The 399,976-nt window shown below is 53.6% G+C and carries 345 protein-coding genes, 4 tRNA genes, 3 rRNA genes, 1 other RNA gene, 2 pseudogenes and 2 riboswitches (1 of these 357 running past the window's edge); of the genes and pseudogenes, 194 read left to right on the forward strand and 161 right to left on the reverse strand.

All coding sequences use genetic code 11. From position 1 onward, the window contains the following. From BMW46_RS03635 to BMW46_RS03655, 5 genes are all read left to right on the forward strand, one after another. Positions 1–220 carry the 3' portion of a TIGR04063 family PEP-CTERM/XrtA system glycosyltransferase gene (locus tag BMW46_RS03635; RefSeq protein ID WP_074704864.1) on the forward strand. It extends 998 nt beyond the left edge of the window, so only the last 220 of its 1,218 coding nucleotides appear in the window; its start codon lies off the left edge, out of view; its stop codon occupies positions 218–220. Next, positions 217–1,329, forward strand: coding sequence for a glycosyltransferase family 4 protein (locus BMW46_RS03640; protein ID WP_074704867.1), 1,113 nt, complete (start codon positions 217–219; stop codon positions 1,327–1,329). Before BMW46_RS03635 ends, BMW46_RS03640 begins: the two co-directional genes overlap by 4 nt. 22 nt (positions 1,330–1,351) lie before the next feature. Next, on the forward strand, positions 1,352–2,713 hold the full coding sequence (locus BMW46_RS03645) for a phenylacetate--CoA ligase family protein (RefSeq protein ID WP_074704870.1): 1,362 nt from the start codon (positions 1,352–1,354) through the stop codon (positions 2,711–2,713). A gap of 230 nt (positions 2,714–2,943) precedes the next feature. Further along, entirely contained in the window at positions 2,944–4,437 is a 1,494-nt protein-coding gene (locus tag BMW46_RS03650) for a lipopolysaccharide biosynthesis protein (RefSeq protein ID WP_074704872.1), read from the forward strand. A gap of 57 nt (positions 4,438–4,494) precedes the next feature. Next, positions 4,495–5,517, forward strand: a complete 1,023-nt coding sequence (locus tag BMW46_RS03655) for a hypothetical protein (RefSeq protein ID WP_143049083.1) — start codon at positions 4,495–4,497, stop codon at positions 5,515–5,517. A 7-nt stretch (positions 5,518–5,524) separates the two neighbouring features. On the opposite strand, the gene BMW46_RS03660 is transcribed toward BMW46_RS03655, so the two are convergent. Both BMW46_RS03660 and BMW46_RS03665 read right to left on the reverse strand, forming a co-directional pair. After that, a complete protein-coding gene (locus BMW46_RS03660) occupies positions 5,525–7,051 on the reverse strand; it encodes a hypothetical protein (protein WP_143049084.1) in 1,527 nt (508 codons plus the stop codon). A gap of 311 nt (positions 7,052–7,362) precedes the next feature. Further along, positions 7,363–8,406 carry a glycosyltransferase family 4 protein gene (locus BMW46_RS03665; RefSeq protein ID WP_074704881.1) on the reverse strand — a complete coding sequence of 348 codons (1,044 nt, stop codon included), beginning with the start codon at positions 8,404–8,406 and terminating at the stop codon, positions 7,363–7,365. A 454-nt stretch (positions 8,407–8,860) separates the two neighbouring features. On the opposite strand from BMW46_RS03665, the gene BMW46_RS03670 reads away from it, so the two are divergent. Beyond that, positions 8,861–9,802, forward strand: coding sequence for a glycosyltransferase family 2 protein (locus BMW46_RS03670; RefSeq protein ID WP_074704883.1), 942 nt, complete (start codon positions 8,861–8,863; stop codon positions 9,800–9,802). A gap of 3 nt (positions 9,803–9,805) precedes the next feature. On the opposite strand, the gene BMW46_RS03675 is transcribed toward BMW46_RS03670, so the two are convergent. Further along, positions 9,806–10,804, reverse strand: a complete 999-nt coding sequence (locus BMW46_RS03675; protein ID WP_074704886.1) for a sulfotransferase family protein — start codon at positions 10,802–10,804, stop codon at positions 9,806–9,808. A 516-nt stretch (positions 10,805–11,320) separates the two neighbouring features. Here BMW46_RS03675 and cysC point away from each other — a divergent pair. From cysC to BMW46_RS03695, 4 genes are all read left to right on the forward strand, one after another. After that, positions 11,321–11,989 (forward strand): adenylyl-sulfate kinase, encoded by a 669-nt coding sequence (gene cysC / locus BMW46_RS03680; RefSeq protein WP_074704889.1) that lies wholly within the window; start codon positions 11,321–11,323, stop codon positions 11,987–11,989. A 95-nt stretch (positions 11,990–12,084) separates the two neighbouring features. Further along, positions 12,085–13,425 carry a putative O-glycosylation ligase, exosortase A system-associated gene (locus BMW46_RS03685; RefSeq protein WP_074704891.1) on the forward strand — a complete coding sequence of 447 codons (1,341 nt, stop codon included), beginning with the start codon at positions 12,085–12,087 and terminating at the stop codon, positions 13,423–13,425. A gap of 60 nt (positions 13,426–13,485) precedes the next feature. Then, the gene (locus BMW46_RS03690) at positions 13,486–14,496 is read left to right on the forward strand and encodes a polysaccharide deacetylase family protein (protein WP_074705645.1); all 1,011 of its coding nucleotides are present in this window, start codon (positions 13,486–13,488) and stop codon (positions 14,494–14,496) included. Between the two features lie 149 nt (positions 14,497–14,645). Continuing rightward, the gene (locus BMW46_RS03695) at positions 14,646–15,116 is read left to right on the forward strand and encodes a DUF3565 domain-containing protein (protein WP_074704894.1); all 471 of its coding nucleotides are present in this window, start codon (positions 14,646–14,648) and stop codon (positions 15,114–15,116) included. Here BMW46_RS03695 and BMW46_RS03700 read toward each other — a convergent pair. Further along, positions 15,113–16,054 (reverse strand): PEP-CTERM domain protein, encoded by a 942-nt coding sequence (locus BMW46_RS03700; RefSeq protein WP_074704896.1) that lies wholly within the window; start codon positions 16,052–16,054, stop codon positions 15,113–15,115. The two genes, BMW46_RS03695 and BMW46_RS03700, sit on opposite strands and share 4 nt — an antisense overlap. 425 nt (positions 16,055–16,479) lie before the next feature. On the opposite strand from BMW46_RS03700, the gene BMW46_RS03705 reads away from it, so the two are divergent. From BMW46_RS03705 to glmS, 11 genes are all read left to right on the forward strand, one after another. Next, on the forward strand, positions 16,480–16,872 hold the full coding sequence (locus BMW46_RS03705; RefSeq protein ID WP_074704899.1) for an ATP synthase subunit I: 393 nt from the start codon (positions 16,480–16,482) through the stop codon (positions 16,870–16,872). A 22-nt stretch (positions 16,873–16,894) separates the two neighbouring features. Next, positions 16,895–17,701: a F0F1 ATP synthase subunit A gene (gene atpB / locus BMW46_RS03710; RefSeq protein ID WP_074704901.1), complete on the forward strand. Its 807-nt coding sequence runs from the start codon at positions 16,895–16,897 to the stop codon at positions 17,699–17,701. Positions 17,702–17,754: 53 nt separating this feature from the next. Then, positions 17,755–18,027: a F0F1 ATP synthase subunit C gene (gene atpE, locus BMW46_RS03715; RefSeq protein ID WP_011379667.1), complete on the forward strand. Its 273-nt coding sequence runs from the start codon at positions 17,755–17,757 to the stop codon at positions 18,025–18,027. A 37-nt stretch (positions 18,028–18,064) separates the two neighbouring features. Beyond that, positions 18,065–18,535 (forward strand): F0F1 ATP synthase subunit B, encoded by a 471-nt coding sequence (locus BMW46_RS03720; RefSeq protein WP_074704904.1) that lies wholly within the window; start codon positions 18,065–18,067, stop codon positions 18,533–18,535. A gap of 3 nt (positions 18,536–18,538) precedes the next feature. Beyond that, positions 18,539–19,075, forward strand: coding sequence for a F0F1 ATP synthase subunit delta (locus tag BMW46_RS03725; protein ID WP_074704907.1), 537 nt, complete (start codon positions 18,539–18,541; stop codon positions 19,073–19,075). Positions 19,076–19,090: 15 nt separating this feature from the next. Then, the gene (gene atpA, locus BMW46_RS03730) at positions 19,091–20,632 is read left to right on the forward strand and encodes a F0F1 ATP synthase subunit alpha (RefSeq protein WP_074704909.1); all 1,542 of its coding nucleotides are present in this window, start codon (positions 19,091–19,093) and stop codon (positions 20,630–20,632) included. Between the two features lie 3 nt (positions 20,633–20,635). After that, the gene (gene atpG / locus BMW46_RS03735; protein ID WP_074704912.1) at positions 20,636–21,517 is read left to right on the forward strand and encodes a F0F1 ATP synthase subunit gamma; all 882 of its coding nucleotides are present in this window, start codon (positions 20,636–20,638) and stop codon (positions 21,515–21,517) included. A gap of 30 nt (positions 21,518–21,547) precedes the next feature. Continuing rightward, entirely contained in the window at positions 21,548–22,927 is a 1,380-nt protein-coding gene (atpD, locus tag BMW46_RS03740; RefSeq protein WP_074704915.1) for a F0F1 ATP synthase subunit beta, read from the forward strand. A gap of 66 nt (positions 22,928–22,993) precedes the next feature. Further along, positions 22,994–23,413 carry a F0F1 ATP synthase subunit epsilon gene (locus tag BMW46_RS03745; RefSeq protein ID WP_074704918.1) on the forward strand — a complete coding sequence of 140 codons (420 nt, stop codon included), beginning with the start codon at positions 22,994–22,996 and terminating at the stop codon, positions 23,411–23,413. A 306-nt stretch (positions 23,414–23,719) separates the two neighbouring features. Further along, entirely contained in the window at positions 23,720–25,108 is a 1,389-nt protein-coding gene (glmU, locus tag BMW46_RS03750) for a bifunctional UDP-N-acetylglucosamine diphosphorylase/glucosamine-1-phosphate N-acetyltransferase GlmU (protein ID WP_218141753.1), read from the forward strand. A gap of 71 nt (positions 25,109–25,179) precedes the next feature. Then, entirely contained in the window at positions 25,180–27,027 is a 1,848-nt protein-coding gene (glmS, locus tag BMW46_RS03755) for a glutamine--fructose-6-phosphate transaminase (isomerizing) (protein WP_074704920.1), read from the forward strand. An 84-nt stretch (positions 27,028–27,111) separates the two neighbouring features. On the opposite strand, the gene BMW46_RS03760 is transcribed toward glmS, so the two are convergent. The 7 genes from BMW46_RS03760 to BMW46_RS03790 all read right to left on the reverse strand — a co-directional run bounded on the left by BMW46_RS03760 (position 27,112) and on the right by BMW46_RS03790 (position 35,048). Further along, on the reverse strand, positions 27,112–28,053 hold the full coding sequence (locus BMW46_RS03760; protein ID WP_143121397.1) for a hypothetical protein: 942 nt from the start codon (positions 28,051–28,053) through the stop codon (positions 27,112–27,114). A 194-nt stretch (positions 28,054–28,247) separates the two neighbouring features. After that, a complete protein-coding gene (locus BMW46_RS03765; RefSeq protein ID WP_074704926.1) occupies positions 28,248–29,444 on the reverse strand; it encodes a septal ring lytic transglycosylase RlpA family protein in 1,197 nt (398 codons plus the stop codon). Positions 29,445–29,449: 5 nt separating this feature from the next. Then, the gene (gene rodA, locus BMW46_RS03770) at positions 29,450–30,550 is read right to left on the reverse strand and encodes a rod shape-determining protein RodA (RefSeq protein ID WP_074704928.1); all 1,101 of its coding nucleotides are present in this window, start codon (positions 30,548–30,550) and stop codon (positions 29,450–29,452) included. Further along, on the reverse strand, positions 30,543–32,483 hold the full coding sequence (mrdA, locus tag BMW46_RS03775) for a penicillin-binding protein 2 (RefSeq protein WP_074704931.1): 1,941 nt from the start codon (positions 32,481–32,483) through the stop codon (positions 30,543–30,545). Before mrdA ends, rodA begins: the two co-directional genes overlap by 8 nt. Further along, positions 32,480–32,965 carry a rod shape-determining protein MreD gene (mreD, locus tag BMW46_RS03780; protein ID WP_074705649.1) on the reverse strand — a complete coding sequence of 162 codons (486 nt, stop codon included), beginning with the start codon at positions 32,963–32,965 and terminating at the stop codon, positions 32,480–32,482. The genes mrdA and mreD overlap by 4 nt, the downstream gene beginning before the upstream one ends. A 32-nt stretch (positions 32,966–32,997) precedes the next feature. Further along, positions 32,998–33,894, reverse strand: coding sequence for a rod shape-determining protein MreC (gene mreC, locus BMW46_RS03785; protein WP_074704934.1), 897 nt, complete (start codon positions 33,892–33,894; stop codon positions 32,998–33,000). Between the two features lie 95 nt (positions 33,895–33,989). Further along, positions 33,990–35,048 (reverse strand): rod shape-determining protein, encoded by a 1,059-nt coding sequence (locus tag BMW46_RS03790; RefSeq protein ID WP_074704936.1) that lies wholly within the window; start codon positions 35,046–35,048, stop codon positions 33,990–33,992. 113 nt (positions 35,049–35,161) lie between these two features. Here BMW46_RS03790 and gatC point away from each other — a divergent pair, with 113 nt between their 5' ends. The 7 genes from gatC to BMW46_RS03820 all read left to right on the forward strand — a co-directional run bounded on the left by gatC (position 35,162) and on the right by BMW46_RS03820 (position 41,148). Continuing rightward, positions 35,162–35,449, forward strand: a complete 288-nt coding sequence (gene gatC, locus BMW46_RS03795) for an Asp-tRNA(Asn)/Glu-tRNA(Gln) amidotransferase subunit GatC (protein ID WP_074704939.1) — start codon at positions 35,162–35,164, stop codon at positions 35,447–35,449. Between the two features lie 106 nt (positions 35,450–35,555). Then, a complete protein-coding gene (gene gatA / locus BMW46_RS03800; RefSeq protein WP_074705650.1) occupies positions 35,556–37,007 on the forward strand; it encodes an Asp-tRNA(Asn)/Glu-tRNA(Gln) amidotransferase subunit GatA in 1,452 nt (483 codons plus the stop codon). 88 nt (positions 37,008–37,095) lie between these two features. Continuing rightward, on the forward strand, positions 37,096–38,586 hold the full coding sequence (gene gatB, locus BMW46_RS03805; protein ID WP_074704941.1) for an Asp-tRNA(Asn)/Glu-tRNA(Gln) amidotransferase subunit GatB: 1,491 nt from the start codon (positions 37,096–37,098) through the stop codon (positions 38,584–38,586). An 876-nt stretch (positions 38,587–39,462) separates the two neighbouring features. Then, a complete protein-coding gene (locus BMW46_RS03810) occupies positions 39,463–39,783 on the forward strand; it encodes a hypothetical protein (protein WP_074705653.1) in 321 nt (106 codons plus the stop codon). Positions 39,784–40,105: 322 nt separating this feature from the next. Then, positions 40,106–40,267 (forward strand): hypothetical protein, encoded by a 162-nt coding sequence (locus tag BMW46_RS15305; RefSeq protein ID WP_177171030.1) that lies wholly within the window; start codon positions 40,106–40,108, stop codon positions 40,265–40,267. Between the two features lie 235 nt (positions 40,268–40,502). Next, on the forward strand, positions 40,503–40,892 hold the full coding sequence (locus BMW46_RS03815) for a hypothetical protein (RefSeq protein WP_081355663.1): 390 nt from the start codon (positions 40,503–40,505) through the stop codon (positions 40,890–40,892). Then, positions 40,876–41,148 carry a type II toxin-antitoxin system RelE family toxin gene (locus BMW46_RS03820; RefSeq protein ID WP_074704944.1) on the forward strand — a complete coding sequence of 91 codons (273 nt, stop codon included), beginning with the start codon at positions 40,876–40,878 and terminating at the stop codon, positions 41,146–41,148. The genes BMW46_RS03815 and BMW46_RS03820 overlap by 17 nt, the downstream gene beginning before the upstream one ends. Positions 41,149–41,161: 13 nt before the next feature. Here BMW46_RS03820 and msrA read toward each other — a convergent pair whose 3' ends face one another. Both msrA and BMW46_RS03830 read right to left on the reverse strand, forming a co-directional pair. Beyond that, positions 41,162–42,499: a peptide-methionine (S)-S-oxide reductase MsrA gene (gene msrA, locus BMW46_RS03825; RefSeq protein ID WP_081355664.1), complete on the reverse strand. Its 1,338-nt coding sequence runs from the start codon at positions 42,497–42,499 to the stop codon at positions 41,162–41,164. A gap of 290 nt (positions 42,500–42,789) precedes the next feature. Beyond that, positions 42,790–45,642 (reverse strand): bifunctional diguanylate cyclase/phosphodiesterase, encoded by a 2,853-nt coding sequence (locus BMW46_RS03830; protein ID WP_074704946.1) that lies wholly within the window; start codon positions 45,640–45,642, stop codon positions 42,790–42,792. A gap of 554 nt (positions 45,643–46,196) precedes the next feature. Here BMW46_RS03830 and BMW46_RS03835 point away from each other — a divergent pair. The 7 genes from BMW46_RS03835 to BMW46_RS03865 all read left to right on the forward strand — a co-directional run bounded on the left by BMW46_RS03835 (position 46,197) and on the right by BMW46_RS03865 (position 56,725). Further along, positions 46,197–46,673 (forward strand): chemotaxis protein CheW, encoded by a 477-nt coding sequence (locus tag BMW46_RS03835; protein WP_074704949.1) that lies wholly within the window; start codon positions 46,197–46,199, stop codon positions 46,671–46,673. A 3-nt stretch (positions 46,674–46,676) separates the two neighbouring features. After that, a complete protein-coding gene (locus BMW46_RS03840; RefSeq protein ID WP_074704952.1) occupies positions 46,677–48,182 on the forward strand; it encodes a CheR family methyltransferase in 1,506 nt (501 codons plus the stop codon). A gap of 97 nt (positions 48,183–48,279) precedes the next feature. Beyond that, positions 48,280–48,810, forward strand: a complete 531-nt coding sequence (locus BMW46_RS03845; RefSeq protein ID WP_074705660.1) for a chemotaxis protein CheW — start codon at positions 48,280–48,282, stop codon at positions 48,808–48,810. A gap of 64 nt (positions 48,811–48,874) precedes the next feature. Continuing rightward, the gene (locus BMW46_RS03850) at positions 48,875–50,368 is read left to right on the forward strand and encodes a HAMP domain-containing methyl-accepting chemotaxis protein (RefSeq protein WP_074704955.1); all 1,494 of its coding nucleotides are present in this window, start codon (positions 48,875–48,877) and stop codon (positions 50,366–50,368) included. Further along, entirely contained in the window at positions 50,361–52,715 is a 2,355-nt protein-coding gene (locus BMW46_RS03855) for a hybrid sensor histidine kinase/response regulator (RefSeq protein ID WP_074704957.1), read from the forward strand. The genes BMW46_RS03850 and BMW46_RS03855 overlap by 8 nt, the downstream gene beginning before the upstream one ends. 10 nt (positions 52,716–52,725) lie before the next feature. Next, positions 52,726–53,793 carry a chemotaxis-specific protein-glutamate methyltransferase CheB gene (cheB, locus tag BMW46_RS03860; protein ID WP_074704960.1) on the forward strand — a complete coding sequence of 356 codons (1,068 nt, stop codon included), beginning with the start codon at positions 52,726–52,728 and terminating at the stop codon, positions 53,791–53,793. Further along, positions 53,783–56,725: an EAL domain-containing protein gene (locus BMW46_RS03865; RefSeq protein WP_074704963.1), complete on the forward strand. Its 2,943-nt coding sequence runs from the start codon at positions 53,783–53,785 to the stop codon at positions 56,723–56,725. The genes cheB and BMW46_RS03865 overlap by 11 nt, the downstream gene beginning before the upstream one ends. A 345-nt stretch (positions 56,726–57,070) precedes the next feature. Here the strand turns inward: BMW46_RS03865 and BMW46_RS03875 are convergent, their stop codons facing one another. Continuing rightward, the gene (locus tag BMW46_RS03875) at positions 57,071–57,811 is read right to left on the reverse strand and encodes a pteridine reductase (RefSeq protein ID WP_074704965.1); all 741 of its coding nucleotides are present in this window, start codon (positions 57,809–57,811) and stop codon (positions 57,071–57,073) included. 76 nt (positions 57,812–57,887) lie between these two features. Here BMW46_RS03875 and BMW46_RS03880 point away from each other — a divergent pair, with 76 nt between their 5' ends. The 5 genes and pseudogenes from BMW46_RS03880 (at position 57,888) to BMW46_RS03900 (ending at position 63,014) form a co-directional block, all read left to right on the forward strand. After that, on the forward strand, positions 57,888–59,162 hold the full coding sequence (locus tag BMW46_RS03880; protein ID WP_081355666.1) for a class I SAM-dependent methyltransferase: 1,275 nt from the start codon (positions 57,888–57,890) through the stop codon (positions 59,160–59,162). Between the two features lie 126 nt (positions 59,163–59,288). Further along, positions 59,289–59,732: a CBS domain-containing protein gene (locus tag BMW46_RS03885; RefSeq protein WP_074704968.1), complete on the forward strand. Its 444-nt coding sequence runs from the start codon at positions 59,289–59,291 to the stop codon at positions 59,730–59,732. A gap of 266 nt (positions 59,733–59,998) precedes the next feature. Further along, positions 59,999–61,363, forward strand: coding sequence for a (Fe-S)-binding protein (locus tag BMW46_RS03890; protein ID WP_074704970.1), 1,365 nt, complete (start codon positions 59,999–60,001; stop codon positions 61,361–61,363). Further along, positions 61,360–61,503 (forward strand): annotated as a pseudogene (locus BMW46_RS15715) (winged helix-turn-helix domain-containing protein); the annotation flags it as partial. The gene BMW46_RS03890 and the pseudogene BMW46_RS15715, both read left to right, overlap by 4 nt. 386 nt (positions 61,504–61,889) lie before the next feature. Next, entirely contained in the window at positions 61,890–63,014 is a 1,125-nt protein-coding gene (locus BMW46_RS03900) for a porin (RefSeq protein ID WP_256376940.1), read from the forward strand. Between the two features lie 114 nt (positions 63,015–63,128). Here BMW46_RS03900 and BMW46_RS03905 read toward each other — a convergent pair whose 3' ends face one another. Next, on the reverse strand, positions 63,129–64,049 hold the full coding sequence (locus tag BMW46_RS03905; protein WP_074704973.1) for a pyridoxal-phosphate dependent enzyme: 921 nt from the start codon (positions 64,047–64,049) through the stop codon (positions 63,129–63,131). Positions 64,050–64,304: 255 nt separating this feature from the next. On the opposite strand from BMW46_RS03905, the gene coq7 reads away from it, so the two are divergent. Beyond that, positions 64,305–64,931 (forward strand): 2-polyprenyl-3-methyl-6-methoxy-1,4-benzoquinone monooxygenase, encoded by a 627-nt coding sequence (gene coq7 / locus BMW46_RS03910; RefSeq protein ID WP_074705668.1) that lies wholly within the window; start codon positions 64,305–64,307, stop codon positions 64,929–64,931. 44 nt (positions 64,932–64,975) lie between these two features. On the opposite strand, the gene BMW46_RS03915 is transcribed toward coq7, so the two are convergent. From BMW46_RS03915 to ilvD, 5 genes are all read right to left on the reverse strand, one after another. Then, complete coding sequence (locus tag BMW46_RS03915; protein WP_074704975.1) at positions 64,976–65,392, reverse strand: OsmC family protein; 417 nt, start codon at positions 65,390–65,392, stop codon at positions 64,976–64,978. Between the two features lie 68 nt (positions 65,393–65,460). Next, positions 65,461–66,102, reverse strand: coding sequence for a YdcF family protein (locus BMW46_RS03920; protein WP_256376941.1), 642 nt, complete (start codon positions 66,100–66,102; stop codon positions 65,461–65,463). A gap of 178 nt (positions 66,103–66,280) precedes the next feature. Beyond that, positions 66,281–66,589 carry a c-type cytochrome gene (locus tag BMW46_RS03925; protein WP_011379706.1) on the reverse strand — a complete coding sequence of 103 codons (309 nt, stop codon included), beginning with the start codon at positions 66,587–66,589 and terminating at the stop codon, positions 66,281–66,283. A 21-nt stretch (positions 66,590–66,610) separates the two neighbouring features. Continuing rightward, positions 66,611–68,713 (reverse strand): thioredoxin domain-containing protein, encoded by a 2,103-nt coding sequence (locus BMW46_RS03930; protein WP_074704980.1) that lies wholly within the window; start codon positions 68,711–68,713, stop codon positions 66,611–66,613. Between the two features lie 23 nt (positions 68,714–68,736). After that, positions 68,737–70,410, reverse strand: coding sequence for a dihydroxy-acid dehydratase (ilvD, locus tag BMW46_RS03935; protein ID WP_074704982.1), 1,674 nt, complete (start codon positions 70,408–70,410; stop codon positions 68,737–68,739). A 317-nt stretch (positions 70,411–70,727) separates the two neighbouring features. Between ilvD and lgt the strand changes: the two genes are divergently transcribed. The 6 genes from lgt to BMW46_RS03965 all read left to right on the forward strand — a co-directional run bounded on the left by lgt (position 70,728) and on the right by BMW46_RS03965 (position 74,392). Continuing rightward, entirely contained in the window at positions 70,728–71,597 is an 870-nt protein-coding gene (gene lgt / locus BMW46_RS03940; protein WP_074704984.1) for a prolipoprotein diacylglyceryl transferase, read from the forward strand. Positions 71,598–71,607: 10 nt separating this feature from the next. Continuing rightward, positions 71,608–72,207, forward strand: a complete 600-nt coding sequence (locus BMW46_RS03945) for a class I SAM-dependent methyltransferase (RefSeq protein ID WP_074704987.1) — start codon at positions 71,608–71,610, stop codon at positions 72,205–72,207. A 77-nt stretch (positions 72,208–72,284) separates the two neighbouring features. Then, on the forward strand, positions 72,285–72,980 hold the full coding sequence (locus BMW46_RS03950; protein WP_074704990.1) for an START domain-containing protein: 696 nt from the start codon (positions 72,285–72,287) through the stop codon (positions 72,978–72,980). A 63-nt stretch (positions 72,981–73,043) separates the two neighbouring features. After that, on the forward strand, positions 73,044–73,376 hold the full coding sequence (locus BMW46_RS03955; protein ID WP_074704993.1) for a YnfA family protein: 333 nt from the start codon (positions 73,044–73,046) through the stop codon (positions 73,374–73,376). Positions 73,377–73,604: 228 nt separating this feature from the next. Further along, complete coding sequence (locus BMW46_RS03960) at positions 73,605–73,958, forward strand: DUF4156 domain-containing protein (RefSeq protein WP_074704996.1); 354 nt, start codon at positions 73,605–73,607, stop codon at positions 73,956–73,958. Positions 73,959–74,023: 65 nt separating this feature from the next. After that, positions 74,024–74,392, forward strand: a complete 369-nt coding sequence (locus tag BMW46_RS03965; protein ID WP_074704999.1) for a thiol-disulfide oxidoreductase DCC family protein — start codon at positions 74,024–74,026, stop codon at positions 74,390–74,392. An 85-nt stretch (positions 74,393–74,477) separates the two neighbouring features. Here BMW46_RS03965 and pyrC read toward each other — a convergent pair whose 3' ends face one another. Together pyrC and BMW46_RS03975 are read right to left on the reverse strand one after the other, a co-directional pair. Then, positions 74,478–75,521, reverse strand: coding sequence for a dihydroorotase (gene pyrC / locus BMW46_RS03970; RefSeq protein ID WP_177171031.1), 1,044 nt, complete (start codon positions 75,519–75,521; stop codon positions 74,478–74,480). 200 nt (positions 75,522–75,721) lie between these two features. Continuing rightward, positions 75,722–76,900: an NAD(P)/FAD-dependent oxidoreductase gene (locus BMW46_RS03975; protein ID WP_074705005.1), complete on the reverse strand. Its 1,179-nt coding sequence runs from the start codon at positions 76,898–76,900 to the stop codon at positions 75,722–75,724. Between the two features lie 341 nt (positions 76,901–77,241). On the opposite strand from BMW46_RS03975, the gene BMW46_RS03985 reads away from it, so the two are divergent. The 9 genes from BMW46_RS03985 (at position 77,242) to rng (ending at position 87,227) form a co-directional block, all read left to right on the forward strand. Beyond that, positions 77,242–77,898, forward strand: a complete 657-nt coding sequence (locus BMW46_RS03985; protein WP_074705009.1) for a hypothetical protein — start codon at positions 77,242–77,244, stop codon at positions 77,896–77,898. A 189-nt stretch (positions 77,899–78,087) separates the two neighbouring features. Further along, entirely contained in the window at positions 78,088–78,954 is an 867-nt protein-coding gene (folD, locus tag BMW46_RS03990) for a bifunctional methylenetetrahydrofolate dehydrogenase/methenyltetrahydrofolate cyclohydrolase FolD (RefSeq protein WP_074705011.1), read from the forward strand. A gap of 49 nt (positions 78,955–79,003) precedes the next feature. Further along, the gene (gene aceE, locus BMW46_RS03995) at positions 79,004–81,673 is read left to right on the forward strand and encodes a pyruvate dehydrogenase (acetyl-transferring), homodimeric type (RefSeq protein WP_074705013.1); all 2,670 of its coding nucleotides are present in this window, start codon (positions 79,004–79,006) and stop codon (positions 81,671–81,673) included. A gap of 219 nt (positions 81,674–81,892) precedes the next feature. After that, positions 81,893–83,245, forward strand: coding sequence for a dihydrolipoyllysine-residue acetyltransferase (gene aceF, locus BMW46_RS04000; RefSeq protein ID WP_074705015.1), 1,353 nt, complete (start codon positions 81,893–81,895; stop codon positions 83,243–83,245). 95 nt (positions 83,246–83,340) lie between these two features. After that, entirely contained in the window at positions 83,341–84,021 is a 681-nt protein-coding gene (nadD, locus tag BMW46_RS04005; RefSeq protein WP_074705018.1) for a nicotinate-nucleotide adenylyltransferase, read from the forward strand. Positions 84,022–84,023: 2 nt separating this feature from the next. Next, positions 84,024–84,500, forward strand: a complete 477-nt coding sequence (gene rsfS, locus BMW46_RS04010; protein ID WP_074705021.1) for a ribosome silencing factor — start codon at positions 84,024–84,026, stop codon at positions 84,498–84,500. Between the two features lie 105 nt (positions 84,501–84,605). Beyond that, positions 84,606–85,076, forward strand: coding sequence for a 23S rRNA (pseudouridine(1915)-N(3))-methyltransferase RlmH (rlmH, locus tag BMW46_RS04015; RefSeq protein WP_074705023.1), 471 nt, complete (start codon positions 84,606–84,608; stop codon positions 85,074–85,076). 51 nt (positions 85,077–85,127) lie between these two features. Continuing rightward, on the forward strand, positions 85,128–85,751 hold the full coding sequence (locus BMW46_RS04020) for a Maf family protein (RefSeq protein WP_074705026.1): 624 nt from the start codon (positions 85,128–85,130) through the stop codon (positions 85,749–85,751). Between the two features lie 24 nt (positions 85,752–85,775). After that, a complete protein-coding gene (rng, locus tag BMW46_RS04025; RefSeq protein ID WP_074705028.1) occupies positions 85,776–87,227 on the forward strand; it encodes a ribonuclease G in 1,452 nt (483 codons plus the stop codon). A gap of 22 nt (positions 87,228–87,249) precedes the next feature. Here the strand turns inward: rng and BMW46_RS04030 are convergent, their stop codons facing one another. Both BMW46_RS04030 and BMW46_RS04035 read right to left on the reverse strand, forming a co-directional pair. Beyond that, complete coding sequence (locus BMW46_RS04030; protein WP_074705031.1) at positions 87,250–88,041, reverse strand: PEP-CTERM/exosortase system-associated acyltransferase; 792 nt, start codon at positions 88,039–88,041, stop codon at positions 87,250–87,252. A 180-nt stretch (positions 88,042–88,221) separates the two neighbouring features. Next, positions 88,222–88,983: an outer membrane lipoprotein-sorting protein gene (locus BMW46_RS04035; protein WP_081355667.1), complete on the reverse strand. Its 762-nt coding sequence runs from the start codon at positions 88,981–88,983 to the stop codon at positions 88,222–88,224. Between the two features lie 18 nt (positions 88,984–89,001). Here BMW46_RS04035 and BMW46_RS04040 point away from each other — a divergent pair, with 18 nt between their 5' ends. Together BMW46_RS04040 and BMW46_RS04045 are read left to right on the forward strand one after the other, a co-directional pair. Continuing rightward, entirely contained in the window at positions 89,002–89,775 is a 774-nt protein-coding gene (locus BMW46_RS04040) for an ABC transporter ATP-binding protein (RefSeq protein ID WP_256376942.1), read from the forward strand. Between the two features lie 45 nt (positions 89,776–89,820). Then, the gene (locus BMW46_RS04045; protein ID WP_074705038.1) at positions 89,821–91,515 is read left to right on the forward strand and encodes a DUF1302 family protein; all 1,695 of its coding nucleotides are present in this window, start codon (positions 89,821–89,823) and stop codon (positions 91,513–91,515) included. 31 nt (positions 91,516–91,546) lie between these two features. Here the strand turns inward: BMW46_RS04045 and BMW46_RS04050 are convergent, their stop codons facing one another. Further along, positions 91,547–92,758 (reverse strand): ABC transporter permease, encoded by a 1,212-nt coding sequence (locus BMW46_RS04050; RefSeq protein ID WP_074705041.1) that lies wholly within the window; start codon positions 92,756–92,758, stop codon positions 91,547–91,549. 16 nt (positions 92,759–92,774) lie between these two features. After that, positions 92,775–94,004, reverse strand: a complete 1,230-nt coding sequence (locus BMW46_RS04055) for an ABC transporter permease (protein WP_256376943.1) — start codon at positions 94,002–94,004, stop codon at positions 92,775–92,777. Positions 94,005–94,348: 344 nt separating this feature from the next. Here BMW46_RS04055 and BMW46_RS04060 point away from each other — a divergent pair, with 344 nt between their 5' ends. Further along, the gene (locus BMW46_RS04060) at positions 94,349–95,560 is read left to right on the forward strand and encodes a glycosyltransferase (protein WP_074705044.1); all 1,212 of its coding nucleotides are present in this window, start codon (positions 94,349–94,351) and stop codon (positions 95,558–95,560) included. Between the two features lie 56 nt (positions 95,561–95,616). After that, on the forward strand, positions 95,617–96,429 hold the full coding sequence (locus BMW46_RS04065; RefSeq protein WP_074705046.1) for a 2-oxo acid dehydrogenase subunit E2: 813 nt from the start codon (positions 95,617–95,619) through the stop codon (positions 96,427–96,429). A 147-nt stretch (positions 96,430–96,576) separates the two neighbouring features. Here the strand turns inward: BMW46_RS04065 and pepA are convergent, their stop codons facing one another. The 6 genes from pepA to BMW46_RS04095 all read right to left on the reverse strand — a co-directional run bounded on the left by pepA (position 96,577) and on the right by BMW46_RS04095 (position 106,157). Continuing rightward, positions 96,577–97,416 (reverse strand): flocculation-associated PEP-CTERM protein PepA, encoded by an 840-nt coding sequence (pepA, locus tag BMW46_RS04070; RefSeq protein WP_074705049.1) that lies wholly within the window; start codon positions 97,414–97,416, stop codon positions 96,577–96,579. 580 nt (positions 97,417–97,996) lie between these two features. Beyond that, positions 97,997–100,039, reverse strand: coding sequence for a ThiF family adenylyltransferase (locus BMW46_RS15925; RefSeq protein ID WP_074705052.1), 2,043 nt, complete (start codon positions 100,037–100,039; stop codon positions 97,997–97,999). 179 nt (positions 100,040–100,218) lie between these two features. Continuing rightward, positions 100,219–101,037 carry an N-acyl amino acid synthase FeeM domain-containing protein gene (locus tag BMW46_RS04080; protein ID WP_074705054.1) on the reverse strand — a complete coding sequence of 273 codons (819 nt, stop codon included), beginning with the start codon at positions 101,035–101,037 and terminating at the stop codon, positions 100,219–100,221. Positions 101,038–101,484: 447 nt separating this feature from the next. Further along, positions 101,485–104,334, reverse strand: coding sequence for an XrtA/PEP-CTERM system TPR-repeat protein PrsT (gene prsT, locus BMW46_RS04085; protein ID WP_256376944.1), 2,850 nt, complete (start codon positions 104,332–104,334; stop codon positions 101,485–101,487). A 479-nt stretch (positions 104,335–104,813) separates the two neighbouring features. Beyond that, positions 104,814–105,596: an inositol monophosphatase family protein gene (locus BMW46_RS04090; RefSeq protein WP_074705057.1), complete on the reverse strand. Its 783-nt coding sequence runs from the start codon at positions 105,594–105,596 to the stop codon at positions 104,814–104,816. A gap of 3 nt (positions 105,597–105,599) precedes the next feature. Beyond that, entirely contained in the window at positions 105,600–106,157 is a 558-nt protein-coding gene (locus BMW46_RS04095) for a thioredoxin family protein (protein WP_074705060.1), read from the reverse strand. A 225-nt stretch (positions 106,158–106,382) separates the two neighbouring features. On the opposite strand from BMW46_RS04095, the gene BMW46_RS04100 reads away from it, so the two are divergent. From BMW46_RS04100 to BMW46_RS04120, 5 genes are all read left to right on the forward strand, one after another. Beyond that, complete coding sequence (locus BMW46_RS04100) at positions 106,383–107,150, forward strand: 16S rRNA (uracil(1498)-N(3))-methyltransferase (protein WP_074705063.1); 768 nt, start codon at positions 106,383–106,385, stop codon at positions 107,148–107,150. 2 nt (positions 107,151–107,152) lie between these two features. Beyond that, a complete protein-coding gene (argA, locus tag BMW46_RS04105; RefSeq protein WP_074705065.1) occupies positions 107,153–108,481 on the forward strand; it encodes an amino-acid N-acetyltransferase in 1,329 nt (442 codons plus the stop codon). 108 nt (positions 108,482–108,589) lie between these two features. Beyond that, positions 108,590–108,862, forward strand: a complete 273-nt coding sequence (locus BMW46_RS04110; protein ID WP_074705068.1) for an oxidative damage protection protein — start codon at positions 108,590–108,592, stop codon at positions 108,860–108,862. A gap of 54 nt (positions 108,863–108,916) precedes the next feature. Beyond that, complete coding sequence (ppk1, locus tag BMW46_RS04115; protein ID WP_074705676.1) at positions 108,917–110,992, forward strand: polyphosphate kinase 1; 2,076 nt, start codon at positions 108,917–108,919, stop codon at positions 110,990–110,992. Between the two features lie 66 nt (positions 110,993–111,058). Continuing rightward, on the forward strand, positions 111,059–112,618 hold the full coding sequence (locus tag BMW46_RS04120) for a CYTH and CHAD domain-containing protein (RefSeq protein ID WP_074705071.1): 1,560 nt from the start codon (positions 111,059–111,061) through the stop codon (positions 112,616–112,618). A gap of 206 nt (positions 112,619–112,824) precedes the next feature. Here the strand turns inward: BMW46_RS04120 and fba are convergent, their stop codons facing one another. From fba to def, 11 genes are all read right to left on the reverse strand, one after another. Continuing rightward, complete coding sequence (fba, locus tag BMW46_RS04125; protein ID WP_074705074.1) at positions 112,825–113,889, reverse strand: class II fructose-bisphosphate aldolase; 1,065 nt, start codon at positions 113,887–113,889, stop codon at positions 112,825–112,827. 84 nt (positions 113,890–113,973) lie between these two features. Then, a complete protein-coding gene (gene pyk / locus BMW46_RS04130) occupies positions 113,974–115,428 on the reverse strand; it encodes a pyruvate kinase (protein WP_074705076.1) in 1,455 nt (484 codons plus the stop codon). 56 nt (positions 115,429–115,484) lie between these two features. After that, entirely contained in the window at positions 115,485–116,672 is a 1,188-nt protein-coding gene (locus BMW46_RS04135; RefSeq protein WP_074705679.1) for a phosphoglycerate kinase, read from the reverse strand. A gap of 129 nt (positions 116,673–116,801) precedes the next feature. Further along, positions 116,802–117,803 carry a type I glyceraldehyde-3-phosphate dehydrogenase gene (gene gap / locus BMW46_RS04140; RefSeq protein ID WP_074705079.1) on the reverse strand — a complete coding sequence of 334 codons (1,002 nt, stop codon included), beginning with the start codon at positions 117,801–117,803 and terminating at the stop codon, positions 116,802–116,804. Between the two features lie 80 nt (positions 117,804–117,883). Then, positions 117,884–119,899: a transketolase gene (tkt, locus tag BMW46_RS04145; RefSeq protein ID WP_074705682.1), complete on the reverse strand. Its 2,016-nt coding sequence runs from the start codon at positions 119,897–119,899 to the stop codon at positions 117,884–117,886. Between the two features lie 138 nt (positions 119,900–120,037). Next, on the reverse strand, positions 120,038–121,288 hold the full coding sequence (locus BMW46_RS04150; protein ID WP_074705082.1) for a sigma-54-dependent transcriptional regulator: 1,251 nt from the start codon (positions 121,286–121,288) through the stop codon (positions 120,038–120,040). Positions 121,289–121,346: 58 nt separating this feature from the next. Next, positions 121,347–123,578: a sensor histidine kinase gene (locus tag BMW46_RS04155; protein ID WP_256376965.1), complete on the reverse strand. Its 2,232-nt coding sequence runs from the start codon at positions 123,576–123,578 to the stop codon at positions 121,347–121,349. After that, complete coding sequence (locus BMW46_RS04160) at positions 123,578–124,195, reverse strand: DUF4390 domain-containing protein (RefSeq protein ID WP_074705087.1); 618 nt, start codon at positions 124,193–124,195, stop codon at positions 123,578–123,580. Before BMW46_RS04160 ends, BMW46_RS04155 begins: the two co-directional genes overlap by 1 nt. Then, positions 124,173–125,501, reverse strand: a complete 1,329-nt coding sequence (rsmB, locus tag BMW46_RS04165; protein WP_074705088.1) for a 16S rRNA (cytosine(967)-C(5))-methyltransferase RsmB — start codon at positions 125,499–125,501, stop codon at positions 124,173–124,175. The genes BMW46_RS04160 and rsmB overlap by 23 nt, the downstream gene beginning before the upstream one ends. Next, positions 125,498–126,436 (reverse strand): methionyl-tRNA formyltransferase, encoded by a 939-nt coding sequence (gene fmt, locus BMW46_RS04170; RefSeq protein ID WP_074705090.1) that lies wholly within the window; start codon positions 126,434–126,436, stop codon positions 125,498–125,500. Before fmt ends, rsmB begins: the two co-directional genes overlap by 4 nt. A 206-nt stretch (positions 126,437–126,642) precedes the next feature. Beyond that, the gene (def, locus tag BMW46_RS04175) at positions 126,643–127,146 is read right to left on the reverse strand and encodes a peptide deformylase (RefSeq protein WP_074705092.1); all 504 of its coding nucleotides are present in this window, start codon (positions 127,144–127,146) and stop codon (positions 126,643–126,645) included. A 279-nt stretch (positions 127,147–127,425) separates the two neighbouring features. Here def and dprA point away from each other — a divergent pair, with 279 nt between their 5' ends. Then, the gene (dprA, locus tag BMW46_RS04180) at positions 127,426–128,544 is read left to right on the forward strand and encodes a DNA-processing protein DprA (protein ID WP_074705686.1); all 1,119 of its coding nucleotides are present in this window, start codon (positions 127,426–127,428) and stop codon (positions 128,542–128,544) included. A 290-nt stretch (positions 128,545–128,834) separates the two neighbouring features. Then, on the forward strand, positions 128,835–131,375 hold the full coding sequence (locus BMW46_RS04190) for a DNA topoisomerase III (protein ID WP_074705098.1): 2,541 nt from the start codon (positions 128,835–128,837) through the stop codon (positions 131,373–131,375). Between the two features lie 99 nt (positions 131,376–131,474). Here BMW46_RS04190 and BMW46_RS04195 read toward each other — a convergent pair whose 3' ends face one another. The 3 genes from BMW46_RS04195 to BMW46_RS04205 all read right to left on the reverse strand — a co-directional run bounded on the left by BMW46_RS04195 (position 131,475) and on the right by BMW46_RS04205 (position 133,403). Next, positions 131,475–131,732, reverse strand: a complete 258-nt coding sequence (locus BMW46_RS04195; protein WP_074705100.1) for an acyl carrier protein — start codon at positions 131,730–131,732, stop codon at positions 131,475–131,477. Between the two features lie 15 nt (positions 131,733–131,747). Then, the gene (fabF, locus tag BMW46_RS04200) at positions 131,748–132,968 is read right to left on the reverse strand and encodes a beta-ketoacyl-ACP synthase II (RefSeq protein WP_074705102.1); all 1,221 of its coding nucleotides are present in this window, start codon (positions 132,966–132,968) and stop codon (positions 131,748–131,750) included. 180 nt (positions 132,969–133,148) lie between these two features. Beyond that, complete coding sequence (locus BMW46_RS04205; RefSeq protein WP_074705104.1) at positions 133,149–133,403, reverse strand: hypothetical protein; 255 nt, start codon at positions 133,401–133,403, stop codon at positions 133,149–133,151. Between the two features lie 392 nt (positions 133,404–133,795). Between BMW46_RS04205 and BMW46_RS04210 the strand changes: the two genes are divergently transcribed. From BMW46_RS04210 to BMW46_RS15735, 7 genes are all read left to right on the forward strand, one after another. Beyond that, positions 133,796–134,950: an N-acetyltransferase gene (locus tag BMW46_RS04210; RefSeq protein WP_074705107.1), complete on the forward strand. Its 1,155-nt coding sequence runs from the start codon at positions 133,796–133,798 to the stop codon at positions 134,948–134,950. A gap of 46 nt (positions 134,951–134,996) precedes the next feature. Then, a complete protein-coding gene (locus tag BMW46_RS04215) occupies positions 134,997–135,839 on the forward strand; it encodes a nucleotidyltransferase family protein (protein WP_074705109.1) in 843 nt (280 codons plus the stop codon). Positions 135,840–135,886: 47 nt separating this feature from the next. Beyond that, positions 135,887–136,963 carry an LPS export ABC transporter permease LptF gene (gene lptF / locus BMW46_RS04220; RefSeq protein ID WP_074705112.1) on the forward strand — a complete coding sequence of 359 codons (1,077 nt, stop codon included), beginning with the start codon at positions 135,887–135,889 and terminating at the stop codon, positions 136,961–136,963. Next, a complete protein-coding gene (gene lptG / locus BMW46_RS04225; protein WP_074705114.1) occupies positions 136,960–138,024 on the forward strand; it encodes an LPS export ABC transporter permease LptG in 1,065 nt (354 codons plus the stop codon). Before lptF ends, lptG begins: the two co-directional genes overlap by 4 nt. Positions 138,025–138,151: 127 nt before the next feature. Beyond that, positions 138,152–139,351, forward strand: a complete 1,200-nt coding sequence (locus BMW46_RS04230) for a CDP-alcohol phosphatidyltransferase family protein (RefSeq protein WP_074705117.1) — start codon at positions 138,152–138,154, stop codon at positions 139,349–139,351. Between the two features lie 50 nt (positions 139,352–139,401). Continuing rightward, positions 139,402–140,364: a diacylglycerol/lipid kinase family protein gene (locus BMW46_RS15730; RefSeq protein WP_256376945.1), complete on the forward strand. Its 963-nt coding sequence runs from the start codon at positions 139,402–139,404 to the stop codon at positions 140,362–140,364. Next, the gene (locus BMW46_RS15735; protein WP_074705122.1) at positions 140,361–141,347 is read left to right on the forward strand and encodes a hypothetical protein; all 987 of its coding nucleotides are present in this window, start codon (positions 140,361–140,363) and stop codon (positions 141,345–141,347) included. Before BMW46_RS15730 ends, BMW46_RS15735 begins: the two co-directional genes overlap by 4 nt. Here the strand turns inward: BMW46_RS15735 and BMW46_RS04245 are convergent. From BMW46_RS04245 to BMW46_RS04270, 6 genes are all read right to left on the reverse strand, one after another. Next, positions 141,304–142,488, reverse strand: a complete 1,185-nt coding sequence (locus BMW46_RS04245) for an acylneuraminate cytidylyltransferase (RefSeq protein ID WP_081355682.1) — start codon at positions 142,486–142,488, stop codon at positions 141,304–141,306. The genes BMW46_RS15735 and BMW46_RS04245 overlap by 44 nt on opposite strands. A gap of 17 nt (positions 142,489–142,505) precedes the next feature. Continuing rightward, the gene (locus BMW46_RS04250) at positions 142,506–143,384 is read right to left on the reverse strand and encodes an N-acetylneuraminate synthase family protein (protein WP_074705128.1); all 879 of its coding nucleotides are present in this window, start codon (positions 143,382–143,384) and stop codon (positions 142,506–142,508) included. 137 nt (positions 143,385–143,521) lie between these two features. Next, a complete protein-coding gene (locus BMW46_RS04255) occupies positions 143,522–144,934 on the reverse strand; it encodes a surface carbohydrate biosynthesis protein (protein ID WP_074705130.1) in 1,413 nt (470 codons plus the stop codon). Positions 144,935–144,950: 16 nt separating this feature from the next. Beyond that, positions 144,951–146,096 (reverse strand): phospholipase D-like domain-containing protein, encoded by a 1,146-nt coding sequence (locus BMW46_RS04260; protein ID WP_074705133.1) that lies wholly within the window; start codon positions 146,094–146,096, stop codon positions 144,951–144,953. Between the two features lie 43 nt (positions 146,097–146,139). Further along, the gene (locus tag BMW46_RS04265; RefSeq protein WP_256376946.1) at positions 146,140–148,044 is read right to left on the reverse strand and encodes a glycosyltransferase family 2 protein; all 1,905 of its coding nucleotides are present in this window, start codon (positions 148,042–148,044) and stop codon (positions 146,140–146,142) included. A gap of 96 nt (positions 148,045–148,140) precedes the next feature. Next, positions 148,141–149,493, reverse strand: a complete 1,353-nt coding sequence (locus BMW46_RS04270; RefSeq protein WP_074705136.1) for a hypothetical protein — start codon at positions 149,491–149,493, stop codon at positions 148,141–148,143. A 312-nt stretch (positions 149,494–149,805) separates the two neighbouring features. On the opposite strand from BMW46_RS04270, the gene BMW46_RS04275 reads away from it, so the two are divergent. The 3 genes from BMW46_RS04275 (at position 149,806) to BMW46_RS04285 (ending at position 153,753) form a co-directional block, all read left to right on the forward strand. Further along, positions 149,806–150,759 (forward strand): Kdo hydroxylase family protein, encoded by a 954-nt coding sequence (locus BMW46_RS04275; protein WP_074705138.1) that lies wholly within the window; start codon positions 149,806–149,808, stop codon positions 150,757–150,759. A 196-nt stretch (positions 150,760–150,955) separates the two neighbouring features. Next, a complete protein-coding gene (locus BMW46_RS04280) occupies positions 150,956–152,260 on the forward strand; it encodes a sugar-transfer associated ATP-grasp domain-containing protein (protein ID WP_074705141.1) in 1,305 nt (434 codons plus the stop codon). A 206-nt stretch (positions 152,261–152,466) separates the two neighbouring features. After that, positions 152,467–153,753: an O-antigen ligase family protein gene (locus BMW46_RS04285; protein WP_256376947.1), complete on the forward strand. Its 1,287-nt coding sequence runs from the start codon at positions 152,467–152,469 to the stop codon at positions 153,751–153,753. 30 nt (positions 153,754–153,783) lie between these two features. On the opposite strand, the gene BMW46_RS04290 is transcribed toward BMW46_RS04285, so the two are convergent. From BMW46_RS04290 to BMW46_RS04300, 3 genes are all read right to left on the reverse strand, one after another. Beyond that, a complete protein-coding gene (locus BMW46_RS04290; RefSeq protein ID WP_074705143.1) occupies positions 153,784–155,775 on the reverse strand; it encodes a glycosyltransferase family 39 protein in 1,992 nt (663 codons plus the stop codon). 272 nt (positions 155,776–156,047) lie between these two features. Continuing rightward, on the reverse strand, positions 156,048–156,761 hold the full coding sequence (locus tag BMW46_RS04295; RefSeq protein WP_074705146.1) for a 2,3-bisphosphoglycerate-dependent phosphoglycerate mutase: 714 nt from the start codon (positions 156,759–156,761) through the stop codon (positions 156,048–156,050). Between the two features lie 259 nt (positions 156,762–157,020). Then, positions 157,021–157,479 carry an HIT family protein gene (locus BMW46_RS04300; protein ID WP_074705149.1) on the reverse strand — a complete coding sequence of 153 codons (459 nt, stop codon included), beginning with the start codon at positions 157,477–157,479 and terminating at the stop codon, positions 157,021–157,023. 538 nt (positions 157,480–158,017) lie between these two features. On the opposite strand from BMW46_RS04300, the gene BMW46_RS04305 reads away from it, so the two are divergent. Then, positions 158,018–159,340 (forward strand): sugar-transfer associated ATP-grasp domain-containing protein, encoded by a 1,323-nt coding sequence (locus BMW46_RS04305; RefSeq protein ID WP_074705152.1) that lies wholly within the window; start codon positions 158,018–158,020, stop codon positions 159,338–159,340. Here the strand turns inward: BMW46_RS04305 and BMW46_RS04310 are convergent. The 6 genes from BMW46_RS04310 to BMW46_RS04335 all read right to left on the reverse strand — a co-directional run bounded on the left by BMW46_RS04310 (position 159,337) and on the right by BMW46_RS04335 (position 164,352). Next, the gene (locus BMW46_RS04310) at positions 159,337–160,122 is read right to left on the reverse strand and encodes a phosphocholine cytidylyltransferase family protein (RefSeq protein ID WP_074705154.1); all 786 of its coding nucleotides are present in this window, start codon (positions 160,120–160,122) and stop codon (positions 159,337–159,339) included. The genes BMW46_RS04305 and BMW46_RS04310 overlap by 4 nt on opposite strands. A 130-nt stretch (positions 160,123–160,252) precedes the next feature. Beyond that, complete coding sequence (locus BMW46_RS04315) at positions 160,253–160,894, reverse strand: HAD family hydrolase (protein WP_074705157.1); 642 nt, start codon at positions 160,892–160,894, stop codon at positions 160,253–160,255. Further along, positions 160,891–161,820: an NAD-dependent epimerase/dehydratase family protein gene (locus BMW46_RS04320; protein ID WP_081355668.1), complete on the reverse strand. Its 930-nt coding sequence runs from the start codon at positions 161,818–161,820 to the stop codon at positions 160,891–160,893. The genes BMW46_RS04315 and BMW46_RS04320 overlap by 4 nt, the downstream gene beginning before the upstream one ends. A gap of 8 nt (positions 161,821–161,828) precedes the next feature. Beyond that, the gene (locus tag BMW46_RS04325) at positions 161,829–162,776 is read right to left on the reverse strand and encodes a phosphoglycerate dehydrogenase (RefSeq protein WP_074705160.1); all 948 of its coding nucleotides are present in this window, start codon (positions 162,774–162,776) and stop codon (positions 161,829–161,831) included. Further along, entirely contained in the window at positions 162,773–163,534 is a 762-nt protein-coding gene (locus BMW46_RS04330; RefSeq protein ID WP_074705162.1) for an HpcH/HpaI aldolase family protein, read from the reverse strand. Before BMW46_RS04330 ends, BMW46_RS04325 begins: the two co-directional genes overlap by 4 nt. A gap of 50 nt (positions 163,535–163,584) precedes the next feature. Beyond that, positions 163,585–164,352, reverse strand: a complete 768-nt coding sequence (locus BMW46_RS04335) for a 3-deoxy-manno-octulosonate cytidylyltransferase (protein ID WP_074705165.1) — start codon at positions 164,350–164,352, stop codon at positions 163,585–163,587. 360 nt (positions 164,353–164,712) lie between these two features. Here BMW46_RS04335 and BMW46_RS04340 point away from each other — a divergent pair, with 360 nt between their 5' ends. Both BMW46_RS04340 and BMW46_RS04345 read left to right on the forward strand, forming a co-directional pair. Continuing rightward, positions 164,713–166,035 carry a hypothetical protein gene (locus tag BMW46_RS04340; protein WP_074705167.1) on the forward strand — a complete coding sequence of 441 codons (1,323 nt, stop codon included), beginning with the start codon at positions 164,713–164,715 and terminating at the stop codon, positions 166,033–166,035. Positions 166,036–166,081: 46 nt separating this feature from the next. Beyond that, the gene (locus BMW46_RS04345; protein WP_074705170.1) at positions 166,082–167,128 is read left to right on the forward strand and encodes a glycosyltransferase family 2 protein; all 1,047 of its coding nucleotides are present in this window, start codon (positions 166,082–166,084) and stop codon (positions 167,126–167,128) included. 120 nt (positions 167,129–167,248) lie between these two features. Here BMW46_RS04345 and corA read toward each other — a convergent pair whose 3' ends face one another. From corA to rpiA, 4 genes are all read right to left on the reverse strand, one after another. Next, the gene (gene corA / locus BMW46_RS04350) at positions 167,249–168,319 is read right to left on the reverse strand and encodes a magnesium/cobalt transporter CorA (protein WP_074705173.1); all 1,071 of its coding nucleotides are present in this window, start codon (positions 168,317–168,319) and stop codon (positions 167,249–167,251) included. An 18-nt stretch (positions 168,320–168,337) separates the two neighbouring features. Then, positions 168,338–169,858: an exopolyphosphatase gene (gene ppx / locus BMW46_RS04355; RefSeq protein ID WP_074705176.1), complete on the reverse strand. Its 1,521-nt coding sequence runs from the start codon at positions 169,856–169,858 to the stop codon at positions 168,338–168,340. A 36-nt stretch (positions 169,859–169,894) separates the two neighbouring features. After that, positions 169,895–170,602, reverse strand: a complete 708-nt coding sequence (gene phoU, locus BMW46_RS04360; protein WP_011379797.1) for a phosphate signaling complex protein PhoU — start codon at positions 170,600–170,602, stop codon at positions 169,895–169,897. 87 nt (positions 170,603–170,689) lie between these two features. Further along, positions 170,690–171,349 (reverse strand): ribose-5-phosphate isomerase RpiA, encoded by a 660-nt coding sequence (rpiA, locus tag BMW46_RS04365; protein ID WP_177171032.1) that lies wholly within the window; start codon positions 171,347–171,349, stop codon positions 170,690–170,692. A gap of 137 nt (positions 171,350–171,486) precedes the next feature. Here rpiA and ilvA point away from each other — a divergent pair, with 137 nt between their 5' ends. Beyond that, positions 171,487–172,998 (forward strand): threonine ammonia-lyase, biosynthetic, encoded by a 1,512-nt coding sequence (ilvA, locus tag BMW46_RS04370; RefSeq protein WP_074705182.1) that lies wholly within the window; start codon positions 171,487–171,489, stop codon positions 172,996–172,998. 175 nt (positions 172,999–173,173) lie between these two features. After that, a complete protein-coding gene (locus BMW46_RS04375) occupies positions 173,174–174,502 on the forward strand; it encodes a porin (protein ID WP_074705185.1) in 1,329 nt (442 codons plus the stop codon). Between the two features lie 84 nt (positions 174,503–174,586). Here the strand turns inward: BMW46_RS04375 and BMW46_RS04380 are convergent, their stop codons facing one another. Then, on the reverse strand, positions 174,587–175,027 hold the full coding sequence (locus BMW46_RS04380) for a hypothetical protein (protein ID WP_074705188.1): 441 nt from the start codon (positions 175,025–175,027) through the stop codon (positions 174,587–174,589). A gap of 284 nt (positions 175,028–175,311) precedes the next feature. On the opposite strand from BMW46_RS04380, the gene BMW46_RS04385 reads away from it, so the two are divergent. Continuing rightward, positions 175,312–176,667, forward strand: coding sequence for a porin (locus tag BMW46_RS04385; RefSeq protein WP_074705191.1), 1,356 nt, complete (start codon positions 175,312–175,314; stop codon positions 176,665–176,667). A 99-nt stretch (positions 176,668–176,766) separates the two neighbouring features. On the opposite strand, the gene BMW46_RS04390 is transcribed toward BMW46_RS04385, so the two are convergent. From BMW46_RS04390 to BMW46_RS04435, 10 genes are all read right to left on the reverse strand, one after another. Beyond that, complete coding sequence (locus BMW46_RS04390; RefSeq protein WP_074705193.1) at positions 176,767–177,201, reverse strand: GNAT family N-acetyltransferase; 435 nt, start codon at positions 177,199–177,201, stop codon at positions 176,767–176,769. Positions 177,202–177,296: 95 nt separating this feature from the next. Beyond that, entirely contained in the window at positions 177,297–178,604 is a 1,308-nt protein-coding gene (locus BMW46_RS04395) for an adenylosuccinate synthase (RefSeq protein WP_074705196.1), read from the reverse strand. Positions 178,605–178,693: 89 nt separating this feature from the next. After that, the gene (locus tag BMW46_RS04400; protein WP_074705199.1) at positions 178,694–179,869 is read right to left on the reverse strand and encodes an ATP phosphoribosyltransferase regulatory subunit; all 1,176 of its coding nucleotides are present in this window, start codon (positions 179,867–179,869) and stop codon (positions 178,694–178,696) included. Between the two features lie 59 nt (positions 179,870–179,928). Next, a complete protein-coding gene (locus BMW46_RS04405; protein WP_074705201.1) occupies positions 179,929–180,114 on the reverse strand; it encodes a DUF2065 domain-containing protein in 186 nt (61 codons plus the stop codon). 246 nt (positions 180,115–180,360) lie between these two features. Then, positions 180,361–181,221: a protease modulator HflC gene (hflC, locus tag BMW46_RS04410; protein ID WP_371113495.1), complete on the reverse strand. Its 861-nt coding sequence runs from the start codon at positions 181,219–181,221 to the stop codon at positions 180,361–180,363. An 18-nt stretch (positions 181,222–181,239) separates the two neighbouring features. Beyond that, complete coding sequence (gene hflK, locus BMW46_RS04415) at positions 181,240–182,439, reverse strand: FtsH protease activity modulator HflK (RefSeq protein ID WP_074705207.1); 1,200 nt, start codon at positions 182,437–182,439, stop codon at positions 181,240–181,242. Between the two features lie 104 nt (positions 182,440–182,543). Then, positions 182,544–183,728: a GTPase HflX gene (gene hflX / locus BMW46_RS04420; protein WP_074705209.1), complete on the reverse strand. Its 1,185-nt coding sequence runs from the start codon at positions 183,726–183,728 to the stop codon at positions 182,544–182,546. Continuing rightward, entirely contained in the window at positions 183,721–183,966 is a 246-nt protein-coding gene (hfq, locus tag BMW46_RS04425) for an RNA chaperone Hfq (RefSeq protein ID WP_011379809.1), read from the reverse strand. The genes hflX and hfq overlap by 8 nt, the downstream gene beginning before the upstream one ends. A gap of 258 nt (positions 183,967–184,224) precedes the next feature. Further along, positions 184,225–185,226, reverse strand: a complete 1,002-nt coding sequence (locus tag BMW46_RS04430; protein ID WP_074705212.1) for a cytochrome-c peroxidase — start codon at positions 185,224–185,226, stop codon at positions 184,225–184,227. Positions 185,227–185,488: 262 nt separating this feature from the next. After that, positions 185,489–186,052, reverse strand: coding sequence for an RNA pyrophosphohydrolase (locus tag BMW46_RS04435; protein ID WP_074705215.1), 564 nt, complete (start codon positions 186,050–186,052; stop codon positions 185,489–185,491). 202 nt (positions 186,053–186,254) lie between these two features. Here BMW46_RS04435 and BMW46_RS04440 point away from each other — a divergent pair, with 202 nt between their 5' ends. Continuing rightward, positions 186,255–187,964 carry a proline--tRNA ligase gene (locus BMW46_RS04440; RefSeq protein WP_074705217.1) on the forward strand — a complete coding sequence of 570 codons (1,710 nt, stop codon included), beginning with the start codon at positions 186,255–186,257 and terminating at the stop codon, positions 187,962–187,964. Between the two features lie 127 nt (positions 187,965–188,091). Here the strand turns inward: BMW46_RS04440 and BMW46_RS04445 are convergent, their stop codons facing one another. The 3 genes from BMW46_RS04445 to BMW46_RS04455 form a co-directional block, all read right to left on the reverse strand. Next, positions 188,092–188,634 carry a TlpA family protein disulfide reductase gene (locus BMW46_RS04445; protein WP_074705220.1) on the reverse strand — a complete coding sequence of 181 codons (543 nt, stop codon included), beginning with the start codon at positions 188,632–188,634 and terminating at the stop codon, positions 188,092–188,094. Positions 188,635–188,660: 26 nt separating this feature from the next. Beyond that, positions 188,661–189,899, reverse strand: coding sequence for a YihY family inner membrane protein (locus tag BMW46_RS04450; protein ID WP_074705223.1), 1,239 nt, complete (start codon positions 189,897–189,899; stop codon positions 188,661–188,663). A gap of 107 nt (positions 189,900–190,006) precedes the next feature. Beyond that, positions 190,007–191,539, reverse strand: a complete 1,533-nt coding sequence (locus BMW46_RS04455) for a 2-isopropylmalate synthase (protein ID WP_074705225.1) — start codon at positions 191,537–191,539, stop codon at positions 190,007–190,009. 323 nt (positions 191,540–191,862) lie between these two features. Here BMW46_RS04455 and BMW46_RS04460 point away from each other — a divergent pair, with 323 nt between their 5' ends. Further along, on the forward strand, positions 191,863–192,474 hold the full coding sequence (locus BMW46_RS04460; protein ID WP_074705228.1) for an SCO family protein: 612 nt from the start codon (positions 191,863–191,865) through the stop codon (positions 192,472–192,474). 36 nt (positions 192,475–192,510) lie between these two features. Then, a complete protein-coding gene (locus BMW46_RS04465; RefSeq protein WP_074705230.1) occupies positions 192,511–193,335 on the forward strand; it encodes a cytochrome c oxidase assembly protein in 825 nt (274 codons plus the stop codon). A gap of 55 nt (positions 193,336–193,390) precedes the next feature. Here the strand turns inward: BMW46_RS04465 and BMW46_RS04470 are convergent, their stop codons facing one another. The 16 genes and pseudogenes from BMW46_RS04470 to BMW46_RS15740 form a co-directional block, all read right to left on the reverse strand. Continuing rightward, the gene (locus BMW46_RS04470) at positions 193,391–194,767 is read right to left on the reverse strand and encodes a c-type cytochrome (RefSeq protein WP_074705233.1); all 1,377 of its coding nucleotides are present in this window, start codon (positions 194,765–194,767) and stop codon (positions 193,391–193,393) included. Next, positions 194,749–195,195, reverse strand: coding sequence for a hypothetical protein (locus BMW46_RS04475; RefSeq protein WP_074705235.1), 447 nt, complete (start codon positions 195,193–195,195; stop codon positions 194,749–194,751). The genes BMW46_RS04470 and BMW46_RS04475 overlap by 19 nt, the downstream gene beginning before the upstream one ends. Before the next feature lie 7 nt (positions 195,196–195,202). Then, on the reverse strand, positions 195,203–195,811 hold the full coding sequence (locus tag BMW46_RS04480) for a cytochrome c oxidase subunit 3 (protein WP_074705238.1): 609 nt from the start codon (positions 195,809–195,811) through the stop codon (positions 195,203–195,205). Next, positions 195,808–197,823, reverse strand: coding sequence for a cytochrome c oxidase subunit I (ctaD, locus tag BMW46_RS04485; protein ID WP_074705241.1), 2,016 nt, complete (start codon positions 197,821–197,823; stop codon positions 195,808–195,810). Before ctaD ends, BMW46_RS04480 begins: the two co-directional genes overlap by 4 nt. Before the next feature lie 3 nt (positions 197,824–197,826). After that, a complete protein-coding gene (coxB, locus tag BMW46_RS04490) occupies positions 197,827–198,888 on the reverse strand; it encodes a cytochrome c oxidase subunit II (RefSeq protein ID WP_074705694.1) in 1,062 nt (353 codons plus the stop codon). Positions 198,889–199,262: 374 nt separating this feature from the next. Beyond that, a complete protein-coding gene (locus BMW46_RS04495) occupies positions 199,263–200,204 on the reverse strand; it encodes a carbonic anhydrase family protein (RefSeq protein ID WP_074705243.1) in 942 nt (313 codons plus the stop codon). 424 nt (positions 200,205–200,628) lie between these two features. Continuing rightward, positions 200,629–202,221, reverse strand: a complete 1,593-nt coding sequence (locus BMW46_RS04500) for a hypothetical protein (protein ID WP_074705246.1) — start codon at positions 202,219–202,221, stop codon at positions 200,629–200,631. Between the two features lie 502 nt (positions 202,222–202,723). Then, positions 202,724–203,125, reverse strand: coding sequence for a hypothetical protein (locus BMW46_RS04510; RefSeq protein ID WP_143121398.1), 402 nt, complete (start codon positions 203,123–203,125; stop codon positions 202,724–202,726). Positions 203,126–203,176: 51 nt separating this feature from the next. Further along, positions 203,177–203,620 carry a hypothetical protein gene (locus BMW46_RS04515; protein WP_074705253.1) on the reverse strand — a complete coding sequence of 148 codons (444 nt, stop codon included), beginning with the start codon at positions 203,618–203,620 and terminating at the stop codon, positions 203,177–203,179. A gap of 256 nt (positions 203,621–203,876) precedes the next feature. Next, positions 203,877–204,743 (reverse strand): carbonic anhydrase family protein, encoded by an 867-nt coding sequence (locus tag BMW46_RS04520; RefSeq protein ID WP_074705255.1) that lies wholly within the window; start codon positions 204,741–204,743, stop codon positions 203,877–203,879. A 520-nt stretch (positions 204,744–205,263) separates the two neighbouring features. After that, positions 205,264–206,658, reverse strand: coding sequence for a glucose-6-phosphate dehydrogenase (zwf, locus tag BMW46_RS04525; protein ID WP_074705258.1), 1,395 nt, complete (start codon positions 206,656–206,658; stop codon positions 205,264–205,266). A gap of 194 nt (positions 206,659–206,852) precedes the next feature. Further along, positions 206,853–208,517 carry a phosphoglucomutase (alpha-D-glucose-1,6-bisphosphate-dependent) gene (pgm, locus tag BMW46_RS04530; RefSeq protein ID WP_074705261.1) on the reverse strand — a complete coding sequence of 555 codons (1,665 nt, stop codon included), beginning with the start codon at positions 208,515–208,517 and terminating at the stop codon, positions 206,853–206,855. 74 nt (positions 208,518–208,591) lie between these two features. After that, positions 208,592–210,715, reverse strand: coding sequence for a transketolase (tkt, locus tag BMW46_RS04535; RefSeq protein ID WP_074705263.1), 2,124 nt, complete (start codon positions 210,713–210,715; stop codon positions 208,592–208,594). A 226-nt stretch (positions 210,716–210,941) separates the two neighbouring features. Then, positions 210,942–212,582 carry a glucose-6-phosphate isomerase gene (gene pgi / locus BMW46_RS04540; protein ID WP_074705266.1) on the reverse strand — a complete coding sequence of 547 codons (1,641 nt, stop codon included), beginning with the start codon at positions 212,580–212,582 and terminating at the stop codon, positions 210,942–210,944. Then, positions 212,579–213,355: a CDP-diacylglycerol--serine O-phosphatidyltransferase gene (gene pssA, locus BMW46_RS04545; protein WP_074705268.1), complete on the reverse strand. Its 777-nt coding sequence runs from the start codon at positions 213,353–213,355 to the stop codon at positions 212,579–212,581. Before pssA ends, pgi begins: the two co-directional genes overlap by 4 nt. Before the next feature lie 165 nt (positions 213,356–213,520). Beyond that, positions 213,521–213,696, reverse strand: a pseudogene (locus tag BMW46_RS15740) (integrase core domain-containing protein); the annotation flags it as partial. 110 nt (positions 213,697–213,806) lie between these two features. On the opposite strand from BMW46_RS15740, the gene BMW46_RS15745 reads away from it, so the two are divergent. After that, a complete protein-coding gene (locus BMW46_RS15745) occupies positions 213,807–214,532 on the forward strand; it encodes a PEP-CTERM sorting domain-containing protein (RefSeq protein WP_074705271.1) in 726 nt (241 codons plus the stop codon). A 255-nt stretch (positions 214,533–214,787) separates the two neighbouring features. Here the strand turns inward: BMW46_RS15745 and ilvC are convergent, their stop codons facing one another. The 4 genes from ilvC to fur all read right to left on the reverse strand — a co-directional run bounded on the left by ilvC (position 214,788) and on the right by fur (position 218,859). Further along, on the reverse strand, positions 214,788–215,804 hold the full coding sequence (gene ilvC, locus BMW46_RS04560) for a ketol-acid reductoisomerase (protein ID WP_074705274.1): 1,017 nt from the start codon (positions 215,802–215,804) through the stop codon (positions 214,788–214,790). Positions 215,805–215,894: 90 nt separating this feature from the next. Further along, entirely contained in the window at positions 215,895–216,386 is a 492-nt protein-coding gene (gene ilvN, locus BMW46_RS04565) for an acetolactate synthase small subunit (RefSeq protein ID WP_074705277.1), read from the reverse strand. Between the two features lie 8 nt (positions 216,387–216,394). Then, complete coding sequence (locus BMW46_RS04570) at positions 216,395–218,152, reverse strand: acetolactate synthase 3 catalytic subunit (RefSeq protein WP_074705279.1); 1,758 nt, start codon at positions 218,150–218,152, stop codon at positions 216,395–216,397. Positions 218,153–218,409: 257 nt separating this feature from the next. After that, entirely contained in the window at positions 218,410–218,859 is a 450-nt protein-coding gene (fur, locus tag BMW46_RS04575) for a ferric iron uptake transcriptional regulator (RefSeq protein ID WP_011379837.1), read from the reverse strand. 52 nt (positions 218,860–218,911) lie between these two features. On the opposite strand from fur, the gene bamE reads away from it, so the two are divergent. The 5 genes from bamE (at position 218,912) to greA (ending at position 225,855) form a co-directional block, all read left to right on the forward strand. Beyond that, complete coding sequence (gene bamE / locus BMW46_RS04580) at positions 218,912–219,637, forward strand: outer membrane protein assembly factor BamE (protein ID WP_256376948.1); 726 nt, start codon at positions 218,912–218,914, stop codon at positions 219,635–219,637. A gap of 33 nt (positions 219,638–219,670) precedes the next feature. Beyond that, positions 219,671–220,480 carry a 4-hydroxy-tetrahydrodipicolinate reductase gene (dapB, locus tag BMW46_RS04585; protein WP_074705284.1) on the forward strand — a complete coding sequence of 270 codons (810 nt, stop codon included), beginning with the start codon at positions 219,671–219,673 and terminating at the stop codon, positions 220,478–220,480. A gap of 365 nt (positions 220,481–220,845) precedes the next feature. Next, positions 220,846–221,997 (forward strand): glutamine-hydrolyzing carbamoyl-phosphate synthase small subunit, encoded by a 1,152-nt coding sequence (carA, locus tag BMW46_RS04595; protein WP_074705289.1) that lies wholly within the window; start codon positions 220,846–220,848, stop codon positions 221,995–221,997. 45 nt (positions 221,998–222,042) lie between these two features. Next, positions 222,043–225,270 (forward strand): carbamoyl-phosphate synthase large subunit, encoded by a 3,228-nt coding sequence (gene carB, locus BMW46_RS04600; RefSeq protein WP_074705292.1) that lies wholly within the window; start codon positions 222,043–222,045, stop codon positions 225,268–225,270. 108 nt (positions 225,271–225,378) lie between these two features. Then, complete coding sequence (greA, locus tag BMW46_RS04605; RefSeq protein ID WP_074705294.1) at positions 225,379–225,855, forward strand: transcription elongation factor GreA; 477 nt, start codon at positions 225,379–225,381, stop codon at positions 225,853–225,855. A 212-nt stretch (positions 225,856–226,067) separates the two neighbouring features. On the opposite strand, the gene yhbY is transcribed toward greA, so the two are convergent. After that, the gene (yhbY, locus tag BMW46_RS04610; RefSeq protein WP_074705696.1) at positions 226,068–226,355 is read right to left on the reverse strand and encodes a ribosome assembly RNA-binding protein YhbY; all 288 of its coding nucleotides are present in this window, start codon (positions 226,353–226,355) and stop codon (positions 226,068–226,070) included. A gap of 29 nt (positions 226,356–226,384) precedes the next feature. Between yhbY and BMW46_RS04615 the strand changes: the two genes are divergently transcribed. The 19 genes from BMW46_RS04615 (at position 226,385) to BMW46_RS04705 (ending at position 245,460) form a co-directional block, all read left to right on the forward strand. Continuing rightward, the gene (locus tag BMW46_RS04615) at positions 226,385–227,005 is read left to right on the forward strand and encodes an RlmE family RNA methyltransferase (RefSeq protein ID WP_074705295.1); all 621 of its coding nucleotides are present in this window, start codon (positions 226,385–226,387) and stop codon (positions 227,003–227,005) included. A 172-nt stretch (positions 227,006–227,177) separates the two neighbouring features. Continuing rightward, positions 227,178–229,073, forward strand: a complete 1,896-nt coding sequence (gene ftsH, locus BMW46_RS04620; RefSeq protein WP_074705298.1) for an ATP-dependent zinc metalloprotease FtsH — start codon at positions 227,178–227,180, stop codon at positions 229,071–229,073. A 218-nt stretch (positions 229,074–229,291) separates the two neighbouring features. Next, positions 229,292–230,119 carry a dihydropteroate synthase gene (folP, locus tag BMW46_RS04625; RefSeq protein ID WP_074705299.1) on the forward strand — a complete coding sequence of 276 codons (828 nt, stop codon included), beginning with the start codon at positions 229,292–229,294 and terminating at the stop codon, positions 230,117–230,119. A gap of 36 nt (positions 230,120–230,155) precedes the next feature. Continuing rightward, positions 230,156–231,544: a phosphoglucosamine mutase gene (gene glmM, locus BMW46_RS04630; RefSeq protein ID WP_074705302.1), complete on the forward strand. Its 1,389-nt coding sequence runs from the start codon at positions 230,156–230,158 to the stop codon at positions 231,542–231,544. A gap of 195 nt (positions 231,545–231,739) precedes the next feature. Beyond that, entirely contained in the window at positions 231,740–232,759 is a 1,020-nt protein-coding gene (locus tag BMW46_RS04635) for a PstS family phosphate ABC transporter substrate-binding protein (RefSeq protein ID WP_074705304.1), read from the forward strand. A gap of 243 nt (positions 232,760–233,002) precedes the next feature. Next, positions 233,003–234,919 (forward strand): threonine--tRNA ligase, encoded by a 1,917-nt coding sequence (thrS, locus tag BMW46_RS04640; protein WP_074705307.1) that lies wholly within the window; start codon positions 233,003–233,005, stop codon positions 234,917–234,919. A 14-nt stretch (positions 234,920–234,933) separates the two neighbouring features. Then, positions 234,934–235,551 carry a translation initiation factor IF-3 gene (gene infC / locus BMW46_RS04645; RefSeq protein WP_371113492.1) on the forward strand — a complete coding sequence of 206 codons (618 nt, stop codon included), beginning with the start codon at positions 234,934–234,936 and terminating at the stop codon, positions 235,549–235,551. A 217-nt stretch (positions 235,552–235,768) separates the two neighbouring features. Next, complete coding sequence (gene rpmI, locus BMW46_RS04650) at positions 235,769–235,966, forward strand: 50S ribosomal protein L35 (protein ID WP_011379851.1); 198 nt, start codon at positions 235,769–235,771, stop codon at positions 235,964–235,966. A gap of 12 nt (positions 235,967–235,978) precedes the next feature. Beyond that, the gene (gene rplT, locus BMW46_RS04655) at positions 235,979–236,338 is read left to right on the forward strand and encodes a 50S ribosomal protein L20 (protein WP_011379852.1); all 360 of its coding nucleotides are present in this window, start codon (positions 235,979–235,981) and stop codon (positions 236,336–236,338) included. Between the two features lie 140 nt (positions 236,339–236,478). Next, positions 236,479–237,513, forward strand: a complete 1,035-nt coding sequence (pheS, locus tag BMW46_RS04660; RefSeq protein WP_074705310.1) for a phenylalanine--tRNA ligase subunit alpha — start codon at positions 236,479–236,481, stop codon at positions 237,511–237,513. A gap of 201 nt (positions 237,514–237,714) precedes the next feature. Then, positions 237,715–240,093: a phenylalanine--tRNA ligase subunit beta gene (gene pheT, locus BMW46_RS04665; RefSeq protein ID WP_074705313.1), complete on the forward strand. Its 2,379-nt coding sequence runs from the start codon at positions 237,715–237,717 to the stop codon at positions 240,091–240,093. A gap of 50 nt (positions 240,094–240,143) precedes the next feature. Next, on the forward strand, positions 240,144–240,449 hold the full coding sequence (locus BMW46_RS04670) for an integration host factor subunit alpha (protein WP_011379855.1): 306 nt from the start codon (positions 240,144–240,146) through the stop codon (positions 240,447–240,449). Continuing rightward, on the forward strand, positions 240,430–240,795 hold the full coding sequence (locus BMW46_RS04675; protein WP_074705316.1) for a MerR family transcriptional regulator: 366 nt from the start codon (positions 240,430–240,432) through the stop codon (positions 240,793–240,795). The genes BMW46_RS04670 and BMW46_RS04675 overlap by 20 nt, the downstream gene beginning before the upstream one ends. A 127-nt stretch (positions 240,796–240,922) precedes the next feature. Beyond that, positions 240,923–240,999, forward strand: a tRNA-Pro gene (locus BMW46_RS04680). Positions 241,000–241,092: 93 nt separating this feature from the next. Next, positions 241,093–241,860, forward strand: a complete 768-nt coding sequence (surE, locus tag BMW46_RS04685) for a 5'/3'-nucleotidase SurE (RefSeq protein WP_074705318.1) — start codon at positions 241,093–241,095, stop codon at positions 241,858–241,860. A gap of 25 nt (positions 241,861–241,885) precedes the next feature. After that, positions 241,886–242,548: a protein-L-isoaspartate(D-aspartate) O-methyltransferase gene (locus tag BMW46_RS04690; RefSeq protein WP_074705698.1), complete on the forward strand. Its 663-nt coding sequence runs from the start codon at positions 241,886–241,888 to the stop codon at positions 242,546–242,548. A 39-nt stretch (positions 242,549–242,587) separates the two neighbouring features. Next, the gene (locus BMW46_RS04695) at positions 242,588–243,670 is read left to right on the forward strand and encodes a peptidoglycan DD-metalloendopeptidase family protein (RefSeq protein ID WP_074705321.1); all 1,083 of its coding nucleotides are present in this window, start codon (positions 242,588–242,590) and stop codon (positions 243,668–243,670) included. An 18-nt stretch (positions 243,671–243,688) separates the two neighbouring features. Further along, positions 243,689–244,639: an RNA polymerase sigma factor RpoS gene (rpoS, locus tag BMW46_RS04700; RefSeq protein ID WP_371113496.1), complete on the forward strand. Its 951-nt coding sequence runs from the start codon at positions 243,689–243,691 to the stop codon at positions 244,637–244,639. Between the two features lie 395 nt (positions 244,640–245,034). Further along, complete coding sequence (locus tag BMW46_RS04705) at positions 245,035–245,460, forward strand: group III truncated hemoglobin (protein WP_074705327.1); 426 nt, start codon at positions 245,035–245,037, stop codon at positions 245,458–245,460. A 47-nt stretch (positions 245,461–245,507) separates the two neighbouring features. Here BMW46_RS04705 and BMW46_RS04710 read toward each other — a convergent pair whose 3' ends face one another. Beyond that, positions 245,508–246,770 (reverse strand): OmpP1/FadL family transporter, encoded by a 1,263-nt coding sequence (locus BMW46_RS04710; protein ID WP_074705329.1) that lies wholly within the window; start codon positions 246,768–246,770, stop codon positions 245,508–245,510. Positions 246,771–247,322: 552 nt separating this feature from the next. Between BMW46_RS04710 and BMW46_RS04715 the strand changes: the two genes are divergently transcribed. From BMW46_RS04715 to BMW46_RS04750, 8 genes are all read left to right on the forward strand, one after another. Beyond that, entirely contained in the window at positions 247,323–247,943 is a 621-nt protein-coding gene (locus BMW46_RS04715; RefSeq protein ID WP_074705700.1) for a superoxide dismutase, read from the forward strand. Between the two features lie 17 nt (positions 247,944–247,960). Then, complete coding sequence (gene tyrS, locus BMW46_RS04720) at positions 247,961–249,172, forward strand: tyrosine--tRNA ligase (protein ID WP_074705332.1); 1,212 nt, start codon at positions 247,961–247,963, stop codon at positions 249,170–249,172. Between the two features lie 475 nt (positions 249,173–249,647). After that, positions 249,648–251,183: ribosomal RNA gene (locus BMW46_RS04725) — 16S ribosomal RNA — on the forward strand. 124 nt (positions 251,184–251,307) lie between these two features. Then, positions 251,308–251,384: transfer RNA gene (locus BMW46_RS04730), tRNA-Ile, on the forward strand. 7 nt (positions 251,385–251,391) lie between these two features. Next, positions 251,392–251,467 (forward strand) — tRNA-Ala (locus BMW46_RS04735). 370 nt (positions 251,468–251,837) lie between these two features. Next, positions 251,838–254,727 (forward strand): 23S ribosomal RNA (locus BMW46_RS04740). A 125-nt stretch (positions 254,728–254,852) separates the two neighbouring features. Then, positions 254,853–254,965: ribosomal RNA gene (rrf, locus tag BMW46_RS04745) — 5S ribosomal RNA — on the forward strand. The 16S, 23S and 5S rRNA genes sit together here with 2 tRNA genes alongside, the layout of an rRNA operon. 138 nt (positions 254,966–255,103) lie before the next feature. Beyond that, positions 255,104–255,538 carry a quinol oxidase gene (locus BMW46_RS04750; RefSeq protein WP_074705335.1) on the forward strand — a complete coding sequence of 145 codons (435 nt, stop codon included), beginning with the start codon at positions 255,104–255,106 and terminating at the stop codon, positions 255,536–255,538. A 111-nt stretch (positions 255,539–255,649) separates the two neighbouring features. Here the strand turns inward: BMW46_RS04750 and BMW46_RS04755 are convergent, their stop codons facing one another. From BMW46_RS04755 to BMW46_RS04785, 7 genes are all read right to left on the reverse strand, one after another. Further along, positions 255,650–256,732 (reverse strand): sulfate/molybdate ABC transporter ATP-binding protein, encoded by a 1,083-nt coding sequence (locus BMW46_RS04755; RefSeq protein WP_074705337.1) that lies wholly within the window; start codon positions 256,730–256,732, stop codon positions 255,650–255,652. Continuing rightward, positions 256,729–257,610 (reverse strand): sulfate ABC transporter permease subunit CysW, encoded by an 882-nt coding sequence (cysW, locus tag BMW46_RS04760; RefSeq protein WP_074705339.1) that lies wholly within the window; start codon positions 257,608–257,610, stop codon positions 256,729–256,731. Before cysW ends, BMW46_RS04755 begins: the two co-directional genes overlap by 4 nt. Positions 257,611–257,626: 16 nt before the next feature. Then, positions 257,627–258,463 carry a sulfate ABC transporter permease subunit CysT gene (gene cysT / locus BMW46_RS04765; protein WP_074705342.1) on the reverse strand — a complete coding sequence of 279 codons (837 nt, stop codon included), beginning with the start codon at positions 258,461–258,463 and terminating at the stop codon, positions 257,627–257,629. 1 nt (position 258,464) lies between these two features. Further along, entirely contained in the window at positions 258,465–259,358 is an 894-nt protein-coding gene (locus BMW46_RS04770) for an EAL domain-containing protein (protein WP_074705345.1), read from the reverse strand. 94 nt (positions 259,359–259,452) lie between these two features. Further along, a complete protein-coding gene (locus BMW46_RS04775) occupies positions 259,453–260,445 on the reverse strand; it encodes a sulfate ABC transporter substrate-binding protein (protein ID WP_074705347.1) in 993 nt (330 codons plus the stop codon). Positions 260,446–260,506: 61 nt separating this feature from the next. Further along, positions 260,507–262,147: an alginate export family protein gene (locus BMW46_RS04780; RefSeq protein ID WP_074705350.1), complete on the reverse strand. Its 1,641-nt coding sequence runs from the start codon at positions 262,145–262,147 to the stop codon at positions 260,507–260,509. A gap of 122 nt (positions 262,148–262,269) precedes the next feature. Next, positions 262,270–262,491 carry a YezD family protein gene (locus BMW46_RS04785; RefSeq protein ID WP_081355673.1) on the reverse strand — a complete coding sequence of 74 codons (222 nt, stop codon included), beginning with the start codon at positions 262,489–262,491 and terminating at the stop codon, positions 262,270–262,272. Positions 262,492–262,753: 262 nt separating this feature from the next. Between BMW46_RS04785 and ttcA the strand changes: the two genes are divergently transcribed. The 7 genes from ttcA to lpdA all read left to right on the forward strand — a co-directional run bounded on the left by ttcA (position 262,754) and on the right by lpdA (position 272,864). Then, the gene (gene ttcA, locus BMW46_RS04790) at positions 262,754–263,650 is read left to right on the forward strand and encodes a tRNA 2-thiocytidine(32) synthetase TtcA (protein WP_074705723.1); all 897 of its coding nucleotides are present in this window, start codon (positions 262,754–262,756) and stop codon (positions 263,648–263,650) included. 61 nt (positions 263,651–263,711) lie between these two features. After that, positions 263,712–265,121 (forward strand): DegQ family serine endoprotease, encoded by a 1,410-nt coding sequence (locus BMW46_RS04795; protein WP_074705353.1) that lies wholly within the window; start codon positions 263,712–263,714, stop codon positions 265,119–265,121. Between the two features lie 180 nt (positions 265,122–265,301). After that, positions 265,302–267,902, forward strand: a complete 2,601-nt coding sequence (leuS, locus tag BMW46_RS04800; protein ID WP_074705355.1) for a leucine--tRNA ligase — start codon at positions 265,302–265,304, stop codon at positions 267,900–267,902. A gap of 31 nt (positions 267,903–267,933) precedes the next feature. Next, positions 267,934–268,446 (forward strand): LPS-assembly lipoprotein LptE, encoded by a 513-nt coding sequence (locus tag BMW46_RS04805; RefSeq protein ID WP_074705358.1) that lies wholly within the window; start codon positions 267,934–267,936, stop codon positions 268,444–268,446. 39 nt (positions 268,447–268,485) lie between these two features. Next, entirely contained in the window at positions 268,486–269,502 is a 1,017-nt protein-coding gene (gene holA / locus BMW46_RS04810) for a DNA polymerase III subunit delta (protein ID WP_074705361.1), read from the forward strand. A gap of 171 nt (positions 269,503–269,673) precedes the next feature. Then, complete coding sequence (locus BMW46_RS04815; protein WP_074705364.1) at positions 269,674–270,939, forward strand: glutamate-5-semialdehyde dehydrogenase; 1,266 nt, start codon at positions 269,674–269,676, stop codon at positions 270,937–270,939. Between the two features lie 50 nt (positions 270,940–270,989). Then, on the forward strand, positions 270,990–272,864 hold the full coding sequence (gene lpdA, locus BMW46_RS04820) for a dihydrolipoyl dehydrogenase (protein ID WP_074705365.1): 1,875 nt from the start codon (positions 270,990–270,992) through the stop codon (positions 272,862–272,864). A 317-nt stretch (positions 272,865–273,181) separates the two neighbouring features. On the opposite strand, the gene BMW46_RS04825 is transcribed toward lpdA, so the two are convergent. Beyond that, the gene (locus BMW46_RS04825; RefSeq protein WP_074705367.1) at positions 273,182–274,405 is read right to left on the reverse strand and encodes an ammonium transporter; all 1,224 of its coding nucleotides are present in this window, start codon (positions 274,403–274,405) and stop codon (positions 273,182–273,184) included. 163 nt (positions 274,406–274,568) lie between these two features. On the opposite strand from BMW46_RS04825, the gene BMW46_RS15930 reads away from it, so the two are divergent. Continuing rightward, positions 274,569–274,703: a DUF3024 domain-containing protein gene (locus BMW46_RS15930; protein WP_143121400.1), complete on the forward strand. Its 135-nt coding sequence runs from the start codon at positions 274,569–274,571 to the stop codon at positions 274,701–274,703. 709 nt (positions 274,704–275,412) lie between these two features. Here the strand turns inward: BMW46_RS15930 and BMW46_RS04835 are convergent. The 5 genes from BMW46_RS04835 to lptD all read right to left on the reverse strand — a co-directional run bounded on the left by BMW46_RS04835 (position 275,413) and on the right by lptD (position 282,291). Further along, entirely contained in the window at positions 275,413–276,039 is a 627-nt protein-coding gene (locus BMW46_RS04835; protein ID WP_074705368.1) for a lytic transglycosylase domain-containing protein, read from the reverse strand. A 204-nt stretch (positions 276,040–276,243) separates the two neighbouring features. Continuing rightward, positions 276,244–277,023: a 16S rRNA (adenine(1518)-N(6)/adenine(1519)-N(6))-dimethyltransferase RsmA gene (gene rsmA, locus BMW46_RS04840; RefSeq protein ID WP_074705371.1), complete on the reverse strand. Its 780-nt coding sequence runs from the start codon at positions 277,021–277,023 to the stop codon at positions 276,244–276,246. A gap of 70 nt (positions 277,024–277,093) precedes the next feature. Continuing rightward, positions 277,094–278,074 carry a 4-hydroxythreonine-4-phosphate dehydrogenase PdxA gene (pdxA, locus tag BMW46_RS04845; RefSeq protein ID WP_074705372.1) on the reverse strand — a complete coding sequence of 327 codons (981 nt, stop codon included), beginning with the start codon at positions 278,072–278,074 and terminating at the stop codon, positions 277,094–277,096. A gap of 37 nt (positions 278,075–278,111) precedes the next feature. Further along, positions 278,112–279,434, reverse strand: a complete 1,323-nt coding sequence (locus BMW46_RS04850) for a peptidylprolyl isomerase (RefSeq protein ID WP_074705374.1) — start codon at positions 279,432–279,434, stop codon at positions 278,112–278,114. Positions 279,435–279,504: 70 nt separating this feature from the next. Then, positions 279,505–282,291 carry an LPS-assembly protein LptD gene (gene lptD, locus BMW46_RS04855; RefSeq protein ID WP_074705376.1) on the reverse strand — a complete coding sequence of 929 codons (2,787 nt, stop codon included), beginning with the start codon at positions 282,289–282,291 and terminating at the stop codon, positions 279,505–279,507. Between the two features lie 41 nt (positions 282,292–282,332). Here lptD and BMW46_RS04860 point away from each other — a divergent pair, with 41 nt between their 5' ends. Then, positions 282,333–282,602: a hypothetical protein gene (locus tag BMW46_RS04860; RefSeq protein ID WP_074705379.1), complete on the forward strand. Its 270-nt coding sequence runs from the start codon at positions 282,333–282,335 to the stop codon at positions 282,600–282,602. A gap of 67 nt (positions 282,603–282,669) precedes the next feature. Further along, positions 282,670–284,040, forward strand: coding sequence for a UDP-N-acetylmuramate:L-alanyl-gamma-D-glutamyl-meso-diaminopimelate ligase (gene mpl / locus BMW46_RS04865; protein ID WP_074705381.1), 1,371 nt, complete (start codon positions 282,670–282,672; stop codon positions 284,038–284,040). Between the two features lie 59 nt (positions 284,041–284,099). Here the strand turns inward: mpl and BMW46_RS04870 are convergent, their stop codons facing one another. Beyond that, the gene (locus BMW46_RS04870; protein WP_081355675.1) at positions 284,100–284,618 is read right to left on the reverse strand and encodes a DUF3617 domain-containing protein; all 519 of its coding nucleotides are present in this window, start codon (positions 284,616–284,618) and stop codon (positions 284,100–284,102) included. Positions 284,619–284,842: 224 nt separating this feature from the next. Between BMW46_RS04870 and BMW46_RS15310 the strand changes: the two genes are divergently transcribed. From BMW46_RS15310 to BMW46_RS04885, 4 genes are all read left to right on the forward strand, one after another. Beyond that, a complete protein-coding gene (locus tag BMW46_RS15310) occupies positions 284,843–284,980 on the forward strand; it encodes a hypothetical protein (protein WP_177171033.1) in 138 nt (45 codons plus the stop codon). A 112-nt stretch (positions 284,981–285,092) separates the two neighbouring features. Next, positions 285,093–287,633 carry a hypothetical protein gene (locus tag BMW46_RS04875; RefSeq protein WP_074705387.1) on the forward strand — a complete coding sequence of 847 codons (2,541 nt, stop codon included), beginning with the start codon at positions 285,093–285,095 and terminating at the stop codon, positions 287,631–287,633. 2 nt (positions 287,634–287,635) lie between these two features. Next, positions 287,636–288,544 carry a hypothetical protein gene (locus tag BMW46_RS04880; RefSeq protein WP_074705389.1) on the forward strand — a complete coding sequence of 303 codons (909 nt, stop codon included), beginning with the start codon at positions 287,636–287,638 and terminating at the stop codon, positions 288,542–288,544. Positions 288,545–288,546: 2 nt separating this feature from the next. Then, the gene (locus tag BMW46_RS04885; protein WP_074705392.1) at positions 288,547–290,541 is read left to right on the forward strand and encodes a hypothetical protein; all 1,995 of its coding nucleotides are present in this window, start codon (positions 288,547–288,549) and stop codon (positions 290,539–290,541) included. 155 nt (positions 290,542–290,696) lie between these two features. On the opposite strand, the gene BMW46_RS04890 is transcribed toward BMW46_RS04885, so the two are convergent. The 3 genes from BMW46_RS04890 to BMW46_RS04900 form a co-directional block, all read right to left on the reverse strand. Further along, entirely contained in the window at positions 290,697–292,727 is a 2,031-nt protein-coding gene (locus tag BMW46_RS04890) for a GMC family oxidoreductase (protein ID WP_256376949.1), read from the reverse strand. 91 nt (positions 292,728–292,818) lie between these two features. Continuing rightward, entirely contained in the window at positions 292,819–295,464 is a 2,646-nt protein-coding gene (locus tag BMW46_RS04895; RefSeq protein WP_074705395.1) for a c-type cytochrome, read from the reverse strand. Positions 295,465–295,552: 88 nt separating this feature from the next. After that, positions 295,553–296,494: a tyrosinase family protein gene (locus BMW46_RS04900; RefSeq protein ID WP_256376950.1), complete on the reverse strand. Its 942-nt coding sequence runs from the start codon at positions 296,492–296,494 to the stop codon at positions 295,553–295,555. Between the two features lie 513 nt (positions 296,495–297,007). Here BMW46_RS04900 and BMW46_RS04905 point away from each other — a divergent pair. From BMW46_RS04905 to BMW46_RS04925, 5 genes are all read left to right on the forward strand, one after another. Next, a complete protein-coding gene (locus BMW46_RS04905; RefSeq protein WP_074705400.1) occupies positions 297,008–297,448 on the forward strand; it encodes a GNAT family N-acetyltransferase in 441 nt (146 codons plus the stop codon). A 394-nt stretch (positions 297,449–297,842) separates the two neighbouring features. Next, a complete protein-coding gene (locus BMW46_RS04910; protein ID WP_074705403.1) occupies positions 297,843–298,274 on the forward strand; it encodes a hypothetical protein in 432 nt (143 codons plus the stop codon). Between the two features lie 211 nt (positions 298,275–298,485). Further along, positions 298,486–299,790, forward strand: coding sequence for a hypothetical protein (locus BMW46_RS04915; RefSeq protein WP_074705405.1), 1,305 nt, complete (start codon positions 298,486–298,488; stop codon positions 299,788–299,790). Further along, on the forward strand, positions 299,772–301,316 hold the full coding sequence (locus tag BMW46_RS04920; RefSeq protein ID WP_256376951.1) for a Dyp-type peroxidase: 1,545 nt from the start codon (positions 299,772–299,774) through the stop codon (positions 301,314–301,316). Before BMW46_RS04915 ends, BMW46_RS04920 begins: the two co-directional genes overlap by 19 nt. Continuing rightward, a complete protein-coding gene (locus BMW46_RS04925) occupies positions 301,313–302,518 on the forward strand; it encodes a catalase family protein (protein WP_074705408.1) in 1,206 nt (401 codons plus the stop codon). Before BMW46_RS04920 ends, BMW46_RS04925 begins: the two co-directional genes overlap by 4 nt. 159 nt (positions 302,519–302,677) lie before the next feature. On the opposite strand, the gene BMW46_RS04930 is transcribed toward BMW46_RS04925, so the two are convergent. Further along, positions 302,678–304,342, reverse strand: coding sequence for a lipoxygenase family protein (locus BMW46_RS04930; RefSeq protein ID WP_074705411.1), 1,665 nt, complete (start codon positions 304,340–304,342; stop codon positions 302,678–302,680). A 76-nt stretch (positions 304,343–304,418) separates the two neighbouring features. Continuing rightward, a complete protein-coding gene (locus BMW46_RS04935) occupies positions 304,419–305,855 on the reverse strand; it encodes a peroxidase family protein (protein ID WP_256376952.1) in 1,437 nt (478 codons plus the stop codon). Positions 305,856–306,363: 508 nt separating this feature from the next. Between BMW46_RS04935 and BMW46_RS04940 the strand changes: the two genes are divergently transcribed. The 7 genes from BMW46_RS04940 (at position 306,364) to mgtE (ending at position 316,494) form a co-directional block, all read left to right on the forward strand. Further along, entirely contained in the window at positions 306,364–308,454 is a 2,091-nt protein-coding gene (locus BMW46_RS04940) for a S8 family peptidase (RefSeq protein WP_074705416.1), read from the forward strand. 39 nt (positions 308,455–308,493) lie between these two features. After that, the gene (locus tag BMW46_RS04945; RefSeq protein WP_074705418.1) at positions 308,494–309,801 is read left to right on the forward strand and encodes an alpha/beta fold hydrolase; all 1,308 of its coding nucleotides are present in this window, start codon (positions 308,494–308,496) and stop codon (positions 309,799–309,801) included. A gap of 385 nt (positions 309,802–310,186) precedes the next feature. Continuing rightward, positions 310,187–312,040 carry a ribonuclease catalytic domain-containing protein gene (locus BMW46_RS04950; RefSeq protein WP_074705421.1) on the forward strand — a complete coding sequence of 618 codons (1,854 nt, stop codon included), beginning with the start codon at positions 310,187–310,189 and terminating at the stop codon, positions 312,038–312,040. A gap of 68 nt (positions 312,041–312,108) precedes the next feature. Further along, on the forward strand, positions 312,109–313,119 hold the full coding sequence (locus tag BMW46_RS04955) for an energy transducer TonB (RefSeq protein ID WP_256376953.1): 1,011 nt from the start codon (positions 312,109–312,111) through the stop codon (positions 313,117–313,119). Between the two features lie 117 nt (positions 313,120–313,236). Continuing rightward, positions 313,237–314,064, forward strand: coding sequence for a shikimate dehydrogenase (aroE, locus tag BMW46_RS04960; protein ID WP_074705427.1), 828 nt, complete (start codon positions 313,237–313,239; stop codon positions 314,062–314,064). Positions 314,065–314,150: 86 nt separating this feature from the next. After that, the gene (mtgA, locus tag BMW46_RS04965) at positions 314,151–314,843 is read left to right on the forward strand and encodes a monofunctional biosynthetic peptidoglycan transglycosylase (protein ID WP_074705429.1); all 693 of its coding nucleotides are present in this window, start codon (positions 314,151–314,153) and stop codon (positions 314,841–314,843) included. Positions 314,844–315,057: 214 nt separating this feature from the next. After that, positions 315,058–316,494: a magnesium transporter gene (gene mgtE, locus BMW46_RS04970; protein ID WP_074705431.1), complete on the forward strand. Its 1,437-nt coding sequence runs from the start codon at positions 315,058–315,060 to the stop codon at positions 316,492–316,494. Positions 316,495–316,518: 24 nt separating this feature from the next. Here mgtE and lysA read toward each other — a convergent pair whose 3' ends face one another. The 9 genes from lysA to BMW46_RS05015 form a co-directional block, all read right to left on the reverse strand. Next, on the reverse strand, positions 316,519–317,775 hold the full coding sequence (lysA, locus tag BMW46_RS04975) for a diaminopimelate decarboxylase (protein WP_074705434.1): 1,257 nt from the start codon (positions 317,773–317,775) through the stop codon (positions 316,519–316,521). Further along, on the reverse strand, positions 317,772–317,906 hold the full coding sequence (gene lptM / locus BMW46_RS15935) for an LPS translocon maturation chaperone LptM (RefSeq protein WP_074705437.1): 135 nt from the start codon (positions 317,904–317,906) through the stop codon (positions 317,772–317,774). The genes lysA and lptM overlap by 4 nt, the downstream gene beginning before the upstream one ends. 245 nt (positions 317,907–318,151) lie before the next feature. Beyond that, a complete protein-coding gene (locus BMW46_RS04985) occupies positions 318,152–318,907 on the reverse strand; it encodes a M48 family metallopeptidase (protein WP_256376954.1) in 756 nt (251 codons plus the stop codon). Beyond that, positions 318,904–319,677 (reverse strand): lysophospholipid acyltransferase family protein, encoded by a 774-nt coding sequence (locus BMW46_RS04990; RefSeq protein ID WP_074705440.1) that lies wholly within the window; start codon positions 319,675–319,677, stop codon positions 318,904–318,906. The genes BMW46_RS04985 and BMW46_RS04990 overlap by 4 nt, the downstream gene beginning before the upstream one ends. Further along, positions 319,674–320,207, reverse strand: coding sequence for a D-glycero-beta-D-manno-heptose 1,7-bisphosphate 7-phosphatase (gene gmhB / locus BMW46_RS04995; protein WP_074705443.1), 534 nt, complete (start codon positions 320,205–320,207; stop codon positions 319,674–319,676). The genes BMW46_RS04990 and gmhB overlap by 4 nt, the downstream gene beginning before the upstream one ends. 15 nt (positions 320,208–320,222) lie before the next feature. Further along, the gene (glyS, locus tag BMW46_RS05000) at positions 320,223–322,433 is read right to left on the reverse strand and encodes a glycine--tRNA ligase subunit beta (RefSeq protein ID WP_256376955.1); all 2,211 of its coding nucleotides are present in this window, start codon (positions 322,431–322,433) and stop codon (positions 320,223–320,225) included. After that, on the reverse strand, positions 322,430–323,335 hold the full coding sequence (gene glyQ, locus BMW46_RS05005) for a glycine--tRNA ligase subunit alpha (RefSeq protein ID WP_074705448.1): 906 nt from the start codon (positions 323,333–323,335) through the stop codon (positions 322,430–322,432). Before glyQ ends, glyS begins: the two co-directional genes overlap by 4 nt. A gap of 89 nt (positions 323,336–323,424) precedes the next feature. Continuing rightward, a complete protein-coding gene (lnt, locus tag BMW46_RS05010; RefSeq protein WP_074705741.1) occupies positions 323,425–324,918 on the reverse strand; it encodes an apolipoprotein N-acyltransferase in 1,494 nt (497 codons plus the stop codon). A gap of 250 nt (positions 324,919–325,168) precedes the next feature. Then, positions 325,169–326,356, reverse strand: coding sequence for a sensor histidine kinase (locus BMW46_RS05015; protein ID WP_074705451.1), 1,188 nt, complete (start codon positions 326,354–326,356; stop codon positions 325,169–325,171). Between the two features lie 195 nt (positions 326,357–326,551). On the opposite strand from BMW46_RS05015, the gene BMW46_RS05020 reads away from it, so the two are divergent. Both BMW46_RS05020 and BMW46_RS05025 read left to right on the forward strand, forming a co-directional pair. Next, on the forward strand, positions 326,552–328,096 hold the full coding sequence (locus BMW46_RS05020) for an OapA family protein (protein WP_371113493.1): 1,545 nt from the start codon (positions 326,552–326,554) through the stop codon (positions 328,094–328,096). A 54-nt stretch (positions 328,097–328,150) separates the two neighbouring features. Continuing rightward, positions 328,151–329,251: an anhydro-N-acetylmuramic acid kinase gene (locus tag BMW46_RS05025; RefSeq protein WP_074705453.1), complete on the forward strand. Its 1,101-nt coding sequence runs from the start codon at positions 328,151–328,153 to the stop codon at positions 329,249–329,251. Positions 329,252–329,405: 154 nt separating this feature from the next. Here BMW46_RS05025 and erpA read toward each other — a convergent pair whose 3' ends face one another. From erpA to argC, 4 genes are all read right to left on the reverse strand, one after another. Further along, a complete protein-coding gene (erpA, locus tag BMW46_RS05030) occupies positions 329,406–329,747 on the reverse strand; it encodes an iron-sulfur cluster insertion protein ErpA (RefSeq protein WP_217638608.1) in 342 nt (113 codons plus the stop codon). A gap of 78 nt (positions 329,748–329,825) precedes the next feature. Then, positions 329,826–330,251: a bactofilin family protein gene (locus BMW46_RS05035; RefSeq protein WP_074705459.1), complete on the reverse strand. Its 426-nt coding sequence runs from the start codon at positions 330,249–330,251 to the stop codon at positions 329,826–329,828. A 9-nt stretch (positions 330,252–330,260) separates the two neighbouring features. Continuing rightward, complete coding sequence (locus tag BMW46_RS05040) at positions 330,261–331,034, reverse strand: DUF6776 family protein (protein ID WP_074705461.1); 774 nt, start codon at positions 331,032–331,034, stop codon at positions 330,261–330,263. 321 nt (positions 331,035–331,355) lie between these two features. Further along, the gene (gene argC / locus BMW46_RS05045; protein WP_074705464.1) at positions 331,356–332,384 is read right to left on the reverse strand and encodes an N-acetyl-gamma-glutamyl-phosphate reductase; all 1,029 of its coding nucleotides are present in this window, start codon (positions 332,382–332,384) and stop codon (positions 331,356–331,358) included. Between the two features lie 17 nt (positions 332,385–332,401). On the opposite strand from argC, the gene BMW46_RS15315 reads away from it, so the two are divergent. Beyond that, the gene (locus BMW46_RS15315) at positions 332,402–332,548 is read left to right on the forward strand and encodes a hypothetical protein (protein WP_177171034.1); all 147 of its coding nucleotides are present in this window, start codon (positions 332,402–332,404) and stop codon (positions 332,546–332,548) included. Between the two features lie 4 nt (positions 332,549–332,552). Here BMW46_RS15315 and rpsI read toward each other — a convergent pair whose 3' ends face one another. Continuing rightward, complete coding sequence (rpsI, locus tag BMW46_RS05050) at positions 332,553–332,945, reverse strand: 30S ribosomal protein S9 (protein WP_074705467.1); 393 nt, start codon at positions 332,943–332,945, stop codon at positions 332,553–332,555. A gap of 2 nt (positions 332,946–332,947) precedes the next feature. Next, positions 332,948–333,382 (reverse strand): 50S ribosomal protein L13, encoded by a 435-nt coding sequence (gene rplM, locus BMW46_RS05055; RefSeq protein ID WP_074705470.1) that lies wholly within the window; start codon positions 333,380–333,382, stop codon positions 332,948–332,950. Positions 333,383–333,732: 350 nt separating this feature from the next. Between rplM and BMW46_RS05060 the strand changes: the two genes are divergently transcribed. Together BMW46_RS05060 and BMW46_RS05065 are read left to right on the forward strand one after the other, a co-directional pair. Continuing rightward, positions 333,733–334,605, forward strand: a complete 873-nt coding sequence (locus tag BMW46_RS05060) for a phosphoribulokinase (RefSeq protein WP_074705472.1) — start codon at positions 333,733–333,735, stop codon at positions 334,603–334,605. A gap of 199 nt (positions 334,606–334,804) precedes the next feature. Next, the gene (locus BMW46_RS05065; protein WP_074705475.1) at positions 334,805–337,033 is read left to right on the forward strand and encodes a UvrD-helicase domain-containing protein; all 2,229 of its coding nucleotides are present in this window, start codon (positions 334,805–334,807) and stop codon (positions 337,031–337,033) included. Between the two features lie 102 nt (positions 337,034–337,135). Here BMW46_RS05065 and BMW46_RS05070 read toward each other — a convergent pair whose 3' ends face one another. Genes BMW46_RS05070 through BMW46_RS05085 form a run of 4 tightly spaced genes read right to left on the reverse strand, consistent with a single transcriptional unit; the run spans position 337,136 to position 340,083 of the window. Further along, positions 337,136–337,873 carry a BPSS1780 family membrane protein gene (locus tag BMW46_RS05070; protein ID WP_074705477.1) on the reverse strand — a complete coding sequence of 246 codons (738 nt, stop codon included), beginning with the start codon at positions 337,871–337,873 and terminating at the stop codon, positions 337,136–337,138. Between the two features lie 52 nt (positions 337,874–337,925). After that, on the reverse strand, positions 337,926–338,876 hold the full coding sequence (locus tag BMW46_RS05075; RefSeq protein ID WP_074705478.1) for a homoserine kinase: 951 nt from the start codon (positions 338,874–338,876) through the stop codon (positions 337,926–337,928). A 57-nt stretch (positions 338,877–338,933) separates the two neighbouring features. Further along, complete coding sequence (locus BMW46_RS05080) at positions 338,934–339,299, reverse strand: DUF2782 domain-containing protein (protein WP_074705481.1); 366 nt, start codon at positions 339,297–339,299, stop codon at positions 338,934–338,936. Between the two features lie 55 nt (positions 339,300–339,354). Continuing rightward, the gene (locus BMW46_RS05085; RefSeq protein WP_074705484.1) at positions 339,355–340,083 is read right to left on the reverse strand and encodes an LOG family protein; all 729 of its coding nucleotides are present in this window, start codon (positions 340,081–340,083) and stop codon (positions 339,355–339,357) included. Positions 340,084–340,104: 21 nt separating this feature from the next. Between BMW46_RS05085 and polA the strand changes: the two genes are divergently transcribed. The 5 genes from polA to rplS all read left to right on the forward strand — a co-directional run bounded on the left by polA (position 340,105) and on the right by rplS (position 344,958). Continuing rightward, complete coding sequence (gene polA / locus BMW46_RS05090) at positions 340,105–342,822, forward strand: DNA polymerase I (protein ID WP_074705486.1); 2,718 nt, start codon at positions 340,105–340,107, stop codon at positions 342,820–342,822. 108 nt (positions 342,823–342,930) lie between these two features. Next, positions 342,931–343,194 (forward strand): 30S ribosomal protein S16, encoded by a 264-nt coding sequence (gene rpsP, locus BMW46_RS05095; RefSeq protein WP_074705489.1) that lies wholly within the window; start codon positions 342,931–342,933, stop codon positions 343,192–343,194. A 22-nt stretch (positions 343,195–343,216) separates the two neighbouring features. After that, positions 343,217–343,723, forward strand: coding sequence for a ribosome maturation factor RimM (gene rimM / locus BMW46_RS05100; protein WP_074705491.1), 507 nt, complete (start codon positions 343,217–343,219; stop codon positions 343,721–343,723). A gap of 2 nt (positions 343,724–343,725) precedes the next feature. Beyond that, on the forward strand, positions 343,726–344,496 hold the full coding sequence (gene trmD / locus BMW46_RS05105) for a tRNA (guanosine(37)-N1)-methyltransferase TrmD (protein ID WP_074705493.1): 771 nt from the start codon (positions 343,726–343,728) through the stop codon (positions 344,494–344,496). A gap of 54 nt (positions 344,497–344,550) precedes the next feature. Further along, the gene (gene rplS, locus BMW46_RS05110; RefSeq protein ID WP_074705495.1) at positions 344,551–344,958 is read left to right on the forward strand and encodes a 50S ribosomal protein L19; all 408 of its coding nucleotides are present in this window, start codon (positions 344,551–344,553) and stop codon (positions 344,956–344,958) included. 156 nt (positions 344,959–345,114) lie between these two features. Here the strand turns inward: rplS and BMW46_RS15755 are convergent, their stop codons facing one another. The 6 genes from BMW46_RS15755 to BMW46_RS05135 all read right to left on the reverse strand — a co-directional run bounded on the left by BMW46_RS15755 (position 345,115) and on the right by BMW46_RS05135 (position 348,325). Continuing rightward, positions 345,115–345,240: a hypothetical protein gene (locus BMW46_RS15755; RefSeq protein WP_256376957.1), complete on the reverse strand. Its 126-nt coding sequence runs from the start codon at positions 345,238–345,240 to the stop codon at positions 345,115–345,117. Positions 345,241–345,292: 52 nt separating this feature from the next. Next, positions 345,293–346,009, reverse strand: coding sequence for a c-type cytochrome (locus BMW46_RS05115; protein ID WP_256376958.1), 717 nt, complete (start codon positions 346,007–346,009; stop codon positions 345,293–345,295). Then, positions 346,006–346,479: a DUF411 domain-containing protein gene (locus BMW46_RS05120; RefSeq protein ID WP_074705497.1), complete on the reverse strand. Its 474-nt coding sequence runs from the start codon at positions 346,477–346,479 to the stop codon at positions 346,006–346,008. Before BMW46_RS05120 ends, BMW46_RS05115 begins: the two co-directional genes overlap by 4 nt. Next, entirely contained in the window at positions 346,476–346,940 is a 465-nt protein-coding gene (locus tag BMW46_RS05125; protein ID WP_074705500.1) for a cupredoxin domain-containing protein, read from the reverse strand. Before BMW46_RS05125 ends, BMW46_RS05120 begins: the two co-directional genes overlap by 4 nt. Positions 346,941–347,117: 177 nt before the next feature. Continuing rightward, the gene (locus tag BMW46_RS05130; RefSeq protein WP_074705502.1) at positions 347,118–348,089 is read right to left on the reverse strand and encodes a CorA family divalent cation transporter; all 972 of its coding nucleotides are present in this window, start codon (positions 348,087–348,089) and stop codon (positions 347,118–347,120) included. A 44-nt stretch (positions 348,090–348,133) separates the two neighbouring features. Beyond that, on the reverse strand, positions 348,134–348,325 hold the full coding sequence (locus BMW46_RS05135; protein WP_074705505.1) for a hypothetical protein: 192 nt from the start codon (positions 348,323–348,325) through the stop codon (positions 348,134–348,136). Positions 348,326–348,505: 180 nt separating this feature from the next. Further along, positions 348,506–348,676: riboswitch (yybP-ykoY riboswitch) on the forward strand. 8 nt (positions 348,677–348,684) lie between these two features. Here BMW46_RS05135 and BMW46_RS05140 point away from each other — a divergent pair. Beyond that, entirely contained in the window at positions 348,685–349,266 is a 582-nt protein-coding gene (locus BMW46_RS05140) for a TMEM165/GDT1 family protein (RefSeq protein WP_074705744.1), read from the forward strand. A 41-nt stretch (positions 349,267–349,307) separates the two neighbouring features. Next, a complete protein-coding gene (locus tag BMW46_RS05145) occupies positions 349,308–350,537 on the forward strand; it encodes a hypothetical protein (RefSeq protein WP_074705507.1) in 1,230 nt (409 codons plus the stop codon). A 76-nt stretch (positions 350,538–350,613) separates the two neighbouring features. On the opposite strand, the gene BMW46_RS05150 is transcribed toward BMW46_RS05145, so the two are convergent. The 7 genes from BMW46_RS05150 to BMW46_RS05180 all read right to left on the reverse strand — a co-directional run bounded on the left by BMW46_RS05150 (position 350,614) and on the right by BMW46_RS05180 (position 356,177). Then, positions 350,614–350,925, reverse strand: a complete 312-nt coding sequence (locus BMW46_RS05150) for a DUF167 domain-containing protein (RefSeq protein ID WP_074705745.1) — start codon at positions 350,923–350,925, stop codon at positions 350,614–350,616. Positions 350,926–350,933: 8 nt separating this feature from the next. Next, positions 350,934–351,506, reverse strand: coding sequence for a YggT family protein (locus BMW46_RS05155; protein WP_074705509.1), 573 nt, complete (start codon positions 351,504–351,506; stop codon positions 350,934–350,936). Positions 351,507–351,559: 53 nt separating this feature from the next. Beyond that, positions 351,560–352,375, reverse strand: a complete 816-nt coding sequence (gene proC, locus BMW46_RS05160) for a pyrroline-5-carboxylate reductase (protein WP_074705511.1) — start codon at positions 352,373–352,375, stop codon at positions 351,560–351,562. A gap of 14 nt (positions 352,376–352,389) precedes the next feature. Then, entirely contained in the window at positions 352,390–353,208 is an 819-nt protein-coding gene (gene mutM / locus BMW46_RS05165; protein ID WP_074705514.1) for a bifunctional DNA-formamidopyrimidine glycosylase/DNA-(apurinic or apyrimidinic site) lyase, read from the reverse strand. 139 nt (positions 353,209–353,347) lie between these two features. After that, a complete protein-coding gene (locus BMW46_RS05170) occupies positions 353,348–354,673 on the reverse strand; it encodes a GldG family protein (protein ID WP_371113494.1) in 1,326 nt (441 codons plus the stop codon). Between the two features lie 29 nt (positions 354,674–354,702). Continuing rightward, positions 354,703–355,437 (reverse strand): ABC transporter permease, encoded by a 735-nt coding sequence (locus BMW46_RS05175; protein ID WP_074705519.1) that lies wholly within the window; start codon positions 355,435–355,437, stop codon positions 354,703–354,705. Then, positions 355,434–356,177, reverse strand: a complete 744-nt coding sequence (locus tag BMW46_RS05180) for an ABC transporter ATP-binding protein (protein WP_074705522.1) — start codon at positions 356,175–356,177, stop codon at positions 355,434–355,436. Before BMW46_RS05180 ends, BMW46_RS05175 begins: the two co-directional genes overlap by 4 nt. A gap of 226 nt (positions 356,178–356,403) precedes the next feature. On the opposite strand from BMW46_RS05180, the gene BMW46_RS05185 reads away from it, so the two are divergent. The 9 genes from BMW46_RS05185 to BMW46_RS05230 all read left to right on the forward strand — a co-directional run bounded on the left by BMW46_RS05185 (position 356,404) and on the right by BMW46_RS05230 (position 364,747). Further along, complete coding sequence (locus BMW46_RS05185) at positions 356,404–358,125, forward strand: tetratricopeptide repeat protein (RefSeq protein WP_074705524.1); 1,722 nt, start codon at positions 356,404–356,406, stop codon at positions 358,123–358,125. Between the two features lie 18 nt (positions 358,126–358,143). Next, a complete protein-coding gene (lolB, locus tag BMW46_RS05190) occupies positions 358,144–358,869 on the forward strand; it encodes a lipoprotein insertase outer membrane protein LolB (RefSeq protein ID WP_081355679.1) in 726 nt (241 codons plus the stop codon). Further along, positions 358,844–359,728, forward strand: a complete 885-nt coding sequence (ispE, locus tag BMW46_RS05195) for a 4-(cytidine 5'-diphospho)-2-C-methyl-D-erythritol kinase (RefSeq protein WP_074705527.1) — start codon at positions 358,844–358,846, stop codon at positions 359,726–359,728. The genes lolB and ispE overlap by 26 nt, the downstream gene beginning before the upstream one ends. A 1-nt stretch (position 359,729) precedes the next feature. Continuing rightward, positions 359,730–359,804, forward strand: a tRNA-Gln gene (locus BMW46_RS05200). 106 nt (positions 359,805–359,910) lie between these two features. Next, positions 359,911–360,861 carry a ribose-phosphate pyrophosphokinase gene (locus tag BMW46_RS05205; RefSeq protein ID WP_074705530.1) on the forward strand — a complete coding sequence of 317 codons (951 nt, stop codon included), beginning with the start codon at positions 359,911–359,913 and terminating at the stop codon, positions 360,859–360,861. A gap of 152 nt (positions 360,862–361,013) precedes the next feature. Next, the gene (locus tag BMW46_RS05210; RefSeq protein WP_074705532.1) at positions 361,014–361,700 is read left to right on the forward strand and encodes a 50S ribosomal protein L25/general stress protein Ctc; all 687 of its coding nucleotides are present in this window, start codon (positions 361,014–361,016) and stop codon (positions 361,698–361,700) included. A 307-nt stretch (positions 361,701–362,007) separates the two neighbouring features. Continuing rightward, the gene (pth, locus tag BMW46_RS05215; RefSeq protein ID WP_074705535.1) at positions 362,008–362,583 is read left to right on the forward strand and encodes an aminoacyl-tRNA hydrolase; all 576 of its coding nucleotides are present in this window, start codon (positions 362,008–362,010) and stop codon (positions 362,581–362,583) included. Between the two features lie 225 nt (positions 362,584–362,808). After that, positions 362,809–363,912: a redox-regulated ATPase YchF gene (gene ychF, locus BMW46_RS05220; RefSeq protein WP_074705537.1), complete on the forward strand. Its 1,104-nt coding sequence runs from the start codon at positions 362,809–362,811 to the stop codon at positions 363,910–363,912. A 376-nt stretch (positions 363,913–364,288) separates the two neighbouring features. After that, positions 364,289–364,747 carry a hypothetical protein gene (locus BMW46_RS05230; RefSeq protein ID WP_143121401.1) on the forward strand — a complete coding sequence of 153 codons (459 nt, stop codon included), beginning with the start codon at positions 364,289–364,291 and terminating at the stop codon, positions 364,745–364,747. A gap of 193 nt (positions 364,748–364,940) precedes the next feature. Here the strand turns inward: BMW46_RS05230 and relB are convergent, their stop codons facing one another. Continuing rightward, positions 364,941–365,141 (reverse strand): type II toxin-antitoxin system RelB family antitoxin, encoded by a 201-nt coding sequence (gene relB, locus BMW46_RS05235; protein WP_256376959.1) that lies wholly within the window; start codon positions 365,139–365,141, stop codon positions 364,941–364,943. Between the two features lie 145 nt (positions 365,142–365,286). Between relB and BMW46_RS05240 the strand changes: the two genes are divergently transcribed. The 13 genes from BMW46_RS05240 to BMW46_RS05300 all read left to right on the forward strand — a co-directional run bounded on the left by BMW46_RS05240 (position 365,287) and on the right by BMW46_RS05300 (position 376,591). Then, positions 365,287–365,481, forward strand: coding sequence for a hypothetical protein (locus BMW46_RS05240; RefSeq protein WP_074705544.1), 195 nt, complete (start codon positions 365,287–365,289; stop codon positions 365,479–365,481). A 592-nt stretch (positions 365,482–366,073) separates the two neighbouring features. Beyond that, positions 366,074–366,361, forward strand: a complete 288-nt coding sequence (locus tag BMW46_RS05245; protein ID WP_074705547.1) for an FmdB family zinc ribbon protein — start codon at positions 366,074–366,076, stop codon at positions 366,359–366,361. 28 nt (positions 366,362–366,389) lie between these two features. Further along, positions 366,390–367,058: a DUF502 domain-containing protein gene (locus BMW46_RS05250; protein ID WP_074705550.1), complete on the forward strand. Its 669-nt coding sequence runs from the start codon at positions 366,390–366,392 to the stop codon at positions 367,056–367,058. Positions 367,059–367,085: 27 nt separating this feature from the next. Next, on the forward strand, positions 367,086–368,852 hold the full coding sequence (gene aspS / locus BMW46_RS05255) for an aspartate--tRNA ligase (RefSeq protein WP_074705552.1): 1,767 nt from the start codon (positions 367,086–367,088) through the stop codon (positions 368,850–368,852). A gap of 117 nt (positions 368,853–368,969) precedes the next feature. Further along, a complete protein-coding gene (nudB, locus tag BMW46_RS05260; protein ID WP_177171036.1) occupies positions 368,970–369,431 on the forward strand; it encodes a dihydroneopterin triphosphate diphosphatase in 462 nt (153 codons plus the stop codon). A 177-nt stretch (positions 369,432–369,608) separates the two neighbouring features. After that, entirely contained in the window at positions 369,609–370,709 is a 1,101-nt protein-coding gene (nadA, locus tag BMW46_RS05265; RefSeq protein ID WP_074705555.1) for a quinolinate synthase NadA, read from the forward strand. A 36-nt stretch (positions 370,710–370,745) separates the two neighbouring features. Further along, positions 370,746–371,498, forward strand: a complete 753-nt coding sequence (locus BMW46_RS05270) for an endonuclease/exonuclease/phosphatase family protein (RefSeq protein WP_011379964.1) — start codon at positions 370,746–370,748, stop codon at positions 371,496–371,498. Next, on the forward strand, positions 371,498–372,592 hold the full coding sequence (locus BMW46_RS05275; RefSeq protein WP_074705557.1) for an L-threonylcarbamoyladenylate synthase: 1,095 nt from the start codon (positions 371,498–371,500) through the stop codon (positions 372,590–372,592). Before BMW46_RS05270 ends, BMW46_RS05275 begins: the two co-directional genes overlap by 1 nt. 11 nt (positions 372,593–372,603) lie before the next feature. Beyond that, a complete protein-coding gene (locus BMW46_RS05280; RefSeq protein WP_074705559.1) occupies positions 372,604–373,383 on the forward strand; it encodes an HAD family hydrolase in 780 nt (259 codons plus the stop codon). A 153-nt stretch (positions 373,384–373,536) separates the two neighbouring features. After that, positions 373,537–373,986 carry a phosphate-starvation-inducible protein PsiE gene (locus BMW46_RS05285; RefSeq protein ID WP_074705561.1) on the forward strand — a complete coding sequence of 150 codons (450 nt, stop codon included), beginning with the start codon at positions 373,537–373,539 and terminating at the stop codon, positions 373,984–373,986. Position 373,987: 1 nt separating this feature from the next. Next, a complete protein-coding gene (gene purE, locus BMW46_RS05290) occupies positions 373,988–374,491 on the forward strand; it encodes a 5-(carboxyamino)imidazole ribonucleotide mutase (RefSeq protein WP_074705564.1) in 504 nt (167 codons plus the stop codon). Continuing rightward, positions 374,488–375,708 carry a 5-(carboxyamino)imidazole ribonucleotide synthase gene (locus tag BMW46_RS05295; RefSeq protein ID WP_074705566.1) on the forward strand — a complete coding sequence of 407 codons (1,221 nt, stop codon included), beginning with the start codon at positions 374,488–374,490 and terminating at the stop codon, positions 375,706–375,708. Before purE ends, BMW46_RS05295 begins: the two co-directional genes overlap by 4 nt. After that, the gene (locus BMW46_RS05300; protein WP_074705568.1) at positions 375,692–376,591 is read left to right on the forward strand and encodes a phosphoribosylaminoimidazolesuccinocarboxamide synthase; all 900 of its coding nucleotides are present in this window, start codon (positions 375,692–375,694) and stop codon (positions 376,589–376,591) included. Before BMW46_RS05295 ends, BMW46_RS05300 begins: the two co-directional genes overlap by 17 nt. On the opposite strand, the gene BMW46_RS05305 is transcribed toward BMW46_RS05300, so the two are convergent. Together BMW46_RS05305 and BMW46_RS05310 are read right to left on the reverse strand one after the other, a co-directional pair. Then, positions 376,588–377,385: a sulfite exporter TauE/SafE family protein gene (locus BMW46_RS05305; RefSeq protein WP_074705570.1), complete on the reverse strand. Its 798-nt coding sequence runs from the start codon at positions 377,383–377,385 to the stop codon at positions 376,588–376,590. The genes BMW46_RS05300 and BMW46_RS05305 overlap by 4 nt on opposite strands. 78 nt (positions 377,386–377,463) lie before the next feature. Continuing rightward, complete coding sequence (locus tag BMW46_RS05310; RefSeq protein WP_074705750.1) at positions 377,464–377,919, reverse strand: EVE domain-containing protein; 456 nt, start codon at positions 377,917–377,919, stop codon at positions 377,464–377,466. 158 nt (positions 377,920–378,077) lie between these two features. On the opposite strand from BMW46_RS05310, the gene BMW46_RS05315 reads away from it, so the two are divergent. After that, positions 378,078–379,661, forward strand: a complete 1,584-nt coding sequence (locus BMW46_RS05315; RefSeq protein ID WP_074705572.1) for a peroxidase family protein — start codon at positions 378,078–378,080, stop codon at positions 379,659–379,661. 228 nt (positions 379,662–379,889) lie between these two features. Here BMW46_RS05315 and BMW46_RS05325 read toward each other — a convergent pair whose 3' ends face one another. Then, the gene (locus BMW46_RS05325) at positions 379,890–380,987 is read right to left on the reverse strand and encodes an alpha/beta hydrolase (protein WP_256376960.1); all 1,098 of its coding nucleotides are present in this window, start codon (positions 380,985–380,987) and stop codon (positions 379,890–379,892) included. A gap of 642 nt (positions 380,988–381,629) precedes the next feature. Here BMW46_RS05325 and BMW46_RS05330 point away from each other — a divergent pair. The 5 genes from BMW46_RS05330 (at position 381,630) to BMW46_RS05345 (ending at position 385,142) form a co-directional block, all read left to right on the forward strand. Then, complete coding sequence (locus tag BMW46_RS05330; RefSeq protein ID WP_256376961.1) at positions 381,630–382,925, forward strand: CapA family protein; 1,296 nt, start codon at positions 381,630–381,632, stop codon at positions 382,923–382,925. Between the two features lie 753 nt (positions 382,926–383,678). Further along, positions 383,679–384,281 carry a hypothetical protein gene (locus tag BMW46_RS05340; RefSeq protein WP_074705579.1) on the forward strand — a complete coding sequence of 201 codons (603 nt, stop codon included), beginning with the start codon at positions 383,679–383,681 and terminating at the stop codon, positions 384,279–384,281. Then, the gene (locus tag BMW46_RS15320; protein WP_177171037.1) at positions 384,282–384,431 is read left to right on the forward strand and encodes a hypothetical protein; all 150 of its coding nucleotides are present in this window, start codon (positions 384,282–384,284) and stop codon (positions 384,429–384,431) included. After that, positions 384,428–384,646 (forward strand): hypothetical protein, encoded by a 219-nt coding sequence (locus BMW46_RS15065; protein ID WP_143121402.1) that lies wholly within the window; start codon positions 384,428–384,430, stop codon positions 384,644–384,646. Before BMW46_RS15320 ends, BMW46_RS15065 begins: the two co-directional genes overlap by 4 nt. A 22-nt stretch (positions 384,647–384,668) precedes the next feature. Further along, the gene (locus BMW46_RS05345; protein WP_074705581.1) at positions 384,669–385,142 is read left to right on the forward strand and encodes a MaoC family dehydratase; all 474 of its coding nucleotides are present in this window, start codon (positions 384,669–384,671) and stop codon (positions 385,140–385,142) included. 790 nt (positions 385,143–385,932) lie between these two features. On the opposite strand, the gene BMW46_RS05350 is transcribed toward BMW46_RS05345, so the two are convergent. The 5 genes from BMW46_RS05350 to BMW46_RS05370 all read right to left on the reverse strand — a co-directional run bounded on the left by BMW46_RS05350 (position 385,933) and on the right by BMW46_RS05370 (position 389,182). After that, complete coding sequence (locus BMW46_RS05350) at positions 385,933–386,232, reverse strand: hypothetical protein (protein WP_074705582.1); 300 nt, start codon at positions 386,230–386,232, stop codon at positions 385,933–385,935. Between the two features lie 170 nt (positions 386,233–386,402). Continuing rightward, positions 386,403–387,881 carry an amidohydrolase family protein gene (locus tag BMW46_RS05355; RefSeq protein WP_074705585.1) on the reverse strand — a complete coding sequence of 493 codons (1,479 nt, stop codon included), beginning with the start codon at positions 387,879–387,881 and terminating at the stop codon, positions 386,403–386,405. 530 nt (positions 387,882–388,411) lie between these two features. After that, positions 388,412–388,590, reverse strand: a non-coding RNA gene (ssrS, locus tag BMW46_RS05360) — 6S RNA. Between the two features lie 80 nt (positions 388,591–388,670). Further along, complete coding sequence (locus BMW46_RS05365) at positions 388,671–388,985, reverse strand: cell division protein ZapA (RefSeq protein WP_074705587.1); 315 nt, start codon at positions 388,983–388,985, stop codon at positions 388,671–388,673. Further along, entirely contained in the window at positions 388,982–389,182 is a 201-nt protein-coding gene (locus tag BMW46_RS05370) for a hypothetical protein (protein WP_074705591.1), read from the reverse strand. The genes BMW46_RS05365 and BMW46_RS05370 overlap by 4 nt, the downstream gene beginning before the upstream one ends. A 151-nt stretch (positions 389,183–389,333) precedes the next feature. Continuing rightward, a riboswitch (cobalamin riboswitch) is annotated at positions 389,334–389,567 on the forward strand. Between BMW46_RS05370 and BMW46_RS05375 the strand changes: the two genes are divergently transcribed. The 9 genes from BMW46_RS05375 to BMW46_RS05415 all read left to right on the forward strand — a co-directional run. After that, a complete protein-coding gene (locus BMW46_RS05375) occupies positions 389,555–391,744 on the forward strand; it encodes a TonB-dependent receptor (protein WP_074705594.1) in 2,190 nt (729 codons plus the stop codon). It overlaps the preceding riboswitch by 13 nt. Before the next feature lie 305 nt (positions 391,745–392,049). Beyond that, on the forward strand, positions 392,050–393,903 hold the full coding sequence (locus BMW46_RS05380; RefSeq protein ID WP_074705597.1) for an ABC transporter transmembrane domain-containing protein: 1,854 nt from the start codon (positions 392,050–392,052) through the stop codon (positions 393,901–393,903). Between the two features lie 104 nt (positions 393,904–394,007). Further along, complete coding sequence (locus BMW46_RS05385; RefSeq protein WP_143121403.1) at positions 394,008–394,277, forward strand: hypothetical protein; 270 nt, start codon at positions 394,008–394,010, stop codon at positions 394,275–394,277. A 26-nt stretch (positions 394,278–394,303) separates the two neighbouring features. Continuing rightward, complete coding sequence (locus BMW46_RS05390; RefSeq protein WP_074705602.1) at positions 394,304–395,593, forward strand: sensor histidine kinase; 1,290 nt, start codon at positions 394,304–394,306, stop codon at positions 395,591–395,593. Next, positions 395,590–395,757: an ATP-binding protein gene (locus BMW46_RS15940; RefSeq protein ID WP_371113497.1), complete on the forward strand. Its 168-nt coding sequence runs from the start codon at positions 395,590–395,592 to the stop codon at positions 395,755–395,757. Before BMW46_RS05390 ends, BMW46_RS15940 begins: the two co-directional genes overlap by 4 nt. Beyond that, positions 395,742–397,070 carry a sigma-54-dependent transcriptional regulator gene (locus tag BMW46_RS05400; RefSeq protein ID WP_074705604.1) on the forward strand — a complete coding sequence of 443 codons (1,329 nt, stop codon included), beginning with the start codon at positions 395,742–395,744 and terminating at the stop codon, positions 397,068–397,070. Before BMW46_RS15940 ends, BMW46_RS05400 begins: the two co-directional genes overlap by 16 nt. 165 nt (positions 397,071–397,235) lie before the next feature. Next, the gene (locus BMW46_RS05405) at positions 397,236–397,529 is read left to right on the forward strand and encodes a hypothetical protein (protein WP_074705607.1); all 294 of its coding nucleotides are present in this window, start codon (positions 397,236–397,238) and stop codon (positions 397,527–397,529) included. 58 nt (positions 397,530–397,587) lie between these two features. Further along, the gene (locus tag BMW46_RS05410) at positions 397,588–397,932 is read left to right on the forward strand and encodes a hypothetical protein (RefSeq protein WP_074705609.1); all 345 of its coding nucleotides are present in this window, start codon (positions 397,588–397,590) and stop codon (positions 397,930–397,932) included. Positions 397,933–398,945: 1,013 nt separating this feature from the next. Beyond that, positions 398,946–399,976, forward strand: a 1,031-nt coding sequence (locus BMW46_RS05415) for a GGDEF domain-containing protein (RefSeq protein WP_143121405.1), incomplete at its 3' end; no start/stop codon positions are given.

Consider the following 399,976-nt stretch of genomic DNA (forward strand, 5'->3'; position numbering starts at 1 on the left):
CGAACTCATCCAGGATGGAAAAACCGGTGTGCTTTTCAAGGCGGGCGATTCTGACGCTCTGGCAGCCCGGATATTGAATCTGATATCCAGCACCGATACTTGGGATGCCCTTCGGGCCGCGGCCCGCAATTTTGTCGAAACCCAGCGCAATTGGGCTGGCAGCGTGGCCGGCTATAAGGAGATGTATTGCAATCTCCTCTCAAGGAAAGCATCGTCATGAAAGCTGGCTTGCGCATTGGTTTGGTTGGGCCTTTGCCTCCTCCTTCAGGGGGAATGGCTAACCAGACGTTGCAGTTGGCAGGGCTTCTACGAGAAGAGCATGTTGAGGTGGAACTGATTCAGGTCAATCGTCCCTACCGGCCTGGCTGGATTGGAAGATTCAAGGGGATCAGGGCGGGCTTCCGCCTGCTGTCCTATGTCAGCCACCTGTGGCTTTCCGCCGGCAGAGTTCAATTATTTCACGTGATGGCCAATTCCGGCTGGTCCTGGCACTTGTTTGCTGCTCCCGCTATCTGGATTGCGCGGCTCAGGGGTAAGCCGGTGATTATCAATTACCGGGGGGGTGAAGCGGACTCCTTCTTTGATAAAGCCTTTTCGTGGGTAAAGCCGAGCTTGTCAAGAGCGAACGCAATTATCGTTCCTTCCGGCTTTCTGGAAGGGGTTTTTGGCAAACGCGGTTTTTCGGCCAGTATCGTTCCCAATATCATCGACCTGAGCCGCTTCGGAGCAGGGATGCGATCCGATACCTCTACGGCGGTAGCCGGACCTGACTTTCCCCATATCATCGTCACCCGCAATCTGGAGCCGATTTACGACAATGAGACTGCACTGCGCGCTTTTCACATCGTAAGACGCTCCTTCCCCGCCGCGAAGCTCACCCTGGCCGGGTCGGGACCGGAGCGGCACATGCTGGAGCAACTTGCCTTCGCATTGGGCATAGGGGGGGCCGTGACATTCACCGGACATGTGGACAATGAGGGCATGGCTGCAATCTACCGCAGCGCGAGTGTGATGCTCAATCCGAGCCTCGCCGATAATATGCCCATATCGATACTTGAAGCTTTGGCAAGCGGCGTCCCGGTGGTGAGTACGAACGTGGGGGGTGTCCCCTATCTCGTTGAGCATGAAAAGAACGCCTTGCTCGTACCTGCGCGCGACCCGCAGGCGATGGCCAATGCAGTTCTGCGGCTGCTCAATGATGCGACCAGGACCAGGCGTCTGATCGAGGCCGGTATGGAATGCGCGCAACGCTACACCTGGCCGAACGTGCGCGTCCCCCTGTTCCGTGTCTATGAGCAGGTTCTTGCCGCGCCAGACAGATCCTGTTGAGTGACGCTGAAAACTTTGATAAATGAAAAACAGCGACTGGTATACATTGCTTGTATCGGGTCTTCTCTTTCCGCTGCAAGAGCGTCTCAAGGATCACTCGACGGTATCGGTACGCAAGGCGCTGGAGGGGTCTCAATGGTGGAACCGGGAGCGCCTGGAGGACTTGCAGCTGTTGAAGTTGCGCCATCTGCTGACTGAAGCAGAAGCGCACGTACCTTATTATCGCAGGATATTTGCGGAGGTTGGCCTCAAGGCGGCCGAGGTGTCCAGCCTTGCCGATCTGGCGCGCTTGCCGCTTCTCGATAAACCTGTGATCCGCGCCAATACGGAGGCATTGAAGTCCGAAAAAGCCAGAAGCCTGCGCTCTTTCAATACTGGAGGATCGAGCGGGGAACCGCTCACCTTTTATATCGGCAAGGAGCGGGTCAGTCATGATGTGGCGGCAAAGTGGCGCGCCACGCGCTGGTGGAATGTGGATATCGGCGATCCTGAGGTGGTGGTCTGGGGCTCTCCCATCGAACTCGGCGCGCAGGATCGTCTTCGCATGCTGCGTGATCGGCTGCTCAGAACAAGGTTGTTTCCGGCGTTCGAAATGTCAGAGCAAAAGCTCGACCGCTTCCTGGGCGAACTGCGCGCCGCGCCTCCCAGAATGTTTTTCGGCTACCCTTCGGCCTTATCCCATATTGCCCGCCATGCGCAGGCAAGAGGGCAGCGAATGGACGACCTGGGTATCAAAGTGGCATTCGTTACTTCGGAACGGCTTTACGATGAACAGCGACAACAGATCAGTGAAACCTTCGGATGTCCTGTTGCCAATGGCTACGGAGGACGCGATGCAGGTTTCATCGCCCATGAATGCCCGGAGGGCGGCATGCACATCACGGCCGAGGATATTATCGTGGAGATCGTGGATCGGCAGGGGATCCCGCTACCCTACGGCGAAGCAGGAGAAATCGTAGTCACTCATCTCTCTACCGGAGAATTTCCATTCATTCGCTATCGCACGGGGGATATAGGGATACTGGATGATGGAGTCTGTCGCTGCGGGCGAGGACTTCCCCTTCTCCGCGAGATTCAGGGTCGCAGCACGGATTTTGTCGTCGCCCAGGATGGGACAGTCATGCATGGTCTGGCCTTGATATACATCCTGCGAGATTTGCCGCAGATCAGTCATTTCAAGATCATCCAGGAGAGCCTGAACCTTATCCATATACAGGTGGTTTCCGGAGCAAAGCTCGATCGGGAGATTATTGCGAAAATCGAGGAAGAATTCAAGGCACGGCTTGGGCCGTCCGTTGATGTTCTGATCGAGGAGACAACTGAAATTCCAGCGGAAAAATCCGGCAAGTTTCGTTATGTGGTAAGTAAAGTCGCTGCGGCTTGAAAAAACATCGTGCAATACCGATCGTAACCTGAAGTTCAAGCTGCAGCTTTTGCCGGATTTGCCGCAAGTGCCAGCGCGGTGACGCTAGCCTGGAATGCAGGATTAAATGAGTCATCCCCTAAGACTCTAGCCCGTGCCAAAGTTTATGCAAATTTCAACCATCGCCCGGCAGGCTGCTGGCGCAGAGAAATCACATTAGCGGACTTCTGTCCATTTTCTTGAAGAACTTCATGGACGAGCAACAAAATAAAACAGAAATTATTAATAAGATTCTGTCCGGCGCTCGTTGGTCTATTGTATTTCGACTGATTGCGCAGGTCATCAGTTGGGTGAGTACCATCGTCGTGGTTCGCTTTATCACGCCGGATGACTATGGGCTTAATACCATGCTCAGAGCTCCGCTGGAGCTATTATTGTTGCTCAGCACTCTCGGTCTCGACCTCGCGTTGATACGGACAAAAAATATTGAGCAGGACGACTTGCACAACATTTTTGGGTGGCTTCTGGTTATCAATGGCCTGCTTTTCCTTGCTTATTTCTTTGGAGGCAGCCTGATAGCCGCCTACTTCAACGAACCCGGCCTTGAGCAGTTGGCAAGAGTGCTGGCATTTATCTTTCTGCTAATACCTTTCAGGGTTATTCCCAACGCGATTCTGGACCGGCATCTTAATTTCAAATTCAAATCACTTGTAGAACTGATCACGAGCGTCTCCGCCGCTATTACGACGTTGGTATTGGCCATCATGGGTGCGGGAGTTTGGGCACTGGTTGCAGGCACGTTGATAAGTAACATGCTTCAGATAATTTTGCTGATGATCCTGCAACCCTGGTTCATTATGCCTTCACTTAATTTTTCAGCTGTTCGCCGAATGATGGCCTTTGGCGGAGTTCTGGTTTTGGGAGGCACGATTATCAAGGTTACCGAGAATCTTGCGTTTCTGGTCGTGGGTCCTATCCTGGGTGCTGAATTACTGGGTATATTTGTTGCCGCTTTTGAGCTTGCCTTACTCCCGCTCTCCAAGATAATGGCGGTAATTAATCCAATTATCTTCCCCGCATTTTCCAAGTTCCAGGAGCATCGCGATGACGCAGCACATTATCTAGGAAAATCTCTCGGTATCATATCGCTCGGCATGTTGCCTGTCATGATCGGCACTGCCTGCATTGCCCCGGAGTTTGTGCCCCTGGTACTGGGCGCGAAGTGGTCCGCTGCCGTTACACCTCTTATATTGTTGTCGATCAGCATGCCGTTCAGGATGACAACATCTTTCCTTAGACCTGTCATAAACAGCATGGGACGTGCAGATTTGACAGTAAAATCTGCGATCACGGGGCTAGCAGTTCTGTTGCCCCTGGCATTAATTGGTGCTAATTATGGGGCAATTGGCTTGGCGCTGGCCGTATTAGCGAGCGAGCTGATAGTTGCTTTTTATACTATCAGTATATGTAAGGTTGTTTTCAATATTTCTTTTATGAAGATTGGACAGTGTTTAGGTCCGGCAACTGTTTCTTCAGTTGTTATGGCGGGATGTGTACTTGGTGCCAAATACATATCTGGTCAACAGGATGGCATAGAAGGATTAATTATTGAAATTGGCGTTGGCGTGACCAGTTATTTTTTGACCTTACGAACCTTTTATCGGAAAAGGTTGGCGGATACAATAGAATTGTTTTTCCGAAGACACAAAAGCCAAGAGCCTTCAGCGTACTCCTCCACCCTCTGAACTGGAAGATCAATAATACACCGTTTGACCTAATCTCAGTCTCAGCGCGCGATTACGATGAGCATCGACCAAGTACAGTGGTTTAATCAGGAAATACCGGATAGAGAGACTGAGATGAAACTCGGCATTATTGTCGTTTATCTGGTGAATGAAAATACTCGTTTGATTCTTCAAGAACATCTGCGACGAATAGAACGTCACACCAAAACAATTGATTACACTATATACGGGACTATTATTCGGACACCGGAACCATTAATAGCTCAGTTACGTATGGGGTCTCATCCCCACATGAAGCTGTACGATTTCGCTTCTGATACTGCAAGTCGTGCTGGTACTGTAGTGCATCCCGATGCACGAGAACACGGTTCCTATCTGGATAAACTCACCAAGGTTGCATTTGCGGATGGATGCAGCCATATTTGCACGATGGATATGGACTCGTTTCCTATCCGTGATGACTGGTTCCACGTCATGGCAGAACAGTCAGCAGCATCTTCGAGTGGTGTCGTGGCTGTGTTTAGAGCCGAAAATGGAGATACCGATCTGACGCACCCATGCGGATTATTGATGCCTGTAACGTTTTACGAGAAATTTTCTCCTGTTTTCATACCACCTGATTCATTTTTCTCTAGTGATGACTTTATTGAATATCGTAAGGAAACGGGCCAGCGTCCAGATACTGGCGTCGGTATATCTGAAATCATTCATCGTCATGATTTAAGCTGGACACGGCTGAAACGCACTAACATCAATAATGACGATCTCCTTTTTGCCGGTATATATGGCGATCTTATTTTTCACTTTGGATCGACATCGAGAAACATCAAATATAACGGCGCGGATTTAATGAATGATCCCATCATTCGAACAATAAACTGGATTGGCGAGAACATCATGTATTTCCGGTCAGGATCGCCCCTGGATCGATTGCGCGCTTGGCAGCGGGAGCGGATTGGCAATAGAAAAACACAGACGATAGCGAATATTTTTGAAGCTTATTTCTCTGATCCAGACCATTATTTGAATTATTTGCGCGGCAATGCGGATTTCTCTCGCTCCATCAAACACCATAAATAACGGCCTATTAAGTGCTTCGGTCGAGCAAATAAACCTTGAGGTTAAAATCTTCGAGTTTAGGACACCCGTTGAAAGGCCGGTATCTGGAAATAAACCAGGCATAAGTTAGCGGATGCATTCGGCTATATCGAAATTCGGGATTGCCATCCAGCGCATGGTCGGATAGGAGCACCAATTCCGGTAAAGCTGATTCGAGACGCTTAATTTCAGCAATTTCAAAGTCCCTGCCTCTTGGGAACAAAGCATAAATTTCCCATATTGGCATCCTGGTACGAAAAATCGCATGTATGCTCGGCATATTGGGTAAGGCCAAAAACTTTCCAGAAGGTCCCGTTAATTCTTGCAGCTCTCTGGTTATCAGCTGCAGTCTCTCCGACAAACCGCGACTTATCCAAAGTTGCTCGCCAGCAACATCGGTTTTTACATAATCCATTTTGATTAAATTGTGTGCCAGATACGCGTTCGAGCCGCTCATGGTAATCAACGATATCCCGAGCAAGCTAACGCCCAGCGCTAGCGGACGCAATCCCTTCATTAACCCGCCTGCAGCCATTAGACCGATCAAGGCTGGAAATATACCTAGCGAGAGATGCGTTAGGTCTGGACGGGAAAAAGCATAGTGAGCATAAGGAATAGCGGCAGCAATTGTCGCTACAAGGACTTTTCTCGCATCCTCATTCAAATCAAAACGTTTAAATGCCAGGGCGAGGATTCCCACCAGAGGAAAAGCCAATAAAAATATAAAGCCGATTCCAGTGAATATTGTCACTGTTGTCCAGAAAATTCCCAGCTCTCCCCATTTCACAGCCCAAGGCCAGGGAACAGGAAGGGGAAGGTTGGTTGCTCCATACTTAAACATCAAGACGATACTATTTATGAATGCAGCTGTGAAACCGTCAACGGCAAGCATCATGATTAGCGTCGGTGAAAAGCCGATCAAAACGCCCAGGACGAAATAACCACATAAGCCTGCCAAAGCTCGTCGGGAGGATGTCTGGACCAAAAGTGCCGATATCACAAAAATGGATGCGACCGCGCCATACACGCCGTGATTACGCCCCATGATGGCTGCAATGCCAAGACAGATACCTGCAAAAAGCCATGCCGCAGGTTTGGCAGTTTTCAGCATGAGGACCAGCATTGCGACAATAATAATGCTGGTGGCATGATCATAGACCTTGTAATACGGTATCGCCCAGATGGTAAGAATGAAGGCTGCCAGCAGTGCGAATAGCCATCGCACAGCGCCTTCTCGTTGCAGGGCCACCAGGCAGGTGAACACGCCCAATAGGATCCCGAAGGTTTGATAGGCGGCCGCACTCAGACGTGCTGCAAAGGGTCCATCGTCTCCCATGAAGCGCATGAAAGCGGCCGTCCAGTAATATCTACCGATGTCATAGGACATGAAATCACGCAGCGGTACTTCCCCCTGCAAGACGCGCTGCGCTCCATACCAATAATAACCTTCATCGGCCAAATCAAAGTCATATCGCCAGGTAAGCCAAAACCAAAAGCCTGAAATCCCGACCGCCATCACTGTCGCCACGAAAAAGTTTGTGCGATATGAGTTATGCGCCGATATCATTGGCTCACCATGTTTTGGGGTTTAAAGAAGGGAGTTCCGCTAGTCCGATCAAGTCTGCTCAGGTTGAGGTTGCATCGGTTTTCATCTTCCAACAGGTGTGATTTATGCTGCTGATTGTTTCCTTCACGAGTAGCAACCCAGTCATCAGGGAATTGCATCGATGATTTGTAGCCAGGGCCGAGTATTGCCTGCTTGCGGACAGTTCAAGAATACATACCAGTGGGCCTACTTCACATACACAGCTGGTGTCGCTCCACTTCTTAAACATTTCGGAATGTCTCCTGCGTGCTCTTTGATGCGGCGGCACGAAGAATATTCGCATGACATTGCGCGCTTCTCGACCAGGAAAAATCCTGGCTTCGCTGGAGGCCCACCGCCGCTCGTTCTGCCCTCACCCGCGGGTTTTGGCAGAAAATCCGCATGGCTTCCAGCAGCCCATCTTCGTCGCGGGGGTCAACAGTTATCGCCGCTTCTCCGGCTATTTCGGGACAAGCGGAAACATTGGAGGTGATGACCGGACAACCGCAGGCCATGGCCTCGAGAATGGGCAGGCCGAAACCTTCGTAAAGGGATGGAAAAATGAAAGCGAGAGCGTGACGGTAAAGGCGAACCAGTTCCTCGGTTGTAAGAAAGCCACTGAGTACCCGGATGCCCTCGATTTTTTCATAATTTCGCGCACTCTCTTCGGGGAGCTTGAGTACAAGCTGAGCGCGGCAATGGCGGCGGAGCTGTCGAAACGCCCGTACAATCGCACGCACGTTTTTGCGCGGCTCGTCGTTGGAGATATGGAAGAAGTAGGGTTCAGATTCTGTATCGGAGCCAGGTGTAAAGGCGTTGCTATCGACCCCATGATGGCATACATGGATTCTGTCAGCGGGAACGCCGGTAAAGCGAATCGCCTCATCTTTCACAAACGCGGAAACAGCGATAATACTCCCCACTGCGGTCCGGACTTCCCGCCATCGCTCGCGCTTGTGTTTGGCATACTGTCCCGACATGATCAGACCTTTCAGAGTCCGAAAATACTCCCATCCGTTAAGTGAGACGGGAGCGAAACCATGCACCGTCACCACCAAGGGTGGGAGAGGATGTTCCAGGAGAAAATCAGGAGGAGGATTGCCTCCCCCGGAACGGATATCCCAAAGCACGTCCGCTGATTTCGGCAAATCTTTCCTGTCCTTGAAAGGAATGGTCGCTATATCTTGCTTCGGCAAATGTCTCCATACATTCTCGGCATAAACCTTGAAGCTCTGGGGAATCTCCGGACCCTGATAGATGCCGACCCGCAGTGCGCTATCTTTCATAAACTCTGCCAGGATATTTCATAGTTAAGTGGACGTGACCAACTCATGTCACGGATGGCAACTGCTTCATAAGCATATATATGCAAGTCTCCGTTGCCTTCCGCAAAAATTACACAGGTTGCCTCAGAGCGATATTACCTCATCAGCAGAAACGGCAAGTCCATTTTTGTCGGAGGGCTTGAGCATCCATTACCGGAAAATCGGTATATTTGTCCCGCTCATTTCAAGATCGGTCAGTGGAGTTTCGTGCAATAGTCAATACCGCAGCCAAACCTCGTTCCCGTAATTTTCCCGATACTGGAGATACGATATACAAAAAGGAAGGAGGTCTCCGCGGACATCTAATTTATAATGATTATTGCGTCTGAGTTGACTGCCAAAATCCGATTTTAGCGTTTAAAGATCGGGTGTCGAGGTTAAACCTCCCGGATATACTATTTTTTAAAATCTTCCCATGGCAGCGTCCAAGCCAACTGTTTCCATCATTATTCCGACCTATAATTGCGAAGCTTATATCGCGGAAACCCTTGACAGCGTTCTCAGCCAGACATTCACGGATCTGGAATTAATTGTGGTTGACGATGGCTCTACTGATCGTACACGGGAAATCGTCACTTCGTATGGGGCTCCTGTCCGGCTCCTGTCGCAGTCCAATTCCGGGGTATGCGCGGCGCGCAACTACGGAATCCGGGAGGCAGCGGGAAGCTATATCTGCCTCATGGATCATGATGACTACTGGTTTCCCGAGAAGCTGGCGCTACAGCTGGAGCAAATGTTTTCACATCCGGAGGTAGGTCTCGTCTACAGTACGTTTGTCTGGTGGCATCCCGACCGGGAGGGCGTATTTCCCGATCCGGAGAGCTTCAATATAGAAAAAATGCCTGGGGGGATAGACGAGGAATTTTCGGGATGGATATATCATCTGCTTTTACTCGATTGCTGGATTCTGACCAGTGCTGCATTGATACGCGCAGAGGTATTCGACAAATGCGGCACTTACGATGAGTCTCTTCCCTATAGCGAAGACTGGGACCTCTGGCTGCGCATTGCCCGGGAATATCCGGTTATCAAGCTGAATAAAGGACTCACTCTATATCGCCAGCATCCTAAACAAGGAAATCGCCTCACCAGAGAGATCGACTATCGGACCGTGCTGCTGCGAGATGCCGCTGCGAGATGGGGGTTATGCAGCCGCGATGGTCGATGCATTTCAAGACAGCAGTTCATGCAAAACATCGCCCGCTACCAGATGGAATTTGGACTGAAACATCTTGCATCCAACAACTTGAGACCCGCCATGGACTCCTTATGGAAGGCTTGGCTGAGCCATCCCGCCAATCTGAAAATCCTTGCCTATGTCCCTGCGGGCCTCTTGGGATGGCGGCCGAAGTGGTGAGGGTCAGTACTTGCGTAATACTTTTTCGATCAGCCAGAAAGGTTTGACCAGTAACCAGCTCAATGAGCGGTAAATGCGAAAAAATTTGATCCGGTAGTCGGCATGCTCCTGGTTGAGATAACGGATCTGCTCAATCAACTCCGGATTCCATTTTTTCTGATAGGAGGCAAAATCCGCCGCGACTCTGTCAATCCGCTCATCCAGATTCTCACTATGGAAGCCTCCGCTTTCAGCAGCTTTTTCACTGAGGGCGCTGTACAGTTCATAAGCCATCCCTTCAAGTCCCTGGTATCGTGTTGCTCCGGTATCTGTTTTATCGGCTTTATGATGACGGAGGTCAGGAGAAACAAACCTTCCGATTTTCTCGTTTGCCTGGTTTACCGAAATAGGGAAGACAATGTCAGCCTCCCGTTCTATTGTTTGCAGTACCCGGACCGGATCAGTCACCACCTGGTCGAAGTCGATGAAAATCCGGGATTGTCCCCTTGAATAGGATTCAGCGGATAGCGTATGACTCAACCACAAGACCAGGGCCTTTTCCCGTGAAAACCGATCGCGTTTTTGCAAGGATGCGATCACTTCGAAAGGGTTCCGGTTCATGGAAATAAAAATTGGCCTGATCTGCCGCGCTTCGAGTATGGGCATCCACAATGGCAGCAATCGGCACATTCGAGGATCCTTCAACGCCCACACAGGGGCTTCCGAAAAATCCCGTTTCACGAGGCTTTGGAGGCGGGCCGCATACGGCTGAACCGCCTCGTCTTTCCACCACTTGTCGTTCAAAGGCAACAAGTCATCCCATTGTGAATGCAGGTGCAGAAGCAGTTCGTCATGCGTATCGACGATATCCTCGTGCTCCCAGAAGCCTTTCTCGTTTACGCCTTTTTGAGGGGCGTATAGGCTGCGCCCCATCCTGACCCCGACCTGACCCAGGAGTCCCGTTAACAATGATGTGCCGCTACGGTGCATTCCCAGGATGATCAACGCAGCATTATCTTTCACTCAATCTCCCTTGTTTTCATCCCTGTTCTGTGAGGGTCCGGATATATTTGCGGTATGAAACGTTCGTTATTGAAACTATTTGAAACAGCAAATCCTTACCTGATGAACGACCAATGAACGTTAAACCTGGATTTTATGGGATTCTATGCCACGTTGTCGTTCTTCTTCGAAAGTCGGTCAGGACAAGGAAGCGGGCAGGTAATGAAAGGGTTGAAAGCAACTGATAATTCGAAGTTGTAGACCTAACGGCGTGCTGCCATAATTACTTGAACACACTCATGTCCGCTTCATTTTTTGTGCGGTTTCTGTCGTAATCAGTTCAGAATGCGAACGGAAAGCTCTAAAGACTTCCATCAACAAAGGTTTCCTCTTATCCTGGATCTTGACAAACTGATCAGTGGGAAGTTACCGATTACGCTCCTGTTCTTCTGTATCTTGTACTTCGGTCCAGATATAAATCCGAATCGCTGCCGATATAATTCGGTTTATCCAAAAATCGGAATCTGAGATCGGAATATGAATACCAATACTGTATGGCATAACGCCACCATTACTCGGGCGCACCGGGAGAGGTTGAACGTGCACCGATCAGCGGTCCTTTGGTTTACAGGGCTTTCCGGTTCCGGCAAATCGACGTTGGCTCATGCGGTGGAGGAAAAGCTTTACCAGTTGGGCTGCCGCACGTTCGTACTTGACGGGGATAATGTGCGTCAAGGCTTATGCTCCGATCTGGGGTTTTCCGTGGAAGATCGTTCCGAGAATATTCGCCGCATAAGCGAGGCAGCGAGGCTTCTGGTCGAGTCGGGCGTGATTGCAATGACAGCTTTTATTTCACCTTTTCGGGCTGACCGGCAAAAGGCGCGCAGTATTTTTCCTCACGGGGATTTCATCGAGATTTTTTGCGAGGCCAGTCTCGCAGTATGTGAGCAGCGCGATGTGAAAGGACTTTATAAACGCGCTCGGACGGGCGAGGTCAAGGAATTCACCGGGATATCGTCGCCCTACGAAGCGCCTGCCCATCCCGAGCTGATCGTGCGGACGGGCGAGCTGGAGCTGGAAGATTGTGTTGCCCAGGTAATCGAATTCATGGAGCAGCGGGACATTTTCAAGAGGAAGCCTCGGTTGCGAGAAAGTCTCAGTCACCATAATGCGAAGGACCTTTCCATCGATGTTGTCAAGGAATGACAATGGCGCTGGATAAAGCGCGATTACCGCATTGCGGATAAAGGGATTTTTCGTGTCTTTATGACAAAACAAAATTCAGAGGATGCGGTAAGAACATGAGGGATATCCTTGTTACCCTGATTGTCTTCGGATGGCTGCCTATCGTCTTTAAGAAGCCATACATGGGCGCATTGATGTGGGTGTGGATAAGCGTCATGAATCCGCATACCCAGGGATGGGGATTTGCTTCCACATTCCCCTTTGCGGCGATTATTGCCGGAGTTACGATAACAGTCCTCCTGATTACAAAAGAGCCAAAAAGTCTCCCTCTAACCCCGGTTATCTGGACTTTCATAATCTTCGTGCTCTGGATGAATCTGAGCACGGTATTTGCCCTTTATCCTGAGGAGACGTATCTGCAGTGGAACAAGGTCATGAAGATCATGTTGATGAGTTTTGTGGTCATCATGCTGATCAGGACACAAAAGCAGATTCAGCTCCTCATCTGGACAATAGTTATCTCGTTGGGATATTACGGGGTCAAGGGAGGCGTTTTTACGGTGATTGGGGGAGGGGTGGATATGGTCATGGGACCGCAAAGCACTTTCATCGAGGGAAATAATGAGATTGCCCTGGCGCTCATCATGACCATTCCTCTCATGCACTATGTACAGACGACTTCCCGGAAGGTTTGGGTGAAGCACACCATGACAGTCGTCATACTACTATCCGCCCTTGCCGCACTGGGCTCCTATTCACGGGGCGCCCTGCTGGCCATTGCGGCAATGGGAGGGTTTCTCTGGCTCAAAAGCCAGCATAAAGTCCACATTGCCTTGCTGGTTATCCTCGCCATTCTCCCGGCTATTGCGTACATGCCGGAGCAGTGGATGCAAAGAATGGACAGCATCAATACCTACGAAGAGGACGAGTCGGTACAAGGGCGTTTCAATGCCTGGTGGATGGCCTACAATCTGGCGAAGGAGCGGCCGCTCACCGGTGGAGGTTTCGAGGTTATCACTCCTGAACTATTTTGGGCTTACGCCCCCAATCCTGAGGACCTGCATGCTGCCCACAGCATTTATTTTCAGGCACTCGGCGAGCATGGTTTCGTGGGGCTGGGGCTTTACTTGCTGCTCGGATGGCTCACTTGGCGAACCGGTTCATGGATCATACGCAATACGAGAAAGCTCGAAGAGTACAGGTGGGCTTTCAATCTGGCGACGATGATTCAGGTATCGTTCATCGGTTTTGCTACGGGGGGTGCTTTCCTTAGTCTTCTTTATTTTGACGTCCCCTACTATCTCATGGGGGCAATGGTTGCAACGCGTGTCCTGGTGGAAAAAGAACTCAAGCAAAAAACCGTGTCGGCAATCGCTGCAAAAACTTCCGGTTCTCCGCGCCAGCTTGGCCAGTTGAATCCATCACCGTCGCAGCCGATAGCCGGGGATTCGAGCTAGGATATAGCGTCGAAGAGTTCATTGCCTTATTTGCTTGCTGCTCGTGTCCGCTTTTTTCCTATGAGAACCTCTGAATATGATCACTTGGACAACCTGGTAAATCAGGGGCCACTTTGGTCGCGTGCAATGTTGCATCTGCTTTCCCCTGGGGGTCGGAGCGCTCGCCTGTCCATACTGATTTATCATCGGGTGTTGCCCTGCCAGGATTCACTTTTTCCGGAGGAGAGTCACGCCCGGTCCTTCGATCAGCAGATGGAGCAGCTTGCGGCATGTTTCAGGGTCATATCTCTCGGGGAGGCGATTCGTGGTCTCCATAATGGCACGCTGCCTCCACGTGCTGCCTGTATCACTTTCGATGACGGTTATGCCGATAATGCGGAAATCGCTTTGCCGATTCTGAAAAAACGTGGCATTCCTGCCACTTTTTTCGTGGCAACCGGTTTTCTTGACGGGGGCCGGATGTTCAACGATACCGTGATAGAATTGATACGTCGTGCGCCGGGAAGCACCGTGGATCTTGACAGCCTGGGCTTGGGAAGATTTCCGATCGGAACTGTTTCCGAGCGTCGCCAAACTATTCACCAGTTATTGGGCAAGCTCAAGTATCTGCCATCCGAATCACGGCAATCGACCGTGGAGGCGATGTCGGCGTTAATTCCAGTCATGCTGCCTGACAATCTCATGATGACCTCTGAGCAGGTTAGAATGATGCACAACGCAGGAATGGAAATAGGTGGACATACTGCCAGTCATCCCATCCTGGCACAAATGGAGAACAGCGCAGCTTATGCTGACATTGCTACCGGCAAAGAGATGCTGGAGGGCATTATTCGCGCTCCAGTACGATTTTTTGCCTACCCGAATGGGAAGCCGGGGAGAGACTATTTGCCCGATCACGTCCGGATGGTAAAGAAGCTGGGGTTTGACGCGGCAGTCTCAACTGCCCATGGAGCAGCAAGAAAAGGGGGCGACCTCCATCAGCTACCTCGGTTTACTCCCTGGGATAGACGCCCACTGCGATTCGCCCTTCTGATGGCGCGAAATATGCTGAAAACTGGAGAAGCAGTTTAACGCTTGATCATATAGGGACCCCTGGTTTTTTCTTTACCCTCGAAGTCGAAGTTAATGCCAGCTTCTGCGCAACAGAAGGAAAGCCTGGAAATTCTCTCTTCTTTGAGAAGTTCATATAAGTCAGTTTCCCATGACCATTTGCTCAATCTATGGAAAGACCCATTACAGGATTTGATACCGATAGTGAGGGAGATCCGATCGCAATTCTGACTTGCGGACACGCCCAACATGTGCGGCATGATCCGCCGTTCATCAATCGTCCCTGGGTCACTTCCGAGCAGGGGCGTGAAGGCATGATAGGAAAGACGCTTAACTGTGTCCGCTGCGAGCAGTTCGAGTTGCCCGACTACTTTGTTCCATACAAGCGGACGTCCATCTTCACTGAGGAAACGGTACCGGCAGCGTTGAGAAAAGACCACTCGACCAAAACCGGCGTATGGGGGAAGATCATCGTGGAAGCGGGGAAGCTTCGCTATCGCGTCGATATGCTGAATGTGGATACGGAACTGTCGGCAGAAACGGTTGGAGTAGTTGTGCCTGAAGTTCTCCACAATGTAGAACCTCAAGGCCCTGTCCGCTTTTTCGTCGAATTTTACCGGGCTCCGGATAAGGAGACCTAACGAGCATCTTTGGTACCTTCGTTGCATTCTTTGCCCAGGTATTCAGGGTAGAGCATCAGATATGACTCGGCTTCAGGGGCTGGCGGCAAAAAGATGGCGGCAATCGCAACGGCAGAGTCCGGCCTCAAACTCGAATCAATAATAGGAGTGTAGCCGTCGATGGGACGAAAAGTTGCATGAAACGAATTCTTCCAGTTCGAGAGACCCTTGGAGGTGAGCCCGCAGTTCAGGGGATAGTCCGACTGTTCAGAGTTGATGATGGGGGTTTGATCGGAACCGGAATAGTCAATACTTCCGTAGAGCTCGTCCCGCAGGAACGAATTTTCATGCGCCCACCAGAATGATCCGGGGTGCTCTCCATCCAGAAATGAGACAATCCCAAGTCCGTTGCCGCTCCCTGCCCAGTTAACGGCATTAACCAAGTGACCCAAGGCGCCGTCCCAGCAGGCAGGCGAGGTTAATGCCGGAACGCAGCTGCCACCGTGATCCTGGTCTTCTGCGGTGTTCAATATGTTTCCTGTATCCCCGCGAATCGCGTGAAAGTCGGCATCCGAAGCAGTAACGAAGGTTCGATCTCCGCGCGCAGCTTCTATAGCAGCCCGGTTATCCAGAATGCCTGTGTAATCAGGAACTGCCGCCCGTCCCATTGGAGGCCCAGTGAGAAAAGCCTCGCCACTTTCAATCACAAGGACATCAAAGCTGGCTAAATCCGGTGCAGGATCAGAAGATCCCCAGTAGCGCAGATTCCACTCGATGCTATCAGCCTGTGGGAGCGTGTGAACGATTTCTGCCAGTTGCGAAATTTTCTGCCGGTATTCCGAGCGCTGATCGGCATACGTGTACCACAACACATTGATTGATCCCTCATATGAGTGGGAAGTGAAAGCAAGTCCGGCAGCAAGCGCAAGCATGAAAATCCGGAAATAAATGTCTTTCATTCCGCCTCCCTTCCTTGTCTGACCATGGGAAACTCTCGTTTCATGCATTCTCGTAATGAGTGTAGGAGGAAATGTAAATACCGATTGATGGTTCAACGGTGTTTCCACTTTTAACCGCATTCCACCTCTTGATGCTCGTATCCTGGTGTCCTGGTGAAGTCTTCACCATATTAAGTTTTTTGCAGAGTTTCCGTGAATGAAAAGAGGTCTTTCCATTGACTGTTGGGCGCAAGCAGATTAGAATCCGCGTGTTTTAAATAGGTCAAGCCGGATTTAATTATTCAGGCGACCTGGAAGAAGGGAACAAGCCGCGCTGGCCAAGGAATTGAATTAAAATCAGGTCTTCCACGAACACACGTTCAACGAGCTAAGGTCACTCTCAACATCTGTTTTTGTGACTGGCGCTTTCCGACGAAGCTCAGCAAATGCCCTGGATACGAAACAAGCCGGTACGCGTTGTCATGCGTTGGCAACTGATTGTCACACTGGCGATGGTGCTAACGCTGGGTTTGTTATGGGGATTTCACGGCGCAGCCTCAGCTTTTCTGGGCGGTGTGATCAGCATTGTTTCTGCCGCGGCGTTTTCTGCAATTGTCTCCAGGTATCGCGGCTCCACTGCGGGCGGCATATTGATCACGGCCCTGAAAGCAGAAGCGGTAAAAATAGTCATCACAGTTGCATTGCTCTGGCTCGTGATGACGCTCTACAAGGATGTTGTTGCGGTCGGCTTTATCGGGACCTTCATACTGACGGTTCTGATCTTCGGGCTGGCATTGTTCGTAACGGATGATGCGAAGGTTGCGCAAATAAAGCAATAAACAGTTGAGATAGGCAAAATAAATGGCATCAGGCACAGAACTTACTCCAACTTCCTATATGTCGCATCACCTGACCAATCTGACGAGCTCGATCGGTGAGGGTGAATTCTGGACACTACATGTGGATACGCTCGTCATGGCGGCGCTGACCGGTATCATCAGCCTCGGTTTTCTCTGGTGGGTGGTGCGCGGCGCGACTTCGGGTGTTCCCAGCAAGAGGCAGGCATTCGTGGAGCTTGCCATCGAATTCATCGATAATCAGGTCAAAAGCACTTTTCACGGGGATCGGCATGCATTTGTAGCGCCGGCTGCGCTCACTGTGTTTGTGTGGGTATTCATGATGAACGCCATGGATTTCCTGCCGATCGATATCATGGCGAAGGTATACGAGCTGCTGGGGCTGCACAATTGGCGCAGCGTCCCGACTGCCGACGTGAATACGACGTTCGCGCTGGCACTCTCCGTCTGGCTCCTGATGATCTTCTTCAACATGAAAGTCAAGGGCGTGGGGGGCTGGATACACGAACTGGTCTGTAGTCCCTTCGGTAAGAACCCTCTATTGTGGCCGGTCAATATCCTGTTCAATCTGGTTGAATACGTCTCCAAGCCGCTTTCGCATTCATTGCGGCTGTATGGGAACATTTATGCTGGAGAAATCATTTTTCTGCTGCTCGGCATGTGGGCTGCAACCGGCCTTGCCGGGACATTTTTTGGCACGCTGCTGAATGCAGGGTGGGCCATCTTCCATATCTTGATCGTCACATTGCAGGCATTTATCTTCATGATGCTGACGGTGGTTTATCTTTCCATGGCGCACGAGTCACACTGATTCTGCGTTGCTGTTCTTAACCAATTTCAATTACTACTAAAGAGGAAAACCAGATGGAGAATTTGCAATTCCTGGCCATGATTCAGGCATACACGGGCATTGGCATCGGCCTGATGATCGGTCTCGGCGCAGCCGGTGCCTGTATCGGTATCGGCATTATGTGCAGCAGCTTCCTCGAAGGCGCCGCACGGCAGCCGGAAATGATCCCGACGCTGCAAGGAAAAGTGTTCCTGCTGCTCGGTCTGATCGACGCGTCATTCATTATCGGCGTGGGTCTCGCGATGCTTTTCGCGTTCGGCAACCCGTTGCTGGCCGTAATCAAGTAATAGTGATTGCTCCCGGTATCATTCCCAGAGGCTAGCCATGAACATAAACTTCACGCTTATTTCTCAGGCAATGGCGTTTGCCATCTTCATCTGGTTCACGGTCAGGTTTGTGTGGCCTCCGTTGATGCGCGCAATCGAGAATCGTCAGAAAACGATCGCCGAAGGTTTGGCTGCGGGCGAGCGTGGCAAGCGCGAACTCGAACTGGCAAGTCAACGCTCAGGCGACGTCGTCCGGGAGGCCAAGCAGCGGGCATCCGATATCATCGCGCAGGCGGAAAAGCGTGCCGCGGAGATCGTGGATGAAGCCAAGGTAGCCGCAAGAGAAGAGGGCGGCCGTATTCTTGTGGGTGCCAAGGCAGAGGTGGAGCAGGAAGTGTTTCGCGCAAAGGAAGTTTTGCGCCAGCAGGTGGCGGACCTGGCGCTGGCGGGGGCTGCAAAGATCCTCCGGCGCGAGGTGGATGAAAAAGCGCACGCCGAACTGCTTGCATCCCTCAAGGCGGAGCTCTAGCCGATGGCCGAAACTCGCACGATTGCCCGGCCTTATGCGGAGGCTGTCTTCAAACTTGCAAAAAACCAAAACGATCTCGCCCGTTGGGCAGACACACTGCAGTTGGCGGCCACTGTCGCGGCTGACGAAAATATCCGTTCATTGATCGGCCACCCCAAGATATCTTCCCGAAAACTGGGCGAGCTTTTTTTGGGTGTTTGCGGGAACAGACTCAATGAAGAAGGTCGCAATTTCATCTTACTGCTGGCGGAAAACGGCAGGCTTGAAATTTTGCCGGAGGTGAATGAGTTGTATGAGCAACTCAAGACCCGTTATGAAGGCGTGCTGGATGCCAAAGTTATTTCTGCTTTTGCCATGAGTGATGCTCAATTGAAGGAACTGGTGACTGATCTCGAGGCCAAATTCAAGCGCAAGATAGAGGCAAAAGTGAGTGTCGACGCGGATTTGATAGGCGGCGTGATAGTCGAAATAGGCGATGAGGTGCTTGACGCCTCCGTGCGAGGAAAACTGGAAGCCATGGCTGTTGCACTTAAAAGCTAGGAGTTAACTGAAAAAATGCATTTAAATCCATCCGAGATCAGTGAACTGATCAAAAGCAGAATTGAAGGGCTTGAAGCAACCGCCGAAGTCCGGACGCAAGGCACGGTGGTTTCCGTGACCGACGGCATCGTGCGCATCCATGGACTGTCTGATGTGATGCAGGGCGAAATGCTTGAGTTCCCTGGTAATACCTTCGGTCTTGCGCTCAATCTGGAGCGCGACTCAGTGGGCGCGGTTGTTCTGGGTGAGTATGAGCACATTACCGAGGGCGACACCGTCAAGTGCACGGGTCGCATTCTTGAAGTTCCGGTAGGAGAGGAATTGATCGGCCGTGTGGTCAACGCGCTGGGTCAGCCGATCGATGGCAAGGGGCCGATAACTACCAAGCACTCCGAGCCGATAGAAAAGATTGCACCAGGCGTGGTGTGGCGTCAATCGGTGAATCAGCCGGTACAAACCGGACTGAAAGCGATCGACGCAATGGTTCCCATCGGGCGCGGACAGCGTGAACTGATCATTGGAGATCGTCAAACGGGAAAAACGGCAGTGGCCGTGGATGCAATCATCAATCAGAAGGGTGAGAACATGATTTGCATCTACGTTGCGATTGGTCAGAAAGCGTCGTCGATCAGTAACGTAGTGCGGAAGCTGGAAGAGCATGGGGCGATGGAATATACCATCGTCGTGGCTGCCACCGCTTCGGAGTCTGCTGCGATGCAGTTTATCGCCCCTTATTCCGGTTGCACGATGGGCGAGTATTTCCGCGATACCGGCAGGGACGCGCTAATTGTTTATGACGATTTGACCAAGCAAGCATGGGCTTATCGCCAGATTTCCCTGTTATTGCGCCGCCCTCCTGGTCGGGAGGCTTATCCTGGAGATGTGTTTTATTTGCACTCGCGGCTGCTGGAACGCGCCGCCCGCGTCAGCGCGGCCTATGTGGAAAAAGAGACGAATGGCGCAGTCAAAGGCAAGACAGGTTCGCTGACAGCCCTGCCTGTGATCGAAACCCAGGCGGGTGACGTGACTGCATTCGTTCCCACCAACGTTATCTCCATTACTGACGGCCAGATTTTTCTGGAGTCCGATCTGTTCAATGCAGGTATCCGGCCAGCTATCAACGCCGGAATCTCTGTCTCTCGCGTAGGAGGCGCCGCGCAGACCAAGGTAATCAAGAAGCTGGGTGGCGGCGTGCGTCTCGCATTGGCGCAATATCGGGAACTCGCCGCATTTGCCCAGTTCGCTTCCGATCTGGATGAAGCGACGCGTAAGCAGCTGGAGCGTGGCAAGATGGTGACGGAACTGATGAAGCAGCCTCAGTACTCAACCCTGAGCGTGTCCGAAATGGCGCTTACCCTGTTTGCTGTCAACAAAGGGTACCTGGATGATGTAGAGGTGAGCCGCGCATTGGCCTTTGAGTCTGCGGTGAGAGGCTTCGTCCGTAGCAAGTATGGGGCCATTCTGGACAAGATAGAGACCACCAAGGATCTGGATGCGGAAACCGAGAAGGAACTCGAGGCGGCAATCCAGGATTTCAAGAAGAACGGAACATACTGACCGATGGCAGGCAGCAGGGAAATACGCAACAAGATCAAAAGCGTGAAGAACACGCAGAAGATCACGCGCGCGATGGAAATGGTGGCTGCATCCAAGATGCGCCGGGCACAGGAACGCATGAAAAAAGCCCGGCCATACGGCGAGAAGATTCGCAACGTCGCAGCCCACATGAGCCGTGCTTACACTGAATACCGCCATCCGTTCCTGATAGAACGCGATACGGTAAAGCGCATCGGCATCATTGTGGTTACCTCTGATAAAGGTTTGTGCGGTGGACTTAACACAAACGTGTTGCGCATGGCGGTAAGCAAGATGAAAGCCTGGGAAGCGGAAGGCGAACAGATCGAGGTGTGCTGCATCGGCAACAAGGGATTGGGGTTCATGAACCGTATGGGCGCCAATGTCATCTCGCATGTCGTGAGCCTCGGGGATGCGCCGGATCTGGAGCGGTTGATCGGAGCAATAAAAATATTGCTGGATGGTTATAACCAGGATCGTTTCGACCGCGTATATCTTTTTTATACCCGCTTCATCAACACGATGAAACAGGAACCGGTGATGGAGCAATTGCTCCCGCTTTCCGATGAACGTCTCAGAGCCAGTGATGGACCGACTGGACAGCGCGGCGTGTGGGATTACATTTATGAACCCGAAGCCAAACCCGTCATCGATGACATCATGGTGCGATACGTCGAGGCGCTGATTTACCAGGCATTGACGGAAAATATTGCGTCCGAGCAATCTGCGCGCATGGTGGCAATGAAGGCCGCTTCGGACAATGCCGGCAACGTCATCAACGAACTGACGCTGATTTACAATAAATCGCGGCAGGCTGCCATTACCAAGGAACTGTCCGAAATTGTCGGTGGGGCGGCAGCCGTTTGAATAATTTGAATTGATTTTTTAAGGAACAATATGAACCAGGGAAAAATTGTTCAGTGTATCGGCGCGGTGGTAGACGTCGAGTTTACACGTGAAGAGATGCCCAAGGTATATGACGCGCTCGTTCTTGAAGGATCGGAACTTACGCTCGAAGTGCAGCAGCAGCTGGGGGACGGAGTCGTGCGCACGATTGCGCTCGGCTCCTCCGAGGGGTTGCGGCGCGGCATGATGGTAACAAACACCGGCGACCAGATTCGTGTTCCTGTCGGCACCAAGACCCTGGGGCGGATCATGGATGTTCTGGGTACGCCAATAGACGAAATGGGACCTATCGGCGCTGAGCAGAACAGATCAATCCATCAGAAAGCCCCTGCTTTTGACGAATTGTCCGCGTCTACCGAGCTGCTGGAAACAGGGATCAAGGTTATCGATCTCGTTTGTCCCTTTGCCAAGGGCGGCAAGGTGGGACTGTTCGGCGGCGCCGGCGTAGGCAAGACCGTGAACATGATGGAGCTGATCCGCAACATCGCCATTGAGCATAGCGGATATTCCGTATTTGCGGGTGTGGGGGAGCGTACTCGGGAAGGGAATGACTTCTACCATGAAATGAAGGATTCCAACGTGCTCGACAAGGTCGCGCTGGTGTACGGCCAGATGAATGAGCCTCCCGGCAACCGGTTGCGGGTAGCGCTTACAGGTCTGACCATGGCGGAACACTTCCGCGACGAAGGCAGGGATGTGTTGCTGTTCGTGGATAATATCTATCGTTTCACCCTGGCCGGTACGGAAGTATCCGCGTTGCTGGGCCGGATGCCATCAGCTGTGGGTTATCAGCCGACGCTGGCTGAGGAAATGGGCCGTTTGCAGGAGCGCATCACCTCCACCAAGTCGGGCTCCATTACCTCCATTCAAGCCGTGTACGTGCCCGCGGACGACCTGACCGATCCGTCGCCTGCTACAACCTTCGGCCACCTGGATGCTACCGTCGTGCTTTCGCGTGATATTGCTTCGCTGGGGATCTATCCAGCCGTTGATCCTCTCGATTCGACCTCGCGTCAGCTTGATCCTCTCGTGGTGGGCGAAGAGCATTACTCGACTGCCCGGGCCGTACAGCAAACCCTGCAACGCTATAAGGAATTGCGCGACATCATTGCAATTCTCGGAATGGATGAACTCTCTCCGGAAGACAAGCTGGCTGTAGCAAGGGCGCGTAAAATTCAGCGCTTCCTTTCACAACCCTTTAACGTGGCCGAAGTGTTTACCGGCGCGCCGGGAAAATACGTACCTCTGAAAGAGACCATCAAAGGGTTCAAGGGCATTGTGTCGGGAGAATATGATCATCTGCCGGAGCAAGCATTTTACATGGTGGGTGGCATAGACGAGGCCGTTGAAAAAGCTAAAACCTTGCAATAATCGAGTTGATGAATCGGGTGGCCGGATAAAACAGTCATCCCGATTCAATGATGAATGGGAACTAAAATGGGCGTGTTTCACGTTGATATCGTCAGCGCGGAGGAATCTATTTACTCCGGTCCGGCTGAATTTCTGGTTGCGCCCGCAGAAGGAGGTGAGGTGGGCATTTATCCCCAGCACACTCCCATGCTGACGCGCATCAAACCTGGATCAGTACGTATCAAGGCACCGCTGAAAGAAGAGGAATTGGTCTATGTTTCCGGCGGTATGCTTGAAATCCAGCCAGATGTCGTCACTATCCTTGCTGACACTGCGATACGCGGTGCCGACCTCGATGAAGTAAAGGCCATCGAGGCCAAGAAGCAGGCGGAAGAAGCGGTGAGGGATCGAGCTTCCACTCTGGATTACGCGCGGGCACAGGCAGAATTGAGCGAAGCGATCGCGCAACTGGCCGCTATTCAGAAACTACGGAAACGCGGACACTGATATTCGAACCAGAACTGAAAAAGGGCGGTATTTCCGCCCTTTTTCAGTTCTGCGCGAATCAATCCTGAAGTCAAACTCACAAATAGTCAGTAGCTTACGCTCAATTGAACCGTCTGTCCTCTTGGAGAGGCATCAGTATCTCTGTTTCGAAGAACAGCCGGTTTAGACACTTCATTTGGATTTGTGCCAGCTATATGATAAATTAATCCGGTTTCCATTCGTAAATCCGCTTCAACCTTAACTTCCTGCAGTTGATCTACCTTTGCGGATCGAATATTACACGTTCCCGCATGCCCTGATATCTTCATGAATGTGTCCAAACTGAACATCGTCGTTCTTGCTGCCGGTCTCGGAAAACGCATGTACTCTGTGCTGCCAAAAGTGTTGCATCCCCTGGCAGGCAAGCCTCTCCTGATGCACGTGCTCGATACCGCCCGCGCATTATCGCCCCACACAACTTGTGTCATTTATGGACATGGGGGTGAGACAGTCCCGCAAACGATAGCGGATGAAAGCCTTATCTGGGCGCAACAGGTCCCACAACTCGGAACGGGTCACGCAGTGATGCAGGCGCTGCCTCATATCGAGAAAGAGGGCATTACACTTATTCTGTATGGCGACGTGCCTCTGACCAGCATCGAAACATTAAAAAAGCTGATCGCGACGGCGGGAAAGCAAACATTAGGTTTGCTGACGGTAGAACTTCCTGATCCAGCCGGCTACGGTAGAATCGTTCGGCATAGCGAAACGGGTGAAGTTGCCGCCATTATCGAGGAGAAAGACGCCAGCGAATCCCAACGCAGCATCGGTGAAATCAATACGGGCATCATGGCGGTTCCGAATCGCTATCTTCACAGCTGGTTATACAAGCTTGAAAACAACAACGCGCAAGGTGAGTATTATCTGACGGATATTGTCGCGATGGCGGTGAAGGATGGGGTAAAGGTAGAAACAGTCAATCCCGCTTATGTATGGGAAACCACCGGAGTCAACAGCAAGGTTCAGCTCGCCGGACTGGAACGCATCTATCAGACAGCGCAGGCCAATAAATTACTGGAGCAGGGTGTAGCGCTGGCTGATCCGTCGCGCATCGATATCCGCGGTAAACTTTCTTGCGGCAGAGACGTTATGATCGATATCAACTGCATATTTGAAGGGGACGTTCAACTGGATGATGGTGTAAAAGTGGGTGCTCACACCATACTGAAAGACGTTCGGGTAGCCGCGGATTCGGTAATCGCGCCATTCAGCTTGATAGAGGCTGCAGAAATTGGTCGAAATTGCCGTATCGGTCCTTATGCCCGTATTCGTCCGGGCACGCGGCTGGAGGACGAAGTTCACATCGGGAATTTCGTTGAAGTCAAGAACAGCGCCCTTGCAGCTGGCAGCAAGGCAAATCACCTGAGTTACATCGGGGATGCCGTAGTGGGCAGGAGCGTCAACATCGGCGCAGGGACGATTACCTGCAATTATGACGGCGCCAACAAATACCAGACCATCATCGAGGATGATGTCTTTGTCGGCTCCGATACCCAGTTGATAGCACCCGTCAGAGTTGCCCGCGGTTCCACGATCGGTGCGGGTTCGACCATTACCAGGGATACGCCACCTGATATGTTGACGCTTTCGCGAGCGAAGCAGTTGAGTATCGATGGGTGGAAACGTCCGGTGAAAAAACCGAAGCCCAAAAATTGAGCATAGCCTTCCATCTTTTTCCATCCTTGAATCGCGCCAATTGCTGGTACCTGTAAGAAAGGAGTCTTTTGATGTGTGGAATCGTCGGTGCAGTCGCAAAAACCAATATCGTCCCCACTCTGATTGAAGGCCTGCGTCGACTGGAATACCGCGGATATGATTCAGCCGGCATTGCCCTGAACAATGGTCGTCTGCACCGGTTACGCACCACCGGGCGAGTCGCCGAGCTCAGCAAGCTTGCGGATGAGCAGCACTTCAGCGGGGACGTGGGTATTGCCCATACCCGCTGGGCTACGCACGGTGCTCCATCCGAGCGCAACGCACATCCTCATTTTTCCGGAGAGACACCCAAGGTGGCGGTGGTGCATAACGGCATCATCGAAAATCATGAGGTGCTGCGTCAGCGTTTGCAGAAGGCAGGGTTCGAGTTCAGTTCCGATACCGATACGGAAGTCATCGCTCATCTTATTTCGTCTCATCTCAGGGAAAACCCGGATTTATTCGAAGCGGTATGCCGCTCAGTGGGCGAATTGCGGGGCGCCTATGCAATTGCAGTAATGGAGGAAGCAAGGCCGGAGCGCCTCATCGTTTGTCGCAATGGAGCGCCACTGCTGCTTGGCTTGGGTGAAAATGGGATCTACGCTGCCTCGGATGCTTCCGCCTTGCTGCAGGTTACCCGGCGCATGATCTACCTGGAAGAGGGCGATGTCGCCGAATTGCGCCAGGATGGCTACCGCATCGTCAATTGCCGTTACGATGGCGCACGCGCAGAGGTCGCACGCGCGGTACAGGAAAGTGAGCTGACAAACGAGGCGGTGGAGATGGGCCCGTATGCCCACTTCATGCAGAAGGAAATATTCGAGCAACCCGGTGTCGTGGCGAACACCCTGGAAATGGTGCTCAATGCACAATCCATCTCTCCGCGCCTGTTTGGCACCGAGGCGGAGAACATCTTTAAAAATACCAGAAGTATCCTCATCCTGGCGTGTGGCACCAGCTATCACGCTGGCGTCGTCGCCCGCTACTGGCTTGAAACCGTGGCGGGAATTCCCTGCAATGTCGAAATCGCGAGCGAATATCGCTACCGTAATCCGGCGGTTGGAGCCGACACCCTGATCGTGGGCATCTCTCAATCCGGAGAAACAGCGGATACCCTGGCCGCCCTGGGTTATGCAAGATCACTCGGGCATCGTCACAGTCTGGCGATCTGCAATGTGGCCGAAAGCGCGCTCGTGCGCCAGACTGACTTACGTTTTCTCACTCGGGCAGGCCCGGAAATCGGTGTGGCCTCGACCAAGGCGTTCACCACACAGCTTGCTGCGCTGATGTTGCTCACCATGACGCTGGCGAAATTGAACGGCAAACTGTCGGGTGAGAGTGAGCGGCAGATGATTACTGCGCTGCGCCACCTGCCCGTCGCGCTTCAGCACAGTCTCCAAGTGGAACCGCAGGTGAAAGCTTGGGCGGAAAGGTTTGCCGAGAAACGCCACGCCCTGTTTCTTGGCCGAGGCATGCATTATCCCATTGCGCTGGAAGGTGCGCTCAAGCTCAAGGAAATCTCCTATATCCATGCTGAAGCTTATGCTGCCGGAGAATTGAAGCACGGTCCGCTTGCGCTGGTGGATAAGGATATGCCCGTCGTCGCCATAGCCCCCAATGACGCCCTGCTGGAAAAACTCAAGTCAAACCTGCAGGAAGTACGCGCCCGTGGGGGGGAGCTCTACGTTTTCGCCGATGCTGATTCCCACATTCAGGAAAGCGAAGGCGTGCACATCATTCGTCTGGCGGAACACGCGGGACTGCTCAGCCCCATCCTCCACACCATCCCCCTGCAGCTTCTCGCCTACCACGTCGCACTGCAAAAAGGTACGGATGTGGATAAGCCGAGAAACCTGGCGAAATCGGTGACGGTGGAGTAAGAAGTATCTATTGAACTGCGTGTGGGCTAAAGCCGGTTTTCAGCCATATAGTTGCCATCCCCGGCGGCAGTGCATGGCGAACGCTCAGGTTGTCTCACGTGTTTGTTCCAGGAGGGTATAGAGATAGTGTACAGCCTCATCCCCGGTGTGGCTGTACCGAACCTTCGCGTCATAATACAGGGCTATAACAGCGGACACGCTGTCCTGATAGATTTCGAACCCATCCACATCTGCCTCGCGAAAGAAAAATCTTCCATCCATCGCGATGACATCTTCGGCCACCGCGCCGCGCTCTCCCGGATTATCTTTTTCAAATTCCTGCACGAGTTCGTTGTGCATTACAAAGTCATCCGAAACAGTGAAACAACTGTTTTCCTCGATTCCATGGATCAGGCACGACAGCAGCAGGACAAGCCTTCTTCTGTCAAGTCCGGATACTTGCTCCCGGGCTTGCTGGCGAACATAATCATCCGGGTACATCAAACGGTCCACGACCGCGTCGATCATGGCATCTTCCATGGCAAAAAAAGACCACGCATAGCGTGGTACAACAGTAACAATGGTGGTATCTGCCTTCAGCGCCTCGATAATGGATTCAATTTTTTCCTGCTGTTTTTCATCGTCAGTACAAAGCAGCAGGAAATACCTTTCCAGCAGTGCGTCGTAATCTTTCTGCAATTCGCGAATCTGAGCGCCTATTTTTGTTGCCTGATTATCACCTGCTGCCAATTCATCGCTGGAGATCAGGCGCATCCCGATAAACCGGTCCGTACCTCCTGAAAGAAATTCGCTCGAATATCTCATCGCTATGTCCGTTGCGCTCTCACCTGCGCGCCAGAGGTACCAGGTCAGAGGAATATACTTATCGAAGGAGGCGAAGATACGTTCGGCTTTGGCATGAAACCTGCCATATAGATCCTGACAATTTACGTGACAGAAGCCCTGAGTATCCGCAGGCTGCGCCCGTGCATGACTGACTAGTTCTGCAAGAATTGTTGCCGGCGTAACCTGATCCCTGATCTGCATTTTGTCCGCCCTCATAACCGTGAATAGGAATTGCCCGAGCAAAACACCCGCTTACATATCATTCTGCCCCCCTGAAGCGGAAAATTAAAGCGGAAAGTTCAAATCGGGAACCCTTCTGCCGCTGCTGGACTGCCAGCAACCGCCGGACAGGGAGCAGGTTTTGTGTCGCTTCGCAATGAAGAGGGCGTGCGGCCCTAGCGTGTCAGCAGCACCGGCCTGATTGACAGCGCCTCGGCGATTTTGTCCGCAGCCTTTCTGGCCAGGGCGCGGTCAGGATAAGGACCTGCATGGACCTTGAACAGACCATCCTTTGCAATGATATCCAGGCTGGTCATCAGCGATGGTAATTCATTTCGCATGCGGACGACAAAATTATCTGCATTGTCATACGCATTGAAGGCCCCCAACTGCAGGTAGATCCCCGCAGGAACGGCAGCAGGTGTTTCGGGAGATGGAGCAGGGGCGCCATCGCCGGTAGGGCTGGCGCCGGGCATATCGGCTACTGCCGGGGCAAAGGCAGTCTGGAACAGACCCGGCTGCGCTTCAGTGGAGTCCGGCTCGGTAGTGGTAGTGACCGCCACCGATTGGTCGGCTATGGCTCCTGCCTGCCCATTTGGGGTAGCGGGAGAGCCGGAGAGAGACCTGGAGGTGCCGGATGTTGAACCTGGACGCTGGGCAGGGGCAGCCGCGGCAAGCCGCGTGAAACTACCCGTTCCGGGCACAATGGATTCCACTTCGACCAGGCTGCTGCCCCCACCCAGTACATCCAGTTTATATGCGGCCGTATAGGAAAGATCAATAAGGCGACTGGAAAGGAAAGGCCCTCTGTCATTGACACGGACCACCACGGATTTCCCGCTCGCCACGCTTGTCACGCGTACGTAGCTCGGAATAGGGAGGGTGGGATGTGCGGCCGTCATGGCATACATATCGTAAATCTCCCCCGATGCGGTCTTCTGCCCGTGATAGCGGCGCCCATACCAGGATGCCATTCCCCGCGTTTTATAGCGGTCGTGACGCGTCATCGGTTTATACCGTTTTCCGAGGGCTGAATAAGGCCGCATGGTGGAGGCGCGCAAGGGTTCTTCCCGGGGAACGGCATCAGGGATCAGATGGAGATCGGCAGGTGGATTGTCGCCGGGACCATCATCCAGGTAATAACCGCCTCCTTTTTTCTTGCCTCCTAACAGAGTGGAGACCGATGAAGGCTTCGCATTCTTCTCCTCGCTTTTCTCCAGCTTGAAAAAGGTGCCGCACCCGCTAAGGAAAACGGGGATGGTCAGGGCAACCATCCAGGCGGCGCATCGCCCGGCAATCGACTGGGCTGTTGACTGCGTCGTTGGTTGCGCAGTTGACTGCAAGAGGGGTAGGCAGGCAGGATGTGTATCCATAAGTATCACGTCTTAACAAGCTTCGGATGAGTCTGGATACTCATCAAAATACCAAATCCTAGCAACATTGTCACCATTGATGTGCCGCCATAGCTGATCAGGGGCAAAGGCACCCCTACTACGGGCAGAATGCCGATGACCATCCCGATGTTGACGAAGATGTAGGTGAAGAAAGTCAGCGTGATGGAAGCCGCGATGAGGCGGGTAAACTGGGTGGAAGCGTTGGCGGCAATCACCATCCCGCGGGCGATGAGAGCCAGATACAACAGCAGCAGCAGCAAATTGCCGAGCAGACCGAATTCTTCGGAGAATACCGCGAAGATGAAATCAGTGCTTCTCTCCGGGAGGAATGCAAGATGGGTCTGAGTGCCTTGCTGCCAGCCCTTGCCCAGCACGCCCCCGGAGCCGATGGCAATAGTGGATTGAATGGTATGGTAGCCTGCGCCAAGCGCGTCCTGCGTCGGGTCAAGAAGCGTCATGACACGCTTGCGCTGATAATCATGCATCATGGACCAGAGCAGCGGAAGGCTTGCTCCCCCCGCAATCGCCACCGTCGCCATGATGCGCCAGGATAACCCGGAGAAAAACAGGACATAAAAACCGCTCGAGGCAATGAGCAGCGCGGTTCCAAGATCAGGCTGGCGAAGGATCAACAGTACCGGAGCCAGCAGCAGCAGGGTGGCTACGCCGTAATCCCGCAGCCGCAAGGTTGTCTCGTGCTTGTCGAAGTACCAGGCCATCATCAGCGGCACGGCAATCTTCATCAGTTCGGAAGGCTGGATGCGGGTTACACCCAGGTTCAGCCAGCGCCTCGCGCCATTGTTGACCTCTCCGAACAGCGCGACGCAGAGCAGCAGGAAAAGGCCCGCCGCGTATAACGGTAAGGCGATCCGCATGATATGCTCCAACGGAATGTTGGCGACCAGCCACATCACGCTGAGCGCGACCAGCATATTGATCGCCTGACTCGTGACGCGCGCGCTATTGGCATCCGTTGCGCTGAAAAGCGTGATAAGTCCAGTTGCCATGAGCAGGAGAATTCCACAAAGCAGAAGACCATCGATGTAGCGCGTAAAGTAGTGCCCTGCGTGCGGGAGTCTAGCCATGCCCGTCCTCCCGGTTCTGCTGGTGCTCTTCATCCTCCTCTTCGTCCACCTGATCGACAGGCTGTGCAGCTGCTTCTTTAGGCAGTTTGCCCAGCAGATAGTAATCCATCACCACGCGGGCAATCGGTGCCGCTGCCGCACCGCCATGCCCGCCATTTTCCACCAGTACGGACAGCGCAATTTTGGGGTTTTCAGCGGGAGCGTAGCTTATAAAAAGTGCATGATCACGATGCCGTTCATCGAGCTTGCTTTCCTCATACTTTTCCCCCTGTTTTACTCCCACCACCTGCGCAGTCCCCGTTTTTCCGGCAAAAGTATAAGCGGCCCCTGCACCGGCGACCGCGGCTGTGCCGCCCGGACGGGTTACATCGACCAGCGCATTATGTACCGCCTTCAAATTGGCAGGATCGAGTTTGAGCCGGTACAGCGGACTTGTGCCGAATTCACGTACGATCCGGTTGTTACTGTCCAGGACCTGCTTGACGAGATGAGGACGGAACGCAGCGCCGTTGCCGGCGAGAACAGCAGTTGCAAATGCCAGTTGCAGCGGCGTGGTCAGATTATAACCCTGGCCAATCCCCACAGAAATCGTATCGCCGGCAAACCAGTTCTGTTTATGTCGTTGCATTTTCCATGCCTGAGAGGGCAGCAGGCCGGCGGCTTCGCCTTCGATATCGATCCCAGTCTTTTTCCCCAGCCCGAACTGACTGGTAAAATTGTAGATATTATCGATCCCGAGGTCATGAGCCAGCGAATAGTAATAAGTGTCGCAGGAGATCACCAGCGATTTGTGCAGGTCCACGAGGCCGTGACCCCCGGCTTTCCAGTCACGAAAACGGTGGGTGCTTCCGGGCAGGCTGAAGTAGCCGGGATCGCTGATTTCGCTTTCCGGCCAACGCTTCTTGAGTTCCAGACCAGCCAGAGCCATGAAGGGTTTGAACGTCGAGCCCGGCGGGTACAAGCCACGCAAAGCACGATTGTTCAGCGGCCGATCTATGGAATTGTTCAGCAATTCCCAATTCTCGGTGTCAATCCCGTCTACAAAAAGATTCGGATCGAACCCCGGTCTGCTCACGAACGCGAGCACGTCTCCCGTTGCCGGTTCTATGGCGACAAGTGCGCCACGCCGGTCGCCAAACGCCTTTTCCGCGACTTCCTGCAATTTGAAATCGAGCGATAGCTTGAGATTCCTGCCCGCAATCGGCGGCGTGCGGGATATGACGCGAATTGCACGGCCGGCTGCATCGGTTTCCATCTCCTCGATTCCGGTGATGCCATGCAATTCTCTCTCGTAGCTCTGTTCGATGCCGATTTTTCCCATGTGCTGGGAACCGCGGTAATTGGCGAGCTCGCTGTCAGCCTCCAGCCGTTCCAGATCCTTGTCATTGATGCGCCCTATGTAACCCACCACGTGAGAGGCGAACTCGCCTTTGGGATACTGGCGGAACGGTCGCGCCTTGATTTCCACTCCCGGAAAGCGATAGCGGTTGGCGGCGAAGCGGGCAACCTCCACGTCCGATAATCGCGTGCGAATAGGCAAGCTTTCGATTCTTCTGTTCTCTTCCATCAATTTCTTGAACCGCTTGCGGTCACGCGCGGAGATCTCCACTACCGTCGTCAGCTCATTGATGAGGCGCTCGAGATTTCCGATCCTGCTCGGAACGATTTCGAGTGTATAGGCAGAATAATTATGAGCGAGCACGACGCCATTGCGGTCAAAAATCAGGCCGCGGTTGGGAACGATCGGCGCAATGGAAATGCGATTGGCTTCCGCCAGCGTGTGATAGTGTTCACGCTGAGAAACCTGCAGGTAAAAGAAGCGTACGAACAGCAGCAGGAAGAGCAGCAGCATGAAGCCGGCGCTTATCGCCAGCCGCAGGCGGAAATTGTGTAACTCACGCGAGTAGCTTCGAAGCTCGATTCTGTGATTCATCTTGCATCGGAAGCAGACCAGGGTTTCTGCGGCACCCTCAATATGGCTGAGAGAAGCGGCCACAGTAACATGCCGACAATGCTGCCAAGAAAGAAGTTCCAGCCGGGGAAAGGGGAACCGGCAAACAGGCCGGCAAGAAGTGTGACGATCTGTCCTGAAAGCAGAACCAGTCCTATCTGGGGAGCTTGTTTATACCCTTCGAAGATACCCATGCGCCGGTTGAAGACCAGTGCCATGAACGCCATTACGCTGTACCCGAGCGCGTGTTGCCCGAAAGTGCTGGCATTGCTGAGATCCATGAGCAGACCCATCCAGAATGCCATGCCGATGCCGACCCGCTGGGGTTCGTTGACATACCAGTAAAGCATCACCAACGCGACAAAATCGGGCTGCAGCGTCCGAACGGTGCCGGTCAGCGGTATGAGATTCAGGAGGAGCGCCACGATCAGGCTGAGCATGATGAACCAGCCTTTGGCTGGCATCAGAATTTCGTGTCTGGATGAATTAGCGAGCGTCACTGTCTTCTCGCTTCCTGGGGGCGGGGCTTCATTTTGGTCGCTTCTGCCGGTGTTCCGGCACGAGGCGCCCGCGCGGAAAGGATTAACAGTTGCCGATTCTGATTCACACCGGAAGCAGGCGTGCAGGTGATGCGCGCAAAGATATAGTTGGGATTACGCTCGATCTGGGATACTGCAGCAACGGGAAGCCCCGGGGGATAGATGCCATCTATCCCGGATGTAACCAGCACGTCCCCTTCCTGAATGTCAGTGTTGATTGCCATATACCTCAACTCCAGCACTCCTTCCCTGCCGGTGCCTGATACGACCGAGCGCAGGCCGTTGCGTACCACCTGCACGGGAACGGAATGGTCCCTGTCCGTGAGGAGAGTCACTTCCGAGGCCAGCGGATAATTGCGGGTAACCTGTCCCACCACGCCAATATCATCCACGACGACCTGGCCCGACTCGACTCCGGCCATGCTGCCCTTGTCAAGCAATACCTTGCGATTGAACGGATCATGCGGCACGCGCAGGATTTCCGCCACTGTTGCCTTGTTTTCAATACGTTGCGTCGCATTCAGGAGCTTGCGCAGTTGGGTATTCTCGGCTTCCAGCGCACGCAGCCGGAGGAGCTGGCCTTTGTCAACGAGATGCTGCTGCTTGAGACGTGCATTTTCCTCCGCTATCTCGCCATGCTGGAAGAGTTCGCTTGTGGCATCGTACATTGACATGGGCACATGAGCCAGTTTCTGCAGCGGATAAACTATCATGGAGAAAATTTCCCGCACGCCGCCGAGATATTTGGATCGGCTATCCAGTGCCATCAGAAGCAATGACAGCATGACAAAAAAAGCCGTCCGAGCCAGTAAACTGGGACTGTGCCTGAAAAACCGGGGGGAGATTTCTATCATGTGCGAAGTTTTATGTTCCCGATTTTCAGGTACTGGAAGGTATGGTGCATTGAAGGCGGTAGTGAAAGCTGGCAGTAGCGCAGTTATAAAGGTTATCAGTCACTGGCGAATATGCCAACCAGTTGATCCATGTTTTCCAGTGCAATCCCTGATCCACGCACGACGGCAGTAAGAGGGTCTTCTGCAATGATGACGGAAAGTCCGGTTTCCTCCATAAGCAGCCGGTCGATGTCGCGAAGCAGCGCGCCTCCGCCCGTGAGCACCAGGCCTTTTTCGGCAATATCGGCTCCGAGTTCAGGCGCGGTATGCTCCAGTGCGGATTTGACAGCGCTTACAATGTTGTTCAACGGCTCGGTCAGCGCTTCAAGCACTTCATTGCTCGAAATGGTAAAGCTGCGTGGAATACCTTCCGCCAGGTTACGGCCCTTGACTTCCAGTTCGCGTACTTCCGATCCCGGAAATGCGGAGCCGATGTCCTTTTTGATCAATTCGGCGGTTACTTCTCCGATCAGCATCCCGTAATTGCGGCGTATGTAGTTGATGATGGCCTCGTCAAACTTGTCTCCTCCGACGCGTACCGAGTTCGAGTAAACGACGCCGCCCAACGAGATCACACCGACTTCGGTCGTGCCTCCGCCTATATCGACCACCATGGAGCCGGTGGCTTCCTCGACCGGCAGATTGGCGCCGATGGCAGCTGCCATCGGTTCCTCGATCAATTCCACTTTACGGGCGCCCGCGCCATAAGCCGCTTCGCGAATGGCGCGGCGTTCGACCTGGGTCGAACCGCAGGGTACGCAGATGACAATCCGCGGGTTGGCGGAAAACAGCCTCGGAGGGTTTACCTTTCTGATGAAGTGCTTCAGCATCTGTTCCGTAACGGTGAAATCCGCAATGACGCCATCTTTCATTGGCCGGATAGCCGAGATGTTGCCCGGCGTACGCCCGAGCATCTGCTTGGCAGCCAGCCCTACTTGCTGGATGATTTTCTTGCCGTTGGGACCCCCATCCTGGCGTATCGCTACCACTGAGGGTTCATTGAGGACAATGCCTTGACCGCGCACGTAGATCAGAGTGTTCGCCGTTCCCAGATCTATCGCCATGTCGGTCGAAAAGTAACCCTTCAATACACTGTTATTTAAAAAATTAAGCATGATTTACGGAGTCCGTCGCGGAGGATAGTGATTAAAAAGCAGGTGAAAAGAATCGGGCTATGATACTCTATTAGCTATTTGAATATAAGGGTTATAAAGGATTTAGGCCGGAAATGTCTCTGTCTCTGGATGATGTAAAACGTGTTGCAAATCTGGCGCGCCTCGAGATCAGCGAAGATGAGGCGCGCAAGGCATTGATCCAGTTATCAGGCATATTTGATCTCATCGAGCAGATGCAGGCAGTGGATACATCGGCGATAACCCCGATGTCGCATGCGCAGGATGTAATGCAGCGTCTGCGAACAGATGCCGTCACGGAAATCGATCAGCGTGAGCTGTTCCAGTCGGTAGCTCCCCAGGTAGAAGCAGGGCTTTATCTGGTGCCTAAAGTCATCGAGTAACCCCACGCAGGCTCCCTGCGTGACCGCTCCCCTGTAATTTCTATTCTCCTTCCAGGAGCCTTTTCACGTTTTGCTTCATTTTGCTTCATCCAGCGAAAACCAGCCCATGTTGAACGCCAGCCTCAAGCAACTTTCCGCGATGCTTGCCGCAAGGAAAATTTCCAGCGTTGAGTTGACCAGTGAATTTCTCAAGCGTTCCCGAGCGCTTAATCCCGAATACAACGCCTTCATCACTCTCGATGAAAGGACGAGCCTCGCGCAGGCGCAGGCTGCGGACATCTTGATCGCATCCGGGCGCGGGCAACCCCTGACCGGTATTCCCATTGCACAAAAGGATATCTTCTGTACCAAGGGCTGGCTCACTACCTGCGGATCGAAAATGCTGTCGAATTTCATCTCGCCCTATGACGCCCACGTGATCGGGCGCTTCAATGCCGTGGCCGCAGTCAATATTGGTAAAACCAATATGGACGAATTCGCCATGGGTTCCAGCAATGAAACCTCCTTTTACGGGCCGGTAAAAAATCCCTGGGATACCGCAGCCGTGCCAGGGGGAAGCTCCGGCGGTTCCGCCTGCGCGGTGGCAGCACGCATGGCGCCTGCCGCGACCGGGACGGACACGGGTGGGTCAATCCGGCAACCGGCGGCGTTATGCGGCATTTCGGGCCTCAAGCCGACATACGGGCTGGTATCGCGCTACGGCATGATCGCCTTCGCATCCAGCCTCGATCAGGGTGGGCCGATGGCTAAATCAGCGGAAGACCTGGCACTGATGCTCAACGTCATGGCAGGGTTCGATGCCCGCGATTCAACCAGTCTCGAGCGCCAACCGGAAGATTACACGCGCGACTTGGAAAAGCCGCTCGACGGTCTGTGCATTGGCCTGCCAAAGGAGTATTTCGTCAAGGAAATAGACGAGGATGTGGCGCGCGCGGTAGAAGCCGCCATCGGCCAGTATCGCAAGCTGGGAGCCGAAACGGTGGAGGTGTCGCTGCCCAATACGAAGCTTTCGGTTCCGGTTTATTACGTGCTTGCTCCCGCCGAAGCTTCGAGCAACCTGTCGCGCTTTGATGGCGTACGCTACGGCTATCGTGCTCCCGATTACGTGGATCTCAACGACATGTATCGGAAAACCCGTGCGCAGGGCTTTGGTTCAGAGGTGAAACGCCGCATCCTGATCGGCACTTATGTGCTGTCGCATGGGTATTATGACGCATACTACATCCAGGCGCAGAAGCTGCGCCGCCTGATGGCCCAGGATTTCGCCGAGGCATTCAAGCAATGCGACGTCATCATGGGGCCGACTTCTCCTACGGTTGCATTCGACCTCGGAGAGAGAAGCAGCGCCCCGGTTCAGATGTACTTATCCGATGCCTACACCATTGCAGTCAACCTCGCGGGTTTGCCCGCCATGTCCATTCCGGTTGGTTTCGGTCATAAAAACAGACCGGTTGGATTGCACATCATCGGCAATTATTTTGCCGAGGCACAAATGTTGAACGTGGCCCATCAATATCAGCTTGAATCGGATTGGCACACACGGATGCCAAAGGAGTAGGAGAGTAGTGGTCAGTTGTGGCGAGCGGCTCAGGTCAAGCCGCTACTCGCCCCTCATAAAGCATCCGTATCAGAAAAAGGTATTCTAAATGCAATGGGAAACCGTTATCGGTCTTGAGGTTCATGCCCAGCTCTCGACCGAGTCCAAAATATTCTCCGGCGCTTCGACTGCTTTTGGCGCCGCGCCCAACGCCGAAGCCTGCGCTGTCGATCTCGCACTGCCCGGTGTGCTGCCGGTATTGAACCGTGGCGCGGTGGAGCGTGCAATCAGGTTTGGCCTGGCAGTGGGAGCAAAAATCAATTCGCCTTCCATTTTTGCCCGCAAGAATTATTTTTACCCAGACCTGCCCAAAGGTTATCAGATCAGCCAATACGAATTGCCGGTGGTCGAGGGGGGACACATCCAGCTTCAGATCGTCCAGGATGGAAAAGAGCAGGAAAAAACCGTGCGTCTCGTGCGGGCACATCTGGAGGAGGATGCCGGCAAGTCGCTGCACGAGGATTTTCACGGCATGAGCGGCATCGATCTCAATCGCGCCGGCACACCTCTGCTTGAGATCGTTTCCGAACCGGACATGCGCAGCAGCGCCGAAGCCGTGGCGTATGCAAAGACACTGCATACGCTCGTCCGCTGGATCGGCATCTGCGATGGCAACATGCAGGAGGGTTCCTTTCGCTGTGATGCCAACGTGTCTGTGCGTCTCCGGGGGTCGGACAAGCTCGGTACCCGCTGTGAAATAAAGAACCTCAACTCGTTTCGTTTTCTCGAGAAAGCGATCGATTACGAGGCAAGACGGCAGATCGAAATCCTCGAAGACGGGGGAACTATACAGCAACAGACGCGCCTCTTTGATCCGGAAAAGGGTGAAACACGTGCGATGCGAAGCAAGGAAGACGCGCAGGATTACCGCTATTTTCCCGATCCGGATCTGCTGCCGCTCGAGATATCCGGGAACTGGATCGAGGAAGTGAAGAAAGGGCTGCCTGAACTGCCGCAGCAAATGCGAACGCGACTCGAGCATGACTATGGGCTTTCCATGTACGACGCGCTCTTGCTCACCGGAGACCGTGACATCTCGGAATATTATGAGGCAGTCGTAGGAAAACTTCCTTCCGACCCTAAACTGTGCGCAAACTGGGTAATGGGAGAGGTATCGGCTTATCTCAATAATGAAGGAAAGCCGTTCGATGTCTGTCCGTTATCTCCTGCACAGCTTGCGCAACTTCTTCTGCGCATCAAGGATGGAACCATCTCTGGAAAGATCGCCAAGGATGTGTTCAGACAGATGTGGGCGCAGGCAGGTGCGGCGAGCATCTCATGGAAGAATCGCGAGGGAGTTGATGAGGCCCTTGGAGACCGGATTATCGATTCACAGGGACTAAGACAAATATCCGATTCAAGCGCATTGGAGAATCTGGTATATGAAGTACTGGCCGCCAACCCGAAATCGGTAGAGGAATTCAAGGCAGGCAAGGAAAAGGCCTTCAACGCCCTGGTGGGCCAGGTGATGAAGGCCGCCAGAGGCAAGGCGAATCCAGCGCAGGTGAATGAGATATTGAGGAAGAAGCTGACGGAATAGGTCAATGACCGGACGGGATGAACCGGGAACGAGCGGGAATGCTTTATCTTTGTCCTGATAGAAGCCCTTGCCCCAATCCCATAGTCTCCATGGAAAAAGGATATACAACATGGAATCTGGAACCGGGCTTGAGGCATTGCCCTGCCTCGATGACTACAAGCAGCGGTTATAAGCGATTACGGCATCTGGGTCAGCAAGGCGTCAATAGAACAAGGATAGCAGGTAGCAAGCCGGTTTTGCCAATATAGTATTTGTCCCACCCCGAAGTTGAAGTTGCGAAGTTGAACTATTCCGCTTGTCCTGTTTTCTACAAGTATCATGTCATAGAGGAGAGGAAGGCGAGACATGTGCATTAACGGTTTTCCCTGCTGCCTGCTATTGCCGTATTACCATACCATTACGCAGCGACCGTCACTCTAGCGAACATCGTTCGCCGTCTCAAGCTTCGTCAGCCATTCTTTCCGAATCTCGGAAGAAATTCTTTGAAGGGAACCTGGCTGATCAATAAGTGTCCTACACAGTAGTATCACAAAAAAATAACAAATTCTTAACAATACAGCTATGATAGACGTGTCTTTCACCATAAGGAGAAAGGGCGATGAAAATGGGAAAACTTCTTACCGTTTCCTATTTGATGGGTATGACGGTAGCACTGGTGGCGGCAGCGTTCCTCTGATCTTGAGACCGCTAAGGGGAATGGGTCCTCCTCCTGTAACCCCTGAGTGGTCCAGATTGTAACGGCTGGCGGTACACCCCATTCGCTTTCATAGGGATGGGGTTTTTGTTGTAAAGCCGGCAGCCAATGAGTAGCCGGATGACTACCGTTTGAAGGTTTACCAGCCCATCGCTCTACTTCGCCAGAAGAAAATTTATTTAATGAAACTAGCCGTTATCACTACTGCTGTTGCGATATCGAGTACCGTGATTGCCGCATGGGTACTGGCCGCAGCCCTGCGTCACAGCGTCTTTTTCTACACAGCGGACGGGTATATGTCACCCAGAACTGCTGTACGCGTGGGACTCATGAAAGATGAAGAAGCTTCATTCTCCGGCGGATTGGCGTTCAGAAAGACCGGGGGCGGTGGTTATGATTACCGGGAAGAAATGGCAATTGCCTTCATTGATCAAACAGGCCACACTGATATTGACCTGCTCGCCGTATGCGAACGTCTGGGGGATTGCGAATTACGAAAGTGAATGCGTCTCCTATCTCCTATGAGACGACAGACAGGCTGCTTCAAATCTGATGGACGCCTGATGAATGGATAAGGCTCTGTCCAGCAAGGACTCCCACAGGGTTATTCCTGGATTCAGGGAGTTCCCGTGCTTTACAATAGAAGCATAAACCTTCCTGACTCCCGTTTGGCCTTGGGCTGATCTTCAGGAAATCTTCTTTCAAAACCCTTTACTGGCACTGTACTTGTGACCAGCGCCGCCCACCTCCTCTGTTCACAGAAAAGCAGTCCCAATGTTGCCCACAACACAATAATACCTGAGCTTGACTTACCGAACAGGTGAGATGAGTCGAGCCAAAGCAAGAGTAGAGGCGATGGGTAGAGAGCTGGGAGAAGCCTGGGAAGAAATCAAATTAAAGAAAAGCCGGGACAGGGAGAACAGGGGCGAGGAGCGGGAGGCCTTGAGTCGGGCAGGGCATCAAATACGTTTTCCGCCTACACTCTGATCCCCTGAGCTTTGTCTCTCGGGTTTTCCGGTGATGCACTACACTATCATCAGGATATCAAATACATTATTCAGGAATATGCGCTGCGTTTTTTCAATAAGTAAAAGTAAAAAAATCAGTCAATTTATAAGCTATCCATCGCGCGAACATTCTTAATTTTTTTAATATATATAGCTCCTGAAAATCATGAAATGGGGCCAGGGGAAATCACGATTGCCGGACAAGGAAAGGACAAATGACAGCTCAATATAAAAGGGTGGATAAAATGAAAGAAGAACTCGACGCGTTGCGCAAATATCGGGACACGCTCCCGGCCGTTTTCAAATTCAACCGCCAGGACGCGGCGACACGAAATGGAGAAGACCGCATGAGTACCCGGCCTGAATCCGAAGCAATCAACGAGATCACCGTCCGTCTCGGCCCGGATATCGACGAGCGGCTAACCCGTCTCGTGGAGGAATACGGTCATAACAAGCAATATTATCTGATCGAACTTGCGCGGAACGGCATCGAGGCGCTGGAAGATGCGCTTGAAGCCGACCGGGTAGTCATGCTTTCCCGTCTCAAAGGCGAAAAGATGATTCCGCTTGAGGACATCATGAGGAAGTATGACATACAGGATTAGTTTCAATCCGGCGGGGCAACGGGACCTGGATAAGATGGAGCCCCAAGCGCGCCAGCGCCTTCTGAGATACCTGAGCGAGCGCATCGTATTCCTGGAAGATGCGCGCTGTCTCGGCGAACCCTTGCTTGCTTCTCAATTTTTCGGCTACTGGCGCTACCATGTCGGAGATTACCGAATTACCTGCGACATCCAGGACGAAGAGTTGCACATTCTCGTCGTGAAAGGGGGCAATCGGCGGGTGTGTGGGGTTGGCTAAGTTCCGTTCGGATTCATCGGTCCGCGACGAATTTCAGGACGTTTCCGTTGATGCAATAGCGCTTGTGGCTGGGGGGCGGCCCGTCATGAAATAGATGGCCGAGATGAATGCCCGAGCTTGCGCTCCGTACTTCAATCCGTTTCATGCCGTGAGAGTTGTCTTCGTGCAGAGTAACGGCACCTTCCACCGGTTCAAAGAAACTTGGCCACCCCGTTCCACTTTCAAATTTGGTATTGCTGTAAAAGAGGGTTGCGCCTGTGACAGGGTCGACAAATCTTCCCGGACGCTTTTCATCCAGATTGGACGCGGTAAAAGGAGGCTCGGTACCTTGCTTGAAGGCGATTTTCTGCTGCTCGGGCGACAGCAGTTGAAAACCCAGCCATTTCCAGAAATTGGATTTCTCGCCGTTGTATCCCGTGTAGCGAGCAACCTCCTTACCGTTCTTGAACAGCACGATGGTGGGGGCCGCGAACAAGGGTTTTTCCAGAGTCCAACCGCTGGGCGGATTCGAGTTCAACGTCCTGGCAATCGGCACTTCCGCTTGCCAATGGCTCATTATGTCTTTTTCGAAGCGTTCGCAAAATTCGCAATGCTCGGCCTCGAACGCCACCAACTGCCGGGCAGGATTCAGATCGTCGCTCCTCAGGGCCTCCAAGCCCATTTTGGATGGTATCGAGGCCACAGAAGTGCCGGAAGAGATGGAAGACGTATGCGTTTGCGCAACTTTCCTGACTGACCCGGGGTATTTCACTCCGATACCACCCAAGCCGCAATACCCATCGGGATTCTTTTTCAGATAGTTCTGGTGATATTCCTCAGCGGTGATGTAATTCTTGAGTGGCAGGATCTCAGTAGTGATTCTGCCGTAACCCGCAGCATCGAGTGCTTTTTGATAAGCAGTCCGGGTTGCCAGTCCCACAGCTTTCTGGTTCGCGTCATGGTAATAGATGGCACTTCGATAATTACTGCCGATATCGTTCCCCTGGCGATTGCCCTGAGTGGGGTCATGGCTCTCCCAGAATTTGGCCAGCACTGTTTCCAGCGTTACCTTGTCTGGATCGAAAACCACCTTGACCACTTCCGCATGATTGCGCACTGTAGTTTTACCGGTACGAAGCGCTCTTTCATGATTCAAAATGTCCTGATAACCAGCGCCGGGAAGGTCACCCCCTGCATACCCGCTTTCCACATCGACGACCCCGGGAATTTCTCCCATGCGCTTCTCCGCACCCCAGAAGCAGCCCATCCCTAGAACGACGTAATCCGTTGTCTGCCCAGGTGTGATTTTCTCCACTGCATATGCACCCATAATAATGCCCAAGGCCGCTGCCATAGCTACAACCCTTTTCATTTCAAGATGCCCCTATATAAATCCTGGTCACGAGATCTCGATCTCGTTTTTTGATACTCCAGTGCAATTTGAAATCTGAAATGAAAATAAATTCCCCTGAGTACAACGATCGGGAGAGAGGAGGGGAACGTCTCATGCATTCTTTTCCTTTCCGGGCCTGCGGTGGCTGCCAGAGTATCTCAAGGCGGCAGAAGCTCGGAAGCAATAACAGAGAATTTAATAAGGGGCCCATTTAGGACCTGTAGCGTTGGAACTCTACCCGACTGGGGCACGGTGTTTGAGGGGAAGAGTCAATGACAAAGCGTTATGGGGCGCGGCTCTTCAATCGCATACCCTTGGGCATAGTCAACACCTATCTTTCGCAGCGCCTCAAGAAAAGACTCTTCCTCTACCCATTCCGCTATCGTTTGGATTTTCATTACATGGCCTATATGATTAATCGCCTCAACCATAGCATGGTCAATAGGATCACTGAGCATGCCCTTGATGAATGCTCCATCGATTTTTAAATAGTCTACAAGCAAGTGCTTGAGGTAAGTAAAGGAGGACATTCCGCTGCCAAAATCGTCAAGGGAGAAGCGACAGCCGAGTTCCTTTAGCTTGCGGATCAATGCGGCAGCCTGAGTAAGGTTTGCGATTGCCACAGTTTCCGTAATCTCGAAACAGATCCCGGCAGGATCAACCTGAGATTGCTTCAATTGGTCCACCACGAAATCGTATAAATGCTCATCGCAAATAGATGCGCCTGAGAGATTGATAGTGCAGGTGTCTTTTGTGCCTTGTGAGCGATATGAAGCGTATTGGGCAAAGGCATTGGTGATTACCCATCTGTCGAGTTGAGGCATGAGGCCGTAGCGCTCCGCCGCGGGGATGAAGGCCATGGGAGGTACTAGCTCGCCATTTTCTCCTTTCATTCGCAGCAGTATCTCGTAGTGGTTAGCGCTTGAAGGTGCGGAAAGGGGCAATATTTTCTGTGAATACAGTACGAACCGCTGCTTGTCGAGAGCTTTGTGCAGGCGCTCCACCCATCCCATCTCGCCACGGCGTTTCTCGAGGTTCTTGTCATCGGAAGCATAGAGTTGAACACGGTTACGCCCCTTATCCTTGGCAAGAAAGCAAGCCGTGTCTGCCATACGTAAAACGTCCGAGAAAGTTTGCTCGCCACTGGAGAAAGTAGCCAGCCCGATGCTTATCCCAAGCGAGAACACCCGCTCTTCCCAGACGAAACGGAACTCCTGCACGGTTTGCCGCAGCACTTCAGCCACGCGAAATGCCGATCCCCTTGGACATCTTTCAAGCAATAAGCCGAATTCATCTCCTCCCAGGCGCGCCAAAGTATCATCCTTTCGCAACTTTGCTTGCAGGAGGCTGGTGAGTTGTTTCAGCAACTCATCCCCTGCAAGGTGACCACAAGTGTCGTTTACGATCTTGAATTGATCGAGATCAAGATAAAGCAAAGTATGCTCGTCAGCTCCTTTATCGTGCTCCAGGACCTGTTTCAGACGCCGCTCGAATTCATGCCTGTTGATCAGCCCCGTCAAGGCGTCATGCGTCGCCTGATAGCGCATTTCCATCGCCATCTTCTGTGCATGGCTGACATCGCGGAATACCAGCACGACACCGATAATTGAACCATTTTGGTCTCGAATGGGCGCGGCCGAGTCTTCGATCGGAAAGGTTTGACCGTCTCGCCGTATGAGCAGCGCATGTGAATTAAGACTTACGGTCTCCTTATTCCTTAAAACCCTTTCGGCTGGACTAGATGCCAGCTCGTTGGTTTCTGCATGGATGATTTGAAATACGTCTTGAAGAGGCAAACCCTTTGCGTCATCGGAACTACACCCAGCCATGGCTTCCGCGACCGGATTCAGATAGGTAACGCTTCCTTCGGTATCCGTTGTGATAACGGCGTCACCAATACAGCTCAAGGTAACGCGCAGGAGTTCCTTTTCTTCAAAAAGCGCCTTTTCCGCTATTTCACGCTCAGTGAGATCCCGTCTGAGTTGAGTTTGGATTTCCTTAGTACGCTTGCGCTCGGTGATATCGCGGATGGCACTGGATACCAGGATTCCTTCTTCGGTTTCAATGGGACTAAGACTGATTTCAACAGGAAATTCAGTGCCATCGCGGCGGAGGCCGTAGAGCTCGAGTCCGATGCCCATTGGACGCGTGCGGGGTGCACGGAAAAAATCTTCCCGAAACCCGGGATGTTTTGAGCGGTAACGGGGTGGAATAAGCATCTCCATCTTTTTACCGAGCAACTGTTCTCGCTGGTAGTCAAACAATTTTTCGGTTTGGGAATTCACCAGCACGATTTCGCCATTGCGATTCACAATGACGATCGCATCGGGTGCCGCTTCCAGCAGTCCGCGAAATTTCTGCTCGGCTTTTTTTCGATCGCTGATATCGCGGATTGCACTTATGCTAAACCTGCCTTCATCCGTTTCAATGGGACTCAAGCTGATTTCCACTGGAAATTCGGGGCCGTCCTTGCGAAACCCGTATAGCTCCCAGTCGGCGGCGACCATTCGGATATGCGGATGGGTAAAGTAAGCTGTGCGTTCTCCCGAATGGAGGCCGCGCTTGCGAGGGGGCAGCAGCATTTCCACGGGCTGGCCGCGAAGTTCGTCTGCGCTATATCCGAACAGTTTCTCCGTTTGCGTGTTGATCAGGACTATCCGTCCTGTCGAGTTCACTATGACTATTCCATCTGGTATTGAATCGAGCAAATTGCCGAATTTGGTATTGATCAACTTGGCATCGCGCAACGCTTTGATATGCGTGATATCTGTACTTGTAATCAGGACGTAGCCGTCCTGGCGCTGATCCTGCGACAGGACTTTGAATGACATGTTTACATAGACCAGCAAGCCGTCTTTTTTGCGACATAAGATCTCATCCACTGAAGCCCTTGCCTCGTGCGTATTTCTCAGGCTCTGGTTGATCTTGGATCGATGATCAGGAGCACCGACGAGTTCAGTAAGCCTCCTTTGCAAGGCTTCCGCCACCGTATGGCCAAATATCGATTGCGCGCCCTTGTTCCAATAAACGACAACGCCCTCGGCAGTGGTAACAATTGCGCCGCCGGGCATTTCATCAAGAACAAGTTTGCCAAAATCTGTTGCTATTACCTTCGGTTCCATTCAGATTTACGAAAAATAGGAAAGACTTTAAAAGGGAGAAGTCAATAGCTGCAAAAGATTATAGATGGCACGGAAATGGCTATTGTGCTGTTAATCATTCGCTGGCTTTCTATGCCAGCAGATTGGCTGACACTTACATCATGGCTTTGGCGTTAAAAGAGGTAAAGCTATTTGTACCTGTAAGATTTTACAGGTGCAAAAGTACTCATTCTGTAGTCTCATATGTTTATTAACTCACCGGAATACAGCAAGTATTTCTTTAAAAAAGCTGGCAGTGATAACTAGACATGCTGTTTCCAGCAATGCAGAGCCGATAGTGAAAGCGGAATAATTCAATGTAACCTGGTTTTCGAGTTTTCTCGGCTTGTCACCCAGGTACCCGCGATAGAAGGGCGGGCAATACCGAAAATTCAACTAACTCTTAGTGCGGGCTATGACTGCCCAGAAGAGCTAACCTGGTCTTGTCTGTCTTGGCATCTTATTCCTTTACTCCCACTCGGTGAGAAGATGGTGCTCGCTGAGGCGCTCCATCACTATAACAATTTATATCAATCATGAAGTTTGATACCACAGTAAGGGCCGGAAATCATTATTTGATTTTTTTCCTGGATGATCAGCGCTACTCCTTGCATTTGCCTGCGGTGGAGAGTGTCGCACGCATGGTTTATATAACACCGCTACCCGGAGCGCCGGAAATTGTGCTCGGTGTAGTTAATCTTCGCGGCAAAGTTGTCCCTATCGTGAACATCCGGCAACGGTTTGATCTCCCAAAGCGCGAAATTTTGCTGACTGACTGGCTGATTTTCGCTCATACGACGACCCGTCTTGTGGGGCTGGCGGTAAATTCAGTGATGGGAGTTGAGGAATGTCTGGAACAATGTGTGGTTCCAACAGCTGAATTCTTTCCTCCCCTCAAGTACTTAAAGGGAGTCATCAAATTTCAGGATGGATTGATCCTTATCCAGAATCTTGGCGAATTCCTTTCATTAGAAGAAGAAAAGTCCTTGGATTTGGCGCTTAGTACCTCATAGGGCATGCAAATCACCCTTCCTCATATGCTGGTCTCGCAGCTAAGTGATTTAATAGCGATGAAGATGGGCTTGTATTATCCGCAAAAGCGCTGGGGTGACCTCGAGCGCGCAATTGCGGCTGCCGCACCCGAGCTTGACATGCCGGACACCGAAACAGCTGCCCGTCACCTCCTTTCCACTTCCCTGACCCGCAGACAGATCGAAATACTTGCTTGCCACCTTACTGTCGGGGAGACCTACTTCTTCCGGGAGCAGAAATGCCTGGACGTACTTGAACAAAGTATTCTTCCGGAACTGATACGGAAATGCAAAGAAAACAATCGCCAACTGCGGATTTGGAGTGCGGGCTGTTGCACGGGCGAAGAACCCTATTCGATTGCCATACTCCTTGATCGATTGTTCAAGAAGCATGGGGGGGAATGGAATGCGACAATCCTTGCAACAGACATCAATCCGGTATTCCTGGATCGAGCAGCCGAAGGTTTATATAGAGAGTGGGCTTTTCGGGGGACCCCGGGTTGGATTAAAGAGCGTTACTTTAAACGGAAAAAAAACGGCCTATTCGAGATAGTGCCGCATATCCGTAAAAGAGTAACGTTCTCCAATCTAAATCTGGCCGAGGATGTGTATGCATCGCAGGCCAATGGCACCCGCGTCGTGGACATCATCTTCTGTCGAAATGTGCTGATGTATTTCAACCCCCAGGCAGTTAAAAGGATTGGACAGGGCTTTCATCGATCTCTAGTCGACTACGGATGGCTCATTGTGAGTCCCGTGGAAATGTCTAGCGACTCGTTTCCTCAGTTCCGACTTCATACCGTTTCCGGAACCGGCCTCTATCAGAAGATTGACAGTCACGACGTGCATGGAAATGGCAATTACTTCTCCTTTGGTCCGTCATCGGATGCCTTATACGAGGTAACTTCAGCTTCACCCTCCAGTCTGCAGGCCTGGGAAACGGCCCATTCGCTCGAAAGTATGCAACCGCAAATATTGCCGGTGGCATCAAGCTCTTTCACTCAGCTAACAAGCGTGCAAGACGTTGCAAGCCAACCAGCGAATCAAGAGTGGTCCAATACGCTTTATCACGAAGCCCGTCGCTATGCCGATCGAGGCGACCTCACCAAGGCTGTAAAGCAGTGCGAGGAAGCAATTGCCGCTAACAAACTGAACCCTGCGGCTTACTATCTCCTGGCAACGATTCACCAGGAGCTGGGGCAGGCCAAGGAAGCAATGCGGTACCTGATGAATACGCTATATCTTGATCCTGATCTTGTGCTTGCCCATTTTGCTTTGGGTAACCTCTGCCTGACGCAGGGCAAAAGCCGGGAAGCAGAACGTCATTTTGACAATGCACTATCGCTGTTGAATGGATATTCATCCAACGACATTCTCCCGGACTCAGGCGGCCTGACCGCCGGAGATCTCGCTCATTTCATTACCTCTATAAGAATATGTGATTCACTCAATCATCAGGAAATAAAGAGTAGAGCATCACATGACAACTAGAACCTTAGGGTTTCAAAAAAGGAAAGTGGCTTCCAGAAATTCTCTCGAGCTCGAGCAGAACCAGAATTCTCCTCGTGCAACAGTGGAGAGCACTTGGATGCCTTCCAATGAAAAAATTCAGCAGATCTTGCAATTGAGGGCATTGGCCCTGGCTCAGGAGTTACCGGCTCAAGAGGTACGGAATGAAGACATTGAAATCGTGGAATTTATTCTTGGTTGTGAACGTTACGCCCTCGAATCGTGCTATGTCACTCAGGTCGCCGAGGTTGAGGACATCACATCGCTGCCCTGCACCCCTGATTTTATTCGCGGCATTGTTACCCTGCGCGGGGAGATCCTGCCGGTCATTGACCTGAAGAAGTTTTTCGAAGTGCCGGAGAAGGAGTTGCGTGGACGCAACAAAGTTATCGTACTGCAGTCGGGAAAAATGACTTTCAGCATTCTGGTGGACGAAGTCCTTGGAGCCCGGTCTATCCCGGCAACCGACATTCAGTCATCTTTACCCACTCTTATGGGCATTCGTAAGAAATACCTCAAGGGAATAACCTCGGAGCGACTAGTGGTTCTTGATGCGGAAAATCTTCTCATGGATGAGAGCATCGTTGTAGATGAGCAAGTAGCCGAGTAGAGAAGTATCGAAATGGGTGAAGACACTGAATTTAAATGACGAAACGAAGTTTTGAAAGGACAGCATGACCATCAGTGAAAAGATAATTGGAGGGTATTCCGTCATACTGGCGCTTCTTGCACTCTCTACCGCTGTGGCATTCTATGCACTTAGCCAGACACAGGCGGCCTACGATCATTTCCTTCGCGTAGACGAGCGGCTGATGGAAAGTGCGAATGAATTGCGGATTGCGGGGTTTGCGCAACAAACCTACGTTCGGGGTATTCTGCTTTATCCAGACCTGCAGAAGACCAACCAGGTGCTCCTCCAAGACAATGATCGCCAGTTCAAGCAAATCCTCGAAAAAATTCGACAGCTAATGAGTGGAAACAAGGGGGATAGTCTACTCAACGAGCTCGAATCCCTGCACCAGCAATTGGACGGGGCCCAGCAACAAGCCGTCCGGCTCTCGTTTGATCAAAAACCCGAGGAAGCGCTCGCCTTCGTGACTAACACATTCCGCCCGCTCAGCCTTGCATTTATAGATAAGGCCAAGCGTTTCTATGAACAACAATCTGCAATTCTGGAAAGTAGAAAAATTGAAGCCGCGGATAAAGTGAGCTCTTATGCCACTACATTGGTGTCCGTTTCTTTATTTACTGTTTTAGTTGGACTAACAATCGGCATTCGCCTGAGCAGGGCGATTACCCGACAACTCCGGGAGAACATCGTCCAACTTGCGTCGTCTTCAGCAGAGATTCTTTCCACCACTTCCCAGGTTGCCGCTGGCGCAGCCGAAACCGCAGCCGCAGTAAGCGAGACAACCGCCACCGTGGAAGAGGTCAAGCAAACCGCATTGACTACGAGCCAGAAAGCTAAATATGTATCAGACAATGCGCAGAAAGTTTCCAATATCTCCGAGGCTGGACGCAAATCGGTGGGGGAGGTTATTAGTGGAATGAATCGGATCCAGGAGCAGATGGAATCCATAGCTGAGAGCATTATGCAGCTCTCCAAGCAGGGGCATGCCATCGGCGAGATCATTGCCACAGTCAACGACTTGGCTGAACAATCCAATTTGTTGGCCGTAAATGCCGCTATTGAGGCGACGCGGGCTGGGGAACAAGGTAAGAGTTTTGGCGTAGTTGCTCGGGAGATAAGAAGTCTGGCGGATCAATCCAGACAAGCCACTGCCCAGGTGCGAAACATTCTGGGTGATATTCAGAAAGCGACTAATGCTGCGGTACTCGCCACTGAGCAAGGCAATAAAGCGGTGGAGGCGGGGGTCAGGCAATCCACCGAGACGGGTGAAGCAATCCGCCTACTATCCACCAGCATCAGTGAGGCAGCGCAAGCAGCTACCCAAATTGCGGCATCAAGCAAGCAACAAATGGTCGGCATGGACCAGGTGGCGATGGCCATGACTAACATCCAGCAGGCGAGCGAACAGAACGTGGCAGGTACCAGGCAGGCAGAATCAGCGGCACAAGGCTTGTATGAGATGGGGAATAAATTGAGTGTCCTCGTAGGCAGCAAGAAAGACTATTTCGTAAAAGAAGTGGAAAAAGCCCATGCCTGACAAAAGGGATGTACTTCTGCAAAGGCTCCTTGCAATGTTTCGCATCGAGGCAGAGGCCCACCTGAAGGATATATCGTCGGGACTGCTCGCCCTGGAGGGAAAACCTGTAGATACCCCGGCGTTCGATATCATTGAGAACATGTTGCGGTGCGCACACAGTCTCAAAGGTGCAGCACGAGCAGTCAATTTTGCCCAAGTCGAGGAGACCTGCCGTTCTCTGGAAAATGTATTCTCCGCACTGAAAGATAAAAGCCTTGCCGTATCGTCATCGCTCATTGATCGCCTGCTTGGGACGGTCGATGCTCTAGGGACGCTCGTTTCAGGAGAGGGCAGCATGGCTGAGCGGCAAAAGCCGTTGTTGACTACAATAACCCGACAGCTCGATGAAACGCTGAAAAGTCCCATAAAAGAAGGGCGTACGGGCTCCTCCTTATCGCAGGCCGCATCACCTTTATCTTTGCTTCCCCCCGACGAATCATCCGTAGCCCGTGCCGATGTAAGTACACATTTGCGAACCTCTACTTCGAGCCATGCATCTGCAACAATCAGAGTGCCTACCGTAAAACTTGAAAAGGTTCTGCGTCAGGTTGAGGAATTGTTGCTGCCGTGCCTGACAGCGCGACAACGGGCCAAGGAGCTAGGCGAAATCACCGCGACACTTGCCACATGGAAGAAGCAGCGCCTGCAAATCCAGTCGGCGGTCCGCATTATTGATCGCGAGTTGACATCCAGCCTCAAGGATAGCCCCTTCCGGGGGCAACATGGGCTCCCCAAACTGCTCAAATACCTGGATGGGGAGCCGCTTCAAATGAAAGCGCTTGAGGAGCGGCTAGTGAGATTGCAGCGGACTATCGAACAAGACCAACGCGCACTTGCTGGGATGACCGATTGCCTGATTCAGGACGTCAAAGAAATGCAATTACTGCCTTTCTCGACGCTGCTGGATATTCTGCCCCGATTCTCCCGCGAGCTGGCCCGCGAACAGGGCAAGAGCCTGGAGCTGGTGGTCAGTGGCGGCGAGGTGGAAATTGATCGGCATATTTTGGAAGAGATGAAAGACCCTCTGATCCATCTGGTACGTAATTGCATCGACCACGGTATTGAGCAGCCCGCCGCCCGGTTAGCTAAAGGTAAGCCTTCGTCGGGAAGAATCACCTTCGCATGCTCGCAAAGCGATAGCGGTAAGGCTGAGATACGTGTAGCCGATGATGGGGGCGGAATCAATATCGGTAAATTGAAAGCTGCCGCACGCAAGCTTGGCGTAATGTCTGAGGAGGAGATGGAGCAACTGGGTGAGTCGGAATTGCTTGCGCTTATTTTTAGATCTGGTGTAACCACCAGTCCCCTCATCACCGATATCTCTGGACGCGGGCTGGGACTCGCGATTGTACGTGAAAAGGTTGAAGCTTTGGGCGGCAGCATCAAGGTCAAATCAAGTACTGATACCGGAACTGCTTTCCATATCTTACTGCCGTTAACGCTAACAAATACCCGGGGAGTTCTGGTTCATGCCGGAGGACAGCTTTTTGTTATTCCTTCAAGCAGCGTTGAGCGAGTAGTCCGAATCGCCAAAAACGAAATTCAGACAGTGAAAAATCGAGAAACCATTCTGGTAGATGAACAACCTGTTTCTCTGGTCAGGTTAAATGACATACTGGAACTAGCTCGCAATTCGGCAGAAATGGAACCCACGCACTATTTGCGAGGGATCGTTCTCAGTTCAGGCCTTGGTCGTGTTGTATTTCTCGTGGAAGAGGTTCTCGGGGAGCAAGAGGTGGTAATAAAAGCACTCCTCCGGCCATTGAAGCGGGTAAGAAACGTCGCAGGTGTATGCATGCTGGGAACCGGGCGAGTGGTCCCGGTGCTTAACGTACCTGACCTGTTGAAATCGGCTGTGAAAGCATCCTCGGCTACATTCATCTCTACTCAGGACTCATCGGCTGAGAAGCAGGGAACATCAAGCAAGCACTCTATTTTAGTGGTGGACGATTCCATCACTGCTCGGACGCTGCTCAAACATATCCTGGAATCGGCAGGTTATAGTGTGACTACAGCTGTGGATGGAGTGGAGGGTTATACCGCCCTTAAAACGGGCGCCTACAGCCTGGTAGTCTCTGATGTTGAAATGCCGCGAATGGACGGCTTTGCCCTGACAGCCAAGATACGTGCTGACAAGCAGTTGGCGGCGCTGCCGGTGGTATTGGTAACGGCATTGGATTCGCGTGATCACCGGGAGCGAGGCATCGATGTGGGAGCGAATGCATATATCGTGAAGAGCCGCTTTGACCAAAGCAATTTGCTGGAAGCGACGCGACGCCTGATCAGCATCAGCAGCATTAAGGCGTGAATTCCCTCCCATGATAAACGTCCTGGTAGTGGAAGATTCACCGGTAGTGCGAGAGTTCCTCATTTACATACTCAATTCCGATCCTGATATCACTGTTATTGCGACCGCCGGTGACGGAGAAGAAGCAATCGATGCCTTGCGCAGCCATCGGCCTGACGTAATCACAATGGATATTCACATGCCGAAGCTGAATGGGGTGAAGGCCACACAGCTGATCATGGAGACACAGCCGACTCCCATTGTCATCGTGAGCGGCAGTACGGATCCGGCAGAGGTTGGGACAACATTTGATGCGATCGATGCAGGGGCACTGGCAGTGCTCCCGCGGCCGGCAGGCATCGGCCATCCGGATCACGAGGCGACCGCTCGGAAGATGATAGAGGTCGTAAAACTGATGTCAGAAGTAAAGGTGGTTCGTCGCTGGGCGCGCATGCGAGAAGCTTCTCCGGCCTCACTTTCTGTACGCGCCCCTCTGCTTAACCGTGTGGCGCAAACAAGAATTGTCGTTGTGGGTGCTTCAACGGGTGGCCCGCCTGCACTCGAGGCGATTCTTTCGTCACTCCCAAAGCATTTTCCTGTGCCTATTCTAATCGTTCAGCATATGACTGCGGGATTCATGGAAGGATTTGTCCAATGGCTAAAGAACTCGTCCAATCTTCCCATTCATATTGCAAGGCAGGGTGAGTTGCCCCTGCCGGGGCATGTTTATATAGCACCCGATGAATGCCAGATGAAGGTAGAGAATCGAGGGGAGATCGTTTTGACCAAGGACGAGCCAGAGTATGGATCAAAACCCTCAATTTCATATCTTTTTAGGTCGGTTGCCAGAGTCTACGGTCATGATGCCGTTGCTGGCCTATTGACGGGGATGGGCCGTGATGGGGCTGACGAGTTACGTCTTCTGAAGGAGAAAGGCGCGATTACTTTCGCACAAGACAAGGAAAGTTCGGTCGTCCACGGTATGGCGGGCGAGGCGATCAGGTTAGGTGCGGCGACCATGGTTTTGCCTCTGGAAAAGATTGCCGCAGCACTAACGAATCTGGTGGCCGAACGAGGAGAAACTAAGCTTGGCGCATGATATTTCAACCCACAATGCCCGGAAAGTCGAGATTCTCATCGCAGAGGACAGTCCCACGCAAGCGGAAAAACTGAAGTATCTGCTGGAGGAAAACGGCTACAAAGTTACCACTGCAGGTGATGGCAAGCAGGCCCTCTCGAGGGCGCGGCAGTGCAATCCGACATTGATTATCAGTGATGTGATGATGCCGGAGATGAATGGGTTTGCGCTATGCAGTGAAATCAAGCGGGACGCACAACTCAAGAAGATTCCAGTGATCCTGCTTACCTCGCTGGCGGATGTCAAGGATATCATCCAGGGATTGGAATCGGGGGCCGACAATTTTATCCGCAAGCCATATGACGACAGATATCTTCTTGATCGTATTGACTATCTGCTGATGAGCCATGAGCTGCGCAAGAGTCAGAAGATGCAAATGGGAATGCAGATTTATCTGGGCGGGCAAAAACATTTCATCACCAGTGAGCGGCAGCAGATCGTGGATTTATTGATTTCAGTTTATGAGGATGCGGTTCGCCTCAACGCTGAACTGAATACGCGACAACTTGAGCTGACGCACTCGAATCGCTTGCTCAATGGACTGTATCGAATGGCGGAAGGCTTGAACCAGGCAGCAACCGAGTGCGAGGTCAGCGAAAAAGCGCTGGAGTACGCCATGATGTTGCCTGGAGTCCAGGCGGGATGGCTTTATTTATGGAATACCGATGGTCTGAGTTTAGCAGGCTCACGAAACGTACCCGCATCAGTAAGTGCTGATGGCTTGAACATATCATGCAATTGCCTGCGCCTTTTGCTCGCCGGGGAACTCGGCAATACCCCTAAAATTTTAAACTGCGAGCGCCTCTTCTCAAGCGGAGGCAAGGGTTCTTGCCACCATATCACCATACCGATGTGGAGTGGCAGCAAGAACCAGGGCGTGATGAATCTCCTGAACTTGGAACAGGATGAGTTCAGGGAGAATGAGTTGGACACATTCTACGGGATTGGGCAGCAGGTAAGCGTTGCGCTGGAGCGTGCCCGATTGCATGAACATATGGAAAAGTTGGTGGGGGAGCGTACTGCGGCGTTAACAGCGGAGATCGCTCAGCGCAAGGAATATGAAGCGAGAGTAGTCCGGCTCAACCGCTTATATAGCGTGTTAAGTGGTATCAATACAGCCATTGTGCGTGTCCGTGAAATACAGGAGCTTTTCAATGAGGCATGCCGTATTGCAGTCGTTCACGGTGGATTCGCTTTCGCTTGGATCGGAATGCTGGGGGGAAATACGAGAATAATTGCACCAGTGGCTAAGATGGGGCAAGGAAATGATGAGCTGTTCCAACTCAACCTATCTCTGATGAGTGCGCCGGAAGGAGCTCCGCTGGTAGAGGATTTAATCACACATTTCAAGCCGTTCATTTGCAATGATCTCATTGCCGATAAGCGCATGGAGGGTTTGCATAACGCAGCGCTGGCTCACGATTATCTTTCCATGGCGATCTTGCCCCTGGTTCTCGATGGGCAACTCGTCGGCACTCTGACTCTCTATACTCCCGAGACAGGGTTTTTCGACGAGGAGGAAATTGCTTTGCTAGTAGAAATGGCAGGCGATATTTCGTTTGCAATGGATCACCTGAAAAAAGAGGAGCGCATCAATTATCTGGCTTTCTTCGACGCTGTGACCGAGCTCCCGAACCGGGCGTTATTTCTAGACCGGGTTAATCAGCGGATCAAGATGGTTTCTTCCGGTCACGAGATGCTTTCCGTAATTGTCCTGGACATCGAACGGTTCAGCAGTATTAATGAATCGTTCGGCCATGGGGCGGGCGACAGTCTACTCCGCCAACTTGCAAAGCGGCTGAAGCAACTGCTTTCAGAAGCAGACATTCTGGCCCATCTTTCCGCCGATTATTTCGCTATCGCCAGAAAACATGAAGAGGAAAGCATCGACATCGTCCATATGCTAGAAAAGCTTCTGTTCGAGGTTCAGAACGAGCCCTTTTTAATTAATGGGCAGGAACTGTGGGTTTCCGCCAGGGCGGGAGCTTCGTTCTTTCCTAGCGACGGCCTGGATACTGATACGCTCTTGAGAAATGCTGAAACAGCGCTAAAGAAGGCCAAGCATTCTTCCGACAAGCATTTGTTTTATGCTCCCGAATTTCATGCACGGGTTAAAGAAAAACTGAAACTCGAGATCAAGCTGCGTCAGGCGTTGGAGCAGGAACAATTGGTGCTGTACTACCAACCCAAAGTTGATTTGAAGAGTGGGCAAATAAGCGGACTCGAGGCACTGATGCGCTGGCACGATCCGGAAAGCGCCATGGTACTTTCACCGCTGCACTTCATTCCCTTACTTGAAGAAACGGGAATGATTCTTGACGCGGGCCGGTGGGCGCTGCGCAAAGCGATATCGGATGCAAATAAATGGAAAGCCATGAGTTTAAATCCACCGAGAATTGCTATCAATGTTTCTCCCGTTCAGTTACGGCAGAAGGATTTTGTCGATATGGTGGCAAATGTGGTAAGTGACGCGGGAGATCAAGCTGCGTTCCAGCTTGAGATCACGGAAAGTGTAATCATGCACGATATCAAAGCCAATATCGAGAAGCTCAATCTCATCCAGGATATGGGTATCGAGCTTGCGATAGACGATTTCGGTACTGGTTATTCTTCGCTCAGTTATATCGCCAAATTGCCCGTCAATGTCTTGAAAATTGATCGCGCTTTCATCAGCGATATGAATATCAATCCAGACAATCTCACCATTGTTTCTGGAATCATATCCCTGGCACATTCGTTGCATTTGCGTGTTGTTGCCGAGGGGGTGGAAACGGTTGAGCAAGCCGAGCTTTTGCGAAGCCTCGAATGTGAGGAGATGCAGGGCTATCTCTTTAGTCCCGCCGTCACAGCGACCAAGATAATAGAGTTTCTACACCAGAAGAAATCTCTTTAAATGGATGATGACAGCGGGTCTTTGTATTTGCACCCGCTCTAACCCTTCCAGCAGCAGTAGGAGATGGAGTTGTTTCCGTCTGGAATAATCCCAGCATAACCTTGATGAGAGCCAGGACGTCTTCCTCATTATCCAGATTTATGCAAAAGCTGGAGAGAAACGAATTTGTTCTCTACTATCAGCCGCAGATGGATAGCGCGGGATTATGGGAGCCGAAGCGCCTGTGCGATGGCAACATCCTCGGCGCGGCCTTTTGCTTCCCACCGAGTTCATTCCCCAAGCCGAGGAAACTGGGCAGATTCTTCCTTTAGGGAATTCTGACGTCCAATGATTTTTGCAACCCCGCTATAGATTCACACTTCGTCCCCCATCCACGGCAATGATCTGGCCAGTGATGTAAGGCGCATCTGCAATCAGGAAAGCAACGGTCCGGGCAATATCATCCGGCTCACCCGTCCGTTTCAGCAGCGTCCTGTCAATGATGCGCTGACGCGATGCTTCATCCGCCCATTCGCCCGCTTCTGGCCACAGGATGGGGCCGGGTGAGATGCCATTTACCCGGACTTCCGGCGCAAGTTCCTGCGCCAGCGATCGGGTCAGCGAGGCAAGCCCCCCCTTGGCGGCGTTGTATACCACGTAATTCTTGAGCGGCCATTCCGAATGAATGTCCACGATATTGACGATGCAGCCGTGCTGTTTTCTTAATTGGGAGACCGCCGCCTGGGATAGAAACAGGGGGGCTTTCAGGTTGCTTCCCATCAGATCGTCCCACATGTCAGCAGTGATTTCGCCTAATGGAGTTGGAAAAAAGCTGGAGGCATTGTTGACCAGCGCATCCAGCTTCCCGAACTGTTCTACAGTTTCAGCTACCAGTTGCGGCAGGCGTGCAATATCCAGCAGGTCGGCTTGTACGAGGGCGACTGAACCGGGCCGCGTCTGGTTCAGTTCGGCCTGCAATGTCTGCGCCTCCCCGATCGAGCTTCTGTAATGCACGGCCAGATTTGCTCCTTGTGAGTGCAGGCGGCGGCAGGTGGCGGCGCCCACGCGCCTTGCTCCCCCTGTGACGAGTATCACTTTCCCTTGCATCGCTATCTCCTCTACACTTGCGGATTGATTCGATTTTTTATAACGGGAAACCGGCCGCCAGGAGCAGGTTACGAGAGTGTCTGCCTCAAAAGAGGGACTCAGATACCGCTGCTATCTGCTGGCCGAATCAACAGTAAAGCGTAGCATAGCGCCAATGCAGCCACAGCCGCCATTTCCTTTACCGAGTGAAGCAGCGATCGAGCATAGCCGCGCACTGATAGAACTCATTCATGAGGAAATCAGTGCCGCTGGTGGCTGGATTTCATTCGAGCATTACATGAGGCTGGTGTTGTACGCGCCGGGCATGGGTTATTACAGCGCTGGTCCCGCCAAATTCGGCCAGGAAGGCGATTTCGTCACTGCACCCGAAATTTCTCCGCTGTTTGGCAGGACTGTGGCGCGACAGGCCAGGCAGATACTCGAGTTGACGGATGATGGCAGCGGTATTCTCGAATTTGGTGCCGGGACAGGTAAGCTGGCGCTCGATCTGTTGGTTGAACTGGAAAAACTCGGGCGTCTGCCACAGCAGTATTTCATTCTCGAAGTCAGCGCGGAACTCCAGCAGCGTCAACGGCAGTTGCTTGAACAGTTCGCGCCGCATCTCGCCTCACGCGTCTTTTGGCTGAAGCATTTGCCGGAGCAGTTCAACGGTCTGATACTGGCGAATGAGGTGCTCGACGCCATGCCGGTGCACCTGATCGCGTGGCGTGGCACCACAGTGTACGAGCGCGGTGTTTCCTCCGGCGGCAATGAGTTTATCTGGAGTGAACGCCTTCTTGCAGAAGGATTGCTTTTCGAAGCGGCGCGGGAACTGGCGGATCGAATTCGTTCCGGGGGTAAGGAAGGTGAATATGTCAGTGAAATCTGCCTGGAGGCACGCAGACTCACTGCAAGTCTCGGCAAGATGCTGCAACGAGGGGCGATCCTGCTGATCGATTACGGATTCGGCCGGGATGAGTATTATCATCCTCAGCGCAGGCAGGGAACATTAATGTGTCATTACCGTCACCACGCCCATGACAATCCGTTTTACCTACCAGGTCTGCAGGATATAACCAGCCATGTCGATTTCAGCTCCGTTGCCAGTTCGGGCATCGAAGCGGGCCTGCAGTTACTGGGCTATACGACGCAGGCACACTTTCTCATCAATTGCGGAATAACGGAAATTCTGGGGGAGACACCTGCCGCGCACGCAAAGGACTATTTGCCGCTGGCAAACCAAGTGCAGAAACTGGTGAGCCCGGCTGAGATGGGGGAGTTGTTCAAGGTTATGCTCCTGGGTAAAGGGATAGGCAATAATCATCCACCTCCTGTCGGCTTTACGGGCGGTGACAAGAGCCGCCTGCTATAGAAGGTTCTAACATAGTGGACCAGCTTCACATCGCTCTCGGCTTTTCTTTTCATATGGCATGCTATGATTGGATGAGTCCGATAAAGAAATTGCATGCTTTGAAAACCGAGGTGGGAGGGTTGATCCATGACGACTGTAAAGGAATTACTGGAAGGCAAAGGATACCAAGTCGCAAGTATCGAGCCGGATAAATCGGTATATGAGGCCATGCACTTGATGGCGGCGAAAAATATCGGCGCGTTGCTGGTGCTGCACCAGGGAAAACTGGTGGGCATTTTTACCGAGAGAGATTATTCCCGCAAGGCATACAGCCTGGATCGGCTCGCGAAAGATATCCAGGTGAAAGAACTCATGACCGCGCAGGTGGCGTATGTGAGCCCGGATTATTCCACCGAGGATTGCATGGCATTGGTGACTAAAACGCGAGTTCGCCACTTGCCCGTGCTGGAGGATGGTAAAGTCATGGGCATCATCTCCATCGGCGACCTGGTCAAGGATGCGATCTCGGGCCGTGAATTTATCATCGACCAGCTCGAGCGTTATATATACGGGACACGCGGCCCGGAATAAGCCATATTGTACTACTCCTTGATATTACCCCTCTGCGACTTCGATCCAGGATCCAGTGACTACTCCGCCTCGATGAAACGCTGTTCCCCATTCGATCGACAAGTACGATTTCGAGAGTATGCGTCCTGCTCTCCTGAAGATTTTGCCTTGATCTGCGTCCTGCCATGGGAGTGGGCGTGTGAATATTGGCACGAATCTTCTTTTCGTCCTCCCAGGTAAAATTTTTTTGAATTTGAACGGCTCTGACAAAAGCAGGTCTACTGTCCATGAAGCCGGATGACCTTCCTTCCGATTTTTCTTCGGATCCATTACTGCGATTGCGACGCGAAATAAGCGACGAAGCTAGCCAGTGTGTCGCGTGCGGCCTCTGCGTGCCGCATTGTCCCAGTTATCGTGTCACGTTGTCCGAGGCTGACTCGCCGCGTGGGCGCATTGCATTGATGAGTGGCGTGGCCGCAGGACGCATTCCAATGAATGCACGTTTCGCATTGCACCTGGATCGTTGCCTTACTTGCCGTGCCTGCGAAGCTGTCTGCCCCAATCACGTACGCTTTGGTCAGTTGATAGACGACGCGCGGGAGATGATTTCATCACCACTCGAGGTCCGGGGGAACAATCCGGGAGTCCGGGTATCCAGGTTTCGGAAATGGGTGGAGCGTGAACTGATCGCCCAGCCCTCGCGTATCGATGCATTGCGGCCACTTCTGCGTTTCTATCAGCGAAGCGGTTTGCAGAAGTGGGTGCGCAAATCCGGTTTGCTGGGCAAGACGAATCTCGCCTTGCTGGAAGCCCAGGTGCCGTTTATTGACCAACCCCGTTCTTCGTCATGGTCGGTTGTTTATCCTGCTGTCGGCGAGCCGCGAGGAGAGGTGGGGCTGTTCCTGGGTTGCGTAGCGCGCGTGGCGGATGCAACCACCTTGGACGCGGCCCTGTTCGTACTCAACCAACTGGGCTATGTCGTGCATGTACCCCCCGCGCAGACCTGCTGCGGGGCGCTTCACCAGCACAGGGGCGACATGGATGCGGCAGCGCAACTAGAACGTCAGAACGTGCAGGCATTCGCTGGATTGGATTTAAGCGCGATTATCACTACGGCATCCGGTTGCGGTGCGCAGTTATCCGAATATTCCTCTTTTTCCGGCTGGCAGCGCGAGACAAGGGGGGAAGCGACAGGCCCGAAAGCAGGAGGCGAGACCACCAGGCGATCGCCGCCGAAGGTCCTGGATATCAGTGAATTCCTGGCGGAGGCGGAAGGATGGGAAGATACCCGGCTCCAGCCCTTGCCACACAAAATCCTGGTACATGAGCCTTGCACCTTGCGCAATGTATTACGCGCGTCGGCATACGCCTATAAACTGCTGGAGCGCATCCCGCAAGCGCAAGTAGTATCTCTTGCGGGGAATGATCAATGCTGCGGTGCTGCCGGAACCTATTTCCTGGATCAACCGGAGATATCGGCGACACTGCTTGAGGACAAAGTGACAGCCTTGAAAGCAGGGCAGGCATGTTACCTTGCAACATCCAATGTGGGCTGCGCGTTGCATATCGCTGCCGGCTTGCGCCAGGCAGGGCTGGGGATCGAAGTCATTCACCCGGTCACATTAATAGCAAGGCAAATGGGTATGTACTGATTCGTAATTCAGGTCGCGTAGTAGTAACCCAGCGGTAATTACTGAAAGAGGTGTGGGGGCCTGCCTATCTTGAGAGCAATCATTATCTCCGCATCTATATGGGCCACCTGAGACAAAAACTCGAAGTCGATCCGGCTTAGCCAAACCATCTCATTACCGAAACCGGTGTTGGATACAGGCTGTTTTGGAATAAATTCCTGATCCTGGATTCACAAACTCCAGCAGCGATCGCAGTCCCTAAACTCCTAGCTTGATAGCTCCAATTTTGCTCCCCATCGCTTTGTTCCTCCGGGATGCGAAGCGATCCTGAATTTCTCTCATTTCTCCACGATTCCAGGTACTTCAAGGAAATAGCAGGCCGATTGAACCTGTTTTCATTTCTACAGTGTCTTTATAAATCTGCATCAAGACACTGCGACTTCTTTACTTCTTGATCTGTAATCTACCGAAATAGCGAATCCCATTAGAACACTGTAGATCTCCCGGATATTTTTTCGCATATCAAGCCCCCAAAAATGAATCAATAATGTCGAGAAACTTCTTCGAGCATTTATCAGCACTGCTTATCGTCTCTAGTGTCTGCATGCTGTGGAGTACAAGAGTCAATGCGCTGGACAACACTCTGGCTGTCAAGGACTATTTCTTACCGCTTGCCTTCAGTGGTTATGTCGAAACCTATTACGGTGTCGATTTCAATAAACCCCTTGGCGGCAGGAGGCCTCCTTTTCTTTACAACTTTACAGAAGATAAGGAAGTCGCGGTAAATCTGGCACTTCTAAAGGGTGCGTACATTACAAACAATATCCGTGCCAACCTCGCATTGGCAGCTGGCAGCTATATGAATGCCAACTATGCGGCTGAACCGGGAATATTAGGACATCTATACGAAAGCAACGTTGGAATAAAACTGTCGGGCAACCATGATCTGTGGCTGGACATTGGTGTCTTCCCTTCGCATATCGGTTTTGAGAGTGCGGTAGGTACGGACAATTGGACGTTGACCAGAAGTTTGGTAGCGGAAAACACGCCATATTTTGAATCCGGGGTCAAACTTGGTTACAGAACCGATAATGACAAATGGTTCTTCAGTGCGTTAATACTGAATGGCTGGCAGCGCATTAAACCATTGAAAGGGAACACGCTGCCTGCTTTTGGGACACAGATTACTTATACACCTTCTCCCGCAATAACCTTGAACAGCAGCTCATTTTTCGGCAGCGACAAGCCCGACCATGCCAGGCATATGCGTTATTTTCATAATTTCTATGGTATTTTCAGGCTAAATGATGTGCTTGCCGCTACGATCGGTTTTGATATCGGTATTGAACAGAGAAACGAGCATTCTTCCAGCATGGATATGTGGTTCAATCCGACAGTTCTCTTGAGATATACACCTTCACCCAAAACAGCAGTGGCGGTCAGGGCTGAATATTACGACGATCGGCATGGTGTAATCGTCGCCTCGGACACACCGCATGGGTTTAAAACTTGGGGGTTTTCGGCGAACTTTGATTATCACGTTACGACTAGCATTATTTGGCGTGTCGAAGCAAGAACGCTGGAAAGTAAAGATCAAATTTTTACTCAAAAAGATGGTAGCAAGTCCAATGGTAATACTTTCCTTACGACATCATTAGCCATCAGCTTTTGAAATCACGTATCCTATCGCAGGACTGGAGAATGCTCCTGAATGGATAGCATTATGCGTAGTAGAATAAAATATCTCATCTTCCTGATACATTGAGCCTTTCCTCATCCAGATTCCTTATTGCATCACGGCAGACCATTCCTGTAACTGGTCAACCGTAGTGCTGACACCGCCACACACGATAATCAATACTTTTTTGTATCCGGACAAAGCTGGAACCCTTTCATAGACCGTTGCCAGCGCTACGCCACAAGCGGGCTCAACCACCGTATGATGATCGTGCAGGAATTGCATGCATGCAGAGACGGCGAGCTTGTCCGGTAATACGATGCTCTCAATGCGATGTTTTCTCGAATATTCCCAGGCCTGCCGGCAAACCGCACTTGCCCCTAATGTCGTCGCAATACTTGATATCCTGGGCAGCTCCACCAGCGCTCCTGCGCTGAGTGCCTGAGCAAATGAGTCCGCGCCTTTGGTTTCGACGGCGATTATGGGCACATCCTGCCACTCATTCCGATTCAGTCCCTCTATAACCCCGCACAGAAGGCCGCCTCCGCCGACGGACAGGACGATCACGTCGGGTTTTGGCCCTGTATCAACTACTTCATCAATTATGCTGGCATGACCCGTCCAAATGAGCGGATCATCAAAGGGGTGCAGAAAAGCGTCCTCAGGCTGCACGAGCGATAGCGCAAAAGCATTCGCCTCACTGAGAGATTTTCCCTGGATTATCACTTCTGCGCCCTCTCGCGCCATCAGTTCCCTGGCGCGCTTCGATGCGGTTTCCGGCACAACGATAATCACGGGCACGGACAGATTACGCCCGGCAAAGGCAACCGCAAGGCCCGCATTCCCGCCAGATGATGAAATGAAGCGTTTTGCGCCGCGTCCGAAATATTCTTCACACGCATACCCGATTCCCCGGGTTTTAAAAGAACCGGAGGGCTGAGCAGTTTCCATTTTCAGCCAGACTGAATGTCCGATTCTATCGCTTAAAGGGCGCGATTCAATTAATGGTGTCTGGATATGTAGAGGCATTTATACGATCTCGATCGAGCTGAGCCATGAGAATACATCATAAACGGTCTTTCAAGCCAAAGCTGAAGACTTCGTTGATTGGAGAATTGGCGTTAGTGAACATGAGAAAAGCATTGACGGGGGGAACCGGGGGTTGAGAATATCCGAAGTCACTCACCCTGTCACATTAGCAACAGGGCGAATGGGTATACAATTGCGGAAATGGCGGGATTATCATTCTTACCGTTTTCATTGTTTTCTTTCTCAGAGAATCTTATGCCCAATCTAGACAAGCTCATCATTGGTTTCGACCACGCGCTGCGCACCTTGTTGACTCCGGCGCAGACACTGCGGCCAGTACCCGGAACCCAGCTGCCGGAGGCGCAACTGAATGATCTGGAGAAAAGCGAGTCGGCGGCACTGATGCGTGTTAACCACGTAGGCGAGATCTGTGCGCAGGCTCTTTATCAGGGCCAGGCGCTGACAGCGCGGAATGCCGAGGTCCAGCAGACACTTGCTCAGGCGGCGCGCGAGGAAACCGAGCATCTTGCCTGGACGGAACGGCGCATTAGCGAATTGAGCGGACGCAAAAGTCTATTGAACCCATTATGGTATGGCGGTTCATTTGCCATTGGCGCTTTCGCCGGATTGCTGGGCGACAAGTGGAACCTGGGATTTCTTGCGGAAACCGAACGTCAGGTGTCCGCTCATCTCGGGGGGCACCTGAGCCGTTTGCCGTACGCTGACGAGAAGAGCCGCGCCATTGTGACCCAGATGCAGATCGATGAGGCCGGACACGCCACCACCGCCGTGGCATATGGCGGCGCCGAACTGCCGATGCCGGTGAAACTGGTGATGAGGATGGCGTCATCGGTGATGACCCGGACCGCCTACTGGGTCTAACGAATATAGCAGGTCTAAAACCAATACTGAGGGGCGAATGCTTGTCACGCTTCCACGATTTCAAAATCGTGGGTCAGTTCGGCTGTTTTTGCCAGCATGATCGATGCGGAACAGTATTTCTCAGCGGACAAGCTGATTGCGCGTTCGACCTGTTGCGGATTCAGCTTTTTTCCGGTCACGATGAAATGGAAGTGAATATGGGTAAACACTTTCGGCTCGCGTTCGGCCCGTTCCGCTTCAATGCGCACCTCACAATCGCAGATCTCCTGACGGCCTTTTTTCAGGATCAGCACAACATCAAAAGCTGCGCAGCCCCCGGTTCCCATCAACAGCATCTCCATCGGGCGGGGTCCGCGGTTCCTGCCTCCTGATTCCGGCGGTCCATCCATCAGTACTGTATGACCGCTGCCTGATTCACCCAGGAAACTTGCTTCGCTCTGCCATTTGACGCATGCTTTCATGCCGCTCTTCTCCAGAAATTCGATTACGCTATTTTAGCGACTTCCAGCCCTGCCGAGTGTAATGCCCCTCAATCCGGCACAGGCGTCAGGCGGTACCACAACATGCCAATGACCTCGTGGAAGAACAGGCTGCTTTTGAGAAGCGCACCGGCGTCTGGAAGGAATGTGAGCAGCTCGGTCTTGTAACGCCGCGTGTATCCTGTAGCAGCAGGCGTAACCTCGAATCCGGCCTGTTCGAATTCGCGCGCCGCTCTCGGCATGTGCCATGCGTGAGTGACAAGCGCGATCTGGCGGATACCTTGTTTTTGCAGGATGGCAAAGCTTTTGTAGGCATTTTCCCGCGTATTGCTCGATGTCTCCTCTACCCACTCGACTGGAACGAGAAACTCCTCTTCCAGCACCGCCTTCATTTGCATGGCTTCGGACGAGCGATTACCGAGAGGAGCGCCCCCTGCGGTCAGCATCGGCTTGCCGGTCAGGCGATACATTTTCGCCGCATAGCGGACACGTTCCAACGTGTATCTGCCAACCGTATGATCGCCATATTCGGGTGCGTAATAGTAGGTTCCTCCGCCCAGCACGATGATGGCTTGCATGTCGCCAAGGGGATTCTTTTTGGGGGGGGCTTCCAGTACCTGCAACAGGGCGTCCGCGACGATCGGAGTGGAAAGAAGGTAAAGCAGAGCAAGTGCAGCAGCTACCAATGTCATACCTATTCCCTGTCGGCGTTTCAGGAGCAGGATGCCTGCGGTGCCCAGTAAAATGAGGTTAAACGGAGGGAGAAGAAATGCGCTTGCGAAGTTGGTTGCAAACCAGTTCATGTACTTTTGGCAGGGGCAGCCAAAATAAAAAAGCCGGCACTTGCCGGCTTTTTTAGCGGACCCGGGCTTATTGGGTCAGAATCCACTTTGCAAGAGTCTTGGCATCTGCCTCGTTAACCTTTGCGTTGGGCGGCATGGGAACCGGGCCCCAAACTCCCTGACTTCCTTTCTGGATTTTTCCTGCCAGATAGTCCGCGGCTTTCGGGTCAGCCTTATACTTGGCCGCTATATCCTTCAACGCAGGGCCGACCAGTTTCTTGTCCACCATATGACAATTCAGGCAACCGCTGCTTTTCGCCAGCTCGGGGCTCGCCTGCGCGGTACCGACAACCAACAAGGCTGATGCCGCAACCATTCCCATCCAGACAGCTTTCATTACACACACTCCTTTTATCCGTTAATTATAGAAAAGGGACCTTATCTTACCTCGAATTTCGCTGATACGCAGCAATTCCTGCAAGTCAGTGATCTCCGGTAGGCACTTAACGCCATGACAGACCCAGGCGTTGACACCCATCCCTGACGGAATGGGCTTGGCAAGGCTCGGCGGCAGCGTCGCAGGCGTCACGCGCTCAACCGGCAGCGCAAGCACAAGGGCGATGGGGACGCGCTGACGCAAGGCGTTTTCCCATTTCGCCATCGCGTCCGCTTTTCCCCGCAGTATGACAACGCTGGGGGGCGTGAGCCACTGCTCGAGCGCCAGAAGCAAGCTGCAACAGGAGTCGGGATGTCGGAGCAAGGCAGGGTAGAAGAGCTGCAGTGCGCGTTCCGCCGCGTGCAGATAACGGAATTCCCCCAGCAAATAACCCATGCGCTGAAGAGTATAGATTGCGACGCCGTTGCCGGATGGTGTTGCATTGTCATAACCAGGCTTGGGACGATGGATCAGATTTTCATGATCATGACTGGTAAAGAAAAAACCGCCTGCTTCCTTGTCTTCGAACTGGTCCAGAAGAACGTCAGCCAGCGCAATGGCAAAATCCAGATCCACCGGGCGGAACGTTGTCTGCATCAGTTCCAGTAATCCGTCCAGCAGGAAAGCGTAATCGTCGAGATAGGCATTGAGACGTGCATTGCCGTCCTTCCAGGTTGCCAGCAGACGGCCGTTTTCCCAGAGTGTGGAACGAATGAAATCCACGGCACAGATAGCCGAGTGCACCCAGTCGTCGCGACCGAATATGCGTCCCGCTCGAGCCATGCCCTTGATCATCAGTCCATTCCAGCTGGTCAGGGTTTTCTCATCCCGTCCGGGACGAACGCGACATTGGCGCTGTGCAAGCAGTTTCTTGCGCCCTGATTCAAGCCATCGCCGTGCTTCTGTGTAGGTGACACCGAAGTTTTCAGCTATCTCGGGCAGCGATTGGGTCACTGCCAGATGCCAGTATCTGTTTTCGAAGTTTGCTGGCTGGGACAGACCATAGTAACTGGCCGCTATGACATATTCACGACGTGAAAGAACATGCGAGGCTTCGCTGCGATCCCATACGTAGAACTTGCCTTCGACGTTTTCCGAGTCGGCATCCAGAGTGGACCAGTAGCCGGCTCCCGTTCTCTTTTCATCCTCTTCATATTCTGGCTGCATTTCGCGCATGACCCAGGTAGCGGTTTCTTCCACAATCCGGGCAAACAGAGGATTTCCGGACGCGATCCATGCATCCGCATAGAGGTGCAGCAGGGGGCCATTGTCATAAAGCATTTTTTCGAAATGCGGAATCTGCCACTGCTTGTCGGTACTGTAACGATAGAACCCGCCCCCCACCTGATCGTAGATGCCGCCTTGCGCCATTTTCTCCAATGTCAGCGTGGCCATGTGCAATGCCTCGCTATTGCCAGCTGTGAAGTAGCGCCGCAAACAGAAATCCAGTTCGGTCAAGTGCAGGAACTTCGGCGGCTCGCCAAAACCCCCATTTTCGGAGTCGAACCGGTTTTTCAACTCAGCCAGTGCCTGCTCCAGGGGGCGCTCGGAAAATACCGGAGCCTCCGGTGCTTTTGATGGCAGCATATTGGCGAAGGATTTGAGCAACGATGCACTCTGGCGTTCGATCTCAGGGCGACGAACGCGGTAGGTTTCCGCCACCCGCGGCAATAAATCGAGGAAACCCGGCAGACTGTGACGCGGCATTTTGGGAAAGTAGGTGCCGCCGAAGAATGGTTTTTGATCGGGTGTCAGAAAAAGTGTCAGGGGCCAGCCGCCGCTGCGCTGTGTCAGCATGTAGAGCGCAGTCTGATAAATCTGATCGATGTCCGGGCGTTCCTCGCGATCCACCTTGATATTGATGAAGTACTGGTTCATGACTTCGGCGACTTCCGCATCTTCGAAGCATTCGTGCGCCATCACGTGGCACCAGTGGCAGGCAGAGTAGCCGACGGATAGCAGGATCGGCCTGTCTTGCGCACGGGCGAGCGTCAGTGCTTCTTCTCCCCAGGGATACCAGTCGACAGGATTATCCGCATGTTGCAGCAGGTAGGGGCTGGTTTCACCAGCAAGATGGTTGGGCATAGCTTTTGGCGAGAAAGAACGGACTAATCGGTGATCGCGCCGCGGCTGGCACTCGAGACGAGCTTCGAATATTTAGCGAGCACTCCCCGGGTGTAGCGCGGATGGGGCGGTTGCCATTCAGCCCGGCGCCGAGCCAGTTCATCTCCAGGAACGTTGAGTTGCAGCAGCCGTTGCTCGGCGTCTATGGTAATCGAATCGCCTTCCCGCACCAGCGCAATGGTACCGCCTACAAATGCCTCCGGCGCCACGTGTCCAACCACCATTCCATAGGTGCCCCCGGAGAATCGTCCATCGGTGATCAGGCCCACCGAATCTCCGAGTCCCTCGCCAATAAGCGCGGAAGTGGGAGACAGCATTTCCCGCATGCCGGGGCCGCCCTTGGGTCCTTCATAGCGTATCACTACCACGTCGCCGGGCTGGATCTCGCGTGCAAGGATGGCTGCCATGCAGGCTTCTTCCGAATCGAATACTCGTGCCGGCCCGGTAATTTTTGGGGATTTCACTCCGGTGATTTTCGCCACGCACCCTTCTGTGGCGAGATTGCCCTTGAGTATGGCGAGGTGGCCCTGAGCATACAACGGGTTGTTCCACTGACGAATGACATCCTGATCTTCGCGCGGCTCTGACGGCACATCCTTCAATATCTCGGCAATGGTCTGTCCGCTGATGGTGATGCAATCGCCATGCAACAGGCCGTGGTCGAGCAGCATTTTCATTACCTGGGGAATGCCCCCTGCCTTGTGCAGGTCGGTGGCGACGTACCGTCCCGAAGGTTTGAGATCGCACAGTACCGGCACTTTGCCGCGCATGCGTTCAAAATCATCGATCGTGAGCGTCACTTCGGCCGCATGGGCAATGGCGAGGAAGTGCAAAACAGCATTGGTGGAACCACCCACGGCCATAATCACCGCGATCGCGTTTTCAATGGACTTGCGGGTAATGATGTCGCGCGGACGAATCTGTTTCCTGATGGCGTCCACGAGCACTTCCGCGGAGCGCGCCGCGCTGGTGCGCTTCTCGCCATCCTCCGCAGCCATCGTGGAAGAATAGGGAAGACTCATGCCCATCGCTTCGAAAGCGGACGACATCGTATTGGCAGTGAACATGCCTCCGCATGAGCCCGCTCCCGGACAGGCGTGGCGCTCCACTTCGAGCAGTTCTTTCGCGTCTATCTTATGGGAGGTATATTGCCCGACGGCTTCGAAAGCACTGACAATAGTGAGATCCTTTCCTTTATAGTGACCCGGTTTGATCGTTCCGCCATAAACAAAAATTGCGGGAACATTCATGCGCGCAATGGCGATCATTGCTCCCGGCATGTTCTTGTCACAGCCCCCGATGGCGATCACGCCGTCCATGCTTTCGGCCTGCACCGCCGTTTCGATCGAGTCGGCAATGACTTCGCGGGATACCAGTGAATACTTCATGCCTTCCGTTCCCATGGAGATGCCATCGGAAACGGTGATGGTACCGAACATCTGGGGCATCGCAGCCGCCTGTTTCAATGCATGCTCGGCATCCAGCGCCAGTTCGTTCAATCCCTTGTTGCAGGGTGTGATGGTGGAAAAGCCATTGGCCACGCCGACGATGGGTTTGTCGAAATCGCTGTCGCTGAAACCTACGGCCCGCAGCATCGCGCGGTTGGGGGTACGTTCCGCCCCCTGGGTGATTGCCCGGCTGCGCTGGTTATCTGACATGAGTTACTCCTTGGATTGAAAAAACGGGAATGCAGGCAAATTCTGGCGAATTCCGGGAGTCAGGGGAAGAAGCGGCCGAGGCGCCTGCGAAGCTGTGAGAAAAGAAAAAGCAGTTCAACGTCGCTCTTTTGCGTGTTCTCCGCGGTGGATAATCGTCGCCGTATGTATAATGAGGGGAAAATGGGATTGCTTATTCCATTCCTGCCCAACCCTCCGTCAGGAAGGGCTTCCGCTTTCCCTGCCGGTTTTCGCCGGTATGATGTTTTAATGCTGCGCTCGATAAACAAGCTATTTTACCTCAAAAAAAATGCAAGCCCATGCTCGTTCATCCTCAGATTGATCCCATTGCCATCCAGCTCGGCCCGCTCGCGGTTCGATGGTACGGGCTCATGTATCTCATCGGCTTCGCTTGCTTCATTCTGCTAGGGCGCTACCGCATCAAACGAAATCCCGAGGGGGCGTTCACCACCAGCATGCTGGACGATATGCTATTTTACGGTGTGCTTGGCGTGATCGTGGGCGGCCGCCTGGGTCACATATTTTTTTATCAGTTCGGCTATTATCTGGAGCATCCTCTGGAAATCTTTGCCGTCTGGCAAGGGGGGATGTCATTTCACGGCGGTTTTCTCGGAGTGATAGCCGCCATGGCCCTGTTGGCGCGCAAATATCACCTGCGGTGGCTTGTCGTGACGGATTTCATCGCCCCATTGGTACCGCTGGGGCTGGGGGCGGGGCGTATCGGCAATTTTATCAATGCCGAGTTATGGGGGCGGCCAACCGATATGCCTTGGGGTATGATTTTTCCCTATGTCGACAACATTCCCCGCCATCCTTCTCAACTGTACGAATTCGCCCTAGAAGGGTTGGCGTTTTTTACATTGATGTGGATTTATTCCGCGAGGCCGAGACCGGTTGGAGCGGTTTCCGGAGTGTTTTTGATCGGTTATGGCGTATTCCGCTCGTTTGCAGAGTTTTTCCGCGAGCCGGACGAGGGTTTCATGGGGGTGATGACGCTTGGTATCAGCATGGGTCAGTGGCTGTCGCTACCCATGATCCTGGCCGGGATAATCATGCTGGCCTGGGCTTATCGTACCCAAACCCCTGTGTCCGCGCGGAGGAAAGCCGGCAAAGCTGGCAAAGCCGCCAACGCTGTCATCGCGGGGAAGCGCGGCAGCAAAGAGCGATAAACAGCTTTACATGTCTTTGCGCCGTTCCTACAGTCTGATCGCTCCGCTTTACGATGCCTTGCTCGCCGGGGCAGGTACGGGACTGCGGGCGGTCAGCCTTGAGCAACTGCCCCGGCAGGAGAATCTCGACATTCTCATCAGCGGCATTGGTACCGGACTCGACCTCCCGCATGTTCCAGCGTGTCATCATTATGTAGGGCTGGACCTTACCGCGGCCATGCTGAAGCGGGCCAGACCCAGGGTAGGCAATCTGCATGTAGACCTCGTCCAGGGAGACAGCATGTCTCTGCCGTTTGTGGACGCATGCTTCGATCACGTGGTGCTGCACCTCATTCTGGCGATCGTACCGGATGCGCGCGCATGCCTGAAAGAAACAGCGCGGGTACTGAAACCGGGCGGCAGCGTGCTGATACTTGATAAATTTCTGAAGCCAGGGGAACACGCAGTGCTCCGGCGAATGGTGAACCTGCTGTCTCAGCATATCGTGACGCGTCTGGATGTGGTTTTCGAAGAGGTGCTTGCAAGTGTTCCGCAACTGAAAGTGGAGTCAGACCAGCCGCTTCTGGCAGGAGGCTGGCTCCGGAGCATTCGACTCGTTAAAGCCGGTTAGGGCGTGACCGGGATATGCGACAAGGGTAGAATTTTTACGGGAGGCGAAATCGTCATCCCATCTTCAGCCGGAATACCATGCGCTCTAGTGCCGCTTTCACCGTCATCCTTACCATCATTGCCGGGGTCGCAAGCGGAGCGGCCGGATTGGTATCGGCGGACCCAGTAGAGGGGACAGGCAGTGTGAACAGCCCGGGACCGGATTGGACAGAGGCCTATCACAAAAACGGCCTTGTCATTTTTACGAAGGACATAACGGAGGGACGCCGGGTAATCGCGGTTTCCGAAGTGGAAGTTCCGCCCGAAGCCGTTTTCAATGTTCTCGTCGACTTCGAACATTACCGGGAATTCATGCCGTACGTGAAGGAATCGGAAGTCCTCAGCCGCACCGGCGATAACGAGGTGGTGACCTATGCGCGCATCGCACCGCCGTTTATCAGCGAGCGCGACTATCCCCTCAAGGTCCGGCTGACGCGCAAAGCGGCGGCAGGTAACGACAGGCGCAAGGACGGTACCTTCAAGGTCGAGTGGACTGCGCTGCCCGAAGCGAAGCCCGAGGTTGAAGGGGTGGTGCGCATCAAGCTCAACGAAGGGTCGTGGCTGGCGGAGCCCCTGGATGGCGGCAGACACACGCGCCTCACTTATACATTGCTTACCGATCCGGGTGGACTAATTCCGGATTTTGTATTCAACCTTTCGAATACCGTCGCGATACCTGAGCTCTTCGATGCGATAAGGAAGCGTTCCGCCGAAGCAGTTTCTGGACGGAAGTAATCAGGCCGACGGCACACTATCTGTTTGTTCCTTGTGGATTTTTCAGAGCAATAGATTACCCATATGTTTGAGCTGAAGACCTTGTTTCTTTTCCTGGCTACAGCGCTTGCCGAGATCGTTGGTTGCTATCTACCTTACCTCTGGCTTAAACAGGATGGGAGTGCCTGGCTTCTTGTCCCTGCTGCTGCAAGCCTTGCACTATTTGCATGGCTTCTCACGCTTCATCCGACGGATGCCGGTCGTATATACGCGGCTTACGGGGGTGTTTACGTTTTCGTGGCAGTACTTTGGTTGTGGGCTATTGATGGGGTCAGGCCGACTGCCTGGGACATGGCAGGTTCTCTTCTGGCGCTGACAGGTATGGCAATTATCATGTTCGGCCCAAGACATGCTTAATTTACATAAGCCCAAGAGTGACTTGCAATGCAATGAAGCGATGCTGCGGTTGACGCCGTCACCTTAAACCGTACAATTCTTGAGCAGAAATTTCTCATAAAATATAGGCGCTGTCTTTTCCACAAAGACGGAAGTCAATAGGTTCTCACTAAGCGATCTGCTGACAGGGAACTGCCAGTTGGCATAAGTTCAAAAATCATTGAGAAGGTTTTCAACAGGAGAAAATAGATGGTCACGAGAAGGATGATCGCCTTGCCGGGCCTGCTGTCAGTTGTTTTGTTTGCCGGCTGTTCGGCGATTTCAACGACACCGGAGGGCAGATCCGTTGAGCTTGTCACAGAAAAACCCAGCGGTAATTGCAAGCCGCTGGGTGACGCGGTCGGCTCCCAAGGTAACTGGATTACCGGCGACTACACTTCGAATGAAAATCTTCTCATCGGCGCCAGAAATGATCTGCGCAACAGGGCCGCCAAAATGGGTGGAAACTACGTCTGGGTGCAGAACTCCGCCAATACGAATGCATGGGGCAGCAAGGGCACGACAAACACGACAGTGCTGGGTGTCGTTTATCGCTGCGAGTGATTCCTCGCACTCGGGTCCCGAATACTCGACCTGAATTTACTCCTATAGGGCAGAGCGCTGCGGAAATGTCCAGCAAGGTTTACTATAACAGTGCATGTCCCGTCTGCAATGCGGGCATAAAAGAGCAGCGCCGCCGTATGGAAGCATGCGGTATCAAGGACATTGAGTGGGTCGATGTGCACGCGCAGCCGGAAGCTGTTGCAGAAGTAGATGCCTCGCTGGAGCAGGTGCGCGAGCGGCTGCACGTAAAAAGACAGGATGGCCGGATTGACGTGGGCGTGGATGCCTTCACACAACTCTGGTCACAAACACCGGGGCAGCACTGGCTGGCCAGGCTTTTTCGGCTGCCCCCACTGAGGCAGCTTTCACGTCTGGCGTATAACGCCTTTGCCGGAAGACTGTACCGGTGGAATCGTGCCAAAAAACACTGGTAGGTCACTCGCAGGCGCAAGTGACCAGGAAACAATTCACGCAGCTATTTCCTGATCAGGAAAGTTTGGTGAAAATTCCGTTTCGACACTAATTCCCGGTTTTGCCCAGGGCCCAGCTAACGCTTTCCCCGGCTCGGAATGGAATCAGGCTTTCGCCGCCAAATTCCAGTTGCGCAGGCACACTCCAGTTTTCCTTCTTTAATGTAATCCTGTCCTGGTTGCGCGGCAACTGGTAGAAATCCGCGCCATGAAAGCTGGCGAAGGCTTCCAGTTTTTCCAGTGCACCCGCCTGTTCGAATGCTTCCGCATAAAGCTCGATCGCTGCGTGAGCAGTATAGATGCCGGCGCAGCCGCATGCGTTTTCCTTGGCCGATTGTGCGTGGGGGGCGCTATCGGTGCCGAGGAAAAATTTCGGATTGCCGCTGGTCGCAGCCTCGATCAACTTCTGCCGGTGGGTTTCCCGCTTGAGGATGGGCAGGCAATAGTGGTGCGGTCGAATACCGCCTTGAAAAAGGGCATTCCGGTTGATCAGGAGGTGGTGCGCCGTGATGGTAGCTGCGATGGTTACCGGTGCGCTGATGACAAACTCTACCGCTTCCCGTGTGGTGATATGCTCGAATACGACGCGTAGTTGCGGAAAGCGCCGGGTCAACGGGATCAGCACCCGTTCAAGAAAGACCTTTTCCCTGTCGAATGCATCCACTTCAGGATCGGTCACCTCACCGTGCACCAGCAGGGGCATATCCGCTTGCTCCATGGCTTCCAGAATTTCATGGCACTTGGCAATGTCGGTGACCCCCGCCGCAGAGTTTGTGGTTGCACCGGCGGGATAGTATTTGATGCCGTAGATTCCTCCGCTTCTTTTTGCTTCGATGATTTCCAAAGGGGAGGTGTTATCGGTCAGGTAGAGGGTCATCAGCGGCTCGAAGTGCACGCCGTGGGGCAGGGCGGCAAGAAGTCGCTCGCGATACGCCAGCGCCATTTCCGTGGTGATGACGGGAGGCTTGAGGTTGGGCATGACGATCGCGCGAGCAAAACGGCGGGCAGTGTCCGCCAGCACCGCCCGCATGTGTTCGCCATCGCGGAGATGCAAGTGGAAGTCGTCCGGACGGGTAAGTGTGAAGGTATTCAAGATAGCTGCGGCATCTGTTTCTTTATTTAACTGGCACGAAAAATACTATGGGCCTTCCATTGAGGACTCAAGAGGACTTGAGTCTGCTATTCCCCGATTAATTCATTGGAAATTGCAGGAGGGGCAAGCGAAGCATCGCGCATCGCAGCAAATGATGGCTTGATCCCAGCCTCCCCCATCCTGCACTACTGTCTCCTGTTCTAGTCCTTGATGCGGCCTAGCAGCGTCTCGCTCGTGCAGGGTTTCTTTTCGGCAATCAACGCGGTTGCGGCCGCCACCTGTCCCCAGGTATTCCAGAGCAGAACACCGCTTACGAGCCCATCGCGCAGGTAATAAATCACGCCTTTGCGGAAGGGCTCTACCCAATCTTCAACAATATCGAGACTGGAATCGAGTTCACCGACTGCTTCATAGCCAAGATCAAACAGGTCGGAATAAAAGAAGGGCTGGTGATGATAGGGCTCCGGGCTCCCTGCCATGTTCCGTCCCGCCGCTTCTCCCATCATGTTTGCATTGTCTTCATGCTCGACCCGCATGCGCTTGCCGAGCAAGGGACTGTAGAAGTTGGCGACGTCGCCGGCGGCATAGATATCGGGATTGCTGCTGCGCAGGAATTCATTCACCACGATGCCGTTGTCAACCGCGAGCCCGGCCTGGACAGCCAGTTCCGTGTTAGGAAGAATACCCAGTCCTGCCACTATTCCATCGGCGGAAATCTCGGTTCCGCTCCCCGTCGTAACAATTTTTTTGGTCCCATCCGTCCTGATCGAAGTGACAGTTTCGGGGGCGAGCACGATTACACCCTTTTCGCGATAGTAGGAATTCAGGAATTCGACGAGAGGTCGCGGATAAATACGCGAACTGATTCCGTGTTCCGGAAAAATCATTGTGACTCGTTTATCATTCATGGCGAGCGCGGCGGCGATTTCCGAACCGATGAAGCCGCCGCCGATCACGACAAAATCCGAACCCTGATTACTCAATTCCCGCAGCTTGAGGTAATCGTCTGCCGTCCGGTAGTAGATTATCCCGCTGTCGAAATGGGGAAAGCGGCGCACTATCCCACCCGTGGCAAGCAAAAGTTTTTCATAGGTATAGATGTTGCCTGCATTGTCCGTAGCCGTCTTTTTTGCGGGATCCAGCGCTACTATTTTTTTTCCGAGGTGCATGGCAACGTTCAGCCCGTGCTCGCTTCGCCAGATCGAATCATAGGGTGAGTCCTTCCATAGCGCCTTGGAAAGGGGTGGGCGGTTGTAAGGACGGTGCAACTCCTCTCCGATAACGGCGATTGCGCCATCGGGATCAATCTTACGGATACCGTGTACAGCAGAATCGGCAGTCATTCCGCCCCCGACAATAAGGTATTTATGGTGTTTCATGCTGGTTTCCTTTGCAGGTATATGAAGCGCAGGTTAAAAATTGACCCGTTGTCATGTTCCGAAACCTTTTGTGTGACGATGTTGCGCGATAGAGAGCGGAACTCTGTAATAGCGAACCTATCCAATAAAATCGGAAACTTCATAAAACCTATGTAAACTTTTATCCCTCTTGAAGAGGAAAATTGCCGGTGCATACGAGGATAGGCGGGCAGCAGGGCAAGTTCCATTGCCCTATGGATCGTAGAGAGACTGTGCCTCATTATTCAACAATCCTCATGCCAGTATATAATGGGTTCCTCCATGAATTCAAAGCCAAGCTGGGCATGTCCCAAAATTGAACGATGACTGAAGTGAAAACGGATTCAGAAGCAAACACGATTGATATTTGTGTACACCACGCGCGCGAGATACTGGCGTCCCAACTTCTACAAGTTAAAGACAAAGGGTATGATTTTGCGCCTCTTTTCAGGCAGATGACCATCCAGTTATATCTGGTGGGCGTGATGTGGCGGTGCAGCGAAAGACTCGGAGTGGCGGGAGATACTCGCGATCATGCCTTTGAAGCGATGCAATCCATGCTCATAGCCGATGGGATGAAAAAGAAAGAAGCTCAACAGCGTATCGTGTTCCTGCGCAACATGTCGCGGGTGGAAGACGGAACAGACACGCTTGCCGTATCGACTGGCTATGAAGCGGTTCCGAACGATAACAGCATGACGCGCCTTTTTGATGAATACCGCAACGAGGCGCGGGTATCCGGTTCGCTATGGCGGCTTTTTGAGCGCGGTAAAAAGATCATGTTTATCGGCGGCGCGGCGGCAGCCTTTGTAACGATCTGGGCCGTGACTATCTTTCTGCCGAAAACCGAGGGAATCGACATACTGGCAGCCGGCCTTCTGGCTGCCGCGCTTGTTGTCGTTCCGACATTCCTGATCGGGTTGTTGATTTATCGGACGAAGATGAAAAAATCGATCCCTCCTGCGTCTTCGCAATCATGATTGGACAAAGGGGCACGTTTATGGGGCGGGATACAGTTTCCAAATCAGGATTCCGGTGAGTCAGCCTGCTTTGCACGCATATGCGCGAATGCGAGGTTTCGCAGGAGATACAGCCAGAGTGAAAGATACGAACAGCCAAGGTATCCTCCGTCATCTGTTCGTTCTCTGCCCTGCCGCGTCCCAATCATAATGAGCGCGAAGATCATTGATGGCAAGAGGTTGAGCCAGGAAGTGAGGGTGGAGTGTCAGGCACGGGCAGCGCGTTTGGCGGAAAAAGGTACCCAGCCGGGGCTGGCCGTGGTTATCGTGGGAGACAATCCGGCTTCCATGGTGTATGTGCGAAACAAGGCCAAAGCCTGTGGCGAAACGGGCATCTATTCCGAAGTCCACGAATTCCCGGAAAACGCCGATCAGGATGAGGTGATTAGACGCATTCAGGAATTGAACAGGAATCCCGGAATTCACGGCATCCTCGTTCAATTGCCTCTGCCACGGCATTTCGACAGCAGCAGAGTCATCGAGTCTGTGGCCGTGGAAAAAGACGTGGATGGCTTCCATCTCTATAATGTAGGTGCACTTGTAACCGGTAGCAGTATTTTTCCCCCTTGCACGCCCAACGGCGTGATGAAAATGCTGGAAAAATATGATATCCCGATCGAGGGGCAGCATGCGGTAATAGTAGGCCGCAGTAATATCGTCGGCAAACCGATGGCGCTGATGCTGCTGCAAAAAGGCGCGACCGTTACCATCTGCACATCCAGAACACGGAACTTGTCGGAACACACCAGCCGCGCCGATATCCTGATAGTTGCTGCGGGCAAGCCGCGCCTGATCACCGCCATGATGGTGAAACCGGGAGCGACAGTAATAGACGTTGGCATCAACCGCCTGCCCGATGGAAAACTGGCGGGGGACGTGGATTTTGAGTCGGTCAAGGAAAAGGCGGGTTATATCACGCCTGTGCCGGGGGGAGTAGGTCCCATGACCATTGCGATGCTGCTTTGCAACACCGTTGTGGCGGCAGAGCAAGCGCACGCCCGATTGCAAGGTAATTGACAGCGCCTCTATCACATCGGGCAAGCGCCCGACAATTTCGAGACAAGACATGGAACCTATACCCGATATAGACCCAACTGAAACGCAGGAATGGCTGGAGGCGCTGGAATCCGTGTTGACGCACGAGGGGACGGAGCGGGCGCACTACCTGCTGGAAAGACTGGTGGAAAAAACACGCCGGTCAGGCGCCTATCTTCCCTATAGCGCTACCACCGCCTATATCAATACCATTCCTCCGGGAAAGGAAGAGCGGTCGCCGGGAAATCATGCGCTGGAGCATCGCATCCGTTCCTATGTCCGCTGGAATTCCATGGCCATGGTGTTGCGCGCCAACAGGAACTCCAACGTCGGCGGGCATATTGCCAGCTTTGCCTCGGCCGCTACGCTATATGATGTAGGCTACAACCATTTCTGGCATGCCAGGTCGGAGAATCACGGTGGCGACCTGATATTTGCACAGGGACATTCATCGCCCGGTCTTTACGCCTATGCTTTTCTGCTGGGGGAACTGACAGAGGAGCAACTCAATAATTTCCGGCGGGAGGTGGGGGGAAAGGGGCTGTCTTCCTATCCGCATCCATGGTTGATGCCTGACTTCTGGCAGTTCCCGACGGTATCAATGGGACTTGGGCCGCTGATGGCGATATATCATGCGCGCTTCATGAAGTATCTGGATAGCCGCGGACTGGTCAAGACGGAGGGCCGCAAAGTCTGGGCGTTCATGGGCGATGGAGAAATGGATGAACCTGAATCACTGGGGTCCATTTCGCTTGCGTCGCGCGAGAACCTGGACAACCTGATTTTCGTCATCAACTGCAACCTTCAGCGTCTCGACGGGCCGGTGCGTGGAAATGGCAAGATCATCCAGGAACTGGAAGCCGCTTTTCGCGGGTCCGGCTGGAACGTCATCAAGGTAATTTGGGGCTCATACTGGGATCCCTTGCTTGCCAAAGACACGAAGGGGTTGCTGCAACAACGCATGATGGAATGCGTGGATGGCGAATATCAGACTTTCAAGTCGAGAGACGGCGCCTATGTGCGTGAACATTTCTTCGGCAAATATCCGGAGTTGCTCGAAATGGTGGCGAATATGTCGGACGACGACATATGGCGCCTGAACCGGGGCGGACACGACCCGCATAAGGTCTATGCCGCGTATTCAGCGGCGGTGAAGCACAAGGGTCAGCCCACCGTAATCCTCGCCAAGACGATCAAGGGTTATGGGATGGGTGAAGCGGGCGAGGCCCAGAATATCACTCATCAGCAGAAAAAGATGGGTACGACTTCACTCAAAGCGTTTCGTGATCGCTTTGGCCTGCCAATCAGCGATGATAAGATCGACTCGGTACCCTACCTGAAATTCGACAAGGATTCGCCGGAAGCCGTCTACATGCACCAGCGGCGGGAGGCATTGGGGGGGTTCGTCCACCGCCGCCAGCGTGAAGCCGAGCCCCTGCAGATACCACCGCTGTCCGCCTTCGACACATTGCTCAAGGCAAGCGGTGAGGGAAGGGAATCTTCCACCACCATGGCTTTCGTGCGCATCCTCAATATCCTCATAAAAGACAAGAACATCGGCAAGCGGGTCGTGCCGATTGTGGCGGATGAGTCGCGCACCTTCGGCATGGAAGGCATGTTCCGGCAACTGGGTATCTGGTCTTCTACCGGACAACTCTATACGCCCGAGGATGCCGAGCAACTGATGTACTACAAGGAAGACAAGAACGGGCAGATCCTGCAGGAAGGTATCAATGAGGCGGGGGCCATGTCGTCGTGGATGTCCGCGGCAACGGCCTACAGTTCTCATGGCGTGCAGATGATTCCGTTCTACATTTACTATTCGATGTTCGGCTTCCAGCGCGTGGGGGATCTTTGCTGGGCGGCGGGAGACATGCGCTGCCGCGGTTTCCTGCTGGGCGGCACTGCAGGGCGCACCACGCTGAATGGCGAGGGGTTGCAGCACGAGGACGGCCACAGCCATCTGGCGGCATCGACTGTCCCCAATTGCATATCCTATGATCCGACCTTTGCCTACGAACTCGCGGTCATTATCCGGGATGGCCTGCGCCGCATGTACGAAATGCAGGAGGATGTCTATTACTACATCACGGTGATGAACGAAAACTATTCGCACCCGGAAATGCCGGCAGGGGCGGAAGAAGGAATTCTGAAAGGCATGTACCTGTTCCGTGAAGGCAAGCCGGCAGGAGAAAAGGGTTCCGGGTTGCGTGTTCAATTGCTCGGGTCCGGTACCATTCTGCGCGAGGTGATTGCTGCGGCTGAAATACTGGAGAAGGAATTCGGTGTGACGGGTGATATCTGGAGTGTAACCAGCTTTACCCAGTTGAGACGCGAAGCGCTGGCGACAACGCGCTGGAACATGCTGCATCCCACAGAATCGGCAAGACTGTCGCACGTCAGCACGTGTCTCAAGGACCGGGAAGGTCCGGTGGTGGCGGCTACCGACTACATGAAGATTTTTGCCGACCAGATACGTGAATTTATCCCAGGGAGATACAAGGTGCTGGGTACAGATGGATTCGGACGTTCCGATACGCGCGAGCAATTGCGCCGCTTCTTCGAGGTCGACCGTCATTACATTACGATAGCCGCTCTGAAAGCGCTCGCCGAAGATGGCAGAATCGAGGCGGAAATGGTGGCGCAGGCCATAGGCAAATTTGGCCTCGACCCCGATAAACCCAATCCGATGACCATATGAGAAGGCGGCAGTGAACTTTTGTGTGCGGAGAAGGCTAAACAACAGGCTCTGAGCGCGTCGTTTAGCCTTGTTCTTCATCGAGCCGCCCAATTGGGAATTGGAACTGGGGGAACGGCGAACTGCACTACCAGGAGTCGGAACGCTTGAACGGCGGCATCCTCCTGCTGTGATCATTTCGTTGTGGAAAACCGGGATTATCTAATACGAGAAGGAAGAGGCGTGGCAGAGACTAAACAGGTATTGATTCCCGATATTGGCGACTTTAAAGACGTTCCTGTAATAGAAGTGCTGGTGAAACCCGGCGATTCGATCAAGGCGGAAGACTCGTTGATTGTGCTTGAATCGGACAAGGCCACCATAGAAGTGCCTTCTCCTTTTGCTGGCATAATTAGGGAGTTATCCGTGAAGGTGGGCGACAAGGTATCGGAAGGCTCGCCCATCCTGACGCTGGAAGCTTCAGAAGCGGAGCAAGGGCCGTCCGCTGAGCCACGGGAAGTGGCACCCACTTCACCGCCGGCTCCCGCTCCAGCCATCGCTTCTCCGGAACAAGGGCCGCGGCCGGCGACGCAACCTGGTGCGCAACCCCAATCTACTGCACAACCCCAACCTTCGGGTTCTTCTCCACGCTCTGCATTCGTTCCTTCTCCGATAGATGAAGCTACGTTTGCGAAGGCGCACGCCAGTCCTTCGGTTCGACGCTTTGCGCGCGAACTTGGCGTGAATCTGGGACTGGTAAAGGGTAATGGTCCCAAGCAGCGCATTCTCAAGGAAGACGTGCAGGCTTTCGTCAAGGCTGAACTCTCCAAGCCAAGGGGTAGCGGGACCGAACTCAATCTGCTGCCCTGGCCTCAACCCGATTTTGCGAAATTCGGTCCAGTGGAATTTAAGCCGCTATCGCGGATCAAAAAAATATCCGGGGCGAATCTGCACCGCAACTGGGTCATGATTCCACACGTGACGCAGTTTGACGAAGCGGATATTACCGAGCTGGAAACCCTGCGCAAAGAAACAAACGAATCTTCAAAAGAAGAAGGTGTGAAAGTTACCCTGCTCGCGTTTCTGCTGCGGGCTTCGATAGCGGTTCTGAAGAAGTTTCCCGAGTTCAATGCCTCGCTGACCAGCGAAGGCGATGAAATGAATCTCGTGGTCAAGAATTATTACCATCTCGGCTTTGCAGCGGATACACCTCATGGACTGGTGGTCCCCGTGATTCGGGACGTGGACAAGAAAGGGGTCATCGCCATTGCCAAGGAAATGTCTGATCTCGCAGCTTCGGCGCGTGCAGGCAAACTCAAGCCCACCGATATGCAGGGAGCGAGTTTTACCATTTCCAGCCTCGGGGGCATCGGCGGCACTGCGTTCACCCCCATTATCAATGCGCCGGAAGTGGCGATTCTCGGTGTCTCGCGTGCAGTGATGAAGCCCGTTTATCGGGATGGCGAATTTGTCCCGCGCCTGATGCTGCCATTATCTCTTTCCTATGATCATAGAGTAATCGACGGTGCGACAGCAGCGCGCTTTACGACGCACCTGGTCGAAGTGCTGGCTGATCTGCGTCGTGTGCTGTTGTAAAAAACAGATTATTCAGGGAAGACAGGTGAAGACAGCTGCCGGCGTTTTTTGTCCGCTTGAGCAGCTTCGCATGATCAGCGTTTTTCCCGCCGATAATGAATGATTTCCCTGTTTCTCCGGTCGGTGTTTTTGGGGGTACCTTCGATCCCGTTCACTATGGGCACTTGCGAATCGCCGAAGAAATTGCCGAACTGGCCGGGTTGAGGGAAATGCGTTTTGTTCCCGCCGGAATTCCCCGGCTGCGCCGCGGTCCGGAAGCATCGTTGGAACATAGAGTAGAAATGGTTCGCCTGGCCATCGATGGAAATTCCCGTTTTATTCTCGATGAACGAGAGGTAATACGCGGAGGTGTGAGCTACAGCGTGGATACGTTGCGCGAACTCAGGCAGGAACTGGGGAAGGATGCCGTACTCTGCTTCGTTACCGGAGCGGATGCATTCATAAGACTGGCCGAGTGGCACAGGTGGCGGGAATTGTTCGAGTTATGTCACTTCATTATTGCGGCTCGCCCCGGTCATTTGCTTTCCACGGAGGACAGAACGTCGCCCGGAGCGCTGCCACAGGAATTGGAAGAGGAATGCAGGGAGCGCTGGACGTCGAGTGCAGAGAGTCTTAAATATGCATCCGGGGGCTTGATCTTTACTGCGCAGACGACATTGCTGGATATTTCGGCAACAGCCATCCGCAGACGCGTCGCCTCAGGGAAAAGTATCCGCTATCTGGTTCCCGAGGATACTCGGGATTATATTGCTGCTAATGATCTGTATCGGGAATAACGATGACGCCGGCCAAATTGATAAAAACCGTTGTTGCAGCGCTGGACGAAATCAAGGCGCGCGACGTGGAAGTACTCGATGTCAAAAAACTGACAGCCTTGTTCGATCGGATGATCCTCGCCAGCGGTGATTCCACGCGGCAGACACGGGCAATCGCGAACAATGTGGTCGAGAAAGTCAAGGCAGCGGGTGGCATGGTTTACGGTGTGGAAGGTGAGGATAACGGGGAATGGATATTGGTTGATCTGGGCGACGTGCTGGTACATGTCATGCAGACCGCGGTGCGCGCCCATTACAATCTCGAGGAGTTGTGGGCGCAAGCTGCCAGGATCAACAAAATATCCGAAAACTCGAGCAGGAAGAAGCCGGTCGCAAGACCACCTACCGCTGAAGAGGGGGAGACAGCACCCGCGACCCCTGCGAAGACCAGAAAAGCCAGAGTCACCCGAGCGAAGACCAATCCGGATGACGAGAGGTGAAGGAAATATGGGAGCGAACGCCAAGTTCTCGGCGTGGGCGTCTCTCAAACAAATTCTTCCCGAAGCACTGGATAGGCATGTTTTCAGTATGAAATTCCTTGTCGCATGAAATTCCTCGTTTATGCGGTGGGACATAAAATGCCGGAGTGGATTGCCGCGGGTTTTCAGGAATATGCCAAACGGATGCCACGTGAGGCGAGCATCGAGCTTCTGGAGATCAAACCCGAGAGACGGGACAGCGGAAAAAAAATGGAACAGCTGCTGGCCGCCGAAGGCGCACGTATCCGCGCGCTACTGCCTTCCAATTGTCGGCTTGTGGCAATGGATGAGCGCGGGAGCCAATGGACTACCGCCGGTTTGGCGCATGCCATTGGCAGTTGGATGAAGGATGGAGGTGACACCGCGTTCCTCATTGGCGGCGCCGACGGACTGGACCCGACCCTCAGGAATGCGGCGGATGAAGTCCTGGCGTTATCTGCCCTGACACTTCCTCATGGGCTGGTTCGAATTCTGCTGGCGGAACAGCTCTACCGCGCGATATCGCTGATCAAGGGTCATCCGTATCATCGTGCATAAAGAATAACAATGTAACAGAAGTAACTGCGCTCCCGTAGCATTCACCCCGCCATAACTTTTGTGGAAAATCGCATCTATCTTGCTTCCCGCAGTCCCCGCCGGCAGGAATTATTAAAGCAGATCGGCGTGGACTTCATGGTTTTACCGTTGCGCGAAGCTTTGCAACGGATACCGGATGTAGATGAAACTCCGCTGCCGCAGGAGCCGCCGCGGGAGTATGTCGAACGGATTGCACGCGTTAAAGCGGAAACGGGGCGAAAGCGAATGAGTGAGCGAGGTTGGGCAGATTTCCCGGTTTTGGGAGCGGATACAGCGGTAGTATTGAACGGCAGGATTTTTGGCAAGCCGGAAAATCCTCTCCATGCAAAGCAAATGCTGCGTGCACTGTCCGGCCAGGTTCATGAGGTTTTGACGGCCGCCGCCGTGGCAGCGGGAAATGGAACCCGGGTTTGTCTGTCCAGATCGAGTGTCCGATTCCGCAATCTCAGCGACCAGGAAATCGGTCATTACCTCGCTTGCAACGAGGCATATGACAAGGCAGGGGCTTATGCAATTCAGGGCAGGGCGGCGGTTTTTATCTCGGAGATTTCCGGCAGTTATAGCGGTGTCGTCGGATTGCCACTGTTTGAGACGGCGCAATTGCTTGAAGAGTCCGCTATAAGAATATTTCAGTGAGCCGCAATAAAAGCCGGATCTCTTATGTCTTGTGAAATTCTTATCAATATTACTCCCCAGGAAACACGTGTCGCAGTGGTCGAGCATGGCGCCGTTCAGGAACTGCACATAGAGCGCACCAGCAATTGCGGTATAGTCGGCAATATATATAACGGGCGCGTAATCCGGGTGCTGCCCGGCATGCAGTCTGCTTTCGTGGATATTGGTCTCGAACGGGCTGCCTTTCTCCACCTTGCTGATATCTGGCGCTTGCGGCAGAGTGAAGACGCTGATAAACCGATTGAACAGCTGTTGTACGAAGGAAAAAATATCCTCGTCCAGGTTATCAAGGATTCCATCGGCGCCAAGGGTGCCCGTCTGTCGACTCAGGTCAGTATTGCGGGCCGTTTGCTGGTTTATCTGCCCCAGGTATCGCATATCGGCATTTCCCAGCGCATCGAAGATGAAACCGAACGGAAGTCGTTGCGTGAAAAACTGAAACAGTTGTTGCCGGCCGGGGAAGAGGGGGGGTTCATTATCCGTACCGTGGCAGAAGCGGCAAGTGAACAGGATCTGCAAACGGACATCGAGTACTTGCACAAGCTGTGGCGCGACATCAAGGAAAAATCCCTGATCCCTCAGCCCGCGCTGCTGTATCAGGACTTGAATCTGAGTTTTCGCGTCTTACGTGATTTCATCAGTGATGATACGACCCGCATCCTGGTGGATTCGCGGGAGACTTTCCAGAAGATGGCGACCTTTGCACGGCTGTATATGGCCAACGTAGTGGAGCGACTCGATCATTATGCGGGCGAGCGCCCTTTGTTCGAGTTGTATGGGGTGGAAGATGAAATCGAGAAAGCCCTGGCGAGGCGCGTCGACCTGAAGTCCGGGGGCTATTTGATCATTGATCAGACCGAGGCGCTTACCACCATCGATGTAAATACTGGAGGATTCATCGGCGTACGCAGTTTTGACGATACCATTTTCAAAACGAATCTCGAAGCGGCCCAGGTCATTGCGCGCCAACTCCGTCTTCGAAATCTGGGAGGCATTATCATTATCGATTTCATAGATATGGAGAGCGCGGAACACCAGAACGCCGTTCTTAGCGAATTCAAGAAGTCGTTGATGAAAGACCGGACTCACATGACGGTGAACGGTTTCACCGCCCTCGGACTGGTGGAAATGACGCGTAAGCGGACACGGGAGAGTCTGGCGCACGTTTTGTGTGAAACCTGCCCGACTTGCCAGGGTCGCAGCAAAGTCCGGACAGCCCAGACCATGTGCTATGAAATCCTGCGCGAACTGCTGCGGGAGTCCCGTCAGTTCGATGCGCGTGAATTCCGCATTGTGGCTTCACAGCAGGTAATCGATCTGTTTCTCGACGAAGAATCCCAAAGCCTGGCGCAACTTGCCGATTTTATCGCCAAACCCATCAGTCTTCAGGTGGAGGGGACGTATACCCAGGAACAATATGACTTGATTCTCATGTAGCAGGTTTCGCGGCAATAATCCCCTAGGGCCTACTCTCTGAATGTTCATTTTCTATCCCAGGCAGGCCGTTTCCTGTTTCCGGAAGGTTCCTTTTTATATCCTCCGCGATAACCTCATAGAGCGGCCGCAAATTGGGTCTCATACCCTTTATCGTTCCACTGACACTCATCATTGACGGAACACGTATACCATGATGCTCGACCGGGTGGCCGATGAACTTAAGGTCGAACCCGAGTTTGGCAAAATGCAGTGCAAGGCGCTCCTCGGTCAGAATGAACAAAGTCTCGATTTTATGCAAGCGCGCCAGTTCGAAGGTACCTAAGTAAAGGCTGATTGGAATGTAAGGAAAGCGCCGCGATTGTGCTACTCCGAAATCCTCATCCGCAATGTCAATCGCTTTGCTCGCCTCGCCTTTACGTCTTCGGTAACTGGCAACGACAGCCAGACGTGATACCTCTGCGATATGATGGCGGGGCAACAGTGCGGGATCGATAATCGACCGGTCCAATGTATCAGCGCAGGTTATCTCAAAGGGTAAAGGGTAATTGGGATCCTTCGCCCGGGGAGAAATTATGCGCGCGCAGCCAATGAACTCTTGTGTCTGGACATTGCGTAACAAAAAGTGTAGCGAGTGAATATCATACTCATCGCTTTCTCGCCTATCCTGCCGGAGGGGCTCAAATTTGAGATCCTCGCAATAAACCTCATGCCGGATACGGTGAACCTCATCCCTTAATACATCCGAAAACGCCGGCACGATTTCGAAGTACCTCTTGAAGGTATGGCCCAGATCGGGTGTTTCGGTTAGAGACATGCTTCAGTCAACGGCAGCTTTCACTGATACTTTAGGACGAAAAAAATATTTCTTTATTGCGGCCTTCTTGCAGACTGTTGTCTGTTAATACGAGAGCCAACAAATGCTATTTTACGTAAAACGAATTAAAAATGCCGGTTTCAGAGCTTTTGTCGCTTTTTTATGATTCTCGCGATAGCCCTAGTCGAGTTTCTTTAAATAATCTTTGGTGAAAACCTTATCCGGCAGATCGCGCTGTTTCATTCCCGAGTATTCGAGTACCGATTGTTCACCTGTACGCAAGGCATCTTCCATGACAAGACGGGTTGGACGTAGTGCTCCATGGAGCATCTGGAATTTCTCGTACCGGGCGGTTTTGAGTAGACGGTCGGACAGTGAGTAGAACTCCGCTCGATAAGGCCAGAAATTTGATTGCCCAACCCAATACAAAACTTTATGATAAGTCACTCCACGGTCGACTCCTGTGAGTTCCAGCACGTAATACTTTTCGCCCTCGATGACGTCTGTGCGCAAAATTTTAGCGTTGTAATCCCCGGCAAAATTTGCGCGAGCCAAGTCCCCATTTGCTACTTGACCGGTAAGCCGTTGGGACAGGGATAGACGTACGGGCTGGGAGACTTCCGGCATGAATATCCACAGATCTCGCCCTTTCAGCAATAAAATCTGACCTCGTTCCGAAGCTGGCTCCGTGGTCATCACTACGCTATTTTCGTTACCCTTGGATAAGACCCTGTACTTGCGCAAATCTTCCGGATGATCCGGAGCGGTTGTGTTAATGGTGACGTCGACCTGAAAACTCTCTCGCGGGAATCGTATCTGATCAGCCTTTTCCAGAATTGTTTGAGCCAGCTCAGTATCATTTGTGTCTGCTACTGCGGTTGGCACCGCAATAGCAAATAGGAGAATCACTGTTAATAAGTATTGCTCAGAATTTTTTTGCATGTTCAATTCCTATCATGAATGCCAATTACTACGGGGATTACCGATCGGGGGATTTTTATGAGTGACACGAGCATTGTGCACCTCGAGAATGTTTCCAAAGATTACATCCTTGGTGAGCAGAAAGTCCAGGCATTAAAAGACATTACGTTAGATATCGCCTCCGGTGCTTTCCTCGCTATTGCAGGTCCATCTGGCAGTGGCAAGTCAACGCTGCTCAATCTGATTGGCTGTATTGATACTCCCACCTCCGGCAAAGTTTTAATCAATGGCCAGGATATCAGCGGTCGTACTCCAGATGACCTGTCCGGGCTCAGGGCAAGAACTATCGGGTTTGTTTTTCAGACGTTCAATTTGTTTCCCGTTCTTTCAGCTGAGGAGAACGTCGAGTATCCGTTGCTGCAATTCAGGGAATTGAAGACAGCAGCGCGTCGCACCCGCGTTGCGGAATATCTCGGTATCGTCGGTTTATCCAAGTTTGCCCGACATCGGCCGAATCAGCTCAGCGGAGGACAACGTCAGCGTGTAGCAATTGCACGGGCACTTGCAACGCATCCGAAAATAGTACTGGCTGATGAGCCTACTGCCAATCTTGATCATGCGACAGGTGAAGGCATCCTGGAGTTGATGAAGAATATTAACGAAAAATTTGAGACAACCTTTATTTTTTCTACTCATGATTCGCGTGTCATGGCGATCGCAGACAATGTAATACATATCGAAGATGGTCAGATCGTGCAACGGGAAACTCGTAAGGAGAAATCCATGCACGTTATTGAGCATAGGAATAGATAGATGTGAAAAAGGTGACTTCCAAAGGTAAAGACGAGAGTAGCGCCGATGAGTTACGGAATTAGGTGCGCATATCTGATAAGCATAAAGGCGCTGCTTGTTGTAAGGTCGATCAGTTTTGCGGGGGAGGCGGAGGTTCAGCTTCCGGATGCTGCAAAACCGGTACGTGTTATCTACGACGCGAGTGAAGACCGTACAACACCTGCCGAGCCTTTGATGCTCACTTTGTCTTTATCGATGGGAACGTCTTCCGCTCGTCCGGTACAGGAGTCAGATGATGGAGCGGGCGCTGTGGTTTCGCACGGAGTGGACGTAGAGAGAAGGCTACATGAGGAGAAGCCTTTGCTATTGTCCGTGTCACCTTCTCTTTTTTTTATTTCGGCCCATACAGCAAAAGATCATGCGATAAATCTGAACAGAGAACCTGCCCCTGTCATCGCTGCCGGGAATGATGCGGAGAGCGAGTTCACGTCGCGGGAAGCATTATTTGGCGACGATTTGGATCAAGAGCAAAAGCCATCAAAACCTATACCTGCCTGGAAGAGGTTGGTAACTGGGTGGAGAGGTTTTTCTCAACTGGAAATCGCAGACACTTATACTGACCCCGAGCATTTATCGAAAGCAAAGCTTCGAACGGAGCTATCACGCACGGGGCAGTTCAACGAAAATATAAAATGGAAAATAAGCGGTCGCTTCGACTATGACGCAGCTTATGACCTGTCCAGTTTTTATCCACATGCGGTTCGTCAGGATCAACGCTACCAGTTTTTCGTCCGAGAAAATTATCTTGATGTCTCGGCTGGCGATTTTGATTTCCGTCTCGGTCGTCAGCATGTGATATGGGGTGAGATGGTGGGACTGTTCTTCGCCGACGTGGTATCAGCGAAGGATTTGCGGGAATTTGTCCTGCCTGCCTTTGACATATTGCGCATTCCCCAATGGGCGGCGCGCGCAGAATATTCGAAGGGGGATTCCCATGCTGAAGTAGTGTGGATTCCTGTGCCGACTCTTGACGAGATTGGAAGGCCGGGAGCGGATTTCTATCCCGGTCCCCTGCGCGGGGTAGCTACCTATCTTCCAGAAGATCGCTCCGGGCGGAATATCGGTAACTCCAACTATGGGGTGCGTTTATCGCACCTCGTAAATGGTTGGGATATTTCGGGTTTCTACTACCACAGCCTGGATTCGTCGCCTACGTTCTACCGCATCGGTGGGCCGGCCGACCCTCCTGTCTTCCAGCCCCGTCATGATGAGATTGATCAGGTGGGCGGAACCCTTTCGAAAGACTTCGGTTCAATCGTGCTAAAAGGCGAACTGATTTATACAGATGGACGCAAATTCAACGTCACGCGAGCCACCGCAATGAATGGGTTGGTCAGGCAGAATACGCTCGACTATGTTATAGGCCTGGACTTCAGTTTACCTGCCGAAACCCGCTTGAATCTGCAGTTCTTTCAGCGTGTCTTTTTTGCACATGACCCGGATCTCCCTCTGGACAAGCTTGAGAATGGCGCCAGCATTCTGCTCAATGGCAAACTATCGCCCAAGATTGAGGCCCAAGCTTTACTGATCCACAGTCTGAATCGTAGCGACTGGATGTTCCGGCCTCGATTATCCTGGAATTTCCAACCGAACTGGCGTTGGGCGGTTGGAGCAGACGTATTTGGCGGTCCACCTATTGGTCTGTTTGGCCGTTTCGATCATGCTGACCGCGTCTATACCGAATTGCGGTATTCATTCTGATTGATTTCAGAAGCAAGTACTTTATATACCTTTATATATTCTGTCGTAGCGCATCAACAACGGGTGTGCGCGAGATATGCCTCCCGGGAACGATAGCCGCCGATACTGTTGCCGCTATACCGATGGCAAAGGATACCAGCAAAACGCCGGGGACAATCTGAATGTGGGCTGTATAGCCAAGATTGGAATTTGGAGGCGGCGGCATCGAAATACCCATAGCAGAGATAATAAGCGCGAGGACAATTCCGAGTCCGAGTCCGAGGCCGCTGCCGATCACTCCCAGTAGAAAGTTTTCCGTGACGATCAATTGGAATACTTCGTTTCTGCGATTGCCCAGCGCCATCATTGTGCCGAATTCTCCTGTTCTTTCAAAAGCACTCATGTTGACACTGTTCAGGACGCCGAGCAGAACCATGATAAGGATAATCAATTGCAGAAAACCTAGCTGGCGTCCATAAAGTTCTACCGTTTTTTCGTAGAAATCGTTGAGTTCGATCCAGGTTTTGATCTCAAGCCCCAAAGTCTCTAACTGTTCTTTTAGCAATCCTGCAATACGAAGTGTATCGTCCGTTTTTTTCAGTGAGATGACCAGTGCATTAACCCCTTGCGTGCCCAGCAACTCCTGGGACGCGGCGAGCGGAACTCTTATTGCTCTAGCATCATAATCACTGGAGAAACTCTTGAATACGCCGACGACCTCCAGATCAATGGTGTTTAATGCTCCTTCCAGTGTATTTGCCAGCAGGGTTACGTGATCGCCGGGCTTCAGCTTCAATTCCTGGGCGACGCCCACCCCGATAGCGATACCGAACTTATCCGTGTTTTGCAGTTGACGCCCCGAGATGATCGAGACGGAGCTTCCAAGCGCCGCTTCTTTCGCTGGTTCTACACCCTCTCCGATGATGGGAAGGTCAGCCCGGCCGTTATTGAGCAGGGCCGAGAAATTGAGTCGCGCCATTACGCTATCGATACCCTCGTTATTCATGATAAGCCGTTTAATGGCCTCGTCATCCGTTAGCAGATATCTCTCCGGAGCGTGTGCGCCAGCAGCAAAAAAACCTTTCTTGTAGACTTGCAGATGACCGGATCGAGAGTGAATAAGAGCCTCCGATAAAGTAACGAAAATATCGTTCACCCAGCCGCCAGCAAGAACAAGAGCTACCACGCCGCTCATGATCGCCGCCAGAGTCATTGCGGTGTGCGATTTCTGTCGAAAGATATTTCGAAAGGCCAGTCTGAGCATTATTCACTTTTCCGAATTATCTATTGTGACGTAGCGCATCCACTATCTGCATTCGGGATGCCTTCCAGGCTGGGTATATACTGGCGATGAGCGTCGCGCCAATCGCAAGCAAAAGGGATTCGAACGCAATATTCCACGTGACAAGTATTTCGCCCGTATAGCCACGGGTCGTCCCAGGGGGTGGCGGCATCGGGATCCCAATGCTCGATATCATGGCAGCCAGTGCTACCCCTATCGTAACGCCGAGCAGACCGCCGAAACCGCCGAGCAGAATGCCTTCACTCAGGAACCGTCGGAGAACGTCGATGCGTCTGGCACCAAGTGCCATATCAGTACCAATTTCACCGATCCGCTCCATTACCGACATCGTCATGGCGTTCAAAATGGCAAGAAGGATGATGAAGGCGATTATCAGCTTGAGGCCATGGATTTGTTTTGTAAACAAAGCCACGGTCTTATTGTAGAAATCAGCCAGGACATACCACGGAACAGCCTCGAAATCACTCTTTTGCAATGAATCGCGTAATCTTTGGAGTACAGTATCGGTCTTCGCTGTGTCATTCAATAACACTACCCATACGTGAGAACCTTTGACCCGAAGGAGTTGGCGGGCTGTTTCGATCGGCATGCGTAGAGCGATATCGTCATAAGACTTGTTTACGGTGGAGAACAATCCTCGGACAGTGACCTCAACCGCATTGACACCCCTTGATGCGGTACTCGCCAATAGCACAACCTTATCGCCAATGTTTACGTTGAGGTTGCGGCCAAGACCCACACCTAGAATAATGCCCTTCAGGTCATCTACTGAAAGATTTTCACCCGCAGAAATTTCCACCGAGCCGCTGAGAATGGCTTTTTCCTCTGGGATGACCCCTTCTCCAATAAATGAAAGAGTTGCGTCTCCGTGACTGATCAGGCCTCCAAAGGAGAGGCGGGGGATGATGGTCTTGATTTGACGTGGGCCGTTTGCCGGTTCCAGTTCAGGAATTGCATCCGGTAAAAGATAAGCGTATGGGTCAGCTTTTCCTGCTTCCTGATAGCCCGGTCTGCTGATCTGGATATGGCCGAGTTGCGACTGAATGGTGGCTTCCTGCATGCCCCAGAATATCCACTCGATAAAGCCCGCTGCAAGGATCAGGGCGATAATGCCAAACGTAACCGCGCCAACAGCGATGGCACTGCGACGCTTGTGGCGCACCATATTTCGAAATGCAAGCAAAAAGTCGAGCCGAATACGATCCACTCTCTATATCCTTCTGCTCGGTGCGCGCTGCCACATCGCGCTACTGCCCGGGAGAACAGGGGAACAAGTTCTCTGCTTGCGCTTGGCAGCAGCCGCACGAATTGTAACAATCGGATCGGAATTGATCATTGTCGCTCAAGCCTTATCTAGGATGGACCGTTAATGCTGAATCAAGGTAATCCCTGCGCCGCGGATTATGCTGAGAAAAATTCCATTGAGGGGACTTCTAATCTTACCCCAGGCGGAAGGTACGATGCACATCGATACGCCCCTGGTTTCAGGAAGAAGTATGATACGAAATAATTCTCAACGTAAAAGGTATTATTGCCGTGACGAAGCCGCAAATGGAAACCGGAAATAAGCCGATTATTCTTCTAGTTGCTGAAGCAGTCACCCTTGCGCATTTCGGTCGAATCGTGACATTGGCGCGAGCCCTTGATTCTACCGGGTATGAAGTGGTTGTCGCCTCGGATCCCCGCTATCTTGATTTAGACGCGCCACTGAACTGCACGTTCCATCCCATTCGGTCTATTCCCTCAGCCGAATTTGCGCTAGCCCTTGCTCGGGGAAAACCCGTGTATAGCCTTGAAACCCTCTCCCGCTATATTGAAGATGATCTGGCGCTGCTTGATCTCGTCAGACCCGCTCTCGTCGTAGGAGATTTCAGACTATCTCTGGCCGTGAGTGCACCGCTACGGAAAATTCCATTTGCCACCGTAGTCAACGCCTATTGGAGCCCCTATGCAGTGACCCGCTACCCTGTTCCCGATCTTCCGGTGACCCGCATTCTCGGTATCACACTTGCGCAAAAATTATTCGATATCATCAGACCCGTCGCCTTCGCCCTCCATGCCAGGCCCTTGAACCGGTTGCGTCGACGTTTCGGATTGACTCCTTTGGGGCAGGATATCAGAAACACATACACTTGGGCGGATTACACTTTATACGCAGATATCCCGGAAGTAGTGCCTGCGCTTAATTTACCTCCCCACCATCGCTATCTTGGTCCAGTACTCTGGTCCCCCGCTATCTCTCTGCCTGAATGGTGGGACTCCTTATCCAAAGACAAACCGATAGTGTTTCTAAGCCTAGGCAGTTCGGGTATGGCAGCACTTCTGCCGATGGCGCTTGCTGCCTTATCACAACTTGCGATCACGGTTGTCGTAGCTACTGCAAGAAAAATTACCATAGATGAGGTTCCAGCGAACGCATATATTACTGATTACCTGCCATTGGACCTAGTTGCTGCACGCTTGAAAATAGTGATCAGCAACGGCGGCAGCCTGACTACTTATCAGGCGCTCTCAAGCGGCGTGCCGGTCATCGGTCTGTGTTCGAACCTGGATCAACTGCTGAATATGAATGCAGTGCAGCGGTTGGGGGCCGCTGTTACCTTGCATTGCGCTCGGATATCCGCTACTGACCTCGTGATGGCTGTAACCGCAATGCTGGATAATCCATCGTATGGACGAGCGGCAATCAAGATAAGCCAGGTCTTGGCAGAATCAGATGCCAAACAGCGTTTTCGGGAATTTGTGGCGCAGGTTCTTCATTAAAAAAAGAAGGTGTAAAAAACCTGCTGGATAATTGGCGGTGATAAGGAGGCGACTAGATGGATCATCAATACACAACACTTGAGAGAAATCGATATTTCGAGGTGCTGGGCGGTTTGAACGTGGAAAATCGCGGCGATAATAAAGTTGCGATGCTCTCGGAACTTGATATGACATCGGCACAGGCATTGCGGACTTCCGTCAACCGGCAGACCGGCGTCAAACCTTCGTACACTGCAATTGTAGCCAAGGCGGTTTCAATAGCCTTGCGAGAGCATCCATATGCTAACCGAATGGCAGTGGAACGATTGTTCTGGAAGCGAATCCTGCAATTGCATGACGTGCATATGACAATCGCGGTAGAACGTGACCGGCCGGGCATCGAACAGGCAGTGTTCGCGGGTACGATCAGGGATACTGACAAGCTGGATGTAGCTGCCATCACCAAAGAATTGCAAAGTTTGGCGCAGTCAACAGAAGAAACCAACGAACGTTGGCGGCTGCTCAAACGCATGGTTGAGACCCTTCCGCCCGCTTTGGCTCGCCGGTTAATATCGATTCCGCGCTGGTTTCCCGATCAGTGGATCAAGCATCGAGGTGGCTCAGTCATGATTTCATCGCCCGCCAAATATGGCGTGGATATGATGGTTGCGAACTGGCCATGGCCGATTGGCTATTCTTTCGGCTTGGTGAAAGACCGAGTGATCGCCGTGGAGGGCGCGGTGCAGGTAAGACCGACCATGGTTCTCACCATGAGTTTCGATCGTCGTCTAATGGGGGGAGCACCGGCTGCCCGGTTTTTTCGCACAGTGTGCGAACATATAGAACATGCGGAACAGGATATGGCTTTACCTGTTGACATCACTGCGTAGCAGCTTCGATCCAACGGGTGGATCTGGCAACTGGCGAAGCGAATAACGGGCTGGATGAGCCAGGAGCTCAATATCTCCGACACGACAATGAAAAGGCCACCCTGACAGGGGTGGCCCGAAGAGTGAACGCGATATACCGCTGTTTACTCAGGTGCGACGACGACCCGTGAAGGCAAAACCAAGCAGACCGATACCCATCAGAGCTAAAATACCGGGTTCAGGCACTTCCGCGGCGGTAAAACCTTGTGATCCATCGGTTTGTATTACAAAACTTGATGCAGTGTCAGCCCCCGTGGCAACCCCGTTAAATGCTGTCGGCCGCGTATATTCCGGCGCACTCTGGCCGGGGAATTGAAGCGAGGCTTGAAACTGGGTGCCTACCAATGCCGGATTTATATACGTGCTATTAGTGTTGGTGACTGTGCCGAACAGAAAACCGCCGCCCGTACCGAGTACATCCGGACCAGGAATTGCACCGGTTGCAGAGAAGGTGCTAAAACCACTGTCCCATGTTCCACTCAGTATGCTCGTTCCGTCGAGAAAACCCGTCCCGGTGGCCTGGTTCGCATCCGGGTTGGAATCAAGGAAGATCTCCCATGTTCCGCTGTTCGTAGTGATCTGAATGCTGGTACACCCGTCGTTCTGGCAAACCGCAGTCTGTGTAATCTGCTGAAAGGTAGTTACTTCGTACGTCCCGGTTTCGGGGCCAGGCGACGCCACAAATAGATTATTCGTTGGGGAAGTGGTGTTGATGACACCTGCAAAGGCCTGGTACGTCAAGGTGAAGGTATCGCTATCACCAGCGTTATTGGCACCGGTCAGGTCAAACCCCTGAACCCAGCCACCCCCATTTGAATGCCAGTCGAAGCCTGTAAAATTTTGCAGTATTCCATCTGGGCTGAACGTATTCAGAGTTGCCGAATATCCAATAGCGGGGCCACCTAGCAGTACTGCAGCCATTGATAAATTGATGAGCTTTTTATTCACAATTCTCTCCCAATAGCAATAAAAATAAAAGAAGCTGTTTGTTCCAAGTTATACAAAGCAATTCTATGATTATACCTAGCAATTCATATGCCAGATTTTATGTTATTTTATTTCACCCCTAATATCAGGTACTTGCAAATTCTCGGTTCCCCTTCATCTAGGCTGGAATTCAAAAGTGTAAAAAATATCGACACTGCTCCTGCTTTTGTGCCTCTTCCACAGCATTTTCGATACCTTTGTGAGGGCGTTTTCACGGAGTAGTGATTGCCTAGATACCTCGGTGCCTAGCTCCGGTTGTAGGATGGTATGGAGTATAGCCAATTACAGGGAGGGAATCATGGGACGAGTATTACATGGCTGCTGCCCGTGACGTTGGCCGGGCATGCCATCTAAGATGCGTCGCCCTCTGGCTCAGTGACTCAGAATCCAATGACTGCCATCCCGGAATCAGCGGTCAGCAAATAGCCCATCAGATTCCTCGTTGTTCCAGACTCCGGAAGGGAGACAAGTATTCCACAGACTTACCACAGACTTACCAATGAATGAAGCGGACGAACGGGCATATTGAAGCACTTGTCCCTCAGGTACGCCAAAGCATCTGCTCCAGCTCGAGTCGAATAGACCGCGAAGTCGGTCTTTTGCCAGCGCCAATGCGTCCCATGAAAACGGCTCTGGTCGCGACTTCTTCTCCCAGAATATGATCGAGCCGCCGGGTCAGTGAGGTGGCGAGTTTAATGCATTGTTTTGTCTTCGAAAAGGGAATACCTTCACGACTATAACGTGCAAAAACGAGGGGAGTTATCTCCGGCTGTAACTGCAAGCCAAGTTTGGTAGCTGTAAGCCAGAAGCGCTGCATAACGCGCCCTGCGCTCACGTAATCATCGATGGATCGAGGCGCGTGAGGCGCCAGGATAACGAAATGCCCGGCACAGGCCATGCCGGGTATCAAATCCATCTGGAGACGCGGCGCCCAGGTTCCCGCCAAAAAAGTGTTAAAAAATTCGACACGATTCCAGCTTCCCATAATCCAACGCATTAACCGTGCTGTAAGTGGATCAACTCCGAGTGCTTGGTCAGGTACTTTATCCGCGCTATAGCGGGAGTTCCATTGTATGATGGCGCGGTGCACCTGATAGGCTTCAGGCATAATCAGACGCAGTTTTGCATTGTCGAACAGGAATCGGGCCATTTCCAGACGTCTGGAAAAACCCTCCAGCCATAAGATGTCATACTGAGGTTTCACTGCAGCCTCTAGCGCACCCTTTTCTCTCCCGGTTAAAGGCCGCGTACTCATGGGACGGCGTTGAACACTGCGATAGGGTATATAAGGAATAAGCGGATCGGGCGTAAGATGCGCGTCAGTCTCGAAATGGATGTCGAAAGTTGGTTTCGTATCGGGACAATCGGGAATTCGCTGGATACGTGTTTTTAGACCATGGCCTGTAGCGGCAATAGATATGGTTTCCAGCAATGCCCCGATGGAAATTTGACTAGGACGTCCATCCAGGTCATAGACGCAGTGCTCACGGGTATCGAAACCATGTATTATCAGGTAATTGTCCCCGACGATCTGGAACCGCCAAGGCTGGGTATTGTCTCCGCTCGGCGCCCATCTGGCAAGATCGAGGATTTGTTCGATTAATGTATGTGCCTCGAGGTCGGCGGGCCTTTTGCTTTCACCCTCACAGCCTGCCGATTCAGGCGGAATGGTAGTATCCGTGGAAGAATATTGTTCCGGATCTCTGAAGAGCTTTTTAGCATTTTTTTTGCTCAGGCGACGCCTGGCGATTGCGAGACTGAGTTGCTGGAGAGGATTGCTGTTCCCACCCGGACGCCAGGTACGGATCAATTTATTGCGGTAGGCATCGAAGTGAACTCCATGTGGAGCAGCCAAAACCGTACCGCGATTCAGTAGTATCTTCAGAGCTTCAGTAGCTGCAATACCCGCGCAGAGTTGGCAACCCATTATCGTCGAGGGACCGCGGCGTTCCTTGAGGTTGATGCTGGAAGGATCCAGCAGGTAGCGGGCATGTAGACCAGTGGGCGCGAGCCCTATCAAAAAACGGAGGGCCTTTTCCACCTCAGGTAGATCACCCCACTGAAAATACTCTTCGAAGGTCATTTTACCAGGCAGGAAATTCAATAATGCCGATCCCATGCCTAAAGGAGCGGTCGTTATGGCGGGAATACCCCGCTCCTGGCAAGCCGAAAACGTTGCTGCGCGAGCTGAAAAGGCAAAAAAGTCGAGACCATCGATATACAGATCAACGTCCTCGAAAAATTCCGGCAAATTATCCGGATTGACGCCCTGAGGAAAGATTTTGATATTCAGTTCCGGATTGATATCTCGCGCCATCACGGCTAAAACCTCGCTCTTTGGCCGATTGAGGCTTGAAACCGTGGCACCTATCTGGCGGTTGAAATTGACCAGATCGAAAACATCAAAATCCGCAATATGAAATGCGCCGACCCCCAGTCGAGCCAAGGTCAGCAGATGAATACCACCGACACCACCCAATCCGGCAATTGCAACGCGTTTGTACCGTAGAATTTCCTGTTCGACAGGTGTTACCCACCCAATATTGCGGGAGGTGGCCTCACGATATGAGAAATCCTGAACCATTACCCGGGCCGATCAGTAGGAATAGGGGAGCAATTTTCGAGGTGAGCTATATAGGTGAGCTATATATATGATATGAATGATAGCATCAATGCCAAATGCTTTGGCAGGGAGATTGATGGAAAAGTATCAGCTTCAAGGGACAGAAAGGTTGCAGAAGTTAAAAAGCATGTGCGTGAATTTCACGCAGATGGTATCCAGACACCCCCGGTTTTCAGTCGCTCAGTAATGTCACCTTCATCCTGTGCGGAAAAAAAATAAGGGTAAAATGATCTTTCGTTACCGTGTTGCTCCATCAATCCGCCGAATTTCCCAATTTGCTCGGCCATATATTCAAGTTTCACCCTAAGCAGCACCGCGGGTGCGTCAACACGGGTGCAAACTCGCTCTTCGGCAATCTGCCTGCATCCCAGCATTCTTTTATAGAAACCAGCGTGACGAGGATTTACTTCTACCACCCAATCAGTAAAACCATGGATATTCGCCGCGTAGATATAGCAAATATGGATCAGTGAAGCAAAAACCCGGGGAGGTACATTATCATCAATCGCAAGTCTGGAAGGTTCACACAGCTTTCGTCCCTGCGCTCGCAACTCATTCAGTTCGTCACCAAAATTCTCATCCGCGGGCAACGATGAATTGCCATCCAGACACAAGGTCATAGTGCCTACTGTCTGGTTTGCGGTTTCAGCGATCAATGTAATTCTGTTAGGCTCATTGATTACCGGCATATCAACAGAATAACCTCTCCAGGAATACCTTTTTTTTATGAGCAAACTCGCGGCTTCACGTTGATCTTCTGAATTAGCCATCCGAATATGAAAGAGCTGTTGATCGATAGGATGATCGCGAACCGACTCGGAATCACGCTCCCCGATACAAAGATCATGCAACCGATAAGGAGACTTGAATGAAATTATTGCTTCGCTATCTTCACTATCATGAGGCAGAAAGTTATATCTGTGAGTAATGAGAGCATAAAGTAGCCGAAAAATATGCATGTAGTTTATCCTCGTATAGCACTGAAGGTAAAAAACAATCAAGCAATATCTATGCCACCTTTATACCGTAAGGTTTATCAACTATCTAGCTATGTGTGTTATCGCACAGACTGAAGAACTGTCTCCAAGCGGAGACACTACAATTGCGATATCAAATAGAATCCTGAAATTTAAAGGATTATTGATGTCGTCGGGATGAGACAGGGTTTGATGGGTAAGTGACGGATTTTGCGTGTTTTCACAATTCTTCCCTGAACTGCTACACGCTCCTGCATCTTGCACGGATTGCGTAGCTCCCGCGCCAGTTGGGATGTCGCCGGGTTTTCTGATTCCGTTCGTATTTCGATAACTTTCGGACAGAATCGCTAATAGCGAAAACGAATCCCATGCTTCAAGCAAGAAGATACTCGAAAGGGATTCGTAAGGCAGTAAATCAGTCCGAGGTATCTACTGTATCCGCTCAAGAAGAGCTCTCGCTTCATCTATACCCGAAAAGGTTTTTCCAGTAGCCAGAATTTGTTCAAGCTCTTTACGGGCCTGGCTTTTATTGCCAGACTTGACCAGTGCGGATGCAAAATGGTAGCGAATTTCCCCTGCTTGAGGCGCCAAAGAAGCGGCTTTCTGTAAAAGCGGTAGGGCCCGCGCGATATTTTCCTGCTCCAGTAGTACCCAACCCAGTGTATCCAGTACTGCCGGGTTTTCCGTAGCTAACTGATATGCCTTTTCCGCGTATTCCAAGGCCCTGGGGTCCTTTTGGCGCTGATAAGCGGTAGCCAGGTTATTGAGTGCCGGAGCAAATTTCGGTTGCTCTTTCAGGACAGCTTGATATTGCTCGACTGCAGCAGCCAATTTTCCCTCTGTGAGAAATGTATCCGCGAGGTACATTCGAGTAGGTAAATCATCTGGGTGTTTTTTCAGCCATTCGATCAAGCGAAGGTCTGCCTCCTTATCTTTTCCAGCCTGCCTGAGCGATGCGTGGAGCTTGATCAATAAGGCCGAGGTTTTATTAACCGCGAATGCCTGTTCATAGGCACTTGCGGCAAGCGCAGGTTTTTTCTGTTTCAGCAACAGATCGCCCTCTGCTATATAACCTGCGGGTGATCCTTTATGCTGTTTCTGAACTTGGTGCGCCATCGCAATTGCTTTCTCATAATTACCCTGTTCTGCTTCAATCTCGATCTGCGCCAATTGCGCAGCCAGATAATCGGGTTTTATAGCCAGCGATTTTTTCAGCGCATCTGATGCCGCGGAGAGGTTTTGCATTGCCATATGAATGGAGGCGATGCGGAATTGAACAAGCGGTGACTCCGGTTGTACGACAGCGAGCCGGGCGTAGCTCTCCAGGGCACTCGCTCTGTCATTGTTAGCTAGTTGAGCCTGTGCCAGTAAATCCAGCACAGCGGGTTCCTTGGAATGTGTCCCCTCCAGTTTCTTGGCGAGAGCCAGCGCTTTCTGTTTTTCGCCCAAACGAAGATAATGTGATCCAAGCAGGATGGCCGGCTGCAGGACATCCGGATTTGCTTGCATTGCACGCTCCAGCCACTCGGTAGCCTTCTGGTTCTGTCCCTGGTTGACAGCAAGACCCGCCAGCGCGACCATGGCCTGGATATTCTTCTTGTCCTTTTCCAGAACTGCTTCAAAGCGTTTTCTGGCGGCGTCCGGTTTTTTATCCTGAATGTCGAGTCGCGCGAGATTTGCTATAGTCGGGAAATAGTTTGGTTGAATAGCAAGCGCTTTCTCAAAGCTCGCTCTTGCATTCGTTATATCGTTCTTGCCAAGATATACGCCGCCTTTCAGGTTCTGAATGAGCGGATTATCCGGGTTCTCCTTCTCCAACGCTTTTACCGCGGCGAGGGCCTTGTCGAATTCTTTGAGGCGTAAATGGGTCATGACCAGCAGGACTCCTGCCCGCGGCGATTTGGGGTCGAGTTTTGTCGCTGTTTCCAGTTCGGAGAGGGCCCGCGCGCTCTCCCCCTGCCCCAACCTGCTCATGCTTAAAGCGGTATGAAGCATCGCACTTCTCGGTGCGATATCGCTTGCCATTTCAAAGTATTCCGTGGCTTTCGCAAAGTCCCTGGCTTGCATGTAAGCTTCCCCAGCCAAGGCGAATAACTGAGGATCCTCTTTCACATTTTTGAGCGATGGGGTCAGGATGTCGATAGCGCGTTTCGTCTCGCCATTTTTTAACATCACGGAAGCAAGCAGCTTGCGCGCGTAGACGTTTCCGGGGTCCTTCTCCAGATAATGTTTCAGGTGTTGTTCCGCCTGCGGCATGGATCCCAGAGCAAACTGGACTGCGCCCGCGAGCAACACGCTGGGCATGTGCTCCGGCGACTTGCTGAGTATCTGCTGGAGCGATTCCAGCGCGGCAGCAGGCTTTTTCTGACTGAAATCGAGCAAAGCCTGAGTATAGAACACCATCAAGCTGGGACTAATCTTGCGTGCAGCGTCGATATCTGCCTTTGCCGCCTCGAACCTGCCCGTTCCAATTTCGATGAATGCCTTGTTGATATAGGCAATGGTCGCGTTCGGCTTCAGCTTCACCACCTGGTCATAGGCAGCCAGAGCTTCCCCGGATTTACCCTGCATCCGCAGAAGGTCGCCCTTGAACAACCAGGCATCGACATTTTGCGTACTCCGGGAAACCGCCTGTTCCGAGAAATGGGTTGCGGCTTCCACATCCCTTTGCAGCAGGGAATATTTCGCCAAGCCGATCAGGGCGTCGGCAGAATCGGGATTTTGTCCAAGCGCTTGCTCGAACAATGCCTTTGCTTCCGCAGTCTTGCCTAATCCGAGCTGCGCATTCCCCCGGAGCGTGAGTATCTGCGCTGACTTTGTTTTGTCGGCCAGTTCTTTCGTTTCATCCAGGATTTGTTGATAGGAGCCTAGCCTGAGCAAGGCTTGTCCCAGTTCGGGCAGCACCTTGCCCGCATCCATTCCCAGGCTCAATGCCTTGCGAAGCTCTTTCTCTGCGGACTGAAAATCCCCAGTCTTGTTGTATATTGCGCCAAGCAGATACCGCGCTTCCGAATTATCAGGGTTCTGCTGCAAGGCATTTTTTAGCTGGATGATGGCTGACTTGTGATCCCCGCTTTCTTCGTAGCGCTTCGCATCCGCCATCAGTTTCGCCGGCTCCACCGCTTTGTTACAGCCTTGCATGCTCCCCGCGGTGAGGGCGGCAGCGATTGCAAGCGTCAGGCCAGTCTTTTTTAAAGCAGTCTTTCTAAAAGCGCGCATGTAAATTCCCTTCTCCGAATCATCAACCAGGTCCACCTTCAAACTCCTGCGTTCCTGCATTCCTGCATTCCTGCAGCCAGCACTCAACTTTACACCTCTGCGCAGTCCCAGTGAAACGAGGACTGTTCGATTTCAGGAGGACGATCGATGCCGATGTTTTCCATTGGTTTTGCCACTACTATTACGGCTCGTCAGCCTGAATATAAAGTGCGACAGGGATAAGCTCATTCGCCCTGGCTTCCTTGATACTCGCGCTCAAATGGCGGAGTTCGAGTAAACTTAGCGTAGAAATATAGCAAGAGATCAAGGTATCGTGTAGAAAAGATGATCTCGTGCTCCCGGTTCGTTTGCATTGGTTATCGGTGTTCGCTTGAGGCTGCGGAGCAGAGTGACCTACGCGGAGCAGAGTAGCCTATAGTATTGTATTGCGAGATCCGGACGGAGGTTGTGGACAAGAAGTTTTCCTCTCAAAGCTCAAAGGAGGAAACTCCTGCCTATCTTTTCGCGTTTTGAAGCTGTGAGTCGGCCAGGGCCGCAAGCTATCGATGTGCGCGTACCCAGTCGCGCCACTGCATGAAAAGATTCAGATCAAGGGCAGCAATGGCTGAGCGCTGCCAGAGCGGCTCGGTCCAGAAATCATCCTCGTTCAAACCGCACATGTGACCGCCTGCTTCTTCCAGAATCAGGCTGCCTGCGGCATAGTCCCATAGTTTTTGACCCCCATGCAGATACAGGTCAAAGCGTCCGGCAGCGGTGTAACACCATTCCAGGGCACAGGAGCCGAAGTTGCGATGAGAAGAAAACGGCTTTGCCGTAGAGACTTCCTGTGCAAGCCTGCGACCAAGCCGTTTCAGGTCCACGCTCGCGATTGCCGCACATAGCGGCGGTACATCTTCCTTTATCGGCAATTTTTCCCCATTCAGGAATGCGCCCCTGCCTTTTTCGGCGTAGAACATTTCATCCGCCACTGGATTGTAAACCACTCCCAGAACGCTTCTGCCATGTCGCATCAGTGCTACTGAAACGGCAAAGTAGGACAAGCCATTGACGAAATTGGAAGTCCCGTCTATCGGATCCATGCACCAAAGTCCCGCATCGCCTTCCCGCCAGTGCGCGACCTGCTCGTTTTCCGTCATTTCTTCTCCCACCACCGGACCAGGATAGATCTTCCTCAACTCGCGCGCGAGCGTTTCCTGTGTGACAAGATCAGCTTCTGTAAACAGACTTCCATCGACTTTGCGCTGTCGCGCAACTTTCATATAGCGCGGCAGAATTTCCTGCTGGGCAACTGCTTTGACGGCAGCGATAACTGCATCAATCACCGGCTAGTCCACTCGCCATTTGATGGAGCAGCCGATGCTGGGAATCTGGTCCTTGGGACCAGCGCCGGTGCGGGCTACCTGAAGCATTCCTTCGAAAAGGTCACGTCGTGCATCCACCCGCGCGGCTTCCTTCCGGGAAGCATCCAGGCGCCCGCGATACTGCAATTCGAGCTTGTGATTGAAGCCGAAAAAATCCGGCGTGCAGACTGCACCATATGCCTTTGCTACTTCCTGGGTTTCATCCCAGACATAGGGAAAGGGGTAGGCATATTCCCGGGCTACGCGCCCCATGTTTTCAAATGAGTCCTCGGGATAGTCAGACGGATCGTTGGACATGATTGCGATAGCGCCGATACCCTGCTCACGCAATTCGTTGACATCGCGGATGATGCGTTCGCGCACGGCCTTCACATAAGGACAATGATTGCAGATGAACATCACCAGCAATCCTTTTTCACTCTTGACTGAGGCCAGATTGTAGTGTTTTCCATCTACTCCCGGTAAATCGAAATCAATTGCTTTCCAGCCGAAATCACAGACCGGTGTTTCCAAGCTCGCCATATTTTTCCCCCAGATTTCATTTCCTTATAACGAATACCAGATATCGTTTCCTGCGCTATCCAGGCAGAAGCCGAGCGGTGTCTTTTCGCAGAAGCTTGTCGTGCGGATATAATTGAAAGCAGCGCGGCTATCTCGACAGCGTTTGTTCAAGCAGGACTGCTGAGACCCCAATACTATCATGAGAAAGGCGCATTGATTGTTCCACCGTCTGATACTGAATATGCAATGACGCTTCCCCGCTTTTACTGCCCTGTGGAGATTCTTGCGGGACAGATCCTGGAATTGCCCTCAGCAGTTGCGCATCATGCCGCGCGCGTTCTGAGACTCGAGCCAGGCGATGAAGTGGTGTTGTTCAATGGCGACGGTGGAGAATTCACGTCTGTCATTTCGCGAATCAGCAAGCAGGGTGTGGCTGTTGTAGTCGAAAGGCATGTACAGGTCGAGCGCGAATCCCCGCTCACCATTCTGCTTGCTCAAGCGGTGTGTATGGGTGAAAAGATGGACTGGATCGTGCAAAAAGCAGTGGAACTGGGTGTAACTCGAATTCAGCCTCTCATTACCAAGCAGAGTGTCGTGAGACTCAGCGGTGAGCGCGGGGAAAAACGCGTGAGCCATTTGCAAAAAGTCGTTATCTCCGCGTGCGAGCAATGCGGCAGAAACCATGTGCCGGAAGTGCTGCCACTCGCGCCTCTCCAGAGCTGGCTGGGTAGGCAAACCGAATCATGCAGAACGCCCAGTGGCAGTCTTTCCCCCGATGCTTGCTTCATGCTCTCACCTTTTGCAAGAAAGGGTTTGCGGGATTTCAAGCACTCTTCAAATATCGGCTCGATCATTTTGCTCGTGGGGCCGGAAGGAGGGTTTACCCAGGATGAGGAAGCGGCTGCAATGGTTGCGGGTTTCATGCCGTTGCGTCTGGGTCACCGCATACTGCGAACGGAGAGCGCCGCGCTGGCGGCAATGGGAGCAATGCAGGCGCTATGGGGTGATTATTGATCATGGATTTTGTGACTTGGTTCCGGTCGGTAGCGCCTTATATCAACAGCTTCCGTCATAAAGTTTTCGTGGTCGCTTTCGGCGGGGAAGTCGTTGCGGACGGAAAATTCATCGAACTCGTACACGATCTCAATCTGCTCGCCAGCTTAGGCGTACGTCTGGTGCTGGTGCACGGTGCGCGCCCACAGATCGAGTCGCGCTTAAACGAACATGACCTGCAGACGACATATATACGAGGTATGCGCGTTACCGATGCGGCTGCGTTGCAGTGTGTCAAGGAATCGATCGGGCGAGTACGTGTCGAAATCGAAGCACTGCTGTCAATGGGTTTGCCAAATTCACCGATGGCCAACGCTGCGATTCGCGTCGCCAGCGGCAACTTTGTTACTGCACGGCCAATCGGCGTGATAGAGGGTATTGACCTGATGCATACCGGAGAAGTACGCAAAGTGGATATTTCCGCCATCCGCTCGCGGCTCGAGCAAGGTGAATTGGCATTGCTGTCGCCGCTTGGCTACTCCCCTACCGGCGAGATCTTTAATTTGACACTGGAAAATGTCGCAGCTGAGACTGCGATCGCCCTCAAGGCCGAGAAACTCATATTTCTGATGGATACCGAGGGGATCGAAAAGAGCACTGTAGACAGCGAACAGGCGTTGCTGCTGCGGGAACTGACGGTGGCGGAGGGCAGGAGCTTGCTCAAGGAGTTTGGCAGGAAAACGGTAAAGCTTGCCGAGGATGCACAGCTTTATCTACCTTTTGCCTTGCACGCCTGTGAACGCGGAGTATCCCGCGTCCACCTCATAAGCCGGCACGTGGATGGCGCTATTTTACAGGAGCTATTCACCCACAGTGGCATCGGGACAATGATATCGGAAGGTCCGTTGCAAAACCTGCGGGATGCACGAATAGAGGACGTGGGCGCGATTTTGCAACTGATCGAGCCTCTCGAAGCGGACGGAACGTTGGTGCGGCGGAGCCGCGAGTTGCTGGAGATGGAAATTGACCGCTTCGTCGTGATCGAGCATGATCGCATGACTGTCGGGTGTGCGGCGCTCTATCCTTTTCCGGACGATATGGCAGGCGAGCTCGCCTGTCTTACCGTTCATCCTGACTACCGTAGTGCGGGCTGTGGAGATGCGCTGCTCAAGGCTATTGAGGCGAAGGCGAGATCCCAGGGCAGTAAAAAACTGTTCGTCCTTACCACCCGGACAGCCCACTGGTTTGTCGAGCGCGGCTTCCTTTCAGCAGACGTCAATCAATTACCCAAGGTGAAGCAGGGGCTATACAATTATCAACGGCGCTCGAAGGTATTTATGAAACCCCTTTAACCAGCGGTCAGATTCTGGCTGCTGGATCGACTATCCTGTCGCGGTAATCAAAGAGTGCAGCGCACGGCGCTCTGATGGTCTGCATTTTGTTATATTTCGGAGACAGCAATGGGAAGAACCGTAAATTGCATCAAGCTTGGGCGGGAGCTGGAAGGTCTGGATTTTCCGCTTTATCCAGGCGAGTTGGGAAAGCGTATTTTTGAGAATGTCTCGAAAGAGGCATGGGCGGGCTGGATCAGGCACCAAACCATGCTGGTCAACGAGTATCATTTGAATCTGTCGGACATCAAGGCGCGCAAATATCTGGCCGAACAGCTCGAGGCATATTTCTTCGGAAGCGGTGCGGAACAACCTCGGGGCTATGTACCTCTTGCCAAATAATGTCAGATAGCACGGCAGCTTGAAGTGATTGCATTGGATATATTCAGAGACGGCATGACCGATTCCAGAGCTTCCGGTCAATTCCTCAATCGAGAGGTTGGCCAGATTGAATTCAACCGGAGGGTGCTTGCGCAGGCCGAAAATGAAGAAACCCCGCTTCTTGAGCGCCTGAAGTTTCTTTGCATTGTCAGCAGTAACCTGGACGAGTTCTTCGAGGTTCGTGTCGCGGGGATCAAGGAGCAGATCAAACTCGATACCCGCGGTTTTGATCCAGCTGGCATGCTGCCGCATCAGATATTCAGATTGGTGAGCGAACAGACGCATACGCTGGTGGCGCGGCAGTACGCGTTGCTGAATCAGCAGATTTTGCCTGGCCTTGCCAGTGAGGGGATCCATTTTCTGCGGCGTGCCACCTGGAATGACGCACAGCGCGCGTGGATCAAGTCTTACTTCTTTCGCGAAATGATGCCGGTGCTGACTCCCATCGGCCTTGACATTTCACATCCCTTTCCTCGAGTACTTAACAAGAGTCTGAATTTTGCGGTAGAACTCGAGGGCAAGGACGCCTTCGGGCGTAATTCCGGAGTTGCCATCGTGCAGGCCCCGCGCGTGCTGCCCAGACTGATTCAGTTGCCGGCTGAAATCAGCAGCAGCCCCTATAATTTTGTATTTCTCTCTTCCATCCTGCATGCGCACGTAGGGGAATTATTCGCCGGGATGAATGTGCTCGGCTGCTATCAATTTCGCGCTACGCGCAATAGCGATCTGTTCGTGGATGAGGAAGAAGTCAAGAATTTGCGCATTGCGCTACAGGGTGAACTGCCGCAGCGCCACTTCGGCAATGCCGTAAGGCTGGAAGTGGCGGACAATTGCCCCCTGCATATGTCGGCCTTTCTGCTGGAGCAGCTCGGTCTTGCTCAGGAGGACTTCTATCAGGTAGAGGGGCCCGTGAATCTGGCGCGGATGATGCACGTCTTCGAACGCATAGACCGGTCCGATCTGAGATATCTGTCTTTCATCCCGGGTTTGCCGCTGACGCTGCAAAAGAAAAAAGCGTCTGACATTTTTCAGTTGATTCGCAAGAACGATATCCTGTTACACCATCCCTACCAGTCGTTCCAGCCGGTAATTCATTTTCTCCAGCAGGCTGCAACCGATCCTGATGTGGTCGCCATCAAGCAGACCGTATATCGTACCGGTGCCGATTCCCAAGTCATGGCCGCGCTTATCGCCGCTGCGAGCAGCGGAAAAGAGGTCACTGTGGTGGTGGAGCTGCTGGCCCGGTTTGATGAAGAAGCCAATATCAACTGGGCCAGCCGGCTGGAGAATGTGGGGGCGCATGTGGTTTATGGAGTGGTAGGCCATAAGACACATGCAAAGATGGCAATGATAGTGCGGCGTGAGGAAGGCAGCCTTCGGCGTTACGTTCATGTCGGCACCGGGAATTATCACGCCAGCACGGCCCGGCTTTATACCGATTTCGGCTTGTTCAGCTGCCAAGAGGATTTCTGCGCTGATGTGAATGAAGTTTTCACACAGCTTACGGGACTGGGCAAGGCGGGAAAACTCAAATATCTCTGGCAATCTCCCTTCAGTTTCCATAGCCAGATGATCGCATCCATTGAAAACGAAGCGCAGAATGCAAAAGCAGGAAAGCCTGCCCGAATTATCGCAAAGATGAACGCATTGCTGGAACCGGGGGTCATCCAGGCACTCTATGCCGCTTCCGAGGCAGGCGTAAAGATCGATCTCATTGTTCGCGGGGTATGTGCCTTGCGGCCAGGTATCAAAGGGCTCTCAGAAAACATTCGGGTACGCTCCATTATCGGCCGCTTTCTCGAACACAGCCGGATTTTCTATTTTCGCAATGGCGGTGCTTACGACATCTACCTTTCCAGCGCCGACTGGATGGATCGAAATTTTTTTCGAAGGATCGAGATCTGCTTTCCGGTTTTGGAGCCCAAACTGAAAAAGCGCGTGCTCGAAGAAGGTCTGTATGTATTCCTGAAGGACAATTGCGAGGCCTGGGAAATGGACAGCGAGGGTCGTTATCATCTGAAGCAGTCCGGTCAGCGCAAGAAGCGAAGCGCTCAGGAGACGCTGCTGATGGAACTGGCCGCCGCGCAATAGAGGCGGCAGTCAGGAACGTTTCCCCCGGCACCGAGTAGTCGTTCCAGACATAGTCGGAAAAGAATCGTGCCGCTCGAAATCGAACTCAAATTAAGATTGTCACCCGAGGATGCCGCCGGGCTTCAACATCACCCGTTCCTGACATCCCTTACCGTTTCCCGCCCTGTTACGCGGAAACTTTTCACCACCTATTACGACACGCCTGATCTGTATCTTCAGAGGCATCAGATGGCACTCCGGTTGCGACATATCGGAAGAAAATGGATACAGTCCATCAAAGGAGGAGGGGAAGCTGCCCTTGGATTGCACCGGCGTCATGAATGGGAGTCCATGGTGCCGACAGGGCGGCCTGATTTCTCTCAAATAACCGATCCGTCTCTCATCCGCCTGTTCGACGGTGCAGGACTGCACGGCCAATTGCGTGTCCTGTTTACGACCGACTTCAAGCGCAGCAAGCGCATGTTGCGCTTGGGGGACGGAAGCGAGATCGAGTTTTCGCTGGATCAGGGAGTAATCAGAACGCCAGCTGATTTTACCCGGGAGATTTGCGAAATCGAGCTGGAACTGAAGTCGGGGAGTACGCAGTCGCTATACCAGTTCGCGCTGGATATACTGCACATCGTTCCTTTCAGATTGGAAAACGCAAGCAAAGCCGAGCGGGGCTATAGGCTCGTTACCGGCTTCAAACCCGCGCCTGTCAGGGCGGTACCTGTTCGACTCGAGACGGAAATGAAATTGGGCGAAGCCATCAAGGCGATCGCGTGGAATTGCCTAGACCACTTGCATGGCACCGAGGCAGGCATGCTGCAACATCAGGATCCGGAGTATCTGCATCAGATGCGTGTGGCATTACGCAGGGTACGTACGGCGCGCCGTGTTTTTGCCCGGGCATTCGATGCAACTGCGTTTGCTTCTGCAGCCCCGGACTTGAAATGGCTGTCGCGTTCCCTCGGCGCGGCGCGGGACTGGGATATATTCGTGTCGGAAACATTAAGCGAAGTGAGGAATTACTTTCAGGGGCATCCCGGTATTTCTGCCTTATGGGAAGAGTGCGAGCAGATGCGGAAAAACCACAATGATGCGGCGTGTGAGGCGGTAGGATCTATCCGATACACGGAAGCAATGCTGAGGCTGGGGACTTGGCTGAACGCGGAAACCTGGCTTCCGGCCCCTGATCCGCAGCAGAGCGAATTGCGAAAGGCCCGACTGGAATGGCCGGTGAAGAAATTCGCAGATAACGCGCTGTCGCACGGGCACGAAAAATTGAAAAAGTATTACAAAAGGGCGGAAGGGCAGAGTGTAGAGGCGATACATGGCCTGCGCATTGCGGTGAAAGAACAGCGATATACCGCTGAATTTTTCTCAGACCTGTATCGCCGAAAAAAAGTGAAGCGCTACATCAAGTCTCTGACCGTATTGCAGGAAACGCTGGGCGCGGTAATTGACACTACCGTGACCGAACGATTGCTGAATGAAGTCGGAGTTGCTGAAGCAAGAGACGAGAATGGCGGCACGTGCGAGGCAAGGGGTATTGTCCTCGGTTGGATGGTCCAGCGTGGGCTGACGAAAAGAAGTGAGCTTGATGAGGTATGGGGGGATTTCGAGAAAAAGGAGGTGTTCTGGTAGCTGCCCGGGTGCTTGCCGAGGTAGCGATTACAAGTGCAAGATCGGGGCCGGTCGTCAGCTCTGGAAGTGCGAGCAATTCGACCAGACACTTCAGCCTCCGGTAATAAAAAGGCGAACTGTATTGGTTCGCCTTTTTATCTCGTTCGAATTCCAGTTGCTTATACCCAGCACTGGCGTTGAACGGGTGGAACTGTCAGTTTGCCTGATTACTTGATGACAGCCTTCAATTCCCCCTTCGCGTATTTGCCTGCCATGTTGTCCAAGGCGATAGGTTTGATTTTAGCCGCCTGCCCCGCACAACCAAACGCTTCAAAGCGTGCCTTGCAAATATCCTTGGCTGCGGCAGTCGCATCCTTCAGATATTTACGCGGGTCGAATTCGCTCTTGTTCTTGGCAAGATGACGCCGTATCGCACCGGTCATCGCCAACCGGATATCGGTATCGATATTGACCTTGCGTACGCCGTATTTGATCCCTTCCTGGATTTCCTCGACTGGAACACCATAGGTTTCTTTCATCTCCCCACCATATTCACGGATGATGTCGAGCCAATCCTGCGGCACGGAGCTGGAGCCATGCATCACCAGATGGGTATTGGGAATGCGCGCATGAATTTCCTTTATGCGCTCGATGGCGAGAATATCTCCCGTTGGCTTGCGCGTAAACTTGTAGGCGCCATGAGAGGTGCCGATGGCGATTGCCAACGCATCCACACCCGTTTGCTTGACGAAGTCGGCTGCCTGTTCCGGATCGGTCAGCAGTTGATCATGAGACAACTTGCCTTCGGCGCCATGGCCATCTTCCGCTTCACCCATGCCGGATTCCAGGGAACCGAGGCACCCGAGTTCACCCTCGACGGAGACACCCACTGCATGTGCCATTTCCACCACCTTGCCGGTGACTTCAACGTTGTATTCATAGGAAGAGGGTGTCTTCGCATCCGCTTCCAGGGATCCATCCATCATGACGCTGGAAAAACCGCTGCGAATGGCATTGACGCAAACCGCTGGCGAGGCTCCGTGATCCTGGTGCATGACGATGGGAATGTGCGGATAGGCCTCTACGGCTGCGGCAATGAGATGGCGCAGAAAAGGCTCCCCAGCATATTTACGCGCCCCTGCTGAGCCCTGCATGATCACCGGGCTGTCGCATTCATCCGCAGCCTGCATGATGGCGTGAATCTGCTCCAAGTTGTTGACGTTGAAAGCGGGCAGGCCATAGCCATTTTCTGCCGCGTGATCCAAAAGTTGACGCAATGATACGAGTGCCATTAGAACCTCCTCAAAGTTAGAATCAGTGTATATGGTAAAACATCACAGGCAGTGAAAAGATCGAGGCGGATATCTGCACCATGCTCAGGATTCCACCTTCCGTTCCTGTTTTCTGTGCTCGCCTACCTTCACTATTTTCATCGTATTGGTGCCGCCTGCCTTGCCCACCGGTTCGCCGATGGTCATGATCATTAGGTCGCCGTTGCGTACCGCGCCCCGTCTGAGCAACTCGTTTTCGGCGTGATTCAGGATGATCTCCGGATCGTTCGAGCCTCCGCCGAACTTGACCGGGTACACACCCCGAAATAACGTCATCTTGCGCCGTGTATCCTCCTGAGGACTCAACGCGAATATGGGCACGGTGGAACTCCTGCGCGACATCAGCAACACGGTCCTGCCGCTTTGTGTAAGCGCCGCAATGGCTCTGATCTTCAATCCTCCTGCGGTGAACATGGTCGCACGGGCAATCGCTTCCTCGATATTATCGGGCAGGCCGCCCTGCAGTCGTCGGTTTTCACTGCTTACCAGGTATTCCTTTTCCGCCTCCAGGCATACCCTCGCCATTGCCGCAACCGCTTCAACAGGATATTGTCCGGTGGCGGATTCCGCTGACAGCATCACCGCATCAGTGCCATCCAGTACCGCATTTGCTACATCCGACACCTCCGCGCGGGTGGGGATGGGACTGCTGACCATGGATTCCATCATCTGGGTGGCGGTTACCACCAGCTTGTTCCTGGTTCGAGCAGTACGGATCATCCGTTTTTGCAACGCCGGCACGACTGCGTCGCCTACCTCTACCGCAAGGTCTCCGCGCGCAACCATGATCGCATCGGAGGCCTCCAGAATATCATCCAGCGCCAGGATCGCTTCCGATCGTTCGATCTTCGCCATCAATAAACTTTTTCCGCCCGCCTCGCGCATCACATCGCGCGCCCAGCGCATATCATCGCCAGAACGGGGAAATGATACCGCCAGATAATCGGCTTTAAGCGCGGCGGCCGTCCGGATATCTTCCACGTCCTTGCCGGTGAGGGCAGGCGCACTCAGGCCACCGCCTTTGCGGTTGATTCCCTTGTTGTTGGACAGTATTCCCCCCTGCTCAACCACGCAATAAACCTGGCTTCCCTTGACTTCGGAAACGCCGAGCACGATGCGCCCATCATCCAGGATCAGCGTTGCACCGGTCTCGACATCACTGGGCAATTCCCTGTAATCCAGACCCACCCGTTCCTGGTTTCCAAGCGCGCATTCGGCGTCGAGTATGAATTGATCGCCCGTTTTCAGCAGAATTTTATTATTTTCAAATTTGCCGATCCGGATTTTGGGTCCCTGCAGGTCTGCCAGCACACCCACCGCGTGACCCGCGGCGCGTGCGAGGGAGCGCGCCAACTCGGCGCATTCGATATGCTCTTCCCTGGTTCCATGGGAAAAGTTGATACGGACTACATCAACGCCGGCGTTTATCATCCGCTCCAGTACCTTTGCATCTCGGGATGCGGGACCGAGTGTTGCTACGATTTTTGTTCTTCGAATCATTCTGATGAATGCACGTGTTGAATCCGCGTATCAATCCACATATTCGCTACCTGGACCTATCTGCTACCGGCTGCACGCTGTTCCAGTATTTCCACGGCAGGCAACTTCTTGCCTTCCAGAAATTCCAGAAAAGCTCCACCGGCAGTGGAAATGTAAGAAACCTTGTCATAGATATCGTATTTCTGGATAGCGGCAATGGTGTCTCCTCCCCCTGCCAGGGTAAAGGCGTCGGTATCGGCGATAGCCATGGCGATGGTTTTGGTGCCTTCACCGAACTGATCGAACTCGAACACTCCGACAGGGCCGTTCCATACTACGGTACCGGCTTTCATGATGATGTCCGACAACTCGCGGGCGCTCTTCGGGCCGATATCGAATATCATATCGTCATCTGTTACCGCATCTGCATTCTTCAATACCGCCGGTTCACTGGCGTCGAATTTTTTCCCGACAACAACGTCAACGGCAATTGGAATGGTCGCATTCCGCTTTGCCATTTTTTCCATGAGCATTTTGGCGGTGGGAACCAGGTCATCTTCGCACAGGGATTTTCCAACGTTCTTTCCCGCCGCTTTGAGGAAGGTATTGGCGATGCCACCGCCCACCACCAGTTGGTCCACTTTTTCTGACAGGGATTCCAGAACGGTCAATTTTGTCGAGACCTTCGAGCCTCCGACGATTGCCACCATGGGGCGGGCTGGATTCAACAACGCCTTGGTCAGCGCGTCCAGCTCTTCTGTAAGCAGAATGCCGGCGCAGGCAACAGGAGCGTATTTGGCAATACCATAGGTCGACGCTTCGGCACGGTGCGCTGTGCCAAACGCATCCATTACAAACACGTCGCACAGCTTTGCATATTTCTGCGCCGTTTCATCTGCGTTTTTCTTTTCCCCCTTATTGAAACGGCAGTTTTCGAGGATGACCAGTTCGCCTTCGGCAACGTCGAAGTTGCCGTCCACCCAATCCTTGACCAGGCGCACTGGTTTGCCGAGACGTTCAGAAATATTGTCGGCTACCGGTTTGAGCGAGTTTTCTTCTGACCATACGCCCTCTTCCGGTCGTCCCAGATGGGAGGTAACCATTACTTTGCCGCCTTGCTTCAGGCAGTAGTCGATGGTGCCCATGGAGGCACTTATGCGTGCGTCGGAGGTAACTTTGCCATCTTTCACGGGCACATTGAGGTCGGCGCGGATGAACACGCGCTTGCCTTTCAGATCAAGGTCGGTGACTCTAATGACAGACACTGGGAACTCCAAGTTTTAAGACATAAGGAAGTTTAGGGATTCCTTATGATGAATTGAAGAGAAGGACAGGGATCAGGGGGAAGAAAAACGATCCCAAGTTTCTTCCCCTTGTGACGAACTCGTCCTCTGCTACTTGCCGGCCACAACGCGGACCATCTCCAGAATCTTGCTGGAGTAACCCCACTCGTTGTCGTACCAGGAAACCACTTTTACAAAATTCCCGTCCAGAGCCATTCCCGCTTCCGCATCGAAAATCGAGGTTGCGCTTTCGCCCCGAAAATCGGTGGAAACAACCTTCTGGTCCGTATAGGCGAGCACACCTTTCATCGATCCCTCGGATGCCTTCTTCATGGCATCGCAGATCTCTTCGTAGCTGGCTTCCTTCTCCAGCTCAACGGTAAGATCCACCACGGAAACATCAGAGGTCGGAACGCGGAAAGCCATGCCGGTGAGCTTCGTATTGAGTTCGGGAATAACCTTGCCAACGGCTTTTGCCGCGCCGGTGGAGGAGGGAATGATGTTTTCCAGAATACCCCTGCCACCGCGCCAATCCTTGTTGGAAGGACCGTCTACGGTCTTCTGGGTTGCGGTGGCGGCGTGAACTGTCGTCATCAGGCCACGTTTGACGCCAAAGGTGTCGTTCAATACCTTTGCAACGGGAGCCAGGCAGTTTGTGGTGCAGGAGGCATTGGAAATAATCGCCTGACCGTCATACGAGTCATTATTCACTCCATATACGAACATGGGTGTATCGTCTTTCGACGGCGCAGACATGATGACTTTCTTTGCGCCTGCGGCGATATGTTTCTGGCAGCTTTCCTTGGTGAGGAAAAGTCCCGTTGACTCAACCACGACTTCAGCACCGACTTCTCCCCATTTCAGTTCAGCCGGGTCTTTAATCGCCGTCAGCCGTATTCTTTTGCCATTGACAATGAGCGTACTGTCTTCGATCGAAACATCACCCTTGAAGCGGCCATGCACGGAATCATGCTGCAGCATATAGGCGAGGTAGTCGGGCTCAAGCAGATCATTGATGGCAACGACTTCAATATCCGGAAAATTCTGTACCGCCGCGCGGAAAACCATTCGCCCGATACGGCCAAATCCATTGATACCGACCTTGATTGTCATGTTTTACACTCCTTGGATAAAAAAAGAACCTCCGACGCGGAGAAAATTTTCTCCGCGTTTCGGCTGGCAATTGGTCAGAATTAAATGACGCTGTTTACCGCCTTTACCACATTCTCTACAGTGATGCCGAAGTGCTTGAACAGCTCTCCAGCGGGCGCGGACTCGCCGAAGGTATCGATGCCGACCACTGCTCCCTCCAGGCCTACATACTTGCGCCAGTAATCCGTCACGCCTGCTTCCACCGCCACGCGCCCTATACCCTTGGGCAGCACACTGTTTTTATAATCGACATCCTGGCGGTCGAATACGTTTGTGCAGGGCATCGAAACGACGCGCACATGAATTCCCGTTTCGGCCAGCGCTTTTTGCGCCATCATCGCCAGGCCGACTTCCGAACCTGTGGCAATGATGACTGCGCGCGGCTGGTTGTCGGAGGCTTCCGACAGGATATAGCCGCCCTTGTCGATCAGCTTGATCGTGTTCCCTTCGCGTTTCTGAAAGGGAAGGTTCTGGCGACTGAAAATCAGTGTGGAGGGGCCATCCTTGCGTTCGATTGCCCGTGCCCAGGCCACGGTCGACTCGATCGTATCGCACGGACGCCACACATCCATGTTGGGGATGTAGCGCAATGTGGCGGTCTGTTCCACCGGCTGGTGGGTAGGACCATCTTCGCCCAAACCGATGGAGTCATGGGTGAATACGAACAGGCAGCGTATTTTCATCAGCGCGGCCATGCGAAGCGCATTCCGCGCATATTCCGAGAACATGAGGAAAGTGGCGCCGTAAGGAATGATTCCGCCATGCAGCGCCAGTCCATTCATGATGGCGCTCATGCCGAATTCGCGCACGCCGTAATATATGTAGTTGCCGCCATCCTGCCGGGCGATGCCTTTTGAACCCGACCAGAGGGTAAGATTCGATCCGGCCAGGTCGGCCGAGCCGCCGACCAGTTCCGGCAACTTGGGTGCCAGTCCTTCAATCGCATTCTGCGATGCCTTGCGGCTTGCAATGGTTTCTTCCTTCGCATGAACACGTGCAACCAGTGCATCCACATGCTCCTGCCACCCCTCCGGCAGCTCACCTGCCATCCGCCGGCTGAACTCGGCTGCCTCAGTCGGGTATTTCGCAGCGTACTCTGCGAACTTGCGATTCCAGCCGTCTTCCAGCTTTTGTCCTTTTGCGCGCGCATCCCAGTTCTGGTAGACATCCTCGGGGATCTCGAATGGCAAATGATTCCAGCCGATATGCGGGCGCGCAGCGGCTATTTCCAGGTCACCCAGCGCTGCACCGTGCACCTCGTGAGTATTTGCCTTGTTGGGCGAGCCCATTCCGATCACGGTCTTGCAGCAGATCATGGAAGGTTTGTCCACGGCCTGCTTGGCAGCTTCGATGGCGGCCTCTATCGCTACCGGATCATGTCCGTTGACATTCGGCACAACATGCCAACCATAGGCTTCGAAGCGTTTGGGCGTGTCGTCTGTGAACCATCCCTCCACATGCCCATCGATGGAAATGCCATTGTCGTCATAAAAACAGATCAGCTTACCCAGTCCCAATGTGCCTGCAAGCGAGCAGGCTTCATGAGAGATACCTTCCATCAGACAGCCATCGCCCAGGAATACATAGGTATGGTGATTGACGATATCGAAGCCGGGACGGTTGAATTCCGAGGCAAGTATTTTCTCTGCCAGAGCCATTCCCACAGCATTGGTAATCCCCTGGCCCAGCGGACCTGTGGTCGTCTCGACGCCGGGTGTATAACCATATTCCGGATGGCCGGGAGTCCTGGAATGAAGCTGACGGAAACGCTTGATTTCCTCCATCGGCAAATCGTAGCCCGTGAGGTGCAGCAGGGCGTAAATGAGCATGGATCCATGTCCATTGGACAAAACGAAGCGGTCACGGTCGGCCCACTTCGGATTTGCCGGATTATGGCGTAGGTGATGTATCCACAATACCTCAGCGATCTCAGCCATGCCCATAGGCATTCCCGGATGCCCCGAGTTGGCTTTTTGCACGGCATCCATCGCCAGTGCACGAATGGCGCTGGTCAGGTTCTTGAATACCGGCGCTTCAAAATCTCGAAATGTTCCCATGAACATGAACTCCCTAGCTCAACAATTTATACGCACACAAAAACACCGCTCAAATAGCGGTGCGATCGGCAAAACCATTATTATCTCTTAAGATAGGATGCCAGACAATATGACAACTCCGATTGTAGAGAATGAATCTCAATTCCCGCGCAGCCTGATGCCGAGCAGCTTGAGCTTGCGGTACAGATGGGTGCGCTCCAGGCCAGCGCGTTCCGCCACTCGGGTCATATTGCCATTTTCCTGTTCGATAAGCTGTTCAAAATATGTTTTTTCGAACATGTCCCGCGCTTCACGCAACGGTATGTCGAGCGGGATACCTCCCACTGCCTGTGAAGGCGGGGAAGGGATCAGCATCTGTTTTACGTCTTCTGCCGATATTTCATCGCTAGTGCAGGTCAGTGCAAGGGTATGCACTGCGCCTGTCAGTTGTGCGAGATTTCCGGGCCAGTCGTGATTTCGCAGGCAGTTGAGGGCAGCGGTGCTGAATTGTCGCAACGGAACGTCTCCTGATTCGATGTAACGCGAGAGTATCTGGGTCGCGAGTTCGGGAATGTCTTCCCGATGCTCCCTCAGTGCGGGCACGTTGATGCAAAGTCCACTCAGCATCTCGTACAGCTTGGGATCGTAGACCCCTTGAGCCGCCAGACTGGCAAGCGGCGTGGAGGTCACGCATACGAGCCGGACACTGTATCTTTCCAGCTTGCCCAGGAGCAGTAACAGTCCTTTTTGCGCCAGTTTGTTGAGCTCGCCGATCTCCTTGAGAAAAAGCAATCCTCCTTTTGCTTGTTCAAGTAACTCAAACGGAGCATTCGACAGGGTGGCGAGAGTATCGGGTTCTACCCAAGGTGTATTTGGCTGGTGCAGAAAGCGGGCGCATAGATCCACGCCCGTTCCCGGTTCACTTATGAGCAGCACCGGTGCCGTGAGGCTGGCAACCTGTTCCAGTCGTCTTTTCAGGTCTGTAATCAGCGCCCCTCGTCCCAGGCTCGCCAGGGGAAGTGTCATCCGTGGCTTGGCCTGCCCGCTGCGCAACGCGCGGCCGACTGTACTCAGCAGTTTTTGCAGCGGTACCGGTTTTTCGAGATAGGCCGCTGCTCCCATACGCGTGGCTTCTACCGCGGTGTCGATTGTGCCATGACCTGACATCATCACGACCGGCATGGTGAGAAGTCCGCTGCTGACCCATTCTTTCAACAGAGTGATGCCGTCGGTATCCGGCATCCAGATATCCAGCAATACCAGATCAGGGCGAGCCTGTTTCCGCCATGCGCGCGCCTGTGCAGCGTTTTCCGCCAGGGCGACGCGATAACCTTCATCGCGCAGAATTTCGGACAAAAGCTCACGGATGCCGATTTCATCGTCGACGATCAGTATCGTATTGTTGCTCATAATTCCAGGAATAGATTTGCTTGCCACGGAAATGAAATTGAACGTCAAGCCTTACCTCTTATTCTTTTGACTGCAGTTCACAGGAAAGTGAAAGTGCAGGTTCTCCCGCGATCGGTCGGAGCCATCTATCTTTGAGAGAAACCACCAGCTTGTCCGGGGAGAGGGGGAGTACGATTGAAATACGCGCACCGTGAGGTCGCATATTTTCAATCTGTATCGTTCCCCTGTGTTCTTCGATTATCTTTTTTACAATGGGAAGACCCAGTCCGGTCCCTTTCGGTTTTGTTGTCACATAGGGTTCAAATACCCGTGCTCTCACCTGTTCAGGAAATCCCCCGCCGTTATCGCTGACGGTGAAACGTATTCCTGAGGGCAGGATTTCCGTTTTTATCATGATTGCGGGTTGAGGCAAACCAGCCAGCGCATCCTGGGCATTCTGCAGGAGATTGTGTATCACCTGGCGCAGTCGCGCAGAGTCACCTTTCATCATCGGCAGGTCGGGCGCCAGAACCAGATCGATGTGGGGTTGCCGATTATCCGGCGCTGCTGTGGCTGGACTCTCATACAAGGCCATTACTTCCCGCACCAGCGCATTGAAATCCAGCAGGTGAAATTCGGGTTCAGGTGCACGCGCGTATTCGCTGAATTCATTGACCATTCTTTTGAGCGCTTCCACCTGATTGACGATCGTTTCGGTGGAACGCTGCAGAATTTGCGCATCATTGTCATTCAGCTTCGCGGCAAGCTTGTGTTGTATGCGTTCGGCGGACAGTTGTATCGGGGTCAGGGGATTCTTTATTTCATGCGCCAGACGGCGGGCCACTTCTCCCCAGGCTGCAGCGCGCTGAGCTTCCAGTAGATGGGTGATGTCGTCGAACACGACGACGCCTCCTCCGCCCGGCACATGCGCCAGCCATGTTCCCCGTAGCAGCAGGACCTGACGCGTGCCCTCCCTCGCTCGCTCCACCTGGCGCTGCCACTCGCCCTTTGTTTCTGAATGAAATCCTTCCAGAATTCCATATGCGAAAGCGTTCAACTCGGATTCACGCATCGCGCATTCCTCGATCGTCAATCCTTCCAGACCGGGCAGCGGAACGTTCAGGATTTGCTCTGCGCTCAGATTGGCTGTGCGCAAGTGCAGGCTTTCATCGAATACCAGGACGCCCGAGGAAAGATTGGCCAGGATGTTTTCCAGATAAGCCCGCGCGCTTTCCACTTCCTGTTGATTGTGTTGGGCAGTTATCCGCGCTTCCTCCAACTGCTGGGTCATGAGATTGAATGATTCGGTCAGTACGCCCAGTTCGTCGCGGCTCTGTACCGGATGGCGTCTGCTGAAATCGCCCTGCGCAACCGCTCGTGTACCCTCCGCCAGCATTCCCAGAGGCGCGCTGAGCCGTTCGCTGATCAGGAATGCGGCGGCCAGGGCAGAGAAAAGCGCAAGCAGCAGCGCGAGCGTCAGGGTCACCCCGTAGAGGTGTTTGAGACCTTCGCGCGACAGCAGCAATTCCTGGTAGTCCCGATAGGCTGCCTGTACTATTTCCGCGTCTTCCGCCAGTTGTTTCGGCACGGGCTGCGTCAACTGAAGAATGCGCGTATTGTTTCTTACGCCGGGAACATCGATAAGTGACCATACCTTCAGGTACAAACCTTCGCCGGGAATCGACTCAATCGTGCTGTATCCGTTTTCCGCCCTGATCTGATGGATTGAAGTCGTACTGAGTCCGTCAGGGACGGTTTCACTCGTGTCCGCACGTGCAAATGCAACGACGTTACCTTCGTGATCGAACAGGACTGCTTCCTGCGCCTGCGTTTGATGGACAAGTTGGTTTAATGCCGGCGGCAAGGGCCCCGTTTGCTCAGATAATGCAAGCGCGGTGAGATCGGCTTTTCTATGCAGATCTTCCAGCCGACTGTCGAGAATGGTGCGCCCCAGTTCCAATCCGCCTTCCAGGGCGCGATCCACTTTTACGTCGAACCACGATTCGATACTTTTTCCCAGAAACTGGACCGATATGCTATAGACCAGGACACCCGGGAGCACCGCCATCAGCGAGAAGATCAGCAACAGGCGCAGCGCCAGCCTGGAACCGAATACGCCCGCCTGAAGCCTGCGTCTGAGCCTCCACAGCAGGTATCCGACGATTGCCATGAGGAACAGCACCAAACCGGCGTTGAGCCTGATCAGAAGCCTGTATTTACGGTCAAAGAGGCCGGTATCGGCGCCAGCGCTCGCGAGCAGGAGCAGCATGATCGCCCCCAGCGCCACGCCGGCGATGATGAGGTATTTCATCATTTGCTGCTGTCCTGCAGCTTCTGGGAGGGTAGGCGGGTATCCCACCGCAAAGTACCGGAACCGAGATCCCACTCCCGGGAGCCGAGCGTTTCCACCTGGAACGGCTTGGGCAGCGCCGCTATGTCGAGACGCATGCGCAATTCCACGGTATATTCCGCGTTCGGGATCAATTCTTCACTCGCATTGATCGGTCGGTCCCGCACGCGGCTTAACGCCTGCAATGCCTCGTTGAGCGAACCGAAGTTCTGTGACAATGCCCCCCGCGTCAGGCGATACTGGCGGGTCAGCGCGTAGTAGCTCAATCCTTCGCGCACTCTGCTATAGCCTACTCTTTCATCGAACCAGTACCAGCGTGAGTTGACCAGGCCGAGTTCGGTGACAAAATAAAGCACAATACCCTTCTCCAGGGCGTGCTCCAGTTTGTGATTGAGAGTGATCTGGAAATCGGCGTCAAACTCGTAGGTGCCTTCCACCGGTTTGATTCTGACCGACTTGATCTCTATGCTTGCTTCCCCATGTGCGCTGGATGCCTGTCCTATGAGCACAAGCAGCAGCACTGCCACAGTCATGTGCAGGAGACGCGCCAGGAAATCAGAGCTTTTCAAGCAATGCATAAAAAAAACCGTCGTGATGGGGGTTCGGCAACAACTGGCCGTCAACGATTTCTGGCACGGAAAAGGGCAGCAGACGAGCATCCGGGTGATGATTCAGGAAGCTTTCCACCTGAAGACCGTTTTCTTCTGCGAATATGGAACAAGTGACATAGAGCAATTTACCGCCTTTGACCAGGGTTTGCCAAAGAGCATCGAGTGTTTTACGTTGTATCTCGGCAAACTGCGCCAGGTCGCTTTCGCGCCGCAGCCATTTGATGTCGGGGTGACGCCGCACCACTCCGGACGCAGAACAAGGGACATCAGCCAGGATACGATCGAATGGCTTTCCATCCCACCACTCCCGCGGGTGGGTAGCGTCGCCCTGAATAATGCGATAAGGCTTGAGGTCGAGACGAGTGAAATTCTGCTTTAGCCGTTCTACCCGCTCGCCATCATTGTCAACTGCGATCAGTTCCAGATCGATCAACTCAAGCAGATGCGCACTTTTCCCGCCAGGCGCAGCGCAGGCGTCAAGCACACGCATTCCGCTCTGGGAACATAGTAGCGGCGCTGCCATTTGGGCGCCCACATCCTGAACTGATACCAGCCCTTGACCGAATCCTGGCAGTTTTTCCACCGGGACCGGGTGAAATAATTCAAGCGCCTCTTCTGCCCAGTCGTTTTCCGGTCGCCGGGCATTCAGTCCGGCATTGTGCAGCAGGGTCTGATAGGCCTCAATATTTGTCCTTCGCCGATTGACTCTGAGCGCCATGGGCGGCCGCCGATTGGCAGTTTCCAGTACAGCCTGATAGCGGGAGGGATATTGCGCATGGAGTTTGTCGATCCACCATTGTGGATGAGAATACCTTCCTACTTCGGTTGCCGCCGTTTGTTCAAGCAGGGCAGGACGTTTGCGCAAAAAGTTGCGCAATATCGCATTGACCAGTCCGCCTATACTTTTCGCATGCCGAGGATCCCGCATGTCCCTGCTATTCCTGCTATCGATCGAGGGACTGCAAGAAGCGGATACCGCGCTGTCCACTACAACATGCGGCGCCGTTTTGCTGTATTGAAGCTGATACAGTCCCACCAGCAGCAGGTAGCGCAAACTCTGATCCTTGAGGGGCTTGTTCAGCAATAAGTCAAGCAATATGTCCAGTTGACCATAAAAGCGCAGTACGCCATAGCTTAAGTCCTGAATCGCACCGCGCTGCTGGTCAGAGAGGCCGCTGTGGCTGCGCCAGGTTTCCTGCAAAACCGTTGTCAGACTCGCGCCACTCAGCACTCTTTCAACAGTGGCGGCGGCCAGGCGCTGGGTCCTGATCATTCCCGGCTTTCAAAACGATCGCCCCGCCGCAGGGAATGCCCCAGGAGGAATTCAGCAGATCTTAATTTTTTACCTCCGGATTTTTGCACGATCTTCAATACCAAGGCATGCTTGCCGCATGCAACCACAATTCCATCTGATCTTATTGCAACGATTTTCCCCGGTTTTTCATCTGCCTCTGCGATATCCACGCTGGTCCGCCACACTTTCATGGAAATTCCATTCACGGTGGAATGCATGCCGGGACGAGGATTAAAGGCCCTCACTGCGCGATCAATATTTTCTGCATCCATCCGCCAGTCAATTTCGGCTTCCGCCTTTTCCAGTTTGGAGGCATACGTCGCCGCCAGATCATTCTGGGGGATGGCGATAATTTTTCCTTGCTGCAACAAAGCCAGCGCCTCTACGATACAGGTCGCTCCCAGTTGTCCAAGCTTTTCATGCAATGTTCCGGCAGTATCATCCTTTGCGATTGTAATACTTCGTACCAGCAGAATGGGGCCGGTATCAAGACCGCGATCCATTTGCATGATCGTAATTCCTGTTTCCTGATCTCCCGCCATAATCGCCCGTTCGATTGGAGCCGCTCCGCGCCACCGGGGCAGTAACGAGGCATGAATGTTGACGCAGCCAAGTTTCGGAATATTCAGAACAGAGAAAGGCAGAATCAATCCATACGCAGCGACAACCATGATATCCGCCCTGATGGCATCGAGTTGTGCGTGCAACTCGGGTTGCCTGAGGGAGGGAGGCTGTAGTAGACCAAATCCCCGCTTTTGCGCCAGTAACTTCACTGCGCTGGGAGCATTTTTCATGCCTCTTCCAGCAGGTCGATCCGGCTGGGTCAGCACCAATGCAATTTCGTGTCCGACATCTGCCAGCGCTTCAAGCGCGGCAGCGGCGAAAGGAGGCGTTCCAGCAAAAATGATTCTCATGGAGATAGACAGGAGTAGGCGCTCGACGGCAAGAAAGGGCTGTCAGTATCCACATCCCGTTCCCGGAGCGCCGGTCAGCAAATTCTCCGGATAATTTTGCATTGCGGTTGCCTCGGGTTTGCTGTGGAAGCAGGGAAATGCACCGTGGAATGTACCAAAAGCTTGCGAGAGACGGACAATAAAGATATAAATTTTTACATGGTCTGCTACATCACCTTTCGGCGTTGTTTCCGGAATCTTGCCTGAATCCTCGATTGCTTCATCCGCGACCAATACTCCACAAATACTTTTCCCAACAGGTGATCCATTTCATGCTGGATACATACCGCCAGAAGACCGTCGGCATCCAGCGTGAAGCGCTCGCCGTTCTCATTCAGAGCTTCGACGGTAATCTGCGCAGCGCGCGGCACCTTGCCAAATATGCCAGGTACGGACAGGCAGCCTTCCTCATAGTCCGATTCCCCGTCGTGTGCGGTGATTTCCGGATTGATCAGCACAAGCAGCTGGTCATGGGTATTGGAAACATCGATTACGATAACACGCTTGTGCACATCCACCTGGGTGGCAGCCAACCCGACCCCCGGCGCGGCGTACATGGTTTCTGCCATATCCTGCACCAGGACGCGTATTTCATCGGTGACTTCGGGAACCGGCGCCGCAATGGTGTGTAACCGTTCGTCAGGATATTGCAATATTTTCAATAGCGCCATAAAAAGGCTTGAACATAAAAGAAACTGAATGCAAAATTCAAGGCGACGCCTGATAGCGATAGTCCGTCGCACCTTCGCAGGATTCCTGCGGATATATTATATCCTGATTTACCTGCAACCTTCTTTTCTCCGACTTTCAATCACTGCTAAGTTCCTATATTTCATCAGATTGTCTTGCCATGACAGTAACCGGAGATTTGCGCTCCAGGTTGATCACCGTGAGTTCTGCAGCGGTGAAGGGATGAAGTCCACCGGATGCGGTTACGGGATGAAAAGGACATGTCATCAATGCCTGACCAGGTAATTTCGCAGCGGAATATCGAACCGGATATCGAATCCTGGCTCGCCCTGGATTTGATCAATGGCCTGGGTGACGAGTCGATGAGGTGTTTGCTTGCGGCTTTTGGCAGCCCCGCTGCAATTCTTTCGGCCAGCATGACTTCATTGGAGCGCGTGGTTAAAAGGAAGGTGGCGGCCAACATTATCGGGGGAGCTGACCTGCAAAAGCTGAACGCTTCGCTCAAATGGCTGGAAGACCCGCAGAACTCCGTCATCACCCTGGCAGATCCGGATTATCCCGCACTGTTACTCAATATCCCCGATCCCCCGCCGCTTCTCTATGTCAAAGGAAAGCGCGGTCTACTGAACACGCCAATGCTTGCCATTGTCGGCAGCCGAAATGCTACGCCTCAAGGCCTTTCCAATGCAGAAGCTTTTGCCGAGGCGGCGAGCAATGCGGGATTTTGCATCGCCAGTGGCATGGCGCTTGGGGTGGACGCCGCAGCGCATCGTGGGGGACTGCGAGGAAGGGCCAGCAGTGTTGCCGTGGTGGGTACCGGACTGGATCTCGTTTATCCCGCAAGCCATCGCAAGCTGGCGCATGAGTTGGCGGAAGAGGGCGCGCTTGTCTCCGAGTTTCCGTTGGGTACGCCTCCCATCGGCAGCAACTTTCCGCGCCGCAATCGCATCATCAGTGGCCTGAGCAGGGGGTGCCTTGTGGTCGAGGCCGCGTTGCAGAGCGGTTCTCTTATCACCGCGCGACAGGCGTTGGAGCAGGGACGCGAAGTATTCGCCATTCCGGGCTCCATCCACTCGCCCTTGTCCAGGGGATGCCATGCACTCATCAAGCAGGGTGCCAAGCTGGTGGAAAGTGCAGAAGATATTCTGGAGGAATTCGGCTGCCCACTTGGAGCCCCCGTCCTCATTCCGGAAGGGGGTGAAGCTGCAAGAGAAGAATTTTTGCTGTTGAAACACCTCAGTCACGACATCATCGATGTCGATACCCTCTGCCTGCGTAGCGGCTTGACGGTAGAAACGGTATCGGCGATGCTGTTGACGCTTGAACTGGATGGCATAATCGCCAGTCTTCCCGGCGGGCGTTACCAGCGGCTCCGATAGGTTGCGGTGTTCGAGGTATGTACGGCTTCCATATGATAACCAGGTCCGGAGGGGATAAGAGGGGGTAACGTGGGGCCGGAAGAGGTTGCAGGAGTTGCAGCGACTGGTACGGACGACAGGATTCCGCGCGGAGAAGCATGGCTGTTTTTCTGCTCAGCTTGCCTGCCTTCGGGGATTCCTATCATGATGATATTTTTGGTTCCGGATCGATGGCAGTGCTATCTATTTTTGCTTGCTCCCTGTTATGCTGATAAATCGCATGGGGGTGGTGCGATATTTACAGGAGTTTCATGGGTAAAACCTTAATCATTGCCGAGAAGCCTTCTGTTGCCGCAGACATTGCGCGTGCCTTAGGCGGATTCACGAAACATACCGACTACTTCGAGAACGATGAATATGTCGTGTCATCTGCGGTAGGGCATTTGCTTGAGCTCGCGGTCCCTCCGGAACACGAAGTCAAGCGAGGGAAATGGAGCTTTACGAATCTGCCCGTCATTCCACCGCATTTTGACCTCAATCCCATCGAGAAAACCGAATCGCGGCTCAAGCTTTTGACCAGACTCATCAAACGGAAGGATGTGGACGCACTGATCAATGCTTGCGATGCAGGTCGGGAAGGGGAACTGATTTTTCGCTACATCACTCGCCATGTTGGAACCAAAAAGCCGGTTAAACGACTATGGCTGCAATCGATGACGCCCGCTTCCATCCGGGAGGGTTTCAATAAGTTGCTGGATGATGAGGACGTGTGGCCACTGGCGGAAGCAGCGGTAAGCCGTTCGGAAGCTGACTGGCTGGTGGGCATAAACGGCACCCGCGCCATGACCGCATTCAATTCACAGGAAGGCGGCTTCCATAAAACCACAGTGGGGCGTGTACAAACTCCTACATTGGCGATTCTGAGCGAGCGCGAAGACATCATCAAGAAATTTGTCCCTCGCAGTTACTGGGAAGTGCATGCAACGTTTTCCGCGCGGGAAGGAAGCTATAAGGGCCGCTGGTTCGACGAGTCGTTCACGAAAGCCAGGAAAGACAATGAGCAAAAAGCAGAGCGGTTATGGGATCATGCGACTGCGGAAGCTATCCGAGCCAAGTGCCTCGGCAAATCTGGGGTCGTCACCGAAGAAAGCAAGCCTGCTACCGAAACCTGCCCTTTGCTCTATGACCTTACCAGTTTACAGCGCGACGCGAACGGCCGTTTCGGTTTTTCCGCCAAGACTACGCTCTCACTGGCGCAGGCATTATATGAAAAGCATAAGGTGCTGACTTATCCGCGCACGGACTCGCGGGCTCTGCCGGAAGATTATATTGCCACTGTCAAGGAAGCCCTGGGTTCGCTCCAAAACTCTGGATATGGAGCATTCGCCACACAGATTCTCGGAGCAGGCTGGGTTAAGCCCAATAAACGTATATTCAACAATGCAAAAATCTCCGATCACTTTGCGATCATCCCTACGACCATTGAAGCCAGGGGTTTGAACGAGGTGGAGTCAAAACTGTACGATCTTGTTGTCAAACGTTTTCTCGCGATATTCTATCCGGCGGCTGAATTTCTCGTTACCACTCGTATCACGCGAGTGGAGAACGAGCCCTTCAAGACGGAAGGCAAAGTCCTGATCAATCCCGGCTGGCAGACCGTTTACGGCAAGGAGGCGCAGCCTTCGGGTACGGAGGACAACTCGACTCTGGTCAAGCTGGAGCCGGATGAACCGGTGATCGCCGAGGAAATTGAGGTTGCCTCGCACCAGACCCGCCCGCCCCCCCGATTCAATGAAGCCACGCTGCTGTCTGCGATGGAAGGCGCGGGTAAATGGGTGGAAGATGAAGAACTGCGGGAAGCCATGAGCGCAAAGGGACTTGGCACACCGGCGACACGCGCAGCGATTATCGAAGGCCTGGTATCGGAAAACTACATCCAGCGTGTGGGACGGGAACTGCATCCAACTGCCAAGGCCTTTTCCCTCATCACCTTGTTGCGCGGGTTGAAAGTACCGGAACTTACTTCGCCTGAACTGACAGGTGACTGGGAATACAAGCTGCGCCAGATCGAACAGGGAAAGCTTGAACGCAACAAGTTCATGGCAGAAATCGCGGAGATGACGAGCCACATCGTGCAACAAGCAAAAAGTCATCGCGGCGAAACCATTAGTGGAGATTTTTCGACGCTCAAGTCGCCCTGTCCGAAATGCGGTGGGGTAATTCAGGAGACATATAAAAAATTTCAGTGCCAGAAATGTGATTTCGCACTATGGAAAATTCTGGCGGGACGACAGTTTGAAACGGCGGAAATGGAACAGCTCATTACCCGGCGGGAGGTGGGACCTCTCCAGGGCTTTCGGAGCAAGATGGGGCGCTTGTTCAACGCCAACATCAAACTGACTGATGAATTCGAAATGAAGTTCGATTTCGGCGCAGACGGTGAGCAGGATGCCGAAGAGGTTGATTTTTCCGGGCAGGAACCGCTCGGAAAGTGTCCCCGGTGCAGTGGCCGGGTATTCGATCACGGCATGAGTTACCTGTGCGAAAAATCGCTCGGTTCTGCACACACATGCAGCTTTAAAATAGGGAAAATCATTCTCTCGCGGCCGCTCGAGCGCGAGCAGGTCATGAAACTGTTGCAGACCGGCAAAACGGATTTGCTGACAAAGTTTATTTCCAAGAAGGGCAGGCCGTTTTCAGCCTATCTCGTTGCCGACAAGGACGGAAAAATCGGGTTCGAGTTCGAAGTGAAGGAGGCAAAGGTTAAAGCTCCGGCAGAGACGGAGGAAACAAAGGTGTCGAAATCGAAGGCTGCGCCGTTGAAAAAAACCCTCTCCGCGAAAACGAGGTGAAAGGGGCAGTGGAGCGCAGCCTGCTTCGTGAAGACCCCTTCGGAAGATCGGGGGAATGAGAGAAGAGGGGAAGGGCGTGATTGTGTAACGCCTCTTCCTTTATTGAGGGGCTGCTGATGGCTGATGGGTTTCGATATAGGAGACGATATCTCCTACGGTGCTGAATCCCTTTGCTTCCTCGCTATCGAAATTGATGCCAAACGCATCTTCAGCGTCAAACAGAAGCTGTATCGTATCCATGGAGTCGAGTCCAAGCTCTTCAAATTTTGAAGACCGGTTGATAGTGGAAGCATCGAGATTCTCGACTTTTGTGGCAATGAATTGTATGACCTTTGCTTCAATCTCCGCTGTGTCCATATCTAGTTTCTTCCTTCATGCAAGGGTTGTGAAAAGAATGCTCGCATTGTTGCCACCAAATCCGAAAGCGTTACACAAGCCGGTGCGGACACTTCTTTTCTGCGCAACGTTGGGGGTGTAATCGAGGTCACACTCGGGATCAGCCTCATCAAGATTGATGGTCGGATGGATGGTGCCGGTATGAAGCGCCATGATGGTGGCGATACTGCCGATTGCTGCCGACGCGCCGATGGAATGGCCTACCATCGATTTGGTGGCACTGATGGCAATGTCAGCGGCACGCGCTCCAAAAAGATTTTTTATCGCCCGCGTTTCGACTGTATCGCCCAGCGGCGTGGAAGTCGCATGCGCATTGATATGCTCAATGGAATCCGGCTCCATTCCTGCATCACGGATGGCTTCCTGCATGGCAGCTATCTGGCCTTCCATGTCGGGCATTACAATATGCGTTGCATCACATGCCTGTCCATAGCCGGCAAGCTCGGCATATATTTTCGCTCCCCGGTGGCGGGCCTGCTCTTCCTTCTCGAGAATCAGTATTCCGGCACCCTCTCCCATGACAAAACCATCGCGACCTTTTGCGAAAGGACGCGAGGCTCCGGTTGGATTATCGTTGGAAGTGGTGGTCAGGGCATGCAATATCTCAAAACCATTGATGGTGAGCGGCAATACGCATGCTTCAGCGCCGCCGGCTACCACCACGTCCGCTCTTCCTGCACGCAGGAGATCGAGTGCCGCGCCGATGGCATTGGCTCCCGAAGAGCAAGCTGTACTGGAGGTCAGGTTCATGCCTTTGAACCCATGCCTGATCGCGATCCAGGCGGCAGCGGAGTTGGCCATTGTGCGTGGTACGGTGAAAGGCGGTACCGGCTGACTTCGAAACTTGCGCAGCGCGGACGATTCGAAGGTGGAAAAACCACCCATTCCCGAACCTATGCTCACCCCGATGCGGCGAGATTCATAAGCATCAAGCCCGCCGGCGTCCTCGAGGGCAAGACGCGCAGCAAGCAGGGCAAGCTGGGTGAATCTGTCGGTTTGCTCGATATACTTTTGGGAGAGGAAGGTTGAAGGATCAAAGTCCGCCACTTCTCCTGCAATTTGGGAACGCCTGCTCGATGCATCAAAGCTGGTTATTCTTTTTATTCCGCTCACACCATTGACAGCCGCTGACCAGAACTGGTCAACCCCGATACCAATGGGGGAAACAACTCCCATTCCTGTAACGACTACACGCATACAAAACCGGAAATAATCATAGGAATCTGCTCAACCTCATTATGCGGAGGCAATGCAGTGAACAGGTGAGTTCTCATTGTAATGGGCAGCGTAAATGAGTAGCGGAATCCGCCGGGAATCGTTGACCGGCCATTGCCTGAAGGTTTCCGGACCTCACGGTTGAGCAGGATACTCGTATTGCTATTTTGCGTTGAATATCATTGGGAACAGGTATCTCAATATGCCTCCCATAATCCAGATGATGAGTAATAAACTCGAGATGACGGCTACTCCTTCGATAATCGCTGACAAGAGCGTTGCAGCCAAGCTATCGAATTCCTGTTGCCCGGCTTCGTTGCGCCGGCTCCTGCGGCGGTTCCTTACCCATATTTGCAGCCCGATAACGACAGGAATAAGGGCGAGAGACACTAGCAGGTTATACTCAGAACTTTCCATCAATAATCAACCTTCCGCAAATAATCGTTACAGAATCCATTGCCAGTCGCTGTTTTTTCTTTTCCTTTTACTTCATTCGCTATACTGCACCGCTCATTTTCCAGACTGAGTGCGCGAAGATCGCGGGGATAAATGCTGAAGTCCGCCCTCAGGTAGCAGACCGGCAATTATAATATCACACGTCAACAAGGTGTCATCGAGTTAACAAGTTAACATATCCGCCTTGTCCGCGGGGTATGGACTGATTCCTGTCGGGATTGGGTAAAGCAGAAACCGTTTCGATCTTCAACTCATTTTCGAGGCGCAGTCTTTCACGGTACAAACGTTTCCGCTCTCTGGACGCAATGCGACCATGGAATATCCACGTCTGATCATCACTTGGCCAGTTTTACATGAAAAAAAAGATTAGCGGCCCGCACTTCCCGGAAGTCATTGTCCGTCCGGTCAGAAGCTATCGGGAAATGGGAGTTTTTATCGATATTCCCTGGAGTATTTATGCTGACGATCCCATGTGGGTGCCCCCTTTACGGCTGGAGCGACGACTGCATTTTTCGAGATTCAATCCCTTTTTCAAGCACGGAAAATGGCAGGCCTGGATTGCATACAGGGATGATCAGCCGGTAGGAAGGATCAGCGCCCAGATCGATCAACTGCATCGGGAACGCTACGGCGGCGATACCGGACATTTCGGTCTGTTCGAGTGCATAGATGATAAGGAGGTTTCGGCCGCCCTCATCCAGATGGCTGAGGCATGGCTGAGGGCGCAGCAGACGAGACATGTGACCGGTCCCTTCAATTTATCGATCAACCAGGAATGCGGCATATTGGTGGACGGTTTTGATACGCCGCCGGTAGTGATGATGCCGCACTCCCGCAGATGGTACGGCCGCCTGCTGGAAGAACAAGGGTATCAACAGGCGAAGGATTTGCTTGCCTATTGGATAGAGCTCGATTTCAAGGTGCCGCGGCTGATGGACGCCTTGATCGGTAAATTTGCGGATCAGGTGCGACTGAGAACCTTGCGCCGCGACAAGTTCAGTGAGGAACTGGAAGTTCTGCGTGATATATTCAACGATGCCTGGTCCGAGAATTGGGGTTTCGTTCCTTTTACCCAGGCAGAGTTCGCGGAACTTGGCACCAGTCTTCGCTTGCTCGTACCCGATGATTGTATCCAGATTGCGGAGGTCGACGGGGTGCCCGCTGCGTTCATGGTGGCATTGCCAAACCTCAACGAAATTTTTGCCGAACTGAACGGACACTTGTTTCCGTTTGGCTGGACCAGACTGGTCCGGATCAGATCCAGGGGAGGGGTGCATACCGGTCGCATACCATTAATGGGAGTACGCAGGCGCTTCCATAGTACTCCGCTCGGCATGGCGCTTGCCTTCATGGTCATCGACGCGCCGAGGGAACTCGGACGAGCCATGGGAGTGAAGGCAATGGAATTATCCTGGATACTTGAGGACAACAAACCCATGCGTGCCATTCTGGATAGTTTGGGCTGCAGGGAGTATAAACGTTACCGGATTTACCAGAAGACGCTGTGAATGCCGGATGGAGCAACTGAAGAACCGGAATCGGTAAAACGATGCAATGAAAAAGAATGATCTGTTCACCGCCGTGGTGCTGGCAGCGGACCGCACGGCTCGAGATCCCATCTCCTTGGAAACGGGAGCGCCCTGCAAGGCATTCGCGCGCGTCGGGGGAATACCGATGATCATCCGCGTACTGGACGCGCTGGAAGCCAGCGGCATGGTGAAGAGCATCATTTTGTGCGGACCACCGAAGTCCTTGCTGCCCGCTTGTCCGGAACTGCAGGAACGTATTCGCAATGGGCGCGTCGTCTGGCTGCCAAATCTCGATTCTCCCAGCCGCAGCGCCCGCAGCGGCTTCTCCCAGGTGAATCAGGAAGCCCCGATATTATTGACCACAGCCGACCACGCGTTGTTGACACCGGCCATCGTGCAATATTTTCTTCGCAGCTCCCAAGCGTCGGGTTGCGATGCTGCTGTCGGGGTCGTCAAATATGAAGATGTGGCAGCTGCATTTCCCGGGGCAAGGCGAACGGTAATAAGGTTAAAGGATGCGAATGTTTGCGGCTGCAACCTATATGCCTTTCTCAATGATCGCGGCCGTGGTCTCGTATCATTCTGGCAACGTGCGGAAGAGCTGCGCAAGCGGCCCGTACGCTTGATCATGGAGACCTTCGGGTTCGCGACCGTCTTCTATTATCTGCTGGGATTATTGACGATAGAAAGGGGATTGAGAGCAGTCAGAAGGAAAACCGGCATCAGGACGCATCCGGTATTCCTGCCCTATCCTCAGGCGGGGGTCGATGTGGACAAGGTTGCAGACCTGGTGCTTGCGGAGTCGGTACTGGCGGGCGAGGCGCCGGCTGCCCGAGGAGAGGCCGGTTTGCGCGGACCCGCTCCCTGAAATGTGAGAGGCTTGAATTCCGATTCCGATCAACGGCGATAGGCAACGTGAAAATAATAGAACGATATATCACGCGGGAACTGCTGATACCGTTTATGGTAGTCGCCGTGATCCTCGCGACATTGTTTGCAAGTTTCAGCACAGCCCGTTTTCTGGCCGGAGCAGTGACAGATTCGCTTGGCCTTGTCCCCGTGCTCAGGCTCGTGCTGCTGAAAACGCTGATCGCACTGGAAGTGCTGATGCCGATTGCCCTGTACGTGGCTGTCATCATGGGGCTGGGCCGCCTGCACCGGGACCAGGAAATAGTCGTTTTGCGTTCCGCCGGGGTCAGTGAGCATCGCATTATCTATGCAGTGCTCATCGTTGCGGTTCCTGTGGGGCTTATCAGTGGTTTCCTTTCCATTTTTGCGCGTCCGTGGGCGTATGAGGAAAGCTATCTGCTCAATGCCCAGGCAGAGGCAGAGTTGAATACGGATCGGTTCCGCGCCGGGCGTTTCTACGGCAGCGAAAAAAAAGGCCGAGTGATTTATGTGCAGTCCAAGGATAGCTCGGGCAAACAGATGAAAGAGGTATTCCATTATCTGAACAAGCATGACAGCAGCGAGATCATTCTTGCCAGGAAGGCTTACCAGCCCGAGCTTGTGTTCGGCCAGCGCCCCCAGATACATCTGCTGGATGGCTCCATTTACCGGCTATCGCACACCGGAAAGGGTGATACCGTCGTCCAGTTTGAAAAGCTGGTTTATTTCACGGACAGCGGAAACGTAATGGATTACAGGCGCAAGGCTGCCCCTACCGCTGCATTGATGCAATCCGATCGCCCACGGGATATTGCCGAGCTTCAGTGGCGGCTATCACGCCCGTTGGCAACGATCCTGCTGGCGCTGATAGCGGTGCCCTTCAGCCGCGCTTCGCCTCGCCAGACAAAGGGGGATAAGACTTATTATCTGGCAGCTCTGGTTTTTGCCATCTACTACATTTTGAGCGGATTGGCCCAGACCTGGGTCGAGCAGGGCACAATCGGCAGGGTGCCGGGGGTATGGTGGCTCTATGCTGTCATGCTGCTGTTTGCAATCTCGTTATTGTTACCCGGTTTCTGGCGGAAGTTGCTTCTGCGCAGATGACGATAATTTACCGCTACCTGGCGCTTCAGGTTTTGATGGGTCTGGGAATCGCTACTGCAGTGCTTCTGCCGCTCTTCGGTTTCCTTGATTTGCTGGATCAGCTCGATGACGTGGGAAAGGGCACGTACAGCGTCAAGGATGCGTTTCTTTATACGGCTCTACTGCTGCCTCGACGGTTTATTCAACTCGCGCCTTTCATCGCATTGATGGGCAATGTAACTGCATTGGGAAGGCTTGCCGTCGGATCGGAACTCACGGCATTACGAGGAGCAGGTATATCTCCGCTGGGCATCAGTCTCGCACCGGTTGCCGTTGGAATAATTCTTTTACTGTTTATTACTGTACTGGATCAGTTCGTGGCGCCGCAATTTCAGCAGAAAGCCATTTCATCTCGCGCAGCCGCGCTTGAGAAGAGCGCGGCGCTTGGCAAGCAATTGGGGATATGGACGCGGGATGAGCGGAATATACTGCGAATCGGAGAAATGCTGCATGCGGGAAGGGCGGCGAACATCGAAATAATGCATTTTGACGATAATGGTTTCCTGTTACGCTATACGTATGCCAAGTATGCTGATATCATAAACGAGGGGTTGTGGGAGTTAAGGGACGTCGTCATAAAGACATTCAACGGCAATGCCATGGAGATCGTAAGCAGAGAATCGGTACCCTGGGAACCCTTCCTGAAGGAGGAGGATATCTCGACATTGACCAAATCGCCGGAAAGTCTCTCACCTACCGAGTTATTTTTACATGTGCATTTTCTGCGCACCACGGGTCAGGAGTCGGATGCTTATGAGCTTGCCTTGTGGCGCAAGGCGGGCGGTGCCCTGACGACCATCGCGATGCTGTTGCTTTCGATTCCCTTTGTTTTTGGATCGGTACGGGCGGGACTCGGCAACAGGCTCGTGGTTGCATCAATGCTCGGAATCAGCGTCTATCTCTTCGACCAGATCATTGCCAATGCCGGCTTGTTACTGCATTTGAATCCCGCGCTGAGCGCACTTCTTCCAGGAGTGGTGCTGATCGCCGTGGCTTATTTCTGGCTACGGCGAATTTTTTAACAAACTCCGGATTTGTTCACGATTTTCTTGACCTGAATGCCTCCCGCATCTCGCGGGAGGACTTGCGAAACCTATCAATTTGACAACTCCAGACGCAGAGATAATCAAGCAGCCGGCGGATTCGTCGATGTCTGTTTATATCCATATCATTGGCGATAGCGAAACCGATATCTGGGGCTTAAGTGGCCGGGAACGTCTGCAGCGCATGTTAAAAGCATTCGCCGGGACGAAGCGGGTCGACAATCCCGCACGGATTCCCGCTCCTGCCTCGGCACTGCTTTTACGCGGAGATTACCTTTTTGACGCTATCGTACTGGGCGCGCTGATCAAGGCAAAAATGGATCTTGTGCTTGTCAGCGAGGAGGGTAAGCCAGTCGCGGTGCGGATTTCCCGCGGGAACGTGCAACAGGCGCTTGGTGAATTTGCGAGCGGAGGAGAAGGGCAAACCCTTTCTTCCTTGCCGCGTTATGAACTGAAAGACCTTGATTTGCCAAGCCTGCGCCAGAACCTCAAGAAAAGAGATGCTCCTTACGTTTTGCCGATCAGCAGGAACAGCCGCTGCAATCTGGAGTCAGAGCTATTCAAGCGGTCTTACAAAGGGGTGACCGATTTTGTGACAAAGTGGCTGTGGCCGGCGCCTGCATTTCAGGCGGTACACTTCTGCATACTTGCGGGTCTGCGCCCCAATCATATTACACTGCTCAGTCTTTTGTTTGCCGTGCTGGCCGGGGTTGCGTTCTGGTACGGTTTCTATGGATCGGGACTGGTGATGGGATGGTTCATGACCTTCCTGGATACCGTCGACGGCAAACTGGCGCGGGTAACCGTTACTTCCAGCCGCTTCGGTGACGTGCTCGACCATGGCCTGGATATCATTCATCCGCCGCTCTGGTACGTTGCCTGGGGCATGGGGTTGCCCGCCGACTATTCCTTATCCTCGCATCTGCCGCTATTATTCGGGCTGATTCTTATCGGTTACATCGGCGGGCGGCTGTGTGAGGGAGCCTTCCAATTCTGGGTCGCGTCATTCGATATTTTCATCTGGCGTCCACTGGATTCCTTCAATCGGCTCATTACTGCCCGCCGCAATCCCAACCTGGTTCTGCTGACATTTGGTTGGCTGGCGGGCAGGCCGGATATCGGCCTTTTGTCCGTCGTGATCTGGCACTTGCTTTCGACCGGTTTTCTCTTAGTGAGAGTGGCGATGGGATGGCTATCGCGCCGGTCGCGTGGACCCTTGCATTCCTGGTTTGAGGAGATCGTTGCGGGGCAGGATGAAGGAAAGCTGGCCGTTCGTATTTTTGCACCTTTAAAATCACGTAGATGACAGAAAGATCATGGGTCGATAGATTGAAGTCCGGAACAGGATCCGTCGGATTGCTTTTCAATCCGCTCAGTGGACGCATCCGTAAGCGGAAGGAGGCGATCCGGCGCGCGGCGGGGGAGATTCCCGGCGCCTGCAGGGAAGTGACGAATGCTCAAGAAATCAGCGCCTCGGTGGATATGTTCGTGAACGCTGGCACGGATCTACTGGTCATTATCGGCGGGGACGGCACGGTACAGGGTGTACTGTCCCATCTGTTCGCCACTCAGCCTTTGGCAAAGTGGCCCCTCCTGACGATAGTGCCGGGCGGTACAACCAACATGACCGCGCTCGATCTCGGCATAAGCGGCAGCCCGGAATCCGTCCTGCGGCAATTGAGCGCCTGCTTTCAAAAAGATTTCTCCTCCGCACTCGTGGAGCGTCATGTTCTTTGCATAGAACAGGCCGGGGCGGAGAAGGTTTATGGGATGTTTTTCGGCGTGGGACTCATCGCCCGCGCTGTGATCTTTTCCCAGAGCAGGATAAAGCGGTTGGGTATTACCGGAGAAATCTACTCTGCCCTTATCACCTTCGGCTATATTGCAGGCTTCCTGCTCGGGCGGCGTCAGGGAGCATGGGCACCGGTCCGGATGACCATTACCGAGAAAACCTTATCCCGGCCCCACGGAACCTACGCATTCCTTTTCGCCAGCACCCTTGATCGCCTGCTGTTTGGCATGAGGCCATACTGGGGGGAGCAGCCGGAGCCGCTGCACGTCACATTCGTCAGGCAGCAGCGGCAGCTTCCCTTGCGCTCCGTGCTTCGGTTGCTGATAGGACGTGGAAACGATCTTAAGGACAAGGATGGTTATCATAGTTGCAATACCGATGAGCTGGAGTTGCTGATCGATGACGATTACATCGTCGACGGCGAATCTTATCGTGCCGCCAGCCAGAGTGGACCCTTACGCATTACGCCGGCTGGCCCGATCGTCTTTCTGACGGCGGAGAGGGCAGCCGCAAATGCAAAATCATGAGTATTCTTCAAGGGGCTGCAACAGCGGGTCCGCCGCTTCCCGAGGGTTTGATTTCGGAGATGACGGCACTGAGTTCAAATACGGTATCAGCGGATTTTTTCGTTTTGCTCGAGGCGTTGAAATTGCGCTTCGGTTCAGCCCTCGACGCTGTGCTTCTTTATGGATCGTGCCTGCGCGCACGTGAGATAGGGGATGGGGTGGTCGATTTTTACGCGGTCGTGAGCAGTTACAGCAGTGCTTATCCGGAGCGCTACCTGCGTTATTTCAACGCATTGCTACCTCCGAATGTCTTTTATCTGGAGGTATCCCAAGCGGAGAAAACGTTTCGTGCCAAATATGCCGTAGTTTCGATGGCGGATTTTGAGCAGGGGACTCGCCGCTGGTTCCATCCTTATCTCTGGGCGCGTTTTGCTCAGCCCTCGAGGTTATTATTTTTCCGCGACGAGGCGGCTCGCAAGCGAATTTCGGAGTCTCTGGCCCATGCGGTCGTCACTTTTCTCGGATCCACCCTGCCCACCCTCGATTGTTCCGGGACCGCCGCGACCAACATCGAAATGATCTGGACCAATGGACTGACCCAGACTTACGCTGCGGAATTGCGACCCGAGAGAACAGGGCGCGCGTGCCAGCTCGCACAGATGAACCTGGAGGTCTATTCACGCCTGACTGCTTTGGCAATACCTGCACTGGCAGGAAAATTGAGGCTCTTGCCGGATGGAAGTTACGAATCTCTGATAGACGATGCAGGACGTCGGAGATCGCTTTGGCATTGGCGGCTGCGACGCTGGCAGGGAAAAGTCCTGTCCGTGCTGCGGCTGTCCAAGGCGGCTTTTACCTTTCATGACAGCATCAGCTATGCCGCCTGGAAAATCGAGCGCCATACCGGCGTTCGCGTCGAAGTGACTCCTATGCTGCGGCGTCATCCCCTGTTGTGGGGTTTTAAAGTTTCATGGCGCCTGTTGCGGCGAGGCGTGATGCGCTGACTTCAGCAAGCACTGCCGTGCGCGCTTTGAGAATGAGATCACAGACTTCCCGCACCGCGTCATTTCCTCCGGCGTGTCCGCAGACATGATGCGCCTGCTGCATGATTTCCGGAACAGCATCCGCGGGACAAAACGCCGCACCGACCCGCCGCATGCATTCCAGGTCGCAGAGATCGTCGCCAATGTATGCGATATGTTGTAATGAAACCGACCAGCGTGTTGCCAGTTGCAGAAGAACCGCGAATTTGTCACGGGCGCCAGGGTAATATTCATCAATCCCGAGTTTTCTCATGCGTGCCTCGACTGAAGGACTGGTTTCGGTGGTGATGACACCGACCCGGATGCCATTCTCCCGCAGCAGTTTCATTCCATGCGCGTCTCGAGTATTGAATTTCTTAAGGGCCTCACCGCCAGGTCCATAATACATCCCCCCGTCGGTCAGCGTGCCATCCACATCGAGCACCAACGCCTTGATTTCAGCTGCGACGGCATTAACCGTCTGGCGTTTCTGCTTGAGCAGGAGCTGTTCTACAACAATCCAGTCAGTTTCATCGTCAATTTCGATTCCGCTCTCCGCCGCCATTTCATGGATGCCGATACGCCCCCCCAACCGGCAACCGCATTCCTCCAGCAGTTTCCTCTGCGTCAGGTAAAAAGCGCCATTTTCCATGAGATAGCCTTCGAAGTCCTGCCGTCTTGGCCGGTGCAGCGGATCATAGTTGACGGGTGTGCCGTGCACGCTCCAGAAAAAGCGCTTTGAAGGTACAGCGGTCAGAAGGGAATCAAGGTTTTCTGTCAGGAACTTATGCCTGGCGGAGCGAAAATCGTCTGCCCGGGTGAGCGGCGAGGTCGCCTGGATAAGACACATGACGTCAAAGGGAACCTGCTGTTGAAATTCGAGCATTGCGCTTTCTGTACTGGCCGTGTCCATGCAGGTTGCCGCCGAGCGTTCCAGAACCGTGACTGACGGAAATTCCTCCAATACCGCTTTCCGGATCTTGGGAGAATCGGTCGCAACATAGATGTCGTCGAAACACTGCGATGCGATTGCCTGTTCCAGGCTCCATGCGAATAATGGCCGTCCTGCGATGTTGCGCACATTCTTTTCGATAATCGATTTCGAGTGCGCGCGCAGAGGCATGAAAGCTACCCAGCGCACTAGTGAAAGTGAATCCCTTGGATGCGTTTGAGCTTATTACGCTGGGCGACTTCGATTTCCACTATCGGTGCATTCTTGAAAGTCAGCGCCTTGGATACTGCGCGAACGTCACGGACCAGCTTCCGCAACCCGTCGGGTTCGAGCGAAGCGGCATGGTCGGTGCCCTTCCAGGTTCGGTCCAGCGTAAAATGCCGCTCGATCCATGAGGCACCCAACGTGAGCGCAGCAATGTCCACCGCAATGCCAAGGTGATGACCTGAAAAGCCAATTTCCTTGATGCGCGCTCCGAATCTCTCCTCCAGGGCCTGCAACTCGAGCAGGCAGACCTGCTCGAAGGGGACGGGGTAGCCGGAAGTGCAAGCGTACAGCACCACCCTGCGGGCGACCCCATGCTTTTCCATCAATTGCACGATTTGTTCCTGCTCGGCAGGGGTGGTCATGCCGAGCGATATATGGATCTCTCCACCATAGTTCCTTGCGAGATATTCCAGCATCGGGAAATGCAGGTTGCATGCGGAAGGGATCTTGATGAATTCCGGGTTGAGGCCGGCAATTTCCTTTGCCGAGGTCAGATCCCAGACGGATGTGGAGTAGCCGATTCCAAACTCCTCGCACCATTTCTGCAGCAGCCGATGCTGGTTCACATCGAATTCCAGAAACTCGCGATGCTCCCCGTAACTGTTGCCATAACTGTGCTGCGGGTTCGGATGGTGGGCATTATATTCTTCGGGGGTGAGCAATTCCCGGTTCGAGCGTTTCTGAAACTTGACGAAATCGCATTTGGCGAAGGTTGCGGCAATTCCTATCATTTCCCTGGCGATTTCGATATCGCCTTTGTGATTACAGCCGATCTCGGCCACTACTGTCGGGGTTTTCATAAGTATTCGACCTGTACACAAATACTACGATGACTGCGATGGGATGGCGAAAATTTAACTGCGATGCGACTCTTCATCCGCTTCAAATCTCCGGGCCCGAAATGCCGGCTTTTCCCTGCTTTCTGAAAAGCATCCTGCTATTGGGTATTCAACCGCCTGATCCAGAACAGATGCTTGGAGTGTTGCTCCACGCGAATAGTGCCGAAGCGATTCAGTAATTTTCCGAAACGGGCGATTTTTTGCTCGATCTCGCTCACTGAAATCTGCGGAAAACGGTGATCGTGGTACGCCAGCCGGTTAGGGCCGGGCCGGTGCATATTCAACTTGGTCGTCATTGCTTTCAGCGTAGCGAGCGCCCATCCCTGAGCGTAAGTTCCGAGAGGCTTTGGCGGGGGCTGGGATTGGCGGTAGCCGCTCTCCTCGAGAATGTCGACGATGCGCTCACAAGCCAATCGTCCATCCTGCGCCGCCAGATAGTATTTTATCAGCGCCTCGCGCTCCCCACCTGCCGCAGCGCCCAATTCCCCGCCAAGAATGCAGCTCAAGGTATCCCTTAATTCCTCGAAATTGAAGCACTGATGGCTTAGCTGGGTGGGTAACCCTTGGAAATCATAGTCATAATACTCGTTGAACGTGGCCAGGTAGGATATTGCCGGTACTCCCAGAACATAAGCTTCCAGTCCAGTAGTGCAACCATTGTGCACCATGGTTTTTGCGGCGAGAAGCCAGGGGATGACGTTTCCTTCGCTTGTTACCGCCACCCGCTCGCATTGCGAGGCAATATCGTGATAAATCTCGTGGTTTTCGCTCGGATGGGGACGGACAACGATGTTGAAATCGGGGAATGCACGTTCGAGCGCCGGGATGAGTTTAGTGAAATCTCTGAGTATCGCCTGCTTGTGATCCCACAGCCCTTCGGCAAACGCACGGCTCATCCCGATTCCCGATTGACCGCGGCGTGCTTTTTCCCCTCGCTTTTTCTCCGGCTGAAACAGGCCGATACTTCCGATAAAAGGATTTACATCGCTGAAATTGGTATTGATAAGAATGAAATTTCCGTGGAGATTTCGCAGTCTTTGCACCTCTGTCTCGAAGTAGGGGCGCATTTCACTTCGAAGTATGTCGCCGCGGGGGTTTCCCGTGATGTGAATCGGCATGTTTGCAGGTAAAGCCGGATATTGTCGAAGCAGGTCGACGTTTTCCTGTCCCCATGCGAATATATGGGACACATTTTTTATCGTTGTTGGCGAAAGCCGGAGGGTGAAATAAGTATCCGCAGGGGGGTGTACGAGAGCCTCTTCCTCCCAGGCAACAATCTCATGACCGAGCTGGCGTACTATTCTGAACATGGTGTTGCTCAGACTGCGCATGCTCTTCGCAAGATACACGCCGCGTGGGATCGACGCCAGTTCGAAATGGGCGTATGCGCGTGAGCCCATGATGACGGGAAAGCCACGCTCAGCCGCAACGCAGGAGAGAAGGATTTTGGCATCCAGCTCGCGTACCTGGCTTTCCACGGGAATGATAAGCGTCGAAACAGAATTTCCCATAGGTTATTTCAAGAGTTCAATCAGAACATTTTAGACTATCTACGGTTTTCGGGTTTGTCTCGTTTTTCAATACTTCCCATCGCCCGGCAAAAGCCCGAAAAAGCCCGGGGTCGCTGGAGATGAGGGCTATCTCATGATTGAGCCAGAACGACGGCTTGGTCCAGTTGAAACTGCCGAAAATGGTGAACACACGGTCGCCATCTTCCACCAGTACAAACTTGAGGTGCATCGGCAGATCCTGCGGGTCCTGGAAACGTGAAAATTGCACATTGGCGGCCGAAAAGCGCTTTTCCACCTTTGCGGTTACGCGCCTCAGCGTTGATTCGGCAAGAACCTGTACTGTAATCCCGCGTTGCGCAAGCGCGATCATGACTTCAACTGCGCGTTCGGTTCTGATGTGGGAGGCGACTACGCGCACCCGTGCGCCTGGGCGCACACTCGCCAGGAACTGCACTACCGGGTGCGGATATATGCGTGGCCAGAAATAAAGGGTCGCGTCCTTTCCGCAAATTGTCTCATTTGCACGGGAAGAGAAGCGGTACAGGAGGCCGGGCGGCATGCTGTGCAAGCACCGGGCATGCGCCGTCAACTGCACGACCAGCGTTGGATCGACGAGTCCGACAAGCACGTTGTGTCCTCTGTCCTGATCCCCCAACTCGCGGAGGATTTCCGGGTTTTCGTCCGGCATGTTTCCTGACGGGTTGAAAGAGCCGACAAAAGCGATGGGTGCAGGATGAGAAAAACAGTAGAGTTTCTCGTGCAACTGTGGTTTCCACGATTTTCCCACCGGCGCCGGAATACCTGGAATACGGATGATGCGCAGTGCTTTTCCGAGACCGTGAGGTTGGGAAAGCAGGGTAATTACTCTGTCGTTGGCATGGGGAACGCGCGGCTTTCCTTCCAGGGTCACGGTCACTTTCACCCCCCGTCTGTGTGCCTGAACAAGTGCTTCCGCCAGACCCATATCGCGGAAATAATAAGTCACCCAATCGATGGCTCCTCCTGGGGGTACGGCAGCGATGTGTGCTGCCAATACATCGCGCAAGTAGCCTGGTGGCTGGTCCGGGCCACCAAAGTGAATCTCGAGCGGAACCCGGATCTCCACCTCGATTATCAAGTCTGAAGAGGGGGGGCTGGGGGCATGTGCAAGCGGCTTGCTCAATTAAGGGAGGGTCCTCAGAGTGAGGATCCTGTATTCGATGCTTTCATGCCAGTCTGCGGTTTTGCAGGTGAGCGGATTCCACCGTGGTTCTGCTGCGCGTCTGTTTCCTGGAAGTGGACGCTATCACGCGGCGGAAGAAATCAACCAGTTCCGGTACATGATGATCGAATGTGAACAGGTGCCGCTGCTGCCAAACCCGTTCACGCGTTGCTCGCAACTGCTTGCAATCGTGCAACTGTGCGGCGAGCTCATCCACGGTGTCAAAGAAAATTCCAATGCCAAGCTGCTTTGTCAGTGTCCGGGTAGCGACGAATGCGCTCTCATTTGCTTTCTGCAGCATCGGCAGGCCGGCTACCGCAAGGGTGCTGAGCCGCGCCGGGTAGTTCAGGTCATCCCAGTTTGCCCGCCTGATTTCCCCTCCATTGCTGCTTTCGAAGAGGTGCAGCCAGCCCGCATCATATTGGGAAAACTCGGCAGTCCAGCGGCTTTGGTCCACGTTCGGGTGTAAATGCAGGTGGTCTGGCGCCAACGCCCAAGTTTTTTCAATCCACTGCAGCCACTGTCCATGGGTTATCTCCCCATAAAAATGCAGATGGATGCCATGACCGGCCAACTCCGCTACATGATGGGGGTGTAGGCCGATAGGTCGCCCCGGGGATACGGTATGAATATCACCTTCGCTGGCGGAACGCAGTGGCGCTCGAGGTTGATCAAACCAGTCACGCTTGGGCAGGTCTCCATCCAACAGATGAGTGGGTTTGTCCAGCGACAAGCCGGGAATGATGGTATCAAACCAATCCCGCATTTCGGGGCTGGAGAAGATCTGCCCATCCGAATACCGGTGCAGGTCAATCAGGTGCGGCCAGGTTCCCTTTTCAAGGCAGATGAAAGGCCCCTCCTTGAAATGCCAGACGAAAGGAATGCCCCGGGTGGCCATCAATACCTCATGTGCAAACGGCACGGCCTGCCAATTGAGCAGCGCATAGATAACATCGGGCTGCACCTGCTTCACTGCTTCGCGCCAGTTGTCGCGCGGCAGGTCCTCCACATGTCCGAAAGGCATCGGCCCCACCGCGTTGTACCAGTACGGGCTTTGCATCCACAGGCCATACAGCTTGTGCCCCTGCTCTTCCAGGGCGAGCACGCGCTCCGCGTTATAAGCCAGTTCCCCGACCAGAAGTATTTTCAATCCACTGGCGGACCGCAAAGTATCCGGTCGTTCGCGCATTTTCCGGTAGTGTTCCGCTTCGTCGATCCAATGGCCCACGGTCGTATGAAAGCGCAGGGGTTCTTTGACGCGATAATAGGAGCGAAACGTATTGATGCCGCCTTCCGGTTCCTGCATGATCTTGTGCCGTTGCATCGGGTGGGAGACCCACTCGCAGGTAAGACTTCCGCTTTCGGCAAAAGTGCCGAGGGGCCGCAGCAGGCTCCAGTAGAGACGTTCAAGATCATCCGACTCCAGTTCTGCGCGTTCCACCCAGCGCACCGGCATTTTCCGATGCATGCACTGCACCAGTTGCAAAGGAAATTCCGGAATCTGTCCAGCGGCCTCGCGGTTGTAATGGTGGCGAACGCCTGAACAAGCCAGCACAGCGCCTTTCTGCGTCTCGAGGCATGTTTTCAGGCTGCGCAGGTGATCGCGGTAATAAACGTCATCGCTTGGCAAGTAAGCGATGAGTGGCGCTTTTGCTTTGGCAATGCCTTCATTCAGGGCGTGACCCAGCCCCCGATTTTCGGGAAAGCGATAATAATGGATGCGCGTGTCGACCAGGTATGCCGATACGACTTCCGCCGTAGAATCCCGTGAGCCATCGTCGATGATGACGGCTTCCCAATCCGTCAGAACCTGCGCCTGCAGACTATCCAGTGCGCGTTCGATGAATCTTGCTTGTTCATAGGTGGGAACCACTACGCTGACTGAGGGAGAAGATGGCTGCGGCATCATGTGTCCTTTTTATCGTTGTGTACCTGAGGCCGCGTTAACTCCTCGCGGATAGCAAATTTAATTATAGAAGCAGAGTCAGTATTTTTTAAGGTTCAGTCACATGAATTCATCTTTTCGCCTGTTCTCGATCTCCGATGCCTGCGCTTGTATTTCAAGCAGCGCCACATAACGCGGCAATACATCTGTCCCGCCCACATGAAGCATTTCGTTGATGAAGCGTTGCCGGTGTTCCTCTATATAGAATGAATCGCAACCATCGGAAAGAAATCCGGCGATTCTCCGGTATACGTCATCCCGGCACTTCAATTCCGTCTCTGGCATGAAATGTGCCAAGGTAGAGCGGCCGGCGTGCAGGTAGTCGGCGGCGAGCACTGGTTTTTTTCCTTTGACCGCTTCAAATACTACTGAGGTGGCAAGATCGATAATGACATGAGCCCAGTTCATCAGATGAATGGAATGGATATGATCGGGTGCCACGCTCACATTGGGGAGGCCTCGCAGCGAGGCGTTTCTGGTGAGGGGCTGTCTCCAGCCGCCACGGGTATGAGGTTTGATCACCAGTTCCACGTTCGGAAAAGCTGCAATCATTCCCACTATTTCCTCGATCTCTTCCCAGAAGGTCGTAAAATTACTCTTTCTCAGGAATATCACGACTTTAAGCCCTTCGGTTTCCGTGGACTCCTCCGTTCCTTTCGGTTCCTTCCGGCAGAGCTCCTTCTGGGGGAGGATCGCAGGCGGGGCAGGAGAAAGCTCCGCCAATTTCATCAGCCACTCATCACAGTAGCGAGGGGAGCCGAGGACGACGATGGATTGATCGTCCAGGAATGGACGAAAACGTTCCGCGCATAACTCGTTGGGCACCACCAGCTTATCGAATACTCTTGCTGCGGAGTAGAGGGAATCCGGCTTGAGACTCCACTCGCGATGTCGTATCAGTTGAGTGGCATGCGGACTGTCCCCGTGCGGCAGCGACACTGTGCCCAGGCCCTTGCTGCGCGCGAGGGAAACAACCACTTCGACCCATTCCACGGAAACAGGTGAATCCCTCGTGATCCAGTCAAACACCACTACGCCTCTGTCAGCTGCGGTGAAACTGCGTTCCAGCAATCTGCAGGCGGTGCTGCTCCAGAGCGGTTGACGCCGGTCCACGCTGTACGTGCGAGCAAGTGCATTGACGAGCGGACTCACTATCGATCGTCGCAAGCGGTTGGCCAGCAGCAGTGTCTGTAGCCGCCACCCAAAAAATTCCAAGGAGGGGAGGAGATCGCGAATATGGGCAACACGCGTGCCCTGCAATGTAGCCAGAAATTCAACACGATAATCATTACGGAATTTCGGCTTGCCTATCAGCACGACATCGCACTGGTGGCCAGACTCCAGCCATTTTGATATTACCGGTGTAATATGGTCTATATCATTGTAATGTCTGAGAAAAACGAGCGCTTTCATATAGGGGTTGAGGGAAAGGTCTGTGCCGGAAGAGCGTTTTTCGCCTTGTCCAGCAACAGGTATAAAGACAGTACAGCTGTTTCAGCTCGTTGATCTATCCCGAACTTCCTTCTGAGATTATTGTTCACAGTTCCTTATGTTCGGTACCGCACAGTTGGTTTTATTTCCGGTCCTTAGATTTATCGGCTTAACCATGATCGAGCAGACTTTTTAGCAGCGTTCAAATTCAATGACCAAAATCATTGCCGCTTTCCCGCTGATGTATTACTTTACTGGTAGACTACTTGTACGTCCAACAGATCAAGGGATACCGTGATAAATAAGGAACAGGATGCGGGATACCAGGAAGGCGATACCGTGCAGATGCTGACGATAGCGCCGGAAACCGACTTGAGGGCGCCCGAATTGCAGCGCGCGGCTATCGACGCGCTGGAAGGGGGTGGGGTCATCTATCTGCCAAAAAGCGGATTTGAGTTGTCTGGCTATGAACGGGAGCTGATCTCTGACACGGCGAATATCCTGTCCCGAACGCCAGACGTCGAGGACGGGCGTCCAACCATCATTTTTGATCCAGAGCGTGGCCGTATCAAGAAATATCATTATGCTCAAGTGCGTGGAAAGATGATGCGGGCCCAGGTCAAGGACTCGGCCCGTCCTCGGATCGAGGCGATGATGTCTCGCTACAGCAAATGGACGGAGAGTGTCATCACTCAATTGTTCCCCACCTACCAGGGGGCCTTGGAGCGGAAACGCGTTACCTATCGGCCTTTTCCCCGCAATAACATCCAATCCCTGCACATTGATTCAAGCTATGGTTATCCCACGCAGGGGCGGAGCATGCTGCGCATATTCTCCAATATCAATCCGGTCGACAGACTGCGTATCTGGCAGCTCGGTGAACCGTTTGAGCCCTTCGTGCGGCGCTTCTTGCCTGCCGTGCACCTGAGCGAACCGAGCTGGATCACCTCTATTCTGGGCCGTCTCGGCATCATCGACGGTCCCAAGACCCCATACGACCGTTATATTGCAACCTTGCGTTCTCTCGGCATGCGCGACAAGGAGTACCAGCGGACAGCACCGCGCAAGGTCATGGAATTTCCCGCAGGCGCGAGCTGGATTGCGATCACCGATCTGGTGTTGCATGGGGCCATATCGGGGCAGCATAGTCTCGATCAGACCTTTTATTTACCAGTGGAGGCGATGAAGGATTCCTCGCGCTCCTCATTGCGTATTCTGGAGAGGTTGGCGGGCGAGGCTTTAGTTTAAGCGTGAGAGGTGCCAGTGAGAGGTGACGCAGGCTCCGATAAAATCATGCGAGCGGTCATCGGGTAAAAGCATCCAGGCGGCCAGTTGGGATGAAACCGGGACAAAGGCGGCGGAACGACCTCGGCGGCTATCCAGTTGAATCAGTCATAAGCTTATCACCCATGCCCCAGACATTCGGCACCCGTACCGGAATACAATGAGTGCCTGGAGTATCGACAGAATTACGCAGGCATTGAGCGGTGCAATGTGGACGTTCTCTTCCCTGCCTGATGACAACTCAGCCGCCACTTTTGTCCATCGATGTTTCCGGCGGGAAAGCTGGCGGGATGCCGGGTTTCGCGAACGCACCCTCATGTATGCGGCTTTGCCGTTTGCGCCATTCGTCACCCTGGTGTTGGCTATCGCCTTCACTGCGCTTAACGGACAGGCTATAAAGAAGCAGACCGGAAAAAGGATAATCCGGCAAGTCCGGGAGCAGTTTGAGATCGCGCTGCGATACGCGATTTTGCCCCCCTGGTATTATATTTTTGAACTCCATGACGACGACAAGCGGCAGCGCGCTTCTGAATACATCAACCGCTTTGAAGTAAAAACCTGCCTCTACCGCGTCCTCCGCGACTACAACGGTGGTCTTCCCATCCCTGCAGAGCGCAGCACCTCCTGCATCAAGGACAAATTATGCTTCCTGTCACGCTGTCGTAGGTTCTCTATTGCCACAGCTCCTGTGTTTTTGATTGTCTCAAAGGGGGAGATCAAATCGATTGATTGGAGGGGTTCCCTGCTCCCGGAAACCGATCTGTTCGTGAAACCGCTGCAGGGCGAGAACGGGAAGAATGCGGTACGGTGGGATTATCTGGGTTCGGGGCAATATCGGCGCAACGATGGTAAACACGCCACCGCCCAAGAGGTGCTGGAGAGCCTGTGCAAGGCATCATGGCGCAGGTCTTTCCTGGTGCAGCCACGGCTTGTTAACCATAGAGAGGTTGCTGATCTTGCAAATGGCACCTTGGCGACGGTACGGGTAATGAGCTGCCGTAATGAACGGGGTGAATTCGAAGCAACCAATGCGGTTTTTCGAATGGCGCAGAATGAGGCCGTGGTTGTCGATAACTTTCACAGAGGCGGAATCGCGGTCAATGTCGATCTTCATACCGGAGAATTGGGAAGCGGCACCTGCGGAGCGTGGGGATCTACAGGAGGAGGATGGTACGAGCGACATTACAAGACAGGCGTGCAGATTCTGCACCGCAAGCTTCCGTATTGGGCCGAGGTGCTCGACCTGGTTCGATACGCCCATGAGAATGCATTTTCGGACCAGGTGGTGATTGGCTGGGATGTTGCCCTGCTCGACAGCGGGCCGTGCATGATTGGAATCAACAAGGCTCCCGATCTGGATATGATCCAGCGGATAGGTCGGTGCCCGCTGGGTAACGAGCGGTTCGGGAAGCTTCTGGCATTCAACCTGGAATGCACTGTCAAGGCTATGGATCAGTCTTTTTAAGCAGATTTGGAGAGTCGAAACCAGAGTTTGATCATGCTGATCAGAGCGGATAGGGATTCGATCCAAGGATTACCGCAATGACACATTTGTAACCTTGTTTAGATTTCCTTGATGGTGCTGGCTGACCAGCACTGATTTCTCAGCCGGTTATTTGCTTATATTCCCGCTCTCCAGCTTGTTTATATTACCTGCATGAGCCCTATTCCATGAGTGAGAAAGCTGTATTTTCTTATAGTCCGGTACACGGCATGCGCACATGGCAAGACATGGCTGCAAAGTTTGTGCTGCTGTTTTTCGGGCTCGCCTTGTGGAGCAAATGGCTGAGCCTGGGTACCGGCATTCTTCTGACCTTCATCTGGATTCTCGATAGCGGCCCTCGAAGGCTCGGCCAGATCATTAGAGAGCCGCTCGTGCTGGGAATACTCCTCCTGTGTGCGGTATTGGCGCTGGGGCTCCTTTGGGCAGATTATCCCGAGGCAGGTCGAATGAAATGGAGGCGATATTTTGGCTTCCTGGTTTTCATCCCGTTTTTATCACTTCTCAATAGAGACCGCTTGCCTTGGGCGATTGCCGGCCTGCTCACGGGTTACATCATTGTCCTGTTGTCAGGGGTTTACCAATGGGCTGTTTCCGGAGTGCAAGGCATTCCACTCCTTAACATGAGCTATCTCGTGTTTTCTTCCCTGCTGGGGATCGGTGTCATTCTTTTACTCTATCTTGCCACGACCATCGGCGAGATAAAATGGAAATGCGCCTTGGGGCTCGGGAGCCTGTTTTTATTGCTGATCCAGTTTGGGCAATATGGACGCGGTCCCTTGCTGGCCACGCTTCTTGCCGTTTTTTTGTTGGTTTTCCTAACTTATAAAACGGAAAAAAAAGCACTCCTGGGAATCATCGCATCGCTGACTATTGTGGTTGCGGTTCTGGTATACGGCAGTAACAGCTTTCAGGCCAGACTTGAGCAGGTACAGGTCGAAGTGAAGTTATCCCAGCAGGGAAAATACGATACCAGCCTGGGGTATCGGCTGGCAATGTGGGATGTCGGCCTGCACGGAATTCTGGAGCATCCGTTCTTTGGCCACGGCACCGGGATGCCGGAAAGCTATTTCGAAAAAACCGTGGCAACATATAAGGGCGGGATTTACAGGGATTTACCCCAGTATGTAGGAGCGTCTCATTATCATAATGACTGGATCGAGATTGGAATGCATACGGGCGCACTGGGAATTCTGGCTTACGGCTTTTTCCTGTGGAGCTGGTTTCAAACACTCAGATCGCACCGTCTTCCAGTTCTGGGGGCGGCTTTGGTGTTCTTCATCTTCCTATCCGGCTTGACGGATACTTTTGCCCTTTACAGCAAAATTCCTACCTTTCTCGTGGTCATCACCGCCATAGCCATAGCCTGGCAGAAGGAAAGAGAAGGAAGGAAATTGGCAGAAAAATCAGGAAGCTTCATTCAGAAACTCTCTGCCCAACCAGGCTCCCGGACTTGAGCGGTTAGGGGATATATGACATAGCGCCGGCTATGTATGCTTTTCCTCTGCGCACTTGGGCGAGATTTGCCGATATTGCTTGCCGAGGTAGCCATGTGCAACGCGATAGTATACCCCCCGCAACGATTTACCGTTCTCCGTGATGGCCAGTTGCCGAACCGGATCAGGGTCGGCAAGCATCTTCCCGATCTCGATGCTGCCTCGGACGCATTCGAGATTGTCCTGCCACATGCCGACGAGAATGACGGGTCGGGTTGTAGGGGATTCCGACGGATACCAGAGATCGTACATGGCGCCGCTGTCGCCGAATATGTTGCGCGAGCGTATTTCCATGGGTTTGCCCCGGTTATAGAAAGTGACGATACTTGCCACGGACCACTTGCTCATGCCCACGACGATGGGCTCCTGGCCGGTCTGCCGGCGCGTATCCTCTACAATTTGCTCAATGCCCATCGTTGCCTGGCGCCAGAAATAATGCTCGGGGAAACCTTTATATATGCCCTGGTAGGGAATGCCGGGGAAGCCGAGAACGAGGTAATGCAGCGCAAACGCATAACAAACCAGGCATGCCAGAATAGTGGGCTTCCAGGCTGCCATTACCCGATCCGAAATCGTCGGGTTACCGGAGAAATTTCGCATTTTCCCCATCATCGAAGCCATGGCAGGCAGTGCCATAAGCCACAGGGGACCGGTCCAATGGAACCGCTGGGTATCGAAAATGCTGAGAATCAGGAAAATAGCCAGTGGCACGCCGGTGAATACCATAATGAACAGGCGTCGCTTGCAAATGGAGGAGCCATTATTCTGCTTGGTACCCGGCAGCAATACTATCGCAGCAGCAAGCAAACCGGTCGGCGTAAGCAGTACGGCAAAATGAAGAATCAATTCGAATAGTCCGAACTCGTTATCTCCTATGCCCCTGGCGCGGCCGGACTGGAACAATATCGACATCCAGCCATGCTCCATGTTCCAGATGATTACTGGGGAGAACAAGAGCAGCGCAAGCAGTACGGCGAGGTATGGATAAGGATGGCGCAACCAGCGGCGTGCAGGCGGCTCGATAATCACAAAAACCAATGCGGCAATACCCACCAAACCCAGCGTATACTTGGAGAGAATGCCCAGACCGAAGGCAATGCCTACCCCGAGCCAAGCCCGCTCCCGATTGGCGATCAGGGCCTGCTCGAGATAGTACAGGGTTGCCGCCCACGCGGCCACGAGCGGCGCGTCTGTCGTCATCAATGCGCCAGTGGCAAAGAAAAAGGGAAGAATCGCGAGCAGCAGCACAGCGCGAATCCCCGTTGCGCTATCGTATAGATTGCGCGTGAGCGCAAATAAATAACCCATCGTTATCAAGCCGCACAGGAATGCACCGATCCGGACGCCAAACTCGCTGTTTCCAAAAATGGACGTACCAAGCCATATCAGCCAGGCAACCATGGGTGGATGATCGTAGAAACTCAGATCCATGTGCTGAGCGTAATTCCAGTAATATGCTTCATCGGGAATCAGTTGTGCCACGCCAATGTAGATGAGGCGCAACAGGATGACAAATGCGATGATCCCGAACGAGGCGGTCCGCCAATCTGCGTCAGGCGAGGGTATGGCGTTCCCAGTGGGAACCACGTAGAAAACAGATCCCAGATACAGTATTACGGCTGTTGCCGCGATTGCGGGGAGTATGGCCGCAGCCGGCGGTATATGCCAAGCCTGGATCAGCACCGCTAATATGCCGCCGCGCACGGAAAGCGCCAGCACACAGATAATCAGGAAGCGGCCGAATTCAGTCCATCTGGAATAACCCGCGAGGTCGTATAAAAGCCGCGGTCTCGAAATAAACCAGTAGTGCAGGATGGCAGCCGCGAGGAAGCCCGCGATATGCGACAGGGCGAGGCTCGCTCCATAGCTCATCAGTGACTCGAACAGCAGCCCGTCGAGGAGCGCGGCTAATAACCCTGGGACTGCAAAACGACTGTGATCCGGAAATAGGGGGCGTCGCGCAACTCCAGCCAGCTCAAGCATTTTTTCCTGCTCCTGTGGAAACCATATCAAGTTGTCTTTGTTCTGTTTTTCTCGCTTGTGCCGATTTTATCTATTCTGCTCTCAGATAAGATGAAAGATAACTCTGGAATTCATTTTCGTCCCCCTCATCTTGTAGCACAAGTTCGTTACACGGTGGTTACCCACAAGCCCGGGATTGCCGGCAGGTATTTTCGCAGACGGAGGAGTCTTGCAGACTCTGATACAGCTACCATTCCGGCATCGGAATACTGGCTGCGTCTCCTGTTCAACGTTCAACCTGTATGACCGGTCAACCCGGTGTCTGCGTAGTAATGCCGGATGGGATGCAGGTTATCGTCAAGCTCATAGATCAGTGGGCGGCCAGTGGCAACTGACAACTTTATGAGCTGAATAATGGACAGGCCATCCAACTGCATCATCAGCGCTCGCAGGATATGCTTGTGGGCGACAATGAGCACTCGCTTGCCGCGCTGGATTTCCGGGGCGATTGTTTGCTGCCAGTAAGGCAGCATTCGCGCGAAGGCTTGCCGCATGCTCTCACCAAGCGGCAGTTCCCCAGGATCGATGGTTGCATAGCACGGTTGGTTTCCGGGAAAACGGATATCGGCGGGATCAAGTGGGGGTGGCGGAGCATCAAAACGGCATTGCGAACTGAGAATAGGGCAAAAGCCGTATTTCCTGATTGCCTTCCAGCGATTGATTCCTTCCAGAGCCCCATAGTGACGTTCATTCAAGCGCCAGTTCCGTTGCACCACCGGTTCATCCTGCCCCATGACCGATAGCACGATGCGGAGCGTGTCGTTCGCACGGCTGAGCTCGGAGGTGAAGCAGATATCGAACTTGTGTCCTGCCTTTTTCAAGAGATTGCCCGCCTGCTCTGCCTCCCGCTCGCCCCGGGGCGTCAAAGGGGCATCGCCCCACCCGGTAAAGCATCCGTCGCGGTTCGAGACGCTTTCTCCATGTCGCAGCAGAACGAGTTGTGTCATATGTGGTTTGCTTCTCGATTAGGGAATGGATTCGACACGGGCATGCTCCGCGGAGGGCATCTCTTTTGCATGAATGTGTCATTTGATTTGAAATTTCGATGATATGTACAACATAGACAAAATACCGGGAAAAAACTACCCCAGTTCACGACGAGGGTGGGTGCCAATAACCCGGGTCGGAACGGACATCTGATCGGCAGCGGAGGAATGCGGCGATAGCCGAATTCCCCAAGCTTTCGAGGCGCACATTATCAAGGTATCAAGGCCAACAGGAGATGAGATGCTCTCTTATCAGCCGATTGGTGTCGGCATCCGTCTTTGTAGCCTTGTTGAAGTCGGGCGGACCCGGCCAACCGGAATCGATGAATTTCACGCCGTTGAAATAGCGGCCTTCCACATATCGCGGAATGACATGAAAATGCACATCCGGGTCGACCATCATCAGCATGAGATAGTTGAGCTTGTCGTAGTTGAATGCTTTAGCCAAAGCTGATTCCAGCTGACCCGTTACTTTGTGAAGCTCAATAAAGCTTTCCTGACCAAGCTGGGAGAAGGAGCGGGCTGGTTCATGCGCAGCAAGAACGAGAGAACCCAGTGTCAACTGGATTGGACGCAGCATGACGATCCAGTGCTGAAATTGATGAATGATTGTCTCCGGCGCGCCGAATTTCCGCATCGTGGGATTCAGGATTGCGGTACCGGAGGGAGTGGGAGTCATTTAGCACCTTCTGAACGGGTAGTTTTGCTGACGAGGTTTGAATATGTGGATTATGCGGATCGCCCAATGGAGGCAGCATCAAAGGTTTTCCAGAATAGCATGAAGCCATGAATAAGTCCCTGCAGCCGCGGGTATGACTTTACGGGATGAGCGGCATGAACTGTAACGGGGGATGCGGCTGCTGACAGCAAAGTGGTATTTCAAGGGGAGAGCAGACCTATACTCGCTTGCCGCGTTTTTCCCTATGCGTCCATCTGTTCATACTCTGGCAATTGGGGCTCGTGATCAGGGATGATCGCGGAAAAACAATCCCGGTTATGTGCGCTGGTACACATACACTTTTGCTCCCGAGTGAAAGAATTTCGCTGACCCGAAAAACGCTGTCGACAATCGGTTTGACGCTTGACTGCCATTCAGCCCGCTTTCAAGAATCTGCCCATGCGCAGGCTCGCCCTGGTTCTTCAGAGTGCATGACAAAAACTAGAAATACATTATTATTCCCATTTTTTGCCATTTCGTTGAAGGAAGTCGAAGAACCATGAAGATTGTGAATGATCTGGGTATCGACAGGATCACGCGGGACTTGAGCGGTGCCATGTGGATCTTTGCCCGTTTGCGTGAAGACGACAGCTCCACGGCGACTTTTATCCACCGCTGCTTCCAGCGCGAGATCTGGCGCGAGATCAGGTTACGCGACAGGATCGCGATGTGCGCAGTTTTGCCAGCCGTGCCGCTCGTCATCATGGCGGTGACCGCTGTCTTCACCGCGCTCAACGGGTTTGCCATAAAGAGACGCACAGGAAAAGGAATCATCCGGCAGATTCGTGAGCAGATCGAGCTTGCGCTTCGCTGTGCGATCCTGTCTCCCTGGTACTACATCTTCGAGTTGCATGACGATGATAAGAAGCGGCACGCCGGAGAGTATCTGAATCGCCTCGAAACGAAGGCCGGACTTTATCGCTTCCTGCGCGATTACAATGGGGGTCTTCCTGTTCCTGCTGAACGAAGCACACCCTGCATTTCCGACAAATCGCGCTTCATGGCTCGTTGCCGCGAACATGGAATCATGACAGCCCCTGTCTTCTTCAAGATCATGGGAGAGAAGGTCACAGCAGTGGATTGGAATGGCTCCGGACTGCCGGAGACCGATCTCTTTGTGAAGCCATCGCATGGCCGGGGCGGTAGAAATGCGACTCGCTGGATTTACCTGGGTTCAGGGCAGTACCGGCGCAACGATGGCGAGATTCTGACCGGAAATCAGTTGCTGGAGCGCTTGCGACTGGAGTCGCGGCAAAAAGCTTTCCTGATTCAGCCTCGGCTTCTGAATCATGAGGATATCGCAGACCTTGCCAATGGTACGCTGGCGACAGTGCGGGTAATGAGCTGCCGTAACGAACGGGGCGAATTTGAAGTAACCAATGCAGTTTTTCGGATGGCCCGGAAAAAATCTGTGGTAGTGGACAATTTTCACGCTGGAGGAATTGCAGCCAACGTCGATATTCGCACCGGTGAATTGGGAAGAGGAACCGGTGGCGCGTGGGGCGCGACTGCTGATGGATGGTACGAGCGCCATTGCGAGACGGGGGTGCAGATCTTGCACCGGAGGCTTCCATGCTGGCCTGCACTGGTCGATCTTGTGCAATATGCTCATGCCAGCGCCTTTTCCGATCAGGTGGTAATCGGATGGGATGTTGCCCTGCTCAACAGCGGACCGTGCATAATGGAGGCCAACAAGGCCCCTGACCTGGATATCATTCAGAGAGTGGGAGGCGGTCCGGTTGGCGAGCAGCGGCTGGGAAAACTTCTGGCATTTAATCTCAGACAAACTGTCGAGACTAAATACAACAGGCCTGCCGCCTAGCGCTGCATGGTTACGCTTCTACTCAGCTTCTTCTCGCTGAAGAGTTCCTCTGCCTTTATCAGATCGGCGGGAAAATCAATTTCACACCAGGAGCTTTCCGGTACAAAACACGCTTTTACCAGTTGTCTGCTGGCGAGGTTCTCTATTATGGAGAGGTACCAGGCTTTGAGTCCACTCTGATGTCGCAGCGCTTCCTCTAGGGTATCGCGAAAAAGCAGCGGCCCACGTTCCCTGAAAAGAACAAGGCCGACAGATTCGGCATTGATCTGATCTGTCGGGAGAGTCTTGCTGACATGTCTGACCCATCCGTTTTCATCCAGTTGGACTTTCATGTCATCCGCATCATAGACAGGCTTTTGATCTACACCGAGCGTAACAGGCGCTGGATCAGAGTCCAGCACTCTCGCCAGTAAAACTTCCTCAAACAGCGTATCCCCATTCAGAAGCAGAAAGTCGCGGTCCATGGCCGCGCGTGCGATCCAGCAACTTACCAGGTTATCCGTAATACTGAAAAAAGGGTTGAAAACGGTCTCGATCCTTCCATCGTTTCCATAACGCTGTTGCAGCAAAGTTTCAATCAGACAGGATTGGAAACCGGTGACCACTGTCACCTGATTGATCCCCGTTGAAAACAGGGCATCTATCTGCCATTCGATGATCGGTTTGCCTGAAATCGGCAACAGGCATTTGGGAATACTGGTTGTCAGCGGACCCAGCCGGTGTCCCTGGCCGGCGCTCAGAATAATCGCCTTGACAGGAGGTTTTTCTTCGCTACCCGCCATATTGCAATCAGCTCCCGAAATGGAACAAGCCCTTGAAGGTTATATCTTTAAAGCATTCCCGGTTTTGTATCTGGCCGCTTGACGTGGAGTGAGTAGAGCATGCGGCTGGGCGCTGTTCATGAGGCTGTATTCAAAGGAGTAATGGACTCAGGTCGGGTAGTACATCTACATGAGCTGGAAAAGGATTTTGATCGCCAGGGCGTACGCGGCCTATAAACGCGACATTGTTGACCATGGCGCTCTGGTAATCGATCAAGGCGTCTCCGATCATCAGCACGCGCTCTGGCAGGAGGCGATGGGTAGTCAGGATATCCGCGATCAGTTTCTGCTTGGGAGTGGGTGAACCGCGCACAGCAGTAAAATAGGACCCCAGACCGCGGCGAACAACGATCGTGTTCAATTCGGTTTCCGGCGTACCGGATGCAACAAACAAGGGAATTCGTCCGGCTTCACGCTGAATCAGTTCCGCTGCGCCAGGGACCGGCGCGCTGGCAATCACAGCTTCGACCACCAGTTCGGAGAAGCGCTGATCGAGTTGCCGCTCCTCCTCCGCGGTGAGCGGAGGTTTTTCCAGCAGCGTTTCCTGAAAGTAACGGAATTTCTGATAGCGCGACATGCCGCCGTTCAGGACATGATATTTCGCGACCTCGACCATTACCTCCTCGCCATATTCCTGGTAGAGATTGGCAAAGGCCTGTGTCTTGATTTCTCCTGATTCGACCACGACCCCGTCGAAATCGAAGATGATCGCTCGCCATGCAGCAGTCTTCATGCCTTGTTATCCGATGCCAGCGGTATGATTTCCTCATTTTCACCCGAATGATGCATGCTCTGATGAATATCCTGAAGGCAATCCAGCAGTCCCTGGCCCAGATCGACATGCTCGTTCAGCACCAGCTTGCGGCCGATACGCGGCTGATAAGCATAAGGCGTTACTTCGTAATGATGTCCCGCACGGGCTTCATCAAAACGCAGATCGACTTTCCAGGGCATGATTTCTGAAATCATTGTCATCACATCCTTGATATGCAGCCGCTCCTGCCCTGTCAGGATCAGGTGGCGATTCGCAAACTCCGGCCCCAGCACCTGTACGCTCATGCGTGCCGCATCTTCCACATGAATATATTCCCGAATTGCTTCTCCACTGCCGTGATAAGTAATCGAGTGCTGTTCCAGCGCCTCGTACAGCATGCGGTAGATGCCGTTTCTCGCGTCGGCGCGTCGGCCATAGAGCGAGCCATAGCGCAAAATACTATACTCCAGGCCATAACGTTCGTGGTAGGTTTCGATGAAACGTTCCGCTGCCTGCTTGCTAGCCCGGTAAAAGGAACCGGATTCGGAATAGACGTAAATCGTGCTCGCGAAAACGAAGCGCCGGGCGCCGGCAAGACGCGCCGCTTCCAGCGTATGCATGTTACCCAGCACATTGATAGTCGCGGTAGCGATGGGTTTTTCCTGTGCTTCGTCAATATCTGCAATGGCGGCAAAATTATAAACTACGTCGGCACCGTGAGCCGCTTCCTTCACCTGCTCAAGATCCATGATGTCGCCAATGATCATCTCCTGATCCGCGCGCTGGTAGCGCGATGGAGAACGGTCGAACAGGCGCACCCGATAGCCCGAGTCAGAGAGAGCGTCGGCGACATGACTGCCCAGAAAACCACTGGCGCCATAGACAATGGCAATCTCGCTAGACATCTGCTGTTTTAACCTTTTTCCATTACACCCGCTTCGATCAATCCGCGCACCAGATTTTCCGCGGCTTCCAGTTCCATGCGCTGACGCGATTCTTTTGCAAGAGAGCCGATATGTGACGTCAGAATTGCGTTATCGCATTGCAGTAACGGGCCATGGTACGGTTCCTGCTCGAAAACGTCCATTGCCGCTCCCCCAAGCCGCCCACTGTTCAGGGCGTCGGCCAGCGCTGCTTCATCTATCAGACCCCCCCGGGCCGTATTGATGACAATCGCGCCAGGCTTCATCCGCGCAAATGCTTTTTCATTCAACAGATGGTGAGTGTCCGCATCGTAGGTCAGGTGCAGACTGATAATATCCGCTTCGGCTATCAAGGTTTCAAAAGGTGTGAGTTTCACGCCTTCCATTCCCGGAGGCACTTCCTTTACATAGGTATCGTGTGCCACCACCTGCGCTTCGAACGCACGGCACAGTCGGGCTACACGTGATCCCACCCGCCCAAGCCCCACAATTCCCACCTTTTGGGCAGCCAGCAGGCCTCCCTGGGCCCTGGGCCACTGCCCCGCGTGAACCAGTTTATCTGTCTGGCATATCTTCCTCAATGCTGCCATTATAAGAGCCAGCGAGAGTTCGGCAACCGCCTGGGCGGGAGCTTCCGGCGTGTTCAACACCTTGATTCCGTGCCGCTTCGCTGCACCAAGATCGACGCTGTCGAGGCCGCTGCCGCAGCGCGATACGACTTTCAGGCTCTTGGCACAGGAGAAAACCCGCTCTGTGAGAGGCTCCACGCCTGCGATCATCCCCACCGTATCTTCGCCCAGCAGGGCGATAACCTCCTCCTCGGTAAGTTTCCGCTTATGACTGTTTTCGGCAATGTGTATGCCTCTCTCCTGTAAAGGCCGGAGAGCCATATTATGGCTGACGTCGAATGACGAGGTGGAGATCGCAAGTTTGTTCATAGAGCTTCCCTGATGTTTTGCAAATGACTGCGGCAGACGGTATCGAGAATGCGGATATCCAGGCCATAGCCAAGAAAACTGAAGCCCGCCTCGATATTTCGACGCAACTGTTCCGGATGGGGTTCGACTACATGAATTCCGCCTGCCTTGCCTGCGCGTCGCCCGGCATCTTTTACCCGTTCTATCGCAGCCTGGACTTCCGGATCATCGAGTTCTCCTGGACGGCCGAGTGATCCCGAAAGATCGTAGGGGCCTATGATATAAGCATCGATTCCCGGAACGGAAAGAATCGAATCGATGGCATCGACCGCATCGATATGCTCGATCATGGCAATGATGACTGCATTTTCTTCCAGCCAGTGGCGATATTGCTGAAACCGCGCACCATACCCTTGGGCGCGCGCGAGGCCGACCCCCCGTTGTCCACGTGGAGGGTAATATACTGCGTTTACGGCCGCTTCGGCATCCGCCGCCGTTTTGATCATGGGCACCATTACGCCTGTTGCCCCCGCATCCATGATCCGCTTGATCTGGTCAGGATGATTCGACGTCAATCGCACGATGGCGGGGCATGCACGGCTGTCGAGCACCTGGATCAGCATCTGAACTTCGCTCAGTTCCAGAACGCTGTGTTCCGTATCCAGCACCAGCCAGTCAAATCCCGCCGCAGCCATGATATCGGCGATGGAAGGATGTCCCAAGGTGATCCAGGAGCCGATGGTCAAGGCGTTGCGGGCCAGTTTTGCTTTTAATTGCACGTATGAACCTTGAGAAATGAATTGCGTTCGAGAGAGTTATAGAGTCCGCATCAGTATGATGCGAGTAACGGGTCTTTCTCCATCAGTCTGGCTACACGCTCCAGGTCGGCCTGGGTATCGACAGCTTGGGTATTGAACCGGGTTTCCACCATTTTTACACGATAACCATGCTCCAATAGCCGCAGCATGTCCACCGATTCAAGCTTCTCGAGCGGCGTGGATGGCAGCCTGAAGAATTCGAGCAACGTTTTACGGCGGAAAGGAATGATGCACACCTGTTTGAAGGCCAGAGTATGTGGAAAATCAGAGCCGGCGGACAGGGCGGGCGCCGGCACAGTCGGAATCGGCTGGCGTGACATGAAGAGGGCGTCGCCACGCTGGTCTGTAACAACCTTGATTGTATTGAAGTCGTAGAAGTCCCCTTTATTATCGATGCTCCGCATGAGATTCACGCAACCCAGTTCCGGATCATGCCGGAATGGAGCCACTGCTGCGTCGATCATCTCCGGGTGAGTCATCGGTTCATCGCCCTGTACCATGACGATAAGTTCAGCATCGATTTCTGCCACCGCCTCGGCCACCCGGTCGCTCGCACGTTCGTGAGTATCTGCGGTCATAATCACCGGCGCACCGAAATTCTCTGCGGCGCGTCGTATTTCGTCATCGCAGGTGGCTATATAGGTTGCATCAAGCGCCTTGCTCAAGGCGACACGTTTATACACATGCTCGAGCATGGTTCGGCCCAGCAGATTCGCAATGGGTTTTCCTGGAAAACGGGACGAACCCATACGGGCCGGTATAACAGCAATTGTTTTCATGTGGGATTTATGTTAATTGAAGGCGATGAAGCCGAGCTTTTCACTTTGACTGATGACTGCCTTTATTTATCGGGATAGGTTGCCCTTAAAGGTGCGCATCAGGCATCGGAGGATTATACAGTGAGTGATTTCTGAAGCTATGTTTTGGCGATTGCAGCAGGGGTGCCGCAAAAATCGGGCTAATGGCTCAGTGGTGACTCCATTTTAACAGAAGGCTGGGGAAGTAAAAACATCTGCAATGCTAGTAAAATCGTTATCAGCCCGTGTAAAATTGCAAGATTTTTCCCTGAGAATGTCTCAAGGGCCTCAAAATGAGGAGATGCAGCGTATTGCTTGCGTCCAAGGAATGGGTATGTTGGTATGAAAGCTTTATTTTTCCTCCGTCATTATAATGACATCGATCACATTACACCGGTCATTTACAAATGGACCAGCAAGGGTCATACCTGCGACATTGTCCTGATCGGCAACTCGCGATTCCGCACGGATTATCGCATCGGATTCCTGAAAGACCTCAAGGGCGTGCGGATGGCCTACATTGCGGATGTATTGCCGCCGCTCGACTTTATCAGATGGTTTTTCCAGACGCTGATACTGATCCGTAGCCTGCGTCGCCCCTTCCTCGGGCCGATCATGAAGAAACTGGAGGAGGTTTATGATGCCAAGCGGCGCGAGCCGGTTTGGGAGCGCACAGCAAAGCACTTGCTGACCCGGAGTTTCGCAGCGAATGAGGAAGGCGTGGTGGTGTTTGACTGGATAGAACGCAATTCCTCCATCTGTGTGGAATGGGTCAAGGTGGTATTGGCGACGGCGCGCGGAATGGGGTTGGGTACGGTATCGCTGCCGCATGGGGACAGTCCCCACGCCAGTCAGTTGATCCGGCGGCGCGAGTTGCGGCTGGAGCCGGATACCACATTTGCCAACGCCGGTATTTTCGAGAAGGTTGTGGTGCCGAACGAGTTATGCTCAGTGCGCTTTCGCCCTTTCATGGATAACCAGAAACTTGCGATACTCGGTTCCCCACGCTACTGCGACGAGTGGCTCGCTAAACTGGCAATGTTGATGCCCCCATCACCGCTGACGCGCTCCGATAGCAACCTCAAGGTGGTGATGTTTCTGAGAAAGAGTAATTTTTCCACTTTCTGGGAAGAAGTGGGAGAGGTAGTGCGCATAGTGGCAGGCTTTCCTGGAGTGGAGCTTATAATAAAGCCGCATACCCGCGGTGGCTGGCAGCAATCCCTGACAAAAGATGTTTCGCTCCGGCGTTTGCCCAACGTGCGGGTAGCGGGGGGCAGTCTTCATTCCATCCATCTGATGAACTGGGCAGATGTCATTATCGATCTTGCCACCTCTGTAGTATTCGAGGCGGTAAAGGTCGGGAAGCCTGTACTGGCGGCGGATTACCTCCACGCCGGCCGCTCGGCTCTTGCTGAATACCTGCCGGAAGCAGAATTGCGTTGCCGCGATGATGTGTATAAACACATGGAAAAATTCCTTGCCCAAGGTTGTGATTCTTTTTATATAGAAGAGCATCGTCAGCGTTTCCTCAAGGAAATGATCGATGTAGGGGACCCGGACGTGTTATCGCGTTATGTCGCGCTGCTGGAGGGACAAGTGCGGCCAAAGGCAGACCAGAGTCAGCCTGAGTCGCAAAGCAACACCAAAGATTTTGCTTTTGCCTGATTAGCCGGCTTCGCTGGTAGTTTTCTCAAGGAGGTTACTGAGCCGTATGCCGGCGATGCCACCCATCGATGTGGTGATTCCCGTCTATAATGCACCGGTGTTGACACGGCGCTGCATCGATTCGGTCGTTGCCTGCCTGAGCCAATCCATACGCTTCATTTTCATTCAGGACGATGCCTCGGGCATGGAAACCCACGCCATGCTGGATCAATTGCCGTGCGAGCGCATACGCGTGCACCACGCGCGGGAGAACCAGGGTTTCGGCGCCTCGGTAAACGAAGCAATCGGTCGATCCGACGCATGCTACGTGTTGGTCCTGAACTCCGACACAGTAGTGGGTGAAGATTTTTTACCGCTCTTATACGCAGCATTCGTCGCTGATTCCCGGTTGGCGGTCATCATCCCTGCGGGGAATGATTTTGCCAGATATGATTTGAACCGGTATGTGCGGCAGCCAGGCGGCTATGTTCAGACACACCGCCTTCGGGGTCACGCGTTTCTCATCCGCCGGGAGGTATTCCGGGATGCGGACGGTTTCGATCTGGCATTCGGCCGCGGCTACTATGAAGATGTCGATCTTGGGCGCCGGCTCAACAAGCGCGGTTGGCGGGTGGGCGTGCATCCGGACGCTCACATACAACATGAGGGTGGTGGATCGTTCGGTCGCGGCCGCTCTTTCAAGAAACTGGTCAGGCGCAATCGTAAGCTTTTTTTTTCGCGCCATCCCAGCGCAAAGCGTAATATTCTCCTTCTTTCCGGAGACTGCCCGCTGGCGGGTTTTCCATTGAGCCTGCTGGAGGCGCTCGACGATGTGTTTTGCGGAGGAGGATACGTTTACTGGCTTTCGCCCGAAGCGGCAGGCATGCTTCTCTGTTTGCAGATGAGGAGTCTCTCGTCGGGCGTGGATGCTGCCGTGAGGCTATTCTTATGCAGTTGGCGTGAGGACAAGCGTATTTCGGAAATCTGGATATTGCCCGATGTCCCACGCTTGCGATATGGAGCGCTGACCTTATGGGCGCGTATTTGCGGCTTGCGGATACTGACCTGGGAAAGAGCGCCTGCCGAGGAAAATTGTACTCCTAAGCTACTTTGAATGCTCTGCGGAGAGAACGGTGATTTCAGCCGAAGCGATGAATCTCCCGCAAGAACTGCGAGGTCCCTGAAGTTTAAAAAAATTCTGCAGCTATCCTTTTGGGCTTTTGTATCCGGGCTGTTACAACCATTTTTTCCAGCGGAACAGTAGCAGCATCGCAACACTGATGACTGCCATTGTGGCCAGTACAACAAAAAAACCCATATGCCATTCAAGCCCGGGCATGTATATGAAGTTCATTCCGTAAATGCCTGTTATCAGCGTCAATGGCATGAATATCGTGGTAATGACGGTAAGAACTTTCATGACAGTGCTGATGCGGAAGCTTACACTCGATAAATAAATATCGAGCATACCCGCCGTGACATCACGTAGCGATTCAATCGATTCGATAATGTGGATGGTATGATCATACACATCCCGCAGATAGAGCAGGGTATTGCGGCTAAACAGGGGTGAATCTCCACGCTGCAACGAACTGATCACTTCACGGAGCGGCCACAGCGCTCTGCGTAAAAAAACGCCTTCACGCTTGAGTCTCTGAATGGATTGCAAGGTTCTCGGCTGCGGGTGGGCGACCAGTTCCGTTTCCAGCACCTCCGTTTTTTCGTCGAGGCGTTCAAGAATGCTGAAGTAGGTGTCGACTACTGCGTCAATCAGGCTGTACATCAGGAAATCGGCACCGAGCTTTGCGCTTTGGCCTTTGCCCGATCGCAGGCGGTCGCGGACTGACTTGAATTGAACATCACTCGCTTCCAGAAACGACAGCACGAAATCCTTGCCGAGTACGAGGCTTATCTGTTCGGAATATATTTTCTCTTCCGTGCCTCTGGTTTCATACCCGAAGGTTTTGAGCACCACGTACAGGTAATTTCCGTAATCCTCCACCTTGGAGCGTTGCTCTGTGTTGAATATGTCTTCCAGTACCAGAGGGTGAAGGTCAAAACACGCGCCGATTTGCTCGATCATGTGGATGTCGCCCAGTCCCTGCAGGTTAACCCACTTGACCCCGGAAGCATGTTTGATCTTTTCGGCAAGTTCCGCGGGAGCCACTTCGGATTCACGCACGCCTTCCAGATCGTAATCCAGCAAGGTTATGCGTGGTGCCGCGCCTTTCTTTGCCCCGATATGCATCAGCATGCCCGGCGGCAGGCCTGCTTTCGTGGATCTCTTTTTGGAAGGGGATGTCATTGCATCCGGATGATGGTTTTATACAGAGGCGGGCAGCTTGCTTCCGTCGGCTCCGGTTATGCCAAAACGAAAACCAAGGGTATCCCACTGTTCAATTTCGGCCAGCAACGCGTTATGCGTCAGGGGATTACGTTCCAGCCACTTTCTTTCAAGACATAAACTGAATTCCTTGCCTCGAAGGCTGACATCGAGCCTTGGAAGCATCGTCTCACAGCGGCTGCGATGAAACAATGCCGCGAGGCGAAGCGCTAACAGCAGGGCGAAATCAGGCTCTATCATGTTTCCCCGCGCTTTGCCGATATCGCCGCGGTGGACGAGCGCAAGCATGCTTAAGCGCTCCTGCTCCCTTTGGGAAAAACCTGGCATGTCTGCATTGCCCAGGATATATGCAGAATGCTTGTGATAACCGGAGTGTGCGACCGAAATACCTACTTCATGCAGCCGGGCAGCCCATGAGAGAACTTGCAGATGTTCTTCTCCATTATCAAGAAAGGCCGTCAGCAACTGTTCTCCAAGCAAAAGCGCAGTCGATTCCACCCGTTTTGCCTGCGCGCCATCCACATGGTACCGGCGCATGAACTGCCTGACCGTCACTTCGCGCATGTCATGTTTATGGAAGCGACCCAGCAGATCGTACAGCACGCCCTGGCGTAAAGCACCCATGCCTTGCGCCATTTGGGAAATTCCCAGCTCTGAGAACGCGGCGGACATGATGGCGAAACCACCGGCTATGACAGGCGCCCGATCGGCTCTGATACCCGCGAGGTCGAGTTTTTTGATGTCGTCCACCTTGAGCAGATGATTACGAAAATTTTCCAACCCTTCCCGCGTAATCTCTCCGTTACTGCTTCCACTGTCCAGCTGGTTCAACCGGATGATATCGCCTAAGGCGCGTGCCGTGCCGGATGATCCGTATGCAAGCTGCCAGTGTTCACTGGAAAATTCCTTTGCGATCGCCTGAATATCGCTGCGGGCCGAAAGTTCGGCACGGTTTATGGCATCCCTGCTGATCCTGCCGCCCGGAAAAAAGCGCAGGCTATAGCTGACGCAACCCATATAGAGGCTTTCCAGCTTGACCGGCTTCAGCTTGCGGCCAATGATAAATTCAGTAGAGCCGCCTCCGATGTCCATCACCAGGCGAGCATCAGGAGAAGCAGGGAGGCTGTGCGCAACGCCCAGATAGATGAGGCGCGCCTCTTCGTGACCCGAGATGACTTCAATGGGAAAACCCATCGCTGCCTCGGCTTTTTTGAGAAATACGGTCGCATTTTTCGCCACCCTGAGAGTGTTGGTCGCAACCGCACGTACAGCATGGGGAGGGAAGCCGCGCAGGCGTTCACTGAAACGCTTGAGACAGGCCAGTGCGCGTGCCTGGGAATCCTCATCCAGGCGCTTGTCGGGAGTAAGACCGGCGGCAAGACGAACCATTTCACGCAGATTGTCCAGCGGATAAAGCTGTCTGCCTTCCACTCGCGCGACTTGCAAACGAAAGCTGTTGGAACCGAGATCTACCGCCGCAAGTGTGGAGTATTCGGGCATGAGGTCTATTGGCAGGCTTCCAGGCGACGGGAGGACCTACTCCCGTATTTCGCGCTCGATTTCTTCAACGGTGACGTGACGCACGTCCCTGCCCTTTACCATGTATACCACATATTCGGACATGTTTTTGGCATGATCGCCGATGCGCTCGATCGCTTTTGCAATAAACAGGATTTCCAGGGCAGTCGATATCTTGCGCGGATCTTCCATCATGAAAGTGATAAGTTGACGCATGATGGAGCGGAATTCCTCATCCACGAGCTCGTCCTGGCGCACTACCTGAGCGGCGGCCGTGAGGTCCAGACGCGCAAAAGCGTCCAGCGATTTGCGCAGCATCTCCAGCGCAACGTTGGCCACATGACGTATCTCGACGAAACGGGGCATGTGCATGCGGTCCGCAGCATAGATGAGTTTGGCCATGCGCGCGATCTTTTCCGCTTCATCCCCGATGCGCTCGAGGTCGGTAATGGTTTTGATGACCGTCATGATCATGCGTAAATCACCCGCGGCTGGCTGCCGGCGCGCGATGATCTGATTGCAGATCTCGTCTATCGATACCTCCATCGCATTGACCCGATGGTCATCGGCAATGATATTTTCGATCAGACTCTCGTTGCCGGTGATCAGCGCTTCAATCGCTTTTTCGATCTGTTCTTCCACGAATCCGCCCATATGCAACACGCGTGTGCGCACCGCTTCGAGATCCGCGTCAAATTGCTTGGATATATGTTCGTGGCTTCCCATTTCTCACCTGTGGATCGATTGAAAGCAAAAAATAACAAAGGATAATATCAGTCCGTTGTGACAATTCTACTGATCTTTGACCTTCCCTCAGATAACAATGGTGCGAACGCCTCCTTCGCTCCCCAACAACAGCAAATCCGCAGGGCGTCTCGCAAACAGGCCATTGGTTACGATGCCGGTGATCTGATTGAGTTCCGTCTCCAGTTCAATGGGATTCAGGATCTGCAAGCCATGCACATCAAGAATCACGTTACCGTTATCGGTGGTAAATCCCTGCCTGAGCATGGGTTGCCCCCCCAGCCGTATTATCTGGCGCGCCACATAACCGCGCGCCATCGGGATAACCTCCACGGGCAGTGGAAATTTGCCGAGCACATCCACGAGCTTGCTCTGGTCCGCAATGCAGATAAATTTTTTCGCCACGGCGGCCACGACTTTTTCCCTGGTCAGCGCTCCACCACCCCCTTTTATCATATGCAAATGCGGCGTTATCTCATCAGCACCATCCACATATAACGGAAGCTCGTCGACATTGTTCAGGTCCATGACCTCGATTTCATGTCCGCTGAGCCGGCGGGCAGTTGCTTCTGAACTTGCTACCGCTCCATCGATCCTGCTTCTGATGTCGGCCAGTGCATCTATGAAGTAGTTGGCGGTAGAGCCGGTGCCGACGCCGACAATGCAGCCTGCGGGAATATGTTGAATAGCGGCGTGCGCGGCCGCACGTTTCTGCTCGTCCTGATTCATGATGTTATTTTTTATGTCTGAAAATATTGATTGTTTATGAGCATAATACTATCAGCCCATTTTAACAATGAAGCTGGACATTTAGAGTTTCGCGACATGTTAAAATGCTCAACCTTTAAAATCGCAACCCCATTTCGATGAAGATCAGTTACCTCGAAAGAATTCTTACTGCGCGGGTTTATGACGTCGCGGTAGAGAGTCCTCTGGAGCTTGCGCCGAATCTTTCCACACGTATAAATAATCAGCTATTCCTGAAACGGGAAGATGTGCAGGATGTTTTCTCGTTCAAAGTGCGGGGAGCTTACAACAAAATGGTCAAGCTTTCTCCCGCGGCGCTCGAACGCGGAGTGGTCACTGCCTCTGCCGGCAACCATGCGCAAGGTGTGGCCCTCGCTGCGCAGCGATTGAACTGTCGGGCCACCATCGTGATGCCTGTCACCACGCCCCAGATCAAGTTGCAGGCGGTCGAGGCACGCGGGGCAACAGTGGTTTCCTATGGTGACTCCTATGACGAAGCCTATGCGCACGCCCATGAATTCGCCGAAAAGAACCAGGTAACCTTCGTACACCCCTATGACGATCCCGACGTCATTGCCGGACAGGGAACGATCGGAATGGAGATACTGCGCCAGCATCCGGGGGAAATTCATGCGATATTCGCGCCCATCGGTGGAGGTGGGTTGATTTCGGGTGTTGCGGCTTATGTAAAAAGGCTTTATCCGGAAATCAGGATTATCGGTGTGGAACCCGTCGACGCCGATTCCATGTATCAGTCGTTGAAAAAGAACCGCCGTGTCCGGTTGCCGCAAGTCGGATTGTTTGCAGACGGGGTCGCTGTCAAGCAGGTAGGGGTGGAAACTTTTCATTTATGCCGCGAACTGGTCGATGAGATCCTGCTTGTAGATACGGATGCCATCTGTGCGGCAATCAAGGATGTGTTCGAGGATACGCGCGCCATACTTGAACCTTCGGGAGCGCTCTCGATTGCAGGGGCCAAGGCTTATGCAAAGCGGGAAGGTATCCGCGGCAAGAACCTGATTGCGATCGCCTCAGGTGCGAATATGAATTTCGACCGATTGCGCCATGTATCCGAACGGGCGGAACTGGGTGAGCAGCGGGAAGCGGTCATGGCGGTGACGATTCCCGAGGAACCCGGCAGTTTCAAGAAGTTCTGCGCAATGCTGGGACCGAGAAGTATCACCGAGTTCAACTATCGTTTTGCCGGTCCGAAGGAGGCGCATGTGTTTGTAGGGGTGTCGGTAAAAAACCGGGAGGAAGCGGCGAAACTGATCAAGGACCTGGAGAGCCACGGCTTGCGCACCGAGGATTTGAGCGACAATGAAATGGCAAAATTGCATATTCGCCACCTCGTGGGCGGGCATGCACGTGATGTTAAAAATGAAATCGTCTATCGTTTTGAGTTTCCCGATCGTCCGGGAGCGCTCATGCAATTTCTGAACAGCATGAGCAATCATTGGAATATCAGTCTGTTTCATTACCGCAACCACGGGGCAGACTATGGAAGGGTGCTGGTTGGCATGGAGGTGCCGCCGGAGGAGAAAGCAGATTTCAAGGCATTTCTCGCTCAACTCGACAATCGTTATTGGGACGAAACCCAGAATCCGGCCTACAAATTATTCCTGGGATAGGGACAGATAGCGCTGGCTGTTTATCCCCCGACAAGCTTTGTGCGCCCTCGAAATTGAGTATTGCGTGGGTTGCAGTGTTAAACCTTCAATAGTCCAATTCAGATGAATACAGTCATGTAAAAAAACGGTTTTGAAGGTTTCACAGCCGTGTCCGGGAGCTAAGGAAAAATTCAGAATGAAATGCATGCGAAAGCGCAGCAGCCGGATTCCGTACGGAGTAGGTTGTTTTTTATTGATCTTCATGAGCAACAGCATTGTTCAGGCGGTTGATATAGCAGGGTGGTTGAAGGAGAATGGTGTAAGGGCGGGAGGATGGATCAATGCAGGAGCAACCTATAATCCCAGCAATCCCGTCAACGGATACAACGGCCCCGTTACCTTTGCCGACCGCGCAAACCGGTTTCAGTTGAATCAGTTCAATCTATATCTCCAGCGCACGGTGGTTACGGAAGGCAAGGCTTTTGATCTCGGGGGGCGTGTCGATTTCATGTTCGGCACGGATGCGATCTATACCCAGGCTTTCGGTGTTCCGCCATTCGACGTGAATACCGGTCAAGTCTTGAATAGGGGCCACTGGGATCTGAATATATGCTGTTCATCGACACGGACGTACGGCATCGCGCTACCGCAAGCGTATCTCGAAGCCTATATACCGTTGGGTAATGGCTTGAACATCAAGGCAGGTCATTTTTATTCACCGACAGGATATGAAACCGTTCCTGCACCCGACAATTTTTTTTACACTCACGCCTATACCTTTAACAATGGGGAGCCATTCACCCACACGGGTGTCGTAGGGAACTATACCATCAACGGGAATTGGTCGGTAATGGGTGGCGTCATCACCGGGAGCGCAACCGGCGGTTGGGATGGCGGATTTGACAGAGAGCTGGGAAACTGGGGAGGGCTGGGCGGTATTACCTGGGTCAGCGACGACAAAAGGACTTCGGCCAACATCACGGGGAGCTACAGTGCGACGTCCACCCGCAGCAACAGACCATGGGGAATGTACAACATTGTGCTGCAACACAGGATCACACCGAAAACCCATCTGGTTCTACACCACGTTCACGGCTATGCCGGCGGCGTTTTGCTGGGAGGGGTGCCAAAGAATGTCGAATGGTATGGCATCAATACTCACCTCTATTATGACCTGTTGGAAGACCTTTCGGTGGGTATTCGCGGCGAATGGTTCCGGGATCGGGACGGTTTTCGCGTCTCTTCGCCCTTTCGCGTGGTAGCCGCGCTCAACCATACCGGCACCAGTTTTGCAGGCGATCCATCCGGCGTGATCGCGGCGCCTGCAGACTACTATGAAATCACCTTCGGGATGAACTGGAAGCCCTCGAAAAGGTTGCGGCTGGACTGGAAGCCGATGCAAAAACTGAACATCCGTCCAAATATCCGCTACGACCGTGCCGACGGCATTGACCATTCGATCCGGCCTTTCAACAACAAGAAGGATCAGATCATATTTTCCCTCGATGCGATAATTCCCTTTTGACGCGAGGGGGCGGGCGCTCTGGAAAAACTGGCTTATCGCGGAGGGAAGTAAGAGTTGGACAATAGGAAATAGCCTGGCAGCCTGTTATTCCACAAGCCCGGTATGCTGTCCCCCCTCCCCATGTCTTTGGACTGCGTGCAGCGGGCGCGAGTGGAGATCGGGCTGGGCCTGCTCTCGAGCCATTTTTCGGTGAAAAGCGGCCTGCATCATGTTTTCTTCCGTTTTTTTCATATATTTACGCAATAAAGCTGCAGTATGAGCCTTCAGGTCCTGGGCACGCCTTCCGTATAGATAGCTTTTTTCCTCGTAGTGGTCCAGCAACTTTTTCTCTTCCTCGGCCTTTGCCTGCATTTTTCGCGCCGCATCCTCAAAATACTCGCTCAAGGCCTCGTGATCGCCGCGCATTCGCGCGTTCTGGATGACGCGACGTGCACTCGTGTTCTGAACCGCTTCATGAGGGCTTAACTGCGCGCAAGCGGCTAATAAACCCAAGGATAAGCCATAAAAAAAAGTTCTTTTATTCATGGGCCCCTCTTTTTACGTGCTAATTACGTACTCATCAGAGTGAGAACAAACACCCAATCTTGAAGGTACTGAATTGTCGATACTTTGTCAAGCGTCCAATGTTATAAGTACCTACTCCTGCCTGCCGCTTCCGTCTCTTTCGTTCATTCTCCATCTCTTTGTGGGTGAGCAGAATAACTTCACAAATACTTAACAATAATCTAACACTTTCTTTATTTATCTCATGTTACGTTGCAAACAGAATAACAATTTTCGTGGTAGTGTTTTGCCAAGGGGAGCCAATCATGAAACGCCTACCGAAACGCAGAAGAGGAATGATCTTTGCCTCTGCGGTCAGCCTGTTTACAACTCTCGAGAATCCCGACAGCGCTTACGCCAATACCGCGTTGGAATGGTTCAACGACAACGGCATCAGACTCGGCGGCTGGATCAACGGCGGGGCGACTTTCAATCCTACCCAGCTCACCGGTTTCAATGGTCCAGTAACATTTGCCGACCGCTCCAACCGATTTCAGTTAAACCAGTTCAATATTTATGTGCAACGCCCTGTAGTAGCCGAGGGCAGCACCTGGGATTTCGGGGGACGTATCGATTTCATGTTCGGAACGGATGCAATTTTTACCCAGGCTTATGGTGTTCCCGCGTTCGATGCGAATACAGGCCAGCCTTTAAACAGAAGCAATTGGGATCTTGATGTGTGCTGCGCTTCAACCCGATATTATGGGATTGCGTTTCCGCAGGCTTTTGCCGAAGCCTATGTTCCTGTTGGGAACGGATTGAACGTCAAGGTAGGTCATTTTTACACTCCAATCGGCTACGAGTCGGTACCGGCACCCGACAATTTCTTTTACACTCATGCCTATACCATGCAGTATGGGGAGCCGTTCACGCATACCGGGGTGCTGGGCAACTATAAGATCGCGCAAAACTGGACGTTCATGGGGGGCGTTACCACAGGTAGCGCCACCGGCGGCTGGGACGGCGGGTTCGACAAGCAGTTGGGCAATTGGGGGGGGATTGCGGGCATCACCTGGACCAGCGAGGATATGGGCACGTCGGCCAATATCAGCGGAACCTACAGCGCAACCTCGACACGCAGCGATGAACCGTGGATGTTGTACAGCATCGTGCTGAAGCATAAATTCACCGACAAGACCCATTTTGTGCTGCAACACGACCACGGTTTCGCGGGAAATGTTTTCCTGAATAATGTCTTTTATAGTAACGTGATCAAGGATGCCGAATGGTACGGCATCAACACCCATCTGTATTACGACCTCATGCCGGAATTGACGATCGGAGTGCGGGCCGAGTGGTTCCGCGACCGGGACGGGTTCCGGGTATTTTCACCGGGACGGGTGGCTGCCGCCACCGACAACCGGGGATTCAGTTACGCGCTTGGACGCAATCAGCTTGGCAATAGTACCAGCAGTCCGGCTGATTATTATGCAGTCACGGTAGGCATGAACTGGAGGGCGGCGAAGAGGCTGAAGCTCGACTGGAAGCCGTTGCAGCAGTTCAATATTCGTCCAAACGTTCGCTACGATGCCGCCGACGGACTACATGGCATCGATTATCGGCCCTTCGGGGGGCATAAAGATCAGGTGGTTTTATCCCTTGATTTTATGGTTCCGTTTTGATTTCCTGATTTCCACTTTCTCAGCCCGCTACAGGGTCTAATCTGTAACGCCGAAAAGGAGGAGAACGGGACAAGTTAGCGTTTCAAGGTGCTTCTATCGTTAGCGCGGCCGAAATTGCAACATCATTTTCACGTGAGGAATTCCGGCATCCAGGAATTCCGGTCCTGCCTGCTGAAAACCAAACCTGCTATAAAATCCGATTGCGTGTGTCTGCGCGTTCAAGGTAACTGAAGGAAGCTGCCGGTTTTCCGCTTCCTTCAGCAACCGATCCATGAGTGCGCTGCCCACTCCTTTGCAACGCCAATCCCCCAATACGGCCATGCGTCCGATCGAAGCATCCGGTAGCAACCTTGCCGTACCTATCGGGTTTCCTGAAGGATTCATCGCCAGCAGATGTACGCAAATGACGTCGAACTCGTCCCATTCGAGTTCCGCAGGTACTCCTTGTTCTCTGATAAAAACCGCCTCTCGTACTGCTCGTAGTGCCAGACCGTCTTCCTGCCAGCTTGCCGCGCGTACTATGTAGAGGCTCATATTGGTTCGACTGGGCCTGGTAATCTGCGGGTGTGGCGAAAGTTTCTGTTCCTGCACTGTCTGCCTCTCTGCCTGTCGGGCGACAGGCTTTCCAGCTACTCGAAAGGGTGTCGCAATACAATCGTTTCTTCCCGATCCGGTCCGGTCGATATCATGTCTATCGATACCTCACACACTTCTTCCATACGCTTGAGATAGTTGCGCGCAGCCATTGGCAGTTGTTCGAAATTGCGGATACCCACGGTGCTTCCACTCCATCCGGGCATTTCCTCGTAAACCGGTTCGCAGGAGGCAAGTTCCTCCGCTCCTACCGGCATGATGCCACTGAATTTTTCTTCCTCTCCCTTTCCCGTCATTTTATAACCCACGCCCAGCCGCAGGGTTTCAACCCCATCCATCACATCGAGCTTGGTGACACACAATCCGGAGACGCCATTAATCTGGATGGAACGTTTCAGGGCAGCGGCATCGAACCACCCACAGCGCCGGGGACGCCCCGTGGTTGCCCCGAATTCATTGCCACGCTTGGCGAGATGCCTGCCGACCTCATTATCCAGTTCGGTTGGAAAGGGTCCCGCCCCCACGCGTGTGGTATAGGCCTTGGTGATCCCCAGCACATAGTGCAACATCTGGGGGCCGATTCCACTTCCTGTTGTCGCGGCACCGGCAATGCAATTGCTGGACGTAACAAACGGGTAAGTGCCATGATCGATGTCGAGCAGCGCTCCTTGCGCCCCCTCAAACAGAAGATTCGCGCCCGCCCTGTTGGCTTCGAATAAAAGCCGCGGCACATCGGCAACCATGGGGCGGATGCGTTCCACCAGTGAGAGCGTCTCGTCCATGGTTTGCTGAAAATCGACGACTGGCGATTGGAAATAGTTCTTCAACACGAAATTGTGATAATCCAGTATCTCGCCCAGCTTTGCCGCGAAGCGGTCACGATGGAACAGATCCTGCAAACGGACGGCGCGCCGCGCCACCTTGTCCTCATATGCCGGCCCAATACCCCGTCCGGTCGTGCCGATTTTACCCAATCCTCTGGCGATCTCGCGCGCGTTATCCAGGGCCACATGACAAGGTAGAATGAGAGGACAAGCCTCGCTGATACGAAGCCGGTTAAGCACATCGATGCCTGCGCGCTCCAGCATATCGACTTCATCCAGAAGCGCCTGCGGCGACACAACCACGCCATTACCGATATAGCAGGCGACGTCCTTACGGAGAATTCCGGAAGGAATCAGATGTAGCACGGTCTGCTTGCCACCAATGACAAGTGTATGACCCGCGTTGTGTCCTCCCTGGAAGCGCACCACCCCCTGTGCCTGATCCGTAAGCCAGTCCACGATCTTGCCCTTGCCCTCATCACCCCACTGGGTTCCTATGACAACTACATTTTTACTCATATCGCTTCTTTAACGTTTAAACCTCTGTAATGTTTGAAAGGTAAAGGGAGGAAGAACTTTCCTTCCTAAAGCTGGCTAATGACTGGCATTCAGATGAGTGCATCCACTATCGACCACACACCGTTTTCCGATACGAGTTTTTTATCGCAATTGAAGGAGTTGACGTCATTTTCATGACCCGGCAGGGCAACTATCACGATCTGGCCTTCGTTACGAAGCTGTTCGATTTTCTTTTCCAGCGCTCTGTCCTCCTTTATGAAAGGGGCCAGAATTCCTCTGGGATAAGAGTCCGAGGACATCAAACCGGATAACTCGCGCAGATCCATGCTGAAACCTGTTGCGGGTCGCGCTCTCCCGAATGCCTTTCCAACCTCGTCGTAGCGTCCACCCACTGCGATTGCATTGGGACAATTGTCGGTATATGCGGCGAAGACCATCCCACTGTGGTAGTGATATCCGCGCAAGTCGGCAAGATCGAATGCCAATGTATCCACGAGCGGGCTCAGTTCGCCCGCTACCATTTCGAGTTCGTCCAGCGCCTTCATGATTTCGGGGTAGGGCGGGAGGGCGCTGCGCGCCAATGTCAACACATTCTCGTCCCCGTAGAGCTCGGGTAACAGCAGAAGCGCCTCCCGCACCGAGGCATCCACCTGTTTTTTCAGCCCGGCGCAGAGCTCTTTCAATGCTGCCTTATCCTTCCCCTGCAAGGCTCCGGACAATTCCATTTCCAGGTCAGGGGAGATACCTGTACTTCTGATCAAGCCGCGAAATACCGCGACATGGCCGAGATCCAGGTGTATGTTTCCCACACCGGCGATTGCGAGAGATTGCAGCATCAGACGCTGGATTTCCAGATCGCTCTCAAGTCCCTGATGACCGTAAAGTTCCGCGCCGATCTGCAACGGTTCCCGGGTGCGGGTCAGGCCCGATGGCCGTGCATGCAGCACGCTGCCCGCATAACAAAGTCGGGTGATGCCCTTCCGGTTCAGAAGGTGTGCATCGATGCGAGCCACCTGTGGCGTCATGTCCGCGCGCAAGCCCATCATGCGGCCGCTCAGTTGATCCACCACCTTAAGCACGCGCAAATTCATTTTCCCCCCGCTGCCAGTGAGAAGCGATTCCACATATTCCAGCAACGGCGGGCCCACGAGTTCGTAGCCATTCACGAACAACCAGTCCAATACCCGCCGGCGCATCATTTCTATCTTCAGCGCTTCGGCGGGCAGAATGTCCTCAATGTATTCGGGAAGAGCCCATGCACTCATATTCATGTCGGGGTCGTGATCAAGACAGGATAAGGCGGGTATGGAGGGTATGGAAAGAATTATTTCACAAGATAGAGCAGGAGCAACCCGACCAGCATGGAGGTCAGGCCGATAAAACGTATCTGGTTGTCGCCGGCTTCGGTCAGTTTTCTGAAAGCCTCACGCCATACACCCGGCATCAGAAAGGGGACCAGCCCTTCAAGCACCAGCATCAGGGCAAAGGCCATTAACAGAGTGTCCCACATATTGGAATAACCCGAACAGACGGATGCTTACCGCGTCAGCCGACATCGAAGCGGGTGTCGGCCCAGAAATTCGCTGGAGAAATTGCCAGGAGTTGCCGCTCTATGTGGAATCATTTACAGCGAGGAAAAAAGACTGGAAAAGCGGGGAGCGATATTCGACCCATGGAATTACTGTCGGTAGCCCCGAAGCAGCCAGCCGTATTCCCGAACGGCTGCTTCATCCGAATGAGCTATCTACCGGCACATCTATTTCCCTCCTCGCCCCGAATTCCTCATATACTTGAAAAACTCGGAGGTCGGTTCCAGTACCATGATATCGCTCTTGTTTTTGAAGATTTCCGTGTAGGCGTCGAGGCTGCGATAAAAGGAATAGAATTCCGGATTCGACTCGTAGGCGCTGGCATAAATACTTGATGCTTTCGCATCGCCTTCACCCTTTATTTCCTGGGCTTTCCGGTAGGCTTCGGCAAGAACGACCTCGCGCTGGCGATCCGCATCCGCGCGAATCTTCTCAGATTCCGCAGCACCCGTCGAGCGCAGTTCATTCGCCACCCGTTTCCGCTCAGCTTCCATTCTACGGTAGACCGATTCACTTACTTCCTGCGGCAGGTCTACTCTCTTCAAACGCACGTCTACGACTTCCACTCCGATTTTACGCGCATCCGCATCGGCCTTTTGCCGCATGATTTCCATGATTTTGTCGCGCTCGCCGGACACGACGTCATGTACCGTCCGATTACCGAATTCATCGCGCAAGCTGGAATTGACCGTTTGCGACAGACGCGTCTGGGCGAGCATCTCGTCCCCGCGCACGCTGACATAGTATTGCTTGACGTCCACGATACGCCACTTCACGAACAGATCCACCAGAACGTTCTTTTTTTCGGACGTTATGAAGCGTTCCGGCTCGGCCGTATCCAGCGTCAGAATGCGCGAATCAAAGTAGCGCACGTTCTGCGCCAGCGGGATTTTGAAATAAAGACCCGGAGATGTCTTTACATCCACCACTTCACCCAACTGGAACAGAATTGCCTGCTGCCGCTGGTCGACTATATACAGTGACGAGCTTGCCACAAGAAACAGGATGATAAGGACAACAAATAACATTGGGGTATAGTTTTTCACTTATCTTGTCTCCCGTTCGCGGCCACGAAATGCTTCCCGGGTGCGGGTAGCGGCGTCTGCCGTAGGTTCCGGCGGCGACGCAGGCTGTGTCTCCGGCATTGTGCCAGACGAGGAAGAAGGTCCGCTCATCTGGATCAGCTTGTCCAATGGCAGATAAAGCAGGTTATTGCCATTTTTCTGGTCCACGATAATTTTGCTGGTGTTGGAAAGTACCTGTTCCATCATATCCAGATAAAGCCGGTCACGTGTCACACCCGGTGCCTTGCTGTATTCAACGAGAACCTGCTTAAAGCGGCTCGCCTCACCTTCGGAGCTCGCAATCACCCGTTGCTTGTACCCCTCAGCCTCTTCGAGGAGGCGGGCCGCATTACCTTTGGCCTTCGGAATCACATCATTCGCATAGGCCTGACCTTCGTTTTTCTGCCGTTCCCTATCCTGTCCGGCTTTGACGGCGTCATCGAACGCCGCCTGTACCTGTTCGGGCGGTTGGGCGTTCTGCATCGTTACCTTGCTGATGGCGATGCCGATCTTGTAGCGGTCAAGGATATCCTGCATCAGCTCTGTGGCTTTTGCCGCCACCTGTTCACGCCCTTCATAGAGCACGAAGTCCATCTTGCTCTTTCCGATGATTTCCCGTATCGCGGTTTCCGCTGCTTGTAGCACGGCGTTTTCAGGGTCACGATTGGTGAACAGGAACTCCTCCGGATTTTTCAGGATGTATTGCACGGCGAACTGGATATCAATGATGTTCTCGTCGTCGGTCAACATGAGCGACTCCTTCAGCACCTTGCTCCGGACATTGTTACGATAGCCGATTTCAACAGTCCGCACCTGGCTTACGTTAACGGGTTCAACGACCTCGATAGGGTAGGGCAGATGCCAGCGCAAGCCGGCCTGCGTACTCTCCACATATTTTCCGAATCGCAGCACGATACCGCGCTGGCCCTCGTTGACAATATAAAATCCGCTTCCTATCCACAACAGCAGAAGCAATCCGGCAAGCAGTCCGACGCCGCCGCTGTATTTTTTGGGACCGACCGGAGGGCCGCCTTCATCACCTCCTGAACTGTCGCGCCTTCCTCCACCCTTGCGCTTCAACAGGTTGTTGAGCTTCTTGTTAAAATTTCGCCACAACTGATCCAGATCGGGTGGACCGGAATTGCCTTTTTTTCTTCCCCACTGAGGATCATTTAATCCCATGATGATTCCTATTTTTTTGTTTAATGGAGCAGCCCATCAAACTCTACCGTGAAAAACCCCGAACCAGATTTGTGGAAAGCAAAAATTCCTGCATTATTTGACATTCAGTGATACCCGCTCGTTATATCCCGGGCTTCCGACTGATTATCGGGCTCTCGTAAAGCCGCGCGCTCCCCGAGTTCTTCGGACAATGCCAGATTAATAAATTCCAGCCCTTCGCCAGTTTTGGCGCTCAATCGAACTTGTACGATTCTACCATACTCGTCCCGCTGGTAACCCGCAGAGCTTCCCGGCAAATCGATCAGATCTGCCTTGTTCAGTACCAGTATTTGTGGAATGCGGTCAGCACCGATTTCCTTCAGCACTTTGTTGACTTCATCAATCTGTTCGCTGCGATTGGAGCTGCTGGCATCCACGATGTGGAGCAACAAATCTGCTTGCACCGTTTCTTCCAGTGTCGCCCGGAATGCTGCCACCAGCGTGTGCGGCAGGTCCCGGATGAAGCCCACCGTGTCGGAAAGCACGAGCGGACCGCGACCCGCAATAAACAACTTGCGGGTGGTGGCATCAAGGGTTGCAAACAACTGGTCAGCAACATAGGTATGGGCGCGAGTGAGTCTATTGAAAAGAGTGGATTTGCCGGCATTGGTATAACCGACCAACGAAACCGACATCACTTGCGCACGCTGCCTGGCGCGCCGTTGCAGGGCTCTTTGCCGCTCGAATTTAGCGAGCTTTTCTTTCAGCACCTTGACACGTTTTCCGAGCAGGCGACGATCGGTTTCCAACTGTGTTTCACCAGGGCCGCGCAGACCGATACCGCCCTTCTGCCGCTCCAGGTGTGTCCAGCCCCGCACCAGCCGCGTGGCCAGATGTTCGAGCTGGGCAAGTTCCACCTGCAACTTGCCTTCGTGACTCTTTGCGCGCTGCGCGAAAATGTCCAAGATAAGGCTCGTGCGATCGATGACCCGCCGCCTGAGTCGTTGCTCCAAGTTACGCTGCTGGGCAGGCGAAAGATCATGATTGAAAATAACCAGCGAAGCGCCGGTTTGCTCCACCGCGCCCATTATTTCATCGACTTTCCCGCTACCTGCGAAAGTCGCAGGATCCGGGCGAAGCCGTTTCCCCAGCACTACAGCGGAAATTGCAAGGCGATCACTGGCGGCCAGTTGCCGTAATTCTTCGAGATTTTCTGCAGAGTCGCTGTCATTTAGATCGAGACTTACCAGAACAGCAGAATCAACAGCGGCGTGAGTGTCGGGCGCGTTCCCACTAGAGGAATCAAGCATCAGATATAGGAGGCGCCTCAAATGGAATGTTGACAGCTCTTGCGGGGACTACCGTAGAAATTGCGTGCTTGTAGACCATCTGGGTGACGGTATTCTTCAACAGCACTACGTACTGATCGAATGAATCGATGTGTCCCTGCAGTTTGATTCCGTTTACCAGATAAATCGAAACCGGAATATGTTCCTTCCGCAAGGTATTCAGAAACGGGTCTTGTAACAATTGCCCTTTAGCGCTCATACGTGACTCCGTGTTTTAATTATTCAAAAAATAAACTCTACTTGATTTTGAAGCGTAAATCCATATTCCTGCTGAGGTCGACTGAAGGTCGAATCGGGCAGGTATAAAGAGTTATAGGTCAGTTTGCGCCTATTTCCAATATAAATATTCCGCCAACTATCAGATACGCCATTGCTGCACTCCATCCAGGCGCTGCTATACAGCCCGGATAGAGTGCAAGCCTTGTTTTCTCTGCCGATGAACAGAACCTCCCGCTGATCAATCGAACGGATGAGGTTTGGGTGTATCCTTGCTCGAGGGGGGGAGAATAGGCAAGGTGAGATGGGGTTGCTTGCCGGTCAACGTCTTCAGAAACGCCACGATTTTGGCATTTTCGTCCTTGGTGAAATTACGTCCCAATTGTATCCGGCCCATGGTATTTACCGCGTCTTCCAGGGTTGCCGCGGCCCCGTCATGGAAATAGGGATAGGTTAGTTCCACATTTCGCAATGTGGGCACTTTGAAGAACAGGCGATCCTCCTCTTTGCCGGTTACGGCAAAACGGCCTTCAGCCTTGCTCTGGGTTTTATAGGGTTCAAGTACGCCCATTTTCTGGAACGATGCCCCCCCTACGGCCTGTCCGTTGTGGCAACCCGTGCAGCCCGCGTCCTTGAACAGTTTGTACCCTTCGAGTTCCGTCTTGTTGATGGCGTTCTTATCGCCTTTGAGCCATTTGTCGAAACGGGAATCCGGCGTTACCAGTGTTTCTTCGAAGGCAGCGATCGCGTCCGTTGCCATGCCTATATCGACCTTGTCCGAACTGTATATCTGCTTGAAGCGCGCCCTGTACTGGGGAATGGATTGCAGGACGCCCACTGCCAATTCATGGCTGAATGCCATTTCCCCCGGATTGGCAATGGGACCGCCTGCCTGATCTTTCAGGTCTTTGGCGCGACCATCCCAGAATTGGGCCAGATTCAGGCTGGAATTCAGTACCGTGGGCGAATTGATCGGACCCTGGTGCCATTTGTGGCCAATGGATGATGGGAGATTGTCGGATCCACCCATGCTCAGGTTATGACAGGAGTTGCACGAGATGAAGCCGGATTTGGAAAGACGGGGATCAAAAAAAAGCATTTTGCCCAGTTCCACCTTGTTTTCATTCTTGGGCTTGGCTGCCTCGATCGGTTTTATGGGTTCGTCGGCGGCAGCGGCCAGAGCAGGCGGAGCGGCAATCGTTCCAACAGCTAGCAGCGACGTTATTAATGCCCGCAATATCATCGTAATCTCCTAAAAAGCTCGGCTGTAGTGGCGCAGCCGGTTACGCCTACATCGGAAAACTGAGGGCAGGGCTATCCGCCAGCTGGGGATGAACACAACTGTTCGCGAGTATATCCGATAGCCGCAATATCAATATTAAAGGCAGTGTGTGGCAACTAGCAGCTTTGCTGTCAGCTGCCTGATACGCATCAGTTCCCGTTGCGGCGGCAGCGGCACCTGTGGCGGTGATATTGTAACGAGCGCGCTTTTGCAATGCGATTGCTTATTCAGACTGCTTGGCGGTGCTGCCTGTGAGCTGCCCGCTGGCGGAATAGTCGCATTTTTCATATCCGCTGTGTCCGAAGGGAACAGGTGGACGATTCAGCAGACGTGCCAGTTCCGTCAGTGCCTGGCGGTAAACCTGGCGTTTAAACTCGACTACCGACTCCAACTCTACCCAGTACTGATTCCACCGCCATGCGTCAAATTCAGGACGCCCGCTGGTGTGGAGCGAAACGTCACAATCACTTCCCAGCAAGCGCAGCAGATACCAGATCTGTTTCTGCCCCCGGTAATTTCCCCGCCAGTCGCGTTTAATCCATTGGGCAGGTACATCGTATCGGAGCCAGTCGCGTGTGCGGCCGAGGATTTGCACGTGCCAGGGGCGCAATCCTACTTCTTCAGTCAATTCACGATACATTGCTTGTTCCGGACTTTCGCCGGGCTTGATACCTCCCTGAGGAAATTGCCAGGAGTCCTGTCTGATGCGTTTGCCCCAAAAAACCTCGTTCTTCGAATTGAGTAGAATGATTCCTACATTTGAGCGATATCCATTACGGTCGATCATATGATTCACCCGTTTGATCCTTCACGATAGGATTAGATTTTTCCACATTTCGTGCCGGATTGAAAGCTGTCACTGGTTGGGGGGCATCGGGAGGAGTGGCAACTGCATTATTGTTTGAACACTTTGCCTTTCAGATTCCTCATAGCCAACCTGCGCTGCTTTTCAGAGTAAAATCGGAGATTGGACTTGTTATGGACAGAATATGCGAGCATCAGGTTTTTTTATTTCGACACTCAAGGAAGCACCCTCCGAAGCGGAGTTGATTAGTCACAAGCTGATGCTGAGGGCCGGTCTCATCCGGCGTCTGGGAAGCGGTCTCTACACATGGATGCCCCTTGGCTTGAAGGTTCTGCGCAAAGTTGAAAACATCGTGCGGGAGGAAATGGATGCGGCGGGCGCACTGGAACTGCTGATGCCGGCTGTGCAGCCTGCGGAGCTATGGCGGGAAACAGGGCGATGGGACGTCTTTGGTCCCCAGATGTTGAAAATCAGAGACAGACACGAGCGCGATTTCTGTTTTGGTCCAACCCATGAAGAGGTCATCACGGATATTGCACGGCGTGAAATCAAGAGTTACCGGCAGTTACCTCTCAATTTTTATCAGATACAAACCAAATTTCGCGACGAGGTTCGCCCTCGCTTCGGCGTCATGCGCGCGCGCGAGTTCGTGATGAAAGATGCCTACTCGTTCCACACCGATATCCCCAGCCTGGAAGAGACCTATCAGGCGATGCACGTGGCCTATTGCCGGATATTTGATCGCTTGGGGCTGAGATTTCGCCCGGTCAAGGCCGATACGGGTGCGATTGGTGGCAGCAGTTCGCATGAATTTCATGTCCTGGCCGATTCCGGCGAAGACGCCATCGCTTTTTGTCCCGATTCCGATTACGCAGCGAACGTTGAAATGGCCGAGTCGCTGCCACCGGCAGTACTGCGGGAGCCTGCGGCGGGCGAGATGCGGAAAGTGCGAACAATCGCCCAAAAGACATGCGAAGAGGTTGCCGCCTTTCTCGAGGTATCCATCGAGCAGACGGTAAAAACGCTGGCGGTCATGGCCAATGGCGGAATGCATCTTTTGCTGCTGCGTGGCGATCATCATCTCAACGAGACAAAAGCTCGAAAGATTCCTTTTCTTTCCGATTTCCGGCTTGCCAGCGAAGAAGAAATTCGCACCGAAACAAGGTGTCTTCCCGGGTTTATCGGTCCTACCGGATTGTCTCTTCCGGTTATCGCAGACCGTACCGTAGCGGCCATGAGTAATTTCGTGTGTGGCGCCAACGAAGAGGATTATCACCTCGTCAACGTCAATTTCGGGCGTGATCTGAAAGAGCCGGATCATATTTTCGATATTCGCAACGTGGTTTCCGGGGACTTGTCGCCGGACGGAAAGGGTAAGCTGGAAATCTGCCGCGGCATAGAAGTCGGCCATATTTTCCAATTGCTCACAAAGTATTCGGAAGCGATGAAAGCCAATTATCTCGATGAATCCGGGCAAGCGTGTCCCATGGAAATGGGCTGCTACGGGATCGGGGTTTCACGTATTGTGGCAGCCGCCATCGAGCAGAACCATGACGAGCGCGGCATTATATTTCCCGCGGCAATGGCGCCATTCCAGGTAGTCATCATTCCGATCGGGTTGAAGAAGAATGCAGAAGTGAGGGTTGAGGCGGAGAAACTATACGCGATGCTTTCCAGCGCCGGCATCGAAGTTCTGCTCGACGATCGCGATGACCGTCCCGGTGTCATGTTCGCCGATATGGAACTGATCGGTATTCCTCACCGGGTTGTCGTCGGCGAGCGAGGCTTGAAGGAAGGAAATGCCGAGTACCGGGGGCGGCGCGACGAAAAATCGGTGGTCGTCCCGCTTCCTGAGATTGCAGATTTTATAAAATCAAAATTAGCCGGAAGTTGACGACAGAACCTTCTTAGTTTGCCGGCCTGATTGGCGCTCAATAGCCCGACCGTAGACTGATCCGAGGAGGACAAGGCTGAGGGCTGAGGAATTATTGCCCTCGCAGAGACTCAACCACTAACGTCCTCTAACGTCCTTTTGGCTGCGTTTTTCCAGCAGGCTGGGAGTTCGGAATATTGTTCGAATTCTCACGCATGAATTCTTCCAACGCTTCGCGGGACACAATCCCGATCTTATAAACTGCCGGCTTGCCTTCGGGATCGAAAACATAGGTAGTCGGCAGCATGGATACCGGGCCGACCTGGCGTGCCAGTTCCTGATCGCCCAACACGATCGGGTAGGTCACTGAAAGCCGTTTCGCATGTTTGAGCACAACGTCCGGGTTGCGATAATCCATCGCCACGCCGATCACCATTATGTCTTTTTTCCGACTTTCGTAGAGAGAGACAAGATCAGGAATTTCCTTCAGACATGGGGGACACCATGTGGCCCAGAAATTTACCAGCACCCATTTCCCCTTGAAATCGGAAAGGGACAGTTTCTTTCCGGTATGATCGGTAAAGGTAAAACCATAGGTTTGTGCAACCGGTACTGCCGAAAGCATGACGCATAAACAGAACCGGTAAAGCAGAATACTCAAATGGCATCGTTTCATATGACGTCGTTTCATTTTTCCAACAACTCCTCCAACCTTTGCTAAGCTGACATTTCTGCGGGTGGTTCCGGTTCCGCGGAAGCAAAAAGTTGCGACAGCGGAAGGCTCATTTTCTCATCGATCCCCACAGCAATATCATCGAGCAGCTGCTCCAGCCTGGTATCGCCCCCTGCTGTACCCCGTAGTGCTTCGGGACGAAACGCAAACAGGCGGTAGACATCGGCAATGCGGATCTCGGCGGGATCGAGTATTTGAACCCATCCCCCTCCCTGAACCTGTCGCACGAAATTGGCTTTCACCATGAGCTCCAGTATCCGCTCTACTTCTTCGGGACTTAGCATCAACTGCTGCTGCAAGCTGGAGGCGGTTTCAACTTTACCTGCCTTCAGCGCCTCTCCAAGTATCCCCAATAAACGCAATGCATCAAAAAACTGCTTACCCCTGGCGTTCGGGTCATCGCGCCACTCGCGGAAACGCCAGCTTGAAAGGGATGCGGCAATAACTGCTCCGAGCAGCACCATCAACCACGAAAGATAAAGCCATAGCAGGAAAATGGGAATAGTCGCAAAGGTGCCATATACTGCCTGATAAGTCGGGAATCGGGTGATGTAGAAGGCAAAGCCTTCCTTCATTATCTCGAATCCTATTGCCGCAGCCACCCCCCCCGCTATCGCGTGCTGCCATGCCACCTGGCGATTCGGCACAATGAGATAGGAAGTCGAAAAGGCAATACTCGTCAGCACGAGCGGACCCAACCGCAAAAGCATAATGTCCCCACCCGGGATATCACGGGTAAATCCCATGGTGGTGGTCATGAGCCAGGACGTAAGCGACAGGCTCGCGCCGATCAATAAGGGGCCAATCGTCAGAACGGACCAATATATCAGGAGGCGATGCAGGAGCGGACGCAGCCGGGATACTCGCCAGATGCTGTTGAGCGCTTCGTCTATTGTGAGCATGAGCGCAAGCGCGGTTACGCCCAGGAAGGCGATGCCGATCGCGGTCAGCTTGGCCGCATTGTCAGCGAATTGCTGCATATACACGGAGATGACCTTGTTTGCTGCGTCCGGCACCATGGTGGTGAGAATGAATTCCTTTATCCGATCCGAGAATTCAGCGAATGCGGGAAACGCCGCTACTACCGATAACCCAATCGCGAGCAGCGGTACCAACGAAAGCAAGGTAGTGAAGGTAAGGCTGCCCGCAATCTGGGTGCAGTTGTGCTGGAAAAAGCGCACAAGGACATAGTGCATGAAATCGACGGGGCGTACGGATTTCATTACTTTTGCGACAGGTCGTGAGGATTGAGAGAAAAGTTCCACGCGCAGCCCCACTTTGGAGGCAGGACAGACAGTCCCGGTTTGTCCTGCCGCGTTCTTCAAGATTTCTACACTTGCGGGTGTGCCCGCTCCAGCTTGCTGTGCAGCTTGTTCAGAGCGCTGAGATACGCCTTGGCGGAGGCGACGACAATGTCCGTATCAGCGCCATTACCATTGACGATACGGCCCGACTTCTGCAACCGGACCGTGACCTCGCCCTGGGAATCGGTACCGCTGGTGATCGCATTGACGGAGTAGAGCTGCAGTTCCACGCCGCTGTTCAGTATCTTTTCGATGGCGCGAAAAGTGGCGTCGACCGGTCCGCTTCCATCCGACTCCGCACGGGATTCCCTGCCTTCTTCACCGATTACTATACTAGCATGGGGAGTTTCACCGGTTTCGCTGTGCGCCGTCAGTGACAGGAGCTTGTAATGCTCCTGCAGGGCGGCGGCGTCATCGGAAACCAGGGCATGCAGGTCTTCATCGAAAATATCATGCTTCTTGTCCGCCAGCTCCTTGAAGCGCATGAAGGTAGCATTAAGGATTTCTTCCGATTCCAGCTCGATCCCGAGCTCTGCCAGCCGACTGCGGAAGGCGTTGCGTCCCGAATGCTTGCCCAGCAGCAATTTGTTTGCCCCCCAGCCGACATCCTCCGCTCGCATGATTTCATATGTTTCGCGGTGTTTCAATACGCCGTCCTGATGTATCCCGGATTCGTGTGCGAATGCGTTTGCTCCCACAATTGCCTTGTTCGGCTGTACCGGAAACCCGGTAACGCCCGAAACCAGCTTGCTTGCGGGCACAATATGGACGGTATCGATGCGGGTATCACAAGGAAAGAAATCCTGGCGGGTGCGCACAGCCATGACGATCTCCTCCAGGGAGGCATTGCCCGCGCGCTCGCCCAGTCCGTTTACTGTGCATTCGACCTGGCGCGCTCCGTTCATCACTGCCGACAACGAATTGGCCACTGCCAGTCCAAGATCATTATGGCAATGCACCGAGAATATGACTTTATCCGAATTGGGAATCCTCTCGCGGAGGGTACGAATGAGTTCCCCGAATTGCTGGGGCATGGTATAGCCCACCGTATCGGGAATATTCACAGTTCCCGCTCCGGCATCGATGACCGCTTCGAGCACGCGGCAAAGAAAGGCGATGTCAGAGCGTCCCGCATCCTCAGGGGAGAATTCGACGTCATCGGTGTATTGGCGCGCCCATTTCACCGCTTTCACCGCCTGTTCCACCACCTGATCCGGGGACATGCGCAGTTTCTTTTCCATGTGAATGGGTGAGGTGGCGATAAAGGTGTGGATGCGCGCCGAGTTGGCTCCCTGCAATGCTTCGCCTGCACGCCTGATATCGCCTTCGATTGCACGGGCAAGGCCGCATATGGTACTTCCCTTGATCGCAGCCGCTACGGCTTTTACCGCTTCGAAATCGCCATTCGAGGCAGCTGGAAACCCCGCTTCAATGACATCAACCCGCATTCGTTCGAGTTGTCGAGCGATGCGTACTTTCTCCTCCCTCGTCATGGAGGCACCCGGGCTTTGCTCGCCGTCACGCAAGGTGGTATCAAAAATGATGAGATGGTCTTTCAATTGTTTCTCCGTTTTTCAGAAAGAATACTCGAACTCTGATAGGGAATCCAGAAACGGATTCCATCGATAAAAACTGGTAAAGACTTGAGGGAGATCGGTAATTAGCGCGCGAGGCGCAGCAGCGGTCTTGCAAGAAGCTGCAGGCGGGGCTGAAGGCAGAATGGAATGGACTGAACGAAGTTTGCGATGTGCATGTCCCAAATATAAAGGGTTTCCGGAACGCGTGCAATAGCGAAATTGAATGCTATATTGAAACTGACCGGTATTGAAACTGATCGATTGACTCTCCAGGAAGGCTCCTCAAGAATTTTCGATGCTTCTCAATGGGTAAGAACTTTGCCGGAAGCCGGAACTTTGGTTACGACCGACTCGCGGCGGGTCTTGTGATTGCGCTCGCCATGAGCGCATGCAATTCGACAGAACAAGGACATGTAAAGGAGGTCACCGGCCACTTGCCGGATTTGAGTTTTTCTCTCAGCTCCGATGAGGGGCAGCCGGTTACAGCCAAAACATATGAGGGAAAAGTATTGCTCATGTATTTTGGATTTACACATTGCCGGGAAGAGTGTCCGATTTCCATGGCGCGTCTTACGCGGGTAATGCATCTCCTCGGGGAAGACGCAGATCGGGCGCATATCCTCTTTGTAACCGTGGACCCGACGCGGGATGGTCCCAGGGAATTGCGCCGCTATCTGGCGCAATTCGATCTTGAGCAGGCGACAGGATTGACCGGCACTCCAGATGAAATCGGGGGGCTTGCAAAACGATACCGCAATGCGTTCCGGCCGCATTTTCCCGCTGGGGGAGAGGGCGGCATCATGCATGGCGACGCGGTTTATATATTTGACACACAAGGCCGCGCTCGCCTGCTGGCAACCTCCGGCGATCCAGAAGAGACGCTGGCGGAAGACCTGCGGGATTTGCTTCCTTCCTGAAAAACTTTTCCAGGCAAATAACGGATATTAATTGTAATGGAATGGTTTTACTGGCTGGTGCCTTGGGAAGAGTCTATTCTGGTGGTTGCCGCCACTGGTAGCGCAGCTCTTTTCTTTCTGAGAGGCTGCGCCTTGGTTCGTCCGTCGCTCCATCGCAAATTGTGCTTCTGGGGTGGATTAAGCCTGGTATATCTCGTTTCTCACACTCAGCTCGATTATTACTCCGAGCACCAGTTTTTCATTCACCGGCTTCAGCATCTTGCATTGCATCATCTCGGGCCTTTTCTGATTGTATTGAGCAGGCCATGCCCGGTTCTTCTTGCGGGCATGCCGTCAAGGATGAGGCAGGCATTTCATCTGATGGCGGGATGGAAGCCCATTCAATATCCCGCTCAGGCTTTGTGCAACCCGGTCGTCGCAGTCGTACTGTTCAGCATGCTCATCGGCTTCTGGTTGCTGCCTTCGATCCATTTTACGGCGATGATCGATTGGCGTCTCTATCGTGTGATGAACTGGAGCATGTTTCTCAGCGGATTGATTTTCTGGGGACTGGTCTTAACTCCCGGTCCGGTGTTTGCCGTCAAGCTGTCACCCGGCTCTCGCATTGGCATGATGCTTGCCATAATTCCGCCTCAAATCGTCATCGGCGCCATCATTTTCTTTACTTCTCACGAGTTGTATCCGATCTATACGATTTGCGGACGTGCTATTGGCGGTATCAACGCCCTTGCGGATCAGCAGATCGGAGGCATCATTCTGTGGATACACGGTGCGATGATGAGCGCGGTCGGGATTCTGATTGTCATCCTGATGGAATTGATGCTTGCAGAATATCCGAAACACGGACAAAAGGTAGCATAAACCTTTGCTTTCCTCTTTCCCATTTCCGGACGGGTAGAAACAAAATCTTTTGCAATTACTCGTTCAGGGCTTCACGCATCAAATATACATCGCGAGTGGTCACAGGCGGAGCCTTGTTGCCCCAGCTGTTACGGATGAACGTGAGCACTTCAGCGATTTCCCGGTCGGTAAATCTTTCGGCATAGCCTGGCATTTTCTCCGGTTTCGGTCCCGTCTTTGTCCACGGGCCTTTTCCTCCTTCCAGCATGAGCCGGATCAGGGAAGAGGCATTCTCCGAAAGCACGATCGAACTTCCAGATAGGGGAGGAAACTTTGGCGGTTTGCCACTTCCCTCACTCCGATGGCATTTGGCGCAGAAGCCACTATATATTCCCGCGCCTGGTTTCTCGAACCGGCTCATTCCGACGGGAACGACAGCCGGCGTTCTGCGAGGGTTATACGATGACTTTTCTCCGTTGGCAGGAAGTGATTTGAGGTAATGGGCGACCGCATCGAGGTCCTCATGACGCAGGTACTGGGTGCTGTTTTCAATGACAGTGACCATACTGCCAAATGCAACGGTATGGCCACTATGGCCGGTCTTGAGAAATGCGGCAATCTCCTCTTCCGTCCATCTGCCCAGGCCCGATGCGGTGTTTCCGGTCAATTCCGGAGCAAACCAGTTATCTATCATCGCACCGGTCAAATAGTCGGATGAGGTTTCCGAATAGGCCTTTTCCTGATAGGCCAAACCGCGCGGAGTATGACAGGCACCACAGTGACCGAGTGCCTGCACCAGGTATGCACCGCGGTTCCACTTTTCACCCCGATCAGTACGGGATTCGAACCGTTTGTGTTCCACAAAGGCAAGATCCCAGAACTTGAGGGTCCAGCGCTGATTGAAGGGGAATGGCAGGCGAGTCTGCGAGGGCGTGTGCCGGACCGGTTTCACCCCGTGCATGAAGTAGGCATATAACGCGCGCACATCGTTGTCCGACATTGCCGTGAATGACGGGTAAGGCATGGCCGGGTACAACCATTTGCCGTCCTTCCTGATGCCGCCGCGCACGGCCCGGCTGAAATCCTCATAGCTGTAGCGGCCGATGCCAGTTTCTGGATCAGGCGTAATATTGGTCGAATAAATGGTACCGAAGGGTGAATTGATTGCCAATCCGCCCCCAAAAGCCGGGTGAGCGGCTCCTGCCGTGTGACATCCGGTGCAGTCTGCGATAGTGGCGAGATAGGCGCCGCGTGTAATCAGTGTGCTCTCACCCTCCCCCCCAGCATCTGCGGCATGACCGGCAGCGGCAGTCGCAATGGAAACCGGCGCCACGACTGCACCCATGGCAAGCAGGACAGCACTCAGAAGAATTCCAGTTTCTTTGCCCTTCCGGATGATCCAATCGAAAACCGCCATGCGCGGCTTTATGTGCTTCAGATCCAGGCGCTGCATGATCGGATCGAAAGCACGGCAAAAGTGTTGAACAGGATCGCAACGATGAACACAAAGCTCGACATCATTCCCAGCATCGTCAGAAATCGCGCCTGCCCTTCATCTTTCTGAAAGGGAAGCTGTTTATTCGACGCGTCTTTCGAGTAGCGGGCGAGGCTCCGCCAGGAGGCAAGAGCGATATAGCCGGAAAATAGAGCGCCGGCCAGGCAGACAAAGCCTATTGTTGCCAGTATTGCCGTCAATCCGGGCCAAAGCGGGACAGGGAGCGGAAACTGATGCGGATAGCAGGCATAGGCGGCAATCGGCGGGGTCAACGCCATTTGCATTACCCAGGCTCCGGGCGCGCCGAAGAGCGCAAGCAATGTCCTGATCCTTTGCGGGGAATGAAGGAAGTGATGTTCTGTGGAAACAGTTTGTCTTGCATCCATTTGAAGATCATCCGCGCTGGAGATAAGGAGACAAATACAAGGCGGAGAAAACGAACAGCCAGACGACATCGACAAAATGCCAGTAAACCCCGCCGATGGTGATTGCAACATGACGCTTGTGGTCAAAATAACCCATCATGGTCCAGGCGAGCAGGAGCAAAAGCACTCCCAGTCCGATAATGACATGGCACAAGTGAAAGCCGGTGATCGTAAAGTAGAGTGATCCGTACAGGTCGGAGTTGATGCTGAATGTCTTGTTTTTCCACTCCAGAAGCTGAATCGCGACAAAGGCGCTACCCAAGGCAATCGCGGCGATAAATCCGAAAATGCTGGATCGTGTTCCACCTTGCTGGATGCGCCGTTCTCCCGCCCAGAAAGCAGCGCTGCTGGCAAGCAGGATGATGGTATTGATGCCCGGAATGAGCAGGCCCGGCAATCCGGTTGGGGGCCAGTCCTGCCCGCTTTGTGCCGCGAGGTAGAAGTAGGTGAACAGCAGGTATCCGAACAGGGAAGCCTCGGTTACGATGAGCGCGATCATCCCCCACCATCCGCCGGAGAGCTTACCGACGCTTCCCACCGGCAAAGGCTGGCTGACGACGCGGGCAGTCTCGCTCATGGGCCTTCTCCTCCTCTTCCGGCAGAGGCTGGGCCGTGCCTGGTAGTACGCTGACCCAGTTTCCTGCGAGGCCACATCCAGCTGCTCAACGCGGCACAGCTTAAAGCCGCCATTAATGCGGTGAATGTCCATGAATGCAGCAACAGGCCGACGAATAGCAACGAGACGAACAAACCGACAAGGAAAGGCGTATAGGAATCCTCCGGCATTTTGAGGATGACAACCGGCTTTGCATCGATGGGCGAGGTGCCCAGTGTTTCCCGGCCCCGCATCAGCAGGTAACCTTCTTCCAGTTTGGTTCGGCTATGTTCTTCTTCTCCTTCGATCCGTCCCTCCCATAACGGGTGCCGGCTGGCAATCGTAGGAATAGTCGCAAAGTTATAAGCGGGCGGCGGGGAAGATACTGCCCATTCCAGAGTGGGCGCATCCCATGGATTGGCGCCTGCCCGCGCTCCACGTTTCACGCTGAGGACGACATTGACGAGGAAGATCAGCACGCCAACGGCGAATATGAAGGATCCGACAGTCGTAATCAGGTTGACTTCGTCCCACCCCATGCGGGAGGGATAGGTATAAATGCGGCGCGGCATCCCGAGCAGTCCAGCGATATGCATTGGAAAAAATCCGGCGTTGAAGCCAATAAACATGGTCCAGAAACTCCACTTGCCCAGTTTTTCACTCATCATGCGCCCGGTGAATTTGGGAAACCAGTAGTAGATCGCTCCTACCACCGGAAACACGTTGATCCCGAGCAGGACATAGTGCAGGTGCGCCACGATGAAGTAGGTTTCGTTAAGTTGCCAGTCGAGCGGCACCGCGGCTGTCATGACTCCCGACATGCCCCCGATGATGAACAGCGCGACGAAACCGGCAAAAAACAGAAAAGGGGTCTTGAATACGGGTTTTCCCAGCCAGATGGTCGCAATCCAGGCGAAGACGGCGACCGCGCTGGGAATGGAGATGACCATGCTGGCGGCGCCGAAAATCGACAGAGCCACTGTTGGCAGCCCCGTGGCGAACATATGATGGACCCACACCCCGAAACCGAGCAGCATGGTTGCCATGGTGGCAAGGGCCACTGCCGTGTAACCCACGAGCGGCCGGCGACAGAATGTAGGCAGGGCATCGGAAACGATGCCCATTGCCGGAAGCACAACCACATAGACCCAGGGATGGCCGAAAATCCAGAACAAGTGCTGCCAAAGCAGGGGCTGACCGTTATTTGCCACATCAAAAAAATGCGCGCCTATCTGGCGGTCGAGCCACAACAGAAAGAACGCGAGGCTGACGGCGGGGATTGCGAACAGGTTAGCCACGGAGGCGGTGAGCGTTCCCCACACCAGGATGGGGACACGGTTTATGGTCATGCCCGGTGCTCGCATCCTGAACAGCGTAACCACGAAATTAATCGATCCCACCGTTGTAGAAATCCCGAGCAGCACCATGCCGAGCGCAAAGACGTCGATATTGGGTCCGGTGTTATATATCGGGCCCGAGAAGGGCACATAATTGAACCAGCCCGCATTCGGCGCCTGCCCAAGAGGGAAGCTGATGTACATGAAGAGGCCGGCGAACAGAAAAATCCAGTAGGAAAGTGCATTGAGGCGCGGAAAGGCCATATCCCTGGAACCGAGCAAAAGCGGCCAGAGGTAGTTGGAGAAACCGGACAGAACGGGCAATGCGTAGAGGAAAATCATGGTGACGCCATGCATCGTGAAAAGCTGGTTGTATTGCTCCGGCGTCAGAAACGCCATATCCGGCCCGGCAAGCTGGATGCGCAGGAACAGTGCTTCGATTCCGCCGATCACGAGGAAAAGAAAGGCCGTGACGAGATATCGTACCCCGATCGTTTTATGATCTACTGTGGAGAGCCATCCGCGCCAACCTGGCGCCGTCTCCCAGATCTTCTCCAGACGCGCTTCGATTGCGGATCCCGCAGGAATACGTCCCATTTCCGGGATCCGCTCGAGAGGGGGGTCGATGCGATACTGGGGGGCGTCGGTAGCGGCCATACTCTAGTTCAGTGTCGAAAGATAGGAGGCCAGTGCTGAAGCTTCACTATCCGATAATGCGATGCTTGGCATGCGTGCTCCGGGCTTGAAGTACTGTGCACGGGTAATCCAATCCATCAGGTGATCCGGTGTATTGGTCAACAGTCCGGCAGCAATGCGACCGCGCGAGTTCAGATGCGTGAGATCAGGACCGTGCAGGCCTTCCGCTTCTGTTCCACGCACTGCATGACATCCCCCGCAGCGATCCATGAACAGCTTGTATCCATGCTCATTGTGTTCTGATACAGGGAAAGCCGTGCGGCGCTGCGCCTCTTGCCATTTCTCGAAATCCTGATCGCTTTCCGCAACCACTTCCAGATTCATATGGGCGTGCGCCACCCCACAAAATTGTGCGCATTGACCAACATAAACGCCGGGGGCGTCTGCCTGAATCCACTTCTGATTGACCAGCCCCGGAATCATTTGAGTTTTTCCGGCGAGTACGGGTACCCAGAATGCGTGAATGACATCCGCGCTTTTCAACTTGAGCAGTACAGGCCTGCCTACAGGTATATGAATTTCATTGGCGGTCACAAAACGTTTCGCCGGATCGGCATGCTCGTATTCAATGCTCCACCACCAGTCGTAACCGGTTACAGTCAGGGTGAGGGCTGGAGCCTCGGTGGGCTTGGCAACCGCATTGAGCACGGCCAGGAAATAAACGGTGAGCCCCGCCAATATGAAGGTGGAAATGCCTGTACCGATATAAACCCATCTGAGTCCTCCGCTCTCGGCGCCAATCATGCCGGAGTCGGCAGAGCTGCGCTTGCGAACTATGGCGATTACCAGGAGCAGTATGACGATAAAGGTAATGGCGGAGAGCAAAGCCGTCATCAGCCACCCCAGATGCATGACGGGTGTGGCGGCGGGTCCGTAGCTATACAGGAAATAGTTTAAAGGGGTGCGCAGCGTGTCTGCTGCTTCGGATGGTCTTGCAGCGATCGTGGATAGCGCCAGAAACGTTATCCGGAAACGCAGGTTTTTTATTGCCGACCTGGAATCGAAACCTGACTTGGAAGCTTTCATGGGCTTGACCAACTCCAGTGTACGCAGAGATGCAACAATATGCGCGATCCCGGCTGCGGCGGAGTGACTGAAGGCGGAGCGGACTGCAAGGGAATATTGAACTCCCACCCTCGGCCTGGTGTTGGCGTGCAATAATCATGCACTTTCCAGCATGCAGGGAACCGACGATGTCGCAGTGTTTTCAAAAATTCTACACTGCTCATTCGGGTCTTCTGTGCGTTAGCGTACGTAGGGTTTCGAAAAAACCCTGAACAGGTCAGCACTCCTGTTCAGGGGTAGTTCCTAATGCTCTTTCAGTTTGCAGTTTGGAAGGAGGCCGGAAAACAGGCGCTACATTGCTGGAACCGACCGGAGACACGAGCCTGAAATGCGATTCAGGCTGTTCCAGCTGATCTTGCTCCACGTTTGAGGCCAATAAAACTGATTACCGCGAGTCCGGCGAGGAGCATGGCGTAGGTTGATGGTTCGGGAACGCTCGTCGCAAGTTTGGATAGGTCGGCCGTGACAGAAACGTTTGCTTCCAGGCCAGGGATCAGCGTGCCCAGGAGATCTGGGTTGGAATCGCCGTGAATGCTGACGAAGCCAGGCACGTCGGTAAGCACGATCCGACCGTTCAAATCCTGAATCTCGCGCGAATTGCCTTCGGGAAACAGTGATTTGAAGGCATTGATCTGACTCCCGGATAGATATAGCGGAGAGGCCAGTTCAACCCAGCTTACTCCTTCTGTAAAAGGCGGTGTCGTCAACGAACCAGAGTAGCGGAAAGAACCGAGATAATTCGGCAGAAGATTGTTCAGGTTGAAGTGCTCGATATTCAGTGTTTCATCAGTAGTTTTCGGCAAATCGGAGAAAATGGGAGCGAGTGCCTGGTTCTTGAAGAGGCCTTGCTCGATATCCCGGCCGACCACGAGTAGATTGTTCGCAGCATCGCTGAAGACGAGGTGCATCTCCATGGGACTGGCTCGACCATTTATCAAATGCTCCGAGGGGGTGTGAAAGTGGAATTGAGCGAGGTTCCATTGATGTCCTGACAACATCAAGGTTCCTTCACCGGGACTGACATTAGCCCTGATAGTACTTTCGTGATCAGGGGAGCCGTTATTGATCACGGTAAGCGGGGTATCGGAACTGAGATTGAAGTTCAACTTGGGCAGATTTCCGTAATAGGTGCTATTCGAGCGAATATCGATTGGACTTTGTGCTTCCATCAATTCCAGATTGCTCGCCAGCGTACCCGCATATGCAGTATTGAAGCTCAGCAAGAAAAGGACCGCGGCAAGCACGGCCACCCTCAGGGATCGAGATGTTTCATTCATAAAATGACCTCAGAAAAATAGATGTTCATAGGGTTTATAGGATGAAAGTTCTAAAAGCTTGAGAAATTCCGAATGATCGGTTCCAGCGCTCGTCAGATCGGAGAGCAACTGGTTGGAACAGACGGGGAAGATGAACTGGTGCTTGGCCAGTCGCTGTTGTTATGAGCCACCGAGTCGGCAGCCGCTCCCCGCACGAAACCTGCTGAAGGCTTGAAACCTTGCGAAGAACGACACCCGAGTGGTGACGGAAGCCCTTTTTATGCAGCCGGTGATGCTACGAACTGCAGAGGGCGGATGGCCTGCTTTGCCGGGCTTCGTCAGCCTTCTATTGCAGACTCTTGTTGAAATGGAAGTTGATTCAATTCTTGACGTTCGACTCGTCCAAGTCCCTCCACGCAAGTGGGACTCATCACGGACGAAAGTGTCAGAAGGCAATCTGATATTGCAGGACGAATTGATTCCTGTTTGAAATTTTGTATCCGGCTGAGTTGAATATGGGCCGGTTCTGGATATCGAAAGTCAGTTTGCTGTTATGTCCCTTGATCAGCCAGTTTATCCCACCATTGAATACATTCATCTGATCATGCAAACGCTCAAAGTCTGCGCTGATGAAAGAGAAGTAAGGCATCAACTGGCCATTGTTTCCACCAAGGAGGTCCTTGGGCAGCAGATATCCTATTTGCCCATACCATTGATTGCCTGTGCCAAACATGGGGAAGGCATTGCCGCCGACACTGGCCGGGTTTACCCCGTTGCCGTTCATGCGCAGATAGTTGGGGCCATAATTGGTATTGAAGTAACCGATATAAGCGGATATCGCAGTTTCCTTCACCTTGTCTACCGGAGCATCCAGATAGGCTGCAACCGACCATAAATTCATATCGTGGAACTGGGCTGTGGCTTCCGTAAGGCCGGTCCAGGTTGCATTTTTCTGCGTAATGAAACCTGCTTCCAGGTTCAGGATGCTTTTCTTGCCCAGATAGGTACCCTGCATGTAAGGATTGGTCATCGGCTCCTTATCCCAGAAATTCCACATGAAGAACCCCTGGTACTGTTTCCTGTGGCCGGTTCGAGCAAATTGGGCGTTTACCGGGGAAATGACTTCAGGAGGAAGCCCGGCAGTATTGATGGGGAACGGGTCACTTGCCGTAATGCGATAGTTGAGGGGGCCGATCTGGCCTCTCAGGTAGACGCTCAGCTTACGGTTGAATTGGTCGGTACGATCAGCAGTTGCCTGAGCCACCAGTGGCACATCCATCGTCATGATCGTGCTCACGCTGGGACTGCTGAAGCGGGAAAGACCATTGGCCATGACAAGACCCCCCCCCACGATCATCTGATGTCCCTGTGTCAGCCGTAATTCGCCAAAGGCATCGTGAAAGAAGGATTGAAGCTTTCTGTTATCGGCGTTCTGACTCAGGAAATTAAAATTGTTCATCCCGTACTGGGTATAAAAATATACCCGATCGGTCAATTGTCCCTGTAATACAAAACGCGTACGACGCAGGCTGATGTCAGTGACATCATCCACTGACTCACCCAGCACAGTGGAGCCGGGGTTGGTTTGTTCATATCGCGCCCATACCTGATTCAGGAAGCCGAATTTGATGTATTGGCTTCCATCCGGATTCAGGTTGAACTTGAACGGGTCCTTCTCTTTCCAGTTCGCGTATCCATATCCTCCCTGGGGTTTTTCCTGGGATTTTTCCACGGATTTCGGGACGTCGCGCACCAGCACGCCTCCCTCGCCCTTTGCCTTGCCGTCAGCAACGACCCCATCCTGGCTCGATGTGGCCACGGGTTTTGCCGGTTTCTCCGAAACTTTTTCAAAGGAACCCATGCGGACACGTCCTTCTCCAGGCTCGGCATAAATCTGTTTTGTTTTGGTATCGACATAGAGGTCGATGACGTAAGACGCTGCGGTATCGGGGTCTGAAGACGCTGGTTTTTCTTCGGCATACAGCGGAGCTGCAAGCAGGCAACCCGATAACAACACAAGCGAAGGTTTATATTTCATTTGACGCTCCCTTTCTAGTTATGCCACATGCTTAATTACCCACATTCCAAAAGTGGGAAATGCTGAGGTTATGGGGGAAAAATAACATGGCATATGTCAAGAAAATGTCATTCAAAAGTGAAGAAATAGTGAATTTCCTACGAAAAAGCAGGAGAATAGACAAAAATGAAATACAGTATATACACCGGGGAACCCGTATGCAAAACGTCTATGACAAGGTATTTTTGGAAGAATCGGATCTCTTGGGGGTAAAGAATTACATTGGAAAATTGCAACGAGTCCTGGAAGAAACTGATCCGTTTCGTTGGAAATGAACGAACAGCTGAAGGCGCCGGCAGGGAAAGTAGAAGAGCGGGCTGTCAGATTCCGTGGGGCGGTCTGGGACACGACGACACGAAAACCAGACGCTGGGGAATGAGGTGTGGAACATCTCAAAAGCGCAAAAGGGTGTGCGCGCGACCTGACAACAGCAGAAAACAGGTTTCGGGTCCGATTCCGGCTCTCAGCCGCCGCCAGCACCTCCCGCTGAAATATTGGTGTCTACGTCCGGGTTTGGGCGGCTGGGGGCAGGCGCCACGAAGAAGCGGAGAATTTTATGCAGAAGGTCTTTCCGATGCTCGGTATCCTGCGGACAGGGAGCGGTACTTTTTTCTGCAGTCTGTCCCTCTTCTGACGCATTTTCGTGCTTGGGTGCCGCTTTCCCATTCGGAGAGACAGCATTTCCAGATGTCGCTTCCTGGCAATCGACCTGCGCATCGTTCTGATGGGATGCAATCAGTGTCGGGGAAGCGGACGGAGATGGATGTTCATGCCCGGGCGTATCGGCAGCGACCGGAAGGGGGAGGGCAACTGCCGAAAAAAACAGCAAACAACCGAAGAGGAAGGAACGGAAAGTGCTTTTCAAGATCAATCCCCCTGAGTTGGAGCAGGCGCTCATCTGCTGCTTAAAGCGGAATCAGCCTCCCGCGCCGCCCACGGAAATATTCTCGTCCATCTCGCGATTGGGTCCACGGGGCGTATCAGGTCCATACAGAATGCGTACCATTTTGCAGAGAAAATCCTCCTGCTCGGGCGATGCATATTTGCATGAACCGGATCCGGACTCGGAACCCTGCGCAGGCGCCTCCCATCCCTCGGTGGCATTCGCCTGATCTGTTGGCTGGGGCGCAACAGAAGTCTTATCACTCTCTCCCTTTTCAGTCCTGTTTCCCTGTTCTTCATTGGTCCCCGGGGGAAGCTCCCAGCCCAGCGCATCCTTTTCCAGCGATTGATTCCGCTGGTTCGTATCGACAAATATATCCTGTACCCATCTGTTTGCACGGTCCGACACACCCGATTGCGCGTGCGACATTCCTGCAGCACCAGAAATCACGATGCCGGCAAATAATGCGGCTTGCATCTTCCGCGTTTTCCGTAGCCGTGGATGTTTCATGGTCCACCTTTATTCAAATGAGGGATAGAGCGAATGGTGCGCGCTTGAGGGTGCGCGGTCAAGACAGATTTTGTGGATTTGTCGAAATCCTCAAAACTCCGGGAAGAACGGTGCAAACAAGACTGTTTGAGGTGGACGAGTACGTATCTTAGGTACTCATCCACATTGCTTCACGATTTTCAAGAATGAAGGTTACACGGATCCAAACACGATACAGCCTGCCTCATGCAACAGAACCGGTGGGTACATCACTGGTTAACGGCTTGCTTTTACCCCTGGCAACAAATGCCATGAGGCATAACCCTGCCAGCATCATTGCGTAAGTTTCAGGTTCGGGAACGGCGGTGACGAATCCAGGCACATCCGTCAATACGATACGACCATTAAGATCCTGGATTTCGCGTGCATCTCCCTCCGGAAACAGCGAGCTGAACGCATTGATCTGCTCCGAAGACATGAATAGCGGCTGCGATAACATCACCCAACTGACTCCTTCATTAAAATCAGGCGTGGTCAGCGAACCGGAATAGCGGAAGGATTCCAGGTTGGAGGGAATGAGCGTATTGAGGTTGAAGTGGTCGATATGGAGTGTCTCGGAAGTGTTCTGCGGAATATGGGAGAAAATCGGATCGAGATCGCTGTTGAATGCGCCCGCCTGAACCCAGCGGCCAACCACGAGAAGATCATTATTGCTGTCGCTGAAGACGAGATGCATCTCCATTGGAGATGCCACGCCATTCAACAAATGCTCGGAAGGAGTGTGAAAGTGAAACTGGGCAAGCTCCCAGTCATGACCGGAAAGCGTGAGGGAACCTGCACCGGGATTGACATTGCCTCGTACTGCGGTTTTTTCGGGATCCGGCGAACCGTTGTTGATGACATCGAGTGACGTGTCGGAACTCAGGTTGAAGTTGAGCGCCGGCAGACGACCGAAATAGGTGCTATCCGAGCGAAAATCGATGGGACTTTGCGACTCCATCGTGGCCAGCGCCGATGGAGTGACCTCCGCGTGCGACGTTGACATTCCAAACACCAAAAGGACTGAAAAGAGTGCGGTTTGCCGCGATAAACGTAACAATGACATATTCATCGAGTCTCTCCAGAATTATGGCACGCATTATGCGCACCGGGTTATGAAAAATGGATAAGATGTTGTTGCCACTTTAAACTAGCACAGCAGTTGTGAATTTAATGTCCCTGAATTGTCAAAATTTTGTCAGGAGCTCTTCGCATCAGAAGGGCAGGAAGGTTCCTGAAAAGAGCAAAAGAATATGCAAAAGGCATTTTTCATGAGAATGGGGGACGGGGAAACGGTCAGGAATTCCTTACAGCCCTTCGGCAGGCTCAGAGCGAGTGGAGACGAGGGGTTTGGGTGAACAGGAAGATGGAGAAATCTCAGTCAAACCATTAATTCGGCGAGCAAACAACCCAAACGTCATACCGGCGGAAGCCGGTATCCCGTGACGTTCAAAGTACATCGTCATGGGTTTGGGCTGGATTCCGGATCAAGCCCGAAATACGAGGTTCATGGGATTTTCTGGTCGATCAATGGCACCTGTCGATACTTGTTTCGTAGGCGTGGAACAAGTATCGACAGGTTCTGGAGATGCCTACCCCGGATTGTGCCAGCAGCCATCCGGCTCGATCAGGGCGTCGGCTGCGGGGGGACCCCAACTGCCGCGCTCGTAGGGCAGAACGTGAGGATATGTCTTGAGTACAGGATCGAGTGCTGTCCAGGATGCCTCTACCGCCTCCCTCTTGGTAAACAGGGTGTCGTCGCCAATCATTGCATCATGCAGGAGGCGTTCATAAGGCGATTCACGCCCGAAGTGCTCCTCGACCAGGCACAACTCCTGCTGATCGCCTTTGAACTCTTTTCCGGGATACTTGACTCTCGCTGCAATTGCAACCGCTGAGACCGGAGAAAGGCGGAACCTGAGGTAATTGGCATCACACGCGGCGCTTGCCGAATCAGCAAAAAGCTTTTGCGGCGGCGGCTTCAACTGGACAAGGACCTCGGCAGCGGTCTTGGCCAGACACTTGCCGGAACGCAGATACCAAGGGACGCCTTCCCAGCGCCAGGAGTCGATGAAAAGCCGCAGGGCGCAGAATGTCTCGACATCCGAGTCCTCCGCCACGCCTGGTTCCTGGCGGTAACCCACATATTGTCCACGCACCAGATCCTCGGGTACAAGGGGACGCATCGCGTGGAATATATTGATTTTTTCGCTTTGGACCGTTCCGAGACCACGATAAGCGGGAGGTTCCATGGCCAGCAGCGCAACAATCTGGAAAAGATGATTCTGAATCACGTCACGCAGGCAGCCGGCGGATTCGTAAAATGCGCCTCGTTCTTCAACTCCGAATTCCTCAGCCAATGTAATCTGCACGCTGGCTACATAATTACGATTCCATATTGGTTCCAGAAATGAATTGGCGAATCTGAAATAAAGAATATTCATGATCGCCTCTTTCCCGAGAAAATGGTCGATGCGAAATATCGCCTCCTCGGGGAACACGGAGCGTGCAATACGGTTCAGCTCACGTGCTGACTCAAGATCTCGTCCAAAAGGTTTTTCCACAATGACGCGCGCCCCCGCGGCCAGATCGAGCGCACCAAGACCTCTTATGACATTCTCGAAAAGAAGAGGGGGGATGGCGAGATAGTGCACGGGATGACGTGCATCTCCCAGAGCCTGTTTGAGTTCCTTGAACGTATCGAGGTTGTTGTAGTCTCCACGCACATATCGCAGCAAGGAAAGGAGGTGATCCAGCGCCCGTTTGTCATCGATCTTTCCGGACTCGCTGATGGACTGGGTTGCCCGTTCCTTGAGTTGATCGAGATTCCAGGGTGTCGAGGCGACACCGACCAGCGGCACATCGAGCATGCCCTTTTTGATCATCGCGTACAGCGCCGGAAAGATCTTTTTATAGGCGAGGTCACCCGTTATCCCAAACAGCACCAGTGCATCGGATGGCTCGGTGTAGTCATTGGTTTTTCGCATTTCGTCACTCCTCCCTTCCTGCAGTAAAAGACGAAGCCTCCGGAGCTGTCGATTGACCGGCTACAGTGGGAATGCCGGTACAAAAAATCTAACGTGCTGAACGACTTTCGGCATGGATACCCTGCATAGCCGCCAGAAATTCGATGAGGTGATCGTTACCACCCAAAAGAAAAAGACGGAGCATCAAGCAAGACTTATTCAGGACTGCCCTTGCGGGTCCCTGCGAATGCATCCTCGACGATTGTTTGAGCTTCCGCCACGATGCGGTGCAGGTGGTCTTTTCCCAAAAAGCTTTCAGCATAAATTTTGTAGATATCTTCCGTGCCGGAAGGGCGCGCCGCAAACCATCCGTTATCGGCGATGACCTTGATGCCACCGATGGAAGCATTGTTGCCGGGTGCGCGAGTGAGAATAGTGCGAATTGCCTCGCCTGCTATTTCAGTATGCCTTATCTGATCCGGCGACAGCCTGCTCAAAGTTTTCTTCTGCTCGGGGGTAGCCGGAGCGTCGATCCGTTGGAACTCGGATCGCCCGTATTCGCGTTCGAAACCGCTGTATATCTCGCCTGGATCGCGCTCTATACACGCCAGTATTTCACCGGAGAGCAGTGCTGCCACGATGCCATCCTTATCGGTTGTCCAGGTCTTGCCATTGATGCGCAGGAACGAGGCTCCGGCACTTTCTTCTCCGCAAAAACCAAGTGACCTGTTGCCCAAACCCTCCACAAACCACTTGAAGCCGACCGGTACTTCATAGAGCTTGCGATCGAGCGCGGCAGTCACACGGTCAATCATCTGGCTGCTTACCACCGTTTTGCCGACTGCGGTATTCGAGGTCCACTCGTGGCGGGATTGGAAGAGGTAGTGGACGGCAACAGAAAGATAATGATCCGCAGGAAGTAAGCCGCTGCTCCGGGTAACGATTCCATGCCGGTCATGATCGGTATCGCATGCGAAAGCAATGTCGAAGCGATCTTTCATATTCAGCATGCCGCGCATCGCATACGGGGAAGAGGGATCCATGCGGATTTTGCCGTCCCAATCCAGCGTCATAAAACGGAAGGTCGGATCTATCTGGTTGTTGACCACGGTCATGTTCAGCTTGTAGCGCTCCGCGATTGCGTTCCAGTAGTGAACGCCCGCGCCGCCGAGCGGGTCAATACCCATGTGGATCTTCGAATCGGATATGGCTTTCGTATCCACTACGTTCTGCAGATCGGCAACGTAACTGTTGAGGAAGTCGTGCCGATGGGTGGTATCCGCATGCAACGCTTTCTCGAAAGACATTCTCTTTACATCTGCCAGATTCCTTTCGAGGAAGGTGTTGGATCTGGATTCGATCCAGGAGGTGACCTCGACTCCAGCCGGTCCCCCATGTGGCGGATTGTATTTGAAACCCCCGCTCTCAGGAGGATTGTGGGAAGGTGTGATGACAATGCCATCTGCCAGCCCATGCGTGCGGCCCTCGTTGTAAGTCAGTATGGCATGGGAAACTGCCGGAGTGGGCGTATATTCATCGTTCGCGGCAAGCATGATTTCCACGTCATTGGCAGCCAGCACTTCCAGAGCGCTTGCATAGGCAGGTTCCGACAATGCATGAGTATCGATCCCCAGGAACAGGGGACCGTTGATATCGTGTTGTTTGCGGTATTGGCAGATCGCTTGCGTAATGGCGAGAATGTGCCATTCATTGAAACTGCCATCCAATGCCGAGCCACGATGTCCGGAGGTCCCGAACACGACCCGCTCCGTGGGCAAATTCGGGTCGGGGATACGGGTATAATAGGCGGTGACAAGCCGGGGCACATTCACCAGCATCTCGGGTTGGGCGGGTTTTCCGGCGTTAGGATTTATTTTCATGTTGTTTTTTTAAGCAGCAGACTTTTCTCATCCCACTGGCAACTGGCACCGACGGGAGCGCGAGCATGCAAAGCTCAGCGGGCTTTTTCGCTCTCGTTTTTCGTACTCTTCGTATTGTGCCGTGCAATCTGCTCCTTGGCCGCTGCGACTATGTGCCCGGGTTCGAATCCGAAGCGTCGCGCAACAACTTTTGCCGGCGCGGATAGGCCGAAGCAATGCATGGCAATGATGCAGCCGCCTGCGCCTGTGTAGCGCTCCCATCCGAAGCCCGACGCCTCCTCAACCCCCACGCGCGCCAATATCCCCGGGGGCAAAATTTCGTCTCGATATTCCTGGCCTTGATGTTCGAAAACTTCCCATGATGGCATGCTGATCACGCGTGATGATATTCCTTCTTTCTTGAGCTGTTCGTGGGCAGCTACGCAAAGCGCGACCTCGCTTCCAGTCGCCAGCAGCAGCACGGCCGGTCTGCCGTCTTCGGCGTCGGCCAATACGTAGGCGCCGCGAGCAAGGCCGCTCGCGGACGCATAACGAGTCCGGTCGAGAGTCGGCACTGCCTGCCGCGTCAGTATCAGGCAAACGGGGCGGTCAGTGAGTTGCATGATCAGCCGCCACGCTTCCACCACTTCATTCGCATCCGCCGGCCGCAGAACAACTAGACCGGGGGTGGCGCGCAGGGAGGCCAGATGCGCGATGGGCTGATGAGTGGGACCGTCCTCTCCCAGGCTGATGGAATCATGGGTCCAGATGTAGATGATGGGAATCTCCATCATTGCACTCAGCCGGAGTGCGGCTCGCCCGTAGTCGCTGAATACGAGAAAGCTCGCTGCATAGGGACGCAATTTCGATAGACTCATTCCGTTGGCAATGGCGCACATGGCATGCTCGCGCAAGCCAAAATGAAAATTGCGTCCGCGGTAGTTGCCCTTGGCGTTTTCGTACTGTTCAGGCGGCTGAAACTGTCCGTAGAAATCACCTTTCAGTTCGGTTTTTGTGGAAGGCGAGAGATCGGCGGCTCCACCCAGCAACCAGGCAATTTTCCCGGCAATGGTATTCAGTACCTTGCCGGATGACTCCCGGGTAGCCATACCTTTCTCGTCCGCGGGGAAGGTCGGTAATTCGCTATCCCAGTCCCCCGGCAAGCCGCGTTGCTGCATGCGGTCGATCTGCTCCGCCAGATCCGGATATTGCTTCCGATAGGCATCGAACTGTGCACGCCAGGCGACGTGTGCAGCTCTGCCGCGCTCACCGAACCCTGTCTGGAAGTATTCCCGGACTCCATCCGGTACATAAAATTGCTTGTCGGGGTCGCACCCGTAGAATTCCTTGGCGAGGCGAGATTCTTCAGGCCCCAGCGGTTCGCCATGCGCTTCCCGCGAGTCATGCTTGTGCGGCGCCCCATAACCGATATGGCTATGCACGATGATCAGCGTGGGACGATCATCGGTGTGCAGGAACGTCTCGTAAGCTTCCGCCAGGAGCGGTAATCCGTTTGCATCATCCACGTGAGCGACACTCCACCCGTATGCGGAAAACCGCGCGGCTACATCTTCCGTGAAGGTGAGATCGGTCGATCCTTCGATCGTGATGCGGTTATCGTCATATATCCAGCACAGGTTTCCAAGCTTGAGATGCCCGGCCAGGGATGCCGCCTCACTGCTGACGCCTTCCATCATGTCGCCGTCACTGCACAAGGCATAAACGTTGTGGTTGAACAATTCGAAATCGGGCCGGTTGTAAGTGGCCGCAAGCCATCGCCCGGCTATAGCCATGCCGACGCTGTCTCCCGCACCCTGGCCCAGCGGTCCCGTCGTCGTTTCCACTCCTGAAGTCCATCCATATTCCGGATGACCGGTACAACGGCTGCCTGCCTGGCGAAACGTCTTGAGGTCATCCATCGTTACCGCCAGCCGGTCTTCATCCTCGTAAGAGGGACTCGTTGCCTTTACTCCTGTCAGATGGAGGAGGCTGTAGAGCAACGCTGAAGCGTGACCGGCAGAAAGTATGAAACGGTCGCGATTGGGCCAGTCCGGGTTATCCGGATCGTAACGCAGAAAGCGCTGCCAGAGACAAAAGGCTGTAGGAGCTGCGCCCATCGGGGTACCGGGGTGACCGGAGTGGGCTTTTTCTACCTGGTCGATGGAGAGGCTGCGAAGCGTGTTGATACAGATTTGGTCCAGATCGGTCTGCTCGCTCATGAGAGTGCTCCCGTAAAAGCAACCTTACGCGAATTACAGAAACCCGTTAATGGGATTCCATGGGACTGGGAGCAATGCGCTTTCCGTCTCCCGTCAATATATAAAGTGCGAATATACGAATTATTACGGGGTTTCCCCGACCGTCGCAGCGCAGTGGAGGGCGACGCGCAAGGGAAGTTGTAGAAAACCATACTTTTCGACTCCTGACAGGAGCCAATGTTCACAGCTATTTTTGTTTCAGCCTGTTGTACCGCTGTATCAGGGCGTTGGTGGAGCTATCATGTTTCAGTGACTCGCCGTTTTCATCCTCCAGTTCCTGCCCGATGTTGCGTGCGAGCACTTTGCCGAGTTCGACGCCCCATTGATCGAACGAATCGATCTGCCAGATTGTCCCCTGCGTAAAAACACTCTGCTCATAAAGAGCGACAAGGGCACCGAGGGTGTGGGGTGTGAGGCGCTCGGCAAGTATCGTATTGGTGGGACGATTACCCTCAAAACTGCGATGCGGGCAAAGCCAGTCCGGGATACCTTCGGCTTTGACTTCATCTTCCGTTTTTCCGAAAGCAAGCGCCTCGGTCTGGGCAAACAGATTGGCCATGAGGAGGTCATGGTGATCGCCCAAGGGGTTCAGGGTTTGGCAGAAGCCGATAAAATCACAGGGAATCAATCGGGTTCCCTGATGGATGAGCTGGTAAAACGAATGTTGTCCGTTGGTGCCGGGTTCTCCCCACACGATAGGTGAGGTCTGGTAGTCAACCTGGGAGTCATCCAGTGTAATGTGCTTTCCATTGCTCTCCATTGTCAGTTGCTGGAGGTAAGCCGGAAAGCGCTTCAAGTATTGCTCGTAGGGCAGCACGGCGAGTGTCTGCGCGCCAAAGAAATTGTTATACCAGAGTGATAGCAACCCCATCAGGACGGGAAGATTCCTGTCGAATGGAGCGGAATGGAAGTGCTCGTCCATTGCGTGGAAGCCGGTGAGCATCTCACGGAAATTCTCTGGGCCGATGGCAATCATGGTCGAGAGTCCGATCGCGGAATCCATGGAATAGCGTCCACCTACCCAGTCCCAGAATTCGAACATGTTGGCGGTATCGATGCCGAATCTGGCTACTTCCTCCGCATTGGTGGAAACAGCGACGAAGTGCTTGCGCACCCCATCCAGATCCTTTATCTGTCGCAGCATCCATCGCCGGGCGGTGTGCGCATTGGTCAGCGTTTCCGTGGTCGTGAATGTCTTGGAGCAGATAATGAACAGGGTTTCTTCGGGATCAAGACCCCGTGTAGCCTCCACGAAATCCGTGCCATCCACATTGGAGATGAAACGAAAGCTGAGATTGTGCAGGCTGTAGTGGCGCAGCGCTTCATACGCCATGACCGGGCCCAGATCGGAGCCGCCGATACCGATATTGATGATATTGCGAATTCGCTTGCCAGTATGCCCCTGCCAGTCCCCGTTGCGTATCCTGTCGGAGAAATCCGACATACGGTCGAGCACGGCATGCACCCCGGGCACAACGTCCTTTCCGTCGACGAGGATTTTTTCATTACGAGGCGCGCGCAAGGCGATGTGGAGTACAGCACGCTGCTCCGTCACATTGATGGCGTCGCCCCTGAACATGGCTTCAATGCGCTCGCGCAGGCCGCATTCTTCGGCAAGCTGCACCAGTAGATGAAGCGTTTCATCAGTAATGCGATTTTTCGAATAATCCAGGTACAGGCCGACGGCCTCGGCCGTAAATCGCTCACCCCGCTTCGGGTCGTCAGCGAAGAACTGACGCAAATGCATGCCTTTGATTGCCTGGTAGTGAGCTTCCAGCGCCTTCCAGGCGGGCCTTTGCGTCAGGGGCGTGATCATGGGTCTCGTCATGCTTGCTGTCCCTCGATCATCTTTCGTTTTCTTTTGGCCAGCCGCCGCCAAGTCCACATGGCATAACCCGACAAGGCGTACAGAAAAAACAGGCAGAACAGCACGACCGGTGGATGACTCGGAATCAATGCAAAAAAGAACAACGCCAACAACAGGGCAGTGATGAATGGCACCGACTTGCGCAGATTGATTTCCTTGCCGCTGTAGTAGGGAATATCGCTCACCATAGTCAGGCCTGCGAACAGGGTAATGCACCAGGCGAGCCACCGTACATCTGTGCCCGCTATGTCAAAATCCAGCATGAGCCATATGAGCCCGGCAATGAGGGCAGCCGCTGCGGGACTGGGCAGACCCTGAAAATAGCGCTTGTCCACAATTCCAATATTGGTATTGAAACGCGCGAGCCGCAGCGCAGCGCAGACGCAATAGATAAAAGCAGCGATCCAGCCCCATTTGCCCATCCCTTTCAGCGCCCATTCGTATATTACGAGCGCAGGTGCGGCGCCAAATGAAACCATATCGGAAAGGCTGTCGTATTCCGCGCCAAATTCGCTTTGCGTGTGGGTAAGGCGGGCGACGCGCCCATCGAGTCCATCCAATACCATCGCGATAAAAATCGCCACGGCGGAGTGCTCGAAGCGCCCATTCATTGCCTGGACAATGGCATAGAACCCCGCAAACAGGGCACCGGTGGTGAAGAGATTAGGCAGCAGATAAATGCCCCGCCGGCGCAGCTTGGCTTCGAAAACAGGGCGCGACTGAGATTCCTGCATCTTGATGCAATCCCGAAGGGAGATAGATGCATGTTAAACGGTTATCGGGCGGCGGTAAACACCACCAGGTTGGCCTCAGAAATGTGACCGGCAAAATGTCAGTCCTTGACGAGGATGATCCGTTGGGGTTTTCACGGCCATTCCGAAAGTTGGTTTTCGGCGTTGTTAAATCGAAACAGGCCTTAGAACGCTCGCCCTGTTTGCAAATTCAGCCGGCGTCAGGTCATTGAGAGTCGAGTGAGGCGGCTCTCGTTGTATTCCCGCCGCCAGTCTTCGATGATTGCTTTGACCTCTTCCAGCGTTTCAAACCAGTGCAAGTTAAGACACTCGTCCTCGAAGGAAGCTCTACTTCAACAATGCGTATTCAGTAGTCCGTCTGGACTATTGTACAGCCCTGGCTGGAGGTCTATTTTGCTTGAAGTATAGGAATAACAACGATTAGGAGCTAAATATGAATACCAAGCTTTTGAGACGGTTATCCAGCCTGGCAATAATAGCTACATCCCTTACTTTTACCGTTCCCGCAGCTGCATATACTTTTCGGGATGATCCCTCTTCTGCCTGGGGTGGCGATTCATTAACTACACCCCATACCAATGGGAACGTCTACACGGTCGAAAATCTTTTGGTCCAAAACACCACCGCGAATTCCTTGCCAGAATTGAACTTCACGATTCCTTTCGCATGGCAGAAGGTTGGCGAGACTTACCTGCCCATGGAATGGCGCAATGACCTAAACGGATGGTACACCAGCAATTTCAACAATACTGGAACCAGCCTGACCGTTAAATTAACAAGCCCGGTTGCGAACACTGTAGCCATGGGGGAACTTGCGGATTTGAGCGGAAGCCAGCAGCTCCCGTTGACGGAGCCATGTTTCTCCGGCTCGCCCAGTTGTCAGAGTGGAGTAGGCCAGCCGCCTGAAACCCGTAATACAACGGATCTTATCCCTGTTTTTTCATTAGGTTCATTTGCACCAAACGAGGCAAAACATTTTGATGTCTCGTTTACCTATACTTTCGGAGATAATAGGGGTGGGACTGATGGCGCAACAACCTCGTTTTTTGGTTATACGGTTTCTCCCATTCCAGAACCCGAAACCTACGCCATGTTTCTAGCTGGTCTGGGCATGATGGCTTTTATGGGGCGCGGCAGGAAAGCCTGGATGGCTTCATAGGCCCATTCAGCATGCAAACCCCGCTTGGGCGTGGGGTTTGTATGCTAAATCGTTTGAGACCCTTTTTCAAAATTCCTGTAATGAGGAAGAGGGGGACGTTTGAGAATGACTATTAGATCATCAGGATTGCCCGTCAATACGTGACACTCCCATAAGCATTCAATCTATTTCTACTTCTGGCAGAGAACGGTATACGTCTCTTATAGAGTAAGGGGCGGCCGAACAATAGCACTACTACCCCCTCCAACTAACTTCCTAATTTTTCGCCTGATCGACCAGCTTGTTCTTTTTGATCCAGGGCATCATATCGCGCAGTTTGGCGCCCACCTGTTCGATCTGGTGCTCGGATGCGAGACGGCGGCTGGCTTTGAGCATGGGTGCGCCGGCGCGATTTTCAAGGATGAATTCGCGGGCATATTCCCCTGTCTGAATCTGGCGCAAAATCTTGCGCATTTCAGCACGAGTGGCATCGGTGATCACACGGGGGCCGCGCGAAATATCCCCATACTCGGCGTTGTTGGAAATGGAGTAGCGCATGTTGGCGATGCCGCCTTCATAGATCAGGTCGACGATCAGTTTGACTTCGTGCAGACATTCGAAATAGGCCATCTCCGGTGCGTACCCGGCTTCCACCAGGGTTTCGAAGCCGGCCTGGATCAAGGCAGTCAGACCACCACATAGCACGACCTGTTCGCCGAACAGATCGGTTTCGGTTTCCTCGCGGAAATTGGTCTCGATCACGCCGCCACGGGTACCGCCATTGGCTGCCGCATAGGAGAGCGCCAAGTCACGTGCCCTGCCGGACTTGTCCTGATGCACTGCAATAAGTGAAGGCACCCCTCCGCCCTGGAGGTAGGTGGAGCGTACCAGGTGCCCCGGCCCCTTGGGAGCGATCATGATGACGTCCAGATCTTCCCTGGGCGCTACCTGGCCATAATGAATATTGAAGCCATGGGCAAAGGCAAGAGTAGCGCCTTTCTTGAGGTTGGGTTCGATTTCGGTCGCGTATACGGCAGCAATCTGCTCATCGGGCAGCAGGACCATCACGACGTCTGCATCCTTTACCGACTCAGCCACCTCTTTGACGGTAAGACCGGCCTTTTCCGCCTTGCCCCAGGAAGCCCCCTCCTTGCGCAGACCAACTGTTACCACTACGCCGGAATCGCTCAGATTATTGGCGTGGGCGTGACCTTGCGACCCGTAGCCAACAATGGTGACTTTCTTGTCCCGAATGAGCGACAAGTCGGCGTCTTTATCGTAATAAACGTTCATGATTTCCTTTATGTTCAAAATAGAAAAGCGCCGTTAAACGCCAAGCCCGCAAGGCTCAGCTCTTCCCGGCGCAACTGTTGCTGAATTTTGTTAAACCTTCAATATCCGTTCGCCGCGACCGATGCCGGATGCACCGGTGCGTACCGTTTCCAGAATGGTCGTGTGATTCATGGCTTCGATGAATGCATCGAGCTTGGAACCGGTACCCGTCAATTCGATCGTATACGACTTGTCGGTGACGTCAATGATGCGGCCGCGAAAAATATCAGCCATGCGCTTTATCTCCTCGCGATCATGGTCAACCGCCCGCACCTTGATCAGCATCAGTTCGCGCTCAATGTGATTGCCCTCACTCAAGTCAACCACCTTGACCACTTCAATGAGCTTGTTCAGTTGCTTCGTGATCTGCTCGATCACGTCGTCAGACCCGGTGGTGACCAGCGTCATGCGAGACAGAGTGGAATCTTCAGTAGCGGCAACGGTAAGCGATTCGATATTGTAGCCACGTGAAGAAAACAGGCCGGCGACGCGAGACAGGGCGCCTGCTTCGTTTTCCATCAAAAGTGAAATGATATGCCGCATATTTGTTTTTATACCAGAATCATTTCAGAGAGACCCTTGCCCCCCGGCACCATCGGGAATACGTTTTCGGTCTGGTCGGTGACGAAATCCATGAACACCAGCCTGTCCTTGAGCTTGAATGCCTCCTGCAAGGCGGCTTCGACATCGCCGGGTTGTTCGATCCGCATACCGACATGGCCGTAACTCTCCGCCAGCTTCACGAAATCAGGCAGCGCGTCCATGTAGGACTCCGCATACCGGTTGCCATGGAAGAATTCCTGCCACTGCCGCACCATTCCCATATAGCGGTTATTCAGGTTGATGATCTTGAGCGGAAGGTGATATTGCTTGCAGGTCGACAGCTCCTGGATGCACATCTGGATGCTGGCTTCGCCGGTAATGCAGGCCACGTCCGCGCCTGGATTAGCCATCTGAACACCCATGGCGGAAGGCAGGCCGAAACCCATCGTTCCAAGCCCTCCGGAATTGATCCATCGCCGCGGCAGGTCGAATTTGTAAAATTGTGCTGCCCACATCTGGTGCTGACCGACATCCGAGGTAATGAAGGCATCGCCATTCGTCACCTTGTAGAGCGTTTCCACCACCATCTGCGGCTTGATGATCGCGCTTGCGCGGTCATACCTGAGGCAGTCGCGCTCCCGCCATGAATCGATCTGGGCCCACCAGGCGTCAAGAGCGCTCTGATCGGGCTTTTCCTTGCGCAGTTCAAGCAGCTTTATGAGTTCATCCAGCACATCGGGGACATTGCCGACGATAGGCACGTCCACCTTGACACGCTTCGAAATGGATGAAGGATCGATATCGATGTGGATGATCTTGCGGTCCGGATTGTAGAAATGCTTGGGATTGCCGATGACGCGATCATCGAAACGGGCACCTACCGCCACCAGCACGTCGCAATGCTGCATCGCCATGTTGGCCTCGTAAGTGCCATGCATGCCCAGCATGCCGACAAACTGGGGGTCCGTTGCGGGATAACCCCCCAAGCCCATCAACGTGTTGGTGCAGGGAAAGCGCAGCAAGCGGACGAGTTCCGTCAACCGGGCAGCGGCATCGCTGAGGATGACTCCTCCGCCGGTGTAGATCATCGGACGCCTGGCTTCCAGGATCAGTTGAACTGCTTTTTTGATCTGTCCGGCGTGCCCGCGGATATTCGGATTATAGGAGCGCATTGTGACACGCTCGGGATAAACGAATTTTGTTTTCTGCTGGCTCACGTCCTTCGGGATGTCAACCAGCACTGGACCGGGACGTCCTGTCGAAGCGATATAGAACGCTTTCTTGATGGTGACGGCAAGCTCTGTGACATCCTTCACCAGAAAATTGTGCTTCACGCAGGGACGCGTGATGCCTACGGTATCGACCTCCTGGAATGCGTCCAAGCCGATGGCATGGGTGGGGACCTGGCCGCTGATGATGACGAGGGGAATCGAATCCATATAGGCAGTGGCGATGCCGGTCACGGCGTTGGTCACGCCCGGTCCGGAAGTGACCAGCGCCACCCCTACCTTGTTGCTGGAGCGGGCATAGCCGTCCGCGGCATGTACCGCGGCCTGTTCGTGCCGCACCAGGATATGTCTGACCTTATCCTGCTTGAACAATTCGTCATACAGGAACAGCACAGCGCCCCCGGGATAGCCGAAAATATGTTCTACCCCTTCCTCTTGTAAGCAACGCACCGTAATTTCGGCGCCCGTCAAATCCGCACTCATGCTTTCCTGCGTTTCAAGATGTTGAATATCGGCAATATATGTTGGGTTAAACATTAAACAGTAACGGTTAGGTGACTTTTGGTCAACAGTTCGAGTATGGAATCAACAGGTATCCGAGGCAATTTCAAATGCGCTAAAACCGTATCCGCCGCGTAATTCGCAAGCGGCGCAGGAATGACAGATCAGGAAGCCATGAAGCAGAGCAGGGCAGGTCTCAAGATCCTGCTTCTGAAGAACATGCGCATACAACTGCCGTATCGGGCCGTAACGTCACGATACTTGACTCTGCGCTCCATGAAGGGATGAAAAGCTTAACTTTTACTATCCTTTTCATCCCCTTTTCGATACGGACATGACGGCTTGATGCAATCCGCGTAAAGTGAAAGCGAGTGCTCGTGTATGGCAAATCCGCGTTCACGGGCAATTTTAATCTGACGCTTCTCGATTTCAGCGTCATAAAACTCTTCCACCCTGCCGCATTGCAGGCAGACCAGATGGTCATGATGGGCGTCACTGGCAAGCTCAAACACTGCCTTGCCGCCTTCAAAATGGTGGCGCTCGAGCAACCCGGCCTGTTCAAACTGGGTCAGTACCCGGTAGACCGTGGCCAGACCGATATCATCGCCTTCGCTGATGAGCGTTCTGTAAACATCCTCCGCAGAGAGATGCCGGACAGGACTGCTTTCGAACAGACTCAGTATTCTAAGGCGCGGCAGCGTAGCCTTCAAGCCCATGGTCTTAAGATTGCTCGGATTACTCATAGTGCATCCAATCGTCAAGTTATTTGCTGTATCATATAACGTTAAGTTTGCTTTGGAAACCTACGTCGCCGCGATGCGCGCAAGAATTATCACGTTGGCTGTTTTGCTGCTCGCGGGGTGTTCATCGGTTCCTTCCTTGCTCTACAAGATAGAGATTCAGCAGGGTAATGTCATTACCCAGGAAATGGTGAACAAGCTGAAGCCCGGCATGACTCGTTCGCAAGTACGCTTTGCGCTGGGCTCGCCCATGATCAGCGATGCGTTTCATGAAAATCGCTGGGATTATCTATACCGGTTTGAGCAGAGGGGAAAGCTGGTCGAACAGAGAAAGCTCACGATCTTTTTTGAAGACGATCATCTGGTGCGTATCGACGGTTCGTTCACTGCTCCGATCGCCTTTCTTCAGTCTCAGCCTCAGGCGCCGGAGGCAGGTACTTCGCCTGAATCAACCGTATTGCCCGGGGGGGCAGCCATGGAAAAGAGCGCCAATTCGGTCCCGGCTCAAGTGCCCACGGAGGTGCCGCTTTCAGCGCCCCTTTCAGCACCTCCTTCGGCGCCCCTTTCGGCCGGCACTGAAACAACGGGCACTGTGCCCATCTTGCCCGCATTGCCCGCCTCACCACCTCCTTCCCCGGCGGCATCTCTCTCAGCCGGCTCGGCCGAGGTTTCTTCGAGTGCTGCTCCAGAGGCACCCTTGCCGGAGAAACCAGGGCCCAGGCAAGTACCCTCGCGGGCGACGGATACCGGAATTATGGATGCAGATCAGCCAAAGGAATAGGACGATTTTGCAAGTCAGTTTATCAGACAAGGAATGCCGACATTGAATATTGCTGTGGCTGGAAGCTCCGGACGCATGGGACGCGCCTTACTGGAAGCCGTTGAACGGGCTCCGGACATGCGCTTAAGCGCCGCTCTCGAGCGGAGCGGGAGTCCTTATCTTGGAAAGGACGCGGGAGAGTTGATCGGCGCGCCCTGCGGTATTGAGATAACCGATAACGTCGATACGGCACTTGATGGAAGCGAAGTGCTGATAGACTTTACCCGCCCGGATGGGACGCTGGTTCACGTTGCCCGCTGTCGTGAGAAAAACATAAGAATGGTAATCGGCACCACCGGCTTTTCGCCCGAGCAGAAAGAAGCGCTGGGGTTTGCCTCCCGGGACATTGCCATCGTGCTGGCGCCTAATATGAGCGTGGGCGTGAATGTCACTCTGAAACTGCTGGAGACGGCGGCCAGGGTTCTGAATGAGGACTATGACGTAGAAATTATAGAGGCTCATCATCGCCACAAGGTGGATGCTCCTTCCGGCACTGCGCTGCTGATGGGCGAGGTGGTGGCAAAAGCTCTGGGTAAAGAGCTTTCCGAGGTCGCCGTTTACAGCCGCGAGGGCCATACGGGTGAGCGGGTGGCAGGTTCCATCGGCTTTGCTACCGTTCGCGGCGGAGATATCGTAGGGGATCATACCGTCATGTTCGCGGGAACCGGCGAACGTATCGAAATTTCGCATAAAGCAAGCAGCCGTGCGACATTTGCCGAGGGTGCGTTGAGAGCCGCCCGCTTTCTTGCGGATAAACGGAACGGCATGTTCGACATGCAGGACGTGCTGGGGCTGAGGCGGTAAACGGCGGCTTCAGTCCTCGCATTCGTCCTCGCATTCCAGTGCGTTCTCTTCCGAGCTCTCGGATCCTCGGGAAGTACCCTGGGGGATTGATTGCACGAATGCAGCGGCGGGGATCTGACGGAAATTTTCGATTTGTGAGAGGCGAATATGTCAGCCCAGGTTTTGGAAGGCCTCTATAGGAGCAGGTGTCTTGTTCCTCATTCCTTGTTCCCTTACTGTCCCATCCCCGCTCCGCGAGGGATTCGTTGTGCTACGCTGCCGGTTCATTGAAGCATCGTCCTTTTGGACGTATAATTTCCAGATTTGAAGCGGCGCAAACAGAACCTCGTGCCGTTTCTGCCTTGTCCCAATTCCCAGGAGTCTTCGTGCCACAACATTCGTATGCCGTCCTTGCGCTTGCTGACGGCACAGTTTTTCGCGGCATGTCCATCGGCGCAGAAGGCATCAGCACAGGGGAGGTGGTCTTCAACACCTCGATGACGGGATATCAGGAAATTCTCACGGATCCCTCCTACTGTCGCCAGATCGTTACCCTCACTTATCCCCATGTAGGCAATACAGGCACCAATCCGGAGGACGTGGAGTCCGGCAATATCGATCGGATATATGCCGCCGGGCTGGTGATAAGAGATCTGCCGTTGGCTTCCAGCAACTGGCGCGAAACGCAGACGTTGCCGGAGTATCTCAGGCAGCAGGGGGTGGTCGCCATTGCCGACATCGATACCCGCAAGCTCACACGCATTCTGCGGGAAAAGGGCGCTCAGGCAGGTTGCATCATCGCAGGTCAGCCGGATGAAGCGGAGGCGCTGAAGCTGGCCAGGGAATTTCCTGGCCTTGCCGGGATGGACCTGGCCAAAGTGGTAAGCTGCTTGCAGCCTTATGAGTGGAGCGAAGGGGAATGGCGGCTTGGGCAGGGTTACCCGGTTCAATCTCATCCCCGTTTTCATGTTGCAGCGATGGATTTCGGAATAAAACGGAACATTCTGCGCAAGCTCGCGCAGCGCGGCTGCCAAGTCACCGTATTCCCCGCGCAGACAACCGCCGACGAGATTCTGGCATCGCAACCTGACGGAATATTCCTTTCGAATGGACCGGGTGATCCCGAGCCTTGCGACTACGCTATCGAGACAACCAGAAGGCTGCTGGAAAAGGAAATACCAATTTTCGGCGTGTGCATGGGGCACCAATTGCTAGGGTTGGCAACAGGCGCTAGAACCATAAAAATGAAATTTGGCCATCATGGCGCCAATCACCCGGTTCAGGACCTCGAGACGGGAAAAGTGATCATAACCAGTCAGAATCACGGGTTTGCGGTGGATACGGCCACTTTGCCGGCAAATGCAAGAGTTACGCATTTATCTTTATTCGATGGCAGTTTGCAAGGATTTGAGCTGGCAGGAAAGCCTGTATTCTGCTTTCAGGGGCATCCCGAAGCGAGTCCGGGTCCGCATGACCTGGACTATCTGTTCGATAAATTTGCGGGATTGATGGAGAGAAAACGGACGAAAGCGATATGAAGCCGGGAAGTCATCCGCTCTTTCCCATTATCGTCCCTCCCACTTATGCCTAAACGTAACGACATCAAGTCTATCCTCATCATCGGCGCGGGTCCCATCATTATCGGCCAAGCGTGCGAGTTTGATTATTCCGGTGCCCAGGCGTGCAAAGCGCTGAGGGAAGAAGGTTACCGGACCATTCTGGTGAATTCCAATCCGGCCACGATCATGACGGATCCTGAAACGGCCGATGTGACCTACATCGAGCCTATCATCTGGCCGATGGTCGAAAAAATCATTGCCATTGAACGTCCGGACGCGTTACTGCCCACCATGGGTGGACAGACAGCATTGAACTGCGCGCTGGACCTGGCAAAGAACGGTGTGCTGGACAAATACGGGGTCGAATTGATCGGTGCCTCGCGCGAAGCAATCGACAAGGCCGAGGATCGCGAAAAATTCAAGCAGGCCATGACGCGTATCGGTCTGGGTTCTGCGCGCTCCGCCATTGCTCATAGCCTGGAGGAAGCATTGCAGGTCCAGGCAATGGTGGGTTATCCCGCCATTATCCGTCCGTCATTCACGCTGGGGGGGAGTGGCGGCGGTATCGCCTATAACCGCGAGGAATTTCTCGAAATCTGCGAGCGCGGGCTGGAAGCCTCCCCGACGAAGGAACTGCTGATCGAGGAATCGGTTATCGGCTGGAAAGAGTTCGAGATGGAAGTCATACGCGACAGGAAAGACAACTGCATTATTGTCTGTGCCATCGAAAACGTTGATCCCATGGGTGTTCACACAGGCGACTCCATCACGGTTGCACCCGCGCAAACGCTGACCGATAAGGAATATCAGATCATGCGCGATGCCTCCATAGCGGTCTTGCGCGAAATCGGGGTTGAAACCGGCGGCTCCAACGTGCAGTTTGCCATCAATCCGGAGGACGGGCGCATGCTCGTGATTGAAATGAATCCTCGGGTTTCACGCTCATCTGCACTGGCTTCAAAAGCTACCGGGTTTCCCATTGCCAAGGTGGCAGCCAAGCTTGCCGTGGGCTACACCTTGGACGAACTCAGGAACGATATTTCGGGCGGCGCAATGCCGGCATCTTTCGAGCCGTCCATAGATTACGTCGTCACCAAGATACCGCGGTTTGCCTTCGAGAAATTTCCCCAGGCCAACGATCGCCTCACCACCCAGATGAAATCGGTAGGGGAAGTCATGGCCATCGGACGGACATTTCAGGAATCTCTGCAGAAAGCGTTGCGCGGGCTGGAAATCGGGGTTGATGGACTGGACGAAAAAACGGCCGATATTGAAACTGTCGAGGCCGAACTGGCAGATCCTGGTCCCGAGCGAATCTGGTATGTTGCGGATGCCTTTCGCTGCGGCATAGCATTTGATGAGATACATGCGCACACTCACATCGATCCCTGGTTTCTGACGCAGATAGAAGATTTGATACGGCAGGAACGGTCGATTGCGGGAACGGCGCTGGATGCGCTTGATTTTTCCACGTTCCGCAAGCTGAAACGCAGCGGCTTTTCCGACCGGCGACTTGCCCGGCTGATGAGTGTGACACCCGAGGAGGTCCGCTCACGACGTCATCAACTCAATCTGCGGCCGGTGTACAAGCGTGTCGATACCTGCGCGGCCGAATTCGCGACATATACGGCCTACATGTATTCCACTTACGAAGAAGAATGCGAGGCGCTGCCAAGCGATAATAAGAAAATCATGGTGCTGGGGGGGGGACCCAACCGCATCGGCCAGGGTATCGAGTTCGACTACTGCTGTGTCCACGCCGCCCTGGCTTTGCGCGAGGATGGTTTCGAGACCATCATGGTCAACTGCAACCCTGAAACGGTTTCGACCGATTACGATACGTCCGACCGTCTTTATTTCGAACCTTTGACGCTGGAGGATGTGCTCGAAATAGTAGCGGTCGAGAAGCCTTCGGGTGTCATCGTGCAATTCGGGGGCCAGACTCCGCTGAAACTTGCGCGCGATCTCGAGGCAAATGGGGTGCCGATTATTGGCACCAGTCCGGATATGATCGATTGCGCGGAGGATAGGGAACGTTTTCAGAAAATGCTGCACCAGCTTGGGCTGAAACAGCCGCCCAATCGTACTGCGCGCACGGCGGAGGAGGCACTCGCTGCGGCGGAAGAGATCGGTTATCCGCTGGTGGTACGCCCGAGCTATGTATTGGGCGGGCGGGCCATGGAAATCGTCCATGAGCAGACGCACCTGGAGCGCTACATGAAAGAGGCGGTAAAGGTCTCGCACGATTCCCCGGTGCTACTGGATCATTTTCTGAACGATGCGGTAGAAGTGGACGTGGATGCGGTTTCGGACGGAGAGAACGTCCTGATCGGAGGCATCATGGAGCACATCGAACAGGCGGGCGTGCATTCAGGCGACTCCGCCTGTTCGCTGCCTCCCTACAGCTTATCCGCCCGGTTGCAGGACGAGTTGCGCCGTCAGACTGCGGCAATGGCGCGCGCCCTCAACGTGGTGGGTCTGATGAACGTGCAATTCGCCATCCAGAACGATATTGTCTACGTACTGGAAGTCAATCCAAGAGCGTCCCGCACGGTGCCTTTCGTCTCCAAGGCTACCGGCATCCCCCTGGCAAAAATATCCGCCCGTTGCATGACAGGGTTGAGCCTGGTCCACCAGGACAGGGTTCGTGAAGTAATTCCGGACTATTATTCGGTCAAGGAAGCTGTCTTCCCTTTTATCAAGTTTCCCGGTGTGGACACCATACTCGGACCCGAAATGAAATCGACCGGTGAAGTGATGGGAGTGGGGCAGACATTTGCAGAAGCCTTCGTCAAGTCCCAGTTGGCGGCGGGAGTGAAACTTCCGCGGAGCGGGAAGGTCTTCATAAGCGTACGCCAGGCGGACAAACCGCGCGTGGTTGAAATCGCCCGCAATCTTGCTCAGCTAGGGTTTACGCTTTATGCTACCCGGGGCACCGCCGCGGTTCTGAGTGCGGCAGGACTATCCGTGACGCCTGTAAACAAGATGTCGGAAGGACGTCCCCACATCGTAGACATGATCAAGAACGGGGAGATGGACTTGATCATCAATACGGTGGAAGACAAGCGGAGCGTCCATGACTCCTACTCGATTCGCCATGCGGTACTGCAGGCGCGGGTAACATACTATACTACGTTAGCCGGGGCGCGGGCCGCCTGCATAGGCATGGCAAACATGCAGGAATTGCATGCCTATGGGTTGCAGCAACTCCACGAATCGCGGGAGGCGGCCTTTCTGAACGCCGCTTCCTGAAGCGAGAACTTTGAATTTAAATTTTGAATTGCCCAAGGAGGCTGGGCTCCGGTATAGCAATATCGAACAACAGGCACACCCGATCCAAAACAGGTAGCAGAAGAGACTATGAGTACAATTCCCTTGACAGTGACAGGCGCGGGAAAACTGCGCGCCGAATTGCATGAGATGAAAACAGTTCAGCGACCCGCCGTGATTGCGGCCATTGCGGAAGCTCGAGCCCATGGTGATCTTTCCGAAAACGCCGAATACGAGGCGGCCAAGGAACGTCAGGGTTTTATCGAAGGACGTATCGCTGAACTTGAGAGCAAGCTCTCCAATGCACAGATCATCGATCCTACGACGCTGGATGCGGATGGAGCCTGCGTATTCGGTGCAACCATTGATTTGGAGGATGTCGAGTCTGCCACAATCGTTACTTATCAGATTGTCGGGGATGATGAAGCGGATATCAAGGAGGGAAAGATTTCCATCAGTTCCCCTATCTCTCGCGCTCTGATAGGCAAATATCCCGGGGATGTGGCTGAAGTGATGGCGCCGGGCGGGGTGCGGGAGTATGAAATTCTCGATGTGAGATACATTTGAGGAAGTTCCCAGGCGCGGGGCTGGGAACTCCCGCACTTTTTTATCTTGAATTTGAATAATTTGAATATATAGGTCCTGTCCGAATGTGTTCTCGCCGGGGCACGTTCCTCCGGATGCGGATATGGGAATCCATATTAGTCCACGAGCGGAGCGGTCAAGGCCAATGGGCACCTCGGTTGACTCATTGCCAGTGGACCCATCCTCGGTTTGCTTCAGTTCTTTGTTTTTTCGGGCTCAGGACGGTAAATCACCAGCATCTTGCCGATGTGCTGCACAGGTGCAGCATTGAGGCGTCCGCAAATTTTCTCCAGTAACGCGTTTCGTATTTCCCAGTCGTCACTCGCCACTTTGATTTTGATCAGTTCGTGGCTTTTAAGCCGCTGATCCAGTTCGTTCACCACGTTGTCCGATAAACCCGCTGCGCCTATCCAGACGACTGGCTTGAGGGCATGCGCGCGCGCCTTGAGCTCGCGTCGGAAATCCGGAGTAAGTGCTAACATATCTTCTTTCACGACGATCATTTTACGCGATGAAGCGAACCAAAACCAGCAAGGCCTGGATGAAGGAGCATGTGAATGATTTTTTTGTCAAGCAGGCGAAAAAGGAGGGCTACCGCTCACGCGCGGCCTATAAGCTGATGGAGATCGCCGAACGCGATCACTTGTTCAAGCCGGGCATGACGGTAGTAGATCTTGGCGCCGCTCCCGGCGGGTGGTCGCAGGTAGCAGCGGAGAAGCTCATGGGCAAGGGTAGAGCCGTAGCTGTGGATATCCTGGAAATGGCGCCCATATCCGGCGTAACCTTCATTCAGGGAGATTTCCGCGAAGCGTCTGTCCTGGCCGAATTGAAGGAACAATTGAAGGATTTGCCCGTTGACCTTGTAATTTGCGATATGTCACCTAATATAACGGGCATAGGGATAATTGATCAAACGCGTGGCATGCATCTGGCGGAGTTGGCTCTCGAGTTTTGTAACGAGCGGTTGAACTCTGGCGGCAACTTCCTCGTCAAAGTGTTTCAAGGTTCTGGTTTTGACGAGTTTTTTCGCGCGATGCGCGCTACATTCGGTCGGGTGGTAACACGTAAACCCTTGGCATCACGAGGTCGGAGCAGTGAAACCTATTTGCTGGGGCTGGGGAAGCGGGATTAGACATTCCCGGTTCGCATGTCAACGCAGTAGCAGTAAATATATAGGGGTTGAGAGGTTGCAGATCCCGCGCGAACCTGGAGGCTAGTAGCAGGGATAACAGCTATTCTAAATCTAGAAATGGGTTTAGAATGAAACATTCGAGTATTTTGACGGCGCAAGCCAAGGAGCTACTTTGAACAATCTCATTAAAAACATGGCCATCTGGCTGGTGATTGCTCTTGTGCTGATGACGGTGTTCAATCAGTTCAGTACACGGCAGTCGGGGCAAGCACCGATGGAATATTCCCAGTTCATCGACGAGGTGAAACAGGGCAGGATCGCCAAAGTAACTATAGAAGGCCGCACGCTGAAGGGTACGAAAACCGATGGCAGACGTTTTACGACGTACACGCCCTCGGATCCATGGATGGTGAGCGATCTGCTTAAGGCGGGTGTCATCATAGATGCCAAGCCGGAGGAAGAACCTTCTCTCCTGATGAATATCTTCGTTTCCTGGTTCCCCATGCTTCTGCTGATCGGGGTATGGATTTTCTTCATGCGGCAGATGCAGGGTGGGGGTCGTGGCGGCGGTGCCTTTTCGTTCGGGAAAAGCAAGGCGCGCATGCTCGACGAATCCACCAACCAGGTGACGTTTGCCGACGTTGCAGGTTGTGAAGAAGCCAAGGAGGAGGTTTCCGAACTGGTGGAATTCCTGCGCGATCCCAGCAAGTTCCAGAAACTGGGAGGACGTATCCCCCGCGGCGTGTTGATGGTGGGAAATCCGGGTACGGGTAAAACGCTCCTGGCGCGTGCTATTGCTGGTGAAGCCAAGGTACCCTTCTTCAGTATCTCCGGCTCCGATTTTGTGGAAATGTTTGTGGGGGTGGGTGCAGCCAGAGTGCGCGATATGTTCGAGCAAGCGAAGAAGCATGCTCCCTGCATTATTTTCATCGACGAGATCGATGCGGTCGGGCGTCAGCGTGGCGCGGGTCTCGGTGGTGGCAATGATGAGCGCGAACAGACGCTCAATCAGTTGCTGGTGGAAATGGATGGTTTCGAAGGCACTGCGGGTGTGATTGTCATCGCAGCTACCAACCGCCCGGATGTGCTCGACCCTGCGCTGTTGCGTCCCGGTCGTTTCGACCGGCAGGTGACGGTGCCGCTCCCCGATATCCGCGGCCGTGAGCAGATATTGCACGTGCACATGCGCAAGGTGCCGATCGCGCCCGATGTACACGCCGAAACCCTCGCCCGCGGAACCCCGGGGATGTCCGGAGCCGATCTCGCCAATCTGGTGAATGAGGCCGCCCTGTTTGCTGCGCGCAGCAACAAGCGGCTCGTCGACATGGAGGATTTCGAGCGGGCCAAGGACAAGATTTTCATGGGTGCAGAGCGCAAATCCGTTCTGATGCCGGAACGTGAGCGGCGCAATACTGCTTATCATGAATCCGGGCATGCGGTGGTTGCCCAGTTGTTACCCAAGACCGACCCGGTACACAAGGTTTCCATTATCCCACGGGGGCGGGCACTGGGTGTGACCATGCAACTGCCAACCGAAGACCGTTTCAGCATGGACCGTGAGGAAATCCTGCAGAATATTGCGGTTCTGTTCGGCGGCCGTATCGCCGAGGAAGTCTTCATGGGCCAGATGACGACCGGTGCATCCAATGATTTTGAGCGTGCGACAGAGATGGCGAGACGCATGGTCACCCAATGGGGCATGTCTGATTCGCTTGGCCCGATGGTTTATGGCGAGAACGAGGGAGAAGTGTTTCTAGGTCGTTCCGTCACAACCCACAAGAATGTCAGCGAAGCGACCATGCAGAAGGTGGATATAGAAATTCGCCGCATCATCGATACGCAGTACAGTCTGGCGCGCAAGCTGATCGAAGAAAATCGCGATAAGATCGAGGTTATGGCCAAAGCACTGCTGGAATGGGAAACCATAGACGCGGAGCAAATAGGCGACATCATGGAAGGCCGTACGCCTCGGCCTCCCAAGCCAAGCAGGACTGTTCCAACGCCGCCCAAGGATAATGCACCCCCCGCGGCGCCTGCGCCTACAGCGACACCCGCGCAGGAAGCTTAGGCAAGGAAGTTACTGTTGAACAGTAAACAATGAAAAAGGCGGGTTCGTTCCGCCTTTTTCATCCATCTTTTTTGTCCTGTCTTTTTCGTCCCATCTTTTTCATACCGCCTTTTTCCGGTTCATAGAAAAGAAAATTACTCCGCAATGGGTGAGTCTCGGTGTCACCATCTTCTATCCCGCCTGTAGAAATTTTCAGGCTTCCTCATCGCCCTCTTGTAATGGGCGTTGTCAATATAACTCCTGACTCCTTTTCGGATGGCGGCTTGTTCGCTTCGACTGAACATGCCCTGAGTCATGCTTTTCATTTGATGGAAGAAGGGGCAGATCTGCTGGACGTCGGCGGTGAATCAACGCGTCCTGGCAGCACCCCGGTTTCTGTCGAAGAGGAATTACGTCGGATTATCCCGGTAGTGGAAGAATTGGCAAACCAGAATGTGCAGGTTTCGGTCGATACTTCCAAACCCGAAGTCATGCGAGCTGCCATCGCCGCGGGGGCCGTGATGATTAACGATGTGAGGGCACTCCAGATCCCGGGTGCGCTGGAGGCGGTCGCAGAAGGAGGTGTGATGGCTTGCCTCATGCATATGCAGGGTGAACCCGCCAATATGCAGGTCAATCCCCAATATGATGATGTAGTGCAGGATGTCAAAGCTTTTTTGAAGCGGCGTCTGGAGGCTGCGCAAGCCGCAGGTATTCCGCGGGAGCGACTGATAGTCGATCCGGGCTTTGGTTTTGGTAAAAACCAGGTTCATAATATCGAACTATTACGCCATCTCGATCAGTTTCTCGATCTTGGAGTACCGATGCTGATAGGTCTCTCTCGCAAATCGATGCTCGGAAAAATCACGGGCAGTGACATAAATAACCGGATTCATGCCAGCATAGCGGCAGCATTGATAGCGGCGATGAAGGGTGCGGCCATCCTCCGCGTGCATGACGTCCGGGCAACCCGGGATGCGCTCGCCGTTTACAATGCCGTTTACGACCGAGGCTCTGCACGGGAGAATGCATCATCCGCTCACTTCACGGTGGAAACCCTCAGTTGAATTCAATTCATTTCGATAACCAATGGATTTCTTCCAATGACAAGAAAATATTTTGGAACTGACGGCATACGCGGACGCGTAGGAGAAGCGCCTATCACGCCCGAATTCGTGATACATCTGGGCTATTCTGCCGGCAAGGTTCTGACTTCCTCGGACTGGCATCTTTCAAAAGGAGAGCGCCCGGCAGTATTGATCGGCAAGGATACGCGCATATCAGGCTATATGCTGGAATCAGCGTTACAGGCAGGGCTTTCCGCAGCCGGGGTGGATGTCCTGCTTTCAGGTCCAATGCCCACTCCCGCAGTTGCCTATCTCACCCGTGCCCTGCGTTTGCAGGCAGGCATCGTCATTTCGGCTTCCCACAATCCTTTCGAGGATAATGGCATCAAGTTTTTTTCTGCCCTCGGGACCAAATTACCCGATGCGACCGAGCAGGAGATTGAAGCGGGATTGAACGCGCCTCTCAAGGCAATGCCGTCGGCGCAGCTCGGAAAAGCGCGGCGCGTCAATGATGCAAGAGGACGCTATATTGAGTTCTGCAAAAGCACTTTTCCAAATCACCTCGATCTGCGGGGTCTGCGTATCGTGGTCGATTGCGCCCATGGTGCCACCTATCAGATTGCCGGTCCTGTACTGCATGAACTGGGCGCCGAAGTGGTTGCGATTGGAATTCATCCCGACGGTCTCAATATCAATCACGAGTGTGGCGCAACGCATGGCGCGACCCTGCAGGAAGCAGTCCGGCACCATCAGGCAGATATCGGAGTGGCATTGGATGGGGATGGTGATCGCGTAATCATGACCGATGGCGAGGGCGTGCTTTACGACGGCGACCAGTTGATTTATCTCATCGCGAAACATCGAAAACAAAACGGGCTGCTCAAGGGGGGGGTGGCGGGTACGCTCATGACGAATCTGGCGATTGAAAACGGGTTAAAGAAACTGGATATTTCTTTTGCGCGCGCGAATGTCGGCGATCGCTATGTGCTGGAACTACTGCAGATAAAAAATTGGCAGCTGGGCGGCGAAGGTTCCGGCCACATTATCTGCCTCGACAAACATACCACCGGTGACGGAATCATTTCGGCACTACAGGTACTCTACGCGATACGTGATTCCGGCAAGACCTTGGCCGAGCTAGCATCGGACGTGACGCTCTATCCGCAGCAACTGATCAATGTCAGGGTGCCCAAGGGATTTGATGCGCACAACAGTCTCGCTATCAAAACCGCTCAGACAGAGGCCGAAAGCGATCTCGATACCACGGGCCGGGTACTTCTGCGTGCCTCGGGTACGGAACCGTTGATAAGGGTAATGGTAGAAGGCGAGTCCGGGCAGAAAGTCAAACACTGGGCGGAGAAAATAGCGGAGGTTGTGCGAAATGCGGCGGCAGAGAGATCGGTTGAAAAGGCCGTGCCGAACTGAATCAAAGGACATCTTGCCTCTTCCCCCCGGTCAAAATTTTTTCTACCCGTTCTTCTTGGGAAAATTAATTCATGGAGGAATCCACCTTATCTGCTCTGGTTGCTCCGGGCACAGGATGTCACAAAAACGCAATACTCATGACCTAGCATGGCAGCTGGAAAAAAGGATGGTCTGTTTAATTGAACGGGGAATGAAATGTTGAAATCATTGAATCGGATGGGACTGACAAGGTCAGCGGTGCTGGGCGCAGTGTTCAGTGCCGCCACTATAGGTATGATTGCTGGTGCGAATGCGGCGGGGCTGGTTAAGATAGATGGCTCGAGCACTGTTTTTCCCATTACCGAGGCGGTAGCGGAAGATTTCCAGAATGCGAAGAAAGGGGCGGTAAGAGTAACCGTCGGTATCTCCGGTACTGGTGGAGGTTTCAAAAAATTCTGCCGCGGCGAAACGGATATCGTGAATGCTTCCCGTCCCATTCTGCAGAAGGAAATGGAGGAATGCAAAAAATCCGGTATCCAGTACGTTGAAATGCCGGTAGCATTCGATGCGTTAACGGTGGTGATCAATCCCAAGAATGACTGGGCAAAAACGCTCACCGTCGCCGAGCTGAAGAAGATCTGGGAACCCGAGGCACAAGGTAAAATCATCAAATGGAACCAGGCAAATCCGGCATGGCCCGATGAAAAACTGACGCTCTATGGAGCGGGTGCCGATTCGGGCACCTTCGACTACTTTACCGAAGCGATCGTAGGTAAAACCAAATCCAGTCGAGGTGATTTCACTGCTTCCGAAGACGACAACGTACTGGTACAAGGGGTCGCCAGCGACAAGAATGCGCTGGGTTTTTTCGGTTTTGCCTACTATGTTGAAAACCAGAAAAAGCTCAAAGCGGTGGCCATCGATTCGGGAAAGGGTCCTGTGCTCCCCTCTGAAAAAACAGTGGAAGATGGCAGTTATCAGCCTTTATCCCGTCCGATTTTCATTTACGTAAATATCAAATCAGCGGAAAAACCAGAGGTCAGGGAACTGGTTGAGTTCTACATGAAAAATGCGCCGGCGCTGGTGAAAGAAGTCAAATTTTTTCCGCTGCCCCCGCAAGCCTATAGCACTAACCTTGAACATCTCAACAAAAAGAAGGTGGGAACCGTATTTGGCGGCCGGACAGAAACGGGTGTCAGGGTAGAAGAATTACTCGAGCGCGAAGCGAGCTTATAACAGCAGATCCAACTACGGACTCTTGATTCGGGAGTTCCCGTTTTGCACCAAGGATCCGAGTGCGCGGATGATGCACTGTCCGCGCATTCCTTTTTCCGTTCGCCTTGAATTCTTCGCAAAATCTTCTCTAACCCCAACCAGAAACCGCTTTTTCCGACACGTCCCCGCCCCAACCCCCTCCGTGCCGCTGAATCCTGTAAAATCAGGATTTTTAGTCAGTCTTACTTATCAAAGGGAGAAGCCGTGGCTGTAGTTCGTTTGCCGGATGGTTCGGAGCGCGTGTATGAGCATCCTGTAACGGTGGGTGAGGTTGCAGCTTCGATAGGTGCTGGACTGGCTCGTGCTGCGCTTGCAGGCAAAGTGAACGGCAAGCTGGTCGACCTTTCCGCTCGTATCGAAAATGACAGCGATGTAGCCATCATCACGGAAAAGGATGCGGAAGGGCTCGAGATCATTCGTCATTCCAGCGCCCATCTGCTAGCGCATGCGGTGAAAGAATTGTTTCCGGAAGCGCAGGTCACGATTGGACCGGTAATCGAGGACGGCTTTTATTACGATTTTTCCTACAAGCGACCATTCACCCCCGAAGATCTGGCGGCAATCGAGAAACGCATGGCTGAAATCAGCGCGCGCAACCTGAAAGTCGAGCGTCAGGTTTGGGATCGATCCGAGGCAATCAATTTTTTCAAGAACCAGGGCGAACACTATAAGGCACAGATCATCGAAGCCATTCCCGGCAATGAGGACGTTTCCCTGTATTCTCAGGGAAATTTTACCGATTTATGCCGCGGTCCCCATGTGCCCGCCACATCTCGCCTGAAAGTTTTCAAGCTGATGAAACTTGCGGGCGCCTATTGGCGCGGGGATGCGCATAACGAAATGTTACAGCGGATCTATGGGACTGCATGGACCAATAAAGACGATCAGAATGCATATCTGCGCCGTCTTGAAGAAGCGGAAAAACGCGATCACCGCAAGCTCGGTAAGCAACTGGGTCTGTTTCACCTTCAGGAAGAAGCGCCTGGAATGGTGTTCTGGCATCCGAAGGGATGGGTCGTCTGGCAACAGGTCGAACAGTACATGCGGGACATCTTCCGCAATAACGGCTATCTCGAAATCCGCACGCCTTCCGTACTGGACAAGGGTTTGTGGGAGCGTTCCGGACACTGGGAAAACTTCCGCGAGAATATGTTCGTGACGCAGGCCGAAGACCGGGAATTTTCCGTCAAGCCGATGAATTGTCCGGGGCATGTGCAGGTGTTCAAGCAGGGGCTGAAAAGTTATCGCGACCTGCCGCTCCGACTCGCGGAATTCGGTTCCTGTCACCGTAACGAGCCTTCCGGAGCACTGCATGGGATCATGCGGGTGCGAGCTTTCACTCAGGACGATGCTCACATCTTCTGCACCGAGTCCCAAGTGCAAGATGAGGCCGTCCAGTTTATCGATCTCTTGCAGAAGGTTTACAACGATTTTGGCTTTAATGACATCCTGGTGAAACTTTCCACCCGTCCCGCAAAGCGCGTAGGTTCCGAAGAGCAGTGGGACAAGGCGGAAGAAGCGCTGCGATCCGCGCTGAATCACAAAAACCTCATCTGGGAACTGCAACCCGGTGAAGGTGCGTTCTACGGGCCGAAAATAGAGTTTTCGCTCAAGGACAGTATCGGTCGCATCTGGCAGTGTGGCACCTTGCAACTGGATTTTTCCATGCCGGAACGTCTCGGGGCAGAGTTTGTGGCTGAGGATAACTCCCGGCAGATACCGGTAATGCTTCACCGCGCAATCCTCGGCTCACTGGAGCGTTTTATCGGCATTCTTATCGAAAATCATGCGGGAGCACTGCCGCTATGGTTGTCGCCGGATCATGCAGTCGTACTGAATATCTCGGAAGGGCAGGCCGATTATGCCCGAGAAGTGACCGAAGAACTCAGGCGGGCCGGAATTCGAGCGTATGCGGACTTGAGAAATGAAAAAATAACTTATAAAATACGAGAACATAGTCTGCAAAAACTGCCCTATCAAATCATCGTGGGTGATAAGGAAGTGGCAGCGCAGAGGGTGGCTGTACGTACCCGCACTGGCTCTGATCTTGGTCAAATGACATTGCCGGCGGTGGTGGACCGTCTTGAGGAAGAGATCCGCACCCGAGCCGGGGCGGCTTGATTCATTAACAGATTTTGGGAGTTACTATAGTTCAAGAAAAAGCAGCACGCATCAATTATGAGATTACTGCGCCCGAGGTGCGCTTGATTGGTGTAGATGGAGAGCAGATAGGTATAGTCCCTCTGGCAGCCGCCAACAATCTGGCGGAAGAAGCGGAGGTGGATTTGGTTGAAATCGCACCTACCGCCAAACCTCCCGTATGCCGCCTGATGGATTACGGGAAATTTCGGTATCAGGAAAGCAAGAAAAAGCACGAAGCCAAGCTCAAACAAAAACAGATTCAGATAAAGGAAGTCAAGTTTCGTCCCAATACCGACGAGGGTGATTACAACATCAAGCTGCGCAATCTGATCACCTTCCTGGATGAAGGCGATAAAGCCAAAATTACCCTTCGCTTCCGCGGGCGGGAAATGGCTCATCAGGAATTTGGAGTGCGGTTGCTGGAGCGAATAAAAGGCGATCTGGAATCGCATGCGGTAGTGGAGCAATTTCCCAAAATGGAGGGACGCCAGATGGTGATGGTGTTATCTCCACGAAAGAAAGAAATAAAGAACTCCAAAGAAGTAAAAACCTCCGATCCAAAGGAAATAAAACCGAAGACTGCCACCGAAAACCAGCCTGAGCGGCACTAGCCCACTCATTTTTCACCGATTTCAGGTCCCGTACCTGTACCCGTTGAATGGAATCGGGAGATGCGAGGCAGGGATATAGCGTCCAGGATGGAGAGGCAGGTATGGTAATTTCCTGTCGGTCTGACACAGTTTCATTTCATTGAAAACAAGTGATTCCAAGGTTTAAAGCGTTCCATTCGGGAACCACCTTGTGTCATGTTAAAGCAGGAGCAAAGTAATGCCAAAGATGAAAACAAAGAGTGGTGCAGCAAAACGTTTTACGGTGAGGGCGGGCGGTACCGTGAAGCGCTCGCAGGCATTCAAACGTCATATTCTTACCAAGAAAACGACGAAAAGCAAGCGCCAGTTGCGGGGTTCCGTGAACGTGCACTTCAGCGATGTGGCGTCGGTGCGCGCCATGATGCCCTACGCATAGGAGGAGACTGATATGCCAAGAGTGAAACGTGGTGTAACAGCTCACGCTCGCCACAAGAAAATACTGGACCTAGCGAAAGGTTATCGGGGTCGCCGCAAGAATGTTTATCGCGTAGCGAAGGAAGCGGTGATGAAAGCGGGGCAATATGCCTATCGCGATCGCCGCCAGAAGAAACGCGAGTTTCGAGCCCTTTGGATCGCTCGCATCAACGCCGCTGCCAGAGAGTGCGGTTTGTCGTACAGCGTGTTCATGAACGGCCTGAAGAAAGCCGAGATCGAGGTGGATCGCAAGGTCCTGGCAGATTTGGCTGTATTCGACAAGCCGGCCTTTGCAAAAATAGCGGAGCAGGCCAAAGCCAGTTTGGCCATTTAGAAGCGTTTTTGCAAGCCCGGCGTGAAATCGGGGCTTCGTTCGCGCGTTTCCGGGATTAAAAGACTGGGAGGAGGCTGAGGCAAAAACGCCTGGCCTCCTCTTTTCATATGCAGCGTCCCATTGATCAAACTGTTATTTGAATGACTCACCTGGATCATCTTCTTACTGAAGCAATTGAGCTGTTCAATCGAACAGAGGACATGGCCGACCTGGAACAGGTCAAGGCGCGATATCTGGGGCGGCATGGGCAACTGACCGAGTTGCTCAAGGGATTGGGCAAGATTCCGCCAGAAGAGCGTCCCGTAGTGGGAAGCCGTATCAATCAGGCGAAGGAGTCGCTGGAGGCAGCGTTGAGCCGCCGTCGTGAGGCGATACAGGAAAAGAAGCTGGAAGAGCAGTTAATAGGGGAAAAGCTGGATGTCACTTTGCCAGGACGCGGAACGGGAATGGGTGGACTCCACCCCATTACGCTCGCGCTCGAGCGAATTCAGTCGCTGTTTCATTCCGTCGGATTCACGGTGGCTTCCGGCCCCGAGATCGAAACCGATTTTTATAATTTCACCGCGCTGAATATTCCGGAAAACCATCCCGCTCGCGCCATGCACGATACTTTCTATGTCGATGACGAAAACGGCGGCGTAGGCGAGCACCTATTGCGAACCCATACGTCACCCGTTCAAATACGATACATGGAAAGCAATCCACCTCCCCTGAAGGTGATTGCGCCAGGGAGGGTTTACCGTTGCGATTCCGACCTGACGCATACTCCGATGTTTCATCAGGTAGAAGGTTTATGGATTGATGAAAGTGCCAACTTCTCGGCTTTGAAAGGCATCCTGTCTGATTTCATGCAGCATTTTTTCGAGCGCGACGATCTGCCGGTACGTTTTCGCTCTTCTTTTTTCCCTTTTACCGAGCCTTCAGCCGAAATGGATATCGGTTGTGTAATGTGCAAAACCGGCTGTCGCGTATGCAGTTACACCGGTTGGCTGGAAGTGCTGGGCTGTGGAATGGTGCATCCCAATGTCTTCAAGCATGTCAACATCGACAGCCAAAAGTACGTTGGCTTTGCTTTTGGTTTAGGCGTCGAGCGTCTGGCGATGCTGAGATATGGGGTAAACGACCTGCGGCTGTTCTTCGAAAATGATTTGCGGTTCCTGAAACAGTTCAACTGAAACCTCAAATCAGGAATATAAAAAGAAAAAATATAAAAAATCCCCAAGAAAAATAATGCATGGTGATATGCGACGGGATTCAGATCCCTTAAGAGGGACTGCGGAGCGATCTTTAGTCGCAGGTCAGTGTATGAGAAGAGCATCCAAAGCTGAATACAAGACCCTGCATGACGTTCATTTCTCTGCTGAACGGTAAAATTTATGAAATTTTCAGAAAACTGGCTGCGTACCTTTGTAAACCCTCCCTTGTCGACGCGTGATCTTGCCCATGCGCTGACGATGGCAGGACTGGAAGTCGAGAGCATCGAGCCGGTCGCGCCAGCCTTTGAAAAGGTGGTGGTAGCGGAAGTGGTATCGGTTCAGAAACATCCTGATGCGGATCATCTTCAGGTTTGCGAGGTGAAGGCCGATACCACAGGAAATGATGAGCCCTTGCAAATTGTCTGCGGCGCCGCCAATGTTCGCGCCGGTATAAAGGTGCCATGCGCTCTTCCAGGAGCGCAATTGCCGGGCATGACCATAAAGCAGACCAGGATACGCGGAGTCGAATCCACGGGAATGTTGTGTTCAGCCAAAGAACTAGGATTGGAGGATACTTCGTCCGGCCTGTTGCTGCTTTCGCCCGATGCGCCGGTAGGAACAGATTTTCGGGCGTATTACGACCTCGAGGACAACCTTCTCGCTCTCAAACTCACGCCGAACCGCGGCGATTGCCTGGGATTATCCGGCATAGCGAGAGAAGTGGCGGCAATTACTTCCCAAAATCTCCAATCCGTCGAAATCAAGCCTGTGTCAGCACAGATCGCCGAAACCCTGGCAATCCATGTGGACGCGGCTGTCGCCTGTCCACTCTACTGTGGTCGGGTAGTACGTGGCATTTCTCTTGATGTCGTTACCCCGCAATGGATGGTGCAGCGACTGGAACGCAGTGGGTTGCGCGCTATCAACGCTGTGGTGGATGTGACCAATTATGTCATGCTGGAGACTGGCCAGCCCCTGCATGCTTTTGATCTTGCAAGGATACAGGGTGGTCTCGCCGGTTCCATTCACATCAGGTTCGCCAGCCCGGGGGAAAGTATCGAATTGCTGAATGGCGAGAATCTTGTGCTGCAACCCGATATGCTGGTTATCGCAGATGAGACCAAGCCGCTGGCGCTCGCAGGTATCATGGGTGGGAATGAAAGCGGGGTCACCTCAGGGGCCGTCGACTTGTTTCTGGAGAGCGCTTTTTTCAGCCCCGACGTTATCGCCGGCAAATCCTTCTTGCTTGGGTTCAGCTCGGATTCGGCCTATCGTTTTGAACGCGGCGTCGATTTTGGCGCCACGCGCGCAGCAATGGAGCGCGCAACTGACCTGATTCTGAATATCTGCGGGGGCAGGGCCGGACCAGTTACTGAACTCCGTGGAAGCTTGCCAACGCGTGATCCCATCCGGCTGGGTCTGGAGCGAGTCGGACGAGTGTTGGGTGTAGAGCTGGATGAAGGCCGCGTAGCGGAGCTGTTGCACCGACTGCAGTTCGGTTTTTTGAATACAGACGCAGTATTTTACGTGACGCCTCCCACTTACCGATTCGATCTTGCCATAGAAGAAGATCTGATCGAGGAGTTGGCGCGTATGTACGGATACAACCGTATAGCTGCAACCATGCCGCGAGCGAAACTCGACATACTTTCTGCGCCCGAGACCCGGCGAACGCAATCAAGCCTGCGACAAATTCTAGTGGCGCGGGATTACCAGGAAGTCATCAATTATGCTTTCGTCGAGACCTCGTGGGAAACGGAGCTGGCGGGTAACAGGACGCCTATCGCGTTGAAAAACCCTTTGTCCAATCAATTGGCGGTGATGCGCAGCAGCCTTTGGGGGGGACTCATCTCTAATCTTCAGTTCAATCTCAACCGTAAACAATCCAGGATTCGCCTGTTTGAAATCGGCGGTTGTTTCCAGAAAGATGGGCAGAGCTACTCGCAACAGGAAAAGCTGGCAGGACTCTGCTATGGGGATGTCGTGGAGGAACAGTGGGGCTTGCCTGCCCGTCCCGTGGATTTCTATGATGCAAAAGCCGATATTGAGGCGCTGTTGTGGCCAGGGGAGCTTGGAGCCGCTGCCGTGCGTCATCCAGCCCTGCATCCGGGCAAGTCCGCGGAGATTTCCATAGATGGCCGTATTGGCGGTTTTCTGGGGGAGCTTCACCCCCGCTGGCAACAGAAGCTGGGTTTGGCTCGATCCGTCGTCCTGTTCGAATTGAATATGGATGTCCTGCTGGCCCGAACGCTGCCAAAGGCTTCAGAAATTTCCAAGTATCCCCTGATCCGGCGCGATATCGCTGTGCTCGTGCCGAAGGATGTCAGCGTGCAGGCGATTCTGGACAGCATGCGGAGCGAGAAATTATCCATCATTTCTGAAATTGCGCTCTTTGATGTATACCAGGGGAAAGGGGTGGAAAGCGACAAAAAAAGTCTTGCATTCCGTATGTTATTACAAGATACTGAAAAAACTTTAACTGACGCACAAGCTGATCAGGTAGTCGCAAAACTGGTAAGTGTTCTTGAAAACAGGTTTGGAGCAAGACTGCGCAGTTGACCAGAAGATAGAGCACGATGTTTGAGAGTAATAAAAGTGAGAGGGAGACTATGACCTTAACAAAGGCCGAGCTGGCGGATTTGCTCTTTGAAAAAGTCGGTTTCAACAAACGCGAAGCCAAGGACATGGTGGAGTCTTTTTACGAAGAGGTTCGCATTGCGCTGCAAAATGGCGACGGCGTCAAGCTATCGGGATTCGGTAATTTCCAGTTACGCGACAAGCCCCAGCGTCCCGGCCGAAATCCCAAAACAGGCGAAGAAATTCCTATCACCGCCCGCAGGGTAGTTACTTTCCACGCAAGCCAGAAACTGAAGGCGATGGTTGAAAAGAATCAGCATGGCAAAGATAACGCCTGATACTGCGCTTACCCCTATTCCCGCCAAACGCTATTTCACGATTGGAGAAGTAAGCGAACTATGCGGTGTGAAGCCACATGTATTGCGTTACTGGGAACAGGAGTTTACGCAACTGAAACCAGTCAAGCGCCGGGGCAATCGGCGCTACTATCAACACCACGAAGTGCTGCTGATTCGCCGCATTCGGGAGTTGCTCTATGAGCAGGGCTTTACCATCCATGGCGCACGCGCGCGCCTGGGACAGGGTTTTGTCAATCCCCTGCCGGTTGTCACACTTTCCTCATCTATCGATCTAGCGTCGCTACGTAGCGAGATCCAGGATGTACTGGCGTTGCTTCGCTCCTGAGTGCTCTCTTTTTTCAATTTCATGGACTGCAAGAGGTTGGTAAAGCACTGGCTCACATCCGATTGACGTCCATTGAGAACTCCGCAGCTTTCTAACCTTTCGGGTTTATTGTTATAATTCGCCACGTCGGGGCGTAGCGCAGCCTGGTAGCGTACTTGCATGGGGTGCAAGTGGTCGGAGGTTCAAATCCTCTCGCCCCGACCAATCAAGCTTATCAACAAGTACTGTCATGCGCAGTGGAGGTTGAGCGCATCTATCTCCCCTTTAAGCTGAAACGATCACCTGGGGCATGTTCAAATGCGCATACTGCTCAGTAATGACGATGGGTATTTTGCGCCAGGTCTCGCTTGTCTTGCGGAAGCGCTTTCCGTCATTGCGGACGTCGTAGTCGTCGCCCCGGAGCGCGACCGAAGCGGCGCCAGCAATTCTCTTACGCTGGACCGGCCTCTCAGTCTTCGTAAATCCCACAACGGGTTCTATTACGTCAATGGCACGCCGACAGATTGCGTGCATCTGGCGGTTACAGGCATGCTCGACACCTTGCCTGACATGGTCGTATCCGGAATCAACGATGGCGCCAACATGGGGGATGACACCATTTATTCCGGGACGGTAGCAGCGGCGACTGAAGGCTTTTTACTTGGTGTACCTTCCCTTGCCATTTCGCTCGCTGGTTTTTCGGCCGGAAATTTCCCTACTGCCGCCCGTGTCGCGGCTGAAATAGTGCGTCGCTTTGAAACAGATAAACTTCATGGCCCCGTGCTGCTGAATATCAATGTACCTGATATCCCGTACGATGAGTTGCAGGGCCTGGAGGTTACACGGCTGGGGCGCCGGCATAAGGCGGAACCCGTAGTAAAGTATAAAACCCCACGAGGTGAGACAGTATATTGGGTGGGTGCGGCAGGACCCGCGCAGGATGCCGGAGAGGGAACAGACTTTCTCGCGATTCAGCGCAACCGTGTATCAGTGACCCCCTTGCAAATCGACCTCACCCGGTATGGGCAGTTGGACGCGGTAAAGGAATGGCTGAATAATCACGCTCTTGTCAGCCCGCGGAGCTGAAGGCCGTGTTCAAGGCAGATCGGGATTGAACGTTCACCATTCCGGAATCGGCATGACTTCACAGCGGACGCGTGCGCGCATGGTTGAGCGGCTGCGCACGCAGGGTGTTACGGATGAAGCAGTGCTCGCGGCCATGATTACCATTCCTCGCCACATCTTTGTGGAGGAAGTACTGGCAAGCCGTGCTTACGACGACGTCGCGTTGCCGATCAATTTCGAGCAGACGATTTCGAGCCCGTTCACCGTAGCGAGAATGAGTCAGCTGCTGCGCGCAGGTTCCAATCTTGGCAAGGTGCTTGAGATTGGTACGGGCTCCGGCTACCAGACTGCGATACTGGCGCAGTTCTCCCGGGAAGTCTATTCGGTCGAGCGAATCGGGCCTCTGCTGACGCGCACTCGCGGACGACTAAGAGAGTTACGCATCAACAATGTGCGCCTGAAGCATGCAGACGGTCTGCTTGGCCTTTCCGAGGCAGCACCGTTTGACGGAATCATTCTCACGGCTGCAACGCCGCACATACCTCCGGCACTACTTGAACAATTAGCCATTCGTGGCAGAATGGTATTTCCCAGGGGAACCAGTGAGCAAGTTTTGTGCGTTATCGAACGCAACTTGCAAGGTTATACTGAGACAATACTGGACGAAGTCAAGTTTGTCCCAATGATACCGGGAATCTGGCAGCGTTAGGAAACCGCAACGATATCGAGCAAGGGAAACGAGACAACAATGAGCGCTACACGAATCAGGGATATGAGTCTGAACAGTAATCTTTCCGGTCTTGGAGAAGATCTTCCTCGCACATTTTTCGCGCAGCGGCATCTTGTCCCATACTGTCTGTCCCTCGCATTATGCTTGCTGATTGCCGGTTGTTCATCCACGCCTCGTCAGGGGCCCATGAGTAACAAGGCCGTGCCGGACCGGCAAAAAAATGGCGTTTCAACATCCCCTCAACCTCAGCGACCTGGCGTGCATATCGTTCGCAGAGGAGACACGCTCTACAGCATTGCGACGAGCAATAATATTAATCCCAGGGATTTGGCGGCGTGGAACAACATCCCTGATCCAGGCGCAATCCGGATTGGCCAGGAAATCTTTTTATCCCGACCCGAGGGGCCGGTAGCGGCACAACCAACCCTGTTCGCCATTCAGGAGGCCGCCCCATCTTCGTCCGTAGTAGCGCCAGTATCGCCGGCACAAACCAGACAAGACAGTATGCCGATGCCGGAAGCAAGACAACCGGTCCCGGTGGGGAAGGTGAAAACAGAACCAAAGGCGTTCAAGCTGCCTTACTCGGAACAGGCCCTTGCGCAGGTGAAAAGCCAGGCGGATGCAGCTCTGCCGGTAACGGTGGTAAAAGTCACGCCGGCTATCGAAAAAACTACGCCCGCCGAAATCAGCACGATTTCCATTCCTCCGTCGGAAGCTGTCAGAAATAATGCCCATGGCGAATGGGTATGGCCCGCCAAAGGCAGGGTATCCGACCTCTTCTCGGAAAGCACCAAAGGCATCGATATCGTCGGGATGAAAGGACAAACGGTAGCCGCGTCCGCAGGAGGGAAAGTGGTTTATAGCGGCGAGGGCCTACGCGGGTACGGCAAACTGATCATTATCAAGCATAGCGATACCTATCTCAGCGCTTATGCACATAACAGCAAGCTCCTTGTGAAAGAAGGGGAGACGGTGATCAAAGGACAGAAAATTGCTGAGATGGGAAGCACGGACGCTGGTCTTGTCAAGCTCCATTTCGAAATTCGGAAGAATGGCAAGCCGGTCGATCCTCTGAAATATTTGCCGGGTATTTCCGGATGAATTGAGGATGAGCTCATGATGAATCAGCAAGAATACACTGACGAAGAAGAACTCTTCGAGAAGGAGGATTCACTGGAGCAGGATGATGGGGCTGTCGACACGCCCTCCAGCACAATAACGGACACATCCAACGACTTTCTATTGACCGATGTTACTCAAATCTATTTCAACGAGATTGGTCATAACGCCCTGCTGACCGCGAAGGAAGAAGGGGAATTGACTCGTCGCGTCAGACAGAACGATTTTGCCGCACGGCAAAAAATGATTGAGTGTAATTTGCGACTGGTGGTCAATATAGCAAAACATTACACTAATCATGGCGTCGCCCTGCTCGATCTGATAGAAGAAGGCAACATGGGGATGATGCACGCTCTTGATAAATTCGATCCGGAACGAGGATTCCGTTTTTCGACCTATGCGACTTGGTGGATACGACAGAATATCGAGCGTTGCATCATGAATCAGTCGCGGACCATTCGTCTTCCGGTCCATGTCATCAAGGATTTGAACATCATATTGCAGGCTGCCCGCCACCTTGAAGCACATACGGGAAAAGACCCCAAAGCGGAGGATGTCGCCCATCTGCTGGGGCGGACGGTCAAGGAAGTGCAAAGAATGTTGTCTTTGAACCAGAGCATGATGTCACTGGACGCGCCGCTCGATGTTGATCCCTTGCTGTCAATCGGTGATGCAATTGCAGATGACCAGAGTCCCGGCCCCGATCTTATGTGGGAGCAGTCCGAGATAAAAGGTCGCGTACAGGATTGGTTAAACCGGTTAAATGATAAACAGCGCTATATAATCGAGCAGCGCTACGGGCTCAACGGTTATGAAACCCAGACCCTGGAGCAGCTGGCTGCAAGTCTCGATCTTACACGCGAACGCGTGCGCCAGATTCAACTGGAAGCGCTGCAAACCTTGCGCATGATACTGAGGTGCGAAGGCGTATCGAAGGACGGCGTATTTTGAGGAACCGCTGATCAGATCTTCCGTAGCGCGCATTGCGCCACTGGAGGATTTATTCAGCGGCCCCTTAAGTTTTCAACCTCCTGGAGTCTTCAACCCCAGGCAATCAACACTGGTTTGATCGCTTTGGCGACAAACTTTCATTTTACAAATCATTTCACCGATCCCGTTCGGTTTGGATTGGTTTAAACTCTTTGGTTTAAACTTTGATTACTGAACTTATAACATTCATGCTTGTCTAAAGTACGGGATATACTTGAGGTTTGGGCTGCTCGCCAAACCATTTCCGCGTAAGTAAGGTTAAATGTAATCCCGCTTTCGAATATGAATCAGAGCTAAGTCCCGGCATCGCCTTTTGCGATGAAATTCTCACTTTCCAAGATATCACAATCACCGCCATGTCTGAACCACAATTCTTTGCTCCCGATCCGGGCCTGTGTACAGAAGAAGAGATTTCCTATCTAGTTCATACGTTTTATGCAACGGCCAGAAAGGATTCGCTGCTCGGTCCGATCTTCGAGGCTCATGTTACTGACTGGGACGCGCATTTCGTGCAGATGATCAATTTCTGGTCGATGAAGCTGCGGGGAACAAGCAGGTTTCGCGGCGCGCCCATGCCCAAGCACGTAGCCCTGCCCGGACTGACGCCTGAATTATTCGAACGATGGCTTCAACTTTTTCATCAGACCACGAGCGGGATGGAAAACGCCAATTTACAGTTCAACGCGGATATGCTGGCGCGGCATATCGGCAGCAGGCTTTGGCTAAGGTATCAAATGGAGCGCTACCCCAACAGGCAGCTGGTGGAACTCTGCGGTGCGTAGTCCTCACTCTGGGAGTCCCTAACGGATGGTCGGTCGTCCTGACGAAATCAGAAGTGGTGATTGAGTTGAAGGGAAATGATGTGTGCGTCTGTGTTGAATGAGCCGCGCACTACCTGAAGCGATGGGTTCGGGAAGGTGGGGCGCTCGATCTCCGCTCCTTTGAAGAACACATGTGAATACCCTACGTCGATCGACGTTCGTTCGCCAAGTTTTTGGTTGAGACCCACCGCTAACCAGAAACGATCGGAGTCCGGCAGACGTACAGATCGATCCCTGGCGTTACGCACGGGGGATTGGTCGTAGGCGAACCCGGCGTGGAGTCGAAGGCGGTCCGTATATTGATATTGCGTACCAAGACCCACGCGGAAACTGTCTTCGAATCCCAGCCGTTCATTTGCGAGAATGGCGCCGGAAGCACGACTCGTGGCGACAATTGCCGGTATGTGGCCCCAGCCTGTCCAGGTCAGGTCTGCAAGCAATCGCAATCGATCGCTCATCATGTGAGAGATTGCCAGCGACGCAGTGTTTGGAAGCTCGAGAGCGACCGAAGCGGGAATGACAGTGCCAGGCGCGCTCAGTCGGCCGTCAACCTTCAAATCCACCGTTGATCTGTAAGTCAACCCCATGCGCGTGGACGGTGAAAACCGGAACATAACGCCAAGGTTATAGCCAAAGCCTACATCATCCCCTTTCATCTTTGTTTCAACGTCTACCGGGAGGGGCAGCAGGGATGTTACGGGCACCATGCTGCGCAGATCTGCGTCAAACTTCACGATATTCAAGCCCGCGCCAATCGAGACATCCTCGCTCAACTGCCAGGCAAAGCTCGGATTGAAATTAATCGCCAATATCTCAGAGAATCTTCCCTGGTAACGGCCAATAAAGGTCTTGTTCCATTCCGTGGAGTTGCCAAAGGTGGGGGATACCCCCAATCCGAGGCGGAAGGCGGAACCCAGCGACATGCTCCAGTAAAAAGCGGGAATTGGGGAGAGGCCTCCGGCCTGGCCGCCATTATCGCCCAAGGGATAGCTGAGGAAAGGACTGCTGCCCGTATTCTTGAATCTCAAAGACCGGATGAGCAGGTTACTCGCTCCGGAAACATGATGCCCGGGAGCAAGGTAGGTCATGCCAGCCGGATTGAAATAAATCGTGGATGCGTCTTGCGCGACAGCCGCCGCGCCCGCATAGGCGTACCCGTTTCCGGCCCCATTCTGGTTTTGCAGAGCAAATCCTGCCGCGACAGCGTCATTGGCAACGAACACGGTTCCTGTCAACAGCAAAGGCATCAATAGTAATCTGGAAGCTTGCATGATTCGGGCCTGCTGATTTGAGAAGTTCTGTTGCTACCGGTTATCGATGCGTGCCTATGTAATCAAGCATAGTCGATATTTCGGTTCCTGTTAAAAATCCTGCCCTGAGCCTGCCAAAGGAGCACATCCTGGAGCCCGGTATTTGGGACGTGTAATGACAGGTTCCATGATTTTACTGAAAGTATCGAGAGCTTCGACGCTCCGGATAAAGCCGAGACAGCTTTGGGGAGTAACGGCCATTCGTGGAGTCATTGTTGCGCTCGAGCAATTTGTTTCCACACCTGACTTGCAAAAGTGACTTGATGCACGGGCAGCGCTGGGTAGGTATTCCTGTTTTCAGATATACTTGCCCTCATAAATATAATTCTCCCTGCAAGTGCATTACGAAATGGAACTGAAAACTCTGGCTCCGTTTTTATCCGTATCCTCGGCTCTATTTTGCGGGAGATGACCAGTATGTCAGGTATCAGGATGCGCTGATCTCTTGTCAAAGTTTCAGAGGAAAGCGCGGCACCGATCAAATTTTTATGTCACCACATGGGAGTGAAAACAATGAGCAATCAAAATACCGGAAGCGCCCCGTATGTTTTGCCACCTTTACCCTATGCAGATAACGCACTGGACCCCGTCATTTCGGCAAATACGCTTGGCTTCCACTACGGGAAACATCACAAGACATATGTCGATAATCTCAACAAGCTGGTTGCAGGTACAGATCTGGCGGATATGTCTCTGGAGGAGATCATCACTTCCACGGCGGGCAAGGCAGACAAGGTAGGAATTTTCAATAACGCTGCCCAGGTGTGGAACCATACCTTTTACTGGAACAGTTTGTCGCCCAAGGGCGGTGGTGAGCCACCCGCGTCGCTGAAGCAAAAAATCGAGACTGCTTTCGGCAGCGTGGAGGTTTGCAAAAAGGAACTGGCAACGGCAGCCACAACCCAGTTCGGCAGCGGATGGGCATGGCTGGTAAACGATGATGGCGACAGGTTGCAGGTGATAAAGACGGGTAACGCGGATCTGCCGCTCACAAAAGGAATGAAGCCACTCTTAACGATCGATGTCTGGGAACACGCCTACTACCTTGATTACCAGAACCGGCGCGCGGATTATGTCAATGCCGTGCTCGACAAGCTGATCAACTGGGGCTTTGCCGCTGACAACGATAAATAATACCGCGACCTGCTGATGTGACGATACCAATTTCAGAACAAGTCGAAATCATCAAGCGTGGTTGCAGTGAGCTTTTGCTGGAAGACGAACTGGAGCAGAAGCTTGCCCTGAATCGTCCACTCAGAATCAAGGCTGGATTCGATCCTACAGCACCTGACTTGCATCTGGGTCATACCGTTCTGCTGAATAAAATGCGCCATTTACAGGATTTAGGGCATCACGCCCTATTCCTGATTGGCGACTTCACAGGCATGATCGGCGATCCCAGCGGCAAGAATACCACGCGCCCCCCACTTACCCGTGAGCAGGTAGCCGAGAACGCGAAATCCTATCAGGACCAGGTGTTCCGCATACTCAAACCTGAGCAGACCGAGGTGGTGTTCAACTCCGCATGGATGGATAAGCTGAATGCCGCTGATCTGATCAAACTGGCTGCCACTCATACAGTCGCGCGTATGCTGGAGCGGGACGATTTTGGCAAGCGCTACCAGAGCAACAAGCCCATTGCCATTCACGAATTTTTATACCCGTTGATTCAAGGCTATGACTCGGTCGCGCTCCACGCAGATATCGAACTGGGAGGCACTGACCAGAAATTCAATTTGCTGATGGGACGGGAGTTGCAGAAACACTTCGGGCAAGCGTCGCAATGCGTCATCACAATGCCGCTTCTCGAAGGACTGGACGGCGTCAATAAAATGTCCAAGTCTGCCGGCAACTACATCGGAATCACCGAGAGTCCGGGGAACATGTTCGGCAAATTGATGTCTATTTCCGATGAATTGATGTGGCGGTATATTGAGTTATTGTCGTTCGAGCCGCTGCGCGTTGTTCGTCAGTGGCAGCAGGATGTAGGGAATGGACGCAATCCTCGCGACATCAAGGTCCTGTTTGCCCAGGAGATCGTTACCCGCTTTCATAGCAGGCAGGATGCCGAGGCCGCTCTCGCAGATTTTGAATCACGCTTCAGGCGGGGAGGTATCCCGGATGATCTGCCGGAAAACATACTGCAGGCTGGAAAAGAGGGATTGCCGATAGCGCAGTTGCTCAAACAGACCGGACTCACTGCCAGCACCACCGAAGCCTTGCGCATGATCGAGCAAGGGGGTGTAAAATTGAATGGCGAAAAGGTGAGCGACAAAACTTTCCGGCTGCCTTGTGGTCAAACGGTGGTAGTGCAGGTGGGCAAGCGGAAGTTTGCCAGAGTAAGAATCTCCGAAGAAAAATAAAAAAGTTATCAAAAACCTTGACCGGGTATCTGGCGTCTGTATAATGCCGGCTTTCGCGTGATCGAGCAAGGTGGTGTAAAATCGAATGGCGAGAAAGTAAGCGACAAAACTTTTAAGCTGCCTTGTGGTCAGATGGTGATAGTGCAGGTAGGCAAGCGGAAGTTTGCCAGAGTAAGAATCTCCGAAGAAAAATAAAAAAGTTATCAAAAACCCTTGACCGGGCATCTGGCGTCTGTATAATGCCGCCTTCGCTAGCTAACATTAGTAACAAAGTTTGTTAGCCAGCATCGCTCTTTAAAAATTTACAGCCGATAGGTGTGGGCACTTGAACGGGACATACGGCTGTTTCGCCTTTCAGGCGAAACAGTCAGTTCCAAGAATCGAAGTGCTCGCACAACGTACCAAGATTCTGATCATCCCGATCGCTCGGGAGAAACAGAATCAAATAACGTCAAGCGAGAGTTTTACCAGTATTGAACTGAAGAGTTTGATCCTGGCTCAGATTGAACGCTGGCGGCATGCTTTACACATGCAAGTCGAACGGCAGCACGGGGGTAACCCTGGTGGCGAGTGGCGAACGGGTGAGTAATGCATCGGAACGTATCCTTAAGTGGGGGATAACGCACCGAAAGGTGTGCTAATACCGCATAATCTCCGAGGAGAAAAGCAGGGGATCGCAAGACCTTGCGCTTTTGGAGCGGCCGATGTCTGATTAGCTAGTTGGTGAGGTAAAGGCTTACCAAGGCGTCGATCAGTAGCTGGTCTGAGAGGACGACCAGCCACACTGGGACTGAGACACGGCCCAGACTCCTACGGGAGGCAGCAGTGGGGAATTTTGGACAATGGGGGAAACCCTGATCCAGCCATGCCGCGTGAGTGAAGAAGGCCTTCGGGTTGTAAAGCTCTTTCAGCCGGAACGAAACGGTCACGGTTAATACCCGTGACTACTGACGGTACCGGAAGAAGAAGCACCGGCTAACTACGTGCCAGCAGCCGCGGTAATACGTAGGGTGCGAGCGTTAATCGGAATTACTGGGCGTAAAGCGTGCGCAGGCGGTTTTGTAAGTCAGATGTGAAATCCCCGGGCTTAACCTGGGAACTGCGTTTGAAACTACAAGGCTAGAGTGTGGCAGAGGGGGGTGGAATTCCACGTGTAGCAGTGAAATGCGTAGAGATGTGGAGGAACACCGATGGCGAAGGCAGCCCCCTGGGTTAACACTGACGCTCAGGCACGAAAGCGTGGGGAGCAAACAGGATTAGATACCCTGGTAGTCCACGCCCTAAACGATGTCAACTAGTTGTCGGGTCTTAACGGACTTGGTAACGCAGCTAACGCGTGAAGTTGACCGCCTGGGGAGTACGGTCGCAAGATTAAAACTCAAAGGAATTGACGGGGACCCGCACAAGCGGTGGATTATGTGGATTAATTCGATGCAACGCGAAAAACCTTACCTACCCTTGACATGTGCCGAAGTCCGCCGAGAGGTGGGTGTGCCCGAAAGGGAACGGCAACACAGGTGCTGCATGGCTGTCGTCAGCTCGTGTCGTGAGATGTTGGGTTAAGTCCCGCAACGAGCGCAACCCTTGTCATTAATTGCCATCATTCAGTTGGGCACTTTAATGAAACTGCCGGTGACAAACCGGAGGAAGGTGGGGATGACGTCAAGTCCTCATGGCCCTTATGGGTAGGGCTTCACACGTAATACAATGGCGCGTACAGAGGGTTGCCAACCCGCGAGGGGGAGCTAATCTCAGAAAGCGCGTCGTAGTCCGGATCGGAGTCTGCAACTCGACTCCGTGAAGTCGGAATCGCTAGTAATCGCGGATCAGCATGTCGCGGTGAATACGTTCCCGGGTCTTGTACACACCGCCCGTCACACCATGGGAGTGGGTTCCACCAGAAGCAGGTAGTCTAACCGCAAGGAGGGCGCCTGCCACGGTGAGATTCATGACTGGGGTGAAGTCGTAACAAGGTAGCCGTAGGGGAACCTGCGGCTGGATCACCTCCTTTCTAGAGAAATTCCTGTTTGAGTGCCCACAACCTATCGGTTGTTTAGAAAAGCAAGGCTAGGGGGCTAAGGAAATAGGCTTGAGAACCACAAAAGGCCCATCTCTTTGTTTCCAGGCTCTGTTCAGGGTCTGTAGCTCAGTTGGTTAGAGCACACGCTTGATAAGCGTGGGGTCGGTGGTTCAAGTCCACCCAGACCCACCAACTAAAAGGGGGTGTAGCTCAGATGGGAGAGCACCTGCTTTGCAAGCAGGGGGTCATCGGTTCGATCCCGTTCACCTCCACCAATCAGAAAAGCAATTACCTAATTAGAAGCCAGAAGTAAACGGAAAGGTTTACTTCTGGTTTTTAACCAGCGGCTGTATTTCGGGAACATTCAGGTTTTCGGGTTGTTTTATTCAACTTTGAATTCCTCGTATTTGTTCCTGACGTTCTTTAACAATCTGGAAGAAGTAAATATTTCGTATCGACGGATGCGTTGCCCGTGAGGCTACGTTTTCCCGAGAAACGGAATAATGGGTTAGATTGTATCGACGTATCGCATTTTTAGTCGGATGCGATGCGAAGCAAACACCTGTAACCACCGGTTTGGAAGATGAAAAGGAGTCAGTTTTTCGATGATATCCGCTTCGGCTTCTAAAGCCCTTAAGGTTATAGGATCAAGCGAATAAGTGCATGTGGTGGATGCCTTGGCGATTACAGGCGATGAAGGACGTGGAAGCCTGCGAAAAGCTTCGGGGAGCTGGCAAACAAGCTTTGATCCGGAGATGTCCGAATGGGGAAACCCGGCCCGCAAGGGTCAACCTTGGCTGAATATATAGGCCAAGTGTGGCGAACCTGGTGAACTGAAACATCTAAGTAGCCAGAGGAAAAGAAATCAACCGAGATTCCCATAGTAGTGGCGAGCGAAATGGGAGCAGCCTCCAATTTTTAGCACTCGAACTAGTCGAACCGTCTGGAAAGTCGGGCCATAGTGGGTGATAGCCCCGTAGGCGAAAGTTTGAGTGTGGAACTAGGATTGGGACAAGTAGGGCGGGACACGTGAAATCCTGTTTGAATATGGGGGGACCATCCTCCAAGGCTAAATACTCGTAATCGACCGATAGTGAACCAGTACCGTGAGGGAAAGGCGAAAAGAACCCCGGGAGGGGAGTGAAATAGATCCTGAAACCGCATGCATACAAACAGTGGGAGCGGACTTGTTCCGTGACTGCGTACCTTTTGTATAATGGGTCAGCGACTTACATTCAGTAGCGAGCTTAACCGTATAGGGGAGGCATAGCGAAAGCGAGTCTTAATAGGGCGATTAGTTGCTGGGTGTAGACCCGAAACCAGATGATCTACTCATGGCCAGGATGAAGCGGGGGTAACACCTCGTGGAGGTCCGAACCCACTAATGTTGAAAAATTAGGGGATGAGCTGTGGGTAGGGGTGAAAGGCTAAACAAATCTGGAAATAGCTGGTTCTCTCCGAAAACTATTTAGGTAGTGCCTCACGTATCACCTTCGGGGGTAGAGCACTGTTATGGCTAGGGGGCCGTTTAGGCCTACCAAACCATGGCAAACTCCGAATACCGAAGAGTGCGAGCGTGGGAGACAGACATCGGGTGCTAACGTCCGGTGTCGAGAGGGAAACAACCCAGACCCTCAGCTAAGGTCCCAAAGACACAGTTAAGTGGCAAACGAAGTGGGAAGGCTAAAACAGTCAGGAGGTTGGCTTAGAAGCAGCCATCCTTTAAAGAAAGCGTAATAGCTCACTGATCGAGTCGTCCTGCGCGGAAGATGTAACGGGGCTCAAACTGTGCACCGAAGCTAGGGATTTACACGCAAGTGTAGATGGTAGGAGAGCGTTCCGTAGGCCTGCGAAGGTGGCTTGTAAAGGCTGCTGGAGGTATCGGAAGTGCGAATGCTGACATGAGTAGCGATAAAGGGAGTGAAAGGCTCCCTCGCCGTAAGCCCAAGGTTTCCTGCGCAACGTTCATCGGCGCAGGGTGAGTCGGCCCCTAAGGTGAGGCAGAAATGCGTAGCTGATGGGAAACTGGTTAATATTCCAGTACCTTTGTTCAATGCGATGTGGGGACGGAGAAGGTTAGCTCGGCCGGGTGTTGGATGTCCCGGTTGAAGCGTGTAGACGTGCTGCTTAGGCAAATCCGGGCGGCTTAGTTGAGGCGTGATAACGAAACACCCTTCGGGGTGCCAAGTGAGTGATACCCTGCTTCCAGGAAAAGCCACTAAGCTTCAGTTGAACGAAGACCGTACCGCAAACCGACACAGGTGGGCGGGATGAAAATTCCAAGGCGCTTGAGAGAACTCAGGAGAAGGAACTCGGCAAATTGACACCGTAACTTCGGGATAAGGTGTGCCCTCTGTACGTGTAGCGCCTCGCGCGTGAAGCGGAAGGGGGTTGCAAAAAAATGGTGGCTGCGACTGTTTAATAAAAACACAGCACTCTGCAAACACGAAAGTGGACGTATAGAGTGTGACGCCTGCCCGGTGCCGGAAGGTTAAGTGATGGGGTGCAAGCTCTTGATCGAAGCCCCGGTAAACGGCGGCCGTAACTATAACGGTCCTAAGGTAGCGAAATTCCTTGTCGGGTAAGTTCCGACCTGCACGAATGGCGTAACGATGGCCACACTGTCTCCTCCTGAGACTCAGCGAAGTTGAAATGTTTGTGAAGATGCAATCTCCCCGCGGCTAGACGGAAAGACCCCGTGCACCTTTACTGTAGCTTTACATTGGACCTTGACAACATCTGTGTAGGATAGGTGGGAGGCATTGAAGTGGGCTCGCTAGAGCTCATGGAGCCAACCTTGAAATACCACCCTGGTGTTGTTGGGGTTCTAACCTGGGTCCATTATCTGGATCGGGGACCGTGTATGGTAGGCAGTTTGACTGGGGCGGTCTCCTCCCAAAGTGTAACGGAGGAGTACGAAGGTACGCTAGGTACGGTCGGAAATCGTGCTGATAGTGCAATGGCAAAAGCGTGCTTGACTGCGAGACTGACAAGTCGAGCAGATGCGAAAGCAGGTCATAGTGATCCGGTGGTTCTGTATGGAAGGGCCATCGCTCAACGGATAAAAGGTACGCCGGGGATAACAGGCTGATTCCTCCCAAGAGTTCATATCGACGGGGGAGTTTGGCACCTCGATGTCGGCTCATCACATCCTGGGGCTGTAGCCGGTCCCAAGGGTATGGCTGTTCGCCATTTAAAGTGGTACGTGAGCTGGGTTTAAAACGTCGTGAGACAGTTTGGTCCCTATCTGCCGTGGGCGTTGGAAGTTTGAGAGGACCTGCTCCTAGTACGAGAGGACCGGAGTGGACGCACCTCTGGTGTACCGGTTATGACGCCAGTCGTATCGCCGGGTAGCTAAGTGTGGAAGAGATAACCGCTGAAAGCATCTAAGCGGGAAACTCGCCTCAAGATGAGACTTCCCGGGGGTTAAACCCCCCTAAAGGTTCGTCGAAGACTACGACGTTGATAGGTCGGGTGTGGAAGCGCAGTAATGCGTTAAGCTAACCGATACTAATTGACCGTGCGGCTTGATCCTATAACCTTAAGCAAGAACAAGGTGTTTAGCAGATACAATCATTCCCATTTACTTCTTCAAGATTGCGGTTTTCGATAGAAGCCAGAGTTGCTCATTGCTTTTGTCGGATGCCATTAAAAGTTACGCTTGGTGGTCATAGCACTTTGGACCCACCCCTTCCCATCCCGAACAGGGCCGTGAAACGAAGTCGCGCCGATGATAGTGTGTTTTCACATGCGAAAGTAGGTCACTGCCAGGCACCTTATAGAAAAAAGCCCCGACTCGCGAGAGTCGGGGCTTTTTTGTTGATACGTGGGAATCAGCTTATATTGTGCAAGTTTCCACGGTCGAATTTCAGTGTCAGATGACAAGGAAATCATCAGGCGATGAACTCATCATGAAACTACAGGGGTTTTTATTCCCCCGATTTTTATCCCTGTTACTGGCACTGGTGATCAGCTTCACAGCCGGAGGTGTCGCCGCGCAGTCAGGGAATGAACCCTATCGGGCAGCGATAGGCAGTGATGGCGTGCAACACGTGAACATTCTGGCGGGCGACTATTTTTTCCGTCCCAGGCACATCATCGTCAAAGTCAACGTGCCTGTAATGCTTGTCGTTCGAGTAGAACAGGGCGTCATCCCTCACGGCCTGGTGCTAAAAGTTCCCAAAGCGAATATCTCGATCGATGAAGATCTTGGCCGTGAGTCTCAAACATTCACTTTTACCCCAACTGCGTCAGGCAAATATGCTTTCTATTGTCCAAAGAAGCTGCTCTTTTTCAAGAGCCATAGGGAGCACGGGATGGAGGGGATTCTGGAGATTGTCGAGTAGCCGACGTGGATTGCGGCTGTCCTCATGCGGCTTCGCACGGACTGCCGTTCTCCTCTTGTTCCAGGAAACGGTATCAATACCGTCAATCCGTAACCTGATAAGTCAAGCCTGTTAGTGTAGCTGCGCCGGAAAGAGATCGAAACGGGAAGGTTTGATGAAAACCTGATCGCCTTGCGTCAACTGCAGTTCCCGAAAGCGCTCCCTGCTGATTTCGACTTCGATCAATTCCTTATCTTTGCCGTCATCGCGCCTCAGCTGGAGGCGAACGACCGGGCCCACCGAGAGAATGTGGGACACATGCGCGGCAATTGCTCCCTTCCCATTCAAGGCATTGTCCACCTTATCCACATGGATGTCATGCGGACGCACATAGGCCACCGCTGAGAGCTCTTCGGCCTCGGTATGCTCCGGCGCATCGATTTCGATTCCCCCTATCCAGGCGCGACCGCGATGGAGCCGCCCATGGAAAAGATTCACCTTGCCCAGGAACTTGTACACGAACGGGCTTGCCGGGTGCTCGTATACCTCATCTGGGCTACCGATCTGCTCGATGCGACCTTCGTTCATGACTACGACCCGATCCGCGACCTCCAATGCCTCTTCCTGGTCATGGGTGACGAACACACTGGTGATGTGCATCTCATCGTGAAGTCTTCTAAGCCATGAACGCAGTTCCTTGCGCACCTTGGCATCCAGCGCCCCGAATGGTTCGTCGAGCAGTAGAACCTTAGGTTCCACAGCCAATGCCCGTGCCAGGGCGATTCTCTGGCGTTGCCCTCCCGAGAGTTGATGGGGGTAGCGGTCTGCCAGCCAGTCGAGTTGCACCAGTTTCAGCAACTCATGTACGCGTTGCTGAATCTCTGCTGTGGAAGGCCGGAATCTTTTCGGACGTACACGCAGACCGAAGGCTACGTTTTCGAAAATGGTCATGTTCCGGAACAGGGCGTAGTGCTGGAATACAAAGCCAACCTGTCGCTCACGGACGTGCTGATCTGTTGCGTCTTCGCCCTGGAACAGCACCTGGCCGGTATCCGCTGCTTCCAGTCCCGCAATGACACGCAACAGGGTCGTTTTCCCTGATCCTGAAGGGCCGAGCAGCGCGAGCAGTTCGCCAGACTTTACTTCCAGGCTGACATCACGTAGCGCGGAAAATGTCCCGAATTGTTTGGAAAGATTACGAATTTCTATGCTCATTCTTGTATTCCTGTGGTTTCCGGTTTTTCCCCGGTTTTTGATTCAATGATAGTCTTCAATGCCAAGGTGACCAGTGCGAGCAGTGCGAGCAGCGACGCCACGGCAAAGGCGGCCGCGAAGTTATATTCGTTATAAAGAATCTCGACATGCAGCGGCAAGGTATTGGTGCTTCCCCGGATATGCCCGGATACCACCGATACTGCACCAAACTCTCCCATTGCGCGCGCATTACAAAGGATGACACCGTAAAGCAGGCCCCATTTAATATTGGGAAGCGTTACACGGAAGAATATCTGCCAGCCGTTCGCCCCGAGTACCACGGCCGCTTCTTCCTCTTCGGCCCCCTGGGATTGCATCAGGGGAATCAGTTCGCGTGCAATAAAGGGAACAGTGACGAATATGGTCGCTAGTACGATGCCGGGCACCGCAAAGATAATCTTGATGTCTTGTTCTGCCAGCCATGGCCCCAGCCAACCCTGCAAGCCGAAAATAAGCACATAGATGAGCCCGGACACGACAGGTGAAACCGAAAAAGGCAAATCGATGAGCGTGACCAGCAGGTTTTTGCCGCGAAACTCAAACTTGGCAACTGCCCATGCTGCCGCTACGCCGAATACCAGATTAAGCGGAACTGCAATGGCGGCTGCGGTCAAGGTAAGCTGAATGGCGGACACCGCATCCGGCTCGGTAATTGCGGCAATGTAAACATCCCAGCCTTTCCTGAGCGCTTCGTAGAAAACCGATATCAGCGGTATGAAGAGAAAGAGTGTAAGAAAGACCAGCGCAAGCCCGATCAGGGGCCGACGCACCCACGCGGATTCCTCGATGGGGCGCACGCGACCGGAAGGGACGGGCAACGGAAGAGCAATAGCAGTCATCAGGATATCCTCATGCTCATACTGACGATGAACTCCGGCTGCGACTCCACCATTGCAGCAGGTTGATGATCAGGAGCAACACGAAAGAAATCACGAGCATGACCACGGCGAGCGCCGTAGCGCCTGCATAGTCGTACTGCTCGAGCTTGGTAATGATCAGGAGCGGCGTGATTTCGGAAATCATCGGCATGTTGCCCGCAATAAAAATAACGGACCCGTATTCCCCGATCGCACGGGCAAAGGCAAGCGCAAAGCCGGTTATCACTGCCGGAAAAATGGCGGGAAAAATGACTCGCAGGAATGTCTGCAAGCGGTTCGCGCCGAGCGTAGCCGCTGCTTCTTCCAGTTCAGGTTCGAGGTCTTCCAGCACAGGTTGCACCGTTCGTACTACAAATGGCAATCCGATAAACGTCAGCGCCACGAAGACCCCTGCTGGCGTAAAGGCGACCTTGAGGCCAAGCGGCTCCAGATACTGACCGATCCACCCGTTCCCCGCATAGAGCGCTGTCAGGGCAATACCCGCTACCGCGGTGGGCAGGGCAAATGGAAGGTCTACGAGCGCATCAATCAGCTTCTTTCCTGGAAAGTGGTAACGTACCAGCACCCACGCAACCAGGAGTCCGAATATCGCATTAACCAGCGCCGCTGCGAATGAGGCGCCAAATGTCAACCGGTAGGAAGCCAGTACTCTTGGTGTCATCACCACATTCCAGAATTCAGGCAATGTGAGCTCTGCAGTGCGAACAAATGCCGCGGAGATTGGAATCAGAACCATCAGGCTCAGATAAAGCAACGTAAATCCAAGCGCGAGGTTGAATCCGGGCAGAACGCTGTGTTGTCTGAACGTGCCCATTTCAGATTCCCGCCGCGTCGATATAGTGTTGAAGCGTTCTGACGTTTCCGGGGGAAGCCTCCGCGCTCAGGTACCTTGTTGCCGTAGCAGGTAGAAGCAAGTCAAACTCAATCGCCTGCGCCGGGATACCGAGAAAGCGGCCCTGGAGAAGATCAACGCCTGCGCGAACAGCTCCTGTCAATTGCCGTGCTGTTTCGATCTCACGGAACAAAACCTGCGCGCCAAAGTGATGAATAGCATCCACCAAGGGTCCTGCATCCCCCAGCCTTTGAAGAACCGAGGCTTCCAACCGCACTACGTCCGGGTACAGTGGATACAGGCTGGCAAGTTCCGCTACCCAATCGTCGCCGACATCGTTGTGATTGATCGCTATGCGATAGCCGTGCGAGCGGTAATTGCTGATCACGTGTTTGAGCAGCTTCCAATTGCGGTTCACTTCAGCCGGAATTTCGATTACCACCCGGGAAGTCTCTACGCCGATGATGTCGAGGATTCTTTTGAACGCTCGCCCATGATCATCCTTCACGGCTTCAAGAAGGCGTGGCTGTACGGTAACAAAAAGATTGCCCTCATGAGAGCGCCCACTGAAGTAGTTAAGCACGTGCACTGCGCGGCACAGTCGGTCAAAACGTACCAATGGAGCGTCTCCTTCCCCGAGAGACAGGACTTTCCAGGGCGATAATGGATTTTCCTCATTCATGACAGAACGGATATAAGCTGCATGTCCTGCCACACTACGTGTTTTTGCATCGAATACCGGCTGAAATATGCTTGACAGCGAGCAGTTGAAAAAATGCCCCATGATGAAACCATTCTCCGCTCGAGTCACCGCATAATCGGTTGCCTCCTGGATGCGCGCCAATTCATCCTTTTCCTGTGATGAAGAAATGCTCACTTTCTATCTCCTTTCAAAAATTTCCTGGACGTCAATTTCCTGAATGTCAGCATGGTGTTTTGTAGTTTTCAGTGCAGACAGTACACTTGTGCTGTTATTTCTGGTAAATCTGATCAAAAGTGCCGCCATCGGCAAAGTGAAGCTTGTGCGCGTTCTTCCAGCCTCCAAACGCATCGTCGATCCTGAACAGCTTGATGCGGGGAAACTGACTTGCATATTTCGCCGCAATCGCGGCATTGGTTGGACGATAGAAATTCTTCGCGGCAATCTCCTGACCTGTGTCTGAATAGAGATACCGGAGATAGGCTTCCGCGATGGTACGGGTACCCTTCTTGTCGGCCACCTTGTCTACCACCGCGACCGATGGTTCGGCAAGAATGCTGATGGACGGGGCCACAATTTCAAATTTATCGGGTCCGAGTTCCCTGATAGCGAGGAATGCTTCGTTTTCCCAAGAAATGAAGACATCACCGATGCCGCGCTCCACAAATGTCGTGGTTGAGCCGCGCGCACCCGAGTCCAGCACAGGGACATTCCGGTAGAGCTTCGCTACGAACTCCTTCGCCTTGGCATCGTCGCCGTATGTTCGCTTGCCGTATTCCCACGCGGCGAGGTAATTCCAGCGGGCACCCCCCGAGGTTTTCGGATTGGGGGTGATTACGGCGACGCCGGGCTTGACCAGGTCGTCCCAGTCTTTGATGTTCTTGGGGTTGCCCTTCCGGACCAGCAGTACGATGGTTGAAGTGTAAGGCGTGCTGTTATGCGGCAAGCGCTTTTGCCAGTCCGCCGGCAGCAGGCTGGCTTTTTCCGCGATTTCATCGATGTCCTTCGCCAGCCCGAGTGTCACGACATCAGCATCAAGCCCGTCGATGACAGAGCGTGCCTGTTTCCCGGAGCCGCCGTGAGACTGTTTTACGGCTACTTTTTCTCCGGTCTTGCTCTCCCAATGCTTCGTGAATGCCGAATTGAACTGCTGATACAGCTCGCGAGTCGGGTCATAGGACACATTCAATAATGTTTTATCTCCCCAGGCATTGCCTCCCCACAGGAGGATTGCGGTAAGGCTCGTCGTTATCCATGCTTTCATTTTCGTATTCTTCCTTTAGGCAAAGTGAAGCCAGTAAGTGAAATCAATAAGTGTCAAATAATCAAAATGCGCTCAATACAACTTCAACGTAAAAAAAGTCCGAACCCCCCGGGCTTCTACCCAAAGCTGCTATTTGCCGGTTGCGCACAAATTCCCCGCTCGTGAAATGCGAATAACCGATGGTCGTGTCGATGTGTTTCGCCAGCTTGTAGCGTGCCCGGATGTCGAAATTATGTCCGATAAAATCACCGCTGCTTCCGGTCGCATCCCGATTGGAAAAGCCTCCTCCGTTACTTCCATTGCCTCTGAAGAGGTTATTGAGGCGGTCGGTATCGCTGGCCAGCCAGTACCAACTGTAACCGCCATCGATCCGCAGGTCCTTGAACGGCTGGAACTCGAGCTTTATCTTGGGGGATTTGATATTCTCGAAAACGATGTAATCGTCCGCTGACCACGGCCGCGCGAAACCGAAGAACCGTTCGAAGCGGTTATTTACGTTGTCATTGGGATTGCGATCGCCGCTGGCATAACCGTAAAAGGCGCTGATACGGGGTTTCCACGCGTGTTTGAGCGTATAGCCCAACTCGGTGATGTATGCATGGGCCTGATGTTCCTGCGTGCCATTCCGCCCGAACTGGTAGATCAGGTTGAAATCGAAGTCCAGGCCCGTATCGCCTATCTTGCCGTATCCCCTCAGGGCGGGTGAATGAATATGACGGTCGATCTCGCCCGTCTTGCTGCCGTCTTGCGTCAGCCCCATATAATAGGGCTGGAGTGTGATGAAATCCGACCATTTGCGCCAATGGCCGATGGCGCCGTAGAACCATTGGTTCTCGATGCGCTCGTCAAACTCCGTCAGCAGCCGTTGAACAGGCTGGTAGGCCCATAAGTCCCCCTCCCAATCGTTGACTTCCTGTCCCAGGTTGATGCGAAAACCTTCGAAGGTATTGGTCGTATTGCGCCATTCATTGCGGCCGATCAGACGCCGGTCCAGCGCTTCATAGGCCATGCGGCCAACGCGCAACCTGAGCGGGCGCTGCTGTTTCAGGTCGTCTTGACCCAGCGCGCCCTTGAAATACAATTCGGCATAGGCCTGGATGAGTTCGTGCTCATTGAAATCACGATCATCGGGTGGAAAATGGCCGTTGTAGCGGCGGGAATCCTGGAATTCCACCGCGCCGCGCAGTGGATCGAATATTTCGCGGATTCCGAAGTAGGCGCGGGAGCGCAGCAGGAAGGGCTGGTCCAGCCTGAGTTCGGTGCGCCGGATATCGTTGCTGCGGAATTCGTAGCGGGTACGATGATCAATGCCCACATCCAGCCAGTAGATGTCCTTGAAAGCTTCAATCCCGGTTTTGCTCAGGGTGCGCACATAGCGCGGCGGATCGGATTCGGGCTGGGTCGAGTAGCTGCTGGAAGGCCTGAAGTAGCCCGTCGATTTTTTTTCCTCCTTTGTTGCCGCTGCTGCTGTTTTTCCAGCTGATATATTTCCAGCTGGTGTTGCATCTGATTTGTTGCTTGCTCCCGAGGGATCGGCCTTTTCTTTTTCTTCAACAGGGACAGCACCATTCTGAGCAAACCTGTTTTCCTGTTCCATCATTTTGAATTTTTCGGTGTCAATCGTGTTTGCATCTGCCTGAGCTCCGCTCCATGGCAGTATCGTGAGAGCAAACGCAATGACTGTTCCCAGATAAAACTTCATTCCTCTCTCCTGTCTCGTCCTTCCGGTTGCCCGGTCAAGGACAGATGTAATCTGTTTTATTTGGCCTCCAGTCATTTGGTCGGCTTTTATGCCTGCGGCTTTCCGCTCTTGCATTATTCCCTTCACTTTCTCTGGCCGGCCTCGGTACGCACCATCCGGATTTTTTCCCGGCACTCTATCTGGGTAATCTTGCCGTCATGAATTACCACCTCCACCGAGCCATATTCGATATTTGCAATGGCATACAGAATTCGTTGTTTAACGTCCACGGGTATCCGTCTGCCGGATTGTCCGGACCCATAATGCTTTTCTTCCAGCTCAATAATTTCAGGGGTGGCCGACATGGTCAAAACGGTTGCGGAGTTTCTGGAAGCGACACGTTACCAGTGCCGTTTTATAATTCAAACTAATATCATTTGATTTGCTTATCTGTTTTTTGTATATACAGCGTGATCGTTGATACATGCGCAGGTAATTGGGGCGGCACTGTCCAAACCGCATCCAATCTGGGAAAATTACTCGTGCAGTTTTTCAGAAGTCGAGATTGAACCCGAGCCTATGGGGGCGGGAACCGATGAGTATCTTGAGAAAGAGGTTGCAGCGGGAATGGGAATAGGAATAGAAATGTTGTCCAGAAAGGAGCAGCATAACGCCAACAAACTGCATAAGCGGTTGAGGCGGCTTGTCGGGACGGCGATTGCTGATTTCAACATGATCGAGCCTGGAGATCGGGTAATGGTGTGTCTCTCGGGCGGAAAGGACAGCTATGCCCTGCTCGATATCCTCCGCAGCCTGCAGGCGCACGCAGTCACACAATTCGAGCTGATTGCGGTAAATCTGGACCAGAAGCAGCCGGGCTTTCCGGAACACGTGTTGCCGAACTATCTTACGTCCATCGGCATGCCTTTCCGCATTGTCGAGCAGGATACATATAGCGTGGTGAAGCGCCTGATACCGGAGGGGAAGACCACTTGCAGCCTTTGTTCACGCTTGCGCCGCGGGGTTCTGTATCGCGTGGCAGGCGAACTGGGTGCAACGAAAATCGCGCTGGGCCATCATCGCGATGATATTCTTGAAACCCTGTTTCTCAACCTCTTTCATGGCGGCAAGCTGAAAACCATGCCGCCCAAGCTGGTAAGCGATGATGGCAAGCATATCGTCATCCGGCCGCTTGCCTACTGCAAAGAGAAGGACCTGGCCGCCTATGCGGAAATGGAAAATTTCCCGATCATCCCCTGCAACCTGTGTGGCTCACAGAAGAATATGCAGCGCCAGGCGGTAAAGGAAATGCTGCAGCAATGGGATAAAAAGTTTCCCGGCAGGCTGGAAAACATGTTCAGTTCTTTACAGAACATCCAACCCTCACATCTGCTCGATTCTTCGCTTTACGATTTTAATGGGCTCAAAACCGGGAACGGGCCGCTCGCCGATGGCGACAGGGCATTCGACCCCGAACCCTTCGAGCCGGGTATGGAAGCACTCCTGAACCTCAACAAAGAGTGAAAAATCTATTAAATTCGGCCAACCTGCAACTGGTGGACAAACCAAGTAAGGCACTCCTCAAATGAGAAAATCGACCGGATCAGTTTCGCAACCAGCTTCGCTGTCAGTTTCACCGCTGTCAATTTCACTCTGGCTGGTTTTTATCGGCTTGCTGGTCATTGCGCTGCCCGGCTATCCGGCTTTGCCTTTCAGTGACACCAAAAATGGTGTGCCGACCCTGGCGCCGGTGCTTCAGGATGTGACCCCGGCGGTCGTCAATATTTCCGTAGTGACGCGCTCGGCTATAGAAGAGAATCCCTTGTTTCGGGACCCTTTCTTCCGCCGCTTTTTCAATCTTCCCGAGCAGGAGGCCCGGCCGGAGCGCAGTGTCGGCTCAGGCGTGATCATGGATGCGGGCAAGGGTTATGTCGTCACCAACTACCACGTGATCAAGGATGCGCAGCAGGTGGTGGTGACACTCAAAGACAGGCGCCAATTCCAGGCAAAGCTGGTGGGAACGGACCCGGGCACCGATATTGCTCTGCTGAAAATCGATGCCAAGAACCTGAAGGCACTGCGCCTCGGTGATTCCGATCTGCTCAACGTCGGGGATTTTGTCATCGCGATCGGGAATCCGTTCGGCCTGGGGCAAACGGTAACTTCGGGCATCGTCAGCGCATTGGGAAGAAGCGGGCTGGATATCGAAGGCTATGAAGACTTCATCCAGACCGACGCCTCCATCAATCCGGGCAACTCCGGCGGGGCCCTCATCAACCTCAAGGGGGAACTGATCGGCATCAACACCGCCATCATTGGTCCCGCAGGCGGCAACGTCGGCATCGGCTTTGCGGTTCCCAGCGTGATGGTGAAGGCAGTCCTCGATCAGATCCTGCGCTTCGGCGAGGTACGCCGCGGCAGGCTGGGCGCGAGCAGCGAAGATATTACGCACGACCTGGCGGCCTCACTGGGATTGCCTTCCACGGAAGGCGCCATCATCAGCGCGGTCGAGCCGGGATCACCCGCCGAAAAAGCCGGGGTGAAACCGCGTGATGTGATAGCGACTGTCAACGGAAAACCTGTGCGGAACTCGATTGATTTGCGCAACAAGGTTGGACTGATGCCCATCGGGGAGACGCTGGATCTCGGGCTGATCAGGAATGGGAAGCGGCTGACTGCCAAAGTAAAGATCGCCAAGCTGGCGGAGGTTGCCAGTGCAGGTGCGGAGGCCGTGCCGGAGGTCTCAGGCGCAACCGTGGCGAACTTGAAACCTGGCGCCCACCGGGGAATTGAGGGCGTGATGGTAACAGACGTGGAAGTCAATAGTCCTGCCTGGCTGCGGGGCATCCGGCCGGGCGACCTCATCATTGGCGTCAATCGCCGGCAGGTCCGTTCGGTTCAGGAGTTGCTTGCTGCTCTCAAGGCCAGCAGTCAGGGACGCCTCACTCTAAGCCTGATACGAGGCGACTTCAGGGTGACTATCAGGATCAGGTAAATCCGTTTCCTGAAATATCCTGAAACTGAATCGCTTCCGATAGTCTCTTTAGCCGCTCACCGACGCTTCAAAATACATAGTCTCTCGCTTTCCTTCCGGGCTCGCTGGAGGCGGCCCTCACCCACGGGAATGCCCGAGTTCGCGGTATAATCCCCAGCTTTATGGCAGAAAGCCGAGCTTATGCAGGAAAAATATCACCCACAGGAAATCGAGTCGGAAGCACAACAGTACTGGCAGCAAACCGCCGCATTCAAGGCTGTGGAGGCGCCGGAAAAGCGGAAATACTATTGTCTTTCGATGTTTCCTTATCCCTCTGGCAAGTTGCACATGGGGCATGTGCGCAACTATACCATTGGCGATGTGCTGTCGCGCTATCACCGCATGCAGGGTTACAACGTGTTGCAGCCCATGGGCTGGGATGCCTTCGGCCTGCCGGCAGAGAATGCGGCAATGCAAAACAATGTACCGCCGGCAAAGTGGACCTACGACAATATTGCCTACATGCGCAAGCAATTGCAGAGCCTGGGGCTGGCAATAGATTGGGACCGTGAGCTTGCCACCTGCCAGCCGGATTACTACCGGTGGAATCAGTGGTTGTTTCTGCGCATGCTGGAAAAGGGTCTGGCCTACAGAACGACGGGTATCGTGAACTGGGATCCTGTCGATCAGACAGTGCTAGCCAATGAGCAGGTAATCGATGGGCGCGGCTGGCGCACCGGGGCTCTGGTGGAAAAGCACGAAATCCCGATGTATTACATGAAGATCACCGCGTATGCCGATGAGCTGCTGGAAGCGCTGAATGCGCTTCCGGGCTGGCCGGAGCGGGTGAGAACGATGCAGGCCAACTGGATCGGCAAGAGCTTCGGTGTCGAAGTCCGGTTTCCTGCTGATGCCGAGTCCGGCATGCCTCAGGACCTGAAGGTTTTTACGACTCGTGCAGATACCTTGTTTGGCGTAACGTATGTGGCTGTCGCGGCCGAGCATCCTGTCGCTCAGCATGCAGCGAAAAGTAATCCTGCCCTTGCTGCATTTATCGAAGAATGCAGGCAGGGCGCGATGATGGAAGCGGAACTCGCTACCCAGGAAAAGAAGGGCAGGGATACGGGGTTGTACGTTATCCACCCCCTGACCGGGGCCAGATTGGCTGTCTGGATAGCCAATTATGTGCTGATGGGCTATGGGGAAGGGGCGGTGATGGCGGTTCCCGCCCACGATGAACGCGATTTCGAGTTTGCCAGCCAATATTCGCTGCCGATCAGGGCCGTGATCAAGCCTGTCGATTCCGACCTGCCGGTGCCGCTTGCCCAGGCATACGTGGAACACGGCATTACGTTCGATTCCGACGAATTCTCCGGTCTCGCGTTCCAGCCCGCAGTGGATGCAATCGCTGCCGCGTTGCAACAGAAGGGATTGGGCGAGAAACGCGTGCATTACCGCCTGCGCGACTGGGGTATTTCCCGGCAGCGTTATTGGGGCTGTCCCATTCCTCTCATCTATTGCGATGCGTGCGGCGTGGTGCCGGTGCCCGATGACCAGCTTCCCGTGGTGCTTCCGGAAGATCTGGTGCCCAACGGCTCGGGCAACCCGCTTGCTAAAACGCCGTCATTTTACGAGTGTTCCTGCCCGCGCTGCGGTCAGCCCGCCCGCCGGGAAACCGACACGATGGATACCTTCGTCGATTCGTCATGGTATTACATCCGTTATGCCTGCACCGACCAGCACCGGGCGATGGTGGATGCACGCGTGGATTACTGGCTGCCCGTTGATCAATATATCGGCGGCATCGAACATGCCATCCTGCATCTGCTCTACTCGCGCTTCTGGAGCAAGGTCATGCGCGATCTCGGACTGGTGTTGTTCGACGAGCCGTTTGCCAATCTGCTGACCCAGGGCATGGTGCTCAATGAGATCATGTTCCGGAAAACGGGAAGTGGGCGCATCGTCTATTTCAACCCTGCGGATGTGGATATCCAGACCGACGAGCAGGGAAGACGAATCGGAGCGGTGCTGCGCGCCGACGGCCAGCCGGTTGAAGCAGGCGGCATCGGCACGATGTCGAAATCCCGCAACAACGGCGTCGATCCGCAAAAACTCGTCGAGCAATACGGAGCAGATACAGCCCGGCTCTTCATGATGTTTGCCAGCCCGCCCGAGCAGACCCTCGAGTGGGCGGATGCCGGGGTGGAGGGCGCATTCCGTTTTCTGAAGCGATTATGGAAACAGGTTTACGATCATCTGCAACAAAGCGGTGCTGTGAATGGTCCAATCCCGGTTGCAGATCTCGGTCCTGAACTCAAGGCCTTACGTTTTCAACTGCACCAGACCATCGCCAAGGTGGGTGATGATCTGGGCAGGCGGCATACCTTCAATACCGCGATTGCAGCTGTAATGGAGTTGATGAACGCTCTCGGAAAATTGCAGGATTCGAGCCCGGCTGCCCGCGGGTTGATGCAGGAAGCACTGGAAAATATTGTACTGCTGTTGTCGCCCATCGTTCCTCACATTTGCCATGTCCTCTGGCGTGAGCTCCGCCCGGGCACGGAGTTGCTCGATCAGCCATGGCGGCAAGCAGACGTTGCTGCGCTCGTGCAGGATGAAATTGAGCTGATCGTTCAGGTCAATGGCAAGCTGCGCGGGAAGATACGGGTTGCCGCAGATACAAAACCGGTAATCATCGAGCAGCTTGCGCTGGAGAATGAACAGGTGCGAAGGTTCATCGATGGAAAAGCAGTTAAAAAAGTGGTGATGGTGCCAGGGAAACTGATCAATATCGTCATTTGAAGATACGAAAACCGGAACTCGAGGATTGCCGATGAAAAAAATCCTGTTGCTTACATGCTGTCTTTTGCTCGCGGCTTGCGGCTTTCAGTTGCGCGGCACCGCGGCGCTTCCGTTTGATACGCTTTATATTTCCTTCCCGCAAGGACATCCCATCGGTACCGATCTCCGGCGCCTCGTTCGGACGGGCACCAGCACCCGTCTCGTTGACAACCGGAAAAAAGCCGAGGCCATACTGGAGATTCTCAGCGTCACCAATGACAGACAGATCATGTCCGTATCAGGCGGGGGGCGCGTTCTGGAGTTTGAACTGCGGTATCGGGTTTCCTTCCGGCTGATCGATGCCAAAGGGGAGGAACTCATTCCTACCAATGAACTGATGCTGCGTCGAATCATGCCTTTTACCAATCAGCAGGTGGTCGCCAAGGAAGGGGAAGAGGCACTGCTCGTGCGGGAGATGCAGAGTGACTCGGCAGATCAGATCGTGCGGCGCCTTGGAGCAGTCAAGGTGGCGGAACTGAATAAGTCCCCACAGGTGAATCCCTGACCGTTGGCGCCTGTGTTGCGGTAACCTGAAGGCGAAGGCATGCGTATTGCGCCCGAACAGCTTGCGCGGCATCTCGATAAACAGCTTGCACCGCTTTATACGGTATCCGGCGACGAATTACTTCTGGCAATCGAAGCTGCCGACCTGATTCGTACAAAAGCGCGTCAGGGCGGGTATATCGAACGGGAGATTTTCAACGTCGATAACCACTTCAACTGGACAGAGCTGGAACGGTGCAGCAGCAACCTGTCGTTGTTCGGCGAAAGACGTATAATCGATCTGCGCATCCCCTCGGGCAAGCCGGGCAATCAGGGCAGCGCCGTTTTGGAGAAATACTGCCGCGCCCTGCCGCCAGATACCGTCACACTTGTCACCCTGCCCCGGATCGACCAGCAAGGTGCGGCAACCAGATGGTTCAAGGCGCTTGATGCAGCAGGAGCAGTCATTACGGTTTATCCGGTAGAACGCGGGCGGTTGCCCGACTGGATAGGCCAGCGGCTGACCATGCAGGGGCAGAATGCCGACATCGACACGCTACAATTTCTTGCCGACAAGGTAGAGGGCAATCTGCTCGCAGCCTATCAGGAACTCAAGAAACTTGCGTTGCTTTATCCGCCCGGAATACTGTCGTTCGAGCAGGTGAAGGATGCCGTGCTCGATGTCGCCCGTTATGATGCATTCAAACTATCCGATGCAATGGTTGCCGGGGATGCCGCGCGCTATACGCGCATCCTGGAGGTTTTGCAGGGTGAAGGCATGGCATTGCCGCTGATCGTCAATACGCTGGCGGGACAAATCCGCCTTCTTGTCGCGATTCGTACCGGACTCGACACAGGGAAACCGCCGGGACAATTGACCAGCCAGTCTCGAGTATGGCGGGACCGGCAGAAAATAATGGAGAACGCCGCTCGCCGCTTGAACCTTGAACAGTTGGCATCGGCGTTGTCACATGCCGCTAAAATAGACAGAGTCAGCAAGGGCGTTGCAAGCGGCGATCCCTGGGATGAGTTGCTGCAACTGGGTTTGCGTTTTGCGAAGATCGGGCAGCGGCGGTAGTTAAAGCAAAGGACTCTGCCCTTATTACCAAGCGGCCGTCGTTGCCGATGCAGCTCCCCGGATTTTCACGAATTTTATTCCTGACAATAGTCGGGCTTGACTCGGAATCCAGTTCCGGAACCGCCAGTTATTCCTGCAATTTTAATTTACTGTCTGAATGGAACGATTGACATGGACATCATCGACATCAAGACCTATATGCAATCCATCGGTCGCGAAGCCCGAGCCGCCTCGCGCCTACTTGCCAAAGCGGAAACCGCAGCCAAGAACCGGGCGCTCACACAGATGGCGATGGCTATAAAACGGGATGAGCAGCAGTTGTTGGCAGCGAATGCCAGGGACGTGGAAAATGCGAAAGAACGGGGATTGGAAGCGGCAATGATAGACCGGTTGACGCTCACGCCCAAAAGCATAGCGAGCATGGCCGAAGGTTTGCTGCAAATAGCAGCGTTAGCCGATCCGGTGGGTGAAATAAGCGATTTGAATTACCGTCCCTCCGGCATACAGGTCGGAAAAATGCGCGTACCGCTGGGCGTGATCGGCATCATTTATGAAGCGCGCCCCAACGTCACGGCCGATGCCGCAGGGTTGTGCCTCAAGGCGGGTAACGCAGCGATATTGCGCGGGGGGTCGGAAGCCATTCACAGCAATCAGGCGATCGCGGCGTGCGTCAGGGAGGGGCTTAAGACTGCCGGTTTACCCGAGACGGCGATACAGGTTATCGAAACAACCGACCGGGCTGCCGTGGGTGAACTCGTCACCATGAAAGAGTTCGTCGATGTCATCGTGCCCCGCGGCGGCAAGGGGTTGATCGAGCGCATCTCGAATGAAGCGCGCATCCCCGTCATCAAGCACCTGGATGGCGTATGCCATATTTATATCGACGAAGATGCGGACCAGGAAAAGGCCATTCGTGTTGCGGACAACGCCAAGACCCAGCGCTACGGCACCTGCAACACGCTCGAAACATTGCTGGTGCATGAGAATATTGCCGGGGAAGTGCTGCCGCCGCTGTGCAGAATCTATCTGGACAAGGGCGTGGAACTGCGCGGCGATCCGGCCTCGCAAGCGATCATTCCGGAAATGAAGGAAGCCAAGGAGGAAGACTGGTATGCGGAATATCTTGCGCCTATCCTCAGTGTGCGGGTGGTAAGCAGTCTCGATCAGGCCGTCGAGCACATTACGATTTACGGCTCCCAACACACGGATTCCATCATTACCGAGAATTACAGCAACGCGCGCCGTTTTCTCCGCGAAGTGGATTCCAGTTCTGTCATGGTGAATGCCTCCACCCGCTTCGCGGACGGGTTCGAGTATGGCCTCGGCGCGGAAATCGGTATCTCCACCGATAAGCTCCATGTTCGCGGCCCGGTGGGACTGGAAGGATTGACCAGCCAGAAATTCATCGTCCTGGGTGACGGGCATATCCGGCAGTAGGGTTTCCAGGAATAAGGTCCAATTTATTTCCTTAAACTAATAAGGTTTTCATGGCTCAGCTTACCGAAATCAAAGTACCGGATATTGGCGACTTCAAGGATGTCGCAGTGATTGAAGTGCTGGTGAAACCCGGCGATACCGTGGAAAAGGAAACATCGCTTATCACACTGGAAACCGATAAGGCATCCATTGAAGTTCCCTCACCCCAAAGTGGCATTGTGAAGGAACTCAAAGTCAAGGTCGGCGACAAGGTTTCGGAAGGCTCGGTCATACTCATGCTGGAGCCCACAGCAGAAGCGGCTGCTCCTGCTAAAACCTCTGAATCTGGTGGTGGGAGCAAGCAGGAAGAGCCGGCTGAGAAGCCCGCTGCCAACGTTGCTCCTCCATCGGAAAAAGAGGAAGAAGAGAAAGCCCCGGCCTCAGTCGCTGCTCCTGCTCCTGAATCCGTAGCACCACCCGCTGCGCCTTCGATTCCACAAGGTGATATTCATGCCGACGTAGTGGTATTGGGTGCAGGGCCGGGTGGTTATACCGCCGCCTTCCGTGCTGCCGATCTCGGCAAGAATGTGGTCTTGATCGAACGCTACTCCACGCTTGGCGGCGTCTGTCTCAATGTGGGCTGCATTCCATCCAAGGCGCTGCTGCATGTGGCGAAAGTCATCACCGACGCCGAGGAAACGGCGCAACAGGGTATCGCTTTCGCTAAGCCCGTCATAGAAATAGACAAACTGCGGGGATGGAAGGAATCCATCATCGGCAAACTCACCAAGGGATTGGCGGGCCTGGCGAAGCAACGCAAGGTGAAGGTAGTGCGGGGAACGGGCAGGTTCACTTCGCCGAATATGATCGAAGTGGAAACTTCCGACGGAAAAAAAACGGTGTCATTCGAGCACTGCATCATTGCCGCGGGTTCTGCTGCCGCTCGCATTCCCGGTTTTCCCTACGATGACCCGCGCATCATCGATTCCACGGGCGCACTCAAGCTGGAGGACATTCCCAAGCGCATGCTGATCATCGGCGGCGGCATTATCGGCCTCGAAATGGGGACGGTCTACGATGCGCTCGGCAGCAGGGTCAGTGTCGTCGAATTGATGGACCAATTGATTCCCGGCGCGGACGCCGATCTTATCCGGCCGCTGCACAAACGCATACAGAAACGCTACGAGGCCATCTACCTCAAAACCAGGGTCACCGGAATTGAAGCTCTGGAAGAAGGATTGAAGGTCACGTTCGAAGGATCCTCCGAAGGCGGCACTGAGGGTACTGCGGCACCCGAACCGCAAGTATATGAGCGGATACTGATGGCGGTGGGACGCCGGCCAAATGGCCGCGAAATTGGCGCAGAAAAGGCAGGTATCACCGTGAACGAACGTGGCTTCATCCCGGTGGATAAGCAGTTGCGAACCAACGTCTCGCACATCTTCGCCATTGGCGACATCGCGGGCGAGCCCATGCTGGCGCACAAGGCATCGCATGAGGGCAAACTGGCGGCGGAAATCATCGCTGGCGGGGAGAAGATGAAGTCGGCAGCGTTCGACGCTCGCGCCATTCCCTCCGTAGCTTACACCGATCCGGAGATCGCCTGGATGGGCCTCACCGAAACCGAAGCCAAAAAGCAAGGTATCGAATTCGAAAAAGCGGTATTTCCGTGGGCCGCCAGCGGTCGTGCTTTGGCAATGGCGCGCGACGAGGGCATGACCAAGTTAATCCTGGACAAGAAGACGCGTCGTATCCTTGGCGCGGGCATCGTAGGCATCAATGCCGGGGAACTGATATCCGAAACCGTACTGGGATTGGAAATGGGCGCGGACATGGAAGATATCGGCCTTACCATCCATCCGCATCCGACTCTGTCTGAAACAGTGTTCTTTGCCGCCGAGATCGCGGAGGGGACGATTACTGATCTTTATATGCCGAAGAAATAGATTTTGACTCCATTGATCCAGTTCTGCTTATCAGAATAACAGAAGGTTTTATATATACAGGTAGGGTTAAGGGAATCATCTGCTTGATCCATCCTTTTTTCTTGGCTACAGTTTCCTGTTTGTCTGATATTTTTGCGATAGAAATCCAGCACTTCGGCACGTAATTCCTGGTTTCCGGAAGCGGCGGGACCCCGTTTCCGTTCTGATGATCCGGTGCTTGCAATACTGAAGCAACACCAGGATAAGGGCGGCGCCTGTACAGGTTATATCCTGACCATACCATTCGGGGCATTCGCTGCGTCAGGGCCACCGCCCTTTTAAGTTGAAGTCTCGACTTCCAGTGCTATGGCATCGATTTCCGTAGCTTCCGGTCCTTCGGTGTGTGTGAATTCCTCACTATCCTCGTAAGCCAGACGGGTTGTGCCGGTAGCCCTGATGAGCGCGCCAGCGACGAGTCCCGCTATCAGGGCGAGCACGACACTGAAGGCGATGCCGATAAGTTGGGCAACTGCTATGCCGGGCACGACCAGGATAGCAACGAATGCACCCAGCAATCCCGGCATTCCATGCAGATTATGGACGCCACAGGTGTCAACGATCTTGAAGCGTCTCTCAAGTGCAGGTTGAATGAACACAAACCCGATGACACTAACCGCACCGGCAAGCAGGCCGATCGCAAAAGCACCTGTCGGCGACACGATATTGCAGGTCGAACCGATCGCTACTCCGCCGGCCAGCGCCGCATTCGCCATATCGACCATTGAGGTTTTGCCTTTATGGAAATATGTACTCAAGAAGTACGTGGTGATCGTGGCACCGCACAGTGCGAGTACAGTGTTGACCACTGTCTGCGGCATTTGCTCGAAGGGAACGATGGCAGTAGCGAAACTAGGCCAGAAAAGCCACAGGACCATTGAGCCAAGCATTGCGAATCGATCAGAAGTCGCATCCGACTCAATCGGCTGGCTTCGTTGTCGCGCCGTGGTCAGTGCAAGGGATAACCCCAAGCCAAAATATGCACCGAAGGCATGTATGATGATCGACCCCGCAGTATCCTGAAATCCCTCAGTCATACCCATTCCATTATCCAGCACCAGCCATTCGTTCAAGAGATAAGCGGGAATTAGGAGCAGCGCCAGCAGTGCGTATTGGAAAACGCGGAGACGACCGAGGACCGCGCCCATGGCGATCAACCCAGACGCCACGGCGAATTCGGCAAAGAGCAATGCCTGCACCGTGTTTGGAGCAATTTCGTGGGCGAATACGCCGTTTGCGCGAAGCAGAATGTAAAGCGGAAGACCGACAGCCACCACCAGATATGTTCCCGTCGTGGCCCCAAATCCATATCTTTTGACAAATACCATGAGGAAGCCGAAACCCACCAGCAACATGGCGAGGATATGGATTACATAATTGTATTGAGCTACCTGTCGTGCCTCGTTAAGCTCGGGCGCAGTGCCCCCCTCGCTCGCCCAGGCACTTAAATACAGCAGAAAAAAACCGGCTGTGCCACACAACGTCATGCAGAGACTTTTTTTCATTTTTCCCCCCCATATTGTTTACGGTTATCTGACTTGCCCAGGCACAGTGTGAACCTCAATAGCCTCAAGTACAATAGGGATATTTCAATAAAGTAAACGGACTTCAATTTAAAAAAAGAAACACGCTGCCGGTGCTTCAAAGTCTCAGCAGGAGCAGGCTGTATTGATCCTAGATGTTCGCCGCATGGAAGGGGAAGAAGAGCAGGATTGTGTAGCGAAATTCAAGAAGGACGAGACGAAAAATGTCTGGTTTCTATACTGCGAGGATCGAAACAACAGATGGCATCTCGCTAGATAGCGTAGCCACGAGACTCTGAGCCAAAGGGCGATGCATCTGATCCGGACTGGATGGCGGCAAGAAGTGAAGTACTGTTTTTGGGGTACCGGGTGACAAATGCCTCCCCGCGTTCAGATGGAGAGAGGTATTTTCACGGCAGGGCAACGTGTTGCGATCTAAGATGAAGAGGGTGCGCTCAATGCGCCCCTTCGCGCAGTGCGACGGCAAAGGCCGTTTTGATGCGCTGATTGCACCATAATTTAGACTATCGGAGTCTCGGAGATGAAAAGAAATTCAAAATTTGATCTGTGGCCTTTATGTTTTCTTTGTTTCATTTCTTTTACTACAAATGTTCAAGCAGAATGTAAACCTAATTTAGGAGAAAACCACACTTGGCGATTTTCTGCTTATGCGAAAAAGGATTGTATCGATATCATCGGATCCTGGCACGAAGGCAGTTGCGTTGATAATACATGGAGCAAATGCTATAACATAAAAACGAAGTCCGGAGTCGACAGTTATATGTGGCTGGCATTACATAGCATTAAAATAAAATTATATAAGGATAATAGTTGTAAAGAGGTCTTGAATACTTTTGCGACAGATAGAATAGTTCCTGATACTGAAGAAAGAAGATATTCGTCATTTAGAGTATATTGCGACATCTAAACGGAAGCGAGACTTTCCCTTTTGCCGAGCCCCTGCCGAACTGACTCCCCAGTTCCCCTTCCTAGAGCCTCTTTCTTGACTGATATCTGCGATAAAGATCAAGAACCTTGGGTACGTAATTTCTGGTCTCCTGAAACGGCGGAATCCGGTTTCCGTACTTGATGACGTTGTTTTCGCCAGCATTGTAGGCGGCCAGGGTCAGGCTCAGATTTCCATTGAACATTCTCAGCAGCTCGGTGAGATATCTCGCCCCACCATGGAGGTTCTGCACGGGATCGAAGCGATCGGTTACGCCATATCTCTGGGCAGTTTCCGGCATGAGTTGCATCAGGCCCGCCGCGCCCTTTTTTGAAACTGCCTTGGGGTTGTAGGCCGATTCGACAGTGACCACGGCGTGGAGCAGCGCGTCTTCGAGGGCATGGGCGCGGGCGACTTCCTTGATTACCGAACCATATTGCGCCTTGAGTGATGCGACCGGATGCCCATTATTTGAAGTTGTGCGTGATTTCCGGGGGTTGGCGCTGCTCCCGATGAATGGGACATACCGTTCATCCGCTGGCACGTTACTGAAATGCACCACGCCATGTTCATCGGTAAACGAGTAGATGATCTCTGCACATGCCGGCTGCGTCAATCCACAGCTCAGCAATAGCGCTATGGTCAACGATGTCGATGGTTTCAAGCTCATAAAGCTGGGGAGTCCAGGCTTTCGCCTTTTTTGTATGGCCAGAAGTGGCTGCTAGATTATACTCATGCTCATGTTAAAGATTTTTATAAAGAGGTATTTTGCCCGTTTATTAACGAAAAGCGGGACCGATAGGATCGGGTTCGATTGACTTTTTACTCTGATCTCAGTTCAGAACTTCGCGCAACACTTCTGCTACTTTCGACTTCAATCGAGTCTGATTCCATTTAAATGGTTTGTAATTGCTACATACTGCGCGATCGATAAATTTTCCGCTCGAAGATTAGAGTCGATCCCCAGCTTGAGATAATCCTCCGCTGTAAGATGATCGCGTAACGTGTTGCGTAGCGTTTTGCGGCGCTGCGAGAAGGCGGCGGAAACGATTTCCGCAAACAATTTTTCCTGGCTCGCCTCGACCAGCGGTTTCTTGAGTGGAATCATGCGAACCACGGCTGATTCGACTTTTGGCGGAGGGCGGAAGCATTCAGGCGAGACGATGAAAAGCTGCTCCATTTCGAAGCGGCATTGCAGCATGACTGAAAGCCGTCCGTAGTCCGAAGTAGAGGGTTGGGCTACCATGCGGGCGACCACTTCCTTCTGCAGCATGAAGTGCATATCGCGGATGTGCGCCGCGAACCGGCTCAGGTGGAAAAGGAGTGGAGTGGAAATGTTGTAGGGCAGGTTGCCCACTACCCGCAGACTTTCACCGAGGCTGGAGAAGTCGAATTCGAGCGCATCCCCTTCATGTATCGTCAGCCTTTTCGCGGAAAATTCATCACGTAGCCGCTTCACGATATCCCGGTCGATCTCCACCACATGCAGATGTTCAAGTGACTGGAGTAGGGGCCGTGTCAATGCTCCCAGTCCTGGACCGATCTCTACCATTACATCCTCCCGACGGGGATGGAGGGCGTGAATAATATCGGCTACGGTTTGGGAATCAACCAGGAAATTCTGGCCGAAACGCTTGCGGGGAGTGTGCTGCATGGTTTATGAGAGTTTGCAGATTCGTTCACCCTTTGCCAAGCTCAGGCGAACCGGGATGCAGGGTTGAGAGTTATCGCTGATGCGCAACCAGCGATGCCGCCATTTCGATAGCCGCCACTAGGCTGCCCGGATCAGCTTTGCCTGTTCCCGCCAATTCGAGGGCGGTGCCATGATCCACGGAGGTACGGATGATGGGCAAGCCCAGTGTGACATTGACGGCAGTGCCAAAGCTCGCATGCTTGAGCACCGGCAGCCCCTGGTCGTGGTACATGGCGAATATGCAGTCGTAATCCTTCAGCTTCGATGGATTGAAAAGTGTATCGGCAGGCAGGGGGCCGAGCAGATTCATCCCGGCGGCGCGCAGCTTGTCGAGCGAAGGGATGATGATATCGATTTCTTCCCTGCCCAGATGACCTGATTCCCCTGCATGAGGATTCAAGCCCGCTACGGCAATGCGTGGCTTCGGAATACCGAAGCGATTGACCAGATCATGCTCGATGACGCGCAGCTTCTGCTCCACAGCATCGCTGGTAATGGCACTCGCGACGTCTTTCAGGGGCAGGTGAGTAGTGGCGAGTGTTACCCGCATCCCGCCGCCGGCGAGCATCATGACGGGACGGACGTTTGTCAGTTGCGCGAGATATTCAGTGTGACCAGTAAAAGAAATGCCGGCATCATTGATGATGCCTTTGTGCACCGGCGCCGTTACCATTGCATCAAACTCGCCATTGATGCATCCAGCAACAGCCCGCTCGAGCGTCTTCAGCACATAGGGCGCATTAGCGGCATCGAGTTTACCGGGAGGGGCGGTCTCGGCCAGAGGAATGTGCAGGACATGCAAAATCCCTTCGTCCGGCCTTAATTCGGTGCGGGAGGAGTAGTCCGTTATTGTCAATGGAAGCCGGAGCAAGCGTGCGCGCTCCTGCAGCAATTCCCTATCGGCAATGACAATGAGCTTGAAAGGCAAACCCAGTTGTGCGATCTGCACACACAGGTCGGGACCGATACCGGCGGGTTCCCCCGCGGTGAGAGCGAGCTTGGGATTATTCAACGTTGGCCGCGCCGTCTCTTACAAGTGTTAACAGACCCTAGCCTTCTTCCAGCCGATACTCGACATAAGCCCGGTCCCGCAGGCGCTGCAACCATTCCTGGAAGGCTGTCTCTGCTTTGCGGGCGCGGATCGCCTGGCGTGCGGACTGGCGTTTGCGCTCCTGGCTTACATCCTGAGTGCGGCGCTCGATGACTTGAATGAGATGCCATCCAAAAGGAGATTGGACAGGATCGCTGATTTCTCCCGGCTTGAGAGCGCTCATGGCCTGTTCAAATTCCGGCACCGTATCGCCCGGCGAGACCCAGCCGAGATCCCCCCCGGTGGGGGCGCTGGCGTCTTCCGAATGAAGCTTTGCCAGTTCCTCGAACTTGCCGCCATGATCCAGGCGTTCTTTCAATTCGGTTACACGTCTGTGGGCATCAGCCTCCGAGGTGAGCTCGCTGATTTTTACCAGAATATGGCGCGCATGCGTCTGGTCTATCATAGTGGTTACCGTGTCCTGGTTGCGGCGGTCGACCAGCTTGAGGATATGAAATCCATTCGGGCTTGAAATTATCCCGGTGATTTCCCCCGGTTTCATTGGACTCAGTATTTCGGCAAACTTTTTTGTGAGCTGGGCAGCAGGGCGCCAGTTAAGCAGGCCACCTTCCATCGCATCCGGCGCATCCGAGAACTCGGCGGCTACCTGAGCAAATTCGGTCCCCGCCTTCAATTTTGCCAGGACACTTTCTGCCCGTTGCCGTGCCGCATCGCGTTTCAAAGGGTCGGCTCCTTCGGCCACCTGCACCAGAATATGAGCAATGCGATATTCGTCGCTCTGGCTGGGCGAATCTTCCTGCGTTTCCAGAAAATGATCGACTTCCCCTTCGGTCACGCTCACGCGATTGCTTACCTCACGCTCTTTCAGCCTGACCAGGATGATTTCATCGCGAATCTCGTCACGGAATTTGCTGAAGCTGACCCCGTCTTCCGCCAGCGCCCTGTCGAACTCTTGCAGGGACATCTTGTTTTCCTGCGCGATACGGCGCAAAGTCTGGTCGAGTTCCGCATCGCTTACGGTCAGTCCGGTTTCGTTCGCAAGTTGCAGTTGCACGCGGTTCAGGATTATTCGCTCCAGAAGCTGCTTTTCCAGCACAGCAGGCGGGGGAGGCTGTACGCCTTGCTTTTGCAATTGTTTCAGCATGGCGCTGAGCATTTCGTCCAGTTCATGGCGGGTAACCACGTTCTCATTCACAACCGCAACGATATGATCGATGGTTTCTACCCCCGAATGCGCCGGTTGCTGGGCAATGGCCATTCCGGCAAGCAGCGTTAAAAGGGGAAGGGAAAAGGGGGAACGCGACGACAATTTCGTGCCCATGTGAATAAGCTTCTGGAATAGGGGAGAGATGGCGTGATCGTGACGTGCGAACAGTGATAGATGCGAGGTGCTATGGCCCTTCTATCAAGCCGCTTCCCTGGCTACCCGTCCTGATATACCCGGGAATGCTGCGTTGCAATACGGTCAACGGGTTCGATCCGATTTGCATCAGGCCGTTCAACTCAAGTTGCAAAAAAGCCGCTGTGGTCGATTTCTGCGTAGCAAGGGTCAAATGCTGAAGCACAAACCGCAACGACCAGCAGCACGCATTATACTCAACTCCTGCCAGCCCTTCCAGAATTCTCTTATCCTGTAACGAGTAATTCAGGCGGGCCACCGTTTGCCATCTTTCCGACCATCGCCATTGGCTGGAAGCATCCACTTGATGCAACACATCGCGGGTAAAACGGTAACCGAAATTCAACACGCGACCCGGCTCGGGACGATAGCTCACACCCGAGCGGACCACATCGGCCAGGAGGCGCGTCTGGTCAAATTGGAGGCTGGTGTCGGTACTGATGGTGGGTGTGAGAAACCCCGACACTGCGGCAATAAAATCAGGTCGGCGATCGATGGTTTGCGGGGTCTCCAGTATGATCCGGCGGTCGATAAAGCTTAATTGATGCCCAACAGCCAAGCGCAAACGCTCTCTCCCGGTACTGGATTCCAGCAGGCGCGTCGTCAGCGCAAAAGTCACCTGGTTGGCATCATTGATACGGTCGCTCCCGCTGAAACGGTTTTCCGCCAGCATCTGCGCAAAGCTGAAGTCAGTCTTGGCGGAATCGAAATTCGGCAACTGATCTTGCGCGCGGAATGGGACGTAAACATAGAACACGCGCGGCTCGAGCGTCTGCGTAAAGCTTTCTCCGCCCAGGGACATTTTGCGATCGAAGGCAAGGCCGCTGTCGAGGCTGAATATCGGCAAGGTGCGGGTGGGGTTTTCATCGGACAAGCCGGCAGCCTCCCCGAGGCTGTAACGGGTGTAGTGCATCCCCACCTTGGGCGTGATGAAACCGAACGAATTGCGAAGAGGGTAGCTCATGCTTGGGAAGAGCACGATCCTGCGGCCGTTGACCAGAGTGGGATGGGAGAAGTTGGTCCAACTCCCAGAAAGATTGACATCGACTCCCGTTCCGAAGACGTCCGGCTTATTCGCGTTCAACCCCACCTGCGGCAGGCGCTTGTAAGGCACGACAATTGTGGCCAGGGGATCCTGAATCGTCTGGAAGCTCTGGACAAGCGAGGTTACGTTAAATGTGCCGTCATCCCCCAGCCCGCGATTGTAAGACAGCAGTCCCTGCTGCAGCAGGTTGGTGCGGGATGTGAGATTCAGGTTGTTACCAAAGTCGCGAAAATAGGTTGCGTCCGACACCCTGTTGTAATCCAGGCGAGCGGAAAAACCAGCGCCCAGATAATGATTGTGCCAGAACGACGTGCGCCACCGCGTCGTTTGCGTATCCAGGTCACGAGGCACGATGTCGGCGAGCAGGTTGCTGCTCGAGTTTTGGCCCAGAAAGCGAAATTCGTTGTTGATCGCTAGGCCACGCTTCGACATCATGCGTGCGGAAAACGTGGCGTCATAGTTGGGCGCGATGTTCCAGTAGAAGGGCAAAGCCAGTTCAAGACCGGTCCTGCTGCCGGTGCCGTAGGTCGGGGCAAGCAATCCTGATTTGCGCTCGCCGCTGTATGAGAAATTCATCCAGGGGGTATACAGTATCGGCACATCCTTGAAGGTGAGCTTCACATTTTTGGCGGTGCCCACTTTCTTGTCATTGTCGAGCTTCAGGTCAGTCACCTGGAGAACCCAACTCTCGTCTCCCACAGGGCAGGTGGTGTAACTGGCCTTCTGCAGGCGGTACTGGTTCTCGCCTTCAAACAGGAGCATGCCCGCATAACCGCGGCTGCTCGCATCCTTCAAACGATAGCTAGGCTCGCTTAACTGGCCGGTTTTGCTCAGCAGATTGAATTTGAGATCGGATCCTTCCAGTATGTCACCTTCCTTTTCCACACGAACGTTGCCTTGGGCTTCGGCATCGTTGGTGCCCTGGTTGTATTTCATCCGCTCGGCGGAAATAAACTGAGCACCGGCAGACAGTTCCGCCTTGCCTATCGCTTCGATTTCCTCCTCCACGTGGCCTTGCAAGCGATCCGCAACGACGAACACGGGGGGCTGTTTGTCCGTTTCCGCTTCAACTTCTGCCAGTTTTTGCTCAATTGCCTCGGGCTCAGCCTCGCCGGCAAGACGCAGCTTTGCGTCGCCTGCTTCTTCCCTGTGCCCTCCAATGCGCTCGCCTTCTGCAAACCCCGGTCTGTCCTGATCTGCTTCTGCCGCTGCAGGTGTCCTCACGGACTTCTCCCCGCGCTTTTGCGCGGATAAACTGCGGGGCGCGGACTGGGTCGTGGTGCGCAGCCTGGGCTCCCCTTCCTCAACGACAGGTCCGGGAAGGCGTTCCACGCCACCCGGTAAAACCATCCTTTCCGCCTTCTCCGATTCCTGGCCTGAGGTGCCTGTCCGGGAGCCGGTTTTTATTGCGGGGGATAGTGTATAGTTCTGCTGAGGCCCGGGCGGCGTATCTTTAGCGGAGCGCCCCGCTTTTTGATTGGGTTTTTTTATCTGGTCAGTTGAAATGGTCGAGCGACTGCGCAATTCACTCTCGTTTCTGGTGTCTGACTCGTATTCATGATGGCCCCGGATGCGTTCCGTATCGATAACCACCGGTTTATCGTCACCCTCACCAGAAGGGGCTGCGCGTTCCTGCTCTGGTCTGGAAGAAAGAGGCGGCTCGGCGCGCACATTCCAGGCAAGGCAAAACAGCAAAAAAGACCAGCAGGCGGAACGGATAAAACGCAATTTCATGGGAAGTTCTTCAACCTGAAAACGATATCATCCGGAAATGGATGAATGCCTATTTTCAAGCTCATAAGTCTCGCGTCACCGTATGGAAGCTGCTGTATGGAAGCATGGGACGCGGAATAGGGGGCGCCACACATGCAAATGGAAGCTGCTCCTGCGTGCAGTCCGTCGCTCAACCGGCATCAGTAGTGGGCTGCAAGCAAACAAAAGCTGTAAGTGTAACAAAAAAGAGTGACAAGCCAGCAGGGATGAGGTCGAACGAACAATCGAAGCACGCTGACTGGATGGAACGGGCCAATTCCGGGCAGGTATAGCGGGCGGCATATTTTAGCCGCAAGCAGGCGGACGCGTAATTCATTTTATATACATCAGGAGCAAGCTTTGCATATTCATATCCTTGGCATCTGCGGCACATTCATGGGAGGCATTGCGGCAATCGCACAGGAAGCGGGTCACAAGGTTACCGGTTGCGATGCAGGAGTCTATCCCCCAATGAGCACGCAATTGAAATCGCGGGGTATCGAGTTGATCGAAGGATTTTCCCCGGAACAAACCAGGCTGAATCCTGACCTGTTCGTAATAGGGAATGTGGTGAGCCGCGGCAATCCCCTCATGGAAGAGATTCTTGACCGCAACCTGCCCTATATTTCCGGTCCTCAATGGCTTTCGGAAAATGTCCTGCGGGACAAATGGGTGCTTGCGGTCGCGGGGACGCATGGCAAAACCACAACCAGTTCCATGCTGGCGTGGATTCTCGAATATGCCGGAATGGAACCCGGATTCCTCATTGGCGGCATACCACAGAACTTCGGAATCTCGGCCAGATTGGGAGGTTCCGGTTTTTTCGTCATTGAAGCCGATGAATACGACACGGCTTTTTTTGACAAGCGTTCCAAGTTTGTCCATTTTCATCCAAGAACAGCCATTCTCAATAACCTGGAATACGATCATGCAGATATTTTCAGGAACCTGGAGGAGATCGAGCAGCAGTTTCACCATCTCGTGCGTGTCGTTCCCGGCAAGGGTCTTATCGTCAGCAATGGCCAGGAAGAGAATCTGGAGCGGGTCTTGCGGAAGGGATGCTGGACACCCGTCGAAAGGATAGGCGTCGCCAACGGGTGGGAGGCAAACGTCCTCACGGATGGTGCAGTTGCCGTATCCTTTTTGGGTGAATCTCAGGGAACACTGCTATGGGAATTGCTGGGAAAGCACAACCGGATGAATGCACTCGCCGCATTGGCTGCTGCTCGTCACGCCGGTGTACCGGTAAAGACCGGCATTGCCGCACTGGCGGAATTCAGGAATGTCAAACGCCGGATGGAAGTAAGGGGTGTAACAAGGGACATCACGATCTATGACGATTTTGCCCATCACCCGACAGCGATTCGGACAACGATCGATGGGCTGCGCAGCAGGGTGAAGGAGGCGCGCATCATCGCCGTGCTTGAGCCACGCTCGAACACCATGAAAATGGGCGTGTGGAAAGAAAGTCTGGCAGACAGCCTGACAGGGGCGGATGTGGTGTTCTGCTACGCTGCCAATCTGGACTGGGATTTGCCACAAGCGCTGCTTCCGCTGGGTGAAAAAGCGATTGCCTTTGAAGAGTTGGAACAATTGATAGCCGCGATTACGGCATACGCCCACCCAGGCGACCATGTACTCGTCATGAGCAATGCCGGGTTCGGGGGCATTCACGAAAAACTCCTCAAAAGGATGGCTGCAGTTGCAGCAGACGAAGTTGCCAGCGGGTAAGGGTTAAGCCGCCGCCAGCCAGGCAGACAGATATGGCAGGACAGGAACCGGATTGACAATCACTGCGGTGATTTTACCTTGCCGCAATTCGCGCTGAGCCAGCGTCCCGTAGTATCCGCGTGCTCATTGACGGGAGTGTTTTGCATTGTGCCGGTGAAGACGGTCCATCCCGAGAAACTTTCCGGTGTCGTAAACGAACCCTCGGCTCGCCCCTTGCCCTGCAATTGAGGATTGGTGCAGACGAGATCCATCTTGTAGTCATTCTCGGTGCGGATGGCATTCTTGATGCTGCATCCGGCTTCGTGAATATGCAAATAGGAAGGAATCTCCTGATGCGCCATTTCCTGAGTGATGCAGATTCTGGAGGTGGCCGCTCCATTCTCGATTCGCGGTAAATCCAGTCCATATTGCTTCGCCAGATTCGTCAGCTGCTGCATTTGTTCAGGCGGAATCCGCGGCACCAGGGCCAATAGCATCGACGTTGTCGTTATTTCCCATAAGCCGGGCCGTATGGGGGGTTCTGCCGCATGGCCCACCGAAACCATGAATAACAGTAGTGATGGAAGGATTTTTCGCATCGAATCTTTCAGCCCGGTTCTTCAGATATCAACCGTTAATTATACCAGTCGCCCACAAGGGAGTTGACTCGCGGAAAGCGGGATGTTTATGTACTAGACTGATGTTTAGGGCTACTTCCGCTATGGGACGGGTAAAAATGCGATGAGATTGATATGTTTCCCTACTCGTATCCGGCAGCCGCAATTTTCTCGATAACAATGCCGCCGCAACGGGTGGAGTGTGATTGAGTCATCCCGTCCTTCAAAATCTGGACGAAACCAGCGGCCGGCTTCTTTTTCCGTTCCCGGCCGAGGTTGAGAAGCAGGAGCGGGTAGCAATGCGGGTTACATTCTGGATTCCCCATCGGCGAACGCTGGAGTGAGGAATTCTGGCGCCCGGTCCATCAAGACGCTGTCATGCCACGAAAGCAGATATCCAGATTTTTTCAACGCAATATCTGAAATCCATTCCTTCAGTCACGGTAGAAGGAGGATATGAAGAAAACACATATTCCGGTACAGATCATCCTGCCGCTGGTCATCGGTGCGGTGCTGCCAGACTATGCGATGTCAAACGGTATCGGATTGCGCCTCCCCTCTGCACAGGCATCTCGCGCGTCTGCGATGAAAGTGTTGCCGACGCCCGATCGCTCGGGATTTTATGCCGCAGCATCCGGACTTACTGCTTCGGAGCAAGCCGGACGCGAAATCTGGTACAAGGCGACTGCCGGCAACAGTCGCTTTTATACCTATGTGTTTCCCCAACGTCTCAATGTACTGGTCGACTGGTATCGCGTCCTCAACGCGCATGAGCACGAAGATCGCTTTGCAGCGTGGGGTCTCATCAACGATCCTGATTGCTGCATGCCGGGCACCGCGGGTTGCCCCGCGAGGACGTTGGAAGAAACCTATGGGTTCGAATGGTGCCCCGGGGATGAGGAACTGCTCAAGTACGTAGGGCATGGCGGCTATCGTGATCCAGCCTGCGATCATCGGGACACGCCTGCCCTGAAGGCCGATCCGCATCACGGGAGCCAGGACCAGCGTCAGTCTGCGTGTGATCTCGCTTTTGGCACCTCAACCGGCGCTGTCGGCTTCCGAAAATTTCCCAATCCCCGTTTTGACAGGTCTCGATGGATCGAGTTGAACGGGAGTCTGGCAAGTTGGGAGGGATATCGTCTGCCGCTCCCTAAAAAAACGGGAACAGGCAGCAGTGAATTCAGCCGTCTTGCCGATGGCTCGATCGAGCCACCGTTTCTGATCGGCATTACCTGCGCGTCCTGTCATGTCGCTTTCGACCCATTGAATCCTCCCAAAAATCCCGCTGACCCGAAGTGGGAAAACATCCGCGGTACCATCGGGAATCAGTATTTGCGAATGTCGGAAATACTCACCTCCGGAATGGCGGGAACCACGCTCGAGGCGCAGTTGTTCGGGCAGGCGCGTCCAGGTACGTCTGACACCTCGGCGATCGCTACTGATCAGGTGCACAATCCCGGTAGCACGAACGCCATTATTCATACCCAGGTACGACCGACGTTCGATAATGAACAGGTCATGCGGTGGCGCAAGGTTGCGGCGTGCGAGGCTGCCAACCCCACCTGCTGGTGCGAGCCCGGCCGTGATGGCAAGTGCTGGCGACGCGAAAGGGATGTCGCGACGGTTCATCACCTTCTGAAGGGGGGTGAAGACTCGATCGGCGCGCTTGAGGCGATCCAGCGTGTCTATATCAATATCGGAAGCTGTTCAGAACAATGCTGGGCCAACCATCTGACTGATCTTCGCCAGCTCGACCCGCATCGCCGCAATTTTGGCCAGACGCCCTTCGACATCGGTCAATGCCGCCGGGATTGCGCCAGTTTTCGCGCCATTGAAGACCGGCTGGAGAACATACACGACTTTCTTTTGTCGAGGGAAGGCGAGGCCACCGATCTTGCCCGCGCTCGTGAGCTTGCGCTGCGTGATTCAAACCCGAATGCTGTTTATACCATGGCCGATCTCGAAGCTGATCTGAACAAAAAGTTTGGGGAAAATTCAGTGGGACGTGGCCGTGAAGTCTTTGCAGATAAGTGCGCGCGCTGCCATTCCTCTACTCCGGAGCTCGTGGGCGGAGCGTTCCGCAGCCGGGACTTCCGGGCACGGGATGCGACCGGTATGCGCGCGGACTGGCTGGGCTCGGATGAATCTGTCTTCGCCTCTGAAGTAGGTACGCATCGCTGCCGTTCCCTGCATTCGAATCATATGATGGGACACATCTGGGAAGAATATGGCTCCGAAACACTTCGCGCGCAGCCTCCAGATCCGAACATTCGCGAACCGCATGATGGTGGCCGCGGCTACTACCGCAATATTTCGCTGTTGTCAGTATGGGCCCATGCACCGTTTTTGCACAATAATTCCGTCGGTCCAGAGCTTTGCGGGAAGCCGGCAAACCGGATGAACAATTTCTATCGGTCGCCGTATGTGGATGCAGACGGACAGGCGCGCCCGGTAGATAATGCACTGGGCTGCTGGTCATATGATCCGAGTGTCGAAGGGCGTTTCAAGCTGTATATGGCCTCGATGCGGGATTTACTCAATCCCCGCAGTCGCACACCCAAGATTTCCCGTACCGATAACGACATAAACGTCATGCTCGGTCCCCGGATTTGGGATGGTAAGCGTGAGGGTGAGTTGCTCGGCTTTAACCTGGTGCTGCCGGCGGGTTTCAGCGTCAGCAGGGTCACAAGCTTCCAGCACAAGGCATTCGTGAACGACATGCTTCTTGCCAAACGCAAATCTGCCATGGCGGAGGAGAAGCTCGTCAGGCAGTTTGGCCGCGGTGAGGGCAAGAAAATTGCGGGGGATCTGCGCTCTGCCGCAGACGCCCTGACGAAGGAACCAGCGCGCATGGCTGAAGTTCTCCACAGCTTTCCGCGCCTCATGACAAGCTACAGTTTCTGTACAGCCGAGATCGAGAACGAGGGACATCCTTTTGGAGAGGACCTGTCCGATGGCGACAAGGATGCACTTATCGCCTTTCTCGCCACACTTTAGCGATGAAAACAGGGATAGGGATAAGGATAGGGATAAGGGCGGCGAAAACGGTCATTGTCTGTGCAGGCATTACACTTGCCGCCTGCGGCAGCTTGCAGGGCTCGTCACCCTCCGCGATCAGGTTTGCCAGCTATGGCGACTATTACGCGAGCAAGCCCGATTTTGCGCGGGTTGAACATGAGTTTCCTCTCACTTCGGCTCATCTGGCGGAACTCACGCCTGAGATGCTGGTTGCATACGATCAGGAGCAGATAGATCAGATCTATGCGCGCCTGGCTGCCGGTGTGATCCCTGATGGATTGTTCGAGGTGCGGGCGTTTTCCCCGAAAGGTGTTCCTGATGATCGAATCATCACCCAAACCGGAATCATCGGTGAGTTTCCCGGGCTGGCTAATGCCAGCACAACCAGCCTTCTTCGCAAGTACTTATGGGACAGGAAGATGTTCCGGCGCGACGCGCAGGTGGTGTTCACTCGCGTTGATGACCTGACGCCCTTCGAGCACCTGCTTGGTCCCTATCCGGTAGCCGTTCCCAGCATCACAGTAGAGGGCCGGGAACAGTGGCTGATGTTCCCCGCACGTCTCTACTGCGGGCAAAGCCTGCTTGATTCGCGCCGGGAGTCGATCATCGTCGATTACTCGTTCAGCGACGATATTCCGGGGTATCCGGAACTACTTGATCAACGGGTCGGGCGCCGTGGGCTGCAGGTGCGCGACGAAATCCGCATGATCCGGCCGGGCTTCTATCTTGGTCGCGCCTATCTCGGCAAAGTCTTTTTTCTGAATTTCACCCTCTACAATAGGAGCCTCGATCAGCGCCATGGTCCGGAGTTTTTTGGAGGGGAGTCAACACGGCAGGATTGCTGGCCGGGAGAGCAGGTCCGTCCAATTGTTTTCAGGTCAGAAAACTGAGCATGCATCGCATTGTATTGCTCGGGATGATTATGGGGATCTGGATCTCCCTGATCTACATCCCGTCGGCTGGCGCCAGCGACAACTGCGTAGCGGAGTGTCCGAACCCGAGCTGGGCCGTTGATCCGGCTGCGTCCGGCCCGGCACTTCCCCCATCCGGCCGGTCACTGTTCGACTTCGTTGCAGCCGATGGTATTCCGTTCCCGTTTGCAGCTCTGGTTCAGAAGATCGAAAGGCAGCTTGGGTGCTCGGGAGGAGCATGCATAACTCCGGTGCTGATTCCGCTTGGCCGATCTCTGCAGCGCACTGCCGCCGCGCCCGATTTTTTCGCCTATCCCCGTGCAATTGTCGCGGTGACGGGAGAGGGTAAAGGTCCGTTGCTTGCAAAAGACCGTCTCTATCTTGCTTACCAGGAGAAGACGAATGTGATCGAAGTGATCAGCTACAACGAGGCTGCTGCGCGCTTTGAATTTCAGGCAGTACGGGATTATAGGAAAGGCGGCACACCGCGGCTGGTTTATGCAAACAGGAATATTTGCATGGCTTGTCATCAGAATCACGCGCCGATTTTTTCACGGCAGTTATGGGATGAGACTAATGCGAATCGGCGGGTAGCGGAGAAACTATCCCAAGTAAGGGATAGCTTTTATGGAATCCCCGTGCATCGCGGCGTTGATCCCCCCAATCTTGTTGACGATGCAACTGACCGGGCCAATCTCATCGGCGTAATACAGCGTGTCTGGCTCGAAGCGTGCGACTTGACCTGCCGGCCGCTGGCAATAACAGCTGCAATCCAGTACCGCTTGGCGGGAGGCAGGTTTTCAGACGTGAGCACTTTGGAACAGGCATTCTCCCGCCAGTTTGCTGCACGCTGGCCCGGCGGTCTTGCCATTCCGAATCCCGACCTTCCAGACCGGGACCCGCTTGCGTTTGCGGAAGGCGCGGAAGAAGATGTGGAAGGGAAAGGGGGTGCAAAGTCGCATGTTGCCGCGGCGTTTGATCCTCTTGCGCCGCGTCCACCTCTTGAGGTATGGGCAGCGGGCGATCCGCTGCTAGCGCGCCGCTTCGTGACGGGATTGGCCGCTCTCATCCCCGAGAAGGATATGCATGATCTCGATGCATGGCTTGCCGGTCGCGCCGGAGTCAGACGCCGCGTTTATGCTGCGCCTTGTGTTCTTTCCGGGGGACGATACGACTGCCGGGGAGGATTCACCCTGCAGGGACGCAAGAACTTTATTGACGCTTTTGCTCTCGGTGATGAGCCGCCGCTGCATTTCCTGTTTAAGGATGGGAGGGCGACACGTAATGGCTTGAGGGCACGGACTGCGAGCGGGAACCTGATCGAAAACATCGAGGTGAAGCAGGATCGGGATGGCGCCAAAGCTTTCGTTACCGTCACCGAAGATTTCGCTCCCCTGCGCCAGAGGATATCGCAGTTCGCATGGTCGGACGCACCTCTCACCCGGTCGCTCCTCCGCTCGGCACTTGACCTGGAGGCGATGGGCAAGGAGAGGGAACCGCTTCTTCTGCCAATACCTGTACAGGCCGATATCGAAACAGGACTGCCTGTACCTGAGCCGGGAACCGCTTTCAAAAAAGCGTGCGGGTCTTGTCATCTTACATCTGAGCGTTTTCCGCCAAACTTTCTTGCAGGAGATAGGAATCAGGTCAGCAGGAGTCTGGTGCAATGTGCGCCACGTATCTTCGTGCGCCTCTCGATGTGGGAGATCCCGCCTGCCTTACGTGACAAAGTGCCGATGCCGCCGCCGCTCGCATCGCGAAAGGCCAGTCCCTGGATGCAGACATCGCCTCATCCGTCCATTGCTTTACTACGGACTAAGGTTGCGGAGTGGCTGCGTGCGGAGACGGGACGTACCCCTGACGTGATGGAAATGATCGCCACAGGTTATGAGAGCCTGCGCCCCTGCCTGCCATCCGCTACCGTTACAGAACATCCCGAGGCGCCGCAACGGGAAGGAACTGGGATCGACGGGTGAATTGCTCTCCTTACTGATAGGATGTGGAGAGTTATGAACGGGAATAACGGGAATATAAGTGCAAGCTCACCTTCTGCTGCTGTGCTTTCGGTCGTTAGGTGTCAAATTCCGGGAGAGGGCACAATCAAGAGGAGGCTGAAGATATGAAACCGCTATCAAACCTGTATCCTTTCCGCATCCTCGCTGATCACGTCGCATGCTTTTTCGCTGATCATGTAGATGGATGAAGCGATGAAGAAACCGGGTATTTTGGGGAAAACGGAAGCATCCACAATACGCAGATTCCGGGTGCCGTAGACGCGAAACCGGCTGTCGACGACAGCCATGGGATCAGTGGCAGCGCCCATTTTACAAGTACAGGAGGCATGGTGTCCCCACGCCTGGTTTTTTATAAAACTTCGTATATCTTCACGGCTCTTGACTTCCGGACCAGGCAGAACCTCCTCTTCGATCACGTCGGAGGAAAGCCTGACGATATTGCGCACTGCTTCCACTCCGGCGACAAGCGATTCCATGTCTTCTCCAGCGTTCGTGCCTTCCGAAAAATAATGAAAGTTTATATCCGGTACATCGCGCGGATCGGCGGACCGGAGCGTGACCCGCCCGGCTGTATTAGCGGTGTGCCCCTTCAGGATGGCCCAGGTAAAGGCATTTTCCGTCCTGGCAATGTTATTGGCATAACCCGGATAATATCCGCGGAAATCCCCGATCAGGCCGAAAATGAATAAATCGGGATCCGGGCGTTCGGGAAACGAGCGCTTCATGAGCGCGATCGTCGCACCATTGGTGGTGTAAGGTCCTTCATCCCGAAGCCATTGACTAAACTGGGAATCAGGCGCCTCACCCGGGGCGGGACAGCGGAGTTTCATTCCCTTGATCAGGGGAATGTTTTCCCTGAGCCGGGTAACCACGCCCAGTTCATAACGATCTTGCAGATTTTCTCCGACCCCTGGCAAGTCTACTTTAACCTCGATGGCATGGCCCACCAGTTCTTCCCGAGGACCGATGCCGGAGAGCTTGAGCAATTGGGGTGTATTGAATGCGCCTGCGGAAACAATCACCTCCCGTTCTGCAAGCACGGTTTCCACGGTCCCTGGGGTTGCTGTCCCATGTCGCGGATCCGCACGGTACTGATGGGCGCCGGAGATGTACTCCACCCCATAGGCCTTGTTCTGTTCATCGAGCAGGATGCGCTTCGCCAGCGCGTGAGTCCTGACTTCGAGAAAATTCGGGCATTGCTTGCGAACGCGCAATATATACTCCCGGGCTCCCGCCCGACGCCCCTGCCGGGTGGTGATCGGTATCTTGCACAAGCCTTCTGGCCTTCTCCGGATAAAACGCCAATCGTTGGGGTCACCATGGGTTTTTATCTTGAGCAAGGTCCGTTTGATCGGGTTGATAATGCCGCTCAGTGATTCCTCGAGCGCAGCTTTTGAAAGCTTCCTCAGGACTTTGTCCCTCAGCAGCATTTCCCGCTCTGCCAGATTTGTTGGAAGCCAGCCTTCGAATCCATGCCGACTATCCGGTTCCTCGGCCCGCCTGGCATACTCGCAGCGCTCCATGCGCTTGAAATATTTCTGCATGTGTTCGCTGTGCCAGGATTCATCGCCGGTCTTTTCGGCGATATAGTCCCAGTCGCTATTGTGGGGATAGATCAGCAGCATGGCATTGTGTGCGGTACATCCCCCCAGCGTGCCGGAGCGCGGGTACAGCACGCCGTTCTGTTCCGGAACGAACTTGTCATCCCGTTTCTGTTGCTCGTCATCCGCATAGTGACGGACAAAGAAGTCCCAGCGCAGCGCCTCGTGCTCCGAGGCACGCGCGTGAAAGGCGGGAACGTAATATTCGCAGGGATCGTCTTCTCCCCCTGCCTCCAGCAGCAGCACCCGGAAACCTTTCAACGCGAGGTTGCAGGCGAGTGGACCTCCGCCCGCTCCGGAACCGATAATGATGTAATCGAATTTGTTCCCGGCAGCGGACGGACAATTCAGGGGAGCAAAGGGTCGCGAGGACCCCTTCCAGAGAAGGGTAGAGCAACTGGCAAGAAAGGTGTTTGCACCGGATACCAGCAGGGCGCTGAGCTTGACAAAACTGCGTCGGGAGATCAAGGCGAAACCAATCGTATTTTTCTGCGGAGAGTCGCGAAAATCATTATAAAGGAAAAGTTTCCGCCAGTTTGGTTGCAACTTCCCTTCGGTTTCCTCCGCTTTGCAATAAGCATTCGCACCGCTCCCCAGAGGGGAGCGGTGATTCTGGCGGCCATCCTGGCGCGGCGGTTCACATCGTTTTCAGGAATTCGATCAATGCGCGTTTGTCGCTATCATCCATTCCCCGCCGCCCTTCGTCTCCCGGCAGATAATCGGTTCCAAAGTAGTGACCCCGGTTGACCACGAAGTCCGGACATTTGCTTACGCCAAGCAGGGGATCGACCAGATCAGAATAGACCTTGCGTAATTCCGCATCCGTGATCCGGTCGGGCGTTACCTTGGCGGCGATCAAATCCCCCAGATGACCTTTGAGTGTCTTCAGCAGCGTCTTGACTTCGCCGCCTCTTTTTTCGAGGTCCAGATTGGATAGAAGGCTGACGGGTGTGCCCTCCGGTATGGGCCCCAGATTCAACACGCCGTCATGGATCGGCAACCTGACATACCAGGGCAGATAACCCTCCGGTATCAGCAGCCAGCTTCTCGCCCAGGTTCGGTCGATAATGCCCGGCACTTCCTTGCCCGAGCGAGTGACATAAGTGCGGCTTTCGCAACTTGTTCGTTCCTGATCTCCATAATTCTTTTCCGCATAGTAACCTCCCGCATACAGGTCTTCCTGGTCGCAGTAGCGTTTTTCCGGCCAGAGCAATTGCTCTATCCCGCTATAAAAGGATTTCATCCTGTCTTCAACAGTCCCTGAGGGATAGAATTTGCCCAGGGTGTTATTCAACAGGAAGGGCGCCGAGGACCAGAGGCTCGCAAGCGAAGGCGGCCGGATATACCCGCGGCCACCATCAGGCATGGGATAGGAGCGCGGCTCCCGTGTCACGGGATGGTGAATCAGCGCGCTTCCCACGGAGGGCAGTTCTTTGTACGAGGTGGAGGAGAAATTATCCCAGGTATCGCCCTTGAGTGCGTTGGTTGCAAGGGAAGCGCAAATATTCGTTTCAAGGAGGGTGACAGGAACACGCAACTCGGTAGAAAGATAATTGTCAGCAAGAAAATTCTCCTTCAGAACGATTTCTTTCATTTCCTGCCTGAATTCGTCGGTCTTTGTCCAGTTCCAGTACTGGTTCCAGCAACTCAGGTAATCAGGCCCGACGCAACCGTTATTGGGGAAGAATTCCACCGCTTTCTCCGGCAGCTTGCTCGAGTGGCAGCCGGCGCAGTTCTCCGCAAATACTTCCTTGCCGCGTTTCAGGGTGGCCGCATCAGCGGTCAGATGACGCTGGCCTCCCGGCGCTTCCGCCAGATAATCCGGCCGGCTGGCTGCGAGGAAAAACAGCGATGTATCCAGAGTCTGGTTTTCCGTTGCCCGCCAATAGCTGGAATTCTTGTTGGCAGTGGCGATCGGGAACGGCGTGAATGGCTTGCCGCCGATCAGTGGATTGATATGCTGAAGCCACTCCTCGCTGAAAAGTCCGATATTTACGAAAACGCGGTTAAAGGCGCCGAGCGCGCCCACGGAATCTGCTCCATCCTTGAGCACCCGTGGGGTGAACACCGTGCCCGATTTCTCGAAGAACCTTCTCAGCGGACTTTCGGAAGATATCTCCCGATAATCATTAAACTGCTTATTGTTCAGCTCATCACCCGTCAGTTGCTCCCTGCCGGAGCGCAACGCATTCTTCATCCGCGCGCCCAGGTTATATACCCCATTCATGCTGCGCGGATTGTTCATGTAGTCCGTTGAAATGAGCGAAGTATCCAGGGCGCCGGGGCGATTGGTGCTGAGGAACTGATAGGCGAAGCTGTTCTTGTCGGCTTCGTAGGCGAATATCCGGTCGAACCAGAAATATTGTGCGCCGGGATTGGAATTAAGATTGGCCCATTGCGGGTTCTCCGGATCCTTCGGCGGATTGGAAGGGTTCGGGCCTACATGACAGAATCCGCACGACATCCCGACCCGGTAGGGCTTCACCAGATTGGCATCGTTGTAGTAGGACGGATCGGTATAATATCTTTCCGGGTCCCAGCGCTTTTTTGCGGCTTCATCGAAATCGGGATTGGGAAACAATCGCAATCCTACAATCCCGCTCGCATATCCATAGTAGGACCCGATTGGCACCGTCTTGCCGCGCGCCCCGATCTTTACGCCAGGGTATTTCTCTTCATTCTCGAACGGGTCACGCGCGCAATTCGGATCGCGCACGTCGAGATACAGGCCGAAGCGGTCCGCGCGTCCCAATGGATTGCCCTGTGCATCCATATTTTTCCTGAAGCACGGTTCATTGACAAGACCGAACCAGTACCACCGGTTATCCCGGCTATACCCCGGATTTTTCATGAGGTGCGGATGATTTGAAAGAACCTTCAGGAGATCGAAGCTGCCCTGGCTGTTGATATTGAGATGGTCCCAGAACTTGTCATCACCGCCTGTCCAGACTATCCAGTTATTCCGGCCCCTGACGATGGCTTTTACAGCTTCTTGCGGAACGCGGGAAATACCGGGAACAAACGGCTCTAGCGTGGCGACAACCTTCTGCGGGTCTTGGCTGATCCCATAGTCCATGTCCTTGAAGTAATCTTCGTCCGCGCCGGGGAAGCTCTCTGCTGATCGATTCGCGCATTGTGCCTCGTCCTTCACTGCTCCTGCCTTCGCAAACGGACCTTCAACACATTCAGTTGCAATCCAGGGCGGGCGCTTGTAGGCGCAGCCGATCAGCAATGTAGTCAATCCCATTGCAATGAGAGTGATGGCAACTCTTTTGGACTTCATGTGGCAGCCTCCAGGGAGAAATCGAATATTATTGGTTTTTGCGGATGCCGAAAAAAGCATCTCCCGGCAATGAAAACGCAGCTTCTTTTTACAACGACGTCGAGTCGTAGACGTAACCCAGATCTTCCGTATCCACCAAGTCATCGTATGATTCCCCCCACGGATCCATAATGCGGTCAGACCCGCTCAGATTGGGTTCCGCCGATGAATTGGCCTGTTGCCAGATATGCCACAAACGGTCCACTTCGGCATGATGAAACCAGAAAACGGGATCCGTGGGGGATGACATCGTATTGTTCATGATGCCGCCCACCCAGGCATGACCGTGATTATGAGCGGGAAGGCTCGTTCCATCCGGTCTCCGGCCCCAGCCCTCGATCCCGTAAGTGAATTTCGTATAGTCATTCTCATTGTCCAGACCGGTATTCTGGATGGAGAACTGGTTAACGATGATATCCACATCTGTCGCGTTGGCTTTTTGCGGTGGCGAAGCATTTTTGCGTGATGGTGGCGGTGTTCCCGTATTTGGATCATTTGCAGGCAGAAAACCGTTCAGCCAGGCGGGGAAGGGGTCTTCCCAGCGCCAATAGGGGACCGCGAGTTTTTCAGTTGTACCGGGACGGAGAATAGCGTCAACACGCTGCAATTCCCGCTCGAACTCGACGAGATAACGGCGATGCCAGCCCAGAAAACGGTAAAGGCCTGTCTCGCCCATCATGCCATGCATGTCATGCGACATGTCCATGTGAAACTGGACCAGTTCGAGGTATTTGCCCTCCTCTACCAGACGAACAACCGCATTGCGGAATGCCTCCCGTTTTTCCGGCGAAAGGTCCGCCTGATTCTGGCGAGTGACCGGTGCGCCCGGCGGTTTGGGCGCAAAGGCGGCTGCTCCACCAAGCAGGGGTTTTACCAGTTTCTTATGGATATCCTTAAGCAGCTCCAGCTTGTCCAGGGGAAAGCCGAGAGCGAGAACTTCATCGAAGGTTTTGGGGTGAAGGTGCCCGCCGGTCTCATGCGAATGGTCCATTTTTTTGCTCCTGACAAAGGGTTTAAGGAAAACAACCAGCGCAATATGACTCTCGCTTGATGCCAATACGCCTTGCACACAGTAACTATAGTACATGGCGATTGATCCGCTCGATTTTACATAGTCCGATTATGACCTGTCTGCGCTTGAGTTTGAGCGCAATCGAGAACTCTGTGCCCAAAGGCATTTCGCTTCAAAAAGCCCGCCCCTTTACGGCCGTTGATGGCAAGGGTGGCACTGCAAGTCTTACCCTGCATCAAAATGGCTAGCGCAAGGCAGCGTCGCGGATCGGGCGAATGGTAACCTGAACTTAGGGGATGAGCGGAGTGGGATGTTGGGGAAAAATTCTACTTCTAAGCTGTCTCCTTGACAGGGAAGCCGGTGCTGATACCAGCTCCCCCACCATTTATAGAAGACGTGGAAGAATAACCTCTATCTCATTGCGGCAGAGAATGAGCAAATCTGAAGGGAGAAACGTTAAATGAGGGATGAGAATCTTTAGCGGTGTAAGCGATGGATTACGAACTCAGACCCGCTACATTTGAGGATTACCCATACTGCTATCGTCTCACCAAGAGAAACATGCATGAGTTGTTCTATCGTCACTGGGGAGGCTGGGTTCCAGCCGAGTTCCGTAGAGGATTCGTGATCAAGAACATATCCATGGTGATCATTGCCGGTAAACGAGCAGGTTATCTCAACGTAATAAAAGAGCCCCTGCCTGTTTACGTTGCAAATTTTCAGCTATCTCCTGCATGGCAAAACCGGGGAATTGGCACAAAGCTGTTGAATCGTCTGCTTGCCACTCATTCAAGAGACAGTATTCAACTTACGACTTTTGAAGATAATCCAGCGAAAAGACTATATGAGCGAATGGGATTTGTCGTTGTGGAGAAAAATGGCATGACAGTTAGAATGGAAAAACCACCGAGCAAAGTGAGCGGATCAGACTGACTCCGTGGCGACTGCAGGTATGTAAGGAGGCCCAGAGTAAGAACGAACCCATCAAGGCCATGGCCCGAAGATCGGTTTCGCCAAGGCCAATGCCAAGAATCAACAAAAGGATGCACCTGATAAAAATTCACATTGACTAATTGGGGATCGGATATATGATGAAATAGGGGGGTAAGCGGAGGCGCCTGAGTCTGAGTGGGTGGACCCAATTTCTGATGGGCAGGATTGATCTTCGGTCCTGTTTTTGAAGAGCGGGATATGAGGCGAGCAACCGGAGAAAACCTTGTTTGGAAGAGCTGCTACAACGAGTCCGGGATGCGGTAGGAGCAGCCGAATCCTGTGTGGTGCGGCTTGGGTTAATGAAGAATGCGCAACAGGAGATAGGGAGGTAATAATGGCTTACGATATTCAGCAGGTGATCAATATGTCGCAAGAGGAGCTCGATAAATTGTTTTCTTCCGGGGAAGTCGGCGAGATACCGGACGGTGAAGCAAAGGGCACCGCTATTATCGCGCCCGGCACGCCTTACAACTATGCAATCGCGCAGGTCATCAATTTTTTTGCCTGGCAGGGAAAGATTTTTGATGCCAAGACAAGTACCTTGAAGAACGAAATTTCACCTTTTGGCTTTCGCGCGATCATCGCCAAGGTGTACAAGGACGATAGCTGGTTCGACCACAAGCCGTGCATTGTTCTCGATTATTCGGAAACCTCCACAGTTGCCCAACGGATCCGTGACGAAATCCGCAAGGTGGCGGACAAGCAATATCTGGGAAAGGTTTACTGGGGCAACAAGCACCTTATAGACTTCTTCCTGCAGTTCTGAGTTATCTGAGTGATTCCGCCACACTCCGCTTTCAGGCATTCGGGTTGAAGGTTTGAGACTTCAAACAGGTTTGTGGTTATCGGAACTCCGTCGTTTCACGATGACGTCTGTTTCACTGACGGGCTCAGCTTATACTTCGCAATCGGGTGGCAGGAAACCGGTTGAGCAGAAAAACAAGAAGTCGTATAAATATCGAGTGAGATAAAAAGCCATGACACCTCAATCCAGCTTCATGATTGTTGCGGCTGTACGTGACGGGCAGTTGAAAGACCTGCGCGCCTTACTGGCTTCGATGAATAACCTGCCCGGTCATGCTGACCCCACCAATGAACTGGTTCCATTCGGGAAGTTTGATCGCCTGCACTTCGCACGTTTCGTGATCATAGAAGCAAGAACCGCGCAGGAAATTAGAGCATTCGGTGTAACGCCAAGACCGTGGCAACCCACACTCGCCTTTCTTGGCGATATTGACGGGGATATGCAGACTTTTTTTCTGGAACTGATTGAGCGCGCAGAGTCAGGTCTAAAAAAAATCTTTTCTCATTGCGAAGGTTTTTCTGAGGAAAATCAGGATCTGCTGGGCTGGATGAAGGCAAACAATATAAATGCCAGCGCCACCTATGTTAACTGGATCGGGCGAACGGTCAGGCAAATCCATGAAGAAGCAGCGCTCCATCGAAGTTTGTCTACCTATCTGCAGAAAACTGCAGACGATGTGGGCCGGGAAAATGTCCGTACTTTACGGCAAAAGCTGTTGTCTTATGTCGAAATGGAAAAATATAAAGGCAGGCTTACGTTAACCCCGCCAGAACCCACACCCCCCGAATGGAAAATGCGCAATCTTCTGCATATGATCGGGATTCCATTGATCCTGCTTCTTCTATCTCCGCTATTACTGGTTATTGCACTTATCTTTGCGCTACGTTTGAGAATGCTCGAACGCTCTGACCCTGAACTCTTTATCCGGCCCAGCCGTGAACATTTGGCGGAGCTTACGGTGCAGGAAGATCGGGATGTCAGTAATCAGTATAGTGTGTTCGGCGATGTGAAACCTGGCGTGGTCCGCTTACTGACTTTCAAATTCGTACTCCTGGTGACCGACTATTTTGCCAGGCACATATACAACCACGGATTTCTCGCCCGAATAAAAACGATTCATTTTGCCCGGTGGGTGTTCATGGACAATAACCATAGGGTTTTTTTCGCCAGCAATTATGATGGCAGCCATGAAAGCTATATGGATGATTTTATCAATAAGGTTGGCTGGGGCCTCAATCTTACATTCACCAATGGTGTCGGTTACCCCACCACCCGGTGGATCATCAAGCAAGGTGCAAACCGGGAACATGCATTCAAATATACGCAAAGGCGGCATCAAATACCCACCGAGGTTTGGTATAAGGCGTACCCGGGATTAACAGCCGTTGATCTGGCGCGAAACAGTCGTATCCGGCAAGGCGTGGAAATTCGGCAATCCAATGATGCGGAAATCCGTGAATGGCTCAGCCTGATCTGAGGAGCATGGAAATGAAAGACTCAAGCGATTTTGAATTCGATGACCTTCAGGGGCTGCTGCGCTTTGGATATGGGAAGCTGACGGATACCTCTTTCATGTTGCTGAATATCGTAAATGCCGATCTGGCCAAAAAATGGCTGGAGACAGCACCCATCAGCAGCGCCCTTACGCAGGATCCTCCGCCAGAAACGGCGCTGCAGATTGCCTTTTCCGTGGAGGGTCTGCGCGCCCTCGGATTGGAGGAATCCGTTGTCGAGGGCTTTTCCGATGAGTTCATCGTGGGTATGGCAGGAGATGAAAGCCGTTCCCGCCGCCTGGGTGATGTCGGCAGCAATGCGCCGCAGCAGTGGAAATGGGGAGGACATGCGGCACAGGTGCCGCATGTCCTGTTACTGCTTTACGCCACGAAAGGAGGCATCGATGCCTGGCAAAAAACCATAGAAGGCGAACATTTCTCCAATGCATTTGAGTTGCTGCAGGAATTACCTACGCTTTATATCGGTGACATCGAGCCTTTCGGATTTCCGGATAGCATCAGCCAGCCAACCGTGGACTGGATGCAGCGGCAAAGCACGGATACTCACGAGCGCGATCGTTATTCCAACTTGCTGGCTCCTGGAGAAATCGTACTTGGCTATCGCAATGAATATGGGCAGTACACTGCGCGGCCACTCATCGATCCCCGGAAAGACAAGCTTGCAACCGTGCTGCCGGGCGCCGAGGAGGATCCCCCACTAAAGGATTTCGGCCGTAATGGCACATATCTGGTGCTTCGTCAGCTGAGCCAGGATGTTCCGGGCTTTTGGCAGTTTCTTGACCAGGTGGCGGATCACATACCGGAAAAACGCGAGCAACTTGCCGCAGCGATGGTGGGCCGGGAACTCGATGGTACACCTTTGGTTCCGGCACACATTCCCGGTATTTCACGCAAAGAATATGAGAACGATTTTACCTATGACCAGGACCCAAAGGGGAACTATTGCCCGCTCGGCGCACATGTGCGCCGGTCCAATCCACGTACAGGCGATTTGCCCACGAGTGCATGCGGTCCCCTAGACCGGGTGATCAAAATACTGGGTTTTGGTCAAAGGCCGGATGAAGATCTGATCGCCTCTTCCCGTTTTCATCGTCTGCTGCGGCGTGGTCGCACTTATGGGCCAGCACTTGCACCGAAAGACGCCATCGAGCGCCATGCACCTGTTGCCGAACGGGGAATACAGTTTATCTGCCTAGTGGGCAACATATCGCGGCAATTCGAATTTGTTCAGAATGCATGGACCATGAACAGTAAATTCGATGGCGTACAAGATGAAAAAGATCCAATGCTGGGGAATCGCGAACCCTTGATGAGCGGTGAGAGCACTGATCATTTCAATTCTCCCGATCCGGCCGGGCCGATGCGGACAACCTGTCATTTACCGCAGTTTGTTGCCACACTTGGCGGCGGATATTTTTTTATGCCCGGGCTGCGCGCACTCAAATACATTTCCGCCTTACCTGCTAACAGGACTGGTAGCCCATCATGACGAAGATAAAGAACCGGATACTGAAGGCTATTCACAATTTTCTGATTCTGTTGCTACGGATCGAACGCCGGCTGGAACCCTGGTTCCGCGCACAGTGGAACTATCTCTTTCGCGAACCCAGCGCGAAGTTTATTCAGTATTTGATCAATCGCCGACGCAAGAACGAAGGTTTGCAGCTGGCCGAAGAAAAATTCTATCCGGATGAAGAAGAAAGCCTGAACAAGATTATCGATCTCATGATGGATCAGATGCGCGGGCGTTTCAAACCGGGAGGATATGAGCGGGGCGGCAATACAAAAACACACGGCATTGTGCGTGCCACGGTAACCATACGAGATGATTTGCCGGAACATTGCCGCAAGGGTATTTTTGCCAATCCACGCACTTATCCTGCCTATGTGCGTTATTCCGGACCGGGACCGAATGTGCCTGCGGATATCAATGATGTCGGTTTCATGAGCATGGCGGTGAAACTCATGGGGGTTCCGGGCGAAAAACTCATGAGCGAGGAGAAATTCACGCAGGATTTCATAACGACCAGTGGTGGCGCGACATTCGTCACACCCAACACTCGCGAAAACGCCAAGCTGCAATACTGGAGCCTGGTGGACATGACACTTTATTATTTTCTCAATCCCAAGGATTCCCACCTGCTTGACTTCTTCATGCAGAGCCTGTGGAATGAAACTCAATATAATCCGTTGGGACGGCGTTACTGGAGCTGCACTCCCTATCTGCTGGGAGAGGGACAGGCCATGATGTATTCATTCGTACCGAAAACGACAGATGTTGAAACCCATATTCCCGGTCTGCCATTTGGCACCCCCCCATTTAATTATCTGCGGGAGAACATGATCAAGACCTTGAATGAGAAGGATGTCGAGTTTGATCTTATGATTCAACTCCAGACGGACCCTCATTTGATGCCTATTGAAGATAGTTCGGTACGCTGGCCGGAAGAGCTTTCCCCGTTTATTCCTGCTGCCACGGTTCATATCCCGAAACAGAAATTTGATTCCGACGCCCAGTTTGAGTTTGCCAAGCGACTGAAAATGAATCCGTGGCATTGCCTGCCTGAACACCGGCCGTTAGGCAATCTGAATCGGGCACGCTTCAGAATGTATTATGAACTATCCAAATTCCGGCAGGAGATGAATGAAACCACCCATCTTGAACCAACCGGGGATGAGATATTCGATTAGTATTTTTTACAGTATCACTCCTTATTTCAGGACACGTAACAGGGCTAATAAAAATTAGCCTGAAGCCCTAGGCGAAACTGTTACGTCCATCAAGCGTCCCGAGATCGGTCATACCACCTCATTGGGTGGTGTGGAGCTATCGCTGTAATTTCCCCCCCATTAAATGGTTACACCGTTTGGAATGAATCTTGGATTCATGCGATCATAGGCGAAAGAACGTCTGCTATTTCTTTGGTCGATTTCCTCTTCTATTTCCTTCAACCTGTCCCCAAACCGCTCTATTACCTCGTGTGCTTCAGAATCGAATTGCTGTAAGTTGTACTGACCGAGCGAGTTGACACGAAAATTTGTCAGAAAATAGGTCCAGGTTTGCGAATAAGCAGCTCGAAACGCTGGCTGAAACTTCAATAATCCAGCTGCATCAATTTCAGCGTTTTTTCCAACCGGAGGCGGCGCATAAGCTGAATGCGGCATATTGGGAACGAATCCCGGATATTTGTATTGGTTGAAGTGAATGCACGAATGAAAAGCAGTACATAGAAAAATGATATGACCGAGAGTCTCGCTCAGCTCTTGCCTGGATTCGAAGCTGGCAGGAAACCCGGGAATCCTGCCACGATCCCGTGCGCTGATATCATGTGCCCATGCCTGAATTTCATAGTCATCAATAATATCCGCTTCAGATTTGTAATATAAATCCACATATTCTTTGCTAAAGCCTTGAATCGCATTCCACAGCAAAATGCCATCATCGCGATAGGGATAAAAAAGATCAGGATTATCGACTTCGCGCTTCGCAATATCATCAGGGAAGGCGGATTCTTTAAAATTAAAGCTTGTCATGCCATTGGCCATGCACTGTGTCATCGAGTCATAGTCTCCGGCAAATAACTCACCGTACCGGCCCGGCCGTCCTTTCCGGTCTTTCAGGAAAGTGTGCTGGTGATTGACATTGAGCGTATGCTGAAGATGCGGATTCAATAGAACGTAAAGCGGGTGAGATTTATAAAGCTGTCTTCGTGAAGCCATGATAATGGCTTCCATCACGTAATGAATACGGGTTGCATGGGTATACAGGATGTGATGGTTGCCATCCGCGACCTGGGCAAATATTTTTGCTGTCAGCCAGAGATTGCGGTCTTTTGACGTATAGATTGGATTATTGGGCCTGTCATCCTGGTATAGCTGGATGGCAATCGGCCGCAGCATGCCGTCCGGTTGCAGAAACAACACGACGATCGGAGTCGTGACATATTGTTTTTGCCCGCCGTCGATATACCCCGGGTTTGACTGCAATACATCCAGGACTGCATAGTCCAGGACGTATATGCGTCTTTGCTCGGTGGCAGCCATATAGTCGATCTCATCAATCTGCTCTTCAAAAATTTGTCGTATCTCAGGTTCCGGCAGCTTTTCCGGTAGCGGATTCTGACGGGTTACAGCGCGCAATATCACAGGATTTACTCCAATGACGCGCTGCAGGCCAAATATCAGGTCTTGCTGGAAGCTATCCACGAGATCGGGATTTGGAGGACTCGCCGGAAAAAAAACATAATCCCGATAACTTTCCATCGGCTTGCCGAGCAAGTAGCGTAAAAAGGTAATCGATAGGCTGGGTAAACTTGGAATCAACCGTAAAAGATTCATTCCCCCACGGAGCCAATATCCAATGCCGGGTATCTCCCGCCATGGCAGTTTACGAACGACTGCAATAGTATTGGCATACTCATAGGCGTATTGATACTCAGCTTGCCTCTGAAGAAGATAATTCTTCCGATCTTCTTTACCTGTATTTTCTTCATTCTGCGGTAGCTTGTTCGACACGAGGCCCTCCTTTATAAAAATAAGGTTCTCGCCTGGTTTCCATAGCTTTTTTTCTATGTGCCCTATCTTTCACTGATCACTGGACAGATGTATTGAAGCTTGCAACGACAGTATCCCTATCCCTTACATTACGTTTGACGATATCCGCAAGTGAGCCTGTTTCTTCAATAACGGATTGTCCAACCTTTGAAAATGTCTTTTCATTGTGTACATAAATCGATACAAGCGGGTTTGTCAGCGCATGGGTAAACGCATCGTACCCCACCATCCGTACCATAAGGCGCCCAAGACTGAAGCCTTCATCATGATCTTCGGCAAATATGCCAACCTGCCACTCCAGATCGTCGATCCGGTCTTTATAAAGGTTCTTCAGTTCCCGCTGTAGTTCGCTGTCTTCCGTCAATTCCTCGAAACTCTGCAAACGCGGCATGCTGAATGCTTCCCGATAGTCATTGAAGGGGCGCAACTTGGCCTGCCGTCCCATTGCGATGGAGCGCTCCATGACACTTCGATTATCGTCACCAATGGGCAGCGGATAGAAAAAGTAATCATGTGTATTGTGAAGACCAATACGACCCGCTCTTTGCATCGATGCAGCCGTTATCAACCTTCCGATGCCATGTTGAATTACCAGCGGGGTATTGTTACGAAACGCATCCAGCGGATAGGACTGGTTACCGACTCTGTAGCTTTCCGGAACCATGGAATGCCACCGATACAGGAGGTTGAATTCCAGAGAGATCCAGTTGGTGCGGTACCAGCGCTGCCTTTCCGCCAGATCAGGGGATGGGTCGAGGGTAAAACCGAACTGTGTAAAACGCGAAACGTAATCCGCCAGAACCACTTTGATCAGCAGCACAACCATGATGTTTCTTGCGGTCTGAAACAGGCGTTCATCATCCCATTTCGGGTAAGCTTCTTTTAGCAGGTCACAAATCCGGTTGTGTTCACGCAACATCACAGTATTCATTATGGTATAGCCAACCGATGAGTTGCCGTGCTCCAGTCCCGCGGCAAACATGCGTTTCAACCGTTCCTCGGGGAGATTGCTAAAAACAAAATCCAGAACCTCGCGGGGATGCAGCTTCTCGAATTCTTTATCTGCGAATACCCAGTTGCCTGTAGTCGTTTCCTCCACGTTAAAAAGGTAGGGAGGAAAAATTTCCTCATCGATAATCTGGTACTTCAGCTTCCCATCTTTTTTCAACCGTAAATAATGCGTAATTTCTTCCCGCAAACCATAGATCTGGCAAAGATCGATTTCATGGTTCGATGTATTTTTCCGGCGATCGCGAAAATCCGTCCTGAGGAAACTATCGGTAAACCACTGGGCAAAGAAAGCAAACAGTATGCTTGTATCGACCGAAGGTATTTCCTTGTTCTCTTTTCTTCGCCATAAATCAACGACTCTTTCCATGTCCGGAAGATTTTGATCGCCTTCCGCCTCTGGCAGATGCCGTCCGGTAAATGTCTTGTCAGTCAACGATTGCCATGTCGTATAAGATGAAGCCATCGAGAACGGCCGGGGCCGAGGGTTTGTGGAATAGGCTTGCCAATTGACAAAAGCGTCACTGATAAACCGCCGTAACCATGTTATCCGCGAAACAATTCTGACGAGCCGGGGAAATCTGCTCGCAATCCGAAACAGGATCGGGAAAAAGAATTCATACATAATCTCATACCCCTTCTTCGCGTAAGCGGCAAGTCACCGCTGACTCCCATATTCTTGTTTTTTAGAACGGTGGTATATGTGCACGGGTAGAGATCGACAAACAATGAATTGCTCATTTTTCGACTCTGTCAACCTGCATGCTCAAATGGCTGCTTTTCGCCGCCGGGCTGAAATCGGAAATCTCGCGACCCGCACAAAAACATGCTTTGTCATAAATATCTTCAATTCACAATAGTTCATAAAAAAGGGGACGTCAAAACCGGTGATCTGTTGTAAAAGCTAAAAAATAGCCTAATATCAGAATGGAATGCGAATGCAACGTTATCCTGGCTCATGACAAGAGGTCGCAATGCCCCCTTCCCACCAGCCCCCGGAAAGTCAGCCCACTGTCAAAGTTTTTGACCCGCTGGAGCTTGACCGCTCCGTGATTGCTATTCCTCTTCTGCGGCAGATGGAGGAGGAATTAAGAGGAATTGAAGCTTTTCGGGCGGCGCATCCGTTCCCCGAAAATGGAGAATTCAATGCGCTGATCGAATACAACAGAGAATTCGATGGAAAGCCGGAGGAGATGCGGGAGTTGGTCGTCAAGATGGCCGAAGAGGCGGCAGCGAAGGCATTGGAAGCATCGAAAAAACGGGTCGAAGAGAGCAAGGGGATGGCCCCAGCGGGAACACGGGGCACGCCGGTGCGCGGTGGCTCGACAAGGAGTCGGGCTGATATTTACGGAAATCTTTTTTTGATGGAGCAACGGCGCGACAAGGATCTCCAAGAAGCGATCGGGACTCAGAAAATCGGACCGGTCTCGGAGGATGGCGCCTATAGCTTTGCCAGCTTGCATGCAACCATAATACGGCGAATATTAGCCGCAAACGAACGGCTGTCACAGGTTGAGGAAGCATCAAAGAAACCTATCCTTCGGATCCATCCTACACGTTACGAGGTCATCATCGATATCAATCTCGAATATCCGGGTGGGCGGGAAGAGGCCCGGCGCTGGATTTACCAGAATATCGAAGAGGCCAAGAACAAAGCGAAAGTGTACGACGCGGGCCAGGATGTTTATCTTAAGAAGGAGCAGCGCGAAAGCGGCTACATGTTCGCCTGCCTGGAAGCCCGTGTCATCAAGGCGCTCATCGAGCTCGATGTTGCCGAGGCAAAGGTGAAGGCTCGCGAGGCTCAGGCAAAAGTGGGGGATACGAGCCATGAAGCGAAGGCTCGTGCAGCAAAAATCAACCCGGCCAAGTTTCGCGCCATCTTCCGCATATGGCCGGATTTTGAGATTTCTGCCTCCATCACCCATTCCATTGCCACGATAAAAGCCGACGCGGCCCAAAATTCTTTTTCCGCCCGAGGCGCCGGAATCACCTGGGCGGTGATGGACTCAGGAATAAAACAGGATCATGAGCACTTTCGCAAGCACAACAACATCGATAAAGACTCCAAATGGCATAAAGACTTTACGGCTGAGGGCAGCGACCCCTTCAACGATGAGAATGGACATGGGACGCATGTGGCAGGCATCATTGCCGGCGAGTGGCGTCCAGCCGGTGCGCCAGGAGGGACAGAAGCCGCTGCGCCAGCGGAGGTTTCCCCTCCGGGCGATTCCGCCGCGCCATCCCGAATTCCTGTAGCGGTTTCCCGTTATCTGAAAACGGGTTCCGAAGATGTCGAATACCAGCAGATAAAACTGGTGGACGGCATCAGCGGGATGGCGCCGCGCTGCAAGCTGGTAAGCCTGCGGGTGCTGGACGAAAACGGAAAAGGGAGCGTGAGCAATCTCATCGCGGCCATCGCCCATGTGCAGGAGATCAATGGTTACGGCCGAAAGCTTCTGATCCACGGAGTCAACATGAGCTTGGGATATACCTTCGAGCCCGAATGGTTCGCCTGCGGTCAGAGCCCGCTCTGCGTCGAGGTTGACCGGCTGGTAAAAACTGGCGTCGTGGTCGTGGTTGCCGCGGGCAATACAGGTTACGGCACGTTGAAGGCCTCCACAGGTGCGCTCTCGGCGGGAATGGCGCTGACCATCAATGATCCCGGTAATTCGGAACTCGCCATTACGGTGGGTTCGACCCATCGCGACATGCCGCACGTTTACGGGGTTTCCTACTTTTCCTCGAAAGGGCCGACGGGTGACGGTCGCCTCAAGCCTGACCTCGTCGCGCCCGGCGAAAAAATCATCTCATGTGCCACGGGTCAGTTAAAAAGCGAGGGCGCGCAGGGCATCGAATGCGACTACGTCGAAACCAGCGGCACGAGTATGGCGGCCCCCCATGTCAGCGGCGCGATCGCCGCATTTCTGTCAGTACGAACCGAGTTCATCGGCAAAGCAGAACGTGTCAAGGAAATTTTCGTTGATACGACTACTGATCTGCGGCGCGACCGCTACTTTCAGGGCAGTGGTCTCGTTGATCTGATGCGCGCTATTCAGTCGGTGTGATTTTGAAAGTATAAAAAAGAGAAAAAAAGGAGCATGGCCATGAATGAAATCGCAGGAATTCCTTATGTGGAAGCAAGCTTCGACAAGAACGGCCAGGGTCCTGAAGAGGAGGTCGTTCTGGCTGCCGGGGTGACCGACCTTATCATCATGTCGCACGGGTGGAACAACAACAAGTCCAAGGCAGAAGATCTATATAACAGCTTTTTTGCAAGCTTTGCCGCTGCCGCCCAGCCAAACGATTTATCCGGGCGAAAGCTTGGCATTCTGGGGGTATTCTGGCCATCCAGGGAATACGATACGTCTGTTGCCGTTTCAGGTACTCCTGCCACTGGGGGAGGTGGCGCAGCCCTCGGGGGGGGAAACGGCGATTCGACCAAGCGGCTGGAAGAGAAACTGGATGACATGAAAGAAATTTTCACGGAGACGGAGCAGAAGAAACTTCTTGATGAGGCGAAAGCATTGCTTCCGGATCTCGAGGAAAAAGCCTCGGTCCGGGGTCAATTTGTGAACAAAATGCGCTCCCTGCTTGATCCGAGCGCGGCAGGCAAAGAGGATGCATCCAATATCTTCTTCAAGGATGACGGCAACGAACTGATGAAAAACCTGAAGGCCGAGGAAGAGGATCTGGGCGAGGATGTGGCGGGAGGCGGAGCAGCGTTGCCGCTCGGGGTGAGCGCTCCCGCACCGGCAGAAGGCGGAGCGGCGGGATTGGTAGAGATTCTTTCCGGATTCAAGGCAGCTGCCATAAATCTGCTCAACTATACCACCTACTACGAGATGAAGACGCGATCGGGAACCGTGGGTAAGAACGGGGTTGCCCCGCTGATCGATAAACTTGCCTCTCAGATCGAACGCATCCATCTGATCGGGCACAGCTTCGGCTGCCGTGTCGTCACCTCGGCGGCGCTCGGCTCGAAAACCGACAAGATAAAAAGCATGATACTCATCCAGGCGGCCTTCTCCCAGAATGGGTTTTCAAGGATTGAACAGGGATTTTACCGTGCGGTCGTGGATAATCATCGAGTCAAGGGCGCGGTCCTTATCACACATACGCCCAACGATAGAGCAGTAGGTCTGGCATATCCGCTCGCATCTCGCATCAGCGGCGATAAAACCATGGCGTTTGGCGATAAGGATGATCTGTTTGGGGCGATGGGCCGTAATGGAGCGCAGAAAATGGAGCACGGCGAAGCCGTCGAAGGCAAGCTGCTTTCCGTAGGCGGCACCTATGCTTTCAAGGCCAATACTTATTTCAATCTTGAAGCCAGCGATTTCATCAAGAACCACAACGACATAAAAGGGAAGGAAGTTGGCTACGTGGTGCGCAGGGCCGTCGCAACCGCATGAATGGGCTAATCGCCAGGCAGAGCCCGTCCCTTGTATGATTCGACAAGCATGGCCTGAGCCGCCGAAGGGCCAGGGCGAACGGAGGCTCCCTGCGTGACCCTGTCGAAAAAAAACCGTCAGGATAGAAAACTTTTGCTCCCGGCGCGCATCTAAGATTTGGGTTTTTCGGGACTTCCTGCGGGTCGTCTCGATGACGACAAAACCCTCGTCATCATTGATAGCCTCTTCTCTTTACCGTCAGCCGTTTTGCGCAGGTGGAATGCGCCTGTCCAACCTGCTGAAAATACGTTTCGGGCTATAATCTGATGACGATATGCACTGATATGCATTGAGATTTGGCCTTGCCAAGTCTCATGTCTTTCCTGCTTGCCTCAAGAATCATTTCATGAATGTTTTTTACGAAGAGGAAGGCACCTTCAAGGTAGGTGCGGTTCTTGCCGATAACACGACTTCACTGCAAGTGGAGGCGCCTCACGGCAAGCGCGCAAAAATAAAGGCAGCCTCCGTGCTGCTGCGGTTTGACGCGCCCTCATTGACTGAATTCATGGATGTCGCGCAAAAAACGGCGGAAGATCTTGACCCGAATTTTCTCTGGGAATGTTGTGAGAGTGAGGTCGAATTCGCCAGCGATGCGCTTGCTGCAGATTATTTCGGCGATCGGGTGACACCGGAAGAAGCGGCTGCGGTATTGATCCGGCTGCACAGCGCGCCGATGTATTTTTACAAGAAAGGGCGCGGCCGCTACAAGGCCGCGCCGCCGAAAGCGCTGGAGGCGGCGCTCGCCAGCCAGGAGAAAAAGCGCCGCCAGGCGGAACAGCAGGCCCATTACATGCAATCGCTGAGCGAGTTTATCCTTCCGGAAGAATTCAAGCCGACACTATTCAACCTGCTCTATCGCCCGGAAAAAAATTCGGTCGAGTGGAAAGCGCTGGATGCCGTCTGTGCCGCGACGAAACTGAGCGTTTCCCAGTTGCTGCAAAAATGCGGTGCGATCCCTTCCACGCATGACTATCATCTCAACCGTTTCCTGCTGGAGCATTTTCCCGAGGGTACCGGCTTCGATGAACTGGGTGCTGACCAATTGGTGGTTCTGCCCGATCTGCCGGTAGCGGATGTGGCTGCTTTCAGCATCGATGATGTCACCACCACTGAAATTGACGATGCCTTTTCCGTTACGCCGCTGACGCTGGGAAGTTTCCGCATCGGCATTCACATTGCCGTACCCACGCTGGGCATTGCCCCCGGTTCGCTCCTGGACAAAGTGGCGGAACAGCGTATCTCAACCGTATATATTCCGGGCAACAAGATCACCATGTTGCCGGAACCGGTGATACAGCAGTACACATTGAGCGAAAAACAATTGCGTCCCGCTGTTTCGATGTATCTGGACGTGGCCGATGATTTCACCGTGACCGCCACCAGCACGCGTGTCGAGCAAGTAAAGGTGGCAGCCAACCTCCGGCACGACACATTGGAGGAGCAATTCAATGAATCTACCCTGGCTGGAGGAAGCATCGATCATCCCTTCGGCAGGGAGCTGGCCGCATTATGGAATTTTGCCCGCAAGATGGAAGCACTCCGGGGCAAGACCAACGACAGCAATAACGAACGCATCGACTACAACTTCAATCTTCATGGCGACCATATCATGATTACCGAGCGTCGCCGGGGCTCGCCCATCGATAAGGTGGTGTCTGAGTTGATGATTTACGTGAATGCCGAATGGGGCCGGTTGCTTGCGGATAGCGGAGTCGCCGGCATCTATCGCAGTCAGGGCAATGGCAAGGTCAGGATGAGCACGTCGCCAGCCCCGCATCAGGGTCTCGGTGTTTCCCAGTACGCCTGGATCAGTTCGCCCATGCGCCGCTACGTGGATTTCATCAATCAGCGGCAACTGGTTGCGTTGCTGCGAGGAGAAGAACCTCCTTATACGAGGGAGAGCGAGAGCCTGCACATGTTCATGCGGAATTTCGAGTCCACTTATGAGGTGTACGGCGATTTTCAACGCTCGATGGAACGCTACTGGTGCTTGCGCTGGTTATTGCAGGAAAATGTTCTGGCAACAGGCGCGCAGGTGTTGAAGGAAAACCTGGTGAAGCTCGATCGCCTGCCGCTTGTGGCGCGTGTCGCATCGTTGCCGGAGCTTTCGCCGGAAACGGCTATCGAGGTTGAAATCTCGAATATCGATCTGCTGGAACTTACCTTCAGTATAAAATTCCTGAGAAAACTGCAAGCTTGAGATTTATCCTGTAACATAGCAGGCCGTTACGGTTTACGGCCTTTCAGCCTCACTATTCTTCGGCAGATTTGAGCGCTACCCCGACTATAGCGACAATAACGACCCTGAACACAACCCTAAGCGAGTTTAATCCGGGCGCGAGTTACAGCTCCCCGTTGAATGAAGTATCGCGCCTGAAAACCGCGATACTGGTCTCGGTTATTCTCCATGTCGTGGTTTTGTCCAGCGTCACTTTCAAGTTCCCTCTTTCGCAAATCCGTGCAGTGAGCGCGCCACTGGAAGTGATGCTGGTGAATAGGGAGCCCGCTCTCCATCCGGACAAGACAGACAGGAAAGAAGGGGTGCCGCGAGTGGCGCACGAGAGTCCTGCTGTAAAAGGCAACGCTAACCGGCATCCAGCCCAACCCACTCCTCCCTTGCCGAAACAGGAGGACACAGCAAATATTCCCCGGAAGACTATTGCCGATTCCGCTTCCACTGCCCAGGAAGCAGGACCGCGCGAACTCCGGACACCGCCATTGATGGCAGCCACTGAGAATGACAACCATCAAAGTGCTGATGAGCCTGATCCCCTGGTCGCCCAAGCTCAACCTCAGATTCAAACCGGGCAGGACCAGAACGCTATCTTTGATACTGCGGACCTGGTTCAGCGCGGATTGGCAATCGCACGCGTAGCGGCGCGCGGCGACGCGAGTCTTGAAACCTATCAAAAACCGCTGAAACGAAAGTTTATCGGCAGCCGCACCCGGGACTATCGTTTTGCCCGCTACGCCGAAGATTGGCGCCTCAAGGTGGAGCGGATCGGGAACCTGAATTACCCCGAGGCGGCAAAACGTGAACAGCTTTATGGCAGCTTGCAGCTTACCGTCGGCATCCGCTCCGATGGCAGTCTGGAATCGGTTGAAATAAACCGCTCTTCCGGAAAGAAAATTCTGGATCAGGCAGCCGTCCGTATCGTGAAGCTGGCGGGGCAGAATGGCTTCGCCCCTTTTCCCCCGGAGCTCAGCCGGGATACCGATATTCTGCATATTACTCGCTCCTGGGTATTCACCAGCGCCGATGAGCTGACAAGTGAGTGATCATGCGGGCGTACCGATTTGCCCGCAGGTATTGCTCACAATCGCATGTCTCCCTGTTTCCTCCTCCCGGTCGGCTCCAATCGGAGTCTGATTCCATGACTTACACCGGGAGTGACCATGAGTGATCTTTATGCCGTCATCGGTAATCCTGTTGCTCATAGCAAGTCGCCCCTGATTCATGCGGGATTTGCACGTCAAAGGGAACAGGATATTCATTATGAAGCGATGCTTGCGCCATTGGATGGGTTCGTGGAAACGGTAGCTGCCTTCAGGCAGCGGGGCGGCAAAGGGGCGAACGTAACGGTGCCATTCAAGCTGGAAGCCCACACGCTATCAAGCTGCCTCACGGAGCGGGCAAAGGCTGCGGGGGCAGTGAACACGCTTGTATTCGAGGCAGATGACATCCTGGGAGATAACACGGATGGCGCGGGGCTGGTGCGGGACATCGCCGTCAATCTCGGCTATGCGCTCGATGACCGGCGTGTCTTGCTCATGGGCGCGGGCGGAGCAGCCCGCGGGGTAATCAGGCCCTTGCTCGAGCATGAGCCTGCCGCGCTGGTGATTGCCAATCGCACCCGCCAAAAGGCAGATGACCTGCAGCGGTTGTTTGCATCCTCGGGGAACGTCATTTCCGCAGCGTACGAGGATCTTCGCGGGCAGGAATTCGACCTTGTCATCAATGCCACCTCCGCCAGCCTGCAGGGCGACCTGCCGCCTCTGCCAGAAGGTATTTTCGCCGGCGCTTCGTTGGCCTACGATATGATGTACGGCAAGGGGCTTACTCCTTTTCTGCAATTCGCGCAGCAGCAGGGGGCAGCGCGGCTGGCCGATGGAATCGGCATGCTAGTGGAGCAGGCGGCCGAATCCTTCTTTCTCTGGCGCGGAGTACGGCCGGAAACGGAACCGGTCATTGAAATGTTAAGGTCAAGCCTCGGCAGTCCGTAGATTGATAGGCGGAGCAGCGAGGGCGTCCTCCGCCGGTGAGGGTGGCGCAACTGCGCAACCTGGAAACAACAGTGGGAATAATAAGAATGTTTTTCAAGCGCTGGTTCTGGCGGATGTTCCTGTTTCTCATTGCCGCCATATTTGCCTATCAATTCTGGATTTTCAGTCGGATTGTCTATTGGAACTATTTCAATCCTTCTTCCAGCGCTTTCATGCAAACCCGGCTGGAAACACTGCGGGAAAAAAATACGAAGGCTGCACTGCGTACCCGCTGGATTCCTTACGAACAGATTTCTCCGCATCTCAAGCGGGCAATCATTGCAGCCGAGGACGCGAAATTTCTGGAGCATGAAGGATTCGATTTCGATGCTATCCAGAAGGCGTACGAGAAAAACCTGAAAAAGGGCAGGCTGATCATGGGCGGCTCCACCATCAGCCAGCAACTGGCAAAAAACCTGTTTCTTTCCGGTGACAAGACTCCATGGCGTAAACTCCAGGAAGCGTTCATCACGCTGATGCTTGAGAAAGTGATGTCCAAACGCCGTATCCTGGAGATTTATCTGAATGTGATCGAATGGGGCAATGTGGTGTTCGGGGCCGAGGCTGCGGCCCGCCATTACTACGGTATTTCCGCTTCTTCTGTTTCAAGGGAGCAGGCGGCTCGGCTCGCTGCCATGGTTCCCAGTCCCCGGTTCTACGACGAAAATCGCAATACGGCTTGGCTGTCGAAGAAAACGCGCATGATTCTGCGCCGTATGGCGTCGGCTTCCATTCCCTGAGATAAAATAGCAGAGGTCGAGGTGGCCGATGCGCTCTCCCCTGTCAGGCAGAGCCGCGGGTTGTGGGAGAAGTCTCATCCCGTCGGCTGTCCGCTGCCGATCGGTTTCTCCGTGCTTTTATGCCCGGTTTGCGTCTTCACTCACCTTGTCATAATATTCGACGTTTTTTTCCCTACAATCAGATCAGGCAAAACCTGTTCCAGGAACCTCCCTAATGGCAAATAACCTCAGGGAAACAGAAAACCTGCAAGAACATTTGCAGCATGTGATCCAGCTACTGTACGAGCACAAGCTCGCGGAAGGGCTCCTGCCCCCGCAGCCCCTGCCGGAGCAGGGGCTCATGGATGGGCTGCTGCACGGGCAAAGCCTGGCTGAATTGCAAAGACTCCTTGACGAGCTTCATCCCGCTGACGTTGCCCACATCCTCGAGGTGATGCCGCTGGAAGACCGCTTGTTGATCTGGGATCTGGTCAAGGCGGAGCGTGACGGGGAAATCCTGCTGGAGGTGTCGGACGCCGTCCGTGAAACCCTCATCGCCTCGATGGAACGCGGCGAGATGCGCGCTGCGGCAGAGCAGCTCGATGCCGATGAAATCGCGGACATCGCGCCTGATCTTCCCCGGGACGTTCTCGAAGATGTATTCCAGTCGCTTCCCATGGAAGAGCGCGAGAAGCTGCGGGCGGCCATGTCCTATCCGGAAGACGCGGTGGGAGCGCTCATGGATTTCGATGTGGTCACCATTCGTGAGGATGTAACGCTGGAAGTGGTTCTTCGCTACCTGCGCCGCCTGAACGAGTTGCCGGATCAGACCGACCTTTTGTTCGTGGTGGACCGGAACGAGTATTTCAAGGGCGTGCTACCCTTGAACCGCCTGCTGGTAAGCGATCCAGCCGCGTTGGTAAGTTCGGTCATGAGCAAGGAAACCATCGTGTTCTATCCTGACGAAAGGGCGCAACAGGCAGCGCAGGCATTCGAGCGCTACGACCTCGTTACCGCCGCGGTCGTCAATGCGGAAGGAAAACTGGTGGGACGGGTCACGATCGATGCCGTGATGGACTTCATCCGGGAAGAATCAGCCAGCGAAGCCCTGAGCGTAGGCGGCTTGAGTCAGGAAGAAGACCTGTTCGCGCCCATCTGGAAGAGCCTCAAGAACCGTTGGACCTGGCTTGCCATCAACCTCGTTACCGCGTTCGTCGCCTCGCGGGTGATCGGCCTGTTTGAAGATTCGATCGAAAAACTCGTTGCCTTGGCCGCGCTCATGCCGATCATTGCCGGAATAGGGGGAAACTCCGGCAATCAGACCATTACCATGATCGTGCGGGCGCTCGCTTTGGGACAACTGAATGGCGGGAATGCCCGCATGCTGATCAGCAAGGAAATCGGCGTGAGTGCCGTAAACGGCGTGGTGTGGGGCGCCGTGGTTGGCGGGTTTGCTTACATTATTTACCGCAGTTTTTCCCTCAGCCTGGTGATGATGCTTGCAATGATGCTCAACCTGTTGCTGGCCGCGCTCATGGGCGTGCTCATACCACTGACCCTGCACAGCCTGGGGCGCGATCCTGCCGCGGGCTCCAGCGTAATGATAACCGCCGTGACCGACAGCGGAGGTTTTTTTATCTTCCTGGGGCTCGCAACCCTTTTTCTGCTATAGCCCCTGCTATAACCCCATGCGGGGCTATGGGAGGATTTTCTCGCCCGTCATCAATTGCTCGACCGATTCCCGCTGGCGAATGAGATGGATACGGTCGCCGTCGATCATCACCTCGGCGGCGCGCGGACGCGCATTGTAATTAGAGCTCATGCTCATGCCATAAGCCCCGGCCGACATGACAGCGAGCAGATCACCCTGAGCCAGCGCCAGGTGGCGGTCATGCCCGAGAAAATCGCCGGTTTCGCACACCGGACCGACAACCTGATAGGTTTTTGCATCCATTTCGTTGCGCACAACCACCGGAAGGATTTCATGGTAAGCCTTATATAAGGCCGGGCGCATCAGGTCGTTCATGGCCGCATCGACAATGGCGAAATCGCGATGCGACGTAGGCTTGAGATACTCGACGGTTGTAAGCAGTACACCCGCATTGCCCACCAGCGACCTTCCCGGTTCGATCAGGATTTTCTGCCTGCGGCTGCCCACCACGCTGCGCAACGCCTCGACATATTCCCGTGCCGAGGGGGGATTTTCCCCGGCATAACGTATCCCCAGGCCCCCACCCAGATCGAGGTGCTCGATCCCCAACCCTTGCGCCTCCAGCCGGTCGAGCAGCCCCAGCATCTTCTCGCAGGTTTCGATGAAAGGCGTCAATTCCGTCAATTGCGAGCCGATATGGCAATCGAGACCGGCCACCCGTACGTTGCCGAGCTCCTGCGCAGAAGCATAAAGCGCCTCCGCCTCATCGAAAGGAATGCCGAACTTGTTTTCCTTGAGTCCGGTGGAAATATACGGATGGGTTTTCGCATCCACATCCGGGTTCACCCGCAGGCTCACCGGCGCAACCTTGCCCATTTCTCCGGCCACGCGGTTCAGCACATGCAGCTCCGCTTCCGATTCCACGTTGAAGCATAGTATGCCTGCTTCGAGCGCTACCTTCATTTCCGCAGGCTGCTTGCCCACACCCGAAAAAACGATTTTTTGCGGATCGCCGCCTGCTTTTAGCACTCGTTGCAGTTCTCCTCCGGAGACGATGTCAAAGCCGCTTCCCAGGCGGGCGAGCAGGTTGAGAATGGCAAGGTTGGAATTCGCCTTGACTGCGTAACAGACCAGATGATCTCGCCCTGCAAAGGCTTCGTCGAATTCCCGGTAGGCTGTTGTCAGTGCCGCGTGCGAATAGATATAGCAGGGCGTGCCGAATTCAAGGGCGATGCGCTCCAGTTGAACTGATTCACCCCACAAACGCCCGTTGTGGTAACTGAAGAAAGGAAAACCGCTCACTTCTTTTTCTCTGTATCCGGAGATTTTTGTGGCGGCGCTGGAGCCGGCTCCTGCGGAAGGTAGAGCGGACCCTTGAGGCCGCAGGCGTTCAGCAGCAGGGTGGTCAGGGCGAGAGCGGCGAGGGTGCGCATAAGTCAGTGTGAGAAGGAGAAGCGGGGGATACTAACATAAAGGCAAGAGCTTACTGAACTTAGCATTAGTCCCCATAGATGTAGCCACGCAAGTCCTTTGCGGTTATGACTTTGGCGGCTGTGAAATTATGAGTCTTTTAAGTGATGGGCAAAGCGCTCCATCTCCTCGTGGCTATCGATCTTAGATCTCCTGAACAATTCTCCATGGCAGAAAGTAGAGCAAGTAATAATATCTTGCCCCGCCCTCACCCAATCCCCCTCAATTTCTTCCTCGCCCCCGCATAACCCGGATACACGCTACCCACCGTCTGCCAGAACGCCTTCGAATGGTTCATTTCGATGAGGTGGGAGAGTTCATGTGCGACTACGTAGTCCACCAGATCGAGCGGTTTCTGGATCAGGCGCCAGTTGAGGCGGATGATGCCGCGTGAGTTGCAGCTGCCCCAGAGTGTGCGCGCACTGGAGAGGCGCAATTGCGGCAGGGCCACGCCAAGTTTATTTGCGTAAAGGGTAATGCGTTCGGTAAAGCAGGTCAGCGCGTGCTGACGGTACCACTTCATTACGGCGCTTTCGATTTGCTCGGCAGCAACCCTGGAGGACAGGGATAAGCGCGGCTGCTCATCCTTGCTTCTGGCGTTCTCGCTTACCTGCATCATCTGTACCGCGCCCTCGGCGGTAACCGTCACCTGCCAGGGTTCTCCGAGCAAGGGAAAGATGGCGCCTTCTTCCCACGCGGGGCGGGTGGGCTTCCTGTTCTTCCATTCGTCGAGCTTGGTGACGATCCAGTCGGCTCTTTTTTGCAGTACGGATTCGACCCAGTTCAACGATTCCCGCATCGGAATGCGCACCGTCAAGCCCTCGCTGCTCACTCTCATGCCGATGGTCTTGCGCCTGCAACGCATGAGCGTGTAGGGGACTTCGCTGCCGTTCAGGTTTATATGGCGCAGTTCGTTTGCCGCGAGTTTGCTCGTTTTCGTCCTTTGGAATGCAATCTTCTTCACGTCGCGGGTTCCTCTTGCGTTTGGTCCGGATCGGGGTTTTCGTCCGGATGCAGATTATCGATCCGTGCCACCTCTGCTTCTATCCAGGCTTCCACTTTTGCATTGAGTTCGCCCGGTTCCATGCCGCTGGGGTCGATGGGTGCGCCGATACTGACGGTGATCGTGCCGGGACGCTTGATGAAGGCGTTCTTGCCCCAGAAGCGGCCCGCATTGTGCGCCACCGGTATGACTGGTGCGCCGGTATGGATGCCGAGCCAGGCGCCGCCAATGCCGTATTTGCCCCTTTTGCCGGGGGCGATGCGGGTGCCTTCCGGAAAAATGACGATGCAGAATCCCTGCCTGAGCCGGTCTTTTCCCTGCTCGACGATCTGCTTCAGCGCCGCTTTTCTCGAGCTACGATCGATCGCGATGGGGTTGGTCATCGCCAGTCCCCAGCCGAAAAACGGAACCAGCAGCAGTTCCTTTTTCAGCACCCACACTTGCGGAGGAAAGATCTGCTGGAAGGCGATCGTTTCCCATGCCGATTGGTGCTTCGACAGAATGATGCTCGGCGTAGGGAGAATATTTTCTTTTCCTATGACGCGATAACGGATGCCGCAGACCGTAGTCAGCAGAAACAGCATCAGGTGCGCCCAGCCGGAGGTGATGCGATAGCGGTTGAGGCGCGAAAGCGGGAACGCGGCAAAGACGATCAGGAAGTAGAAAGGAGTGATGATGAGCTGCAGGAGCGCGTAGAGCGTCGAGCGCAGCACGACCGGAATCCAGTTCATTGCGTCAGGGCATTGACCGCCGCCGAGAGATCGGCGAATATTTTCGTGTTTTCGGGCAGGTCCTCCTCGGCTTCGGTCTTTTTTCCTTTGCCGGTCAGCACCAGGACGGGAAGCGCGCTGACGGCAGCTGCGCACTGCAAATCACGCAGCGAGTCGCCGATTGCAGGCACACCTTTCAAGTCCAGCCCGAAACGTTCTGAAATTTCCTTGAACATCCCGGTGGCGGGCTTGCGACAATCGCAGTTGTCGGTGTTGGCATGGGGGCAGAAAAACATCGCATCGATGCGTCCCCCGGCCTGAATGGCGGCTTTGCACATCTTATCGTTGATGGCATTGAATGACACCATGTCCAGCAAACCTCTGCCAATGCCGGACTGGTTGGTGGCGACCACCACCCGATAGCCCGCCTGCGTGAGGTGCGCGATTGCTTCCAGACTGCCGGGAATGGGCTTCCATTCATCCGGCGTCTTGATAAAGGCGGCGCTGTCATAATTGATGACGCCGTCCCGGTCGAGAATGACGAGTTTCATGATCGGTTGCCGGTATCAGAGTGCCAGCCGGGAAATATCTGCAATCCGGTTCATTGTCTTCTGCATTTGCGCAAGCAGGGCAAGCCGGTTGTGGCGCAGCGCAGTATCCTCCGTATTCACCATCACTGTATCGAAAAACCGGTCTACCGGAACTTTCAGTGCGGCCAGCGCCTGCAGCGAAGCGGTATAGTCGCCGGCAGCAAAGGCTGCATCGGCTTCCGGCATTATACGGTTTAATGCCTCGTGCAGCGCCTGTTCTGCGGGCGCCTGCAACAGGACGGTGTCGATTTCCCCACCTTCATCGACTTCCGCTTTTCTGAGAATGTTGCCCACCCGCTTGTTGGTGGCCGCAAGACTTTCGGCTTCCGGCAGGGCGGCGAAAGCACGCACCGCGATCAGACGTTTTTTGACATCATTCAGCAACTGGGGGCGCAGGGCGAGTACCGCGTCGATCTGCTGTGGGGAGAAAGCCAGCCGGCCCTCGTTACCGGGTTCGCCAAAGTTCGTTGCCTGTCCCTCGATGGATTCGGCACTGAAATAGTGCTTCAGCCGTTCGTAAATGAAATCACTTAAAGTTTCAGTTGCGGTTTCGGCTGTGGTTTCAGTTGAGCCTTTGATCTTTTGTCCAAAAATGTCCGCAGTCTGCTCAAGCAGGGTGTTCAGCGCCAGCGGCGCTTCCTTTTCGATCAATATGCGGATAACGCCCAGCGCATGGCGGCGCAAGGCGAAGGGGTCTTTGTCTCCAGTGGGTATCTGGCCAATGCCGAACAAGCCGACAAGCGTTTCGAGTTTGTCGGCGAGTGCGACACACACGCCCACCGGATTGCGCGGTAACTCATCGCCCGCAAAGCGCGGTTTGTAATGGTCTTCGATCGCGTCGGCGACCTCCTCGGCCACGCCGTCATGCTTTGCATAATAGCGTCCCATGATGCCCTGCAACTCCGGGAACTCGCCGACCATGTCAGTGAGCAGGTCCGCTTTGGCAAGCATGGCTGCTTCGCCCGCCCTGGCTGCGAGTTCATTGCCGCCGAGCTGTAAGCCGATGGTTTGTGCAATGGCCCAGATCCTTTCCACTCGTTCTGCCTGCGTGCCCAGCTTGTTGTGGTATACCACCCTCTGCAGGCCTTCCACCCGCGAGGCCAGCGTCTTCCTGCGATCCTGGTCGAAAAAGAATTTCGCGTCTGCCAAGCGCGAGCGCAGCACACGTTCGTTCCCGGCAATCACTGTGCGCCCATCCACCGGGCGGATATTGGATACGATCAGAAACCTGTGCGAGAGTTGGCCGCCCGCATCGAGCAGAGGGAAGTACTTCTGATTGGCCTGCATCGTCAGGATCAGGCACTCCTGTGGCACATCCAGGAATCCCGTTTCAAATTCACCCATCAGCACCCTGGGGCGTTCCACCAGCGCGGCAACTTCATCCAGCAGGCCGTCATACCGGGTCAATCCGAGGTCTTCCTCGCCGGCCGCGGCCAGCAACTGGCGCTCGACCTCGGCGCGACGATGGGAGAAGCTCGCAATTACCGCGCCTTCTTCTTGTAACTGATGCTCGTAACTGTCGGCATCTTTCACGGTCAGCGGACTCACCATCGCTTCGAAACGGTGCCCTTGCGTTTGACGTCCCGCTGTCAGGCCCAGTATGGATACATCCACGACTTCTTTCCCATGCAGGGCAACGAGCGCATGCGCCGGACGGACGAAATTGACGGTATTCCAGCCGTCCGCGAGTTGATACGTCATCATTCTGGCAATGGGCAATTTCTCCAGTGTCTCGTCCAGCACTGCCTGCAGGCCTTCCGCTAGCGTCGCTCCCTTCGCTACGCTGTCCAGAAACAGGGTTTCTGTTTTTCCATCATGGGCGCGCTTGAGCTGGGAGAGAAAGGGGGAAGGATCAGTATCGCCGCAAAGACTGCGCAGCTTCTTGAGCAGGGCAGCGGTGGGCTGGCCATTTTCATCCAGACCCACTGCTACCGGCATCAGTTTTTTCAGGGAGGATGTGTCCGGGGCTTGTGCTGCTATGCATGTGAGATGTACGGCAAGGCGCCGGGGAGAGGCAAAAGGGGTGGCGGTCGCATCTTCCCGCGCCAAACCCTGTCTTTTCAGGCCCGCGGCTATTCCCTGCGCGAAACTGTCACCCAGTTTCTTCAGCGACTTGGGGGGCAGTTCCTCTACCAGCAGTTCAACCAGAAGATTTCGGGTTGCCGAACCTTGTGTTGCATCAGTCAAGCGGCTTTCTCCAGCAATTCCCGCGCCCATTCCACCGGCGCCAGGGGAAAGCCCAGACGCTTGCGGCTTTCGTAATAGGCGTGTGCCACGCTGCGTGCGAGTTCCCGGGTGCGCCCGATATAGGCGGCGCGCTCCGTGACTGAGATCGCGCCGCGCGCATCGAGAAGATTGAAAGTGTGTGCAGCCTTCAGCACTTGCTCATAAGCCGGCAGAGAGAGTCCCTGTTCCACCAGATGGCGGGCTTGTGCCTCATGGCTTGCAAAGGCTTTGAACAGGAAATCCAGGTCGCTGTGCTCGAAATTGTAGGAGGATTGCTCGACCTCGTTCTGATGATAGACATCGCGATAGGAAAGCCCCTTTGTCCACGTGAGGTCGAAAACGTTGTCCACGCCTTGCAGGTACATTGCCAGCCGCTCCAGGCCATAGGTGATTTCACCTGTAATGGGCTTGCAGTTCATACCGCCCACCTGCTGGAAATAGGTGAACTGTGTCACCTCCATGCCGTTCAGCCACACTTCCCATCCCAATCCCCAGGCGCCGAGAGTGGGGTTTTCCCAGTCATCCTCGACGAAACGTATATCGTTCTGGCGGAGATCGAAACCGAGTTCTTCGAGCGAGCCGAGGTACAGTTCAAGGATGTTGGCAGGGGCGGGTTTCAGTACCGTCTGAAACTGGTAGTAGTGTTGCAACCTGTTGGGATTCTCGCCATAACGCCCGTCTTTCGGACGACGGGTGGGCTGCACATACGCTGCTTTCCACGGCTCGGGACCGAGCGCGCGCAGGAATGTGGCAGTGTGGGATGTTCCCGCGCCAACTTCCATATCGTACGGTTGAAGCAGCGCGCAGCCCTGCCTGGCCCAGTAGTGTTGCAGGGAGAGAATGATTTCCTGAAATGTGCGCATGTAAGATTCTGAACCGGACCGTAATTGACAAAAAGGCGCAAAAGCAAGGGACAGCAAGAGACGCCGTAAAACTGCGTGAGAACGCGATTTTACCGTTTTTTGCGGGTTTCGCGAAAAGCGGATAACACGGCAAGTCCCAGCAATATTCCGCAAAGCCCGAGAATCAGGCTGTTGCCGAATCGCACGTAGGGCGTGGCGCCGGCAAACCCCTGCGCTGTGCCATGCAGGGCGGTGGTGGTGAATATTTCCGCCTCCTGCAACACTCTCCCGCGCTCGTCGATGATTGCCGTGACTCCTGTATTGGTTGCCCGCACCATATAGCGTCCTGTTTCAAGGGCCCGCATCTGGGATATCTGCAAGTGCTGTCGGGGCCCGATGGAGCGGCCAAACCAGGCATCGTTGCTGACGTTGGCGAGCAGGGTGGCTTGCGGCAGCTGCTGGATGATCTCTTCGCCAAACACGTCTTCATAGCAGATATTCACTGCGACCCGCTGCCCCGCGATATTCATGGGCTGCTGCCCGAGTGCGCCCCGTGAAAAATCGGATAACGGAATTTTCAGGACGTTGATGATCCACCCGAACACCGGCTTCAATGGAATGAATTCGCCAAACGGCACAAGGTGATACTTGCGATAGCTCTGTTCAGGGGAAGTGCCGAAGCTGAACATGGAATTATAGTATTCGCTCCGGCCACCCGGTGCTTCCACCAGGCCAACCAGAATGTCGCCATTATTCCGCCTTGCATGGGCGGCTAGCTGGGCAAGATAGATGGGCGATACTTCGTTACGGTAGAGCGGGATCGAAATTTCGGGCGTGATGATCAGGCGGCTGTCGCTTTGCAGTACAAGCCGGGCGTAGTTTTCCATGGAACTGATGAGCTGGTCCTCACGCCACTTCATATCCTGTGGAATGTTCCCCTGCAGCAGGCTTACGGTCACCGGTTCGCCTTCCGGTTCAGTCCAGTGAATCTGCTGGAGGCCCCAACCGGCAAGCCAGAGCGTCAGCAGGGGTAAGAAATAGAGGGGCTTGCGAAATTCCTTCTGAACGAGCAAACACAGCAGCGCAGCACTCAGCACCACCAGCAGCGAAATGCCGTATACACCAATAATGGGTGCGAAACCGGTCAAGGGACTGAGCGGGGCCTGGGAGTAACCCAGGGTCAGCCATGGAAAGCCTGTAAACAATACGCTGCGCAGCCAGTCGGACAAGGCCCACAGCGCCCCCGCAGTTAGCGCCCATACGATAGGGGCGGCGATATCCAGTTTTCTCAGGGTCCAGCCTGCCATTGCCGGAAACAGCGCGAGGTAGCCGCACAGAAAAATGAGCACAAGCACGGCAACCGGCATCGGCATCGCGCCGAAATCATGCAGGGAAATATAGAGCCAGGTGACACCCGCACTGAACATCCCCATGCCGAACGAGAAGCCGAGCAATCCGGCTGCGCGAGGTCGCGCACTGTTGCGCCAGAAATGGCATAACAGCGCGAGGGTCGCAAGCGGGATCGGAAAAAGATAAAACGGCGCAAAACCGGGAACGGTAAGTGCGCCGAGCAGAAAACAGACCAGTAATTCCGAATGGATTATTTTATTCAATGTGCTTCAATGATTCGCGCTTGCGCGATAGTGCGTCCCTCTGCGCTATCTCTTCTTTGGAATCGAACGACAGAAAACCATTTTCAAATCAACTCCCCCGGATCTCGATCTTCGTAACCCGTTTGCTTGAGAAGATACCATACAGGCTTTATACGAAGAGGAGTCCTGATAATCAGCAACGGAGCATGCCGTGCTCACATATACCGGTGAGCGAGTGTTTATCCCGCAAAAAGACGCCAAATCACGTGCCTTCAGAAACCTCGTCTTCCAGTATCTGGCGGGGCAGCAATAACCGGAAGGTTGAACCGACCCCTACCACGGACTCCACTTCCAGTTTGGCGCCCAAAAGCCGGGTCGCTTCTGAAGCGATGGACAAACCCAGCCCGACGCCCGGTTTGCCGTAGGTATCGGCGCGCTGGAAAGCATCGAACAGGTGGGTCAGGTTTTCCGGCGCAATGCCCGGGCCCTGATCGCTCACGCTGAGGATCCAGGCACTATCTTCCCTGCTGGCGTTATGACGGGCTGTAACTTCTATCCGGCCACCCGAACTGTATTTTACAGCGTTCCCCAGCAGATTCTGCAATATAGGTACCAGCAGCGCTTCTTCACTGATCACTTTCGCGCCTTCCGGTACATCGATGCTTAACTCTATTCCCTTCAATTGCGCTTCCGGTGTGATCTGCCTGACTGCTTCAGATAACAGTGAATTCAAATCCACCGCTTCCATCGCCAAGTGAAAGTACCCTTTTCGCAGTTGCTCGGATTGCAGCAAGCGATCCATTCCAGCAGTGGTCTTGAGTATGATGCTCCTGACCGACTCCAGGTCCGCGACGTTGTCGGCAAGCTCGGGAATTTTTGCGAGCTTCATTGCAAGTATCTGGATATATAGCGTGATTTGGCTGAGGTGATTGCGAAGATCATGAGAAAGAAAAGAGAGATACTTGGACTGGATTTCCGTCGCAGACTTGAGCTGCCGCTGCAGATTCTCGACGAATATGACCGTTCCGCTTTGCAGCGCTGCATCTACTGCCATGTTCAGGGCAACATTGCTTGTCTCGTCCAGTTCGCCATTCAATTCTTCGGAAATCTGTTCGATCATTACGCGCCGCAGAAGCTGGTACTCGACCACCAGTTCGCGTATGTTGTAATTTTCCTGAAAGCGCGACTCGCCATGCAGTCTGCTGCCTTCCACCAGTGCCTGGGTAGTGACGGGATGGCTGGAGGAAAACGCTTCGATCACCTCTTCCAGGATCAGAGGCACGGAGTCGCGTAGATTTCTTAGCGTGAGCGCGTCAGCCGCGGGCAGGGTGCAGGCGACAGACTTCTCCCACTCTCGCAGAATCGCGTCCTTGCGTACACGCAGGGCGGAGGCGAGGTGAGGAAACGCATGATATGCCAGCAGGTCCAGGGTGGGGTCGGCTGTAGACATAAGTTCTGAAAAACCGATAGTTTGGGAGCGCGCTATTTTACTGCCAAATCGGGAGATGAAGTCGGGGAGTGATATCGAGGTTGACCTGGGGCAGGACCTTTGCCTTTTAAAGGGGGCTTACACGTGGCTTTGATATGGGTTGCTGATTTTGTGCTAGACTCATATTCTGAAAGCCACGACGTCAAGAGGGAACCTATGCGAGGATATAGGAATAGGGGTTCCGCGCACAGTCTGCTGACGCTCACGAAGGATGTATTGGGCTGGCTGTTTCGCCATGGGCAACGGGGGGGAGAGAGAGCAGCCCATAGCCGGACGCTGGCACCCATAAAAAAGAGATCCGCCCGGACGATTTCCCGCACAAGGGAGATGCCTAGCAACAAGCAGACATGGGCGCGCAAAAAAAACAGATTACATTGGCTCCTTTATGAGGGACTTGAGATAGTGAGGAACAGCCAGGCTTTTACACTTACAAGAAAAACACTGCGCGGCCTGATACTGTTATCGAGCATTCCGTTGTTTGGAATGGTGGCAGCCTTCGGTATTGCCCCCGATACTGCGGTGGAAGACGTACCGGTCGAACAGGTCGTCCTCGGTCTGGAGATTCCGGAGATTCGCGCTGGCTCGGCGGAGGGCATGACTTTTTGGCGTCATGAACGTATCCAGCAGGGCGATACCATCGGGAGTCTGCTTTCCCGGCTTGAAGTGAATAATCAGGACGTGGCGCGCCTCATTCGGGATACCTCGGATCTGAAGGCCTTGCATCCACTGGCCGCGGGCAGAATGGTGCATGCCGAAACCAGCGCTGCGGGCGAGTTGCTGCTGCTGCGCTACTTTCCAGGCGGCAATGATCAGGTGGTGCTGGAAAAACGCGACGGCAGCTATGTGGTGAGCGACAGGCCGGCATTGCTGGAAACACATATCCAGATGAAATCAGGCGTGATCGAAAGCTCGCTTTTTGCCGCGATCGACCGCGCGGGCATTCCGGACAGCGTGGCTTCCCAGATTGTGGATATCCTGGCTTCCCAAATAGATTTTCACCGCGATCTGCGCAAGGGTGACCGTTTTACGGTGGTGTACGATGCCCTCTACGGCAACGGGGAACCGACGAGAGCCGGCCGGGTGCTGGCGGTGGAGTTCGTCAACCAGGGAGTGCCCTACCGGGGAGTGTATTTCCCGGGGAGCGGCGATGGAGAAGGCGGTTATTACACGCCAGACGGCAAGAACCTGCGCAGGGTATTTCTGCGCTCGCCGCTGGAATTCTCTCGCATCAGTTCCGGTTTTTCGAGCGGCCGCTTCCATCCCGTCCTGAAAAAATGGCGGGCTCATAAGGGCATCGACTACGTGGCGCCCACCGGCACAGGAGTAAAGGCGGTGGCCGATGGCATCGTGGCGGTGGCGGGATGGGAAGGGGGATATGGAAACTTCATCATCCTTGAGCATGAAGGGTCGTATGCCACGGTTTACGGCCACCTGTCGGCTTTCGCCAAAGGGTTGCGCAAGGGTCAGCGTGTCCGCCAAGGATATATCATTGGCCGGGTTGGAGCCACCGGCCTGGCGAGCGGGCCTCATCTGCACTTTGAGTTCCGTGTCGACGGCATTCAACGCGATCCTCTGAAGGAGCCGATGCCGGAAGGAAAACCGATCGCTCCCGCACACCTCGCGGCATTTTACGAATCAACGAAATCATCGATGGCGAGGCTCGATATGCTGCACGGCACCAATCTCGCACTGCTGGATTAACGGCGGGTGGTCCGAACGGATCGACTGGATAAAAATCCCGTCCCCGGGAGAGATTTGAAAGCGGCGTACTATATCGGCATCATGTCGGGCACCAGTCTGGATGGGATCGACGCAGTGCTTGCCGACTTTGAAGCCCCCCGGCCGGTGTTGCTCGACAACTTCTATCTGCCATACCCCGGAAAGCTCCGCGAACAGCTCAAGGAACTCCATTTTCCGGGTCATGACGAGCTGCACCGTGCCGCGATGCTTGGTAATCAGCTTGCCCGTCATTACGCTGAAGCAGTGGCGGGCTTGCTCCGCAAAAGCGGCGTTGCGCCGCACGAAGTCGCTGCCATCGGATGCCACGGGCAAACCATACGTCATTGTCCTCAGGCAGAAGCGGGTTACACCATCCAGTTATGCAATTCTCCGTTGCTGGTAGAGCTCACTGGAATCAGGGTAGTTTCCGATTTCAGGAGTCGCGATATCGCTGCGGGAGGACAGGGCGCCCCCCTGGTGCCGGCATTTCATCAGGCTTTGTTCGCGCATCCTCATGTTCATCGCGTGATCGTCAATATCGGAGGAATCAGCAATCTCACCGATCTGCCGCGGAGTGGAAGCGTGACAGGATTCGATTGCGGCCCGGGCAATGCAATGATGGACGAGTGGTGCGCGCGCCATACCGGGCAAGCGTATGATGAGGACGGAAGGTGGGCGGCAACCGGAAAAACGCTCTCCGTGCTGCTGGAAAAGCTGCTGGCACTGCCATTTTTTTCCCTTCCCCCGCCCAAAAGCGTCAGCAGGGAATTATTCAGTACAACCTGGATGGAAGGCTACCTGAAGGGGGATGAGAGCCCGGCCGATGTCCAGGCCACCCTGCTGGAACTGACCGTCGCCGGAATTGCCCGTTGTATACTCGATTACTGCGGGGATGCGACCGAAATTTATGTGTGTGGCGGGGGCGCGCGGAACAGCCACCTCATCGCCTCCCTTCAGGGGGCATTGTCCGACAGGAAAGTTGGATTGACGGACAGCCTGGGCGTGGACGCCGACTGGCTGGAAGCTTTCGCCTTTGCTTGGCTTGCGCGGCAACTCATCCAGGGCATGCCCGGTAATATTCCCTCGGTTACTGGCGCGAAAGGCTCCCGGCTTCTCGGGGCCATCTATTCTGCCTAGGACCTGTTATATCCCCTTCAGGACTTTCTTTTACCCTGAATGAAGGGACGGAAGTGGAAGCTGGAAGGGAGTGTGAGCTTCCGGTCCAGCTTAACGCAGAGTTTGAACCCCAGAGTTAACCCGCAGCGCGCAGGAGTTAACCCACCAGGATTTCTTAAACGGAGAATGAAGAGCCGCAACCGCAGGTGCTTGCAGCGCCCGGATTCTTGATAATGAACTGGGCACCCTCGGCGTTTTCCTGATAATCGATTTCCGCTCCTGCCAGATACTGGAAACTCATGGCATCCACTAGGAGTTTGACACCATTTTTTTCCATTACCGTGTCATCTTCACTTATCAGTTCATCAAAGGTGAATCCGTACTTGAAGCCGGAGCATCCGCCTCCTGCCACGAATACCCGCAGCTTGAGATCGTTGTTTCCTTCCTCTTCGATCAGCTCTCTGACCTTGTTTGCCGCGTTGTCGGTAAAGATCAATGGCGTTGGGATGTTCGTCATCGAATCAGTCTGACCCGAACCGTCGTTGAAAGGAGCGTTCATAAGCGTTTCCGAATAGGCTGGTGAGAGATTGCAGTGTTATACGTGTTTCAAATCGGTGATCTGGGCCGCCGGCAATAATGTAACGACATTGCTTTCACGTTCCAGGATTTCCGTATGGAGCAGCATGCCCTGAACAGATGCACCGAGATGTATTTCCATGCCCTTATAGTGTACATCGCCACAGACCTTTGCCTTTGGCTGGAGTTCCACATACTCGGTAACCTTTATCGTGCCGACTACCGTGCCATTGATCACAGCATGGGAAACGTGGATGACACCCTCTACGACCGCCTGATCGCTTAAAACCAGAGTGCTCGGCATGTCGCTCAACCCGGTAATGTTTCCCGTAACACGGCCGTCTATTCGTACCCCCCCAGTGAAGATGATATTTCCTTCAATGTGAGTATCAACGCCGATAAGCGAATCGATCTGGTTGTGCGGTCTGCCTATTTTCTCAAACATTTTCCCTCCTTACAAAGACAGATTCACCGTTTGCATGAGCCTAGCCTGCGTTTCGCCCTTCTCGAATACTTTCACCTGCAAGCTGTCGACAATGGCCTCCGGAGCCAGCCAGAAAGTATTTTCCACTCGCCTATAAAATCGGAAGCTGACATCAAATTTCTTCGATGGGTCGTCGCTGGTCTCGCTGGAGGTCAAGGGTTGGACCATTTTTTCCCCATTCTGCTGAAAGTTGACGGCAAATTCCAGGTTTCCGTGAAAATCCTTGCCCCGCACTCCCGACTGAACCAGAAGCAGACTGTACCGGTATTCGCCGGGCAGTTTACCTTTTTCAAGCTTCAGGCCCCCGATGGAAACACGTTGACCGGTCTTGCCGGGAGCAGAACCAAGATTCTGGAAAAAGCCCAGTTCTTCCTTGAGGCGCGTATTCTCGCCCTGAAGGGTTTTGACTTGGCTTGCAATGTCCTGACGGGCGGCCTGATCCATTTGCAACTGCTGATCGAGCCCCGCCATCTTTATGCGCAGTTCGTCATTCTCGTGCTGCAGTCGCGCATTCAACTGCGACAACCGCTCCATCTCCGGTGCCTCGGTTTTTTCTTCACGCGGGGGTTCGATTCTGTCGGGAATACCCGCTTTGCGCCCGGCATCGTACATGCCCCACGAAAGAATCAGCGCAGCCACGAGCAGGATGGCAAAAGCCGACCAGCGGACATGAGCGGGAGTCTGCAATCGGACCGCGGCTGGCGCCGCAGCTATTTTGTGCCTTCTATTACGCGACTTTATCATAAGCGCAGGTCATGCCCTTTGAAGCGGCAGCCAAGCGTATCCGAAACATCGCAAAAGAGCATCAGATCGAAATAATGGAAAGTTTCTCTTGCAGGCGCTGGGTCCTTGATCGCTACCAGGAGAAGTGTCGAGAGAAACCCGCAGCCAACTATGGATATTCTAACGATGAACCTCGATCTTGACAAAGACTAACTCTTATCGAGGAACAGTCGGGCATGCATTTTCTGGAAATTACCTTACATTGCATGGCTGGATCTTCGTGAGGCGCGCATGGACCTGATTTCGACAGCACTGCAGCTCCGCGCGCTTATTTACGATTTTTTACGGAAACAAGGGGGCATGGGTGATGGCAAGGGTTTCCGGCAAGCCGAACATGAGGTTCATATTCTGCACTGCCTGCCCGGCCGCACCCTTGACAAGGTTGTCCGTAATCGAGAGTATGACGGCCGTATCCCCACCCTGGGGGCGGTGGACGGCGATGCGGCAGAGATTCGAACCCCGCACAGAGCGCGTTTCCGGATGGGAGCCTGGCGGAAGTACGTCGACAAATGGTTCATTCATGTAGCGGTTTTCGTATAACGCCTGCAAATCGACTTCTTTAAGAAGTTTTACATAAAGCGTGGCATGGATGCCGCGAATCATCGGGGTGAGATGCGGTACGAATGTCAGACCGATAGGGTGTTTTGCCGCTTGCGACAAGCCCTGTCTGATCTCGGGAAGATGGCGATGTCCGGATACCCCATAGGCCTTGAAATTGTCCGCTGCTTCAGCAAAAAGGGTATGAATTTCCGCGTTGCGTCCTGCGCCTGACACGCCCGATTTCGCGTCTGCGACGAGATGATCCAGATCCACGGCGCCCGATTCCATCAGGGGAAGGAAACCCAGTTGCACGGCCGTGGGATAACAGCCGGGATTGGCTATGAGCCGCGCTGTCTTTATCCTGTCGCGATTGATTTCCGGCAGACCGTAGACCGCCTCCGCAACCAGTTCGGGGCAGGCATGGGGCATTCCATACCATTTTTCCCAGACGGTGATATCCTTGATGCGAAAATCGGCCGCAAGGTCAATTATCCGCACGCCTGCATCGAGCAGGGATGGAACCTGTTTCATGGCAATGCCATTCGGGGTGGCAAAGAATACCACGTCGCATTTTTCGAGGTTTGCCTCTGCGGGATCGGAAAATTTTAACTCTATCCGTCCGCGCAGACTTGGAAACAACTGGGTGACATCCATGCCAGCTTCCTTGCGCGATGTAATTGCCTCGATACTCACCTCTGGGTGTTGAGACAAAATGCGCAGCAACTCTACTCCGGTATATCCGGTTCCACCTACGATGCCAATCTTAAGCATGGTTCTTCGAAATTTTCGTGTGGTTAAAATTTGTTGTCACGGCGCATCTACCTGACATCCGCATGATGTCTGTGGAAGGTTTTACGATTACAGGCGCCAACAAGAAAGAAAAAAGCCGCCTATCCGCCAGAAACAGCGGGCAGGCGGCTTTTTATGACAGATAAAAGCTTATCGTTTGGAGAACTGCTTCCGGCGTCGTGCCTTGCGCAGACCAACCTTTTTGCGCTCCACTTCACGTGCGTCACGCGTAACCAGCCCGGCATTGCTCAATACAGGTTTCAGGGTTGCATCGAAGTCAATCAGCGCCCGGGTAATTCCATGTCTCACCGCCCCTGCCTGCCCGGATTCGCCTCCGCCATGAATATTCACCAAGATGTCGAAGCGATCGAGATTTCCGGTCAATTCCAGCGGCTGGCGCACTATCATCCGCCCCGTTTCCCGGGAAAAAAATTCATCCACGGGTTTGTTGTTGACTGTTATCACGCCGCTACCCGGCTTGATGAACACGCGCGCTACGGCGCTTTTGCGCCGTCCCGTACCGTAACTGTAGGTTCCATTCATGATCAAGCCCTGACTTCAAGTTGCCGCGGCTGTTGTGCGGCGTGTGGGTGTGCTGCACCGGCATATATCTTGAGCTTCTTTAACATTGCATAGCCGAGAGGACCTTTCGGCAGCATGCCTTTTACTGCTTTTTCCAGCGGCCTACCGGGAAAGCGCGCATGCATTTTCGCGAAACTCGTTTCGTATATACCACCGGGGTAACCGCTGTGGCGATAGTACATCTTGCTTTCAGCCTTGTTGCCGGTAACGCGCATCTTGTCCACGTTGATCACGACAATGAAATCACCGGTATCCACATGCGGCGTATAGATAGGCTTATGCTTACCGCGAAGACGATGGGCAATCTCGGCAGCGAGGCGTCCAAGTACCTTGCCGCCCGCATCAATCACGAACCACTCCCGATTCACTTCATGTGGTTTGGCTGAAAAGGTTTTCACAAACCTACCCCTGCTTATTTACTAAAAGCCGCGCATTCTATGTCAGAGATGCATAAATGTCAAACCGGAGTCCGGGGGCAGGGGTTATATTCATCTGCACGAACACTGCTCTCCTCGCTGATTTTCGTTTTGCAAGGCGGCGTATGCCGGCGACTTTTGTTCCCACCAAAATCATTGAGAAAACGGTTATCATAACGCACCTTAAAATTGCAGGCGGAAGATTACAGCGAATATTGAGGCAAAAATTGCAGGAAGAGCCCCTGAACAACAGGTGCTCCCTGCTCGCCTGGCAACGTGTTCGAAGATTCCATAACATCATCTTATTATCTATTTGTCCGAGGAGAAGTTGTATGTCGCAAAAACACCCTGTCATCGCCGTTACCGGATCTTCCGGCGCCGGTACGTCGACGGTCAAGAATAGTTTCGAGCATATTTTCCGGCGCGAGAAACTGACTGCTGCGGTGGTGGAGGGGGATAGCTTCCATCGTTATGATCGCGATGCCATGAAAAAAGCCGTAGCCGAATCCGAAAAGGACGGAGGACGTCCCATCAGTCATTTCGGTCCGGAGGCCAACGAGTTCGAGAAGCTGGAAACGTTGTTCAAGGAATACGGCGAAACCGGCGGCGGGGAGACGCGCCTGTACCTGCACAATGACGAGGAGGCCGCGCCCTATCAACAGAAGGCAGGCACCTTCACGCCTTGGGCGCCGATAAAGCCCGGTTCGGATCTGCTGTTTTATGAGGGGTTGCATGGAGGAGTGCAGAGCGACACGGTGGACGCGGCCAGATATGTCGATTTGCTGGTCGGTGTCGTGCCCATCGTGAATCTGGAGTGGATTCAGAAAATCCACCGTGACATGAATGCGCGTGGTTATTCGGCCGAAGCGGTGACGCACACGATACTCCGCCGCATGCACGATTATGTGCATTACATTACTCCGCAATTTTCCAAAACGCATATCAATTTCCAGCGTGTGCCGACAGTGGACACCTCGAATCCTTTCATCGCACGGGACATCCCCACGCTGGACGAAAGTTTCGTCGTGATCCGGTTTCGTGATCCGAGGAATGTCGACTTCCCGTATCTGCTTGCCATGATTCACAACTCATTCATGTCCCGCCCGAACACCATCGTCGTTCCCGGCGGGAAAATGGGTCTGGCCATAGAGCTCATATTGACGCCGCTTATTCTTGATCTCGTGGTGGCAAGCCGCAAAAAGTAGCCCCAGGCAATAGCGCCCGAGCGTTATAGTAAAACATCCTGCAAACCCGGCACCCTTCCTGCGCATCGCGCGACTCCCTATACCGGAAGGAGAACCAGGCGCCGGGTATGCAGGAGCATCATACCCTTCTACATTGCTTTTAATCCGATTTTGCACGGCTTGAACGATCCCGTGCCCTGACCGGAAAAATCTTTGCTGTATGTCTTCTCTACTCACCGCACTAAACCCGGAACAACTCGAAGCAGTGACGTTGCCCCATCAATCGGCGTTGGTGCTTGCCGGTGCGGGCAGCGGCAAGACCAAGGTTCTTACGACCCGCATCGCGTATTTGATTCAGTCCGGCGAGATCAGTCCTCACGGAGTATTGGCGGTCACTTTTACCAACAAGGCGGCCAAGGAAATGATCGCTCGCATTGCCGCCATGCTGCCCATCAATACCCGCGGCATGTGGATAGGTACCTTCCACGGCTTATGCAACCGCCTGCTTCGCGCTCACAACCAGGATACCGGTTTGCCGCAAACATTTCAGATTCTGGATTCCGCCGATCAGCTGGCGGTCATCAAGCGTATCCTGAAAAATCTGGGTGCGGACGATGAGAAATTTCCTCCGCGTCAGGTCCAATGGTTCATCAATAATGCCAAGGAGGAGGGGCTGCGCGCATCGCAGGTGGAAGCGTACGATGACTACACGCGCAAGATGGTCGAGTTTTATACATCTTACGAGCAGCAATGCAACAAGGAAGGGGTGGTTGATTTTGCCGAGTTGTTGCTGCGCAGCTATGAATTGCTGACGCGCAACGAAATCATACGCGAGCATTATCGCGGTCGTTTCCTGCACATCCTGGTGGACGAGTTCCAGGATACCAGCCGGCTGCAATACAAATGGCTGCGACTGCTCGCCGGTCCGAAGACCGCTGTCTTTGCCGTGGGCGATGACGATCAGAGCATTTATGCCTTTCGTGGTGCCAATACTGGCAACATGAGAGAGTTCGAACAGGACTTTCGCATCCCCAGGATCATCAAACTGGAGCAGAACTACCGTTCACATGGCAATATTCTGGATGCCGCCAACACACTGATACGCAATAACAATGGGCGGCTCGGAAAGAATCTCTGGACTTCAGAAGGGCGCGGCGAGCCGATACGGGTATACAACGCTCCGACGGATTTCGATGAAGCGGCGTTTATCGTGGATGAAGTCAAATCCCTGCGTGCGGAGGGGGTCCAATTGTCCCAGATCGCGTTGCTTTATCGTTCCAACGCGCAATCACGTGTGCTGGAGCACGCCTTGTTCAATGCCTCGCTGCCTTATCGGGTATACGGGGGCATGCGCTTCTTCGAGCGGCAGGAAATCAAGCACGCATTGGCTTACCTGCGAATGATAGCCAATCCGGAAGATGACAACGCGCTACTGAGAATCGTCAACTTCCCGGCGCGTGGCATCGGCTTGCGGGGCTTGGAGCAATTGCAGGATGAAGCCAGGCAACAGGGGGGAAGCCTCTGGGAAGCGATGCTGAAAAAATGCAGGGGCAGAGAACCCGCCACGTCAGGCTTGCTGAAATCCTCGGTGGGAATGGGGGAGAATAAAGAGCCGGACAGGCCCAGAAGAGGCATCGAGGGCTTCGTTGTGCTGATCGAATCGATGCGGCAGGTTTGTGAAACTCTGCCGCTCCCGGAAATCGTCGAACATATGCTGGAGCACAGCGGATTGATTAGGCATTACCAGGCCGAGCGCGAGGGTGCCGACCGGCTGGAGAATTTGAACGAGTTGATCACTGCGGCGACTGCCTTCGTGCACGAAGCCGAAGATGACGGCCTGGCCGTTTTTCTCAATCATGCTTCCCTGGAAGCAGGCGAGCACCAAGCCGGCGGAGGGGAGGACGCCTTGCAGCTGATGACCGTGCACTCAGCCAAAGGACTGGAATTTCACAGCGTATTTCTAAGTGGTCTCGAAGAAGGTTTGTTTCCCCACGATAATAGCCGTAACGAGGCGGGGGGGCTGGAAGAGGAGCGGCGCCTGATGTACGTAGCCGTGACGCGCGCGAGGCGTCGCCTGTATTTGAGTTTTGCCCAAAGCCGCATGTTGCATGGCCAGACTCGCTACAATATTCCCACTCGATTCATAGAGGAAATACCGCAGAGCGTGCTCAAGTGGCTGCAGCCCGTGCAGAAGACAGCGCCTTGGCGACCGCAGCCGGTTTCTCCCACTCAAGAGGTTGCGCAGCGCCCCCCAATCCGGGAAATGGGAGTGAAGGAGGCGACGGCATCGCCTTGGCGGGTGGGCCAGAACGTGGTTCACGCAAAGTTCGGAGCAGGAGTGATCGTCAACTGCGAAGGCCGCGGTGCCGATGCGCGGGTTGAAGTTAAATTCGGCCGCAATGGCAGCAAATGGTTGTTACTGGAATATGCAAAACTGACTGCATTGTAAACCCTGGGAGCCCGGGTGGCGGTGTGAGCTGGAAATGCTTTACTTTTCGCGTCGCCGCACCGTTTCCGGTCGGGCAGTCCCCGCCAGGAATTCCCGGGAGATTCATGCGCTTTCCGTAACATCCCCGGAATTTGCGGTTTCCTGAAAAATATCCATGTAGCTGGTGTAGATCGAAGCGAAAACGGTCGGGACCAGCACAAAAAATCCCAAGCCGTAAGGAATCATGGCGATTATCGTGAACGCCACGAGTACAATCAGGTAAATCTGGAATGCCACGATGTTTTTCACGCACGCCAAGAAGCTCGTTCGCATTGCTTCCACTGGAGGCATTTCATCGAATACCGCCAGCAGAGGCGCGAACCAGGTCGCCATCAGGAGAGGAATGGACAGGGTCAGCGCTACCAGGGAAGCGGATAACATATCCCCTGATACGTTTTTCAATTCGTTTTCATCGACCCGTTTTCCTTCCAGCAGCAGGCTCATCAGCACGTCGCCCCCGACCAGCATGAATATGCCGACGATGAGCACCTGACCTACCAGATAAATTCCTCCTATCGTAATCAGCGGTCCGGGGTTGCGAAAGCCCGCAAAGAGATGCGCTATTTCCAGTTGCCCTCCGCGTTCCAGCGTTCTGCAGCCGATCATCAGTCCCGCCAGGAATACCGGCGAGAGCAACGTGAAAATGAATTGGCCCGCCGTTGGGATAAGTCCCAGGGTAGCCGCGATCAGCAGAAGGGTGGTGCAAAGAAGAATCCACACCATGGGGACTCTACGGAATAACTGAAAACCTTCCGCTATCCATTCCCATCCCCTTCTCCCGTCTACCTGCCTGATATCCATCTTGTTTTTCTCCGATAAACGTCTTCCATCCCGCCGGCTGTTCAACTGACGGTCAGATCCACACCTCGGCGAGCTTCGAGCGTGCTGCTGCATGGTTTTTCAGTATACGCATGAAGTGAGCAGGGTCCTTCACGTGGGTAAGTTCTCCGGCGCGCGGCAGGTGATAATCCTGCAGGCGTGAGAGCCAGAAGCGCAACGCACCGGCGCGCAGCATCACCGGCCAAGCATCACGCTCGGCCTCCAGCAGCGGCCGGGTGCGGTGATAGGCTCCGAGCAGCGATAAAGTCCGCTCCGGGTCCAATTCCGCATTTTCGTTGAGACACCAGTCGTTTGCGGTAATCGCCAGGTCGTATAGCAGCACATCGTTGCAGGCGAAGTAGAAATCGATCACTCCGCCCATTGCGCCATTGTTGAAAAGCACGTTGTCACGAAACAGGTCGGCGTGGATCACGCCGCGCGGAAGGCTTTCCGTTCGATGCGATGATTGAAAGCGTAATTCCTCCCCGAGAATCGCAACCTCGTCCTCTGAAAGAAACGCCATGACTTCCTGTGCCGCAGCTTTCCACCACCTGGGTCCTCGCAAATTCTCCATTTTTTCTGGATAGGATAAGCCGGATAAATGCATGTTCGCCAGGAGTTCGCCAACCTCGGCGCAGTGCGCTGCCGTGGGAGATTCCTGCGACTTCCCGGGAAGGCAGGTGACAATGCTCGCCGGCTTGCCGTTGAGCTCTCCCAGGAATTTATTGGCGAGATCCGCCACGGGGCTGGGGCAGGGAAGGCCGTGGCGCGCCAGATAGGCCATCAGGTTCAAATAGTAGGGCAGTTCCGCCGAAGTCAGTTTCTCAAATAGTGTCAGAACATATTTGCCGTGGCTGGTGGTGACAAAATAATTCGTATTTTCAATCCCGGAAGAAATGCCCTGCAGATTGATCAGTTTGCCGACGGAATAATTTCTCAGCCACGCGGAAAGCTGCTCATGGGTAACTATGGTGAAGACAGACATGGAGCAGGAAAGTAAGGCAGAAGCAGTTTAATCAGGCGCAATGGCTGTCCTGGAAAATCAGAACTCGCGTATCACCCACATGGGAGGGCGAATACGCTGATCCAGACCGCCTGTATCGTGGGTGGAAAAAGTGCCATCGCCGCGATTGTCGATCAGGTAATACGGAAGCCCTATGCGCGGTATGACCTTGATCATGTAGAGGCGTCCATTGAGGCGATATTCCTCGATCTGGTCCTCTCCGCGCTTGGTGATGGTAACCTGCGGCTCAAGCGATTCTTCCTCGTCTTCGATACCGGCCGAAGGCAACGATAATTCCGGGGGTTCCGGCACTTCCGGTATGGGTCGCAAATCCTTGGGCTGATTGGATTGCGCCGCCGCTGGTAGTACAGAACTCAATAACAATGCAACAACGATACGACGCATGGCGCCTCCCGGCGGGTCATGTCAATACACCATTCTATCCGAAATGCCCTGGCTGTTATAGATTGAGTTGAATTTCCCGTTCCGCGATGGAAGGCTCGAAGCCGCGCGTCTCGTAATACTTGAATATCGCCTCCACCACCTCTGCCGGCTCGTCGATTACCTGGATCAGATCCATATCTTCAGGGGCGATCATGCCCTCCGCGACGAGTACATTCTGCAGCCACTCGAGCATGCCGCGCCAGAAATCCGAACGAACCAGGATAATGGGCATTCTGCGCGTCTTCCCGGTCTGGACCAGTGTCAGCGCTTCCATCAGTTCATCCAGTGTGCCGAACCCGCCGGGGAGCACTACATAGGCTGTCGCGAGTTTGACGAACATGTATTTGCGCGCAAAAAAATGGCGAAACGTCTGGCTGACGTCCTGATAAACATTCCGGTGCTGCTCGTGCGGCAGCTGGATATTCAGTCCGATACTGGGGGACTCGCCATAATAGGCCCCCTTGTTCGCGGCTTCCATGATCCCCGGACCCCCACCGGAAATGACGGAAAAGCCTGCGTCAGAGAGTTGCCGCGCAATCTGCTCGGTTAACTCATAGTAGGGATGATCAGGGAGGGTGCGGGCACTGCCGAAAATACTGACCGCGGGCATGACGGAATGGAGACGCTCCGTTGCCTCGACAAATTCTGCCATAATCCCGAACACGCGCCAGGATTCACGTCCTGACCATGCCTTCTCCTGGAAATCGTTTGTCATGGTACGGGCTGCTTTGTTTTTCAGGCTCATCGGAAAACCTTTGGAAGTTAAATGAAAACACTACTGCTGGTCGATGGTTCATCTTATCTGTATCGCGCTTTTCACGCGCTGCCCGATTTCCGCAACCGCAATAACGAGCCGACCGGTGCAGTCTATGGCGTGCTGAATATGCTGCGCCGCTTGCACAAGGATTATCAGGCCGATTATAGCGCTTGCGTATTTGATGCAAAAGGCAAGACTTTCCGCGATGAGCTCTACGCCGAGTACAAGGCGAACCGGCCGCCCATGCCCGACGAGCTTGCCGCCCAGATTGCGCCGCTCGTGGAATGCATAAATGCGATGGGATGGCCGATGCTTTCTGTGGAAGGAGTAGAGGCGGATGATGTGATCGGCACGCTGGTGAAACAGGCGGAATGCGAGAACATGCGCTGCATCATTTCGACCGGCGACAAAGACATTGCGCAACTGGTGAACCCGCAGGTGACCCTCGTCAATACCATGACGAATGAAATGCTTGATGAAGCCGGTGTGCTCGGACGTTTCGGCGTACCCCCGGAACGCATGCTCGACTATCTGGCGCTGGTGGGCGACGCGGTTGACAATATCCCCGGCGTGGCGAAGGTGGGACCAAAAACCGCGGTGAAGTGGCTCAATCAATATGGGACACTCGACAACCTGCTTGTCCACGCTGGCGAAATAGGCGGGGTAGTAGGGGAGAATCTGCGCAATGCCCTGGACTGGTTGAGCAGATCGCGGCAACTGCTCTCCATCAAGTGCGACGTTTCGTTGCCAGTCAGCCTGCATGATCTCGGACCCCAGCCCCCGGACACGATAAAGCTCGCGGAGTTGTACGAGCGGCTGGATTTCAAGAGCTGGTTGCGCGAACTGCAACAGGAATCCCAGGCGGAAGGAGGCGCTGATGCGCTTTCTGCGGATTCAGCCCAGGCAGGCTCGAGTCTGGTGCAGGCCGATTATCAGGCCATTCTTACCCCGGAGCAACTTGATGAGTGGATGATGCGAATCGCCGCGGCGCCGCTCGTTTCACTCGACACCGAAACGACCGGGCTTGATCCGATGCGCGCCGAGCTGGTGGGTATCTCGTTTTCCGTGGAACCGCATCACGGGGGCTATATACCGCTGGGACATCGTTATACCGGGGCCCCCAGCCAGTTGCCGCTCGACTTTGTACTCGAAAAGCTCAAACCCTGGCTGACGGACCCCTCCGCCCCCAAACTGGGGCAGAACCTGAAGTTTGACAGGCACGTGTTCGCCAATCACGGCATCGGGTTGAAAGGAATCGTTCACGACACGCTGCTGCAATCCTATGTCTTCGAATCCCATCGCCCGCACGATATGGACAACCTTGCGCTGCGGCATCTGGGCATCAAAACCATCACCTATGATGAAGTTACCGGCAAGGGAGCTGCCCGAATAGGTTTCGAGCAGGTGGATATCGAACGCGCTGCGCAATATGCAGCCGAGGATGCGGATATCACGCTGCAGCTGCACCAGCATCTGTATGCTGAAATTGACAACGATGCAAAGCTCGACCATATCTACCGCACACTGGAAATGCCCGTGATGGATGTCTTGTTCGAGATGGAGCGCAACGGCGTGCTGCTGGATCTCAAATTGCTGGAAACGCAAAGCCGTGAGCTCGGCGAGAAAATGCTGGCGCTGGAGGAGCGCGCCTGCACTATTGCCGGACTGCCATTCAACCTGAATTCACCCAAACAGATTCAGGAAATCCTGTTTGACAGACTCAAGCTGCCTGTCATGAAAAAAACGCCGAGCGGCGTTCCTTCCACGGACGAAGATGTGCTGCAAAAGCTCGCACTCGATTATCCGCTCGCCAGGGCTCTGCTGGATTATCGCGGTCTTGCCAAACTCAAGTCGACTTACACCGACAAACTGCCGCGCATGGTGCATCCCGTTACTGGAAGAGTGCACACCAATTATGCTCAGGCTGTCGCGGTGACGGGCAGGCTCGCCAGTAACGAACCGAACCTGCAGAACATACCCATTCGCACTGCCGAAGGGCGGCGTATCCGCGAAGCATTCATTGCCCCGAGCGGATACAGGATCATTTCCGCGGATTATTCACAGATCGAATTACGCATCATGGCGCACATTTCACAGGATGCCGGACTGCTCAAGGCCTTTGCACAAGGGGAAGATATCCATCGCGCCACGGGGTCCGAGATATTCGGCGTTCCCCTGGAAACAGTGAGCAGCGAACAGCGCAGGTACGCAAAGATCATCAATTTCGGCCTGATTTACGGCATGTCGGAATTCGGGCTCTCGACGCAACTCGGCATTGAGCGGGCCGCGGCCAGAACCTATATGGACCGCTATTTTTCCCGCTATCCAGGAGTGGCGGACTACATGCAGCGGACACGAAAAACTGCAAGGGAAAACCGCTATGTGGAGACCGTTTTCGGGCGGCGGCTGTGGCTGTCGGAGATCAACAGTTCCAACGGCATGCGCCGCCAGGCGGCGGAACGCGCTGCCATCAATGCGCCCATGCAGGGTACTGCCGCGGATATCATCAAGCTCGCGATGATAGAAGTGCATGGCTGGCTGCGGCGGCATAACCTGCGCAGCAAACTCATCATGCAGGTCCATGACGAACTGGTATTGGAGGTGCCGGAAAATGAAATCGAGACGATAAAGCGCGAGCTGCCGCTGCTCATGGGCAATGTGGCGCAACTTCAGGTGCCGTTATTGGTGGAAGTAGGCATCGGACCAAATTGGGAGCAGGCGCATTGAACACAGGGGTGAAAAGAGCGGGAAGGGGAGAAGTATCGCTTGCTAAATTGCTGAAAATTGCCGTAAAATCACACCCTTTTCGATTTTGGACCTCCATAGGCAATTTACATGGTCATTATTCGACTGGCGCGAGGCGGCGCAAAAAAACGCCCGTTTTTCAATATGGTCGTAGCAGATTCACGCAATGCGCGTGATGGCAAGTTTATCGAGCGCGTCGGTTTTTATAACCCGCGCGCAGCCGAGGGTGAGGAATCGCTTCGCGTCAAGCTGGATCGCGTCACCTATTGGCAATCAAAAGGTGCGCAACCGTCAGATACCGTGAAAAAGCTGATCAAGCAGTTTGGTTCCACGCAAGAAGTCGCAGGAAGCTGAACCAGGCCAATCCGCCGAACCAATGGTGATAATGGGCCGCGTTGCCGGTCCATATGCGGTAGCAGGCTGGATCAAGGTTTTTCCCTATACTGAATATGTGGATGGCTTGCTGGATTACCCGGACTGGTGGCTGGGCAGTGAGGGCGGCAAATGGCACAAATTCAAAGTGATCGAGGGCGGGGTTCATGGGAAGGTATTGCTGGCTTCACTTGAACGATGTGCCGATCGTGATGCGGCTGCGCGACTGAAGGGACTGAAGATCGCCATTCCTCGCAGGCTGTTGCCGGCATTGCCGGAGAGCGGCGAGGAAGGTTATTACTGGTCGGATCTCGTCGGGCTTGCAGTCATCAACTTGCAGGGTGAGGCGCTGGGTAAGGTGGCAGGACTGCTGGAAACCGGAGCGAACGATGTGCTTCAGGTGCAAAACCCGGGAGAAACCGAAAGACTGATACCTTTCATTGACCAGGTGATCATTAAAGTCGATCTGGCAGCGGGTCGGATTACGGTGAATTGGGGGCTGGACTACTGATTATGACGTTCGATTTCGACGTTATCACCCTGTTCCCCGAAATGTTCAACGCTGTAACCAGGTACGGAGTAACCGGGCGGGCGAATGAAAATGCCATTTATCGCCTGTATACATGGAATCCGCGGGAATTTACCGAGGACAATTATCGCAGGGTGGACGACCGGCCCTACGGGGGCGGACCTGGCATGGTAATGCTGGCGGAGCCCCTGGAAAAAGCGATAACTGCTGCCAGGGAAAGGCAAAGAGCCTGTGGTATCAGCAGCACGAAAGTAATTTATCTGTCACCTCAGGGAAGACCCCTGAACCAGAACATGGTGACGGAATTGAGCGAATTATCCGCATTGGTGCTGCTGGCAGGCCGTTATGAAGGAGTGGATGAGCGGCTGATCGAACGTCAGGTGGACTATGAGATTTCCATCGGGGATTATGTCGTATCCGGCGGTGAACTGGCGTCGATGGTGCTCATGGATTGTCTGGTGCGGCAGTTGCCCGGCGTATTGGGAGATCCGGAATCCGCGAATCAGGATTCCTTTACAGCAGGTTTGCTGGATTTTCCCCACTACACCCGGCCGGAGGTCTATCGGGGAAGCGTAGTGCCCGAGGTCTTATTGTCCGGAAATCACGCCAGGATTGAACGCTGGCGGCTACAGCAGTCCCTGGGAAGAACATGGTTGCGGCGGCCCGACCTGCTGGCATTGAAAATGGAGAAAGGCCTCACCGCGGAAGAGCGGAAATTGTTGGAAGAATTCCAGCACGCATACGAAGCGAATTGAGTGCCAAATTGGAAGTTACCGAAACGCAAGGAATATAAGGCAAGGAGTCACGAAATGAATCTGATCGAGCAACTTGAAAGCGAAGAAATCAGCCGCCTGGGCAAGACAATTCCCGATTTTGCCCCTGGAGATACGGTTGTCGTCAACGTCAAGGTGGTGGAAGGGGAGCGAAAACGCATTCAGGCGTACGAGGGTACCGTCATTGCCAAGCGTAACCGTGGTCTCAATTCTGCCTTTACCGTGCGCAAGGTATCCAGCGGGGAGGGAGTGGAAAGGACTTTTCAGACATATTCTCCCCTGATTGCGAGCATAGAGATCAAACGCCGGGGGGCAGTGCGTCGCGCCAAGCTTTATTATCTCCGCGATCGTTCCGGCAAATCTGCTCGCATTCGCGAAAAACTGCCGGCTCGCGCTTCAGCCAGGAAGGCTGAAAACGGAACGCAAAAGACCGAGCAGGCTTAAACATTAAGCCGGTATTAAGCCGGCTTTAAGCTTCAAGGAACCGCTGAGCAGATCTCCAACGGTTCCTTTCTCCACAGGTGCTCACGGAACGACTTGTACGAGGTTACTCTCGTTCATGCTCTTGTGCGCTAGGCACGTTCGTCACTCGGCGCCTCGTCATTCAGGATTGATCCAGAACCCGGCAAAGGTAGCGAAGGTAAGAGACAGAAGAGACAGCCAAGACAGGATACGCTCGAGTGCCGCAATCAGCGAATTTCGGCCATCAAATTCAGACCATGTCATGGGGTTAAGGCTTCAGCCCTAACCCCTAGTCCCACTTTTCGCCTCCCAGCGCTTAATTCTGCTTTGGCTGTGGCTTGTTTTCGATTTCCTTGTGCCAGATATCATAAACCTCATCGGGCCAGAGCGATTTGATCCAGACGATCACGTCCCCGATCTGCTGGTTTGTCAGTTTTTCCTTCCAGGCAGGCATGGCGCCATCCACGCTGCCATCCTGAATCATTTTTTCCAACGTTTCCGTTGAGTGATGCCAGGCGTGAGCGCTGCCATCCAATGGCGGCGGAGGATACCGGCCATCCGGTCCCGGGGTACGCCAACCCGATGTAGCTTCACCGTTCGGTCCGTGACAACTTGCACAATTCTTTCTATAAATCTCTTCGCCGCGCTTGATTCTTTCCGGCGCCAGCTTGCGTGCGGCGAGGTTTTTAGGCTGCTCCACCTGAGCAGCGGCAGGTGGGGTTGGTTCAGCCGGAACCGTACTGGACCCGGCAGCAGGAGGTGCGGAAAGTGCGGGCGGCGTCTCGGATGGCGCGGTCTCCGTGGCGGAAGGCGGTGTGGTTGAGGATGGCGCGGCGAGCTGCTTCGGCTCGCCGCATCCCGCGATCAGTCCAATCGTCATGCTTGCCAGGAGCAATACCCGCATATTCATGATTGTCCGGCTCTCATGCCTGTCACTTTTCCGGTTATCGCTACGGCTATTGCCCGGAATGCCGGGACCCGCGAGCTTCTTATCGCATACCTCGCTATCGCTCCATGATCTGAGGCTCCTCATTTGAGTCTCATCACAGATGTTTTCGGATCAGAGGGAAGATGACGGCTGTAAATCGATGTCTCCCCCTTTTTGTTAATCAGAAGTACATCGTACGGATCGTTACGCTCGCCTTCCATTCCAGGGGAACCATGCGGCATGCCGGGAGCAGCCAGGCCGATGGCGCGGGGACGCTCCTTGAGAAGTCGTTTGACATCTTGTGCAGGCACGTGTCCTTCAATTGCATAGCCGTCGACCAGCGCGGTGTGACATGAACCGAGTGCAGGGGCGATACCTGCCTGCTCACGGGCCTCCTTGTTGCCTACATCATGGGTGTTTACGGTAAACCCATTGGCACGCATATGATCGACCCACTTCGCGCAGCACTTGCAGGTGGAACTTTTATAAACGTCAACCGTGGCGGAAGCATAAGCGCCGCCCGCAAAGGCAGCAAACATGATTCCAGCTAATACTGCATGTCTCGATATTTTCATTTCGCTCCTACTGTGATTGTGCCTTTCATACCTGGGAAATTCATACCTTTGAAGTGGCCGGGCAGCGGGCAGGCAAAATTTACTGTGCCTGCTTCCGTGAAATGCCACACCAGCGCCCCGGTCTTACCCGGCTCGACCGAGACCATATCCGGCTCGTCCGGATGCGCATGGTCAGGGTGTTTTTTCAGCATTTTACCATGCTTGTCAATTTCTTCCGCAGTGCCGATCATCATCTCGTGCTTTTTCTTGCCCAGGTTCGTGATTAGAAATTTTATGGTTTCACCTTGTTTCACATTGATCGCGTCAGGTTTGAAGCGGTTATCCACCGCAGTTATTTCAACGATCCGGGAAACCTCACTGGGGTCACCCGGCTTTCCTAGGGCTTCCGTGTCCTCCTGAGCAAGGGCGTCGATCGAAACCAGGCCGAGGCTTAAAGCAGATGCGATCAGAAACTTCTTCATGAGATTTTCTCCTTTCTATGCGAGGTCCCGCTTAGCCCTCTTCAAGCAATCGTTTTTTTATTCTTCTTGCAAGTCCAATATAGCAAAGAAATGTCTACTTGCCGCGATAGACTGAAAACGCGGTTTTGGAGTTCCGCGAAGCATCCTGTTGTCTCCGCTTTGCATAGGGTCGCAATCTCACCGCAACCATCCCTTGCGTTTTATGTATATAAGTGGCAGCAGCGCAGCCGATACCGTCAGCCCCATCGAATAGATGAATCCGTATTCCCACGCGAGTTCCGGCATTACGGCGAAGTTCATGCCGTAAAAGGTGCCCACCAGCGTGGGCGGCAGGAAGACTGCGGTGATGATGGTGAAGACCTTGACGATCTGGTTCTGCTTGATGTTGAGAATATTCGTGACCGCATTCTGCAGATACCGCACTTTCTCGTGCTCGAAGTAGGCATGTTCCTTTACGCCGGCCACGTCTTCGGCCAGTTCCGTGGTCAATACCTGCAGCTCTGCCTCGGCCACGTTGTCGATCTCGCCACTCAAGTAGCGCACGGTGCGCGCCAGCGACAACTGGGCTTCCAGGCAGCGCGAAATAATATCTTCCTTTTCATTCAGGTCTTGCATGGTTTCTATCAGATCAGGCACACCCAGTTCCCTGCCCTGCGCATTGTATCCATCCGATATTTCGGAAATCTCTTCTGCGCTTCGCTCCAGTTCATCCGCGAGACGATCTATTACCGTATCCGCGCTGTCATTGGCCACCTGCAACAATAGTCGAAGTACCGATTTCGGATTCCGGGAATGATTCGGCTTGCGATTCATGCGCTGCAATGCCGTGTCGAACGGGTGAAAATCGGGGTCCTGGCAGAGAATCGCCACCAGTTGCTCGCCCAGCATGAAAGTTACATCACCAAAGCTCGGCGTCCCGTTGCTGCCCAGACGGAGGAGTTTGGCGCGCATGTACATGAAGGTTCCATCATCGAAGACGCTGCCTGCCTGCGGTGTGGTGTCGATGCCGAAGCGCTGCTTCAGACACACAATGTCCTCGGGCATCGGCGCATTGATCTCCAGCCAGACAACATGCTCGTCGCCCTCCCGCCGCGGCAGGCCGTGAATGATGCAGAGTGAGTGATTATCCCTCACAACACTGCGAATCATGATGAACCCTCCTTGTTATGGTGTGGTACCGCCCGAATTTCAGTTTATTTTTTTGCTTCGGCTTTTTCCCGATGGGAGGGCGACATGGAGGATGTGGCTGCTGTCTGCTCCGACGGCTGTATGTAGTGCACGACGGTCATAACGAGTGCGAGCAACAGGTACAGCGCGATCACGGCCAGGATGACCTCGTTCTCGAGACTCCTGTTGTCACGCGGTGGGAGATTCTTTCTGAACATGGAGCACTCCTCGTCCATCTCATTGGTAAATATTTAATGCAAAATGCCTTTCTTCGGCAAACCTGGTTCATGCACGATATAAATCCAGATTAGCAGAATCACGGTGAGTTTCCGGTAGAGCCGTTACCTGCACATGAGCATCGGCTTGACATGGACAAGGTTTTATTCGGCAAGTAGAATATTCCCGTCATCGGGGAGTAGCCTCCTTCCGTCGAATCGAAGGGCTTGCATCAACATACTTGACCCGTCCGGTCGTGGTGCAAGCAGTTCCGTGCCTGGCAAGACCTTTGACCACATTGTCTCCGGAAGGCCGGGGAGAAGCGTGGTCTCGATTCTTGTCCGGCCTGGAGCGTAAGAACGTGGAAGCTTTCCTTGTTTCGGCTGGCGTTGTCGCACTCGCAGAGATTGGCGACAAAACGCAGCTTCTCGCCTTTATCCTCGCGGCAAAATTTCGCCAGCCGGTTCCCATCGTGCTCGGTATACTCGTCGCTACCCTGTTGAACCATGCCTTCGCTGCCGCAATCGGTTCATGGATCATCGCGCAACTTGGCCCCGACACCCTGAACTGGATACTGGGCCTGCTATTTGTCGGCATGGCGATCTGGACGCTCATTCCTGATCAGTTCGATGAAGCGCAGTCTGGAACCGGGGGCGACGGCGCCGGTGTTTTCAGCGCGACGCTCCTGGCTTTTTTCCTTGCAGAAATGGGCGACAAGACGCAGGTTGCAACTGCGGCCCTGGCAGCGCAGTATCAGATGTTTTCCGCGGTGGTTGCAGGGACCACGCTCGGGATGATGATCGCGAACGTTCCGGCAGTCTATCTGGGCGAACGCCTGGCGAACCGGATTCCAGCGCGCCTCGTGCGTGGAATTGCAGCAGCCGTGTTTGCCCTTATCGGTAGCGCAGTCCTGCTTGAGGCGAGCAAAAATCTGGTGCTTTGAAAGATTCCGGAAATAATCCGGCAAAAAAGAGAACAAGACGAATGACCTTTTTCCCTACCGGACATGCGGGCATCTTGCGGCAGCCCTCATGCCTGCTCCTGCTCCTGCTCATGCCCCTATTTCTGCTGGGCGGTTGCGCATCCCCCATTGCACTCAATCGTGCCGTCGACGCCTATGACGACGCGACTACCGGTGCCGCCTCCAGGCAACTGCTGGTGAATATAGCGCGTGCTTATCATAATCAGCCGGTACACTTCACCGGCGTATCGAACGTTGCAGCAACATTCGATTTCCGTGTCAGTGCCGGCGCCACCCCAGCGTTGACGGGAAATGCTGGCGGCATACTGATGCCTGTGTTTGGGGGAAGCGTGGCCGAAAATCCCACGATCACCATTGTTCCGGTAGAGGGAGAGGAGTTTACCCGGCGTCTGCTCACCCCATTTCAGGAAAACAAACTCACGCTTTTGCTCCGTCAGCGTTTCGACATCGATCTCCTGTTGCGGCTGATGGCCCAGGAAGTGCGCGTTAATGATAACGAAGGGCGGCAGGTCTCCTATCGCAACCGCCCCTTTGATTCGCCCGGCTACGGCATGTTCAGGCGCGCGGTGCTGCATTTGTCCGCCATACAGGATAATAACCATCTCCACGCGGAGCCTTTGATTCTGGAGCAGACCTGGACCATTCCCGCCGGCTCGGTGACGGCAGAAGGTTTTCAGGCTCTGCAGAAAGAGTTTTCCATACGCTATGACGCGCGGGAAAACACCTACATCCTGGTCAAGCAGGCAGCAGGGCCTATTCTCATCACCAATTATGATCCCAACATCCTCTCACCGGAGGAGCGCAAGCGCTTGAGCAATGAGGCGCGTGAATGGAGTCCCAATGATGTCGCTTTCGATATTCGCCCAGATCATTTCGGGGGAGAGTGGTCCATGAAAGGGACTTTTCGTCTCCGCAGCTTCCATGCCATTCTCAATTTCCTCGGACGCACCCTAGGCGACGAGCCGGAATATCATGTGGAGAAAGACCTCCGTACACCGCCCCTCGAGGATGATGAAAATCCTGTTGATACCATGAAACTGTTGGTGACGGACTCGGCTCCCCGGGAAGCCGATCTGTGGGTGCCCGTCTATGATCAGTATTACTCGGTACACACCCGGGGACCCCTGGCGCGCTGGAACCGGAGCGCCTTCCAGCTGCTGTATCTCCTGTTCCAGATGACGGTTACGGATTTGCCGCGTTCGGGAGTGCCAAGCATCACGATCGCAAAATAACGGCAGCTTTTTGAAAGTGCATGCCCATGAAATGCTCGAATCGGGGAGCTTGCAACAATTGTGGATAGCCGAAGTATCAACTGGCAGTTTGCTTCAATAGCTTATCGGCTCCACAGGCCGTCCCATCGATTTCAACGATTTTGCGTCGCGATCTGGCTCCTTGCCTGAGTATTACCTGACGCTGAGACACTCCAAAAACCCCAGCGAGAAACGCGAGCAAAGCAACATTCGCTGCACCTTCTACCGGCGGGGCGGCAAGTTTGATTTTCAGGGCATCGCCGTGCGGGCCGACGACTTCAGTACGCCTTGCACCGGGCTGTATGTGCAGAGTGAGAATCAGGCGTTTCCCGGTATCATCGCTGCGATACCATTCGTCGCTTGAGGCCATTTCCACGGTCAGAACAAGCGACTGACTTCCCGCTCCATTCCCGCAGTTACAAAAAGAAGCAACTGAATGACGATCAGTACGAACAGCGGCGAGAGATCGATATTTCCGATGGGAGGAATGTGCTCGCGGATAACGCCTAGGAACGGCCGGGTAAAGCTGTCGAGCAGCGGGGCCAGCGAATTGTAGGGATTAATCCACGAAAGCACAGCCTGGATGATGATCGCCACCATGATGATGTAAAGCGTCGTCTTGATGATTTCCACCAACCCCAGGAGCGCCAGTCCGCCCGCGGCAGTACCCATCGTGGAGCTGAAGTCGTCACCCTTCAGCATTAACACGCTCCCCAGCAACATGACTTGAGCAATCCATGCCAGCAAAAGCGTTGAAAGATCCATGCCGCGATAACCGGGAATGACGCGCCTTGCGGGCTTGACCAGAAAATCGGTTATTGCAATCAAAAATGACGAGAGCGGGTTTCCGTACGGCGCGCGCACCAGTTGCATATAAAAGCGCAGCAGCAGCGCCAAGGAAAACAATCCCAGCAGGGTATCGAGCAGAAATATGAGCATCTGACTGATCATGAAAGTATTATCCGTTTACTGCGCCACTTGCGCATGGGTTATTCTCTATTCTGTCATGTCCGGCCGAGTTCGTCGCCCATCTCGCGTGACCGCTGATATGCGACACGGATTGCCCGGATGATTCCGTTTTTGACACCATCATTTTCCAGCGACCTTATCGCGCGTTCCGTCGTGCCGCCGGGCGATGTGACCCGCGCACGCAGAACACTTGCCTCATCCATGCTCTCACTCGCGAGCCTGGCGGCTCCAAGAAAGGTTTCAATGCTCAGTTTGCGCGTCTGGTCCGCATCCAACCCCAGTTCCTGTCCTGCCTTTTGCATGGCCTCTATGAAGTAAAATACATAAGCAGGACCGCTGCCCGAGGTGGCAGTCACTGCATCCAGCAGTTCCTCGCTTTCAACCCATAGCACAGTGCCGACCGCGCGGAGTATGGCCTCCGCCTCACGTTTCTCGTCAGCGTTCACGCCCGCCATTGCATAGAGCCCGGTGACGCCGGAGCCAACCAGGGCAGGCGTATTGGGCATGGCGCGCACGATGCGAATATAGCCGCCGAGCCAATGTGAAAGGGCATTTGCCCGAATACCGGCGGCGATCGAGATGACAAGGTTCTGTTCGAGCAGCGGCGCGAGCCCGCGCGCCACGATGGAGAGCTGCTGCGGCTTTACCGCGAGCACGATTATCTCTCTATCGTCGATCATGCCCCGCGCAAGTTCCGCGACCGTCTCCACGCCAAACTCATGCCGGAGTTTCTCGCGTGTTTCAGCGTTGATCTCCGCCACCCGTATCTGTGCCGGTGAATAATCCTGTTGCAGCAGCCCGCCAATCAAAGCGCAAGCCATGTTGCCGCCACCAATGAATGTAATATTCATGTATCCCAGTGAATTTATTTCTGGCAACGGGGGCAATAAAAACTCGAACGCTGCCCCTGCCTGATCTGTTCGATATTTGTACCACATTTCCGGCAAGGCTGCCCGGTCCGGCCATAAACCCAATACTGCTGCTGGAAATATCCGGGGTTGCCATCGCTGCCAACGAAATCGCGCAGGGTGCTGCCGCCTGCTTCTATTGCGCGCCCGAGGGTTTCCTTGATTGCCTGCGCCAATCCCGCGCATCTCCTCGCTCCAATCCGGCCGGCAGCGATGGCGGGATGAATACCGGCAAGAAAGAGCGCTTCGTTTGCATAAATGTTTCCGACGCCGACGACAATGCGGCTGTTCATCAATACCTCTTTAATGCTGGCGCTACGGTTTCGGGTTTTTCTGAACAGCAGCTTGCCATCGAATGCTTCGGTAAGAGGTTCGGGTCCCAAGTGAGACAGTAAGGGGTGGTCGGCGGGATTTCCCGCTGTCCACAGCACAGCTCCAAAACGGCGGGGATCCCGAAAACGGAGAACCATGCCGCTATCCAGGAGTAGATCGATATGATCGTGCTTCTGCGGAGCGATATTAGCTGCAAGGGGCAGCAATCTCAAGCTGCCGGACATGCCGAGGTGCAGGATCAACGCACCCGCGCCACAGTCGAGCAAGAGGTATTTTCCGCGACGCGTTACCATTCTGATTTCCAGACCGCGAAGCGTTCGCTCAAGGTCCGGCACTGGCCAGCGTAGATTCGGGTTTCGTATCGTCAAGCCGGCGATCTTGCGCCCCTCGAGTCCAGAGGCGATGCCGCGACGGACAACTTCGACTTCAGGCAGTTCGGGCAATTCGAATGTCGGGATGGAATGTTGAGATAAAGGGGTCGTCGGGTATGGTCAAGGTAAGGGAAACGTTGGCCAGGATTCCGGATTCACCGGACTGATCGATTGCCCCGTATCCTGAGCGAAAAGCAGCGAGAAGCATTCTTTATCTTCTTTTACGCCGCCACCATATCATCATCCCGCTCCCCAGGAAAATCAGCGGCATCACGATAAGGAATCCCCAGGCTATTATCGTCAGTGTTGATTCCTTCAAGGTCAAGCTGTTGTCGATGGTCGTTCGTGGCTGGATAGCGATGAGGTCTTCATCGCCGGCAAGCCAGTTGACGAGATTGACGCCAAAATCAAGATTCCTGCCGTAGCCGAGGTAAGCGTTGGCGAGAAAATACCCGCTTCCGATAACGGCGACCCGCTGCTCCTGATCATTGACCGTGCGGCTCAACACAGCCGCGATACTGACCGGACCGGATACGTCATACATCGCATCGAATGCGATGCCGGCCTTCAGATCGCCTGTTTCCACCCATCCGTTTTCTCCGGCCTCCACCAGCGAGAGGCTGTGCCACGCATCGTTTTCGTTGATTGTGATCTGGCGTGCAAAAGGAAATACCGTTAGGTAGTCAAAGTTGCGGGTGATGGGGTGTTCGCCGTAGGTTGTGCCTACAGAAAAAGTAACGGGGGCTTTCAACTGTCCCGCCTGAGGGTCGATCACCACGCCGGGCGTCAGAGTCAATTCAAGTTTTTCCGCCAGTGGCTGCAATCCGTGCAAAGGTTGCTGGTCCAGCAGCCATAAAAGGTTGCCGCCGCGCTCGATATACGCGAGTATTCGATCGACTTCGCCCTCGGACAGATCGGCCTGAGGCGAAGCAATGACGAGCAAGCTCGTATCGGCGGGCACTTCAGGAGTGGTGACCAGATTGAGCGGTTGAATCCTGAAGCCTTTTGCCGTCAATTGCTGTCCAAATTCCCCAAGGTCGCGATTGCCAATACCATCCAGCCTGCGTTCGCCATGGCCGCTGAGCGTTACTACGGGCCTGCTGCCGGTGCGCATCAAGCGCATCAGCAAGTTGATCAGCGTATGCTCATTGAATGTAGTCAGCCGTTCCACTCTGCCGTTATATTCGACGATCATTTCGCCGTTGCCCTCGACACCTGCCTCCTGTGCCAGATCGGGGTGCTCGGAGGGGTCGATGAAGGTGACAGCGAAATCAGGCTTGGCATGCTGATAAGGTGTCAGAAAGTCACGGATGATTTTGGATACATTGCCAAGTTGAGCATCCTGAGGGGATATGTAGACGCTCCCCAGCAGGGGGCCTTCCATTTGCTTTAGCACCTCCAGGCTGGTCGGGCTCAGGCTGTTGCGTTCGTTCTGGGTGACATCCCACTGAACGCGATTCTCCCAGGCCAGATAACCGGGCAATGCTACCAGCAGTATGAGCGATATCAAAAATGTTGCGCTTTGTGTCCAGCGCAAGCGCAGTTTTTTCCTGTTGAGACGCATACCTACCTGTACAGTTTCAGCCAGCGAACGGATAAGGCCAGAAAAAAGAAAATGAAAAGAGCAAAATAAGCGAGGTCGAATGTATCGATCATTCCCCGGTTGAAATTTTCAAAATGAGCGAACGGGGACAAACTGCGGATTATGCCGTTTTCTCCGCTTTCAGCGTTATCCATGATCCATAGTGCGAAAAGTATGCAGAGCGCTGCTGCTCCCGCGATGGCAGGTTGGGTGCTGAGGCAGGAGATATATAATCCGAGCGCAACGAAACAAGCTGAGAGAAGCCACAGGCCGGCAACGTTGCTCAGCAACAAGCCGAAATCCAGTGTGCCACCCGCAAGCAGGGAAACCGCCAATGCGACAATCAGGGCGATGATGGCCGACAGAAAAATCATCAGACCGAGAAACTTTCCCAGGACAATTTCCGTCATTGAAACAGGTGCGGAAATCAGGAAAGGTAAAGTGTGATTGCGGCGCTCCTCAGCAATGAGACGGGAGGTCAAAAGCGGCGTTATCATCAGCAGCACGACTGCGCCTATGGAGAATAACGGAGCCGCAATTGCTTCGGTTGCTCCTGGCGGGTGGGCAATTCTTATCAGCTGCGGTTGAACCTGCAGGAAGCCTTCAAGATTTGCCAGGTAAAACCAGGCGAATACCAGTTGCGCCAGCGCAAGTATTACCCATGCCAAAGGGGACCCGAACAATACTCCCAACTCCTTTCGGGCAATGACCGTAATCAAGTTTCAATTTTCTCCAGGGTGGATTGCGTGAATATCTCTTCAAGCCGGGTTCCTTCCAGCTTCATCATATCCACCGAACCCTCGAACACTTGTCGTCCGTGGTTGATGATCTGCACACGATCGCACACGCTCTCAACCTCCGATAAAACGTGTGTTGAAAAAATCACACTTCTCACTGCGCCAAGTTCACGGATGAGTGACCGGACGTCGCGCATCTGGTTGGGATCCAGTCCCGAGGTCGGTTCGTCGAGAATGATGACTGCCGGATCGTGAATGATGGCCTGGGCGATACCTGCGCGCTGCTGGTAGCCTTTTGACAGAGAACCGATCAGCCGTCGGCGCACATTATCCAGTCCGCAACGTTCCACAGCCCTCCTGATTGCATCGTCTGTTTTCGAGCGGGCGAGACGGCGCAATCTCATGGCAAGTCGTAAATACTCATCTATCGTTAGCTCCCGGTAGAGGGGGGGTACCTCAGGCAGATAGCCGATACATGCTTTCGCTCCGAGTGTTTGCTTCTGCAGATCCATGCCGCAGATTTCGACCTTGCCGGTGCTGGGAGCAAGATTCCCGGTGAGGAGACGCATAATCGTCGTCTTGCCTGCGCCATTGGGTCCGAGGAGACCAAGCACTTCCCCTTGCCGCAGTTCCAGGCTGACCTGGTCGACGGCAGTGCGAGCGCCAAAATAACGGCTCAGACCATGCGCTGAAACGGTTTTCTGTTCTGTTTTTGCAGACATGACAAGATCAATGATTCAGGTTGGTGGATGAATCGAAGTTCTTTTTTCATTTCAGTGTAACGCAGTGCGCAATTGTGGAGCGGCGACCTCCGGTAAATCCTTGCGAGCAGATGTTACGGCTCAGGTGTCTACTTGTGATAAGCGTAAAATATACCTAATATGTGGGCTGTACTGAAGGAAAGCCCATCCATTTGCAGCCTCTTTTTCGAATCTTCCGGATCTCCGCATGAGTCTTAAAGTTCCCGGCGCATTACCGCTGCTCTTTCTTGCCGCCTGTTCACATCTTCCTGCCAAGACTCCTCTTACGGCGGAAAAACCGGCAGAGAAGAAGGAGTCAGAGCAGTCAAAAGTACCCAATCAGGATTTGACCCCCTCCATGCTGTTCGATTTTCTGCTGGCGGAGACAGCGCTGCAGCGGGGCGACACGGAGATCGGTCTTCGTACTTATCTCAAGCTTGCAAAAAACACTCAGGATCCGCGGGTAGCCCAGCGCGCCACGGAAGCCGCGCTTCAGGCGCGCCAGCCGGCATTCGCCCTCGAAGCGGCAAAAATCTGGACAGAACTCGATCCGGAATCGATCCCAGCCCGTCAGATGATGGCTGCATTGCTGGTGCATTTTGACAGATTGGATGAGGCCCGTCCCCATCTGGAAAAATTGCTGGCGGTTGCAGGAGACAAGATCGATGATGCTTTCATGCAACTGAACAGCCTGCTGGTGCGCAGTCCCAACAAGAATGCAATCTTCGAATTGGTAAAGCAACTCGCGCAACCTTATCCCGATCTGCCGGAAGCGCATTTTGCCGAGTCCCAGGCAGCGTGGTTTGCCGAGCGTTTCGACATCGCTCTGGAAGAGATGAAAAAAGCGCTGGCACTGCGGCCGGAGTGGGAGATGGCAGCAATTTACGAAGGACGTATTCTATCGCGCGAATCCAACGCCCGCGCAATCGAATTTTTCGACGATTATCTCAAGCGCTATCCCAAAGCCAACGATACACGCATCACCTATGCACGCCTGCTGCTGGCTGAAAGAGATTATAGCAAAGCCCGCGAGCAGTTCCAGAAATTGCTGACAGAAAATCCGGATAACCCGGATGTTGCCATTGCCGTCGGCCTGTTATCCCTGGAGCTGCAGAACTACGATGTAGCCGAATCGAATTTCAAAAGAGCGCTGGAACTGGGTTATCGGGACCCGGGAATGGTGCGCTTTTATCTCGGCGGGATCAGTGAAAAAAAACAGCAGATTCCCCAGGCGTTGAATTGGTACCGTTCGGTTACGGAGGGAACCCAATTTATTCCGGCACAGATCAAATATGCCATTCTGTTGAGCAGAACGGGCAGAATGAAGGAGGGTCTCCAGCACTTGCAGCAACTGCCAGTGGCCAATGACCAGCAGCGTGCGCAGGTGATCATCGCCGAGGCGCAATTGTTGCGCGAGTCGGGCGCTTACAAGAAAGCTTTTCAGCTCCTGAGCAGCAGTCTTGAAAAACTTCCCGATTCCCCCGAGCTGCTTTATGACCGCGCCCTGGCTGCGGAGAAAATAGGCAAGGCGGATATCATGGAGCAGGATCTGCGCAAACTGATCCAGCTGAGGCCCGACCATGCCCACGCCTACAACGCCCTGGGTTACGGTATTGCCGAGCACTCCAGCCGGCGCCTGCCGGAGGCCCTGGAATTGATCGAGAAAGCGATCAAGCTTTCTCCTATCGATCCCTACATCATCGACAGCCTGGGATGGGTGCACTATCGCATGGGGGATATCAACCAGGGATTAAGCTACCTGCGACAGGCATTTGCAATGAATCCCGATCCGGAAATCGCTGCTCACCTGGGGGAAGTGTTGTGGGTGCAGGGAATGAAGGACGAAGCGAAAGAGATTTGGCAGACGGCGCTCAAGAATCACCCCGGCAACGAAGCGTTGATTGGCGTGATGAAGAAGTTCATGAAGTAGCGTGAGGCGGGATAGAGGATGTCCTGCGCTGATTCGCAGCCTGTTCGCTCTGTGACCCCGGTTTGTCCGAAGTTGAAAAATTTCGGAAGATTCCCCCTGTTCTCCTTTCGCTCCTTTTGCTCCTTTCGCTCGTGGCATCTTGTTTTTCTGGCGCCTGCTTTTTTTTCAGGTTGTGCAACCCTTGCTCCAGAAGAAAAGAATGTAGCCAGCACCGTTATCATGGAACCCGGCGCGCTGGAAGCGAAAAGCACGGGCTTCCGGCTGATTGGCAGGGTATCGGTGAAAGAAGGCAGAGACGGTTTTTCCGGTGGAGTTCAGTGGCGCCACGTGCAGGACGGCGATCAAATTCTCCTTCTCTCCCCCATAGGTCAGGCTGTCGGACAAATTGCGCGCTCAGCCGATGGTGTGTCTCTCATAACTGCCGAGCAGGAACATTATTACGCCGATAATGTGGAAGAACTCACAGAACGGGTATTGGGCTGGCGCTTGCCGCTCTCCGGTTTGCAGTACTGGGTGCAAGGCACGAATTCGCCGGACACACCGTCCGAAATCGACCTTGATATCATGGGCCGCGTGGCAGCCATCCGTCAGGACGGATGGGAGATCGCCTATTCAGGCTACTCGCCGGTGGTAGCTGCTGAAACTCCACAGTCAGAGGCTGAGCGTGCCAGACTGCTGACACTTAACCGTAACGGTTTGCGGATAAGGCTGGTAATAGATGAATGGAATACTGTCAACGACTGAAGCGGATTCGCAGGTGGAACTGACATGTCCTGCCCCTGCCAAACTCAATCTGTTCCTGCATGTGGTGGGACGCAGGGAGGATGGGTACCATCTTCTGCAAACCGTTTTCCGCCTGGTGGATTTCGCCGACCAGCTCCATTTCGGACTGCGCGCGGACGGTGTGATCAAGCTGCATACCCCCACTCCAGGCGTGCCGGAAGAGCAGGATTTGTGCGTGCGCGCGGCAAAGCTGTTGCAACGGGAAAGCGGCGCTCTCTGGGGAGTGGACATTTTTCTGGAAAAACGCATTCCGATGGGCGGCGGCCTGGGAGGCGGCAGTTCGGATGCAGCCACGACATTGCTGGCGCTCAACCGCTTGTGGAAGCTGGGCTGGCGCCGGAATCAGTTTTTGAAACTGGCCCCGGAGCTGGGGGCGGACGTTCCCGTATTTGTTTTCGGTGAAAATGCCTTTGCCGAAGGCATCGGCGAAAAACTCCTGCCGATTGCGCTACCCCCGGCATGGTACCTGATACTCACACCGCCTGTGCATGTCTCAACGGCACAGGTTTTTTCGAGTAAGGAATTGACACGAAACACGATTCCGATCAAAATACCGCCCTTTTCCACCGAGCAAGGGCATAATGATCTCGAGCCGGTGGTATGTGCTTCATACCCCGAGGTAGCACGCCACCTCGAGTGGCTGCGGCAGCTCGAAGGTGCAAGGATGGCCGCCATGACGGGTTCAGGCGCGTGCGTTTTTGCCGAGTTTGCGACCGAATTCGGGGCCAGAACGGCGCTGGGGAAGGTTCCATACGGTATGAAGGGTTTTGTGGCGCAGGGACTTGATCGCCATCCCTTGCATGATTTTGCAGAACAATAATTGGGGAGTCGCCAAGTGGTAAGGCACCGGATTTTGATTCCGGCATTCGTAGGTTCGATCCCTACCTCCCCAGCCAGTTTTCAACTCCATGATTCGTCCAGGCTGGTCTGCTGCCAGTTCCTGTTCGCTTCCATGAATTCCCCATCTGCCGGTTCCGCGTTTTCGGACTTTTAGGTTTCCTCATGGCCTACGATAGCTTGATGGTTTTCACGGGCAACGCCAATCCCAAGCTGGCGCAGGATGTCGTGCGGCATCTCAATCTTCGCATCGGCCGTGCCACGGTTGGCCGTTTCAGCGATGGCGAAGTAATGGTGGAAATCCTCGAGAATGTCCGCGGCAAGGATGTATTCGTCCTGCAATCCACCTGCATGCCCACCAACGATACGCTGATGGAATTACTGGTGCTGGTGGATGCGCTCAAGCGCGCCTCCGCGTCGCGTATCACCGCCGCGATGCCTTATTTCGGGTATGCTCGCCAGGACCGGCGCCCGCGCTCGGTGCGGGTACCCATCACGGCCAAGGTAGTGGCAAATATGCTGACCAGTGTGGGCATAGACCGATTGCTGACGATGGATCTGCATTCGGATCAGATCCAGGGGTTTTTTGACATACCCGTGGATAACATCTACAGCATGCCTATCCTGCTGGGCGATCTCTGGAAAAATGATTTCAAGAACCTGGTGGTGGTTTCTCCTGATGTCGGTGGAGTAGTGCGCGCGCGCCAGATGGCCAAACGGCTCGAGTGTGACCTTGCCATCATAGACAAGCGGCGTCCCAAAGCGAATATAGCAAAGGTGATGAACATCATCGGCGAGGTGGACGGGCGCACGTGTGTGATCATGGACGACATGGTGGATACCGCCAATACCCTGTGCGAAGCGGCGCGTGCGCTCAAGGAGCAGGGAGCGGAACGTGTGCTGGCTTATTGCACGCATCCGGTGCTGTCGGGCAGTGCTGTGGAGCGGATCGAGAGTTCCGCACTGGACAAGCTCGTTGTCACCGACACCATTCCGCTGCGGGAGGATGCCAGGGCATGTGCCCGCATAGAGCAGCTGAGCGTGGCAAGTCTGCTCGCGGAAACGATGCTCAGGATCAGTAACGAAGATTCCGTGAGTTCGCTTTTCATGGAGTAACGCGAACTCCAAGCTTTGCATGTGGTGAAGAAGCAAAACCGGGAAGCAAGGCTGATTGAGAATAGCCTGATGATTTGAATAGATAGCGCAATATACAAGTTTATTAATCGGATTCATCTGGTCGCGGATGATCCACATTCTGGAGAAAGTAGATGCAAATTGAAATCAGCGCCGATAAGCGCGAATTGCAGGGCAAAGGTGCGAGCCGCCGCCTGCGGGGTTCCGGCAAGGTACCGGGAATCATCTATGGTGGAGAAAACCCGGCGCAGCCGATCGAGCTCGATCACAACAACCTTTATCACCAGCTCAAACTGGAAGCCTTTCATGCCTCCATCCTGACGATGAGTGTGGAGGGGCAGAAAGAAAAGGTGCTGCTGCGGGATATACAGATGCACCCCTTCAAGCCCCAGGTGCTGCATATCGACTTTCAGCGCGTCGCTTCGAACAAGAAAATCCATATGAAAGTGCCCTTGCACTTCATCAACGAAGATATTGCCCCAGGGGTGAAGCTGGCGGGCGGCCTGGTAAGCCACGTGCTTACCGAACTGGATGTTTCCTGCCTGCCAAAAGATTTGCCTGAATTCATTTCCGTCGATGTGGGTGAACTTGCAGCCGGCAATACCATACATCTGAGCAACCTGCAGTTGCCTGAAGGGGTTGAGATTCCGGCACTGATGAAAGGTGAAGACCTGCCTGTGGCGACTATCGCCATTCCACGTGCGGTAGCGGCTGAGGAAGCGGCCGGGGGTGTGGCAGCGGGAGACATACCCACCTCCGTACAGAAGAAAGAAGGCGTCGCCAAGGAAGGCGAGAAAAAAGACGCAGGAAAGAAAAAATAGGGGTAGCCCCGCGGAGGTGGAGCGGTTGCCTTCCGAAGGAAGGTGCGACCCGGAGCGGGGCTAAAAGCGCCCCAAGCGGCAGTTGTAACCCTAAATGTGGCCTGCTACCATTTTTGTTGTTTAGAGCAGGTGGGGCGCTTACGGAGGGCGGAGCAGTGCCTTCCGCAGGAAGGTGCGACCCCGGAGCGGGCCTCGAGCACCTCACTGAGTTCGCAGACATCCGCAAGTCGTATCGCAATGGTTTTTCAGCCCGTCGGAGTCATTCTGGCTTCGCGGGCTTTTCATTTTGAGGATTCGGGTTACATTCGTGAAGCTCATCGTCGGTCTTGGCAATCCGGGTAGGGAATATGCGGCCACACGCCATAATGCCGGCGCTTGGTGGGTAGCCCGCCTGGCGGACCAATTGGGCGTCACGCTGAAGGTTGATACCAAGTTTCACGGCTTGTGCGCGCGTATCGGGCGGGGCGAGTCGGAATCCTGGTTGCTCAATCCCCAGACCTACATGAACGCCAGTGGAAGGGCAGTGGCTGCATTGTGCCGTTTCTACCGGATTCAGCCTGAACAGATGCTCGTAGTGCACGACGAACTGGATTTGCCCCCGGGCGTCTCCAGGCTGAAGCTCGACGGAGGACTGGGCGGGCACAACGGTTTGAAAGACATTGTCGCGCAACTCGGCACCAGGGAGTTCTGGCGCTTGCGGATCGGTATCGGCCATCCGGGAGAAAAGCATGCCGTCGTGAATTACGTATTGCAGCCTCCGCGCAAGGAAGAAGCGTCGCTGATCGATACGGCCATAAACGACAGCCTGGAAGTCTGGCCCCTCATCGCAGAAGGCAATTATCAGGCGGCAATGATGAAGCTGCATACCCAGAAGCAAAGCTGATATTTCAAAGCGGACATGAGGTCAGGAACAGTTTCGTTCCTCTTGATTCTATCTTCTCCCTCATTCACCCTGAACCGGTCGAAGGGTTGAATGGCGTTCGGAAAGACCTGTCAGGGAGGACGATCAAAAAACGGGGATTTAGCCTGCTGCCCGGGAATGATGGAACAACTCTCATACCCCTTTAACCATTACAGCCCGTCTTAAAACGAGTAACCAAATCAAACCATGAGCCTGAAATGCGGTATTGTTGGCTTGCCCAACGTCGGAAAATCCACCCTCTTCAATGCCCTCACCAAGGCCGGCATAGCTGCCGAGAACTATCCCTTCTGCACTATCGAACCGAATGTCGGCATCGTCGAAGTTCCCGACTCTCGGCTGACTGAACTTGCTGCGATCGTCAAGCCGCAAAAGGTGCAGTCCGCAGTGGTTGAATTTGTCGATATTGCCGGTCTTGTCGCGGGGGCTTCGAAGGGAGAGGGGCTCGGCAACAAGTTTCTTGCCACCATCCGTGAAACCGACGGCATCATCAATATGGTGCGCTGCTTCAAGAATGACAACGTGGTGCACGTCTCCGGCAAGGTCGATCCCATCTCGGATATCGAAACCATTCAGACTGAACTGGCACTCGCCGATCTGGCAACCGTCGAAAAGGTGGTGCAACGGGAAACCAAGCTCGCCAGATCCGGAGATAAGGAAGCGGTCAAGTTCGTGGCGTTGCTGGAAAGGGTAAGAGAACACCTCGACCAGGGTAAGCCGGTCAGAAGCCTTGGACTGGCTGAAGGACTTGATAAGGAACAACAGGACCTACTCAAACCGCTATGCCTGCTCACCGCCAAACCCGCCATTTATGTAGCGAATGTGGACGAAAAAGGATTCACCGATAATCCGCTATTGGCACGGGTGGAAGAATATGCGGCAGGCGAGGGCGCACCCGTGGTTGCCATCTGTGCTGCCCTCGAATCTGAAATTGCCGAGATGCCAGATGAGGACAAACAGGTTTTTCTCGCCGACATGAATCTGGAAGAACCGGGACTCAATCGTCTGGTGCGCGCTGCCTATCAATTGCTCGGGCTACAGACCTACTTTACTGCCGGGGTGAAAGAGGTGCGCGCCTGGACTATATCAAAAGGGGATACTGCGCCCCAGGCGGCTGCTGTCATCCATACCGATTTCGAAAAGGGCTTTATTCGCGCCGAGGTCATCAGCTATGACGACTTCGTTATCTGCAAAGGCGAGCAGGGCGCCAAGGAAGCAGGCAAGATGCGGCTGGAAGGCAAGGAGTATGTTGTCAAGGATGGGGACGTGATGCATTTCAGGTTCAACGTCTAACCTGAATTAACCCATGCTATCCCAGTTACTTCTCGCAAAGCGACTATATATCGAAGCTGGCACGTATACAGAGCGTAAAGACGCAGTCTCGTGCGGAATTGCAATCTCCATGCTTCAAGACGCTTGCGAATTGTATATTTGGGCGTTGATAAAGGAGCACAGTCTCCCATGGAAAGAGAATGCGGGTTTTACAGCGAACATTACAACGATACAGAATGAGTAAATACCGTTACCAAGCCATGCCAAGTTACTAGAACTCAACAAGGTTCGCGTCAACTTCAAGCATTACGGCGTTCTCCCGGCGCCAGACGACGCAAAAAAATATCAGTTCTACGTAGAGGATTTTTTGCGCTCGGCGATGCTAGAGCATTTCGCGGTGAACTTCGACGATCTATCTATTGTGGATTTAGTAGCTGACGCAAACATCCGCGAGCATCTCAGATCAGCAGACGGGGGGCTCCAAGAAGGCAATACTAGTGGCGCGGCCGAAGACCTCGCAAAGGCGAAGACGCTTATCTTCGCGAAACTACAGAAGTACATACCTAAGGTTAATCTTGAGGGTTACGATCGAACAATCGGATTGCTAAGAGAGCAACCATTCAGCGCGCTGGGTGAATACCTCGACATTCTGAGAGAATCATGCCTTGTCGCGATGTTTAACCTTCCAATTAAAGAGTACGGCTATGTTCGAAATATTCTGCCGTCTGCTAGTCGTGCAGCGTTCGGCGGGGAGTGGTGGGTACAGCATAGGAGGGCAACGTACAATGAATCTGAAATTCGTCGTGCTCTGTCATGCCTTGTAAACCTTTGCATTAAGTTGGAAGTGATCGACTAAGATTTACTAGCTGCGCAGGGCGAGCAAAACTTAAAAAAACTTGAAATTGTTGAGTGATACGGGCAGTCATAAAGGGCTCTCAAACTTGTCAAAACTTAACATTTCAGAAGCGGTAAGCGCGAGTAAATAAAACATGTGGCGCGTTATTTCTGGCCGTGATCGCATATTCAATCCTTCAGCCCAAAGTCTTTCTTTATTTCTGCGGGGGAGTAGATTTTTCCTTGCCTTTGCGCACGCGTTCGAGCACGTCTGCCGCGAGGAAGGAATCTTCCATGTCGTCAAGCCCGCGCTCGATAATTTCCCGAAGATAGAAAGCCTTGGAACGTCCCGTTTGCGCGGCGAGGAAGTTGAGCCGCTCCTCGATCTCGGGGGTAAGGCGAATTGAAGTGGGCATGGGTATTATCCCTGAATGAAATACGGGTATTCATTGTATCTGAATTTCTGGTCTGACACTTTCTTGTTCATGAGCAGCAATAACAGGCTATATACCCTAGAATTAAAAATGCCCGAACAATGTCAAAGCCAAAAAGGGGGATGAAATGATATATAAAGTTCTCATCACGCCTGTTGAGCCGTCTATTCACGACCGTCCCAATTTCAGCGGTCTTCTTGCCGATTATGAAATTGAAGCCAATTCGAAGACCGAGGCTGAAGAAGTGGCCTTTATCCGGTTTTGCCAGGAGAGCCCCTTTCGCTCCCATAATCGGGATGATTATACGATCAGCGTGAACTGAGGCAGCGGGCTTGGCCTGCGCAAGGCGCGGCTGGCACGTACAAGCGTCGGTGTCCTACGAGATGAGTGATGAGCCGCATTTGATTCTTCTGATCCCTTGATATTCCAACAAGCTCGGAATACAGCATGGATGGGAAAGAAGGGATGACGGGGGAAGAAGGTGGCATCGATCGCAGGTCAGGTTCCGGCTGACAATAATGCAGAATGCAATTTATCGGTCATAGCGCCGGGGCTACTACTTCCTGCTGTTCTGTCCGCTCGTACTACGCGCATCACGCGCTCTTGAAATTATCCTCTTGTAATTATCGCAAGCACCCATATTTTCCTGACAGGAGGCATGCAATCCCGGAGAGGGTATCCTTCAGGTTGGCAAGGTATTGGCCGTAGTCATACGAGAGTTGGTTGCTTGTTGGTTGCCCGGGTGACAGCGGTCACCCGCCATCGGCATGGCCGGATCTGCCTCCTCCGTTTGAATCGCTCGAGTTGGGGTGAGCAAAGAGGCTGCCGTGCGGGACAGTGCAGTAACTTGTTCGGGGGTTCCTTAAGGTATAATCCCGTTTTTTTCGTTTAGCTTTCTTTGTTGGAGGATTGTCATGCCGATCTATGAATACCGGTGTGGGTCTTGTGGTTTCGAAAAGGAATATCTGCAAAAGGTGAGTGATGCACCTGTGGCAGCTTGCCCCGCCTGTGGCAGCGATGCGTTTAACAAACTTATTTCGGCTGCAGGTTTTCAATTGAAAGGTAGCGGCTGGTACGTCACCGATTTCAAGAACAAGAATGGCGGGCAGTCCAAGCCCAAGGCTGATGCGGATACGTGCATGGCGAAGAGCGAGAGCGCCCCGGCCGGGGATAGCGCGTGCCCCGCCTGCACGACTGACTGACGAGTGACGGATCGGGCTGATTACTGACATGAAACGCTATTTCATCACCGGGCTGCTCATATGGGTACCTCTGGGTATTACTGCCTGGGCGTTGAAATTTCTGATCAGCACCATGGATCAGTCCCTGTTGCTCCTGCCGTCGAGCATGCGTCCCGAAACCCTCGTAGGCATATACATTCCCGGCGTGGGCACGGTGCTGACGCTGCTGGTTGTTTTCCTTACCGGCATCTTCACCACCAACATCATCGGGCAGCGACTGGTGATTTTCTGGGAAGGCGTGTTATGGCGCATCCCGGTCGTGAAATCGATTTATTACGGCGTGAAGCAGGTCAGCGATACGCTGTTTTCAAGCCAGGGGGAGGCCTTTCGCAAGGCGCTGTTGGTGCAGTATCCGCGCGAGGGTTCCTGGACCATCGCCTTCATGACGGGATATCCAGGTGGCGATGTAGTCAATCACCTCACGGGAGAGTATGTGAGCGTCTACGTGCCGACCACGCCCAATCCGACCTCCGGCTTCTTTCTGATGATGCCGCGCAGCGATGTAATCGAGCTCGACATGAGCGTGGATGCGGCATTGAAATATATAATCTCGATGGGTGTCGTTACTCCCACCAACGGCAAGAAACCGGCGGAGTCGCAGGCAGTGCTGCTGCATCCCCAGGGTCCCGCCAGTTCCGCATCGAGCGACAAGCCCTGATTCCTTTTTTCTGATTACCGATCTTCCATGCGCACCAATTACTGCGGCCTTATCGACGTCCAATATCTGGATCAGACTGTGATCCTGTACGGCTGGGTCCACCGGCGCCGCGACCATGGGGGTGTTATTTTCGTGGATCTGCGGGATCGCGAGGGCCTGGTGCAGGTGGTATGCGATCCCGATAACCCCACTGCTTTCCAGGTCGCGGAAAAAATCCGCAACGAGTTTGTGGTCAAAGTTACCGGGCGGGTGCGGCACCGGCCGGCGGGAACCGTCAACCCCAATCTCATCAGCGGGGAAATAGAGGTGTTGGTGAGCTCGATCGATATCCTCAATGCTTCCCTGACGCCTCCGTTCCTGATGGACGACGAAAACCTCAGCGAAGCCATACGGCTGGAGCACCGCTATCTGGATCTGCGGCGTCCGCAGATGCAGGAAAACCTGCGGCTGCGCTACAAGGTAGCGATGGCAGTCCGGCTGTTTCTCGACCAGCATGGATTCATCGACGTGGAAACGCCGATGCTCACCAAATCGACCCCCGAGGGCGCGCGCGATTACCTGGTGCCGTCACGCGTCAACACCGGGCATTTTTTTGCGCTGCCGCAATCGCCGCAACTGTTCAAGCAGTTGCTGATGGTTTCCGGATTCGACCGCTATTATCAGATTACCAAATGCTTTCGCGACGAGGATCTGCGGGCTGACCGCCAGCCCGAATTCACCCAGATCGATATCGAGACATCCTTTCTGGATGAAGCGCAAATCATGCAGATGATGGAAGGGATGATCTGCACGGTGTTCAAAAGCGTGAGGAATATCGATCTGCCCAGCCCCTTTCCACGCTTGACGCATGCGGAAGCGATGTCGAAATATGGCTCGGACAAGCCTGACATGCGCGTGCCGCTGGTTCTGACGGAACTCACCGATGTGATGCAGGAGGTGGAGTTCAAGGTGTTCCGGGAAGCCGCGCTCAGAACGGGTGGACGTGTAGCGGCATTGCGCGTGCCTGAAGGTGGGATATTGTCGCGCAAAGAGATCGATGATTACACCAGTTTTGTAGCGATATACGGGGCGAAGGGGCTCGCATACATCAAGGTCAATGCGCTGGAAAAAGGCGTGGATGGCCTCCAGTCGCCCATACTGAAATTCCTCCCTGAGAATGTGATTCAGATCATTCTCGAACGCACGGGCGCGAAGGATGGCGATCTCATCTTCTTTGGCGCGGACAAGGCACAGGTGGTGAATGAGGCCCTCGGTGCATTGCGCGCCAGGGTCGGGCATGATCGCGGCCTGGCGGAATCGGGGTGGAAGCCTTTATGGGTGGTGGATTTCCCCATGTTCGAGCGCGACGAAGAAGAAAACCGCTGGAAAGCCTTGCATCATCCCTTTACTTCTCCTGCTGAGGGTCACGAGGACCTGCTTGAGACCGATCCCGAAAAAGCCTTATCCAAGGCTTACGATATGGTGCTGAATGGTTCCGAGATTGGGGGCGGTTCCGTACGTATTCATCGTCAGGAAGTACAGTCGAAGGTGTTTCGCGCCTTGAATATTGGAGCGGACGAGGCAAACGAAAAATTCGGCTTTTTGCTCGAAGCATTGCAATATGGGGCGCCCCCGCATGGCGGGATTGCGTTCGGTCTCGACCGGATCGTTGCCATGATGGCAGGCGCCGAATCCATCCGTGAGGTCATTGCTTTTCCGAAAACACAGCGCGCGCAATGTCTGCTGACGCATGCGCCCAGTACTGTCGGTGAAAAACAGTTGCGGGAACTTCACATCAAGCTTCGCCACGCGTAATCCTGGAGGATATAAAGCAAGGGTGCGGGGTGGAAGCGGAGAAGCGTGGAGATTGGGAAAATCATTTTTCCAAAAGCGAAGATTTTCTGATTCCGTTCCTACTCCTGGTGCACGGGGGTGAGAATCTACAAGATTCCGGTTTCCATTCTGGTAATTATCCATACGCCCGACATGCAGATCCTGCTGCTCGAACGGGCGGACCATCCCGGCTACTGGCAGTCTGTTACGGGCAGCCAGGACGAAGGCGAGACGCTCGTACAAACAGCGATACGGGAAGTGGCGGAGGAGACCGGGCTGGATGCCAGTCGCTACGAGTTGACCGACTGGAACATTGTGAACGAATATGAAATCTATGAGGAATGGCGCTGGCGTTACGCTCCCGAAGTAACCCATAACACCGAGCATGTTTTTGGCCTGCTTGTGCCGCAACCTGTCCCGGTCTTTGTTGCGGCAAGAGAACATTTGCGTCATACCTGGCTCCCCTGGCAGGAGGCGGCGGAAAAAGTATTTTCCCCAAGCAATGCCGAAGCGATCAGGAGATTGGCAACAGCTGGCGGTAAAGGTAATAACGGTAATTAAAGGGCAGTAAAGAGCAGAAAAAGCAGGAGCGGCAGGCAGCGGAAGCATCCCTTGCGAAAATGAGGAACGGGGAAAGCCGATCGAACCGATGACGGGTGTGCTGGTCCAATGATACTTTTGGAACCTCTGCAGTTTCTTATATTCCCTGTGGTTTTTAAAGGAAAAACGGAGTAGGCCATGCAAGCAGAAGCCATTGCCTTTGAACGTTTCGACAATCTGAATGACGATGACTGCGAGCAGCGCATCGTCCAGGCGAAAGCGGCGCTGGGAAAGCGCGCGGTAATACTCGCCCATCATTATCAGCGCCCGGATGTTTACAAACACGCCGATCTTACCGGGGATTCCCTGCAGCTCTCGCGTCTTGCGTCGGGGACCGATGCGGATTACCTGGTGTTCTGCGGCGTGCATTTCATGGCTGAAGTAGCCGATATTCTCTCCAAGCCCGAGCAGGTCACCATTCTGCCTGATCTTTCCGCCGGCTGCTCTATGGCGGATATGGCGAGTCTTCTCAAGGTGCAGCGCGCGTGGCATGAACTCTCGGAAGTGCTCGATCCCGATGAAGTGGTCACGCCGGTAACTTACATCAACTCTGCCGCTGATCTCAAGGCTTTCTGCGGTGAGCACGGCGGCATTGTCTGCACATCCAGCAATGCCATGAAAATTTTGCAGTGGTCCTTTTCCCGCAGGGAAAAGGTACTGTTTTTTCCGGATCAGCACCTGGGACGCTGGAGCGGGCACAAGCTGGGCATTCCACTCGAACAGATGGCGGTGTGGGATTTCGATGAGCCCATGGGCGGACTTTCGCCCGAGCAGATCAGGAATGCGAAAATCCTCCTGTGGAAGGGACATTGCTCCGTGCACCAGATGTTCCAGCCACAGCACATACTTCGTTTTCGCAACCAGCATCCCGAGGGGAAAGTGATTTCGCATCCCGAGTGCAGTTTCGAGGTATGTAAAAACTCGGATTACGTCGGCTCCACCGACTATATCATCAGGACCATCCGGGAAGCGGAGCCAGGAACACGCTGGCTGGTGGGGACGGAGCTGAACCTGGTCAATCGTATTGCCGAGGAGTTCAAGGCCCAGGGAAAAATCGTCCAGTTCATGGCATCGACGATCTGCATGTGTTCCACCATGGCGCGCATCGATCCGCAACACCTGGCCTGGGCGCTGGAAAACCTGGTTGCGGGGAAGGTGGTGAATCAGATCAAAGTGCCGGCAGCGGATGCAGTTCTGGCGAAACGTGCCCTGGAGCGCATGCTTGAGGTTTCGCGATAATGAAAAAATACACTTGCGCTCCGTCCCGTTCGTCATATGCTCAATAAGCTGCATATTGCTACCTACAACATTCACAAAGGGTTTTCTCATTTCAATCGGCGGGTCATGGTGCATCAGCTGCGCGACAGCTTGCGTGCGCTCAACGCCGATATCATTTTTCTGCAGGAAGTGGTCGGCGAGCACAAGGGTCACGGAGCCCGTTTCGAGAATTGGCCGGAGAGTCCCCAGTATGAATTCCTGGCTGATTCGATCTGGACGGATTTTGCCTACGGAAAAAACGCGGTCTACGATGAGGGCCACCACGGCAACGCAATCCTGAGCCGCTATCCCATTCTTCGGTGGGACAACGTGGATGTTTCGGCCCATCGTTTCGAAAGCCGCGGCTTGCTTCACTGTGAAATAGGCATCCCGCAATGGCGGGAAAATCTTCACTGCATCTGCGTGCACCTGGGCCTGTTCAAAAGAGGCCGTTCCCGTCAGTTACAGTTACTGGAAAAGCATATCGAGGAACTGGTACCCCAGGACGCGCCGCTGGTTATCGCCGGGGATTTCAACGATTGGCGCGAAGTGGCCAGTCGTATCCTGGTCCAGCGGCTTGCCCTGGCGGAAGTCTTCGAGTTGACCGAAGGAAGGCCGGCGCGTACCTATCCCTCCACGTTGCCGTTGTTCCGGCTCGACCGTATTTATGTGCGGGGGTTTCATATCGAAAAGGCACAAGTGCACCAGGGGCACCCCTGGTCCAAGATCTCCGATCACGCAGTCCTCTCGGCGCAGATGATCCTCAGATAATGCCTCCTGCATCGCACAGCGAGATCGACGCCGCCGCCACCCTCCTGAAAAAAGGAGGCGTTGTCGCTTTCCCGACAGAAACCGTGTATGGCCTTGGGGCTGAGGTTTCCAATCCTTCTGCAGTTGCGCGCATATTTGAAATCAAGGGGCGTCCCCTGGATCATCCCCTCATTGTCCATTTCGCCGATGCCTCCCGGTTATCGCATTGGGCGCGGGAAGTGCCACATCAGGCGTGGCGGCTGGCTGAGTGTTTCTGGCCAGGCCCTTTGACCCTGATACTGCCACGTAGTCGCCATGTGTCGGAAAAGGTGACCGGCGGTCAGGATACAGTGGGATTGCGCGTTCCTGATCATCCCGTAGCGCTTGCCTTGCTGAGGGAGCTGGGGCCCGATAGAGCACTTGCCGCTCCGTCAGCGAATCGTTTCGGCCATGTCAGTCCGACAACGGCAGCGCATGTGCGTGAGGAGTTTGGCGACGAGCTGGACATGGTTCTGAATGGTGGGCCGTGCCAGGTGGGGCTGGAAAGTACCATTGTGGGTTTTGAAGGCCAAACCGCGGTTATATTGCGGCCAGGCGGCATCCAGTTGGCAGCACTGGCGGAAGTATTGGATGGAAATGTGGTGCTTTCCCAAGGAGCAGAACGTTCTGTACGCGTACCGGGCGCTCTCCCTTCGCATTATGCCCCCGCCACGCCGCTCGAGCTCCTGTCGGCGGATCACTTATGGCAGCGTGCTTTGGAGCTGGAAGCAGAAGGTATGCAGGTAGCAGTCATGGGTTGGCGGCGGCGAGAGCATTCTCTACCCAGGCATCGCTCGGAAAATGAACCGGTCGTATTTTCCGCGATGCCTGAAGAACCGGAGGAATATGCGCGTCAGTTGTATGCCACCTTGCGCCGGTTCGATCGGGAACACTTCGATCGGTTGTTGGTGGAGAATCCTCCCGAGACAGCGGCTTGGGTGGCAATCGCGGACCGGCTGCAGCGCGCGAGCAGCAGGACATACTCCGGTGCGAATGCAGTACTAACGGGTGAGCAAAGCAGTTCATCCCGAACGCGGGAGGATGAGAATGAAACCATTTATGGGCAAACTGGATAAATAACGATTTTATGGATAGCAAAGTTCGCGCAGTATTGTTTGATGTGGATGGTACGCTGGCTGATACGGAGCGTGATGGTCATCGCCCCGCTTTTAATGCCGCATTTCAGGAACTCGGCCTCGATTGGGAGTGGGATGTCGATCTTTACGGCAAGTTGCTGGAAATTACAGGTGGCAAAGAGCGCATCCTTCATTTCATGGAACATCATGTTCCCGAGGAATTGAACAGAAGTGAATTGGGTGAATGGATCGCGCGCCTGCATAAGATAAAAACCAGGCATTATGTGGGCATGCTGGAAAGCGGCGGTATTCCGCTAAGACCGGGTGTAGCCCGCCTGATCCGGCATCTGCGTGACAGAAACATAAAAATCGCGATTGCAACCACCACCACCCCGGAGAACGTGACCGCGCTTTTGAAATCCACCCTGGGGGAAGATTCTCCCGGCTGGTTCGACGTTATCGGGGCAGGAGACATCGTTCCTGGAAAAAAACCGGCACCCGACATCTATCACTGGGTGCTGGATCAACTGAAATTGCCAGCAGAACAGTGCATTGCCGTCGAAGACTCGGAAAACGGGCTGAGAGCATCGCTTGCCGCGGGGCTGGACACAGTGGTTACGGTAAATGGATATACCCGGTTTCAGGATTTCACGGGGGCGAAGCTTGTCTTATCCGACCTGGGGGAGCCGACGAAGCCCTTCAGCGTGCTGGAAGGAGAGGCAGGAGTGGCAAACGGCATAAACGGCAGCGGCTGGGTGGACGTGGACCTGATGCTGAAGCTTAAGGGGTGAAGGCCGTGAGGAAGCGGTCTAAAAGAATTATGTCCAATTCTGCGGACGCTCAATTTGCATTATCCCAAATTGGAATTGTCACCTGGAACAGGTAGTATAGTAAGTCACCAGTGACTTACCCAGGCACCCAGGCCATCCTGACAAGAAGAACAAATGCTGCAAGCCCGCACCATCAACTATTCACGGCGCCTGCTTCAATTTTTTGAAGGGGTGGGTCTCGTCGTGATTGCACTCGCCACCATATTTGCGGGATATCAGGAAACCATGCTGATGATTCACAACGGCAGAGTGACGCTGGCGGACCTGCTGCTCATGTTTCTCTACCTCGAAATCCTGACGATGGTCGGGCTTTATTTTGAATCGGGCAAGCTGCCGGTAAGGTTTCCCCTCTATATCGCCCTGGTGGCATTGGCGCGTTATATAACCGTGGATGTCAAGGAGATGGACAACATCCGCCTGTTGGGTGTTTCTGCCGCTATCGTGCTGATTGCGCTCGGGGTGCTCGTCATCCGTTACGGACACGTGCGCTATCCCTATGTGGAAGACCTGGAGGAACTGGCAGAGGCGGCTTCCAAGGAAAGAGAACAAAAAATTCGCGATTGATATGGAAGGCCAAATCAACAAGCCCCTGGTGGGTGTCATCATGGGCAGCAGCAGCGATTGGGAGGTCATGAAGCACGCTGCGGAAATATTGAAGAAATTCCATGTATCTTACGAAGCGGAAGTGGTTTCCGCTCATCGAACCCCTGATCGCATGTTCGAATATGCGGAAACTGCCGGCGAGCGGGGGCTGAAATGCATTATTGCCGGTGCAGGCGGCGCAGCGCATCTTCCGGGAATGGTCGCCGCGAAAACGCTCCTGCCCGTACTGGGCGTGCCGGTTACTTCCCGGCAGCTTCAAGGGCTGGATTCGCTTTTGTCCATAGTACAAATGCCGAAGGGAGTACCGGTTGCCACCTTCGCCATAGGCGAGGCGGGCGCGGCTAATGCGGGATTGTTTGCCGTTGCGCTGCTGGCGGTGGAAGATGCGGGTTTGGCCAGGCAGCTTGCCGAGTTTCGGGAAACCCAGACGGCAACGGTGGCTTCCATGACCTTGCCCCCCTCATGAGTACCCGGCCCGGGGCGATGCTGGGATTGCTGGGCGGCGGCCAGCTCGGCAGGATGTTCACCATGGCGGCCCAAAGCCTGGGTTACAGCGTGACCGTTCTTGATCCCGAGGAGCGGAGTCCGGCGGGTAGCATCGCCGAGCGGCACCTGCGCGCCGATTACCTCGATCGTGAGGCATTGAATGAGCTTGCATCCACCTGCGCAGGCGTCACCACCGAATTCGAAAACGTACCTGCGGAAGCACTCAGGGTACTGGCTGAACGCCGCATCGTCAGTCCGGCTGCCGAGAGTGTCGCCATCGCGCAAGATCGCATTCTGGAGAAGAATTTTCTCGCTGCCAACGGCTTTGGAGTCGCGCCCTATGCGGTGATGCAGAACGCGCGCACTTCGCAGGGTTCGACCAATTCGGATGGGGTATTACCCCAAAAGCAACCGCAACTTTCTCCTGACCTCTTCCCCGGAATTCTCAAGGTAAGCCGGTTCGGATATGACGGCAAAGGCCAGGTGCGGGTAAGTAATGCATCGGAGCTTGACAGCGCATTTGCAGGTTTGAACCGGGAATCCTGCGTTCTGGAAAAACTGCTGCCCCTGGAGCGCGAGGTATCCGTCATCGTATCCAGGGGATTTGATGGCGAAGTGGTTACTTTTCCCGTATCCGAGAATCAGCACTGCAACGGTATCCTCGACATCAGCATCGTTCCTGCCAGAGTATCGCCTGAAATTGCCCGAAACGCCTGCGATATTGCGATTCGCATTGCCGAGAAGCTGGATTATCGCGGCGTATTATGCGTCGAGTTCTTTGTGCTCGCGGACGGGCGCCTGCTGGTGAATGAGATCGCTCCTCGTCCTCATAATAGCGGGCATTACTCGATCAATGCCTGCGTTACCTCTCAATTCGAGCAGCAGGTGCGCATACTTTGCGGAATGCCCCTCGGCAGTACTTCCATGTATGGAGCAGCAGTAATGGTGAATCTGCTGGGCGATCTCTGGCAGAAGGGAGAGCCGGAGTGGGAACAGGTGCTGCGGCATCCTGACGTCAAATTGCATTTATACGGCAAGCGCGACGCCAGACCCGGACGGAAAATGGGACACTATACGGTATTGGCAGAAACGACCGATGCCGCGTTGCGGCTTGCGCTGGAAATCAAGCAATCGCTGCAACCCTCTCATGGCACTCTTGAAACATATGAGCCTCCCCGGAATGAAAGTCGGAACTGACCAGCCCGCGCTGTTTGAAACGAGCATACGAAGCCTGCCGCTTCTGCATCGCGGAAAGGTACGGGACATCTACGGCGTGGATGAAGACAAGCTTTTGATCGTCCAGACAGACCGGCTTTCCGCATTCGACGTGATCCTGCCTACTCCCGTACCCGGCAAGGGTAGGCTGCTGACCGCCTTGTCCAGTTTCTGGTTTGAAAAACTGGAGCATATCGTTCCCAACCATCTTACCTACATCGCACCCGAATCCGTGGTAACGGAAGACGAGCGCGGGCAGGTGACCGGGCGGGCGTTTGTAGTAAAGCGGCTCAGACCCCTTCCGATCGAGGCAATCGTGCGGGGTTACGTCGTTGGCTCCGGCTGGAAGGATTACAAAAAAACCGGCATGATTTGCGGTATTCCACTCCCTGCCGGATTGGAGGAAGCCGGCAGGATACCGGGCGGAGCCCTCTTTACCCCCTCGACCAAAGCTGCCCAGGGTGCCCATGATGAAAATATCCCGTTTGCGGAGGCGCAAAAGCTGTTGGGGGAACCGCTGGCTGCGCAGGTGCGGGATATAGCATTGGCTTTGTATACTCAGGCCGCGGATTATGCGATCACAAAAGGCATTATTATTGCCGACACCAAGTTCGAATTCGGTCAGGACCAGATCGGCAGACTCTATCTCATCGATGAGGCGCTTACGCCCGATTCATCGCGCTTCTGGCCTGCCGAGCGGTACGCGCCGGGGAGAAACCCGCCGAGCTATGACAAACAATTCGTGCGTGACTGGCTTGAGACGCAGAACTGGAACAAGAAAGCACCCGCTCCAGCCTTGCCCCCCGAGGTGCTCGCCAAAACAGCGGAAAAGTACCGGGAAGCCCTGCATCGCCTGGTGAGCTAGAAAAGTCGTAGCAACATCCTCGTCCCCAGCAGATAAAGCAGCACTACAAAAATTTTCCTGAGCGTGGCCGTTTGCATGACGTGCGTCGTTTTCGCGCCTATGGGTGCGGTCAGCGTGCTGCCCAGGACGATCCAGCCCAATGCCGGCAGGTAAACGTATCCCAGGCTGTATTCCGGCAGCGGTTGGGGCTGCGCCATGCCATTGATCATATAGCCGATACCTCCAGCCACAGCGATGGGGAAACCTACCGCGGCAGCGGTACCTATGGCATGTTGCAGCTTGACGTTGCACAGGGAGAGAAACGGGATCGTCAGCAGGCCTCCTCCGATTGCAACAAAGCTGGAAATCGCGCCAATGACGCTTCCTGCAACAAGCATGCCGAGCCTTCCCGGAAGCATGCGGCTGGGTTTGGGGCGGATATTGAGCAACATCTGCGTCGCCGCATAATAAATGAAGACGACAAAAACGATGCTGAGAAAGCGGCTGGATAGCATGCTCACTACCGTTGCGCCTCCAAGCGTCCCCAGGATGATTCCCGGCGTAATGAATTTCACGACTTGCCAGTTCACTGCACCGTGAACATGATGGGTGCGCAGACTGGCGGCCGAGGAGAAAATGATGGCCGCCATCGTGGTGCCGAGAGCGAGGTGAAGGATGCGGTCCGGAGGGAAGTCCTGGGCCGTAAAAATAAAGGTAAGCACGGGGACGATGACCAGCCCGCCCCCTATCCCCAGCAGGCCGGCAAAGAAGCCGACCACGGTGCCCAACATCAGGTATGCCGGCCACCACTCCACGTCAAGCTATACCGCAGATACCGGGATTCGAAATTGTACAACCGTTGTTCAACCTGGAAATCTTCCGGGAGTCTGTCATTACAGAATTCTCATGATGAAATCCCACTCTGCCGGATCGATCGGTGTAATAGACAGGCGGTTGCCTTTTTGCAGGATACGCATGCTCGCGAGCTCGGGGTAGCTGCGTAACTCCTTGATGCCGACCAGGCGGGTTTTTCTGACTAGGCGCACATCCACATTAAACCAGCGCGGATTTTCCGGAGTGGCTTTCGGATCGAAATATTTATTCTCCCGCTCGAACTGGGTAGCGTCCGGGTAGGCCAGTTTGCTCACCTCCGCAATCCCGGCGATTCCCGGCTCCTCACAGGTCGAGTGGTAGAAAAAAACCCCGTCGCCGACGCGCATCTGGTCACGCATGAAATTTCGCGCCTGATAATTGCGCACCCCATACCACGCCACTGTTTGATCAGGCATCGAGGCGAGGTCGTCAATACTTACGTCGGAAGGTTCCGATTTCATCAGCCAGTAACGCATTTCCATCATTAACTATACTTAGGTCAGAATTCAGCACTTGAAGTTGAAGGAGCCATGAGCTTTATGAGCTTTGTATCAGCAAGATTCCTCCAGGCAAAATTTCCCTGGGTTGGAGGCCCTCAAATAAACAATCAATACTACAGCAAGACGGAGGAGCAATGATAAACAATAAGTTAATCAATCGTCTTCTGAAACTCCTGTGGCGGATAGGCGAAAGCTGGCCATGGTTGGCCAGGAAACTAAACGAATTTGCAATCAACCGGGTAGTAAATGTTTGCCGCCACCGGCCGCATCCGTGGAGCACCGTTCACCCCTATACCTCTTGGACTTCACTTACGGATCAGCACTGGAGCGCACGCCATTTGCCGGCGAAGAAACAGCCGGCACAACTTCCATCTTCGAGCGAACTGCTCGGGCTTTTCAGGCAACAGGACGGAAAGCAGCGATTATCCGACAAATCGACCCTGCTCTTTCCCGCGGTTGCTCAATATCTGACCGACGGTTTTATCCGCACGCGCATGCCTCAGGCAGGAGAACCCGAGACAGTTCGACTGCAAAATACATCCAATCACCAGATCGACATGTGTCCGCTTTACGGAAGGCTGCCGGAGCAGACCGCCGCCCTTCGTCTCAAAAGCGAAACGAAGGGGGAACGGGGGCGGTTGAAGTCGCAGTTTATCGGCGCGGAGGAATTCTCGCCTTTCCTTTTCGATAACGGGAAACTGAAGCAGGAATTCGCCGTGCTCGACGAGCCCCTTGGATTGGAGAGGGCGTTGGATAGGGTGCCCGAGCGTCGGGAAGAGTTGCAGGCTCATATTTTTGCCTTTGGAGGGGATCGAACAAATGCCGTTCCCCAGGTGGCGATGTTGAATACCTTGTTTCTGCGGGAACACAACCGGCTTGCAGGCGAAATAGAACGGGTGCATCCCCAGTGGGATGATGAGCGCGTTTTCCAGACCGCCCGGAATAATGTCATCGTGATATTCATCAAGATTATCGTGGAGGAGTACATCAGCCATATCTCTCCATTGGTGCCCTATCGGGCTGACCCTTCAGTGGCCTGGAATGCACCGTGGAACAAACCGAACTGGATCACGACCGAATTCAGTTTGCTGTATCGCTGGCATTCACTCGTTCCAGATGCCATCACCTGGAACGGACACTTGTATCTCCTGGGAGAAACCTCCATGAATAACAAGCTATTGCTGGACGGAGGGTTGCGACGCGCCTTTGCCGACATGAGCAGCCAGCGTGCCGGTCGTCTCGGTCCCTTCAACACGGCGGAGTTCCTATGGGAAATCGAGACGCGGGCAATAGAGCAGGGCCGTCTGGCAGAACTGGCACCCTACACTGATTACCGCCATTATGTTTCCCTGGAGCGTCCGCAGGATTTCGCAGATATCTCCACGGATCCGCGGGTGGTCGATTTTCTGAGAAAGACGTATCGGCGCGTAGAGGACATCGATTTTTACGTCGGTCTGTTTGCAGAGGATCTGGTGGAAGATTCCCCCCTGCCGTCACTCATGCTCAGGATGGTGGCAGTGGATGCTTTTTCCCAGGCTTTGACCAATCCCTTGCTGTCACAGTACGTTTATAACGAAGAAACCTTTTCCGCTCCGGGCTGGGCGGCAATCCAGAGCACGGGAACATTTCGGGATGTTCTGGACAGGAACACGCCTTCCGATCGGCGTGGGGATTTATACGTCGGCTTGACCTTGCCTGACTGGATGCCTTCTTCCTGATTTGAAACATGAAAATGAGATTACCCAATGGGTTACCCACCGGTCGCCCATTACCCGCCGTAGGTCAAGGGCAGATCCATGAATATCAATATCGCTTGCTGGTTGTTGTAGTGGTGTTCTCTATTATCTCCGGGAAGTCCTTCTTGGCGGCGTCCAGCGATATGTTCAGGAATAACATAAAGACCAAAACAGGTTCCCCCTCTCAAACGAAACGCGAGCTTATGTACTTTATTCAGGGCTAGTGGTCGAGATGAGAATAAGTTGCTTGATAAATTCGATAATGCGACCGTCATCGATGTGGGTATGATCCGTAATCAGGTTTTTATCGACTCTCATAACGAGGTAGGGATTGCGTGGGGCGGATATATTGCTCCTTTCCAGTGTAAGGCCCGCAATAGGAATCTTGCTGCCAGGTTTGTCGTCTTCCCACGCGGATTTTGCCGCCAAGGCGGAACTGACACTCTCACTACTGCTCGATTGACCTGCAACTCCCTTTGGCAGATTATGGGGCGGATAGAGCCTGTGAGTCTCATACGGCTGGAAGAGGCCAACAGCGGTTACATTTGCCTCGCCCTCGTCGATGATTTCTTCCTGCTGCGTTACGGCATTCGTTCGCCTGATGTCGCGATCTTTCTCAAAAAAGGTAGACAGATGGCGGCCAATGGGAAACGAGTTGCCAAGGGCCTTATCGGCCTCGGATGTCAGTATGGCCATGACAGGCAATTGGGACTTGAAGTAAGTGCCACGCTCCGCGGACATATCACTGAGCGATGCAAATTGTAAGGCTTCGAAGGCGGGATTTATGAGTACAACCAGATTCCCAAACCCCTCCACGTCGCTCTGCACGCCCACGGGCCCCACTGTGCGAACGAACCGATTTTCGAGTATTTGAACCAATGAGGCATGTACGATAGCTCCGCCGAAGCTGTGCCCGACAATCACCAGGCGAGTGTTGCTGTTACCCTGCGAGACATTTTCCTTAACGCGCTTGAGTAGTTCGAGGCGATTCAATACCTCGGTAACGCCGCCCCGGCTGACTTTCTGGGCAGTATTTTTCCGGTCCCAGAAGGTCAGATCCTCAACCACGGGCGTGGTAATGGACCCACCGCGCCAGCCTAGATAAATACCGGCTACCTGTCGTGCCGGACGCCCCGTTTTTTTGCTGATAAGAAGTTCGTTCTCACTCAACCCGGCAAGAACGTTACGAAAAGTCTGGATATTTTTGTCGGTATGCTCCGCATTATGTTTCCAGCCATGGACGAATACCGTTATTAACAAATCTTTGCTGGCGGCTTCAGCCGAAAGCTTATCGATAACGGACCACATTTGCTTGCGATCCCAAAGCTGGCCTTGGTCATCGAATTCAATAAAATTTAAGAGATACCGGGCTCCATCTGCGGTGGGAAATTCCAGGAGCGCGTGGTTTTCGCAGTCCCGAGACAATTCCGGGGTCGGGTTAACGCATAAATCATACTCTGTCCGATACTGTACAAACGGCGCACACCCGCCAAGTAACATTAGGAGAATGAGAGCAGTGACATGCAATTCGACGGAGTGGAATTTCATCGTATTTACCTAATCCGAAGAGGTGTTCTTGCAACCTATACCAGGGAATGACCGCATGTTCCTGAAACGCGTTTCGTATCGGGTGGAAATCCGCATATTCCACTCCAAGCCGGGAGGCGCATTCATAATGAAGGTTAGTAGTGTTAGCAGTATATGTCTATGTTGATTTGGCAAAGTGTATTTTCGGATTTGTTACCGCAGATCAGGTGTGCATGCGAACACGTTCGCTACTTAGCGCGCATTAGGTACACTGAGGGGACACCGAGTAAACTGGAGTAAGTGATCGAGTTCATGACATCAGTTTGTTGAACTTCTGATGGCAATGAGGGCGGAAAATGGCATTAGCAAACGTATTCCGACCACCACCCGTGATAGAGCTTACCGTCCAAATGGGGTGTTGTCATGAAGCCTGCTGAAAACGCCGGACATCAACTGGAACGACGTCAATTTATCGTCTCTACACTTTCGGCGGGACTTGTCATGGCGGTAGGTCCGCTTTACGCCCAAGCCGTGCGGGATGGTCTCCAGATTTCTGCAAGGAATGGGGATCAGACCGCTCCTGGACCTCGATCGCCGGGCGGCCCTACTCCAATCAAGTTATTTCTCTGTGGCGATGTCATGACGGGCAGAGGTATAGACCAGGTCTTGCCTCACCCGGGCAATCCCATCCTTTTTGAGGGGTACATGAAAAGCGCAACAGGCTATGTCGAGCTTGCCGAAGAGGCAAACGGGCCGATTCCGCAACCAGTCGCCTTTTCCTATATCTGGGGAGATGCGCTTGCCGAACTGGAGCGTGGAAAACCCGATGTTCGTGTCATTAACCTCGAAACCGCAGTTACCCGCAGTGACGACGTGCAGGACAAGGGAGTCAACTATCGCATGAACCCGGACAATATCTCCTGTATCACTGCCGCGAAGATCGATTGCTGCGTGCTGGCGAACAACCATGTCCTGGACTGGGGATATGCTGGTCTTGCCGAGACGCTGAAAACGCTCAAACAAGCCGATATAAAAATAGCTGGCGCTGGCCTAAACATTCAAGAGGCGCAGAAACCCGCAGAGATGACAGTTCCCGGAAAGGGACGTGTACTGGTTTTCTCGCTTGGATCGGAAACAAGCGGCATACCTTGGAGCTGGGCAGCTCGGGCAGACCGACCAGGCGTGAATCTGTTGCCTGATTTTTCGGCAAAGACGGTTCGGGAAATTCGCGACAGAATAAAACAAATCCGTCTGCCGGGGGACATTGTGGTTGCTTCGATTCATTGGGGTAATAACTGGGGTTATGCAATTGCGGTCGAGCAACAGGATTTTGCACATGCCCTGATCGATGAAGGAGATGTTGATGTCATCCACGGGCATTCATCGCATCACGTGAAGGGCATCGAGGTTTATAAGGGAAAGCTCATTCTTTATGGATGCGGCGACTTCCTGAATGATTATGAAGGCATCTCGGGGCACGAGGCTTATCGGGGGGACCTGACATTGATGTATTTCGTGAGGGCGGAACCGCAAACCGGCAAACTGGTCAGCCTGTCGATGGTGCCCATGCAGGTCAGGCATTTCAGATTGAACCGGACATCTGATGACGACGCTTCCTGGCTGAAGAATATCCTGAACAGGGAGGGGAAGAAGCTGGGGACGTCGGTGGAGCTGGCGGCGGATAATACCTTGATGCTCCGATGGACGTTCCAAGGATAGTGCATGTCAAAGATGATCTAAGGAACCGCTGAACAAATCCTCCGCAGAGCGCGTTGCTATCAAAGTCGGGATGATCACGAGGCGCGCGACAAAGGTCGTAGCTTGGACTACGATGCCAAGGAGCGCAACGAAGTGAGCGGCCGATTTTGCTGCAACCCGGATGGGACGGAGCTTTGCTGGCAATCTGCTTTGTCAGGCTCCTAGCGAAGGACGCCCCCAAAGCGTTGGCCGAGGGACCCGCAAGGCGGGATCGAGCAGCGTCGGGATGTAACGACCGCGCAAAACCGACTCTGGATCGTCAGCATCCCGCTTCGAGGTCGCATCTTCCTTCGGAAGACACTGCTCCTCTCTCCACGGTCGCACCATTCGCGTCGTCGCCTTTCGCGCATCTCATCCCGCAAAGCCACCGTCGCGCCTGCGAGGGATTTGTTCAGCGGTTCTCTCAGAAAGCAGCTCGCTGCTGTGGGGCTAAACATCTGGAAAAAGTGAGCGGGAAACTTTGGGGAGGCGGTCCAAGTATTGGGCCAGCAATCGGAACGCTGTATTCAAGCCGAGCGCGCATGCAAACAGGGAGAAGAAATTGGGCAAAATTGGCTGACATAGAGCACTGCGGATTAGGCGGCTTCGAGTGCAATTTCGGTGTAATCGCAGCAAGCGGCAAAATTCCCTGCTTAATGGAATACACGATACTAAAATTTCCAATAAGAGATATCGATCTATTCGGCAACTCAGCAAACCATTGTGGAGGTGCACATGAACACACATTCTGATTCAACGGCGCAGACAGACCCTCGCCGGTCTTATTTGACCTTCCAGGATATCCTGGAAACGGTGAGTCATGAGCCGGGGCAAGGCCACCTGCTTGAGCAAATCGAAAAAATTGTAAGGGTTCAGCAGCGGGAACGCTTATATGCCATTCTGTCGCAAGTCTCGGAAGACCAACTCCTGCCTGTACAGGTCTTGCTCGAGCGCGACTTCCCGCAGAGAGGAAAATGCAATTCGGCCTATAACCGCTTTCGTATTCCATCTTGGAAAAGATACGACGACATCTATTGGCAATCGCTAATCGACTATACGATTCTCGCGCTTCGCACATTCAAGGAAATCGACTTCTGCACTATTCGCGGGAAGCTCGTGCTGCAATATTTTGATATTCCTGGTGGGACGCTCCGAGTTCAGGATGTCATCCGAAGACTGGTCTGGCTGATCGATAACGGCCATTTGTCCGTCGACTTTACGCGATCCCGTTGGATGGAAAGCTGGCGTCACACTGTGGCAAGCATGAGCCGCGAGGAAATATTCACGGCTGCCAGCATCGTCGAGGTCGTCCCTAAATTGTTGCTAAGTGGAGAATAGATGCTCGGGTCAGGAGCATACAAAACGCCGGATGAGGCTTTCGCTAAAATTGCGTCCACGCCGCGTCCCTTGGCGGCCTTTATCTTCAGCAGAGATCAAAAAACGATCGACCGTTTTGTGGGCAAGTTGTCATTGGAAGCGGTGCGGTGAAGCAGGTCAATATTCATCCGTTCATAGAAACTATGCCGTTCAGGGGTGTCGCGCCATCAGGCATGGGGCACTATCATGGGAAGTATGGATTCGATCAGTTGACGCACGCCAAATCCATGCTGATTTCGCCACCGGATGTTGCTATCGACATCTCTTTCCGCCTTATACGGAAGAAAAAGTTCGGGCATTGTCCATGTGGTTTGACTATTGAATAAGCTAGAAAATGAGGTAACAGCAATGCCCCTTCCTCGGGATGCACCACCTGCCCGTTATCTGGACGATATGAAAGTAGGGCTGCGCTTCGCTGGAGATCCACGTGTCGTGCAGGAACAAGAAATTATTGCTTTTGCCAGGCAATTCGATCCCCAACCCTTCCATATTGACGCCGGGCTGGCAAGTCAAACTTTGTTTGGCGGCCTGATCGCCAGCGGCTGGCACACGGCAGCCATGACGATGCGGTTGCTGCTTGAAGCCTTTCCTATAGGGGATGGCACGATCGGACTTGGCGGCGAAGCGGCGTGGCCCAATCCGGTGCGCGCCAATGATGCCATTCACATCGAAGGTGAAGTCAGCGCCGTCAAACCTTCACGGTCACATGATGATCGCGGCATTGTCACGGTTCGCACTGAAACCAAAAACCAAAATGGTGACGTCGTACAAACCTTGACAGCCAATCTTCTTGTTTTTCGCCGCAAAAGTAGATCCGCATAAAATTAGCCATGACCCGTTCCGTTATGTCCGGCTCAATTGCCATACTTAATTTGATTACATTTTCAGAGATTAAGTATGAATTTAACGACTTCGGTAGACAGTTTTAATAAATTGAACTGTTTTCTAGGAGTCGTTAAACTACATGCACCGCATCACGGCAGATATAGCCGGGAAGCGATAGATACCAAGGCCTTTTATTGCTGCCTGTTGAAGCTCCCAGCATGTTCTCACTCGTCATGTGCGGCGACAGCGGCTGTCTCCCATGAGCTAGTTCCCAAGCCCTTAAAAATATCGTAACAAACCTTCAGTACGATGTGCGAACCAAATCCGCACAGGAGTGAATAGTGTTTAAATACGTTGTGTATATACGGACCAAAGAGGGTTATATCGAGCGCATGAATAACATTATTTCTAATCTAGCCTGCGATACGAAAGAAACTTATGGTTCTTTAGCCCCCTATGTATACGAAGAAGAGCTCGTGGGTTTTCCTGAATCGGTAGTGCACTGGGAAAAAAGTACAGGGCCCAGCGTAGGCCTAGCCCTCATTAATCCTTCTTCTCCCTCTGTTGATAGCAATTCCCCCACCTTATCGATGGGTTAGAGTCTGATCTGTCTCGGCCTTTGATTTCCCCCAGACGGACCGTCAAGCCATGATTACATGGAGGCTCGGTACGATATCGAACCTGCGCTGGTTCCGGATAATTTCAAGTAGCAGCTAAGCAGGAATACAGTAATTCCTGAAAGTGCACGCCTCCAGAGAAGAGGGGCCTGCACTATATCAGACTAGATTCAATCGGGATCAACAAAACCGCCTTGACCTAACCGACCGCCTTCAGGCGGCTGACCACCTTTATAATTCTCGGGCTTCATCAGCTCTTGCTTTGATTTCTTCTTTTCCTTTTTTTTTGCTTCGTTGGTTGCATCACTCTTATTCGAAAGCTTTTCTTCGGTTACTACCGGTTTTCGCGTATTTTCACCGTTAATATTTTGCGACTGAGCATATGCCATACTTATGGAGCCCAGAAGCAGGGTGTGGATAAAAACAATTGCTTGAAGCTTTTTACTTCCAGAGGAAAAAAGGTGGTTCATGGCGGCTCCCTTATTTAATTCACTTCTCATTCAGATGCATTTCTACTATGGATTATGAATTTGCGATGAAGCGACCGACTTGAGTTTGCCGGGTGAGTCCCCTCCGCCCCCTTCATGATTAATGCATTAAGGACTAATCCAGTGTGATTTATTCAAAGGATCTCTGGCGATCAAGGCTGGCCGGTTCCATATAGATTGAGGAACTCGCGCCGCGTCTTTGGTCCGTAGGTGAGGAAATGCGGTTGCGGGTGTTCGAGGTAAGCAAGCCGTTCGTGTGCAATGCGGTCGCGCCCGGTATATTTTTTTACTTCCTCCGGGCTGATCGAATAAACCCTGGCAGCATTGAGACCAAAAATCTTCGCCCGGAGCTGTGGAGTAATTTCCGGATAATCATATTTTGCGCGTAATTCAGGGGCGATCTGAAAGGCGCGAAACGCCTGGATCTGGTCTTGCGGCGAGCCATACCAGATAGAGTCCGTTCCCCATAGGACGTTGTCCTCTCCGCAGTACTTCAGTAGCTTTCCCAACACGTGCGCTGCGGCTTCAGGGTCGCGCATCAGGTATCGCCAGGTACTGCCAAGTTCCGCGTAAACATTGCTGTTGGGAGGAACATCATTGTCGATGAGTGAGCGGATCAAGGTATCGACGCCGTCATCTGCGCCCCGGTCCTGGAAGGGGCCTTCGGGGACACTTGTTACGAAGCCCGAGTGGTAGACCAGAAATGCAACGTCAGGGAATCTTTTGGCTGCCACGCCGATGTCGGTACATTTGCTGTGCTCGTAGGATTGCTTGCCGAAGGGCAGGCCCTTGTGTACGCAGATTACTTTCACGCCGAGACTGCGCGCCTTTTCGATAAAGCGCGTTCCGGTTTCATCCGACAGAAAGTAGCCTTTTCCTTCGGGCCCGAACTGCGTGTAAGTCTTCCAGGCAGATACGCCCCAGCGATCCTTCAACTCATCCATCCGCTCCAGGTCACCTTGCTGATTGGGATTGACGCGTCCATGCAGCAGCAGACGGTGTGTTCCTTCCATCCTGTCGACGATCCTGCGCACTGCGTCCGCCTCCTGGATGGTAAGCGGCTCCGCATCGGGCCGCGATGGCACGAAAGAGAGCACCATCATGTTCGTGTCCGAATCAAGGAACACGTCCTTGATGAACTCATCCGGTCCGAGGCACTGTAAATAGCTATGTGAACTTGGCTCCAATCCAAGGGCGCACCCGGTCTTGGGCATTTGGCTCAAAGGTTTTGCACCGGGAACAAGCTTTTGCAGCCATGCGCCTTTCGGGTTCACAAAGTGACCTTGCACATCAAAAATAAATTCGCCTCTATCACCAATCCCCGCCTGGGCCAGTGCAGGTTCGAGCGCAGCTTCCTTTGCCAGATCGAAAAATCCACCTGTCCTGCCTGCGGCCGCATTCGCGGCATTGAATGCAAGAAGGGTGGAAGCGGCACCGCAAGCGGAAATGAGAAAATGCCGCCGTGAAACTCCTGTGCGTTTCGCGTTTGTATCAGCCGCTTCGTGGGCGAGACGATTCGCGGCAATATTTGCAGGCGATAATGGAACCGGCGCGAATTCTCCATTGGATGTCATGTCGAGCTTGATCGGCAGGCGATTACCGTCGGGATCGATGACCTGAACTGGGTTCATGGGGGGTGGATTCATGTGGACGGTTTCCCAAAAAGGAAAGTAAACACGAAGGTACCAGGAATTTCACAAGTTGAGTCAGTCTGTCTCAACTTCAGGGTAGTACGTCAGATTGGATTTGGCAAAGATATCTCGCCTCCCTTTCCGTGACTGTGATCTGCAGTGTCTTGATCGGGAGATATTGTTCCTTCTTCAGGGCTGATTTTCCCTTTGTTTCAGGTGCGGGACTATCGAGCTGACCGGATCAACCAGGCAATTGATCCCTCAATGTATCTTTGGCGATTTTAATTGGATTCAGCAAGAACCTGCCTATGGGGCGGGTAAATCAGCTCTGCACGGTGGGTATACGGCATTGACCCGGTGACGGGTTACGGCGTGGAGATGCTGAAGCGTCACCGCAGCGATGAAGTTATTTCCGGGTAGATTGAGCAGATGAATGAAGCGTAATCCGGGGAGTCAGTGGAACTGGGTCAACCCTGGGAGAGAAGTCGACAAAAAAAGCGGCAATGCCGCTTTTTTTGCCTTTCCTGAATAAAGTCCCCGCAAATGCCGTCAGGCCGTTTATCTTGAACCTTAAGGTTCAAGGTGGTCACTCGCCGGATGCATCAGGCACTTCCGCATGGGACGCGCACAACAGCATCACTTGGTTCGCAACCGTTTCTCAAAAAGTTGGTTCAAAGAATATAGACCTTGACAAACACCGCAGGGAACAACTCTTATCACTTCCACGGATATTCAGCGTAACCCGCAAATGCGACATCTGTTCGGTTGCTTCAAAGGTTGATTTCCGGTTTAAAACAGTTTGTCCTGCTCCGGCATGGCAGCATCAAGCATTGCCTGCATGTGATCGATTCTACGCCTAAATTCTTCCGTGTCAAAGCCTTCCTTGCTTCTCGCCTTGAGCAATTCATGGGTAATATTCAGGGCTGCCATGACAGTGATGCGCTCAGAGCCGAGTACTTTGCCGCTGTCCCTGATTTCGCGCATCTTCTTGTTGAGGTAGGCTACCGCTTGCAGCAACCCCTCGCGCTCTTCATCCGAGCAGCTCACCCTGAACTCGCGCCCCATGATAGTGACATCTAGGGGCTTGCCTGTGCCTGTATTCATTCTTTGCTCTCAGGAATGCGCGACAAAAGAACTTCGAGCTGTGAGGCAGCTGCACCTATTTTTTCCACCAATAGCCGGTTGTGGCTCGTAGTAACTGCCAGTTGCTGACGCAACTGAATATTCTCCGTGCGCAATTGTTGACACAAGCGTACGAATTGAGTGATTTTTTCTTCTAGAGTATCCAGTTCGGGTTCCATCAAAGCACTATAGTTTGGAAATCCTCAGTCAGTCAACTGCTAACATGGTGTTTCGAATGTGGCTTCAGGAAAGGTGTGGAATATATGAGACAGGTCATCTTCCGGCAAGGGTTTTCAATCATTTCGCATGATTTATTCCACGGTTCTGGTAGAATGCCGCCTCGTTTGAGGTGCCTGATCGCTTCCGCGGTCAGGTTAAACGGGAACCAGGTCAGAGATCGATGATCTCCGGATGCCTGGGCTGCCCCCGCAACGGTAAGCAGGCGTGGACGTATCAGGGAAACTCTCCAGGGTTTCCTAATGCCACTGTGAATTCTTCAGTTCATGGGAAGGCGATACGTCAAATCCTGCGAGCCCGGATACCGGCCTCGGATGCGTACGGATATATCGCGTGGGGCGGTATCCCGATCGATATTTCTTTCGTTCGAAGCTCCCACGATATTTTCCTGTTTCCTTGTTCTCACGGCGGGGGTGCATATTCCCCGGGCAATTATCATGGGTTTGTTTCGCAGGCATGTCTTGCCATGGGTGTTTATTTCCGTCCCTTCAGGGGCGCTTGCCGTGTCCAGCGATCCGGCGGAGCGATTGCTCCCTGACGTCGTTGTCACGGCAACCCGCTTCAGCGAGCCCATCGACAAACTGCCCACCGGAGTTTCCATCGTCAATGCGGAACAGATCAAAAACAGCGCCGCTACGACTTTACCGGAGTTGCTGCAACAACTGTCTGGCATACACACGAGAAATGTCGATGGCAGCCCCGACCCACAGATCGATATGCGCGGATTTGGTATCACCGGCAACCAGAACACTCTGGTTTTGCTGGATGGTCAACGCATGAACGAAAATGAACTGACCGGTATCCGCTGGTCGACGATTCCTCTCGATACTATCGAACGCATCGAAGTATTGCACGGCAGCGGTAGCGTAGTTTATGGAGCAGGCGCTACCGGGGGTGTCATCAATATCGTTACACGCGCTGCCAAGCCCGGCCGCATATCGGGTACGGGAGGAGTTTCCTTCGGCAGCTACAGTGGCACGGAATTCAACGGAACATTCAACGCGGCAGGAAACAACGTTGGGCTGGCGCTCACAGCCAATGCGTTGCGAACAGATAACTACCGCGTGAATAACGCGCTGCGTCAATCGAATCTGCAGGGCGATCTGCGTTACCGGTTCAACAGCGGCAGGGCGTTACTGAAGTTCGGACTGGATGATCAGAAACTAGAACTGCCTGGCAATCGCACTGAAGCACAGCTGCAAACCGACCGGAAAGGCACCTCGACTCCGCGCGACTTCAGCACTCGCCAAGGTGCGTACGTCACGCTGAGAGGAGAGAAAGAGACGGAATTCGGTGATCTTGCCGCGGACCTTTCATTTCGGGACAACCACCGTACCGCATTATTCGACGATTACAATCTGGACGGCTTCAACGCCAAAACATTCGTCAATTCCCGCTCAGACCAGTGGCTGTTCAACCCGAGGATGAAGCTGCCCTTCGCGGCTTTCGGCATGGAGCACGAACTGGTACTGGGTGCGAATTTCGAATGGTGGGATTATCGATCGAGACGGTTTACCGGACCGGAAACAGTACCAGGTTCGGCATCCGCCGATATCCCGCGAACGGATGTAGTGGCGACCCAGCTAAACCGTGCGATTTATTTTCAACACGCCTCCACTTTACCTAAAGGTACCGTTGTCAGCCTTGGGGGACGACTGCAATGGGTAGACAACCGGGCGAACGACCATTTCAATCCCGCTGCTTACGCCAGCGGCCGGCAGAGCCGTACGGTTTATGCCTATGATGCAGGTCTTCGCCAGCCTCTGGGGGAAGCTTTTTCGGTCTATGGCAGATTTGGCCGCAGTTTCCGGGTCGCTACAGTGGACGAAAACTACAACCAGTTTGGCGGTCCAATGTTCGATTCCATAGTGAAGATTCTCGAACCGCAAACTGCCCATACCGGGGAGCTCGGACTGGATTACAAGCAGAAGTCCCTGCGCGCCCGCGCTTCGCTCTACCGAACCAACCTCAACAATGAAATCAGCTTCATAAACATAGACCCATTCCTGTTCTTTGCCAACGTCAATCTGCCGCCCACGCGGCGGCAAGGTTTTGAGCTGGAAGGCGCATGGACGATAACGGGCGCAATCGATATATTCGGCAGCTATACGTTTATCGATGCACGCTTTCGGAAGGGAGACTTTGGCGGTGTGGATGTATCCGGGAATCTCGTTCCGCTGGTGCCGCGTCACAAGGCTTCGGCTGGCGGTACGTACCGGTTGGGCTCCAACACCCGTGCGGCAGTAGTCATGAATTATGTAGGTGAGCAGGTTTTCGATAACGATCAAGCCAACACCGCCACGCGTCGTATGCCGGATTATGTCACTGTAGATCTCAAGGTAACTCATCAGATGAGGAAACTGCTGTTGAGCATGGCCGTGAACAACCTGTTTGATGAAAAGTATTTTTCCTATGCCATTCGCAATTCGGCGGGCACGAGCTTCAGCGCACTGCCTGCCCGGGAACGCAACGTCTGGCTGACGGTAAAGTATCAATTCGACTGAGCTCCCTTGAGTATCTGAGCAGGCCCGCTCCGGCTGCTCCAGATCCGCGGTCCACGCTCCGCTCGCCATTTGGCTATGTTTCCTGCGCCTTCTGGCATCGTCCCATGTAAATTGTCAATCTATACCTTCCTCGCGCGCGTTATGATCATTCCGATTTCGCCGAGCAATGGGCCATGCGAGGGTTTTACAAAGGTTGCCTGAACTCTCGTTGCTTTCCACACTTTATCCGCTGCCAAGGCGAGTGCCATAATACGGTTTTTGCCGAACCTGCCGCATCTGCTCCCGCGATTCGGCCCGTACGTCTCATGCAAAATATACAAAATACCGGCCCTCGCCAATTATGCCTGCGCCTGATGAGATACGTTGCGCCGTACTGGGACGCGCTCATCCTTGCAACAGTTTGCATGATTGCGACAGCGGCAACCGTTCCCATGCTGGCGGCGTTGATGCAGCCGACCATGGACGAGGTTATCGCGAACAGGAACCCCGAGTTGCTGCAACTCGTGCTTTTGGGAATCATCAGCTTGTTTGCGGTGCGCGCCATAGCCGGGCACCTCGCGGCTTACGTACTCCATTGGGCGGGCAGCAAACTGGTGGTGGATTTACTCTGCGAGATATTCGACAAGCTGCTTGTATTGCCGCATTCGTATTACGAATCCTGCCCCGGCAGCAATCACATTTCGGTCGATCATGTCTCCAGGATAACATCCGATGCTCCAGAGGTAGGGCGTGCTTTTGTCAACGGGGTGACGGTGATGATCAAAGACACATTCACTGTCATTGGCTTGCTTGCATGGATGTTTTATCTCAATTGGACGCTTGCCCTGCTGATTCTATTGATGTCATCCGTGATTCTGCTGGTCACGCAATTGCTTGGAGAACGGCTCCGGGAGATGGGACGGGAAAGCGCGCAAGCGATAGAGGGCCTCACCCGGATTCTGAAGGGCTCTGCACTGAACTTCATGGTGGTCAAGCTCTATGGCGGTGAGCAGTATGAGAACCGGCGCATGAGAGAGCAGGCGGAGGAGACACGCCGATTTTTCATGAAACGGGTTGCTGTTGCCTCTCTTTATATTCCTTTGATACAAACCATTGGCGCTGCCGCCATAGTGCTCACCCTTTATTTCGCCGCAAATGAAGCAGTCGCTGGTGAACTCACGGCAGGAAGCTTTGCTTCTCTTATCGCGGCCATTCTGCTGCTGATTGCTCCCGCGAGGCGAATAGCTGAAGTGGGGGAAACGCTCCAGCACGGATTGCTCGCGGCTGGAAGCCTGTTCTCATTACTTGACGGAGAGGTGGAATCGGAGACAGGAACCGTCGTTATTCAGCGGGTGCGGGGGGAGCTGCAATTCGAGGAGGTCGGTTACGGCGAGCGTACAGAGCGGAATCCAGACACCTCGTTAAAGATTCATTCCCTGGCGAATTCCGATTCGGCAGCAGCATGGAGACGTGGATCCAATCCCGGATTGCATGACGTTACCTTGATCATTCAGCCGGGCGAGACAGTGGCGGTGGTCGGCTGCGCGGAAACCATGGATGTACTTACATGTATGGTGCCGCGTTTCCTCAATCCCACATCCGGGAGAATCCTGCTGGATGGGCATGATCTCAGGAACATCACGCTGGCGAGCTTGCGAGCCAACATTGCATTGGTATCTCCGCACACAGCGCTGTTCAATGACACTGTAGCGGCGAATATTGCATATGGTGCAATGGGGCGCGCCACTGAAGCACGGATTACGTGGGCAGCTCGCGCCGCTCACGCATCCGAGTTCATCCGGAAGCTGCCGGATGGGTTGCAGACCGTGGTCGGGGAGGGTGGCGTAGAACTCCGCGGCAGCCAGCGGCTGCGCATCGCCATTGCGCGGGCGCTTCTGAAAAATGCACCTCTATTGATCCTGAACGAGAAGCTTGGAATGATCGAGCCGGAGTCAGTGTCTCTTGTGCAGGCAGCATTGGATACCGCGATGCAAGGCCGTACCACGTTCGTTATTGCAGATCGTTTATCCACTCTGGAGAGAGCAGATCAGGTTGTCATGGTGGACAAGGAGCGCATTGTGGAAAGGGGCTCGCATCGGGAGCTGATGGCAAGAGATGGAGCTTATACCCGGTTGATCCGCCGATTATTCGGTTCAAAAGCCGCGATAGCAGCCCGGTAAACTGCAGCACAGCATGGACGTTCTATCTGCCATATGGCTTGGGCCTGGAAGTCAATACGACCAGAAACATTCCTGTCGGTATTTGTCAGCTCACAGATGCCCTGATGGGAAAGCGCGAGTATCATCTTCTACATGCCGGAGTCATTTCCGTTCAATCAAGCCGCGAGCACGGATACATCGAAGACGGGTTTCTGTCGGGCGGCACGGAAGATTGCATGAGGAAACTTTCATTGAGCTTGCGGGGGTTGCCAGTTGAAGTGAGCTTTATTCTGACTGAGGAAGAAGGCCAATGTTTCCTGGCAGTCTGGAAGGAAGAAAAGCTGGAACTGTTTAATGTCGCGTTCCCAGTGGAGCACAGGACTTTATCCAGATAACCGCGGCGCTTTTGCAAGGAATCGATTTGCGAGTCACTCTGGCTCTTCGGTGGCGCTTGTTATTGCTCTGGCTGTTCATGCTGGTGGTAAGCGGTGCGCTTGCGTACATCATTCGCGAGGTCTATCAGCTCGGCAGCGAGGTGCAAGCCCAGAAATCGGTGGAACAGACCGCTCAAGCGTGTGCTGCTCTTCAGACCGAATATGGTCGCTCGGTCAAGCCAGGCGAGAATATTGTCGATAGGGAGCTGATGAACGCAGTTTTGAATGTGACTCTGGACGATCTACCGGGTGTTGAGGGCGGGTTTTGGCATGCCTCGAGCAGATTTGTCGCGTATGCCTTTCCCAGTCATGTCGGTACCGAGAAAAAAAAAGATGTTCCGTTCACTGAGCGCAAACGGGTTGAAGCGCTTGCTGGCAGGAGCGTTGCCCGGGGTGTGTCCCTGGTCGATGTGCTGAGTGGAAGCCGTGAAATAGTGGTGCTGGCGGCTTGCCCCGTAAAATCGGAAAGGCATCTGGCGGCTTGGACAATGGCACGTTCGCCGGTTGCCGCGGGCAAGGCCTACGACGAAGTAAACCGCGGGCTGGGTCTCTTGCTTGCTTTTGTAATAATCTCGGGCCTCTGGTTGACCTTCAGTCTTTATGACTGGAGTAAATACTTTACCCGGGTCGAACGGGATTTGGCGGAAAATTCTACCAATGCATCGCGGGAAATTGCGACGACGGGAGATGCAGAGCTTGATCGTGTTGTCACCGCATTTAACCAGTTTCGGACTAGACTCGATACCGAGCGCGCGCATGCCGCCGAGCTTGGCACCCTGCTTGAGCGTTCAGAACGCTTTACTGCCTTGGGACGGATGGCAGCAGCAGTGGCCCATGAGGTTCGTAATCCGATCGCAGCGATGCAACTCAAAGCGAAAAATGCACTGGCGCAACCGGATAGCCAACGGCGAGCGCTGGAGTTCGTCCTGCGCGAGATAAGGCGTCTGGATGAAACCGTGGAAGAGCTGCTGAAAAAGGCTGAACCGGTCAGCACCCATTCGCGGTTGGTGGGGGTTCCGAATTGGCTCATGGAAAGAGTCGATGCTTTTGCCGAACAAAGCGCCGGTGCGGGGATTGATCTTCGAACAAAAGTCGACGTCGAGTCGTGGAGTTTCGATCCGCTTTCGCTTGGTCGTGCGCTGGATAATCTCATCGCCAATGCGATCCAACATACGCCGCGGGGCGGCGTTGTCACTGTGGCTGCGAAAAAAAACGCTTCCGATACTGCCATGATCTTGCAGGTCAGCGACACAGGCCCCGTGTCTCCATTGACATAGAACCCAGGCTTTTCGAACCTTTCACCTCAGGGCGTCGGGGAGGAGTAGGGCTCGGTTTGGCGCTTGCGCGAGAAATTGCAGTTGCGCATGGAGGCATGGCCCGTTACTTGCGTAAGGCTTCGGGTACATGCTTTGAGCTGGAGATTCCATGGCTCGCATCCTGATTATCGATGACGATGCCAGTTTTCGCGAAAGCCTTGCGGAAACCTTGTCAGGCCTAGGCCACGAATTATTCCTGGCCACTGACGGAGCGCGTGGACTATCGTTCCTGAAGCGTGGAGGTATCGACGCTGTTTTTCTCGACTTTCGCCTGCCTGATATGACAGGCATGGACGGCCTGCGCGCTATCAAGCGGCTACCCGGTGATACGCCCCCAGTTGTCATGCTAACCGCCTACACCAGCGTCGATAACACGATAGAGGCGATGAAGCTGGGCGCCTTTGAACATCTTGCCAAGCCCGTTGGCCGTCAGGCGGTGGAAAATACGCTTGGAGCAGCTTTGGCTTCGAGCAGCAGGACAATACGGCAAAATCCAGTTCCTGGCGAAGGCGAGTTTATTGCGCGCAGCGAGCGGATGCGGGAAACCCTCAAACTGATCGGGCGTGCGGCAGCAAGCGAGGCCACGGTGCTCATTACCGGTGAAACTGGGAGCGGTAAAGAAATAGTCGCACGTGCTCTCCATCAGCATAGCGCTCGGGCATCGCATCCTTTTGTGGCTATCAATTGTGTGGCAATTCCCCACGAACTACTGGAAAGTGAACTGTTCGGTCATGTCAGGGGCGCTTTTACCGGTGCCGCTGCAGCTCACGCTGGCATCTTCGCTCAGGCGGAGGGAGGCACCTTGCTGCTCAATGAAATCGGTGATATGAGCGTCACCCTGCAAGCCAAGCTCCTGCGGGTGCTCGCAGAAGGAGTAATCGTACCGCTGGGCGCGGAGCATGCGCAGGCAGTAAATGTCCACTTGCTCGCTGCCACTCATCGTGATCTTGAGCAGCAGGTTGCGGAAGGCAGGTTTCGCGAAGATCTGTTTTATCGACTCAACGTCATCAATATTCATGTACCGCCATTGCGCGAACGGCGCGAGGATATTATTCCGCTGGCCGAGCATTTTCTTGCCATGGCAAGCGATACGCCAAAAGCGCTTTCGGCAGAGGCTCGGCAATATCTTGAAATGCATTCATGGCCAGGCAATGTGAGAGAGCTTCGAAATGTAATCGAACGGGCAATGATTCTTGCCCGAGGCGCTTCGATCGAAGCGGGAGACCTTGGCCTGGTTAAGACCCCTGCTCCTCTCGCGTTACCGGCAGGAGTCCCGCTTATGAGTGACCTTCCCAGAGCGCTGGCCCAGCTTGAAGAAATGATGATTCGCGCAGCGATTGCCGAAACCGGCGGCAATCGCACAGAGGCCCCGCGACGGCTGGGTATCCGACGTCAATTGCTCTACGCGAAACTGCGGCAGTACGGGATCGAGCCCTAAAGATCGAATCTGTCCGTTCGGCGAACTTCGATGTCCCCAAAGCGGACAATTGGCCATAGTCTTATTGGGGACATTCCTTATTAATCAATCTCCTGGTCTATGGCGCAAGGCTTGCATAGATAACTTATGCACTCCCTTAAACAACTCCTCTAACTGGAGATGAACATGAAAACTTCTCATATATTACCTGTTTTATTGATGTTGGCAATGTCTTTCACGCCCGCCGTACAAGCTAAAAAGGGGCAGGATAGAGCTGATGAATTCCTTCACGTGCAGGCTTTTGCTCCCGCTGCCCCCGCGGCCGAGGGCAAGGTGAGCCACTTGCTGATCAATCCATTCGGCGAAGTGGATGGTTTGCTCCTCGATACGGGCACCTCGTCACTTTTCCGAAGCATATGGGCGAGCAGTTCACAGCCTCATTCAAGCCCGGTGATACCGTCGAGGTCAAGGGTTATCTGAGGCAGCAGGTCAGATCAAGGGGTATGTCATTACCAATTCCCGCAGCGGTCAGTCCTTAATGGCTCAGTCAGAGTCATCCAAAGGTGCCATGAAGATGCCAAAGCACTTGCAAAGTGTGGGCCTGCTAGCAATGAGTGTACAGGGGAAAATCCGCCATCTTCACTACGGCAAGCATGGCGAGATTAATGGAGTGATCCTGTCGGATGGCACGAGTGTGCGCTTTCCGCGCGAAGTGTCTTACCAATTCGAGCCAATGTTAAAAATCGGACAGAGCATTACGGCATCGGGTTACGGCACCAAAAATCAATACGGCCGGGCATTGGAGGCCACCGAGCTGGGCTTTGCGGGGCAACAAGATAGTCTCTCGTATTCCTCGATATCCCCAATGTGGAGCAAGGAGTAGCTTGCCGATGTTGCGTCAAACCGAGAGCCAACCTGATATACCTGTCCTGCTTCAAGAAGCTGGACTCAGAAGCGTTAATATTTGTTCTGCATTAGGCTGCCGGTACGTTATCTTCCGGCAGCCTTCAGGGGTGTGGCAAGATTGCTACCTGGCTGTTGGCATGAGGGAAACCTTAAATTCGAAAAAGTATCCAGTCTGGTTAAATCGTAGACGCATATTCGAACTTTCAGTCCGCACCCCAACCCACCGGCTTTAGCCGGTGGTTATTGAACGAGTACCCTATCAAACAAGGAAAGCGCGCGGTCAGCTGATGTGGTGGAACTTATCACCATCTCGTGCCGCCCCATCTTGAATGCAAGTGAATATCGGGAGCTGGAGAAAGTGAGGTTACGAACAGAACTTCGAACATCCTGGAGTTATTATGCGTTTAGGCAGGCAAAAAGTGTCCTGCTCCTATTGAATTCTGTAAACGGAGTTTTATCTGCAGCACATGGAGAACAAGCAATCATTATTTTTTCTCGACATGGAACAGCACAGGTTTAAATGCCGCAAGTTTTTACCTGTATACCTACAGCCAGGCCCTAGTTAAACCACTCCATTCAAGGCTTGGAATTTCTCTACAGAGGAAGGGCAGGAGTAGATTTCTGCTTTGTTATCAACCTCCGTTACTCCGTTACCTTTCGATGTCAAAGTTCCCTACGGAGGGTTTTCGTGTTTATCAAGGATAGCGGATAGCGAAACAGCCTGTTTCTACGCTTACTCCAGCCGGGTATAGATACTCCTTCGCTCGTTTCGCAACTGGTTTTTCCGATCGAAAGCTCCAACTAAGGATACGACCATGAGCAGCACTACTGTGCTGCTATGAATATATGGAATAGGGATAGCCGCGTTTATTCCCGCACCCGAAATCCGCGTGCTCATTAAATGTGTTTATATCGAAAATCACAGATTGATTCGTCCCGATCAGGAAGAGGAAAGGACAGATAAAGCATGGATAAGAGAAACGAAAAGACATGAAAAAAGAGTCTGAATTGAATAACTCACTCTCCGTGCTGAAAGCAGCGATAGAGGCAACGGTTGACGGCCTTCTGGTGACAGATAAGCGGGGCAAGGTGCTTTGCTACAACCAGCTTTATGTGGATATGTGGCCCATTCCAAGTGAACTCCTGGCTCATGCGAGCCACCAGGCAATCCTCGGCTATTGTGCAGGGCAATTAAGAGATCCCGAGCAATTCCTGCGCTCAATCGAGGAAATTTATGCGACGTTGGCACCAGAAAGCTCTGATGTCTTTGAATTTCGCAATGGGCGGGTATTTGAGCGCTGCGCAAAAGTCAAAACTCTGGAAGGATCTGACATCGTACTCGTTTGGAGTTTCAGGGACGTTACTGAACGAAGGCAGGGGGAGAACTACAAAGCGCAGCTAGCGGCAATCGTCGAGTCCTCGAACGATGCGATCATTGTCAAGGATCTCAACGGCTTTATTACCGGTTGGAATGCCGCGGCAGAAGAGCTTTTTGGATATCGTTCCAGCGAAATAATAGGCTCTTCCATATTGACGCTGATTCCGCCCGACCGCCTGGAGGAAGAGGACAGAATCATGAGCCTCGTCAAGAGCGGGAAACGCACGGACCATTTTGAAACCGTGCGATGGAGGAAGGACGAGAAACCGATTGATGTCTCCGTCACGATATCGCCGGTGAAGGATAGCGCCGGCAACATCATTGGTGCATCAAAGATTGTGCGGGATATCACTCAGCGCAAACAATCACTAAAACGTATCGAGTATCTCGCCCATTACGATTTGCTGACCGGACTGCCCAACCGGGCGCTGTTCACCGAGCGCATGAGGATCGGGATCGAGAACGCCAGCCGCTATTCCTTCCGGCTGGCATTACTATTCGTGGACCTTGATCGCTTCAAGCTGATCAACGATTCGCTTGGTCATGAGATCGGCGACAAGCTGCTCAAGGTGGTTGCAGAGCGCATGCAGTCTACGGTTCGCCAAGCGGATACAGTCAGTCGGCTGGGAGGTGACGAGTTTGT

The sequence above is a fragment of the Nitrosospira multiformis genome (genome assembly GCF_900111585.1).
In the GTDB taxonomy this organism is placed as follows: domain Bacteria; phylum Pseudomonadota; class Gammaproteobacteria; order Burkholderiales; family Nitrosomonadaceae; genus Nitrosospira; species Nitrosospira multiformis_B.

Excerpts from the sequence above, each read along its gene's own strand:
- glyQ (WP_074705448.1), bottom strand. The coding sequence starts at position 323,335 with ATGCGCACATTTCAGGAAATCATTCTCTCCCTGCAACACTACTGGGCC.
- BMW46_RS05130 (WP_074705502.1), bottom strand. The coding sequence starts at position 348,089 with ATGATTCGCAGTGTTGTGAGGGATAATCACTCACTCTGCATCATTCAC.
- BMW46_RS04190 (WP_074705098.1), top strand. The coding sequence starts at position 128,835 with ATGGGTAAAACCTTAATCATTGCCGAGAAGCCTTCTGTTGCCGCAGAC.
- BMW46_RS04245 (WP_081355682.1), bottom strand. The coding sequence starts at position 142,488 with ATGCCTCTGCGCGCGCACTCGAAATCGATTATCGAAAAGAATGTGCGC.
- BMW46_RS04050 (WP_074705041.1), bottom strand. The coding sequence starts at position 92,758 with ATGCTCAGACTGGCCTTTCGAAATATCTTTCGACAGAAATCGCACACC.
- BMW46_RS05370 (WP_074705591.1), bottom strand. The coding sequence starts at position 389,182 with ATGGAACCCGAACTGGATACTCTAGAAGAAAAAATCACTCAATTCGTA.
- BMW46_RS04940 (WP_074705416.1), top strand. The coding sequence starts at position 306,364 with ATGCCCCCTTCCCACCAGCCCCCGGAAAGTCAGCCCACTGTCAAAGTT.
- tkt (WP_074705682.1), bottom strand. The coding sequence starts at position 119,899 with ATGGGAACATTTCGAGATTTTGAAGCGCCGGTATTCAAGAACCTGACC.
- BMW46_RS04715 (WP_074705700.1), top strand. The coding sequence starts at position 247,323 with ATGAGCAATCAAAATACCGGAAGCGCCCCGTATGTTTTGCCACCTTTA.
- rplT (WP_011379852.1), top strand. The coding sequence starts at position 235,979 with ATGCCAAGAGTGAAACGTGGTGTAACAGCTCACGCTCGCCACAAGAAA.
- relB (WP_256376959.1), bottom strand. The coding sequence starts at position 365,141 with ATGCCCACTTCAATTCGCCTTACCCCCGAGATCGAGGAGCGGCTCAAC.
- dapB (WP_074705284.1), top strand. The coding sequence starts at position 219,671 with ATGCCGACATTGAATATTGCTGTGGCTGGAAGCTCCGGACGCATGGGA.
- BMW46_RS05280 (WP_074705559.1), top strand. The coding sequence starts at position 372,604 with ATGGATAGCAAAGTTCGCGCAGTATTGTTTGATGTGGATGGTACGCTG.
- hflC (WP_371113495.1), bottom strand. The coding sequence starts at position 181,221 with ATGTTATTTGTTGTCCTTATCATCCTGTTTCTTGTGGCAAGCTCGTCA.
- BMW46_RS03955 (WP_074704993.1), top strand. The coding sequence starts at position 73,044 with ATGTTTGAGCTGAAGACCTTGTTTCTTTTCCTGGCTACAGCGCTTGCC.
- BMW46_RS04825 (WP_074705367.1), bottom strand. The coding sequence starts at position 274,405 with ATGAAAAAAAGTCTCTGCATGACGTTGTGTGGCACAGCCGGTTTTTTT.
- BMW46_RS03835 (WP_074704949.1), top strand. The coding sequence starts at position 46,197 with ATGAAGTTTGATACCACAGTAAGGGCCGGAAATCATTATTTGATTTTT.
- BMW46_RS04295 (WP_074705146.1), bottom strand. The coding sequence starts at position 156,761 with ATGACACAACTCGTTCTGCTGCGACATGGAGAAAGCGTCTCGAACCGC.
- BMW46_RS03920 (WP_256376941.1), bottom strand. The coding sequence starts at position 66,102 with ATGACATTGGTAGCTGCTGCACTTGCTCTGCTTTACCTTCTTTCCACT.
- BMW46_RS04035 (WP_081355667.1), bottom strand. The coding sequence starts at position 88,983 with ATGCAAAAAAATTCTGAGCAATACTTATTAACAGTGATTCTCCTATTT.
- BMW46_RS04460 (WP_074705228.1), top strand. The coding sequence starts at position 191,863 with ATGGGTAAGAACTTTGCCGGAAGCCGGAACTTTGGTTACGACCGACTC.
- BMW46_RS04615 (WP_074705295.1), top strand. The coding sequence starts at position 226,385 with ATGAAGCGAACCAAAACCAGCAAGGCCTGGATGAAGGAGCATGTGAAT.
- BMW46_RS04895 (WP_074705395.1), bottom strand. The coding sequence starts at position 295,464 with ATGAAGTCCAAAAGAGTTGCCATCACTCTCATTGCAATGGGATTGACT.
- BMW46_RS03830 (WP_074704946.1), bottom strand. The coding sequence starts at position 45,642 with ATGGAACCGAAGGTAATAGCAACAGATTTTGGCAAACTTGTTCTTGAT.
- BMW46_RS03890 (WP_074704970.1), top strand. The coding sequence starts at position 59,999 with ATGAAGCCGGATGACCTTCCTTCCGATTTTTCTTCGGATCCATTACTG.
- BMW46_RS15735 (WP_074705122.1), top strand. The coding sequence starts at position 140,361 with ATGAGTATTCTTCAAGGGGCTGCAACAGCGGGTCCGCCGCTTCCCGAG.
- hflX (WP_074705209.1), bottom strand. The coding sequence starts at position 183,728 with ATGCTTGATTCCTCTAGTGGGAACGCGCCCGACACTCACGCCGCTGTT.
- ppk1 (WP_074705676.1), top strand. The coding sequence starts at position 108,917 with ATGACCGATTCCAGAGCTTCCGGTCAATTCCTCAATCGAGAGGTTGGC.
- BMW46_RS15755 (WP_256376957.1), bottom strand. The coding sequence starts at position 345,240 with ATGACATGGTCTGAATTTGATGGCCGAAATTCGCTGATTGCGGCACTC.
- rng (WP_074705028.1), top strand. The coding sequence starts at position 85,776 with ATGTCTTGTGAAATTCTTATCAATATTACTCCCCAGGAAACACGTGTC.
- BMW46_RS03975 (WP_074705005.1), bottom strand. The coding sequence starts at position 76,900 with ATGAAACACCATAAATACCTTATTGTCGGGGGCGGAATGACTGCCGAT.
- BMW46_RS04160 (WP_074705087.1), bottom strand. The coding sequence starts at position 124,195 with ATGCATTGCTTGAAAAGCTCTGATTTCCTGGCGCGTCTCCTGCACATG.
- BMW46_RS04860 (WP_074705379.1), top strand. The coding sequence starts at position 282,333 with ATGAATGCCTATTTTCAAGCTCATAAGTCTCGCGTCACCGTATGGAAG.
- BMW46_RS05310 (WP_074705750.1), bottom strand. The coding sequence starts at position 377,919 with ATGCGTTACTGGCTGATGAAATCGGAACCTTCCGACGTAAGTATTGAC.
- BMW46_RS04950 (WP_074705421.1), top strand. The coding sequence starts at position 310,187 with ATGAATGTTTTTTACGAAGAGGAAGGCACCTTCAAGGTAGGTGCGGTT.
- BMW46_RS04060 (WP_074705044.1), top strand. The coding sequence starts at position 94,349 with ATGGAAACCGGAAATAAGCCGATTATTCTTCTAGTTGCTGAAGCAGTC.
- BMW46_RS04030 (WP_074705031.1), bottom strand. The coding sequence starts at position 88,041 with ATGTCTCTAACCGAAACACCCGATCTGGGCCATACCTTCAAGAGGTAC.
- atpD (WP_074704915.1), top strand. The coding sequence starts at position 21,548 with ATGAACCAGGGAAAAATTGTTCAGTGTATCGGCGCGGTGGTAGACGTC.
- atpE (WP_011379667.1), top strand. The coding sequence starts at position 17,755 with ATGGAGAATTTGCAATTCCTGGCCATGATTCAGGCATACACGGGCATT.
- BMW46_RS04750 (WP_074705335.1), top strand. The coding sequence starts at position 255,104 with ATGAAACTACAGGGGTTTTTATTCCCCCGATTTTTATCCCTGTTACTG.
- BMW46_RS04675 (WP_074705316.1), top strand. The coding sequence starts at position 240,430 with ATGGCAAAGATAACGCCTGATACTGCGCTTACCCCTATTCCCGCCAAA.
- BMW46_RS05120 (WP_074705497.1), bottom strand. The coding sequence starts at position 346,479 with ATGAAAATATCGAGACATGCAGTATTAGCTGGAATCATGTTTGCTGCC.
- BMW46_RS04500 (WP_074705246.1), bottom strand. The coding sequence starts at position 202,221 with ATGAAATATAAACCTTCGCTTGTGTTGTTATCGGGTTGCCTGCTTGCA.
- BMW46_RS05400 (WP_074705604.1), top strand. The coding sequence starts at position 395,742 with ATGGCTCGCATCCTGATTATCGATGACGATGCCAGTTTTCGCGAAAGC.
- BMW46_RS03720 (WP_074704904.1), top strand. The coding sequence starts at position 18,065 with ATGAACATAAACTTCACGCTTATTTCTCAGGCAATGGCGTTTGCCATC.
- BMW46_RS04475 (WP_074705235.1), bottom strand. The coding sequence starts at position 195,195 with ATGGATGCAAGACAAACTGTTTCCACAGAACATCACTTCCTTCATTCC.
- coq7 (WP_074705668.1), top strand. The coding sequence starts at position 64,305 with ATGCCCAATCTAGACAAGCTCATCATTGGTTTCGACCACGCGCTGCGC.
- zwf (WP_074705258.1), bottom strand. The coding sequence starts at position 206,658 with ATGCGAAAAACCAATGACTACACCGAGCCATCCGATGCACTGGTGCTG.
- BMW46_RS04910 (WP_074705403.1), top strand. The coding sequence starts at position 297,843 with ATGGCTTACGATATTCAGCAGGTGATCAATATGTCGCAAGAGGAGCTC.
- BMW46_RS04440 (WP_074705217.1), top strand. The coding sequence starts at position 186,255 with ATGCGAGCATCAGGTTTTTTTATTTCGACACTCAAGGAAGCACCCTCC.
- BMW46_RS04945 (WP_074705418.1), top strand. The coding sequence starts at position 308,494 with ATGAATGAAATCGCAGGAATTCCTTATGTGGAAGCAAGCTTCGACAAG.
- BMW46_RS04900 (WP_256376950.1), bottom strand. The coding sequence starts at position 296,494 with ATGGACCATTCGCATGAGACCGGCGGGCACCTTCACCCCAAAACCTTC.
- BMW46_RS05375 (WP_074705594.1), top strand. The coding sequence starts at position 389,555 with ATGCGTACGGATATATCGCGTGGGGCGGTATCCCGATCGATATTTCTT.
- BMW46_RS05365 (WP_074705587.1), bottom strand. The coding sequence starts at position 388,985 with ATGAATACAGGCACAGGCAAGCCCCTAGATGTCACTATCATGGGGCGC.
- BMW46_RS04280 (WP_074705141.1), top strand. The coding sequence starts at position 150,956 with ATGAGTGCCTGGAGTATCGACAGAATTACGCAGGCATTGAGCGGTGCA.
- msrA (WP_081355664.1), bottom strand. The coding sequence starts at position 42,499 with ATGAAAAGGGTTGTAGCTATGGCAGCGGCCTTGGGCATTATTATGGGT.
- BMW46_RS04815 (WP_074705364.1), top strand. The coding sequence starts at position 269,674 with ATGGACATCATCGACATCAAGACCTATATGCAATCCATCGGTCGCGAA.
- BMW46_RS05325 (WP_256376960.1), bottom strand. The coding sequence starts at position 380,987 with ATGTGGTCCGTTATCGATAAGCTTTCGGCTGAAGCCGCCAGCAAAGAT.
- BMW46_RS03965 (WP_074704999.1), top strand. The coding sequence starts at position 74,024 with ATGTCCAGCAAGGTTTACTATAACAGTGCATGTCCCGTCTGCAATGCG.
- BMW46_RS04835 (WP_074705368.1), bottom strand. The coding sequence starts at position 276,039 with ATGAGCTTGAAACCATCGACATCGTTGACCATAGCGCTATTGCTGAGC.
- carB (WP_074705292.1), top strand. The coding sequence starts at position 222,043 with ATGCCTAAACGTAACGACATCAAGTCTATCCTCATCATCGGCGCGGGT.
- dprA (WP_074705686.1), top strand. The coding sequence starts at position 127,426 with ATGTCATCAATGCCTGACCAGGTAATTTCGCAGCGGAATATCGAACCG.
- folD (WP_074705011.1), top strand. The coding sequence starts at position 78,088 with ATGAGCGCGAAGATCATTGATGGCAAGAGGTTGAGCCAGGAAGTGAGG.
- BMW46_RS03815 (WP_081355663.1), top strand. The coding sequence starts at position 40,503 with ATGACAGCTCAATATAAAAGGGTGGATAAAATGAAAGAAGAACTCGAC.
- BMW46_RS04925 (WP_074705408.1), top strand. The coding sequence starts at position 301,313 with ATGACGAAGATAAAGAACCGGATACTGAAGGCTATTCACAATTTTCTG.
- BMW46_RS03915 (WP_074704975.1), bottom strand. The coding sequence starts at position 65,392 with ATGAAAGCATGCGTCAAATGGCAGAGCGAAGCAAGTTTCCTGGGTGAA.
- BMW46_RS15305 (WP_177171030.1), top strand. The coding sequence starts at position 40,106 with ATGAGTCGAGCCAAAGCAAGAGTAGAGGCGATGGGTAGAGAGCTGGGA.
- BMW46_RS04670 (WP_011379855.1), top strand. The coding sequence starts at position 240,144 with ATGACCTTAACAAAGGCCGAGCTGGCGGATTTGCTCTTTGAAAAAGTC.
- BMW46_RS04265 (WP_256376946.1), bottom strand. The coding sequence starts at position 148,044 with ATGATGCCGCAGCCATCTTCTCCCTCAGTCAGCGTAGTGGTTCCCACC.
- BMW46_RS03885 (WP_074704968.1), top strand. The coding sequence starts at position 59,289 with ATGACGACTGTAAAGGAATTACTGGAAGGCAAAGGATACCAAGTCGCA.
- ilvA (WP_074705182.1), top strand. The coding sequence starts at position 171,487 with ATGAAGATCAGTTACCTCGAAAGAATTCTTACTGCGCGGGTTTATGAC.
- mtgA (WP_074705429.1), top strand. The coding sequence starts at position 314,151 with ATGTTTTTCAAGCGCTGGTTCTGGCGGATGTTCCTGTTTCTCATTGCC.
- BMW46_RS04775 (WP_074705347.1), bottom strand. The coding sequence starts at position 260,445 with ATGAAAGCATGGATAACGACGAGCCTTACCGCAATCCTCCTGTGGGGA.
- mrdA (WP_074704931.1), bottom strand. The coding sequence starts at position 32,483 with ATGAATCACAGAATCGAGCTTCGAAGCTACTCGCGTGAGTTACACAAT.
- BMW46_RS05275 (WP_074705557.1), top strand. The coding sequence starts at position 371,498 with ATGCCTCCTGCATCGCACAGCGAGATCGACGCCGCCGCCACCCTCCTG.
- ppx (WP_074705176.1), bottom strand. The coding sequence starts at position 169,858 with ATGCCCGAATACTCCACACTTGCGGCGGTAGATCTCGGTTCCAACAGC.
- rpoS (WP_371113496.1), top strand. The coding sequence starts at position 243,689 with ATGAATCAGCAAGAATACACTGACGAAGAAGAACTCTTCGAGAAGGAG.
- nadA (WP_074705555.1), top strand. The coding sequence starts at position 369,609 with ATGCAAGCAGAAGCCATTGCCTTTGAACGTTTCGACAATCTGAATGAC.
- lptG (WP_074705114.1), top strand. The coding sequence starts at position 136,960 with ATGACGATAATTTACCGCTACCTGGCGCTTCAGGTTTTGATGGGTCTG.
- BMW46_RS04805 (WP_074705358.1), top strand. The coding sequence starts at position 267,934 with ATGAAAAAAATCCTGTTGCTTACATGCTGTCTTTTGCTCGCGGCTTGC.
- BMW46_RS04400 (WP_074705199.1), bottom strand. The coding sequence starts at position 179,869 with ATGAGTGCATGGGCTCTTCCCGAATACATTGAGGACATTCTGCCCGCC.
- BMW46_RS05340 (WP_074705579.1), top strand. The coding sequence starts at position 383,679 with ATGAACACACATTCTGATTCAACGGCGCAGACAGACCCTCGCCGGTCT.
- BMW46_RS04755 (WP_074705337.1), bottom strand. The coding sequence starts at position 256,732 with ATGAGCATAGAAATTCGTAATCTTTCCAAACAATTCGGGACATTTTCC.
- BMW46_RS03930 (WP_074704980.1), bottom strand. The coding sequence starts at position 68,713 with ATGCCCAACCATCTTGCTGGTGAAACCAGCCCCTACCTGCTGCAACAT.
- BMW46_RS04315 (WP_074705157.1), bottom strand. The coding sequence starts at position 160,894 with ATGAAGACTGCTGCATGGCGAGCGATCATCTTCGATTTCGACGGGGTC.
- BMW46_RS04155 (WP_256376965.1), bottom strand. The coding sequence starts at position 123,578 with ATGAAATACCTCATCATCGCCGGCGTGGCGCTGGGGGCGATCATGCTG.
- BMW46_RS03765 (WP_074704926.1), bottom strand. The coding sequence starts at position 29,444 with ATGGATACACATCCTGCCTGCCTACCCCTCTTGCAGTCAACTGCGCAA.
- BMW46_RS04335 (WP_074705165.1), bottom strand. The coding sequence starts at position 164,352 with ATGAAAACAATTGCTGTTATACCGGCCCGTATGGGTTCGTCCCGTTTT.
- BMW46_RS04300 (WP_074705149.1), bottom strand. The coding sequence starts at position 157,479 with ATGACTCCCACTCCCTCCGGTACCGCAATCCTGAATCCCACGATGCGG.
- BMW46_RS04345 (WP_074705170.1), top strand. The coding sequence starts at position 166,082 with ATGCCGGCGATGCCACCCATCGATGTGGTGATTCCCGTCTATAATGCA.
- BMW46_RS05145 (WP_074705507.1), top strand. The coding sequence starts at position 349,308 with ATGACCTTTTTCCCTACCGGACATGCGGGCATCTTGCGGCAGCCCTCA.
- BMW46_RS03745 (WP_074704918.1), top strand. The coding sequence starts at position 22,994 with ATGGGCGTGTTTCACGTTGATATCGTCAGCGCGGAGGAATCTATTTAC.
- argC (WP_074705464.1), bottom strand. The coding sequence starts at position 332,384 with ATGCTTAAGATTGGCATCGTAGGTGGAACCGGATATACCGGAGTAGAG.
- pgi (WP_074705266.1), bottom strand. The coding sequence starts at position 212,582 with ATGACGAGACCCATGATCACGCCCCTGACGCAAAGGCCCGCCTGGAAG.
- BMW46_RS05330 (WP_256376961.1), top strand. The coding sequence starts at position 381,630 with ATGAAGCCTGCTGAAAACGCCGGACATCAACTGGAACGACGTCAATTT.
- aspS (WP_074705552.1), top strand. The coding sequence starts at position 367,086 with ATGCGCACCAATTACTGCGGCCTTATCGACGTCCAATATCTGGATCAG.
- BMW46_RS03845 (WP_074705660.1), top strand. The coding sequence starts at position 48,280 with ATGCCTTCCAATGAAAAAATTCAGCAGATCTTGCAATTGAGGGCATTG.
- ilvN (WP_074705277.1), bottom strand. The coding sequence starts at position 216,386 with ATGCGGCATATCATTTCACTTTTGATGGAAAACGAAGCAGGCGCCCTG.
- BMW46_RS05065 (WP_074705475.1), top strand. The coding sequence starts at position 334,805 with ATGTCTTCTCTACTCACCGCACTAAACCCGGAACAACTCGAAGCAGTG.
- pheS (WP_074705310.1), top strand. The coding sequence starts at position 236,479 with ATGACTCACCTGGATCATCTTCTTACTGAAGCAATTGAGCTGTTCAAT.
- cysW (WP_074705339.1), bottom strand. The coding sequence starts at position 257,610 with ATGACTGCTATTGCTCTTCCGTTGCCCGTCCCTTCCGGTCGCGTGCGC.
- BMW46_RS05295 (WP_074705566.1), top strand. The coding sequence starts at position 374,488 with ATGAGTACCCGGCCCGGGGCGATGCTGGGATTGCTGGGCGGCGGCCAG.
- BMW46_RS04045 (WP_074705038.1), top strand. The coding sequence starts at position 89,821 with ATGAGTTACGGAATTAGGTGCGCATATCTGATAAGCATAAAGGCGCTG.
- BMW46_RS05185 (WP_074705524.1), top strand. The coding sequence starts at position 356,404 with ATGAGTCTTAAAGTTCCCGGCGCATTACCGCTGCTCTTTCTTGCCGCC.
- BMW46_RS15320 (WP_177171037.1), top strand. The coding sequence starts at position 384,282 with ATGCTCGGGTCAGGAGCATACAAAACGCCGGATGAGGCTTTCGCTAAA.
- BMW46_RS05240 (WP_074705544.1), top strand. The coding sequence starts at position 365,287 with ATGATATATAAAGTTCTCATCACGCCTGTTGAGCCGTCTATTCACGAC.
- BMW46_RS03850 (WP_074704955.1), top strand. The coding sequence starts at position 48,875 with ATGACCATCAGTGAAAAGATAATTGGAGGGTATTCCGTCATACTGGCG.
- polA (WP_074705486.1), top strand. The coding sequence starts at position 340,105 with ATGAAAACACTACTGCTGGTCGATGGTTCATCTTATCTGTATCGCGCT.
- BMW46_RS05285 (WP_074705561.1), top strand. The coding sequence starts at position 373,537 with ATGCTGCAAGCCCGCACCATCAACTATTCACGGCGCCTGCTTCAATTT.
- aroE (WP_074705427.1), top strand. The coding sequence starts at position 313,237 with ATGAGTGATCTTTATGCCGTCATCGGTAATCCTGTTGCTCATAGCAAG.
- cysT (WP_074705342.1), bottom strand. The coding sequence starts at position 258,463 with ATGGGCACGTTCAGACAACACAGCGTTCTGCCCGGATTCAACCTCGCG.
- BMW46_RS03670 (WP_074704883.1), top strand. The coding sequence starts at position 8,861 with ATGGCAGCGTCCAAGCCAACTGTTTCCATCATTATTCCGACCTATAAT.
- rpsP (WP_074705489.1), top strand. The coding sequence starts at position 342,931 with ATGGTCATTATTCGACTGGCGCGAGGCGGCGCAAAAAAACGCCCGTTT.
- aceE (WP_074705013.1), top strand. The coding sequence starts at position 79,004 with ATGGAACCTATACCCGATATAGACCCAACTGAAACGCAGGAATGGCTG.
- BMW46_RS05115 (WP_256376958.1), bottom strand. The coding sequence starts at position 346,009 with ATGAGGAGCCTCAGATCATGGAGCGATAGCGAGGTATGCGATAAGAAG.
- BMW46_RS04305 (WP_074705152.1), top strand. The coding sequence starts at position 158,018 with ATGAAGATTGTGAATGATCTGGGTATCGACAGGATCACGCGGGACTTG.
- fmt (WP_074705090.1), bottom strand. The coding sequence starts at position 126,436 with ATGAGAATCATTTTTGCTGGAACGCCTCCTTTCGCCGCTGCCGCGCTT.
- BMW46_RS03645 (WP_074704870.1), top strand. The coding sequence starts at position 1,352 with ATGAAAAACAGCGACTGGTATACATTGCTTGTATCGGGTCTTCTCTTT.
- BMW46_RS04110 (WP_074705068.1), top strand. The coding sequence starts at position 108,590 with ATGGGAAGAACCGTAAATTGCATCAAGCTTGGGCGGGAGCTGGAAGGT.
- BMW46_RS03950 (WP_074704990.1), top strand. The coding sequence starts at position 72,285 with ATGCGCTCTAGTGCCGCTTTCACCGTCATCCTTACCATCATTGCCGGG.
- BMW46_RS04380 (WP_074705188.1), bottom strand. The coding sequence starts at position 175,027 with ATGAATAAAAGAACTTTTTTTTATGGCTTATCCTTGGGTTTATTAGCC.
- lgt (WP_074704984.1), top strand. The coding sequence starts at position 70,728 with ATGCTCGTTCATCCTCAGATTGATCCCATTGCCATCCAGCTCGGCCCG.
- rsfS (WP_074705021.1), top strand. The coding sequence starts at position 84,024 with ATGACGCCGGCCAAATTGATAAAAACCGTTGTTGCAGCGCTGGACGAA.
- pheT (WP_074705313.1), top strand. The coding sequence starts at position 237,715 with ATGAAATTTTCAGAAAACTGGCTGCGTACCTTTGTAAACCCTCCCTTG.
- BMW46_RS03650 (WP_074704872.1), top strand. The coding sequence starts at position 2,944 with ATGGACGAGCAACAAAATAAAACAGAAATTATTAATAAGATTCTGTCC.
- mreD (WP_074705649.1), bottom strand. The coding sequence starts at position 32,965 with ATGCCAGCCAAAGGCTGGTTCATCATGCTCAGCCTGATCGTGGCGCTC.
- BMW46_RS05245 (WP_074705547.1), top strand. The coding sequence starts at position 366,074 with ATGCCGATCTATGAATACCGGTGTGGGTCTTGTGGTTTCGAAAAGGAA.
- glmM (WP_074705302.1), top strand. The coding sequence starts at position 230,156 with ATGACAAGAAAATATTTTGGAACTGACGGCATACGCGGACGCGTAGGA.
- BMW46_RS05085 (WP_074705484.1), bottom strand. The coding sequence starts at position 340,083 with ATGAGCCTGAAAAACAAAGCAGCCCGTACCATGACAAACGATTTCCAG.
- ilvC (WP_074705274.1), bottom strand. The coding sequence starts at position 215,804 with ATGAACGTTTATTACGATAAAGACGCCGACTTGTCGCTCATTCGGGAC.
- BMW46_RS04385 (WP_074705191.1), top strand. The coding sequence starts at position 175,312 with ATGAAACGCCTACCGAAACGCAGAAGAGGAATGATCTTTGCCTCTGCG.
- ctaD (WP_074705241.1), bottom strand. The coding sequence starts at position 197,823 with ATGGCCGCTACCGACGCCCCCCAGTATCGCATCGACCCCCCTCTCGAG.
- BMW46_RS05405 (WP_074705607.1), top strand. The coding sequence starts at position 397,236 with ATGAAAACTTCTCATATATTACCTGTTTTATTGATGTTGGCAATGTCT.
- glmU (WP_218141753.1), top strand. The coding sequence starts at position 23,720 with ATGAATGTGTCCAAACTGAACATCGTCGTTCTTGCTGCCGGTCTCGGA.
- nadD (WP_074705018.1), top strand. The coding sequence starts at position 83,341 with ATGAATGATTTCCCTGTTTCTCCGGTCGGTGTTTTTGGGGGTACCTTC.
- BMW46_RS04870 (WP_081355675.1), bottom strand. The coding sequence starts at position 284,618 with ATGCGAAAAATCCTTCCATCACTACTGTTATTCATGGTTTCGGTGGGC.
- BMW46_RS03695 (WP_074704894.1), top strand. The coding sequence starts at position 14,646 with ATGGAAAGACCCATTACAGGATTTGATACCGATAGTGAGGGAGATCCG.
- BMW46_RS05210 (WP_074705532.1), top strand. The coding sequence starts at position 361,014 with ATGCAAATTGAAATCAGCGCCGATAAGCGCGAATTGCAGGGCAAAGGT.
- BMW46_RS03925 (WP_011379706.1), bottom strand. The coding sequence starts at position 66,589 with ATGAAAGCTGTCTGGATGGGAATGGTTGCGGCATCAGCCTTGTTGGTT.
- rlmH (WP_074705023.1), top strand. The coding sequence starts at position 84,606 with ATGAAATTCCTCGTTTATGCGGTGGGACATAAAATGCCGGAGTGGATT.
- BMW46_RS05350 (WP_074705582.1), bottom strand. The coding sequence starts at position 386,232 with ATGAACCACCTTTTTTCCTCTGGAAGTAAAAAGCTTCAAGCAATTGTT.
- gatC (WP_074704939.1), top strand. The coding sequence starts at position 35,162 with ATGTCTCTGTCTCTGGATGATGTAAAACGTGTTGCAAATCTGGCGCGC.
- lptD (WP_074705376.1), bottom strand. The coding sequence starts at position 282,291 with ATGAAATTGCGTTTTATCCGTTCCGCCTGCTGGTCTTTTTTGCTGTTT.
- ttcA (WP_074705723.1), top strand. The coding sequence starts at position 262,754 with ATGGGAATAGGAATAGAAATGTTGTCCAGAAAGGAGCAGCATAACGCC.
- gatB (WP_074704941.1), top strand. The coding sequence starts at position 37,096 with ATGCAATGGGAAACCGTTATCGGTCTTGAGGTTCATGCCCAGCTCTCG.
- BMW46_RS04150 (WP_074705082.1), bottom strand. The coding sequence starts at position 121,288 with ATGAGCAACAATACGATACTGATCGTCGACGATGAAATCGGCATCCGT.
- BMW46_RS05155 (WP_074705509.1), bottom strand. The coding sequence starts at position 351,506 with ATGATCAGTCAGATGCTCATATTTCTGCTCGATACCCTGCTGGGATTG.
- BMW46_RS05300 (WP_074705568.1), top strand. The coding sequence starts at position 375,692 with ATGAAAGTCGGAACTGACCAGCCCGCGCTGTTTGAAACGAGCATACGA.
- BMW46_RS04250 (WP_074705128.1), bottom strand. The coding sequence starts at position 143,384 with ATGAAAACCCCGACAGTAGTGGCCGAGATCGGCTGTAATCACAAAGGC.
- ychF (WP_074705537.1), top strand. The coding sequence starts at position 362,809 with ATGAGCCTGAAATGCGGTATTGTTGGCTTGCCCAACGTCGGAAAATCC.
- BMW46_RS03685 (WP_074704891.1), top strand. The coding sequence starts at position 12,085 with ATGAGGGATATCCTTGTTACCCTGATTGTCTTCGGATGGCTGCCTATC.
- yhbY (WP_074705696.1), bottom strand. The coding sequence starts at position 226,355 with ATGTTAGCACTTACTCCGGATTTCCGACGCGAGCTCAAGGCGCGCGCG.
- BMW46_RS03640 (WP_074704867.1), top strand. The coding sequence starts at position 217 with ATGAAAGCTGGCTTGCGCATTGGTTTGGTTGGGCCTTTGCCTCCTCCT.
- gatA (WP_074705650.1), top strand. The coding sequence starts at position 35,556 with ATGTTGAACGCCAGCCTCAAGCAACTTTCCGCGATGCTTGCCGCAAGG.
- BMW46_RS05205 (WP_074705530.1), top strand. The coding sequence starts at position 359,911 with ATGGCCTACGATAGCTTGATGGTTTTCACGGGCAACGCCAATCCCAAG.
- trmD (WP_074705493.1), top strand. The coding sequence starts at position 343,726 with ATGACGTTCGATTTCGACGTTATCACCCTGTTCCCCGAAATGTTCAAC.
- BMW46_RS05315 (WP_074705572.1), top strand. The coding sequence starts at position 378,078 with ATGATAAACAATAAGTTAATCAATCGTCTTCTGAAACTCCTGTGGCGG.
- BMW46_RS05380 (WP_074705597.1), top strand. The coding sequence starts at position 392,050 with ATGCAAAATATACAAAATACCGGCCCTCGCCAATTATGCCTGCGCCTG.
- pyk (WP_074705076.1), bottom strand. The coding sequence starts at position 115,428 with ATGATTCGAAGAACAAAAATCGTAGCAACACTCGGTCCCGCATCCCGA.
- greA (WP_074705294.1), top strand. The coding sequence starts at position 225,379 with ATGAGTACAATTCCCTTGACAGTGACAGGCGCGGGAAAACTGCGCGCC.
- BMW46_RS03690 (WP_074705645.1), top strand. The coding sequence starts at position 13,486 with ATGAGAACCTCTGAATATGATCACTTGGACAACCTGGTAAATCAGGGG.
- BMW46_RS05060 (WP_074705472.1), top strand. The coding sequence starts at position 333,733 with ATGTCGCAAAAACACCCTGTCATCGCCGTTACCGGATCTTCCGGCGCC.
- BMW46_RS04495 (WP_074705243.1), bottom strand. The coding sequence starts at position 200,204 with ATGAATGAAACATCTCGATCCCTGAGGGTGGCCGTGCTTGCCGCGGTC.
- BMW46_RS05250 (WP_074705550.1), top strand. The coding sequence starts at position 366,390 with ATGAAACGCTATTTCATCACCGGGCTGCTCATATGGGTACCTCTGGGT.
- BMW46_RS03760 (WP_143121397.1), bottom strand. The coding sequence starts at position 28,053 with ATGCAGATCAGGGATCAGGTTACGCCGGCAACAATTCTTGCAGAACTA.
- BMW46_RS03875 (WP_074704965.1), bottom strand. The coding sequence starts at position 57,811 with ATGCAAGGGAAAGTGATACTCGTCACAGGGGGAGCAAGGCGCGTGGGC.
- BMW46_RS04465 (WP_074705230.1), top strand. The coding sequence starts at position 192,511 with ATGGAATGGTTTTACTGGCTGGTGCCTTGGGAAGAGTCTATTCTGGTG.
- BMW46_RS03855 (WP_074704957.1), top strand. The coding sequence starts at position 50,361 with ATGCCTGACAAAAGGGATGTACTTCTGCAAAGGCTCCTTGCAATGTTT.
- BMW46_RS03705 (WP_074704899.1), top strand. The coding sequence starts at position 16,480 with ATGCCCTGGATACGAAACAAGCCGGTACGCGTTGTCATGCGTTGGCAA.
- BMW46_RS04195 (WP_074705100.1), bottom strand. The coding sequence starts at position 131,732 with ATGGACACAGCGGAGATTGAAGCAAAGGTCATACAATTCATTGCCACA.
- BMW46_RS03820 (WP_074704944.1), top strand. The coding sequence starts at position 40,876 with ATGACATACAGGATTAGTTTCAATCCGGCGGGGCAACGGGACCTGGAT.
- BMW46_RS05070 (WP_074705477.1), bottom strand. The coding sequence starts at position 337,873 with ATGGATATCAGGCAGGTAGACGGGAGAAGGGGATGGGAATGGATAGCG.
- lolB (WP_081355679.1), top strand. The coding sequence starts at position 358,144 with ATGTCCTGCGCTGATTCGCAGCCTGTTCGCTCTGTGACCCCGGTTTGT.
- BMW46_RS05150 (WP_074705745.1), bottom strand. The coding sequence starts at position 350,925 with ATGGCCTCAAGCGACGAATGGTATCGCAGCGATGATACCGGGAAACGC.
- mreC (WP_074704934.1), bottom strand. The coding sequence starts at position 33,894 with ATGATAGAAATCTCCCCCCGGTTTTTCAGGCACAGTCCCAGTTTACTG.
- BMW46_RS04230 (WP_074705117.1), top strand. The coding sequence starts at position 138,152 with ATGTCTGTTTATATCCATATCATTGGCGATAGCGAAACCGATATCTGG.
- atpB (WP_074704901.1), top strand. The coding sequence starts at position 16,895 with ATGGCATCAGGCACAGAACTTACTCCAACTTCCTATATGTCGCATCAC.
- fba (WP_074705074.1), bottom strand. The coding sequence starts at position 113,889 with ATGGCACTCGTATCATTGCGTCAACTTTTGGATCACGCGGCAGAAAAT.
- surE (WP_074705318.1), top strand. The coding sequence starts at position 241,093 with ATGCGCATACTGCTCAGTAATGACGATGGGTATTTTGCGCCAGGTCTC.
- BMW46_RS04405 (WP_074705201.1), bottom strand. The coding sequence starts at position 180,114 with ATGTGGGACACTCTGTTAATGGCCTTTGCCCTGATGCTGGTGCTTGAA.
- BMW46_RS04445 (WP_074705220.1), bottom strand. The coding sequence starts at position 188,634 with ATGAAACGACGTCATATGAAACGATGCCATTTGAGTATTCTGCTTTAC.
- tkt (WP_074705263.1), bottom strand. The coding sequence starts at position 210,715 with ATGAGCGAGCAGACCGATCTGGACCAAATCTGTATCAACACGCTTCGC.
- BMW46_RS03900 (WP_256376940.1), top strand. The coding sequence starts at position 61,890 with ATGTCGAGAAACTTCTTCGAGCATTTATCAGCACTGCTTATCGTCTCT.
- BMW46_RS03985 (WP_074705009.1), top strand. The coding sequence starts at position 77,242 with ATGACTGAAGTGAAAACGGATTCAGAAGCAAACACGATTGATATTTGT.
- argA (WP_074705065.1), top strand. The coding sequence starts at position 107,153 with ATGGATTTTGTGACTTGGTTCCGGTCGGTAGCGCCTTATATCAACAGC.
- rsmA (WP_074705371.1), bottom strand. The coding sequence starts at position 277,023 with ATGCAGCACACTCCCCGCAAGCGTTTCGGCCAGAATTTCCTGGTTGAT.
- fabF (WP_074705102.1), bottom strand. The coding sequence starts at position 132,968 with ATGCGTGTAGTCGTTACAGGAATGGGAGTTGTTTCCCCCATTGGTATC.
- hflK (WP_074705207.1), bottom strand. The coding sequence starts at position 182,439 with ATGGGATTAAATGATCCTCAGTGGGGAAGAAAAAAAGGCAATTCCGGT.
- fur (WP_011379837.1), bottom strand. The coding sequence starts at position 218,859 with ATGAGTAATCCGAGCAATCTTAAGACCATGGGCTTGAAGGCTACGCTG.
- BMW46_RS04480 (WP_074705238.1), bottom strand. The coding sequence starts at position 195,811 with ATGAGCGAGACTGCCCGCGTCGTCAGCCAGCCTTTGCCGGTGGGAAGC.
- hfq (WP_011379809.1), bottom strand. The coding sequence starts at position 183,966 with ATGAGCGCTAAAGGGCAATTGTTACAAGACCCGTTTCTGAATACCTTG.
- pssA (WP_074705268.1), bottom strand. The coding sequence starts at position 213,355 with ATGCAGGAATCTCAGTCGCGCCCTGTTTTCGAAGCCAAGCTGCGCCGG.
- BMW46_RS05385 (WP_143121403.1), top strand. The coding sequence starts at position 394,008 with ATGGGAAAGCGCGAGTATCATCTTCTACATGCCGGAGTCATTTCCGTT.
- BMW46_RS04515 (WP_074705253.1), bottom strand. The coding sequence starts at position 203,620 with ATGCAAGCCGCATTATTTGCCGGCATCGTGATTTCTGGTGCTGCAGGA.
- BMW46_RS03810 (WP_074705653.1), top strand. The coding sequence starts at position 39,463 with ATGAAACTAGCCGTTATCACTACTGCTGTTGCGATATCGAGTACCGTG.
- BMW46_RS04100 (WP_074705063.1), top strand. The coding sequence starts at position 106,383 with ATGACGCTTCCCCGCTTTTACTGCCCTGTGGAGATTCTTGCGGGACAG.
- atpG (WP_074704912.1), top strand. The coding sequence starts at position 20,636 with ATGGCAGGCAGCAGGGAAATACGCAACAAGATCAAAAGCGTGAAGAAC.
- BMW46_RS04215 (WP_074705109.1), top strand. The coding sequence starts at position 134,997 with ATGAAAAAGAATGATCTGTTCACCGCCGTGGTGCTGGCAGCGGACCGC.
- rimM (WP_074705491.1), top strand. The coding sequence starts at position 343,217 with ATGGTGATAATGGGCCGCGTTGCCGGTCCATATGCGGTAGCAGGCTGG.
- BMW46_RS04990 (WP_074705440.1), bottom strand. The coding sequence starts at position 319,677 with ATGAACTGGATTCCGGTCGTGCTGCGCTCGACGCTCTACGCGCTCCTG.
- BMW46_RS04850 (WP_074705374.1), bottom strand. The coding sequence starts at position 279,434 with ATGGGCACGAAATTGTCGTCGCGTTCCCCCTTTTCCCTTCCCCTTTTA.
- BMW46_RS04915 (WP_074705405.1), top strand. The coding sequence starts at position 298,486 with ATGACACCTCAATCCAGCTTCATGATTGTTGCGGCTGTACGTGACGGG.
- BMW46_RS05355 (WP_074705585.1), bottom strand. The coding sequence starts at position 387,881 with ATGAACCCAGTTCAGGTCATCGATCCCGACGGTAATCGCCTGCCGATC.
- gap (WP_074705079.1), bottom strand. The coding sequence starts at position 117,803 with ATGACAATCAAGGTCGGTATCAATGGATTTGGCCGTATCGGGCGAATG.
- BMW46_RS04905 (WP_074705400.1), top strand. The coding sequence starts at position 297,008 with ATGGATTACGAACTCAGACCCGCTACATTTGAGGATTACCCATACTGC.
- rpsI (WP_074705467.1), bottom strand. The coding sequence starts at position 332,945 with ATGAATGGAACCTACAGTTACGGTACGGGACGGCGCAAAAGCGCCGTA.
- BMW46_RS04040 (WP_256376942.1), top strand. The coding sequence starts at position 89,002 with ATGCCAATTACTACGGGGATTACCGATCGGGGGATTTTTATGAGTGAC.
- BMW46_RS04435 (WP_074705215.1), bottom strand. The coding sequence starts at position 186,052 with ATGATCGACCGTAATGGATATCGCTCAAATGTAGGAATCATTCTACTC.
- BMW46_RS04705 (WP_074705327.1), top strand. The coding sequence starts at position 245,035 with ATGTCTGAACCACAATTCTTTGCTCCCGATCCGGGCCTGTGTACAGAA.
- gmhB (WP_074705443.1), bottom strand. The coding sequence starts at position 320,207 with ATGAAACTCGTCATTCTCGACCGGGACGGCGTCATCAATTATGACAGC.
- BMW46_RS04430 (WP_074705212.1), bottom strand. The coding sequence starts at position 185,226 with ATGATATTGCGGGCATTAATAACGTCGCTGCTAGCTGTTGGAACGATT.
- mgtE (WP_074705431.1), top strand. The coding sequence starts at position 315,058 with ATGGCAAATAACCTCAGGGAAACAGAAAACCTGCAAGAACATTTGCAG.
- BMW46_RS04570 (WP_074705279.1), bottom strand. The coding sequence starts at position 218,152 with ATGTTTAACCCAACATATATTGCCGATATTCAACATCTTGAAACGCAG.
- BMW46_RS03905 (WP_074704973.1), bottom strand. The coding sequence starts at position 64,049 with ATGCCTCTACATATCCAGACACCATTAATTGAATCGCGCCCTTTAAGC.
- leuS (WP_074705355.1), top strand. The coding sequence starts at position 265,302 with ATGCAGGAAAAATATCACCCACAGGAAATCGAGTCGGAAGCACAACAG.
- prsT (WP_256376944.1), bottom strand. The coding sequence starts at position 104,334 with ATGCAGGAACGCAGGAGTTTGAAGGTGGACCTGGTTGATGATTCGGAG.
- rsmB (WP_074705088.1), bottom strand. The coding sequence starts at position 125,501 with ATGATCAGGACCCAGCGCCTGGCCGCCGCCACTGTTGAAAGAGTGCTG.
- folP (WP_074705299.1), top strand. The coding sequence starts at position 229,292 with ATGGGCGTTGTCAATATAACTCCTGACTCCTTTTCGGATGGCGGCTTG.
- BMW46_RS03655 (WP_143049083.1), top strand. The coding sequence starts at position 4,495 with ATGAGCATCGACCAAGTACAGTGGTTTAATCAGGAAATACCGGATAGA.
- BMW46_RS05020 (WP_371113493.1), top strand. The coding sequence starts at position 326,552 with ATGCGAGGATATAGGAATAGGGGTTCCGCGCACAGTCTGCTGACGCTC.
- cheB (WP_074704960.1), top strand. The coding sequence starts at position 52,726 with ATGATAAACGTCCTGGTAGTGGAAGATTCACCGGTAGTGCGAGAGTTC.
- holA (WP_074705361.1), top strand. The coding sequence starts at position 268,486 with ATGCGTATTGCGCCCGAACAGCTTGCGCGGCATCTCGATAAACAGCTT.
- BMW46_RS04080 (WP_074705054.1), bottom strand. The coding sequence starts at position 101,037 with ATGCATATTTTTCGGCTACTTTATGCTCTCATTACTCACAGATATAAC.
- erpA (WP_217638608.1), bottom strand. The coding sequence starts at position 329,747 with ATGACGAACATCCCAACGCCATTGATCTTTACCGACAACGCGGCAAAC.
- BMW46_RS04340 (WP_074705167.1), top strand. The coding sequence starts at position 164,713 with ATGAAAGCTTTATTTTTCCTCCGTCATTATAATGACATCGATCACATT.
- corA (WP_074705173.1), bottom strand. The coding sequence starts at position 168,319 with ATGACATCCCCTTCCAAAAAGAGATCCACGAAAGCAGGCCTGCCGCCG.
- ispE (WP_074705527.1), top strand. The coding sequence starts at position 358,844 with ATGAATGGAATACTGTCAACGACTGAAGCGGATTCGCAGGTGGAACTG.
- BMW46_RS04095 (WP_074705060.1), bottom strand. The coding sequence starts at position 106,157 with ATGGCGAGCTTGGAAACACCGGTCTGTGATTTCGGCTGGAAAGCAATT.
- pgm (WP_074705261.1), bottom strand. The coding sequence starts at position 208,517 with ATGAAAATAAATCCTAACGCCGGAAAACCCGCCCAACCCGAGATGCTG.
- BMW46_RS03960 (WP_074704996.1), top strand. The coding sequence starts at position 73,605 with ATGGTCACGAGAAGGATGATCGCCTTGCCGGGCCTGCTGTCAGTTGTT.
- rodA (WP_074704928.1), bottom strand. The coding sequence starts at position 30,550 with ATGGCTAGACTCCCGCACGCAGGGCACTACTTTACGCGCTACATCGAT.
- atpA (WP_074704909.1), top strand. The coding sequence starts at position 19,091 with ATGCATTTAAATCCATCCGAGATCAGTGAACTGATCAAAAGCAGAATT.
- BMW46_RS04390 (WP_074705193.1), bottom strand. The coding sequence starts at position 177,201 with ATGAGCCTCTACATAGTACGCGCGGCAAGCTGGCAGGAAGACGGTCTG.
- lptM (WP_074705437.1), bottom strand. The coding sequence starts at position 317,906 with ATGCGCACCCTCGCCGCTCTCGCCCTGACCACCCTGCTGCTGAACGCC.
- BMW46_RS05410 (WP_074705609.1), top strand. The coding sequence starts at position 397,588 with ATGGCTCAGTCAGAGTCATCCAAAGGTGCCATGAAGATGCCAAAGCAC.
- rpiA (WP_177171032.1), bottom strand. The coding sequence starts at position 171,349 with ATGAATCAGGACGAGCAGAAACGTGCGGCCGCGCACGCCGCTATTCAA.
- BMW46_RS04310 (WP_074705154.1), bottom strand. The coding sequence starts at position 160,122 with ATGGCGGGTAGCGAAGAAAAACCTCCTGTCAAGGCGATTATTCTGAGC.
- BMW46_RS04255 (WP_074705130.1), bottom strand. The coding sequence starts at position 144,934 with ATGGGAAATTCTGTTTCGACGCTTATCATTCCCGTGGAAAGCCAGGTA.
- def (WP_074705092.1), bottom strand. The coding sequence starts at position 127,146 with ATGGCGCTATTGAAAATATTGCAATATCCTGACGAACGGTTACACACC.
- BMW46_RS03790 (WP_074704936.1), bottom strand. The coding sequence starts at position 35,048 with ATGCTTAATTTTTTAAATAACAGTGTATTGAAGGGTTACTTTTCGACC.
- BMW46_RS04450 (WP_074705223.1), bottom strand. The coding sequence starts at position 189,899 with ATGAAATCCGTACGCCCCGTCGATTTCATGCACTATGTCCTTGTGCGC.
- BMW46_RS05270 (WP_011379964.1), top strand. The coding sequence starts at position 370,746 with ATGCTCAATAAGCTGCATATTGCTACCTACAACATTCACAAAGGGTTT.
- BMW46_RS05075 (WP_074705478.1), bottom strand. The coding sequence starts at position 338,876 with ATGTCTGTCTTCACCATAGTTACCCATGAGCAGCTTTCCGCGTGGCTG.
- lpdA (WP_074705365.1), top strand. The coding sequence starts at position 270,990 with ATGGCTCAGCTTACCGAAATCAAAGTACCGGATATTGGCGACTTCAAG.
- BMW46_RS03665 (WP_074704881.1), bottom strand. The coding sequence starts at position 8,406 with ATGAAAGATAGCGCACTGCGGGTCGGCATCTATCAGGGTCCGGAGATT.
- BMW46_RS04520 (WP_074705255.1), bottom strand. The coding sequence starts at position 204,743 with ATGAATATGTCATTGTTACGTTTATCGCGGCAAACCGCACTCTTTTCA.
- proC (WP_074705511.1), bottom strand. The coding sequence starts at position 352,375 with ATGAATATTACATTCATTGGTGGCGGCAACATGGCTTGCGCTTTGATT.
- BMW46_RS04470 (WP_074705233.1), bottom strand. The coding sequence starts at position 194,767 with ATGCAGCGCCTGGATCTGAAGCACATAAAGCCGCGCATGGCGGTTTTC.
- BMW46_RS04710 (WP_074705329.1), bottom strand. The coding sequence starts at position 246,770 with ATGCAAGCTTCCAGATTACTATTGATGCCTTTGCTGTTGACAGGAACC.
- BMW46_RS05135 (WP_074705505.1), bottom strand. The coding sequence starts at position 348,325 with ATGTTCAGAAAGAATCTCCCACCGCGTGACAACAGGAGTCTCGAGAAC.
- BMW46_RS03840 (WP_074704952.1), top strand. The coding sequence starts at position 46,677 with ATGCAAATCACCCTTCCTCATATGCTGGTCTCGCAGCTAAGTGATTTA.
- BMW46_RS04635 (WP_074705304.1), top strand. The coding sequence starts at position 231,740 with ATGTTGAAATCATTGAATCGGATGGGACTGACAAGGTCAGCGGTGCTG.
- rpmI (WP_011379851.1), top strand. The coding sequence starts at position 235,769 with ATGCCAAAGATGAAAACAAAGAGTGGTGCAGCAAAACGTTTTACGGTG.
- BMW46_RS04395 (WP_074705196.1), bottom strand. The coding sequence starts at position 178,604 with ATGAGTAAAAATGTAGTTGTCATAGGAACCCAGTGGGGTGATGAGGGC.
- BMW46_RS04880 (WP_074705389.1), top strand. The coding sequence starts at position 287,636 with ATGAAAACAGGGATAGGGATAAGGATAGGGATAAGGGCGGCGAAAACG.
- BMW46_RS05125 (WP_074705500.1), bottom strand. The coding sequence starts at position 346,940 with ATGAAGAAGTTTCTGATCGCATCTGCTTTAAGCCTCGGCCTGGTTTCG.
- BMW46_RS04785 (WP_081355673.1), bottom strand. The coding sequence starts at position 262,491 with ATGTCGGCCACCCCTGAAATTATTGAGCTGGAAGAAAAGCATTATGGG.
- BMW46_RS05035 (WP_074705459.1), bottom strand. The coding sequence starts at position 330,251 with ATGTTTGAGAAAATAGGCAGACCGCACAACCAGATCGATTCGCTTATC.
- coxB (WP_074705694.1), bottom strand. The coding sequence starts at position 198,888 with ATGAAAGCTTCCAAGTCAGGTTTCGATTCCAGGTCGGCAATAAAAAAC.
- BMW46_RS04780 (WP_074705350.1), bottom strand. The coding sequence starts at position 262,147 with ATGAAGTTTTATCTGGGAACAGTCATTGCGTTTGCTCTCACGATACTG.
- BMW46_RS03725 (WP_074704907.1), top strand. The coding sequence starts at position 18,539 with ATGGCCGAAACTCGCACGATTGCCCGGCCTTATGCGGAGGCTGTCTTC.
- BMW46_RS05015 (WP_074705451.1), bottom strand. The coding sequence starts at position 326,356 with ATGTCTACAGCCGACCCCACCCTGGACCTGCTGGCATATCATGCGTTT.
- BMW46_RS04325 (WP_074705160.1), bottom strand. The coding sequence starts at position 162,776 with ATGAACAAACTTGCGATCTCCACCTCGTCATTCGACGTCAGCCATAAT.
- purE (WP_074705564.1), top strand. The coding sequence starts at position 373,988 with ATGGAAGGCCAAATCAACAAGCCCCTGGTGGGTGTCATCATGGGCAGC.
- BMW46_RS04795 (WP_074705353.1), top strand. The coding sequence starts at position 263,712 with ATGAGAAAATCGACCGGATCAGTTTCGCAACCAGCTTCGCTGTCAGTT.
- BMW46_RS05040 (WP_074705461.1), bottom strand. The coding sequence starts at position 331,034 with ATGATAAAGTCGCGTAATAGAAGGCACAAAATAGCTGCGGCGCCAGCC.
- BMW46_RS05080 (WP_074705481.1), bottom strand. The coding sequence starts at position 339,299 with ATGCGTCGTATCGTTGTTGCATTGTTATTGAGTTCTGTACTACCAGCG.
- cysC (WP_074704889.1), top strand. The coding sequence starts at position 11,321 with ATGAATACCAATACTGTATGGCATAACGCCACCATTACTCGGGCGCAC.
- BMW46_RS04320 (WP_081355668.1), bottom strand. The coding sequence starts at position 161,820 with ATGTCTAGCGAGATTGCCATTGTCTATGGCGCCAGTGGTTTTCTGGGC.
- rplS (WP_074705495.1), top strand. The coding sequence starts at position 344,551 with ATGAATCTGATCGAGCAACTTGAAAGCGAAGAAATCAGCCGCCTGGGC.
- BMW46_RS04285 (WP_256376947.1), top strand. The coding sequence starts at position 152,467 with ATGAGTGAGAAAGCTGTATTTTCTTATAGTCCGGTACACGGCATGCGC.
- BMW46_RS15925 (WP_074705052.1), bottom strand. The coding sequence starts at position 100,039 with ATGGTTCAGGATTTCTCATATCGTGAGGCCACCTCCCGCAATATTGGG.
- BMW46_RS03945 (WP_074704987.1), top strand. The coding sequence starts at position 71,608 with ATGTCTTTGCGCCGTTCCTACAGTCTGATCGCTCCGCTTTACGATGCC.
- BMW46_RS04375 (WP_074705185.1), top strand. The coding sequence starts at position 173,174 with ATGAAATGCATGCGAAAGCGCAGCAGCCGGATTCCGTACGGAGTAGGT.
- phoU (WP_011379797.1), bottom strand. The coding sequence starts at position 170,602 with ATGGGAAGCCACGAACATATATCCAAGCAATTTGACGCGGATCTCGAA.
- BMW46_RS04210 (WP_074705107.1), top strand. The coding sequence starts at position 133,796 with ATGAAAAAAAAGATTAGCGGCCCGCACTTCCCGGAAGTCATTGTCCGT.
- BMW46_RS04270 (WP_074705136.1), bottom strand. The coding sequence starts at position 149,493 with ATGAAAGCGCTCGTTTTTCTCAGACATTACAATGATATAGACCATATT.
- BMW46_RS04935 (WP_256376952.1), bottom strand. The coding sequence starts at position 305,855 with ATGGCTTCATCTTATACGACATGGCAATCGTTGACTGACAAGACATTT.
- BMW46_RS04920 (WP_256376951.1), top strand. The coding sequence starts at position 299,772 with ATGGCTCAGCCTGATCTGAGGAGCATGGAAATGAAAGACTCAAGCGAT.
- BMW46_RS05345 (WP_074705581.1), top strand. The coding sequence starts at position 384,669 with ATGCCCCTTCCTCGGGATGCACCACCTGCCCGTTATCTGGACGATATG.
- BMW46_RS05180 (WP_074705522.1), bottom strand. The coding sequence starts at position 356,177 with ATGTCTGCAAAAACAGAACAGAAAACCGTTTCAGCGCATGGTCTGAGC.
- ilvD (WP_074704982.1), bottom strand. The coding sequence starts at position 70,410 with ATGTCAGATAACCAGCGCAGCCGGGCAATCACCCAGGGGGCGGAACGT.
- BMW46_RS15745 (WP_074705271.1), top strand. The coding sequence starts at position 213,807 with ATGAATACCAAGCTTTTGAGACGGTTATCCAGCCTGGCAATAATAGCT.
- BMW46_RS04065 (WP_074705046.1), top strand. The coding sequence starts at position 95,617 with ATGGATCATCAATACACAACACTTGAGAGAAATCGATATTTCGAGGTG.
- glmS (WP_074704920.1), top strand. The coding sequence starts at position 25,180 with ATGTGTGGAATCGTCGGTGCAGTCGCAAAAACCAATATCGTCCCCACT.
- BMW46_RS04875 (WP_074705387.1), top strand. The coding sequence starts at position 285,093 with ATGAAGAAAACACATATTCCGGTACAGATCATCCTGCCGCTGGTCATC.
- BMW46_RS04885 (WP_074705392.1), top strand. The coding sequence starts at position 288,547 with ATGCATCGCATTGTATTGCTCGGGATGATTATGGGGATCTGGATCTCC.
- BMW46_RS04695 (WP_074705321.1), top strand. The coding sequence starts at position 242,588 with ATGAGCGCTACACGAATCAGGGATATGAGTCTGAACAGTAATCTTTCC.
- BMW46_RS03700 (WP_074704896.1), bottom strand. The coding sequence starts at position 16,054 with ATGAAAGACATTTATTTCCGGATTTTCATGCTTGCGCTTGCTGCCGGA.
- BMW46_RS04290 (WP_074705143.1), bottom strand. The coding sequence starts at position 155,775 with ATGCTTGAGCTGGCTGGAGTTGCGCGACGCCCCCTATTTCCGGATCAC.
- BMW46_RS03660 (WP_143049084.1), bottom strand. The coding sequence starts at position 7,051 with ATGGCGGTCGGGATTTCAGGCTTTTGGTTTTGGCTTACCTGGCGATAT.
- BMW46_RS04205 (WP_074705104.1), bottom strand. The coding sequence starts at position 133,403 with ATGGAAAGTTCTGAGTATAACCTGCTAGTGTCTCTCGCCCTTATTCCT.